Source organism: Stenotrophomonas sp. GSD10, from assembly GCF_056172695.1.
Window position 1 is genome coordinate 4187501 of sequence record NZ_JAOCMC010000002.1, and the last position, 396960, is coordinate 4584460.

A 396960-nucleotide genomic window follows, 5' to 3' on the forward strand; every position below is an offset into this window, starting at 1 on the left:
CGCGCTATGCGGTCATCGCCACCCTGCTGGTCGGCATTGCGGTTGCGGCCAGTCGTGGCCTGCTGCACGCACAGCAGGTGCAGCTGCAACTGGCGGTACCGCAATGGGTGACCCCGTCATTGTCATGGACAGCGGTGGCCGGCATCGCCCTGCCCCTGTTCGTGGTCACCATGGCTTCGCAGAACATACCGGGCGTGGCGGTGATGCGCGCGTCCGGCTACGACGCCCCGGTGTCGCCGCTGATCGGGTGGATCGGTGTGGTCAATACACTGCTGGCGCCCTTCGGTGCCTATGCACTCAACCTGGCGGCGATCACGGCGGCGATCTGCATGGGCCGCGATGCGCATGAGGATCCGGCGCGCCGCTATATCGCCGCGATGGCCGCTGGCGCGTTCTACATCCTCATCGGCCTGTTCGGTGCCACCGTGGCCGCACTGTTCGCTGCCTTTCCGAAGGAACTGGTAGCCTGCGTGGCCGGTATCGCGTTGTTCGGCACCATCGCCAACAGCCTGGCCAGTGCGCTGGCAGTGGAGCGCGACCGCGAGGCCGCACTGGTCACCTTCCTGGTCACCGCCTCCGGCGTCTCCCTGGCCGGCATCGGCTCGGCGTTCTGGGGCCTGGTGGCCGGTGCACTGTGCCTGCTGGTGCTGCGAGCCAGGACGACGGCCTGAACAATCAGGTCAGCCCGCGACGCTGCCGGCGCAGGAGATCACCACGCCGGCCTCAGCCGGCAAGCCCCTGCGCCACCAGCATCATCGCGACGACGACGATGGCCACCATGGCCGCGGCCGGCGCATGGGTGTCGCCGCGCGCGGCCAGCACACTGTGCAGGCGTGCCTCATCGCCTCCGGCCTGCGCCCTGGCGCGGGCAATTTCGCGCTGGCAGTGGGCCAGGTACCAGCGGTTGGCATACAGCGCAGCGGTGGTGTTCAGCCCCAGGGTGATGATCACCGACAGGCCTTCAGGCACCCCCAGCAGTATTTCGGCAATGCTGAAGAACACCAGTGTGCCGGCCCAGATGGCGGCGAGCCGGTACATCCTGCGGTACGCCATCCAGATCACACCGATCAGGAACGCCGGCCAGTGCCAGGTGCCGCGGCCATCGGCAACCCCTGGTCCAGCCGCCAGCGCTGACGGTAGATCGGGAAGTTGCCCCCGACCACGGCGGCATACAGGGCCATGTCACCGTCCAGCCCTGCTGCCGGCGTGGCGACGGGCGCCGTCGCGGGTGCGCGATAGGGGTCGGCGGGATCTGCGACGGCGACCGCAGTGGCAGCAGCAGGCTCCGGCGAAGGCGAAGGCGCGACCGGCTCGGCAGCAGCCACCGATGGGTCCAGTTCGGCCAGCGGTCGCCACGACGGCATTCCCTCCCGCCACACCAGCGTACGCGCGGTCACCGTTCCGTCCTGCTGCAGGCGGCGCAGCCCGGCCAGGTCCACCGGTCCCTCGCTCTGCCTGCTGTTGGCATACCACCACTGCGCATCCTGCATGCGGCCCATCCCTGTTGAATCCATCGTCACTGTGAGGCACTGCCCACGGTCTGCGCCATCTGGTGGCGCGCGCCCGGCGCAAGGGTAATCCGCTCCGGTCCGGCATTGGCCACTTCCAGGCACACATAGTCGCGCCAGCCATCGCCGACATCGGCCATGTTCGCCGCGGCCTCGGCGCCGGGATTCCAGACCACCAGGGTCTGGCTGCCTTCGCTGCGGATCTCGATCTGCCGCTGCAGCACCGGATCGCGCAGCAGGTAGTGGCCAGCAGCGCCGGTATAGATGCGGTCGCTACGGCCCGGGTCACGCCGGTCACGCAGCGACCAAGGCCCCTGCTGCTGTCGCGGCGGCGCGCCTTGCTCGTATTTGTCCAGGTACTGCAGGCCGTCAAGGCCATCGACCTCGACCCGGCTGGCGTCGCCCACCCTGAAATAGCTGTGCAGGGCCTGGGTGAAGGTCAGCGGCGAGGACCCGATGTTGTCGGTGGTCAGCTGCTGGCGCAGCTGGTGGCCGATACGCAGCTGCATCTGCACGCGCAGGCCGGACGCACTGACATCCACAGGCGCCAGCTGCAGTTCCACCGCACCGTGCTCGTCATGCCGGGCCTGCAGCAGCTGCCAGCGTGCGGTTCGCACCAGGCCGTGCGCCGGTACATCATCGCCCTGGTCCTGGCGGCCGAACCAGGGCCAGCACACCGGCACGCCGCCGCGGATCGGCGTCGGCAGCGCGGCGCGCGCGGGTGACAACCACAGCAGGTCGGGCTGTCCTTCCGGAATGAATGACAGCAGCTGTCCACCGAACACGCTGATGGCGGCAGTGGCGGCGGGAGTCCTTACCAACCACGCCTCAAGCCCGTGGAACAGGCCGGTGCTGATGTCCGGATTCGACTGCATGCGATGACGCTCCTTGATGGCCGCGGCGATGATGTCGCGGCCAGTGTGCGAACGGCAAGACCTAACGCGCGGCGGGGGCGGTGCTGGCCGCCGCTTCCTGTTGCAGCGTGCGCAGGATGCGCTGACCGGCACGACCGTCGGCCGTGGCCCAGCCGAGGCGCTGCTGTTCGGCCTGGATCGCACGGCGGGTGGCGGCACCGATCATGCCGTCGGCGGCACCGATATCGTGGCCGCGCGCCAGCAGCAGGGTCTGCAGCTGGCGGCGCTCGTCGCGGCCGATGCCGGGATCGTCGGTCGGCCAGGCGGTGGCCAGCCCACCGCCGCCGCGCAGCTGGTCGGCCAGCGTGGCGATCGCCAGCGCATAGCTTTCGGCGGCGTTGTAGCTGTAGATGGCGTCGTAGTTGCGGAACACCAGCAATGCCGGGCCGTTGCTGCCGGCGGGCAGCAGCAGGGCCGCGCGCGCGTCGGCCGGCAGATTGGGCGGCACCACTGCGCTTCCATCCAGCGCGGTCACGCCCAGGGTGCGCCAGTCCGCCAGTGCGCGACGCTGGGTGCGACCGGCCTGGCTGGCATTGAAGCCGGCCGGCACGCGTACTTCCATGCCCCACGGCTCGCCAGTGCGCCAGCCCGCACGCTTGAGATAGTTGGCGGTGGACGCCAGCGCATCGGGGATGCTGCCGACCAGGTCGCGGCGGCCATCCCCATCGCCATCGACAGCGATACGCGCATAGGTACTGGGCATGAACTGGGTGTGGCCGAAGGCGCCGGCCCAGGAGCCGGTCAAGCCCTGTGCCTGCAGGTCGCCGCGGTCGATCAGCGTGAGCAGGGCCAGCAGTTCACCGCGGAAGAACGGCTGGCGGCGGCCGGCGCAGGACAGCGTGGCCAGCGACTGCAGCAGTGGGCGCTTGCCGAATACGCGCCCGTAGTCGCTTTCCACACCCCAGACCGCAACGATGGTGGCCGGGTCGACACCGTACTGGGCCGACACGCGTTGCAACAGATCGCGATGCTGTTGCAGCAGGGCGCGCCCGTCGTCCACGCGCTGGCGGTCGACCAGTGCCGCCAGGTAATCCCAGATCGGCGTGGTGAATTCCGGCTGCGCGTCGAGCAGGCCGAGCACGCTGGGGTCCGGCGTGAGGCCGGCGGTGATCTCAGCGAAGCGCTCGGCGCTGATGCCGCGGCTGCCGGCGGTGGCCTGCAGGCCAGCCATGCAGCGGGCAAACGCCGGATCGCCGGCGGTGGTCGCTGCTGCCGGCGCTTGTGGCGCCGTCGCCAGAGCGGCCGCCAGGCCGAGCGTGGTCAGGATGGGCATGGCGTCCTCCGTGTTGCCGTTGCAGGGCCATCTTAGGCCGAGCGCCGCCCCTGAACCTGAAGCGGCGCCGGCTGCCGGCCGCTAGGTGACGCGCAGCAGCCGCAGGCCGTAGGCCGGGCTTTCGGCATCCCAACGCTGCACGACCTGCAGGCCGGCCTGCAGCAGCAGCGCATCGAAGCTGTCATCGGTGTACTTGTGGCTGTACTCCACGCGGATCGGTTCGTCGGCGGCGAAATGGAAGATTCGGCCACCGAGATGGACATCCTGCGCCCAGCGGCTCACCAGGTCGGTCTCGATGCGCAGCCGCGCGGTGCTGTAACGGGCGCGATGGCGGAAGCCGTCGAGGTCGAAATCGCTGCCGATCTCGCGGTTGAGCCGGGCCAGCAGGTTGAGGGTGAACGCGGCGGTGACGCCCTGCGCATCGTTGTAGGCCGCTTCGATCAGCGCCGGGTCCTTGTGCAGATCGATGCCAATCAGGGCCAGGCCATCAGCGCCCATGGTGCGGCGCATCGCGCGCAGCAGGGCAACCGCATCCTCTTCGGCGAAGTTGCCCAGTGTGGAACCGGGGAAGAACAGCAGCCGGCGTGCAGGCCTGCGTTCGGGCGTGGGCACAGCGACGGGCCGGGTGAAGTCGGCACACACCGGCAGCATCTCGACCTCGGGCAGCGCCGGCGCCAGATGGTCGATGCTGGACAACAGCGCCGCCCGCGAGATCTCGATGGGGGTGTAGGCCACCGGGTCCTGCAACGCGGCCAGCAGCAGCGCGGTCTTGCGGCCACTGCCGCTGCCCAGTTCCACCACGTGCAGGCGCGGACCCACAGCGCGTGCGATGTCCGGCAGGACACGATCAAGCAAGGCCAGTTCGGTGCGTGTGGGGTAGTACTCGCGGGTCTGGGTGATCTGCTCGAACAGGCGCGAGCCGCGCGCATCGTAGAAGTACTTGGAGGGCAGCTGGCGCGAGGCCCGCGACAAGCCTGCCACCGCATCGGCCAGGATCTGCTGGCGGCCCGGGGTCAGGTCGGTGAGCGCCTGCAGGGCGTCGTGCACTGTACTCATGTCCGATCCCGGGCCAGGCGCAGGCCGGAGAACTGCCAACGCGCCGGCGGCATGAAGAAGTTGCGGTAGCTGGCACGTACATGGCCGCCGGGGGTTGCGCAGCTGCCGCCGCGCAGTACCCACTGCCCGCACATGAACTTGCCGTTGTATTCACCGAGATTGCCGGCGAACGGACGGAAACCCGGGTAGGCGCCGTAGGCACTGTGGGTCCATTCCCAGACATCGCCGAACAGCTGGCGCAGGCCGTGGCCCTGCGCGGCCTGCGGATGCAGGTGATCATCATCGGCGAAATGACCACTCACCGGCCGCGACGCGGCGGCCGCCTCCCACTCGAACTCACTGGGCAGGCGCGCACCGGCCCAGCGGGCACAGGCATCGGCCTCGTAGTAGCTGAGATGGCAGACCGGTGCATGCGGATCCAGTTCGCGCCAGCCGCCCAGGGTGTATTCGCGCCGCAGGGTGTCGTCCCAGTACAGCGGATGCTGCCAGTCTTCGGTTTCGCGCAGTGCCCAACCCTCGCTGAGCCACCAGCGCGGTTCGCGATAGCCACCGGCCTCGATGAAGTCGAGGTATTCGGCATTGCTGAGCGGGCGCTCGGCCAGCGCGTGGGCGGGCAGCAGCACGCGATGCTGCGGTGACTCGTTGTCGTAGGCGAAGGCGACGTGGCGAGGCCAGGCGGCAGCGCCGACGGTGACGATGCGCTCGGGCGATTCGACCCAGCCCTGTGCGCTGGCGATGCTGCTGGCCGGTAGCAGATCCTCGCGATACGGCGGCTGCAACGGATTGCACCAGAACGCATGCTTGATGTCGGTCAGCAGCAGCTCCTGATGCTGTTGTTCATGCTGCAGGCCCAAGTGCAGGTGCTGGAGTGCCTGCGCGTCCAGGTCGCCATTGGCCAGGCGGGCCTGCACCTGCGCATCGATCTGCTGGCGATAGTCGTAGACCTGCTGCAGCGAGGGGCGCGACAACAGGCCCCGCTGCGGCCGTGCGTGTGCCGGACCGATGCTCTTGTAGTAGCTGTTGAAGAGGTAATCCCAGGCAGGGTCATGCGCAGCTGCAGCCGGGAAGCCGGCCAGCACGAAGCGTTCGAAGAACCAGGTGGTGTGGGCCAGGTGCCATTTGCTGGGGCTGGCGTCGGCCATGCTCTGCAGCATGGCGTCCTCGGCGCTGAGGGGCGCCGCCAGCTGCACGCTGCGGTTGCGCACGCGGGCGAACTGACGGGCGAGATCGCGCTGCGGGGCAGCGACGGCGACGGGTACGCTGTCCATGGCCGCAGGATCGGTGCCCGCGGGTGAGTGCAATGTCATGGTTCGGCGTCACCGCGTTCACATGGATGACCGGCTCGCATTCAAGAAGCATGCGCCAACGCCGCTAACGGCAGTGCTGCGGCCGCGTTGTCACCGCATTGGACTTCCTGCGTGCCCCTGCATCCGCTCCGCCAGCCTGCGCATTACCTGTTCGTGCTGCCCGCCGTGCTGGTCGTGCTGGTGCTGTGGATGGCCCTGGGCAACGAGGACGTGGCCAGCCCGGCGCAACGCATCCTGCCCTGGCTGCTGGCCTGTCTCGGTGCGGGCCTGGCCCTGCTCTACCACCAGATGCGCACGCTGTGCCTGCTGCTGGTGGTGGCGCTGGTGTTCGCCCTGCTGCACCAGGATGTCGGCGGTTACCTGCGCCGTGGTCATGTCGACCCGTTGACCCTCTGCGCTTCCACGCCGTCTCGGCATGGGTGCCGCTGCTGTTCGGCGGGCTGGCGCTATGGCCCGAACGCGGACGCCGTCGTCACGACCTGCTGCTGCGCGGCGTGGTGTGGGGTGTGGCGCTGATGATCTTCCTGCTGCTGGCGGTGCAGCAGCCACGCGGGATGCACGATCTTCTGTCTGATCGTCACTGGGCCTGGATCCCGGCCAGCTGGAACGCGCTGGCGCAGCTGCCGGCCCTGCTGTTCCTGCTGGCCACCGCCGCGCTGGGCTGGCACGCATGGCGATACCCGCGACCATTGCACACGGCCATGCTGCTGGCCCTGCTGTGCCTGTGGTGGATGCTGCCTCGGGTGTTCCTGCAGCCGGTCCTGCTGCCTGCGCTGAGCAGTGCCGCGTTGCTGCTGATGCTGGGCGCGATGCTGCAGGAATTCTTCCACATGGCCTTCCGCGACGAGCTGACCGGCCTGCCCGGGCGGCGCGCGTTCAACCAGACCCTGCAGCGGGCGCGCGGCACCTTCAGCATCGCGATGGTGGACGTGGACCATTTCAAATCGTTCAACGATGCCCATGGCCACGATACCGGTGACGATGTACTGCGCCTGGTGGCCTCGCGGTTGGCACGGGTGGGCGACGGCGGCCAGGCATTCCGCTACGGGGGCGAAGAGTTCGCGGTGGTGTTCCTGGACCGCCCGGCGGCGGCCTGCGTGGATGCCGTGGAGGCCTTGCGGCAGCGTATCGAGGACACCCGCATGCAGCTGCGCGACCGCAGTACGCGCAGCCGTGACGACGAGGCCGGGCGCCAGCAGCGCGGACGCGGTGGCAGCGGCCAGGTGGTGCAGGTGACGGTGAGCATCGGGCTGGCCGACAGCCGCACCGACCCGCGTCCGTTGGCGGTGGTGAAGGCTGCCGACCAGGCGCTGTATGCGGCCAAGGGCGCCGGCCGCAACCAGGTGCACGCGCCGGCGGACACTCAGACCGCGTCGAGGTAGTACCAGCGGCCGTCGATCTGCCGGAAGCGGCTGTGCTCGGTCATCTTCACCGCGCTGCCGCCGCCGACCCGATAGCGGGCGGTGAAGCGCACCTCGGCACTGTCGGCACCGGTAACCGTGTGTTCGTGCACGGTCAAGCCCAGCCACTGCGTGCGCTGGCCGGGCGCATCCTGCAGCGACAACTCGGCAGGCCGGGTGTCCGGGTGCCAGGTCTGGCGCAGGTAGTCGGCCAGGCCGCGCACGTAGGCGCTGTAGCGCGAGCGCATCAGCCGCTCGGCATCGGGTGCGGCCGCGCCGGCATGGAAGCGGCCGCAGCAGGCAGCATAGTCGGCGGGCAGGCCACAGGGGCAGGGATCGGCAGGCGTTGGGCTCATGTGCGTATTGTCGCGCGGGACGCCGCCGGCATCCATCGGCGATAGGCGTATGCTGTCGCGCCCCCACCTTGATTGATCGCCGTGCTGGAACTGGTTCCCCCTGAGTTGTGGTGGCTGGTGGTGATCGCCTTCATCGCCGGCCTGGTCGATGCCGCCGTCGGTGGCGGCGGACTGGTGCAGTTGCCGGGGCTGTTCACGGTGCTGCCGCAGCAGACGCCGGCGATGCTGTTCGGTACCAACAAGTTCAGTTCGATGTTCGGCACCGGTGCAGCGACCTGGCGCTATGCGCGCAACGTGCGCTTCCCGTGGAAGCCGGTGCTGTTCGCCGCAGGTACCGCCTTTGTGTTTTCCTTCGCCGGGGCCACGGCGGTGAGCCTGCTGCCCAAGGACGCGGTGCGACCGCTGGTGCTGGTGCTGCTGATCGCGATGCTGGCCTACACGCTGTGGAAGAAGGACTTCGGCGCGCTGCACCGGCCGCAGCAGATCGGCCGCCGCGAGCTGGCCATCGCGCTGGTCATCGGTGCGGCGATCGGCTTCTACGACGGCTTCTTCGGGCCGGGTACGGGCAGTTTCCTGATCTTCCTGTTCGTGCGCTTCTTCGGGCTGGATTTCCTGCGCGCCTCGGCAGCGTCGAAGGTGGTGAACCTGGCCACCAACATGGCGGCGATCTCGTTCTTCGTGCCGACCGGCAACATCCTGTGGCTGTTCGCGCTGCCGATGGCGGCGGCCAACATCATCGGTTCGGTGGTGGGCACGCGGTTGGCGCTGAAGGGCGGCACGCCCTTCATCCGCAAGCTGTTCGTGGGCCTGGTGGTAGTGCTGATCGCGCGGATGGCGTGGGATACGTTGCGCGGTTGATGAGGGGTTTCATGACGCGGTAGGTGCCAACCTTGGTTGGCACGATGTTTCCGGTCGCGGCAAGCAGCCGAGCATGGCTCGGCTCTACAGGTGGATTGCCCGGGGCGCTCAGGCCTCGGCTTCTTCCGGTTCGTTGGCCTGCTGGCGGCTGCGCTCGGGCAGCTTCAGGCGCTTGCCTTCTTCGTCGTACTCGATCAGCAGCACGCCGGAGTCGTGGCGGCCGCTGATCTCGACGAAGCAGGCGCCACCGATGAACGGTTCCAGCGTCATCACCGACTTCAGCGGGGTGGCCACCACCATCTGGAAGCCGAAGTTGTCGAAGATGTTCATCGCCAGCGCGGTGAACTCGTTGTCGGCCTTGTCGAAGGCTTCGTCGAGCACCACGGCCGCATAGCTGGGCAGCTGGCTGTCGGCACCGCCGAGCTGGTAGCGCAGCGCGGCGGCCAGGCAGGTGGTGGCCAGCTTCTGGCGCTGGCCGCCGGACTTGCCGGCGCCGCTGCGGTAGATCTCGACCTGCTGGCGCGTTTCCGCATCCAGCTCGACGCCGATGAACTCCACGTGCATGCGCACGTCCAGCACCAGTTCACGCCAGCGCTTGTCCTCGCCCTCCTGCGAACCGAGGCGGTTGACCAGCTGGCGCAGCACGGTGAACTGCGATTCGGCCAGCTCACGCTGTTCGGTCTGCTGCTGCGACAGCACCTCGCGCAGCTGCTGCTGGAACTCGCCGACTTCCGGCAGGCGACGGTCGCTCAGCTCGATGGTCAGCAGCGTGCCACGGTTGAACGGCACCTGTTCCAGGCTGGCGTTCACTTCGTCCAGGCGCTGGCCGATCGACTTGCGGGCCTCGGCACTGTGGCGCTGCAGCGCCAGCAGATTGTTCTTGCTCTGGTTCTGCAGCAGGTCGAAGAAGCGCTCTTCGTGCTGCGGCAGGCCGTCGCGTTCCAGGCGCTCGAGGCGGGCCAGGAAGTCCTCGGCCGAGGCCACCGACACGGTGAAGTCGCCCGATTCCTCCGGCCATTGCTGGATGAAGCGACGGAAGCAACCGACCAGCTGGTTCTCGATGCGATTCAGGTCCTGCTGTGAGGACGACAGCTGCTCGTTCAGTGCATTGCTGACCTGGCGCATGTGCGCCTCCAGCGTTTCCAGGCTGAGCGGCCCCTGCTCCTGCAGGCGCTCGGCCAGGCCGGCTTCCTGCTCCTGGGCCAGGGTCGGCAGCACCAGCGCACGGCTCTGCTGGCGCGCGCGGTCGAGGCGATCGCGTTCCTTGACCAGCTGGCCACGCTCGACGCGGACGTCTTCATAGGTGCGGCGCGACTGTTCGATATCGGCGCGCACCGCGTCGATCTGCTTGGCCAGCTTGGCCAGGTCGGCATTGCCTTCGCGCAGATCGCGCAGTGTCGCTTCGATATCGCTCAGGCGCTGCTGCGGGGCGGCGATGTCGATCTCGTTCCAGTTGATGCTGACCAGCTCGTGGCAGGCCAGGCGGCGCTCGTTGTCACGGTCACGCTGGCCGCGCAGGCGTGCGATGTCGGTCTCGCAACCGGCGATGCGCTTGGCCAGTTCCTGTGCCTCGCGCTCGAAGGCGCCGACCTTGTCGTGGTTGTTGAAGCCGAGGATCCAGCGACGGCGGTCACCCACGGCACTGCGGTCATCCTTCTCGAAGCGGTCACCGGGATGCTTGACCTGGCCTTCGCGGGTGATGCCACGGTCGACGTTGCGCAGCTGCTTGGCATCCACGCACTCGTAGTCGAAGCGCTTGCCGAGTTCACGGCGCAGCCATCCTTCGAACACGTGGTCACGCAGTTCCAGCTTGTGCAGCAGCGACTTCGCCGACGGTTCGCGGGCGAACGCTTCATCGTTGCGGCGCACACGATAATAGGTGAAGCGCATGCCCAGGTGGGTACGGTTCACCCACTCGGCCACCTCGTTGTAGTGCTTGTCATCGACCAGCAGCGACAGCGCGAAGCCACCCAGCACGCGTTCGATGGCGCCTTGCCAGCCCTGTTCTTCCGAGCGGACTTGGATCAGCTCGCCGACGAACGGCAGCGCCGCTTCGGCGATGCCGGTTTCCTCGGCCAGGCGCGCGCGCAGCTTCTGCATCGGCGCAGGAATGTTGGACGGCGTGCGCTGCATCGCCTCCAGCTCAAGGCGCACTTCACCGAAGCGGCGCTCGTCATCGCGCTTGCCGCCCAGCCGGTCGCTGATCGCATCGTCCAGTGCCGCCGAGGCGCGCTGGCGGTCCTGCAGTTCGTTCTGTGCGCGCTCGACCAGCTCGGCGAAGCCGTGGGCATCGTCGGGCAGCTCGGCCTGCAGCTGCTGTGCTGCCTCGCGAGCCTGTTCGCGCTTGGCCTGGCGGCGGTCGCGCTCGGCCTCGGCACGGCCCTGCTCGCGCTCCAGTTCCTCGATGCGCTCTCCGCCCTGCTGGCGACGCTGCAGTTCCAGTTCGGCCAGGCGTTCGGTGTGGTTGTCGAGTGCGGCACGGCGCTGGGCTTCTTCGCCGAGCAGGCCGCGGTCGCGCACGTCCATCTCGCGCAGGCGCGCTTCGATCAACGCCTGGCGACGGCTTTCGCGGAAGCTGTCGACGCCGAGCTTCAGCGCTTCGTCGTCGCCGCGCTGGCGATGCATGCTCTTCAGGTCGCCGTAGTAGGCGCGTGCCGGCAGCAGGGTCTCCACCTGGCGGCGCGCGGTGACCACGGCCTGGTGCGCGCCATCGAGCTCGGCGAAGTCGCTGACCAGGCGCTCGGCGGCGTCGAAGGTCTTCGGCGTGTCGAGCATGAAGTCGCGCAGGAAGACGTTGAGGTCACCCAGGTTCTTGGCCGACTGGGTCTTGTGCAGCAGGCGCAGCGCCATCTCGTTGTCGATGCCGAGCAGGTCGCGGAAGCGCTCGGCGTAACCGGAGAAGGTGTCGAAGTGGTGCAGGTCGGCCAGCTTCTGCTTGAGCTTGCGCAGGTCCAGGTCGAAGCCGCCGAGGTCCTTGGCGATGTCGAACGGACGCTCGGCGATCATGTAGTGCTTGCGCACGTCACCGGCCGAGGTGCCGTTGCCGGAGATCCACAGCAGGCGCACCAGGCTGACCACGCGGCCATCGCCGGCGCGGTACTCCAGCACCAGTGCGGTCCAGGTGGCGCCCTTGCGCAGGTACTGGGTGGCGATCTCGCCGGTGCCGCTGTCCTGCTGGTCGGCCCAGGCGCCACGCACGTAGGACACCAGGTTGCGGTCGCGGCCACTGCGCTCGGCTTCACGCGCGGCGGCGTTGAAGTCGACGATGGCCGGCGGCGTCAGCAGCGCGGACATGGCGTCGAGCAGGGTCGACTTGCCCGAGCCGGAACGGCCGACAAACAGGAAGCCGCGCTCGGCGATCGGCACTTCGGTCAGGCCGTTGAAGGTGCCCCAGTTGTGCACCTGCAGGCGGCGCATGCGGAACTGCTGCAGGCGCGGGTCCGGCAGGCCTTCGTTGAACAGGGCGGGAGTGTGCTTGGAGATAGCCATGCGATGGTCGGGTCTCTCAGGCCTCGGCGGCCGGGGTTTCGCGCAGCTGGCGGTAGACCGCCGAAAGCTGGGACACGTCTTCGGCGGAGAACAGCAGCTTCAGCGCCGGCGAGACTTCGTGGCGGTCTTCCTGGCCGCTGAGGCGGGTCAGGATGTGGTTGTCCTTCATCTTCTGCACGGCCGAGGCGACGCGGCGGTTGAAGCCGGCGCGGTCGGTGGACAGGTTCTTTTCGTAGATGGCCAGCGCTTCGGCCATCTCGGCGTCGGCCACCACCGCGCGGTTGCCGCGCGCATCGGCCTCGGCCAGCTGCTGGCGCAGGAACAGCAGCAGCACCGAGTCGATGAAGGTCAGCGGCGAGGTGCGCAGCAGCACCGGCGCATCGACGTCTTCGGTATCCGCCTGGCGGGTGAAGGCCACGCCACTGTCACGGTCGAGCACCAGTTCCAGGAACAGGTCGGCCAGTGCCGAACGGATCGCCGCTTCACTGCGGATCAGCGCCGGCCACAGCTTGGCGTGGCGCAGCTGGTCGATGCTGGGGCCGATCAGCAGCTGGCACAGCGCGCGGCGCGCATCCAGCGGCAGCCGCCCGGTATCGCCGAGGTAGTACACGTCGTTGCCACGGCGGGGCTGCGCCATGGTCGCCACCGGCTCGGCCTCGTAGGCGTCTTCCGCCACGTCGGCCTGCGATGCGTCGATGGGATCTTCATGCCAGCTCATGGCGTCTCTCCTGGGTAAACCAAACCAGCGGGATGCGGGCGCGACGGATCTGGCCGTCGCCACCACGCCATTGCGCAAGCTCCTGCTCGCCGGCCACTACGTTGCCGAAGCGCGTGCCCAGCGACAGGTAGCCGATGACACTGCCGAGCCCCTGCGGCGCTTCGCGCTGCGACAGGGCCTGGGCGATGCTGAGCCGCGGCTGTGCATCGAGCAGGTCGTGCAGGTCGCGGCGCAGGGTGCGGAAGTCGATTTCGGACGAGGCCACCAGATCGCCGACGCTTTCCAGGCTGATCGCGGCTGCGTCGTTGTACTCGACGTTGCCATCGACCTGGGCACTGCGCGGATCGTGCAGCTTCCACTGCGACCACGAACGCAGGCGGCTGGTGGTCAGCTGCAGGTCGCGACCAATGCCACGCTGTGCCGGGAACTCATCACGCAGCGCCAGCGCTTCGGACTGCGCCTGCTTCAGCAGCTGGTTGAGGCGGCGCTGTTCCAGGTAGCCACGGCTCTGCACGAAGCCGCGCAGGCTGCGCGCGAAGTTCTGCAGCACGTCGTGCACCTGGCCACCGCGCTCGAGCATGGTGCTGGTGAAGCCACGCAGGAAGTTGCGTTCGCTGCGGTCCAGACGGCGGGCAAAGCCACGCGCCAGCACCGCTTCCAGTGCGGCATCGAGCTGGGCGCTCTGTTCGGCGTCGTTGAGCAGCCGCCAGAACGCCTGGAAGCTGCGGCCAGCGTCGCTTTCACCAATCACGTCCACGCCTTCGAACAGCTGCGACAGCACGTCGCCGCGTTCGCCTTCGTCGTCGATGATGCGTTCGCGGAAATCGCGGTTGAGCTGCTCGAAGTCGTCGCGCACGCGGCGGAAATCCTCGGTCAGTTCGTCGGCCAGGCCGATGATCTGGCGCGCACGTTCCAGCGCGCGCTTGCCGTCCAGCGCGATCACGCGGCCGGCGCCGACGCGGGCGATCTCGGCGTCGATGCGGTCACGCTCATCGCGCAGAGCCGACAGGCGTGCGTCCGGATCGGATTCGGTCTGCGCGGCCAGCTGGGAGAGCTGTTCGATGACCAGCGCCAAGCGGCTTTCGGTGGCGGCCACGCGGGCCTGCTCGAGGCCATCGGCGAAGCGGATTGCCTGCAGTGCGGCGGTGGACAGCTCGTACTGCTCCTGGTCGGCACCTTCGGGCAGGCGTCGTTCCAGCCAGCCCTGGGCCAACCAGTGCGCGATATAGGCCTGCGCGGTACGCGGCAGCTCGCGCGACAGTTCATCGCCGTTGAGCTGGTCCAGCGCGCGTTGCAGGCGCTCGTTGAGCACCGACGACGGCAGCGTGCGCTCGCCGTCCATCAGCAGCCCTTGCAGCAGGCCGATGATTTCCGGGGCGTGGTCGGCGGCGAGCAGCTTCCACTGGGGCTGTTCGCGCAGATGGCGGTAACGGGAGATGCGTTCGCGATGCTTCATGCAGCGAAAGAGGTCTGTAGGGCTGACAGGGACGCGCCGTCACGCACGGCTGGCGCGCGGGCAGCCGTGGGCATGCCGGCCACACCGGGCCGGCGGGGTGCGGGCACGCGGCTCAGCGCTTGCCGCCCACTTCGATGAAGCGCAGGAACTCTGCGCGGGTGCGCGCGTCGTCGCGGAAGCTGCCCAGCATCTTGGAGGTGACCATGCTGACGCCGCGCTTGTGGATGCCGCGGGTGGTCATGCATTCGTGGGCGCCTTCGACGACCACGCCGACGCCGATCGGCTGCAGCACATCCTGGATGCACTGGGCGATCTGCGCGGTCATCTTCTCCTGCACCTGGAAACGGCGGGCGTAGGCTTCGACGACGCGGGCCAGCTTGCTGATGCCCACCACCTTGCCGGCCGGCAGGTAGCCGACGTGCACGCGGCCGATGATCGGCGCCATGTGGTGTTCGCAGTGGCTTTCGTACTCGATGTCACGCAGGACGATCAGTTCGTCGTAGCCGGCCACTTCCTCGAAGGTCCGCTCCATGTAGGCGCGCGGGTCGTCGCGGTAACCGCTGAACCAGTCGCCATAGGCTTCGGCGACACGGCGGGGGTATCCAGCAGGCCTTCGCGGGACGGGTCCTCACCGGCCCAGCGCAGCAGGGTGCGCACCGCATCCTCGGCCTGGTCCTGGGTCACGTCGCCCTGCGGGGCGGCCTTTTCGTTGTTCTTGCTCATTGCGTACAGCGTCCCGAACGGGGGCGAGCATCGTACCCGACCGGGGGTGGGTCGTCCTGTTGGGACGGTTCATCGGGGGTCTGGCGGCGCGTTGATTGGTATCGGCTTGGATGGGGAAGGGCGGCAGGGCAGGACACGCCGTAAACCCCCTCCGGGGTCCGGCCCAGCCGCTGGCGGCTGTGCGTTCGGGCGCTTGCGAGGCATGCCTCGCAGGCAAAGCGCCCTCACCCCTGGGGGCTCGGTCGGCGCATCCATGCGCCTCACGGTCCTGCCCTGCCGCCCTTCCCCATCCCTGACAGTTTCCCGCGGGCGCGGCCGAACCGCCCGAAAGCGGGGTCAAAAGCGGGGGTTCATGGCTTCGGAAGCGGTGCGCCGCCCTGGTGGGTGCGGACCTTGGTCCGCACTGCTTCTGCTCTTGCCTTTAAAGAGCCAACCCACCGCGCTCGCGGGATGTGGGGTGGGTGGCGGAGGGCCGGATGGGCCAGGACCGCAGGCGCCATGGATGGCGCCTACGAGCCCCCATGGATGGGTTTACGGCGTGTCCTGGACCATCCGGCCCTCCGCCACCCCAACCGATAGCCAGCAGGCGCAGCGCTTTCCTCACTACACCCCACCCATTCAGAAAAACCTATTGATAGGAATGAAATTAGTAGTATCCTATCTATCTCTTATGGACCGACCCCTCGACGAGCGCACCGTGCTGCAGATGCAGCTCAGCTCCGGCCTGCTATACGCAGGGCGGCAGTGGCAGCGCCTGGCCGACAGCCGGCTCGGCAGCTATGGCATCTCCACCGCCTGCACCATGCCCCTGTTGATGATCGGCCGCTCCGGCGGTGGCATCCGCCAGGTGGCGCTGGCCCAGCAGCTGGGCATGGAAGGGCCGTCCCTGGTGCGCCTGCTGGACAAGCTGTGCGCCAGCGACCTGGTCCGCCGCGAGAGCGATGCCAGCGACCGCCGCGCCAACCTGTTGTGGCTGACCGACGCCGGCCAGGCGCTGGTCAGCGAGCTGGAAGACCAGTTGATCGGCCTGCGCCAGGACGTCTTCGGCGAACTCTCCATGGATGAACTGCACGCCGTGCTGAAGGCATGGCGCCTGCTGGCCGAGGCCGCCGACCGCATCACGTAAGCGCGCTGCCCCCGAACACCGCCGCTGCCGTGCACACGCCAGCGGCTTTTGCCCGTTGCTGTTGTTTCGTTGTCCCTCCCTCCCCCACCTCGTCCCCGCCCCTACCGATGCCCGGTGAATTCAGTCTCCACGGAGTGTTCGTCCCGACCCTGCTCGGGTTGATGGTGTTGGCCTATCTGGTCAACAGCGGCCTGCACGCGCTGCTGCAGCGTGCCGGCGCCTACCGCCACGTATGGCACCCGGCGCTGTTCAACCTGGCGCTGTACGGGATCGTGCTTGGCCTGCTGTTCCACCTCCTGCGTTGGATGCAATCGTGAACAAGATCGTGAAGAAAGCCCTTCCCGTACTGCTGACCAGCGCAGCGGTCATCGTCGCCCTGCTGGTGCTGCGCCAGCTGTGGGTCTATTACATGGATGAGCCGTGGACCCGCGACGCCCATGTCGGCGCCGACGTGGTGCAGGTGGCGCCGGATGTGTCCGGGCTGGTGGAAACGGTGGACGTGGCCGACAACCAGGCAGTGAAGAAGGGCGACCTGCTGTTCGTGGTCGATCGCGCCCGCTACCGCATCGCGCTGGAGCAGGCGCGGGCCAGCCTGGCCGAGCGCCAGGCCTCGGTGGCGCAGCTGCGCCGCGAGATCGGCCGCGACCGCAGCCTGCAGGATCTGGTCGCCGCCGAGGACGCCGAAGTGCGCCGCGCCAAGCTGCAGGCTGCACAGGCGGCGCTGGCCACCGCACAGGCCGCGGTCGATCTGGCCGAGCTCAACCTCGGCCGCACCGACGTGCGCGCGCCAGCCGATGGCCGGGTCAGCGACCGCACGATGCGCGTGGGCGACTACGTGGTGGCCGGCAAGCCGGTGCTGGCACTGCTGGATACCGGCTCGTTCCGCATTGATGGCTACTTCGAGGAAACCCGCCTGCGCGGCGTGGCGCCGGGGCAGACGGTGGACATCCGGCTGATGGGTGAATCGGCGCCGCTGCGCGGCCACGTGGAAAGCATCGCTGCCGGCATCGAGGACCGCTATCGCAGCAACGGCAGCACCCTGCTGCCGAACGTGACCCCGGCCTTCGACTGGGTGCGGCTGGCGCAGCGCATCCCGGTCCGCATTGCCATCGACGAAGTACCCAAGGGCGTGGAACTGATCGCCGGCCGTACCGCGACCGTGACCGTCGAAACCAACAGCGCCAAGCACGCAGACAAGGCCGGCACCGCGCCGACACAGGCGGGCCTGTGAACACCACCCTGCCCCGTCTCGGCCTGATCGTCGCGCTGGCCAGCCTGGCCGCGTGCAGGACCGTCGGCCCGGACTATGCCTTGCCGGAAGGCTCGGCATTCAAGCGCCCCGAAGCCAATGCCGCCTTCATCGATACGCAGAACCCGCAGGTCGCCGCCAACCAGGCGCTGCCCGACCGCTGGTGGTCGCTGTACAACGACCCGGTGCTGGACGGGCTGATCACCCAGGCGCTGCGTGACAACGTGGAACTGAAGGCCGCCGATGCGCACCTGCGCCGCGCCGCCGCCGTGTACGAACAGGCGCTGGACGCCGGCGGCTTCGAGTACGAGGCCGAGGCCGGCGTCAGCCGTGCGCAGCTGTCGGCCGAATCGTTCCTGCAGGAGCACGAGCTGCCGGTGATCAACCTGGCCGACGGCAAGTTCGCGGTCAGCTACCAGTTCGACCTGTTCGGCAAGCTCAAGCGCGGCGCCGAAGCGGCGCGTGCCGACGAGCAGTCGGTGGCGGCGGCACGCGATCTGGCCCAGGTCAGCGTGGTCGCGCAGGTGGCCGACAGCTATCTGGAAATCTGCCATGCCAACCACGAACTGCACGTGGCCGAGCATTCGCTGCAGCTGCAGCAGCGCAGCCGCACCGTTACCGAACGCCTGATCGCAGCCGGGCGCGGCACGCCGCCGGAACTGGCCCGCGCCAATGCGCAGGTAGCGCTGCTGGAGGCCGCACTGCCGCCGCTGCGCGCGCAGCGTTCGGCGGCCGCCTATTCGCTGGCCGCGCTGCTCGGCCAGACCCCGGGCCAGCTGCCGGCCGGCGTGATCGACTGTGCACACGCCCCGGGCTGGTGCAGCCGCTGCCGGTCGGTGATGGCCGTGCCCTGCTGCAGCGCCGCCCGGACGTGCGCCAGGCCGAACGCAAGCTGGCCTCGGCCACCGCGCGCATTGGCGTGGCCACCGCCGAGCTGTATCCGGACATCCGCCTCGGTGCCTCGGTCGGTGCCGCCGGCCTGCTGGAAGACTTCGGCACGCCGATGACCCAGCAGTGGTCGATCGGCCCGCTGATCTCGTGGACGCTGCCGTCGTCGGGCACGCACGCGCGCATCCACGCTGCCGAAGCCGGCGCCGATGCCGCGCTGGCCGAGTTCGACCACACCGTGCTGCAGGCACTTCGCGAGACCCAGACTGCGCTGGACCGCTATGCGCAGGACCTGCGCCGCCTGCAGTCGCTGCGCATTGCGCAGGACCAGGCCGCGCTGGCCGCCGAGCAGAACCGCCGGCTGTACCAGGGCGGCCGCACGCCGTACCTGTCCAGCCTGGATGCCGACCGCAGCCTGGCCACCAGCGACGCCACCCTGGCCGCTGCCGAAGCGCAGGTCTCGCGCGACCAGATCCATCTGTTCCTGGTGCTGGGTGGCGGCTGGCAGGCAACGGTCGCCCCGGCGGCGCCGGCCACCGCACAGGCCTCGGCGAAGTAAGCCATGAACGCGCTGACCGACCGCCAGGCCTGGCTGTTCTCGATCAAGACCTACCTGGCCGCGGTGGCCGCGCTGTACATCGCCATGGCCGGCAACCTGTCGCGCCCGTACTGGGCGATGGGCACGGTGTACATCGTCAGCCAGCCGCTGCTGGGCCCGACCCGCGCCAAGGGCGTGTACCGCATCGTCGGCACGCTGGTGGCCGGGCTGGCCACCCTGCTGGTGCTGCCGGCGCTGGTGGAAACGCCGCTGCTGCTGAGCGCGGCGATGTCGGTCTGGCTGGCCGGTTGCCTGTTCATGGCGCTGCTCAACCGCGGCCCGCGCGGCTACGCGTTCCTGCTGGCCGGCTACACCACCGCCTTCATCGGCTTCCCGGCAGTGACCTCGCCGGAAACCATCTTCGACACCGTGGTCGCGCGCAGCGAGGAGATCATCCTCGGCACGGTGGTGGCGGTGCTGTTCGCCTCGCTGTTGTTCCCGGCCTCGGTGCGACCGATGCTGCGCGCACGCATCGGCAACTGGATGGAGGACGCCGCGCAGTGGTGCCGGCAGATTCTGGAACGCGGCCGCGCACATGCGCCGCGCAACCGGCTGGCCGCCGACCTGGTGCAGTTCGAGGCGCTGATCGAGTTCCTGCGCCGCGACGACCCGCGCCACGCCGGTTCGGCGGTGTCGATGGAGCGGCTGCGCGAGCGCATGCTGCTGCTGTTGCCGGTGCTGTCCTCGATTGCCGATCGCCTGAGCGCGCTGCGCAGCGATGGCCAGGCCCTGCCGGAGGGCCTGCCGGAGCTGATCGACGACATCCACGACTGGCTGGACGGCCCGACCAACGCCAGCGAGTACGCGCGGCTGCGCGCGCGCATCAGTGCGTTGAAACCGCAGGTGGACCGCGATCTTCAGCACCTGCAGCTGGCCAGCCTGCTGCTGCGCCTGGAGGAGCTGGTGGACCTGTGGCAGGACTGCCGCACCCTGCAGCATGCGATCGACCATGGCACCGCGCCGCTGGATCGCGCGCACTACCGCATCCGCACCGAGCGGGTGGCCGCCGACAAGCACGTCGACTACGGCATGGCGCTGTTCTCCGCGCTCAGCGCCGGCGTGGCGCTGATGAGCTACTGCGTGCTGTGGATCGCACTGGGCTGGGAAGGCGGTGGCAACGGCGCGATGATGGCGGCGGTAACCGCTGCGTTCTTCGCCGCGCAGGACGATCCGGCGCCAAGCATGGTGTCATTCCTGGTATGGGCGATGGTGGCCTCGGTGGTGGCCGGCGTGTATCTGTTCGGTGTGTTCCCGGCCGTGCACGATTTCGGCCTGCTGGCGTTGGTGCTGGCGGTGGTGTTCCTGCCGCTGGGGTTGATGCTGCACCACCCCAAGAGCGCGCTGTTCGCACTGCCGTTGACGGTGAACCTGGCCGCGCTGCTGAGCCTGCAGAACACCTACAGCGCCAACATCCAGACCTTCCTCAACTCGTCCATCGCAATGTTCATCGGCATTGGCTTTGCGGTGGTGATGACCCGCCTGTTCCGTTCGGTAGGTGCCGAGTGGACCGCGCGCCGGCTGGTGCGGCAGGGCTGGACCACGCTGGCCGAGGCCGCCGAAGGCCGTGGCCAGCAGGACCGGCAGCGCTTCGCCGCACGCATGCTCGACCTGCTGGGCCTGCTCGCACCGCGCCTGGCGGCGACGCCGGAAGGCAGCGACATCGCCTCGGTGGACATGCTCAACGAGGCGCGCATCGGCCTGAACATCCTGCAGCTGCGCCGTGCACGGCTGGAGCTGCCCGAGCGCAGCCGCGAAGCGGTCGAGCACATCCTGGAGGACATCGCCGCGCACTACCGGCGGCAGATTGCCGCGCGCAAGCCGATGGTGGCCGCCGAGGCGCTGCGCGAGCGGCTGGACACCTCGCTGGGCCGGGTTGGCAGCGTGGCCGCCTGCAAGGCCCGCGACGAGGCGTTGATGGGCCTGATCGGCCTGCGCTTTGCGCTGTTCCCGGAGGCGAAGGCGTTGGCGCCGGGTTGGGAAGGAGCCGCACAGGCCTAGCACGCTACCCTGTGCAGCCACAGACCCTGCGATGGGGTCAGCGCCCTCTCCTGTGGAGGGGGATCCGACCCCGGCGCTGCAACAGGAAGCTCCAATGAGTTACGACATGATGGTGTTCGAGGCCAGCGTGGCGCCGCGTGAAGCGGCGGCCTTCATCGCCTGGTTCGAGAAGCAGACGCAGTGGAACGAACGCCACGAGTACGACGACCCGGCGGTCAGCAGCCCGGCGCTGCAGGCGTGGTTCGCGGAGATGGCACGGGACTTCCCGCCGATGAACGGCCCATTGAGCAACGACGATGACGATCGTGCCGAAGTGACCGAGTACAGCATCGGCCAGCAGGTGATCTACGGTGCGTTCGCATATTCGGTGGCCGAGCGCGCGCATGGCCGCGTGCAGGACCTGGCCGAGAAGCACGGCGTGGGCTTCTTCGACGTGAGTGCCGATGAAGCGGCCATCGTCTTCCCCGATGGGTTGGTGCTGATTGCGGAATGACGCCGGGTCAGAGCCCGTTCCCGGTGGGAACGGGATCCGACCCCGATTCAGAACAACTGGCCCTGCACCGTGGGTTGCTCGATGCGTGCCGGTGCTTCGGCCACCTCTTCCGCACCCAGCCGCCAGGCCAGACCCCCAATCGGCTGGCGTGGCGCTTCAACGCGGCCTGCAGCACGTCGGCGCTGCCGGCCACATGCAGCACCTGGCGCGCGCGGGTCAGGCCGGTGTAGACCAGCTCGCGCGACAGCACGCGGCTGTCCTGGCGCGGCAGCTGCAGCCACACTTCGTCGAACTCCGAGCCTTGCGCCTTATGCACGGTCATCGCGAACGCGCTTTCGTGCGCGGGCAGTGCGGCCGGGTGGAACGCACGCGGCTGCTCGACGGTCTCGCCGGGGAACCAGGCCACCATCGCGCCGCTGCCATCGCGCAGGCAGATGCCGATATCGCCGTTGAACAGGCGGTGCCGGTAGCTGTTCTCGGTGACCAGCAGCAGGCGGCCCTGGAAGTAGCCCGGGGTATTGCCAGCCAGCAGTTGTTCAATACGGCTGTTGAGGCCACGTGCACCCTGCGGTCCTTCGCGCAGTGCAGTCAGCACGCGCAGGCGGCCGGCCTGCTGCAGGGCAAGCGCCGGATCGGCCGCCTCGGCCAGCGCGCGCCAATGGCCGAGCAGATGCTCGCGCTGGCCGCGCAATGGATCGGCCTCACCTTCGTGGAAGTGCACGCCCGCCAGCGACCCTCCACGCAGCAGCTGCAATGCCGTGCTGCTGTCGCCTTCGCGCACGGCATGCGCCAGCGGCGCCAGGTCCAGCGCATCACTTTGCCGGTAACCACGTTGCAGCTGCACGCGGCGGCCGGCGAAGGCGCGTGGTGCGGCCTGGGGTTGCAGCGTGGCCGGTGCCAGCAGGCCATGCAGCGCCTGCGCGTCGTCGGCGCGGGTGCCGATGCCATCGCCGCTGGCGCGCAGGATCGCGCTGAGCACATCACCGGCCTCGACCGACGGCAGCTGGTCGGGATCGCCAAGCAGGATCAGGCGAGTACCGCTGGCGATCGCATCGACCAGCTTGGCCATCATCGGCAGGTCGATCATCGACGCTTCGTCGACCACCACCACATCCACCGGCAGCGGATTGTCGGCGTGGTGGCGGAAGCGCGGCGAGTCCGGAATCACGCCGAGCAGGCGATGCAGGGTGGTGCCGGTGCTGGGCAATGCCGCGCACAGCGCCGGGTCCACACCGTCCTCCTGCAGGCGCTGCACAGCCAGCCGCAGGCTCTCGGCCATGCGTTCGGCGGCGCGCCCGGTGGGTGCGGCCAAGGCCACCTCGGGCAGCGGCTGGCCGGCCTGCCGGGCCTGCGCAGCCAACAGCAGCAGCAGGCGCGCGATGGTGGTGGTCTTGCCGGTGCCAGGACCGCCGGTGACCAGCGCCAGTGGATGACGCAGGGTCACGCCGGCGGCACGCGCCTGGTGATCTTCGCTGCCCAATGCCTGCGGGAACAGCTGCGCGAACAGCGGTGCCAGTGCGCTCATGTTCGGTACCGGCAGCGGATGGCGGCCGATGCGCTGCAGGCCGGAGGCCAGCTGGCGTTCGTACTCGCGGTAGCGGCGCAGGTACAGCAGGCCGTTCTCCAGCACCAGCGGTACGTCCTCGGCGATGGCCTCGGCCTGCTCCGGTGTGGCCACCCACGGCGATGCTCGCAGCTGGGCAAGCCAGTCCTGCGCATCCGGCCAGTCCGGCACACCTTCCAGCAGGCGCTGCGGCTGCGCCGGATCGAAGCCGGCGTGGCCCTGCGCTACCGCCAGCGAGGCCAGTGCCGCCGCCAGCGCCACGCTCTCAGGCGTGTCCTCGCGCAGCCGTTGCAGGCTGGTCGCCAGTGCATGGTCAAGAGTGCGCAGCAGACCCTTCTGGTGCAGTTCCTTCAACAGGCTCATGCGCTGGCTCCCCGCGCACGCGCCGCCAGTTCGGCCTGGGCCTGCTCGCCACCGGCGAACAGCGCGTCCAGTGCATCCACCAGTGCCAGCGGGAAGCGGTCCACATGCATGCCGTTGCCAGTGCCATCCAGTCCGCGGCAGAACAGGTAGCGGATGCCACCCATGTCGCGCTCGTAGTCGTAGGCTGCGCCCAGGCGGAAGCGCAGCCAGCGATGCAGGGCCACGGTGTAGATCAGCGCCTGCAGGTCGTATTCGCTGTGGCGCATGGCGATGGCCAGCAGGTCCGGGCTGTAGCCGGGCAGGCGGTTGGACTTGTAGTCGAGCACGTACCAGCGGCCATCACGCACATAGGTGAGGTCGATCATGCCGGTCATCAGTCCTTCCAGGCGGCGGCGGTGGCCGAAGCCACGCCGCGCGCTGGAAACACCATGTGCGTGCAGCACCTGCAGCAACGCCGGCACGGTGGTGGCCTCGATGGCGAAGTGGAAGTCGATTTCGGCGCGGCGCTCGCCTTCGCCGAGGCTGTGCAGTGCGCCGCCCTCGGGCAGCGGCACGGTCAGCGTGTGGCCCACCAACGGCACCAGCACCGCCACGCCATCGTCCAGATCGGCGTCGGCATAGCCTTCGTCGTGCAGCGCCCTGCGCAGCACCTCGGCCTGCCCTTCGGGCGCGTCCAGGCCCGGTTGCCAATCCGCCCAGGCGGCGAAGTCGACGTTCTCCATCGCCTCATGCAGCACGTTGCCGAAGCGGCTGCCCATGAAACGCGGGTCGAGCGGTGTGCTGTCTTCGGCGGCTGCGGCCGGCTCCGGCAATGCCGGTTCCAGCGGCAGTTCCGGGCCGGCCGGTTCGTCGGCCGCCGGTGCTGGCAGTTCGGTGGCGGCCGCTTCGATATCGTCGCCGGCGCCAGCATCGGCGTGCGCCAGCTGGGTGAAGCTGTACACCCACCAGTCGTGCGGCACGCGCCGGCTCAGCGCGCGCACGGCCGGTAGGTCACCTTCCACCTCGGCGGCCAGCGGCGGCAGGACGGCGGGCACTTCACTGTCATCGACACTTACATCGGCCTGCGCACGCAGCACCTGCAGGTCGCCCAGCAGGGGGCCAGGCGCGTCTTTCCCAGCCCGGCCAGCTCGCCCACGGCGATCCACAGCGCGTGCTCGGCACGGGTCAGGCCGACGTACAGCAGGCGCGCATCCTCGGCGCGCTGCTCGCGTTCGCGCTGGGCACTGGCCGCTTCCCAGGCCTCGTCCCTGTCCAGCTTCCAGTGCAGCTGGCGCTGGCCGTCCACATGCACCGTGCAGTGCGCCGCCGTGTTGGGGGCGCCGCCGTCGATGCCGACGAAGGGCAGGAACACCAGCGGGTACTCCAGGCCCTTGCTCTTGTGCAGGGTGATGATCTGCACCCGGCGCGCGTCCGACTCCAGGCGCAGCAGCTGCTGTTCGTCATCCTGGTCGGCGCTGGCCATCTGGCCCTGCAGCCAATCCAGCAGGCCGTGCATGCCCAGCGCCTGCGCCGAGGCCTCCTGCAGCAGTTCGCCCAGCTGCAGGTAGTTGGTCAGGCGACGTTCGCCGTCGATCAGCGCCAGCAGGCGTTCGCCCTGTTCGGCACACACATCGGCGATCACCGCAAACGGTCCGCCGCGCTGCCAGCGCTCGCGCCACTGCAGCAGCTGCGCCTGGAATTGGCGTTGCAGATCGCCTTCGCGCTCCATTGCGGCGATCGCACTGGCGCGCTGGCCGAGCAGTACCGTGGCCAGCGCTGCGCGCAGGCGGCCTTCGTCAGCCGGTTGCAGCAGTGCCAGCAGCAGCGCACGGAGATCACGCGCTTCAGGCGTGGCGAACAGGCTCTGCTTGCCGGCCGCCACCGCCGGAATGCCGGCCGCGGCCAGCGCGCGCTGCACCAGGGTAGCCTCGCGGTGCGAACGCACCAGCACGGCGATGTCACCCGGCTGCACCGGTCGCCCGCGCAGCACGGCCCTGCCGGCGCGCGCGTCGACCAGGGTCTGGTGGATGGCGGCGACGCAGGCCCGGGTGGCCGCCTCGCGCGAGGCGTCGGCGCTCATTGCCTTGTCGCCGCCGCTGCGCAGCACTCGCAGGGTCAAGCCGGGGGCGCAGAGGCCGTCGCGCAGGTAATCATCATCGCCGCGCACGCCGCCAGGGCGTACCGGTTCGAACTGGATGTCGCGTTCGAGGAAGGCGTCCTCGCCGCCGTTGTCATACAGCGCCTGCAACGCGCGCAGCACGGCCGGGCGCGAACGGAAGTTCTGGTCCAGCACCGGCGCCTGCTGCGCCGCCTGCTTGGCCTTCAGGTAGGTGTGGATATCACCGCCGCGGAAGCCATAGATGGCCTGCTTCGGGTCACCGATCAGGAACAGCGCCGGCGCCAGGCCCAGCTCGCGCACCTCCGGCGAATCGCCGAACACGGTGTGGAAGATGCCCCATTGGCGGTCGTCGGTATCCTGGAACTCATCGACCAGCGCGATGCGGTACTGCGCGCGCAGCTGCCGGACCAGTGCCAGCCGCTGCGGGCCTTCCAGGGCCAACGCCACGCCATCGATCAGGTCATCGTAGGTCTGCACCCGGCGCGTGCGCTTCAGTGCCTGCAGGCGCTGCGTGGCTTCTTCGCGCAGGCGGTGCAGGAAGTTCAGCGCAGTGCCGCGCAACCAGGCATCGCGTTCGGCCAGCAACGCGACATAGCGCGCCAACGGCGCCTGCAGCGGCGACGACGGCGTGCGCTCGGTGAATTTCTTGTTGGTCTTGGCGGCCAGCGCGTCCGGCAGCAGTGCCGGCAGGCGTTCGCTGGCCAGCAGCTCGCTCGCATCGCCACGCTCGGCCCAGGCCAGCAGCTGCCGGCCCAGCGGGTGCAGCCAGCCCAGCTTGTAGGACACGCCGTTGATCCACTTGTTGTCGACCGCATCGCAGAGGTCGATGAAGAACTGCTCGCCATGCTCGCGCACGCGTGCGGACAACTCTATTGCAGCAGCCTGCAGGGCGGCATGCGGATCGGCCAGCGCCACCGGCTGCGGCAACGGGTGCAAAGGCGGCGCAGCCAGCAGCGCGCGCAGATCGGCGGCCAGCGCGTCCGGGGTGGACCACAGCCAGGTCAGCGGCTCCAGCGTGACCGGATCATTGGCATGCACACGCCACAGGTCCGCCGCCAGTTCCTCCAGCAGCTCGCGGTCACTGGCCAGCAGTTCCGGCGGGTCGAAGGTGTGGCCGCTCTCCAGCGCATGCTCGCGCAGCACGCGGGTGCAGAAACCATGGATGGTGAAGATCGAGGCGAGGTCGATCTCGTCGGCGGCCAACTGCAGGCGGCGCTTCAATGCCGGCGCGCTTTCGCCGCCCCCTGCAGATGACGCTGCAGCGCCTCGCGAGTGAGGCGCACATCCGGCGCTTCGCCCGCGGCCGGCTCCAGATCGACCAGCCGCGCCGCCAGCGCCAGGCGCTCGCGGATGCGCTTGCGCAGTTCCTGGGTGGCGGCATCGGTGAAGGTCACCGCCAGGATCTGGCCGATGCGCAGGCCCTGCTCCACCACCAGGCGGGTGAACAGCGTGGCCAGGGTGAAGGTCTTGCCGGTACCGGCGCTGGCCTCGATCAGGCGGATGCCATCCAGCGGCAGCGCCAGGTAGGGATCACCGCCGGAGCGGTCGATGCCGTCGTCCACGATGACGTTGTTCATTCGCTGCCCTCCTGGCGTGCATCCGTACCAAGAGTGCGGCCTTCGCGTACCGCACTGAAGACCACCTGGCTGTTGCGCAGCAGATCGGCATAGCTGGCATCGGTGGCGAACGGATCGGCACCGCGCAGCAGCAGCTGCCAGGCGTCGCTGCTGGATTCACCCCAGCTGCGATCGCTGCCATGCCATTGCTTCCAGCCTTCGCTGCGCTGTTTCTCGCCCGCGGTGCTGTACAGCACCCAGCCGGTATAGGGCGCAAAGCGCAGCGGTTCGCGCAGGCCGCGCTGGCGCAGCTGCAGCAACGCACCCAACGCCGCGCGTGCTGCCGACACGCTCAGCGCCGGCTGCACATGCGGGCCCGGCCCGGCATCGCCGCCGTCGTGGAACTGCACCAGTGGCAAGGCATCACCGGCGGCATTGGCCAACAGCCAATCCAGGCCCTGGCGGATCACCGCATTGCCGTTGAGGGTGCCGGCGCGCAGGCGCACCAGGCCCTCGGGATGGCGGTCGGCGATCCGGCCGTGCAGGCGCACGCCATCGATGTTCACCTCATAACGGCGGCTTTCCAGCGCTTGGCCCTGCATCCAGCCCAGCAGGGCGCTGGCATACGGGCGGGTCTTCAGCTGCTCCACCTCGAACTGGCGCTCGCCCAACGCACCGGAGGGCAGCAGGCCGCGCGCGCGCAGCCGCGGGTACAACGGCTCGCTGTCACCATTGAGCGTGGCCCGCACCACCGCCGCCTGCACGCTGCGCTTTTCCGGGCCGCGCGAAGACAGCACCAGCGGCTCCAGGTCATCCACCTCTTCAACCTCATCGGCCAGGCGCAGGCCGAGCGACTGCGCCAGGAACTGCCCGGCCGGGTCGCACAGGAAACGGCGCAGGCTATCGAGCGCAACCTCGTCTTCCACCGCGTCCTCCGGCGGTGGCGGCAGCGCCGCATCGAACCACGGCGGCAGGCCACCGCGCTGGCCGCTCAACCGGCCCGCCGCCGGATGCCATTGGCGGCGGTAGCTGAAACGGCGCGGATCGCCATCGCCGAACGCCGCCGGTGAGAACGGCTGCAGCGCATGGCGCACGGTGAAACCACCCACCGCCTCCGCCGGATCGAGGTGATATGCGGCGGCGGCATCGATCAGCTCGCTGACCAGCACCGACGGTTCGCGCACGCTGCCATCGCGCGGATCGGCGCCCAGGTAGCTGAGATAGAACACCTCCTGCGCGGCGGCGAACAGCTGCAGGAACAGGAAGCGATCATCCTCGCGGGTGGAGCGGTCGCCCGGACGGCGGCGCGGTGTATCCAGCTCGGCGGTGAGCTGGTTGAGGCCCGCGGCCGGATCGCGGCGCGGGAAATCGCCATCATTCAGGCCCAGCACGCAGATCACCCGGAACGGCAGCAGGCGCATCGGCACCATGCGGCCAAAGCTGATGCCACCGGTCAACAGCGGCGCACGCGTATCGGCCTCGCCCAGTGCACCGGCAAAGTGTGCGCGCACCACCTCCGGTGGCACGCCCTCGTCGAAACCGGCCTTGGCAGCGTCTTCGGCAAACTGGTTGAGCAGCCTGCGCAGGCGCTCCAGCGCACGCTGGCTGTTGGGCGAGCTGGGCGCGACCGGCAGCAGCGCATCGAGCAGCGACAGCAGGCGCTGCCGCCACTGCGTCGGGGTCAGCAGCTCGCCGAGGCGACGCTGATAGATCGCCAGCACGCGCAGCAGCCGCAGCAGCCGGTCCAGCGCCTCCAGCGCGCCGCCTTCCAGCTCGATCCACGGTGCCACCCCGGCCAGGTCGGCCTCGCTGCCGGTGGCGTGGCCCAGCAGCAAGCGGTCCAGTGCGAACTGCCAGGTGTAGGCATCGTCGGCCGGCGCCTGGTGCTGGTGGCGGTGCCGGGCATCCAGGCCCCAGCGCGCGCCGGCCTGCTGCAGCCAGCCGTGCAGGCGATCGAAGTCCACCGCTTCCAGCCCGGCCGCTTCGGCCAATGGCGCGCTGGCCAGCAGGTCCAGCACTTCGTTCAGGCCGAAGCGCGAGACCGGCAGGCCCAGCAGGTGCACGAACACATCGGCCAGCGGCTCGCCGGCCAGCGGGCTGCTGTCGGCCAGCGCATAGGGAATGTGCTCGTCCTCGCCGGCGCGACCACCGAACACCGCTTCCAGGTAGGGCACGTACGGGTCGATATCCGGCGCCAGCACCGCGATCTCACGCGCCTGCAGCGGCGGGTCGAAGCGGGCGTCCTGCAGCAGGCTGCGCAGCTGGTCATGCAGTACCTGCAGCTCGCGCAGGCGGGTATGGCAGGCGTGCACCTGCAGGCTGGGGTCGTCGCTGCGCAATCCGTCGCGCAACTCGCCCGAAGGCAGCGCGCGGCGATGGAACAGGTCACGCTGCAGGCGGTGCAACAGGCTGTCGGACAGGCCGCCGTCGTCCAGGCTCGGCCGGGTGTCGTCTTCCGGATCGGAATAGGCGGCGATCTCGCCGGCCGGGTGTACCACCTCGTAGCTGCCCAGCACGGCCATGAAGTCGCGCCCTGCCGCGCCCCAGGCTTCCAGCAGACGGTTCTCGCCGGCGGCCTCGCCGAAGGGGTCTGGCGCGCCGCTGCGCAGGCGCTCGGCCAGCGTCTGCAGGTCGCCCCAGTACGACTGCACCGGGGTGGGCATGTAGAAGTGGAGTTCGCCCACCCGCGCCTGGGTCGCCATCACCCGCAGCACGTCGGGTGAGATGTTGAGCGTTGCGAACGCGGACATGCGCAGCGGCAAGCCCTGTGGCAACGGCTGGCCGGCGCCCTCGAAGCGGTCCAGGTAGGCCTGGATGCGGCGCGCGCGGTAGTCGTGGCCACCGGCGATGGTGCGCCAGAGGATCGCCTGCGGGTCGGCCGGGTCGGCGCCGGCCTCCCAGCGCAGCAGCCAGTCGCGGCGCCAGGCCTGGTACTTCTCGAATACCGAGGCCAGCTCCCCGGCCAGCGCCCAGGGCTTGAGTGCATCGTCGCCGGCAAGGTAGCTCTGCAGTGCGCGCATCGGCGGTTGCGCCAACAGGGACGGATCACGCAGTGCCTGGTACAGCTTCCAGTGCAGGCCGGCGGCATCCAGATCGTCGTGTTCGCCCGGCACATTGGCGTTGAGTGCACGCGCCACGAACTCACCGGGCGTGAGGAACTCAAGATTGGCGGCCACGCCGTACTCGGCGGCCAGTGTCGCCTGCAGCCAGCGCCGCATCGCCACCTGCGGAATCAGCACCACTTCCGGGGCGAGCAGCGGCTGGCCCGGAACCGGCGCACGCACGTTGCGCGCCAGCAGCGCGGCCAGCACGTCCAGGGAGTTGGAATGGTAGAGGCGGAAGTCGCTGCCCGGGTCACTCATCGTGCACAGTGTGCAGCACCGCAAGCCGTATTCAATGGCCGATGCCGTCACCGGTACGGATTGTTCCGGCGCCCCCGCCGATTGTCCCGGGCCGGGCGAGCCCTTGTCGTGCAACAATACTGGACCGTCCAGTCTGCTTTTGTTCAGCCGACTGACCCGATCCTTCGATGTCTAAAAAACGTTAATGGTGCCCATGTCGGCTTCCGCCTCCAGTCTGGTGCAGTTGTCCAACGTCCGCATCGACCGGAGCGGGCGCACGATCCTGCGCGACGTCTCGCTGCAGGTGCCCACGGGCAGCATCACCGCCGTGCTCGGCCCGTCCGGCAGCGGCAAGTCGACCCTGCTGGCGGCACTGACCGGCGAGCTGCGCCCGGTCGCCGGTGAGGTCACGCTGTTCGGCAAGCCCATCCCGCACGACAGCGGTGCACTGCTGGAGATGCGCAAGAGCGTGGGCGTGCTGCTGCAGGGCAACGGCCTGCTGACCGACCTTACCGTGGCTGAGAACGTCGAGCTGCCGCTGCGCACGCATACACGCCTGCCCAGGGCCGTGCTGCGCCGGCTGGTGGAGATGAAGCTGCATGCGGTGGGCCTGCTGGCCGCCGCCGATGCCTGGCCGCGTGAGCTGTCCGGCGGCATGGCGCGCCGCGTGGCGCTGGCCCGTGCGCTGGCGCTGGACCCGCCGCTGATGATCTACGACGAGCCGCTGACCGGGCTGGACCCGATCGCCTCCGGGGTGATCATGAGCCTGATCCAGCGCCTCAACCACAGCCTGGGCCTGACCAGCATCATCGTCAGCCACCACGTGCACGAGACCCTGCCGATCTGCGACCAGGTGATCGCGATCGCCAATGGCGGCATCGTCTTCCAGGGCACGCCCGAGGCGCTGCAGTCCAGCCAGGACCCGCTGCTGCGGCAGTTCCTGCATGGCCAGCCCGATGGCCCCATTCCGTTCGATGCCGCGCCGCGCGCGAGGGTTGCCTGATGCCATTCGTGCAAGCCACCCGTTCGCTGGGCCGCGCCGGCCTGTTCTCGCTGACCGTGCTGCGCGGTTCATTGCCCACGCGCGACTTCCTGGCCGAGCTGACCCGCGAGATCTACAAGATCGGCGCGCGCTCGCTGCCGATCATCGCCGTCGGCGGTGCCTTCGTCGGCCTGGTACTGACCCTGCAGGGCTATCGCACGCTGACCACCTTCGGTGCGGCCGACGCGCTGTCGACCCTGCTCGGCCTGTCGCTGTACCGCGAGCTGGCGCCGGTGCTGACCGCGCTGTTGTTCATCGGCCGCGCCGGCAGCTCGATCGCCGCCGAACTGGGCCTGATGCGCGCCACCGACCAGATCAAGGCGCTGGAGCTGATGGCGATCGACCCGGTGGCCAAGGCCGTGGCGCCGCGTTTCTGGGCGGCCGTGCTGACCGTGCCACTGCTGACCGGCGTCTTCTGTTCGCTGGCAATCAGTGCCAGCTACTTCGAAGCGGTGCACGTGCTGGGCCTGGACAATGGTGTGTTCTGGTCGGCGCTGCGCAACAGCGTGGACTTCTGGGATGACTTCGGCGTGGCGATGCTGAAGTCGGCGATCTTCGGCGGCACCGCCGCGCTGGTTGCCGCCTACGTTGGTTTCCACGCCGAGCCGACCATCGAGGGCACCTCGGTGGCGACCACCCGGGCGGTGGTCAACGCCTCGCTGCTGGTGCTGATGTTCAACTTCGTGCTGTCGGCAATGTTGTTCACCTAACCCCTCCACCGGCGGTGCGCAGGCGCGCGCGGCCACCACGACTCGATCAGGTAATCCACATGGCCATCCGCGGTCCCAGACTCGAATTCTCCGTCGGCGCTTTCCTGCTGCTGGCCCTGGCCTCGCTGATGGTGCTGGCCGTGGCCTCGACCAACCAGCGCTGGAGCTGGGGCAGCGACGGCTATGAGCTGAAGGCACGCTTTTCCCAGGTCGGCCAACTGCGCAAGCAGGCGCCGGTCAAGATCGGCGGCGTCACCGTCGGCCAGGTCGCCGCGATCGACCTGGACCCGGTGAAGTTCGAATCCATCGTGACCCTGCGCATGGACAGCAAGGTCAAGGACCTGCCGGCGGACACCTCGGCCGGCATCTTCACCAGTGGTTTGCTCGGCGAGAGCTATATCGGTCTGCAGCCGGGCGGTGATCCGGAGGTGCTCAAGGCCGGCGACGAGATCGTCTTCACCCAGCCGGCGGTGGACCTGATCCAGCTGGTCGGCAAGTACATGTTCAGTGGCGGCGCCGGTGGCGGCGCTGCTCAGAAGCCCAACGATGGCGCGCAGGCGCCTGCAACGGAACCGCAACCATGAAGATGAAACTGATCCCGGCCCTGCTCGCCTCGGCGCTGCTGGTGGCCACCCCGTTCCTCGCCCAGGCACAGGCCGCCGCCCCCGCCGCAGCCGCAACCCAGGGCCAGGCCGGCAAGGTGGTGATCGACGCCAGCAGCCGCATCCTGGCCACCCTGCAGCAGCGCAAGAGCGAGTTCACCAGCAACCCGGCCAGCCTGCGCAGCTACATCGACAGCGAACTGACCCGCACCTTCGACCGCGACTACGCCGCGCGCCTGGTGCTGGGCCCGCACGCCCGCGGCGCTTCGGACGCGGACATCAAGCTGTTTGCCGATGCCATGGCCGACAGCCTGATGCAGCGCTACGGCTCGACCCTGCTCAACATCCAGGGCAAGCCCAGCTTCCGCCTGAAAGGTGAGAGCCCGCTGCCGGGCAACCGCGGCGTGCGCGTGAGCACCGAGCTGGTGCGCGCCGGCAACGAGCCGACCCCGGTCGAATACTGGATGCGCAACGTGAATGGCCAGTGGAAGATCTTCGACGTCAATATCGAAGGCATTTCCTACGTGCAGACCTTCCGCAACCAGTTCGACACCCCGCTGCGCCAGAAGGGCATCAAGCAGGTGGCCAGCGACCTGCGCAGCGGCAGCATGCAGGCCGGGCCCACGGGCAATGGCAAGTAACGCACTGGCGCTGCTGGAGGGCGACACCCTGCGCCTGCGCGGTCTGCTTGACCGTGCCGCGGTGATCGCGCTGTGGCCGCAGCTGCAGGCGCTGCCGGCCAAGCTGGCACGGCTGGAGCTGGGCGAGGTCGAGCGCGTGGACAGCGCCGGCCTGGCCCTGCTCGCCGAGCTTTCGGCGCGCGCACGCAAGGCCGGTCACCCGCTGGCGATTTCCGGCGTACCGGCGGGCTTCAACGAGCTGAGCGCAGCCTACCGGCTGTCGCCCGACCTGGATTTCACTGCAACTTCTGCTGCGAGCTGACATGAACGTCGTACGCGCTTTTCCCTGATCGTCCTGGCCACCGCGCTGACCGCCTGTGCCGGCAAGCCCGCACGCAGCGATGCACCGGCCGCCAGCACCGTCGTTCCGGCCAGCTCGACCGCCGAGGCCCCGGCCACCGCCGATACCGGCATGGCCGAGGCGGCACCGGTGACGCCGGTGGCCGCTCCGCCGGCTGCCGCTACGGCCTCGCCGGCGCCACCTGTTGCCGGTGCCGATACCGATGCGGCCAGGACCGCAGCGGCCACCGCACCGGGCGGTGATGACGATTTCGATGCCCTGTACGGTGGCACCAACAACACCGGCAGCGCGGCCGCCTATGACCCGTGGGAACCGTTCAACCGCAAGGTGCACAAGTTCAACAACGCGGTCGACCGTGGCATCGCCCGTCCGCTGGCCACCGCCTACACCCACGTGGTGCCACGCTTCGCGCGTACCGGCGTGAGCAACTTCTTCAGCAACCTGCGCGCACCGGTGACCATCACCAACCAGCTGCTGCAGGGCCGTGGCGCCGATGCATGGGACAGCCTCGGCCGCTTCCTGATGAACAGCACGCTGGGCATCGGCGGCCTGTTCGATCCGGCCAGCAAGGCGATGGTGCCGCGTCGCAACGAAGACTTCGGCCAGACCCTGGGCGCCTGGGGCTGGCGTCGTTCGCGTTACGTGGAACTGCCGTTCTTCGGCCCGCGGACCGTGCGCGATGTGTTCGGCCTGGCCGGTGACATCCCGTTGTCGCCGATGCGCCGCGTCGAAGAAGACAAGCTGCGCATCGGCCTGCAGGGCCTGCAGCTGGTCGATACGCGCGCACAGCTGCTGGCGATCGACGATCTGCGCGACACTGCCGTGGACGAGTACTCGCTGGTGCGCGATGCGTGGATGCAGCGCCGCAACTACCAGATCGAGAACGATCTGCGCAGCAAGCGCGACCGCGGCCACGACGATGCCAACTCGCCGATCCCGGTTGATGCGATGCCGATGCCGCAGTGGACCCATTGAGGTCACTCGTCGGCGCATGAAAAACCCCGCCTCGGCGGGGTTTTTCTTTGGCGGTAGGTGCCAACCTTGGTTGGCACGCTGTGATCAGGCCGCCAGCGCGGCCTCGATGGCTTCGCGCAGGCGCGCGTCATCGGCGGCCACGTCCGGGGCGAAGCGGGCAATGACCTTGCCATCGCGACCGACCAGGAACTTCTCGAAGTTCCACAGCACCGCCGGCGCGGCGTGGATCGGAATCTCCTTGCTGGCCAGGCGCTCGCGCAGCGGGCCTTCACCGATCGACTGCGGCTGCGCGGCGGTCAGCTGCTGGTAGAGCGGGTGGGTGTCTTCGCCGGCCACGCTGATCTTGGAGAACATCGGGAAGGTGACATCGTAGGTGAGCTGGCAGAACTGCTGGATCTCCGCCTCGCTGCCCGGTTCCTGGCCCAGGAAGTTGTTGGCGGGGAAGCCCAGCACTTCCAGGCCCTGCGCGTGCTTTTCCGCATACAGCGCCTGCAGGCCTTCGTACTGCGGGGTCAGGCCGCACTTGGAGGCGACGTTGACCAGCAGCAGGACCTTGCCCTGGTAATCGGCAAGCGTGGACGGCTGGCCGTCGATGGTGGTGAGGGAAATGTCCTGGATCGGGGTGCTCACGCGGGGGCTCCGGCTACGGCGGGGAATGGCCCACCAGCATAGCGCCGTGCGCTGCCCGTAGCGTCGAGCTTGCTCGACGGGATTCACGCGCGGTCGCGATCGTTGTTGTGGTTGCCGGCCAGCGGCCGGCACTACCGTCAATCGATGCCGGCCGCTGGCCGGCAATCCCATCAATCCACGCAGATCGTGCCCTGCGCTTTGCCTTCATCAATGCGCTGGCGGCAGCCGAAGTTCTGGCGGGCATCGCGCTGGCAGGTGCCGGTGGTGGCGCTACCGGCGGCCACTTCGCCGGTGGCCAGGCACTGGCCCGTGCAATCGCTCTTGCGGCTGCAGGCCTTGCCGGCGTCGGCATAGGGAATCACGCACTGCAGCCGCTGCAGGCGGCCGAGCCGTTGCAGCGTGCCGCCGGCGGCCTGGCAGTCGACATCGCGTGCCTCCTGGTAGGCCTCGGCGGCCTGCGGGCTGTCGGCTGCGTCCGCAGCGGGCGCAGCCGGTGGCGCACTGCTGCAGGCGGCGAGCACGGCGGACAGGAGCAGGCAGATACAGAGGCGAGAACGCATGGCGGCACCCGAACGCGGCGGACAGGTCGCCAGCATACGCATGGACGATGCAGGCGGCGTGTCAGCGTGGCTCAGGCTTCTTCACCGTCGCCATTGTCGTCGGCCGACAGCGCATCGGGCAGCAGCTGCCGGCTCTGCTCGACCGGCAGCGATTCGACATCGCGCAGCTTGCGGGCGATCGCGCGGGTGCGCACGCCGGTCTGGTCGATCTGCTTGCTGGCCTGATCGAGCTTGGCCTTCACATTGTCGAGCACGTCGCCGAACTTGCCGAACTCGGTCTTCACCGCACCCAGCAGGCTCCACACTTCGCTGGACCGCTTCTCGATGGCCAGGGTGCGGAAACCCATCTGCAGGCTGTTGAGCAGTGCGGTGATGGTGGTCGGCCCGGCGACCACCACGCGATGGTCGCGCTGCAGCAGGTCCACCAGGCCGGGGCGGCGGATCACCTCGGCATACAGCCCTTCGGTCGGCAGGAACATCACCGCGAAATCGGTGGTGTGCGGCGGCACGATGTACTTCTCGCAGATGGACTTGGCCTGCACCTTCACCGCGCGCTCCAGCTGCGCGCCCTGCACGCGCACCAGTTCTGCGTCGCCCTGCTCCTGCGCGTCCAGAAGGCGCTCATAGTCTTCGCGCGGGAACTTGGAGTCGATCGGCAGCCACACCGGCGTGTCGTCGCTGCTGCGCCCCGGCAGGCGCACGGCGATGTCGACCATTTCCCCGCTGTCCGGGCGTACCTTCACCGCGCGCGCGTACTGCTCCTGGATCAGGGTCTGCTCGAGGATGTTCTCCAGCTGCACTTCACCCCAGCTGCCGCGCGTCTTGACGTTGGTCAGCACGCGCTTGAGGTCGCCCACGCCGGTGGCCAGCTGCTGCATCTCGCCGAGGCCGCGCTGGACCTGCTCCAGGCGCTCGGAGACCAGCTTGAAGGACTGGCCCAGACGGGTTTCCAGGGTGGACTGCAGCTTCTCGTCCACGGTCACGCGCATCTGTTCCAGCTTCTGTGCGTTGTCGCTCTGCAGCGCGCGCAGCTGCTCTTCCAGCGTCGTGCGCATCTCGGCGATACGCTGCTCGTTGCGCTGGGTCAGCTCCTGCAGCCGCTGGCCCAGGTTCTCGGTCAGGCGCTGCTGCGACTGCGCGCCCTCCTCGCGGCCCTTGCGTGCATCGTCCACCTGGGTCTGGCGCAGGGCACCGAGCTGGCTGTCGGTGCGCGTGGTCAGTTCCTGCAGCTGCTGGCCGAAGGCATGGATGCGCGCCTCCTGCTGCTGGCCAAAGGTATCCAGCTGGCCACGCAGTTCCTGCAGGCGCTGGCCCATCAATGCAGCGCCGCGCTGCTGGCTTTCTGCGGACTCGGCGCGCGCCTTGCGGGCGTCCTCGCCCAGGGCCTCGCGCAGCAGGTCCAGCCGCTGGTCGGTACGCGTGGACAGATCGGTCAGCGCGCGGGCGAAGGTGTCCAGCTGTTCGCGCAGTTCGCTGCGCCCGGCCCGCGCCTCCTCGCGCACCGCCTGTTCCAGGCGGTCGTGGGGCGGGCGCCGCAGCAGGGCGACCAGCTGCAGGATGAGCACGGCCAATAGAAGGCCGCCGATGAGCAGGGATTCGGTTTGCATGGGGCAAGTGTAGGCTGGCACCGTCTCAAACGCTGCGCCGGGCCATGCTGGAACTGTACGGAAAGCCGACCTCGATCAACGTGCGCAAGGTGCTGTGGCTATGCGCCGGGCTGGATCAACCGGTGCAGCACGAACCGGCACCGCCAGCGGACCTGCTGGCCGCGCTCAACCCGAACCGGCAGGTGCCGGTGCTGCGCGACGGAGGCTTCGTGCTGTGGGAGTCCAACAGCATCTGCCGCTACCTGGCCGCCCGCGCCGGCCGCGACGACCTGCTGCCGGTTGCGCTGCAGGCGCGTGCGCAGGTGGAGCAGTGGATGGATTGGCAGGCCAGCGACCTCAACAGTGCCTGGCGCCAGGTGTTCATGGCCCGGGTACGGCAACACCCGGACTACCCGGATGATGCCCGCGCCGAGGCCAGCTGGGCGCAGTGGAGCCGGCTGATGGGCGTGCTCGACGCGCAGCTGGCCGATGGCCGGGCCCATGTCGCCGGCCGTGCGTTCACCCTGGCCGACCTCGTGCTGGGCCTGTCGACCCAGCGCTGGCGCAGCACACCCGGCGACAGGCCTGCACTGTCGAACGTGGAGGCCTGGTTCGAGCGCCTGCGCCAGCAGCCCGGCTTCGCCGAACACGTCGACAACGGCGTGGCCTGAGGCAGGGGCCCCGCCCGCGGTGGGTAGGTGTCGCCCTTGGTCGACACGGTAGATCCACGCCAGGCATGGATGAAGCGCTGTAGAGCCGAGCCCATGCTCGGCTGACGCCCATACGCGGCCAGCAGCCGAGCGCGGGCTCGGCTCTACAGAAGGCACTTCGCGTTACCAGCCTTCCAGCACGATCTTGCCCTTGGCGCGGTGGCTCTCCAGCAGCGCATGGGCGCGCCGCAGGTTGGCCGCGTCGATGCGGCCGAAGTGCTCGCCGAGGGTGGTCTGCAGCACACCGGCGTCGATCAGCTCGGCCACCCGGTTCAACAGCTCGTGCTGGCGCTGCATGTCCGCCGTCCTGTACAGCGGGCGGGTGAACATCGACTCCCAGTGCAGCGACAGCGCCTTGCGCTTGAGCGCCATCACATCCACCTGGCCCGGATCATCGATCAGACCGAACTGGCCCTGCGGCGCCAGCAGCTCGACAATCTGCGTGTAGTGCTGGTCCGAATGGGTCAGGCTGGCCACGTGCTGCACCTCGCTGATGCCCAGCCGTGCCAGGCCCTCGGCCAGCGGCAGGCTGTGGTCGATGACGTGGTGGGCGCCCATCGCGTACACCCAGTCCTGGGTATCCGGACGCGAGGCGGTGCCGATCACGGTCAACTTCGTCAGCCTCCGCGCCAGCTGCACCAGGATCGAGCCGACACCACCGGCCGCACCGATCACCAGCAGGGTCTGGCCCTCGCCACCGCCTTCGGGAATGCGCAGGCGGTCGAACAGCAGCTCCCAGGCGGTGATCGCGGTCAGCGGCAACGCCGCGGCGGCGGCATCGTCGAGGCTGGCCGGCTTGCGGCCGACGCTGCGCTCGTCCACCAGCTGGTACTCGGCATTGCTGCCCGGGCGGTCGATCACACCGGCGTAGTAGACCGCGTCGCCGGGCTGGAACAGGGTCACCTCGCTGCCGACCGCGTCGACGATGCCGACCGCATCCCAGCCCAGCACGCGCGGGCCATCGGTGGCCACGCCGCGGCGCACCTTGGTGTCGACCGGATTGACCGCCACCGCGCGCACCGCCACGCGCAGGTCGCGCGGGCCGGGCTGCGGCAGTTCCAGTTCGATGTCGATCAGGGCCTGGGCATCTTCGATCGGCAGGCCGGCGTGGGTATAGGCAATGGCGCGCATGGTGGCGGTCCAGTGGGGAAGGAGGCGACAGGTTGCGCCGCGCACGGCCCTTCAGAAAGGCGCAGAATCGGGCAGCACTTTCACTCCAGCAATGAAGATGATCCGCTTCGACGACCTGCAGTTGTTCGTCCGCACCGCTGCGCTGGGCAGCTTCTCGCAGGCCGCGCGCGAAGCCGATCTGCTGCCCGGGCAGGTCGCGGCCGCGGTGGCGCGGCTGGAGCGCGAGCTGGACCTGCGCCTGTTCGTGCGCACCACCCGCAGCCTGCGCCTGACCGGCGAGGGCGCGCTGTACCTGCCCTATGCGCAGGAGGTGCTGGCCACCCTGCGCGAAGGCCAGGCCCGGGTGCAGGGCGAGGACGCCGAGCTGCATGGCACCCTGCAGCTGTCGGCGCCCTCGGACTTCGGCCGCAACCTGCTGCTGCCGTGGCTGACCGCGTTCCGCGCCGCGCATCCACGGCTGCGCCTGCACCTGCGCCTGTCCGATGAAGTGGCCGACGTGTTCCGCGACCTGGTGGACGTGGCGATCCGCATCGGCCACTTCGATGACGCCAGCTATGTCGCCCTGCCGCTGCTGGAGGGCAACCGCCGTGTGCTGGCCGCCTCGCCCGATTACCTGCAGCGGCGTGGCATGCCTGCGCGGCTGGATGACCTGCGCGAGCATGATTGCCTGGTCTACCAGCTCAGCGGCCGCGCCTACGATCGCTGGTCGTTCGACGTCGACGGGCGCCGCGTGGTGGTGCCGGTGCGTGGCCCGCTGGTCTGCGACGACGCCGATGTGGTGCGGCGCTGGGCGGTGGCCGGCGAAGGCATCACCTACAAATCCTGGCTGGACCTGCGCGAAGACGTGCTGGCCGGCCGCCTGCAGCTGCTGCTCGATGGCGTTGGCAGCCACATTCCGCTGCAGCTGGTGTGCCCGCACCGCAAGCAGTTCTCGCCGGCGGTGCGGCAACTGCACGCGCAGCTGCGCCAGCACCTGCAACCGCTGCTGTCTGGCATGCCCGATGGACGCGCCGGCCCCCTGTCGCCCGTCCCGGTGCTGGCCGACAATGACGGCCCCCGTAAGAGAGATCACCGCCATGCCGTGGATGGGCATCCAGGACCTGTGGACGTTTCTGGTCGCCGTGCTGGTGTTTCTCGCCCTGCCCGGCCCCGGCACGTTCACCCTGCTGACCGCCACCGGCCGTGGCGGCGTGCGTGGCGGCTACACCGCGCTGGCCGGCCTGCTGGTCGGCGACCAGATCCTGATGTGGCTGGCCCTGGCCGGCGTGGCGGCACTGCTGAAGGCCAATCCGCTGGTGTTCCATGCCGTGCAGTACCTGGGCGCGGCCTACCTGGTCTGGGTCGGCATCAGCCTGCTGCGGACCCCGAAGCACGAGGGCGGTGACGCCGGTCCCATCCGCATGCAGCCCGGCCGCTATTTCCAGCAGGCGATCCTGGTCAGCCTGCTCAACCCCAAGGCGATCCTGTTCTACATGGCGTTCCTGCCGTTGTTCATCGATCCCAAGGCACACCAGGGCATCGCCACCTTCGGCGCGCTGGCCGGCATCATCCTGGTGGTCAGCATCGCGTACTGCTCGATGCTGATCGGGGTGGGCAACCTGGCCCGCCGCCGGTTGATCCAGCATCCACGCATCAGCGATGCGCTGCGCCGCGTGGCCGGCCTGTTCCTGGTCGGCTTCGGCATCCGCCTGGGGTTGAACGGGTGAAGGCCTGGCCGGCCGTGGTCTGCGCGTTGCTGTTGACGGCTGGTACTGCGGCGGCCGCCACCATGCAGGACCATCGCTGCCTGAGCGGCGGTCGCGAGGACCGCATCCATCTGGAATGGCGCTGGCTGGATGACGGCGGCGCCGACGTGCGCTACGCCGGCCAGCATGAGCGCCTGACGCTGCGCCGGGTTTCGATGGAGACCACGGTGCTGGCCGAAGATCGCCCCTACCAGTTCGACAGCGTGTGGGAAGAGCGCATCGACGGGCGCCTCAACGGCCGCTACCGGTTGAGCACCCAGGGCGCGCTGGTGCTGGAGTTGAGCTACGAACGCGCCCGCGACGGTCGCACCACCGCCTTCCACGCTGCCCCCGAGGCCTGGCAGGAACACGGCTGCCACTGGCCAAGCGCCCGATAGCGCGCCACCGGGCCGACGGCCCTTTATGCCGATTCCGGCAGACTGCTCGCGGTACAGCGCGCGACGGGTCGGGCATGACCCCCGTCAGTGGCAATGCTGCGCTGCGTTCGGTCACACTCGGGGACTTGTCGTTCTCAGTCACCCCTTCCGAGGCCTGCATGTCCCTGCTCCGGCGCAAGTCCCTAGATTCCGTCACCGTCCATGAAGCCGGCAGGCGCCTGGTTCCCACGCTCAGCTGGCCGCACCTGATCGCACTGGGCATCGGTGCCATCGTCGGTACCGGCATCTACACGCTGATCGGCGTCGGTGCCAACCTGGCCGGCCCGGCGGTGCTGATCTCCTTTGCCATCGCCGGCGCGGTCTGCGCCTGCGCGGCGCTGTCCTACGCCGAGCTGTCAACGATGATGCCGGCTGCCGGCAGTGCCTATACCTACAGCTACAGCGCGCTGGGCGAGGTGTTCGCCTGGGTGGTGGGCTGGAGCCTGATCCTGGAGTACTCGCTGGTGGTGAGTACGGTGGCCGTGGGCTGGTCGGGCTACTTCGTCGGCTTCCTCGAATGGGTGCACACCCAGTTCGGCTGGAACGTGCACCTGCCGGCCTGGCTTGCAGCCGGCCCGCACGTGGAAGGCGGCATGATCAACCTGCCCGCGATCGTCATCACCTGGCTGGTGGCCGGCATGCTGATGGCTGGCACCAAGGAAAGCGCCACGCTCAACGCCATCCTGGTGGTGTTCAAGCTGATCGCGCTGGCGATCTTCGTGGCCGTGGCCCTGCCCGCGTTCGACAGCGCCAACCTGCAGCCGTTCATGCCCTATGGCTTCGCCAAGTCGATCGGCCCTGATGGCGTCGAGCACGGCGTGATGGCGGCGGCGGCGATCATCTTCTTCGCCTTCTACGGCTTCGATGCGATTTCGACCGCCGCCGAGGAAACCAAGAACCCGGGCCGCGACCTGTCGATCGGCATCATCGGTTCGATGATCGGCTGCACCATCGTCTACGTGCTGGTGGCGCTGGCCGCTGTGGGTGCGATGAGCTACGCCGTGTTCGGCCACAGCGCCGAGCCGCTGGCCCTGATCATGCGCCAGCTGGGCCATCCGACCGCGGCGATGGTGATCGGCGTGATCGCGATCATCGCGCTGCCGACGGTGCTGCTGGCCTTCCTGTACGGCCAGAGCCGCATCTTCTTCGTGATGAGCCGCGACGGCCTGCTGCCGCGTGGCCTGTCCAAGGTCAACGCACGCACCGGCACGCCGGTGGCGACCACGCTGTTCACCGCAGTGGTGGTGTCGGCGCTGGCCGGTGTGGCGCGCCTGGACGAAATCGCCGCGCTGGCCAACGCCGGTACCCTGGCCGCGTTCACCGCGGTGGGCATCTGCCTGGTGGTGCTGCGCCTGCGCGAGCCGAACCGCGAGCGTACCTTCCGCACGCCGCTGGCCTTCGTGGTCGGCCCGCTGGCCGCGCTGGGCTGCATCTACCTGTTCATCAGCCTGCCGCACAGCACCCAGCTGTACTTCCTGCTGTGGAACGTGGTCGGCCTGGTGCTGTACTTCCTGTACAGCCGCCGCCACGCGCTGATCGCAAAATAACCGGTAGTGCCGGCCGCTGGCCGGCAACCGGATGCCGGCCAGCGGCCGGCACTATCGCAGGGCGGTCAGCCGCCCTGCGTTGCCGCGTAGTCCTGCGCCTGGCGCATCACCCGCAGCAGGTTGCCGCCCCAGATGCCGGCAATCTGCTGCTCGGTGTAGCCCTTGCGCAGCAGCCAGGCGGTGATCTTCGGCAGCTGGCTGACATCAGGCAGATCGCTCAGGCCACCGCCGCCGTCCCAGTCCAGGCCGATGCCCACGTGTTCGGGGCCGACCACCTTGAGGATGTGCTCGAAGTGGGCGAAGAAGTCGTCCAGGCTGGCGTGGCGCACCGGGTGCTCGTGGTCCAGCGCCTGCTCGGCCTTGAGCAGCGCGACACCCTGCTCGATGCCCATCCCTTCCCAGCCGCCCAACTGCTTGCTCAGCGCTTCCTCGGCCTGCTTGCGCTCGGGCGTCTTGGCGGTGTCGATCAAGTAACCGCCGTAGGCATTGACCTGGATCACGCCACCGGCCTTGGCCAGCTTGCGCAGGCGCGTGTCATCGAGGTTGCGCGGGTGGTCGTAGACCGCCTTGGCCGAGCTGTGCGAGAGCACGAACGGCACCGGCATCATCGCCAGCAGGTCATCGAACACCGCGTCCGAGGCATGTGACTGATCGATCACGATGCCCAGCTTCACCGCCTGCCGGACCAGCTCCTTGCCGGCCGGGCTCAGGCCTTTCCATTCCGCACCCTTGGGGTCGGTGGCCGAATCGGCGAACTCGTTGTTGGCGAAGTGCACGGTGCTGAGCAGGCGCAGGCCGGCGCGGTGGTAGAACGAGAGCAGGCTCGGGTCGGCCACCAGCGGGCTGGCGTTTTCCATGCTGATGTAGACCACGCGCTTGCCGGCCGCCTTGATCCGCGCCGCGTCATCGGCGTTCAACGCCAGCGCGAAACGCTCGGGATTGGCCGCCAGCATTTCGCGGATCTGCATCAACCGCTGCAGGCCGTGGTCACGTTCGGCCAGATGTGCAGCGGCGCTGCGGTCGCCCTGGTCGGTGTAGATCGCCCAGAAGCCGCCGTCCAGCGCGCCTTCGACCATGCGCGGGTAATCCACCTGCGACAGCGCGTTGCGGTCGTGGCGCTGTTCGATGTCAAAGCCGCTGCGGCCGAAATTGGCCGGCGTATCCAGATGGCTGTCGAGGGTGACCAGGCGCTGCTGCAGTGTCTTGGCTCGCGCCAGTTCCTGCGCGCTGAACTCGATGGCATGGGCCGACAGCGGCGCGCACAGCGCCAGGGCAAGCACGACGGACAGACGGCGCAACGAAGGCATGGGCTCTTACCGGCTTTGGGAAGAGCCCGACCATAGCGCTGCAGCACTCGCTTTTGTAGAGCCGAGCCGCGCCCCTCATCAATGGGGCGCCACTTTCACGATCGCATCGCAATGCGCGGAAAGCTCACCGCCGGGCAGTGGAGATGATTCATGCCCGGCGAACGCAGAAGCCGACCGTCAATCGACCACGCGGCAGAACACGGCCTTCAGGTAGCGCGATTCCTGCACATGGGCCATGAACGGGTGGTCCGGACCGGCGCCGGCCACCTTCAGGATCTGGATCGTGCGGCCGGAGAAGTACGCCGCCCGACGCAGCATGTCCAGGAACTGGTCCTCGGCCACTAGGCCGGTGCAGGAGAACGTGGCGAACAGGCCACCGGGCTTGACCACGCCGAGCGCCAGCTTGTTCATGTCCAGGTACTTCTTCAGCGCGGTGATCACCTGGTCGCGGTCGCGGGTCATCTTCGCCGGGTCCAGGATCACCACGTCGTACTGCTCACCGCGGTTGGCGGCGTCGCGCAGCCACGGGAAGATGTCGGACTGGACGAACTTCGGGCGCACGTTGTTCAGGCGCGAATTGCCCTTGGCGATCTGGATGACGTCTTCATCGATATCGATGCCGACCACGTCCGAAGCACCGCGCGCGGCCGCGTACACCGCAAAACCACCGGTGTTGCAGCACAGGTCCAGCACGCTCTTGCCTTCCACCTGCTGGCTCAGCCACTGCCGGTTCTCGCGCTGGTCGGCGAAGAAGCCGGTCTTGTGCGCGCCGGCCGGGTCGGCGCGGAACTTGATGCCGTACTCGGTGATCACCGACGCTTCGGTGGTGGTGTTGCCGTGGAAGTCGAAGCTTTCCTGCTTCTGCACATGTTCGTCGGCGAAGCTGTGGAAACGGCAGCCCGGGAACTGTTCGCGCAGGGCGTCGTAGATCCACTCGCGGTGGCGGAACATGCCGGCGGCGAAGAATTCGACCACCACCAGGTCGCCGTAACGGTCAACCACCAGGCCGGACAGGCCGTCGCCTTCGCTGTGCACCACGCGCCAGGCGTCGGACACCGCGTCGAGCTTGAGCACCTCACGGCGCAGCGACACCGCCTGGGCGATCTTGCGCGAGAACCAGCCGGCATCGACCGGCACGTGCTGGTCGGTTTCAAGGATGCGCACGGCAATGCGCGAATGCCCGTTGTAGAACCCGCGGCCGATGAACTCGCCCTCGATGCCGACCACGTCGACGATGGAACCGGGCTTGGGCCGGACGGTCGGCTTCTCGACCAGTTTCTGGAAGATCCACGGGTGGCTGGAACGCCACGCGTTCTTGAGGCGGACAATCGGAAGGGGGTATTCATCCACCTATTGTAAACCGGCCGCCGGGGTCGGATCCCCAACGGGGCTCTGACCCGGGCCGGCATGCCAACCAAGGTTGGCATCTACCAGAGCGGGAGCGCGGGACGGGGTTGGAGCCCCGTTGGGGATCCGACCCCTGGCCTCCCCATTTGACGGCGGCGCGGGCAGACGGCAGAATCGGCGCCAGAAGGGGAGTAGCTCCCAGACGTTGTCGCCGTCAATTCGAGCCCGCAGGCTCCGGTGCAACGGCAGTTCCAGCCATTGGAACTGCGAGCGAGACCTTCGCCGTACTGGCGAAGCTCTGTCCCTGGATCCCCTCCCGATCCTCCGTTGCAGATCCTCGCCGTCCGGCTTGGCATTCATCTTTCCAACGGACATTCCCAATGCAGACGATCGGTAACGTGTGGTTGTGGGGCGGCTTCGCAGCGGTGGTGGTCATCGCCCTGCTGGTCGACCTCGTGTTGATGCGCCATGGTGGACCGCACAAGGTCACCTTCAAGGAGGCCCTGTGGTGGTCCATCGGCTGGGTCGCGCTGGCCCTGCTGTTCAACGCCGGCCTCTGGTACTACCTCAATGAGACCGCCGGCCAGGTGGTGGCCAACAAAGTCGGCCTCGAATTCCTGACCGGTTACCTGGTCGAGAAGGCGCTGGCGGTGGACAACATCTTTGTCTTCCTGATGATCATGAGCTACTTCGCGGTGCCGGAGGAGCAGCGCCAGAAGGTGCTGATCATCGGCATCCTGGGTGCGATCGTGCTGCGTACGATCATGATCTTCGCCGGCAGCGTGCTGATCAGCCAGTTCCATTGGCTGCTCTACGTGTTCGGCGCGTTCCTGCTGTTCACCGGCTGGAAGATGTGGTTCGCCGCCGGCCAGGAGCCTGACCTCGAGAGCAACCCGGCCCTGCGCTGGATGCGCAAGCACCTGCGCCTGCTGCCGAACTATGAAGGCAACGCACTGAGTGTGATGCGCGATGGCGTGCGCTGGTTCACCCCGCTGTTCGCGGTGCTGATCCTGATCGCGGTCACCGACGTGATCTTCGCGGTGGACAGCATCCCGGCGATCTTCGCAATCACCACCGACCCGTTCATCGTGCTCACCTCCAACGTGTTCGCGGTGCTGGGCCTGCGTGCGATGTTCTTCCTGCTGGCCGGCATGGCCGACCGCTTCCACCTGCTGCCGTACGGTCTGGCGCTGGTGCTGGGCTTCATCGGCATCAAGATGATGATCATCGACCTGTTCAAGATCCCGACCCCGGTGTCGCTGGGCGTGGTCGCGGTGATCATCGCCGCCACCGTGGTGCTGAGCCTGAAGTACCCGCCGAAGGAAGGCTCAGGCCACGCCTGAGTCTGACCGGCTGAACGGCGCGGCCGGCGGGATTGTCCCGTCGGCCGCACCCACTCTCCCGCTGCGGTGGCCTTGGTTTCGCGCCAGTCACCGCCATTGCTGAGGTATGGACAACAACGCGCCCCTGCCCGCCGGCGACGCGCCGGCCCCCGCAATGACCGCTCGCGCATCCTGCGGGCGTTCAACGTCAGCCTGGCCGCCGTGCTGGTGCTGGTGGTCGTGTTCGCCCTGCAGGGCACGTTCGACTGGCGCCCCTGGGCGGTGGCGCCGCTGGAAGCCAAGGGCCTGCTCGGCCTGATCGGAGGCCCGCTGCTGCATGCCTCGGTCGAGCACATCGCGGCCAACAGCATCGCGATCCTGATCCTGGGCACCCTGGCCGGCAGCGTCTACCCGAAGGCCACCGTGCGCGCCCTGCCCCTGCTATGGCTGGGTTCGGGCCTCGGCGCGTGGATGCTGGGCAACCCCGGCAGCGTGCACCTGGGCGCCAGTGGCGTGACCCACGGCCTGATGTTCCTGCTGGCCAGCCTGGGCCTGCTGCGCCGCGACCGCGCGGCCATCGCCACCGGCCTGATCGGCATGCTGTTCTACGGCGGCATGCTGATGACCATCCTGCCGCACGCCGATGGCGTGTCCTGGCAGTCGCATATGGGCGGCGCCTTCGCTGGCATCATCGCCGCGCTGCTGTTCCGCAACGCCGACCCGCTACCGCCGCGCCAGCGCTACAGCTGGGAAGATGAAGAAGAATCGATCGAGCCATTGGCCGACGACGAGCTGGAGCCACCGTCACCGCAGCGTGTGCCGGTGTTGTGGCAGCCGCGCGAGGGCCAGGACTACGTGGTGATTCCGTTCCGCCGCCCGGACGAGCCGCGCGGTTGAAGCAACGGTGGTGCCGGCCGCTGGCCGGCAACCGCCGGATGCCGGCCAGCGGCCGGCACTACCGCAATCAATTCCCCGCCGCGCCCATCCCATCCACCGCCTGCCGGCCCAGCGCCGGGTCATCGGTGAAGAAAGCATCGATGCCGGTGGCCAGGTAGGCGCGCATCTCGGCGATCGACCCTTCCGCATTGCGCGCGCTGTCGGCGCCCTTGCGCAGGTTGCTGGCCTGGAAGTGGTTCTCCGGGCGGAACGTGTACGGGATCACCATCAGGCCGGCGGCGTGCGCATCACCTACCAGCGAGGTCGGCGCCCCCAGCGCCCCCGGGCATCAAGCGGAATGATCGAACGCAGCTCGGGCCCAATGCCATCGGCATAGGTGGCGATGTCCTTCAGGCCAGCCGGGGTCATCATCTGCGCGTAGGTCAGCGTGCCGCCAGCCTTGGCGATGTCGGCCGGCTGGGTATCGCCCTTCCACATCAGCTGCAGCAGGCGGATGTTGCTGCCGCGCCCGATCTTGCCGCGCAGGTAGCGCAGGTTGGCGGTCTCGAACGACTGGATCGTGACCGGGCCGACGTTGGTATATGCGTTGCCGCGCAGCGCGGCCAACAGCGCGTCTTCCATCGGCAGGCCGATGGACTGGAAGTAGGTCGGGTGCTTGATCTCCGGCACCAGGCCGATGCCGCGGTTGGCGCGGCCGGCCTGCTGCACCAGGAAGGCCAGGATCTCATCCAGGCTGGCGATGCGGAACTGGCCGTCGTAGGCGGTGCTGCGCAGCTCCGGCAGGCGTTCGCGCGCGTACAGGGTCTTCAGCTCGGCCAGGGTGAAGTCTTCGGTGAACCAGCCCTCGACCTGCTGCCCATCGATGACTTTGCGGGTGCGGCGGTTGGCGAACTCCGGATGCGAGGCGATGTCGGTGGTGCCGCCGATCTCGTTCTCGTGGCGGGCCACCATCACCCCGTCCTTGGTCATCACCAGGTCCGGTTCGATGTAGTCGGCGCCATCGGCAATCGCCTGCGCGTACGCGGCCAGGGTGTGCTCGGGCAGCAGCGCACTGGCACCGCGGTGCCCATAGACCGACGCCTTGGAGGACGGGGTGGAGGATTCAGCACTCATGGCCACCGATGGTGCCACGGCCAGCGACAACAGCAACGCACAACCCCACGACTTCACTGCGACTTCCCCAAGCGGTATGTGATGGTCGTCAGTATGCGGCGGCAATGTGACAGGTGGGGAAGCACGGGGTCGGATCCCCGCAGGGGCTCCGACCCCAACCTGTTGCCGGGGCCGCATGCCAACCAAGGTTGGCATCTACCAGAGCCAGGGGCTATTTGCCGATGCAGAAGCTGGAGAAAATCCGCCCCAGCAGGTCATCGGCACTCATCTGCCCGGTGATCTCGCCCAGCGCGTCATGCGCCAGCCGCAGTTCCTCGGCGGCCAGTTCCAGGTGCTCGTGCACCAGCTCGCCATCGGCGCGCCGCGCATGCTCCTGCGCGCGCTCGATCGCGTCGACGTGGCGGGTACGCGCGGAGAACTCGCCATCCACCTGCTCGCCTGCCCCGGCAGAGGCAATCGAACGCAGGCGCGCGTGCAGGTCTTCCAGGCCGGCACCGGTAGCGGCCGAGACGAACACGCGGTCCGGGTCATCCAGCGTCGGCGACGCATCCAGCAGATCCGACTTGTTGTGGATGTAGACCTTGTGCGGCACCGCCGCCACGGCATCGCCCAGTGCGGCTTCACCCGCAGACGGATCGCGCGCGTCCAGCACGATCAGCGCCAGGTCGGTGCGCTCGATTTCCACATGGGCGCGGCGCATGCCTTCGCGTTCGATGGCGTCGCCGCCGTCGCGCAGGCCGGCAGTATCGACCAGGGTCAGCTCCAACCCGTCCAGACGGATGGTCTCGCGCAGGGTGTCGCGGGTGGTGCCGGCGATGTCGGTGACGATGGCACGCTCGCTGCCGGCCAGTGCGTTCAGCAGTGAGCTCTTGCCGGCATTGGGCGGGCCGATCAGCACCGCATGCAGGCCATCGCGCAGGCGGCGGCCGCGCTCGGCATCACGACGCAGCAGCGCCAGATCGCTGCGCGCCTGTTCCAGCCCGCGCCGCACCTGCGCACCACCGAGGGTATCCAGTGGTTCGTCGGCGAAGTCGATGGCCGCTTCCACGTGGATGCGCAGCAACACCAGTTGTTCGACCACTGCCTCGATACGGCGCGAGAACACGCCATCCAGCGAACGGCGTGCAGCGCGCGCGGCGCGGTTGTCGCCCGCGGCGATCAGGTCGGCGATGGCCTCGGCCTGGGCCAGGTCGAGCTTGCCATTGAGGAACGCGCGTTCGCTGAACTCGCCTGGCCGTGCCTGGCGGGCGCCCAGCGCGATGCAGCGCGCGACCAGCTGCTGCAGCAGCACCGGGCTGCCGTGGCCCTGCAGTTCCACCACTTCCTCGCCGGTGAAGCTGTTCGGTGCCGGGAACCACAGCACGATGCCGTCGTCGATCACCTCGCCATCGGCATCGCGCAGGCGCGCATAGTGCGCGTGACGCGGGCGCAGTGCAGGTGCCCCCAGTGCGTTGGCGATGGCGGCAGCACGCGGCCCGGACAGGCGCAGCAGGCCGACGCCGCCGGCGCCCGGGGCGCTGGCAATGGCGACGATGGTCTCGGTACGGGTCAGATCATTCATGGCTCAGAGCTTCTCCAGCTGTGCGCGCGCCTGCGCGGCACCACTGCCCTGCGGCTGCAGCGCCAGATAGGTGGTGTAGGCCTGCTTCGCCTTGGCCTTGTCGCCAGCATTGAAGTACGCATCGCCCAGGTTGAGATGGGCGACCGCGCGCGAGGGATCGATCTTCAGCGTGTTCTCCAGCCAGCGCGCGGCTTCGGCGTAGCGCTGCTGACGGTAGTACACGAAGCCGAGATTGTTCGCTGCCTGGGCGAAGTCCGGGCGCAGCTTCAGCGCTTCGGTGAACTGCGCCGCCGCTTCGTCGTACTGCTTTTCGCGGTACAGCTGCAGGCCACGGTCATTGGCCTGCTGCGCGCGCTGGCGGTCCGACGCCGGGCCGGCGGTGGGCACCACCAGCTTGGCCTTGCCGCCCTGCAGGTCGGCCACGGTGACCGGTGCCTGGCTGCCCTTGGCTTCGCTGGCAGCCTCGACCTTGTTGTTCAGCGCGATCGCATCGGCGGTCAGCTGGCGCGTATCGGCGTTGAGGAACTCCTGGCTGTCCGGCACCTGGAACACGAACTCGCCGCCCTGCGAACCGGGCAGGCTGCCGAACGCCGGGGTCTGGTGCGAAACCGCCGACACCGCCGGCGCCACGTAGGCGGCCAGCTCGGTACCGGTGATCAGGCCATCGCCGTTGAGGTCGCCCTTGCCGGCCAGCGCCTGCAGCAGCACCCAGGTGAACACCGAATGGCCATTGGGCCCGGCGTCGGCCACCTGCTGGTCGGCACCGCCGGCGGTCAGCATCTGCCGCGCGCTGCGGCGTGCGTTCTCGCGCAGGAACGACGACGACGACGGCCCGCCACGGGTCAGGCCCAGGCCGCTGTAGCAGGCATCCATCACGAACATCACGTGCTTGGCCTGCAGGCTTTCGGCGATGTTCTGGATGTCGGTCATCGCGATGGCGTCGGTGGCGAATTCCTTCGGGTCCGAATCCACCGGGATGATGTAGCCGAGGTCGCGGCCGGAGGCGAGCTGGCGGGTGGCGCCGTGGCCGGCGAAGAACACGAACACGCGGTCGTTCTTGCCGGTGCGGTCATCGGCCAGTCGGTCGTGGAAGGCGGCCAGGATGTTGTTGCGGGTGGCCTGCTCGTTCTTCAGCACGATCACCTGCGAGGACGGGAAACCGAACTGCCCGGTGAGCGTATCGGCCACCGCCTGCGCATCGTGGCTGGCGTATTCCAGCTTCGGCCACTTGGCGTAGCTGTCGATGCCGACCACGATCGCCCATGATTTCTCGTAGCCGGTGGTGACGGTGGCGGCACCGGCATCACCCTTGCGCGCGCGCGCCACGGTGAAATCGCGACCGTTCCAGCCGGCAAACTGGTAACCGTCGGCAATCAGCCGGTCGAGGATCTGCGGCAGCGCCTTCACTGCACGGTCGTGGATGTCGTGGAACAGGATGATGCCGCGCTGTTCCTTGTTCACCTGGTCGAGCACGCGCTGCACGATCGATTCCGGCACCGGATCGGCCCAGTCCATCGAGTCGATGTTCCACATGATCGATTTCAGGCCGGCTTCGTTGAGCAGCTGCAGGCCTTCGGCGTTGCGCGCGCCATAGGGGAAGCGGAACAGCGGCGCGCGCTTGCTGTCGACATCCTTCAGCAGCGTGTCGGTGTCCAGCACCTGCTGGCGCAGCGCGTCGCCGGTGGTGCGCGAGAGCTGGGCGTGGGTCAGGCTGTGGTTGCCGACCGCGTAGCCCTCCTCCATCAGGTTGCGGCTGATCTTCGCCATCGGCCCGAGGCTGACCTTGCCGTCGCTCTCGACCGTGCCCAGGTTACGGCCCACTTCGAAGAACACACCCGGCACGTCGTAGCGCTTGAGAATGGCCACGACTTCATCGGTGTAGGCCTTGTGCGGACCGTCGTCGAAAGTCAGCACCACGGTCTTGGCCGGCAGGTCGCGGCCGAAGATCTCGCGGTCGCTGTCCTTCATCGACATCGGGTACGGCTCGATCACGCCGTAGTCGCGCAGGATCGCTTCGCGGCTGTAATCCTTGTGCAGGTGGGCGATGTAGTCCTCCCACTTCTCGCGCTTCAGCTCAATGGCGCGGGTGCGCTCGAAGCGGCTGAAGATGCGGGTCAGCTCCTGGTTGTAGTTGCGTTCGATCTCGTCCAGCGCGTCCAGATCCTCGCCGATGCGCTGGTGCAGCTTCACCGCCGGCAGCGAGGAATCGGCACCGACACGGTCATGCAGGTCACGCAGCACTTCGCGGAACGCCAGGCGGTCGGCGTCGAACAGTTCCGGCGCCGATTCGATGTAGTCCAGCACCGTGCCCAGGGTGGCGAAGCGCTGCGGACTGCCACTGCGCAGCAGGTTGTCGAACTGCGCGGCGATGGCGCTGCGCTGCTCCAGGCCATCGTGGAACAACTGCTGGCCGATACGCGTGGAGGTGCCACGGTCGGCGGCGCTCTGCTGCTCTTCGTCGGCCAGCAGCACCACGATGCGGCGGTAGCCATCGAGCTGCTTCTGCAGCGCGGCCAGCAGCGGCGCCGCGGCCGGATCGGCGGCGGCGGCGGCCTGCGCGCTGGGCTGGGTCACCGCGCTCGCCGGCGCCTTCGCGTCCTTGTCGCCACAGCCGGCAACGACCAGGGTGAGCAACAGCGAGGGCAGGAACAGGCGGAACGACGACGTGCGCGGCATGGCGGAACCGAGGGTTGGGGGAACGGTGTGTGGGGAATTCTAGCGCCGCATGCGAAAAGCCCGCCTTGCGGCGGGCTTCTCATCGACCGGGGCGGTAGAGTCGACCTTGGTCGACTGCTCTACTGCCAGTCGACCAAGGTCGACTCTACGGGTCGGGGTTACTTTTTCTTGACCGGGGCCGGGGCGGTGGTGGCCGGCACCGGCTCGCCGCCGTGGCGCTTGGTCATCCACCACTGCTGCAGCAGGCCCAGGCCGCCGTTGACCACCCAGTACAGCACCAGGCCGGACGGCATGAAGGCCATCATGACGCCGAACACCAGCGGCATGAACTGCATCATCTTCTGCTGCATCGGGTCCATGCCCGGTGCCGGGGTCAGCTTCTGGGTGAACCACATCACCGCCACGTTGATCACCGGCAGGATGAAGTACGGGTCGCGTGCGGTCAGATCCTGGATCCAGCCCAGCCACGGCGCCTGGCGCAGCTCGACCGATTCCACCAGCACCCAGTACAGGGCGAAGAAGATCGGCATCTGGATGAGGATCGGCAGGCAGCCGCCCATCGGATTGATCTTTTCCTTCTTGTACAGCTCCATCATTGCGGTCTGGAACTTCTGGCGGTCATCGCCATAGCGTTCCTTCAGCTGCGCGATGCGCGGCTGGAAGCGACGCATCTTGGCGCCGCTCTTGTACTGCACGGCCGACAGCGGATACAGCACCAGCTTCAGCAGCACCACCAGGCCGACAATCGCCCAGCCCCAGTTGCCGACCAGCTTGTGCACCTGGTTGAGCACCCAGAACAGGCCCTGGCCGATCACCGCCATCATCGAGAAGCGGCTGTAGTCGACCACGCGGTCCAGGCCCGGCACGTCTTCCTTGGCAATCAGGTTCACCAGCTTCGGGCCCACCCACAGGCGCGCTTCGGTACTGGTGGACTGGCCCGGGGCCACGGTGAAGGCCGGACCACGCGCTTCGATCAGGTCGCGACCGGCCACCTGCGACAGCACGTAGTGTGCGGTCTGGTCCTTCTGCGGGATCCAGGCGGTGAAGAAGTGGTGCTGCAGCATCGCCAGCCAGCCGCCGGTGATGTTCTGGTTCAGCGTGCCGTCTTCCAGGTAGTCCTTGAACGCACGACGCTGGTACTTCTTGTCGTTGTCGTACCAGGTGGCGCCGTTGAAGCTGAAGGAATCCGGGTTGGTCATGCTCCGCGACAGGATGGTCGGGGTGCGGTCCAGGGTGCGGTAGACGTAGCCGTTCCACGGCGCGGCGCCGGCATTGCTGACTTCGTCCTTGAAGCGCACGGCGTACTCGTTGCGCGAGACGGTCAGGGTGCGCTTGATGGTCACGCCGTTGTCGGCGGTCCACACGAACGGGATCTGCAGTTCGTTCTGGCCCTTGGCCAGCACGAAGTCGCGGGTATCACCGACCAGCTTGAAACCGTCAGCACCCGGCACCGGGGTGTTCTTGTCCTCGCTGGCCCAGCCGCTGATCGCGCTGTAGGGGTGCGCGGGGTCTTCGGTCAGCAGGCGCACCGGCGGGCTGCCGTCGTCCTTGGTCTGTGGGAACTGCAGCAGCTCGGCGTCGAGCACGCGGCCGCCGTCCAGCACCAGGCGCAGCACGTCGGTGGTGACGGTCACGCGTTGGGCAGCGGGGGTGGCGCTGGCCTGGGCCTGCGCGGCGGCCTGGCCCGGAGCACCCGGCACCTGGGCGTTGGGGATCGCGCCCGGGGCGGCGCCCGGAACACTCTGTGCGGCGGCCGGGGCCGACGTGGTCGTCGGTGCCGGGGTCGGAGCAGCCTTTTCACGGCTCCACTCCATCCACAGCAGCACGGCCACCATCAGCCAGGCAAAAATGAGGAATACGCGGGTCTGGTTCATCAGCGGACAGGCTCGGCGGGGCCGGGACGCGATGCCGGCTCGGTCAAAGAAGGAGTTGCGATGCCATCAGGCGGCGGCATTGTGCCGTCCACGCCCGGCGTGGGCAATGCACGCAGGCGCCGCAGCAGGCGCAGGAAGGCCTGGCGGATCTCGTCGTTGCTGGCAGAACGCGCAGCACTACGAGCCACGACGACGAAGTCGCCTGGCTGGATATCGGTACGTGTCTGACGCAGGATGTCGCGCAGGACGCGCTTGATCCGGTTACGCCCGACGGCGTTCGGATCGACCTTGCGGGAAACCGCCAGACCCAGCCTGGCCGGCCGGTCAGCCGGCAGCCAGTGCAGGGTCATCAGCGGATCGGACACACGGCGGGCGCCGTTGAAGACCGTTGAGTATTCGGCACGCGTGCGAACCCGCGCAGAGCGAGGGAATCGCTTGCGCGGGTCTGCAGTATTCACTGTCGAAGGGATTGCGTCTGCCGCAAGGTGCGGCATGGCAATCAGGCGCTCAGGACTTTGCGGCCCTTGGCGCGGCGACGCGACAGGATCTTGCGGCCGTCAGCGGTCTTCATACGGGCACGGAAGCCGTGGTCGCGCTTACGCTTGAGGTTGCTGGGCTGGTAGGTGCGCTTCGTGGCCATTGGGGGCCTCTCGTATGAATGGGACGGAAAGAACCGGAAATTCTAGAGAGGTACCCTGCCCCAAGTCAACCCCTGTCAGCTACGCGAATTCACTGGGCTGTGCAATAGCTGTGGATGTTTTTGTGAATAAGTAGGGGACAAGCATTCCGAAGGCGGGCGCTCGGTGGTAGTCTGAGCCATCCATTTCCCCCTTTCCGGCCTGTGTTTGGGCGCCTTGTCGCGTCCATGCCCCGGCCACCGGACGATTATTGCTGATGGATGCCTGGTCCCGTAGTCTCGAGCGCCTCGAAGCGGAGTTCCCGCCGGAAGACGTTCACACCTGGTTGAAGCCGCTGCAGGCCGATCTGCGCGTGGACAGCCTGGTGCTGTATGCACCGAATGCCTTCATCGTCGATCAGGTCCGCGAGCTGTACCTGGCGCGGATCCGCGAGCTGCTGGCCCATTTCGCCGGTTTCAGCGACGTTTTTCTTGAAATCGGCTCGCGCCCGCGGCCCGTGGAGGCGCAGAACGCGCCGATTTCCACGCCGTCGGCGCAGGTGTCCAGCGAACCGCAGGTGCCGTTTGCCGGCAACCTGGACAACCACTACACCTTCGCCAACTTCGTTGAAGGCCGCAGCAACCAGCTGGGCCTGGCCGCCGCCTTCCAGGCAGCGCAGAAGCCGGGCGACCGCGCGCACAACCCGCTGCTGCTGTACGGGGGCACCGGCCTGGGCAAGACCCACCTGATGTTCGCCGCCGGCAATGCGATGCGCCAGGCCAATCCGGGTGCAAAGGTGCTGTACCTGCGTTCGGAACAGTTCTTCAGCGCGATGATCCGGGCCCTGCAGGAAAAGACCATGGATCAGTTCAAGCGCCAGTTCCAGCAGGTGGACGCGCTGCTGATCGATGACATCCAGTTCTTCGCCGGCAAGGATCGCACCCAGGAAGAGTTCTTCCACACCTTCAACGCGTTGTTCGATGGCAAGCAGCAGATCATCCTGACCTGCGACCGCTATCCTCGCGAAGTCGAGGGCCTGGAAGCGCGCCTGAAGTCGCGGCTTGCCTGGGGCCTGTCGGTCGCGATCGAACCGCCGGACTTTGAAACCCGCGCCGCCATCGTGCTGGCCAAGGCACGCGAACGTGGCGCCGAGATTCCCGATGATGTTGCGTTCCTGATCGCCAAGAAGATGCGCTCCAACGTGCGCGACCTGGAAGGCGCGCTCAATACCCTGACCGCCCGCGCCAATTTCACCGGCCGCGCGATCACCACCGAATTCGCCCAGGAAACCCTGCGCGACCTGCTGCGCGCCCAGCAGCAGGCGATCAGCATTCCCAACATCCAGAAAACCGTGGCCGACTACTACGGGCTGCAGATCAAGGATCTGCTGTCCAAGCGCCGGACCCGCTCGCTGGCCCGCCCGCGCCAGGTCGCCATGGCCCTGACCAAGGAACTGACCGAGCACAGCCTGCCGGAGATCGGCGACGCGTTTGCCGGTCGCGATCACACCACGGTGCTGCATGCCTGCCGCCAGATCCGCACCCTGATGGAAACCGACGGCAAGCTCCGCGAGGACTGGGACAAGCTGATCCGGAAGCTGAGCGAATGATGCACGGATGCCGATGAGGCGTCATCGCACAAAACGGTGCAGAATCCGGTAGCAAGCGCGGGACACGTTGTGGATAAAAATGCGGTCTGAAATCGCGCCGATTTTATCCACAGCTTTCCCCACCCCTGGGGGTCGGTAATACAGAGGGTTTCGAGGTCTGAAATTCTTTTATTTACAAAGACTTAGCGTTGTTTTCCAGCGATTCTGTCTCTACCAGCACCACCAAGCTTTTGATTTATTCCACATTTTTTAAAGCATAGGGGCACGGAACCACATGCGTTTCACACTGCAGCGCGAAGCCTTTCTCAAGCCGTTGGCACAGGTCGTCAACGTGGTCGAACGCCGCCAGACCCTTCCGGTTCTGGCCAATTTCCTGGTCCAGGTGCAGAACGGCCAGCTGTCGCTGACCGGTACCGACCTGGAAGTGGAGATGGTGTCGCGGATCGCGGTTGAAGACGCCCAGGACGGCGAAACCACCATTCCCGCCCGCAAGCTGTTCGAGATCATCCGCGCCCTGCCCGACGGCAGCCGGATCACCGTCTCGCAGACCGGTGACAAGATCACCGTGCAGGCCGGCCGCAGCCGCTTCACCCTGGCCACCCTGCCCTCCAACGACTTCCCGTCGGTGGACGAAGTGGAAGCCACCGAGCGCGTGGCCATCGGCGAAGCGACCCTGAAGGAACTGATCGAACGCACCGCGTTCGCGATGGCCCAGCAGGACGTGCGCTACTACCTCAACGGCCTGCTGTTCGATCTGCGCGGCGATGCCCTGCGGACCGTCGCCACCGACGGCCACCGCCTGGCCCTGTGTGAAACCGATCTGGCCAAGCCCAGCGGTTCCAAGCGCCAGATCATCGTGCCGCGCAAGGGCGTGACCGAACTGCAGCGCCTGCTGGAAAGCGGCGATCGCGAGATCGAGCTGGAGGTCGGTCGCAGCCACGTCCGCGTCAAGCGCGACGATGTCACCTTCACCTCGAAGCTGATCGACGGTCGCTTCCCGGATTACGAAGCGGTGATCCCGATCGGTGCCGACCGCGAAGTGAAGGTGGATCGCGAAGCCTTGCGCGCCTCGCTGCAGCGCGCCGCGATCCTGTCCAACGAGAAGTATCGCGGCATCCGCGTTGAAGTCTCGCCGGGCAACCTGAAGATCAGTGCGCACAACCCGGAGCAGGAAGAAGCCCAGGAAGAAATCGAAGCCGACACCACGGTCAGCGATCTGGCCATCGGCTTCAACGTGAACTACCTGCTGGATGCCCTGTCCGCGCTGCGCGATGAAGAAGTCATCATCCAGCTGCGCGACTCCAACTCCTCGGCGCTGGTGCGCGAATCCAGCAGCGAGAAGTCGCGTCACGTGGTGATGCCGCTGCGCCTCTGACGACAGCGCTGTTCCACGTGGAACCGAACGACGCCCGGGATCTTCCCGGGCGTTTTTTTGGTTCCACGTGGAGCATCGATCAGTGCTCTTGGGCTGATCTCATTGATGGCGGCAGTGTCATGGCGGGTATCGCCTAGGTGTAGCCCGAGGGTGTGAGTGCAGACTTCCTTGCATGGCCTCGGGATCGCCGTTGCGATCTCCGACATGCGCGGTCGCGCTCTGTGCAGGTCAGTCAGATCGGACTACCCGACAGGGGAGCTTCATCTGCAAACGCGTCTGTCCACAGACGGGGTTCTGGCCGAATCGGGCCGAGCCTAGCTTCTAAATCTGGGTATAAATCTAAAGCATGGTGGTGATGGTAGGGCCAGATTTCGTGGAAAAATGCATTATCTCTATGATTTTAAAGGAATTTATGTGGCTGAAACCCCCTGTATAGAGGCCCCTCAGGCTGGGGGGAACCTGTGGATAGTTTCACCGGCCGCGCAAAAGGGCTTTTTTATCCACAGATTGCCCATACCTTGTGTATAAGTCATACAGCGCCGCTGTGGACAGCGTGGAACGAACGGCCTGAATTCTTTGAAATCTGTGGAACCCTGCAGGAGTTCGGATCGCAGAACTAAAGGAATTCATCGGGTCCTTGGCCGCCACTTGCGCCGGACCGGCCGATGAAGCCACCCGAAAGCACGTGAAATCGGCGAAATCTGAGGGCCTGCACCCTGATACCCCGTGCAGATTTGAAGGAATTTCGGGCCGATCCAGGCCCGGCGCGGACCTTGGTGATCGCTGCATGCCACGTGGAACCTGCAAACGCGCGCCAGGCGGCGGAGGATCTCCACCGCGACGACGACAGCACCGCGCCCGGCTTGACCGATGCAGTAAGCTGATGGATTCCCTGCCCTTCTACCGCTCCGAGCGGATGGTCCTTCGCGCCCCATGCAGATCCGCCGCCTTGCCTTGCATCACCTGCGTCGTTTCAGTGCGGTGGACCTGTCGCCCCAGCCGGGTTTGAACCTGCTGACCGGCGACAACGGCGCCGGAAAGACCAGCGTGCTCGAGGCACTGCATCTGATGGCCTATGGCCGCAGCTTCCGCGGACGGGTGCGCGATGGCCTGGTCCGTCAGGGCCAGGAGGCGCTGGAAGTCTTCGTGGAATGGGACGAGCAACGCGCCCATCATCCGCCACATCGCCGAAAGGCCGGCCTGCGCCATAGCGGCCAGGACTGGAAGGGACGTCTGGATGGTGAAGACGTGGCTCAGCTTGGCAATCTCTGCGCCGCGCTGGCCGTTGTGACCTTCGAGCCCGGCAGCCATGCGCTGGTCAGCGGTGGCGGCGAACCCCGTCGCCGCTTCCTCGATTGGGGCTTGTTCCACGTGGAACCTGATTTTCTGTCCCTGTGGCGCCGCTACTCGCGGGCCCTGAAGCAGCGTAATGCCCTGCTCAAGCAAGGCGGGCCCTCGCGGATGCTGGACACGTGGGATCACGAGCTGGCTGAAGCCGGAGAGCCGCTGACCAGTCGACGCCAGCACTATCTGGAGCGCCTGCAGCAGCGCACGGTGGCACTGGCCGCCAGCCTGGCGCCGCAACTCGGCATCCAGGGCATGCAACTGAGCCCGGGGTGGCGCCGGCATGAACTGCCGTTGGCCGATGCCCTGCTGCTGGCGCGGGAACGCGACCGTCAGGCCGGCTATACCTCGGTGGGCCCGCACCGGGCGGACTGGAGCGTCGACTTCCACAGCATCCCCGGCCGCGATGCGCTGTCCCGTGGCCAGGCCAAGCTGACGGCCCTGGCCTGCCTGCTGGCCCAGGCCGAAGACTATGCGGAGCAACGGGGCGAATGGCCGGTGATCGCGCTGGATGATCTGGCCTCGGAACTGGACCGCACCCATCAGGGCCGGGTACTGGAGCGCTTGCTCGGTGGCCCGGCGCAGATCTTCATCACTGCCACCGAAACGCCTGCAGCGCTGCAGGAACTGACGCATATCGCCCGGTTCCACGTGGAACATGCACAGATCGTGGCTGTGCCATAGTGGGCACACCAGGGCCGCTCGACCCCGGCTGGTATAATTCGGGTTGGAATCCTTTCATTCTCGGCGCACCGCTCGCAGTGGTGGCCGACCTGCGGAGCCTACGGCAAGCGCAATGAGCGACGAACAGAACACCCCGGCAAACAACGGCAATTACGACGCCAACAGCATTACCGCCCTGGAAGGCCTGGAGGCTGTCCGCAAGCGTCCCGGTATGTACATCGGTGACGTGCATGACGGCACCGGTCTGCACCACATGGTGTTCGAGGTCGTCGACAACTCGATCGACGAAGCGCTGGCTGGCCATGCCGACCATGTGGCGGTGACGATCCACGCCGACGGCTCGGTTTCGGTATCCGACAACGGCCGCGGTATTCCGACCGGCAAGCACGAGCAGATGAGCGCCAAGCTCGGTCGCGAAGTGTCCGCTGCCGAAGTGGTGATGACCGTCCTGCACGCAGGCGGCAAGTTCGACGACAACAGCTACAAGGTTTCCGGCGGCCTGCACGGCGTCGGCGTCAGCGTGGTCAACGCGCTGTCGCAGAAGCTGCTGGTGGACGTGTTCCAGAACGGCTTCCACTACCAGCAGGAATTCAGCAATGGCGCCGCAGTGACCGCGCTGGCGAAGCTGGAAGCCACCACCAAGCGCGGCACCACCGTGCGCTTCTGGCCGTCCACCGTGGCCTTCCACGACAACGTGGAATACCACTACGACATCCTGGCCCGTCGTCTGCGCGAACTGTCGTTCCTGAACTCCGGGGTCAAGATCGTCCTGACCGACGAGCGCGGCGATGGTCGTCGCGATGACTTCCATTACGAAGGCGGCATCCGCAGCTTCGTGGAGCATCTGGCGCAGCTGAAGACCCCGCTGCACCCGAACGTGATCTCGGTCACCGGCGAGCACAACGGCATCGTGGTGGACGTGGCGCTGCAGTGGACCGACTCCTACCAGGAGACGATGTACTGCTTCACCAACAACATTCCGCAGAAGGACGGCGGTACCCACCTGGCCGGTTTCCGCGGCGCGCTGACCCGCGTGCTCAACAACTACATCGAACAGAACGGCATCGCCAAGCAGGCCAAGATCAACCTGACCGGCGACGACATGCGCGAAGGCATGATCGCGGTGCTGTCGGTGAAGGTGCCGGACCCGAGCTTCTCCAGCCAGACCAAGGAAAAGCTGGTCAGTTCGGACGTGCGCCCGGCCGTGGAAAACGCCTTCGGTGCGCGCCTGGAAGAGTTCCTGCAGGAGAACCCGAACGAAGCCAAGGCCATCGCCGGCAAGATCGTCGATGCCGCGCGTGCGCGTGAAGCCGCGCGCAAGGCCCGCGATCTGACCCGCCGCAAGGGCGCGCTGGACATCGCCGGCCTGCCGGGCAAGCTGGCCGACTGCCAGGAAAAGGATCCGGCGCTGTCCGAACTGTTCATCGTCGAGGGTGACTCGGCAGGTGGCTCGGCCAAGCAGGGCCGCAACCGCAAGAACCAGGCGGTTCTGCCGCTGCGCGGCAAGATCCTCAACGTGGAACGCGCGCGCTTTGACCGCATGCTGTCCTCCGACCAGGTCGGTACGCTGATCACCGCACTGGGTACCGGCATCGGCCGCGACGAGTACAACCCGGACAAGCTGCGCTACCACAAGATCATCATCATGACCGACGCCGACGTCGACGGCGCCCACATCCGCACCCTGCTGCTGACGTTCTTCTACCGTCAGATGCCGGAGCTGATCGAGCGCGGTTACGTCTACATCGGCCTGCCGCCGCTGTACAAGATCAAGCAGGGCAAGCAGGAGCTGTACCTGAAGGACGACCCGGCGCTGGACAGCTACCTGGCCAGCAGCGCAGTGGAAAACGCTGCGCTGGTGCCGGCCACCGGCGAGCCGGGCATCGAAGGCCTGGCCCTGGAGAAGCTGCTGCTGGCCTACGCCGCTGCGCTGGATTCGATCGAACGCAACGCGCACCGCTACGACCGCAACCTGCTCGAAGCGCTGGTCGATTTCGTGCCGATGGATCTGGACAGCCTGCGCACGGCCGGCGAAGGCGAAGGCCTGGATGCGCTGGCCAAGCGTCTCAACCAGGGCAGCCTGGGCAGCCCGCGCTTCAGCCTGGAACTGCAGGAACCCAACGACGAGCGCCCGGCCGCTGTGCTGGTGACCCGTCGCCACATGGGCGAACAGCACATCCAGGTGCTGCCGATGTCGGCGTTCGAAAGCGGTGAACTGCGTGCGATCCACCAGGCCTCCAAACTGCTGCACGGCCTGGTGCGCGAAGGCGCCACCATCTCCCGTGGCGCCAAGTCGATCGAAGTCGATACGTTTGCCAAGGCGCAGAACTGGTTGCTGGAGGAAGCCAAGCGTGGCCGCCAGATCCAGCGCTTCAAGGGCCTGGGTGAAATGAACCCCGAGCAGCTGTGGGACACCACGGTCAACCCGGAGACCCGCCGCCTGCTGCAGGTGCGCATCGAAGATGCGGTGGCCGCTGATCAGATCTTCAGCACCCTGATGGGCGATGTCGTCGAACCGCGTCGTGATTTCATCGAAGACAATGCGCTGAAGGTCGCCAACCTGGATATCTGACACAATCGGGCATGGCCGGTGCACGGGGAGGTGCGCCGGCCTTCATCCTTGAACGCAGGTACCTGATGTCCGCTTCCGCCCCGGTCTCCGCCCCGCCGCCCGTTCCCCCGGCCTCTGCCGCCCCGCGTGCCGTGCCACCGCTGGCAGGATTCTTCATCGATCTCGGCATCGCCGCCGTGGCGCTGATCGGCCTGAGCATGGTGACCGGCCTGTTCTGGGGCTTCTACCGGGCCATCGTGGTCGGCTATGCCAATGCCGAGGCCAACGGCGGTGCGATGACCGAGGCCGCAGCCACCACGGCCGTCGGCCAGCCCGGCGCGCTGGCGCAGATCCTGATGGCATTGATCGCCACCGGCGGCGCGGCGCTGCTGCTGTACTTCTGGCGCCGTCCGGCCAACGCGGCCGAACGCCTGGCATCGCGACAGGCACTGCGGCGGCCGTCGACCTGGGGCTGGACCCTGCTGGTGGCCACCCTGATCGTGCTGGGCAGCAACGGCATCGCCTTCCTGGCCCGGCAGTTCGGCATCGAACCGGTGCCGACCAACGTGGAACTGATGCAGAGCGCGATCGCGCGTTTCCCGCTGTTCCTGGTGCTGTTTGCCGTGGCGCTGGCGCCGGCCTACGAGGAACTGCTGTTCCGCCGCGTCCTGTTCGGGCGCCTGTGGCAGGCCGGCCGGCCGTGGCTGGGGCTCATCCTCAGCAGCCTGGCCTTCGCTCTGGTCCACGAAGTGCCGGGCGTGAGCAAGAATTCCTGGATGGGCATGGCGCAGCTGTGGCTGGTCTACGGCGGCATGGGTGCGGCCTTCTGCTGGCTGTATCGCCGCACCGGTACGCTGTGGGCGGCCATCGTGGCGCATGCGCTGAACAATGCCGTCGCACTTGCCGCGATGGTGTTCCTGGGGTCAACGTAACGCCGTGTCCGCTTGACGAAAGATTAAGCCGCTACGTTGGACACTGCGCACATGAACACGGGGGATCTTTCCATGAAGCAACTGCTGTTGGCCCTTGTCATCACCACGCTGGTCAGCGCCTGCGCAACGACCACGTCCCCCACCGGACGCCGGCAGATGGTGGGCGGCGTATCGCAGGCGCAGCTGGACCAGCTGGGCGCGCAGGCATTCGCTGAAACCAAGCAGAAGGAAAAGATCAGCACCGATGGCCGCCAGAACGGCTACGTGCAGTGCGTGGTCAATGCCCTGGTCGCCCAGTTGCCGCCTCAGTACCGTGGCGTACGGTGGGAGACGGCGGTGTTCGTGGACAAGGAACCCAATGCCTTCGCCTTGCCCGGCGGCAAGGTCGGTGTGAACACCGGCATCTTCACCGTGGCCAAGAACCAGGACCAGTTGGCTGCCGTGATCGGCCATGAGATCGGCCACGTCATCGCCCGCCACCACGAAGAGCGCATCACCCGCCAGATGGGCGCACAGACCGGCCTGGCCGTGCTCGGCGCGCTGGCGGGTGCCGCCTATGGCGAGGGTGCCGCCAGCACCGTCAACCAGCTCGGTGGGATGGGCGCGCAGACCGCCTTCCTGCTGCCTGGCTCGCGCACCCAGGAAAGCGAGGCCGACGTGATCGGCCAGCGATTGATGGCCCAGGCCGGTTTCAACCCCGCCCAGGCCGTGGATCTGTGGCAGAACATGATGGCCGCCAGCGGTGGCCGCAGCCCGCAATGGCTGTCCACCCACCCCGATCCGGCCAACCGGATCCAGGAACTGCGCCGTGATGCACCGGGCCTGACCCCGGTCTACCAGCAGGCGCAGGCGGCCGGACTGCGGCCAAAGTGCGGATGAGTGCGCAGTTTCATGCTGTAGTGCAGCACATAAAACGATTTCTCACGCCATCTGTTTCTGATACGTTTGGCGGCTCAGATTTTTCTGACAGTCCGACTTTGCCGCTATCCGGCGGTTCGATCGAGGTGAACGATGATTTTCCGTAACCACAAAGCTGTGCTTTCCGTCCTCGTCGCGACCGCCCTGACCGGCGCCGTGGTCACCGATGCCTTCGCGCAGTCCTCGCGCTCCTCCGACCGCAGCAACCGCGGCGGCAGCAGCAAGCAGGCCAAGGCCGAAGCGCTCTACCCGAACGCGACCCGCCAGGAGCCGACCGTCAAGGCCTCGGCCAAGATGGGCAGCAAGCTGCAGAAAATGATCGACAGCTACAACAACGAAAAGTTCCCGGAGACGCGTACGCAGGCTGACGCGATCCTGGCTGACAGCGCCGCGAACGAGTACGACAAGTCGCTGGCCGCGCAGCTGGCCTCGCAGGCCGCCTACCAGACCGACGACACCCCGGGCGCGGTCGCCTACCTGAAGCAGGTGCTGCAGTTCAACGGCCTGGACAACAACGGCCACTTCCAGTCGATGCTGATGCTGGGCCAGCTGCAGCTGCAGGAAGACCAGACCGCCGAAGGCCTGGCCACCCTGGACAAGTACTTCGCCGAGAGCAAGTCGACCAAGCCGGAAGAACTGGTTGCCAAGGGTCAGGCCCTGTACCAGCTGGAGCGCTACCAGGAAGCGGTGCCGGTGCTGCAGCAGGCCATTGCCGGCGCCACCGAGCCGAAGGACAGCTGGAACCAGCTGCTGATGGCGGCGCTGTCCGAATCCGGCCAGACCGGTGAGGCGCTGAAGACCGCCGAAGCACTGGCGGCGAAGAACCCGAATGACAAGAAGGCGCAGCTGAACCTGGCCAACATGTACATGCAGGCCGACCAGATGCCCAAGGCTGCCGCGGTGATGGACAAGCTGCGCAGCAGCGGCCAGCTCACCGAAGAGCGCGAGTACAAGCAGCTGTACTCGATCTATGCCAACACCGAGAACAAGGAAAAGGACGTCATCGCGGTCATCAACGAGGGGTTGCAGAAGGGCATCCTGAAGCCGGATTACCAGGTCTACCTGGCGCTGGCCCAGTCCTACTACTACTCCGACCAGGTGCCGCAGGCGATCGAGGCGTGGCAGAAGGCTGCCCCGCTGTCCAAGGACGGTGAGACCTACCTGAACCTGGCACGCGTCCTGCATGCCGAAGGTCGCGTCCCCGAGGCCAAGCAGGCCGCCCAGCAGGCGCTGGCGAAGGGCGTGAAGAACCAGGCTGATGCCAAAAAAATCATCAACCTGAAGTAAGTAGGAATAACGCCTGAACGCCTGCTCAGTTGATGCGCAGGCGCTCAGGATTGGTATAAGCTTGGAGGTTCCTGCGGTGTCATGCACCGCTGATCAGGGATTCCGCCCCCGGCATCCCGGCCCCACTATTGAGCTCTTGGCGCATGACGGAACAACTAGTCGTTCACCGGTACGAACAACCCGATGACAAGGGGCTGAGCTGGCCTCGCATCGTCGGCATCGCGTTTGTAATTGCCCTGCATCTGGCCGCCTTCATGATGCTCCTCATCCCCGCCGTGGCTCCCAAGGCCGTCGCGGAGAAGGAGCGCAACGTCATGGTGACCATCGTCGATGCACCGCCGCCGCCGCCCCCGCCGCCGCCGCCGCCGCCGCCGACCGATACTCCGCCGCCGCCGGTGAAGAATCTGTCGCCGCCGAAGCCGTCGCCGGTCCCGCCGCCGCCGCAGGCGCCGGTCGTGGACGTGCCGGAACCGCGCCCGAACGATATCGTCACCCCGCCGTCGCCTCCGGCGCCGCCGGCACCGGCGACCTCGATCGAGGCCAGCGTGGATATCTCGTCGAAGGCCATGAATCCGCCGCGCTACCCGCCGGCAGCCTTCCGCGCTGGTATCCAGGGCGAAGTGATCCTGATCATTGATGTCGATGCCAGCGGCAACGTCACCAATGTCACGGTGGAAAAGTCCAGCCGTAACCGCGACCTGGACCGTGCTGCCATGGAAGCAGCTCGCAAGTGGCGCTTCAACGCCGCTGAATCTGGCGGTAAGAAGGCGGCAGGTCGCGTTCGCGTCCCGGTCAACTTTGCGCTGAACTGATGCGTCCGGGTGGCCGCCCGGCCACCCCCGCTCCGGTTCGATTGTTTAGCTTAGCTACACCCTTTATCACCACACACAACAAAGGTAAGCGTCATGCTGCAGGAAATTTTCATCGCCGCTGCTGCCGGGGGCAATCCGTCCAACGCCCTGTCGCAGATGGGCTTCGAGCACCTGATCCACGAAATGACCACCAAGCCGGGTGATTTCGCGGTTTCCTGGGTCGTGCTGCTGACCCTGATCGCGATGTCGGCCATGTCCTGGTACTGGACCGTCATCAACATCTTCCGCGCCACCCGCCTGAAGAGCGCCGCTGATCGCGTCGTCAGCCTGTTCTGGGACACCCCGAACGCGCAGGACGCCATCCGTGCGATGGAAGAGCAGCCGGCTTCGGAGCCGTTCTCGAAGATCGCCCTGGACGCTGCCCAGGCTGCTGCCCACCACCAGCGCGCTGAAGGCGGCGCCACCGGCGGCGTCGGTGAGAACCTGAGCCGTTCGGAGTTCGTCGACCGCGCTCTGCGCCAGGCCGTCACCCGCGAAAGCAACAAGCTGCAGTCGGGCATGACCCTGCTGGCCACCGTCGGCGCGACCGCTCCGTTCGTCGGTCTGCTGGGTACCGTGTGGGGCATCTACGGCGCGCTGATCAAGATCGGTGCCACCGGCTCCGCTTCGATCGACGCCGTTGCCGGCCCGGTGGGTGAAGCGCTGATCATGACCGCGATCGGTCTGTTCGTCGCGATCCCGGCCGTGTTCGCCTTCAACTTCTTCAGCAAGATCAACAGCGCGACCATCAGCAAGTTCGATACCTTCGCGCACGACCTGCACGACTTCTTCGCCACCGGCTCGCGCGTCCGCTAATTGCGGCGCGCGTTACCCAGCGACGAACGTAAGTAGTCACCAAGATCTAGACGGAGCCCGTTATGGCTTTCAGTAGTGGTAACAGCGGCGGCCCCATGGCCGACATCAACGTTACGCCCCTCGTGGACGTGATGCTGGTGCTGCTGATCATCTTCATCATCACGGCGCCCCTGATGTCCCACAAGGTCAAGGTGGATCTGCCCGAAGCCAACCTGATCCAGAAGCCGGAAGACGCTGAAAAGCGTTCCGGACCGATCACCCTGGCAGTCAAGGAAGACGGCTCGATCTACTGGAACGACGAAGAAATCAACAAGCAGACTCTCGAGTCGCGCTTGGCGACCGCCGCCCAGCAGACCCCGCAGCCGCCGCTGAACCTGCGTGGTGACCGCACCACCAAGATGCGTGTCATCAACGACCTGACCAAGGTTGCGCAGGAACAGGGCATGTTGGACGTCGGCTTCGTCGCGACCAAAGAAAAGGGGCAATAAGCCATGGCATTCAGTAGTGGTGGTGGCAAGGGCCCCATGGCAGACATCAACGTCACGCCCCTCGTGGACGTGATGCTGGTTCTGCTGATCATCTTCATCGTGACCGCGCCGATCATGACGTACCCGATCGCCGTGGACCTGCCGCAGCGCGTGCTCAACCCACCGCCGCAGCTGGTCGAACCGCCGCCGCCGATCGAACTGAAGATCGACGCCAGCAACCAGGTCTCGTGGAACAACAGCCCGATCAATACCAGCGAGCTGCAGCAGCGGATGGAGCAGGAGGTCCAGCGTGACCCGACCAACCAGCCGGAACTGCGCATCGACGCCAGCCCGGATTCGGAGTACGACGTGATGGCCAAGGTTCTGGCCGCCGCGAAGAACGCTCAGATGAAGAAGATCGGTTTTGTGCAGCAGTAATCGCTACACCGCAACACAACAGTCATGACGCGACTGCAGACGCCCCTGGAAACAGGGGCGTCTTTTTGTGCGCGCCACGATCCGTAGAGCCGAGCCCGTGCTCGGCTGCCATCCGGGACCTGCCCGGGGAACATCGCGGAAAGCAGCCGAGCATGGGCTCGGCTCTACGATGGGGCCGCGCCCGCTATGATCGGCGGATGCTCGCCCTCTTCGATTCCCTGCGGCACTGGCTCGACGGCGTCGCCCATCTGGGCACGATCCTGGCAGTGGCCTATCTGCTGTACCTGCTCGCGCTGACCGGCTGGATCATGCTGCAGAAGCGCGAGCCGGTGGCCACGCTGAGCTGGATCCTGTCGCTGGCACTGCTGCCCTATCTGGGCTTGTTCATCTACTACCTGCTGGGCCCGCAGAAGGTGAAGCGGCAGCGCCTGCGCCGCGGACGCGCGCGCTCGGGCATGGAGCACTACAGCGACGTCTGCCCGCCGGATGCGGACTGCACCGAGCTGGCCAAGATCGCCCAGGCCACCACCGGGCTGGCGCCCAGCAGCGCCACCGAGGTGACTTGGCTGGTGGATGGTGCCGCCACCTACGCGGCCCTGCTCGAGGCAATCGCGCAGGCAAGCGACCACGTGCATCTGGAGTACTACATCTTCAACCCGGACCACGCCGGCACCGCGTTGCGCGACGCGCTGGTCGAGCGTGCCCGTGCCGGCGTGCAGGTGCGCCTGCTGCTGGACGCGGTGGGTTCCTCCGCCCTGCCCCGCCGTTTCCTGCAACCGTTGCTGGACGCCGGCGGCGAGGCCATCTGGTTCCATCCACGGCAACTGCTCAAGCCTTTCAAGCGCCCGTGGTTGAACCTGCGCACCCATCGCAAGCTGGTGATCGTCGATGGCCGCCTGGCCTTCACCGGTGGCATCAACATCACCGACGACGAAGACGAGAGCCGCAAGCCGGACGCCTACCGGGACCTGCACATGCGCATCCGCGGCCACGTGGTGCGCAGCCTGCAGCTGGTATTCGCCGAGGACTGGCTGTACGCCAGCGGCCAGGACCATTCGCGTTTCGACATTGCTCGCCTGTGGCCGGCCGAGATGCCGCTGCGCGCCGATGGCCCGATCAACGCACAGGTGCTGGTCTCTGGCCCGGACTCAGGCTGGGAAACCATCCACCGCCAGCACGTGGCCGCCATCCATGAAGCCCACGAACGGGTCTGGCTGGTCACGCCCTACTTCGTACCGGGCGAGGCGGCGCGGATGGCGCTCACCTCCGCCGCGCTGGGGGCCTGGACGTGCGCCTGCTGGTGCCGAAGATGAGCGACTCCTGGTTCGTCACCCAGGCCGCCCGCTCCTACTTCGACGAGTTGCTGCATGCCGGGGTGAAGATCTACGAGTACGGCCCGCGCATGCTGCACACCAAGGCCTTCATCGCCGATGACGACGTCTGCATCGTCGGCAGCGCCAACTTCGACCACCGCAGCTTCCGCCTGAACTTCGAACTTTCGATGATGATCAGCGACCGTGACCGGGTGGCCGCCCTGGCCGAGCTGCTGCAGAGCGAATTCGACCGCGCCACGCGTGTGCATGACCAGGCCGGGCGTTCGCTGTGGCTGCACCGCCTGCCCGAGGCATTTGCCCGCCTGGCCTCGCCGCTGCTGTGAGGCAGCGCTACACTTCGCCGATCATCCGGGGAGCCCGACTATGTACTGGTTGTACCTGCTGCTGGCGCTGGGCTGCTTCGCCTTCGCGCTGAAAACCCCGAGCGTCGGGCTGATGACCCTGTGCCTGCTGGCCGCCCTTGCCTTCCTGCTGGCCTGGGTGCGTGGCCGCTACGTGGCCCGGTTCGGCGACCTGCAGCGCGATCCGGCCACCCTGATCGATGCCGACGAGCTGCGCCGCCTGCGCGAACAGGCCGAGGCCCGCCGTGCCGGCGACAGCACTGACCACGATCACGATCCATCCCCTCTTTCCAAGTAGTTCCGTTCCATGACCCAGCTCAGCGTCAACGTCAACAAGATCGCCGTCCTGCGCAATTCGCGCGGCGGTGCCGAACCGGACGTGGTGCGCGCCGCCCAGGCCTGCCTGGATGCCGGCGCGCATGGCATCACCGTGCACCCGCGGCCGGACCGCCGCCACATCACCGCCGAGGACGTGCTGGCCCTGTCCACGCTGACCCGCGCGCGGGGCGTCGAGTTCAACATCGAGGGCAACCCGTTCGCGCCGCCGCGCGAGGGATACCCGGGGCTGCTGCCGTTGTGCGCGCAGACCCGCCCGGCGCAGGCCACCCTGGTGCCCGACGGCGATGGCCAGATCACCTCCGACCATGGTTTCGACTTCGAGCGCGATGGCGAGCGCCTGCGCCCGCTGGTGGCCGAGCTGAAGGCGATGGGCTGCCGGGTCAGCCTGTTCGTCGATGCCGGCAACCCGCTGCTGGAACAGGCGGCCGCCGTGGGTGCCGACCGCGTCGAGCTGTACACCGGTCCGTACGCCGAGGCGCATGCGGCCGGCGATGCCACTGCGATGCTGGCGTTGTTCGCCACCGCAGCGCGCCGCGCGCAGGCCGTGGGGCTGGGAGTGAATGCCGGCCATGACCTGTCGCAGGACAACCTGCGCGATTTCCTGGCCCACGTGCCGGAGGTGCTGGAAGTGTCGATCGGCCACGCGCTGATCGGCGAGGCGTTGTATGACGGGCTGGACGCCACGGTGCGGGGCTACCTGGCCCTGCTGTGACCGATGGGTGCAGCCGAGCATGGGCTCGGCGCTACAAGGCACCCGCATCCACTGTAGAGCCGAGCCCACGCTCGGCTCAGCCTTGCCCTGAACCCTTCAGGCGGCCGTCGCAGCCATTGAGACAGCCCCGGCGTACGCTGCCGCAATGGGTATTGCGATCAAGGGCCGAGGTTCCACGTCCCACCTTGCCGGGCGCTTTGAAAGCACCGTCAGCGAGGCGGTGGACGACGGCTGGGCGGTCGACGAGAGCGAGGAGTTCCTCGCCCCGCGCCTGCGCACCGAAGTACGCGCCGAGACCGCACGCAGCATCATCAGCCGCAACAACTCGCCGGACGTCGGCTTCAGCCAGTCGGTGAATCCGTACCGCGGCTGCGAGCACGGCTGCTCCTACTGCTTCGCGCGCCCCTCGCATGCGTATCTGAACCTGTCGCCGGGCCTGGACTTCGAGACCAAGCTGTTCGCCAAGACGAACGCGCCGCAGCTGCTGCGCAAGGAACTGTCGAAGCCGGGCTACGTACCGCAGCCGATCGCATTGGGCATCAACACCGATGCGTACCAACCGATCGAACGCAAGTTCAAGCTGACCCGGCAACTGATCGAAGTGATGCTGGAAACCAGGCATCCGTTCTCGCTGATCACCAAGAACGCACTGGTCGAACGCGATATCGATCTGCTGGCACCGTTGGCGGCGGAGAACCTGGTCAGCGTGCATTTTTCGGTGACCTCGCTGGACCCGCATCTTTCCGCGAAGCTGGAACCGCGCGCCTCGGCGCCGCATGCGCGGCTGCGCGCGATGAAGCGCCTGCATGAGGCGGGCATTCCGGTGGGCGTGATGGTGGCGCCGGTGATTCCGTGGATCAACGACAGCGAACTGGAAGCCGTGCTGGAGGCCGCGCACGACGCCGGTGCAAGTACCGCCGGCTACGTGCTGTTGCGCCTGCCGCTGGAAGTGGCGCCGCTGTTCCGCGACTGGCTGGATACCCATCATCCCGATCGCGCCGCGCACGTGATGAGCACCATCCAGCAGCTGCGCGGCGGCAAGGACTACGACAGCCAGTTCGGCACACGCATGCGTGGCCAGGGCGTGTACGCGGAGCTGTTGAGCAACCGCTTCAAGCTGGCGCGCAAGCGTCTCGGGTTCAATGCGCAGAACAGCCATTGGCCGAAGCTGGACTGCAGCCGGTTCCTGAAACCGCTGCCGCCGCGCAAGGAATCGCCGCAGGGGAGTCTGTTCTAGAACGCTGGACCGCTGCCTGACTTACCGGCAACAATCTGCGCTTGGCAGGATGGCCGGCAAGCCAGGGAAGGATGCAGATGGATGACCTACGATCTGCGACAATGCGATTCGCTTCGCTTGACGACGAATCAGTTCGCCCATGAAGCATCTGTCTGCTCTCAGCTGTGGTGCATTTCTGTTTGTCTGTGGCGCCGATGCAGAGGCTGCCCGTGCGTTTGTGATTGAAGACGCTGCCATGCGCGACCCCGCCTGCCTTACGGTCGAGCCGCGCCAGCAGCTCTTTGCCTGTCACCAGATTGTTGCCGGCAACAGCCGTGTGATCGGGCTGAGACAATTCCGTTCGTCATGGCGGACCGACCGCTCCACTTTCAGCAAGCTCACGATCCAGCTCCCCGCCGATGCCAAAGCAGGCGACCGGTTCGCTGCCGCAGGCGATCGCGTACGGCTGTTTCAAAGCAGCGGATCGAGCGCGTTTGCGGGAAAAACGGGGTGCTACGCAGTGCCGATCGCAGGGCAGATTACCGTGGTTTCCGTCGGAGATTCCGGCATCGAGCTCGTGGTCGACGCAACGCTCCGCTCCGCAAGCCCACTACAATGGCGCGGTGAATGTGATGCAACGACCCAGTTATCAGAGCGCCTGAAAGCCTCGCCCCTGCAGATGCAGGACCTCGATGCATGGACGGGAGCCCATGATACCGATGCGTCCCCTTTCGATCAGGCGCATCCTGCCAATCGCACCCGTGATTGAATTCGGATCAACTGTGTCTACATGATGAAACGCCTGTGTTTTCTTCCGGCCAGCGCTTTCCTTTTCTCCCTTGCGACCCCGCAGGTGCAGGCCCGCGCCATTCACGAATGCCTCGTCGTTCCGCAGGCGTCGATTGCCACTGATATGCCAGCCGGACTGGACGAGTTCGAGCAACATCTGTGGATGGCAAATACCGGTCAGTTGGTGCGCAAGGGCACGGACACGCTCCTTCTGCTGCGCCTCTTCTCGGAGTCGCCCGGCGTGATCGATTCCCAGCAGTTCACCAAGATCACCGGCAGCCTGAAGCGATACACGCCTTCGCCGGAAGGGACGCCGGAGGTAGGGGATGCGCGCTTGACCAGTGGCGGTGCGGGCTTCGCGCACAAGGGAGACTATTGGTTGGCCGATTCAGTGGACGTCGAATTACATCAGCCGCACGAGCGCGATGGACGGATGGAAGTCAAAGTGACGGCTGTCGGATGGAACAGCTATCGAAAGGAAGACCGTTCCTTCTATCTCCAGTTCACCTGTCAACTCAAGGAAATCCCCGTCGAGAAGCTCAGTGCCTGGCAAGGCGGCGACGGAAGTCTCTGGCGAACCTTTGGGCCCACCCGATAGCCGGGTGGAACAGCCTGCATGCAATCACTTCTGCGACGACTGGCAATGCTGAAAATAGAAATTGATTCCCTGAGGTTCTACTCACGACTGGACGAGGATGCGTTCTTCTCCAGGTTGAACCAGATTCCGGGCGTGGTGTCTGTCGAAGGGTTCCTCAGCACGATCAACGTCTCTGTTGATCCGTCGGCTGTGGATGAGGACGGTATGAGAGAGCTGATTTCGCTGTTCCAGCGCTATGGATTGGACATGCGCCAGCTGCAGCAACTGGAGACAGAAGCGTTCAGCACATGGATGCGGAACAGATCCGCCTACTGGTTCAAGTCGATGTATCCGGACCCGTGAGCACATGACATGAAGATCATCTGCTGGCTGGGCATCGCGTTCCTGTGGATGCTTCCGTTGAACGTCCTGTTGCTGACGGCCGGCAAGCTGATGTCAGGCGATGCGCTTGGAGAAGAAGAGCTCGTTGGCTTCGGTGTGGCGGTGTTCGGTGCCGTGGCAGGCGGGATTCTCTATCGCCGCCGCCCACAGTAGCGTCGAGCTTGCTCGACTTCGCTCCAGGTTCAGTCGAGCAAGCTCGACGCTACGAGGACGCTACCCCCAAACAACTTCTGCGCGCTCTGGAACAGGATCCAGCTGGTGGCGATGAACTTGTCACCGCCCTGTGGCCGGTTGCCGCGATGGGTATGAGTGAACGCGGTCGGCGCAATCAGCAGGCTGCCGGTGCGCGGTGCGATCTTCCGCCCCTGGAACAGGAACTCGGTTTCGCCCGCTTCGAATTCGTCGTTGAGGTACAGCGTCCACAGCACATGCCGGTGCAGGGTCTCGGCCTGCGCGTCCTTCGGGTACAGTTCGCAGTGCCAGTACGGATAACCGCCCTCGCCCGCCGCGTACCACTGCAGGTTGATCGCACCCGGGCGCAGGCAGGTGCGGGCCAGATCGGCCAGCTGCTGCTGCGGCATGTCGGGGAAGTCCTCGGCAGACAGGCGTCGCGGTTGGCCGTCGCTGTCCTGGATCTGCAACATCAACGGCGCGATCAATGCCTGTGGATAACGGCGTAGATAAGTCAGCAGCCCGTTGAACGCCGCGATCTGCAGCTGCTGGTCGACATCCTGCCAGCCGTCCAGGCCACTGATGCGCAGATCCTTGCTGTGCTTGAGTTCCGGGAACACACCACTGCCTACCGCACCCGGCAGCAGGCCGCGCGTGGCGCGCAGACGCTCGACGATCGCCGCGCAGACTTCGCTGGGGACGGCGTTGTGGATGACTTCGATGAAATCGACCGGGCCCTGCTCGTGCATGCGTGCATTCCTTAGGCGGCAACGGCTTGATGGTGCCGCTTGCCGCCTTCGGTGTCACCCCAGGGTCATGTCATCGAAGTGCCATGACCGCGGTCGGGCAACCGTGGGTCAGCCCTGCGCCTGGTCGTGCGCGTGGTGGTAACGCACCGCTTCGGCCACTTCCTCACGCGAGCCGAGGAACACCGGCACGCGCTGGTGCAGCTGGTCGGGCTGGATGTCGAGAATGCGCTCGCGGCCGGTCCAGGCGGCGCCGCCGGCCTGTTCAACCAGCAGGCCCATCGGGTTGGCTTCGTACATCAGGCGCAGCTTGCCGGCCTTGGACGGATCCTTCTTGTCCCACGGGTAGATGAAGATGCCGCCGCGGGTCAGGATGCGGTGCACGTCGGCCACCATGCTGGCGATCCAGCGCATGTTGAAATTCTTGCCGCGCGCGCCTTCCTTGCCGGCCAGCAGGTCGCCCACATAGGCCTGCATCGGCGCTTCCCAGTGGCGCTGGTTGGACATGTTGATGGCAAATTCCTGGGTGGCCGCCGGAATCTGCATGTTCTCGGTGGTCAGCACGAATTCGCCCTTCTCGCGGTCCAGGGTGAAGGCATGGGTGCCGTGGCCGACGGTCAGCACCAGCTGGGTGCTGGGCCCGTAGATGCAGTAGCCGGCGGCAATCTGCTTGCTGCCCGGCTGCAGGAACGCGTCATCGCCCGGCAGCTCGACGTTGGTCGGGCAGCGCAGCACCGAGAAGATGGTGCCCACCGAGACGTTGACGTCGATGTTGGAGCTGCCATCGAGGGGATCGAACAGCAGCAGGAAGTCGCCGCGCGGGTAGATGTCCGGCACTGGCTGGCTGTGGTCCATTTCCTCCGAGGCGCAGGCGGCGAGGTGGCCGCCCCAGGCGTTGGCTTCGAGCAGGATCTCGTTGCTGATCACGTCCAGCTTCTTCTGCGCTTCACCCTGCACGTTGCCGGTACCGGCCTCGCCGAGCACGCCACCGAGGGCGCCCTTGCTGACGGCGATGGAGATGCTGGTGCAGGCGCGGGCGACCACGGCGATCAGCTGGCGCAGGTCGGCATTGATGCGGCCGGCGTGCTGTTCCTGGATCAGGAAGCGGGTCAACGAAGTACGGGACATGGTCGGGCAGGTCTCGGCAGCGGGAAAACGCCTATTGTCGCCCGTCCGGCCAGCGCGTGCGTGAGCGCGGGGAGGCGTAATCGTTTCCAGATGCGTTGTGCCGTGCGGCCGCCGCAGGGCTTGTGTAGAGCCGAGCCCACGCTCGGCTGCGCTTCGTCCGTGATGGCGCGCAAGCCGAGCGTGGGCTCGGCTCTAGAATTCAGCAACAACCAAGACCCAAAAACAAAGGCGCCTTTCGGCGCCTTTGTCTTCAAACCACTGGAGCGTTGCTTCAGCCCTTGGCGACGGTGGCCACGGCCTTGGCGACGTATTCCAGGTTGTTCTGGTTCAGCGCGGCCACGCAGATGCGGCCGGTGCCGACGGCGTAGATGCCGAACTCGTCGCGCAGGCGCTCGACCTGCTCACGGCTCAGGCCGGAGTAGGAGAACATGCCGGCCTGCTCGTTGATGAAACCGAACTGCGGCGCACCGGCCGCGGCCAGCTTCTCGACCAGGCCCTGGCGCAGGGCGTGGATGCGCTCGCGCATCTCGGTCAGCTCCTGCTCCCACATCGCGCGCAGTTCCGGGTTGGTCAGCACGCCGGCCACCAGCGCGGCACCGTGGGTGGACGGGCTGGAGTAGATGGTGCGGATCACGCGCTTGACCTGCGACTGCACGGCCTTGGCGTCTGCGGCGGTCGGCGCCACCATCGACAGCGCACCCACGCGCTCGCCGTAGAGCGAGAACGACTTGGAGTACGAGTTGGCGACGATGAAGCTGTCGATGCCGGCCTCGGCGATGATGCGCACGGCGGCGCCATCCTGCTCGATGCCCTTGTCGAAGCCCTGGTAGGCCATGTCGATGAAGGGGAACAGCTGGCGGTCCTTCAGCAGCTGTGCGACCTGCTTCCACTGGGTGACCGTGAGGTCGGCACCGGTGGGGTTGTGGCAGCAGGCGTGCAGCAGCACCACGGTGCCCGCTTCCAGCTTGCCCAGGTCGGCCAGCAGAGCATCGAAGTTGACGCCATGGGTGGTCGGGTCGAAGTAGGTGTACTCCACCACCTCGAAGCCGGCCGCGCTGAACACCGCGCGGTGGTTTTCCCAGCTCGGGTTGCTCAGTGCGACGGTGGCGTGCGGCAGCAGCTTCTTCAGCACGTCGGCGCCGACGCGCAGCGCACCGCTGCCACCGACGGTCTGTGCGGTGGTGACGCGGCCGGCAGCCAGCAGCGGCGAATCCTTGCCGAACACCAGCTCACGCGTGGCCTGCGTGTACGCCGGCAGACCATCGATCGGCAGGTAGCCGCGCGGTTTGGCTTCAGCGGCGAGCTGCTGCTCGATCTGCTTGACGGCGCGCAGCAGCGGAATGCGGCCGCTCTCGTCGTAGTAGATGCCCACACCCAGGTTGACCTTGGTCGGGCGGCTGTCGGCGTTGTACGCCTCGGTCAGGCCCAGGATCGGGTCGCCTGGGACCAGTTCCACGTTTGCAAAGAAGGACACGGCGGTACTCGTTCGGTAGACGGAAAGGGGAGGAAGTGCGCTACGCGGTCTGCGGCTTTTCGGCCGGAAACAGCCCATCGTAACAAAGCCTGCCGGGGCTGGCCGCCGCCATCGTCATCGGCGGCCCCGTACCATGGCGTGCGTTGCCGCCCGATCCATCAACCTGAATCATGATTCCTGCCGCGCGCCGTCCCTCCCTGCCGCTGATCGCCGTGCTGCTGTCGCCCTGGCCGGCGCTGGCCGAACCGTCTGCTACGGCGCTGCCCGCCGTGCAGGTGCAGGCGGCGCGGGTGCCGGGCATCGACCCGTTCGCGTTGCCGGCCAGCCAGGACACGGTCTGGATCGACGCCGGCCGTGCCGGCGCGGGCGCGCAGCTGTCCGAGGCGCTGACCGGGGTGCCGGGGCTGCTGGCGCGCGACCGCCAGAACTTCGCACAGGACACCCAACTGTCGATCCGTGGCTTTGGAGCGCGCTCGACCTTCGGCGTGCGTGGGGTGCGGGTGCTGATCGACGGCGTGCCGGCCACCATGCCCGACGGCCAGGGCCAGCTGTCGCACGCCAGCCTGCTGGGTGCCGAGCGCATCGAGGTGCTGCGCGGGCCGTTCTCCGCGCTGTATGGCAACTCCTCCGGCGGCGTGCTGCAGGTGTGGAGCGCACAGGGCCAGGCCGATGATCCCTGGCGGCTGCGCCTCAACGCCGGTGCCGACAACACGCTCAGCGTGGGCGCGCAGCTGAAGGGCGCCGGCCGTGGACTGGACTACAACATCGCTGCCAGCCATTTCCGCACCGACGGTTGGCGTGACCACAGCCGTGCACGCCGCGAATCGCTCAATGCGCGCATCGGCGGCGATCTGGGCGGTGGACGGCTGGAGCTGCTGCTCAATGCGCTGGACGCGCCCGATGCGCAGGACCCGTTGGGCCTGACCCGCGCGCAGGTGGCAGCCAATCCGCGCCAGGCCACGTCGGTCGCAGATCAGTACAACACCCGCAAATCGGTGCGCCAGCAGCAGGCTGGCCTGCGCTGGACCCGCGAGGCCGGGGCGCAGCGCTGGCAGCTGATGGGCTACGCCGGCCAGCGCGCGGTACGCCAGTACCTGCCGATCCCGCCGACCGCGCAGGCCAACCCGCTGCATGCCGGCGGCGTGATCGATCTGGACGCCGGCTACGGCGGGCTGGACGCGCGCTGGGGCTGGCATGGGGACGTGGGCGGGCGGCCGCTGGACCTGGTGGCCGGGCTCAGCGCCGACCGCCAGCGCCAGCATCGCACCGGCTACGAGAACTTCGTGGGCAGCACGCTGGGCGTGCGCGGCCGCCTGCGTCGCGACCAGATCGATACCGTGCAGAACGTCGATCAGTTCGCGCAGGCCTGGTGGCAGTGGCGCCCGCGCTGGTCGCTGCTGGCGGGCGTGCGCCACAGCAGCGTGCGATTCGAATCGGATGACCGCTACATCACCGGCCGCAACCCGGATGACAGTGGCCGCCGCCGCTACCAGGCCACCACGCCGGTGGCGGGCGTCAGCTTCGAGGCCAGCCCGCAGTGGCGGCTGCACGCCGCAGTCGGTCGCGGCTTCGAGACCCCCACCTTCAACGAGCTGGGCTATCGCGCCGACGGGCAAGCCGGGCTGGCACTGGATCTGGCCGCCGCGCGCAGCCGCTCGCTGGAGGTGGGCAGCAAGTGGCGCGCGCAGAGCGGAACCAAGCTCGATATCAGCGTGTTCCGTGCAGATACCGACAACGAGCTGGCCGTTGCCAGCAACATCGGCGGACGCAGCACCTATCGCAACATTGGTCGCACCCGCCGCCAGGGCGTGGAACTGCAGTACCGGCAGCCGCTGGCCGAGCAGCTGGACCTGCAGCTGGCATGGACCTGGCTGCAGGCGCAGGTGCGTGCGCCCTATCTGACCGCGAACAACACGGTGGCTGCGGGCAGCCGCCTGCCGGGCGTGCCCCGACAGCAGGCCTTTGCCCGCCTGCAGTGGACCCCCGGCGACTGGCAGTGGGCGCTGGAGGCCACCGCCAGCAGCGATACCGTGGTCAACGACCTGGCCACCGAGCGCGCGCCGGGCTACGCGTTGCTGAACCTGGAAGCCGGCCGCCGCTGGGCGCTGCCGGGGGCGAGCTGCGCGCGTTCGCCCGGTTGGAGAACGTGCTGGACCAGGCCTATATCGGTTCGGTGATCGTCAATGACGGCAACGGGCGTTTCTACGAGCCGGGACCGGGACGGCGGGCCAACGTCGGCCTGCAATGGTCGTGGCGCTGAAGGGGTCGTGCCGGCCGTGAAGGTCTCCTGACCGACGGGTAGTGCCGGCCGCTGGCCGGCATCGCGTCGTGCAGGATGTCGGCAGGTTGCCGGCCAGCGGCCGGCACGACCCGTCAATCGGGGGCCTTGGCCGGCACGAACGGCGAGGTGGGATCGCTGGCCGGGAAGGTCTCCTCCAGCGCCTCGTCCTGGTTGTCGCTGGCGCGCTGCTTGCGTTCGCGGCGCTTGAGCGGGCTTTCCTGCCCGCCGCGATGGCGGTCGCCGCCATCCTTGCGGTCCTGGGCCGCCTGTTCAGCCTCGTGCTTCACCGGCAGATGGTCTCCACCGTGCTCAGCGTCGAAGAACGGCGCACCGGTGCCACGGTAGTCGGCATTGTCGGCATCGTGCTTGCCGCGCTGCTCGCCGGCAATCGGCGGATGGTTCGCGCGCAGCGGGTCGCGGGAGGTCTCTCGGCTCATGGTCTGGCTACCTGCGCTGGGGGCTCCCACTACAGCGCCGGGCAGGTAAAGCCGCTGCGAACCTGGCGTCATGAACATCTCGCTCACCCCCGGTAACGGCACCGCGCGTATTCCTGCCCACCCGCCCCACTGCAGGAGCCGGCCATGCCCCGTCTTGAGCGACCCGCACCGTCCGTGTTCAACGCCCTGCTCGACCCGCTTGGCCAGCGCACCGCGCAGCGCCGGGCACGTCGCCAGGAAGACCCGCAGGCGGTGGCGCAGGACTACCTGCAGTACATGCTCAGCGATTACGAGGAGCGCCGCGCCAGCACCATCGCAACTGGCGCGACCTGTGCCCGGTCTATGCCTTCGCGCTGACCACCCACGCCGCCGACTGGCCACGCGGTGATGCCGCCGATACCTGCGAGGAGCTGGCCGAACACTGGGAACAGATGCGCGGGCAGTCACGGATGAGCTGGTCGCAGGCGCGACCGGTGGTGGAAGACGCCTGGCGCGCGCTGGACCATATTCCGGCCGCGGCGGTGAGGCCGCTGCTGCAGTAGTGGCGGCCGCTGGCCGGCAACCCGAGGAAGCCTCAGGCCGCGAGCCTCACCCGGCCTGCGGCCGGCACTACCGTTTTCCGTAGAAGCCACCTGCACGGTACCGACACGGGTGGTTTACATCGCCGGATCGAAGCTGGGCGTCCCCTGCCCCGTTACAGGTGTTCCCATGGCCCGCCCGATCTGGACCGGCACACTGTCCTTCGGCCTGCTCAATGTGCCGGTGTCGCTGATGTCCGGCGAACGCAAGGTCGATCTGCAGTTCCGCATGCTCGATTCACGTGACCGCAAACCGATCCGCTTCGAACGGGTCAACGCCGATACGGGCGAGGAAGTGCCCTGGAAGGACATCGTCAAGGCCTACGAGTACGACAAGGGCAGCTATGTCGTGCTGGAGGAAGGTGACATCCGCTCGGCGGCGCCGGAGAGCCACGAGGCCGTGGAGGTGGAATCATTCGTGGATGCGGCGCAGATTGATCCGCGCTACTACGAGAAGCCGTATCTGCTGGTGCCCGCCAGGAAAGCCGAAAAAGGCTACGTGCTGTTGCGCGAAACGCTGCGTAGTACCGGCAAGGTGGGCATCGCGCGGGTGGTGGTGCGCACGCGAGAGTACCTGTGCGCGGTGATGCCGCAGGCAGACGCGCTGGTGTTGATGATCCTGCGCTATCCGCAGGAACTGGTGGATCCTGAGGACTACAAGCTGCCCACCGGCAAGCTGTCCGACTACCGCATCACCAGCAAGGAAACGGCGATGGCCGCGCAGCTGGTCGAGTCGATGGCCGGTGATTGGGACCCGACCCAGTATCACGATGAGTTCCGCGAGCGCCTGCACAAGGTGTTGAACAAGCGGATCAAGTCCAGAGGAGGCACCACCCGGGTGGAAGAGGAGCCGGCGCCACATGAGGATGCTGCCACCAACGTGGTCGATTTCATGGCGCTGCTGCAGAAGAGCCTGGATGCCAACACGCGCACACCGGCGAAGAAGAATGCGAGCCGCAAGGCACCGGCGAAGAAGGTGGCAAAGAAGGCCGTCAAGAAGGCCGCCAAGAAGACCACGCGGCGCAAGGCAGGCTGAGTGATGTCGTTGCACCAGTATCGACGCAAGCGTCGCCTCGGCGGAGGTACCGGGCAGACGCCGGAGCCTGACGACACCCCCGCCCACGGTGACCCGAAGCGGCGGCCGACCTTCGTCATCCAGCTGCACCATGCCAGCTCGCGACACTACGATTTCCGCCTCGAAATGGACGGTGTGCTGAAAAGCTGGGCGGTGCCGAAAGGCCCTTCGCTGCGGGTGGGTGAGAAGCGGCTGGCGGTGGAAGTGGAAGACCATCCGCTGTCCTACGCCACCTTCGAGGGCGACATCCCTGAAGGTCACTACGGTGCAGGACATGTCGAGGTGTTCGACCAGGGCACCTGGGCCTGCGAGGGTGATCCGCTGGAAGCGCTGGCGGCGGGCAAGATCGACTTCGTGCTGCATGGGCGACGGCTGGCCGGTGGCTGGAAGCTGGTGCGAACGACAATGAAGGGACGCCAGGTGCAGTGGCTGCTGATCAAGCGCGACGACGATGACGCGCGCGATGCGGAGGCCGATGATCTGCTGGAAGGCCCGGTGCCGAAGCGTGCAACGGCGGAACAGAAGCGCTCGGCGAAGAAGGTGGCGCGCGCTGCCCCCACCACGCGCAGCCGCAAGGCCGATGGCCGTTGGCATGCCCGCGCACTGCGACTGGAGGGCGCGCGCGAAACACCGTACCCACGCGACTTCAAGCCACAGCTGACCGACCACCGCGACACCGCGCCGGACGGCCATCGCTGGCTGCACGAGATCAAGTGGGACGGCTATCGTCTGTTGGCCGATCTGCACGACGGTGAGGTGAAGCTGCGCTCACGCAATGGTCTGGACTGGACCGCTGACTTCCCCGAGGTGGTACAGGCGCTGAAGGCGCTGCCGGTAGGTGACGCACGCCTGGACGGCGAGCTGGTGGTACTGGATGCGCAGGGGCGCAGCGACTTCGCCGCCTTGCAGCGGGTGATCGATGGCAGCTCCAAGCAACCGCTGCGCTACATCGTGTTCGATCTGCCAGGAGTTGCGGGGGTCGATATCAGCCGCGCACCGTTGCTGGCACGCAAGGCGCTGCTGAAGGCACTCATCGGGTCTGCGCCGGGCACGCTGGCCTTCAGCGAACATGTGATCGACCACGGCCCGCAGGTGTTCGAAGCCAGTGGCGATGCAGGCTTCGAGGGGATCGTCAGCAAGCAGGTGGATGCACCATACGTCAACCTGCGTGCGCGCAGCTGGGTGAAGGTGAAGCACGAGGATACCGATGAGTTCGTGATTGTCGGCCATACCGCACCCAAGGGCTCACGGGTGGGATTCGGCTCGCTGCTGCTGGCGGCGCCGGACAAGGGCGGGCTGCGCTATGTGGGCCGCGTCGGCACCGGTTTCGACGATGCAAGCCTGCGCGCGCTGCTCAGGGCACTGCAGCCGTTGGCAGTGAAGACGCCCGTGCTGCAGCTGCCGGCGCATGTGCCCTTCCGCGCTGCCAGCGTGCGCTGGGTGAAGCCGGTGACGGTGGCCGAGGTGGCCTTCCGTGGCTGGGGCAAGGAAGGCCTGCTGCGCCAGGCCAGCTTCAAGCGGCTGCGCAGCGACAAGCAGAGGGAGGATCTGGACGTGAGTACAGCCAACACGCAGGCCGGTGACGACGTGCAGATCACCCACCCCGAACGCATCGTGTTTCCAAGGCAGAAGGCGAGCAAGGGCGATGTGGCTGATTACTACCTTCGCATGGCGCGCTGGATCCTGCCGGAGATCGCCGGCAGGCCACTGTCGCTGCTGCGCTGCCCGGACGGCGTGGGCAAGGCCTGCTTCTTCCAGAAGCACCACGGCCCCGGCCTGGGCGATGCGGTGCATGCGATACCGCTGCAGCAGAAGAGCGGCCGCGAGGACTACGTCTATATCGACGATGCGCGCGGGCTGTTGCAGCTGGTGCAGATGAATGTGCTGGAGCTGCATCCGTGGGGCGCCACCGTGGCCGATCCCGAGCATCCGGACCGGCTGGTGTTCGATCTTGATCCTGGCGAAGGCGTGAGCTGGGCACAGGTGAAAGCAGGCGCGCGCGATGTGCGTGACCGGCTGTTGAAGGTCGGGCTGGAAAGCTTCGTGCGGCTGTCCGGCGGCAAGGGCGTGCATGTGGTGGTGCCGCTGCAGCCGAAGGCGGACTGGGAACAGGCCAAGGCATTCTGCGAGGCCTTCGCCCAGGCCATGGCGCTGGAACAACCGGAGCGCTACGTGGCGACGATGAGCAAGGCCAAGCGTGGCGGCGTCATCTTCATTGACTGGCTGCGCAACACGCGCGGCGCGACCAGCGTGTGTTCGTGGTCGCTGCGTGCGCGTGACTCCGCCGGTGTGGCCGTACCGCTGCGCTGGGAGGAACTGGCGCGCGTCAGCGCGGCCGACGCGTTTCCGATGGCCAAGGCACTGGCGCGGGCGAAGCGATTGAAGGGACATCCGTGGCACGGTATCGAGCGCTTGAGGCAGTCGCTGCCGACGCTGAAGCGGTAGTGCCGGCCGCTGGCCGGCAACTGCAGGGTGGCCAAGGTTCCCGGCCAGCGGCCGGCACTACCAGTATGCGCTCAGCGCGGATCGCGCGAAGCGCGGCGGCCGAACCACCAGCCCAACAGCAACTGCACCGGCAGCGACACCAGCAGCGAAATGACGAACCACAGCGGGAAATCCGCACCCACCGTCCACATGGCATAGCCGCAGCCCAGCGCGATCAGCGACCAGATCGAGAAGCCGTGCGAACGCGGCCAGCACGGCGCGTAGTAGGTGGCGAAAGAAATGCCGGCGATGCCACCGAGTACGCTGAAGGCCAGGTCCCAGCCCAGTTGCACACTGTTGTTGTGCGGCGACATTCCCAGCAGCGGCGGCAGCCAGCTGGCAACGCTGCTGACCAGCGCCAGCGACAGCACGCCGCCGATCAGGGCGACGACGGACAGGAACAGGGTCTTGAGCAGGCCAGGCATGCGCGCATTGTACGGCGGTGCGATGCGGTCGTGCCGTCCGGTTGCAACGGGTCAGAGCCCATCCGACAGGGGCCGATGGGAGATCCGACCCGGTGGATCGGCATGGCCGCCGTGCCCGTGGGAGAGGGGTACGGAACGACGGCGGCCATGCACAGACGGTCAGGCGGCGAAGTCGAGCACCACGCGGCCTTCGATGGTGCCCGCATGCATGCGCGCGAACACGTCGTTGATGTTCTCCAGGCGGTCGGTGCTGACCGTGGCGGCGACCTTGCCTTCGGCGGCGAACTGCAGCGATTCCTGCAGGTCCAGTCGGGTGCCGACGATCGAGCCGCGCACGGTGATGCCGTTGAGCACCATGCCGAAGATGTCCAGCGGGAAGTTGCCCGGCGGCAGCCCGTTGAGTGACACGGTGCCGCCGCGGCGGACCATGCCCAGGGCCTGTTCGAAGGCCTTGGGCGATACCGCGGTGACCAGCGCGCCGTGTGCGCCGCCGATTTCCTTCTTCAGGAACGCGGCCGGATCGGTGGTGCGCGCGTTGACGGTGACCTGTGCACCGAGCTGCCGCGCCAGCGCCAGCTTGCTGTCGTCCACGTCCACCGCGGCCACGTTCAGGCCCATCGCGCGGGCGTACTGCACCGCCATGTGGCCCAGGCCGCCGATACCGGAGATCGCCACCCAGTCCCCGGGCTTGGTGTCGGTGACCTTCAGCCCCTTGTAGACGGTCACGCCGGCACACAGCACCGGTGCGATCTCGACGAAGCCCACGTCCTTCGGAAGCAGGCCGACAAAGTTGGCATCGGCCAGTGCGTACTCGGCGAAGCCGCCGTTGACCGAGTAACCGGTGTTGCGCTGTGTCTCGCACAGCGTTTCCCAGCCGCCCAGGCAATGTTCGCAATGGCCACAGGCCGAGTACAACCAGGGGATGCCGACCCTGTCGCCTTCCTTGACGTGCCCTACCCCGCCTCCCACGGCCACGACGTGCCCCACGCCCTCGTGGCCGGGGATGAATGGCGGGTTCGGTTTCACCGGCCAGTCGCCCTCGGCGGCGTGCAGGTCGGTGTGGCAGACGCCACAGGCCTCGATCTTGACCAGCACCTCGCCCGCCCCCGGGCGTGGTACCGCGACCTCCTCGATGACCAGTGGCTTGCCGAACTCGCGTACGACGGCGGCCTTCATGGTGGAATGCATGTTCGGATCTCCGTAGTGCGCTTGCCCACAGAATGACGCCGGCTCGAGGCCGGCGCTTTGATCACGATCAAACTATCGACGATCGATGCCGGGATTCAGCTGGCCAGCACCGACGCTTCACGGGCCAGGCGTTCGATGGCGTCCCAGTCGCGGGTCTGCAGCAGCGCCGGCGTGGTCAGCCACGAACCGCCCACGCACAGCACGTTGGGCAGGTGCAGGAACTGCGGTGCGGTCTGTGCGCTGATGCCGCCGGTCGGGCAGAAGCGCACGTCGGCGAACGGGCCGTGCCAGGCGGCCAGCAACGCGGCGCCGCCGGCCTGCACCGCCGGGAAGAACTTGAAGGTGTCCTTGCTGTGTTCCAGGCCCAGGATCAGGTCCGAAGCCGTAGCAGCACCGGGCAGGTACGGCAGGTCGGCGTCGCGCGCGGCGGCATACAGCGTCGGCGTTGCACCGGGTGACACCGCGAAACGCGCGCCGGCCTGCTTCGCCGCCTGCATCTGCGCAGGGCTGAGCACGGTGCCGGCACCGATCACCGCATCGGGCACGGCTTCGACCATGGCCTTGATCGCATCCAGTGCCTGCGGCGTGCGCAGGGTCACTTCGATCACCGGCAGGCCACCGCGGAACAGCGCCTGGGCCACGTGGACCGCTTCATTCACATCTTCGGGGGTGTACACCGGGATCACCGGTGCCAGCTTCAACAGCGCGCGCAGGCGCGGATCAGCGCTGGACATCGTCTTGCTCCTTGCCCGCCAGGGCATCGCGGATGGCTGCCGGGCCCGGCAGCGCAGCGGCGCATGATGCCACGCGCGCTGCGAAGACGCTGCGCGCGCCCTGCCCTGCGCCTGGATCAGGCCGGGTCGGCCTGCAACGATTGGATGCGGCGCTGGTACCAGTCGCCACCGAGCGGGTCGAATACGGCAGAACGCTCCATCGGCGCTTCGTACACGTGCACCGAAATGGCCAGCGCCTGATCGCTGGCATTGCGCAGGGTGTGGTACTCGTGCGGTGGAATCAGGCTGCCGGCGCTGCCACAGCCTCCGCGCAGCGCCGCGTGGCGGCGGAATCGCCAGCGCTCGCCAGCACATTCCAGCAGCTCGTAACGGGTGATCTCCAGTTCGCCCAACCACACGCCCTCCACACACCACATGGCATCGTGGTCGTGCAGCGGCGTGCCCTGCCCCGGGCCCCAGCTCATGGCAATCACGCTGTAGCCGTGTTCGCGGCTGTGGTACAGCGGGCGTCGCGCGTAATGATCACTGACCGGACGGTGCACGCATTCGGGCAACTCGATGCGGCTGTCGGCGATGGCTTCCTGCAGCGCCAGTTGCAGGTCGGCGGTGATGCGCTCGGCATCGCCGGAGGTCATCGCCGCGTCGACTGCGGCGATCAACCGATCGCGGCCACGGAACGCCGGAAACGGAGAAGTCTGCAGGTCCATGCCCCGACTGTAGCGGAGCCGGGTTAAGGGAATGTTGGTGTGGGTGCGTGTGTCGTGCTGGCCTGCATGACAAGCCCGCGTGAAAAACGGTTCAGATGCGAAGACAGTCGAGCGTCACAATGGAACTCCTTGCAGTAGAAGCGGGTCGAACGGATCGCGATCCCCCTCCACTGCGACATTCCGCAACGTCGCGCCCGCGGGCGCAAGGCTAGAATTTTCCGACTTACCTGGTTCTATACATGTCAGTGCGAAATATTAGCGATGCCGCGTTGCCGGCATCGAAGGGCAAGGCTGCCACGATCAACGACATCGCACGACTGTCGGGAGTGTCCAAGAAAACGGTTTCAAGAATCATCAACAACTCGCCGCTGGTGCGCAAGGACACCCGCGACAAGGTCGAGGCGTTGATGCGAGAGGTCGGTTACGTGCCCGACCCGCTGGCGCGCGGACTCGCATTCCGCCGCTCCTTCCTGATCGGCCTGGTGTACGACGACCCCGGCGCGCAGTGCATCGTCGACCTGCAGCACGGCGCGCTGGAAGCGCTGCGCGGCACCGGCTATGAGCTGGTGGTGCATCCCTGCGACAGCCAGGATCCGGAATGCCCGCAGGGCGTGCGCCGTTTCGTGCAGCAGCAGAAGCTGCACGGCGTGATCCTTGGGCCGCGTGCGTCCGAATCGGCCGCGCTGGCGCAGATGCTCGATGACATCGATTGCCGCTACGTGCGCATCAACGCGCATGCCTCGGATGATGAAGTGCAGGCGGTGGTCACCCACGACCGCGACGGTGCGGCGGCGGCGGCCGGTTACCTGCTCTCGCTGGGCCACCGCGACATCGCGGTGATTGCCGGGCCGGGCGACCGGCGCGCGGCGCGTGAGCGCACCGATGGTTTCCTCGACCGCCTGGCGCAGACCGGCCTCACCCTGCCTGGCGAGCGCGTGCTGGAGGCCGGTGACACCTTCGAATCGGGCGTGCATGCGGCCGAACGCCTGCTGCTCGGCGAAGGCCGGCCCAGCGCGATCTTCGCCGGCAACGACGAGATGGCCGCCGGCGTGTACCAGGTGGCGCTGCGTGCGGGCATCGCGGTGCCGCAGCAGCTGTCGATCGTCAGCTACGACGACAGCCCGCTGGCCTCGCGGCTGTGGCCACCGCTGACCTCGGTGCGGCGCCACGTGTCCGACATCGGCCGCATGGCCGCAGCGATGCTGGTGCAGACCGACCTGCCGGATGCGCCGACTGCGGCCAGCGTGCATCCGCAGTTGATGGTGCGCGGTTCCTGCCGGGCGGTGGACGCCTGAGTGCCCTGCCCGCGCCTGCGCCGCAGGTGCGGTGCACGGACGGCATCAACGAAAACGGCGCAACCGGATGCGCCGTTTTCACTGCGAAGCCGATGGCGCGGCGTGCCTACACGTCGCCGCCGTCGGCCCAGCCTTCGCCTGTGCCCGTCTGGAACACGCGGTCGTCGGCCTGCACGTCACCGGCCGGCAGGTGCGCCTGGTCGGCCAGTGCGGCGTAGATCGGGGTGAAGTCCGGCGAGGTCGCCTGCATCAGCTGTTCGAAGCTGTCGATGACGAAGTAGGTCTTCTGGAAGGTATCGATGCGGTACCGGGTGCGCATGATCCGCTGCAGGTCGAAGCCGATGCGGTTGGGCGCGGCCGATTCCAGCGAGTACAGCGATTCGCCCTTCGACGACACGATGCCGGCACCGTAGATGCGCAGGCCGTCGGGCGTATCGATCAGGCCGAACTCGACCGTGTACCAGTACAGGCGGGTCAGGTTCTGCAGTGCATCCGGGCCGATCGCATGGGCTTTGACGCCGCCACGGCCGTACGCCTCCATGTAGTCGGCGAACACCGGGTTCATCAGCAGCGGCACATGGCCGAACAGGTCGTGGAACAGATCCGGTTCTGCGATGTAGTCGATCTGGTCCGGGCGACGGATCCACCAGGTCACCGGGAAACGGCGGTTGGCCAGGTGGTCGAAGAAATCCAGTTCCGGCAGCAGGCCTTCGACGCCGACCAGGGTCCAGCCGGTGGCGGCACCGAGCACTTCGTTGAGCTGGTCGAAGCGCGGAATCATGTGCGCGCTCATGCCCATCTCGTCCTGCGCGTCCAGGAATTCCTGGCAGGCGCGGCCGACCAGCAATTCGCGCTGGCGCTGGTACAGCGTGCTCCAGGTGGCGTGGTCGTCGGCGCTGTAGGTCTCCCACGGCTGCTCGACGAGCGCGGTGGTGTACACCGGCACGTAGCCCTTGTCGGTCTGCTGGTGTTCGACGCGGCGGGGCTGGGCGAGGTCCATGGGAAGCTCCTTGACGGGATACCCACGATGCTAGGGCAGGCGGCGCGCAACAGGGTTGCAAAAGTTGCGTCGATTGGCCTTGTTGGCGCAATATCCTTGCGTACTCACCATGTTGCGGGGCAACAATGGCCGGAGAAGTCCAGTTCGATCGCACGGATATACGCCTGCTGGCTGAAATCCAGCGGGACGGGCGCGCCACCAACGCCGAACTGGCGGCGCGGGTGAATCTTTCGCCCTCGGCCTGCCTGCGCCGCCTGCAGCGCCTGGAAAGCGAAGGCGTGATCGTCGGCTACGGCGCGCGGCTGGAGCCACGCCAGCTGCGCCTGGGCCTGCAGGCCTTCGTGCGCGTGCAGCTGGAAAAGCACGACCAGGCCGCCATCGGCCACTTCGTGGACAGCGTGCAGGGCTGGGATGAAGTGGTGGCCTGCCACGCCCTGACCGGCGACATGGACTACCTGCTGCACGTCTACGTGCGCGACCTGGAGCATTTCTCGCGCTTCCTGCTGGACCGCCTGCTCAACGCCGGTGGCGTGGCCGATGCCAATTCCAGCTTCGTGCTGCGCACGGTGAAAGGCTTCCAGGCGTTGCCGCTGTCGCAGCTGGAGCCCTGAGCGACCCCGGCGCTGCCGGGGGCCGGGCATCAATGGATCAGCACTTGTCCTTGCGGCCCACCAGCTTGCCCAGGCGCGAGGCTTCCTCGCACTTCGGTGCGGCCACCGGAGCCGGCGCAGCGGCGGCGGCGCGTGCCTTCTGCAGCTGCTGGATCTTGGCGCGGATCTGCGGCATCGCCGCCATCGCGGCTTTCTCGCCTTCCAGGATCGCGGTGCCACGCTGGCTGAAATCGGCGGCACCGATGTCCAGCACCTTCGGCCGGATCACGATGTCGGCGCGCGCCAGTTCCTGTTCGCCCAGGCGCTGGCCCATGATCGAAATCGACTGGTTGACGATGCCGAGCATGCCGGTCGGTGCCTTGCCGCTGGCCTTGCTGGAGATGTCCACGGCGATCACGAAGTCGGCGCCGAGCTGGCGTGCGGCATCCACCGGCACCGGGCTGACCACGCCGCCATCGATGTAGTTGCGGCCGCCGATCTTCACCGGTTCGAACACGCCGGGAATGCTGCTCGAGGCGCGCACGGCCTGGCCGACGTTGCCGCGCACGAAGATCGCGCGTTCGCCGGTTTCCAGCTGGGTGGCGACGGCGGCGAACGGCTTCTTCAGGCGCTCGGCCGGGCGGTTGGCGACCTGCTCGTTGACGTAATCCTGCAGCTTCTGGCCCTGCACCAGGCCGCCGGAGAACAGGCGCACGTCGCGGATGCTGGCTTCGTCCAGCGCCACTGCTCTGCTCTGCATCTGGAACGCGTCCATGCCGCTGGCATACAGGGCGCCGACCACGCTGCCGGCGCTGGTGCCCGATACCACCACCGGTTCGAAGCCGTTGGCCTCGAGCATCTTGATCACGCCGATGTGGGCAAAGCCCTTGGCTGCGCCGCCACCGAGTGCGATACCGATCTTCACCGGCTTGGCCTGCGGCACGACCGTCGGCGCCGGCGGTGGCGTGGGGCGCACCGGATCGCCACCGCACCCGGCCAGCAGGCCGATCAGGGCGACGGACAGCAGCATGCGGGGGCGGAACAGGCTCATCGGCAGTGCGCTCACGGCGCCGGACTCGGGAAAGGGCGCCAGCATACCGAAGCCACGGCGGGCCGGGCAGGGTGGGGGAATTCCCTATTCATATAGGTAGTGCCGGCCGCTGGCCGGCAACCCTTGGGAAACGGGCAACGATCCATGGCGTTGCCGGCCAGCGGCCGGCACTACCGGGATGCGGTCAGAACCGGTTGTCACCGTCCAGGATGCGGCCGATTCCGCCCAGCACCGAGCCTTCGCCACGGCTCTGGCCGCCGCCCTGCGGTGCGGCCATCCACATGCGGCCCGCCAGGCGCGAGAACGGCAGCGATTGCAGCCAGACCTTGCCGGGCCCGGTCAGCGTAGCCAGGAACACGCCTTCGCCGCCGAACAGCATGCTCTTGATGCCGGCCACCCGGCGCACGTCCATGTCCACGCTGGAGTGGTAGGCCACCACGCAGCCGGTATCCACGTCCAGGCGCTCGCCGGCGGCCAGTTCGCGCTCGACCACGCAGCCACCGGCGTGGATGAACACCCAGCCGTCGCCCTCCAGCTTCTGCATGATGAAGCCCTCGCCGCCGAACAGGCCGGTCATGATCTTGCGCTGGAACTGCACGCCGATCTGCACGCCGCGTGCGCCCGCCAGGAAGCTGTCCTTCTGGCAGACCAGGCGGCCGCCATGCTGGTCCAGCTTCATGGCCAGCACGGTGCCGGGGTAGGGTGCGGCAAAGGCGACCTTGGCCTTGCCCTGGCCGGTATGGGTGTACAGCGTGGCGAACAGGCTCTCGCCGGTCAGCACGCGTTTACCGGCGGCCATCACCTTGCCCATGAAGCCGCCGCCCTGGCCGCTGTGCGAGCCGTCGCCGAACACGGTGTCCATCTGCACCGAAGCGTCCTTGAACATCAGGGCGCCGGCCTCGGCCACCGCACTTTCGCCCGGGTCCAGCTCGATTTCCACGAACTGCATCTCATGGCCGACGATGCGGAATTCGATGTCGTCGGCCCGTCCGCTGCTCGCCGCCGGGACCGGGGGCGGGGTATTGGGCATGCCCGGGGCGGGCGACTGCAGCTCGGCCACCTCGGCGATCGGTGCCCACCCGCTCATGCCCTGGCACCAGGCCAGGGCGCGCGGATTGGCCTGCGCGTAGCGGCGCGCAGCCTCGTCATCAAGCGGGCCGATGCGTTCGGCCTGGGCGGAGGCATGGAAGTACCACTGAGTCATGGCGGCGGGTCCGTCGCGGTGGAAACCCCGAGTCTAGCGAGCCGCCGGGGGCGCCGGCGACGGCGCCATGAACGGCCGGCATTTGCGGCGCAGGTGCTGTATTGCAACAATTATCTGGTAGCGCCGTTTTACCACCCTCCAAACACAGCCTACCGCCATGTCCCCGACCCGCACTTCCCGTGGCCGATTTCCGGTCGCGCGCCCTCTCGTTGCCGCTCTTTCCGCCCTGCTGCCGCTGGTAGCAGCCGCCCAGGAAACCCCCGCTGCCAAGGATCCGGTTGCCCTCGATGCCCTGCAGGTGACCGCGCAGCGCCGTGTCGAGAACGCCAAGGACGTACCGGTCGCACTGAGCGCGATCCAGGGCGAGAAGCTGGATGTGCTCGGCTCGGCCGGCGATGACATCCGCTTCCTGGCCGCGCGCGTGCCCAGCCTCAACATCGAGTCGTCCTACGGCCGTGCCTTCCCGCGTTTCTACATCCGCGGCCTGGGCAACACCGACTTCGACCTCAATGCTTCGCAGCCGGTGTCGCTGGTGTATGACGACGTGGTGCAGGAAAGCCCGCTGCTGAAGGGCTTCCCGCTGTTCGACCTGGCCAACGTGGAAGTGCTGCGCGGTCCGCAGGGCACGCTGTTCGGCCGCAACACCCCGGCCGGCGTGGTCAAGTTCGATTCGGCGCGCCCGTCGCAGGACGCCGATGGCTACGTGCGCGTGGGCTACGGCAGCTACAACAGCTGGAACGTGCAGGGCGCCTACGGCGGCCCGCTGACCGATCGCTGGTCGGCACGTGTCTCGGCGATCTACCAGCGCCGCGACGACTGGGTCGACAACACCCGCGTCGGCGCGCCCAACAGTGGCTTCGAAGGCTATGACGAGGCCGCCGGCCGCGTGCAGTTCCTGTACGAAGGCGACGATTTCGAAGCACTGTTCAACCTGCACAAGCGCAAGCTCAACGGCACCGCGCGCCTGTTCCGCGCCAACATCATCGAGAAGGGTGGCAACTCGCTGGTCGAGAACTTCGACCGCGACAAGGTCGCCAACGACGGCGTCAACTTCTCCGATCTGGAAACCTGGGGCGGCAGCGCGCGCCTGCAGTGGAATCTCGGCTCGGTCACCCTGCACTCGATCACCGGCTACGAGACCGCCGAATCGCTCAACCGTGGCGACATCGACGGTGGCTACGGTGCGGCCTTCCTCGGCGCCGGCAACTACGGCCCGGGCCTGATTCCGTTCTCGTCCGAGTCGGCCGACGGCCTGCCGCATCACCGCCAGTGGACGCAGGAAGTGCGCATCGAGTCCAACGAATGGGGCCGCTTCGATTGGCAGGCCGGCGTCTTCTACTTCGATGAAGACGTGACCATCAACAACTTCAACTACGACTCGCTGACCCCGGGCAACCCGCAGACCGGCCACGTGGTGCAGAACCAGCGCAACAAGGCGTGGGCGGTGTTCGCTTCGGGCGACTTCGATGTCACCGACCGCTTCAAGCTGCGCGCCGGCGTGCGCTACACCCAGGACAAGAAGGACTTCAGCGCCAGCGTGCTGCAGGCCGTTCCGTTCGGCACCCCGGTCAGCGGCCCGTACCTGGCCAACACCGACGTCAACGACGTCAGCTGGGATCTCAGCGGCGTGTACAAGCTGACCGACGACATCAATGCCTACGCCCGTGTTGCCAAAGGCTTCCGCGCGCCGTCGATCCAGGGTCGCCTGGCCTTCGCGCCGGGCCTGTCGCAGGCCGATTCGGAGAAGGTGATCTCGTATGAAGCCGGCATCAAGGCCGACCTGTTCGAGCGCCGCGCACGCCTGGGCCTGAGCGTGTTCCGCTATGACGTCGATGGCCAGCAGCTGATCGCCGTGGGCGGCACCAACAACACCGCCACCCTGCTCAACGCCGACAAGACCATCGGCCAGGGCGTGGAGCTGGACCTGGAGGCCTACCTGGCCGACAACGTGCTGCTGACCTTCGGCAGCAGCTACAACGACACCGAGATCAAGGACAAGAACCTGGCGGTGGCGATCTGCGGCGGTGGCTGCACCATCACCGACCCGACCACGGTGATCAACGGCCAGACCTACGCGCTGGTCAACGGCAACCCGTTGCCGCAGGCACCGAAGTGGATCCACAACGCGACCCTGCGCGTGGGCTTCCCGCTCAGCGATGGCAGCGAGCTGTATGCCTACACCGACTGGGCCTACCGCAGTGCGGTGAACTTCTTCATCTACGAGTCGCCGGAATTCCGCGGCCGTAGTTCGCTGGAAGGCGGCCTGCGCCTGGGTTACAACTGGGATTACGGCCAGTACGACGTGGCCGTGTTCGGCCGCAACCTGACCAACCAGACCCGCGTGGTCGGTGCGATCGACTTCAACAACCTGACCGGCTTCCTCAACGAGCCGCGTACCTGGGGCGTGGAGTTCACCGCGAAGTTCTGATGCGGTTGCTGCATTGATGCAATGAAGAAGGGCCGGCACACTGCCGGCCCTTCTGTTTCCTGCTTCCTGTAGAGCCGAGCCTGCGCTCGGCTGCTCTGAGCCGAGCATGGCTCGGCTCTACAGAGACGTGGCTTACAACGCGCTCTGCGGGCGCACCTTCAGCACCGCATTCTCGGTGGTGCAGTCACGGCTGGAATGCAGGCCGGCCTTGCGTGCGGCGGCGATTTCCCTGCGCGCGGCCAGCAGGTCCTTGTTGAACGCGGCGTTGTCGTGCAGGCGGGCCACGGCGGCGGCGCCCATGAAGCGGCCTTCCAGGATGTCGCTCTGCCAGTGCACGTTGCACACCAGGCGGCTCTCGCCGTAGTTGCGGCCGCGGGCCTGGATGGCATCGGCACGGTCCGGTGCGATCTCCGACAGGATCAGCGCCCAGGCCCAGCCGATCGAGGTATGGCCGGACGGGTAGGAGCCGTTCTTGCGCAGGCCCTCTTCATCCTTCGGCGAGCAGGTCGGCTCACCATTGACCATGAACGGGCGCGGCCGCTGGTAGTGGTTCTTGGCGGCCTTGGTGGCGGCACTGGCGTCGATCCGACTGCGCTCCAGCAGGCGGTACAGCGCCGGCGTCTTCACCGCGTCGACGTCGATATCGGCGGCGCAGGAGAAGTGGTTGGCGCCTTCCGGGAAGCCAAGTTCGGCATCGACGCCGGCCTGGGCGAAGCGCGGGCTGCCCCGCAGTGCACGGGCCTCACGGCTGACCTGTTCGTCCAGGGCGAGGGCGGCCGAACCGGCAGCCGGCGGCGCCGGCACCAGATCGAGGCTGGCCGGAACCGCATCCTTGTCCAGATAGCCGACCGCCTTGGTGGTGATGTTGGCTTCGACGGCGGTCGGCTTGGCGGCGGTGGCGGCACAACCGGCCAGGGCCACGGCCACGGCAAGGCCGAGCAGCGGGCGGGCAGGGTGGGAAATCAGCGACATGGTCAGGCTCTGGGCAGAAAACACCGCGGCATGATCGCAGCCTGCACAAGACACTGCAGTGGCCATCGGTCATACGTCCAGACCCGGCATGGTCATCGGACCGATACCCGAACCGTCATCGCCTGTTGTCAATCTCCTGAATCCGGGCGCAGCGCACGGACTTTCACATGCCTGCGCCGCGAGCATCGGCGCAACGGCGAGCGCCAGCGCTGTCCAGTTCCAGCCGGGTCGGGGGGATCCGCTGACAGAGGGAGAGAAGCGATGCGCAGCACCGCAACAGGAAGTACCGTCCTGGCCCTGCTTCTGGGGCTGGCAACCGCCCCGGCACAGGCCGCCGACGTGGTCGGCGTGGCCTTCGTGCATGGCACCGGCGCGCAGACCAATGCCACCCAGGACTACTGGCAACCGGCCATCATCGACACCGTGCGCCAGGGCCTGCCGAACAGCAGCAACTACGTGGTCATCAACTGTGACTTCACCCAGTACATGTGGAAGCCGGAAGCCGCCGGCTGCCTGGCCAACCAGCTGACCGGCTTCATCGACAGCCGCGGCATCACCCAGCTGGTGGTGATCACCCATTCCAACGGCGGCAACGTGGTGCGCTGGATCCTGTCCAACCCGACCTACGACAGCCGCTATCCGAAGATCATCCGCACGGTGCGCAAGGTCACCGCGCTGGCGCCGTCCTCGGCGGGGACGCCGCTGGCCGATGCCGTGCTCAACGGCAACACCTTTGAAACGTCGCTGGGCTGGCTGCTGGGCTACAAGAACGACGCCGTGCGCCAGCAGCAGGTGGCCAGCATGGCCACCTACAACGCGCAGAACCTGTATGGCACCGCAGGCCGCCCGGCACTGCCCAAACCGTTCCGTGCGGTGGTCGGCAGCGACGTGGAATCGGCGGTGTGGGACAGCAACAGCTACTGCGGGGGTTATGCCGCCAATGTCGGCCTGGAGTTCACCCAGAACTGGCTGTCGTCCTGCTCCGACGGCTTCCTGGAGTGCAGCAGCCAGAAGGCCGCCGGCACCACCTGGTTCACCGACACGCAGCGCACCCAGGGGCAGAGCCGCTCAGCCACAACCAGAGCCGTCGCGAGTGCTTCGGCCTCGGCACGATCCTGCGCAACGACCTGACCCAGTGAGGGAGACGACCATGACGATCCATTCCACCCTGCTGGCCAGCGCGGTGCTGGCGGTGCTGTCCCTCACCACAGCGCAGGCTGCGCAGCCGTTGAATGCCGCACGTGCCGGCGATCAGGTGCCCGCTGCGCTGGTCGCCGCGCCGTTGCCGGCCGATGAAAGCGAACACGCGCCGCTGGCCTTTGCCTGGGCGCTGGACCCGGCGCAATCGCTGCAGGCCGCCACGCCGTATGCCCCGGTCAGCCGCAGCTACTGGCAGCAGGTCGATGGCGCGCAGCTGCAACGCGGCCTGGAGCTGCCGCTGACCGCTGCCGATGCGGTGATCCAGCTGAGTCCTGCTGCCGGCGCGCGTGCCCTGCCGGCCGATGCGCTGCAGGTGCGCGATGCCGCCGGCCGCAGCAGCGTGGCGCGCAGTGTCGATGCACGCGCGCTGCAGGCTGCCGGCATGCCGGTGAGCGATGGCAGCAGCATGCTACGCACCGGCGCGAGCAGTGCGGTGGGTGCCTACACGCTGCAGAGCGCACAGGCGCAGGGCCGCTACGTGGTGCAGGTGCTGGAGCCGAACAGCCCGCTGCGGCTGGAGGTGCAGGCCAGCCAGGCGCAGGTGCTGGCCGGTGGCAACCTGCAGCTGCAGGCTCGCCTGCTGGAGGACGGCGCAACGACTACGCAGCTGGCCTCGCGTCGCGGCAGCCTGGGCGGCGAAGCGCTGCTGGTCGCACCGGATGGCCGCAGCTGGCCGCAGCGGCTGCTGCGCACCACCGATGGCGCGCTGCGCGCACAGGTGCGGATCCCGGCCGATGCCGGCACCGTGCAGGGCCTGTGGGAACTGCAGGTGTTCGCCCAGGCCGATGGCGTGCTGCGCGACGGCAAGGTGGCCTTCGCGGTGGCACGGCCGACCGCACGCTTCAGTGGTCAGGCGGCACCGGATCCGGCCAGCCGCCGGGTGGCGCTGCCGGTGCAGGTGGCTACGGCCGGCCGTTACGAGGCACGCGGCACGCTGTATGCCACGGGCCGCGATGGCCAGCTGAAGCCGGTCGCGCAGGCGCATGCGGCGGCCTGGTTCGATGGCCCGGGCGTCGGCCAGCTGGTGCTGCCGTTCGATCAGGCCGCACTGCCGGCCGGCTTCGGTGCACCGTATGAGCTGCGCGATCTGCAGCTGCAGGATCAGAGCCGGATGGCACCGATCGAATCGCGCGCGCTGGCGTTGCGATTCTGAGGCCGGGTGCAGCGGGCCGAAACCCGGCCCGCTGCACCGACAACATGACGGGACGGCCTGCCGGGGGGTAGAGTCGACTGTTAGTCGACTATCGCGCGCAGCGCGGGATTTTTGCGATCCTGGCGAAAGGCAGTCGACTAACAGTCGACTCTACCGCCGTGGGTCTCCCGGACCCGCCGGTTTCCGAGCCCGTCGGTTTCCCGAGGGCCTCGCCTCACCCCGCGTAGGCGGTCAGCCGTCCTTCCTGCTCGCACACGGTGATGGCCCCGCCGAATACCGCCGACAGCGGTTCGTTGCGCAACAGCTCGGCGCGGGTGCCATCAGCCAGTACGCGACCGTCGCGCAGCAGCACCACACGCTCGATCTCAGGAATGATTTCTTCGATGTGGTGGGTCACCAGCACCAGGGTGATGCCCTGCTGGGCCAGCACGCGCATGGTCGCCACCAGCTGCTCGCGGGCGACCAGATCCAGACCGGTGGAGGGCTCGTCCAGCAGCAGTGCCTGCGGCCGGTTGACCAGCGCGCGCGCGATCAGCACGCGGCGGGTCTCGCCGGCCGACAGCTCGGCGTAGGCGCGTTCGCGCAGCGCCAGTGCACCGGTCATCGCCAGCGTCTCGACCACGCGCGCGCGCATGTCGGTGGTCACCTCGCGGAAAGCCGGTACCACATAGCTGGCGAAGAAGCCGGACAGCACCGCCTGTTCCACGGTCAGCCCCGGCATGTCGGCCAGGTTGCTGCTGAGGTCACCGGTGACGATGCCCAGCTGCGAGCGCAGCCGGTCCACCTGCCAGCGGTTCTGGCCCAGCACCTTCACCGCCACCGCGCCGTCGCCCTGGGCCAGCGGGTACAGCTCGCGGGTGATCAGCTTGATGAAGGTCGACTTGCCGCAGCCGTTGGGGCCGAGCAGGGCAGTGTGCTGGCCCTGTGCGATGCGCAGGCTCAGCCCGTGCAGCACCTTCACCTGGCCGCGCACCACGGTGGCACGGTCCAGTTCGATCAAGGGAGGCAGCTCCGCCGGTGACGAGGCGGCGACGACGGCGCTGGCGCGTGGATCAAGGCTCGACAACTCAGGTCCCCAACTGTGAACGGTGCCACGGAAGGCGGTGGCAATCACCGCCGCAGGGATGCAGTTTGCAACGCAAGCGCCCATCATGTCTGCCATCACCGCGTCGATCCGGAGAGCCGCCATGCCTGATGCCCTGATGTCCCTGTTGACCGGTGGTGTGCTCGGCCTGGGGTGGTGGGCCATGCTGGCCGTGCTGCTGGTGTTCACCCAGATCACCATCTTCTCGGTGACCCTGTACCTGCACCGCAGCCAGGCTCATCGCGGCGTCGATTTCCACCCGGCGCTGGCCCATGTGTTCCGCTTCTGGCTGTGGCTGACCACCTCGATGATCACCCGCGAGTGGGTGGCCATCCATCGCAAGCACCACGCCAAGGTGGAGACCGAGGACGACCCGCACAGCCCGGTCACCCGCGGCATCGGCACCGTGTTCTGGCGCGGCGTGGAGCTGTACCGCGAGGCGCGCGGGATGCGCGCGGACATCGAGCAGTACGGGCGCGGTACCCCGGACGATGCGATCGAGCGCCATCTGTATACCCCGCACGCCACGCTGGGCCCGGTGCTGCTGCTGGCGATCAACAGCGTGCTGTTCGGCCTGCCCGGCGTGGCCCTGTGGGCGATCCAGATGGCGTGGATCCCGTTCTGGGCGGCCGGCGTGGTCAATGGCCTGGGCCACTGGTGGGGGTACCGCAACTACGAATCGGCCGATACCTCCACCAACCTCACGCCGTGGGGGTTCTGGATCGGTGGCGAGGAGCTGCACAACAACCACCATGCCTTCCCCAGTTCAGCGCGCTTTGCGATGCGGCGCTGGGAGTTCGACATCGGCTGGAGTGCGATCCGCCTGCTGCAGGCGCTGCGCCTGGCCAGGGTGCTGCGCGTGGCCCCGGCCATGGACGTGCGCCCGAACATCGCCGTGCCCGATGCCGAGACCCTGAAGGCGCTGCTGTCGCACCGCTTCCAGGCGATGACCGACTACCAGCGCAACGTGTTCATGCCGGCCCTGCGCGAGGAGGCTGCGCAGGCCGGGGCCAAGCTGCGGCGCCTGCTGCCGCGCCGCCTGCGCCGTGGCCTGGTCAACGATGGCCGCTGGCTGAAACCGGATGGCCGCGCCCAGCTCAGCGAATGGGTGGCGCAACGGCCGCGCATCCGCACCCTGGTCGAATACCGCGGGCGGCTGGCCACACTGCTGGAGGCGCGCGGCCACGATGCGGCCGAGCGCCTGCGCCAGCTGCAGGCCTGGTGCCATGAAGCCGAGGAAAGCGGCATCGCGGCATTGCAGGCCTATGCGGCGCGTTTGAAGGGCTACCGCCTGGTGGGCGCGTGAGGGCAGGGTACGGACTTCTGCTGGCGGCGCTGCTGCCCAGCGCGGCGCTGGCCCAGGTTACCGACACCGCCAGCTACCTGCAGCGGATGGACAGCGACGGCGACGGGAAGGTCAGCGAGGCCGAGTACGTGCAGTGGATGCTGTATGCCTTCGACCGCATGGACCGCAACGGCGATGGCGTGCTGAGTGCCGAGGAGCTGCCCGGCGGCAAGGGCAGGGCGATCAGCCGTGAACAGCAGCGCCAGGTGATCAAGCAGCGCTTCCACAGGCAGGACGCCAGCGGCGATGGCTTCCTCGATGCGCGCGAGCTGGCCGCGCCGCCGCGCTGACGCTGCACCGTCGCCGGGCCATGCCCGGCGTAGAATCGGCGCATGCCTGAACTGCCCGAAGTCGAAACCACCCGCCGCGGCCTGGCGCCGCACCTGCAGGGCCGTCGCGTGCATGGGGTGATCCTGCGCCGGGCCGACCTGCGCTGGCCGATTCCGCCGGAAGTGGCCGAGCTGCTTCCGGGGCAGCGCATCGAGGACATCCGTCGCCGCGCCAAGTACCTGCTGCTGGATACCGCCCTCGGCAGCGCGGTGCTGCACCTGGGGATGTCCGGCAGCCTGCGCGTGCTGCCCGGCGATACCCCGCTGCGCGCCCACGACCATGTGGATATCAGCCTGGACAACGGTCGCCTGCTGCGCTTCAACGACCCGCGCCGCTTCGGCAGCCTGCTCTGGCAGCCGGCCGGCGAGATCCACCCGCTGCTGCAGGGCCTGGGCCCGGAGCCGCTGGACGATGCCTTTGACGGCGACTACCTGTTTGCCCGCAGCCGTGGCCGCAGCGCGCCGGTGAAGACCTTCCTGATGGACCAGGCGGTGGTGGTGGGCGTGGGCAACATCTACGCCGCCGAAAGCCTGTTCAAGGCCGGCATCAGCCCGCTGCGCGAGGCCGGGAAGATCTCGCGCGAGCGCTACCGGCGCCTGGCCGATGCAGTGAAGGAGATCCTCGGCTACGCGATCACCCGTGGCGGCACCACCCTGCGCGACTTCATCAGCCCCGACGGCGCGCCGGGCTACTTCGAGCAGGAGCTGCTGGTCTATGGCCGCGACGGGCTGCCGTGCCCGAGCTGTGGGCGCGCGCTCAAGCACGCCACCATCGGCCAGCGCGCCAGCGTCTGGTGCAGCCACTGCCAGCGTTGAGCCGGGCGGCCAGCGGCAGCTGAACGGGCAGGGCGCGTCTCCGCTGCCCGTTAACGTTTGTCTGCCTATCATGGCCGACCTTCCTTCTGTGCCTGACGCGCCTGCATGCAACGACGCGACTTCATCCGCAATGCCTCCCTCGCCCTGGCTGCATTCGGCCTGCCGTCCCTGCCCGCATGCGCGGCCAGCAAGAGCGGCCAGATGGGCCTGCGCCGCCTCGGCCAGCCGCAGCCGTTCGACTTCGCCACGCTGAAGGGCCAGGCGCGCGCGCTGGCGCAGGCGCCCTACAAGAGCCACAAGCGCGTGCTGCCGGGGCGACTGGAAGGGCTGGACTGGGACCAGTACCAGTCGATCGGCTACCGCCAGGACCACGCCCTGTGGGCTGACCAGCCGGGCAAGTTCCAGGCCAAGTTCTTCCACCTCGGCCTGTACTTCCACTCGCCGGTGCGCATGTTCGATGTGGTCGACGGCAAGGCGCAGGAGCTGGCCTATGACGGCGCGGCATTCAACTACGGCAAGAGCGGCATCAAGGATGGCGAGCTGCCGGCCGATCTGGGCTTCGCCGGGTTCCGCCTGAACACCCGCAAGGACACCGACCGCGATTTTGCTGCCTTCCTCGGCGCCAGCTACTTCCGTGCGGTCGGCAAGGAAGGCCAGTACGGCCAGTCGGCGCGCGGCCTGGCAATCGACACCGGCATGGGCAAGCCGGAGGAATTCCCCGATTTCATCGCCTATTACCTGGAGCAGCCGTCAGCCGATTCGGAGACGATCGTGGTCTATGGTCTGCTGGATTCGCCCAGCGTGGCCGGCGCCTATCGCTTTGCGATCACCAACGGCGACGTGCTGCTGATGGATATCGACAGCGCGCTGTACCCGCGCAAGGCGATCGAGCGCCTCGGCATCGCACCGTGCACCAGCATGTACCAGGTGGGCGAGAACGACCGCCGCATGGGCTGGGACTGGCGCCCGGAGATCCACGATACCGATGGCCTGTCACTGTGGACCGGTGCCGGCGAGTGGATCTGGCGCCCGCTGCTGAACCCACGCAATCTGCGCTTCAACATGTTCGTGGATCGCAACCCGCGCGGCTTCGGCCTGCTGCAGCGTGACCGCAACTTCGACCATTACCAGGACGACGGCGTGTTCTACGAGAAGCGCCCGTGCCTGTGGGTGGAACCGAAGGGCGAGTGGGGTGAGGGCTCGGTGCAGCTGGTGGAGATTCCCACCGTGGACGAGACCTTCGACAACATCGTCGCCTTCTGGAACCCCAAGGAAAAACCGCAGCCCGGCCAGGAGCTGCTGGTGGGTTACCGCCTGTACTGGGGTGCCGAACCGCCGGCACGTCCGCCGCTGGCGCACTGCGTGGCCAGCCGCACCGGGCTGGGTGGCATCATCGGCAAGAAGCGCGAGTACTTCAGCTGGCGCTTTGCGGTCGATTTCGAAGGCGGCGAACTGGCCGCGTTGATCGACAAGGCCGAGGTGGAGGCGGTGGTGGAAACCAGCCGTGGCCGGATCGAAATCGTGTCGGCGCGCCCGCTGCGCGAGATCAATGGCTACCGTGCGATGTTCGACCTGGTGCCACCGGAAGGCAGCACCGAGCAGATCGATATCCGACTGTTCCTGCGCAGCGGCGGCAAGACTCTTACCGAGACCTGGCTGTACCAGTACACCCCGCCGCCGGCGGGCGCGCCGGAGCGTACGTTGTACTAAGAGGGGGAGGTTTGCAGGGCTTGCAGCCCTGCACCTGCCGAAGCCAGAGCAACGTCAACGTCAAATGCCTGCATTCCGTGGGATGGCGGGATGGGTCCGGTGGTGGGAGACGCCGTAAACCCGTCCATGGGGGCTTGGCCGCGGCATCCATGCCGCGGACACTCCCGCCACCGGACCCACCCCGCCTTCGACAGATTGCCGCGATCTGTTGGAACTGCTCATGGGGTCAGATCCGTTTTCCGAAGGAAAACGGATCTGACCCAGAAATTCATTCAATGCCTGACAGATGTGTCGACCAAGGTCGACACCTACCAACAGCCGCGGGAATCTGTCAGAGGTGGGGCGGTGTCGGAGCGCGGGGTGTCAGCCCCCGCCAACCCACGGAATCCATGCTGTTGCTGTTGAGGTTGCCGGCCAGCGGCCGGCACTACCGTGGGTGCAGGGCTTGCAGCCCTGCAAAGAACACCCTTACAACGGCAGGGGTGCCTGCATCGGCTCGATCCGCCCTTCGCCACGGGTGATCTTCTTGAACTCGGCACGGCTGACCGATACGTAGCGGTCGTTGCCACCGATTTCCACCTGAGGGCCGTCCTGCACCGCGTGGCCGTGCTCGTCCACGCGCACGGTCATCGTCGCCTTCTTGCCGCTGTGGCAGATCGTCTTGATCTCCTGCATCTCGTCGGCCCAGGCCAGCAGGTACTGGCTGCCTTCGAACAGTTCGCCGCGGAAGTCGGTGCGCAGCCCGTAGCACAGCACCGGAATGCGCAGCTGGTCGACCACCTCGCTGAGCTGCCAGACCTGGGCACGGGTCAGGAACTGCGCCTCGTCCACCAGCACGCAGCCCATCGGCCCGTTCGCGGCCAGGTCCTGTTCCACCCAGTGCTGCAGGTCGGTGTCGCGGTCGAAGGCCATGCCGTCGGCGCGCAGCCCGATGCGCGAGGCGACCACGCCGGCCCCGGCGCGATCATCCAGGCGCGGGGTCAGGATCGCCACCCGCATGCCGCGCTCGCGGTAGTTGTGCGCGCTCTGCAGCAGCGTGGTGGTCTTGCCGGCGTTCATCGCCGAATAGTAGAAATAGAGCTTGGCCATCGGCCAATTCTAGTCGCCCCCGGCTCGCCGTCGCGGACCACGGCCGGTACCCCGACGTCGACCTGGGGCGTCCGTGCCGGCCGCCAGTAGTTGTCCTGCAGGCACCAGTAGTCGGCGGCGCGCCAGTAGCGGTCGTCGTAGACGATGCTTCCCGGTGTGCGGATATCCGCCTCGCTGCCACGGCGCTGAACCACGACCAGGCCTGAACTCACATAGCCGACACGGCTGCCGGTGATCCGCTGGCGCCCGTCACGCAGCGCCTGTTCCATGCGCGGCTTGGCCACGCGGTCGCCGTAGTCGGCATACACCTGCTGCCCGCGCGCGATCGCCTGCGCCTGCTGCGACGGGTCCAGCCGCGCCCAGTAGTGTTCACGCAGCAGCAGGAAGTCGTGGTACATGCGCTCGGCGGCCAGGTCCATCCACACGTAGGCCATCACCGGGTCGGCGGCGGTGCCGCTGCCCTGCTGGTACATGCGCGCCACCATCGCCTGCGAGAACTTGTCGGCATAGCGTGCCGAACGCCGGTAGTACTCCAGTGCCCTGGCCGGTTGCCGGTCGCGCTCGGCGCGCTGTGCCAGGCTGCGCCAGTACAGATCCGGGTGGGCGTCGAAGAAGCCGCCGGTGAGTACCGTGTCCGGGATCGGGCGCGGCTCCTCCAGCGGGCAATCGGACGCGCCGGCGGTGGTGGTGATGGACACGATCAGCACCAGGACCGGTGCAATGCGAAATCCCTTCATGGATTCCCTCCCTGCGGGCCATGGCCCGCAAACGCATGTCAGCGCGCCGGATCTTCGACGGTGCGCAACGGACCGACCTCGACGCTCTGGCTGCGGCTGCCGTGCTGCCAGATCTGGTCCTGCAGGCACCAGTACGCGGCCGGATCCCAGTACGCATCGCGGTAATAGTCGTCGCCGCTGACCGGGCGATCGGCCTCCGGTCCTTCGCCAAGGGCCAACCGCAGCCCCGGATTGACGAAGCCGGTACGGCTGCCGGTCATGCTGTTGCGCGCCGTGCGCAGCACGGTTTCCATGCGCGGCTTGGCCACCGCATCGCCGTAGCGTGCGTACAGCGCGGGGCCTTCGGCCAATACGCGCTGCTGTTGTGCGGCGTCCAGGCGCTGCCAATAGCGCTCGCGCTCGACCAGCAGGTCGCGGTAGCCACGTTCGGCCGCCAGGTCCATCCAGATGTAGGCCAGTACCGGGTCGGCCGCCGTGCCGGTCCCCTCCTGGTACATCCGTGCCACCAGCGCCTGCGAGGGCTTGTCGGCGTACAGGCTGGCGCGCTGGAAGCGGGCCAGTGCCTGTGCCGGCCTGCCGCGCCGCCAGGCGGTCTGGCCCAGGTCGCGCCAGTACAGATCGGGGTGGGCCTGCAGGAAGCCTTCGGTCAGCAGCGCCGGCCGGATCGACGCGACCGGCTGGGTCTGGCAGGCCTGGCCGGGGGCCGCGACCGCCGCCAGCAACAGCACGAACCAGACGGTGGGCCGCCATGGCCGTGCGAAGAGGATCGGTGACATGGACCACGCTCCTGTGTTCCGGTGCCGATTCAATACCTTACGTTTCCCGAGCACGCAAGTCAGGTGGGTCCGCCAGCACCCCGCTACAATCCTGTCCCCATGCACGGTCTGAATCCTCCCCAAGCTGCCGCTGTCCTGCACATCGAAGGACCGCTGCTGGTGCTCGCCGGCGCCGGCAGCGGCAAGACGCGCGTGATCGTGGAAAAGATCGCCCACCTGATCGGCAGTGGCCGCTATCCGGCGCGCCGCATCGCAGCGATCACCTTCACCAACAAGTCGGCCAAGGAAATGCGCGAGCGCGTGGCCAAGCGCCTGCGCGAGCAGGATGCCGACGAGGTGACGATCTGCACCTTCCACGCGCTGGGCCTGAAGTTCCTGCAGATCGAGCACGCTGCGGTGGGCTTGAAGCGGGGCTTCTCGATCTTCGACGCCGACGATGCCGCCGCGCAGATCAAGGACCTGATGTACGGCGCCAAGCCCGATGACATCGAGGACATGAAGAACCTGGTCTCGCGTGCGAAGAACGCCGGCCTGTCGCCCGAACAGGCGATGGCCGCCGCACGCAGCAACCGCGAGAAGGAAGCGGCCAGCGTCTACGAGCGCTACCAGCTGCGCTTGACCGCCTTCAACGCGGTGGATTTCGACGACCTGATCCGCCTGCCGGTGCAGGTGCTGGAAGAAAACCCGGAGATCGCCGTGGCCTGGCGTGAACGCATCGGCTACCTGCTGGTGGACGAATGCCAGGACACCAACGACGCGCAGTACCGCCTGCTCAAGCAGCTGGCCGGTGACAAGGGCAACTTCACCTGCGTGGGTGACGATGACCAGTCGATCTACGCCTGGCGTGGCGCCAACCCGGAAAACCTGCAGCAGATGGGGCGCGACTACCCGGCGCTGGAAATCATCAAGCTGGAGCAGAACTACCGCTGTTCCAACCGCGTGCTGCGCGCGGCCAATGCGCTGATCGCCAACAACCCGCACGAGCACCTGAAGAAGCTGTGGAGCGACCAGGCCGACGGTGAGCGCATCCGCGTGTGGGAGTGCCGCAACAGCGAACACGAGGCGGAAAAGGTCGCCGCCGAAATCGCCTTCGTGGCGCAGTCGCGCAAGGTGCCGTGGAGCGATTTCTGCATCCTGTTCCGTGGCAACTTCCAGTCGCGACCGCTGGAAAAGGCCATGCAGCTGCTGCGCATTCCCTACCACCTGACCGGCGGCACCATGTTCCTGGAGCGCCAGGAAGTGAAGGACACGCTGGCCTGGCTGCGGCTGCTGGTGAACCCGGACGACGACACCGCATTCATGCGTGCGGTGCAGTCGCCCAAGCGCGACGTCGGCGCCGGCACGTTGGCCAAGCTGGCCGAGCTGGCGCAGGAAAAGGACATGCCGATGGCGCAGGCCGCCGAAGCGATCGGCGCCCTGCAGCAGCTGCCACCGCGCGCGGCCAACAGCCTGGCGCGCTTCACCGACATCCTGCGCGACCTGCGCGCGCAGACCCGGCAGGTCAGTTCCGGTGACATGATCCGCAAGGTCGCCAAGGAATCGGGCCTGCTCAGCGAACTGCGCCAGCAGGCCAAGGAAGAAGCCAGCTACCAGCGCCGCGCCAACAACATCGAGGAACTGGCGCAGTGGTTCGAAGGTGGCCCGCGTGGCGCCACCGCCGCCGACCTGGCCGGCCAGCTGGCGCTGCTGTCGCGCAGTGACAAGGACGAGGGTGGCAACCAGGTGCGCATGATGACCATGCACGCCTCCAAGGGCCTGGAATTCCCGTACGTGTTCATCGTCGGCTGCGAGGACGGCGTGCTGCCGCACCAGGTCAGCCTGGATGAGGGCAACCTGCAGGAGGAACGGCGCCTGCTGTACGTGGGCATCACCCGCGCGAAGATCCAGCTGTGGATGAGCTACAGCAAGCTGACGCGCAAGTTCGGCGAGCATGTGCGGTTGAAGCCGAGCCGGTTCTTCGAGGAGATTCCGGCCGAGGAGATCCAGCGCGATGGCGCCGACCCGGTGGCCGATGCAGCGCGGAAGAAGGAGCGCGCCAGCGCGGGGCTGGCCGCGATCGAAGCGCTGTTCGACTAAGGCGCTCCAACGGCGCCGCCCCTCCGTGGTGGGGCGCGCGCGGGTTGCGCGGTGTGGCCGCTCGGGGTGGGTTCGCGGGGGACGCCGTGAACCCGTCCCTGGGGGCTTAGCCGCGCCATCCATGGCGCGGATACCCCCGCGAACCCACCCCGACCGGCCTCTGACGGATTCCGGGCGCCTCCTGCCACGGCAATGCAGAGAAAATCAAAATCAACAGCCGGGCGTTGAGGCAGAATCGGGGTTTCGGCTGGAGGTCTGCGCGTGCATCCCATTGAAAGCGAACGCCTGCGACTGCGCCGCATCGAGCCCGACCGCGACGCGGCGCCGATGCTGGCCCTGCTCAACGATCCCGGCTTCCTGCGCTTCATCGGCGACCGCAACGTGCGCAGTGAGGAACAGGCGCGCGAGTACATCGCGCTGCGGGTGCTGCACAGCTATGCGTTGAACGGGTTCGGCATGTATGCCATCGAGCGCAGGGCCGACGGCGCGTGGCTGGGCAATGCCGGGCTGGTGCGGCGTGATGGACTGCCGGGGCCGGATATCGGCTATGCAGTGCTGTCGGAATTCGCCGGGCAGGGCTATGCCGGTGAAGCGGCGCAGGCGGTGTTGGCGCATGCGCGGGCGGAGCTGGGCATCGAGGATCTGTACGGCATCACCGACCTGGGCAACGTAGCGTCCGGGAAAATCCTGCTGGGCCTGGGCATGCACGAGCGCGGGGTGATCCAGTTGCCGGGCATCGAGAGCGCCAGCCGCCTGTATGCCACGCCAGGGGCGGCAGAGGTCGGGTAGTGCCGGCCGCTGGCCGGCAACCCACCGTTCAGCCGCGCAGTTCGGCCAGCTGCGCCTGCAGTTCGGCCACCGCCGCTTCCAGCTGGGCCACGCGCTCGGCCAGGCCCGGGTCGGCCGCGTCGTTGCCACCACCGCTGCTGGCGTACTTCGCCGCCAGCGCCGCACCATCCACTTCACCGCACAGCAGGTGCATGTAGCGGTCCTCGCGCTGGCCGCTGGCACGCGGCAGCACCACCAGCAGCGCGCGCTGCTGCAGGCGCTCGATGGCGTGGCGGGCCTCGTCGGTATCGGCGAAACGGTGCAGGCGCTCGCTGCGCGAGACCAGCTCGCCCAACGTCTGCGGCCCGCGCAGCGAGCAGCATCGCCAGCAGCACGGTCTGCTGCCGGGTCAGGTCCAGCGCGGCCTGCAGCCGATGTTCGTAGCGGTCGGCACGCGAGGAGAAGTGCTGGCGTGCCAGCCCCAGCGTCTCCAGCTGGCGCAGGGCGTGCTGCACGCTGCCGGCATCGACGTTCATCACCGGCTCGCGGGCGGTCTTCTGGTTGGCCGCCGACTGGGCCGCGTTGACCGTCAGCGGATAGGTATCCGGGGTGGTCGCCTCCTTCTCCACCAGGCAGCCCAGCAGGCGGGCCTGCACGGCATCGAGCAGGGGGACGTCGGGGGTCTGGCTGGAATCGGTCATGGCGGCCTCCGGGAGGGCAACGGGTCAACCGCCAAGCATAGCCGTCCCGGCGTCGCCTTTGCCGGTAAAATGCGCCGGTATATCTGATTGCCGGTGAACCCATGCGTCGTCCCGTTTCCCTGTCCCTGACCCTGCTCGCCACCGCGGCGCTGGGCCTGTCCGCCTGCAAGCGCGTGGAGGCGCCTGCCGCTGAAGCCGCTGCCCCGCAGGCTCCGGCCGCTGCCGCCAAGGCCGATGGCGCGCTTGATGCGAGCGCCAACGACAACCTCAACGCGGTGCTGTGGATGCAGCGCGCGCAGGAGTACAAGGCGATCACTGAGCAGACCTACCGCGCTGCCGCCGACCGCCTCGACGCGGCGCTGAAGGAAGCCCATTGGGACGCGCTGGTGCCGGAAGAACGCGGCAACGAGGCCAAGGGCCTGAAGCCGGCGGTGGTGCTGGACGTGGACGAGACCGTGCTGGACAACTCGCCCTACCAGGCGCGCCTGGTGCGCGATGGCAAGGAATACGATGAACTGAGCTGGGACCAGTGGGTGGCCGAAAAGAAGGCCAAGGCCATTCCCGGCGTGGTCGATTTCGCCAAGGCCGCCAACGCCAAGGGCGTGACCCTGCTGTACATCTCCAACCGTGCCGTGCACCTGAAGGAGGCGACCCTGGCCAACCTGCGCGAGCAGGGCCTGCCGGTGGCCGATGACAGCGTGTTCCTGGGCCTGGGCACCGTCGTTGAAGGCTGCGAGCAGGCCGGCAGCGAGAAGAACTGCCGCCGCCGCCTGGCCGGGCAGAAGTACCGCGTGCTGATGCAGTTCGGCGACCAGCTGGGCGACTTCGTGGAAGTGACCGCCAACACCAACGAAGGCCGCGACGCGCTGCTGCAGCAGTACCACGACTGGTTCGGCGAACGCTGGTGGATGCTGCCGAACCCGACCTACGGCGGCTTCGAGCCGGCCCAGTTCAACAACGACTACAGCCAGTCGCGCCAGGCCCGTCACGACGCCAAGCGCGCCGCGCTGGACTACGCACCGTGAGCCGCGCACCGCTGCCGCTGCGCGATGACGAGCGCCTGATCTTCGCGCTGGACGTGCCCGACCGCGTGCAGGCGCTGGACTGGGTCGACCGTCTCGGCGACAGCGTGGCGTTCTACAAGATCGGCATGGAGCTGCTGGCCTCCGGCGAGTACTTCCAGGTGCTCGATGAGCTGGCCCGTCGCGACAAGCGCGTGTTCGTCGACCTGAAGTTCTTCGACATCCCGGCCACCGCGGCGGCGGTGATCAAGCGCCTGTCGCAGTGGCCGGTCAGCTACGCCACCATCCATGGCTGGCACCCGGCCATGATGGAAGCCTGCGCGGCCGCCAACGGCAGTGACATGCGCCTGCTGGCGGTGACCGTGCTGACCTCGATGGGGCGCCCGGACCTGGCGCAGATGGGCATCGACCGCGAGCCGGTGGACGTGGTGGTCGAGCGTGCGCTGGCCGCCCAGGCCGCCGGCATCGATGGCGTGATTGCGTCAGGCCAGGAAGCCGCTCCGATCCGTGCCGCCACCGGCGCCGGGTTCTCGATCGTCTGCCCGGGCATCCGGCCTGGGGGCCGGTCGGTGATGACCAGAAGCGTACCGTTGGCGTGGCCCAGGCCTTCGCCGATGGTGCCGACGCCATCGTGGTCGGTCGGCCGATCCGCCTGGCCGCCGATCCGCAGGCCGCCGCACGGGCGATCCAACAGGAAATCGCGACGGCTCTGGCTGCCCGCTGAGCCTGCCGGCGACGTTGCGCACAGGGTGACCCCGAACGCCATCCCACCTCGAGCGGGATGGCGTTCGCGTTTGCGCAGACGGTGCTGACGCGTCCGACCCGGGGCGGGGAAACTGTGCGCGGCGTCGCGCCCAACGGCAGGCATGACCTCTATCCATCGACGTACCGGCAAGGACCGCAGCCCTGCCGGTTCCACCCATCGATAGAGGAGTACACGGATATGTATCGCAGCACCTCTTTGTTGCTTGGCGGCCTGCTGGCCACCACCCTGGCCGCGCCCGCCATGGCGGCACCGACACCCCGTGAAGCGCCGCGCATCATTGGCGGCGAGGCGGCAGCGCCGGGCCAGTACCCGTTCATCGTCAGCCTGCAGGGGCGCTTTCTCGGCGACAGCGATCATGCGCGCCATGTCTGCGGCGGCACTCTGATCTCACCGTCGTGGGTGCTGACTGCCGCCCATTGCGTACAGGGCACAGCGCCTGGCGCGCTGGCCGTGCTGGGCGGCACCGCCAACCTGTCCACCGACGCCAGCGCGCGCCCGTCGAACGTCAAGGCGATCCACGCCCACCCGGCGTTCAACAGCGGCAATTCGCTGGAGCACGACGTGGCGCTGATCCAGCTCAGCGCACCGCTGGCCGACGCGCAGCCGGTGGCACTGCGGCTGCGTCCGGATGCCAGCTACCTCAAGCCGGGGCGCGTGTTCACCGTGATCGGCTGGGGGACGACGGAAAGCGGGACCGACGACTACCCCACCCAGCTGCAGACGGTGCAGGTGCCGTTTGTACCTTTTACCGAGTGCCAGCTGGCCTATGCCGGCGATCTGGCGCGCGGCAAGGTGATCTGTGCCGGGCGTGAGGGCATGGACAGCTGCCAGGGCGACTCGGGTGGCCCATTGCTGCTGCGCCTGCGCGATGGCTGGACCCAGTTCGGCATCGTCAGCTGGGGTGAGGGGTGTGCGCTGGCCGGCTATCCCGGCGTTTATGCCCGAATCGCCGAAAAACATGCCGTAGATTTCATCGAGGCGGTCTGGCAGCGCGATTGATTCAATAAAATCAACAAGATACATGGTGTTAGATGAAGTGTTGCCTTAACTTGAAGTGCAGCGTAGGATCGCCGCCATCCGGTCTTCGGACCGGACATGTGCCACAACACTGTCCTCCGGCCCCGTGCCGGCTTGAAGAGCCTGCGATCCCCGTGATCCGGGCTCTTTTTTGCGCGCGGGTCCGGTCCGGGGTCAGATCCCTTCTGCCCGTGGCAGCAGGGATCTGACCCCGGCTTGCCCGCCCGGCTTGCCGCTGTCACGTCGCAGGCCGCAAGATGCGGACCGGTCCGGGGAGTCCGAGTGCATGAGCGTGGCAGTGCGAGGAAGGTCTGCGCGTGGATGGGGGCTGGCAGCGCTGTTGCTGCTGGCCGTGGTGGCGTGCCGCGAACCGGGCACCGACCCGGCCCAGCCGGCGGCCGAGCCGGTGGCGGCGGTGCAGGCCATGGCCCTGCGCCTGGCCGAAGACGATCTGGTCGGCTACGCGAAGCTGTCGGTACCGCCGGGCCAGTACCAGCGCCTGCAGCAGGCCTGGGCCGACGGCCACAGCCAGTGGCCGCTGACCGAGCTGCCGCTGGGCGACCAGCTGCTGCCGATGCTGGCCGCGCTGCGCAAGCCCGACGCCAGCGCCGGGCTGCAGCGCAGCTTCGACCGCCAGCTGGCCGGCCAGGCCAGCGCGGTGCGCCAGGCCGCGCAGTCGATGGGCAACTTCGGTGTGCAGTACCTGCGTCACCAGAAGGGCTATACGCCTGGCCAACAGGCCCACTACATCGCACTGGTCGAGACCCTGGCGGCCTGGGCGCAGGGCGCACCGATCAGCGACCGTGCCCGCGCGCGCAGCACCATCGCCGCACTGGTCGGCGCCGCCGGCAAGGTCGGTTTCGATGATGAGGCCGGCCTGCAGGCGGCCGGCATGGAAGGCAGCCTGCAGCAGCTGGCACCGTTCATCCACACCCTCAAGGCGGTACTGGGCAGCTACGGGCTGGGCGTGGACGATGCGCTGCGCGGCGTGCGCGGCGAACTGCTGTCGGTGGAGGGCGACAACGCGCTGGTGCGCCTGCGCTACGACCTGGCCGGGCGCGAGATGACCCTGCAGCTGCCGCTGAGCCGACGCGAAGGCCACTGGTACCTGACCCGCACCCTGGCCGACACCGATGCCTTGCTGCGCAAGGCCGATGCGGCCCGTGCCGCAGCGGCGCCCGCGCCGGCCGAAGCCCCCGCCGAGGGTGGGGAAGCGGCAACGCCACCGCCTAAGCCATAATGGCGCCGATGTCGAAACAGAACCCGCTGCCGTTCCCCGGCGAAGAATCCCAGACGACGCCCGCCGATACTCTGCCGGCGTCCCCCTCGACCGGTACCGGCCCCAACCCGGTACCGCCGCCGGTGCACGCGCGGTCGGCCGGGCGCCGCCCGCTGTGGGCAAGGCTGCTTGGCCGCCTGGTCGAACCGTGGCTGTCGCTGAAGATCGAGCCGGAAGACCCGGGCCAGTACAACGATGGCCGCCCGGTCATGTACGTGCTGGAAGACTACGGCCTGTCCAACGCGCTGATCCTGGACAAGGCCTGCCGCCAGGCCGGCCTGCCGTCGCCGCTGGTGCCGCTGGCCGGCGATCCCACCGGCCGCAAGCGCGCCTACCTGGCGCTGTCGCGGCGCAGCTCCAGCAACTCGCTGATTCCCGAGCAGCGCGGTGCCAAGACCCACTCCGATTCGCTGGCCAAGGTCCTGCAGGCGCATCGCGTGCGCGACGACCTGGATGTGCATCTGGTGCCGGTGTCGATCTTCGTCGGCCGCGCGCCGGACAAGCAGAGCGGCTGGTTCGCGGTGCTGTTCTCGGAAAACTGGGCACTGGTGGGCCGCTTCCGGCGTCTGCTGGGGCTGCTGCTGAACGGGCGCAGCACCATCGTCCGTTTCGCCCCGCCGATCTCGCTGCGCAGCACCGTGGACGAAGGCCTGGAGCCGGAGCGCACGGTACGCAAGCTGCAGCGTGTGCTGCGCACCCACTTCCGCCGTATCCGTGAATCGGTGATCGGCCCGGATCTGTCGACCCGGCGCCTGCTGGTGGACCAGGTGCTGGCTGCCGAGCCGGTGCGCGAGGCGATCGCCGCACAGGCCAAGCGTGACAACTCCAAGCCGGCCGATGCCTGGAAGAAGGCGCACGCCTACGCCTGGGAAATCGCCGCGGACTACTCCAGCCCGGTGGTGCGTTCGGCCAGCTTCATGCTCAGCCATGTGTGGAACCGCATCTACGCCGGCGTGCTGGTGCACCACCTGGACAAGTTCAAGGCCGCCGCGCCGGGCCACGAAGTGGTCTACGTGCCCAGCCACCGCAGCCACATGGACTACCTGCTGCTGTCCTACCTGCTGTACGACCGTGGCATCGTGCCGCCGCACATCGTGGCCGGCATCAACCTGAACCTGCCGGTGGTCGGCACCCTGCTGCGCAAGGGCGGTGCGTTCTTCATCCGCCGCTCGATCCGCGGCAACGCGCTGTACTCGGCCGTGCTCAGCGAATACGTCGCGCAGCTGGTGGCCGGTGGCTACTCGCTGGAGTACTTCGTCGAAGGCGGCCGCTCGCGTACCGGCCGACTGCTGCAGCCCAAGGGCGGCATGATCTCGATGACGCTGCGCGCGTTCCTGCGCCAGCCGCGCAAGCCGGTGCTGTTCCAGCCCATCTACATCGGCTACGAGAAGCTGATGGAGGGCGGCAGCTACCTGGACGAACTGTCCGGCCGGCCGAAGGAAAAGGAATCGATCTGGTCGCTGCTGTGGGGCATCCCCAAGGTGCTCAAGCAGAACTATGGCCAGGTGGTGGTGAACTTCGGCGAGCCGATCGCGCTGAACGATGTACTGGCCGAGAAGGCGCCGGAGTGGAAGGGCGAGGCCGTATCGGAAGACGAGAAGCCGGCCTGGCTGTCGACCACCGTCGATACGCTGGCCGAGCGCATCCAGGTGCGCGTCAACGCGGCCGCCGACGTCAACCCGATCAACCTGCTGGCCCTGGCGCTGCTGTCCACGCCGAAGCATGCGATGGGCGAGGCCGACCTGATCGCGCAGATCGAGCTGTGCAAGACACTGCTGGTCGAGATGCCGTATTCGGACCGGGTGACGGTCACCCCGCACTCGCCGGAGCGGATCATCGCCCACGCCGAGGAGATCAACGTCCTCACCCGCATCAAGCACCCGCTGGGCGACGTGCTGAGTGTGAGCGGCGATACCGCAGTGCTGCTGAGCTACTTCCGCAACAACGTCATCCACCTGTTCACCGCCTCGTCGTGGGTGGCCTGCTGCTTCCAGAACAACCGCCGCATGAGCCGCACCGGCCTGGTCCAGCTGGGCCGCACGGTGTACCCGTTCCTGCAGGCCGAGCTGTTCCTGCCGTGGAGCGAGGACGAGTTCGCCCAGCGCATCGACCAGACCATCAACGTGTTCGTGCGCGAGGGCCTGCTGCAGAACGTCAACGATGACGACGGCGGCATCCTGGCGCGCAACACCGGCCAGACCGACGAGGTGTTCCGCCTGCGTGCGATCGGCCACTCGCTGCAGCAGGCGTTCGAGCGCTACTACATCGCGATCTCGGTGCTGGTGAAGAACGGCCCGGGCGTGCTCGGTGCGGCCGAGCTGGAAAGCCTGTGCCAGCAGGCGGCGCAGCGCCTGAGCCTGCTCTATGCGCCGGCCGCGCCGGAGTTCTTCGACCGTACCCTGTTCCGCGGCTTCATCCAGAAGCTGCGCGAGCTGCGCCTGGTGTGGCCGGACGAGAACAGCAAGCTGCTGTTCGACGAGCGGCTGGATGCCTGGGCCAAGGACGCCAAGTTCATCCTCGGCCGCGAGCTGCGCCACACCATCGAACGGGTCAGCCCGGAAGCGGCCCGCCCGGACGAGCCGGCACCGCAGGACTGAAGGTAGCGCCGGGCCATGCCCGGCGAACGGCATGCCAACCAAGGTTGGCATCTACCAGGGGCAAAGCAGTAGAACCACGCCATGCGTGGATGGGCCACCGGTCAGGCTGGTTCGTCGGGAATCTGCAGGCTTTCCAGCTTGGCGATGCAGTCCTTCAACTGCAGCTTGCGCCGCTTCAGGCGCTTGGACTCCAGTTCGTCCTCGCCGTTGGCCGCCATGCGGGTGATCTGTTCATCCAGCAGGCGATGCTCGGCGCGCAGGGCGGCGAGGCGTTGGACGATCTCGGCGGGGCTGTAGGTATCCACAGCCTCCGAGCATACACAGCGATGATGACTGCCGGGAGAGGGGAATCCCGACCCCCGGCCGGGGCCGCTCCGAGCCGTTAGAATGGAACCCATGAGTGCCGTGATTTCCCTTCCTGATCCCCCGCCGCGTTCACAGCCGCGCGCCGCCCGCGATCCGCGGCTGGGCGAGCGCGAGCAGCACAAGCTGGCCAAGCGCCTGCGCCGCCAGGTCGGCGAGGCGATTGCCGATTTCGGCATGATCGAGGCCGGCGACAAGGTGATGGTCTGCCTGTCCGGCGGCAAGGACAGCTACACCCTGCTGGACGTGCTGCTGCAGCTGCAGAAGAAGGCGCCGGTGCCGTTCGAGCTGGTGGCGGTGAACCTGGACCAGAAGCAGCCGGACTTCCCCGAGCATGTGCTGCCGCAGTACCTGGCCGGACTGGGCGTGCCGTACCACATCATCGAGCAGGACACTTATTCGGTGGTCAGCCGGGTCATCCCGGAGGGCAAGACGATGTGTTCGCTGTGCTCGCGTCTGCGTCGCGGCGCGCTGTACAACTACGCCGAAACCCACGGCTTCACCAAGATCGCGCTGGGCCATCACCGCGACGACATGGTGGCCACGTTCTTCATGAACCTGTTCCACCACGCCAAGCTGTCAGGCATGCCGCCGAAGCTGCGCAGCGATGACGGCAAGCACGTGGTGATCCGGCCGCTGGCCTACGTGCGCGAGAGCGACATCGCCGAGTACGCGCAGGCGCGCCAGTTCCCGATCATCCCCTGCAACCTGTGCGGCAGCCAGGAGAACCTGCAGCGCCGCCAGGTCGGCCTGATGCTCAAGCAGTGGGAAAAGGACCACCCCGGCCGCATCGAGCAGATCGCGCGCGCCATGGGCGAGGTCCGGCCCTCGCAGCTGGCCGATACCACCCTGTTCGATTTCACGGCGCTGGGCCGTCGCGACGACGCGCCGCTGCCTGACGCCCATGCCTGGCTGGCCGGTACCCCGGCCGATGCCGACGCAGATCCCGAGACGCCCACCGCTTAAGGTCGGTCGCCCTTCCTCTTTGCCATCCGGAATTCCATGTTCTTTCGCAACCTGACGTTCTTCCGTTTCCCGACCGCCACTGATTTTTCCGAAGTCGACACCCTGCTGCCGCACGCCCTGCTCAAGCCGGTCGGCGCGCTGGAAATGAACTCGCGCGGCTTCATCTCGCCGTTCGGCCGCGAGGAGAAGGAACTGCTGTCCCATCGCATTGCCGAGCACCTGTGGCTGACCGTGGGCGGCGAGGACAAGATCCTGCCGGCGGCGGTGGTCAACGATCTGCTCGAGCGCAAGCTGGAGGAGATCGAGGAGAAGGAAGGCCGCCGTCCTGGTGGCCGCGAACGCAAGCGCATGAAGGACGACCTGCTGCATGAACTGCTGCCGCGCGCCTTCGTGAAGTCCTCGCGCAACGACGCCTTCATCGACCTGCAGCACGGCTACGTGGCGGTGGATACCTCCAGCCGCAAGACTGGTGAGTACTTCATGTCCGACATCCGCGGCCTGCTGGGCAGCTTCCCGGCCATGCCGCTGAATGCCGAAGTCGCGCCGCGCTCGATCCTGACCGGCTGGATCGCCGGCGAGCCGCTGCCGACCGGGCTGAGCCTGGGCGAAGAGTGCGAGATGAAGGACCCGGTGGAAGGCGGTGCGGTGGTCAAGTGCCAGCACCAGGAGCTGCGCTGCGACGAGATCGACAAGCACCTGGACGCCGGCAAGCAGGTGACCAAGCTGGCACTGATCTTCGAGGACAACCTGTCGTTCGTGATCGGCGACGACCTGATCGTGCGCAAGCTGAAGTTCCTCGACGGTGCCCTGGACCAGCTGGAGCACGCCGACGAAGATGGCCGCCGCGCTGAGTTCGACGCCCGCTTCGCCCTGCAGAGCGCCGAGATCCGCCGCCTGTTCCTGTTGCTGGAAGAGGCCTTCAAGCTCAGCAAGGCAGACTGAACAGGCAGCCCGCCGGCCGCCGGTCATCCGGCGGCCCGAAGCGGCGCTATGCTGGGCGCATGAGCCGTCTGCTGCGCCGCCTGATCAGCCCGACCCCGCCCGCCACCGTGCAGCGCGATACCGTCCGCCTGCGGCTGGAGGATGCCGAGATCGAGGTGCTGCGCGTGCGTGACCCGCGTGCGCGGCGGATCAAGCTGAGCGTGGACGAGCGCGGCGCGCGGTTGACCCTGCCGCCGCGGGCAAGCCTGGTGATGGGCGAACGCTTCCTGGAACAGCACCGCGACTGGCTGGCCGTGCAACTGCGCCAGTACCAGGGTCAGGACCTGCCTGCGGCGCTGCAGCCGGGCGTGGAGGGCGTGCTGCCCCTGCGCGGCGAGCTGCTGCCGCTGCGCTGGCAGGAAGGCCGCTTCGCGCGGCTGGAGATCGACGAACACGGCGCCTGCGTGCAATGGCCGGCGCGTGGCGGCGATGCCACCCTGCGCCGCCTGCTGCGCGAGTTCTACGAAGCACAGACCCGCGCCGATGTCGGCCGCTGGCTGCCGAAGTACCTGCCGGGCTTGCCGCGTGCGCCCAGTCGCCTGCGCTTGAAGGTGATGTCCTCGCAATGGGGTTCGCTGGCGCCCGATGGCAGCATGGCGCTGGATCTGGCCCTGGTGCTGGGCAGCCCCAGGCCTTCGAATACGTGCTGGTGCACGAACTCTGCCACCTGATCCAGCCCAATCACTCGCCCGCGTTCTGGCACGAAGTGGAACAGCGCTTCCCCGCCTGGCGCGAACAGCGCGACTACTTCCAGCTGGAAGGCCGCCGGTTGAAGGCCATGCTGCGCCAGCTGTTGTAGCGTCGAGCTTGCTCGACGGCTCTTGGTTCAAGCATCGCGCTCAGTCGAGCAAGCTCGACTCTACGGGGCTGTGCGCTTGGCCGCTGCGGTCGCCCAACGGGCGGCCACCTGGGGTGCGGTGATGCACACCGCCTGGTCGGTCACGGTGGTCACCGCGCGCTCCAGCAGCTGGATATCGGCTTCGTGCTGGCGCGCCACATGCGGATCCTCGAAGAAGATCGCGCGCTGGCAGCGCCCTTCCAGCACGCGGTCGGCGATCTGCGCATCGCCGCCCATCGGGCCACTCTGGTAGCGCGTCACCCAGGGCGTATCGCGGGGCCAGCCGCGACTCCAGGCCAGCTCGTTCAAGCGCTGGCCGGTGGTGCCGGTGGCCACCCGCTCGGCGAACCGTGCCAGCACGTCGAAGTGAGTATCGGCAAAGGCCAACATCGCCGGCTTCATCGCATCATGGGCGATCAGCGCCAGCGTCTGTGCCTGGAACGCATGCAGGTCGTCGGCGCCGGCATCGGCCGACAAACCGGCATGGATGCGTTCCACCTCGACCCAGTCGCGCGCGGTGGCCACGGTCGAAATGAACGGCTTGCCGTGGATCACGCACTGCCGCTTGAGGGCGGTCGCTTCCGGGAACACCGACGAGGGATCGACCGGGTCGATCAGGTAGATCGCGCCATCCAGGGTTCGTTCCGGACCCATGCCCACCACTTCGGCCACCAGCTTCATCAGACCGCCGTCGCGACCGTAGGGATAGCGCCTCAGACCGGCGTAGCCGTCCAGGAAACCCTGCCGCTGGATTGCGTCATGGGTCCGCCCGACCGCATGCAGACAGACCCCCAGTTCGCGCAGGCCGGCCTCGCTGGCGTGCAGCCAGCGGAACAGCGCCGCGCGCGCATCGTGGTGATGGAGACGGTTGGCGGCCAGGCCGATGCGCATCGAATGCTCCACAGATACGGGTAGAAGCGGCAGTTTATGTCGCTATCCGCCGATGCGGATGCATTTGCAACGTTTCCCATTGCGGTTGGACGTCACCTCGCTAGCGTGAAGGACAGCGGTAGCGCTGCGCGGCCGTGGTTCCTGCCCGCGAAACGAGGTCATCCACCGTGAATGCCGTCGGCTCCCGCGCCGCCGCTGTCGCCGCCGCCATGGCATTGCTGATGCTGCCGGACCCGGCGCGGGCGTCCAGCTGTGGGCATCCCCTGCAGGTGGCCTGGCCGTCGGATCGGCCCCCGCTGTCCTCGCGCGAGCAGGGCCAGCCTGTGGGGCTGCTTGCGCATCAGCTGCAGGCGCTGGGTACGCAGGTCGCGCTGCGTTCGGTGCCCGTGCCGGCGGCGGCGCTGGCCGACCGGCAGCTGCCGGCAGGGGTGCAGGCGGTGCTGGGCTGGCCGCGCGCACAGCTGCCGCCCGGCTGGGTGGCCAGCCAGGCCTACCTGCAGGTGCCGCAGGTGATCGTGCGCCGCCAGGGCGCGCCGGTGGTGTTGGGCCTGGAAGACCTGCGCGACCGCACTGTGGCCAGCCCGGACCGGGTGCCGCTGGCAGCACGGCTGACCGAACAGGCCCCCGGCGCGCAGCTGCTGGCGCCGGCGCCGCTGGGCGACGCCCTGTCCCTGCTGCGCACCGGATTGATCGATGCGGTCATCGCCAATCTGGGGAAGTCGAAGCCGCGTTGCGGGCGATGCCGGGCGATCCGCTGGTGATTGCGGCACCGGCGGGTTTCGATGACGCGCTGGTGCTGGCAGCCGTGCCGGCCTGCGCCGGGGTCGTGGCCGCGTTCGACCAGCAGCTGGAACAGCGGGGCAACGCCCAGCGCGCAGTCATCGGCCAGGCATGGTTGCCGCACCCGCCGCGCGCGCGCGGCACCACCTCGACGCTGCGCTGGCTGGTGCCGACCTCGCTGGTGCTGCTTGCGCTGATATTGCTGCACGCCTTCGGCTACTGGCGCGTGCACCGTGAAAGCGCCCGCCGCCGCGCAATGGAGCAGCGGCTGCGGGAGGTCACCGCGAATCTGCCCGCGGTGGTCTACCAGGCGCGCCGCACGGCCTGCGGCCACTACAGCGTTACGCAGATTGCAGGCGACGTGCAGGCCCTGTTCGGGGTCAGCGGCGAGGCTGCGCGGATCGACCACAGGCAGCTGCTTGCCGCCGTCCATGCCGACGATCGCAGCCGGGTGATGGATTGCATCGAGAACGCGGCGCTGATGCGCGGCCCGATCGATGTGACGTTCCGCACCGGCGTCGCACAGGACTGGCGTTGGGTACGCTCGCAGGGACGGCCGCTGCGCTGTGACGACGCCAGCGTGGAATGGAGTGGCTACTGGATGGACGTCAGCGAGGCGCAGTCGCGTGCCGTGGCACTGGCCGAAGCGCGCCGTGCCGCCGAGCAGGCGGCCCTGGCCAAGAGTCATTTCCTGGCGACCATGAGCCACCAGATCCGCACGCCGATGAGTACGCTGCTGGGCATGCTCGAACGCCTGGCCGACAGCCGGCTGGACGCAGGCCAGCGGCAGGCCCTGACCACCGTGGTCGATGCGGCGCAGATGCTGCGCCTGATCCTCGACGATGTGCTGCATGGCCAGCGCTTGCAGGCCGCGCCGCTGCAACTGCGTCCCACCCACCTGGCTGCGCTGGTGCAGGGCGTGCAGCAGCTGCTGATGCCCGTCGCCGCCAGTCGTGGCCTGCACCTGTGCATCGAGCTGGACCCGGCGCTGCAGGCCTGGTCACTGGCCGACGGTCTGCGGCTGCGGCAGATCCTGTTCAACCTGGCCGGCAACGCGCTCAAGTTCACCCTGCACGGCGGTGTGACGTTGCGGATCGAGGTGGTCGCGCCGCGCGACGGTGGCCAGCGGCTGCGCCTGCAGGTGGTGGACAGTGGCGTGGGCATCAGCGCGGAGCGCCAGCACGCCGTCTTCGCTGCCTTCGAGCAGGCCGAGACCTCGACCACCCGCCGCTTTGGCGGCAGCGGCCTGGGCTTGTCGATCTGCCGAGAACTGGCCACGTCGATGGGTGGGCAGCTGCAGCTGCGCAGTGTGCCGGGCGAAGGCACCACCGTCTGGCTGGATCTGGACCTGGCGGCCAGTACGGCACCGCAGGAGACGGTGGCGGCGCCGGCGGTGGCGGCCCCCGCACTTCCGGCGGCACGGGTGCTGGCCGCCGAGGATCATCCCACCAACCTGGGGCTGCTGACCCAGCGGCTACGTGCGCTGGGCCTGCAGGTGCAGGCCTGCGCCGACGGACACCAGGCCTGGGCGGCCTGGCAGGCGCAGCCGTTCGATCTGGTGATCACCGATTGCCACATGCCGGGCATGGATGGCTTCGCGCTGGCACGCGCCATCCGTGCCGATACCGGCGGCAATGGCGCATGTGTACCGATCATCGCGTTGACCGCCAGCGTGCTGGAGAGCACGCGCGAGGCCTGCCGTGTCGCCGGCATTGATCACTTCCTGGCCAAGCCGGCCGAAACCCGGGAGCTGCACGCGCTGCTGGCTGCGCTGCTGCAGCCGGCTTCAGTGCGCCAGTAGCCGCACGATGCTGGCGGCGGCATCGCGGCCTTCGGCGACCGCCGTCACTACCAGATCGGCGCCGCGCACGGCGTCACCGCCGGCGAACAGGCGCGGATGGGCGGTCTGGAATGGCAGCCGGTCCTTGCCGCCGGCCACGATGCGGCCATTGCCCTGGCTTTCCACGCCGTATTCGGCCAGCCACGACGGCAGGGTGGGCGAGAAGCCGAAGGCGATGATCACCACGTCCGCTTCCAGCAGTGATTCGCTGCCGTCGATCGGCACCGCGTTCTGGCGACCGTTGGCATCGGGTTCGCCGAGGCGCGTTTCGACCACGGTCACGCCGATCACTTCGTCATCGGCGCCGGCCTCGATCGACAGCGGCTGGCGGTTGAACAGGAAGCGCACGCCTTCTTCGCGCGCATTGGCCACCTCGCGCGCGCTGCCCGGCATGTTGGCCTCGTCGCGGCGGTAGGCACAGGTGACCTTGGCCGCGCCCAGCCGCACCGCACTGCGCACGCAGTCCATGCCGGTATCACCGCCGCCCAGCACCACCACGCGCTTGCCGTTCAGATCGGGCAGGGCGATGGTGTCTTCCCAGCCGGCAATCGGCCGGCCCTTGGGATCATCGCCGCTGACAATGCGGCTGTTCTGCACCAGGAACGGCAGCGCCGGCAGCACGCCCTTCAGGTCCTGCCCGTCCAGGCCGCCGTCGGTGTAGCGGTACGCACCGGTGCCGACAAACACCGCATCGTGGCTGTCCAGCAGCTGTTGCATGCTGATGTCGCGACCGATTTCCACGCCGAGGCGGAACTGCACGCCCATGCCTTCGAGCACCTCGCGGCGGCGATGGATCACGTCCTTGTCCAGCTTGAAGCTGGGAATGCCGAACTGCAGCAGGCCACCGATCTGCTCGTAGCGGTCATAGACCACCGCGGCAATGCCGGCGCGCGCCAGGCGGTCGGCGCAGGCCAGGCCGGCCGGGCCGGCACCGATCACCGCCACGCGGTGGCCGGTCGACTGCACCGCCTGCAGGTCTGGGCGCCAGCCGGTGGCCAGCGCGGTATCGACGATGTACTTCTCCACCGCGCCGATGGTGACCGCACCGAATTCCTCCAGCGTGCAGCTGCCTTCGCACAGGCGGTCCTGCGGGCACACCCGGCCGCACACTTCCGGCAGCGGGTTGGTGCTGTGGCACAGCGTGGCCGCTTCGTGGATGCGGTTTTCCTGCACCAGCTGCAGCCACTGCGGAATGGCGTTGTGCACCGGACACTTCCAGCTGCAGTACGGGTTGCCGCAGTCCAGGCAGCGGCCGGCCTGGTACTGCGCGTCCTCCTTGCCGAACTTTCCGTACAGCTCACCCCAGTCGCCGGAGGTGCGCAGTTCCACCGGAATGCGCTGCGGCATGGTGCGGGGCAGGTCGAGGAACTGGAAGGCGTGCTTGCGGCTCATGGCGGGCTCTGTGGTGTTTTTCCGAATGCCGGCCAGCGGCCGGCACTACGTGATCCTGGGTTGCCGGCCAGCGGCCGGCACTACCGTTATGCGGCGCGGCGCAGCGTTTCGGTCAGCGACTCGATGCTGGCGGCCTTGGGTTTGACCAACCAGAACTTGCCGATGTAATCGCGGAACTCGTCCAGGATCTGCTGCGCCCAGATGCTGCCGGTCAGCTCGCGGTGGCGGCCGATCAGGCGGTGCAGGTGCTGGCGGTAGTTCTCGAAGCCCTCGGCGGACACGCGATGGATGTCGATCAGTTCGTGGTTGTAGCGGTCGACGAAATCGCGATCGACATCCAGTACGTAGGCCAGGCCGCCGGTGAAACCGGCACCGAAGTTCAGGCCGACCTTGCCCAGCACCAGCACCACGCCGTCGGTCATGTACTCGCAGCAGTGATCACCGGCCCCTTCCACCACCGCCAGCGCGCCGGAATTGCGCACCGCGAAGCGCTCACCCGCACGACCGGCCGCGAACAGCTCGCCGCCGGTGGCGCCATACAGACAGGTGTTGCCGATGATCGCAGTGCTGCGGGCTTCGAAGCGGGCGCCGCGCGGTGGGCGTACCACCAGGCGGCCGCCGGCCATGCCTTTGCCCACGTAGTCGTTGGCTTCGCCTTCCACTTCCAGATGCAGGCCGCCGACGTTGAACGCACCGAAACTCTGCCCGGCACTGCCGCGGAAGCGCAGTTCCAGCGGTGCTTCGGCCATGCCCTGGTTGCCGTGCGCGCGCGCCACCGCACCGGCCAGGCGGGTGCCGATGCTGCGGTCGGTGTTGTGGATCAGGAAGCGATGCTCGCCGCCGCGCTTGTGCTCGATGGCCGGGGCCAGCAGGCCATCCATCTGCGTGGCCAGGCTGTCCGGTGATTCGTACAGGCGCTGCGCGGCGCAGTGGCTGCCCTCGTAGCGGCTGTCGGCCAGCAGGCGCGACAGGTCCACACGCACGCCGTCGCGCGGCGCGGCTTCGATCTGCCGCAGCAGGTCGGTGCGGCCGACGATCTCTTCCAGCGAACGCGCGCCCAGGTAGGACAGCCAGCCACGCACTTCCTCGGCCAGCAGGCGGAAGAAGTTCTCCACGCGCTCGGGCTGGCCGGTGAAGTGGTTCTCGCGCAGGCGCTCGTCCTGGGTAGCCACGCCGGTGGCGCAGTTGTTGAGGTGGCAGATGCGCAGGTACTTGCAGCCCAGCACGATCATCGGCGCGGTGCCGAAGCCGAAGCTGTCTGCACCCAGCAGTGCCGCCTTCACCACGTCCAGGCCGGTCTTCAGGCCACCGTCGGTCTGCAGCAGGGTGCGCCCGCGCAGGTCGTTGGCCAGCAGCGCCTGGTGCGCTTCGGCCACGCCCAGTTCCCACGGCACACCCGCATAGCGGATCGAACTGACCGGCGAGGCACCGGTGCCGCCATCGTGGCCGGAGATGGTGATCAGGTCGGCACCGGCCTTGACCACGCCGGCGGCGATCGTACCGACGCCGGCATGGCTGACCAGCTTCACCGACACCAGCGCGGTCGGGTTGACCTGCTTGAGGTCGTAGATCAGCTGCGCCAGGTCTTCGATGGAATAGATGTCGTGGTGCGGCGGCGGCGAGATCAGGCCGATGCCCGGCTTGGCGTAGCGCAGCCGCGCGATCAGCTCATTGACCTTGTGGCCCGGCAGCTGGCCGCCTTCGCCGGGCTTGGCACCCTGGGCGACCTTGATCTGCAGCACCTCGGCATTGACCAGGTACTCGGCGGTGACGCCGAAGCGGCCCGAGGCGACCTGTTTGATCTTGCTGCGGCGTTCGGTGCCGTAGCGCGCCGGGTCTTCGCCACCTTCGCCGGAATTGCTGCGGCCGCCGAGGCGGTTCATGGCAATCGCCAGCGCCTCATGCGCTTCCGGCGACAGTGCGCCGAGGCTGATCGCCGCGGTATCGAAGCGCGGGAAAAGCGTGCTGGCCGGGGCCACTTCGTCCAGCGGCGTTGGCGTGGCGGCCGGCACCAGTTCCAGCAGGTCGCGCAGCGCCGACGGCGGTCGTGCATGCACGGCATCGCAGTACTGCTGCCATGCACGCGGATCACCGCTGCGCGCCGCGCGCTGCAGGGTGGTCACCACGTCCGGGTTGTACATGTGGTACTCGCCGCCGTGCACGTACTTCAGCAGGCCGCCGACATCCACGTCCTGCTGCGCGTCCCAGGCCTGCGTGCACAGCTCGCGCGCGTCGGCATCCAGGCGTGCGAAGCCGGCGCCGCCGATGCGCGAGGCGGTATCCGGGAAGCACAGATCCACCACTTCCGGTTCCAGGCCGATGATCTCGAACAGCTGCGCGCCGCGGTAGCTGGCCACGGTGCAGATGCCCATCTTCGAGATGATCTTCGACAGGCCCTTGTAGACGCCCTTGCGGTAGCGGCGGCCGATCTGCGACTGCTCGCCGCCCTTGCTGAGCTTGAGGATGCCGCGGCGGCCCAGATCGAACAGGGTCTGGTAGGCCAGGTACGGATACACCGCCGTGGCACCGAAGCCGAGCAGGCAGGCCATGTGGTGCGGGTCGCGCGCGGTGCCGGTCTCCACGATCAGGTTCACATCGCAACGCAGGCCCAGCCGCGAGAGGTGGTGATGGATGGCGCTGGTGGCCAGCAGCGCATGCACCATCGGCCGCCCGGCCACCGGGTAGCGGTCGGACAGCAGCAGCATCACCATGCCCTCGCGCGCGGCCTGTTCGGCTTCTGCGCAGATGCGCTCGATACCGGCGCGCAGGCCTTCGTCTTCGCTGTAGGACAGATCCAGCAGGCGGTTGGCCTGCGCGTACTGGTCCATCTTCAGCAGCTGGCGCAGCTTGCGCTGGCTCAGCACCGGCGAATTGAGGATGACGTGGTTCACCGTCTCCGGGCCGGCATGGAAGATGTTGGTCTCCTTGCCAAGCTGGGTGGACAGGGACATCGCGCAGTCTTCGCGCAGCGGATCGATCGGCGGGTTGGTGACCTGCGCGAAGGCCTGGCGGAAGTAGTCGTAGAGCGGGCGGCTGCGCTGGCTCAGCACCGCCATCGGCGTGTCATCGCCCATCGAGCCAGTGGCTTCCTGCTCGGTCTCGGCCAGCGGCCGCAGCACCTGCTCCACTTCTTCGCTGCTGAGCTGGTACAGCTTGTGGTAGCTGCGCAGGGTGCCTTCGTCGAAGGGTTCTTCCACCAGCGAGGGATCGATCAGTTCGGTCTGCAGGTAGGTCACGCCCTGCTGCAGCCATTGCTTGTACGGTGCGCGGCCACGGTTGATGCGGTCGATGGCGTCCGAATCGAGCAGGTCGCCGCGCTTGAGGTCGATGGCGATCATTTCGCCCGGTCCCAGCTTGCCCTTGCGTACCACCCGTTCGGTGGGCACTTCCCACACGCCCGCTTCGGAGGCGACCAGGAAGTGGCGGTCGGCGGTCAGCATCCAGCGCGCTGGGCGCAGCCCGTTGCGGTCGAGGGTACACACGGCGTAGCGGCTGTCGCAGGCGACGATGCCGGCCGGGCCGTCCCACGGCTCGCTGTTGAGGCCATGGAATTCGTAGAACGCGGCCAGGTCCGGATCCTTGAACTCCAGCGACTGGGTGGCCGGCGGCACCAGGATGCGCAGCGCCTGGATCAGTTCCATGCCACCGGCGACCATCAGCTCCAGCATGTTGTCCAGGCTCTGCGAGTCCGAACCGTGCATGGAGATCACCGGGTCGAACTCGGCGATGTCAAAGCGCGGGGTCTTCCACACCTTGCTGCGCGCCTGCGCCCAGCGCCGGTTGCCCTCGATGGTGTTGATCTCGCCGTTGTGGGCGAGCATGCGGAACGGGTGTGCCAGCGGCCAGCGCGGCAGCGTGTTGGTGGAAAAACGCTGGTGGAACACGATCGCGCTGGACGCCAGTTCGCGGCGCTGCAGGTCCGGGAAGAAGCGGCTGAGCTTGTCCGGCAGCACCATGCCCTTGTAGCTGATCGCATCCGGGGTGAGGGTGGTGACGTAGAAATCGGCGTGCTCGCGCAGCTGCTGTTCGCTGCGGCGGCGGGCCAGGAACAGGGCCAGCGCGAAGCCGGCGTCGTCCTGGCCGATACCGGCATCGACGAACACCTGTTCGATGCGTGGCAGCGTGTCGCGTGCCAGTTGGCCGCAGACGCTGTCGTCGGTGGGCACCTCGCGCCAGCCGGCGACCTTGCAGCCCACCGCTTCCACCTGTGCCCGCAGCTGCGCGCGGCAGGCCTGCGCGGCCTCGTCCGCGTGCGGCAGGAACACCAGGCCGGCGGCAAAACGCGCACCGACGGTGATGCCGGCCTCGCTGGCCAGCAGTTTCAGGAACACATCGGGGCGGCGCAGCAGCAGGCCGCAGCCATCGCCGGTCAGACCATCGGCGGCCACGCCACCACGGTGGGTCATGCGCGAAAGCGCGGCAATGGCGGTATCAACCAACAGGCGTGAGGGTTGATCGTCGAGCTGGGCGACCATGCCGAATCCACAGGCATCGCGCTCGGAGCGCGGGTCGTAAAGCCCTTGGCGGTTGCGGGGGCCATCTCTACCTCGATGCGTATAGGGTTGGCGGCGACACTCGTCCCCGCTCATTCCCTGGAGCGCATCGTGAGGCCACCGGATGCCTCGACTAGATCACAGGTTGCTGCAACGCCGCAATACACGGTTGCAGGTGCAACGGAAAGCGCCGGCAACCCTGTGCCGGCGCGGGGTTGAACTCAGCCGCAGCGCACGCCGCTGACCTGGTCCTTGGCGTCCACTTCGATGTTCAGGCGGTCGCCCAGGAACTCCATCGTGGCCACATCGTTGGGCTTGAGCACGCGCACCTGGCTGGCGCCGGCATCTTCCTGGGCCTGCTTGCCCAGCGCATCGGTGTAGGCCTGGCCGACCAGGCTCTGCACCTGGCTGGCGTCGCAGCTGCCGACCGGCGGTGCCTCGGTGGCCTTGCCCGCTTCGTCGGCGGGGGCCTTGGCGGCCTCGGCGGCCTGCTGCGCATGGGCGGTGGCCGAATCCTGTTCATCCAGCGCCGGCGCCTGGCAGGCGGTCAGGGCCAGCACGGCCGGCAGCAACAGGGCGGAGAGCGAACGGGCGCGAATCGGAAACGACATCATGACTCCGGAAGGGCTTGTGAAAGCCCGAGCATAGCGGCGAACCGACCCTCACGTGTTTGTCTTGCGTTATCGACAGGATCACTGCGTCGCAGCCGCGACACTGGCCGACATGGCAACGCCCCCACCCCCGAACAACAGGCCGCGCGCGCCGCCGGCCTGCGCTATGTCGATGACACCCAGCCCGGCTTCAGCCGTCGCCGCGCCGGCAAGGGTTTTGCCTACCGCGATGCCGACGGGCATGCCGTGCGCGATGCCGCCACCCTGCAGCGGATCCGTGCGCTGGCCATTCCACCGGCCTACACCGCGGTGTGGATCTGTGCACAGGCCAATGGCCATCTGCAGGCCACCGGCCGCGACGCGCGTGGGCGCAAGCAGTATCGCTACCACGCTGACTGGGCCGCGGTACGCGACGCCGGCAAGTTCGACCGGGTGATCGCCTTTGGCGAAGCATTGCCCGGGCTGCGGCGCCGGCTCGGCCGCGATCTCAAACGCAGCGGCTTCCCGCGCGAAAAGGTGCTGGCGGTGGTAGTCGCGCTGCTGGCCGACACCCTGGTGCGGGTAGGCAATGAAACCTATGCCAGGGAAAACAGATCCTTTGGCCTGACCACGCTGCGCAACCGGCATCTGGACCTGCTGCGTGGCGGGCGCGTGCGCATGCGCTTCCGCGGCAAATCCGGGCAGCTGCATGAGGTGACGGTCGGTGACCGCCGGCTGGGCACGCTGGTGCGCGGCGTGCAGCAGCTGCCTGGCCAGGCCCTGTTCCAGTACCGCGACGACGACGGTGTCATCCAGCCGGTCGATTCCGGTGCGGTCAACGATTACCTGCGCGAGGTGATGGGCGAGGACTTCACCGCCAAGGATTTCCGCACCTGGGGCGGCACCGTGGCCGCGGTGCAGGCGTTGGCCGCCACCGAGCTGCCGGAGCCGGCCAGCCAGCGCGCGTTGGCCCAGGCGCAGCGCGCGGTGGTGTGCGAGGTGGCAGCGCTGCTGGGCAATACCCCGGCGGTGTGCCGCAAGGCCTACATCGACCCCTGTGTATTCACCGGCTGGGAGCGTGGTGAACTGGCCAAGCTGGCGGGCCTGCGCGGGCCGCGCCAGTGGGAACAGGCCACGCTGAAGGTGCTGCGCCGCGCGCGGCGGCTGTCCAAGCGCAGCGGCTCGACGTAGCGTCGAGCGTGCTCGACGGCGGTTATCTGTAGCGTCGAGCTTGCTCGACGACAGTTATCCGCAGTAGATCGCCGTGATGTTGTTGGTACGGCCCTTCTCGATGGTCAGGCGGTCGCCGCCTTCGCTGGCCGGCGGCACGCGCGGGCCGTCGTGGCGCAGCACCTGCACGTGCAGACTGTCGCTGTCCACGCGCGCGCGTTCAACGGTGGCAGCCGATGCAGCCAGGCCGACCGCACCGCGCACCCTGTCGCTGTGGCACTGGCCGGAAATGACCCCGTCGATGGGTTGAACCTGTGCCAGCGGCGTGCTGCTGCAGGCGGCGAGGGCGAGGCAGACGGCGGCGGTGGCGATGGCATGTTTCATTCGGGCGTTCCTCGTGTGATTGCGTGCAGGGTGCGACGACGCGCGTGGTGGCGGAATGAATGCCGTGCACATGCTGGACACGGTGCGCTCACTGCCGCCGACAACGAGGGGGCGACACTGCACGAGCGGCGCACGCCGCCCCGGTAGTGCCGGCCGCTGGCCGGCAGCCCTGTTCCCCCCGAGGAGATCAGCATGGCCACGAGCAAGAAGGTTCCCACCCGTCGCAAAGCCTCGCCCAAGGTGCGCAAAGGCAGCACCGCGACGAAGCCGGTTGCCGACACCGATCGCCCGCGCGTGGTGAGAACCGCCACCCGCAAGGCGGCCGCCAGCGACCCGCGCGCGGCACGCGTGGCTTCGCGGCAGCGGCGCCTGCAGGATCAGGAGAAGGCCAAGGACGCGCGCGCCGCGAAGAAAGCAACGAAGAAGACCGCCACCCAGGCCGGTGCGCGCAGGCAACCTGAGGTCATGCCCGCCCAGCAGCTGACCAAGCCTGGGCATGAACACGAACTTGAGCTGGCGCCACGCTTCCTCGCCCCGGACTACGCTGGAAGCGGCAAGCTGCAGGGCATGCGGGCGATCATCACCGGGGGCGATTCCGGTATCGGCCGCGCGGTGGCGGTGCTGTTCGCACGCGAGGGAGCGGACGTGGCCGTGCTGCACCTGGATGAAGCCGAAGACGCCGACATCACCCGCCAGCATGTCGAGCGCGAAGGTGGCCGCTGCGTGGTGATTGCCGGTGACGTGCGCGATGCACGCTTCTGCAACAAGGCGGTGAAGCAGGTGGCCAAGGCGTTCGGTGGCATCGACATCCTCGTCAACAATGCGGCCTTCCAGCTGCATTGCCAGCGCCTGGAAGACCTGGAAGATGCCCATCTGCAGGAAACGCTGCAGACCAACATCGGCGGCTACATCCAGATGGCGCGCGCGGTGCTGCCGCATCTGGGCGAGGGCGCCAGCATCATCAACACCGGCTCGGAGACCGGGCTGTTCGGCAGCAAGGCGCTGATCGACTACTCGGCCACCAAGGGCGCGATCCATGCGTTCACCAAGGCGCTGGCCAGCCAGCTGCTGCCGCGTGGCATCCGGGTCAACTGCGTGGCGCCGGGTCCGGTGTGGACCCCGTTGAACCCCGCCGACAAGCAGGCGCAGGACGTGGCCGAGTTCGGCAAGGACAGCGACATGGGCCGGCCCGCGCAGCCGGAAGAGCTGTCACCGGCCTACGTGTTCCTGGCCTCGCCCGCCTGCGCCAGCTACATCAGCGGGGTGATCCTGCCGGTGATGGGCGGCCCGCGGGGCTGAGCCGACGGTAGAGCCGGTGGCTGGCCGGCAGCAATCCTCGGCGCGCGCGTTCTGCGCCATTGCCCAGCGCCCTGCGCTGGAGCTGCCGCACACACGGGTGCTGCATGTGGCTGGGGTGGCCGACCGGGCACGCGTGCCTGCAGATGTTCAGGGCGCTGTTGCAGCAGGCGCATAAAGATCGGCGATGCGCGGAATGAACCGCTGCGGGTTGGCACCGACCAGGTTGGTCAGTACCACCACTGCCACACCGCGGTCGGGGTAGACGATGAAAGCCGAGCGCGCGCCGCCGATGCCGGCCACCTGGCGGTCCGGCGCCGTCTGCAGCACCGGCCAGCCGCTGCCCCAGGGGCCGGCGCGACCATCGGCAAGGGGCTCGGCTGTCCACATGCGCGCGCGCGCAGGCTCACCCAGCAGGCGGCCGTCGGTGAGTGCGGCCAACCAGCGTGCCGTGTCATCGGCGGTGGTGAGGATGCCGCCACCGGCCCACAGCGAAGGCGGAACGTCGTAGAACCAGTGCGACAGCCGTGGCGGCGTGTCGACCGCTTCGGTCACGCGCGGGGCGAGGCTGTACATCGTCGCCATATCGGGTACCAGGTCGTAGCTGTCGCCGAAGGTGGTGCGGGACATGCCGGCGATGCCGAACTGGCTGCCGGCGAGGAAGCGCTCGTAGGGCATGCCCGATTGCCGCGCGATGATCCGCGCCAGCAGCAGGTAGTTGGTCTGGTTGTAGGCGAAGCGCTGGCCGGGAGCGGCGTCCATCGGCCGCGCGGTCACGGCCTGCCAGGCCTGCGCCTCGGTGCCACCGCCGACCAGCCCCTGCGCATCAAGGATGTCCGGCAGGCCCGAGGTGTGCGCCAGCAGCTGGCGCACACGTACGCTCTGCCAGGGCTGCGGCAGGGCGTCGAGATAGCGCGACAACGGTGCATCCAGGTCCAGCCTGCCCTGCTGCGCCAACTGTGCGGCCGCCACGCCGGTAAAGGCCTTGGTGGCCGAGTTCAGCGGGAAGCGGGTGTCGCGCGAGGCGGCAACGCCGTTCTCGACATTGGCCAGGCCAAAGGCCTCGGAAAGCACAACCTGCCCGTCCTTGACCACGGCCACCTGCAGGCCGGGAATGCGCTCGTCCTGCATGGTCTGGCGGATCAGCCGGCGGGTCTGCTCGTTGGCGGTGTCGAGCGGTGCCGCAGCGGCGGCCACCGGCAGGGCGGCCAGCAACAGCACCAGCAAGGGCAACGTAGGTCGGTACATGCGGTGCTCCGGAGTGATGTGCAGGGTGGGATGCGCACAACGGGCAGAAGGTTTAGTGCCGGGCTGCCCCCTACCGTTCGTCGGCCCATGACTTCCGGGGGTTGACTACAGTTGTCGTCACGCCGACAGTGGCGACACGTGTAGTCAAGGGAGTGGTGTCATGCGTGGCAAGACGATCGGGGACCAGGAACTGGCCCTGCTGCAGTACATCGATGAACATGCGCCGGCCAGCGTCGGCGAGGTCGCCAGTGGCTACGGCGAGGCCCGGGGCCTGGCCCGTTCCACCGTGCTGACCATGATGGAGCGCCTGCGGGCGAAGGGGTATCTTCAGCGCAGGCAGCAGGACGGTGTCTACCGCTACCAGGCCACCCGCGGCCCGCAGAGCGTGCTGCAGGGCGCCGTGGCCCAGTTCGTCGACAATACCCTGCAAGGCTCGGTGTCGCCGTTCGTGGCCTATCTGTCGCAGCGCCAGCAGGTCAGCGACAACGAGCTGGCCGAACTGGAAGCGCTGGTCGCCCAACTCCAATCGCGCCGCCACGAGGGCTGAGCCATGGACACCACGATGCTGATCCCGATGTTGGAGCGGCTGGGCTGGACCAGCCTGCAGACCGTGCTGCTGGTGGCGCTGGTGTATGGCCTGTGCCGCGTGCTGCCGTCGCTGTCGGCGGCCACGCGCTGCCGACTGTGGTGGCTGGTGTCGCTGCAGGCGGTCGTGGGCCTGTTCTGGAGCCAGCCGCTGCAACTGGCGTGGCTGCCGGCACCGCAGGCGGTGGCGATGACCACGACCGAAGTGGTGACCGAGACGTTGCATCCGCTGGCCCCGGAGGCCTCGGCACAGCTGCTGGCCGCGATGCCGATGCCGGCCGCCGACGTGCCGGCAGTGGCGTGGTGGGCGGTTGCCCTGGCCGCGCTGTGGGCTTCTGGTGTGCTGCTGATGGCGCTGCGTACCTTCGGTGAGTGGCGCCGCTGCCGCGCGTTGCTCGCTGGGGCTTATCCCTGCCAGGACGAGGCGCTGGTGCAGGCGTTGCAGTTGGCCTCCGATGCGCACGGCGTGCGCCCGGCACCGCGGCTGTGGATGAGCACGCAGGTGGACTCGCCGCAGCTGGTCGGGCCGTTCCGCCCGGTGCTGCTGCTGCCGGCTGGCGACAACGCCCTGCAGGGTGACGCGCTGGACCTGGCGCTGACCCACGAACTGCAGCACCTGCAGCGTCGTGACCTGCAGTGGGGCCTGCTGCCCGCACTGGCCCAGCACCTGTTCTTCTTCCACCCGCTGCTGCGCCTGTCGGTGCGTGAATACGCCCAGGCCCGCGAGGAAGCGGTGGATGCGGCGGTGGTCGGCCAGCATGGCGCCAGCCGCCAGGCCTATGGCCGCCTGCTGCTGCAGCTGGGCGTGGCACCGCAGCCGCACCTGGGTGTGGCCAGCGCCGCACCGAGCACCACCAGCCTCAAGCGCCGCCTGCTTTCGCTGCAGCCGCGCAGGGCCTGCCCGCGCCTGCTGGCAATGGCGTTGACCGCCGCCGTGGTGGTGGTGGGTGTGGCGCCGATGCGGCTGGTGGCCGCGCCGGTGCCGCCGGCACCCCCGCTCCGCCCGCGGCGCCGACCGCCGTACCGCCGCTGCCACCGAAGGCGCCCAAGGCTCCGCCGGCGCCGCCGTCTTCCGCGCGCCTGCCGGCCGTTCCGGTTGCGCCGGCGCCGCCGGTCGCACCTGCCGACGCCGAAGAGGTCTCCGGCCCCGATGACGCGGATGTGGCAGTCGATGTCGATGCCGATGTGGATGTCGACACCGGCATGGACGCTGGCCGCACGACCTCGCGCATGTCGTCCATCACCACCTACGGCCGCCTGGATCTGGGCCAGTCCCCGTCGCAGGCGTTCGTGCTGGTGGATGGTGATTCGACCTTCGCCAACGGCGGCATCGACGATGTGACGCTGGCACGTAAGCAGCTCGGCAAGGGCCCCGCGCTGTGGTTCCGCCAGGGTGACAAGCGCTATATCGTGCGCGACCCGATGCTGATCCAGTCGTTGCAGCGCGCCTATGCCGGTGCGGCGGACCTGGGGCGCCAGCAGAGCGAACTGGGCCGCCAGCAGAGTGCGCTGGGGCGCCAGCAGAGCGAGCTCGGCCAGCAGCTGGGCGAGATGGGCCGGATGCAGGGCGAGGAGGCGCGCCGGATGGCGATGGCCGCGGCTGAGGCCGCGCGCAGTGCGATGAGCGCGCACGACATCAATCGCGAAGCGGCGGCGGAAGCGGCAAAGGCGGCACGCGGCGCGACCAACGATGCGGCCGTTGCACGCGAGGCCGCACGCGAAGCTGCCGCCGAGGCGCGTCGTGCGATGCAGGAAGCCCGCAGCGAGGCCGCGCAGTCCACCCGTACCCGCGACATGAGCCGGCTGGCCAGCCAACAGGCCGATCTGGCAAGCCGCCAGGCGGCGCTGGGCAGCCAGCAGGCCGCGCTGGGCGAACGCCAGGCACGCCTGCATACGCAGGCATCGCAGCAGGCGCAGCAGGTGATTGCGCGCGCCTTGGCCAGCGGCAAGGCCGAACGCCTCTGATCGGTCGTGCCGGCCGCTGGCCGGCAACGAGGGTGCCGGCCAGCGGCCGGCACTACCCTGGGGCGATCAACCGCAGCTGGCGCGCTCGATCCTGTTCTGCGCGTCCACCTGCACGGTCACCCGGTCCTGGCGGAAGTCCATGGTGACCGCCATGCCCGGCTTGACCACCCGCGCATTGCGCGCGCCGCTGGCGCTCACCAGCTGCTTCACGGTGGCCTCGTCGGCGGTCTTGCCGGTGAAGGCCTCAAGCGTCTCCGGCTTGCACTCGTGCGCAGCATCGGCCACCGGCGGCGGGGTGGAATCGTGGGCGCCGCTGCTGCCGGCGTGGCTGCACGCGGCCAGTGGCAGGAGGGCGAGCAGGACCAGGGGAGTGAGGCGCATCGTCGGGCTCCAAGCGTGGATGGTGGCGGCAGTGTCACCGCTGCCACCGTCAGGGCATGTCAACGCCTTGCGGCTGGACCAGCGCCAGCGTCTCGCGCTCGCGCTGCTCCTCGCGCACCAGGCGCTGCAGCAGCAGGGCCAGGGTCACCACGTCCTGGTGGTTGTGCTCGGCTACCCGGCGCAGGTTCACCGCGTCGCCACCGCGCAGGAAGCGCAGCCATGCGCCGGGCGCCTCCGACCCCGGCAGGTCGTCCTCGCGCACCACGCGCAGCAGCTGGCGTTCGATGGTGGACAGCTTGCAGTTGTCCCAGCTGCCGCGATAACGGCGGCGGGTGGGGTAGAGCAGGTCCACATGGTCCAGTGCGCTGATCGGGTCCGGCTGCCGGGCCAGCCGGTAGCGTGCCTTCAGCAGTGGCGCATCGTAGCTGCGGCCGTTGTAGCTGCAGAACACGGTGGACGGCTGCAGCCAGCTGGCGAAGGTGGCCAGCATCGCGTCCTCGGCGGCCATCGTGGACATCAGCAGCTGGCGGATGCGCAGGCCTTCGCCGCGTTGCGGGCAGGCATGCCAGTCGGCGGCGCCGATCATGAAGGCGCGGGTGCCGGTGCCACCGGCCAGGCCGGTGGTTTCGGTATCGAAGAACATCAGGTCGCGCGCGGCCACGTGCTGGCCTTCGCGGCGGGCGAAGTCCAGTGACAGCGGCTGCGCCGGAATCGGCTGTGGCTGCAGCGATTCGATCAGGAACAGGCCCGGTGCAATTTCTTCACCGGGCAGTTGCCGATCCTGCGCGCTGGCGCGTGCCGGGGCGGTACCACCGCGTGTGCGCAGGCCGAGCAGCCGATGCAGGCTGCCCACCTCCGGCCGTCGCAGCGGTGCGGGAGCCGACGGGGCAGCCGCAGCGCCGGTCGGCTTGTGGCGGATCTCCTGCTCGACCCAGGCGAATACCGAGCGCTCAGCCGGTGGCTGTCGTGCATCGTTGGCGGCCACCGGGGCGGGTGCTGCGGGCGGCGGCTCGACCGCAGGCGGCGTGCTCGCCTTTGGGTCGCCGGCCTGCTTGCGCAGCAGGCGCAGCTTGTCCAGGCTCAGGCTCACGGTGCCAGCAACTCCATCGGCTCGCGCGGGGTCATCACCACATCGGGTACGTGCTGACACGCTTCAGCGTCGAACAGGTCCAGCACGCGCAACGCCAGTGCGCGCGGCGAGGTTTCATCTTCTTCCTGCGCGGCCAGCACCGGGCCGACGCAGGCCGGGCAGCCGGCCTTGCAGTCGCAGCGCTGCACCAGTTCGCGCGCGCGCTGCACCAGTTCGGCCTGGCGCTGCCACAGCGGCTCGCTGAGGCCGACGCCACCGGGGAAGTTGTCGTACAGGTACACGGTGGGCACGAATTCCTGCAGCAGCTCGACCACGCCGGGGTCGCCATTGCTGCCACGCAGTTGGCCACGACCGCTCTGGTCGGCGATCGCAAACCACGCGCCGTCGCCGTTGCCGACCGATTTCTGCAGGTCGCGCGCATCGGCCATCACCGCCACGGTGGCGACGATGTGCAAGGCGTAGGCGGCGCCGAGGAAGCCATCCAGCGCATCCTGCTTGCTGGCGAACGCGCGCAGCAGCAGCGTCTGTGGCAGCTGCCACCAGACCGCAGTGGTGTGCAGTTCCTGGTCGGGCAGGTTCACCGGGCCGTAGCCGATGTTCTCGTGGGTGTAGTAGCGGATCTTCTTGTAGCCGGCTACGCGGCGCACCACGTGCACTTCGCCATGGTGCGAATCGCCACGGCCGGCCACGCCGCCGTCGAAACGGTCCAGCACCTTGAGCTTGGTGAAGTCGATGCTGTCGGTGTAGTAGTCCACGTGGGTGCGGGTGACGTAGGCCTTGCGCCCGTCCCAGTCCAGCGTCTCCACCTGGTACGGGGTGGACTGCACCATGTGGATCGCCCCTTCGTACAGGGTGAGTGCGGCGGCGGAGTAATCCACTTCGGCGATGATCTGCTGGCGGCCATCGCTGCGGTCGACCACCACGAAGTTGCCATCGGCCACCGCGCGCAGGCTGACTGCGTTGGCCGGATAACTGTCGGCGATCCATTCCCAGCGTTCGCCTTCGCGGTGGATCACTTCGGTCTCGGCCAGCGCCTCCAGGAACACTTCCGGATCGATCGGGCCGAAGCCATCGCCGACCCGGAACGGCAGCTCGAACGCTGCGCAGCGGATGTGGTCGAACAGGATCAGTGGCTGGTCCGGCGCGATGCGCGCGTGTTCGGGTGAGGCCTCGGCGAAGAAATCCGGATGGCGCACCACGTACTGGTCCAGCGGTTGCGAGCTGGCCACCATCACGCCGAGTGCGGGCTGCTGGCGGCGACCGGCGCGGCCGAAGCGCTGCCAGGTGGCGGCCACGCTGCCGGGGTAGCCATTGAGGATGACCACGTCCAGGCTGCCGATATCCACGCCCAGTTCCAGCGCCGAGGTGCTGACGATGCCGTCGATGTTGCCCGCACGCATCGCACGTTCGGTCTCGCGTCGCTCGGTGGGCAGGTAGCCGCCGCGGTAGGCGCGGATGCGCGGTGGCTTGCGCGGGTCGTGGTCGAAGATGTCCTTCAGGTACTTGGTCAGCACCTCCACCATCAGCCGGGTCTGTGCGAACACCAGCGTCTTCAGCCCGGATTTGATCGCGATGCGCGCGATGCGGTTGCTCTGCGAACGTGCCGACGCGCGCAGGCCCAGGTCCGGGTTGATCACCGGCGGGTTCCACAGCAGCACCTGCTTGGGCCCACTGGGTGCACCGGATTCGGTGATGGCAGTGACCGGCGCCTCGATCAGCGCTTCGGCATGTGCCTGCGGGTTGCCGATGGTGGCCGAGCACAGGATGAACTGCGGTTGCACGCCGTAGAACGCGCAGATGCGCTTGAGCCGGCGCAGCACGTTGGTGACGTGGCTGCCGAACACACCGCGGTAGGTGTGCACTTCGTCGATGACGATGTAGCGCAGGTTCTCGAAGAACTGCGCCCACTTGGTGTGGTGCGGCAGGATGGCCTGGTGCAGCATGTCCGGGTTGGAGACCACGATGTCGCCATGCAGTCGGATGGCCTGGCGCGCATCGCCGGGGGTGTCGCCGTCGAAGGTGAAGGCCTTTACGCCCAGATCGCCGGCGCGGTTGAGTTCCAGCAGTTCGGCCACCTGGTCCTGGGCCAGCGCCTTGGTCGGAAACAGGTACAGCGCCTTGGCCTTGTCCTGCATTGCGGCACTGACCACCGGCAGGGTGTAGCACAGCGACTTGCCGCTGGCGGTGGGGGTGACGATGGCCACGTGTTCGCCGCGCTGGCTGGCCTCCCAGGCCTCGGCCTGGTGGCTGTAAAGCTGTTCGATGCCGCGCGCCTTCAGCGCGGCGGCCAGTGCCGGCGGCACCGAGTCGGGAACCGGCGCGTAGCGGCCTTCGCGGCCCGGAATGGCGAAGCTGCCGGTGATGCGGTCCTGGTAGCGGCGCTGCAGGCGCGCACTGAGCAGCGCACCGTCGCGGGCGGGCAGGCCATCGCGGGTGGCGAGCTTCTGCTCCGCATCGGCGGTGCGCTTGGCGAGTTCGTAAGCCATGGAAGGTGGAGCCGGGACGGTTTGCGAGGGGTCACATGGCACCACATCCACGTCTCAGGATGTGAGACACCGGCGTGGGACGGAGTGAACCGTTCAGAGCCCCCGGCGTCGCAGCTGCTCCGCAGGCTGAACCGTCGCCGCACCGGCAACGAAATCTGAAGCTCGCATCCGTATTCTTGCCGCAGGACGCAACCAACAGGGTGGATGGCGGTGGCACGACTCGGAACGCAGGGAGCACTCCTGACCAGCCTGTTGCTGGCCGGCATTGCGCAGGCGCAACAGGAGGCGCCCCAGGCCACACCCGCGCCGGCAGCGCAGGCGCAGACGCCGGCGCCGCCGGCACTTGCCGCCACGCCACCGGACAATGTGACCACCCTCGGCGAAGTACGTGCGCTCAAGCCGGAAGACGACCAGCCGCTGGACCTGTACCGCTTCAAGAACCCGGTGAAGTTCGGCGACAACCGCTTCAGCCGCGACTGGAGCGAGCCGCCGTCGCCAGAGCAGGTCAGCCTGGGCGGTGGCTACATCATGATGGGCGTGGTCAAGGGCGTGCTGGCAGCGGGCCGGGGCTTGAACAAGCTCACCGGCGGGCCGGACCAGATCCAGTCGGCCATCGCACGGCCGCCACCGGAACTGAGTGTCGAGCAACAGCGCCGCGCGCTGCAGTTCTGTCAGGCGCAGGAGGGTTGCGCCGCGTCGCCATCCCGATAGCCCGGTTATCCTGCCGGCGTCTCCATGGAGGTGACTGCCATGTACCTGCGTACGTTCTGCCTGCTGGCCGCGTTGCTGCCGGCCTCCGCCTTCGCTTCGGACATTGCCGATGACGGCAGTTGCCGCAACGGCGCCTTCCCCTCTGATCAGAGCAGGTTCGCGCTGGCGCGGGTGGTCGATGCACCGCGCCTGTACCTGCTCGGCGACATGGACGGTTGCCCCGCCAAGGGCGAACCGGCCTGCCGCCAGCGCAGCTACGTGGTCAACGGCGATACGGTGGTGACCGGGCGCGATCTGGGCCGCTACCGCTGCGCGTTCTTCCCGAACAAGGTCGGCGGCAGTGCGGGCTGGGTGGACCGCAGCAAGTTGCAGCCGTTGCCTGCGCTGGTGCCGTCGCTGCGGGACTGGGCGGGCAACTGGAAGGACGGCGACAACGGTCTGCGCATCTCGGTGCAGGGTGGGCAGCTGCATGTGGAAGGCGATGCCTACTGGCCGTCCGCCAACCCTACCCCGGAGCAGCGCCCGTACGGGCCGAACCTGGGCCAGGTGGAAGCGCGTGCGACGCCGCGTGGCGCCGATGTGGAATTCGCCGAGGACACCTGCAGGGTGCGCGTGCACTCGCTGGGCGAGGTGCTGATCGTGGCCGACAACGGTGAGTGCGGTGGCATGAACGTGCGTTTCAATGGTGTGTACCGGCGCGCGGACAAACGATGATGCTATGGATGGGGTCAGAGCCCTTTCGCGGGCGAAAGGGATCCGACCCCGGAATCACGACCCCGCAATCACCGCCGCCGCTCCAGCCACCACAACAACGCGGCACACAGCACGAAGGCCAGCCACCAGGGCCAGCGTGAGCCGGTTACCGGCTGCATAACCGAGATGTCTGCCGAGGTGTGCGACGCCAGCGCCTGCGTGGTCGCATCGATCATCGCCTGCCGATGCAGCGCTGGCGCCTGCTTCGGGTCGAACACATAACGCCAGACCGTGCTGTCGCCGTAGCGCAGGCGCTGCCAGCCCGCTTCGCGTGGCCACCAGCCGGCGCAGCGCAGGGCCGACGTCGTGCCATCCACCCGCAGTGGAACATCGTCGCCACGTTCGTTGAAGACCTGCAGCGGCGCCTGCACGCCACACAGCGCCTGCCGCTCACCTGCCCAGGCGATCGACTGCGGTGACCACAGCGCATCACCGCCGGTCTGCGCACGTGCCAGCGTGGCGACCACGCCGCTCCACAGTTCGCCATGACGATCATCGCGACCGGCCAGCACCCAGCGCCAGCTGTCGGTCACTGGCAGCAGGCCGATGCGGCCCTTGCCGACCGCGCGCCAGCCGCCGACGGTGTTGCCGCCACGGTCCAGCAGCAGAGGGTTGCTGCCCGGTGCCTGCAGCACCAGTGTTTCCAGCGCGGGCAGGGTGGCACTGTGCGAGCTGCGGTCGGCGTCCTCGCCGTCGCGGGTTGGCAGCGTGCCGGCGGCCAGCGGGCCACGCCGAGCGGCCAGCATCGCGCTTTCGCCGTCGCCCGCAAGTTCAAGGGCGCGGCTGCTGCCGTCACCCCGCAGCGGCAGGCCCAGATCATGCAGGCGTTGGCGCGCCCCGGCCGACGGTGCGCCGGCACTGCGAACCAGCACACCCAGTCCATCGCGCAGCGCCTGGCGCACGCCGGCCATCTGGGCTGCACTCAATGCCGCCAGGCTGCGTTCGTCCAGCAGCAGCAGGTCAGCGCGGGCCAGCGAGGCCGCGTCAAGCGACACCGCGCCATCGCCGACGCTGAGACCGGCGCCGGTATCGGCCTGCACCTGCACACGGATGCCCGCATCGGTGGCCCAACGGCGCAGGTACTTCAGCTCCGGCCCCGGTGCACTGGCGCGTACCAGCAGGCGCAGGGGGCGGCTGGCAGCGTCTGCTGCGGCACCGGTACGGTGTCCACCACGTGACCGCTGGCATCGAGCAGGCGCAGGCGGAACACACTGCGGCCTTCAGCGCGGGCGACGCCACTGAGCCGCACGCTACCGTCACCGGGCAGATCCGCGCGATCAATCACGCTGTCGGCCGGGTCCAGCAGTTCGGCCTTGGCGTTGGCCACGCCGCGCGCCTGCGCCTGCACCTCGAAGCGCGCGCCCGGGGCGACATCGGCCGGGGGCTGCAGCGCCATCCAGCCGCGCGGTGCGGGCGCCGGTTGCCAGCGCACGTCGCCGGGCAGCACCGCGTCGCGATCGCGCGCGCTGAGGCCGGCACCGACCAGGGTCAGCGTGGACGCAGGATGCTGGCGCAGCGCGGTGGCCAGATCGGGCACGCGCTGGCCGCCCGCCACAGCGGCCGCCTCCGGCAACAGCAGCAGCGGGCTGTCGCTGGCCGGCAGTGCGCCGGCGTTGTCGGCCTCGGCGCTGAGCACCACCAGGCCCGCCGCGGGCTGCTGATGGCGTGGTGGCAGCAGGCAGAAGTACAGCAACGTTGCAGCAACGATCTGCAATCCCACAATGATCCACGGCCGACCACGATGCGCCGTGCGTGCGCGCAACTGGCGCACGCTGGCGATGGCCACGACCAGGGCCAGTGCCAGCGCAATCCACAGGTTCAAACCGGAGGCGTTCATGGCTGCGCCTCCAGCGCGTCGAGATAGCGCTGCCCCATCGCATCGGTCGCGCTGCGCCGCATCACCTGTGGCAACGGTCGCTGCAGGGCACGCCACAGCTGCGCGCGCAGGCGTTGACGGCAGTCGCCGCAGCCGGGTTCGATGCGCAGCTGTTCGATGGCGGCGGCCAGGTCCAGTGCGTCGGGCAGGTAGGCGGCGTTGCGCTGCTGCCAGCCGGCCAGTGCATCCAGGTCAGGGGCGCCGGCGTCGTCGCCGAGACGCTGCCAGGCTTCAACAATGGCCGGATCCGGCGGCGTGCGTGCGGCCAACGGCAGTTCGCGGCTGGCCAGCCCGGCGCGATCACCGCCCAGCCGGCGGCTTTCATCGATCGGCGGCAGCTCCGGCCCGACCCGCGCCAGATAGATGCGTTCGGCCTGCTGCACCTGCTTGATGAAGCCCAGCGCCTTGTACGCGAACGGCAGTGCCTGCTGCGGGCGGCCCTGACGCAGCTCGCCTTCGGCCGACCACATCTGGTCCAGCGCCGCCTTCAGTGTGGCGCGCGTCTGCGGGTCGAGCAGGGTGGCTGCCTCGGCGTGGTCGTGGGTGTGGCCGTACTCGGACAGCACATCGGTGGCGCTGCCGAACACCGGCGGCGTATCGGCGTTGCTGGCGCTGCCGCCATGATCGTGGCCATGCTCATCGTGTGCGCCGGCGTCTGCGCCATGGTCGTGATCGTGATCGTCGTCATGACGGTCAGCGGTAGGCGCATCGCTGGTGGGCAGGTCGCGGGTCGGCGGTGGCTTGGGCGCGCCTTCGCTTTCCTCGCCCAGGAACTGGCCGTAGCGCAGGCGCAGGATGCGCTGGTCGACACCGATCGCGTCGCTGCGTTTGACGAAGTCCTCGGCGCCCAGGCTGCGCTGCTGGCGGATCAACGCCTCGGCGTCGATGATGATCTGGCGCTGGCTGCGGAAGTAGGCCGGCAGCGTCTTCTTGATGCGGCCCTCCAGCTCGGCGCCGAGTGCCACTTCGGCGCTGGGAAGGCGCAGGATCACGCTGCTGCTGCGCCCTATCTGCGCTACCGGTGCGTGGTTGTCGCGCACCTCCAGCTGGGCGATCACATCGTTGCCGGGCTGCGCACCCAGCGCGGCCAGATCGAGGGTATGCGCGAAGCGCCGTGCGCTCGGCTCGCCACTGCCGGTGAGGCGGACACTGCGCTTGAGGAAGGTGATGTTCTCGCCGCTGCCCTGGGTGGTGGTGATTGACAGGGTCGCCTGTGCGGCCACGCCGTAATCGTCGTTGGCCTCGAAGCGCAGTGCCCATTGCCGTTGCCCGGGCGTGCCCAGTACCAGGCTGGCCGCCGGTTCCAGCACGCGCACGCTGGGCGCGCGATCGGCCACCACGTCCAGCCGATGCAGGCGGGTTTCGGCCAGTGCCGGTTCGCTCACCACGCGATACAGCACCGGCGCGCGTGCCACGTCCTGCGCCTGCCATTGGCCGTCGCGCTCGTTCAGCGGCAGGCGTCGGCCATCGTGGAACTGCAACCAGGCCCTGCTCGGTGCACGGTCGAAGCGCAGCGACCAGGACAGGCGGCTGTCGGCGGCCACCTTGGCATCCAGCGCGTTCTGGGTGAGCGTCGCCTGGCCGGTATAGGCCGGTGCGTCGATGCGCAGGCGGCTCGATTGCAGATGCAACGGGCCGGCGGGCACGGAGGTGCCTGGCACCACGGGGACAGCCGCGCCGGGGCCGTTGCCCGGGCGTGGCCAACCCAGTGCCAGCAGCGCGATGGCCAGGCCTGCGATCCAGCATAGGGCCAGCACCGTGCGCGGCCAGCGCGGGCGAAGCTCCGGCATTGCACGTTGCAGCAGCGCCAGCACATGTGTGCGCTGGCGCTGCTGCAGCGGATTGAGCGTGGTGATGTCGGCGAACAGCAGATCGGCACTGTCCTCACTGGCACCGCTGCCATCGAGCTGGCGTTGCAGCCACTGCCGGTCCAGCCGGCGCGCGCGCGCAGTGGCCAGCGCCGCGCAGGCAAGCAGGCTGACCGTGCCGACCATACAGGCGAGGTCGAAGCCGGCCAGGCGCAGGGCCAGCACCGTGGCGGCCAATGCCCAGGGCAGGCCCAGCAGCAGGGTGATGAGCGCGCGTCGTCGTCGTGCGCGCCGCCAGGCGTGCTGCACGGTACTCATGCAGGCACCCTGCGGCGGGCGCTGCTGGCCATCCAGCGTTCCAGTGCGAACAGCAGCACGATCAGCAGCACCAGCCAGGCGGTGGGTTCACGCAGCGGAGGTGTTGCCGCAGGCAATGCCGCGTGCTGCGGCGTGTGGTCTGCCGCATCGCCCAGACGCGGTGACGGCGGGGGTTGCAGCGCCAGCAGCAACGAACGCGGCAGCCCGGGATCGCGCAGCGTGGGGTTGCTGGCGATGTCCCAGTCGCCGGGCAATGACAGCAGTCGGCCGTGGCCGATGCGCTGCTGCCACAGCAGCGGCGTGCCTTCAGGGCTGCGCAGCAGTACCGCGGCCTCCGTGGTGGGCTTGGCGGCGGTCAGTACCGTGCCACCATCGCGCAGCCACGCCTGCCAGGCCGGTGGCAGCGCATCGTTGCCGCTCCATGTGCCGATCTCGCCGGGTTCGGGCAGGGCACCGGCCGCCAACGGTGCCGGTGGCGCCTGCACGGCCCAGGCCCGCTGCAGCGCGTCCAGCCAATGCCGGGCGGTGCCGGGTGCATCGGCAGGCACGCGCAATCGCGGCGGGGGCGGCAACCGCCGTGGTGGTGACCGCAAGCGGGTGCGTTTTCCACTGCACATCGCGCGACAGCTGCAGGCGTCCGCCGTCCAGGCCGGGCAGCGGATCGGGCACATGCACGGTCAGGGCGGTACCGGCGGGCAGCTGCGCGTCCAGTTCGCGCAGCAGGCTGGGCAGGGAGGCCGTCGATGCAGATGGCGGCTGATCGACAGCGGGGAAGCCAGGTGCCAGCCAGTGCCAGTTGCCATCCTCGGCCGTTCCACGCAGTGCCGCAGCATCCAGGCCCGGAGCCACCACCGTCCATGCAGCGGGGACCGGCGCAGGGCCGGTCAACGCAGGCCGCGCCAGCAGCAGCGCCAAGGCTGCCAGCAGTAACAGCCGCACCAGCAGCAACGGCCAATCATCGAAGCGGATGCGCTGGCGCGGCCGGATCTGTGCGCGCAGCCAACGCAGTGCGGCGAAATCCAACGGCGTATACGGATGGCGACGGGCGAGATGGATCAGCAGCGGCAGCAACCAGGCGGCAAGTGCCGCCAGCCCCAGTGGAAACAGCAGGTTCATGCGCCGCCTCCGCGGCCGAACAGGGCCTGCAGGGGCTGGTCCAACGGCTGGTCGAGCCAGCCGGTGGCGCTGGCGATGCCACTGGCCTGCAGGCGCGTCTGCAGCGTGCTGCGTGCATCGGCGAAGCGCTGCAGGTAGTCGGTACGGATCGCCGCGCCATCGCCCAGCAGTTCTTCGCCGGTCTCCGGGTCGCGGAAGCGGTGGCCGGCGTCGAATGGGAAATCGCGTTCGTCTGCGCTCAGGATCTGCAGCAGTGCCACTTCGCGGCGGGCGCTGGCCAGTTGTTCCAGCAGCACGATGCCGGCCTCGTCGAAGCCATCGCCGATGGCCAGCAGCAGGTCGCCCGGGCGAACGCGTTCCCACAGCGGGCGCAGGCGCTCGCTCAGCGGCCAGCCGCCACGTGCCTGCAGCGCCTGCAATTGCAGATACACACGGTCGCGCTGGCGTGCACCGCTCGCGGCCGGCACCAGCTGCAGGCCGTCGCCATTGACGGCCAACAGGCCGAAGCGATCACCCTGTTGCAGGGCCAGTTCAACCAGGCACGCCGCCACGCCACGCATATGGTCCAGTCGCGTGCGCTGCGGTGCCGCGCGATCGGCCTGGCCGGCCGAGGCGGTGGCATCGAGCAGCAGCCAGACGGTGATCGGGCTTTCGCGTTCGGACTCGCGCACGAAGAAACGGTCCGAGCGCGCGTACAGCTTCCAGTCGATCTGGCGCAGTTCGTCACCCGGCTCGTAGGCACGGTACTGCGCGAACTCCAGGCCGGCACCGCGGCTGCGGCTGGCGTGCTGGCCGATGCCACTGGCACCGCTGGCCAGGCGTGGCCGCAACCGCAGCAGGCGCAGGCGCGCGCGCAGTTCCGGTGGCAGGGTCAGCGGGGTGCCTGCGTTCACGCGTGGATCAACCCGGGAACGGCACGGCCTGCAGCAGCGCGGCGACCACGTCGTCGGCACGCTTCTGCTCGGCCTCGGCGGCGAATGACAGCAGCAGGCGATGACGCATCACCGGTGCGGCCAGCGCCTGCACATCCTCGCGGGTGGCGGCGAAACGGCCCTGCAGCAGTGCACGTGCCTTCGCCGCCAGCACCAGCGACTGCCCGGCACGCGGGCCGGCGCCCCACTTCACCCACTGGTTGATCGCCGCAGGTGCACCGTCGCCGGGTCGGCTGGCGCGTACCAGGCGGGTGATCCAGGCCAGCACATCGGGGCTGACATGCACCTGGCGCACGGCCGCCTGCAAGGCAATCACCGCCTCGGCATCCATCACCTTCGGTACCGCGTCGGTGGCACCGCCGGTGGTCTGCTCCAGGATCTGCCGCTCTTCGTCCTCGCTGGGGTAATCCACCAGCACGTGCAGCAGGAAACGGTCCAGCTGCGCTTCCGGCAGCGGGTAGGTGCCGGCCTGCTCGATCGGGTTCTGCGTGGCCAGCACGAAGAACGGCGCCGGCAGCGCATAGGTGGTGCCGGCGTAGCTGACCGTGCGTTCCTGCATTGCCTCCAGCAGCGCCGCCTGGGTCTTGGGCGGGGTGCGGTTGAGTTCGTCGGCCAGCAGCAGATTCGTGAAGATCGGGCCCTGCTGGAAGCGGAAATGGCGATGACCGGTGCCGTGGTCTTCTTCCAGCAGTTCGGTGCCGAGGATGTCACTGGGCATCAGGTCGGGGGTGAACTGCACGCGCCGGAACTGCAGTTCCAGTGCCTGGCCCAGCGAGCGCACCAGCAGGGTCTTGCCCAGTCCCGGCGCACCTTCCAGTAGGCAGTGGCCGCCGGCCAGCAGGCCGATCAGCAGCTGCTCGACCACGGTGTTCTGGCCCACCACGGCACGTGCGAGCGCAGCGCGCAGATCGTGCAGGCGCGGCAGCAGGGAATCGAGGTCGGGGGCGGTCATGGGCGTGCAGGTCCTATCAATTGTTCAACGCGTACATCACGATGTTGACGCCGAAGCGGGTGTTGTCTTCGGCCAGGAAACGCTTGTTGCGCCAGTCGTAGTCCCACTCGCAGCCGTAGTCCTTGTTGCTGTAGAGCAGGCCCAGGCGGCCATCGACCTCGATGCCCTTCAGATAGTCGTGCACCAGGTCGTCGCCCCAGCCGTTGAGTTCGAAGCTGGTGGCAGGCGGGCCGTCGGGGAAGCGGAAGAAGCTGCGGTACAGCGCGTGGCTGTTGGGCAGCTTCTGCAATGCGTTCGGCCCGAACAGGCGGCCCATCTGCGCCTCGAACGAGGTGGCGAACAGGCCGTCGATGTCATGGTTGCAGTCATCGACGAAGACGAAGCCACCGTTGCGCACGTAGCGCACGAAGTTCTGCCGCTCGGCGGCGTTGAATTCCACCAGCGTGTGCCCGGCCAGGTAGCAGAACGGCGCCTCCAGCATGCGCGGGTCCGCCAGTGCCACCACGTGTTCCTGCGGGTCCACCCGCAGCGAGGTGTAGTCGATCAGCGAGGTGATCAGGTTGGACGGCATGCGCGCGTCCACGTCCCAGTCGCCCGAGTCGTACTGCAGGCGGGTGAACCAGAAGTCGTAGCGCGAACTGCGCGGGCCCGCCTGCGCCCAGGCCGGCAGCGCCGCCGCAGAAGCGGCAGCAGCCAACCAGCGCAGGCAGGCCCGGCGATCCATCAGACCGCGTCGGACAGCGAGGTGAAGGTGAAATCGCGCAGCTTCATCGGCGGGATCATCATCACGTAGCTGGATTCATCACCGGCCACGCGCACCGGCTTGCCCAGCTCTTCGATGTTGTTGAGCATGATCACCGGCGATTCGTTGAAGCGGAAGTTCTTCACCGGGTGCTTGATCTGGCCGTTCTCGATATAGAAGGTGCCGTCGCGGGTCAGGCCGGTCAGCAGCACGGTCTGCGGATCGACCATGCGGATGTACCAGGTACGCGTGACCAGGATGCCCTTCTGGGTGCCGCGCACCAGCTCGGCGGTGCTCTTCTCGCCACCGCTCATCAGCAGGTTGCCCGGCGAGGCCTTGGCGGTCTTGCCCTGCTTCTGGGCCCAGAAGCGCGAGTAGTCCAGGTTGGCCACCTTGCCGTTCTCGATGATGGCCATGCGTTCGCGCGGCAGGCCATCGTTGTCCCACGGCAGTACCGGCGCGTCCGGGTGCCACGGGTCGGCGATCATGGTCACGCGCGGGTCGTAGACCTGCTCGCCCAGCTTGTTGCCGCCACCCTTCTTGGACAGGAAGCTGCGGCCTTCATCGGCCGAGCGTGCACTGAAGAAGTTCATCATGAAGCTGATCAGGCCCGCGGCCGCGCCGGCTCCAGGATCACCGTGTACTTGCCTGGTTCCAGCGCCTTCGCTTCGGCCGATTCGGTGGCCTTGCGCATGGCGATGCGGATGTCCTGCTCGGCCTTGAAGTCCGCCGCATCCTTCAGGTTGCGGCCGACCCAGCCCGAACCGCGGCCATCTTCGGTGCGCACGGTGCAGGTGTAATCGAAGTTGGTGGTGCGCTGGTAGGCGAAGTTGCCGTTGCTGTTGGCGGTGGCCTGGAAGCCCTGGCCGTCTTCGAGGAAGCCGGCGGCAATGAGCCCGTTGCCACGGCACGGTGCGATCGAATCGGCGGCGACCTTGGCGCGGAAGGCCGGATCGATCGCGGCGGTGGATTCGCTGAAGGTCGGGCTGGCGCGGTAGCTCTGCTTGCCGATGGCCGGCATGAACTCCGGGTTTTCCGGCGCCAGGCGGGCCAGGTCTTCGGCACGGCGCACCACGCGTTCCAGCGCGGCGTCGTCGAACTCGTTGATCGAGGCGGTGCCTACGCGCTTGCCGAAGGCCACGGTGACGGCCAGTTCGGTGTTGTCGACAATCCCGCTGGTGGAAACATTGTTCAGTGCGAAACGGATGTTGCCGCTGATCGCGCCGGCCAGCACGGCAGTGCACTCGTCGGCCTTGGACAGGGCGATGACCTTGTCGAGGATGGCCTTGGCCTGGGCTTCGGTGAAGATACTCATGGTGTAAGGGCTCCTGACCGGTCAGCCGAGGCTGCGTGCGGTGTTGATGACGTTGATGCCGTTGAAGCGCGCGGTGGATGAACCGTGCGAGACCGCCGAGACCTGGCCCGGCTGGCCCTTGCCGTCGAAGAACGAACCGCCCAGGCGGTAGTCGCGCTCGTCGGCCACGGCGGTGCAGGCATTCCAGAATTCCGGTGTGCGGATCTGGTAGGCCACGTCTTCCAGCATGCGGGTGATCTGGCCGTTCTTGATCTCGTAGAACAGCTGGCCGCCGAACTGCGCGTTGTAGCGCTGCTGGTCGATCGAGAACGAGCCGTCACCGATGATGTAGATGCCGTTCTCCACGTCCTTGATCAGGTCCGGCACGCTCAGCGGCTTCTTGCCCGGCGCCATCGACACGTTGGCCATGCGCTGGAACTGCACGCTGGACCACGAATCGGCGTAGCAGCAGCCATCGGACTCGGTCTTGCCCAGGATGTGGGCCTGGTCGCGGATGGTCTGGTAATCGACCAGCTTGCCGTCGCTGATCAGGTCCCAGCGCTTGCACTTCACGCCTTCGTCGTCGTAGGCGACCGCGCCCAGGCTGCCCGGCTGGGTCTTGTCGGCGAAGATGTTGACCAGCTCGCTGCCGTACTGGAAATGCTGCTCGCGCTTGTCCAGGGTGGCGAAGCTGGTGCCGGCGTAGTTGGCTTCGTAGCCGAGCACGCGGTCCAGCTCCAGCGGGTGGCCGATCGACTCATGGATGGTCAGCCAAGTATGCGACGGGTCGAGCACCAGGTCGTATTTGCCGGGCTTGACCGACGGCGCCTTCAGCTTTTCCTGCGCCTGCTTGGCCGCCGCGATGGCGTCTTCCTTCATGTCGTAGGACGAACCGTAGTTCACCACGCCGTTGGGCGTGAGCACCTTGCCGCTGGCCGCGCCGTCCAGGTATTCGTAGCCCAGGCCCATCGGCGCGGACAGTCCTTCGCGCGTGCGGAACTTGCCGCTGGCCTTGTCGATGGCGGTGACCGTCATCGGCGCCCAGATGCGGTGCACGTCCTGGTCGATGTAGGAGCCGTCGGTGGAGGCGAAGTACTTCTGTTCGTTGACCAGGAACAGCATCGAGTTGACGAAGCTGGCACCGGCGCCCATCGCCGCGGCGTTGACGTCCAGCAGCAGGCCAACCTTGTCCTTGATCGGCACTTCCATCGCATTCTTGCGGATCGGCGTGCGCCAGCTCACCTCGCCCACGCCCGGCGCCTTGGCCAGCTGCACCGGCGCGGTCTGCACGCCGGCATTGGCCTTGGCAATCGCCGCGGCCTGCTGCGCGGCGCGGGCCACGTCGGCGGTGCTCAGCGCATTGGTGGCAGCAAAGCCCCACGCACCGTTGACGATCACGCGGATGCCCACACCGGTCGACTCGGTGTTCACCACGTTCTGCACCTTGTCTTCGCGGGTGATCACGAACTGGCGCAGGTAGCGGCCGATGCGCACATCGCAGTAGGTGGCGCCGGCGCTCCGTGCGGCCTGCAGCGCGGCGTCGGCCAGGCGCTTCTTCAGCGCCGGGTCGAGGCTGGACTGCAGCTGCTCGGCGGCGATCGCCTTGCCGAAGAAGGAGGGCACGATCAGCCCGCCCGCGGTAAGCCCGGTCAGGGCCAGGAAGTCACGTCTTTGCAAGGCTGCTCTCCATGTCGAAGGATGGGTGGCTCATGCGCCGAGACTGCGCGCGGTGTTGATGATGTTGATGCCGTTGAAGCGGGTGGTGGACGAACCGTGCGACACCGCCGAGACCTGGCCCGGCTGGCCCTTGCCATCGAAGAACGAACCGCCGAGGCGGAAATCGCGCTCGTCGCAGATGGCGGTACAGGCGTTCCAGAACTCCGGCGTGCGGATCTGATAGGCCGCATCCTCGACCATGCCGGCGATCTTTCCGTCCTTGATCTGGTAGTACAGCTGGCCGCCGAACTGCGCGTTGTAGCGCTGCTGGTCGATCGAGTACGAACCGCGGCCGTGGATGTAGATGCCGTTCTCCACGTCCTTGATCATGTCCTCCACGCTGAGCGGCGTCCGGCCCGGTGCCAGCGAAACGTTGGCCATGCGCTGGAACTGCACGCTGGACCACGAATCGGCATAGCTGCAGCCGTGCGATGCATCGCGGCCGAGGATATGGGCCTCATCGCGGGTGGCCTGGTAGTCGACCAGGATGCCGTCGCGCACCAGGTCCCAGCGCTGCGTCTTCACCCCTTCATCGTCGTAGCCGACCGCGCCGAGGCTGCCCGGCTGGGTCTTGTCGGCGAAGAAGGTGACGATGTCGCTGCCCCAGCGGAAGCCGGCATCGCGCTTGTCCAGCGTGGCGAAGCTGGTGCCGGCGTAGTTGGCTTCGTAGCCGAGCACGCGGTCCAGCTCCAGCGGGTGGCCGACGTTCTCGTGGATGGTCAGGAACAGGTTGGACGGGTCCAGCACCAGGTCGTACTTGCCCGGCTTCACCGACGGCGCCTTCAGCTTCTCGCGCGCGTGGCGGGCGGCGGCGATGGCGTCCTCGACCGGATCATAGGAATCGCGGTAGGCGGTAATGCCGCCGGGCAGCTGTACCTTGCCGCGCGCATCACCGTCGAGGAATTCGTAGCCCATGCCCATCGGCGAGGACAGGCCGGCGCGGGTGCGGAACCTGCCGCTGGCCTTGTCGATGGCGGTGGCGGTGAACGGCAGCCAGATGCGGTGGATGTCCTGGTCGATGAACGAGCCGTCGCTGGAGGCGAAGTACTTCTGCTCGTTGACCAGGAACAGGGTGGAATTGATGTAGTCGGCGCCCGCATTCAGTGCGGCGGCATTGAGTGCCAGCAGCAGCTCGACCTTGTCCTGGATCGGCACCGCCATGGCGTTCCTGCGCACCGGCGTCTGCCAGCGCACCTCGCCTACCGCAGGCGTCGGTGCCAGCTGCACCGGCCGGGTCTGGATACCGGCGTTGGCGCGCGCGATGGCGGCCGCCTGCTCGACTGCGGCGCGCACGGCGGCTTCGCTCTGCTGATGGGTGGCGGCGAAGCCCCAGGCCCCGTTGACGATCACCCGCACGCCCACGCCGGACGATTCGCGGTTGGTCACATTGCCGACCTGGTGCTCGCGGGTGATGACCGACTGGTTGAGGTAGCGGCCGATGCGCACATCGCAGTAGCTCGCCTTGGCGCTGCGCGCGGCAGCCAGGGCGACTTCGGCCAGGCGCCGGCGCTGGGCGCTGTCGACCGGGGCCAGCAGCTGTTCGGCGGCGATGGCACGGGAATGCGGCAGCAGCAGGCCCGCCAGGCCCAGACCGGATACAGCCAGGAACTCACGTCGTTGCACAGCGTTTCTCTCTCTCGCTTGCGCGCGGTTGGCAACGCGCCGGACCGATCACGTCAACTGCTCGACTTTCGCCAGCGCGGGGCGTCCGGGCAAGTGACTGCAGTCATGGGTGGGGAGGGTTTCGGCAGGGCTTGCAGCCCTGCACCTGCTCAGAGCGGAAGCAACAGCAACTGCGGGCTGTCCGTGGGTTGGCGGGGCGGTGTGGGTGGGCAGGACACGCCGTAAACCCGTCCGTGGGGGCTCGATGGCGCCATCCATGGCGCCAACGGTCCTGCCCACCCACACCGTCCCACCTCTGACAGATTCCGTGTGCTGTTGGTGGGTGTCGACCTTGGTCGACACATCTGTCAGATATCGAATGAATTCATCCGTGTCGACCAAGGTCGACACCCACCAGAGCAGAATGCCGTTCCGACAGATCGCAGCCAACTGTCGAAGGCGGGGTGGGTCCGGTTGCGGGGGTGTCCGCGGCATGGATGCCGCGGCCAAGCCCCAAGGACGGGTTTACGGCGTCCCCCGCAACCGGACCCACCCTGCCATCCCACAGGAAGCCCGCTTCTGTCTTTGTTGTTGATGTTGCTGTTGTTCCGGGCGGGTGCAGGGCGCAGCCCTGCTCAGTAAAACCCCCTCGTGCACAATGGGCCGACCCCGCCTGGACCCCGTCCTGATGTCGAGCAAGCCGTATTCAGAAGCCTGCGAGCGCAACCGCGAGCCGATCGCCGCCGCACTCGACCCGTGGATGGGCGACCGTCATCGGCTGCTGGAAATCGGCAGCGGCACCGGCCAGCATGCGGCCTTCTTCGCCGAACGCTGGCCGTGGCTGCGCTGGCAGCCCAGCGATCACCCGGACCACCTGCCCGGCATCGAGGCATGGCGTGCCGAAGCGGCATTGCTGAACCTGCTGCCGCCGCTGGCGCTGCAGGTGGAACTGCCGCCGGCACCCGGCCTGTCGCTGCCCGAGGGCAGCACGTTCGACGCCGCGTTCAGCGCCAACACGCTGCACATCATGAGCTGGGACCACGTACAGGCGCTGTTCGCCGCGCTGCCGTCGGTGCTGCGCCACGGCACACTGCTGGCGGTGTACGGCCCGTTCAACTACGGCGGCCACTACACCAGCGACAGCAACGCGCAGTTCGATGGCTGGCTGAAGGGGCGCGACCCGCGCAGCGGCATCCGCGATAGCGAGGCCGTGCAGGCGCTGGCCGCCGATAACGGCTTCACCCGCCTGCGTGATGTGGCGATGCCGGCCAACAACCGGCTGCTGCTGTGGCGGCTGGGCTGAACCGCCGGTAGTGCCGGCCGCTGGCCGGCAATCGATGACCAGGAAGAGGCCGGCCAGCGGCCGGCACCACCTTCAAGCGACCTGCACGATATGCAGCGCCTTCGGGTTGCGCCACTGCGCCAGCAGCGCCGCTTCCCGCGCCTTGGCCTGAGCGAAGTGGGCTTCCTTGACGTGGCCGAAGCCGCGGATGTGCTCGGGCACGCTGGCGATCTCCACCGCCAGCGACAGACGATCATCCTCCAGGCCGTCCAGCAGCACCTGCACCGTTGCCTCGTAGTCGGCAATCAGCTGGCGCTCCATGCGGCGCTCCTCGGTGCGGCCGAACACATCAAGGCGCCCGCCACGCAGGAACTTCAGCCTGGCCAGCAGACCGAAGGCCTTGAACATCCACGGGCCGTATTCCTTCTTCAGCAGCCGGCCCTGTTCGTCCTTCTTCGCAAACAGCGGCGGCGCCAGGTGGAAGCGCAGCTGGTAATCGCCCTCGAACTGCTGCTGCAGGCGGCGCTGGAAGTCGCCGCTGGTGTACAGGCGGGCCACTTCGTACTCGTCCTTGTACGCCATCAGCTTGAACAGGTAGCGGGCCACGGTCTCGGTCAGCGCAGTGGAACCGCCGATGCGTTCGGCTTCGGCGGCGCGCACGCGCTCGACCAGGCTGCGGTAACGGTTGGCGTAGGCAGCGTCCTGGTACTCCACCAGGAACGCCGCACGGCGCTCGATCATTTCATCCAGCGAGCGCGACAGACGGGCGTCGTCCAGCGGCAGGAACGCCACGTCGCCGCCGTGCGAGGGCAGGCCGCGCAGTTCGCGTTCGTCGCCGGTGTTGCGCGGCGCCGCAGTGGCGCCCCACTCGTTGCCTTCCCACTCGCCTGGCGGCAGCGGGTGCAGCGGGCCCGGGGTGGATTCGGTATCGGTATGACGGTTGCGCACCAGGCCGGCGGCCTGCTGCACGGCCTGCGGATCGACCACGGCCAGGCGGCCCCAGGCGAAGGCCTGCTGGTTCATCGCCACGGCGGCGCCATTGAGCTCGATGGCACGCATCAGCGATTCGAATGACAGCGGCACCAGGCCCTGCTGCCACGCATAGCCGAGGATGAACAGGTTGGCGGCGATGGCGTCGCCCAGCAGCGCGGTGGCCAGTTGGGTAGCATCGAGCAGCAACGGCTCCTGACCACCCAGCGCGACGCGCACGCCGGCAATGATGTCGGCCGCCGGGAACTGCATGTCCGGGCGCGTGGTGAAGGTACCCGGCATCGCCTCATAGGTGTTCAGCACCACCTGCGAGCGGCCGGCGCGCACCTTCGACAGTGCCCAGTAGTCATTGACCACCACCATGTCGCAGCCCAGCACCAGGTCGGCCTCGCCGGCGGCAATGCGCACCGCGTGGATGTCGTCCGGGCGGCGTGCGATGCGGATGTGCGTGGTCACCGCGCCGCCCTTCTGCGCCAGGCCGGTCTGGTCCAGTACCGAAGCGCCCTTGCCTTCCAGGTGCCCGGCCATGCCCAGCAGCGCGCCGATGGTCACCACGCCAGTGCCGCCGACACCGGTGATCAGGATGTTCCAGGGCTGTTCCAGCGTGCTGCGCACACTGGGTGCGGGCAGGTTGTCCAGCAGCGTGGAGGCATCGCGCTTGCTGCCCTTGCGCGGCTGGCCGCCGTGCACGGTGACGAAGCTCGGGCAGAAGCCGTTCACGCACGAATAGTCCTTGTTGCAGTTGGACTGGTCGATCTCGCGCTTGCGCCCGAACTCGGTTTCCTTCGGCAGCACCGACACGCAGAAACTCTTCTTGCCGCAGTCGCCGCAGCCTTCGCACACCAGCGAGTTGATCAGCACCCGCTTCTGCGGGTCTTCCAGCTTGCCGCGCTTGCGGCGGCGGCGCTTCTCGGTGGCGCAGGTCTGTTCGTAGATCAGGATCGAAACACCCTTCACTTCGCGCAGGCGCTTCTGCACCGCGTCCAGCTCGCTGCGGTCGTGGAACTCGACGTCGCTGGGGAAGTGCTCGCGCTGGCCGGTCCACTTGCCGATGTTGTCCGACAGCACCACGATGGTGTGGATGCCTTCGGCGCGCATCTGCTTTGCGATGTCGGGCACGCTCAGCGGGCCGTCCACCGGCTGGCCGCCGGTCATCGCCACCGCATCGTTGTAGAGGATCTTGTAGGTGATGTTGACGCCGGCCGCGACCGCCTGGCGGATCGCCAGCGAACCGCTGTGGAAGTAGGTGCCGTCGCCGAGGTTCTGGAACACATGCGGGGTATCGGTGAACGGCGCCTGCCCGGCCCAGGTCACACCTTCGCCGCCCATGTGGGTGAAGGTGTCGGTGCTGCGATCCATCCAGGTCACCATGTAATGGCAACCGATGCCGGCCAGCGCACGCGAGCCTTCCGGCACGGTGGTGGAGGTGTTGTGCGGGCAGCCCGAGCAGTAGTGCGGTACACGCGGGAAGCTGGCGCGCGGCAACGCTAGCTCGGCTTCCTTTTCCTGCATCCACTGCAGGCGCTGCTCGATCGATTCGTTGTTGAAGAACTTCTGGATGCGGCGGCCGATCACGCCGGCGATGGTGGCCGGGGTCAGTTCACCGGTGGACGGCAGGATCCACTCGCCGCTCTCGTCGTATTTGCCGACGATGGACGGGCGCTGGCCCCAGCTGGCCGGCCAGTTGAAGAACTGTTCCTTCATCTGGCGCTCGATGAAGGCACGCTTTTCCTCCACCACGATGATGTCTTCCAGGCCCTGCGCGAAGCGCGCGATGCCTTCCGGCTCCAGCGGCCAGGTCATGCCGACCTTGTACACGCGGATGCCGATGTCGGCGCAGGCCGCTTCGTCCAGGCCCAGGTATTCCAGCGCCTGCAGCACGTCCAGGTAGCTCTTGCCGGTGGTGACGATGCCGAGCCGCGCGCGCGGTGCGTCCATCACCACCTTGTCGATGCCGTTGGCGCGGGCAAAGGCCTGTGCAGCCTTCACCGCATAGCGGTGCAGGCGCATCTCCTGGTCCATCGGCGGGTCCGGCCAGCGGATGTTGAGGCCGCCGCCGGGCATCTCGAAGTCTTCCGGCAGCACGATGCGGCGCGCCAGCGGATCGACCTGCACCGAGGCCGACGATTCCACCGTTTCGGCAATGGTCTTGAAGCCGACCCAGCGCCCGGTATAGCGGCTCATCGCCCAGCCGAGCAGGCCCATGTCGAGGATGTCCTGCACGCCGGCCGGGTTCAGCACCGGCATCATCGCGCTGACGAACTCGTCCTCGCTGCCGTGCGGCAGGGTCGAGCTGCGGCAGGCATGGTCATCGGCGGCCAGCGCCAGCACGCCGCCGTAGCGCGAGGTGCCGGCGGCATTGGCGTGCTTGAACACGTCGCCGCAGCGGTCCACACCCGGGCCCTTGCCGTACCACATGCCGAACACGCCCTGCACGTTGGCGCCGGGGAACAGGTTGGTCTGCTGCGTGCCCCAGACCATGGTGGCACCCAGGTCCTCGTTCAGGCCGGGGGTGAACTTCACCCTGGCCGCGTCCAGATGCTTGCGCGCGCGCCACAGCTCCAGGTCGAAGCCGCCCAGCGGGCTGCCGCGGTAGCCACTGACGAAGCCGGCGCTGTCGATGCCTTCGTGCTCATCGCGCAGGCGCTGCATCAGTGGCAGCCGCACCAATGCCTGCACGCCGCTCAGGTAGATCCGCCCCTCGTTGCGGGTGTACTTGTGGTCGAGCGAGTACTCGCGGTCGATCAGGTCGGCGGAAGAGGGCGAAGTGAGTTGCGCGGTACTGGTCATGGCTGGCCCGGTAGGATCGGCTGGCACCGGCCGCGTGCGGGCACGCGGCGGGAAAGGCGCGAATTGTAGCAGCGAGGCCCCGCAGCCCCCGGCACTCGCGCCGGCGGCCATGCTGCGGTTAGGATCGGGGAGAGAGAGGGAGGTTGCGGTTGCAGCCTGGGGAGAAGGGATGTCAGTTTCAGCAAAGATCCTGGCCAGCGTGCTGCTGGTCTCGGGAACGGCCATTGCCTGGGCCGCGCCGGCGCTGCCGGCACCACAGGAGTTCTATTTCGACAGCGATGCGGCCGCGGTGCCGATGGTCGTGGTCCAGTCCGAGGGCGATACGCTGGTGGCGCAGCTGCTGAAGCAGCGCGAGCGTGGCCGCCGTGTGGTGGAGGCGACCGTACAGCTGGCGTCGGTGGCGATCGCCCAGGGCCGTACCGAACTGGGCGATCAGCTGTATCGCGAGGCGCTGAAGGACGCGCCGGTACAGGGCAGCCTGGGCCGTGGGGTACGTTGGAATTATGGCTGGGACCTGCTGCGCCAGGGCCAGGCCGAGGCCGCACTGGAACAATGGCAGGCCGCCGCCGGGGGCTCGTTGAGCAAACCGGCCTGGTTGCCACCCACCTACGCCCTGGCGTTGTGGCGGGCCGGCCAGAAGCAGGAGGCGGTGCAGTGGTATGCCGCGGCGGTGCGCACCGAGCCGGCGCAGTGGAGCGACAGCAGCCGCTATGTGCAGTTGCTGCCGCTGTGGCGTGACGACGAGCGTGCCTCGCTGGCCGAAGTGCAGCAGGCCTGGGCCGCAGCGCCGCCGGCCTGGCCCTGAGGGAGGTGGTTGTGCCGGGTTGCACCCGGCACCCGCAGAGGCGACAGCCGAAGCAACAGCAACAGCCGAAGCAACAGCAACAGCGGGTTTACTGTGGGATGGCGGGGCACTGCGGGTTTGCGGGGCCGCCGTGAACCCATCCATGGGGGCTTGGTCGCCGCATCCATGCGGCTCACACCCCGCAAACCCACAGTGCCCCGCCTTCGACAGGTTCCGGCGGCTGCTGGTAGGTGTCGACCTTGGTCGACACGGTAGATCCACGCCATGCGTGGATGAATCCGCATCGGAATCGAATACTGGAAATCTGATCGAAGAGCAGCCGAGCGTGGGCTCGGCTCTACAAAAAGCGGCCAGCCGACCTGATTTTGCCTTTGCTTTTGCTCTTCTTTTTCTTTTCCGTGGTGGACGCACTCGGACATTGTCAGAGGCCGGGCGGGGTGGGTTCGCGGGGGTGTCCGCGGCATGGATGCCGCGGCCAAGCCCCCAAGGACGGGTTTACGGCGTCCCCGCGAACTCACCCCGCCCGGCCAACCACGGCTGTTGCGTTGAGCGACCAGCCACGAGGGGCTGCGCCGTTCGCGGGAAACCTCAATCGTCCGCGGAAACCGTGCGCCCCGACGCCCACTCCCGCAATGCCGCCACCTGCTCGGCCATCAGCACCGACAGCGGCCGCGTCGCGCGGATCTCGTTCATCAGCAGCTCGGTATCCAGCGGCCGGCTTTCCGCATGCGCGGCATACAGGCCGGCCACGATCGCCTGCTCGATCTCGGCGCCGGAAAAACCGTTCGCAGCGGCGGCCAGCGCCGGCAGTGCGAAGTCGTCACCGTTGAGCTGGCGTCGCCCCAGGTGCAGCCGCAGCAGCTCCACGCGCACCTCCGGGGTGGGCAGGTCGACGAAGAAGATCTCGTCGAAACGGCCCTTGCGCAGCAGTTCGGCGGGCAGCTCATGCACCTGGTTGGCGGTGGCCACGATGAACACCGGTGCCTTGCGCTCGGCCATCCAGGTCAGCAGGTAGCCCAGCACGCGGCGCGAGACACCGCCGTCCTCGCCGCCCGTTGCCAGGCCCTTCTCGATCTCATCCATCCACAGCACGCAGGGCGCCAGCTGCTCGGCCGAGGCCAGTGCCTGGCGCAGGTTGGCCTCGGTCTCGCCGTGGTACTTGTTGTACAGCGCGCCCACGTCCAGGCGCAGCAGCGGCACGCCGAAGCCAGCGGCCGTGGCCTTGGCCAGCATCGACTTGCCGCAGCCCTGCACGCCCAGCAGCAACATGCCGCGTGGCGGGTCCAGCCCGGCCGGCGCCGAGCCGGCGATGAAGGCCACCCGGCGCTGGTTGATCCAGCGCTTGAGCCGGTTGGCGCCGGCCACATCGCCAAAGCGCGCGCTGTCATGCTCGAAGAACAGGTGGCCGCTGCGGTTGAGCAGCTCGAACTTCAGCCGTGCCAGCTGCGGCAGGTCGTCGTCGCGCAGCGCACCGTCGGCGTAGATCAGCTGGCGCGCGATGCGGCGCGCATCGACCAGGCTCAGGCCCTGCAGGTTCTTCAGGATCTTCTTCACCGCCTCGCTGTCGACCTCCACGCGCCGGCCGCCGTGTTCACGGGCGTAGGCGTCGGCCTCTTCGCGCAGCATCTTCAGCAGCGCGTTGGCATCGGGCAGGCGCGGGTTGAAGCGCACCGCCAGCGCTTCCAGCTCGGCCGGCAGCTCGACCTTGGCGCCGATCAGCACCAGCACGTGCGGCTCGCTGTGGCGGCGCTGGATCAGGTCGCGCAGGGCGCGCTGGTGGCTGGCGTAACCCAGGTAGGGGTGGAAATCGAGCAGCAGGTAGACCCCGCGCTGCTCGGCCTGGCGGATCATCTGCAGCGCCGCGCTGGCATCGGGAGGCCCGACCGGCGGGTCCTCGCTGTCCAGGTCGATGCGGCGCAGGCCCTCGGTGATCGACCAGCGGTGCAGGGCCCGCCACACATGCATCAACGTCTGCCGGAACAGTTCGACGATACGACCCTCGTCCTGGGTTTCAATCACGATCAGGGGGTATTGGCGCGGATCAGTGCGCTCAGGTCCTGCAGTTCGCTCATGCCGGTTCGATCCTTCGGGGGCGCCACGATAGCAAAGGCGGCGGCCACGGGTTCAGCACGGCGCTACCTTCCGTCACCACCGCCGGTGTACGCTCGGGGCACGTACCCGGAAGCGAGGCTGGCATGAAGACGATCCTGGTGGCCGGTTCCAAGGGCGGGGTGGGCAAGACCACCGTCGCCACCCACCTGGCCGCGTACGCGGCATTGCAGGGCAAGGCCACGGTGATCGCCGATGCCGACCCGCAGGGCTCCAGCACCCGCTGGGCACAACGCCGTGCCGGGCTGGAAAGCGCGGTGCTGCCGATCGATGTGTATCGGAAGAAGCAGTGGGCACAGAAGCTGCCCGACGGCACCGATACCGTCATCATCGATGCACCGGCCGGCGCGCTGGCCGACGATATCCCCCATTTCCTCGACGCAGCCGACGCGGTGGTGGTGCCGGTGCTGCCCTCGGCGCTGGACATCGAGGCCATCGTCGGCTTCCTCAACAGCCTGGCGCAGAACCCGCGCGTGCACAGCCGCAAGTTGCCGGTCGGGCTGGTCCTCAACCGCACCAAGCCCTGGACCCAGACCTCGCAGCAGGCGTTGCAGATGCTGGCCGAATGGCCCTACCCGGTGGTGGCGCAGCTGCGCGACAGCCAGAGCTATGTGGTCATGACCGGCCTGGGCCGCAGCCTGTTCGATTACCGTTCGGCACAGGTGCGTGAACACCAGGCTGACTGGGAACCCCTGCTGTCCTGGTTGAAGCTGTGACGCGTGCGTCACTCCTGTTGCTGCACCCTCATTCCCATGGAAACCCGCGATGCGTGAACTGATCCTGCTGCGCCATGCCCATGCCGAACCGGCCACGCCGGGCCAGGCCGACCTCGACCGGCCGTTGTCGCCGGTGGGGTTGGCCGAGGCCGAAGCCGCCGGCAAGTGGCTGAAGGAAAACAACCTGCTGCCGGACTGCGTGCTGTGTTCGCCGGCGCGGCGCACCCGCGAGACCCTGGAAGCCGTGCTGGCCACCATCGGTTACGTGGAAAAGCGACTGGAAGACCGTATCTACGAGGCCACGCCCGGCACGCTGGCCGCGCTGGTGGACGACCGCCGCGATCTCGACCGCGTGCTGATCGTCGGCCACAACCCGGGCCTGGAACGCCTGGTGGCGTTGATGACCGAAGGCAGCAGCAGTGACTACCGCGGCATGCCGCCGGCCGGCATCGCCGTGCTCGGCTTCCCGCGCGAGGCCTCGATCGAACCGGGCGTGGCCAGCCTGAACGCGTTCTGGTGGCCGTGATCCGATGAGCCTGGCGCGGCGCAGCCGCTTCCTGCTGCCCGCGCTGCTGGCCTGGGGGCCGGCCTGGGCGGCGGCGCCCTCGCCCACCCCGTTGCCGCCGGTGGTGGCTGAGGCGCAGCGCGTGCTGCGCCTGGATACCGAGCGCTCGCGGATCGGGTTCGAGGTGCGCACCCGCTTCGGCCAGCGCATCGAAGGGGTGTTCCCGCACTTCGAAGGGCGCATCGAGATCCTGTCCGATGGCCGCCACCAGGTGCATCTGAAGATGTTCACCCGTTCGGTGGAGATCCCGGGCAAGGCACGCTACACCGGCTGGATGCGCGGCGAGGAGTTCTTCGATGCCGGGCGCCACCCGGTGGTCGAGTTCGACTCGTTGCCGTACTGGCCCGAGACCGTGGAACAGGGCGGCGACATCAATGGCCGGCTGACCCTGCGCGGCATCAGCCACCCCGAGGCGCTGAGGGTGGAGAAGGCGGACTGCGCCCGGCCGGGCTATGATTGCGACGTCGTCAGCCGCGGTACCGTGCAGCGAGGCCGGTATGGAATGGACAGCTGGCAGCTTGCCTTGAGTGACCGAGTGACCTTCGTATTGCGAGCGCGCCTGAGCGAGGCGCCGAAACCGTGAACCTGCTGCTGCGTGTACTGGCGCTGGCAACCGTGTTGCTGGGCAGCGGCTGCGCATCGCTGTCGCATGCCGAGCGCGACCGTGCCGAAGCGATCGCCGTGCAGGCGCGCTCGAGCGTGGTCGAGTGCACGCGGGCCGACCGCTGCGCGCAGGACTCGCCGCTGCGGGCGCTGGCCGGCCGCGCGTTCACCGAGTCCACCCCCGAACATCCACGCCACTACGCCACCCTGCTGGACGAAGGCGAGGGTGCGCTGGTGGCGCGCCTGAACCTGCTGCGCAGCGCCACCCGCAGCATCGACCTGCAGACCTACATCTTCGACAAGGACGACAGCGCCCGGCTGGTCATCGACGAACTGCTGGCCGCTTCGCGCCGGGGGTGAAGGTGCGCGTGCTGATCGACCAGCTCTCGGCGATCTCCGACCTGCAGATCCTCGGCGCGTTGTCCGGTGCCCACCAGAATTTCCAGCTGCGGGTCTACAACCCGACCTTCGGCAAGGCCCGGCTGAACTACTTCGACTATGCCGGCAGCGTGCTGTGCTGCTTCCGCCGCTTCAACCAGCGCATGCACAACAAGCTGCTGGTGATCGATGATGCGATCGGTGTGGTCGGTGGCCGCAATTACCAGGACGACTATTACGACTGGGACCGCGAGTACAACTTCCGCGACCGCGACGTGATGATCGCCGGGCCGGAGGCGCGTGCCATGGCCGCCAACTTCGATGCGTTCTGGCGTGCCCAGCGCAGCGTGCCGGCCGAGCGCCTGAACGATGTCGGCCGCACCCTGCTGCGCGAGGGCGTGCCGACGCTGCCGCCGGCCACCTTCCGCCGCCCGGAACGGGTACAGCGGGTCAGTGCCGAAGCCAATGACATGGACTTCGTCACCCGTTCCTTCGTCGATACCGCGCTGCCGGTCGCCTCGGTGCGCTACGTCGCTGACCTGCCGCGCAAGCACCGCCGCGAGCAGGCCGATGCGCCGCTGGCCGGGCAGCATGTGACCGAGCCGCAGCTGGATGCGCTGATTGCCGGCGCGCAGCACGAAGTCATCCTGCAGACGCCCTACCTGGTGCTGTCCAAGCCGGCCCAGGCGCTGTTCCGCGAGCTGCGCAAGCGGCCCGAGCCACCGCGCGTGGTGGTGTCCAGCAACAGCCTGGCGGCCACCGACAACCCGATCGTGTACGCGCTGTCCTACAAGTACAAGCGGCGCAACCTGCGCGAACTGGGCTTCAACATCTTCGAGTACAAGCCGTTCCCGCTGGATGCGCCGGTCGACTACCGCAACCTGCTGCCCGATCCGATCGCCGCGCCCGAGGCCGACCACGAGGACGGCCGCAACCCGCTGATCGGCGGCAGTGCGGCCGGCAGCAATGCCGGCGGCGGCGGTGGCTCCGCGCCCGAGGCCAGCGCCAAGGGCCCGGTGAACCCGCGCACCGGCAGTGCCTACCAGAATGCCCGCGAGCGCCGCCGCGCGGCCGGCAGCGAGGTTGAAACGCGCCTGCTGCGCACCGAGACGCGGCCCTCGTTCCTGGGCAGCAAGGCGGTCAACAAGCCATTGCCGGTCACCCGCAAGGGCGCGCGCATGGGCCTGCATGCCAAGTCACTGGTGGTCGATCGCCGCATCGGCGTGGTCGGCACGCACAACTTCGATCCGCGCAGCGAGAACTACAACACCGAAGGCGCGGTGATCATCGACGATCCGGTGTTTGCCGAGCAGCTGGCGCAGAGCATCCTGCGCGATACCCATCCGCAGAACGCGTGGACGGTGGCGCCGCGGGCCAAGCCGCCGGTGCTGTCGGGCTTGAACTACAGCGTCGGCAAGGCCTCCGAGGCCCTGCCGATTCTCGACTTCTGGCCGTGGCGCTATGCCACCGACTACGAGTTCAAGCCGGGCCCGGACTGCCCGCAGCCGCTGCCGCGGCAGAGCCCGGATTTCCACCGCTGCTACGTCGCCGTCGGTGACTTCCCCGAGGTCAACGTCGGCCCGAAGTGGCTGCTGGTGCGCATGCTGACGGCATTCGGCGCCGGCCTCGTTCCCATTCTCTGAAGGTGCCCGCATGACCCAGGTGTTCCGCGAAGCCGTTTCCATCGAGCAGCTCAACGCGCTCAGCCACAACACCGCGATCCAGTCGCTGGGCATCGTCTTCAGCGCGGCCGGTGAGGACTGGCTGCAGGCCACCATGCCGGTGGACGAGCGCACCCGCCAGCCCTACGGCATCCTGCACGGCGGCGCCTCGGTGGTGCTGGCCGAGACCCTGGGCAGCAGCGCCGGCAACCTGTGCGTGGATACCGCCAGGCAGATCTGCGTGGGCCTGGAGATCAACGCCAACCACGTGCGTGCGGTGCGCTCGGGCACGGTCACCGGCACCGCCCGCGCCCTGCATGTGGGCCGCAGCACCCAGCTGTGGGAGATCCGCATCGAGGACGAGCAGGGCCGCCTGGTGTGCATCTCGCGGTTGACCCTGGCAGTGGTGGCCGCTGGCCACGGTTGAGCCCGGACCGGGCCGGTGACGGCGGCAGAACCCAGCGTTCCCCGCCGATTGCCCCGGTCGATCACGCTTATGGCCTAAATCGGCTGGCAGCGATGACGGCCCTCCGGTATCGTGCGCGGATGACTTCCCCACTCCGGCCCCCGCGGCGGCGTGGCGCGTGTGTGCCGTTACCTGTACCGCGTACCGCTGCTGTTGGTCCACATCATCGTGTTCCTGCCGCTGACCCTGATCGGCATGCTTGCGCCGTGGGCGAACCTGCGCGTGGGCCAGGACCGGCTCGGTGCCAAGGTGGTGAACTGGTGGCAGGGCGGCCTGATGTGGGTGTTCGGCTTCCGCCTGTCGCGCGTCGGTCAGCCGCTGCCGGGCGCCGTGCTGTTCGTCGCCAACCATGTCAGCTGGGTCGATATCTGCATCCTGCACAGCCAGCGCATGATGGGCTTCGTCGCCAAGCGCGAGATCGCCAGCTGGCCGCTGGTGGGCTGGCTGGCCGCACGCGGGCAGACCATCTTCCATCAGCGTGGCAACACCGAATCGCTGGGGGCGTGATGCAGGTGATGGCCGATCGCCTGCGCGAAGGCAAGGCCGTGGGCGTGTTCCCGGAAGGCCGTACCCGCGGTGGCCACGAGGTCGGCCCGTTCCATGCGCGCATCTTCCAGGCCGCGGTGGAAACCGGCGTGCCGGTGCAGCCGGTGGCGCTGGTGTATGGCGTGAAGGGCGATGCGCAGACGATTGTCGCTTTCGGCCCGAGCGAGAGTTTCTTCGCCAATTTCCTGCGCCTGCTCGGTGAGCCGGCGCGACGTGCGGAAGTGCACTTCCTGGCGCCGATCGGCGCCCAGGACCTGGAAGGCCGTCGGCGTATCGCGGAAACATCGCGCGCGCGCATCGTGGCGGCCATGAGCACCGGGTGAGGACGCGGTGGCCCTGATTCCGCCACCTGTCCTGGACGCCGGCACGCCGACGCTGCATGCGGCCGATTACCAGCCGCCGCGCTGGCTGCGCAATCCGCATCTGCAGTCGATGCTCAGCTCCAGCCGCATGCGCCTGCAGCGCGGGCTGCTGCTGCTGGCCGCCACCGGTGCGGTCAGCGAGGAACTGATTCTCGACGGTGGCGAAGGGGTGCGCCTGCAGGGCTGGCACAGCCACATCGAAGGCCGCGAACCCAAGGGCATGGCGCTGCTGCTGCACGGCTGGGAAGGCAGTGCCGAATCCAGCTACATGCGCATGGCGGCTGCGCGCATGGTCGAGCAGGGCTTCGACGTGGTGCGGCTGAACTTCCGCGATCACGGCAATACCCACCATCTCAACCGCGGCATCTTCCACTCCAACCTGATCGACGAAGTGGTGCATGCCGCCGGCGATATCGCCCAGCGCTGGCCGCAGCTGCCGCTGGTGGCAGCCGGCTACTCGCTGGGCGGCAACTTCGTGCTGCGCCTGGCCCTGCGTGCGCCGGCCGCCGGTGTGCCGCTGCTGCGCGTGGCCTCGGTGTGCCCGGTGCTGGATCCGGCGCTGACCATGCAGAGCATCGAGAACGGCCCGGCGATGTACGACTGGTACTTCCGCCGCAAGTGGGCCGGCTCGCTGCGCCGCAAGCGCGATCTGTTCCCCGAGCTCAGCGACTGCGATGACCGCGTCCTGAAGCTGGACATCCGCGCGCTGACCGCCTGGCTGGTCGAACGGCACACCACCTTCGGTTCGCTGCAGGCCTATTTCGACGGCTACTCGATTGCCGGAGACCGCCTGTCCGGCCTGCAGGTGCCGGCCGACATCCTGATGGCCCAGGACGACCCGGTGATTCCGTACTCGACCTTCAACGACTGGCAGCTGCCGCACCATGCGCACTTGGAGACCGCCTGCTGGGGCGGGCACTGCGGCTTCCTGGAAAACTGGCGTGGCGACGGCTTCTCCGAACGCTGGGTGGCACAACGCCTGCAACGGGTGCTGCCCGGCTGAACCGGCACGGGCGCGCAGGCCGCTACAATGCGGGTTTGCCCTTGAACCGGACCGCCATGCAAGACCAGATCATCCAAGCGTTGCGCCAGAACGAGACCGGCCAGGCCGTGCAGCTGGCCCAGGCGTGGACCCGTGATGAACCCGGCCAGGCCGAGGCCCACCGCTGGCTGGCGCTTGCGCTGCAGCAGCAGGGCAATGCCGCCGAGGCGATGGACGCCCTGCAGCAGGCCCTGCAGCTGGCCCCCGACAATGCGCAGCTGCACCTGCAGCATGCCGGCCTGCTGCTGGCGCTGCACCAGATCGAAGGGGCCGGCGAGGCGTTGTCGCGCACCACCGGGCTCGACCCGAACGCCTTCACCGCCTACCTGATGCAGGCCCACCTGGCGATCGGCCGCAACGATTTCGACGAGGCCCAGCGCCTTTCCACGCTGGCCGCGCGGGTTGAGCCGGAGCATCCGGAACTGCTGATCATCGATGGCATGATCGCGCTGCGCCGCGATGATGCCGACCGTGCGCTGGCGCTGCTTGCCGCCGCCAACCAGGCGCTGCCCAACGACATCCGCGTGCTGTACGCACTGGGCTTCGCCTACCTGGGCAAGGACATGCTGGCCTTCGCCGAGCAGGCCTTCCGGCGTGTGCTGGAGTTGAACCCGGCCATCGGTTCACTGCATGGCCTGGTGGTGCAGCTGGCATTGCGCCAGGGCAATCTGGACGCGGCGGCCGACGCCATGCAGGTCGCCCTGCAGCAGCCCGACCAGGACACGCCGTCGATGCGGCGCCTGGCCGGCGAACTGGCGCTGGCCAGCGGCCAGCCGTTGCAGGCGCTGGAGCACCTGCTGCCGCTGCTGGAACTGCTGCCTGGTGACCGCCAGGTGCTGCAGCTGCTGCTGATGTCCTGGCAGCGCCTGGGCCGCGATGACGAGGCGCGCGCACGCCTGGACGCCGCGCTGGAACAGCAGCCGCAGCTGCACGACCTGTGGCTGGCCCGGCTGGCGGTGGAAGACGTGGGCAGCCCGACGGCCGCGGCGACCGTCGAGCGCTGGATGGACGCAATGCCGGGTCATCTGCCGGCACTGGAAGCACGCCTGCGCCTGCATGACATGGTGGGTGAGCACGAACAGGCCGAAGCGATCGCCGAGCGCATCGTCAGCCTCGAGCCGGGCCGCGTCAGCGGTGAAACCCGCCTGGTGGAAGGCCTGTTGCAACGCGATCCGGCCGCGGCCGTGGCGCGCGTGCAGGCGTTGATCGACAGCGCGCCCGAAGCGCATCGCGCCGACCTGCGTACCTGGCTGGGCGAGGTCCAGGATCGCGCCGGACAGCCCGAGCAGGCCTTGCAGACGTGGCTGGCACTGCAGGCCGAGCAGGCACCGCAGCGCCTGCCGCTGCCGCCGCAGGCCAAGGCGCCGCCGAGCTGGCCGGACAAGGGCGAGATCGACGCTGAGGCCAGCTCCGCGCCGATCTTCCTGTGGGGCGCGCCGGGCTCGGGCGTGGAGCGTGTGGCGACCGGCCTGGCCGCCGCCAGCCCGGTGCTGCGCAGCGACCGGTACACCAACACGCCGCCGGACGATGCCTTCCAGAACTACCACACGCTGCAGGACCTCGCCTCCGGCGTGCTGACCCCGGAGCGGCTGGTGCAGCGCTGGCGCGAGCAGCTGCCCGCGCGCGGCGTGCAGGGCGATGCGGTCATCGACTGGCTGCTGTGGTGGGACAACGCCCTGCTGTGGGCGCTGCGCCCGCAGCTGCCGCAGGGCCGCCTGCTGGTGGTGCTGCGCGACCCGCGCGACATGCTGCTGGACTGGGTGGCCTACGGTGCCGCCGCACCGCTGGCGATGACCTCGCTGGCCGAAGCCAGTGAATGGCTGGCGCGTGCGCTGGCCCAGGTCGCCACCCTGCACGAGGAAGACCTGTACCCGCAGGTGCTGCTGCGCATCGACCAGATTGGCAACGATCCGCATGCCATGGCCGACCTGCTGGGCCGTCTGTTCGAACGCCCGATGCCGCCGGCCGCACAGCTGGGCGCACCGCGCTTCCCGCCGGGCCACTGGCGCAACTACCGCGACGTGATGAGCGCCGCCTTTGCCAAGCTCACCCCGATCGCGGTGCGCCTGGGTTATCCGGAGGAGTGAACCGATGACGATGCAACTGAGCAGCCAGAGCCTGACCAACGGCGCACCGATCGACCGCGCGTTCGCCGCCGGCGATGCCGCAGGCTTCGCTCCGGACCGCAATCCGCACCTGGCCTGGAGCGGCGCGCCGGACGGCACCCGTTCGTTCCTGCTGGTGTGCGTGGACCCGGACGTGCCGACCGTGCCGGAGACGGTCGGCCGCAGTGACATCAGCGTGCCGCGCGACCAGCCGCGCTGCGACTTCGTGCACTGGGTGATGGCCGACATCCCGGCCTCGGTGCAGGAGATTGCCGCCGGCAGCTGCAGCGACGGGTTCGTGGTGAAGGGCAAGACCACCCCGGCCGGCCCAGCCGGCAGCCGCCAAGGCCTGAACGATTTTACCGGCTGGTTCGCCGGCAACCCGGACATGGCCGGTGATTACCTGGGCTACGACGGCCCGTACCCGCCGTTCAACGACGAGCGCCTGCACCGCTACTTCTTCCGGGTGTTCGCGCTGGATGTGGCGTCGCTGCAGCTGCCGGCGCGCTTCACCGCCGCCGATGCCTACCGCGCCATGCACGGCCACGTGCTGGCCGAAGCGGCACTGCACGGCACCTACACGCTGAACCCGGCGCTGGCCTGAGGCCCTTTGTAGAGTCGAGCCTTGCTCGACTGCTTCTACGTTCAGCCGAGCGTGGGCTCGGCTCTACAACGTGCAACGAAGAAGGGCGGCCTTTCGGCCGCCCTTCTGACGTCAGCCGACTGACCGTCGGCTCTACATCACTTCTCGATGGCCGACTCGACCACCATGTCCAGCACGTACGCCTGCGACGGCGCATCGGCCGGCGGATTCTTCACTTCGTAGCGCTTCACGCGCACCACGTTGCGCACGCCGTCTTCGTGGGTGTAACCCTCGATGTTGCCGTAGAAGTTCTCGAACTTGCCCGGCTCGCCCTGCTTCAGGCCCTTGTCGTCGAACTTCACTTCACGCACCTGCAGGCACTGGTAGTCCGGGATCAGCGGGTGCGAGCACTTCTGGGTCTTGGCCGCCACTTCCAGGAACACGGTTTCGCCGGCACCGCCGTAGCGGGTTTCAGCGGTCGGTTCCGGGTTGAACACCAGTACGTCGCCCTTGGTGGTGGTCAGGGTCAGCTTGCCGTCGGCATCCTGCTCGGCCTTCAGCTCGCCCTGCAGGCGGCTCGACACGGCCTCGTCCAGCGCCATCAGCGCCTTGTCGGTGCAGGCCATCAGGGTCGAGGCCATCGCACTGACCGTCAGCTTGCCGTCGGCCAGGGTGTAGCCGCCGCCCATGCGGTTGCAGGTATTGCTGACCGACAGGCGGCCATCGGCGAAGTCCAGGGTGACCGGCTTGTCGTCGCGGGCGAACAGCGCGTCGATGCGCTTGCCGTCGGCGCCGGTGGCCTGCTGCAGCAGCCAGTGCTGGCTCTGCAGGCGCTGCGCATCCAGGTGCGCCAGCGTCTGCTGGTCCGCTGCCTTGGCTGCGGCCGGGGCCACGTCGTCGCCGCCGGTGCCGGCCGGGGCCGGAGTCTGGCTGCAGGCGGCCATCAGGGCCAGCGGGAGGAGCAGGGTGAGCTTGCGGTTCATGGTGATTCTCCTTGGGGAACCGTGGGGAAACGGGGTGGGGCCGGCAATGGGGTTGCCGTGCCCTGGCGCGGTTCAGCTGCCAGACGGCAGCCACAGCAGCAGCGCCACGCCCAGCGCGATGCGGTACACGGCGAAGGCGGTGAATTTGTGCGACTTGATGTAGCCCATCAGCCACTTCACTACGACGAAGCCGGTGACGGCTGCGGCAAGGAAGGCCACGCCCACCTCGGTCCAGTTCTCGCTGCCCAGCTGCCCGGCCTTGGCCATTTCCAGGAAGGTGTAGGCGCTGGCGGCGAACATGGTGGGAATGCCGACCAGGAACACGAACTCGGCGGCGGCCGCGCGGCGGCTCAGGCCCAGCAGCATGGCCAGGAAGATCGCCGAGGCCGAGCGCGAGGTGCCGGGGAACACACCGGCCACCACCTGCGCCAGGCCCACGCCGATCGCTACCGTCCAGGTCACCTGGTCACGGTCGGGCAGGCGCGCGGTGTAAGCCTCCACCAGCAGCATCCAGACGCCACCGATGATCAATGCCCAGGCGACCGGGCTGACCGTTTCCGGCAGCGACCAGCCGGCCTTGCGCACCACCAGGCCGACCACGGCGGTGACCAGGAACGCTGCGCCGAGCTTGAACACATAGTCGCGGTTCTCGCGCTGGCCGAAGCCGGTGGCCAGCTGCAGCAGGCGCTGGCGGAACACCAGCACCACGGCCACGATCGCGCCGGCCTGGATGACGATGTTGAAGAAGTCCGAACGGGCACCCAGCCAGTGCTGGGCGATGAGCAGGTGGCCGGTGCTGGAGATCGGCAGGAATTCGGTGAGGCCTTCGAGGATGCCCAGCAGCAGGGCGGAGAGCAGGTCGGACATGGACGGTGCGTGCACGCGCGGCGGAAGGAAGAAGGTCGAGAGGATAGACGATCCCCGCTGCACCAAACGGGTGCGTCTGGTGATGGGTGCACCCGTTTGGTGCGCACCGTTCTGCACCCTCACGGGGCAGCCTTTTTGAAATCAATGACTTGCAGCCTGCGAAAAGTTGGCACGGTCGTTGCTGTACCTCAGCAGGCATTCATCCCCATCCGAGGTCGTACCGATGTCCGTGGAAAACGTTGAGAAGCTGATCAAGGACAACCAGATCGAATTCGTCGATCTGCGCTTTGTCGACATGCGTGGTGTCGAGCAGCACGTGACCTTCCCGGTCAGCATCATCGAGCCGTCGCTGTTCGAAGAAGGCAAGATGTTCGATGGCAGCTCGATCGCCGGCTGGAAGGGCATCAACGAGTCGGACATGGTGCTGCTGCCGGACCCGGCCAGCGCCTACGTCGATCCGTTCTACGCCGATCCGACCATCGTGATCAGCTGCGACATCCTCGACCCGGCCACCATGCAGCCGTACGGCCGCTGCCCGCGCGGCATCGCCAAGCGCGCCGAGGCCTACCTGAAGTCCTCCGGCATCGCCGAAACCGCGTTCTTCGGCCCGGAGCCGGAATTCTTCATCTTCGATTCGGTCCGTTTCGCCAATGAAATGGGCAACACCTTCTTCAAGGTCGACTCCGAGGAAGCCGCGTGGAACAGCGGCGCCAAGTACGACGGCGCCAACAGCGGCTACCGTCCGGGCGTGAAGGGTGGTTACTTCCCCGTTCCGCCGACCGACACCCTGCACGACCTGCGCGCTGAAATGTGCAAGACGCTGGAACAGGTCGGCATCGAAGTGGAAGTGCAGCACCACGAAGTGGCCACCGCTGGCCAGTGCGAGATCGGCACCAAGTTCAGCACCCTGGTGCAGAAGGCCGACGAACTGCTGCGGATGAAGTACGTCATCAAGAACGTCGCCCACCGCAACGGCAAGACCGTCACCTTCATGCCCAAGCCGATCGTCGGCGACAACGGCAGCGGCATGCACGTGCACCAGTCGCTGTCCAAGGGCGGCACCAACCTGTTCTCCGGTGACGGCTACGGCGGCCTGAGCCAGCTGGCGCTGTGGTACATCGGCGGCATCTTCAAGCATGCCAAGGCCATCAACGCCTTCGCCAACTCGGGCACCAACAGCTACAAGCGCCTGGTGCCGGGCTTCGAAGCGCCGGTGATGCTGGCCTATTCGGCGCGCAACCGCTCGGCCTCGTGCCGCATTCCGTGGGTGTCCAACCCGAAGGCGCGCCGCATTGAAATGCGCTTCCCCGATCCGATCCAGTCCGGCTACCTGACCTTCACCGCGCTGATGATGGCCGGCCTGGACGGCATCAAGAACCAGATCGACCCGGGCGCACCGAGCGACAAGGACCTGTACGACCTGCCGCCGGAAGAAGAGAAGCTGATCCCGCAGGTCTGCTCCTCGCTGGACCAGGCGCTGGAAGCGCTGGACAAGGACCGCGAGTTCCTCAAGGCCGGTGGCGTGATGAGCGATGACTTCATCGACGGCTACATCGCGCTGAAGATGCAGGAAGTGACCAAGTTCCGCGCGGCCACCCACCCGCTGGAATACCAGCTGTACTACGCCAGCTGACCGGACGCGATGGCGGTGGGCTTCCCCTCCCACCCGCCGCCATCGCTTCCGCTTTCGCGGCTGGGGAGCCGCAAGGCGGGCGCAGGCCCGCCGTTGTAGAGCGGACGGTGGTAGAGCGGACTGTTAGTCCGCTGAACTTCAATCCGCTTATCCAGGGGCAAGAGAGAGACCGGATACGCGACCAGGGCCGCCCTCCCTCCCGCGTCGGTCGTGCAAGGAGAGAGGCACGGCCGTCCCGGCCCAGTACGTGTCCGGTGCAACAGCCACGGCCATCACCGTGATGGCCCGTGGTTGCCTGAAGCCAACGCGCACTGGCGCGCTGGCCCCATCCACCATCGGGACATGCGCATGAAACTGATCTCCGCCATCATCCGACCGTTCAAGCTCGACGAGGTCCGCGAGGCCCTGTCCGATGCCGGCGTGTCGGGCATCACCGTGACCGAAGTGAAAGGCTTCGGCCGCCAGAAGGGCCACACCGAGCTGTATCGCGGCGCCGAGTACGTCGTCGACTTCCTGCCCAAGATCAAGATCGAAACCGTGGTCACCGACGAGCGCGCCGACGCGGTGATCGAAGCGATCCAGTCGTCGGCAGGCACCGGCAAGATCGGTGACGGCAAGATCTTCGTCACCGCCGTCGAACAGGTCATCCGCATCCGCACCGGCGAAATCGGCGCCGACGCGCTGTAACCCCCTTCCGGAGACTCCCCCATGAAGATGCGCCTTCTCACCGGGTGGCAAGCCCGGTTCCACCTGGTGTGCCTGCTGATGCTGCTCAGCGCGCTGGCTGCCGGTGCCTGGCCGGGCAGTGCCCATGCCCAGGCCCAGGTCTCGCCGCTGCCGAGCGAAAGCGTGGCCGTTGAACCGCTGCAGGCCCCGGCCGCGGCCGCACCGGCGGCCGTTGAAGCCGCTGCGCCTGCGTTCGACCACGGCGACGTGGCCTGGATGCTCACCTCCACCCTGCTGGTGCTGCTGATGGTGGTACCAGGCCTGGCGCTGTTCTACGGCGGCCTGGTGCGCTCGAAGAACGTACTGTCGGTGCTCAGCCAGATCCTGGTGGTGTTCTCGCTGGTGCTGCTGCTGTGGGTGGCCTACGGCTACAGCGCAGTGTTCAGTGCCGGCAATCCGTTCTTCGGCTCGTTCACCGAATTCGCCTTCCTCAAGGGCTTCACCCCCGAGTCGGTGGGCAACACGCCGATCAAGGGCCTGCCGGACTATCTGTTCGTCGCCTTCCAGTCGACCTTCGCCGGCATCACCACCGCGCTGATCGTCGGTGCCTTCGCCGAACGCATCAAGTTCCGCGCGGTGCTGCTGTTCTCGGCGCTGTGGTTCACCCTCAGCTACATCCCGATGGCGCACATCGTCTGGGGCGGCGGTTACCTGGGTGAGCTGGGCGCGATCGACTTCGCTGGCGGCACCGTGGTCCACATCAACGCAGGTGTCGCTGGCCTGGTCGCCGCATGGTTCGTCGGCAAGCGCCTGGGTTACGGCCAGACCGCACTGAAGCCGCACAACGTGCCCTTCACCTATATCGGCGCGATGTTGCTGTGGGTGGGCTGGTTCGGCTTCAACGCTGGTTCGGCCGCTGCGGCCGATACCGTCGCTTCGCTGGCCTTCCTCAACACCGTGCTGGCCACTGCCGCAGCGGTGCTCGGCTGGACGCTGGTGGAAGCGATCAGCAAGGGCAAGCCGTCGGCGCTGGGCGCGGCCTCGGGCGCGGTGGCCGGCCTGGTCGGCATCACCCCGGCGTGTGGCACCGTCGGTCCGCTCGGCGCGATCGTGATCGGTTTCGTGGCCGGCGTGGTCTGCGTGTGGGGCGTCACTGGCCTCAAGCGCCTGCTGAAGGTGGATGACACCGCCGACGTGTTCGGTGTGCACGGTGTCGGCGGCATCGTCGGCGCGATTCTCACCGGCGTGTTCAGCGCGCAGTCGCTGGGCGGCACCAAGGCCGATCTGGATATCGCGCACCAGGTCTGGGTGCAGGTGGTCAGTGTTGGCCTGACTGTGCTGTGGTCGGCGGTGGTGACCGCGGTCATTCTGTTGCTGGTAAAGGTAGTGGTGGGCCTGCGCGTGACCGAAGAGGCCGAACGTACCGGCCTGGATGTCACCTCGCACGGCGAATCGGCCTACGAGGCCTGAGGCGGCGGCGGGCGGCCCTGCGGGGCCGCCCCTGCTCGCTGGATATTGCTGCAGAGGCCTTGATGGGTGCCAAGCTTGCTTGGCACAGCCGACAGCCCATCCACGCATGGCGTGGAGCTGCAGAATCTTCCTTGTGGCATGCACCTTCGCGCCCGATCGCGCACAATCAGGCCATGCACCCGATCCGCACGTCCCTGATGCTCTCGGCCTGCCTGCTGCTGGCCGCCTGCGCGTCCACGCCGCCGGAAGCCCGCAACCCGCTCGCCACCTGGGTGCCATCGCCTAACCAGAACGCGCGCACGCCGGTCATCATCGTCCTGCACCACACCGAGCAGACCTCGGTGCAGCAGAGCCTGCACACGCTGCGCACTGCCAACAGCGGCGGTCGGGTCAGCGCGCACTACCTGATCGGTGCCGATGGCCATCGTTACCAGCTGGTCAGCGATGAGCGCCGCGCCTGGCATGCCGGCGCCGGGCGCTGGGGCACCATCACCGACCTCAACTCGGCCTCGATCGGCATCGAGCTGGACAACGATGGGCGCAGCCCGTTCGCTCCGGCACAGATCGCAGCGCTGATCGTGCTGCTGGGTGATCTCTGCGAGCGGTTGAACATCCCGCCGCGCCAGGTGATCGGCCACGCCGACCTGGCGCCCACGCGCAAGCAGGACCCAAGCCGGTTCTTCCCGTGGCAGCAGTTGGCCGAGGCCGGGTTCGGCCTCTGGCCGAGGGCCGTCGACGGAGCCGCGCCGGAAGGCTTCGATGCCTGGGCAGCGCTGGCCCGCTTCGGCTATCCGCTGGACAACCGCGACGCCACCGTGGCCGCGTTCCATCGCCGCTTCCGTGGCCGCGACGATCTGCCGGCCGTGCTCGACGCCGAGGACGCCCGCATCCTGCATTCGCTGTTGCTGCAGACCCCGTGAGCCGGCGCATGAACGCTTGACCAGGCGCTGGGTTGCCGCCCAGCGGTCGGCGCTCCACCATGGCGGCATGATCGATTCCGCCACCTTCTTCAAGCGCAAGCACTGGACCCTGTTGGCAGCGGCCGTGCTCGCCGGCTGCTCCACCACCGCTCCCCGCACCGGATCCGAAGTGCCGACGGCAGCCACACCGCCGGCGGCGACCTACGCCAAGGTCGCATGGAGCGCACTGCCGCCGGTCTCCGACAGCGACCTGCAGGCCGGCTTTGTAGCCTGGCGCAGCAGCTGCACCCGGTTGAACAACGATGCGGTCTGGGCCCGACCATGCGCCACTGCCGCGACCGTGTCCGACAAGGACCCGGCGGCGATCCGCCAGTTCCTGCAGCGCGACCTCGAGGTCTACGCACTGCGCGCCGGTGGCCACCAGGCCGATGGGCTGATCACCGGCTACTACGAGCCGATCTACCCCGGCAGTCTTACCCGCACCGACAAGGCCACAGTGCCGGTGTACGGCACGCCGGATGACCTGGTCGTGGTGCAGCTGGACAGCGTGTACCCGGAACTGAAGGGCAAGCGCCTGCGCGGACGCGTCGAGGGCAAGGTGCTCAAGCCCTATGACGACGCCGGCACCATCGCGGCCAAGGGCGCCAGGGCACCGGTGCTGGCCTGGCTGACCGACCCGATGGACCTGCAGCTGCTGCAGATCCAGGGCTCGGGCCGGGTGCGTCTGGGCGACGGCACGCAGGTTCGGCTGGCCTATGCCGAGCAGAACGGACACCCCTACCGCGCCATCGGCCGCTGGCTGGTCGACCAGGGCCAGCTGAAGAAGGAAGACGTCACCATGGACGCGATCCGCGCCTGGGCCCGGGCCAATCCCGCACGCGTGCCGGAGCTGCTGCGCAGCAACCCCAGCTACGTGTTCTTCGTGCGCAACCCGGACAGCGCGGAGGGCCCGCGCGGCTCGCTGAACGTGCCGCTCACCGCCGGTTACAGCGTGGCCGTGGACCGCACCGTGGTGCCGCTGGGCAGCCTGCTGTGGTTGTCCACCACGCGCCCGGACGGCAGCCCGGTGGTGCGCCCGGTGGCCGCGCAGGACACCGGCGGCGCCATTGCCGGCGAAGTGCGCGCGGACCTGTACTGGGGCAGCGGCGATGCCGCCGGCAAGCTGGCCGGTGACATGAAGCAGAAGGGCAACCTCTGGATGCTGTGGCCGAAGGGCAGCCCGCTGCCGAACTAGCCCGGGCAGGGTCGGATCCGTTTCCGAAGGAAAGGGCTCTGGCCCCGGATGCCTGCCCCGAATGCCTGATAATGGCGCCATGAAGAACGTCAAAAGCAGCAACACCAAGAAGTACTACAAGCACTGGGCCGAATCGGGCCTGGGCAAGGGCAACGTGCTGATGGAAGCCCGTGGCGACAAGATCGTGCGCCAGGTGGAGATCTATGGCATGACCGCCGCCTGGGCCGACGAGCACGGCCACAGCGATGACCGCTTCCCGCTGGCCGAGCAGCCGGTGTCGTTCCTGGATTTCGATGAAGACGACGAGATCAGCGCGCGCGAATTTGAAAGCGCCTGGAAGAAGGCGCGTCTGGCCACCGGCTACCCGGTCTGACCCCGCCGGTCCCGGGGTCGGATCCCTTCCGGACGGAAAGGGCGCTGACCCCATGCCGGGGCTCAGGCAGCCGCGTCGTACGGCTGGATCCGAGCCAGCACATCGGCCAGCTTTTCCTTGGTCATCGCCGCGTCGAAGTCGGCCTGCAGGCCAATCCAGAATTTGTCGGAAACGCCGAAGTAGCGGGACAGGCGCAGCCCCGTGTCCGCGGTCACCGCGCGGTGGCCCGAGACGATCTCGCCAATACGGCGCTGCGACACGCCGATGGATTTGGCCAGGCGGTACTGGGTGATGCCCAAGGGCTCCAGGAACTCGTGCAACAGGACCTCGCCGGGGGCGGGGTAGGGAACGGTTCGCATGAGCGCGACTCCTTCAGTGGTAATCGACAATTTCAACCTCGGCGGGCCCTTCCCTGGACCGCATGAAGCACAAGCGGAACTGATCATTGATGCGGATGCTGTACTGGCCCAGCCGATTCCCATGCAGCGACTCCAGCCTGTTCGCCGGCGGCAGGCGCAGGTCCCGCAGATCAGCCGCTACGTTGAGCATGGCCAGCTTGCGCAGCGCGGCGGCTTCAACGTGACGCCATCTCGGTACGCGATGTCCTTCAAACAGTGCCTGCGTACGCTTGCAGGCAAACGATTGGATCGGCATGTTGATAACGTATCGCGTTAGTATCGTAGGCCGTTAGTATCGACTCGGCAAGCAGGAAACGTAATTCCCGGGCACGACGATCAGCTGATCAGAACATCGAAGTAGGTGCCATCTGGAGCCGCAAAGTGTGTTCTTCGCTCCACGCGATTGCACAGACTATGACCCACAGGGCAGTGGCTAGTTGGTGCAATTCGGCATTATCAGTCGCTTGCGAATGAGGAGGCGGCTTCGCGTGTCCCTCCAACCAAGCGGGTGGCATCCTCTTTCCACTCAGATGACCTAAGCGATCCCTATCATGATCCAGCTCGAGAACTGTCTTCGCTGGAGCAAGGAGTGGTGAGCAAAACATTCTACTCTGCAGAAGTTCGCTTCGGATCGGATTTGCTACACGCTCGAATTCTGATCCGTAGGCAGAAAACAGAAGACAGAAGGGTGTAGGTACGATTGTCGATGCTAGTATCGACAATCCGGGCATCCATATGTAGGCCTGCCTAACTTGACGAGCCATTCCAGGAGGAGCAATGACAGGATCAATCGCTTTGGGTGAGCAGTCTTTGGTTGGGACTGTTGAGGGACGGTTTGGCTCACCACCTCAGTTGCCAAAGGACTTTGTTCCGCGGGACCACTATGTTGAGAGTCTCAAGGATCTTCTTTGCGGCGATGACTTGATTATTTTCCTTGAGGCTGATCAAGGCGCTGGAAGAACGGTTCTCCTCTCTCATTTCTGCCGAACGTATCCCGCAGTTACATTCTCGCTCTTCGTCAAAGCTACAAGCAAAATATCGTACTCATTGGAGTACCTGAGACAGCTCTTGGGTGAGCAGTTTTGGAAATTTGTTTCCGATCTTCCCGTTCCCGAAATTCCATTCGATGAAGGCACACTGAGACGGCTCGTTCTACAAGTTCGAAAGAAGGGCCGTGGATCGCGATTGTTCGTAGTGGTGGATGGGCTGCACGACGTTCCCGTAGAGGATGCGCGCCAGATACTCACAGAGCTGCTCCCGGTCGGTATAGATAATTTTTCATTCCTTATCAGTGCCTCCGAGGAGGCTTTAGCCAAATTTATCGGGGGAGTTCGCAGAAAATCTTTCCCTCTCCCTAAGTTTGGCGACTATGAGGCAGAGACCTATCTCTCCGGAGTTGAACTAACCGCTGCTGAAAAGGACCAGGTAAAGAAGCTGTGCAGGGGAAATATTGGAAATCTTGCATCTTTCAAAAGATTGATCGCCTCCGGTCGCACTGCCGAGGAGATACTTTCAGCCGATATTGAGCAATATCCAGACTTCGTAAGGCTAGAGTTCAATGCCTTGTCCGGGCTGGATTCCAGCGATAAGTTGGTGCTCGCTGTGCTAGGTCAATCAAAGCAAGAGCTTACCTGGTGCGAGCTAGAAGAGATTGCAGGTAATTGCAGCCGCAATATATCGAAATCCCTGTTCCAGCAACTCCCATTTCTGGTAGCCGATCCAGTTACAAACGTCGTCAGCTTCACGTCGGAGACGCATAGGTCAATCGCTGTCGGGCTACTGGAGGATTACCGAGAGAATGCTCTAAACCTGCTTATCGATTATCTTTCTGAGAATCCAGAGAGTCTCATCGCCTTGCAGTTCCTTCCCACCTACTACAGGCTTATCGGTCAAAAAAGGAACTTGTAGGGTGTATATCTGCTGATCACTACGATAGCTTGCTTAGACACACTCAATCCATTTCGGCATTGAGAGGAAGAGCATCGCTCGGCATGCGCGCGGCTGCCGAGCTTAAGGACGCTGTCGATGTCTATCGCTTCTCAATGGAGCGAAGCATGTTTGGTGCGTTGATTGCTACCGAGGATCTTCAAGCGGAGGTGGGGGCCCTGGCCGCTCTTGGTAAGGATGATAAGGCGCTAGGCGTGGCGATTAGCGCACCAAACCAGGAGGCGCGCATATCTCTGCTTGCCGAGTATTGCCGTAGGGTTCGCGAGAGAGAGGGGACGGTTGATTCTCAAATTACCGAGTATATTTCTGAAGTAGCCAGGGCCGTGAACTTCGAGGAACTCGGTGACGCAGCCATTTCCATTGCAGAGAATCTGATCTTTGTTATGCCAGATCTCGCATTGCAGATACTTGATTCGGGGTTGAGCGGGCGAAAGGCGAAAGACAAATCGAGGAATGAGGTCTTGGCTCGAATGTCATTCGCATCGAGGATGGGGCAGCGAGACAGTTCTGGCGAAGAGGATAAAATTTCATCTGAGATCACCGACGAAAGGTTGCAGAAGCTTCTTTCCTCCTTGCGATCAGTAATTGACCAGTCTTCGACTAGGCAAGTTCTATCGCTAGCTAGTGGAATGAAGATTGGGCCACGAATGCAATTTCTGAGATGGGTGATTCGCCTATGTAGCGATGAAAGGAACGCCGCTGAGGTCGTGGCATATGCTCTTGATCAGCTCGTCGCAAACTCAGAATACGTTCCTAAAGCGGGTGATCTTGCCGATTTTGCAGCGCCGCTTCGTCTTATAGGTGACGAAAATCTTCGTCAAGGCTTACTCAGAAGAATTGAGGGGCAGATCCCCTTAATTGAGCGATCTTCGCCATCCAAAGATCTAACGCTCTTGCAAATGCGACTGGCGCATGCAGAGTTTAGCATCAGTTTGGCGCGCTGCTCGGCACGCATGAATGACGCCTACTTTGAGTTGGATAATGTTGGAAGCGCTGAAACGAAGGTCGATTGCTTAGCCATCATGTTGTCCACTCTGGATGATATTGATGATGAGCGTCAGCTTGAGGCGAGCGACGGTTTTAGCGAAGTCTTTCGAAAGGATCTGTTGGCCAACATTGACGCTATACTGAAAGATAGCGCAAACCAGGGGCGAGTTCTAAAGAGAGCCATTCACTCTCTATCAGCCTACAGTGTTCCACAGGCCATTGCTGTGGTTGACAAGCTAAATTCCTCGCTTTCTCGTGATGATGCGAGAGTAAATGTTATTAGTGCGGCGTGTGAAAGACCATGGAGCGCCGCGCTAGAGGGTGAGATAAATGGAGTTATTGAGTGCATCGAGGATTACACAAGGCGAGACTTGGCACTCCTTGCTGCTGCACGCTCCATTGTTACTTCTAAGGCACCTTCTCATTGGTGTTCATTCCTGAGGAAGCTGCCGCTACGCACCAAAGATCCGCATTTTGTCTGCGCTATAGTTATCGATGTGATGGACTACTTCGTGACTGAAGCGCCAGAAGACGGCATCGAGGATCTCATGGAGCTCTTTGAGTCTTCAGTTGAGAGTATTGATTCCCATTTCGCCAAAGTCGAGTATCAGTACCAGCTGGTCCCGATCTTAGCTAAGAAGGATTTTGCTTTGGCGGAATCTCTATATGAAACGGCGCTTGTTATGAATCGGAGCGAGACGCTCGGAAAGCGAGCCGTCGCGGATGTTGTGGCGCACTGCTTGGCGCTCATGTCGCGTACTCTCCGTCCTCTGATGAAGCACGGCCGTGTCGCAAAGTCAGATCTGGAGAGGTTATATAGGCTCTGCGACGCTATTCCCTGTCCATCGACTAGGGTGAACATCTACACAGATCTTGCCACTAAGTTTTGGTGTGAGCGACGCGTCGACGAATGCAAATCAATTGTTAGAGAGAAAATTCGCCCGCTCATCAGTGCGAGTGAATTTGGCAATGAAGCTGATCGTGCGGCTTTGATATATCTGTCTGCGCCAGCCTTGTACGTTGCCCATGCGGTCACAGCTCTTAACGACTTCGGAAAGCTATCGCCTCAACAGAGGACTTCTGCGTTCTACCGCGTCGGAAAAATGATCCTTATTCGGAAGAGTTCTGGGGAACCTAACCAGGACCTGGATGAAGCACGAATTGTCCCCGATCATGAGGACCTTTTGGACGTTCTTGCGCTGCTGGAAAACATAAATGACGACTGGGTTATTTGGGCGCTCTTGAGGGCTGCATGTCGAGCCATTTCATCAAAAGAAAATAGAGCGCGTTTGACAGGACAGCAAAAGCGCGACTTCGCGATAAAGGCGCAAGAGCTATCTCAGAGGAAACTTCCGGACCAGAAAAATATTAAGCATGACGGGTATCTGATTGTGTGTCTTGCGCAGACTATGCGTATACTTGAATCAAAGAAACAGGAATGGGACGCTTTGATTGATCGTGCTCGGACAGTCGAAAACATGGCTGATCGAGCGTATGTTCTTGTGGAGGTATCCAAGTGTCTTCCCGCAAAAATGCTGGAATTGAGAAAGCTGCTGCTGAGCGAAGCTCGTTCGACCATCGACAAACTCCCGTCCTCCTACGATAAGTACACCCGTCTGGAAGACTATATTCGCGCCGTTCGCGAAGTGACGCCTGCACTGGCAAAGAACGCGCTGAGGGATGCACTTAAGATTTCACTCGATAGCGGACATCGCGATGAGGCTTCGCGTTGGCGTCGTAATCTGGTGGACTTGGCTGACACCGTCAGTGCGGATCTTTCACAGATGGTGTCCGAATTGTCAGATGAAGATCCCGCCAGACTGGAGATGAAGAAAGGATTTGATCGAGACATCGCAATTCACGACATACGTAAGCGTCTCGGGGATGATCTTGGAACGAACGGCGGACCCAGTAGTGCTGCGGAGCTATCCGATGCGGCTGAGCGCAATCTTTGTGCTTTGATCTCTGGAAGGATGCAGCCCAAAGATCCCGACAAGATCATTGGTGCTCTCATTCAATCCGGCGAAATGTATCTGCCAGAAGCATACCCCGTGCTTGCGTGGTATGTTGAGAACTCAGCCTCGAAATGCGTTCGAGACACAGATATCGAGTCTAGAATCCTTCCATTGCTCGAGGTCGTTATGCTCTCGAGCGAAATAGCCCTAAGCACCGCGAATCGCTTGGGTGTTGCGAAAAGCATAACTCCAGTCCCCGCCATTGGATTGACCTCTCAAAGCGCGCTTGTCGTAAGGCCGGGACAGCGACAAGAAGCTCTTGAATTTATTAGATTCTGGCTAAGAGATAATCTGGCGGATTCGATCGTTCTTTGCGATGCCTATTTCTCTAGCGCGGATTGCGAATTTATGCAATTGGTGTTGGCGGAGTGCCCTGATGCCAAGCTCACAGTGCTGACGAGCATGAAAGGAGTGAGTCACGAGGAATTCAGTCAGGACTTATTCCTGAGCCGCTGGAAGCTCCTATCAGATGATGATCCGCCAGACACTGAAATTATTGCCATGGCAGGATACGATAACAAGGGTCAGATCCTCATCCATGATCGTTGGCTGATTAGCGGGGACGCCGCTCTTAGGCTGGGAACTTCCTTTAACAGTTTGGGAATGGGAAAGCTCAGCGAGCTTTCTCCTGTGGTGGCTGAGGGGTGCCCTGCTGTGCTTGAAGAGATTGCAAAGTACAAGGCGAAGAACCGTTTAGTGAACGGTGTCCGTGCGCAGTACAGTTCTTTCACCCTATGACTGTTTGCCTTAGCCAATACGACGTGAGTATTTGCAACCGCACCTAGCTAGACGGCGAGCAGAACGAGGAGAGGGAAGATGTTAGTGATGGTTAGGCACGCGCAGAGCATGGCTAATGCGGGATTTGTAACTGCCGACCCGGAGTCCATTGCCCTTACGGCCCTGGGCGAGGAGCAGGCTCGCGCATTGGCAATGACCTGGTCGGCTGCGCCTGACCGCATATTTACCTCACCATTCTTCCGGGCTAGGCAGACATCACAACCACTCGCCGAACGCTTCAAGATGGTCGTTGCGCCCCTGGGGGTGCAAGAGTTCACTTATCTGTCGCCTGAGCGGTGCGTGGGCACCTCGGCAGCAGACCGCAAGCAGTGGGTAGAGGACTACTGGTCCCGTTGCGATCCAAACTATGTGGATGGACCTGGTGCCGAGTCATTTGCCCAGCTAGTTGCCCGCGCTGCGCGAGCGCTGCGCATTCTTAAATCCTATTCCGCGCATGAGCAGGTGGTCGTGTTTAGCCACGGCCAATTGATGCAGGCGATGCGCTGGATTTGCGGGAGCAAGGCTCCCTCCGTGGTGACCGCTGCAGCGATGGGCGCATTTCGAAATCTGGATTTGGATCAGCCTATAGCCCATTGCCAGAGGGTATCTTTCGAATAGAAGGCGATCGCGGATGCTGCCAACCTCCCGGCCCCGCCCCCGGCCGCAGATCTCTGGCCTGGTCGGATCAGAAGACTACCCGTTACGCGGGAACAGCAAAGGCTGTTGATGAGGGGCGCACTTTTGGTATCGGTAGGAGATGATTGGGCTCACAGGCTCTGGGATGTGAACGCCACGCCTTTCAGCAGCCCGTCTCATCAAGTAGGAGGGCTCGTGGACGTCGTTCCGGATCTGATCCCAGATCACGTCGTCATTAACGTGAATTGGAAAGCTCGTGTCCGGCAGCAGGCGAAGAAGTTGCTTCGTCTGTGTGATCAACTCATGAGCGTATGGACGCACTCTGGGATCTCTGCATGCTCCCGATAGTGCTCGTATCATGTGGCTTGCCGCATACCACTGGCGATCAGCCAACCGCTGCAAGTGGAACAGCCGATACGTGCACGTCAGCATGAGAAAGCCATAGATGTCACCTCGTTGGTAAAGGCCATCCAGGTCATATGCCATCACAGGCACGCGGTTCTCATCAGTACTGGTCCTATCGCCCGGGAATGAATAGCGGTCTCCGAGTAGTCCGGCGCTGGACGTAAATAGGCGATTCCAGCCAACAACTGTCCTCATATCCCACTCTCGGTGGCTGAGGGCTGCAAAGGGCCACTTAACCACCTCTTCAAGCTGGGGAAGCTGCATGGCAAGGTGCTTGCGCCGCTTGGGTGATAGCGACCGCAATCCCTGCCGATATGCACTGAACTCATCGCTGCGCATCATTAACGGACCATCTAGGCTCTGGCGCCGAAGAACATAGCGTGCCCTCAACTCCTCCTCCCCGCCTTCCACCAGAGACCATGTATTCCAGAGAATCCTGGAGTGCAGCCTGTCCGATGCATCAGAGGCAGGACGACCTATATTGGAGCACTGCATCGCTTGGAGTGCTTGGCAAGCTTCGTGCAACTCCCCCATCGGAAACCTCCAAAAAAAGTAGACGTTGGAAGGGTAGTTTTGCTGGATGAAAAGGCTACGGTAGAGCGTTAGGGTTACCTGGAACCTAGCATCACTGGAGCGTACGTGAGCCTACCAAGTAAAGAGCCGGATGCATTGTCTGTGGCTTGGGTGGCGCAAACCTATGGCGGGCTGGTGCCGGCCAAAGACCTGTCGCGACTGCTCGGGTTCAATAGCCCGGCAGCACTTAGGCGGGCAAGCGCCACAGGTCGTTTGCCAGTGACGCTGTTTCGTCCACAAGGTCGTCGCGGGTGGTTCGCTCACGCCGCCGATGTCAGCGCATACCTTCGATCTCAGGCACCTCAATTTCCGAGGGAGGCAGGCAGCCCATGACCTAGCCCAATCTAAACTTCCTTCGCCGGAAGTTGGAAAGAAAAAACCCGTGAGGTAGGACTCACGGGTTCTCAGGTAGGCGACTTTGCAGGTCTTGCCGATACTTTCCCCTTCCCTGACTCCCCTGTCAAGCCTGCGCAGGCCTGTCACGGGCACCTATGTCCGACTCGCCTGGTAAGGCTCGCCCAGGCATTTTGGACGGTGCTCCCGTGGGGCGCGCATGAGGAATCGGCATGTCCACAGACGCTCAATCTGGTGGCCTATCGTTTGAAGACCGTCACCGGTTTTACACCCGCATAAAGGCAAGTGAGCTCAGTATCCGGCAGATCGAGAGCATGGTTACCGGCAGCGGAACAAAGACTGTAGGCAAGGCGGCGCTAAGAAACGTTCGTGTTAGGCACAACTCAATCAAGAACGGTAGTGCGCGAACAGTTGAAAGCCACACGTGCGAGTTGGTCTTTGCCTATGAGCTTGAGCTTGATCCCGAGGTGCTGGGCTACTACGTACAAGTACCATGCCGCCGCGTGCAGCGCACCACGGCGTCCGGGCGCAATCACATCAGCACTGCACATGTGGATTTTCTTGTATTTCGCAGGGACCACGTAGAGCTAGTGGAGTGCAAGCCGCTATCGTGGCTGGAGAGCCAACTGGCGCTTCCGGACTCCCTTTGGGTCAAGCAGGACGCGGTATGGACCTATTCCCCCTACGCCCAATGGGCGCAGCAGCATGGCCTGGCGTTCAGAGTCTGGGTGCCGCCCACTCCAACCGGTGTGTACCTCCAGAACCTTGAAGCCTGCTACGCGGTAGCCGGTGATGCCCTTCAGCAACATGAAACTACCGCAGTAACCAAGGCAGTTGGGCTAATCGCCAAGCGCCCCCTTCTGCTGGACAGTCTCCTCGCCGAGGTGCCCGGCTTCACACCGCGCCTAGCGCTTTGGATGCTGGGAAGATCGGCGGCTTTCGGTCCATGGCAGAGCACTCCCGTGGCTAGGACTGACCGCTTCCATCTGTATGGCACGAAGGAGCAGGCCACGGAGGCGGACGAACTACTGCTTGGAGCCATTGTCAAAGCTCAGTCGCAACCAGCTGTGGACGATCCATTGCTGGTGGCAACCGCTACAGACCTCCAGCGGGCACGCCAGCGACTCAGTAGGCTTGCGCTGATTGAGGCCGGAAGTCTGCCCGCAACACGACGGATGGGCGCTCTGCAGCGACAGGTTCGAAAGGCTGTTGCCGAAGGAAGATCCGCGCTTTCGGCTTGTCTTACCAAATATGCCTTTAGCGGAAACCGAGCATCGCGCCTGCTTCCGGAACACGAGCAAGCCATAGAGACCGTCATCGCGCTGCACTGGAACACCGGGAGGGTACATAGACCGAAGGACTTGCTCTATGTGTTCGAAGAGGAGTGCCTTCGGTTAGGAGTTGAGCCTTGCGGTAGGGGCCGACTGGATGCCAGACGAAGAAGCGAGAGCCCAACACGCCATGCCCTTTCCACGGGCGGCTTTCGCGCCTACCACGCGACGCGTACACGCACCGATCCTCGCCATCGCTCGCTGCCTCCGATCGGATATGGCCACACACTGCACCTGGATTCGTCGGATCTAGATGTTCGCTGCGCGCCGAACCTGATTCACTGCTTCCCAGCAAGCAAAGCAAAGTTCTATATCGGCATAGACGGAGCGACGGGCTATCCGATGGCTCATGCATTGGTATTTGGCTCAGCAAGAACCGACGCCTTGGCATTGCTCATGCGTGAGTACGTCAAAAGACAGGGCTTTCTACCCAAGTTGATCCATCTGGATCGAGGGCCGGAGAACACTTCCCGTTGGCTACAAGACTTCTGCCATGGCGAGATCAGTCTAAGGTTCTCCCCAACGGCGGGCAGCGCCTGGAATGGCATTGCTGAGAACACCATCAAGCAGGTCAACGAACAAGTAGCACAGCGATTCCCGGGAAGCACGCGGCCCGACCAGATGGGACGTAAGGTCGACGGCAGGTTCAAGAGCCGAAACAATGCGAGGACGGACTTCGTCCGTGTGCACGAGGAGTTCCTGAAGTTCGTCTATCACGACCTTCCTATGACACCAGGGCCAGATGATACAACGCCAGCCGAAAAGAGGGTTGAGGCGCTCGCGGCCTACGGCGCTGTCGGAACACCGTGCGAATGGGACGATGGGTTCCTGATCAGAACTGCGATCAAGGTGGAGACCAAGAAGCGAATCGACCGCCAGCGTGGCGTACGCACTGCCGATGGTTGGTTCACCAGTGACGAGCTTTTACAAGAGCTGCGAACTGAGGATGCCAGTGAGGTTCGCAGCGACTGTTGTGACCCAAGTGTGATCTACGTGAAGGTTCGCGGGAGCTGGTTCAAGGCCTTCCACAACAAAGTGCAAAGCGATGCGCTCTTATCGGATCAGGAGCGACTGTTTCATTTGCTCTGGGCACCCTCGTTGCGCTCACAATCGGCAAAAAGAAAAGAGGAAGTTGCCCGTGCTCGTCATTCGCGCCGAGTGCAGGCCCAAGCGGCAAGGCCCGCAACAGAGCACCTTGCCCCGGTGCCAATGCCCGGCAGCGATGAGAGGCTAAATATCGAACCAGTGCCACCTGCGATCGCACAGGACATCGTTCCGTTCGATGAACGGGAGGACTACTGATGAAGATGGTTCAGCACCCAGCCTACGAGGGCCCACGCAAGCGATTGCGAATGGCGCTCGACCGTCATAGGCCAGGACATATGGTGTTCATTATTGGGCCATCAGGCGTGGGCAAGACCACGATGAGGCGCTCGGTAATGCAGGAGATGTTTGGCAACCCAGCATGCTGGGATTGTGGGCGGATACCCCTGGTCGAGACATTCGCCACACTTCCTCACGGCGCGTACTTCAGTTCCCGCCAACTCGCAGTCTCTATTCTTCAGGAGTTACACGCGCCCACGTTGGCGTGGCTACTGGACGGAAGCTATCTCGGGGAGGATGCAAAACTGCGAATACGACGCGAGCTCGCCGCAGCAACATCGGAGTGGGCGTCCTTAGCGCGAACAAGACAGACAGAAGGCGAGTACTGGGGGATGGTGCAGCGAAGCCTGAGAGCGCGTAGTTGCAAGTACGTATCAATCGATCAGGTCACGGCGCTACTAGTCAACCACAGAGACAAGTCCCCCGCTGACCACACCCTCCATCTAATGGCGATAGCTGAAGCCACAGGCGTGATGTTCGTCATGACTGGGGTGCACAAAGCCACGCAGTTGTGGTCGGTCAACTCCGAGTTGCGACGTCGAGTCACAACCATTTGGGTGCCTCCATATAGTGATAGGCGTCGGGATGACAAACTGCCGTTCCTTCGTTTGCTCAAGTCATTGGCCAATCGCTACGGGCTGTCACAGGATGATCTGCTAATCCGGATGGCCAACGATATCCTCGCCGCTACCGGCGGCGTATTCGCTGAGGTGGTCGAACTGCTGGAGCGGGCCGATATTGCTGCGAAGCAGGAGGGATGCAGCAGAATTCTTAAGCGACACATCGAGATCTCCTTCTACGGAAGTGAGGATCTTAGGAACCTATGGCGGGACATCGACGCCTTCGAGATGAGCATGGTTGCCGGCAGTGTCATTGAGCGATCAGAACATGTGAAGGCGCGCTGGGGATCTCCAACCTGAGGGAGGGAAATGGTGACTACAGACTCAAATCAGTTCCGGTGGGGCGCCGATGCAAGGCGGTGGCGCGAAGATTTCGCGAGAAAGCTGCACGCCAGGAGGCAGTCCGCGGCTGCAACAATCATTGCGATTGCACACCTATCCCCCTAGTGGAGGTGGTGGAATCCACCAGTCACGAGGGCCGAAATATAGGTCCTCCGCAGGAAGGTGTAGAAGCGCTCGACAAAGCGGAGGATATCTGATGGAACTTCTCCAGCACTCAGCATACAGAGGGCCGCGAGATCGACTGAGGGCAGTCCTAGACAATCACAGACCGGGGCATATGGTCTACGTCATCGGTCCGTCCGGTGTAGGGAAGACCACGATGCGTCGGAGCGTTATGCGTGAGATGTTTGGGAATCCAAACCTGTGGGAAAAGGGAAAAGTTCCTGCCATCGAGACGTTTGCGTGCTTGCCAGTTGGAGCATACTTCAGTTCGCGATATCTCGCCCGCGAGTTGTTGCAAGAGCTTAACGCGCCGACTCTGACTTGGGCGCTGGAGGGCAGATCACCTCGGTCAATTCCCCTTTCGGACATTCAAGCCGAAGTGCGCGACAGAGACCTTCAGCTTGGACGGTATCAACTCAGGCTCACCGAAGCGGAGTGTTGGTCGTCTGTAAGGCGGTCCATGATTTCGCGTGACTGCAAGTATGTCGCTATCGATCAAATATCAGCGCTTCTGGTGAATCACAAAGACAAGTCACCTGCAGACCATGCATTGCACTTGATGACGTTAGCAGAGTCCGCCGGGTCGATGCTGATAATGAGCGGAATCCACAGGGCAGTTCAACTCTGGTCGATCGGATCCCAGCTTCGCCGAAGTGTGACGTCTATATGGGTTCCGCCATATAGCGTTAGAAGAAAGGAGGACCGGGCTCCATTCTTGCGCCTCCTTATGTCGCTAAGCGAAAGGCACAATTTCTCTAAACAGGACCTATTGATTCGAATGGCGGCGGATCTACTGGTCGCGACGGGAGGTGTCTATGGAGAGGTGGCTCAACTTCTGTCGCGAGCTGCGGATGCGGCCAAGCAGGAAGGAAGCGAGCGGATCCTTAAACGTCACATAGAGGCCTCCTACTATTCAGACAACGATCTTGCCAACCTTTGGCGAGATATCGAGGAATTCGAGGATGCAATGGAGGCTGGAAGCGTCACAGCCAGAGCGAAACAGCTCAAGTCTAGTTGGGCCTCCTCTTATGGGGAGGTGTGCCGTGAAGTCTAGTATTCAGCGATTTACCTGGTCGTCCTTGCCTCCACTTCAATTGAAGGGTGTGGGAACGTCGCGAGTTGAATCCTTGGAGCACTACGTTCTACGGCAAGCGTGGACAGTCGGCGTGACCATGGCCAACATGATGTCGATCGTCGGTCCAGCTATTGATGGTGGGCGTAGAGGACAAGTCATGGGCTCGGGCAAGTACTGCGGTCCCAGCCGTGACTTTAGTCGCCGTATCAGCACGCTCAAGATGCTGACCGCCCAAGACGACCTGCAGTGCGGCACATTCTGGGTTTTGGAGGACGTACTGGCAACCTACGGAGGAGGCCGAGATACAACGCGCCGGCGCTGGTGTCCAGTGTGCTACCGCGATTGGGACGATGATCTCTCATACGAGCCGCTATCGTGGATCGTCGACATCCAAGCTGAGTGTGACCTGCATAAATGCAAGCTTGAAACCACCTGTTCAAGGTGTGGTGCGGACCAGCCGAGCTCAACAGATTACCAGCGGCGTAGAAGATGCCACAAATGCAGGCAATCGCTTTCCGGTGATGGTGCCGCCGCAGCGATTACTGGCGACGAGGCATGGGGTCAGCAGCAGCTTTCTTCCATAATCGAACTTTGCGCGACGCCCTCACAACCCCAGATTCCCTTCGAAAACTATGTTCGATTTGTGAAACTGCTCGTTGACGGACATCCGATGAGGCGGGCATATCCTAACGCTCTAAAGGCGGAGTTCTACCGCGCCACCAAGAACTTGACCAGGGGAGGACGACCATTCGTGCCATTGTCAATCTCTGCGCTCTCCAGTCCATCTCAGCACGCGACATCTTGCTAAGCCCGGATGCGGCGGCTTCCGAGCCGCTGTTGGATCTTTGGTTTAGCTATGCAACGTTAAAGCTACCTGTTGGGAGGCATGCGGCGCGGCTCGAGCGATGTGCCAAATGCTTTTCAGATGTTCTAAAAGCATCCGAGAAAGACCACTATGTACCGCAGATGAAAGTTGTACTTAGACGCTTCAGGCTCAATAGGCAGTTGCTAAGAGAGATGCACCTAGACGTGTACGAGGAGTACAAATCGAGATATGAAGAGCAAGGGCCGTACAGTCAGAGAGTTCACTTGAACAGGGCAATGGACCTTGCGCTACAGATGGCTGAAGGAGATGCAGAGAAGATGGGATCCATCAGCAGACTTCAGCATGCTGCTAAGCAAATAGCCCAACGATGCAACGTATCCTTGGAAGCGGGATTCTCAGTGCTGCTTGGAGCACGAAATGTGCTGAAGGCGTTAAGTGAGAACCGCTTGCGAAAGAAACCGTATGGAAGCCGGCGAGCTTATGGAGTTGCCTAGCACTCGCCAGCCCTGTCAAGACATCTCGGTCCTTTGCATAGGCTTGCCGAAGTGAGCCAAGAGCCCCGCCTAGCATAGTGTGCTTCACTAGATAATCTCATTCTTCTCTTGAGCCAGTCTCAGCTCCGCGCGAATACGCTTTAAGACCAGATCTCGCAATGGCCCACGGAGCGAGCCACCAATAGCCGCGGCATAGAGGTCGTCATCTCGGTCTACTATGGGCATGCCCTCCAAGCGTAGGGAAGCCTGAGCCTCTATGAACGCTTGGCGAAGCTGGGTTCTACTGACCATTGTCGCTCCCGGTGCTCAAGCTGATTCTAGCGAGAATTCACACAACTAAGGTTTGCTATGAGGGCTCCAATTCCTCGGATCCGGTGACGTTTTGTCCCACCGCCACTTGCTTCCCGCGACGCTAGTAGGCTGGACCGGTCCGAAGCCGGGGTCTCTTGGAGGCTGTGAAGCGACCGAGTCTGCTGGGACCTGCAGCGGTCCGAAAATCTACAGGCTGCACTGGCCCGGTCCAATGCAGCTTCTGGCCGGAAGAAGACATCAGCGGCAAGAGGGATACTTGGCGTGCGGGAGGTGACTGGATCCGATCCAAAGTCGATATCCCCCTGAGCGTACACTCCGCACTATACGGTTCGTTGTATACCTCGGCTTGTTAGTCCGACCCAGCCACCCTAAGATCGAGGACGGCGGGGCGTAATGAGACCCAAGGAGGACGTCATGGTATTAGGACTGAAGATTCTCCAGATGCCAAAACACTAGATTTAACCCGCGTCTCATTGCAAGGTTCAGGGGGAATCGGACATGTACCTCAAGCAAATCGAAGCCAAGAATTTCAGACTGCTTTACGACGTCCGGTTACTTCTCGAAAGCCGAACCACCGTCATCGTCGGACGCAATAACAGCGGCAAGACATCGCTGACTGAGGTGATGAAGCGCCTTCTGTCCGATGCGTCTCCCTCTTTTTCTCTAGAGGACTTTTCGTTCTGTTGCTACGACCAGTTCTGGCATTCCCATCTCCGAAAATCCAATGGCGAGGACGAGGCCGAGATAAGGAAGATCTTGCCTGCGATAGAAGTCCGACTTCGCTTTTCGTACGAGGAGGATGAGCATCTCGGTCTGCTCAGCGAGCTGGTCGTCGACCTTGACCCGGAATGCACGGAAGCCTTGGCCATTGTCCGATACGCGCCCAAGGATGGGAAGCTGCCCGAACTGTTCGGCGACTTTGCGGAGACGGACGAAGATGCGAGACCGGAATTTTTCCGCCTCCTCCGTGAGCGAATTCCTTCATTTTACGAGACTACCTTTGTTGCCGTCGATCCGAATGATGAATCTAACGAGAAAGACATTGAAAGGTCGACGCTGAGGAAGCTGTGCGTCGGTGGCTTCATCAGCGCACAGCGGGGACTAGATGACGCGAGTCAGAAAGAGCGCGTGGTTATCGGCAAGGTACTGGAGAACCTGTTCTCGACAGCCAAGAGCAACACCGACGACGCGAACAGCCACGCCATCGCCCAGGAGCTCGAGATCGCGGTCAAGTCCATTCAGGACAAGATCGGCGACGACTTCAACGAGAAGCTCGACCAATTGCTTCCGGCTTTGTCGCTATTTGGCTATCCGGGCCTCAACGCCCCCAAGCTCCTGACCGAAACTACTCTCGACGTTGCCAAGCTTCTAACCAACCACACGAAGGTCCGGTATACCGGATCCAATGGCATCCATCTTCCCGAAGCCTACAACGGTTTGGGAACACGAAATATCATCCTGATTCTCCTGCAGCTCCGGGAGTTCTTTAAGCTCTTTCTTGCGATGGAACCCAGACCCTCGGTGCATCTGGTTTTCATAGAGGAGCCTGAAGTCCACCTGCATCCGCAGATGCAGGAAGTCTTCATCCGAAAGATCGCGGACATCGCATCGGCGTTCAACCAGGAAACCGGCGAATCGTGGCCCGTGCAATTCGTCGTTTCGACGCACTCCTCCCATGTCGCCAATGAAGCACACTTCGAGACGATCCGGTATTTCCTAGCCTCGGCGGACAAGAATGGCACCATCAGCACCAAGGTTAAGGATCTCAGGAAGGGGCTGGCCGAAAAACCTGAACCAGATCGCAGCTTCCTTCATCAGTACATGACCCTCACCCGATGCGATCTGTTCTTCGCGGACAAGGCGGTCCTGATCGAGGGCACAACGGAGAGACTGCTGCTTCCAAGAATCATCAGGATGTTGGACAAGGATCTAGCGGAGGGAAAGAAGCTCGGTAGCCAATATCTCTCCGTCGTCGAGGTCGGCGGCGCCTACGCACACATCTTCTTCGACCTCGTCAATTTCCTTGAACTCCGGACCTTGGTCATCACTGACCTCGATAGCGTGAAGGCCAATGGCGCCGGCAAGCTTGTGGCCTGCCAGGTGTCGCAAGGGGACAAGACCAGCAATGCCTGCCTGAAGTCCTGGTACGAAAACAGTGGCATCACCCCGACGGAACTGTTGGCGGCCGATGAAGCAGCCAGGACCAAAGGTCTGTTGCGGCTCGCGTATCAGTGTCCTGAAGCCGAGACCGGTCCTTGTGGTCGCAGCTTCGAGGACGCGTTCATGCTGGCAAACCCTGAGATCTTCCCATTGCCGGGGCCCGGCGCGGAGGAGAGGGAAACCCAGGCTTGGGAAGAAGCGAAAGAGGTGAAAAAATCCAGGTTCGCACTCGAGCTTGCCCTATCTGACGGCGACTGGAACATCCCACGCTACATCCGGAGCGGGTTGACATGGCTCGCTGAAGGGGAGCCGCCGCCTGTGCCCGCGCCACCCAACGATGCGGAAGTGGTTGCATGAATGCCATACCCGAGGCCAGCCCCGCACTAATCGCCGCGCAGGAAGCGGAGGCGGCTGTCGCACAGTGCTTGCAGGACCAACGGAACTTCCTGCTCGAAGCAGGCGCCGGCGCAGGCAAGACTTATTCGCTGGTAGAAGCGCTCAAGCATCTCATCGAATACGAGGGCCTCAAGCTGCGAAGGAACCACCAGCGCATTGCTTGCATCACCTATACCAATGCGGCCACGGCTGTTATCAACAGCCGCATCGACAGCAACCCGCTGGTCTTCGTCGGCACCATTCATGCGTTCTGCTGGTCGTTGATGAGGAGGTTCCAGCACGCGCTCAGGTCACTGGTCGCGGCGATGCCAGAGTGGGAAGAGAAGTTGGCCGAGGCCGACGGAATCGGTAGCCGGATTGTCGAGTACGAGCTCGGCTACCGCCGTGTCACCGCAGAGACCGTCACCCTGCACCACGACGACGTTCTGGCGCTAATGGTCTCTCTGCTCCCGAACGTGAAGTTCCAGACACTTCTTGCGCAGCAGTATCCCTTCGTATTGATAGACGAATACCAGGATACGGACATAGCGGTGATGACTAGCATTAGCGAGCATTTGTTAGGACGTGCGGCCGGCCCGATGACCGGTTTGTTCGGCGACCACTGGCAAACCATCTTTGACAAGACATGCGGCCACGTCGCCCATGGAGCGCTGACGGAAATCGGTAAGAAGTCGAACTTCCGCTCATCGACTAAGATAGTCGACGTTCTGAACAAGATGAGGCCAGAGCTCCCACAAGCCGTGAAGGACGAGGGTTTCGTTGGCTCGGCGATCGCATTTCATACCAACGCCTGGCAAGGCGCACGCCGATCCGGCGCAGGGGGCGGACACTGGAAAGGCGATCTCCCTGCCGAGGCAGCCCATGCCTATTTAGCGACGCTAATCAAGAAGCTGGAATCGGACGGCTGGAACCTAGCTCCTCAGCGAACCAAGGTTCTCATGCTCACTCACAACGTTCTCGCTTCGGAGCAGGGCTACGATTCGATCGCCAAGACTTTTTCCTACACGGACCAGTTCATAAAGAAGGAGGATCCGCTCATAGCGTTCTTTTGCGACGCGCTCGAGCCCGCATGCGCGGCATTCCATCATAAGCGCTTCGGGGATATGTTCTCATTGCTGGGCGGCTCAACGTCTGCGGTTTCTTCGCATGCGGACAAGGTCGCGTGGTCCTCCTCGATGGAGGGCCTCGCCAAGATCCGGCTCGAGGGAACCATTGGCCAAGTGCTGGACTACATGATCGAGCATGCGCATCCACCGCTGCCGGACGCCGTGCTCGGGGTGCTTGGCGAGGCCGATGAATGGCATGGCGAGGAAGGGGAGGAGCCGCCACGCCGGATCCAGCAGACCCGGCAGTTGCGGGACGTTCCCTACAAGGAAGTCATCGCTTTGGACAGGTTTATCGACGGTCATACTCCGTTTGCTACCAAGCACAGCGTGAAGGGCGACGAGTTTGAGAATGTCCTGGTCGTTCTCGGACGCGGCTGGAATAAATACAACTTTGACCAGTTCTTGCAATGGTCGACCGAAGGAGTCCCGGCCGGCAAGCAGGATGCATTCGAGAGAAGCCGCAACCTGTTCTATGTGTGCTGTTCCCGTCCGACAACGCGCTTGGCGCTGCTCTTCACCCAGGAGCTTTCCGACGTGTCACTGGCAACGCTCAACAACTGGTTCAACGGGGCGACCGAACCAGCTCCCGCACCACAAGAGGACTGACCATAGCTCCTGCTAAGAGTTCAGCTGTAGAGTCAACGGAAGAAGTCCCAAAAGGGTTGCGCTCCCAATGTCCGCACCTGGCCGAAGGCCGATACTTGATCGGTGAATCAAACGGTGCTGAGATGAGTTCAGTTAGCCGATAGAGTCGGGTAGCACATCTGACAGTCAAGCTATCCGGACCCTACGTCGCGCCGCCCAACGAATTCTGGACTCAGCACTAATGCCTCACTTCCTAGATCCTGATATCGAGAAGCTCCGAATGCTCGAGGCAGAGAAGGCTGGTCTGCAGGTCTTTAGGAACTACAGCAAAGCCTTCGAACAACATCGATCGCAAAAGTTCGCCGAGGAGGCTGATCAGGTTGAATTCCCGCTCGTGGACTTTACGGCGTTATGTAAGCTGATAGTGTCAGAACAAGAGCGGTTTGTTCCGGTGATTGCATGCGCGTACGGGGACGATCTGTTGAAGGCCATGTATCAAAGGGAGATACCACTGTCCGTTCCAGGTGGACGTGGTGAGATGCTCTCTGGTCTTGGCCCTCTCTCGGGGTTAGCTCAACGGATTCAGGTCGCGTACGCGTTCTCTTGGCTTAGTGAGGACGTTCTCGAGGAGCTAAATCACCTTAGGAAGCTTCGCAACGATATCTCACACAGGTGGGATGTCGCAGTCCTGAAAGAAAGGCTGGATGCGCTGATCCATGAGAGACAGCGGCCGATCGAAGAAACCTTGGCAGATGGCGTTCGGCTTCCAAAGGATTTTCACCAAGCACTAGACCCTGTACAGAGATTTCGAGTGCGGATTTTGTGGGTGATGGGACGGCTAACGTATGAAACACGCTGGTGGGTTCCTGCGGTGAAAGCGAAGTTGGATCCGGTCAAAGCATTGTATGGATCATCCAAGCTCTCCCTTCTCGGGAAAGTCGCTGATGTGTACGTTGAGGCGACCAAGGAAGTGTGCGAGTCAGAAGTAGAAGGCTAGCGGCGGCACTATCGAGGTGCTTCTCCTGCGCCGTATCACTCACACCTGACGGCCGTCCGCTTTTGGCCGAAAGCGGACATTACCGATGCACCAGCCACCCAAGTCAGTTTGAATCTGCCCTCCAGAGCTTGCCGCTTGCTCAGGAGTGGTATCAGGAGCATGGTGATTTGCCCAAGTCGGATAGCTGGGGCTTCGTAGTGACCACTGCGTCAGAACGGAGTCGGCCTTGGTCTGCGTCAACGCAATCGGCAATGGAGGCGAAGCTGGGCCGGAAACTCACCAGCGTGGAAAGCGCAAGACCTGGAATACAGGATCATTTCATGCGCTTGAGATGAACGATATGGCGATTCATTACTCGCAGTCTGTTGGTGCTCTTGAAGCGTATCTCGCTGCGTTGCCGGAAAGTGATCCTTTGCTCGAGCGATATACAGGACACTTTTGATCGGTACTCTCCTGCCCGTGATCTGGACTCAGATTCTGCCGGAACTGCAGAGTGGGCGTTTCGAACGCCTCCTCCTGTTTTGCGCCGGAATCAGCATATGAAAGACGACTACAAGAACCTGGTGAGAAAGGTAGTCTCAGCTTCAACGTCTTTCGGCCTGCTAAGCGAGAACAATGCGCCCTCTTTTAACTCAGATGGCATTCAAGGAAGCTTGATTTATCCCATCCTGCGGGAGTTTTTGGAATGCCCTTACTCGCTTGGACTCGACAGTTCGCGATCGCTCAATGGCAACTGCATCCATGTCCATGATCAGCTGCAAGCTCATCTGTACCCTCGCGGCGTGGAGTCTCACGTGACGATCGGCAGCATGCATGGATAGGGATGGGAATATTGTTCAGCATCTTTGGATGAGCTTTTGGCGGAAATGACAGATCCCGATCCCGAACGGAAAATCCGGGCTCATACATGGTTGACTCTCAATGACGGGTCAGTGCTGGATTGGACCGGACAGACTTGGCGTGACGCACAAGCAAGTGCAAACCACGCCGCTGAATTCTGCTTGGTCTATTTCCAGCAAGGCGCACAGGACGAGACGCACTACTACCATCTCGTCCTTGTGGGTCGGGAGTACCTGATCCGGACCGGAAGCATTCGTCGCGTGCCCACCCGCTGACCGTTCGTTCAAGCCTGCGCCGCTGGGGGGCGCGGCCTGACTGAGGAGCCGTTTAAGCCTGCTTCTGGCCGAAAGCTGAGATCGCAGATGAAGAGCCCTTGCAGTGGCTCTGCGATGCGCTGCAACCCAAGGGGGTCATTCTGCATTTCCACTTCCAGGGGGCGCCGAGCCTAGCGTTGGTTCCGGGCGCACGCTAGCTTGCTAGACGGACTCAGCCGCCCTAACATCGAGTTGCATCAGGGGGATAGCCTGCTGGACGGTGGGCTTCGACTGATCCATTGAGCTGGATGCAAAGCTTCAGCTACTAGTAGATTTTTTGGGGGCGGGAGTGTGTGGCCTGAAGACATAAAGTACTTTTCGGAATTCCTCAATGAGTTCCAACATGAGACGGATCGAGGGGCAGCTCTTGTTGGTGCATCATTGATTGATACGCGTCTTGAAAGGTTGCTTTGTTCCCACTTGGCCGAGCCCAAGATCGCGGAGGACTTGGTCGCCTCGGGTAATGCACCGTTAGCGAGCCTGAGCGCAAGGACAGAAAATTTGTTTCTGTTTGGGTCTGATCACTGAATTAGAGTTCCGTGAGATCAATACTATCCGCCGGATCCGGAATGAGTTCGCTCACAGAGTTCTCGGGGTGTCTTTCACAACTCAAATGATCAAAGACATTTCCAGCAATCTAAAGGCCAACACTCCGAACTGTGCTCGCTTCAATGGCAACCCGCGGCAACTATTCATAAACTCAGTGGTTCTACTGCCCATGGCTCGCTGGTATAGACCGGAGCACTCAGCCGCCATCCGGGCAAAGCCCATTAGTTGGCGGGGGCAACTTGCCCCGTAGCAATTATTTTAATCCAGAACTGCTTCGCCTCGCGGTGCAACTCAAACGCTAGCTCAAGGTTTTTCAATGAATCCTTACAGCATCCATAACATCCACAGGTCGTTCAAAAGGTTCGACAAAGATCTTCGCGATTTGTGGGAATCATATGCCCTAATTGAACACTATCTTCCACTGCTGCGTCGCGATTTATATTCTGGCGCCGCGCCATCGTTCGCCCTTAAGGACTTGTCCGGCGCGGCCAAAGTGCGAACGCCAAAAGACACGGCAGGTGCAATTCAACACATCCTACTGAAAGCTTACCCGCGCAGGACGCTGCTTGAGGGCGTTGCGCTTTTCGAAGAGTTTATGTCAGGACTTGTTGAAATCGTGTACCTCGATTTCCCGGCGAGACTAACCAGTTCCAACCCCTCGACAGAGAAGGAGGATTTAAAAATTCTAGAAATGGTTATCAATAGTAACACTAGGGAAGAAGTTATTGAAAAAGTAACTGAGGAGAAGGTTCGCGGCATCTTCTACGGAAACCCTGCCGATCTCTTTACGAAGCCTAAGGTCAAGTTGGACTTCGGGGACTTCTTCACATCAAACTGCCGCGCAGATCTTTTGAGTTTCTCTGAGGTCGTTGCAAGGAGAAACATTGCTGCGCATAATGCTGGCCGTGTTGATCGAAAATACATTAGGGAAAATCCTACTAACCCCTATAATTTGCAGCTTGGGCAAGTTGCCCCGCTACAATCCACGTATCTATTTGAGTCTGTCAATCTGCTGCGACGCTTGGCGGCAGTCTCCGCAGCGCTAGTGGTTAAGCGCATCTACAAGGATTCTGCCCAAGGCACGCTTCGGTCACGATTGAGCTCGCTTCCGTTCTCAAACATGTTGATCTAGGTAATAGCGATGCACTCAGGCCAACATCCCTTAGCCGCGCAGCCTATTTCGAGCCAGCTGTGTCGCACTGGGCAAGGACGAGCTCGTTACATGCGACAGACTGCCGATATCGATGCTGCTAACGCAATAGTTGCCGCCAGACAGACTTGAGGTGCCCACCGCGCCCGGACGGCTGGTAGCGTCAGGGCACGAACTCCTTCCCTCGAGGGTGGGACTAGCCCTATTTCCTCGAACTGGAGCTAACGCTCCACCCTGTTACGGCGACAATCCGGACTAGCCGCAGCTCAAGGTCTGGCTGCCACCCAAGATGGAGGTTGGCTAGCCCGCAACATTGGGACATCGACTGCGCCAATGACGAGCCTTCGCTTCTCTGCTCGTCAAACGACTTAGTCGAGCGAGCTTGGCTGAGTCACCGTGGTTCCGGTGGTTTTTCAACGTCCGCTTCTGGCTGATAGCTGACGCCCGACCGATGCGATGCAAGTGTGCTTGATCATTGGCGGGGACGGAGTGCAGCGCTTCTCAAGTATGCGCTGTCCGGAACCAGCCGGCGGGCCAGTCATGAAGGATGTCGCCGCTGGGCTACTAGGCACCTGTCCAATCAACTAGCCGCGCCAGCTGGGTTGGGCGAGTAACAGATCGTTCAGCGCATTCCCGCAGTGCACGATCTGGTTCTTAAGTTCCAAAATTCCCTCCAGGAGCTCCATCAACTCGTACGCCGGATACTCCCTCCCATCATGCGAGAACGCCACTGTCCTCACCCCGCCGACGCCGTCCTCCAACGACAGAAACATGCTCTGTTGAACCAGGGCCCTGTGCTTGCTGGTGTTCGAGTAGTCATTGACATATCGGAACCACTCGCTCGAAGCGATTGAATCCAAAAGATCCTTCAACGGCGACCGCGGGAGAGACTTGCGCACCATGTAGAGGGTAGCTTTTGATTCATCCAACGGTTGGGCGAGCAGCAAGGCATTGCACAGCTGTGCGAACAGGTCGTATGCATTGCGCACCAGGTGGATACACGAAAGGACGTTCGCTCGGATTACCAGTAAATCCTGCATGTGCTCACGGGAGGGATCAATTATCGCCTCGAATGCCGATACCTCCGAGCCATTCTCAGGAATGGGAATTCGCTTCAGGGCATCAAAAGCCAAGCCAATGTGGTACTGAAAGATCAACCCTGTGTTCGAGACCGAGCTGATGTAGGCCAAGGCCACCGTCGGGTCCTCAGTTGTCTGTCGAACGTGCTTACGCAACGTGGCAAGATCCCATCGCGGCCTTATGGGGGTGTCCATTCGGTGTATTCCTTGGCGGTCTGTGCTCCCATCGTAGTCCGCACGGATTCGGCCGGCCAACCGTACCGGGCTCGACAGACTTAAACCTGGTAGCCCGCTGCCCTCATCTCCTTGGTCAGCTCGTCCTTCCAACGCTCTTCAGAGTCCAGCTGGATGTACACCACTCCACTGATATCGTTAGGAGTCTCGATCGGGCCCTTCACCATGGCGGCCACTCGAGAACGCCCCAACTTTCCGATCAGAAAACCGTGTTCAAACACGACGTTCTGACGTGCGCGGTATCGCGCTGTCAGGCACCCGGTTGGAGCGCCCGTATCACAGGGCGTGTAGAGAACAACACCGAAACCAACATTCGAATAGCTCTCGATCTTCTCGATAATGGTTCGGCCCGAACTTGCCTGCATGTGCAGGATGATCGGCTCGAGCCCCACGCTACGCACGAACTCTGCCATTTCAAGCTTTGCGATCTCATCATGCCCGTGCACCACAAAAACCTGCTTGGTATCAAACTCACCCGCGGGTGTGTGAGTCGGAACCGGATCCGGTGAGCTCAGAGCTGCGAGTTTAAGCGAGGCATGCACCTGTTGAGCGGTTACAAAGCCGTGCCTTTCCAGGATTTCAAAGATCGGCTCATCCTTGATGGCCCAGTGGGTGTTCCCAAGCTCCCAACGCCCTAGATCAATCTCTGACCGAAGCGCCTCGATGGCCCCTGGAGCGAGGGGTGGAAATATCGGATCGAACTCAAATTTGATTACTACGGAGGCCTCCCGGACCCGAATGCCAGTGATCCAGCCGACTCGTGACTCGATCAATTCGCGTTCAACCACAAAGAGGCATGGAAAGGACTTGATCTCCTTAATCACTTTAGGGCTGAGGGACTTGAATCGCTGCTTGATTTCCTCCGCCGTGTACCCGTTTATCACCCGAGACTTGTCCATCTCAAAAGAACCCGACTTCCAACTATCCTCTCTGGACGAGATCAAAAGATTGAACATGCAATACCCCTGGATAATCTTAAATCTTGGCTACTGCTAATTGCGCCAACTGCAGAATCGGTTGTCCCATATCTCGTTAAAGCGCTCAATTCAAGTCTAGACTACATGATCTAGTACAACGGATCCGGTTCCGGCGTGGTGGCAAAATGGTTCAGCGACGCGCTCTTCGACATCGGCACTCCAGAAGCCATTGAGGCGCTAAAAGCATTCTCAGTTCAAGCGGACACTGAGGTTCGTGAAGAGATGGCCTACCGCTGACCAAAATAGAGGGCTCAAATTGAGGCCCAACAGGTGGTTCCAGTGGGTCTTCCCCGCCTTTGGCTGGGACACCCCTGAACCCGGGAGTTGAGCGCCCGCTACTGGCGGGAAGCAGACACCCAGTGAGTGTGCTGCCTGTCTGTTGTATCTTGGGTGATTAGCTGACCGAGCCAGCGCGATACCCAGACAAAAACGTGGGCAGATACATCAGGCTGGTAGCCGGCCGAGAGCGGTGGTCTGACCTGAAGCAGCATAGGGTGTCCCGGCTCTAGGATCCGGCGCATATCGCGGACGAACCCAAGTGGGATCTCCAGATGCAGCGACGGATCCAACCTCCAGGCCCAGCGATGACTTCGTGCGGATAGCTGCATGCATCTCGGCTAGCGGTTGCGGCTTGGCCGGTGGTCTACATATCCGTAGCGTGGCGCAGAGTCTCTAGCCTAGTTCGATCGAGGGGCACGCCGGATGGTCGTAGAGGCCAGCAGCGTAGGTACCCAATGACTATGCCAATGATTTCTAACGATTTGGGTGCCAGTAGCGAGAGCCAGGCTGAATGAGCCATTCGGCATAGTTAGTACTTATCCAGTTCGCCAAAGTTGGTTCTAAATGCACAAGCTTTGGCAAACCGTCCACAGCGACGCATCCGGTGCGATCAGATGCTCGATGGCCTTTTGCACTACATTGGTGCAATGTCCGACCCCGCTCCCCGCCGTCCCTCGATGCTCTCGGCACGCCGCTGGCCTGGGCCGGGGCCGACGGCCGCATCATCGGCTGCAACCCGGCCTTCGGGCGCTGGCTGGGCGTCAGTGGTCGCCGCCTGCTCGGCCAGCCGTTGGCCGCGCTGGAGGTGCAGGGCGAGGCGCTGGCGCATTTCCTGGCCCGCGATGAGCGCGACAGCCTGCGCCTGAACCGGCTGGCGCTGGCGGTGCCCGGCGAGGCGCCACGCTTCGCCGAGGGCTGGATGAGCCGCCGCGACGACGGTGGCTGGCTGCTGGAGGCGCACCCGGTCGATGAGTTCCCCGGGCTCGACCCGACCCAGGCGCTGCCCAGCGCCCTCAGCGCGGCGCTGAAGGGGCTGGCCCACGAACTGCGCAATCCGCTGGCCGGGCTGAAGGGCGCGGCGCAGCTGCTGGCCCGGCGTGCCGCACAGCGCGACGCCAGCGAACGCGAGCTGATCGAACTGATCGGTTCGGAAATCGAGCGCCTCAACGGCCTGCTCGACCAGCTGCTGTCGCCGGCCCCGGCCGCGCCGCATGCCGAACTGAACATCCATGCCGCGCTGGAGCGCGTGCTGCGCCTGGCCGAGAACGAGGCCGGCTGGGCGGTGCGCCTGCAGCGCGACTACGACCCCAGCATTCCCGAATTCCATGGCGATGCCGACCGCCTCACCCAGGCGGTGTGGAACCTGGTGCGCAATGCGATCCAGGCCGGCGCCGGCAGCATCACCCTGCGTACCCGCGTAGAGCATGGCGTGCGCATCGCCGAGCAGCTGCACACGCTGGCCCTGCGCCTGGAGATTGCCGACGACGGCCGCGGCGTGCCCGAAGAACTGGCCGAACACCTGTTCCTGCCATTGGTGAGTGGCCGTGCCGAAGGCACCGGGCTGGGCCTGGCGCTGGCCCAGCAGGTCGCGCGCGAGCATCGCGGCACGCTGACCTATCGTTCGCGCCCGGGCCATACCGTGTTCACCCTGCTGCTGCCGATCGGCAACGGCGCCGCACCGGCCGAGGAGACCCCGCGCGATGTCTGAATCTTCCATCGCCGCGCAGCGCATCTGGGTGGTCGACGACGACCGTGCCGTGCGCTTCGTGCTGTGCACCGCGCTGCGTGAGGCGGGCTACCAGGTCGTTGATTTCGACAGTGCTGCGCCCGCGCTGCAGGCCCTGAACGAAGGTCCGCCACCGGCGTTGCTGTTCACCGATGTGCGCATGCCCGGCGACGACGGCCTGGTGCTGCTGGACAAGCTCAAGGCCGCGCTGCCGCAGCTGCCGGTGGTGGTGATGTCGGCCTATACCGATGTGGCCAGCACCGCCGGTGCGTTCCGTGGCGGTGCGCATGAATTCCTGTCCAAACCGTTCGACCTGGACGATGCGGTGGCGCTGGCGCAGCGCGTGCTGCCGGCAGTGGCACCGGCACTGGCCGCGTCCACGCCCGCTGCGGAAGCGCACAGCGACCAGCCGCCGCAGCTGGTCGGCGATACGCCGCCGATGCGCGCGCTGTTCCGCGCCATCGGTCGCCTGGCACAGGCGCCGCTGGCGGTGCTGATCACCGGCGAGACCGGCACCGGCAAGGAGCTGGTGGCCAATGCGCTGCATCGCGAATCACCGCGCGCGCACGGGCCGTTCGTCGCGCTCAATACTGCGGCGATTCCCGCCGAGCTGCTGGAAAGCGAGCTGTTCGGCCACGAAGCCGGCGCCTTCACCGGTGCGCAGCGCCGCCATATCGGCCGCTTCGAACAGGCCAACGGTGGCACGCTGTTCCTGGATGAAATCGGCGACATGCCGTTGCCGCTGCAGACCCGCCTGCTGCGCGTGCTCGCGCAGGGCGAGTTCTTCCGCGTCGGTGGCCGCGAGCTGATCCGCGTTGATGTGCGCGTGGTCGCGGCTACCCACCAGGACCTGGAAGGGCTGGTCGCGCAGGGAAAATTCCGCGCCGACCTGCTGCACCGCCTGGACGTGGTGCGCCTGCAGCTGCCACCGCTGCGCGAACGCCGCGAGGACATCGCGCAGCTGGCCAGCACCTTCCTGGCCGCGGCCGCGCGCAAGCTGGACACGCCACCGAAGCGGCTCACCGCCGCCGCCCTGCAGGCGCTGCGCGAGCACGACTGGCCGGGCAACGTGCGCGAGCTGGAGAACGTGTGCTGGCGGATGTCCGCGCTGGCCGCTGCCGACACCATCGGCGTGGCCGATGTCGATACCGCACTCAACCGCAAGCGCGGCCGCCGCAGCCACGCGCACGCGGCCGACCCCGGGCAGTGGGAAGCGCTGCTGGCCGAATGGGCACGCCGGCAGCTGGCCGAAGGCGCCGAAGGGCTGCACGCGCAGGTGCGCGAACGGGTCGACCATGCGCTGCTGGAGGCCGCACTGCAGATTACCCACGGCCGCCGCGCCGAAGCCGCTGCCCGCCTCGGCCTGGGTCGCAACACCCTCACCCGCAAGCTGGGCGCCGGGCGCCGTCGCGGGGGCCATTGAACGGTCCCTGCACGCCATCCTCGCGCCCGCTTGCCGAACCGTTGATCGTTCATGGACGATGCCGTCCTTAGTGTTGCCTGCAAGGAGTCCTTGATGCGCCTGTCCTTTGCCATCCTGCCGTTGTCCGCCGCCGTGCTGCTGTCTGCCTGTGGCAGCGCGCCGAAGAAGACCGAGCCCACCCCACCGCCGCCGACCGTAGTCAGCGCGGCCAAGCAGGCCGAGGCCAATCTGTCGCCAGCGTCGGCCAGCATCGTCAGCGGCCGCCTGGCGCTGATGGCCGAACCCGGTGGTCTGCACATCACCGGCCTAATCGGTGGTCTGCAGCCGATGCAGCAGGCCGGCTTCCACATCCACGAGCGCGGTGACTGCAGCGCGGTGGACGCCAGCAGCGCCGGCAACCACTTCAACCCCGGTGGCGCCGCGCATGGCCGCGCCGGCACCGGCAAGCACCACCTGGGCGACATGGACAACCTGCGTGCCGATGCCCAGGGCCGCGCCAACGTCGATATCCACCTCAAGGGCGTTACCCTTGGCGGAGGCGCCGCCACCGATATCGCCGGACGTGCACTGGTCGTGCATGCCAACGCCGACGACTATCGCAGCCAGCCCGCCGGCAATGCCGGCGTCCGCATTGCCTGTGGCGTGATCCGGGTTGTCCGCTGATCACTGCAGGCTTCATCCAGGGAGAGAATCCATGCGTCTGATCCACACTTCGCTGTTTGCCGCCATCACCGCGCTGGGCCTGGCGGCCTGCGGCCAGCAGCCCGCCGCTCCGCAGGCGGAAACCGCCCCGGCCGCCGCTGCCCCTCCGAACCGGCTGCAGCGCCGGCCGCCGATGCTTCGGCCACTGCCGAGCTGGCACCGACCCAGGGCAACGAAGCCAAGGGCAGCGTCACCTTCAAGGTGGTCGACGGCAAGGTCCACGTGACCGGCCAGATCAGCGGCCTGAAGCCGGGCAGCGAGCACGGCTTCCACATCCACGAGAAGGGCGACTGCAGCGCGCCGGACGGCATGAGCGCCGGCGGTCACTTCAATCCGGGCAAGCAGGATCACGGCAACGTCGCCACCGATCCGCACCACGGCGGCGACATGCCCAACATCAAGGCCGACGACAAGGGCGTGGCCACCATCGATGGCCCGGTGTCGAGCAACGTCAACATCGGCAAGGGCGATGACTTCGACATCATCGGCCGCGGCCTGATCGTCCACGCCGATGCGGACGACTACAAGACCCAGCCGACCGGCAACGCCGGCGCGCGCCTGGCCTGCGCGGTGATCCAGAAGGCTCCGTAAGAAACAGGAAACGCCGGCGCAAGCCGGCGTTTTCCCTTCGTAGAGTCGAGCTTGCTCGACTGCCCTTGGCGCGACATCAACGGCAGTCGAGCAAGCTCGACTCTACTCGGTAAGAAACAGCAAACGCCGACACAGGCCGGCGTTCTTCTTTACCGGTAGTGCCGGCCGCTGGCCGGCATTACCCGCCTTCAGCGCGCCAGCAGCTCGCGCGCGTCCTGGCCGGCTTCGCAGTGCACGAACAGCACCGGCACGCCGTGCGCTTCCAGCACCGCAGCCATCTGCCGCTGGCGCATCAGGAACTGCTCGTAGATGCCCTTCAGGCGGTCGCAGTCGTTCTTGCCGTGGTGGTAGTGCGCACACCAGCCGGCCGGATCGAACAAGGCCATGCGCGCCTCGCCATGGGTGTAGCGCAGCAGCGGCTCGGGTGCGGCATTGAGCCACTCGTCCTGGCCGGGGGCCAGGATCGCCGTCTCGATCAGCGGCCACAGCGCGGCCAGGCCCTGGTTGTCGTACTGCATCGACATCATCGCGGCCAGGTCGTTCACGGTGAAATAGCGCGCGTGCTCGATGCGGGCACCGAAGGTGTTCTGCGCCATCAGCGCGGTGTCGGCATGGGCCATGCCGTTGGCCAGCAGCGTGTCCTCCAGTGCATCGGCCACCGCCTGGGTGGTGGCCACGTCGCTGCCGGTCAGCAGGAACGGCACCACGCGCAGGCCGCCGCCCACCAGGCTGGCATCGGCCTGGAACGGCAGCGGCACATCGCCATTGGCGTCGGCACCAAAGGCCAGCAGGCGCGGGCCCTGGCTGCGGCCCGGCGCGCGCATCTGCAGTTCTTCCAGGCGGCGATGGATCGGCCAGCCCGGGCGCAGGACTTCGGCCGGGTCGAAATGCGCGGCGGCGAACACCAGATCCAGCTCGGCCACCTGCGGCACCAGCTTGGACAGGTCACGGCCGACGCGTTCGGCCAGTTCACCGGCCTGTTCGGCGCTGAGTACCGCCTGGCGGGGATTTCGCCGCCGGCCAGCTCCAGGGCCAGCACGCCAAGGGCATTCATCGCGGGGTCGGGTTTGCTCATGGTTCCACGGTTGGCCCATCACAGGGCGGCAGCTACACTTGGCTCCATTATGCCTGCTCCGTCGTGCAGGCCATGTTGCAGACACCCTCATCCATGCCAGGTATCTCCATGCCCAACGCTCGTCCCGTCGCCATCCTCGGTGGCGTCCGCATTCCGTTCTGCCGCCAGAACACCGCGTATTCGGATGTCGGCAACCTCGGCATGTCGGTCCGTACGCTGGGCGCGCTGGTCGAACGGTTCGGCCTGCATGGCCAGCAGCTCGGTGAAGTGGCGATGGGTGCGGTGATCAAGCACTCCAGCGACTGGAACCTGGGCCGCGAAGCCACGTTGTCCTCGGGCCTGTCGCCGCTGACCCCGGGCATCACCCTGCAGCGCGCCTGCGGCACCTCGCTGGACAGCATCATCACCGTGGCCAACAAGATCGCGCTGGGCCAGATCGAATCGGGCATCGGCGGTGGTTCGGATACCACCTCCGACGTGCCGATCGTGTACGGCAAGAAGCTGCGCGCGCGTCTGCTGGCGGCCAACCGCGCCAAGAGCACCGGCGACAAGATCCGCGCACTCACCTCCGGCTTCAAGTTCTCCGAGCTCAAGCCCGAGTTCCCCGGCGTGGCCGAGCCGCGCACCGGCAAGAGCATGGGCGACCACTGCGAAGACATGGCCAAGGAATGGAACATCTCGCGCGATTCGCAGGACGAGTGGGCCGTCTCTTCGCACAAGAAGCTGGCCGCCGCCTATGAGCGTGGCTTCTTCAACGACCTGATCGCGCCGTTCCGCGGCGTCGAGCGTGACAACATCCTGCGCCCGGATACCTCGCTGGAAAAGCTGGCCACGCTGAAGCCGGCCTTCGACAAGGTCTCCGGCCGCGGCACGCTGACCGCTGCCAATTCCACCCCGCTCACCGACGGTGCCGCGGCGGTGCTGCTGGCCAGCGAGGAATGGGCGCGCGCGCACGGCCACGAGCCGCAGGCCTACCTGCGCGACGCGCACGTGTCGGCGGTGGACTTCGTTCATGGCGAAGGCCTGCTGATGGCGCCGACCGTGGCCGTACCGGAGATGCTCAAGCGCAATGGCCTGACCCTGCAGGACTTCGACCTCTACGAGATCCACGAAGCCTTCGCCGCGCAGGTGCTGTGCACCCTGCGTGCGTGGGAGAGCGAGGATTACTGCCGCAACCGCCTGGGCCTGGACGCACCGCTGGGCCGCATCGACCCGGACAAGATCAACCTGCTGGGCTCGTCGCTGGCCACCGGCCACCCGTTCGCCGCCACCGGCGCACGCGTGATCGCCACGGCGGCCAAGCAGCTGGCCGAACGCGGCGGTGGCCGCGCGCTGGTGTCGATCTGCACCGCCGGCGGCATGGGCGTGGTGGCGATCGTCGAACGCTGATCGCATCCATCGAACAACAAAAAACGCCGCCCATCGGGCGGCGTTTTTCTCCGGTGGGTGCCGACCGTTGGTCGGCACACTCCAGCCGGCAATCACGGCAACCGCGGGTTGCCGAATTCGTCGCGCTCTTCGTTGGCGTCATACACCGGCGGCTGCGCGGCAAGCGGTTGCTCTTCCACCGTCGCACGTGCCGGCGCTTCGGTGCCGCGCACCAGTTCCACACTGTCCTCGCCACGCTGCAGGCGCAGCGCATTGGCCAGGCACTGCGCGGCCAGCGCATGCTCGCCACGCTGTGCGAACAGCTCACCCAGCGCTTCCCATGCCGGTGCACCGGCGCCGGCGGCGATCGCCTCGTGCAGGAACGTATCGGCGGCATCCCACTGCTGCTGGGCCAGCGCCACCCGGCCCTGGGCCAGGCGCAGCGCCGCCGAGCCGTCGTGCACGTTGCGCCAGCGCGCCAGATTGGCCTGGCGGGTGGCCAGGCGCTCGGCCGGCAGGCGTCCGTACAACGCCACCAGTTCGTCGTCCCAGCGCTGATCCAGCGCGTGTTCCAGCGCCAGCAGCGCCGGCTCATCCCAGTTCAGGGCCACCGCGCGGCTGGCATAGGCGCCCACCACGTCCACCGTCGGCCGCAGTGCCTTCGGTGTGGCCTCCCACTGTGCGGCCAGCGCGTTGACGTCGGCCGCTTCCAGCAGAGCCTGTGCGGCCAGGCGCGCTTCCAGCTCGCCGTTGGCGTCGGACGGCAGCACCTTGCTCTGGCGCAGTGCGCCCAGTTGCCCATAGGCCTCGTGGGCACGGCCGGCGCGGGCCAGCGCTTCGGTGCGCAGCCACAGCCCGCGCGGCGGCAACGGCTGGATGGCCGCCACGTCCAGGGCGTTGATCGCATCCACCGGCAGATCGCGCGCCAGCAGTTGTTCGGCACGCAGCAGCGCCTGCAGCGTGGCATCGCTTTCGCCCAGGCGCTGCAGCAATGCGTCGCCAGCGGCACCGTCGGCACGCGCCTGCGCACTGCGCACCGCATTGGCCAGTGCCACCGCACTCACTTCCGGGTCCTTGGCGGCACCATCCAGCAGCTTTTCAGCACGCTGCCACTGGCCATGCTCATAGGCCTGCAGGCCATCGATCAGTCGCACCCGGCCCTGCTTGCGGCGGTAGCGGCCCCAGGCGCGGAACGGCGCCGCGATCAGGCTCCACAGCAGCCACAGCACCAGCACGCCGATCACGCTCAGCAGCGCCACCTTCGGCAGGTTGCTGTGGTAGTCATAGCCGCCATAGCGCAGGGTCACTTCGCCGTAGCGGTTCAGGTCATCGGTGCCGAGCCATTGCGCGGCCACCACGCCGATGGCCACAGCCAGCAACAGCACGACCAGGGATTGCAGGGGTTTCATGCGGGATTACCTCCGGTCGGTCTGGGTGCGCAGTTGCTGCAGGGTGCTGCCAAGAACGGTGTTGCTGGCCTGCAACGGCAGCTCGCGCAAGGCCTTCAGTTCAGCACGTTGCGCGCGCAGGGCCGGTGAATCCGGCCAGCGCCGTTGTGCCCAGTGGTCCACGCGCTGCAATGCGGTATCGCGGCCACTGCGGTCGCCGCGTTCGATCGCCGCACGCGCCAGGGTCAGTTCCAGCTGCAGCGCATCATCGGCATTGCGTCGCTCCGCCGCCGTCAACGGGCCGTTCTGGCGGCTCGGGGTGATGTCCACGAACGGCGCCAGCGTGGCCTGCCACCACAGCTTGCCCGCGCGCGGCGCGGCATCGCCGCTGATCTGCGAAGGCAGGCCCTGCAACGCCTTGGCCAACGCATCCAGGCGCTGCAGCGACTGCACCCGCGGGCCGGCACCGAGTGCATCCAGCGCATCGCGTTCCTGCACCAGTGCCTGGCGCAGGTTCAGGCCCTCGCTGTCGGGCAGATCGGCCAGCACGCTGGCGGCCTGCGCGTACAGGCGGCGCGCGCCCTCCACATCGTCGGCGTAGTTCAGGCGCTGCGCGGCCTGGGTCAGCAGCAGCTCGGCCTCATCGCGCTGCACCGCTTGCCGGCCCTGGTTGGCAGTGTCGGCCAGCTTGGCCAGGTTTTCTTCCAGCAACGCGCTGCGCTGCGACAGCCCCAGCATCTCGTCGCGCAGCACCCGGTTGGTGGCCGCCGCATCCTGCAGGCGCTGGCTGGTGGCGCGCTGGTCGCGGCGCAGCGCATCCAGCGTGGCCTCCAGGCCCTGCAGCTGCACGGCGGTGGTCTGTGCCTGCGCGTGCTGGGCGTCCTGTTGCGCCTGCCAGAGGTACCAGCCGGCATAGCCGCCCGCGCCAAGCACAACCACGCCGGCCAGCGGCAGCAGCCAGCGCAGGGGTCGACGGGGTGGGGTAACGGGCGGTGTGTCGTTCATCGGGCTTCCTTGTCGGCTGTGTTGCCAGTCGGTTCCGGCAGGCCGCGTTGTGCACAGCATCACCGCTGCCGACGACAGCGGCAAGCGTGACGCCCGTCCCTGTTCAGGTCGCTGCCGGGCCAGTGAGCGTGGCGTGTGCAGCCGCCACCAATTGTTCAGCAGTGGGCCCGGCGCTGCGCACGACATGTTGCAGGCCAAGGCCGCGCGCCTGCTCGCCCAGCCGATCGCTGGCCACCACCACGCGGGCGTGGGTCTGCAGGCGCTGGCGCAACGCCGGCGAAAGCTGCTGCCAGACGTGATCCAGCGCGTCACCACTGCTTACCGCCAGCACCCACGGTGCGGCTGAATGCGTCAGTCGCGCCCGCGCGCGCGGCGTTAGGCGCAGCAGGCGTCGCTGGTAGACATCGGCGCGCTCGATGGTGGCACCAGCGGCCTGCAAGCGGGCGGCAATCAGGCCGCGGCCACCGGGCGCGGTCACCAGCCCGATGCGCAGGCCCTGCACCTCGGCCAGTACCGGCAGCGCCAGCAGGCCTTCGCTGTCCATCCGCTGCGGTGCATGCACCTCGGCCACGCCCTGCGCCTGCAGCGCGCGCGCCGTGCCCTCGCCCACGGTCAGCCACGGGCTGCGCTGGGCATCGGCCAGGGGCAGCAGCGAGGCGGCGGCGGCCACCGCGGCTGGACTGGTGAACACCACCCGATCGCAGTTCAGCGCGCGTTCCAGCTGGCGCAGCACTGGCGTGCCGTGCAGGCGCTGCAGCCGCCAGGGCGACAGCGCCAGCAGCTGCCCGCCCAGCCCAGCAACGGCGCGGCGCAGCGCCGCATGCTGCCCTTGCGGGCGCAGCGAAATGAAGGTCCAGCCCGCATCGGAACCGGCGGCGCCAGTGGGTATCGTATGGTCGGCCATTGCCTGCATTATGCGGGCCCTTCGTTGTCGTGGTCGCTGCTCCGATGTCCGTTGATGCCCTGACTTCCTCGTTGGCTTCCCTGCAGGACGTGCTGGACTGCATGCCGGCGGTGCGTGCCATGCAGATCCGCCTGGACGGCTACGCCGATGGCGTGCTGCGCATCACCGCGCCGCTGGCCGCCAACGTCAACGACAAGGGCAACGCCTTCGGCGGCAGCCTGGCCTCGGTGCTCACCCTGTCCGGCTGGGCGCTGGTCAGCCTGCGTCTGCGCCTGGCCGGCCATGACGCCGAGGTCTACGTCGCCGACAGCAACCTGCGCTACCTGGCGCCGGTGTACGAAGACCTGCACGCGCATGCCGAAGCGGCCGAAGCCAGTGGCTGGGACGCCTTCCTGAACACCTTCCGCCAGCGCCGCAAGGCCCGCATCAGCATCATCGCCACCCAGCCCGGTGCCGACGGACGGGCCGCTGCCGAGTTCAGCGGTCGCTTCGTTGCCTTCGCCAAAGGTTAGGATGGCAGGCTGACGCCCTGCGGAAACCACCGATGCGCCGCCTCATCCAGTTCCTGTTGTGCTCCCTGCTGCTGGCCAGCGCCGTGGCCTCGGCCGATGACCTCAGCCGCAAGCAGCGCAAGCTGCTGGAAGAGACCCAGATCGCCTATGGCGCGACCATCCGCTGGGGCAGCATGGACGATGCCATCGGCTACCTGGACCCGAAGCTGCGCAAGGAGCGGCCGCCGACCGAGTTCGAGCTCAACCGCTATGCGCAGCTGCGCGTGTCGTCCTACCGCGAGCGCAGCAGTGCCTCGCTGGATGGCGGCGTGGTCGAGCGCCGGGTCGAAATCGGGGTGATCAACCAGAACACCCAGGCCGAGCGCACCGTGGTGGTGGTCGAGCGCTGGCGCTGGGACCCGGAAGCCAAGCGCTGGTGGCAGACCGCCGGCCTGCCGGACCTGTGGAAGGGGCAGTGACGGGCCGCGTCCGGCTTGTGCGACAATCGGCGCCCGCTTAATCGACCCGTGACCTGAGTGAATTACGAAGAGTTGCTGGCCTTTGCAGGCCGAAACCCGATGCTGTCCGCGGCCCTGGTCGGCCTGACCGTGGCCATCATCGTCACCGAAATCCGCCGCCTGTTCCGGGGCTTCAAGGGCATCAAGCCCGCCGAACTGACCCAGCTGATGAACGCGGGCGGCACGGTGGTGGTCGACCTGTCGGCCAGCGGTGACTTCGAAAAGGGCCACATTGCCGGCAGCCGCAACGCCCAGGCCAGTGCCTTCGGCCCGGACAACAAGCTGGTGGCCAACGCCAGGCAGTCGCCGGTGGTGCTGGTGTGCCGCAGCGGCAACGCCTCGGAAACCGCCGCCAAGGCGCTGAAGAAGGCCGGCTTCGAGAAGGTCTACGTGCTCGACGGCGGCATCCCCGCCTGGCAGCAGGCCGAGCTGCCGCTGGTCAAGGGCCGCAACTGATCGTCGCAGGTGGCGGATCTGGCCTTGTATGGGCCTGATGCCGCCCCCATCGCAGTAGTTCGACCCTCGTTTTCATTGCATTCATTGGAGTTACTGGAAATGTCCGAAGAGATCACCAACGGCGCCGCTGCGCCGGTCGATGCCGCCACCGGCCCCGCTTTCACCGTCGAGAAGATCTACGTCAAGGACGTCTCCTTCGAGTCGCCGAACGCACCGACCATCTTCAATGACCAGGTGCAGCCGGAGCTGCAGCTGAACCTGAACCAGCAGGTGCAGCGCCTGGGTGAGAACGCCTTCGAAGTCGTGCTGGCCGTGACCCTGACCTGCCAGGCCGGTGAGCGCACCGCCTACGTGGCCGAAGTGAAGCAGGCCGGCGTGTTCGGTCTGGTCGGCCTGGACCCGCAGTCGATCGACGTGCTGCTCGGCACCCAGTGCCCGAACATCCTGTTCCCGTACGTGCGCCAGCTGATCAGCGACCTGATCCAGGCCGGTGGCTTCCCGCCGTTCTTCCTGCAGCCGATCAACTTCGAAGGCCTGTACGCAGAAACCCTGCGCCAGCGCCAGGAGCAGGGCGACGCACCGTCGCTGGCTGACTCCGAGCCGGCCGGCAACGCCTGATCCCTGCTGCGACGTCACGGATGAGCACTACCGCTGACAAGATCGCCGTGCTGGGCGCCGGTTCCTGGGGAACCGCGCTGGCCAGCCTGCTCGCACGGCACGGTCACCCGACCGTGCTGTGGGGGCGCGATGCCGCCGTGGTCGAAGCCATCGACCAGCGCCACGAGAACCCGCGCTACCTGCCGGGCATCCCGCTGCCGGACAGCCTGCGTGCCACCACCGACCTGGCGTCGGCGGTGCAGGGCGCGGCCTGGATCCTGGTGGTGACCCCGTCGCACGCCTTCGGTGAAACCGTGCGCGCGCTGGCGCCGCTGCGTCCGGCCGGTGCCGGCGTGGCCTGGGCCACCAAGGGTTTCGAACCCGGTTCGGGCCGCTTCCTGCATGAAGTGGCGCGCGAAGTGCTGGGTGAGGACGTGCCGCTGGCCGTGGTCACCGGCCCGTCGTTCGCCAAGGAAGTGACCCAGGGCCTGCCGACCGCGATCACCGTGCACGGCGACGTGCCCGAGTTCGCGCAGACGGTGGCCGAGGCCATGCACGGCCCGGCGTTCCGCGCCTATACCGGCGACGACATGGTCGGCGCCGAGCTGGGCGGCGCGATGAAGAACGTGCTGGCCGTGGCCACCGGCGTGGCCGATGGCATGCAGCTGGGACTCAACGCCCGTGCTGGCCTGATCACCCGTGGCCTCAACGAGATGCTGCGCCTGGCCGCTGCGATCGGCGCCAAGCCGGAAACGCTGATGGGCCTGGCCGGCCTGGGCGACCTGGTGCTGACCTGCACAGGCGATCTGTCGCGCAACCGCCGCCTGGGCCTGGCCCTGGGCCGTGGCCAGACGTTGCAGGATGCCGTGCGCGAAATCGGCCAGGTGGTCGAGTCGGTGCAGACCGCCGACGAAGTGATGCGACAGGCACGCCGGCATGGCATCGACCTGCCGATCTCCGACCGCGTGCGTGCCGTGCTGCACGGCGAGCAGACGCCGGAAGAAGGCCTGCGCGCATTGCTGGCGCGGGAACAGAAACCGGAATATCCGGACACGCTGTTCAAGTAAATCGAAAACCCCGGCCACGTGCCGGGGTTTTTGTGCGCGCTGCATCCACGCATGGCGTGGATCTATTGCGGAGCCCGCTTCCGGTAGCTGCCAACCTTGGTTGGCGCCCGGGGAAACCATCACCGCGCGCGCGGCGGCGCGTTGCCGTTGTCCATGTCCGAGAAGATCAACCACGGCCCTTTACCCACACGCTTCAGCGTGAGCGTGAACTTGCCGGTATCGCCCACGTTGTTGCCGTAACTGTAGGCACCGATGATGTAACCGGTGTTTTCTTCCACGGCGTAGGCCAACGCACGCAACCGCAACGGGCTGCCGCCTTGGCCGGCATACGCGGCCTCGATCGCACTGCGCCCGCGCACGGGTGGCTGGTTGCTCTGCAGTACGAAGCCATCCTCTGCAAACAACGTGGCCAGTGCCTTGGCATCCCCGCTGCGCCACGCCTGCTCGTAATCGCGCAGCACGCGATCCAGCGGCGCGGGCAGGGCGGCATCGGGCAGCAGGGTGGCGGCCGGCGTGGAGGGCGGGCTCACGCTTGCCAGCAGCGGGCCGGACAGGGCGAACAGCAGCAGGCAGATACGCATGGGCTCGGTCCTTTGATGTGCCGGCCAAGGGAAGCGCGAGTATCCCTCATCCACACCCGCGCCGCCTTCGCGCCGCCCCCATTGAAAGCGTGCGACGGCTTGGGCATGCTCGCTGACAACCGGGGAGGGGACGCATGCACTTTTTCCAGCTGGACCAGTTCGCAGGTCATCTCAACGAAACCTTCAGTGCCGACATCGAAAACACCGGCGTACCGTTCGTGCTCGTCGAGGCCGCACCGCTGCCCGATCAGCGCTTGACCGGCCAGATGCGCGCGCCGTTCTCGCTGCTGTTCCGCAATGAATCGGCGGTGCTGTTCCCGCAGCGCACCTACACCATGCGCCATCACGGCCTGGGCGAGTTCGGTATTTTCCTGGTGCCGATCGCACGTGACCGCACCGGTTTCATCTACCAGGCGCTGTTCAACTGACGGCGGTGGCCACCCAGCGCATCCGCAGGTGGCTGCCGGTATCGCCTTCGGTGTGGAACGCGAGGCGTTCGTAGAGCCGGCGCGCGGCCAGATTCTCCCAGGCCACATGCAGCACCACACTGTGCAGCTGCACACCGTGTGCGGCGCGCTGCACCCAGCGCACCAGGGCCGAGCCGATGCCACGACCGCGTGCAGTCTTCAGCAGGGCGATGTCGATCAGGGTCGCCTCGTGCTCGTCGCAATGCAGGTAGAGGCGCCCGATCGGTTCGCCGGCCTGCTCGACCAGCAGATAGTGCGCCGGCTGGTAATGCCGTGTGTAGTGCAGGTGCTGCAGTGCGAACTGGCTGTCCAGGAACGCCTGCCGCAACGCATCCGGCCACGGCACATTGGCCAGCTCGGCGGCACGTGATTCGGCATAGAGCTGCTGCAGAAAGGGCAGGTCGCTGTCCTCCGCTTCGCGCACGCTGAGGCCTGCAGGAAGACCGTCCCCCGCCACCGGCAGCCAGGCTGCGCGCAGCGGGGAAAGGCCAGCGTTACGTTCGCGGTCACGGCCGTTGCGGGAAGACGCCGGACAGGCTGATGCAGAAGTTCAAGGTGAGATAGGGCTGGCGGTTCTCGTGCGGCAGGCCGCCTCCCGCAGCGCCCACCGTGGTCAGCGGGAAGGTGCTGGTGACCGTCGGCGTGGCGGCCAGGATCGGGCTCGACTCCGGTGTGATCAGTGCATTGCCACTGGCTGGAATGCCACTGCGGTGCGCGGTATCGGGCTGGTTGTAGATGCGCGCGCCGTGGGTGTGGTTGGGCATCTCGTTGATCAGCAGCGTGACGCTGTCGCTGCCGAAGGTTTCGCCCATCACGCGCGGGCTCAGGCCGGGTCCCGTGCCCTGGCCGCATGCGATGTTGTCGGTGTAGTTCGGCAGCTGGTAGTTGCTGGTGCCGTTGCCGCCGAAGGTGGTTCCCAGCAGCGAGAACAACGCGGTGTTCTGCTGGATCGGCATCAGTTGGCCCTGGCACATCGCCCAGTTGTAAGGGGCGAAGTTGAAGCCGTAGATCTGGATTTCGCCGAGGAAGGGATCGCTCATGATGTGGGTCCTGGTAGGCGTTCGATGATCGTCAGCCTTGCGACGGGAAGACGCCGGCCCATGCAATGCAGTAGCGGGCGACCAGCGAGGGCATGGTGTTGTCGTGTGGCTGGCTGCCACCGACCGCGCTCACCGAGGCGGGCGCCAGGTTGCCACTGCCCAGGCCGGTGATGCTGTCGGTATAGAGTGTGTCGCCGCTGACCGCACCGAGCTGCAACGCCGGTCCGGGTGATGGCGAACTGGCCGCCGAATTCACCGCGTTGAACGCATGAGTGTGTGCGGGCAGCTGGGCGGTGGTCAGGGTGACCGATTCGCTGCCGGCCGCCTGGCCCAATATGTAGGTGCCCAGACCACTGCCAGTGCCCTGGTGCACCGGCACGCGTCCACACAGATTGGGCAGGCCGAAGGTGGAAACACCATCGCCGCCGTAGGTGGTGCCGATCAGGGTGAACAGGACTTCGTACTCTGAGATGGGCAGCAGCCGGCCATCACAGTCGAACCACCCCACCGGCGCGAAGTTATAGGGAAACAGACGGACTTCGCCAACAAAGGGTTGAGACATGGCAGAAACTCCGGTCAGTTGCGCGAGGGGTAGATTCCGCTGAGTGCGATGCAGAAATTGATGACCAGGTATGGCTGCAGGTTTGCATGGGGCTGCGTCTGGCCGCTGTTATCGAGCACGTTCAGCGGTATCTGGGCGCCGCCGGACGCGCCGTAGACATTCTGCGTCCCGGTTTTTCCGAGCAGCACATTGCCCTGCGGAATGCGTGTTGTACCGTCGGCGGTGGTGCCGCCGAAAACGTGCGTGTGCTGGGGAATCTGCGTTGCCAGCAGGGTTACGTTCTCCACGCCCTGGCGTTCACCGGTGTTGGTACCGCTGGTCGATCCGCGGGGCGTACGGCTGCGCAGATCGGGCAGCTGGAAGTTGGTTGTGCCGTTGCCGCCGTAGGTAACACCCAGCAGCGAAAAGAGCGCCTGGTTCTGCGCGATGGGCAGCACCTGGCCATTGCAGAAAGCGAAAGACCTGGGCGCGAAGTTGAACGCCACGGGCATTATCTGCCCGAGAAAGGGTTCCGACATACGATATTCCCCCTGGGATAGGCGCCGGCACTCAGCCCCCGGCCGGCGACATAACTCTGGCGCATTATCCTGGGTGTTGACAAGTGCCGGTATCCATGAGCAAGAATATCGCGCTGCCAGCCCAAGGGATGCAGGGATTCAAAGGGGGCAGGACCGCCAGGCAGGGCCAGGGAGTCTGCAGGGTGGGGAGGTCAGGAACCGCGGCGCCCGTCCGGGGGCCACGGCGGTTTTCTCACTCGCGCCACACGGCGCAGCGCCCGTCGGGAAGGCGGGCAAGCAGGGGGCACAACATGTGGCACGCAGAGTCGATGCATCGCGACGCGATGCGCCATGGGCTCGGCCGTCGTTTCTGGGGCCACCTGGGAGCCATCCTGCTGCTGGGCGCTACCCTCGCCCTGCCCGATATCGCACGCGCGGCGTGCGCAACCTTCACGCCGCCCAATGCCAGCGCCGGTTCACCGATGGCTGCCGGCAGTACGATCGTCATTGATGCCTCCAGCTGCCAGGGCGTTGCAGGCTTCGGCATCGGCAACGTGACCACGCCGGCCGGCAACGGTACGGCCACCGTCACCAGCCATGCCGCCTCGAAGATCTCCTATGCCCACAGCGGCAACGGATCGACCACCGACACCTTTGCCTTCGACGACGGTACCGGCTCGCACAATGTGCTGGTCACCGTGTACATCCAGGCCGCCGCATCGCCGATCACGATTTCGCCGGCCACCGTGCCCGGTGGAACGGTGGGCACGCCCTATGCCGGTGTCACGCTCAGTTCCAGTGGCGGCACCCTGCCTTACAGCTATGCCGTCACATCCGGTGCACTGCCGGCCGGAATGACGCTGAGTAGCGGTGGCGTGCTGTCCGGCACGCCCACCACGCAGGGCACCTTCGCATTCTCGGTCACCGCCACCGACAGCACGGCGGGCACGCCGCTCACCGGCACGGCCAGCTATTCGGTCACCATCGCCGCACCGACCATCAGCGTGACCAACGCACCTGGTCCTGCGGTGATCGGTACGCCGTACTCGTTCACCTTGACCGGTGCCGGCGGCACGGCGCCCTACACCTACCTCCTGGATGGTGGCACCACCCTGCCCGCCGGGCTGGTACTGGCCAGCAACGGCACCATCAGCGGCACGCCGACGGCATTGGGCCTGAAGAACTTCACCGTGCGCATCACCGACAGCAGCACGCCGACGCCGTTCTTCGCGGCGGCCAACCTGTCGATCAACGTGCAGAACGTCATCCCGCCGGTGGCCGGCGCGACCAGCGCCACCGTGGCCCATGGCAGCAGCAACAACCCGATCACGCTGAACATCACCGGCGGCACCGCCACCTCGGTCGCAGTCGGCACCCAGGCCACGCACGGCACGGCCACCGCCAGCGGCACCACCATCACCTACACACCCACTGCCAGCTATTCCGGTCCGGACAGCTTCACCTACACCGCCACCAATGCCGGCGGCACCTCGGCGCCGGCCACCATCACCATCACCGTGTCGCCGGCCACCATCAGCTACGCACCGTCCAGCCCGGCAGCCGGCACGGTCGGTGTGGCCTACAGCCAGTCGCTGGCCGGCGCCAGCGGCGGCACCGCGCCGTACACCTATGTGATCACCAGCGGCAGCCTGCCGCCGGGCATCACCCTGGCCAGCAATGGCACGCTGTCCGGTACGGCCAGCGCCAACGGCACCTTCAACTTCACCGTGCGCGCCACCGACAGCAGCACCGGCACCGGTCCGTTCAGCGCCACCAGTGGCCCGCTGACGCTGACCATTGCCGCCGCAACGCTCACCTATGCACCGGCCAACCCGCCGGCGGCGACGGTCGGCGTGGCCTACAGCCAGTCGCTGGCCAGCGTCAGCGGAGGCGTCGCGCCGTACACCTACGCGATGGCATCGGGCAGTCTGCCGCTGGGCATCACCCTGGCCAGCAACGGCACCCTGTCCGGCACGCCGAACGCGGGCGGCAGCTTCAACTTCACGGTCACCGTGACCGACAGCAGTGGTGGCAGCGGACCGGTCAGCGCCACCAGTGGCCCGCTGCTGCTGACGGTGAATGCACCGACGATCACGATCACCCCGCCCACGCTGCCAACGGTGAGTGCCGGCGTCGCCTACAGCCAGAACCTGACCGCTGCCGGCGGTAGCGGCACCTACACCTATGCGGTTACCGCAGGTGCGTTGCCGCCGGGCGTGACCCTGTCCACTGCCGGCGTGATCAGCGGTACGCCGACGGCTGCGGGCAGCTTCCCGCTGACGATCACCGCCACCGACAGCAGTGGCGGCAGCGGCCCCTACACCGGCAGCCAGCCCTACACCCTCAACGTGACTGCGCCGTCGCTGACGTTGACGCCGCCGGCGGGCACCCTCTCCGGCACGGCCGGCGCACCATTGAACGTGCCTTTCAGCGCGGGCAATGGCACCGCGCCGTATACGTTCGACATCAGCGCCGGTGCGTTGCCCAACGGCGTGACCCTGTCGCCCACCGGTACGCTGTCCGGCTCGCCGACGGAGTCCGGTCTTTTCACCTTCTCGGTGCGCGTGACCGACAGCACCACCGGTACCGGCGCGCCCTTCAGGCGAACCCAGAACTACGTCCTGTCCATCGCCGCGCCCACCATCACGGTGTCGCCGGCGAGTCTGCCGCAGCCGGCAGCGGGCGTTGCCTACAGCCAGGTCATCACCGCCAGCTCCGGCCAGCCAACCACTTTCAGCTATGCCGTCACGGCGGGGCAGGTGCCGGTCGGTCTCAGCCTCAATGCCGCGACCGGTGAACTGAGCGGCACACCGACCCAGGCCGGTCCGTTCAGCTTCACCGTGACCGCCACCGATGGCGGTGGCTTCACCGGCAACCGCAGCTATGGAGGCACGGTCAGTGCGCCGGTGCTGTCGCTGTCGCCGAGTTCATTGGCGGGCACCGCTGCGGGTACGGCTTACACCGCGACCTTCGTTGCCAGTGGTGGCAACCCGGGCTACAGCTATCAGCTCACCGGCACCCTGCCCAATGGTCTGTCGTTCTCGCCGGCCGGCGTGCTCAGCGGCACGCCCACGCAGGCCGGTAACTTCAGCTTCAGCGTGAGAGCGACCGACACCACCACCGGTACCGGCGCACCGTTCTTCATCGTCAACAACTACACCCTGGCGGTGTCGGCACCGACCGTTGTGGTCGATCCGACCACGCTGCCGGCGGCGACCGGTGGCGTGGCCTATTCGCAGACGATCACGGCCAGCGGTGGCAACGGCACCTATACCTTCAGCCTGAGCAGTGGCGCGCTGCCGGTTGGCATGAGCTTCAACAGCGCAGGCCTGCTGTCGGGCGCGCCGACCGTGGCCGGCACCTTCAACATCACCGTGCAGGCCACCGACGGCAACGGCTTCACCGGCAGCCGGGCCTATTCCCTGGTGGTCAACGCACCGACCATCACGCTGGCCCCGTCCACGCTGCCGGGCGGGTTCGGCGGCGTGGCCTACAGCCAGGCACTTGCCGCCAGCGGCGGTGTCGGCAGCTACACCTTCAGCCTGTCGGCGGGCGCGCTGCCGCCGGGCATCGCGTTGAGCAGTGCCGGCGGCCTCAGTGGCACCCCCACCACCACCGGCAACTTCAACTTCACCGTCACCGCTACCGACAGCGTCGGCTTCACCGGCAGCCAGGCCTACACCTTCAGCGTGGCCGCGCCGACGATCACCCTCACGCCGGCGACGTTGCCAGCGGCGACCGGCAGCATCGCCTACAGCCAGCCGCTGAGCGCCAGCGGCGGCAATGGCGGCTACACCTACAGCCTGACCGCCGGCACATTGCCGCCGGGCATTGCCCTCAGCAGTGCCGGCCTGATCAGCGGAACGCCGACCACCACCGGCAGCTACAGCTTTACCGTGCGCGCCACCGATGGCTTCGGCTTCAACGGCAGCCAGGCCTACACCGTCACCGTGAACGCGCCGGCCATCGTGTTCGTGCAGACCACCCTGCCGGGCGGGCAAGTGGCGGTGGCCTACAGCCAAACCGTCAGCGCGGGCGGTGGCAGCGGCAGCTTCACCTACAGCCTCAGCGCCGGCGCATTGCCGCCGGGCATCGCGCTCAGCAGCGCCGGCGCGATCAGCGGCACGCCTACCGCTGCCGGCAGCTACAGCTTCACCCTCACCGCCACCGACAGCTTCGGCTTCAGCGGCAGCCAGCCGTTCACCGTGGGCATCAACCAGCCGGTACCGGTGGTGGTGAACGATGCGGCCACTACGCCGGCCAATGCAGCGGCCAGCATCGACGTCACCGCCAACGACACCGGCCCGATCACCAGCATTGCCATCGCGCAGGCGCCGTCGCACGGCACGGCGACGGTGAACGGGCTCAACGTGGTGTACACGCCGGCCAGCAACTTCTTCGGCAATGACAGCTTCACCTACACCGCCACCGGTCCGGGTGGCACCTCCACCGCAGCGACGGTCAGCGTCACCGTCACGCCGTTGGCGGTGCCGGTGGCGGCCGCGCAGAGTGCCACCGTGCTGGCCGGGCAGTCGGTGACCGTGCAGGCCGAGGCCGGGGCGATCAATGGCCCGTTCACTGCGATCACCATCAGCCGCGCGCCGTCGTCCGGCACGGCGGTGGTGCAGGGCGCCAGCATCGTCTACAGCGCCGATGCCGATGCCTCCGGCGTGGTGGACTTCGAGTACACGCTCAGCAATCCGTTCGGCGCCTCGGCGCCGGCGCGGATCAGCGTGACGGTCAACCCACGGCCGGTGGCCCCCGCGCTCACCGCCACCGCCATTGCCGGGCGCGAGGTCACTGTGGATCTCACCTCCGGCGCGCGCGGTGGCCCGTTCACCGCCGCAGCCGTGGTCTCGGTGTCGCCGGCCGATGCTGGCAGCGCCACCATCACCGCCAGCGGTGCCGGCTATACGCTGGCGTTCACCTCGGCGGCGACCTTCGGCGGCGCGGTGCGCATCACCTATACGCTCAGCAACGCGTTCGCCACCTCGGCGCCGGGCACGGTCGATGTGATGGTCAAGCCACGCAGCGATCCCTCGCGTGATGCCGAAGTGCTGGGCGTGCTGGAAGCCCAGGCCGAAGGTGCGCGGCGCATGGCCATCGGCCAGATCAACAACTTCCAGCGCCGTCTGGAAAGCTTGCGTGCGGGTGGTGCTGCTGCCGGATTCAGCAACGGCATCACTTTCAGTTCGGCCAGCAGCCAGCGCCGTATGCCGCAGGACGATCTGCTGCGCAAGGGCATCGGCGCCAGCGGCGAAGCGCTGTCGATGATCGACGAACCGACGTTGCAGGGCGGTGTCGCGCCTGCTGCAGGCACGGTCGATGGCTTCGCGTTCTGGACCGGCGGTGCGGTCAACTTCGGCACGCTCAAGCCGGGTGCCGGCAGCAACGGTATCGACTTCACCACCTCCGGCGTCAGCCTGGGTGCCGACCGCCAGATCGGCCCGTCGCTGAGCCTGGGCGCCGGCCTGGGCTATGGCCACGATGCCTCGGATATCGGCCGCAATGGCAGCCGCAGCACGGTGGATGGCTACAGCGTGGCCACCTACGGCAGCTTCCATCCCGAAGGCGGGTTCTACGTGGATGGCCTGCTGGGCTACCAGTGGCTGAAATTCGACGCGCGCCGCTTCATTACCGACAACGGCAACACCGCCTACGGCAGCCGCGACGGTACGCAGTGGTTCGCTTCGTTCTCCACCGGCTACCAGCATCGCAGCGATGCCCTGCTGCTGACCCCGTATGGCCGCCTGGATCTGGCACGCGCCACGCTGGATGGCTACCGCGAGCATGGCGACGACGTGTACGCACTCGACTACCAGCGGCAGACGGTCAACACCAGCACTGCCACGGCCGGCGTGCTGGCGCAGTGGCTGGTGAAGCGCGACTACGGCATGTGGACACCGCAGCTGCGCGCCGAGTTCGGCCACGACATGCAGGGCTCCAGCCAGGCCTTCATGCGCTATGTGGACCTGATGTCCGGGCCGGTGTACCGCGCCACGCTCGATCGCCAGTCGCGCAACCACACGCTGCTGGGCGCTGGCATCGGCCTGCAGACGCTGAAGGGCTGGACGCTGCGCGCCGAGTACCAGAACCAGCTCGACAGCAGCAGCCGCGACAACCAGGGCATCCAGATCAGCGTGCAGAAGACCCTGCCGCCGTGATCGATGCAGCGGCGGCGACCGGGTGGTCGCCGCCGCACGTGGCCTGTATCCGTACAATCGTGTCTCCGGCGGCTGCGCAACGTGCGTCTGCGTCGGGCATCGAATGGAAGGAACAGGACAGGGAATGAAAATTCGAACGATTGCGCTGTCATCGACGATCGCACTGCTGGCAGCCTGCGGGCAGGCACCAGAAACAGCTGTCGAAACGACGCCTGTGGCGGCCGCCGCCGCACCCGTTGAAACGCCGGCGGCCACCGCCACCGTGGCCGGGAACGAAGCGTCCATCGAACAGGGCGTGGACCCGTCGGTGTGGGACAACGAAGGCGAGCCGGAAGATCCCGGCGCCGGCGGCGAGCTGACCTGCAAGGACAATCCGCTGGCGACCCATTTCTTCACCCTGGTCGGCGGCAACACGGTGGACGACTGCGGCCGCAAGGACCCGAAGGTGCTGGCCGCGTTCGATGCGTTGATGAAGGGCACGCAGGACGCCGAATCCGCCGACAAGGACATCCCGCCGCTGCGCGAACGCCTGTTGAGCGGGCCCAGTGGGCCGGGCGAGCTGATGGTGCTGCAGGGCGAACCCTGGTGGTTCTACACCGCCTGCCAGGCCCACGACTGCCCTGGCACGGCGTTGGCGATGCTGTACTCGCCCACGCAGACGAAGATGGTCGGGCGCCTCACCGCGCGCTGCAAGGTGTGGTGGCTGGGTGAGCCGGATGCCGAACAGCGCGCGCTGATTGAACGCGAACGGCCGCTGGACGAAGCGTTGCTGAAGAACCAAGGCGATGCCTGCGAGTAATGCGGGGCTCGCGGTAGCGCCGGGCCATGCCCGGCGGGACCGCAGGCAATCGTGCCCGTATCACTCCTCCGGACGCATCCGCGTGCCGATCTGCGCGTTCAACGCCAGCGATGCCATCGCCAATCCTTCCAGCACGCGGTCGCCCACGTATTCGCTGTCTGCGCCATTCTGACGAACGCGTTCAGCGGCCAGCAGCAGTTCCAGGGTGACGCGCTGGCCTGCCACGGCGCAGTCTGGGTCACCCAGCGCGATGCGGCGGCCCGGCATCGGATGCCGCTCGGGCCAGGGCTGGCCATCGGCGGCGGCCCCCTTGCCGATGCGGTCGAGGGTGGCGAGGAAGCCGAGCGGGTCGCGCTTGCGTGGGGGTTTCGAGGCTGCATCCGCGTTGGCGGGCGCGTGATGCGCGTGCGTGCGGGGGAATTCCGGTGTGCTCATGGCAAAGGCTCCGTGCAGGACAGACGGTAGCCGCCACACAAAGGTGGCGGGCGGAGACGTGGCTCGAAAACCGGGCGCTTGTTGAAACCGGCAGGCACAGGGCCTCCACGCTCCGCCCGCCATGACCGGCAGACGGATTGCCCGCCGGCGCCACGAGGAGTGGCGCCGGCGGACAAGCGTTGTCAAACAAGCGCACGGGTTTTCGAGGCCCGGCCACCCTCTCCGGTGGCCCGCCATCTGTACCGCTGTCGCCGCGCAACGCCAATGAGAACAGTTGCAAACAGCGTCTGACCGAAGACGCTTTCGGCATTCTTGCATGCTGTTAAGTGGCCGCAGGCCGAGGCGGCGTAATGGCCTCCGCCGTTCGGGGAATATGCGACAGGGTTCGTGATTGACGGGGGTCTGCCGCCACGCCCAGAGGCCAATGACGACATGACCTCACACGCTCGAAGGGTTAGGTCAGAGGCCGGACGACGCGCCCATGACCGACCACGCGTGCACCCTCGCATATCTCAACTGGGGCCCCCGGCTGCAGCGCCGCATATGAAACGGCAGGCGCGTAAACCAGTGTGGCCACGGCAGTCAGTGGACGCCCAACCGGGAAAACAGTGTCGGCGCCCACGAACGCAACGCCAAGCAGCGTGTCATCGGGTGGCACGCGCAGGTGCGGCCGATAGCCGTTGGCCGAGGCCGGTTGAGAGCGCCCGCCCTGTTCCGGTGTGAGGAAGGTGAGCTCGAGTTCTACGCGTGCATCCTGCGTCACGCTACTTGCCTGCGCTGCGCTCGTCCTTGCCATCTTCACCCTGTCCCTCTCCCCGGCTCTGCGCGAACTCCGGGAAGGTCTTGGCGATCGAATCCTTGTCCGGCAGGATGTAGAACACGCCGCCCTTCTGGAACGTGGACGCCACGATCTGCTCGTAGAACGCGGCGGAAACATTGATGCAGCCGTGGGTGACGCGGTTGTCGTCGGGCGAGGGCGAGGCCAGTCGTTCGGCGCGCTTCTCTTTCGGCGTGCCCGGCGGCAGCGGATGCAGCGAGACGGCCGAATCGTAGTCCACCCACAGCACGCGTCCGGCATCGTCGGAGGGGCCGTAGCCGCCGATGAAGCGGCCAGCAGGAGTGGTGCGGTCGCGGCCGGGAATCGCGCTCAGTGCGAGCTTGGCCACGCCCGGTGCGGAATGATCGCCGATGGCCGAACCAAACAACGCCGGGGCGGCGCCGCGTAGTTTGCCGTCACCGCCGAACACCAGTACCTGTGCTGCGGCCTTGTCCATCACGGCGAACGGATAGCCCTGGTTGTCCTTGCTGGCGACAACCCAGCCAGCCAGTTCAATCACCGTCTCGGAAACGTGCTGGTCCGGCGGCAGTTCATCTGCAGCCGAAACCGGTTGTACGGGTGCGTCGTCCTTCGCGTCCTTTGCGTGGGCTACGCCACTGCACGCGACGGCCAGCGCCAGGGCCAGTGCGGCGTGCAGGGCGCGGCGTGCAGGGGAGGAGGAAGTACGAATGGGACGGCTCCTTGCAATGCAGTCATCGGTGGAAGGAGGCCAGTGGCCGGCGAAGGCCACTGGTTCCCGGTACAGATGTGGATCAATTCAAACAGTGAGGGAGCGGTTACCCGCGCGGCTTGCGGCCGGCCGGTGCCCGTTCAAGCTGCTGCACGCGGCCTTCAATCTGATCCAGACGCTGGTTGGCCTGCTGTGCGGACTGGTTGGCCGATTCAGCGCTCTGTGCGGCGCCCTGCACCTTTACATCGAGCTGGTCGAGGCGCGAGTTGATGGTGGCAAACTCGTTCTTGTAGGACGCACAAGCGCCAAGGCTGACGGTTGCGATGAGCGCTACAGCAAGTGCGCGGGCCGTCTTCATGTGTTGCGGGTTCAGGTTCATTGCACTCCCTCCTTCGTCTGGGGAAGCTGGAATATAGCGGCGTTTGTTCCCCACGCTGACAAGCGCTTTCAGCTGAAATTGGAAGACGTGGAAGCGTTGTGAAATATGTTCGTCAGTAAAGCTTAACGAGTGAGATCAGGCGAGCTGATGCGCACACAGGCGATGGCCTTGCGGTTGCTCGAATCGTCCAATTCATCAGCCTGAAGGCGGCGTCATTTCTACCTGTTTCCCACCGGCCCACACGCCGGGCGCCATTCACTTGCAGCCAGCAGCGCCGGTGCACTGTTCGGACGCACGTTCAGCAGCGTGGCAATCGCGCTGCGTTGGTCGGGCGCGTGTGCAACGTAGTCAGCCGCAATGCGGTAACCGATCCAGTAGCCAAGATCGCCACGACGCGTTTCATCGCCGGGTCCGTTGTAGAGCCATTGCGACAGGTCGGTGCCGGCGCTGTCCTGGGCGAACTGGCGTTCCAGCGCGCACTCGCGGCCCTGGGTCCAGCGGCGCAGATGCGCGTTGGCCGGTTGCCCGGAGATCAGTTCGGCCACGTACTCGGCACCTCCTTCCAGCAGCGTCTGATAGAGCAGGGTCGGTTGCGCAACCTCCGCGCCTGCGCCGGGCTGCTGGATGTGCACATATTCATGGGCGATCAGGTGCACGAAGCGGTCGCTCACATCGGCCTGCATCCAGTCGGCGTTGCACAGCGCTTCCAGCCCGATCACCACACCCTCGGGCGTGGTGACACCGCCGCTGTTGCCCCGGCCCACCAGCACCGTCACCGGGGGAAGCGTGCATTCGGCAGCAGCGTGCCCAGCCGGCCGAGCGCGGCGGCGACGCGGGTGCGGATGGCGGGCAGGGCGGTCGCGCAGCGGCGTGCCTTCTCGAACAGCGCCGGCTTGTCCTGGATCGCGCGCGCGAGCCGTTCCATCGAACCGATGCGGCTTGCGGTGAAACCGTGCAATGCCTTGCTGCCCGGATCCAGGTAGTGGCGCTGCAGATCCTGCGCGCTCGGCCGTCCCTGGTTGGCATCAAGCACCTGGAAGAAGCGCGCGACATCCTCGGTCTGGATGACCACGTGTTCGGCGGCAGGCGGCCGAGCGGTGGCCTGCGCGGGCAGCGCAGCAGCAAGCAGGACCCAGGGCAGCAATACCTGCAGCAATCCGAAGAGGCGGCGCGGCGCAGCGTGCGATGCAACGGATGACGGCTTCATCAGGTTCCCCAACCCCATGCAGAGACCGCCACGATAACGCGCCGGTGGCGCGTGGGTGTGCCGTGGGGCTCAAAGGGTATAGGTCATCGATTCGAGCATCAGGCGCATCCCCGCCTCAGCCGCTTCGCGATTGGCCTCGACCGTCGTGGTGGAGGCATAGCAGGACCAGCCGCGGCCGCAGCCCCGGATGGCCACCAGCTGCAGCCGATCACGATTCGGATGACCCACGGGGAAACGGTCGTCGCGGAACCGGGTCGCATAGGCCTGGATCGAAGGGGAAAGCTCGAATGCTGAATGCGTGGGTTCCCCGAACAGCGCCACATCCGGCTGCGACGCATACGTGGCAGACGCCCACTCCGACAGCGTCGCAGCCTGATCGACGAAGGCAATGTCCACCCTTGATTCGAGCGCGATCTGTCCAGGCCGCTCCAGGTCAGCTTCGACACGCACGTAGCGGTTGTTCGTTTCGTCGTCGAAGCCGACCCGTGCCACAGACCAGTTTCCAGGCAATTCCAGTCTCAGCCCATCGATTCTGTATCTCTTGGGCGAGGCGACATCGGCCTGAGGCGCAGGCGCTGGCATGTGACTGCTGGCCATGGCAGCTGTTGGCAGGATCAGCGCGATGGCAAGCAGCAGGTGATTCGGGCGACGATTCATGCAGGTAACCGTGATGGCGTGCGCGCAGCACGGGGCATTCAGTCCGTGAACGCGACGGTTTCCATGATCTTTCGCATGCCTGCTTCCGCAGCCTTGCGATTTGCCTCCAGCGTCCAGGTGGACGCGTAGCAGTTCCACTGCTGGCCGCACCGCTTGACGGCCAGCATGTGCAGGCGCTGCGCATACGGTTGGTCGTCTTCAAAAAGGGTGTGCTGGAACTGCGTGGCATGGGCCTTCACGCCTGGCGCCAACTGGAAGGGCGTGTACCTGGGCGGTCCGTAGTGCCCGCTTTCGCCCACATCCAGCGAGTACGAATAGGCAGCCCAGTCCGGCAGTGACGTGGTGTCGCTGGTGTGGGCGACATAGATCTGGACATCCAGGTTCAAGACCTCGAAACGGCTCTTGTCGGCTTCGATGAGTACACGCCGCTGGTTCTCTCCCTCGCTGGGATGGTCTTCCACGACCGTCCAGTTCCCGGGCACCTGCATCTTCAACCCGTCCTTGGTGTAGCTCTTGGGCGATGCAACGTCTGGTGCGGCAGCGGGCTCGACGACGAGGTTCTGCGCAACGGCTGCGACCGGGGCAACACAGGCGATACAGAGGAGGCTTCGGAGCAGCACAGGATTCACGGCAATCCTCGGATGGGGGAGTGGCCGCGCATGGTAGAGAGGACGTGTGTGGCCGGCCATGCAAGAAGTTGCAGATTCGAAGCTTCGGCCAGCTACCGGCGCAGAGTTCCCTGAACGCCAGCCTTATTTATATACCAGTCAGTTCAATATTCAGGGTTGATTAGACCCCCTAACGGATAATTCACACCTGTCGACCGCCTCCTCTCTCTCCCTCCCGGGAGGCGGTCGGCGAAACCAAAATAATTAAAGGTGTGTCCCGATGAACAAGAATTCGCTGCTCGCCCTGGGTCTTCTGGCTGCTCTGCCGTTCGCTGCATCGGCAACCGACGGCCTGTCGTACAACTACGTTGAAGGCGGCTACGTGAACACCGATGCCAAGGGCGGCGACGCCGACGGCTGGAAGGTGAAGGGTTCGGTGGCGGTGCACCCGAACTTCCACGTCTTCGGCGACTACAGCGCCCAGGAGACCGACAAGTTCAAGAATGACGTCGACCAGTGGCGCCTGGGTGTCGGCTACAACTACGGCATCGCACCGAACACCGACCTGGTGGCCCGTGTTGCGTACCAGAAGTACGACGAAAAGCGTGGCCTGGACTTCAACGGCTACTCCACTGAAGTGGGCGTGCGCACCGCGTTCAACCCGTACGTGGAAGGCTATGTGCTGGCCGGCTACGAAGATTTCAGCAAGAAGCACGGCATCAACCCGGACGGCGAGTTCTACGGCCGTGTCGGCGCCACCGCCAAGTTCAACCAGAACTGGGGCCTGAGTGGCGAAGTGAAGCTGGCCAAGGCCGGCGACCGCGAGTGGTTCGTGGGCCCGCGCTTCACCTGGTAACAAACGCCTGTCGTTAGTGCGTGTTGTGCTGGCGTGTGACTCTCTCTCTCTCCCACACGCCAACCGAAGCCCGGCCTCGCGCCGGGCTTCACTTTTTCCGGGGCCACTGAGGCATCGCTCATGCGCGGGCATACTGTCAGCCCACCGGATAGCGGATTCCGCATGCAGACCTCCCTTTGCGCTTACGTGCAGCAGGCCGATGGCAACACCGTGCAGGTGGTGCTTGTGGACACCACCGCGCAGCCGGCGCTGGGTGCGCTTGGTTTTCAGGGCGTGCCGCCAATCCTGCATGCCTGTGTCGCCGACGATGCTGCCAAGGCCCGCATGTTCGTCGCGTTGCGTGATCTGGGTGTGGCCTTCTCGGCGGGACGCGAGTGGTGCCCGGCCGAGGTGTTCGCCTGGCTGCGCGAACGCGGCCTGCTGGAAGGCGCGTACCTGCGCATCGCCTGGACGGGCCCGCAGCAGTTCCAGTTGACCCGGGCGTAGTGCGGCGCTGCTGGCAGCGGAACGAGAACCGCTCCGGCCGCGCGCAGGTGGTTCGGCTATGATCGCCCGCACATCGCCACGCGATGCGCCCGCCTCAAGCCAGCAGGAACTGCCGTGAACTCCCAGCCCGCACCGATCACCGCCCTCAACCACACGCTCGACAACGAGCCGCAGCAGATCACTGCGCCGCTGACCCACTCGGCCGCGTTCCTGGTGCTGAAGGTGAAGGATGACGAGGCCTCGATCGCGAAGGCGCGCGAGGTGCTGGCCAGCACCGATGACCTGATCAAGAACACCGCCATCCGCGAGATCGAGCGCACCTTCACCTGCAACGTGGCCATTGGTCATCGCGTGTGGCAGCCGCTGGTGGGCACCACGCCGCCGCGCGAACTGCACCCGTTCCGCGAGATCAAGGGCGCCACCCACACCGCGGTGTCCACCCCGGGCGACCTGCTGTACCACATCCGGGCGCGCACCATGGACCTGATCGTGGCGTTCGAGCGCAACCTGCTGATGGCCTTCGGCGATGCGGTGGAGGCGGTGGATGACGTGGCCGGTTTCCGCTACTTCGATGGCCGCGACCTGCTCGACTTCGTCGATGGCACCGCCAATCCGGAAGGGCTGTCGCTGCCGGAGGCGACGATCGTCGGCGACGAGGATCCGGACCACGCCGGCGGCAGCTACGTGGTGGTGCAGAAGTACCTGCACAACCTCGATGCCTGGCGCGCGCAGAAGACCGAGACACAGGAAGCGATCATCGGCCGCACCAAGCACGACAACATCGAACTGGACGACGCGCCAGCCGACGCGCAGAAGTCGCACAAGACGCTGTGCACCATCGAGGACGCCGACGGCGAGCACGAGATCCTGCGTGACAACATGCCGTTCGCCAACCCGGGCCGCGGTGAGTACGGCACCTACTTCATCGGTTACACGCGCCGCCTGTGGGTGATCGAGACGATGCTGGAGCGGATGTTCATCGGCAATCCAGCACCGCTGCACGACCGCATCCTCGACTTCTCCACTGCCGTGACCGGCGGAACCTTCTTCGCGCCGGCGCGCAAGGTGCTGGCCGACCTGGGCGAGTGATCGCCCGGTTTGCCGCCGTAGCGTCGAGCTTGCTCGACTGCGCTGCAACCAGGCCAGGGTAGTCGAGCAAGCTCGACTCTACTGGCCGCCATCTGCCTGTCATCTATGGCGCCGACCATGTCGTGCTGGATGCGAGTGCAGGAGGCAGGCGATGGCTGCAGCAGGACACAGGAACGGCGCACGCCGCTGGTGGCGACCGCTGGCCGCCTTGTTCGGTGCGCTGGCACTGGGCAGTGGCAGCGTGTCCGCGCAGGAGGCACCTGCGCACTGGATGGCCTATGCCGCTGCCGTAGGTGGGCAGCTGCAGCAGCGCCTGCAGCAGGAACAGGACCCGCAGGCGCAGCGTGTGCTGGCGTGGCTGCAGGCGCACCCGGACATGCCGGCACCGCTGCCGGTAAGCCTGTGGATCACCGCCGATGGGCGCATTTCGAAGCTGGCATTCGACAGCCTGGGTAACGCCCAGGTGGATGCCGATCTGCGCGCGACGCTGCAGGCCAGCCCGTTGCCGGCGCCACCGGCGGACATGCGCCAGCCGCTGCGCCTGGGCCTGGTGCTTACCCGGTAAATCCACGCCACGCGTGGATGTGCTGGGTAGATGCCGACCTTGGTCGGCACGCACGCCAACCAAGGTTGGCGACTACCGGTAAACCCCATCCACGCATGGCGTGGATCTACCGGGTTGCTACCTGCGGTGCGCGTGCCGCCGCCTGCCACGCGCGCAGGCCGAACACGGCCAGGCCAAGGAAGAACACGTACAGCGCTGCAGTCACGTGCAGTGACTTGAACAGGTAGGCGCCCACATACACCACGTCCACCGCGATCCACACCCACCAGCAGGCGGCGTGCCGGCGCGCCTGCCACCACTGCCCGACCAGGCTCAGCCCGGTCAGCAGGGCATCCAGCCACGGCAGCGCGGCGTCGGTGAAGCTGTGCATGACCGCCCCCAGCGCCAGGCTGCCACCCACGCCGATGGCCAGGTCGCGCAGCAGTTTGCCGCGCGCCAGTGGCACGATGCGGATGCTGCCTTCGTCGGCCGCATGCTGGCGCCAGTTGATCCAGCCATAGACCAGGAAGCCGCCGAAGATCACCTGCAGCAAGGTGTCCGAGTACAGCTTGGCCTCGGCGAACACCAGTCCGTACAGCGCCACCGACAGCAGGCCCACCGGCCACGCGGCAAGCTGACGCCGGGCCATCAGCCAGACGCCCAGCACGCTGCACAGCGCGGCGGTCCACTCGAGCACGGCGCCGCTCACAGCGCGAAGGTCACCGACAGGCGCGCCTGCCGCGGTGCGCCGGGGAACAGGTAGTAGTCACCGCCGCTGCTGCCGGTATCGCGCCAGTAGAAGCGGTTGAACACGTTGTCCACCGACAGGTTCCAGGTCACCGCACGTTCTTGCAGGCGATGCTGGAAACGCAGGCCGGCATCGAACACCGAATAGTCCGGTGCGCGCACGCCGCCATCGGCACGCGCGACGTTGGCACCGGCGTAGCGCCAGCCGCCGGTGACATCCAGGCCCTGCGCGAACGGCAGCGCGTAGGCCACATGCACGCTGGCGCGCACCTTCGGCACATTCACCAGCTGATGGCCTTCATAGGCCGGTGTGCCGGTATCGCGCGCGCGCGCCTGCAGCACGCTGGCACTGGCCACGATCTGCAGTGCGTCGGTCAGCTGGCCATTGGCGGTCAGCTCCAGGCCGGTGTGGGTCTGGGTGCCTTGCTCGACGAAGGTGTAGCCGACGTCGCTGTTGTCGGGCTGGGCGTACTGGTACGGCTGCGAAATGCGGAACACCGCCGCGCCCAGCGTCAGTGCTTCGACCGGCACGTACTTCACGCCCACTTCCAACTGCCGCGACTGCACCGACGGCAGGAAGGTATCGGCGTTGCTGGTCCAGAACGGCGCTTCCTGGCCCAGCGAAATGCCGCGCACGTAGCTGGCGTAGGCGTTGAGCTGGTCAGTGGCCTTCCACACCAGCGCGGTCTGTGGCAGGAAGCGCGACAGTCGGCTGTGGCGCTGCGGGTTTCCGCGCTTGTCGTAGGCACGCTCGTCCAGGCGCACGAAGCGGCCGCCGGCCAGCCACTGCCAGTCATCGCCGAAGCTCATCCGATCCAGCGCGAAGAACGCGGTCTGGCGGCTGTCCAGGCGCCGTGCGGAGGGGCCCGGCATCTTCGGCGACGGTTCAAATACCGGAACCGGCGCTTCGTGGATGTTGCTGGTGCCGACGTACTCGTTGACGCTCGGGCGCTTGTCCACGGTGCGGCGGAAGTAGTCGGCACCGACGGTCAGCTGGTGACCGACGCTGCCGGTCTCGAAGCGGCCGCGCAGCTCGGCACGCGCCTGCTGGTTGCGGCGGGTGTCGTCCGGGCTGCGGTAGTCGTAGACGTCGTAGTCGCCGTTGGGCGCGAAGTAGTTGCCCGGCACGCTGCCGTCGGCACATTGTGCGGCGTAGTAGCAGCCGTAGGCGAAGGCGACGTTGTCATCGATCACCGAGCGGCTGTGGCCGACCGAGACGCGCGACTGCCAGGCGTCGTTGAAATCGTAGGTATGCAGGGCGGTGATGTTGGTGCTGGCGATATCCACCGGGCGCTGCCACGGCTGGTAACCCAGCAGGTGTTCGCGGTCGACGCCACGCGGCAGCTCGCGTGCGCCCAGCAGCTGGTAGCCCGAGACCGAGCGCTGCGAACTGGTCTGGTAGTTGGCATCCACTTCCAGCTTGCCGCGTTCGCCGATCAGCCAGTCGGCGGCCAGCGAGTAGAAGTTGCGGCGGCCATCGGCGTGCTCGACATAGGAGTTGCTGGAATCCCACGCAGCGTTCAGGCGCAGGCCGAAGCGCGGGGTGATCCAGTGGCCGACATCGACGGCGACATAGCGCGAGCCTTCCGAATCGGTGCCGAGCGTGGCGGTGCGCACTTCGGCCGGACGCTTGCCGATGTAGTTGATGATGCCGCCCGGCGCCATCACGCCTGCAGCCAGGCCGGCTTCACCCTTGAGGATCTCCACCGCCTGCACGTTCTCCAGCGCCAGGCGTTGTTCGCCGGCGATGGACAGGCCGTTGAAGCGGTAGCCGGTGGCCGCGTCCAGCGCGAAGCCGCGGATGGCGATGTTCTGGTAGTAGCCCACCGGCGCATACGCATCGCCCAGCGAGGCATCGTTGCTGGCCAGCTCGGACAGCGTGCGCACCTGGCGACGGTCGAGGTAATCGCGCTCGAGCACGTTCACCGAGGCCGGCGTGTCTTTCCAGCTGCCGCCACCGAAGGCGTTGACGCGCGAGGTATCGGTCTTCGGTTTGCCGGCCTGCACGCGCACCGCCGCCAGTTCGGTCGGCGAGCGTTCGGCGCCGGTGGCAGCCGCATCGGGGAGGCATCGGCCTCGCTGGCATGCAACGGCAGCGCGGCACAGAGGGCGAGGGCGAGCAGGGTGGGGCGCAGGCAGCGGTTCATTCGATTCGTCTTCGGACAACAAGGGAGACGAAGCGACGGCGCGCAGGTGCACCGGCCCGGAACGGGGGTGTGGCTGCGGCTCAAAGCTCCCTACGCCGGTGCAAACCGGATCAGGTTCCAAGGGACTCTCTCAGCCTGGCAGATCCAGGCACCCCCGCTTCAGATGACCATTTCACTACAAATGGTACGGATTTGCGAGCGCCGCCCGGGGTCGGCTCCCTTTCCGCAGGAAAGGGCTCTGACCCAAATGATGCGTCCCCGGCGGTGCGCCAACCAGCTCAGGCGGCGGCGCGCAGCGCCTGCAGCAGTGCCTGCCCCGGCGCGCTGCGGAACCACGCCGGATGCCCCAGCATGAAGGGCTGCCAGGCCACGTCGGCATTCGCGGTGGAGCCGGTGATGCCCTCGAAGTACTCCACTTCGGACAGTGCGAAGTCGAAATGGACCATCGGCAGCAGGTCCGCCAGCAGTTGCACGCGCGTGGCCGACAGCGGCAGCACCTGCCGATAGCCCTCGAGCAACGCCAGCGCGATATCGATGCGCACCGCCTCCCTGCCGCGTTCCAGCTCCAGCCACGCCACCGCATTGCGTTCGATGGCGGTGGCAAGGTCGAACAGTGCGCTGGTGGGTGAGGCGAGGCCGAAATCCAGCACGGTGCTGACCTGGCCGTCGCGCCACAGCAGATTGGACACGTGCCAGTCGTTGTGTGCCCACAGCCGCGGTTCGTCGCGCAGGCGCTCGGCCAGGCCCGCATGCCAGGGCAATACATCGCGGCGCAGCTGCGCTTCCCACGGGATGCGCGCGAGATAGCGCGCCAGCCCCGGGCGTGCAGGCAGGTCGGCCTTGATTGCTGCGATCGGATCGTCGGCGCGGATCAGATCGTCACGTGCGACCAGCAGATGGGTGCTGCGCTGGGGTGCGTAGTAGCTGGCCGCAGCGCGGTGCAGCTGCGCGAGCGCGCGACCGGCTTCGCGGGCCTGTGCGACGTCGGTCAGCAGCGACCACGACACCGCATCGCGGTACAGGTCCTCGCCCACGCCCAGAGCGTGCAGTTCATACGTCCATTGACCGTGCTCGACGGCCGTCTGGCCATCGGCCGAGGCCAGCACCTGCACCACCGGCACGCCACCGGCGGCGAGATGGGCGATGAAGCGGTGCTCTTCTTCCAGGCAGGACGCACTGCGCACGTTGTGGTGGTGGCGCTTGATGAACACCGGGCCATGCGGTCCGGCAACGATGGCGGCGGCCGACAGCGGGCGTGGGCTGTGCCAGCGCGGTACGCTGCGTTCGCCCAGCTGCGGGTAACGGGCGCTCAGCCATGCGATGTCAGCGGCGTTGATCGGTGGCCAGTCGGCGGCAACCTCGTCGTTGTTGAGGCCCTGCACGCGGTGGGAAGAAGAAGTCATGCCGCAGCCCATGGGGAAGTCACATCCAAGGCTGCGCATTCAACGCCATGCCCGCCGGCAACGCAAACGGGCGGGTCATGGACCCGCCCGTCGTCAGGCGATCAGCCGCCGTGCCGCAGGGTGTGCTTACCAGCCGCGATGACGGCCCCGGTCGTGGTAGTAGCGGTTGTCGTAGTAGCGCTCGCGCTGCCAGCGACGGTCGTCACCCCGGTCGTAGTAGCCGCTGCGGTAATAGCCACGGTCGTAGCGGCGGTCGTAGCGGTTGTCGTAGTAACGCCGGTCGTGGCGGTCGGAAGTGGTCAGGTTGCCGATCGCGCCGCCGGCCACGGCACCGCCGACGGTTGCGGCCGGGTCGCCATTGGACAGCAGGTTGCCGGCCACGCCACCGACCACGGCACCGACCAGGGTGCGCTTGTCCTTCCTCGACATCGCGCTGGCATCGCTGACCACGGCCACGCCGGCAACCAGTGCCAGAGCCATCGCCAGACCACGGAAGCTGAGTGCGGAAGTACTGAGCATGTTCGGTTCTCCTGTGAGGTGCATGCCACGCGGGGCAGGGAGGGCGGGGGCGCCCCGGCTGCCGTGGAGACCACGCTGACGTCCCCACATTGCCGGAACATTGCCTGGCCGACCGAGCGGCGTGCGCATTCATCTAGCGTCAGGCGCCATGAAGGCGGCCTGAAAGTTCCTCCGCCCGATGGCCGGTGTTCAGATTTTTCCGTCGCGCAGGTAGTCGAACAACTCGGCATCCCCCTTCAGCCCCAGCTTGAGCATGGCATCGCCCTTCTGACGGCTGATGGTGCTGACGCTCTTGTGCAGCTGCAACGAGATTTCCTTGACGGTCATGCCGGTGCCCAGCAGCCGCAGCACTTCCACCTCGCGTGGTGACAGCGGCTTGCCATCGCCTTCGCGCATGCGCCAGCTGCCGGCGGTCTCAACCCGCTCGCGCAGGCTGCGGCTGATGTAGGTCTGCCCGCGGTAGACGGCCTGGATGGCCTGCGGCAGCTCGTCCATCGACGAGCTCTTGTCGACCAGGCCGAGCACGCCGCTGTCGAGCACCATGCGCAGGATCGCCAGATTGTTGGAGACGCTGAGCATGAGCACCGGCAGATCCGGATGACGGCGACGGATCATCCCGATCATGGCAAAGCCATCGGCCTGCGGGCTGCCCGGCATGGAGTAGTCGGTGACCAGCAGGTCGCAGGGTTGGCTGCCCAGCATGGCCATCAGCGCCTGCGCGCTGTCAGCCTCGCCGACCACGCGGCCGACCCCGCTCGACTCGATGACGGCGCGGGTACCGATACGGACCACCGGGTGGTCGTCTGCGATGATGATGCGCAAGCTCATGCTCTAGTATGGCCATCGGGCACGCCGGACCGCGACCTTCGCGGTTCCTGGCAGGATTCTGGGAGATCGACGCAGATGGGTAGGTGGGCTGTTCGTGGGCTGCTCCTGCTGCTGGCCATGCTGGTGGTGCCCGATGCGTTGGCACAGGGGGCGTCTGGTCTGCTGCCACTGAGCCCGGTGCAGCGCCAGTACCTGGCGGCGCATCCGACCCTCGTCGTGGGGCAGTATGACAGCGGTTGGCCGCCCTTCGAATCCCTGCGCGAGGGCCAGCAGGTCGGCCTGGGGCCGGAGTACCTGGCGCTGCTCGCCGGTCAGCTTGGCGTGAAGGTTGAGGGCCGTCGCTATCCGGACTGGCCTTCCGTGCTGGATGCGGCCTGCCGTGGCGAGATCGACGTGGTGATGAATGTCGGTCTCAGCGCCGACCGCACCCGTTGCATGGTCTATACCGCCGCCTACGGCGAAGCGCCACTGGCGGTGGTCGGCCGCCCCGGTGACCTGCGTGCCTCCGAGGCGCCAGACCTGGACGGGCTGCGGGTGGTGATCGAGCAGGATTTCCTGACCGCCCCGCAGGTGCGGGCACGCTTCCCTCGTGCCCGCCAGCTTGTCGCAATCAACACGCTGACGGCCTTGCAGATGGTCAGAGACGACAAGGCCGATGTCTATATCGGCAATGCTTTTGTCGCGACCGAGTTGATCGCCAGCCAGCGCCTGCAGGGCGTGGTGCTGCTGCGGCCCAGCGATCTGCCCCCGAGCGGCTGCATTTCGGGGTGCCCAACAGCAAGCAACCCCTGGCCGAAGCGCTGGATCTGGCCCTGGCCGCGACCAGCCAGGCCCAGCGCGATGCACTGGAGCAGCGCTGGTTGATGCCACCGAAGTGGTCGGCGTCGGCCCAGCTGGCATTGAGCCAGGCCGAGAAGCGGGTGCTGCAGCAACCGCTGAAGATCGGCTTCGCGCCGAACGCGGCGCCGCTGTCGTTCAGCGGCGAGGATGGCCAGCCCAGTGGCCTGGCGGGTGAATACCTGCGCCGGTTGATGCAGGCCGGGGCCAACCTGAAGGCCGAAAACAGCCACGATTGGTACGAAGTGCGTGAAAAGGCCCGTCGCGGTGAGCTGCAGGCGGTGATGGGCATCCCTTCGGACTCGCGCTACCTGGGGCCGGAGTGGGTATTCAGCCAACCCTTCATCAGCGTGCCGAACGTGATCGTGACCCGCAGCGATGGCGGGGTCGTGCTGGGCCTGGCCGATCTGCAGGGCAAGCGGGTGCTGCTGTCCGACCCGGAGCGCGTGCGCGGCTATGTGCTGCAGCAGGCGCCGCGGGCCCGGATCATTGCCGCGCGCAGTGCCGAACAGGCCCTGCAGCGCCTGCTCGATGGCGAGGCCGACGCCTATATCGGCAACCTGGCGCTGGTGGACCATCTGCTGCGCGATCGCTTTCCGGGGCGGCTGCAGGTGGCCGCGCCCGCCGGTTTCAATGACCAGCTGGTGCTGGCGGTGGAACGCCGCCACGCGGCGCTGGCCACCACCTTCGACCGCCTGCTGCTGCAGATGACCCCCGGCAGCCGGGAGGCACTGCGCAGCACCTGGCTGGCCGTGGAATACCGCAGCGGCGTCGACTGGAGCCAACTGTTGAGCTGGGGCATACCGCTGCTGCTGGTGCTGCTGACCGCGTTGCTGGTGCACGGGATCGGCTACTGGCGCCTGCGCCGCGAGGTGGTCGGACGGCGTCAGCTGGAACAACGCCTGGCCGAGGTCACCGACAACCTGCCGGCGGTCGTCTACCAGGCGCGCCGGAGTGCCGATGGCATTCTGTCGTTCCCGTTCATCGCAGGCGATCTGCAGGCGCTGTTCGGCATCTCCCGGCAGCAGGCCGAGCAGGACGCGCGGGCGTTGCTGGCCTGTATCGAGGAGGACGACCGCGACGGCATCGAGCGAGCGATCGAGCAGGCCGCGCGCCAGTTCGCGCCGCTGACGCTCGAGTTCCGCCTGTGCGGCGACGACGATCCACCGCGCTGGGTGCGCAGCCACGCCCATCCCTATGCCACCGAGGAAGGCGCGGTGACCTGGAGCGGATACTGGGTGGACGTGAGCGAGGCACGCCTGCAGGCCGATGCGCTGGCGGCGGCCAAGGCCGAGGCCGAGCAGGCCGCCGAGACCAAATCGCGCTTCCTGGCCACCATGAGCCACGAGATCCGCACGCCCATGAGCGGCGTGCTGGGCATGCTGGAGGTGCTGGCGCATTCGCCACTGGATGCCGAACAGCAGCGCATCCTGGGGGTGATCGATGATTCTGCACAGATGCTGCGGCAGATCCTCGACGACATTCTCGACTACTCACGGCTGGAAGCCGGTGCGCTGCGCCTGGAGCCGGTGCCGCAACCGCTGCGGCCGCTGCTGGAGAGCGTGTGCCGGTTGCTCTCCGCGCAGGCCAGCGCACGGGGCCTGGCGCTGCAGGTACAGATCGATCCGCAGTTGGCGGCGGCGCACGAAGTGGACGGTGTGCGGCTGCGCCAGATCGTGTTCAACCTGCTCAGCAACGCCATCAAGTTCACCGCCCAGGGCGAAGTACGCCTGCAGCTGGATGTGCTGGGGCCGACCTCGGATGAAGGCGTGCAACCGCTGTGCCTGAGCGTGACCGATACCGGCATGGGCATTGCGCCGGAGCAGCTGCAGCACCTGTTCGAGCCGTTCACCCAGGTCGGTGTCTATATCCAGCGCGACCACGGGGGTACCGGCCTGGGCCTGAGTATCTGCCAGCGCCTGGTGCAGATGATGGAGGGCGAATTGACCCTGCAAAGCGCCCTGGGTGAAGGCACGCGCGCTGAAGTGCGGGTATCGCTGGTGGAAGCCGGCAGCGAAGACGCCGCCGCGCTGGTGGCCGAGCAGGACCAGGCCGCGCTGCTGCCGGCCGCGCTGCGCCAGGCACGGGTGCTGGTGATCGAGGACCACCCGACCAACCAGGCAATGATGGCCTGGCGCCTGCAGCAGCTGGGCGTGCCCTACGTGCTGGAGGGTGACGGCCAGCAGGCCCTGGACCGGTTGCTGACCGAGTCGTTCGATCTGGTGATCACCGATTGCCGGATGCCGGTTCTGGATGGATTCGGCTTCACCCGGCTGCTGCGCGAACGCGAGGGCCGCAATGGCCAGCCACGGCTGACGGTGCTGGCCTTGACCGCCAGCGTGCTCGATGACGATGCGCGGCGCTGCCGCGAGGCCGGCATGGATGCGGTACTGGCCAAGCCGTTGACGCTGGCAACGCTGCGCGCGGCGTTGCTGCGCTGGCTGCCGCAGGCCCAGGGACAGCGACAAGCCCCGGCACAGGCGTACGCTGCGCCGGCGCCGGAGCGTGCCGGCGACAGCGCGGTGATGCCCGACCTGGCGGCACTGGAGCGGCAGTTCGGCTCACGCGCGGTGGCCGAGCAGCTGCGCGACAGCCTGCTGCAGGCCAGCGAAAGTGATCTGACCGCCGTGCTGCGTGCGGTGCAGAGCGGCGACCCCGCAACGGTGGCGTTGCACCTGCATCGCCAGGCAGGGGGCTGGGCGCGGTAGGTGCGGCGGCGCTGGCCAGCGAAGCCGGCGCACTGGTCGAACGCCTGCACGCCGCCGGTGCATCCAATCCGGCGGAGCTGTTCGCGGCGGTCGAAGCCTTCGTGGCACGGCTGCGGCAACAGCTGCAACGCCTGGCTCACTGATCGGGCAGCTGCTGCAGGTAGGCAATCACCAGCGCGCGGCGTTCGGCGCTGGGAAAGGCGTTGTACATGCGGGTGCCGGGTACCACATGGGTGGGCGATTGCAGGAAGGCATCCAGGGTCTGCGCGGTCCAGGTGATGTCGGCGCGGCGCATGCCGTCCGAATAGCCGTAGCCGGGCAGGCTGCCGGCGCGACGGCCGATCACCCCGTGCAGGTTGGGGCCGAAGCGATGGATGCCGCCGGGCTGGACGGTATGGCAGCCGGCACACAGTTCGAACGCGCGCTGCATGGCCTGCTGGCGCGCCTGCTGCGGCGTGGCCGGCACGGCCGGTGGGCGCTGGCAGGCGGTGCTGGCCAGGGCCAGGGCCATCACGATCAGGGCAGGGAGCACGCGCATGGGCGGGCAGGATAGCGGCGCGTGCGAACCGATGGGCTGCGACACGCGGTCGCAGCCCATGACAGTCACATGCCCGAGTAGTTCGGGCCGCCGCCGCCCTGCGGGGTCACCCAGACGATGTTCTGGGTCGGGTCCTTGATGTCGCAGGTCTTGCAGTGCACGCAGTTCTGCGCGTTGATCTGCAGACGCGCGTTGTCGGCTTCGCCGACGAACTCGTACACACCGGCCGGGCAGTAGCGGGCTTCCGGGCCGGCGTACTCGGCCAGGTTCACCTTCACCGGAATGCTCGGATCCTTCAGCGTCAGGTGGCTGGGCTGGTTCTCGTCGTGGTTGGTGCTGCTCAGGAACACCGAGCTGAGACGGTCGAAGGTCAGCACACCGTCCGGCTTCGGGTAGGTGATGCGGGTGTGCTGGGCCGCCGGCTCCAGGCAGGCATGGTCCGGCTGGGTGCGGTGCAGGGTCCACGGCGGGTTGCGCACGCCCAGCTTGGGCAGCAGCCACTGCTCCACGCCGGTCATCAGCGTGGCCACGGTCTGGCCCTTCTTGAACCACTGCTTGAAGTTCTTGGCCTGCTGCAGTTCGGTGAACAGCCAGCTGGCTTCGAAGGCTTTCGGGTAGGCGCTCAGCTCATCGTGCTGGCGGTCGGCGGCGAGCGCATCGAAGGCGGCGTCGGCGCACAGCATGCCGGTCTTGATCGCCGCGTGGCTGCCCTTGATGCGGCTGGCGTTGAGGTAGCCGGCTTCGCAGCCGACCAGTGCGCCACCGGGGAACACGGTCTTGGGCAGCGACAGCAGGCCACCGGCGGTGATCGCGCGTGCGCCGTAGCCGATGCGGGTACCGCCTTCCAGGTGCTTGCGGATGTCCGGGTGGGTCTTGAAGCGCTGGAATTCCTCGAACGGGCTCAGCCACGGGTTCCTGTAGTCCAGGCCGACCACGTAGCCGATGGCGACCTTGCCGCCGTCGGCGTGGTACAGGAACGCGCCGCCGTAGGTGTCGCTGTCCAGCGGCCAGCCGGCGGCATGCACCACCAGGCCCGGCTCATGCTTGGCCGGGTCGATCTGCCACAGTTCCTTGATGCCGATGCCGTAGGCCTGCGGGTCCTTGCCTTCGTCCAGTTTGTAGCGGGCGATCAGCTGGCGGCCCAGGTGGCCGCGCGCGCCTTCGGCGAAGATCGTGTACTTCGCCTGCAGGGCCATGCCGCGCTCGAAGGCCGGGCCGATGCTGCCGTCCTTCTCGATGCCCATGTCGCCGGTGGCCACGCCGATCACTTCACCGTTGTCGCCATACAGCACTTCGGCGGCGGCGAAGCCCGGGAAGATGGCCACTTCCAGCGCCTCGGCCTGCTGCGCCAGCCAGCGCGTCACTTCACCCAGGCTGATGATGTAGTTGCCTTCGTTGTGGAAGCACTCCGGCAGCAGCGCGTTGGGGTGCTGCGCGAACCGGTTTCGCTGAGGAACAGGAATTCGTCGCGGGTGACCTTCTGTTTCAGCGGTGCGCCACGCTCGGCCCAGTCCGGGAACAGTTCGGTCAGCGCGCGCGGGTCCATCACCGCACCGGACAGCACGTGCGCGCCCGGCTCGGAACCCTTCTCCAGCACGCACACCGACAGTTCACGGCCGGCCTCGATCGCGCGTTGGCGCAGGCGGATCGCGGTGGCCAGCCCGGCAGGACCGGCGCCGACGATCACCACGTCGAATTCCATTACTTCACGCGGGGGCAGGGCGTTGGCTTCAGCGCTCATCGATTGCATGACTCGTGGGTAGGGCCGGCATCGGGGCCACCGGCGGTGCCTGGGAATCGCGCGTGCGGCCACGGGCGAAACGGTTGTTTGAATGTGTCAGGGTACCGGGCCGCGCGTGATCGAGCTAGATCGGCGATGTTCACGTCATGATTGCTGCAGTGCAGCGAACGGCCTCAGCCCGGGTGGGTGCCGACCTTGGTCGGCACGCTCTGCCCGGATGACCGACAATGGCCCGGTCCTGACTGCGTGTGAGTGCCATGGCTTTGCATCCGTACGATCTGTTCGATGTCCGTTCCCTGCTCAACGAGGAAGAGCGCGCGGTGCAGGAGAGCGTGGCCCGCTTCACCAACGAACGTGTGCTGCCGATCATCGGTGATGCCTTCGACCAGGCGCGCTTCCCCGATGAACTGGTGCCGGAAATCGCGTCGCTTGGCCTGCTCGGCGCGACCCTGCCCGCACAGTACGGCGGCGGCGACCTCGGCGCGGTCAGCTACGGCCTGATCTGCCAGGAGCTGGAGCGCGGCGATTCAGGCCTGCGCAGCTTTGTCTCGGTGCAGAGCTCGCTGTGCATGTACCCGATCTACGCTTACGGCAGCGAGGAACAGCGCCAGCAGTGGCTGCCGGCGATGGCGCGCGGCGAGCTGATCGGCTGCTTCGGCCTGACCGAGGCGCACGGCGGCTCCGACCCGGCCAGCATGAAGACCCGCGCGGTGCGCGATGGCAGCGACTGGCGCATCAGCGGCAGCAAGATGTGGATCACCAGCGGCCCGGTGGCCGATCTGGCCATCGTCTGGGCGCAGACCGAGGACGGCATCCAGGGCTTCGTGCTGGAAAAGGGCATGGCCGGTTTCACCACGCAGGAGATCAAGCACAAGATGAGCCTGCGCGCGTCGCTGACCGGTGCGCTGTTCTTCGATGATGTGCGCGTGCCCGACAGCCACCGGCTGCCGAATGTGAAGGGCCTGAAGGGGCCGCTGGGCTGCCTGACCCAGGCCCGTTACGGCATCAGCTGGGGCCCGATCGGCGCGGCCATTGCCTGCCTGGATGAAGCGCTGGGCTATGCCAAGGAGCGCGTGCTGTTCGGTCGTCCGCTGGCGGCCACGCAGAGCGCGCAGATCAAGCTGGCCGAAATGGCCCGCCGCATCACCACCGCGCAGCTGCTGGCGTTGCAGCTGGGCCGCCTGAAGGAAGCCGGCCAGCTGCAACCGCAGCAGGTCAGCCTGGCCAAGTGGAACAACTGCCGCATGGCCATCGACATCGCCCGCGAGTGTCGCGATCTACTCGGTGGCGCCGGCATCACCACCGAGCATGTGGCGATCCGCCACGCGCTGAACCTGGAATCGGTGATCACCTATGAAGGCACCGAGACCGTGCACCAGCTGGTGATCGGGCGTGAGCTGACCGGCATCAACGCGTTCTGACATCTGGTTCTGGAGGGTGCCAACCCTGGTTGGCGCTCCCGTGCCGACCAAGGTCGGCATCTACCAGGCGATCATTCGCGCATGGCGTGGATCTTACTGGCCGCCGGCAAACCCGTGCTGGCGCCAGGCCTCGTACATCACCACGGCCACGGTGTTGGAAAGATTGAGGCTGCGGTTGTCCGGCCGCATCGGCAGGCGCAGGCGACAACCATCGGGCAGGGCATCGAGCACGTCCTGCGGCAGGCCACGGCTTTCCGGGCCGAACAGGAATGCATCTCCGTCTTCGAACGCCACGCTGTCATAGCGCACGCTGGCACGCGTACTCAGGGCGAACAACCGCTTCGGTGCGATCCGCGCCAGCGCGGTATCCAGATCAGGGTGCACCTGCAGGCGCGAATACTCGTGGTAGTCCAGCCCGGCGCGCTTGAGCTGCTTGTCTTCCAGTGCGAAGCCGAGCGGCTCGACCAGGTGCAGCTGCGCGCCGGTGTTGGCGCAGAGCCGGATCACATTGCCCGTGTTGGGCGGGATTTCCGGTTGGAACAGGATCACGTGGAACTGGGGCGCGGCATTCATCGGCGCAGTGTACCTGCGGCGGCCGCAGCCCATACGGCGCACGCCCTGCGCGAGGCAGGGCGGCACCGCTTACGGGCGCAGCAGGACCTGGGCGGTTTCGGTGGCCAGGGCCTGCAGGTCGGCGGCGCTCGGGCGCACCTGCAGGGCCGGCAGGTTGACGATCACCGAGTGGGCGACGTTGGTGGCGGCGGCAGCCAGGGTGGCGGCATAGCGCTGGGCTTCCAGTTCGGCGGCCAGGGCGACGCGCTGTTCCAGGCTGGGGCGCACTTCCACCGAGGCCAGGGTCGTGATCGGCATCGCGGCGGCAACCGGGGCGGCGACGTAGCCGTTGCGCTCGGCCAGCTGGTCGGCGCTCGGGCGCACTTCCACGGTGGCCAGGGTCGGGATGCCGCTGGCGCGTTCCCAGGCCTGCTGGGCCAGCTGGTCGGCGGCCGGGCGGACCTGCACGGTGTCCAGGGTCTTGATGGATTCGGAGGCCTGCACCGACGAAACAACCGCGGTGCCGGCGATCAGGGCGATGGCGATGGCAATGGTCTTGGCGTTCATGACGGGGCCTGTTTAGTGTTGGTGAGCAGTGGTGTGGTAGTAAGGTAGTACACCGATTCTGGGCTTGCAAGGAAAATTTTCGATTTCCTGCATTTGTTCAGTCTTCAGTCAGCTTTCGTCTGAAGCCCTTCCTGGCGCAGGAAGTACCAAGCAATCCCCGTGCCAACTTTTAATCATTGATTTACAAGGGTTTTTGTCGGTCTGGAAAGTGTCCGCTGGGCGGACACCTGTCCATTCGATGGGCGGCGGACACTGTCCGGACGCCGCTTGCGGGGGCATGTGACCGCCTCTACCGGGCCGCGAAGGGCGCGTGGATGGCGCAGAGGGGCAAACACCCCCAGTGACTGCCGACCGATTCCGGCCACTGCGGGCGCAGGCTAGGATCGGGGTTCACCTATGTGACCAAGGATCTGGATATGTCTTTCGCCGTTCGCCCGCGCGCTGCACTGCTGGCTGTCGCCCTCAGCACCGCCCTGGGCACGCTTGCGCCCACCTCCGCGCTGGCCGCCAGGCCGGCGGCACCGGCCAGGGTCGACATTCCGTATGAGCAGTTCACCCTGCCCAACGGTCTGCGCGTGATCGTGCATACCGATCGCAAGGCGCCGATCGTGGCGGTCAACGTCTGGTACCACGTCGGCAGCAAGGACGAACCGGCCGGCCGCACCGGCTTTGCGCACCTGTTCGAGCACCTGATGTTCCAGGGCAGCGAAAACCACAGCGGCGAATTCTTCGAACCGTTCAAGCAGGTCGGTGCCACCAACCAGAACGGCACCACCAACACCGACCGCACCAACTACTTCGAGAACGTGCCGACCACCGCGCTGGACATGGCGTTGTGGATGGAATCGGACCGCATGGGCCATCTGGTCGGTGCGATCGACCAGGCCGCGCTGGATGAGCAGCGTGGCGTGGTGCAGAACGAGAAACGCCAGGGCGAGAACCAGCCGTATGGCCAGGCCTGGGACCAGCTCACCAAGGCGCTGTACCCGGTGGGCCATCCGTACCACCACGGCGTGATCGGCTCGATGAACGATCTCAACGCCGCGTCGCTGGATGACGTGAAAACCTGGTTCCGCACCTGGTACGGCCCGAACAACGCGGTGCTGGTGCTGGCCGGCGACATCGACCTGGCCACCGCCAAGGACAAGGTCGCCCGTTACTTCGGCAGCATCCCGGCCGGCCCGAGCATGGCGCAGCCGGCGGTGAACGTGGCCAAGCGCAGCGCCGATACGCGCGAGACGATGACCGACAAGGTGCCGCAGGCACGTATCTACCGCGCCTGGAACGTGCCGCAGGTCGGCACCACTGACATCGACCAGCTGCAGCTGTTCGCGCAGGTGCTGGGCGGTGCCAAATCCTCGCGCCTGAGCCAGCGCCTGCAGCACCAGGACAAGCTGGTGGACAGCATCGGTTCGGGCCTGTCGTCGTCGCAGCTGGGCTCCAACTTCCTGATCGTGGCCACGGTCAAGCAGGGCCAGGACCCGGCCAAGGTCGAGAAGATCATCGATGAGGAACTGGACCGGCTGATCAAGCAGGGCCCGACCGCCGCCGAACTGGAGCGCGCCAAGACCGGCGCCCGCGCCGGCTTCATCCGCGGCATCGAACGCATCGGTGGCTTCGGCGGCAAGGCCGACGCGCTGGCCGAGTGCGCGGTGTTCACCGGCGATCCGGGCTGCTTCCGCACCTCGCTGGCCAACATCGAGAAGACCACCGCCGCCGATCTCAGCCGCCTCGGTGCGCAGTGGCTGGACAAGGGCAGCCACACCCTGGTGATCGCACCGGGTGAGCGCGTGGCGCTGAAGGAAGAACCGAGCCAGGCGCCGAAGCCGTTCACGGTGCCGGCGGTGGATCCGAAGTACAGCACCCTGCCCGACCAGGTTGACCGCAAGGCGGGCGTGCCGCAGACGCGCGAGTTCCCGCAGCTGAAGTTCCCGGCGCTGCAGCGCGCCACGCTGAAGAACGGCACCCAGGTGATCCTGGCCGAGCGCCATGAGATTCCGGTGGTGCAGTTCAGCTACCAGTTCCCGGGTGGTTTCAGCGCCGACCAGGGCCGCAAGCCGGGCACCGCCAACTTCACCATGAGCCTGATGACCGAAGGCGCCGGCAAGCTGGGGTCGCTGGCCTTCGCCGATGCCGCCGACGCGCTGGGTGCCAGCCTCGATGCCTCGGCCGGGCTGGATTCGATGAGCGTGGATCTGTCGGCCCTGAAGGAGAACCTGGCGCCGTCGCTGGCGCTGTACCGCGATCTGCTGCGCGAGCCGCGCTTCGAACAGGGCGAGATCGACCGCGTGCGCGCCACCTGGATCGCCGGCATCCAGCAGGAGAAGGTCAACCCGGGTGCGGTGGCGATGCGCGTGCTGCCGCCGCTGCTGTACGGCAAGGGCCATCCGTACGCCATTCCGTTCACCGGCAGCGGTGATGAAGCCGCCATCAGCGGCCTGACCCGCGAGGATCTGGTCGACTTCCACCACGACTGGCTGCGCCCGCAGAACGGCACCCTGATCGTCGTGGGTGACACCACGCTGGCCGAGATCGTGCCGCTGCTGGACAAGCAGCTGGGCGACTGGAAGGCCGCCGGCGATGCGCCGCAGGTGAAGGCGGCCACCGATGTCGCGCTGCCCAAGGGCCCGCGCGTGTTCCTGATCGACCAGCCGGGTGCGGTGCAGGCCAATCTGTTCGCCGGCCAGGTGGTGCCGCCGTCCAGCGCCGCCAGTTCGACCCGCTTCGACATCGCCAACGGTGTGATCGGTGGCGACTTCACTTCGCGCCTGAACATGAACCTGCGCGAGGACAAGCACTGGTCCTACGGTGCGCGCAGCAGCGCGACCAGCTCGGTGGGCCAGCGCCCGTGGATGGCCAGTGCGCCGGTGCAGATCGACAAGACCGGCCCGGCGATGGCGGAAATGCGCAAGGAGATCGCCGCGTTCGCCGATGGCAGCAAGCCGGCTACCGCCGACGAGGTCAACCGCATCCGCAACATCCAGACCCTGAGCCTGCCCGGTGCCTACGAGACCGCCAGTGCGGTGGCTGCGACCATCGGCTCGATCGTGCAGTTCAAGCGCCCGGACGACTACGTGCTGCGCCGCAAGGCCGAGATCGAGGCGATGACCCCGGCGCAGGTGCAGCAGGCCGCCGCCGAGATCAAGCCGCAGGCGCTGACCTGGGTGGTGGTGGGTGACCTGAAGCAGACCGAAGCGGCGGTGCGCGCGCTGAACCTGGGCGAGGTGACCGTGATCGATGCCGAAGGCAACCCGGTGAAGAAATAAGGGATGTGCCTGCCCGCCGAGGCGGGCAGGCCTCCCGGTAGTGCCGGCCGCTGGCCGGCAACCCGGTGACCCCGCCGCTGACCCCGACCCCGGCTACCCCCGATTCAGGCTGTTCAGGCAGAATCCCCTCAACCCCTTCCAGGATCTGCCCATGCGCATTCTGCTGCTGTCCTCCCTGCTGCTTACCGTCACCGCCTGTACCTGGGTGCCGATCGAACCGGCCGGCAAGGCGACCCGCGTGCTGCCTGCAGGGCCGGTTCCGGCCGGCTGCATCGCCAAGGGCGAGGTGGTGGTGTCGGTGAAGAGCAAGGTCGGCTTCTACAACCGCAACCCGCTGCGCGTGCAGGAAGAGCTGGAAACCCTGGCCCGCAACGAGGCCCCCAGTGCCGGTGCCAACGCCGTGCAGGCCGCTGCCGCCCCCGCCGACGGCAGCCAGCGTTTTGCAGCGTTCCAGTGCCCGCCGCGCTGAACGCTTCACCATACGGGCAAGGCTGAATTCGTAAAGATGCGGTGAAAGCCCGGGGGTTATAGAATAGCGCCCCCTTTGCCTGAGCCTTGGCGCTAACCTCGATGCTCTTCAAGAATGTCTCGATCGCCGGCCTGGCACACGTCGACGCGCCGCATACGCTGACGACCAAGGAAATCAACGAACGCCTGCAGCCGACGCTGGATCGCCTGGGCATCCGCACCGACGTGCTTGGCGATATCGCCGGCGTGCACGCGCGCCGCCTGTGGGACAACGGCGTGCTGGCCTCGGACGCGGCCACCATGGCCGGCCGCAAGGCGCTGGAAGATGCCGGCATCGAAGCGACCCAGGTTGGCCTGCTGGTCAATACCTCGGTCAGCCGTGACTACCTGGAGCCGTCGACCGCGTCGATCGTGTCCGGCAACCTCGGCGTCAGCGACGAGTGCATGACCTTCGACGTCGCCAATGCCTGCCTGGCCTTCATCAACGGCATGGATATCGCTGCGCGCATGATCGAGCGCGGTGATATCGACTATGCGCTGGTGGTGGACGGCGAGACCGCCAACCTGGTGTACGAGAAGACCCTGGAGCGGATGACCGCCCCGGACGTGTCCGCCGATGATTTCCGCAATGAGCTGGCGGCGCTGACCACCGGTTCGGGTGCCGCGGCCATGGTGATGGCGCGCTCGGAACTGGTGCCCGACGCGCCGCGCTACAAGGGTGGCGTGACCCGCTCGGCCACCGAGTGGAACCAGCTGTGCCTGGGCAATCTGGACCGCATGGTCACCGACACCCGCCTGCTGCTGATCGAAGGCATCAAGCTGGCACAGAAGACCTTCGCTGCCGCCAAGATCGCACTCGGCTGGGCGGTGGAGGAACTGGACCAGTTCGTCATCCACCAGGTCAGCCAGCCGCACACCGCCGCGTTCATCAAGAACTTCGGCATCGACCCGAAGAAGGTGATGACCATCTTCGGCGAGCACGGCAACATCGGTCCGGCCTCGGTGCCGATCGTGCTGAGCAAGCTCAAGCAGCTGGGCAAGCTGAAGAAGGGCGATCGCATCGCGCTTCTGGGCATCGGCTCGGGCCTGAACTGCTCGATGGCCGAAGTGGTCTGGTAAGACCTCCTGTAGAGCCGAGCCCATGCTCGGCTCACGCGCCCAGCGCGGTTCCACCGCGGCCTGACCGCAGAGCAGCCGAGCATCGGCTCGGCTCTACAGTGCGCCGCGATTCTCACTAGGTGTTCCGCATGCGCGATCTTCCCGGTTACCCCGCCCACCCGCAGCGTTTCGAGGTTCGTCCCGGCCTGTCGATGAGCTATCTCGACGAAGGCCCGCGCGACGGCGAGGTGGTGGTGATGGTGCACGGCAACCCGTCGTGGAGCTATTACTGGCGCACGCTGGTGGCCGGCCTGTCGGACAGGTACCGCTGCATCGTGCCGGACCATATCGGCATGGGCCTGTCGGACAAGCCCGACGACCGCCACTACGAATACACCCTGCAGTCGCGCGTGGATGATCTGGATGCACTGCTCAAGCACCTGGGCATCACCGGCCCGGTGACCCTGGCCGTGCACGACTGGGGCGGCATGATCGGCTTCGGCTGGGCGCTGTCGCACCACGCACAGGTCAAGCGCCTGGTGGTGCTCAACACGGCCGCCTTCCCGATGCCGGCGGCGAAGAAGATGCCGTGGCAGATCGCGCTGGGCCGCCACTGGAAGATCGGTGAGTGGATCATCCGCACCTTCAACGCGTTCTCCTCCGGCGCCTCGTGGCTGGGCGTGGAGCGGAAGATGCCGGCCGACGTGCGTCGCGCCTACGTGTCGCCGTACAACAGCTATGCCAACCGCATCAGCACCATCCGCTTCATGCAGGACATTCCGCTGTCGCCGGCCGACAAGGCGTGGTCGCTGCTGGAACGCGCCGGCAAGGCGCTGCCGTCGTTCGCCGACCGCCCGGCCTTCCTCGGCTGGGGCCTGCGCGACTTCGTGTTCGACCACCATTTCCTGAAGGGCTTCCAGGCCGCGCTGCCGCAGGCCCAGGTGCATGCCTTCGAGGACGCCGGCCATTACGTGCTGGAAGACAAGCACGACGTGCTGGTGCCGGAAATCCGCGCGTTCCTGGACAAGAACCCGATCTGACGAGGCGTGCCGACCAACGGTCGGCACCCACAGGGGAAGGAATGGGTGGGTGCCGACCGTTGGTCGGCACGCCGCACTACGCCGCGATCGGTGCCTGCGGTGGCGAGGAGGGGCTGTTGCCGTTGTCGTCCGGATGGTCGTCGTCGTTGCCGGCTTCATCGCGCCAGCGCCAGTCGGCCAGGGTCAGCGGGTCCAGGCCATAGGCGATGCGCGCCTTGTCGCACTGCGGGCTGGCTTTGCCGTACTCCCACGATGCGTCCACCTCGCGGCACACGCTGGGCCGGTTGGGGTGGATGGTGCAGCGCGAATACACCCCGATCTGCGCATCCAGCGCCACGCAGCGCACCGGCTTGGAGTGGGTGCCGCGCATGCACAGGCGGTGCGGGTCCAGCACCTCGGTCAGCTGGTGCGGTACGCCGCCGGGGGTGACCTCGTCCGATTCCATCCAGTGGAAGGCCACGCGGTATTGGGTGCAGCAGGCGCCGCAGGTCATGCAGGGGTGTTGCATGGGCAAGCCGCCTCGGGCGGCAGTCGGAATCGGGAACGAGGCAGCGGATTTTCCACGAAGCGGGCCGCCGCGCAAGAAATTCCGTAAGCGGCGACAATGAACGGATGAACCGACCCTGCAACATTGCCGCGCGCCTGCCTGAACTGGCGCGTGAACGCCCCGACCAGATCGCCATCCGCTGCCCCGGCCGCCGCGGCGCCGGCAACGGCATGGCCGCCTACGATGTGACCCTGGATTACCGCCAGTTGGACGCCCGCAGCGACGCCATGGCCGCCGGCCTGGCCGGTTACGGGATCGGCCGCGGCGTGCGCACGGTGGTGATGGTGCGGCCCTCGCCGGAGTTCTTCCTGCTGATGTTCGCGCTGTTCAAGCTGGGGGCGGTGCCGGTACTGGTCGATCCGGGCATTGACCGGCGCGCGCTGAAGCAGTGCCTGGACGAGGCGCAGCCGGAGGCCTTCATCGGCATTGCGCTGGCGCATGTGGCGCGCCTGGCGCTGCGCTGGGCGCCCTCGGCCACCCGCCTGGTCACGGTCGGGCGCCGGCTGGGCTGGGGTGGCACCACCCTGGCCGCGCTGGAGCGCGCCGGTGCCCGTGGCGGCGCCATGCTGGCCGACACCGATGGCGAGGACATGGCCGCGATCCTGTTCACCAGCGGCTCCACCGGCGTGCCCAAGGGCGTGGTCTACCGCCACCGCCACTTCGTCGGCCAGATCCAGCTGCTGGGCAGTGCCTTCGGCATGGAAGCGGGCGGGGTGGACCTGCCGACCTTCCCGCCGTTCGCGCTGTTCGATCCGGCGCTGGGGCTGACCTCGGTGATTCCGGACATGGACCCGACCCGGCCGGCACAGGCCGATCCGGCGCGCCTGCACGATGCCATCCAGCGTTTCGGCGTGACCCAGCTGTTCGGCTCGCCTGCACTGATGCGGGTGCTGGCCCGGCACGGCCGACCGCTGCCGGGCGTGACCCGGGTGACCTCGGCCGGGGCGCCGGTGCCGCCGGACGTGGTCGCCACCATCCGCAGCCTGCTGCCGGCCGATGCGCAGTTCTGGACGCCTTACGGCGCCACCGAATGCCTGCCGGTGGCGGTGGTCGAAGGCCGCGAACTGGAACGCACGCGCGCGGCCACCGAGGGCGGTGCCGGCACCTGCGTAGGCAGCGTGGTGGCACCGAACGAGGTGCGCATCATCGCCATCGACGACGCACCGCTGGCCGACTGGTCGCAGGCGCGCGTGCTGGGCGTGGGCGCGGTGGGTGAGATCACCGTGGCCGGGCCGACGGCCACCGACAGCTACTTCAACCGCCCGCAGGCCACGGCGGCGGCAAAGATTGCCGAAACCCTGTCCGATGGCAGCACCCGCATCGTCCATCGCATGGGCGATGTGGGCTACTTCGATGCGCAGGGCCGCCTGTGGTTCTGTGGCCGCAAGACCCATCGGGTGGAAACCGCCGCAGGGCCGCTGTACACCGAACAGGTCGAGCCGGTGTTCAACACCGTGGCAGGGGTGGCGCGCACCGCGCTGGTGGGGGTGGGGGCTGCCGGAGCGCAGCGGCCGGTGCTGTGCGTGGAACTGCAACGTGGCCAGTCCGACAGCCCGGCGCTGCAGGACGCGCTGCGCGCGCATGCCGCCGCCCGCCTGCCCGAGGCCGGCCTGCAGCACTTCCTGGTGCATCCGGCGTTCCCCGTCGATATCCGTCACAACGCCAAGATCGGCCGCGAGAAGCTCGCCGTCTGGGCCAGCGCCGAACTGGAGAAGCGCGCATGAAGATCCTGGTCACCGGTGGTGGTGGTTTTCTTGGCCAGGCGCTGTGCCGCGGTCTGGTCGAGCGTGGCCATCAGGTGCTGGCGTTCAACCGCAGTCACTACCCGGAGCTGCAGGCGATGGGCGTCGGCCAGATCCGCGGCGACCTGGCCGATGCACAGGCGGTGCTGCATGCGGTGGCCGGCGTCGATGCGGTGTTCCACAACGGCGCCAAGGCCGGCGCGTGGGGCAGCTATGACAGCTACCACCAGGCCAACGTGGTCGGCACCGACAACGTGATCGCCGCCTGCCGCGCGCACGGCATCAATCGGTTGGTCTACACCTCCACGCCCAGCGTGACCCACCGCGCCACCCACCCGGTGGAAGGGCTGGGTGCCGACGAAGTGCCGTACGGCGAAGATTTCCAGGCACCGTACGCGGCGACCAAGGCGATCGCCGAACAGCGCGTGCTGGCCGCCAACGACGCCACGCTGGCCACGGTGGCGTTGCGCCCGCGCCTGATCTGGGGCCCGGGCGACCAGCAGCTGGTGCCGCGTCTGGCCGAGCGCGCGCGGCAGGGCCGCCTGCGCCTGGTTGGCGATGGCAACAACAAGGTCGATACCACCTACATCGACAACGCCGCGCTGGCGCACTTCCTCGCTTTCGAGGCATTGGCACCGGGCGCGGCCTGCGCGGGCAAGGCGTACTTCATCTCCAACGGCGAACCGCTGCCGATGCGCGAACTGGTCAACAAGCTGCTGGCTGCCGTGGGTGCGCCGACCGTGGACAAGGCGATCAGCTTCAAGACCGCTTACCGTATCGGTGCGGTGTGCGAGCGGCTGTGGCCGCTGCTGCGCCTGCGTGGCGAACCGCCGCTGACCCGCTTCCTGGCCGAGCAGCTATGCACGCCGCACTGGTACAGCATGGAACCGGCACGCCGCGATTTCGGCTATGTGCCGCAGGTCAGCATCGAAGAAGGGCTGCGCAGGCTGAAGGCTTCATCTGCTGCATAGATCGCCGTCACTGGTTGCACACCGCCAGATCGGGAGGATGGACCCACGCCATCCAACGGCCCGGACATCTGCGAGGAGCGCCATGCTGCATTACGCCGTCATTTTCTTTGTCATCGCCATCATTGCCGCCGTGCTCGGTTTCTCCGGCATCGCCGGTGCGGCCAGCAACATCGCCTGGATCCTGTTCGTGGTGTTCCTGATCCTTGCGGTGATCTCGATGTTCCGCAAGCGCGGGTAGAGTCGAGCGTGCTCGACTGACGTGCCTGTAGAGTCGAGCTTGCTCGACTACCTCAAAAGCAGTCGAGCATGGCTCGACTCTACAGATGCGGGTTTCCCGGGTTACACCAGCGCCTTGTCAGCCGCATGGCGCTCCAGCGCCAGCTCGATCAACCGCGTGATCAGCGCGGTGTAGCCCAGCCCGCTGGCGCCCCACAGTTTCGGATACATGCTGATGCGGGTGAAGCCGGGCAGGGTATTGATCTCGTTGATGACGATCTTTCCCTCGGCGGTGAGGAACACATCCACCCGCGCCATGCCCGCACACTCCAGCGTCTGGTAAGCCTGCAGCGCGATCTGCTGGATGCGTGCCTGGGTGTCGGCATCGATATCGGCCGGCACCACCACCTCGGCACCGTCGGCGTTGATGTACTTGGTGTCGTAGGCATAGAACTCATCGTGCAGCACCACCTCACCGCACACGCTGGCCTGTGGCTGCGCGTTGCCCAGCACGGCGCACTCGATCTCTCGGCCGACCACGGCCGATTCCACCAGTACCTTGTGGTCATGGCGCAGCGCCAGTTCCAGTGCGGCAGCAAAGTCGTGCGCGTCCTTCACCTTGCTCACGCCTACCGACGAGCCCTGGTTGGCTGGCTTCACGAACAGCGGCAGCCCCAGCTGCGCGATCAGCGCCGCCACGTCCACCTGCGCGGCCTGATGGCGGCGCAGACATACCCAGGGCGCCACCGCCAGGCCGGCATCGCGCAGCAGGCGCTTGGCCACGTCCTTGTCCATGGCCGCTGCCGAGCCCAGTACCGATGACCCGACGAAGGGCAGGCCGGCCATGCGCAGCAGCCCCTGCAACGCACCGTCCTCGCCCAGCGGCCCGTGCACGATCGGCAGCACCACATCGATCTGGCCGAGCGCGGTGGACGCCTGTACCGGTTGCAGCGGCGCCTGCCCGGCCCCCGGCCGCAGCGCCAGCGTGGTGCCGGAGGGACGCAGCGCAATGCGCGCCGGATCATCGGCATTGAGCAGGAAGGTGTCTGGCTGGCTCAGGTGCCACTGGCCCTGCTTGTCGATGCCGATCAGCACCGGCTCGAAGCGCTCGCGGTCGAGCGCGTCGAGGATGTTCTTCGCCGACTGCAGTGAAACTTCGTGCTCGGAGGAGGTGCCCCCGAAGATGATGCCGACCCGGGTCCGTGCCATGGGGAATGCGATGTCCTGTGCGTTGCGTGGCCGTACAGCATGAACCTTCCATTGCCGCTCAGGTGAGGCGCGGATGAACCATCAACCGGGTTCGATCCCGTTGCTGCGCAACGGGCTCTGACCCCTGCCCTGCCACGGGTAGCGCGCTGTTGTGGTTGATCCTGCCGGCCAGCGGCCGGCACTACCGGCGGGTGCCGGGCGGCAGCCCGGCCCAAGCTCCTCACCCACGCAGGTAGAATGCGCACATGGCTCTTTCCCTGCTCAAGTCCCTCAAGCCGGCCGCCGGCCGTGCGCTGCAGATCGCCCTGAACCGCGCGCTGGCGCTGGATCCGGATACCCGTCTTGCGCTGACCGGTCTCGATGGCCGGCATATCGACCTGACCCTGGAGGCGCCCTCGCTGGCGATGCGCATCAGCGTCGAGGGCGATCAGCTGCGGGTGGGCCCAGTGGACGCGCAGGAAGCCGATCTGGCCGTGCGCAGCAGCCTGGCCGGCGTGCTGGCGCAGCTGCCGCTGCTGGCCAACGCACGGCGCGGCGACAGCCATGGCAAGGGCCGCGTGCGCGTGGCCGGCGACGCCGAGCTGGCGCGGCGCCTGCAGCAGCTGGCCAAGGGTTTTGATCCGGACTGGCAGCAGCCGTTCGTGAGCGTGTTCGGCGAGGTGCTGGGCGTACAGGTGGCCAACACTCTGCGCAGCGCCCTGCAGCACGCGCGCCAGGGGGCGATCGATCTGGCCCACAGTGCCGCCGAATTCATCACCGAGGAATCGCGCGACGTGGTGCCGCGCGCCGAACTGGAGGCCTTCCACGATGACGTGGATGTGCTGCGCGATGATGTCGAGCGCCTTGGCGCGCGCGTGCAGCGCCTGCGGGGTGCCGCATGAAGGCGCTGTTGCGGGCCAGCCGTATCGGCCGGGTGATCCTGCGTTACCGCCTCGACGATCTGCTGCAGGGCACCCCGGCCGAGCGCTGGTTGCGCCTGGCCAAGCCGTTCGTGCCGCGTGCCTCCGCCGCCATCGCCGCACAGTCGCGTGGCGCACGCCTCCGCCTGGCGCTGCAGGACCTGGGCCCGATCTTCGTCAAGTTCGGCCAGATCCTGTCCACCCGCCGCGATCTGGTGCCACCGGACGTAGCCAACGAACTGACCCTGCTGCAGGACCGGGTCAAGCCGTTCGACGGCGATACTGCGCGCCGCATCGTGGAAGAAGCGCTGGGCCTCCCGGTCAGCGAGGCGTTCGCCAGCTTCGACACCGAACCACTGGCCTCGGCCTCGATCGCGCAGGTGCATGCCGCCACCCTGGCCGATGGCCGCCAGGTGGTGGTCAAGGTGCTGCGTCCGGGCATCGAGAAGCAGATCGACGCCGACATTGCGCTGCTCAATTCGCTGGCCACGCTGGTCGAGCGCACCCATCCGCGTGCCGACAAGATCCGCCCGCGCGAAGTGGTGGCCGAAGTGGAAAACACCCTGGCCGCCGAGCTGGACCTGCAGCGCGAAGGCGCCAATGCCAGCGTGCTGCGCCGCTTCTGGGAAAACAGCGACGATTTGTACGTGCCGGAAGTGATCTGGAGCCATACCGCCGAGCGCGCGCTGACCCTGGAGCGCGTGTGGGGCATCCCGTCCGACGACATCGCCGCGCTGGACAAGGCGGGCATCGACCGCAAGGCGCTGGCGGCCAAGGGGTGCGGGTGTTCTACACCCAGGTGTTCCGCGACAACTTCTTCCATGCCGATGCGCACGCCGGCAACATCTGGGTCGACACCGATCCGTCGCGTCGCGCCAACCCGCGCTTCATCGCGCTGGACTTCGGCATCATGGGCCAGCTCTCGCAGGAAGATCAGTACTACCTGGCCGAGAATTTCATGGCCATCTTCAACCGCGATTACCGCCGCATCGCCGAGCTGCACGTGCAGGCACGCTGGATGCCCGACCACGTGCGCATCGATGATCTGGAAGCGGCAGTGCGTTCGGTGTGCGAGCCGTACTTCACCCGCCCGCTGTCGCAGATCTCGCTGGCCGAAGTGCTGATGAAGCTGTTCCGCGTGGCCCAGCGCTACCAGCTGACCCTGCAGCCGCAGCTGATCCTGCTGCAGAAGACCCTGCTCAACATCGAAGGTGTCGGCCGCCAGCTGGACCCGCAGATCGACATCTGGGCGGTGGCCAAGCCGGTGCTGGCGAAGATCCTGCGCGAGCGCTACAGCCCGCGCCGGGTGGTGCGCGAGATCGGCAAGCGGCTGCCGGAAATCATGACCCATGCGCCGGACATGCCGCGCCTGGTGCATGCCTGGCTGACCCAGCAGGTGGAGGGCCGCCATGAGCTGGCGATGCGCTCGCGCGATCTGGTCGCGCTCGATGCCAGCGTGCAGCGCCTGCAGAAGCGCGCGGTCGGCGCGATCACCGGGGTCGGCCTGCTGGCCATCGCCGCGCTGATGTACGTGTTGCAGCCGCCGGGCTGGTACTGGGGCGACCTGCCGATGTGGAGCTGGCTGTCCGGTGCGATCGGCGCGGTGGCGCTGGCGCGCGCCTGGTGGAAGTAGACGCCATGCTGCAGGCGCTCAAGGACGAGCTGGCGCGCTTTGGCGCCGACAACGACGCGCGTGAGACCGAGCGCGGTCGGCGCATGCTCAACATCACGCCCGATACCGGTGAATTCCTGTCGGTGCTGGTGCGCTTCGGCAACGCACGGCGGGTACTGGAAATCGGCACCTCCAACGGCTATTCCACGTTGTGGCTGGCCGAAGCCGCCGCTGCCGTCGATGGCCATGTGACCACGCTGGAGTTCGCCGAGGACAAGGCGGCGATGGCGCGTGCCACATTCGCACGCAGCGGCCTGGAGCAGCGCATCACCCTGGTCCACGGCGATGCCGGTTGCTGGCTGGCGCAGGCGGCCGAGGCCAGCATCGATCTGCTGTTCCTCGACTCGGACCGCGAACAGTATGCCGGCTGGTGGCCGCAGCTGCGCCGCGTGCTGCGACCGGGCGGGCTGCTGGTGGTGGACAACGCCACCTCGCATGCAGCACAGATGGAGCCGCTGCGGGTGCTGCTGGCCGCGGATGCGGACTTCAGCACCAGCCTGGTGCCGGTGGGCAACGGCGAACTGCTGGCCGTGCGCAACACCTGACGGCTCTTGCCGCCGCGTCGAGCGTGCTCGACTGCCTCAAACCCCACGTAGAGTCGAGCTTGCTCGACTGCTTCGTACCCCATGTAGAGTCGAGCTTGCTCGACTGCTTCGTACCCCATGTAGAGTCGAGCTTGCTCGACTGCTTCGTACCCCATGTAGAGTCGAGCTTGCTCGACTGACGCGCGAAAGGCAGTCGAGCAAGCTCGACTCTACCGGGTTGGCCGCCCCCGTATAATCCGGCGGTGAGTACCGATACCGAAACCGCCCCCGAAACCGCGCCCCTGCAGCTGCTGCACCTGGATGAACGCCTGGCCGTGGTCAACAAACCGGCCGGGCTGATGGTTCACGACAGCAAGCTGGCCCGTGGCGAAGACGACTTCCTGGCCGACCGCCTGCGCGAGCAGCTGGGTCGCCCGATCTTCCTCGTGCATCGCCTGGATCGGGCCACCAGTGGCTGCCTGCTGCTGGCCTTCGACCGTGACACCGCCAGCGCGCTGGGCAAGGCGCTGATGGGCGGCGACGTGCTGAAGGACTATCTGACGGTGTGCCGCGGCTGGCCGGCCGAGCTGTCCTGGCAGGTCGATCACGATCTGGACGGTGGGCCGGGCAAACCGGTGAAGAAGCCAGCGATCACCGACTTCCAGCGCCTGGCGACCGGCGAGCTGTCGGTGCCGATCGGCGAATTCAGCAGTTCGCGTTATGCGTTGCTGCGCTGCCAGCCGCAGACCGGACGCTTCCGGCAGATCCGGCGGCACCTCAAGCACCTCTCGCACCACATGATCGGCGACACCAGCCACGGCGATGGCCGCCACAACCGCATCTTCCGCATGCAGGGTGTGCACCGCATGCTGCTGCACGCCGAACGCCTGCGTTTTCCCCATCCAGAGGGCGGCAGCGTGGATGTACGTGCGCCGCTGGACCGTGAGTTCCAGAAGGCGCTGGACCTGTTCGGCTGGAGCCAGGACCTGTAGACGGTAGTGCCGGCCGCTGGCCGGCATCCGCCCGATTCCGGTTGTCCCGGGATTGCCGGCCAGCGGCCGGCACTACCTCATTTCTTTTCCGGCTCGTTGACGATCGCGTCCAGGTCCTTCTGCAGGTCCGCAAACAGCGGCTGCATGCGTGCCTGGATGGCCACCATCACGTTCTGCATCAGCGCCGGGGTCTTGTCCAGCAGGCTCTGGCCGGCCGAACTCTCGTAGAACTCGGCCATCGCCAGCACGTCTTCCTTGCTGAAGGTCTTCTTGTACAGGTCCACGTACATCGGCCGCAGCTGCTGCCACGACAGGGCCTGGCGCAGGGTCTGGCTGGTGCGGGCCTGGATCCGCTTGAGCTGTTCCTGCTGCTGCGCGTTGAGCTGGCGCTGCGCGGCCACCTGCTGGAACTGCTGCTGCTGCATCGCCTCGATCTGCGGCAGCATGGTGTCGATCATGCTCTGCGCGCGCGAGGCCGACAGCAGGCGGTTGATGTCGCCGTCGGTCGGCGGCGCGGCCAGGGCCGGGGTGCTGGCCACGGCCAGCGCCAGCAACAGGGCGGCACGGCGCAGCAGGGACGGCAGGGCGGGTGCGAAGCGGGTCATGCGAAGCTTCCTGCGGTACATGGGACGGCCAGCATACCCGCAGCCAAGGCGAAGGCGGCGTGTTCGGTGCCTGATCGGCGGCATACGGTGCGCGATGTCGCACTCCGGTGCGTGGCTGCCGCTACAATGCGCGGATGGGCAGTGGACCGGTCACCATCAACGCGCAGCTTGAAATCCCCGACGGCGAGATCGTCGAGCGGTTCGTGCGCGCCAGTGGCGCCGGTGGCCAGAACGTCAACAAGGTGTCCACCGCGGTGGAACTGCGTTTCGATGTGGCCAACTCGCCCTCGTTGCCCGACCCGTTGCGCGAGCGCCTGCTGGCGCGACGTGACCGGCGGGTGACCGGCGAAGGCGTGCTGGTCATCGATGCGCAACGTTTCCGGACCCAGGATCGCAATCGCGAGGATGCGCGCGAGCGGCTGGCGGCCTTCATCCAGGCCGGGCTGAGCGTGCCCAAACCGCGCAAGGCCACCAAGCCGACCCTCGGGTCGAAACTGCGTCGTCTGGACGCCAAACGCGGGCGCGCGCAGATCAAGCGCGGGCGCTCATCACGTGACTGGGAGTGATTGCTTGAACAAGCCGACTTCGTTGCTGCCGGCCGTGCCGCCGCAGATGCCGCAGGTCAAACCCAACGCCTTCCTGCGCTGGCTGGCGCGCTGCACCCTGCGCATGGGCGGCTGGAAGGTGACCGGCACCCTGCCTGACATCCCCCGCCTGGTGTTCATCATCGCGCCGCATTCGTCCAACTGGGACGGCCTGTGGGGCATGGCCGCCAAGATCGCGCTGGGCATGAAGGTGAAGGTGCTGGGCAAGGCCTCGCTGTTCTGGTGGCCGCTGGGCCCGCTGCTGCACAGGCTGGGCGTGATCCCGCTGGACCGCAGCTCGCCACAGGGCACGGTGGGCCAGGCGGTGGACCTGCTGCGCAACAACGAGAAGATGTGGTTCGCCATCACCCCCGAGGGCACCCGCAAGGCGGTGAAGGACTGGAAGGCCGGCTTCCTGAAGATCGCCCGGATGGCCGACGTGCCGATCCTGGCCGCCTATTTCCACTACCCCGAGAAGACCATCGGCATCGGCCCGCTGTTCACCCCCAGCGGCGATGATGCGGCCGACATGGCCGCCATCCGCGAGTTCTACCGGCCGTGGATGGGCAAGACCCGCGGCACGGTCTGAGCCGCCTGCGGGCTGCCGCCTAGACGCCACGTCCGGCACATGCCGGGCGTGCGCGACAGGAGTAGGGTGGGCGGCTGGTATCCCGTACCGTCTGCCCAAGGAGCGTTCCACATGTCGCGTACCGTAGTCCTGGCCGCCGCCATCAGCCTGGCGCTGGCGGCCTGTTCCGGCAAGGAGTCCACCCCCGTGTCCGATGCACAGAAGACCCCGGCCCAGCAGCCGGCCGAAGCGTCCACCAATCCGCTGCTGAGTGCCAGCACGCTGCCGTTCCAGGCGCCGCAGTTCGACAAGATCAAGGACAGCGACTACCTGCCGGCGTTCGAAGAAGGCATGCGCCAGCACCTGGCCGACGTGCGCAAGATCGCCGACAGCAGCGAGCCGGCCACCTTCGACAACACCATCGTGGCGATGGAGCGCAGCGGCGAGACCCTGACCCGCGTGTCGCGCATCTTCTTCGGCCTGGTCCAGGCCGATACCAACGACGCGCGCCAGAAGATCCAGGAAGAAGTGGCGCCGAAGCTGGCCGCGCACCAGGACGAGATCAATCTCGACCCGAAGCTGTTCGCGCGCGTGAAGTCGATCTATGACCAGCGCGAAACGCTGGAACTGGACCCGGTGCAGAAGCGCCTGGTCGAGCATTACTACGACGGCCTGGTGCGCTCTGGCGCGCAGCTGTCCGACGCCGACAAGGCCTCGCTGCGCAAGCTCAACGTGGAAGAGACCACCCTCTCCACCCAGTTCCACACCCGCCTGGTGGCGGCTACTGCCGCTGCGGCCGTGGTTGTCGACGACAAGGCCAAGCTGGCCGGCCTGGACGAAGACGCGATCAACAATGCGGCCGCTGCCGCCAAGGACCGCAAGCTGGACGGCAAGTTCCTGCTGCCGCTGCAGAACACCACCCAGCAGCCGGTGCTCGGTTCGCTGAGCGACCGCGACCAGCGCGCTGCCGTGCTGAAGGCTTCGGAAACCCGCGCCGAGCGCGGCGATGCCAACGACACCCGGCAGACCGTGCAGCGCCTGGCCCAGCTGCGTGCGCAGAAGGCCAAGCTGCTGGGCTTTGACACCTTCGCCGACTACCAGCTGGGCGACCAGATGGCCAAGACCCCGGCCGCCGCGCTGAAGCTGCTGACCGACACCGTGCCGGCGGCCACCGCCAAGGCCCGCGCCGAAGCCGGCGAGATCCAGAAGGTGATCGACGCGCAGAAGGGCGGTTTCCAGGTTGCCGCCTCGGACTGGGACTTCTACGCCGAACAGGTGCGCAAGGCCAAGTACGATCTGGACGAGTCGCAGATCAAGCCGTACTTCGAACTGGACAACGTGCTGCAGAACGGCGTCTTCTACGCCGCCACCCAGCTGTATGGCATCACCTTCAAGCCGCGCACCGACATTCCGACCTACAACCCGGACATGAAGGTGTACGAAGTGTTCGACAAGGACGGCACCTCGCTGGCGCTGTTCTACACCGACTACTTCAAGCGTGACAGCAAGTCCGGTGGCGCCTGGATGGACGTGTTCGTCGAACAGGACGGCCTGACCGGTGCCAAGCCGGTGGTCTACAACGTCTGCAACTTCACCAAGCCGGCCGCCGGCCAGCCCGCGCTGATCAGCTTCGACGACGTCACCACGATGTTCCATGAGTTCGGCCATGCACTGCACGGCATGTTCTCCAACGTGAAGTACCCGTCGATCGCTGGCACCGCCACCTCGCGCGACTTCGTCGAGTTCCCGTCGCAGTTCAACGAGCACTGGGCGCTGGACCCGAAGGTGTTTGCCAACTACGCCAAGCACTACAAGACCGGCGAGGCGATGCCGCAGGAACTGGTCGACAAGATTCTCAAGGCGCGCAGCTTCAACCAGGGCTATGCGACCACCGAGTACCTGTCGGCCGCACTGCTGGACCTGGCCTGGCACACGCAGAAGGCCGACGCGCCGCTGCAGGATGTCGGCGCCTTTGAAGCCAGCGCGCTGAAGAAGTTCAAGGTCGACCTGCCGCAGGTGCCGCCGCGTTACCGCACCACCTACTTCGATCACATCTGGGGTGGCGGTTACTCGGCCGGTTACTACGCCTACTTCTGGGCCGAAGTGCTGGACCATGACGCCTACCAGTGGTTCACCGAACACGGTGGCCTGACCGCGGCCAACGGCCAGGAGTTCCGCGACAAGATCCTCTCGCGCGGCAACAGCGTGGAGCTGTCGACCCTGTACCGCGATTTCCGCGGCAAGGACCCGTCGGTGGAACCGCTGCTGAAGTTCCGCGGCCTGAAATAAGAAACAGAAAACGGCGGGGGCAACCCCGCCGTTTTTCCTTGTATAGCGTCGAGCTTGCTCGACGGCCTTTCCCGCCCTTGTAGCGTCGAGCTTGCTCGACGGTTTTCCCACGAAAAACCAGTCGAGCAAGCTCGACTCTACACAAGCGGCTTACGTCCCCACGTGCACGCGATTGGCCTGCTCGGCCAGGCCCAGGTGGTCCAGCGCGATATCCAGCGCCAGCACGTAGCTCTGCGCGCCATAGCCGGCGGCGATGCCCAGGCGCTGGCCGACACCGGCCGGCAGGCACGGTTCGGCCACCGCGCCGTCGTCATGCACTTCCACGTAGGCGTTGTGCAGGTAGGGCAGCAACCGCTGCAGGCGCAGGCTGTTGGCACACGCACCCGGATCGAGCAGGGTCACTTCGCCGCGGCTGTGGTCGGCCACGCGCAGCGCATCCAGCAGTTCCTGTTCCGAACCGCAGGCACGGATCGCCACGCTGGTGCCGGCGTCGATCGCACGATGCACCAGCGATTTCAGTACCGGTGCCGGCAGCGGCATGGCCGTGCGGATCAGCGCGCCGGCGGCTTCCGGGCCACGGATGATGAAGATCGACATGGCTCAGCCCTCCTGTGCCAGGCGGCGGCCGACAATGGCCAGCGACAGCGGATAGCCGGCCTGCTGGCTGCGCTGGTCGATCACCACCGCGGCCGGGCCGTGCTGCAGGTGCAGGCGCGCATCCAGGCCACGCTCGCTCGGGGCCTGCAACTCGATGTACTGCGCTGGTAGCCGTTCCAGCGCCGCCTGCAGTGCGCCACCTTCGGCCTGCCACTGCGCTTCGTCGGCCACGCCGACGTCCAGCAGTACCCAGGCGGCCGAGCGCGCCTGCGGCTGGCACAGGCACTGGCGTACTTCGGACAGGCTGGCGCAGTCGCTGCACAGCACGCGGTGGCCGGACAGCTGCGCCGGCAGCTGTGGGCGCGGTGCCGTCGCAGACGCGTGGCGGATCACCAGGAGGGTCATACAACACCTTGCGGAATGCGCCCTGCGGCGCGGTAGGCACACGATGCGCGTGGCGGCCGTAAAGGTGCGATGCCCGGAGCCGGCCCCGCGCGTAAATCCTGCGTAACCCCTGTTGTAGAGCCGAGCCCATGCTCGGCTTGTAGCGTCGAGCTTGCTCGACTGAGGCGCAGAGCAGTCGAGCAAGCTCGACGCTACGAAGATGCCAGCACGGGAACCTCTCCCGCCCGTCTGTGGTCTGATGCAGCTACCACCCACCCGGAGCCTGACATGGATGCTGTTGCCCGCCCTCCCTTTTCCGAACGCGCGCTGGCCTGGCTGAAGAAGGAGGCGCTGCCGCTGCTGGTGATGCTCGGCCTGTTGGCCGCCGCCCGCGATACCCTGGCCAACCACTACGTAGTGCCCAGCGGCTCGATGCAGCCGACCCTGCAGCCCGGCGACCGGGTGGTGGTGGACATGCGTGCCTACGGCCTGCGCCTGCCGTTCACCAACAGGGAACTGATGTCCACCGGCACGCCGCAGCGCGGCGAAGTGGCGGTGTTCGACTCGCCGGCCGACGGCACCCGCCTGATCAAGCGCATTGCCGCGGTGGCCGGTGACCATGTGCAGATGCGCGAGGGCCACCTGAGCATCAATGGCCAGCCGTTGCAGATGGCCGACCTGCAGGACGTGGAAGCCTTCGGCCAGCGTCGCGCCCGCCTCGACCTGGACATGGGCGGTGGTCCGGACATCGCCGATCTGGTGGTGCCGGCCGGCAAGGTGCTGGTGCTGGGCGACCACCGCGGCAACAGCTTCGATGGCCGCTTCTTCGGCTTCGTCGACGCCGACAAGGTCTACGGCCGGGCGGTGGCGGTGTACTACCGCCGTGGCGACGGCTTCGAGTGGCAGCGCCTGTAAGCTGAATTGATACTTCTCATGTATCAATCATGATCCAACAGGTTATGGATCGACTGGATGGACGGGCCTAGTCTGGGCCCGTTCCTCCCCACCCGGCCGACCCCACCGGCCCATCGATCCCATGACTGGCGAAACCGCGGCGGCCGTTGAAGGCCGTCCTTCCACTCTCGATACCGGCACCGACACCCGCATCCAGCAGGGCACGCCGGCCTTCCGCCGCACTGCGCTGGCGCTGTTCCTGGCCGGCTTTTCCACCTTCGGCCTGCTGTACACGGTGCAGCCGCTGCTGCCCGAGTTCAGCCGCCACTTCGGGGTGTCCGCCGCCGGCAGCGCGATGTCGCTGTCGCTGACCACTGGCACCCTGGCCGTGGCGATGCTGCTGGCTGGCCTGCTGTCCGATGCGGTCGGCCGCCGCCCGTTGATGATCGCTGCGCTGCTGGCCTCGGCCATGCTGTCGCTGAGCACGGCATTGGTGGATGACTGGACCACGCTGCTGGTGCTGCGCACCCTGCTGGGGCTTGCGCTGAGCGGCGTACCGGCGGTGGCGATGACTTACCTGGTCGAGGAAATGGACAGCCGCGCGCTGGGCCTGGCGATGGGTCTGTACATCGGCGGCAACGCCATTGGTGGCATGAGCGGACGTTTGCTGGCCGGCATCATCGCCGACCACTGGGGCTGGCGCTGGGGCATCGGTGTGGTCTCGATCATCGCCCTCGCCAGCACCGTGCTGCTGTGGCTGCAGCTGCCGCCGTCGCGCCATTTCCATGCCCGCCGCGATGGCCTGCGCCACCTCCCGTCGCGCTGGCGCAGGCTGTTCGCCGATCCCGGCCTGCCGTGGCTGTTCGCCACCTCGTTCGTGCTGATGGGCGTGTTCGTCACCCTCTACAACTACCTCGGTTACCACCTGCTGGCGCCGCCGTATCACCTCAGCCAGACTGTGGTCGGGTTGATCTTCAGCGTGTATCTGGTGGGTACCTTCAGTTCGGCGTGGATGGGCCAGCAGGCCACGCGTTACGGCCGTGGCCGCATCCTGTCGATCTCCTTCGCGCTGATCGGCGCCGGCATCGCGCTGCTGGCGATGCCGTGGCTGAGCACGATGGCACTGGGCATCGCGCTGGTGACGTTCGGCTTCTTCGGTGGCCACTCGGTCGCCAGCAGCTGGGTGGGTGCGCGTGCCGGTGCGATGCGCGCCGAAGCCTCGGCGCTGTACCTGTTTGCCTATTACCTGGGGTCCAGCGTGCTGGGCGGCGTGGGTGGCCTGGCCTACGCGGCCTGGGACTGGCGCGGTGTATGCGCGTTTGCCGCCGTGCTGACCCTGGTCGGTGGCGGCATCGTCTGGGCGTTGCAGCAGCGCGCCCCGCAGCCGGTGACGGCGTGATCCTGTGGAATTGCGCCTGCCTCGGTAGAGTCGACTGTTAGTCGACTGCTCTTCCATCAGACCGCAAAAACCCCGCGCTGCGCGCGATAGTCGACTAACAGTCTCTACCGGCAAACGCGCCGCGCAACAACCCGGCGAAATTGCGGATCAACGGCGTCACCCGTTCGCGATGCCAGGCCAGCTGCACTTCCGAATGCGCACCGGTATCGGCCAGCGCCACGAAGCGCGCCCCTTCCACGCGGATGTGATCGCACGAGGAGGGCAGGATGGCCGCACCCAGCCCGGCGGCGGCCAGGCTGATCAGGGTCGAGGCTTCACCCGCTTCCTGCACGATGCGCGGGGTGAATCCTGCCGCCGTGCACAGCGCGATCATGTGGTCGTGGATGCCGGCGCCGGCACTGCGGCGGAACGCCACGAACGGCTCCTGCGCGAAATCGTGCAGCGACAGCGTGCCCTGCTTCGAGAGCCGGTGCAGGGCGGGGTGGCCGGCGTGCACGATCAACGCCAGCGGATCGACGAACAGGCTGTGCGCCACCAGTTCCGGCGGCAGCGCGCGTTTGCGGATGATGCCGACGTCCAGCGTGCCGTCGAGCAGCGCATCGATCTGCTGCAGCGTGTTCATCTCGCTCAGCTGCAACCGCACCTGTGGGTATTGCTGGCGGTAATGCAGGATCGAGCGCGGAATCTGCGGCGACAGCGGCGTGGCCCGGGTCAGCCCGATGTGCAGCTCGCCCTGCTCGCCGCGCTGCGCGCGCTGCACCTCGTCCACCGCCGCTTCCACCTGCTGCACGATCGCGCGCGCACGTTCCTGCAGCAGCTCGCCAGCAGGCGTCAGCTGCACGCGGCGATGGCTGCGCACGAACAGGCGCGCACCGATCAGTTCTTCCAGCTGGCGGATCTGCTGGCTCAATGGCGGCTGTGACATGCCCAGCCGCTCTGCCGCCTGGCCGAAGTGCAGCGTGTCGGCAACGGCGAGGAAGTAGCGCAGGTGGCGGAGTTCGATGGACATGGGTGCAGTCTAGCCAGACCGGCACCGTGCCTGGCGTCTTCTTCGATCGTTCTTCCGCCAGTCGAGCATGGCTCGACTCTACAAAAGCCCACATCGATCATTGATGACGTGTCGACCAAGGTCGACACCTACCAACAGCCGCGGCGATCTGTCAGAGGCGGGGCGGCAGCCCTGCCCAACAACCCCTCACCGTTCCGAATGCCCGCTCTGGTCATAATCGCGCGGGCTGAACAGCTCTGGCTGGATCAGTTCGATGAACGCCCGCGCCTGCGCCGACAACGCCTTGCCACGTCGCACGATCACGCCATAGCTGCGCTCGGGGAACCAGCGCTTCATCGAGCGCGCCGCCAGCCGCTCGTGGTCGGCCTCGTTCAGGCACAGCGCCGGCACGATGGAAATACCCATGCCCATCGCCACGTACTGCTTGATCACCTCCCAGCCGCCAACCTCCAGCGCCACGGTGTAGGCGATGCGGTGGCGCTGGAAGACCTGGTCGACCAGGCGGTAGGTGATCTGCCGCTTCGGTGGCAGCACAAGCGGATAGCGCGCGATGTCGGCCAGCTCCAGCTCACCCCCGCTGGCCAGCGGATGATCGTGCGGGGCGATCAGCACCTGCTCGAAACGGTAGGCCGGGGCATAGCTGAGATCGGCCGGCACATCGGTCATCGAGCCAATGGCCAGGTCGGCGGCGTCCTCGCGCAGCAGGTCGGTGCCGTCGGCGCTGATGGCGTTGTGCAGGGTCAGGCGCACGTCCGGGTGATGCAGGCGGAAGCGTTCGACGATCTTCGGCAGCAGGTACAGGATGGTGGAACTGTTGGCGGCGATGTTCAGCTCGCCCGCGTCCAGGCCGCGCACTTTGTCGCGGAAGCGTGCCTCCAGTCCATCCAGATTCTCCACCAGCGGCTGCGCCATTTCGTACAGCAGCTGGCCCTCGCGGCTGGGCACCAAGCGCCGCCCGCTGCGTTCGAACAGCGGCACGCCCAACTCCCGTTCCAGCGCCTGCAACTGCAGGCTGATGGCGGGCTGGCTGACGAACAACGCCTCAGCTGCCCGTGAGACCGAGCCCAGACGCACCGTCTGACAGAACGCGCGCAGCGGCTTCAGCCGGTCGGATTTGTAGGAAAAACGCGGACTTGGCGAGGGGCGCGTGGTCATGGCGTCACAAGTATTAGCACAATTTATGTAGAACATTGCAAAAACTGTTTTGCCAAATACTCGGCCCCGGCGGCACCGTGGAGACGTTCCCCCACCGCTGGAGTCGCCCCATGTCCGCCGTCGCTTCCGCTGTTCCCACCCCTGCCAGCAAGGCCACCCCCGGTATCGCCCTGGCGACCCGCGTGGCCGGCCAGGACACCGTGCTGCCGGCGCCGCTGCTGGCCCTGCTGGTGTCGCTGCACCGCGCGGTGGAACCGGGCCGGCAGGCACGGCTGCAGGCCCGGCGCGAGCGCCAGGCCTTCTTCGACCAGGGCGGCCTGCCGGATTTCCGTGAAGACACCGCCGCCATCCGCAGCGGCGACTGGACCGTCGCGCCGCTGCCGGGCGCGCTGCAGGACCGTCGCGTCGAGATCACCGGCCCGACCGACCCGAAGATGGTCATCAACGCGCTGAACTCCGGCGCCAAGGTGTTCATGGCCGACTTCGAGGATTCGACCTCGCCGACCTGGCGCAACCTGCTGGCCGGGCAGCAGTCGCTGGCGGCTGCGGTGCGCGGTGATCTGGAATTCACTGCGCCGGCCGCCAACGGCAAGCCGGGCAAGCACTACCGCCTGCGCCCCTACGACGAACAGGCGGTGCTGATCGTGCGCCCGCGTGGCTGGCACCTGGACGAGAAGCACGTGGCCATCGATGGCCAGCCGCTGGCCGGCGGCCTGTTCGACGCGGCCGTGTTCGCCTTCCACAACGCGCGCACGCTGCAGGCCAAGGACCGCGGCCCGTACTTCTACCTGCCCAAGCTGCAGAGCATGGAAGAGGCCGCGCTGTGGGAGACCGCGCTGTCGCACATCGAAGGCATGCTCGGCCTGCCGCACGGCCAGATCAAGGTGACCGTGCTGATCGAAACGCTGCCGGCGGTGTTCGAGATGGACGAGATCCTGCACGCGCTGCGTGATCGCATCGTCGGCCTGAACTGCGGGCGTTGGGATTACATCTTCTCCTACCTGAAGACCTTCCGCCGCCACGCCGACCGCGTGCTGCCCGAGCGCGGCCAGGTGACCATGACCCAGCCGTTCCTGAAGGCCTATTCGGAGCTGCTGATCCAGACCTGCCACCGCCGTGGTGCGCATGCGATGGGTGGCATGGCCGCGCAGATCCCGATCAACAACGATGCGGCCGCCAACGAACAGGCGATGGCCCGCGTGCGCGCCGACAAGCTGCGCGAAGTCACTGCCGGCCATGACGGCACCTGGGTCGCGCACCCGGCGCTGATTCCGGTGGCGATGGCGATCTTCGACGAGCACATGCCCACCGCGAACCAGCACAACGTGCTGCGCCAGGACGTGCGCATCGGCCGCGATGAGCTGATCGCGAGGCCGCCGGGCAGCATCACCCGCGCCGGTTTCGAGGGCAATGTGGAAGTCTGCGTGCGCTACCTGGCCGCCTGGCTGGACGGCAACGGCTGCGTGCCGATCCATCACCTGATGGAGGACGCGGCCACCGCCGAGATCAGCCGCAGCCAGCTCTGGCAGTGGCTGCACACGCCGGGCCAGCAGCTCGACGATGGCACCGCGATCGACCTGGCCCTGCTCGACGCCACCCTGGCGCAGCTGCCGGCACGGCTGGGCGATACCGCCGCGTTGCCCGGTGGCGCCCGCATCGGCGAGGCCATCGCCCTGCTGGGCGAACTGAGCCGCAGCAATGAACTGACCGACTTCCTGACCCTGCCGGCCTACGCGCGCATCGACTGACTGCCGCCCGCGTCTACCGCCGTTTCCCTCCCCGCTGCACGCACGAACCGAACTGGAGAAAGACATGAGCAAGCTGCCCACTGCCGAACAGATCCAGCACGACTGGGACACCAACCCGCGCTGGGAAGGCATCCAGCGCAACTACAGCGCCGCTGACGTGGTGCGCCTGCGCGGCACCGTGCACATCGAGCATTCGCTGGCCCGCCTGGGTGCAGAGAAGCTGTGGGCGTCGCTGCACGAGCGCGAGTTCGTCAACGCGCTGGGTGCGCTGACTGGCAACCAGGCCATGCAGCAGGTCAAGGCCGGGCTGAAGGCGATCTACCTGTCCGGTTGGCAGGTGGCGGCCGATGCCAACCTGGCCGGGCAGATGTACCCGGACCAGTCGCTGTACCCGGCCGATTCGGTGCCGGCGGTGGTCAAGCGCATCAACAACACCCTGCTGCGCGCCGACCAGCTGCATCACGCTGAAGGCAAGGATGACATCGACTTCCTGCAGCCGATCGTGGCTGATGCCGAAGCCGGTTTCGGCGGCGTGCTCAATGCGTTCGAACTGATGAAGGCAATGATCGAGGCCGGTGCCGCCGGCGTGCACTTCGAAGACCAGCTGGCCTCGGTGAAGAAGTGCGGCCACATGGGCGGCAAGGTGCTGGTGCCGACCCGCGAGGCGATCGAGAAGCTCAACGCCGCGCGCCTGGCCGCCGACGTGCTGGGCGTGCCGACCCTGCTGGTGGCGCGTACCGATGCCGAGGCGGCGGATCTGCTGACCAGCGACATCGACGGCAACGACAAGCCCTTCGCCACGGGCGAGCGCACGGTGGAGGGCTTCTACAAGACCCGCAACGGCCTGGACCAGGCGATCAGCCGTGGCCTGGCCTATGCGCCCTATGCCGACCTGGTGTGGTGCGAGACCGGCAAGCCGGATCTGGAATTCGCGCGCAAGTTCGCCGAGGCGATCCATGCGAAGTTCCCGGGCAAGCTGCTGGCCTACAACTGCTCGCCCAGCTTCAACTGGAAGAAGAACCTGGACGACGCCACCATCGCCAAGTTCCAGCGCGAGCTGGGCAGCTACGGTTACAAGTTCCAGTTCATCACCCTGGCCGGTTTCCACGCGCTGAACTACGGCATGTTCAACCTGGCCCACGGCTATGCGCGCCGCCAGATGAGCGCGTTCGTGGAACTGCAGGAAGCCGAGTTCGAAGCGGCCGAGCGTGGCTTCACCGCAGTCAAGCACCAGCGCGAAGTGGGCACCGGCTACTTCGATGCGGTCACCCAGGCGATCCAGCAGGGGCAGTCGTCGACCACCGCATTGACCGGTTCGACCGAAGAAGAGCAGTTCCACGGCGGGCGCAGCGAACGCGCCGCCTGAGCGGGTAATGCCGGCCAGCGGCCGGCACTACCGGGTCTGATCAGGGTGGCCAGGGAAGGGCCAGACAACGCCGGCCGGTCGGGGGACCTGCCGGCGTTGTTGTATCCAGGCAACGGCGCGCGGCGCAGCGCGTCAATCCGGCGCACCCGCGCGATCGCAACTTGGCCGAAACCCTGTGAAATCCGCCATCGGCTTGATCCAGCAGGGGTTTTGCGCGGACAGGCGTGACCAGAACAGGCCACGCCGGATCTTCACATCACGAACGTGCGGCCAAAGACTCAAAATGAGATAGGGCGCACACTTTAAAGCGGTGCTATGCTCCGCGGCTCACCAGGGGACGCTGGCGGCGGGTGCAGGGAATGACCGGCAGGGGTGCGGCCGAGAACAGTGATGTGACGACAGGTATCGCCCGCGTGGCGATGGCCGAGATCGTGCATGCGCTGCTGTCCGATGCCGAGGTTGCATTGTTCGCCAGATTCGCCCGCCCATGCAAGCTTCATGCCGGACAGTGGTTGTTCCAGCGTGGACACCGTGGCGAGCGCATGTATGTGATCCTCCAGGGCCAGATCGAACTGGACTTCGGCGAGGACCTGGTGATCAAGACGCTTGGCCAGCACGAGTTCTTCGGTGAGCTGGGCCTGCTGGTCGGCGATCACCTGCGCAGCGCCAGTGCGCGCGCGCTCGATGACTGCGAAGTGCTGGAGCTGGGCCCGAGCGATTTCCATCGGCTGGTCGAATCCGATCCCGGCCTGGTGGCCTACTTCCTGCGCCGCACGATCATGCGCGTGCTGACCAACGAACAGGCCCTGATCAGCCAGCTGCGGCGGCGCAACCACGACCTGGAAACCGCGCTGGACAACCTGTACATCACCACCCACCAGCTCACCCACACCCGCGAGCTGGTGCGCACTGACGAGCTGACCGGACTGCACAACCGCCGTGGCCTGACCCTGTACCTGCAGGAGTGCCGCGCCCACGCCGATGGCCCGCCGCAGGCGCTGCTGCTGATCGACTGCGACCGCTTCAAGCAGATCAACGACCGCCACGGCCACCAGGCCGGCGACCGCGTGCTGCAGAGCATGGGCAACATCCTGCGTTCGATGGCCGGTGAGCAGGACCTGGCGTGCCGGCTCGGCGGCGATGAGTTCTGCCTGATCCTGCGCCGTGGCAACCACGAGATCGTGCAGCACGCCGCCGAGTTCATTCTCAGCGCGGTGCACGGCCTGCTCGAACGCAGCCATGGCACGCCGCACGTGAGCCTGGTCAGCATCGGTGCCAGCCTGCTGGTGGCCGAGGCGGACTGGAGCGAGTGGTACGCCAGCGCCGACCGCGCGCTGTACCAGGCCAAGCGCGATGGCGGCAATTGCCTGCGCTGGGGCGATGCCCCCGACAACGGATCATGAGCGGCAGAGGTGGCAATGGACGGCATCCAGCATTCCCTTCCGGTGCAGAGCCCGCAGGTGCGGACCCTGTTGTTCACCGACCTGTGCGACTCGCTGCAGCTGGTCGAGCGCATCGGCGACATCAGCGCCGCTGAGCTGTTCCAACAGCACGACCGGCTGGTGCTTGGCCTGCAGCAGCGCTGGAACGGCCAGCTGATCGATCGCTCCGACGGCCTGTTCATGCTGTTCGAGCGCACCATCGATGGGGTCGGCTTCGCCCTGTCCTACCAGAGCGCGGTGGATGCGCTGGGCCGCGAACGCGGCATCGTGCTGCGCGCGCGCGCCGGGCTGCACGTGGGCGATGTGCTGCTGTGGAACAACAGTGCCGAGGCCATGGCCCACGGCGCCAAGCCGGTGGAAGTGGAGGGCCTGGCCAAGCCGATGGCCGCGCGGCTGATGCAGCTGGCATGGCCGGGGCAGGTCCTGCTGTCGGCCAGCGCGGAAAAGATGGCGCGCCGGGCCAGCGGCGAACTGCCGTGGGCGGCCGATGAGCTGCGCTGGAAGGACCATGGCTGCTGGCGGTTCAAGGGTATCAGCGAACGCCAGGAAGTCTTCGAGATCGGCCTGCGTGGCAGTGCGCCGCTGCGCAGGCCGCGTTCGGGCGAAAAGGCCTGGCGTGATCTGCCGCTGTGGCGGCGCCCGGCCGCCCTGGTGACCGAGGCTGCGCTGGCGTTGGCGCTGGGCGTGCTGCTGTGGACGCTGCTGCGACCGGCACCGGCCATCGCCTTTGCCGAGCGTGACTGGGTGATCGTCTCGGCCGTGCACAACGCCACCGCGTACCCGCAGCTGGACAGCAGCCTGGAGCAGGCGCTGTACATCAGCCTGGGGCAGTCGCGGTTCGTCAACATCCTCAGCGAACTGAAGGTGCGCGACACCCTGCAGCTGATGCAGCGGCCACCGCAGGCGCGGCTGGACCGCAGCCTGGCCATCGAAGTAGCGCTGCGCGATGGCGTGCGCGCGGTGCTGGTGCCCAGCGTGCTGGAGCTCAACGGCAAGGTGCGGGTCAGTGTCGAAGTGGTCGATCCGCGCAGCGGGCAGACCGTCTACACCCGCTTTGCCGACGGTCGCGGGCTGGATTCGATCCTGGCCTCCACCGACCACGTGGTCGCGGCGCTGCGCACGGACCTGGGCGAGGCCCTGCGCGATGTCGGCCGCGACCAGCGGCCGCTGCCGACCGTGGCCACCGCCAACCTCGATGCGCTGCATGCCTATGCCAAGGGCGTGGACGCCACGGCGGCAGCGCGCTATGACGACGCGCTGATGTTCTTCGAACAGGCCACCCGGCTCGACCCCGGGTTCGCCTTTGCCTATGTCGGGCAGATGAACATCCAGCACGCCAAGGGCAACCTGGAGCAGGCCGCCGCGCTGTACCAGAAAGCGGTCAGCCAGCGTGCGCACCTGACCGCGCGTGACCAGCTCTACCTGGACGCGTGGGCCGCCGATTTCCAGGGCGCTCCGCCGGCACGCATCGCCGATCGCTGGCGGATGCTGACCGAGCTGTACCCGGATGATCCGGCCGGTTGGATGAACTACGCCAAGATCCTCTACACGCAGGGTGACTACGACGGCGCCCTGGCCGCCGCGCAGCCGTTGCTGGCCCGGCAGCATTCGCGCCGTGCGCTGGTGCTGGTGTTCGTGGCGCGGGTGCAGCTGGCGCGTGGCGAGATCGCCGCCGCCGAAGCCGCCCTGCGTGGCGCACGCCTGCATCCGGGCTGGAACGGGGATGCGATGGAACCGCTGCTGCTGGCCCTGTCGGGTGATTTCGATGCGGCCAATGCCGGCTTTGCGGCAATGCGGTCCTCCGGGCTGGGGGCGCGCATGCTGCGTGCGGCGGTGCTGGGCATGCAGGATCGCCGCAGCGAAGCGGCCAGCGACATGCAGCAGGCGGCCGCGCAGTGCACGACCGGCTCCGGCCTGTGCGACATCCTGGCGCTGCAGGCGCTGGCCTGGCGTGGCCAGCAGCCGGTGCCCGCCGCGTCGCAGGCCTACCAGCAGGTGCTCGACCGGACATTGCAGGCGGTTGATCGTTCGCAGCCGGCGCCGGCACGACGCAACGCATTCATCGCGCTTGCCGCGGCCTACCACGCCGTGCGCGCCGGTCAGGGCGCGGTGGTGGCGCAGCGACGGGAGGCGTTGCAGTCGCTGCCCGAACGCGATGCAGACCCGCGCCTGCGCGAGCTGTGGAACCTGTTGCAGGCGCGCATCGCGCTCGACCAGGGCCGGCTGGCGCAGGCCCAGTCGCTGCTGGCCCAGCAACCTGCTGCGAGCCTGTTCCAGTGGCGGGTGCTGCAGATGGACCTGGCCACGGCCAGCGGCGACCACGCCACGGCCCTGCGCCACGCACAGTGGCTGCAACGCCACGTAGGCCTGGCATTTGCCGAAGATGTCGGCGACTACGCGCTGCTTCCACTGAACGCGATGGACGTGCAGCGGTTGACGGCGATCCGGCCCGCCCCGCTGGCGGGCAAGGGCGCGTCAGCCGCGCCCTGAGGCCGGTTTACTGATCCAGGCCCGGCAGGCCATCTTCGAACAGGAACGGCACGGTGAACGCGGCGCGCACGTCCAGCAGCTGGTGCATGCGCGCAGCGGCCTTGGCGAACTCCGCCTTGCCGCCCAACGAGGCCAGCGGTGTATGGCAGGCGCGCACGGTTTCCTCATCGGCGCCGAGTGCGAGCAGCGCCTGGCCCGGATCCCTGGCAAATTCGGCACGGAAGGCATCATCGCTGGACAGCCGGTCCAGCAGCTGCCGGACAACGTCGGCGGAGAGGGGCGAAGCAGACATGGGATACGACCGCAAGGTTGGGAAAATGGAAATATCGGCGGCAACGCCGCGAAGTTGATGGGCGTGCGCGCGTGCCACGCTATGATCGGCGCCCTGCACAACCGTGGGATGCCATCGCGATGAGATTCCGTCGTTGCCGGACGCTGTTCGTCGAGCCGGTGGAACGCCCTGCCTTCAACCTGGATGCGCTGCTGGCCGGTGGTACGGGCGTGCAGCTGCAACCGGTGCTGCAGGTACACGCCGCGCATCTGCCGACCGTGCAGGTAATCGATGCGGCCAGTTGTGCCTGGTTGCTGGCCTGCAGTGCCGAGCGCTGGCAGTCGTTGCCGCAGGCGCCGGAGGCGCGCAGCCGTGTGCTGGCGCTGCTGCAGCAAGGGCTGCTGGTCAGCGATGACCCGGCCCACGCCGAGGTGTTCGCGGCCGAGCAGCAGCTGCGCGACAGCCACTGGTGGCCGCTGTCGGCCCTGCATTACCAGCAGTCGTGCTGGGACGGCGTGGACAGCGTGCAGGACATGGAGCAGCACCAGCTGGTGACGGCCCGCGATCTGGTGCGCAGCTTCGGCAACCCGCCGCCGGAAGCGCCGCCGCGGTTGCCCGGCGCGGTGCCGCTGCCGCGTTGCCAGGACGATCCGCTGCAGCCGCTGTTGCAGGCACGGGCCACCTGCCGCAATTTCGATCGTGCCCGCGCGTTGCCGCTGCCGGTGCTGGCGCGGGTGCTGCAACAGGTGCTGATGGCCCAGGCACAGGTGGAAACCGATCCCGGGGTGCGCTTCCTGAAGAAGAACGTGCCCTCGGCCGGCAGCCTGCATCCGCTGGAAGCCTATCTGCTGGTGCGCAACGTGGAGGGGCTGGCGCCGGGCCTGTACCACTACCATGCGCTGGCGCATGAGCTGGGGCGGCTGCCCGGCCCGGTGGACGATCCGGCAGCATTGGGCCTGCGGCTGCTGGCCGGCCAGCACTGGTTCGCCGATGCGCCGGTGCTGCTGGTGCTGGTGTGCCGGTTCGAACGCAATTACTGGAAGTACCGCAACCACGCCAAGGCCTATCGCGCGGTCACGCTCGATGCCGGGCATGTCTCGCAGGCGCTGTATGCGGCCGCGACCGCACAGGGCCTGGGCGCGTTCGTCACCGCCGCCATCAACGAAGCCGAGGCCGGGCGCGCGTTCGGGCTGCGGCCGATGGCCGAGGGCGCGCTGGCCATCTGCGGGCTGGGCTGGCGCAAGGCCGAAAAGACCACCGCGGAACTGGATCCGGGTGGCCACGTGTGGCCGCGGCCGGGCTGACGGTCAGCGGCCTGCGCTGTCGCCGGGCCACAGGGCCCGGCCACGTCACCCTCAGGCGGCCTCGAAGTCCACCAGCACCGCACCATCACCGACCTGGTCGCCGGCCTTGGCGCGATAGCCCTTCACCGTGCCATCGGCCGGTGCCTGCAGGGTGTGTTCCATCTTCATCGCCTCCAGCACCACCAGCGGCGTGCCGCGCTTGACCTCGGTGCCGGCCGCGACCAGCGTGGCCACGATCCTGCCGGGCATCGGTGCCAGCAGGCTGCCGGCGTCGGCCACGGCATGGTCCGATTCACCCACCGGATCGTGCAGGGTGAAGCGATGCTGGCCATCGGCACCGAACAGGTACAGCTGGTCACCGTCGCGCAGCAGCTGCAGTGTCCAGCGGCGCCCGCCCAGCTGCACGGTCAGTGCGTGCGCGTCGGCCGTGCCTGTGGCCAGTACCGGCGCGGCGTCATCGCACTGCACGCGCCAGCCGTCAGCCTGCGCCCACACCTTCAGGCTGTGCCGGCGCTCGCCCTGCTGCACTGGCAGCACGCGTGGCGCACGGGCGCCCAGGCGCCAGCCGTCCTGTGCCTGCCACGGCGAATGCGGATCGCGTGCGTCGGTGCTGGCGCCCGCAGTGCTGGCCACCGCGGCCACCGCCGCCAGCAGCCAGAGTGCGTCGTCGCTGTCGCCCAGCACGCTCAGCGCCGCCTGTTCGCGTTCGATCAGCGCGGTATCCAGCTTGGCGTGGGTGAACGAATCGGTGTTCACCAGCCGGCGCAGGAAGCCGGCATTGGTGGTCACGCCCACCACCTGGCAGTCGGCCAGGGCCTGGCTCATGCGGCGCAGCGCGGCATCGCGGTCCACGTCCCAGACGATCAGCTTGGCGATCATCGGGTCGTAGTACGGGGTGATGCTGTCGCCTTCCTCCACGCCGGTATCCACGCGCACGTTGGCCGACGGCGTCGGCAGGCGCAGCCGGTGCAGGGTGCCGGTGGAGGGCAGGAAGCCGCGGTCGGCATCTTCGGCGTACAGACGCGCCTCGATGGCGTGGCCGTGAATCGCCAACTGCTCCTGGCGCAGCGGCAGCGGCTGGCCCGAGGCCACGCGCAGCTGCCACTCCACCAGGTCGGTGCCGGTGATGAACTCGGTGACCGGGTGCTCGACCTGCAGCCGGGTGTTCATTTCCATGAAGTAGAAATCGCCATCCGGGCCGGCGATGAACTCCACGGTGCCCGCACCCTCATAGCCCACCGCGCGCGCGGCATCGACGGCGGCCTTGCCCATCGCCGCACGACGCTCGGCGCTCATGCCCGGTGCGGGGGCCTCTTCCAGCACCTTCTGGTGGCGGCGCTGCACCGAGCAGTCGCGCTCGAACAGGTACACCGCCTCACCGTGGGAATCGCCGAACACCTGGATCTCGATGTGGCGCGGGCGCTCGACGTACTTCTCCACCAGTACGTGATCGTTGCCGAACGCCGAGGCTGCCTCGCGCTGGCAGCTGGCCAGTGCATCGACGAAGTCCTCGCTGCGCTCGACCTTGCGCATGCCCTTGCCACCGCCACCGGCGCTGGCCTTGATCAGTACCGGGTAGCCGATGGCATCGGCCTGTGCGCGCAGGAAGTCCGGCGCCTGCTGGTCGCCGTGGTAGCCCGGGGTGAGGGGCACGCCGGCCTGGGCCATCAGTGCCTTGGCCGCGCTCTTGTCGCCCATCGCGCGGATGGCGCTGGCTGGCGGGCCGATGAAGGTGATGCCGGCAGCGGCACAGGCATCGGCGAAGTCCGCGTTCTCGGACAGGAAACCGTAGCCGGGGTGAATGGCCTGCGCGCCGGTCGCGCGTGCGGCCTCGAGCAGGGCATCGCCGCGCAGGTAGCTCTCGCGTGCGGCGGCCGGGCCGATGTGGATGGCTTCGTCGGCCAGCCGTACGTGGCGCGCGTTGCGGTCGGCATCGGAATACACCGCCACGGTGGCGATGCCGAGGCGACGGCAGGTGGCGATCACGCGGCAGGCGATTTCGCCACGGTTGGCGATCAGGATCTTGGAGAACATGGCAACGGGCTTCATGGGAGCGTGCTCGGTCATGGCATGGGTTACATGCGGAACACGCCGAAGCGCGTCTGCTGCGGGGCGGCGTTGAGGCTGGCCGACAGCGCCAGCGCCAGCACCCGGCGGGTGTCGGCCGGATCGATCACGCCGTCGTCCCACAGGCGGGCACTGGCGTAGTAGGGATGGCCCTGTTGTTCGAACTGCTCGCGGATCGGCGCCTTGAACGCGTCTTCCTCCGCGGCCGGCCACTGGCCGCCCTTGGCTTCGATGCCATCGCGCTTGACCGTGGCCAGCACGCTGGCGGCCTGCTCGCCACCCATCACGCCGATGCGCGCGTTCGGCCACATCCACAGGAAGTTCGGCGAGTACGCGCGGCCGCACATGCCGTAGTTGCCGGCACCGAACGAGCCACCGATGACTACGGTGAACTTGGGTACCTTGGCGCAGGCCACCGCCATCACCAGCTTGGCCCCGTCCTTGGCGATGCCACCCTGTTCGTACTTGCGGCCGACCATGAAGCCGGTGATGTTCTGCAGGAACACCAGCGGGATGTTGCGCTGGGTGCACAGCTCGATGAAGTGCGCGCCCTTCAGTGCCGACTCGGAGAACAGGATGCCGTTGTTGGCGATGATGCCGATCGGGTAGCCGTTCAGATGCGCAAAGCCGGTGACCAGGGTGGCGCCATAGCGCGGCTTGAACTCATCGAAGCGCGAGCCGTCCACCAGGCGCGCGATCACTTCGCGCACGTCGTAGGGCTTGCGCGTGTCGGCGGGAATCACGCCATACAACTCATGCGCCGGCAGCAGCGGTTCTTCGGGCGCCTGCACCGCCATCGCCGGTTCCGGCTTGCGCCAGTTCAACTGCGCGATGATCGCGCGCACCCGGGCCAGCGCCTGCAGGTCGTTGTCGGCCATGTGGTCGGCCACGCCGGAAATGCGCGTGTGCACATCGGCGCCGCCCAGTTCCTCGGCCGTCACCACTTCACCGGTGGCCGCCTTCACCAGCGGCGGGCCGCCGAGGAAGATCGTGCCCTGTTCGCGCACGATCACCGTTTCATCGCTCATCGCCGGCACGTAGGCACCACCGGCGGTGCAGCTGCCCATCACGCAGGCGATCTGCGGAATGCCCTGCGCCGACAGGTTGGCCTGGTTGTAGAAGATGCGGCCGAAATGGTCGCGGTCGGGGAAGACCTCGTCCTGCAGCGGCAGGAAGGCGCCACCGGAGTCGACCAGGTAGATGCACGGCAGGTGGTTCTGCTCGGCGATCTCCTGCGCGCGCAGGTGCTTCTTCACCGTCATCGGGTAATAGGTGCCGCCCTTGACCGTGGCGTCGTTGGCCACGATCACGCACTCCACGCCGCTCACCCGGCCGATGCCGGCCACCACGCCCGCCGCAGGTACGGCATCGTCGTACATGCCATGCGCGGCCAGCGGCGCGATTTCCAGGAAGGCGCTGCCCGGGTCGAGCAGGGCGTCGATGCGGTCACGCACCAGCAGCTTGCCGCGTGCGGTGTGCTTGGCGCGCGCCGCCTCGCTGCCGCCCAGGGCGGTGCGGGCCAGGGTGGCGTGCAGGTCGTCGACCACCGCCTGCATCGCTGCGCGGTTGCCTTCAAACGAATCGCTGCCCGGTTGCAGCTGGCTGTTCAGTACGGTCATCGCGGTGGCCTTACAGAGTGCGCTGGAACAGTTCGCGGCCGATCAGCATGCGGCGGATCTCCGAGGTGCCGGCGCCGATTTCATACAGCTTGGCGTCGCGCCACAAACGGCCGGTCGGGTACTCGTTGATGTAGCCGTTGCCACCGAGGATCTGGATCGCCTGGCCGGTCAGCCAGGTCGCCTTCTCGGCGGCGTACAGGATCGCACCGGCCGCATCCTGGCGGGTGGTACGGCCCTGGTCGCAGGCGCGCGCCACCGCGTAGACATAGGCGCGGCAGGCACCCAGGCCCACGTACATGTCGGCGATCTTGGCCTGGATCAGCTGGAAGCTGCCGATCGGTTCGCCGAACTGGTGGCGCTCGTGCACATAGGGCATCACCACATCCATCGCCGCGGCCATCAGGCCCAGCGGGCCACCGGACAGCACCACGCGCTCGTAGTCCAGGCCGGACATCAGCACGCGCACGCCGCCGCCCACCGCACCGAGCACGTTCTCTTCGGGAATCTCGCAGTCCTGGAACACCAGTTCACAGGTGGGCGAGGAGCGCATGCCCAGCTTGTCCAGCTTCTGTGCGGTGGAAAAACCCTTCATGCCCTTCTCGACCAGGAAGGCGGTGATGCCCTTGGCGCCGGCCTCCATGTCGGTCTTGGCGTAGACCACCAGCACGTCGGCGTCCGGGCCGTTGGTGATCCACATCTTGTTGCCGTTGAGCACGTAGCGGTCGCCGCGCTTGTCCGCGCGCAGCTTCATCGACACCACGTCCGAACCGGCGCCCGGTTCGCTCATCGCCAGCGCACCCACCTTGGCGCCGCTGCACAGGTCGGGCAGGAAGCGCTGCTTCTGTTCCTCGCTGCCGTTCTTGCGCAGCTGGTTCACGCACAGGTTGGAGTGCGCACCATAGGACAGGGCGATGCCGCCGGAGGCGCGCGAGATCTCTTCCATCGCCACCACGTGGGCCAGGTAACCCATGCCGGTGCCGCCGTATGCTTCTTCCACGGTCAGGCCGAGCAGGCCCTGTTCGCCCAGCTTCGGCCACAGCGCCAGCGGGAACTGGTTGGTCGCATCGGCCTCGGCGGCGAGCGGGGCGATCTCGGCGGCGGCAAAATGGGCCACGCTCTGGCGCAGCAGGTCGATGTCTTCGCCAAGATCGAAGTTCAGGGATGGCACGTGCATTGTGGTGGCTCCACGGCGGGATGGCAGGAAATGGACGCACCCGGCGGGGAGTGGATGGCGGTGTACAGGACCGCCACCCACACGGGCGATGGCCCCAGCGTAGCGGGGTTCGGGTAAGAAGTGAATACGAATTCAAAAATTGAAACTAGAATCAGAACATGGCCTACAAACGCTCTGCATTGATGGAAGAACGCCTGGCGGGCGCCCGTGAACGGATCCTGCTGGCGACCCGTGCGCTGGTCGCCACCGGCGGCTGGCGCAACGCCCCGGTGACCGCCGTGGCGACCCAGGCGGGGGTGTCCACCGGGCTGATCTACCGCCATTTCCCGTCCAAGGCCGAGCTGTTCGTGGAAGTGCTCAACGCCGCGGTGGCCCACGAGGTGGCGATCATGGAGCGCATCGCGCAGGGGCCGGAGGCCGCCAGCGAGCGGTTGCGGCTGGCGATCACCGCCTTCGTCCGTCGCGCCCTGGCCGGGCCGGGGCTGGCGCATGCCTTCATCGTCGAACCGGTCGACCCGGATGTGGAAGCCGAGCGCATGCGCGGCCGGCGCGCGTTCGGCGATGTGTTCCTGCGGCTGGTGGAAGAAGGCGTGGCGGCCGGTGAGCTGCCGGCGCAGGACGCACATGTGGCCGCCGCCTGCCTGGTCGGTGCGTTCACCGAAGCGATGGTCGGCCCGACCGCGCCCAGCCGCGAAGCGCATCGCGACGAGGACGCACTGGTGGACGCGATCTGCAGCTTCTGCCTGCGCGCGATCGGCGCCCCCGCAATCCGGTAGAGCCGGCCGCTGTTGCCGGGGTCAGATCCCTCCTGCATGGCAAAAGGGATCTGACCCCAGCCCCGGCATGTTGCGCCGCATCAGCAGTGACGCCTGTTGTCGCATGCGAAGCGCGTTCTATACTCGGCCCATCACGCAGTCGCTCAGCCGTGGTCCAACGACTATCAGCCAGGGGTAACGAAGAGTGCGGAATTACGATCTGGAGTTCCTGAAACGCTTCTCCATGGTGATCGCGCTGTTGATGGCCATCACCCTCGGCCTGATCCTCCTTGCCGCCTACATCCACACCCGGATTCCGCCCGAGGTGTCGCCCACGGCAGCCAAGCGCACCGAACAGCGCATCTCGCCCACCGGCGCGGTCTATGCCGGCAGTACCGGCGCCGCCGCGCAGGCCGCCGCCAAGGCCGCCGCACTGGCCAAGGCCGCCTCGCAGGTGGCCTACGGCGGCACCAAGGACGGCAAGGTGATCTTCGACAACCTGTGCACGGCCTGCCACACCACCGGTGTCGGCCAGGCCCCGACGCTGGATCACGCGCACTGGGACAAGCGCCTGGCACAGGGCAAGGACACCCTCTACAAGCACGCCATCGAGGGCTACACCGGCCCCGACGGCGGCATCATGCCGCCCAAGGGCGGCAACCCGGCACTGACCGAGGAACAGATCCACGCCACCGTGGACTGGATGCTGGGCAACCTGAAGTAGACGGCGAACGCCCGAACGGGCGAACGGGCGAACGGTAGAGTCGACTGTTAGTCGACTGCTCTTCCCAAGAGCACCGAAAAGCCCGCGCTGCGCGCGATAGTCGACTAACAGTCGACTCTACCCGTCGGTCGCCCCGGTCATTGCCCGGGGTTTTGCCCACCACGGCCAAAACCCCGCCGCGCACGCGGGGTTTCGCATTTCGGGGTTAGTCTGTGCCTCCTCTTCCCTGGAATCGCCCGTCGATGCGCCGCCGCTCCCTTGCCCTTGCCCTGTCCCTGCTGTTGCCGGCCAGCGCCTTCGCCCAGGCCCAGCCGCAGGCCGCACCGGCCCCGGTAACGCCGGCCGCGCGCGGCAGCGCCACCGTGGTGCTGACCGCCGCGCCCTCGGACTGGCGCGCGCTGGATGGCCAGCGCGTGCGCATCGCCGCGCCGCTGACCCTGGCCGGCACCGACGGCCTGGAACGCTTCGGCGAGCTGACCGTGGCCTTCGACGGCCGCCTGTGGCAGCCCACCGAAGTGGCCGCGCCGGGCACCGCGGGCAGTGAGCAGGTGATGGCCGACAACCAGCGCCGCCGCCTGCTGCTGGACGACGGCAGCGATGCCCGCGACCCCGGCAGCGTGGCTTATCTGCCGGGCAATCCGGTGCTGCGTACCGGCATGCAGCTGCGCAACGTGGAAGGCACCGTGCGCGTGGACGCACAGGGCCGTGCCCGCCTGCAGGTGGACGGCGCGTTGCAGCTGCCGGAACTGCAGCGCCCGCCGGTGCCGAAGGTGCCGGGCAGCCTGCAGATCGCCGCGTTCAACCTGGAGAACTTCTTCAATGGTGATGGCCAGGGCGGCGGCTTCCCGACCCTGCGCGGCGCGCGCACGCTGGACGAGCACAAGGCGCAGGTCGCCAAGCTGGTGGCCACCATCAGCGCCCTGGATACCGACATCGCCGCGCTGATGGAACTGGAAAACGACGGCTACGGTCCGCAGTCGGCCATCGCCGAACTTCTGGCCGCGCTCAATGCATTGCCGCGCACCGACCCGAACGACGAATGGGTGGCGGTGGATCCGGGCGAAGGTCCAGGCACCAATCCGATCCGGGTCGGCATCATCTACAAGCGTGGGTCGTTCAAGCCGCTGGGCAAGCCGCTGACCCGGACCGATGGCCCGTTTGCCGAACACAGCCGCGCGCCGCTGGCGCAGGCCTTCCAGGGCAAGGGCGCGCCGTTCATGGTGGTGGCCAACCACTTCAAGTCGAAGGGCTGCCGCGATGCCAGCGGTGCCGATGCCGACCAGAACGATGGCCAGGGCTGCTGGAACGCCACCCGTGTGGAATCGGCGCGCCAGCTCAACCAGTGGGTGAATGCCGAAGCTGCGCGCCTGAAGGTGAAGGACATCGTGCTGCTGGGCGACTTCAACGCCTACGCGATGGAAGACCCGATCCGCGCCCTGCATGACCTGGGCTGGCAGGACGCGTTCAAGGTGGCCAAGGTCGAGCACCCCTACAGCTACGTCTACAACGGCTACAGCGGCCGTCTTGACCACGCGCTGTTGAGCCCGGGCATGGCCAAGCGCCTGCGCGGTGCCGCCGAATGGCACAGCAATGCCGACGAGCAGGACGCCAGCGGCTACCAGGGCCGCAACGTGCAGGGCCCGTGGCGCAGTTCCGACCACGACCCGCTGTTGCTGGGCTTCGACAAATAACGCGCAACGCCGGGGCGCGGCAGGGGTCGGATCCCATTCCAACGGAATGGGCTCTGACCCCGATGCACATGCTCACCCCCAGGCGATCAACCCGATCGCCAGCACCGCCAGCGCAAGGCCGGCGCGGTTCCACTTCGTGGTCGCCTCGCCGAAGGCGAATACACCCACCAGCGCACCCAGCACCACCACGCCGATGTTCATGCCGGCAAACACGGTGGCCGGGCTGTCCGGCATCGCCTGGTGCGCGTGCACGTAGAAAAGAATGTTGCCGCCGTTGAGCAGGCCCAGCAGCGCGCCGGCGCCGAGGTTGCGCCAGGCCAGCCGGCTGCGGCCGCTGGCGTGCCGCCACAGCTGCAGCGCCAGCATCAGCACGAAGGCCACGCTGAAGCTGGCCAGCACCGCCGCCATCGACGGCGTGCCCGAAAGGGCCACCTGCTTCAGCAGCACGTCGACCACGGCAAACCCGCCCCATACGCCCAGCAGCCAGCCCCAGCCGCCGGGCGAGGCCGCCAGTGCCGGGCCGCGCGGGCGCAGGCTGATCGCCACCATGGCGACCAGGCCCAGCGCCAGGCCGGCCAGCTTCCACGGCGTGGCGGTCTGGCCGAAGAACAGGAACGCTGCGGCCAGCGACAGCAGCAGCGACAGCCGCTGCGCCACATCACTGCGGACGATGCCGGCCACTGCCACCGCGCGGCCCAGGACCAGGAAGATCGACGGCAGCACCACCGCCAGCGCCAGCAGCGACAGCCACGGCGCATGCGGCGCGCGCAGTGCATCCAGCGGCGGCTGCAGCACCACCGCCGTGAGCGTTGCCGCCACCAGGTAGTTCCAGGTGACCATCTGCGCAACATCCAGTTGGCGGCGTCCGGCCACCTTCAACAACACCGAAACCAGCACACTGCAGATCACGGCCAAAGACAGGTAGAGCATGGGGCGGGCACAGGGCAGGGGCGGGGGACGGTATCATGGTGCCATGCACAAGCCCCTGTTCCCCGTCGCCCCCGGCGAAACCGCCTGCCTCGAACTGGACGGCCCGGCCGGCCCGCTGGAAGTGGTCGTCGACCTGCCCAAGGCCGATGCGCCGGTGCAGCCGATCGTGGCCATCATCTGCCATCCGCTGTCCACCGAGGGCGGCACCCTGCACAACAAGGTGGTCACCATGACCGCCACCACCCTGCGCGAGCTGGGCATCGCCACGGTGCGTTTCAACTTCCGCAGCGTGGGTGGCTCGGCCGGCACCTTCGATGGCGGCGTGGGCGAGCAGGATGACCTGAAGGCCGTCGCCGCCTGGGTGCGCAGCCAGCGTCCCGACGATCGTCTGTGGCTGGCCGGTTTCAGCTTCGGCGCCTTCGTTTCGCTGAAGGCGGCTGCCGCGCTGCAGCCGGAGGCGCTGATCTCGATTGCACCGCCGGCTGGCCGCTGGGATTTCGACGGCGTGCAACCGCCGGCACGCTGGCTGGTGATCCAGGGCGAGCAGGACGAGATCGTCGACCCGCAGGCGGTCTATCAGTGGCTGGACACGCTGGACTTCCCGCATGAGCTGGTGCGCATGCCCGAGACCAGCCACTTCTTCCACCGCAAGCTGATCGACCTGCGCGGCGCACTCACCCACGGCGTCAAGCACTGGCTGGGCGCGGCGGCATGAGTGCAGCCGAGCTGACGCCTTCGCAGCGCTATGCCGAAGGAGTCGCCCGTGGCGACTGGCAGGACGACCCGGCCCAGCATGCAGCGCTGGCCGAGCTGGACCGCATCCATCGAGGGCTGGTCGACAGCGCCGAGGACGGCTGGCTGGACCGCCTGTCCTCGTTCTGGAAGAAGCCCGAGCCGGTCAAGGGCCTGTACTTCTGGGGCGGCGTCGGCCGCGGCAAGACCTTCCTGGTTGACCTGTTCTACGACGGCCTGCCGATCAAGCAGAAGTACCGCACGCACTTCCACCGCTTCATGCGCAGCGTCCACGAGCGCCTGCGCGAGCACCAGGGGCAGAGCGACCCGCTGGCCAGGATCGCCCAGGAGTGGCGCAGCAACCTGCGCGTGCTGGTGCTGGACGAGTTCTTCGTCACCGACATCGGCGATGCCATGCTGCTGGCGCGGCTGCTGGAGCGCTTGTTCGCCGAGGGCGTGACCCTGGTCACCACCTCCAACACAGCGGTGGAGAACCTGTACCTCAACGGCCTGCAGCGCGAGAGCTTCCTGCCGGCCATCGGCCTGCTGCAGCGCTTCTGCGTGGAGCTGTACGCCGAAGGCACCGAGGACTACCGCATGCGCGCGCTGACCCGCTCGCCGGTGTACCGCGCGCCACTGGCCGCCGACAGCGATGCCTGGCTGGCCACGCGCTGGACCGAACTCAGTGGCGGCCAGCCGGCCAAGCCTGGCAACATCGAGATCGAGGGCCGCAAGATTCCGGTGCGCGGCCGCGGCAAGAGCATCGCCTGGTTCGATTTCGCCGCCCTGTGCGAGGGCCCGCGCGGACCGTCGGATTACATCGAGATCGCGCACGAGTTCAACACGGTGCTGCTGGGCGGCATTCCCGCCTTCGACCGCCTGAACGAAGATGCCGCGCGCCGCTTCGTCAACCTGATCGACGAGCTGTACGACCGCCACGTCAACCTGGTCTGCACCGCCAGCACCTCGCCGATCGAGCTGTACACCGGCCAGCGCCTGCAGGGCGCGTTCGAGCGCACCGCCTCGCGCCTGATCGAAATGCAGAGCGCCGAATACCTGGGCACCCCGCACCGGGCGTGAGCAGTGGCGCGGGCGGCCCCGGCCGCCCTCGCTTGCCCCGCTTGGTAGAGTCGAGCTTGCTCGACTGCCTTCCGCGCGGAGCCAGAAGCCGTCGAGCAAGCTCGACTCTACCTGGCGTGCCGAAAAGCAGCCGAGCATGGGCTCGGCTCTACAGCAGCGCCGCGTGGCTACCGCGTGGGCGCAACCGCGTTCCCCAACGGCCGCTCATCCGGCCCGGCCGACACCTGCGGGCCGGTGTCGGCGGTGTGCTCGACCCGGATCCCTTCGCTGCGCTCCAGCAGCCGCAGCGGCTGGCCCTGGTAGCGTACCTCCAGCGCGTCGTGGGTGTCGGCCAGCGCCTGCACCAGCGGGCACAACGCCTGCGCGCGGGCTTCGATGCGCTCGGCGCGGCCTTCCAGCTGCTGCTCCATCTGCGCGTCCAGGCGGTCGGCGCGCGCCTCCATGGCGTCGCTGCGGCCGGTGAAGATCTGCCAGAGCATGCTGCGGGCGATGGACGCGGACAGTGATTCGGCCATGTCCTGCACCTTGGCCTCGAAGCCCGGCCCGAACACCGCCTGTTCCCAGTAGCCCTTGCCCAGCGTGCCGCCGATCCAGTCATCGGCCTGCCGGCGCAGGCGCCGTACCTTGCGGCTGTTGGCGGTGCCGGTCAGGCTTTCATAGACCCCGTCGAGCACGTCGAAACTCAGCCCGCTCACTTCCTGGGCCAGCGCCGTGGCCGCCGGCATCAACTGGCGGGCGCCGGCCTCCAGCTGGCGCAGGCGTGCGGCGTCGGCGGCGCTGACCGGCACGATCGTATCGTCCAGGCTCAGTACCCCATCGTGGAACACCACCTCGTGGGGCGCCTGCGGCCCGTGCCGCAGCCAGATGCCACCGCTGTCCACCAGCACGTCGTAATCGGTGCGGATGCCGCACTGGTCCGCGCGCAGCTTCGGCGCATCGGCGGCCTGCGCGGGGGCCAGCAGCAAGGCCGACAACAGGGCAAGAGTGGGCAGGCGCAGGTCCATGGCGACAGTCCGTGTGGCGAGCCTGCAGCATCTGCCCGCCGGGCCGCGCCGGCATCGGCCGGAAGTCACCCCGCCAGCGGCTGCCCACCGGATGCCCACCACCTATCCACAGGGTTGTCCCTGGCCAGCTTCATCACTGTCATGTGAAGCTGTCATTGTTCCGTTTCCGCGCGGCGTTGTACCACCGGAATGACGCGTCTCGGGCTTGACTGCGCAGCCCGTTCCGGCAGGTCTGAAGCGTCTGATCAGGCCGCCGATGGCACGATCCTTGCGGCGCAAGGGATTGCCGAATTTCACTACATTTGGCGTTGACGGCCCCCATCACCCCCACTATCTTGTGGCCGTCGGTCGCAACAACCCCAGGTATGGGGGTCCGCCGCGGGTCTCCCGGATACCCGCACGCAACCGTCAACGGCAGTGGCAGGCGCAGGGTCTCATCCCCTGCGACGCCGTCCTGCCATCCTGGGCTGTCATGTCCCGGGCCGCGTCACCCGATGCATCGAGCACCCCCAATCACGCCAAGAGGACACACGCCGTGAGCACCGAATCCAGCGCCACCATCGAGAAGGAAAGCGAGTTCCTGTTGACGTCGCCGCCGACGGCCAACGCGATGAGTGTGACCAAGCGCAACGGGACCACCGAACTGGTGGACCTGAACAAGATCGTGCGCGCGGTGCAGCGTTCCTCCGAAGGCCTGCACGCCGTCGATCCGATGCGCGTGGCCACCCGCACCATTTCCGGCCTGTACAACGGCGCCACCACCCGCGAGCTGGACGAACTGTCCATCCGTACCGCCGCGCTGCTGATCGGTGAAGAGCCCGAGTACGGCCGTCTGGCCGCGCGCCTGCTGGCCAACTACATCGCCAAGGAAGTGTCGGGCCAGGAAATCTACGCCTTCTCGCAGTCGGTCAGCCGTGGCCACGAAGTGGGCCTGATCAACGACCGCCTGCTGAACTTCGTGCAGACCAACGCACGCAAGCTCAACGATGCCATCGACATCTCGCTGGACCTGAACTTCGATTACTTCGGCCTGCGTACCCTGTACGACCGCTACCTGCTGCGCCACCCGCACACCCGCAAGGTGATCGAGACCCCGCAGCAGTTCTTCCTGCGCATCGCCAGCGCGCTGAGCGAGGACGTGTCCGAGACCCTGGCGCTGTACAAGCGCATGGGCAACCTGGACTACCTGCCGTCCAGCCCGACCCTGTTCAACTCCGGCACCACCCACGAGCAGCTGTCCTCGTGCTTCCTGCTGGACTCGCCGCAGGACTCGCTGGAATCGATCTACGCCAAGTACGGCGATATCGCCCAGCTGTCCAAGTTCTCCGGCGGCATCGGCGTCAGCTACACCCGCGTGCGTTCGCGTGGTTCGCTCATCAAGTCCACCAACGGCCATTCCAACGGCATCGTGCCGTGGCTGAAGACCATGGATTCGTCGGTGGCCGCGGTGAACCAGGGCGGCAAGCGCAAGGGCGCCGCCTGCGTCTACCTGGAAACCTGGCATGCCGACGTCGAGGATTTCCTCGAGCTGCGTGACAACACCGGTGACGAAGCCCGCCGTACCCACAACCTGAATCTGGCCAACTGGGTGCCGGACCTGTTCATGAAGCGCGTCGAGGCCGACCAGGAATGGTCGCTGTTCGATCCGCGCGTCGTGCCGGAGTTCACCGACCTGTTCGGCGAAGCCTTCGAGCAGGCCTACGTGCAGGCCGAAGCGCAGGGCAAGGCCAGCCGCACCATCTCCGCGCGCAAGCTGTATGCCCGCATGATGCGTACGCTGGCCGAGACCGGCAACGGCTGGATGACCTTCAAGGACAAGTGCAACCGCGCCAGCAACCAGACCCTGCGCGCCGGCAACGTGATCCACCTGTCCAACCTGTGCACGGAAATCCTGGAGGTCACCTCCAACGATGAAACCGCCGTGTGCAACCTGGGTTCGATCAACCTGGGCAACCACTTCGACGAGCACAACGACTTCGATTTCGAGAAGCTGGCCGAGACCGTGCGCCTGGCCGTGCGCCAGCTCGACCGCGTCATCGACCTGAACTTCTACCCGATCGAAACCGCCCGCCGCGCCAACCTGCGCTGGCGTCCGGTCGGCCTGGGCTGCATGGGCCTGCAGGACGTGTTCTTCCGCAAGCGCCTGCCGTTCGACAGCGCCGAAGCCCGCGCACTGTCGAAGAAGATCGCCGAAACGATCTACTTCCACGCGCTGGAAACCTCCTGCGAGCTGGCCCAGGAACGCGGCAAGCACCCGTCGTTCAACGACACCCGTGCCGCCGGTGGTGAACTGCAGTTCGACGCCTGGAACGTGGTGCCCGAAGACACCGCACGCTGGGATGCCCTGCGTGCGCGCATCAAGGAGCATGGCCTGCGCAACTCGCTGATGATCGCGATCGCCCCGACCGCGACCATCGCCTCGATCGCCGGCTGCTACGAGTGCGTCGAGCCGCAGGTGTCCAACCTGTTCAAGCGCGAGACCCTGTCCGGCGACTTCCTGCAGGTCAACCGTTACCTGGTCAACGAGCTGAAGAAGCTGGGCCTGTGGACCGCTGACATGCGCGATGCCATCAAGCTGGCCGAAGGTTCCATCGCCGGCGTGGCGCAGATTCCGGAAACCCTGCGCGAGGTCTACCGCACCGCGTGGGAACTGCCGATGCGTTCGCTGATCGACATGGCCGCCGAGCGTGGCGCCTTCATCGACCAGTCGGCCTCGCTCAACCTGTTCATGGAAAGCCCGAACATCGGCGCGATGTCGTCCATGTACATGTACGCCTGGAAGCAGGGCATCAAGACCACCTACTACCTGCGTTCGCGCCCGGCCACCAAGATCGCCAAGACCACGGTAAGCAGCGCGGCCCCGGCCAAGGTGTTCAGCCCGGACGAAGCGGTCGCCTGCTCGCTGGAAAACCCGGAAGCCTGCGAGGCCTGCCAGTAAAACACCGCGCGGTGGGTGCCGACCGTTGGTCGGCACTCGAACACCTCGCACCTGTAGAGCCGAGCCATGCTCGGCTGCGGAAAAACACCCACGGTAGCGCCGGGCCATGCCCGGCGGCTCACCCAGGAATTCAAGGAAACACCCATGGCCGACAAGCCCAAGCAGATGCTGCTCGATCCCGGTTTTGAACTGACCCTGCGCCCGATGCGCTACCCGCAGTTCTATGACATGTACCGGAACGCGATCAAGAACACCTGGACGGTGGAAGAGATCAACTTCCAGATCGACATCACCGACCTGCACAGCAAGATGTCGCCGGGTGAGCGCCACCTGATCCACCGCCTGGTCGCGTTCTTCGCCACCGGCGATTCGATCGTGTCCAACAACCTGGTGCTGAACCTGTACCAGCATCTGAACGCGCCGGAAGCGCGCATGTACCTGTCGCGCCAGCTGTACGAAGAAGCGCTGCACGTGCAGTTCTACCTGACCCTGCTCGACAACTACCTGCCGGACCCGGAGGAGCGCGTCAAAGCCTTCGCCGCGGTGGAGAACATCGACTCGATCAAGAAGAAGGCCGACTTCTGCTTCAAGTGGATCGACTCGATCCAGGATCTGAAGCGCATCGAGACCCGTGCCGAGCGCCGCCAGTTCCTGCTCAACCAGATCTGCTTCGCCGCGTGCATCGAAGGCCTGTTCTTCTTCGCCGCCTTCGCCTACGTGTACTACTTCCGTTCGCGCGGCCTGCTGCCGGGCCTGGCCTCGGGCACCAACTGGGTGTTCCGCGACGAGAGCGCGCACATGGAGTTCGCGTTCGAGTCGGTGCGCGTGGTGCGTGAGGAAGAGCCGGACCTGTTCGACGATGAAATGAAGCAGCAGGTCTATGACATGCTGGCCGAGGCCATCGAATGCGAAGTGCAGTTCGCCGAGGACGTGCTGTCCGGCGGCGTGGCGGGCATCTCGACCCGCGACATGCGCCAGTACCTGCAGCACTGCGCCGACCAGCACTTCGCCAAGCTGGGCATGGAAAAGAAGTACAACGTGCGCAATCCGCTGCCGTTCATGGAGTTGCAGGATGTGCAGGAACTGACCAACTTCTTCGAACGTCGCGTCTCGGCCTACCAGGTCGGCGTGCAGGGCGAAGTCGCCTTCGACATGAACTTCTGATCGAAGCGGTCATTCCGGTTGCAACGAAAAACCCCGGCCAACGCCGGGGTTTTTTGTGGTCTTACGCGCTCGCCGGGCATGGCCCGGCTCTACCGTCCGGTATCCCGCATGCGGGCCTTTGTAGAGTCGAGCTTGCTCGACTGCTTTACGCGAAATGCAGTCGAGCAAGCTCGACTCTACAAAGGCTCAACGGCCGTCGAGCAAGCTCGACGCTACGCTCAGCGCCGCCCTTCCACCGCCATGCGTACCGCCAGCCCGGCCAGCACCGTGCCCATCAGCCAGCGCTGCACCGCCTGCCAGGTCGGGCGCGCGGCCAGGAAGCCGGCGATGCTGCCGGCCATCACCGCGATCACGGCGTTGACGCTGACACTGACCGCGATCTGGGTGAAGCCCAGCACCAGCGACTGCATCAGCACGCTGCCATGGCCTTCCGGCTGCAGGAACTGCGGCAGCAGCGACAGGTACATCACCGCGATCTTCGGGTTCAGCAGGTTGGTCAGAAAGCCCATCGCGAACAGCCTGCGCGGGCTGTCCTGCGGCAGGTCACGTACCGCGAACGGCGAACGGCCGCCGGGCTTGAGCGCCTGCCAGGCCAGGTACAGCAGGTACAACGCACCGCCGATGCGCAGCGTGTCGTAGGCCAGCGGCACGGTCATCAGCAGGGCGGTGATGCCCAGCGCCGCGCACAGCATGTAGAACACGAAGCCCAGCGCGACCCCGCCCAGCGAGATCAGGCCGGCGGTGCGGCCCTGGCAGATCGAGCGCGAGACCAGGTAGATCATGTTCGGCCCGGGTGTAAGCACCATGCCCAGCGAGATGAGGGCGAAGGCCACAAGGTCGGAGGGTGCGGGCATGGTCAGTCCTGGCAGTGGGCGTGGCGCAGTGTAGCGCCGCCTGCACGGGGCCTGGCTTAAAATTGGCGCACCCCACACCGACATCCCCGCCATGACCCCGATCCCCGAGACCGTGCCGCCCATCGAAGTGCGCATGGCCGAAATCGTCTTCCCCAACCACACCAACCACATGGGCACCCTGTTCGGTGGCCAGGCGCTGGCGTGGATGGACAAGGCCGCGTTCCTGGCCGCCGCCCGTTATTCCCGCCGCACCGTGGTGACCGCACGCAGCGACCAGGTCGACTTCAAACTGCCGATCCGCATTGGACAGATGGTGGAAACCATCGGCCGTATCGTCGAGGTCGGCCGCAGCTCGATGAAGGTCGAAGTGGAGCTGATTGCCGAAGACCTGCACAGCGGCGAGCGCCAGCTGTGTACCCGCGGCCACTTCGTGATGATCGCGCTGGGTGAAGACGGCCAGCCCACGGCCGTGCCGCGTCTGCCCGCTGCGCCCTGAAGCGATGCTTGCGGGGGCGCCCCCACGCCCCCACCTGAAGACCATGACCCCGCCGCTGACCGACTTCATCGACCGCGCCCAGCGCCTGTTCGTGCTGACCGGCGCCGGCTGCAGCACCGCTTCGGGCATTCCCGATTACCGCGACACCGACGGCCAGTGGAAGCGCACGCCGCCGGTGACCTACCAGGCCTTCATGGGCGAGGCGGCCACCCGCCAGCGCTACTGGGCGCGCAGCCTGCTGGGCTGGCCGCGCTTCGGCCTGGCCCGTCCCAACGGCACCCACCAGGCACTGGCCGCGCTGGAGTCCCGCGGCAAGCTGCAGGTGCTGCTGACCCAGAACGTGGACGGCCTGCACCAGCGCGCCGGCAGCCACAATGTGATCGACCTGCATGGCCGCCTGGACCTGGTGCGCTGCATGGGCTGCGAACGCCGCAGCAGCCGTGAGGATTTCCAGCAGCGGCTGCTGGATGCCAATCCAGGCTGGGATGCCCTGGAGGGCGGCATCGCTCCCGATGGCGACGCCGATCTGGAGGCCGATTTCTCCCGCTTCGTGGTGCCCGAGTGCCCGCACTGCGGCGGGGTGCTGAAGCCGGACGTGGTGTTCTTCGGCGAAAACGTGCCGCGTGAGCGCGTGGCGGCGGTGCACGACCACCTGCAACAGGCTGACGCCGTGCTGGTGGTGGGCTCCTCGCTGATGGTGTATTCCGGCTTCCGCTTCGTGCAGGCCGCCGCCAGGGCAGGGTTGCCGGTAGCGGCGCTGAACCGGGGCCGCACCCGTGCCGACGACCTGCTGCAGTTCAAGGATGAACGCGACTGCGCCGAGGCGTTGGCCGGCTGGGTGGCGGGCTGAGCCGAGCGTGGGCTCGGCTCTACAAGGGGTTGTTGGTTTCTGTAGAGCCGAGCCCACGCTCGGCTCAGCCAGGTCGCGCGAAACAGCGATCCATCCACACGGTTGATTCGCAGGCCGTGCGGCGGTGCAATACGCTCCCCATCCGCTTGCCCCCGCATTGCCGTGACCCAGCTGTTTTCGCCGATCTCGCTCGGCCCCCTCACCCTGTCCAACCGCATCGTCATCGCGCCGATGTGCCAGTACTCCGCCGAAGACGGCCGCGCCAGCGACTGGCACGCCATGCATCTGGGCAACCTGGCGCAGTCCGGCGCCGGCCTGCTGATCCTGGAAGCCACCGCGGTCGAACCACGCGGCCGCATCAGCTGGGCCGATCTGGGGCTGTGGGACGACGGCACCGAGGCCGCTCTGGCGCAGGTGCTGGCCAGCGTCCGCCGCTGGTCGCCGATGCCGCTGGGCATCCAGCTTGGCCACGCCGGGCGCAAGGCCTCGGTGAGGCGCCCGTGGGATGGCGGTGGCCAGCTGCCGGCCGACGATGCCCGCGGCTGGCCCACGGTGGCACCGTCGCCGCTGCCGTTCCATGCCGCCGATCCGGCACCGCAGGCACTGGACGAGGCCGGCATCGCCGAGGTCATCGCCGCCTTCGCCGCCAGCGCGGTGCGCGCCGAGCGCCTGGGCTTCGAGCTGATCGAGCTGCATGCCGCGCACGGTTACCTGCTGCACCAGTTCCTGTCGCCGCTGAGCAACCGTCGCACCGATGGCTACGGTGGCTCGCTGCCGAACCGCCTGCGTCTGCTGGTGGAGGTGTTCGACGCGGTGCGCGCGGCGGTGTCGGACAAGGTCGCGGTGGGTGTGCGCCTCTCCGCCAGCGACTGGGTCGAAGGTGGCTGGGACCTGGTGCAGAGCGAAGCACTGGCTCAGGTGCTGGACGCACGCGGCTGCAATTTCCTGCACGTTTCCAGCGGCGGGCTGGATGAGCGCCAGAAGATCACCGTCGGCCCGGGCTACCAGGTGCCGTTCGCGGCGGCGATCAAGGCCAAGGTGCGCATGCCGGTCATCGCCGTGGGCATGATCACCGAGCCGGAGCAGGCCGAGTCGATCCTGCGCCACCGCCATGCCGATGCCGTGGCGCTGGCGCGCGGCATTCTCTACGACCCGCGTTGGCCGTGGCACGCCGCCGCCGCACTGCGCGAGAGCGTGCTACCGGCGCCGCAGTACCTGCGCTGCGAACCGCGCGATGCACGCGGCGTGTTCAAGACCCGCTGAGGCTCACACCCGCCAGGCCGGCGCCATGCCGGCCTGCAGATGCTCGAACAGCGCACGGATCTTGGCGGTGAAGTCGCGGCGGTCGCTGACGCAGAAGTAGACGTCCATCGGTTCCGGGCGCCATGCGCTGTCGGTGTCGAACACCGCACGCAGGCGGCCGTCACGCAGATAGGGTTCGGCCACGAACGCGGCCAGCCGGGTGATGCCGGCCCCGGCGGTGGCCAGGGCGGCCAGCGCATCGATGTCATCGCAGACCATGCTGGGCGGCAGCGCGGCGTCCACGCGCTGGCCGTCCTTCAGCAGGCCCCAGCGCAACGGCCGGCCATCGGTGGGGAAGCGGTGCAGCAGGCCGCGATGGCTGCCCAGATCGGCGGGGTGTTGCGGGGTACCGTGCGCCTGCAGGTAGGCCGGGGCAGCGCAGAACACGAACGGCACGCGCGCCAGTTGCCGTGCGACCACGCCGTCCTCCAGCTGCGCACCGATGCGGATGCTGGCATCCACCGCCTCCGGGCCATGCTGTACGGCGCGGTCATTCAGGCGCAGCTCCAGCTGCAGCTGCGGGTAGCGCTGTTGCAGCGAGGGCAGCAACGGTGCCAGTACATGGCGACCAAACGCGCTGCTGCTGGCGATGCGCAGCGGCCCGGCCGGTTCGATATCGCCAGAGGTGACCATCGCCTGCGCGCGTGCCAGGTCGGCTTCGATGTGCCGCACCTGCACCAGATACAACGCACCGGCCTCGCTGAGTGCCAGCTGGCGCGTGCTGCGGTTCAGCAGCCGTACGCCCAGATGGGCCTCGAGCCGGTTGATGTTCTGGCCGACGGCGGTGGCGCTGATGCCAAGGGTGCGGGCCGCAGCGGCAATGCTGCCGGTCTCTGCCGTGCGGGTGAAGCTGCGGATCAGTTGCAACAGGTTCATGACCTACCAGCTTGCCATGGGATCGGCCAAGTATCGCTTGGGACAGAACCAAGCCCTTCGGTTGCATCGGTGACCATCGATCCGATCAACACCCTGCTGGCCTACACTGCCAGGATGCGCCCCGACTCCATCCTCACCCTGTCCTGCCCCGATCGTACCGGCATCGTCTACCGTGTGTCCGGCCTGCTGTTCGACCACGGCTGCAACATCCTCGACGCCCAGCAGTTCGGCGACGAGGAGAGCGGCCGCTTCTTCCTGCGCGTGCATTTCGACCGCGACGCCGGCTTGCCGCTGGACACCGTGCATGCCGCGATGGCCACGCTGGCGGCCGAGTTCGGCATGGATTGGCAACTGCACGACGGTCGCCGCCGTGCGCGCCTGCTGGTGCTGGTCAGCAAGCAGGGGCATTGCCTGAACGATCTGCTGTTCCGTGCCCACAGTGGCCAGCTGAAGGTGGACATCGCCGCAGTGGCGTCCAATCACGCCGACTTCGCGCCGCTGGCCGCGTCCTACCAGGTGCCGTTCCATCATCTGCCGGTGAACGCGGAAACGCGCGCGGTGCAGGAGCAGCAGATCATCGATCTGGTCGAGCGCGAACGCATCGATCTGGTGGTGCTGGCGCGCTACATGCAGATCCTGTCACCCACGCTGTGCCGCGCATTGGCTGGCCGGGCGATCAACATCCACCACAGCTTCCTGCCCAGCTTCAAGGGCGCGCAGCCGTACCACCAGGCGCACGCGCGCGGGGTCAAGATCATTGGTGCCACCGCGCACTACGTGACCGAGGATCTGGACGAAGGCCCGATCATCGAACAGGACGTGGCCCGCGTCGACCATGCGATGGCGCCGCGCGAGCTGGTGCGGCTGGGCAGCGATACCGAGTCGCAGGTACTGGCACGTGCGGTGCGCCGCCATGTGGAGCACCGCATCCTGCTCAACGGGCATCGCACGGTCGTATTCCGGTAGTGCCGGCCGCTGGCCAGCAACGGCACCTATCCCGGGGTTGCCGGCCAGCGGCCGGCACTACCACCGATGACCGGTAATGCCCGGCGGTTTTCTCACTCTCCAAGAGGAGCGGCTTCATTCGCATTCCACGCCTTTCCTGCAGATAGGCCTGGGGCACGTTGAGCGGACGCCATCAATGTGCTCCAGAAGGCCAGGCGGAATCGAAGACCACATCGGGTCCAATATGAAATCAACGCCCTCGCGACGCGCGAGTTTGGCGGCTGGTATGAAGTCGGCATCGCCCGCCACCAGTATGATCTGGCGAACCTGCCGCTTCAGCGACAACGATGAGATATCCAGACCAATACGCATATCAACGCCCTTCTGCCTGACTTCAGGGTGCAGATCGCCGGGCAGGAGCGTGGAGAATGAGCGCTTGCCTTTCAGGAGCGCATCGAGCGTTCGTGAATCGGTTGTCCACGAACCGGAGTCCGCGAGATGGCCAAGACGCAGTGCCACTTTTCGCTTCTGCTTCAGGGCCTCGTGAAGGCTGATCCTGAAGTGTGCTTCCGGCGAGCGTGCATAGTCGATGCAGGCGCCCGAGATCGGGTTGTGCATCCGCTTCCGGAGTGGTGGGCAGTCGTAGAAGAAGATGCGGTAGAGATCCCGTCGTTCACACCCCGACGAAGTCAGGTGCGCAAGTGCCCACCGGTAGGCAACCTCTGCGGCACGTTCAGCGTTGCTGGCGTTGTGAGGTTCAATCCGGCGGAATCTCTTAACGAAGTATCCGCCATCGATGAGGATCGCCGTTGGCATGCCTTTGCCCTTTCGATTCCTTCCAGTAAAAAGCCCTCGGTTCGGCCGTCCCGCGATCTGTAGGGGGCGTACTTGGAGGGCTGGAGGTTCATTGTGTTGCTGTCTGCAGGGGCATACAAGCGGCAGAGGCGACATGATGACCAGGTAGTGCCGGGCCACGCCGGGCAGCACGCGGGTCAGATCACCGCAATCCCCGCCTTGCCCAGCGCCTCGCGCACCATCGCGTCGTTGGCCTCGGTCACCGGCCGGGTCAGCTCCCACAGGAACTTCACCCGGAAGCCGGATTTCACCGCGTCCTGCGCGCTCCATAGCACGCAGTAGTCACGCGCCAGGCCGCACACGTGCACCTCGCGGATGCGGCGCTCGTGCAGCCAGCCGGCCAGGCCGGTGGCCGGGCGCTCTCCGTCAGGGCCATGGTTTTCGCGGAAGGCACTGTACGAATCCACCTGTTGGCGCGTGCCCTTGCGCAGGATCAGGTCGGCCGAGGTCCAGTCCACGCCGGGGTGCAGCACGGCGCCTTCGCTGCCCTGCACGCAGTGGTCGGGCCACAGGGTCTGCGGCTGTGCATGCAGCAGGATGGTCTCGAATGGGCGCTGGCCGGGATGCTGGCTGGCGAACGAGGCATGGTCGGCCGGGTGCCAGTCCTGGGTGGCCACTACCGTGCGGTAGTGGCGCTGCGCCAGCAGCGCGTTGATCGGCGCCACCAGTGCATCGCCCTGGTCACAGGCCAGCGCGCCGCCGGGCATGAAGTCCGGCTGCAGGTCGATCACCAGCAGGGCGACATCGGCGGGCAGGACAGTCATGGCAGATCCACTACAAACTGAAGGGGCGACCAGCGTGGCCGCCCCCGAGCGCACGTCAATCGCCCTGCGGCGTCTCAGCGTCCTGCCCGTAGTACAGCAGGCCGATCTTGATCCGCTCGCGGCCGGTTTCACGGCGATGGCGGTTGGCATCGCGCAGCGAATACACGCAGCCGCAGTACTCCTGCTGGTAGAACTGCTCGCGCTTGCTGATCTCGACCATGCGGCTGGCACCACCGCCCTTGCGCCAGTTGTAGTCCCAGTACTGCAGGCCTTCGTAGCGCGACGCGGCGCGGATGCCGCAGTCGTTGATCTGCGCCATGTTCTTCCAGCGCGAGATGCCCAGCGACGAGCTGATGGTGTCGTAGCCGTGCTCGTGTGCATACAGTGCGGTGCGCTCGAAGCGCATGTCGAAGCACATCGTGCAGCGGATGCCGCGCTCGGGTTCGTTCTCCATCCCGCGCGCGCGGCTGAACCAGTTGTCGGTGTCGTAGTCGCAGTCGATGAAGGGAATGTCGTGCTGCTGCGCGAAGCGGATGTTCTCCTGCTTGCGCAGCTCGTATTCCTTCACCGGGTGGATGTTGGGGTTGTAGAAGAAGATCGCGTAGTCGATCCCGGAGGCGGTGATCGCCTCCATCACTTCGCCCGAACAGGGCGCGCAGCAGGAATGCAGCAGCAGGCGCTTGCCGTTGGCGGGCAGTGTCAGGGTGGGGCGTTGGAGCTCGGTCATGGTCGGGTACCGCAGGGGCCGCCGGCAACGGCGACGGCCCCTGCCTCAGGGCGTGGGGAACGGGTCTGACCGGATACCGTGGAAAGGACGCGCGCGACCGCGCTGCCCGCCTGCGCAGGACAACGACAGCCCCGGCACCCTCCCCGCGGAGAGTCCAGGTCGAATCAGGGGACGGTCGTGTCCCCCGGCCGGGGCCGGTCTTCGGGCTGATGGACACGGGCCGAAGCCCTCCTACTCCCTGCCGCTTCCCAGGCGTGAGCCCAGTGCTGTTGGCAGGATTCGTTTCCATTCACCGCTGCGGGGCAGCTCCGGAATGGGCGCGCCAGGCGCCTTCACCGGATTCCCGTTCAAATCCCTGCCTTTGCCGGAGCGAGGGCAGGGATACCTTCGGCGTGTGCACGGTGGACCGGTTGGCGGCAATGGTCAAGGACCGAATTCCGTGCAGTGGTGTGGCTCACTTCTCAGGTTGTGAGAGCGTCCCTTGCCATACTGGACACCAGCGGACGGGAGAGGGCGTGTGGCAGACAAATATTGCGATCTGGTCATGAAGGGCGGCATCACCAGCGGCATCGTGTATCCCAATGCAGTACTCGCGCTGGCCCGCGAATACCGCTTCAAGAGCATCGGCGGTACCTCGGCCGGCGCCATCGCCGCTGCAGTGGCGGCGGCGGCGGCCTGCGGCGATCGTCGCCAGCAGGCCGGCGAGCGCCTGCCCGATGATGCGGGCTACAACGGATTGTCGGCGGTGTCGGCGCAGCTGTCGCAGCGCGGCTTCATCTATCGGCTGTTCCAGCCTGCACGCGGTGCGCGTGCGGCGTACCGGCTGCTGGTGGTACTTACCGGCAATGCCGGCCTGCCGCGCAAGCTGCTGTGCCTGGCCATCGCGGTGTTCACCATTGCACCGCTGGAAGTGCTGGTTTCGCTGGCGCTGCTGCTCGGCCTGGGGTGGTGGGGCGGTGGTTGGAGCGGCATGGCGGCCACGCTGGTGCCGTCGCTGCTGTGCGCGTATGGGGCGGGTGTGGCCGGCGCTGCGCTGCGGGTGGCGCGGGTGGCGCGGCGCAACCTGCTGGGCCTGTGCAGCGGTCTGGGGCGCGACCGCTCCAGGCCGGCACTGACCGAGTGGCTGCACACCTGCCTGCAGCAGCTGTCGGGCAAGGCACTGGACGCGCCGTTGACCTTCGCCGACCTGCATGACGCGCCGCGCTACGCCGGTGAGCCCGACAGCCCGCATGCGATCAGCCTGCAGATGATCACCACCTGTGTCTCGCACAACGAACCGCGCACGCTGCCGCTGGGCGGGGCGCAGTTCTGGTTCCTGCGCGAGGAGTTTGCGCAGCTGTTCCCGGCCAGCGTGGTGCAGTGGCTGGTGGACCATGCCGGGCCGCCGCTGGAGGTGGACGGGCGGCACTATCACCGCCTGCCGCAGGGCCCGCAGCTGCCGGTGCTGGTGGCCACACGCATGAGCCTGAGCTTCCCGCTGTTGATCAGCGCGGTGCCGTTGCATGAGCCGTCGCGCCGCGAGCGACGCTGCGAGCCGACGGCCGCGGCGGCCGACCCGGAGCACAACGTGGCCGACAGCATGGAAGGGCTGACCAGTGCCGGGCAGACCTGCGGCCCGGTGATCACCGCCTTCCGCATCTGCTGGTTCTCCGATGGCGGCATCAGCAGCAACTTCCCGATCCACCTGTTCGATGCCGCGCTGCCGCGCTGGCCGACCTTTGCCATCAACCTGGTCTACCCGCAGCACGCCGAAGACGTGAGTCATGGCAGCAGCGGCCGCCAGGCGCTGGAACATGCGGTGTTCCTGCCCACCGAAAACCGTCACGGCTGGCAGCGCACCTACCAGTCGATCGCCACGCCGTTGGCCGCCGCCGAACTGGGCCGCTTCCTGTTCGCGGTGGTGGCGACCATGCAGAACTGGCGCGACCTGCTGCAGGCACGGGCGCCGGGCTACCGCGACCGCATCGTGCACGTCAGCCTGCAGGGTGACGAGGGGGAATGAACCTGGACATGCCGCAGGAGGTGCTGACCCGCATCGCCGACAAGGGCAGCCTGGCCGGTGCACGCTTCTGTGCGTTCTCGTTCGAGAACCACTACTGGATCCGCTGGCGCAACCTGGCCTCGGCCTACCAGCGCTACACGCTGGAAGTGGCGCGTACCGATGATCCGGCGCAGCAGGTACTGGCGTATCGCGCAGCCTATTCGATGGTCGCCAGCGGCGTGCCGGCACCACCGTCGTACAAGCTGGGCTCGGAAGACAAGCGGTTGGGGTCACAGCAGCTGTGGGGGCTGATGGTCGAACAGGGCCGCAGCTGGGACGACCTTGGCCCCGACCTCACCGATGGGGCGCCGCGGCCACTGCCACAGATGAAGGTGACGCCGATCTACTGAGCCGATGCTCGGTAGATCCACGCCTCGGGGCAATCGGGGTCAGATCCGTTTTCCGCAGGAAAACGGATCTGACCCTCCCCGGGGTACCTCAGCGCCACGCCTCCACCACCGCATCACCCCGCAGCGGCGCATACAGCGGCAATGCCAGCTCCTGCTTTACCCAGCCCGGGTTGAGCGTGCGCAGGCCGGCCAGATACTCGCGTGCCAGCGCGGCATCGCCCTGGCGCATGGCCAGCCGCGCAGCCCGGGCCCAGGTGCGGTCCCAGCCGTGTGCCAGCGACAGCGACGTCGCCAGCGCGGCGCGCGCACCGGCCACATCGCCTTTCTCCCAGCGTTGCTCGGCACGGATGATTGCGTCGTTGGACAGGCGCATGTCGTACAGCTCGCGCAGCCGCGCTACCGCGCGTGGATCGGCGTCCACGCGCAGGTCGGTGTCCTGCCAGTCGCCGCCGGGGGTGCGCACCAGCAACGCCGCCGACCATTGCCCGCTGCGTTGGCCCCCGCCGCCTGGCCGGCTTCAAGTGCCGCCAGCAGGCGCGCCGCCAGTGCGCCGCGTGATGCCTGGAAGCGGCGTTGCATGGCGGCCAGCACCTCCGGCCCGGCCAGGCCGTTGCCCTGCACGCTGAGCATGCCCTCACCGTGTGCACCGGCCCAGTCCGCCTGTTGTGCGCTGGCGCCGGTGTACTGCGCATTGCCGCCGCGCGCGCTGACCAGTCCCACCTGGCGCTCGGCCAGCGTGGTGCCATCGAAGTCGCCGTCTTCATCGAGCAGCTGCTTGAGCACCTGGGCAGGCGTGCGGCCCTTGGCCAGCAATGCGAGGCCCTTCGACCCGTAAGTCGGGTTGGTTTCGAACTGGCTGGCGACGGCACCGACCTTCGCCTGCGCCCACGGCACACCCACGCCACCGACCGCCAGGTTGTGCGTGGCCACTGCCACGCCGCAGTCGCCGGCCTCGTTGCAGGCCACGATGGAAAACGTCGCCCACGCCGGTGCGCAGACGGCAGCGAGCAGCAGGGCCAGGCAGGGGCGTAGCAGGAACATGGGTGTCTCCAGGGCGGGCATCCCGATTGGGATGCAGCCGACGCACGAAAGGTTTAGTCCCGCGCATCCCATCATGGGGTCAGATCCCTTTTGCAGGCAAAAGGGATCTGACCCCAACGGCATCAACGCCCCGGCAACTGCGCGAATGCGCGCTGCATGCAGTCCTCGCGCGGGCACACGCGGCAGCCCGGGCCGATCGATACCGAGTTGCCCGGGCTCTGCACATCCAGCCCCAGCGAATACACCAGCCGCTCGGCGTGCTGCAGGTCGCAGCCCAGCGCCACGGCGAAGGTCTTGCGCGGCTGGCCGTGGCCGACCGGCCCGCTGCTGACCTGCCGCGCCAGCCAGAAATGGCGGCGGCCATCAGGCATGCGCGCGGTCTGGGTGAGGATGCGCCCAGGCTGGTTGAATGCCTCGTACACGATCCACAGCGGGCACGAGCCGCCCACCTGCGAGAAGTGGAAATCGGTGGCCGAATGACGCTTGGACACATTGCCCGCGCGGTCCACGCGGATGAAGAAGAACGGCAGCCCGGGCGCACTGCGCCGTGCCAGCGTACTCAAGCGATGGCAGACCGCCTCGAAGCCCACGCCGAACTGGTGCGCCAGCAGCTCGATGTCATAGTTGCTGGCTTCGGCCGCACGCAGGAAACGCATGTACGGCATCACCAGTGCGCCGGCGAAATAGTTCGAAAGACCCACCCGCGCCTGCGCGATGCGCGCCTCATCGCTGAAACCGGCACGCGCCACCACCGCATCGATCTGCGGCAGGTAGCCGTGCAGGGCCAGCTCGGCCGCCATCTGGAACGCCTGCTGGCCCGGTTCCAGATAATCGGGCAACCACAGCCGGCGCGTGCCGGCGTCGTACTGGCGCTTCTCGCGCCCGGCCTGCAGCGCGGCCACTTCCACCAGCACCCCGTGGCGGTCGGCCAGCAGCTGGCGCAGGCGCGGCGCCACGTGCCCGGGCGACAACACCCACTCGGCGAACAGGCGTTCGGCCAGCTCGTCCAGTTCGGGAATGTGGTTGTGCATGCGGTTGAAGAACTCGCGCACCTGGTCGCCGGCTGGCAAGGTGCTGCCGGCCCCCGGCTCGCCGAGCTGGAACTCCAGTGCGGCGGCATGCTCGCGCAGCGCCAGATGACGGCGGTGCAGGTCCAGCAGGGCGCGGCTGACCTGCGGCAGGTTGCCGGCCAGGGCGCGCAGTTCGGTGGCACTGACGTCGGCCAGGCCCAGGTCGCGCAGGGTCTCGCCCAGCGCTTCCTGCAGCGCGGCGGGCTCATCCTCGTCGAACAGCGGCGAAACGTCGCCCAATACCTGGCCCAGCTTCTTCTGCACGGCCGGGGTCAGCGGGCGTTTGTTGCGCTCGATCTGGTTCAGATAACTGGCCGACAGCCCCAGCGCCCGCGCCAGGTCGGCCTGGCTGTAGCCGCGCTGTTCGCGCAGCCGCAGCAGGCGCAGGCCGAGTTGTCGCTGGGCAGCTGAATAATTCACAGAATTAACAGGAATCGTGGGGCGTGTTGGCCAGATTAAGCGGGTTCAGCCCGGAAATCGAGGTGGGCGCTGTGAATAATGCCAAGCATCTTTCGAGCCCGTGGGATTGTCGTCATGACTGTTGCAGCGCCCCGTATCCGCATGCTGATCGATGGCCAGTTCATCGAATCGGCCACCTCCCACTGGCAGGACGTGGTCAATCCGGCCACCCAGGACGTCCTGGCCCAGGTGCCGTTCGCCACCGCCGGTGAAGTGGACGCCGCCGTCGCTGCTGCCAAGGAAGCCTTCAAGACCTGGCGCAAGACCCCGATCGGCACCCGCGCGCGCATCTTCCTGAAGTACCAGCAGCTGATCCGCGAGAACATGAGCGAGCTGGCCCACATCCTCACCGCCGAACAGGGCAAGACCCTGCCCGACGCCGAAGGCGATGTGTTCCGCGGCCTGGAAGTGGTCGAGCACGCCGCTGCCATCGGCAACCTGCAGCTGGGCGAACTGGCCAACAACGTGGCCAATGGCGTGGATACCTACACGATCATGCAGCCGCTGGGCGTGTGCGCTGGCATCACCCCGTTCAACTTCCCGGCGATGATCCCGCTGTGGATGTTCCCGATGGCCATCGCCACCGGCAACACCTTCATCCTCAAGCCGTCCGAACAGGACCCTATGGTGACCATGCGCCTGGTGGAACTGGCGCTGGAAGCCGGCATTCCCAAGGGCGTGCTGAACGTCGTCCACGGCGGCGAAGAAGTGGTCAACGCCATCTGCGACCACCCGGACATCAAGGCCGTGTCGTTCGTCGGTTCGACCCGTGTCGGCACCCACGTCTACAACCGTGCCTCGCTGGCCGGCAAGCGTGTGCAGTGCATGATGGGCGCCAAGAACCACGCCGTGGTGCTGCCGGACGCCAACAAGGAACAGACCCTCAACGCGATGGTCGGCGCCGCCTTCGGTGCCGCTGGCCAGCGCTGCATGGCCGCCTCCACCCTGGTGCTGGTCGGCGAAGCGCGCAACTGGGTGCAGGACCTGGTCAGCAAGGCCAAGACCCTCAAGGTCAGCGGCGGCACCGTGTCCGGCACCGATGTCGGCCCGGTCATTTCCTGCAGCGCACGCGAGCGCGTGGAAGGCCTGATCGCCTCGGGCGTGGAGCAGGGCGCCAAGCTGGTGCTCGATGGCCGCAAGCCGCAGGTGGATGGCTTCGAGAAGGGCAACTTCGTCGGCCCGACCATCTTTGCCGGTGTCACCACCGACATGCGCATCTACCAGGAAGAAATCTTCGGGCCGGTGCTGGTCATCCTCGAAGCGGAAACGCTGGAAGACGCCATCGCGATGGTCAACAGCAACCCCAACGGCAACGGCACTGCACTGTTCACCCAGTCCGGCGCGGCCGCACGCAAGTTCCAGGAAGACATCGACGTCGGCCAGGTCGGCATCAACGTGCCGATCCCGGTGCCGGTGCCGCTGTTCTCGTTCACCGGTTCGCGCGCCTCCAAGCTGGGCGACCTGGGCCCGTACGGCAAGCAGGTCGTGCTGTTCTACACCCAGACCAAGACCGTCACCGCCCGCTGGTTCGATGACGAGACGCTGAGCCACGGCGTCAACACCACGATCAGCCTGAAGTAACGGCAGGAGCAGCCATGAGCCACTCGATGACGACGGAACTGGAAGAAGCACAGCAGGCGTACCGCGAGGCTGCGCGCGACTTCGCACAGGCCGAACTGGCGCCGCACGCCGCGCGATGGGATGCGGAGGGCATCTTTCCGCGCGAGGCGATCGCCAAGGCCGGTGAACTGGGCTTCTGCGGTCTGTACATGGACCCGGAAGTAGGCGGCAGCGGCCTGAGCCGACTGGACGCCGCCGTCGTCATCGAGGAGCTCGCCAACGTCGATCCGTCGACTGCGGCCTACATCAGCATCCACAACATGGCCTCGTGGATGGTGTCCAAGTGGGGCCAGCCGGCCCTGCGCGATGCGTGGGGCACCGATCTGTCCTCGGGTAGCAAGCTGGCCTCGTACTGCCTGACCGAACCGGGCGCCGGTTCCGATGCGGCCTCGCTGAAGACCACCGCCGTGCGCGACGGTGACCATTTCGTGCTGAACGGCGCCAAGGCCTTCATCTCCGGCGCCGGTGCCACCGAACTGCTGGTGGTGATGGCGCGTACCGGCGGTGCCGGTGCCGGCGGCGTCAGCGCCATCGCGGTGCCGTCGGACCTGCCGGGCATCAGCTATGGCCGCAAGGAAGAGAAGATGGGCTGGAACAGCCAGCCCACCCGTGGCATCACCTTCGAAAACGTCCGCGTGCCGGTCAGCCACCTTCTGGGAGAGGAAGGCGGCGGCTTCAAGCTGGCGATGAAGGGGCTGGACGGCGGCCGCATCAACATCGCCGCCTGCTCGCTGGGTGCTGCGCAGGGCGCGCTGGATGCCGCACGCCGCTACATGGGCGAGCGCCGCCAGTTCGGCAAGGCGCTGGCCGATTTCCAGGCGCTGCAGTTCAAGCTGGCCGACATGGCCATCGAGCTGGTCGCCGCGCGGCAGATGGTGCACTCGGCCGCGCGCAAGCTCGATGCCGGTGCCAGCGATGCCAACGTGTGGTGCGCGATGGCCAAGCGCTTCGCCACCGATGCCGGCTTCAAGATCTGCAACGAAGCACTGCAGATCCACGGCGGCTACGGCTACATCCGCGAATACCCGATCGAGCGCCTGCTGCGCGACAGCCGCGTGCACCAGATCCTGGAAGGCACCAACGAGATCATGCGGGTGATCGTTGCCCGCCACCTGCTCAACACCGAAGAGGAACTGCGATGAAGGATTGGCGTACCCAGGAGCACGTGGGCCTGAAGGTCGAGGCCGATGGCCACACCGCCGTGGTCACCCTGCACAACCCGCCGGCGCACACCTGGACCGTGCACAGCCTGTCTGCGCTGCGCGACCTGGTGGGCGCGCTCAACGCAGACCGCGACATCTACGCGCTGGTGATCACCGGTGACGGCGAGAAGTTCTTCTCCGCCGGTGCTGACCTCAACCAGTTCGCTTCCGGCGACAAGGCTGCTGCACGCGAGGCCGCGCGCCGCTTCGGTGAAGCCTTCGAAGCGCTGTCCGCCTTCCGTGGTGTGTCGATCGCCGCCATCAACGGCTACGCCATGGGCGGTGGCCTGGAATGCGCACTGGCCTGCGACCTGCGCATCATCGAAGACCACGCCCAGGTCGCGCTGCCGGAGGCCACCGTCGGCCTGCTGCCGTGCGCCGGTGGCACCCAGAACCTGCCGCGCCTGGTTGGCGAGGGCTGGGCCAAGCGCATGATCCTGCTGGGTGAGCGCATCAACGCCGAGACCGCGCTGCGCATCGGCCTGGCCGAAGAGAAGGTCGGCAAGGGCGAATCCAAGGCGCTGGCCCTGGAATGGGCGAAGAAGGCCGGTAAGCAGAGCCCGACCAGTATCGCCGCCTGCAAGACCCTGGTGCAGTCCACCCGCACCGGCACCCACGCCTCGGCCTTGGTGGCCGAGCGCGAAGCCTTCGTCGACCTGTTCGACACCGCCGACCAGGTCGAGGGCGTGACCGCCTTCCTGGAAAAGCGCGCCGCGCAGTGGAAGAACGCATGAGCACCGACACCGTTGCCGACGACGCACCGGTGCTGTTCGAGGAGCGCGAGGCCGGCAACGGCACGCGCATCGGCTTCGCTACGCTCAACGCGGCGCGCACGCTCAATGGCTTCTCGCTGCCGATGGCGCACCTGCTGCTGAAGCAGTTGAACGCCTGGGCCGATGATGACGGCATCGCGATGGTGGTGCTGCAGGGCGCTGGCGAAAAGGCGTTCTGTGCCGGTGGCGACCTGCACAGCCTGTACAAGGCCATGGTCGCCTTCCGCGAAGGCGGCCACGCCGACATCCGCGAAAACGCGTACGCCGCCGAGTTCTTCGACGTCGAATACCGCGTCGATTACCTCATCCACACCTACGCCAAGCCGATCCTGTGCTGGGGCCACGGCATCGTGATGGGCGGCGGCATCGGCCTGATGTCCGGTGCCAGCCATCGTGTGGTCAGCGAGCGTTCCAAGCTGGCCTTCCCGGAAATCACCGTTGGCCTGTTTCCCGATGTCGGTGGCAGCTGGCTGCTGCCGCGCGTGCCCGGCAAGGGCGGCCTGTTCCTGGCCCTGACCGGCGCCCTGCTCAACCCGGGTGACGCCATCTATGCCGGGCTGGCCGACGTACACGTGGCCGAAGAGCGCCGCAGCGCGGTGTTCGATGCGCTGCTGCAGGTGGCCTGGTCCAGTGATTCCGCACACAACCACGAACGTCTGACCCATCTGCTGCAGTCGCATGCCAGTGACGCGGCCACCGGCCCGTTGCTGGCCCATGCTGCGCAGGTTGATGCGCTGTGCGAAGGCGATGATCTGGCCGCGATCATCGCGCGCATCGGCGCTTTGCAGACCGACGATGCCTGGCTGCAGGCCGCGCAGAAGACCCTCGCCGCCGGTGCGCCGGGCTCGGCGCGGCTGGCTTTCGAGCTGCAGCGCCGCAGCGCCGGCCAGGACCTGGCCAGCGTGTACCGTCTGGAATACATCACCGCGCTGCACTGCGCCGCCCACGGCGATTTCGCCGAGGGCATCCGCGCGCTGCTGATCGACAAGGACCGCAACCCGCAGTGGAACCCGGCCACCCTGGCCGAGGCCAGCGGTGCGTGGGCTGACACCTTCTTCGCTTCCCCCTGGGCCGATGCCGCGCACCCGCTGGCCGACCTGGGAATTCCCCTTGTTGAAAGGAGCCTTGCATGAGCCGCATTGCATTCATCGGGTTGGGCAACATGGGTGGCCCGATGGCCGCCAATCTGGTCAAGAACGGCCACAGCGTGCGCGTGTTCGATCTGGTCCCGGCCGCGGTGCAGGCCGCCGTCGATGCCGGTGCCAGCGCGGCCGCATCGGCGCGCGAAACCCTGGCCGATGCCGAGGTCGTGATCTCGATGCTGCCGGCCAGCCGCCACGTTGAAGGCGTGTACCTGGGCGACGACGGCATCCTCGCCGCGATCCCGGCCGGTGCACTGGTCATCGACTGCAGCACCATTGCCCCGGCCAGCGCGCGCAAGGTTTCTGAAGCCGCCGCCGCGCGTGGCCTGCAGATGATCGATGCACCGGTATCCGGCGGTACCGCCGGTGCCCAGGCCGGCACCCTGACCTTCATCGTCGGTGGTGAAGAGGACGCGCTGGAACGCGCGCGCCCGGTGCTGCAGGCGATGGGCAAGAACATCTTCCATGTGGGTGCCAGCGGCGCCGGCCAGGTCGCCAAGCTGTGCAACAACATGGCACTGGGCGTGATCATGGCGGTGACCGGTGAAGCCATCGCGCTGGGCGTGGCGCACGGCCTGGACCCGAAGGTGCTGTCGCAGATGATGGCCGTCAGCACCGGCCGCAGCTGGGCCACCGAAGTGTGCAACCCGTGGCCGGGCGTGCTGGAAAATGCACCGGCCTCGCGTGGCTACAGCGGTGGCTTCGGCAGCGATCTGATGCTCAAGGACATGGGCCTGGCGGTGGAAGCGGCGATGAGCGTCGGCGCCTCGATTCCGCTGGGCGAAGTGGCCCGCAACCTGTACTCGATGAATCACCAGGCCGGTCGCGGCAAGCTGGATTTCTCCAGCGTCGTGCAGCTGATCACCAGCGAGAAGTGACCGGGTAGTGCCGGCCGCTGGCCGGCAACCTCATGCCCCCGCGTGGGACAACGAAGGTGGGATGGGCGGATGCCCGGTTTCGACCGGCATCCGCCCATTTTTCTCTTCACGTTGGTAGTGCCGGCCGCTGGCCGGCAGCACCGCATCAGGCAACGATCAGCGTCACGTCGATGTTGCCGCGGGTGGCATTGGAGTACGGGCAGACGATGTGGGCCTTCTGCACCAGCTCTTCCACCTGCTCGCGCGGTACGCCCGGCACGTTGATGGTCAGCTCGGCTTCAATGCCGAAACCGGTCGGGATCTGGCCGATGCCGACCTTGCCGGTGACGGTGGTGTCGGCCGGCAGCGCGACCTTGGCCTGGCCGGCCACGAACTTCAGCGCGCCCAGGAAGCAGGCCGAATAACCGGCGGCGAACAGCTGTTCCGGGTTGGTGCCCGGGCCACCGGCGCCGCCCAGCTCGCGCGGGGTCGACAGCTGGATGTCCAGCACGTTGTCGGAGGAGACGGAACGACCTTCACGGCCGCCGGTGGAGGTGGCCTGGGCGGTGTACAGAACCTTTTCGATGGACATCGGGATGCTCCTGGTCAGTGGGTGGGTGTTGCGTTGGAGCCTACTTTGCCCGGTTTCCAAGGACGTTGGGTGATAGTCCGTCTGCAAAATTTGATCGATCGTCCTGCCTGCCTAGATCGTCCACTCACGGTCGGTGGTGAACAGGATGGTCAGCCAGCGGTCCGGCGAGGCCTCGCCCAGCGCCTCGCCGATCTCGTCGCGCAGCTGGTCCCATTCCACCAGTGGCCGGGGCGGGTCGCTCTCGGGCACCACGAAGAACAACTCGATCTGCTCGCCACGGCCGACCTGCGCCACATAGCTGCGGTGCTCGACAAAGCCATGCTTGGCAACGATGCCGCGTGCCACCGCATCCACGTGCGCCTGCAGTTCCGGCGGGGTGACCAGCAGGATGCCGGCCAGCGCCCGGCGCACGGTGCCGAGCGGGGCGATCATCACCAGCACGCAGACAAAGGCGAGGATGGCCGGATCGATGTACGGCCCTACCCATGCCCACGACGTGCCCTGCACCAGCACGCCGCCGAGGAAGGCGAGCAGATAGCAGGCCGACATGCTGGCCGCCACCACCCAGTTCTTCGCATCCAGTGCGATGAATTCCGAACCGATGCGGCGGTTGGCGCGCAGCACGAACCAACCCAGTGCGCTCTCGGCCACCAGCGACAGGCCGGCGAAGATGATCGCCGGGCCCAGTGCGATGTGGCGGCCGCCGGACATCAGCGCATCCACCGCATTGACCAGCGCATACAGCGCCGCACCGATCATCAGCGTGCCGCTGACCCCCAGCACGATCGGCTCCAGGTGCCAGAAGCCCATGGTGAAGCGCTGGTTGAGCCGCGACTGCAGCGCATCGGTGTTGGTCGACAGCGCGATCAGCCGCGCCACCAGCAGCGACAGCCAGGTCATCACCACGTCGATCAGCCCGTAGATGCCGTCGAAGATGATCAGCGAGGAGTTGGCCAGCAGGCCGAACACCACCGCGGCCACCGCCAGCAGCAGTGCGCCGGCGATCGACAGGCGCAGCACGCCCTGTTCGGTGGTGGGGTCGAAGAAGTGCGCGCGGTCGTTGGCCATGCGCGGATTGTAGAGCGGAGCCATGCTCCGCTGCCTCCGCGGTACCCACCTCGGATCGCTTGCCGTAGACTGCAGCCCTCCCGCGTACCGATTCCCGCCTGCAGTGATCACGCCACCCTGACCCTTGCCGTACCTCGGCAGCCGGCCCGCCCGGCTCAGGAACCCGTGTCCATCCACTGCAGCGCCTCGCGGCCCCGCCCGCGTGCGCGCGGAGTATTCCCATGCAAACGTCCTATCCGCTGCGCCAGCAATGGCTCGGCAACCTCCGTGGCGACCTGCTGTCCGGCATCGTCGTCGCCCTGGCCCTGATTCCCGAGGCCATCGCCTTCTCGCTCATCGCCGGTGTCGACCCCAAGGTCGGCCTGTACGCCGCGTTCTCGATTGCCGTGATCACCGCCATCGCCGGCGGCCGTCCCGGCATGATCTCCGCCGCCACCGGTGCAATGGCGCTGGTGATGATCGATCTGGTCAGGGACCTCGGCGTGCAGTACCTGTTCGCCGCCAGCATCCTGGCAGGCCTGCTGCAGGTGCTGGCCGGCGTGTTCAAGCTGGGTTCGCTGATGCGCTTCGTCTCGCGCTCGGTCATCACCGGCTTCGTCAATGCACTGGCGATCCTGATCTTCCTGGCGCAGCTGCCCGAGCTGGTTGGCCGTGGCCCGGCCGTGTACGTGCTGTGTGCGGCCGCGCTGGCCATCATCTACCTGCTGCCGCGCATCACCCGGGTGGTGCCGTCGCCGCTGGTGGCGATCGTGGTGCTCACTGCCGTGGTGATCGGCTTCGGCATCGACGTGCGCAGCGTCGGCGACATGGGCCAGCTGCCCGACAGCCTGCCGTACTTCCTCATTCCCGATGTACCGCTCACCTGGGAAACGCTGCGCATCCTGTTGCCGGTGTCGGCTACGCTGGCGGTGGTCGGCCTGCTCGAGTCGATGATGACGCTGCAGATCGTCGAGGACATCACCGAAACGCCCAGCGAGCGCAACCGCGAATGCGTCGGCCAAGGGTGGCCAACACGGTCACCGGCTTCCTCGGCGGCATGGCCGGCTGCGCGATGATCGGCCAGTCGATCATCAACGTGAGCTCCGGCGGCCGCGGTCGTCTGTCATGCCTGGTGGCCGGTGTCGTGCTGCTGGCAATGGTGGTGTACGGCAGCGCGCTGGTGCGGCAGATTCCGATGGCCGCGCTGGTGGCGGTGATGATCATGGTCAGCATCGGCACCTTCAGCTGGCGCTCGCTGCGCGACCTGCGCACCCATCCACGCAGTTCGTCGGCGGTGATGCTGCTGACCGTGGTGGTCACCGTGGCCACCCACGACCTGGCCAAGGGCGTGCTCAGTGGCGTGCTGTTGTCGGCGCTGTTCTTCGCGCGCAAGGTCGGCCGCATGCTGGAGGTGCAGCGCAAGGACGCCGGCAGCACGCAGGTCTACCACGTGCGCGGCCAGGTGTTCTTTGCTTCCGCCGGGCAGCTGGGCGCGGCGTTTGATTACCAGCACGTGGCACCGAAGGTGCAGATTGATCTGCGCGATGCCCATCTATGGGATCTGACCGCCGTGGCCGCGCTGGAGCGCGCGCAGGAAAAGCTGGCCGCGCATGGCGCCGAGGTAACGGTGGTGGGGCTCAATGCCGCCAGCCGGACGTTGATCGAGCGGGTGGGTGGACGCGGCGGCGGACACTGAGTTCGCACTCATCAATCGCCGCCATCTGTGCTGGAGCATGGTCCACAAGCGCTTCGGCAGATGCCAGGGCATGCACTGGCATCTGCCTCTGATTCGACAGGGGCACCCGGGTGACCGCAGCGGCGGTCACCCGCGTTGTTGCATCAGTGCCTGCGGCCCATGCACCTGACTTCCACCCGCATGTCGGCGTCCATCACTTCGCTGGTGCAGATCATCTGGTTGTCGCCCGGCCCGATATTGGGGCGCACGCCCAGATCGAAGAGGTAGCGACTGAAGTCCATGTAGGCGTCACTGGTGATGCCTCCGGGGAACTCGTACACCACCGGCTTGCCGTCCTTGGCAACGTCTGCTTTGGTCTCTGGAACCGGGTTGCCGTGAACGTCGCGGCCGGTGCCGGGAATAGGCGCCCAGCTTTTCATCTCGATGTCGTAGGAGGCCTTGATCTTGGAGCCATCGGCGAAGTTCAGGGTGGTCACCGGGCGGCCCGCAGTCAGCGAGATGTTCTTTCCCCTGACCGAATTGACGAACGTCATGTGCGCCGCATACCCGCGGGCGAGCCAGGAGGCATTCAACTGCTCGATCGCGTTGTTCATCCTGGCCGGGCTCTGCAGTGCATCGTATACGGTTGCCGGAACCGGCCGGTCTGCGGCGGGAGCCGCCAGTGCCCGTCGCACGCGTGCAGTCGCCATCGCTTGCTGGGGAGTCTCCACGTGTTCGACGCAACGTCGTAGTTCATTTCAAGGCTGCGCCCATTCGCGTGCCAGAAGCGGACCAGGGCTACGAAGTAGTCTTCCAGGTCCTGTTCGATCGGCAGCTCCTGGATCCTGCGATCCCACAGGATGACGAACTTCCGTATCTCTCCCGTGGAAATACTGGTTACCAGTGCACCGCCGACGTCGACGTCCGACAGCGCGGCCGCCTGCATCTGAGCGTATGAACACCCTTCGCACGGGATATCTTGTATCTGCTTCACCTGCGCGTGCGCTCCCTGCGCACAGAGCAACAACGCCACCGCAGTGGCGTATCGGAACAGCCTCATCGAATTCGATTCCTAGATGGATGGATTGGGTAGGAAATGAATGACGATCCTGGCTACTGCCGCAATGACCAGCGCAATCGACACGGCGCGGGTGAAGCGATGAATCTCGCGCCGTTGGAAGGGTATCCATACCGTGAGCAGGATGGTCGTGAGACCAAAGACCAGCACCGGGGTGCCGGAGGTCGTCATCGCCATGCACAGGCTGATGAAGGCGAACAACTCCAGGACCAGTTCGATATAGGTGCGTTGCTGCATTACATGTTCCGTTTGCTTGGGACATCCATGCCGCATATCGTTATGCGGCACTCAAATGATATCACTTCTCATTCGTATTTGATGAGGTGATGGGCGTGTGCCACACCGGCAATGGGGCACCGGCGCTTCGCACACCGCCTGACGCCCCGGCGTCATTCAGCCACCCGGTGTAAACTATTGATCTCACTGGCAATGCCAGTCTCCACGATCAACACTCCGATGACGTCCGCCACCGCCCGTTACGCCGATTCCCTGCGCCTGTCCGTTGCCCCGATGATGGACTGGACCGACCGCCATTGCCGCGTGTTCCATCGCGTGCTGGCGCCGGGCGCGCGGCTGTACACCGAGATGGTGCATGCCAACGCGGTCATCCACGGTGACCGCGAGCGCCTGCTCGGCTTCGATGCCAGCGAACAGCCGCTGGCGCTGCAGCTCGGTGGCAGCGATCCGGCGCTGCTGGCGCAGGCCGCGCGCATCGCCGCCGAGTGGGGCTACGACGAAGTGAACCTCAACTGCGGCTGCCCGTCCGACCGCGTGCAGGCCGGGCGTTTCGGCGCCTGCCTGATGCGCGAGCCGGTGCTGGTGGCCGAATGCGTGGCGGCGATGGTCGCTGCGGTGGACATCCCGGTGACGGTGAAATGCCGCCTGGGCGTGGACGAAGACAACGATTACGACGTGTTCGCCGCCTTCGTCGACCGCCAGGTCGCCGCAGGTGCCAGCATGGTGGTGGTGCATGCGCGCAACGCCTGGCTGAAGGGCCTGTCGCCGAAGGAGAACCGCGAGGTTCCGCCGCTGAAGTACGACTGGGCCTACCGCCTGAAGCAGGAGCGCCCGGCACTGCCGGTGGTGATCAACGGCGGCCTGGCCAGCATCGAGGCGGTGCAGGCGCAGGCCGCGCACGTCGATGGCGTGATGCTGGGCCGCGCGGCCTACCACGACCCCTACCTGCTGCATCAGCTGGAGGCGCTGCACACCGGCGCCCCGCTGCAGGCGCGTGGCGACCTGTTGCGCGCGCTGCGCCCCTACGTGGAAGCGCGGCTGGCCGAAGGTCTGGCGCTCAAGCACATCACCCGCCACCTGCTGGGCCTGTTCCACGGCCAGCCTGGTGGCCGCGCGTTCCGCCAGGTGCTGAGCGAGGGCGCGCACCGCCCGGGTGCGGATTGGACCCTGGTCGAGCAGGCGCTGGCGGTCACCGAACGCGATGCCGATCGTGTCGCAGCGTGATGCTCGTCACATTCCTGACTTGACAAGGCCAGCGCTTTCGTCCCGAATGTTCACCTAGATGAACGACTCGCGGCATCGCCCGGAAAAGTTCAGATCGGATTCACTGCCCTAAACCAAGAATTTGCAAAGGAATTGTAAAGGCCGGGTCCCGCACCCGGCTCCCGGATTTACGACTTTTGAACGAATCGCCGTGCTCGGCTAGGATCGCATCGATGTCTTCCGCTCCCTTCCATTGCCGCATTGCCCTGGCCACCTGCGTGGTGCTGGCGGCTGCGCCGCTGTCTTCGGCGCTGGCGCAACAGCCGCCGCGTGGCGATCAGGGGCGCGCGGAGATGATGGAGCGGGGTGAGCGCGGTGGCCGTGGCGACGAGCGTTCGCTGTCCGATGCCGTGCGCCGCGTGCAGCGCACCACCGGCGGCCACATCCTTGGCGCCGAGCGCGTGCCGTTCGATGGGCGTGACATCAACCGGGTGAAGTACATGGACGACCGGGGCCGGGTCCGCTACATGGACGACCCCGCCCCGTCGCGTTCACAGCCGCGCACGCCGCGGTCGGATATGTCATCACTACGCGGCGATAACCCCTGAACAGGGATAGTTGTCGCTATCAACCCGTACCCCACAGGCCTCCGGGCCACACCCAGGACACTAGGGAGAGTTCATGCGTATCCTTCTGGTCGAAGACGAAGCCCCGCTGCGTGAGACCCTGGCAGCCCGGCTCAAGCGCGAAGGCTTTGCCGTCGATGCTGCGCAGGACGGCGAGGAAGGCCTCTACATGGGCCGTGAAGTGCCGTTCGATGTCGGCATCATCGACCTCGGCCTGCCCAAGATGTCGGGCATGGAATTGATCAAGGCCCTGCGTGACGAAGGCAAGAAATTCCCGGTGCTGATCCTGACCGCGCGTTCGAGCTGGCAGGACAAGGTCGAGGGCCTGAAGCAGGGCGCCGACGATTACCTGGTCAAGCCGTTCCACGTCGAAGAGCTGCTGGCCCGCGTCAACGCGCTGCTGCGCCGCGCCGCCGGCTGGAGCAAGCCGACCCTGGAATGCGGCCCGGTCGCCCTGGACCTGGCAGCGCAGACGGTCAGCGTGGCCGGCAGCAATGTCGACCTGACCAGCTACGAGTACAAGGTGCTGGAGTACCTGATGATGCATGCCGGTGAACTGGTCTCCAAGGCCGACCTCACCGAGCACATCTACCAGCAGGACTTCGACCGCGACTCGAACGTGCTGGAAGTGTTCATCGGCCGCCTGCGCAAGAAGCTGGACCCGGATGGCGAACTGAAGCCGATCGAGACCGTGCGCGGCCGCGGCTACCGTTTCGCGATCCCGCGCAACGAGGGCTGAGCCGGCTCCGCGTGGCGACACCATGATGTCCGGCCGTCTGTGGTTCTTCCGACGCTGGCGGCCGCGCTCCCTGCAGGCGCGCCAGATGCTTGCCGCGTCCGTGGGCCTGGTCGCGTTCCTGGCGCTGGCCGGTTACGCGCTTGACGCCGCCTTTGCCGATACGGCCAAGGCGAACCTGCGCGAGCGCCTGAAGAACTACGCCACCGCCTACGCGGCCGGCATCGATTTCACCCGCGACCGCTCGCTGTACATCCGCGAGCAGCCGCCGGATTCGCGCTTCGACGTGCCCGGCAGCGGCCTGTACCTGCAGGTGGTGATGCCGCACGGCAAGGGCAATTCGATGTCGGCCGAAGGCCCGATGCTGCCCACCGTCGGCGGCGGCCTGCTGGCACCGCGCCAGGAAGTGTTCGAAGGCCCGCTGCCGATGATCCAGATCGACGGCAGCCAGGGCTCGGTGTACCGCTATGGCCTGGGCCTGGTGTGGGATGCCGACGCCGATCCGGCCACCGAATTCCCGTACACCATCTACGTGATGGAAGACTCGCGCGCGCTGGGTGCGCAGCTGCGTGTGTTCCGCGGCCGCGTCTGGTTCTACCTGGGCGGCATCGGCCTGATCCTGCTGTTGCTGCAGACCGTCATCCTGCAGTGGAGCCTGCGCCCGCTGCGCCGCGTGATCACCGAGCTGACCAAGGTCCAGCGCGGCGAGACCGAGCGCATGAGCGAGCGCCACCCGCGCGAGCTGGAGCCGCTGACCGACAGCATCAACGCCTTCATCGAAAGCGAGCGCGAGAACCTCGAACGCCAGCGCAACACCCTGGCCGACCTCGCGCACAGCCTGAAGACCCCCATTGCGGTGCTGCGCACGCAGATGGACAGCGGTGCCGGCGATGGCGCGCTGCGCGAGGAACTGGACGTGCAGCTGCAACGCATGAACAACCTTGTGTCCTACCAGCTGGCGCGCGCTGCATCGTCGGGCCACAAGCTGTTCTCTGCACCGTTGCCGATCGAATCCAACGCCGAGGAAATCGTGCGTGGCCTGGAGAAGGTCTATGCGGCCAAGGGCGTGCTGTGCGAATTCGACATCGACCCGGCCGCGCGCTTCCACGGCGAACCGGGTGACCTGCAGGAGCTGCTGGGCAACCTGCTGGAAAATGCCTTCAAGTGGGCCAAGCGCCGCGTGCTGCTGACCGCACAGCCGCTGCCGGCACCGAATGCGCGTCGTGCCGGCCTGCTGCTGGCGGTGGACGACGACGGCCCGGGCATCGCCCCGGATGACATCGGCAAGGTGCTGCAGCGTGGCGTGCGTGGCGACGAGCGCGTGCAGGGCCACGGCATCGGCCTGTCGATCGTGCAGGACCTGATCAAGGATTACCGCGGTGAACTGGCCGTGGGCCGTTCCAGCGAACTGGGCGGCGCCCGTTTCGAAGTGCGCCTGCCGCCGGGGCCGTAAGCTCCTTGTAGAGTCGAGCTTGCTCGACTGCATTGGCCGGCGCAGTCGAGCAAGCTCGACTCTACCCATGACGGCCCGCACATCGGGTGGAGGAATCAACCGGCCATCTTCGGCGGCTCGCCATACAACCGCCGCAGCTGCGCGGCCACTTCCGGCAACGCCTGCTGCAGCAGATCCGGTGCGGAGAAGTGGTACTCGCTGGCCACCGCGAAGAATTCTTCCGGCGCTTCGGCCGCATACGGATCGATCAGCGTTTCTTCGCCCGCATCCACCTGCGCGCAGAACGCATCGTAGGCGCGCTGGAAGGTGCCAGCCCATTCGCGCTGCCACGCGCGCGGCAGCGGCGGCGTGCCGTCCATCGCGCCATCCAGCGCATCCAGCTTGTGCACCATCTCATGTACCGCCACGCAGTAACCCTCGTGCGGCGCATCAAGGTCGGCCTGCACATCGGCCCAGGACAGGATCAGCGGACCACTGTCCCACGATTCGCCAATCAGCTCGTCATCCCATTCGTGCAGCACGCCGGCCGCATCCAGGTGGCTGCGGTGCACACGGAACGCATCGGGATAGATGATCAGCTGCGACCAACCTTCCAGCCCCACCTCACCAAATTCCAGCAACGGCAGGCAGCACAGCGCGGCCAGCAGCACGCCATCGCCGGGCTGCAACTGCAACTCGCCGATCGGGGTGAGGGTCTTCTCATGCAGGAAGCGCGTGGCCAGCGTGCGCAGGCGCATGCGGCGCGCATCGTCGAGGCCGTGCAGCCAGGCCGCGCGGCGGCAGGCGTCATCCCAAAGCGCATCGTCAATCGGCCGCGGCGCGGGCCGCAGCCACTGCAGCAACGACTTGATCAGCGGAACATTCCCGGCAGGTAGCTGTGCCACTTCGGCGCGCGGATGCGCTGCAGCACGTCGTCATCGCTGCCACCGCCGCCGGTGCTGGTGTTGGCGGCCGGGCGTACCGCCGCCGGCTTGGGCGGGGCGGCCGATGCGGTGGCCGTCGGTGCGCGCTGCGAGGCCGCGTCGCCGTTGGAGGACACACACGCTCCGCGGCTGTCGTCCAGCGCTGCCGTTGCAGACGCCGCGAAGGGCATCGTCAGCAGGATCAGGCAATGGGCATAACGGCGCATTGACGACATCCACGTTAAGGGAGGGTGAGTTCCCGATTCTAGCCCGAACCCGGCGCTCCGTTGGAAGCCCCCGCAGAACCCAGCGTGGCGGGCGTCGCTGGCGGCTTTCCCGCATAATTCCACCCTGACTTCGTGGAAGCTGCCGTGGACGATCGCCAATTGCTGGCCAAACTCGCTGCCGGTCGTCTGTCCGGCGACGCCCTGGCCCGTGAGCTGGGCCAGACCCGGGCGGCTATTTGGAAGCGTATTCAAGGGCTTAGGGCCGCCGGTGTGGACATCGAGGGCCGTGCCGGCGAGGGCTATGGCCTGACCCGCCCGGTCGACCTGCTGGACCCGGACGCCATCCGCGCCGGCCTGCCGGCCGAGGTGCTGCCGCTGCTGCACGACCTGCAGGTGGCCTGGACGGTGGACTCCACCAATGCCGAATTGCTGCGTTGCAGCGCGCCCCAGCGCGGGGTCAGCGTGTTGCTGGCCGAGCGCCAGACCGGTGGCCGTGGCCGCCGTGGCCGCAGCTGGGCCTCGCCGCTGGCCGCCCACGTGTACCTGTCGGTGCTGCGTCTGTTCTCCGGTGGCCTGGGCCGCCTGGCCGGGCTGAGCCTGGTGGCCGGCGTCGCCGTGGCCGAAGCCCTGCACGACCTCGGGTTCACCCAGGCGCAGCTGAAGTGGCCGAACGACCTGATCGTCGATGGCAAGCGCAAGCTGGTCGGCCTGCTCGCCGAGGGCGGTGGCGAATACGCCGGCCCGGCGCGCGCCGTGATCGGCATCGGTATCAACACGCACATGCCGCCTTCGTTTGCCGAGCAGATCACTCAGCCGTGGGTGGATCTGGACACGCTGGCTGGCACGCCGGTGGACCGCAACGTGGTGGTTGCCGCCGTGCTGGCGCGCCTGTTGCCGGCGCTGGAGGAATTCGATCGCGAAGGGCTGGCGCCGTTCCTGCCGCGCTACGCCGCCTTCGATGTGCTGGCCGGCCGCGAGGTGCGCGTGGAACTGGACGGGCAGTGGCAGCACGGCACCGCGCTTGGCCTGGCCGATGACGGCGCGCTGCGCGTGCGCATCGACGGCCGCGAGCGCCTGCTGCATGCCGGCGAAGTCAGCGTGAGGGCGGCATGAGCGATTGGTTGTTCGACCTGGGCAACTCGCGCTTCAAGTTCGCGCCGTTGCAGGGTGACCGTGCCGGCGACGTGCAGGCCTGGGCGCATGGTGCCGAAGGCATGGCCGGGCAGCCGCCGCACAGCCTGCCCAGCGGCCGCACCGCGTTCGTGGCCAGCGTGGCCGCGCCGTCGCTGACCAGCGCCATGCTGGACCAGCTGCAGCGCCGCTTCGAACACGTGCACGTGGTACGCACCAGTGCCGAATGCGCCGGTGTGCGCATCGCCTACGCCAAGCCGGAAAAATTCGGCGTGGACCGATTCCTGGCGCTGCTGGCTGCGGCCAAGGCGCAGCGCCCGGTGCTGGTGGTGGGCGTTGGCACCGCATTGACCATTGATCTGCTCGACGCCGATGGCCAGCACCACGGCGGGCGTATTTCCGCATCGCCCACCACCATGCGCGAAGCACTGCACGCACGTGCGGTGCAGCTGCCGGCGAGCGGCGGTGACTACAGCGAGTTCGCCAACGACACCGCCGACGCACTGGCCTCCGGCTGCGATGGTGCCGCCGTGGCACTGATCGAACGCAGCGCGCAGCAGGCGCACGCGCTGCTGGGCGTGGCACCCTCGCTGCTGGTGCATGGCGGCGGCGCACCGGCGCTGATGCCGCTGCTGCCGGGCGCCGATTACCACCCCTCGCTGGTGCTCGATGGCCTCGCCCGCTGGGCGGTGCACCAGCCCGCAGGCTAGTATCCGCGCATGCTGACCCGTGCCCTGATCGTCGTACTGGCCATTCTCAATCTTGGCGTCGCCTGCTGGTGGCTGCTGCGCGATGCGCCGCAGAAGCCTGCGCCGCCGCCGCAAGCGCCCGGCGTGGCCGAGCTGCGCTGGGTGCCCGGTGGTGTGGATGCTGCTGCCGCTGCCGAAGCCACGGCCGCCGCGCCGACTGCGCCGCTGATGGAACGCGAACCGGCCGGGAAGACCGCTGTGGCAGCGACGCCTGCGCCGGCCGTGCCGGCCAAGCCCGAGGCCACGTCGGTTGCCGCAACGGCCAAGCCGGTGACGCCGCCCGCGCCGCCCCCGACCCCCGCGCCGGAAAAGCCCGCGACCCCGCCCGCAGCCGCCGCAGAACCACCGCGCTGCGTCGCGCTGGGTCCGTTTGCCGACCGCGCCGCCGCCACCAGCGCGCAGGGCAAGGCCGGCAGCGTGATCAGCCAGGTGCGCCTGCGCGAACAGCCTGCCGCCAGCGGTAGCGCCCGCTACCGGGTGCTGCTGCCGGCCGCCGCCAACCGCGAAGAGGCCCAGGCCACGGTGAAGCGCATCGTCGCCGCCGGCCTGAGCGACTACTACATCATCAGCCAGGGCGAGGAGGCCAACGCCGTGGCGCTGGGCCAGTACCGCAACCGCGAAGGTGCCGAGCGGCGCATGGCCGCCGTGCAGGCCGCCGGCTTCCAGCCGCGCCTGGTGGCCAGCGGCGACGCCGGCCAGTGGTGGCTGGAAGGGCAGCTGGCGGCGGGCACGCAGCCAGCCCAGGCCCAGCAGCGCAGCGGTGCGGCACAGAGCCGGTCGCTGGAATGCGCACGGTTGCGCTAGAATCCCCGGACCGCGGCGCTGCCGCCGGTGATGCACCCATGCCGCTTTAGCTCAGTTGGTAGAGCAACTGTCTTGTAAACAGTAGGTCATCCGTTCGATTCGGATAAGCGGCACCATCCAGCAACTGCATTGGCCCCGCAAAGCGGCGGCACGGTCGTTGGTCGAGCATTGCTCCCTGCCCCGTCTTTTTCCTCCTTCCCTTGCTGTTCTGGTATCCGGCGCGTGACGCGTCGCTGTGCATTCCCGCGAGCGCATTCCTCACGGTTGAATGGGTGTAGTCAGTAGGCTACAGTCTTCCAAGAAGATCCAGCGTACCCGTCAGTTCGCGACATGGATTGACGCTTTCAAGGAAGTACCCGCGCGCGCGCATCTTGGCTCGCATCGGACGGCCTGAAGGTCCTCCGGGTGATTAGCGCTATCTGGCGGATGGTGTTTCCGAACTGCGTATCGATGCGGGAGCGGGCTACCGCGTGTACTACACCCAGCGCGGCAGGCAGCTGGCGATTCTCCTGGTCGGAGGCGACAGAGGTTTGCAGCAGCGCGTCAATACCGAAGAGCCGGAGCTGTCCCATCATGGCCACCAAGAAGAAAGTCGAACTCAAATCATTTGATGTGGCCGAGCATCTTCGGACGCCCGAAGAAATGGCCGCCTATCTCGACGCCTGCATCGCTGAAAGTGACGGCGATTCTGCATTCATCGCCAAGGCGCTCGGCGATATCGCCCGTGCTCAGGGCATGAGCAAGGTTGCGCGTGCGGCGGGCCTGTCGCGCGAGAGTCTGTATCGCGCACTGTCCGGTGAGCGCAGCCCCGATTTCGCCACCATCCTGAAGGTGACCCGTGCCCTGGGTGTGCGGCTGCATGCCAGCGCCGTGTGAGGGATCGAGGCACTGCGCTCCACTTCTGCCACCTCAAGAAGTCCGCCGCGATCAGGTTCAATCAAACCGAATGATGCGGATCAACCCTCGTGTTGCCGATCCGTCTCCGAAGGCGGCCACCGTGCCACAGCGGAATACCTCTTTCGCACCGTCATGGTTGACGAATGAGATCGTGCAGTGTGCCCGCGTCCCCGGCGCGATGCGGGTGATGGCGCGATCATTCAGCACGAAGCTGTACCACATGAGTTCAGGGCTTATCGAAAGCGCCATGGGGCGCGCGGTGGAGGCGATCATCTCGGCAACAGCGCCGCCGCGCGAATCCACTTCGTCCAGCCGCAGCTCAACGAGAACAGGTTTCAGGTTTGGATAGGGTGTGCTCATGCCAGCAGCGGTTCCGCCTGATTCGATAGCCGGGGTAGAGACGCGTTGAACCTGTGCGTTGGGAATCCCACTGTTCTGCATTATTGAGCCCCCGCACCTGCAACGCCACATACTCGGCCAGCCCCCGGCAGGCCAGCATCAGCCCTTCGCGCGCGCCGTCGCCGATATCGTCTTTCTCTTCCCCATCCACGCGCACGCGCTCATTGGCGTGGTACAGCTCCAGCAGCGACACCAGGCCCGTCGCAGCGCGATCCCTGCGGGCGGCGGCCACGGCGTGGCCGGGCGTGTTGGAAGGCGCCTGCCACGGTTGGCCGTCGGCGGCATCGCCGGCCTGGATGCGGCGCAGGCAGACGGGCAGGTTGATGGGCGCGGGCGCATCGTTGGCGGCGGCGAAGGCGGCTTCCAACGGCTGCGCCAGTTCCAGCGGCAGATGCAGGGCGGCGTCGCCCAGCGTGGCGGTCAGATACGGGTAGAGCGTCTTGGACATGCGGGCATCCTCGTCAGGCACAGAGGCGCCGCCACCATAGGGTGGCGGGCGATACGTGGTTTCCAATCCCGGGACTGAATGAGCCGGTGGGCACAAGGCCCCCACGCACCGCCCGCCGTAGGCCGGCGAACGGATTGCCAGCCGGCGCCGCTCTTGGGAGGACGACGCCGGCTGGCAAGCGTATACAGCTTTCAGTCTTCGGGTTGGAAATCCCGGCCACCCGCTGAAGGTGGCGACTAATCTTGCGCGTGCCAAATCACCGCCTACCAGTCGATTGTTTCGATGGCATCGGGTGATCTGAAAGGAAAAATGAATTGCCGCGATTGGCCTGTTTCAGCCGCTGTAATGCCGAAAACGACATATCGCGCAGCGCGGCCATCCGCTGGAATTTGACAGGAATCAGCACTGTTTCGAGGCCTTGAAACGCCCGCGAAGTAAAGCTGGCTTAACAGCCCGGGCAAGGCGCCACAGCCACCATAGCAAACACAAACCCCAAACGCGCGCCCGGATATTGATTCTCCTCACACACCGCTCCCGACTCGCCACCGCATACTGCGGTCACACACCCTTCGGGAACTGCCCATGCGTCGCCACGCCCTGCCGCTCACCGTCGCACTGCTGTCCGCCACGTTCGCAGCCCCGGCCATGGCCGCCGTGCCGTTCTTCAACGCCAGTTGTCCGGGCGGCATCGATGTGCACGCCGATGAAGGCGGGCCGGTCTACGTGCAGGGCCGCGAGACGGCGTTGAAACGTTTCAACGACCGCTATTTCGAAGCACGCGATGCCAACAGCGGCATCACCCTGTCGATCAGCCGCAACGATGACGGCTCGCCGCAGGTCAGCTACACCGGCCGGGGCGGCGCCAATGGCATCTGCCAGATCAGTACCAGCGGCACGCCTGCGCCCGCCACAAACAGCGCCCGCCCTCGCGACGCTGCCGCCGGGGATGCCGCGCTACCGCGCGAAGTCACCTGCGAATCCACCGACCAGCAGCAGGTGTCGTGCGATCTGAACACCCGTGGCAATGTGGAAATCGTGCGCCAGCTCAGCCGCACCCGCTGCGAGGAAGGCAAGAACTGGGGCCTGTCGCGGCACTCGGTGTGGGTCAATGGCGGCTGCCGCGCGGTGTTCCGCAATGTGTCTTCGGTGACCACCCCCGCGCCGTCAGGCGATACCGCACTGGGGGCCTGCAATGTGCGCAAGGGCGCGCAGGGCGCCCTGGTCACCCAGATGCCGGTGGGCAGCGATTACCAGGAGCTGATCATCGATTATCCCGATGGCCGCTTCCTGTGCATGATGCGCAACAACGGCCAGGTGCAGAGCGTGACCCCGGTGCGCCGCCGCGGACGCTGAGCGCAGAGGGTGCAGATCCGGCGTCAGCCGCCGGACCTGTACAGCAGCACCCACGCCAGCATCAGAGCGAACATGCCGACGATGGTCAGGCCGAACCACAGCGCGGCCACCTTCACGTTGCCGATCAACGCCGCCAGCATGCGGTCCAGTTCGCTGGTCAGGATGGGATACGCAGCGTGTGCCTTGCGCAGACGCTGCCAGCCGAACCCGAGGAACACCAGAAGCGAGAAGGGCGTCAGCAGGAGCGTCGCCTGCATCAGCCAGCGGTACGGCGACGCATCGATCGAGCTGCTCAACAGAACCGCAAAAGCGGCGATGGGCAGCGCCACGATGAAGAAGCGGGGCCAGGCGGTGTTGATGAAGGGCGACATCACACTCTTCCATGAAAGGTGGTTGGGTCCGCGCGGCATCATGCCATGCCAATGGCCCGCTGCACCGCTGCGGCATGCCAGGAGGGAGGTCAGCGCGGGTTTTCCGGGTCGTTGCCCTTCTTATACGTGTAGGCGGTGATTTCCCAACCACCGCCATGCCCGGAGGAGGGTTGCACCCAGGTGAACTCCCAGCTCTGGGTGGAGCCGTCGGGAAGGATGTTCTCCACGCGGTAGATCTCACCGGGCAGACCCTGCTCCGGCAGCTTTCCGGGGATCGATTCATCCGAGTGCGCAGCGGCACGCCCTACCGAGACCGTGCGCCGTTCCACCTGCACATGGCCGTAGCCCTGGGGGCGAACGACGGGCGCACGCGTTGGGCTACCCAGTCCAGCACCTGACGTGCGCCTGCGGTCTGCATCGCAAACGCATCCGAGGTCACCGTATGGGTGATGCGTTGCGAGGTTGCGCTGGCGCCTGCCGGAAGCAGTGTGCCCAAGGCCATCGCCAGTACCGCAGATCCAATGAATGCATGTTTCATAGGCGTCGTTCTCCAAAGATGGGACATTGCAGAGGCACCCTCAGGGTGCCGACGCAGGGTGGCGGTGGCCGTGGCGTGGCATAAGAGGCGATACCGACGCGGATGTGAGGCCGATCGCAGAAGGCCCGGTTCCTGACCTCTCAGCGCGGTAATAACTGACCGGGGCTGCTTGCCTGGCCATGGCGATGGGCGCTTGGCCTGCTGCACCGCCGCGAGTGGTGTCACACAGCTCTGGCTAGACTGTGCTTCTTTTTCCCCGCAGGAGGCACCCATGGCCCATCCCATTTCCGTATCCCTGATCGGCGTTCCCACCGACGTCGGTGCGGGCCATCGCGGTGCACGGCTTGGGCCGGAAGCGCTGCGCGTGGCGGGCCTGCCGGAGGCGCTGGAAGCGCGCGGCGTGGACGTGCGTGACCTGGGTAATCTGGATGGCCCGCGCAACCCGTGGACCGCGCCGGTGGAGGGCTATCGCCACCTCGATGAAGTGGTGGCGTGGAACCACGCACTGATGGAAGCAAGCTATGCCGAACTGCAGGCCGGGCGCATGCCGATCATGCTCGGCGGCGACCACTGCCTGGGCATCGGCTCGATCACCGCGGTGGCGCGCTGGTGCCGCGAGCAGGGCAAGACCCTGCGCGTGCTGTGGCTGGATGCGCATTCGGATTTCAACACCAGCGATGTCACCCCGTCGGGCAACATCCACGGCATGCCGGTGGCCTGCCTGTGCGGCCTTGGCCCGGATGCGCTGACCCGGCTGGGCGGCACGTCGCCTGCGATCACCCCGGCGCAGATGCACCAGATCGGCATCCGCTCGGTGGACCCGGAAGAAAAGCGCCTGATCAAGACCCACAAGGTGGATGTCTATGACATGCGCTACATCGACGAGAACGGCATGAAGCGCGCGGTGGAAGCGGCGCTGGCCGGCATCGACGAGAACACCCACCTGCATGTCAGCTTCGATGTGGATTTCCTCGACCCGAGCATCGCCCCGGGCGTGGGCACCACGGTGCCGGGCGGGGTGAACTACCGCGAGGCGCAGCTGGTGATGGAGATGATTGCCGACACCGGGCGCATGGGTTCGCTGGACATCGTCGAACTCAACCCCTTGTTGGACAAGCAGAATGCCACCGCCGAACTGGCCGTGGACCTGGTCGAAAGCCTGTTCGGCAAGTCCACCCTGATGCGCGATTGAAGGCGTCCCCTGAACGGAATCTCGATCCGTTCACACCCGCTCCACGCCCCTGCCGCCAGATTGCACTTCACGCGGCGGCAGTGGCGATGGCCTCTCCCGCCGAGCGGAACAATCCCATCCGCGAATGAAGCGGTATAGCGGCGAACCCAAGGAGAAGCCCATGAAGCGCGTAGTTGCCCTGATGCTGTTGTCGATGTTCTCGGTGGCCCTGCTGGCCGGTTGCAACACCGTGGCCGGTGCTGGCAAGGACGTGCAGAAGGCCGGTGAAAAGGTTGAGGACGCCGCCAAGGGCAAGTAAGCCCGGCGCGGAACGCAACAGAAAAAGGCCGGGGCTTCCCGGCCTTTTTTGTGCGTGCTGATCTGCGCGGGCGTGCAGGGGTAGTGAACCATTCAAGCAGGTGAGCACGCATTTCATTGCCGGTTGACCGGTATTCAACAGCCGCTGCGCGAAGCTGGAGCCACGGTAAGAACGCCGTTGCAACCAAGGACTCCCAGCAATGAACAAAGACATCATTTCCGGCAAGTGGTCGCAGCTGAAGGGCAAGGCCCAGGCCAAGTGGGGCGATCTGACCAACGACGATTTCGATGTGGCCGAAGGCAATGCCGAGTACCTGGCCGGCCGCCTGCAGGAACGTTATGGCTGGGCCAAGGACCGCGCCGAGAAGGAAGTCCGTGACTTCCAGGATGCGGTGAGCAAGGACTACCCGGACTACAAGTAAGCGCTACGGTTTCCCCCACAGCACGTTCCCCCACAGCACGACGCCCGCACCGTGAGGTTGCGGGCGTTGTGTTGTCTGCGCTCAACGCGCCGGTGGGTCGGGCACGTAGCGGTTCGGGAACGCCTGCGGTTCGCGCGGCAGGCGCGAGGGCGCGTCGACCAGGATGCCGCGGGCACGCAGGTTGCGGGCGCTGTCGTAGCGCAGCTGCAGCACCTGGGCCGGGCTGCGGCTGGCGCGCTCGAACTCGGTGTCGCGCACCGAGGACTGCTCGCGCGCACCGTGGCCGGTGCCCAGCGCCGGGGCCTGCGATTTGCTGGCGTAGCCCTCGATGCGGCTGGCGCTGGCATCAGCGGCGGCTTCGGCCTGCGCGGCGGGTGCCGGCAGCGGCACGCCACGGCGCAGGATCGGCTCCGGGCGCCAGCGCCGCGCTTCTTCGAACACGGCCACGCCCACCACACCGATGTTGTCCGGGCGACCGGTGCGGCTGGCGTAGCTGCCGCTGGGGCTGCTGAACACGAACTGCGCCACTTCGTCCTGGCTCTTGCGCCAGCCGGTGATGTCGGCGCGCTGGCCGGGATTGAGCACGTAGCCGGTCTGCGAGGGATCGGCATCCTCGCCGGAAATGGCATTGATGCCGTCCACCGACAGCACCACCAGCACCCGGCGCGGGCTGTCGTTGTACAGGCGCACCGCGTAGCGATGACCACGCTCGCCGGCCACCCAGCGCTGGCCTTCGGCGGGGTAGCTGCGCAGTTCGGTGCCACGGTCGCGGTCGACCAGGGTCATGCGCACCGGGCCGCCCTCGTACACCGGTGGCGGGGGCGGGGCCGGGCGGAAACCGGCCAGGGGCAGGATCAGCAGCAGGGGCAGCAGGCGTTTCATCGGTCGTCTCCAGCGGGGTTGCGTGAATGAACGCGCCGCTGGCCCTGACGGGGTTGGCCGCCGGCACGGTAAACTGGCCCCGTTCATCGAAGGTTTCCCCACGCAGTCATGACGACCCGAGTCCTTACCGGCATCACCCCTCCGGCACGCCCCATCTGGGCAACTACGTTGGCGCCATCCGTCCGGCGATCGCGGCCAGCCGCGCCCCGGGGATCGAGAGCTTCTTCTTCCTGGCCGACCTGCACAGCCTGATCAAATCGCAGGACCCGCAGCGCACCCAGCGCGCGACCCTGGAGATCGCGGCCAGCTGGCTGGCCTGCGGCCTGGACCCGGAACATGTGTGGTTCTACCGCCAGAGCGACATCCGCGAGACCACCGAGCTGATGTGGTTCCTCACCGCCATTGCCAGCAAGGGCATCCTCAACCGCGCGCACGCCTACAAGGCGGCGGTGGACAAGAACCGCGAGGAAGGCGTGGATGAAGATGCGGGCGTCAGCGCCGGTCTGTTCATGTACCCGGTGCTGATGGCTGCCGACATCCTGATCTTCAAGGCCAACCAGGTACCGGTGGGCCGTGACCAGATCCAGCACATCGAGATGGCGCGCGACTTCGCCCAGCGCTTCAACCACGTGTACGGCAAGGAGTATTTCCCGCTGCCGGACGTGGTGATCGACGAGCAGGTGGCGACGCTGGCGGGCCTGGATGGCCGCAAGATGAGCAAGAGCTACCACAACACCATTCCGCTGTTCGTGCCGCGCGAGGAGCTGAAGAAGCTGGTGTTCTCGATCCTGACCGACTCGCGCGCACCGGGCGAGCCGAAGGACACCGAGGGCTCGGCGCTGTTCCAGATGTACCAGGCGTTCGCCACCCCGGAACAGACCGCCGAATTCGCCAAGGCGTTCGCCGCCGGCATCAGCTGGGGCGATGCCAAGCAGCAGCTGTTCGAGCGCATCAACAGCGAGCTGTCGCCGCTGCGCGAGCGCTACAACGCGCTGATGGCCGAGCCGGAGAAGATCGAAGCGCTGCTCAAGCGCCGTGGCCAGCAGCTGCGCGAGCAGCTGGCGGCACCGCTGCTGGACGAGCTGCGCCATGCCGTGGGCCTGCGCGACCTGTCCACCGCGGGCGACATCGCCAGTGAGGACGCCGGCGTGGCCCGCGTGGCACCGCCGCTGTTCAAGCAGTACCGCGAGAAGGACGGCCGTTTCTACTTCAAGCTGACCGCCGGTGACGGCACGCTGCTGATCCAGAGCGAAGGCTTCGATTCGCCGCGTGATGCCGGCCAGTTGATCGCTGTGATCAAGCAGGCCGAGCAGGGCGACCAGCTGCAGAGCGAGCTGTTCAAGCTGGAGGCCGAGGTGGATGCGGTGCTGGCCGCGTTGGCGGCGCTGCGCGAAGCGGCCTGATCGGCTAACGCGGTAGAGCCGAGCCCACGCTCGGCTTTAGAGTCGAGCCAAGCTCGACTGCTTTTCCGGGCAGCCGAGCATGGGCTCGGCTCTACACAGGGAACCTGCTGCCAGGCGTGGGCCTGGCACAACAGAAGGAGTCTGCGATGGCCTGGTTGTCGCTGCTGCTGTTCCTGCCCTGGTTCCTGCTGCTGGGCAGCCTGTACTGGCTGTTCCCGCGCCAGCCGCGTACTGCGCGCCGGCGCCTGTTCGATGGCACCACCCTGCTGCTGGCCTTCGCGCTGAGCATCGTCTCGATGCTGTGGGGGCACCACATCGGCGTGGTGCAGCCCGGGGCTGGCCCGATCTGGCCGCAGGTGCTGGCGGTGCTGTACGCCTACGGCGCATTCCTGGCGGTGCTGGTGCTGGCCCTGTTGCTGCGGCCGCGCTGGCTGGACCGGTAACCCTGCCTCTGTAGGGTCGAGCCATGCTCGACTTCGCGTTGGTAGAGTCGAGCTTGCTCGACTGGACGTGTACCGCAGTCGAGCAAGCTCGACTCTACCGAAATGCCCCTCCGACCAAAGCCGCATCGAATCGGGCCCGCCTGCGCGCCTACCATGGGTGTCTGTTCCTGATCCTGCCAGGTGCGTGCCGATGACCGCCGACCCCAGCATCCACACCATCGATACCGGCTTCCAACGCCCCGACTTCGATGCGGCCTATCTGATCGTTGAAAACGGCCGCGCCGCGTTCGTCGATTGCGGCACCGGGCTGTCAGTGCCGGCCATGCTGCAGGCGCTGGCCGACGCGGGGCTGGGCGTGGAGGCGGTGGACTGGCTGTTGCTGACCCATGTGCACCTGGACCACGCCGGTGGCGCCGGCCTGCTGATGCAGCAGCTGCCGAACGCGAAGGCGGTGCTGCATCCGCGCGGTGCACCGCACATGATCGACCCGACCCGACTGATTGCCGGTGCGACAGCGGTGTACGGCGCCGAGGAGATCGCGCGCAGCTATGGCCGCATCGAGCCGATTCCGCAGCAGCGCGTGGTGGTGGCCGAAGACGGCCACCGCATCGATCTGGCTGGCCGCGAGCTGGTGCTGCTGCATACACCGGGCCACGCGCTGCACCACTACTGCGTGTGGGATGCGCGCAGCCGCAGCTGGTTCACCGGCGATACCTTCGGCATCTCCTACCGCGAGCTGGACAGTGCGCAGGGCGCCTTCATCTTCCCCACCTCTTCGCCGGTGCAGTTCGACCCGGAGGCGATGAAGGCTTCGATCCGGCGCATGCTCGACTACGCGCCGCAGGCGATGTACCTGACCCATTACGGCCGCGTGCAGCAGGTGCAGAAACTGGCTGACGATCTGTTCGAGCAGATCGATGCGATGGCCACCATCGGCCGCCAGTGCGATGACCGCCCGGACCGCCACCGCTGCCTGCTGGCTGCCTTGCGGGCGCTGTACCTGGAACGCGCGCAGCAGCATGGTTGTGCGTTGGACGAGGCCGCCGTGACGGCGGTGCTGGCGATGGACATCGAGCTCAACGCACAGGGCCTGGCCTGCTGGCTGGACCGCATCAGCAGGTAGATCCACGCCATGCGTGGATGACGCAGCCCCAAGCCGCGCCGCGATGTCACGACCACGTTACACTCTGGTGACTTCCAAGCTAGCCGTGGTATTGCCGTGAATCCGATGCGCGTGTTGCTGCTGTCGTCCTGCCTGTTCGTCGGTGGCCTGGCCCATGCGGCCAACGATCTGCCCGGCGGCGGCATCGATCCGCAGGCGCTGTCGCGTCACGTGCGTGTGCTGGCGTCGGACGAGTTCGAGGGCCGCGCGCCGGCCACTGCCGGCGAAGAGCGCACCGTGCAGTACCTGATCGAGCAGTTCCGCAGCTATGGCCTGCAGCCGGGCGGCGTGGATGGCAGCTGGGTGCAGCCGGTGCCGCTGGTGCGTGCACAGCTGGACGGCCCGGCCAAGGCCAGCCTGTCGCTGAAGCAGGGCAAGCGCGCGCTGGCCAATGGCGTGGACGTGACCCTGCAGAGCCTGCAGCCGCGCAAGCGCGTGCAGATCAAGGATGCGCCGCTGGTGTTCGTCGGCTACGGCATCGACGCGCCGGAACGCCACTGGAACGATTACAAGGACGTGGACCTGCACGGCAAGATCGCCGTGGTGCTGATCAACGATGCCGACTTCGAGGCCGATGCGCCGGGCGCGTTCGACGGCAAGGCGGTGACCTATTACGGCCGCTGGACCTACAAGTTCGAGGAAGCCGCACGCCGTGGCGCCGAGGGCGTGCTGATCGTGCACGAGACCGCGCCGGCCGCCTATGGCTGGGCGACAGTGAAGAGCTCGGGCACTTCGCCGCTGTTCGATATCGAGCGCGGCCAGGCCGACGCGATGGCCCAGCACACGCCGCTGCGCGGCTGGATGCAGCGCGAACTGGCCGAGGCGATCTTCGCCGACGCCGGCCTCGATTTCGATGCCGAGAAGCGCAAGGCAATGCGCGCCGACTTCCGCCCGGTGGCGCTGGACAACGCCAAGCTGAGCGTGGATTTCGCGCTGAAGCGCGAGCAGGTGGTGACCCGCAACGTGGTGGCCAAGCTGCCCGGCGGTGAGCATGGCGACGAGGCGGTGATCTTCTCTGCGCACTGGGATGCGTTCGGTATCGGCCAGGCCGATGCCAAGGGTGACCGCATCCGCCGTGGTGCGATCGACAATGCCACCGGCGTGGCCACGGTGCTGGAGCTGGGCCGCGTGTTCGCCGCCGGCCCGCAGCCGCAGCGCACGCTGTACTTCGTGGCGCTCACCGCCGAAGAGAAGGGCCTGCTGGGTGCCAGCTACTACGCCGCGCACCCGCTGGCGCCGCTGGACAAGACCGCTGCGGTGCTGAACATCGAGATGTTCAGCCCGGATGGGCCGACCCGCGACATTGCGTCGTGGGGCAAGGGCCGGGTGTCGCTGGAAGGCGACCTGGAGCGCGTGGCCAAGGCCCGAGGCCGCAGCTACAGCCCGGACCCGAACCTGGAAGCCGGCTTCTTCTACCGCGCCGACCACTTCGCCTTCGCGCGCCTGGGCGTGCCGGCGATCACCATTGGCCCGGGCCTGGACAAGCTGGACGGCGGCGTGGAAGCCGGCCGCGCGCTGCGCGAGAAGTACTTCGCCGACTGCTACCACCAGGCCTGCGATGCCTGGACCCCGAGCTGGGACCCGAGCGGCCACGCCGCCGACACCCTGCTGGTCTACGACCTGGGTGCCGAATTGGCCAACAGCCGCCGCTGGCCGACGTGGGAAAAGGAATCGGAGTTCCGCGGCGCGCGCGACAAGAGCGAAGCCGCCCGCCGCTGAGGGGGTGCCGGCCAGCGGCCGGCACTACCGTCGTGGGCGCAGCAGTTTCCACGCGCCCCAGCCGGCCGCCGCAAGTGCGGCCAGATAGCACACCACCATCGTGCGCAGGCCGACGTCATGCAGGGGGCCCGGGCGGGAACTCCAGCGCAGTTGCAGCGAACTGTGCCCGCTGCCCAGGTCCATCGCCAGTTGCAGCGAAAGCGCGGCGCAGACCACCAGCAGGGCGAAGCCGAAACCGATGCGCGGCCACGCCGCCTGCGCGTCGGGGCGGCGCAGCAGCCAGGCCAGCGCGGTGGCGGCGGCCAGCATCACCGCCATCCACATCAGCGGCGAGGCCGCAGACGCAGCGGCCACCGGCATTGCACCGGTGGCCGCGATCACTACAGCATCCTTACTTGCGGGTGCCGTCGAGCCAGTTCGGGCCCTTGTTGGTGAGGAAGAACACATAGACCACCAACGATACCGCGATCGTCGCGGTGACGTAGATGGCGAACCAGTCCACGTGGCCGGTCTTCAGCGCGCCCTGGTACAGCAGCGGTGCGGTGCCGCCGAACAGCGAGTTGGCCAGCGCATAGCCCAGGCCCACGCCCAGTGCGCGCACGTGGGTGGGGAACAGTTCGGCCTTCACCACCGCGTTGATCGAGGTGTAGCCGGTGAGGATGACAAACCCCAGTGCCAGGGTCAGGAAGGCCAGGGTGGCGTCATGCTGGTGCGGCAGCTGGGTGATCAGGTACCAGCTGTACAGCACGCCGCCCACGCCGAAGAACACCAGCAGGCTCTTGCGGCCGATGATGTCCGACAGCCAGCCGCCCACCGGCTGCAGCACCATCAGGAAAGCCAGCACGCCCAGGTTGATCAGGGTGCCGGTCATCGGGTCGTTGCCGGCGAAGGCGCTCTGGATCATCTTCGGGCCGTTCACCGAGTAGGTGTAGAAGGCGATGGTGCCACCGGCGGTGATCAGGAAGCACAGCAGCAGCGGCCGCCACTGGTGCACGAACAGCTCGTACATCGAGCCGGACTTCTGCGCCTTGCCCTCGCGTGCGGCTTCGATGGACGACTCCGACAGCGACTCGTCCATGCCGCGACGCAGCCAGAACACCACCACTGCGGCGATGCCACCAATGCCGAAGGCGATGCGCCAGCCCCATTCGGAGATTTCCGGCTTGCCCCAGAAGGTCAGCATCAGCAGCAGGGTCAGCTGGGCCAGAACGTGGCCACCGACCAGGGTGACGTAGTGGAACGAGGACAGGAAGCCGCGACGGCCGGGAATGGCGGCCTCGGACATGTAGGTGGCGCTGGCGCCATATTCACCGCCGGTGGCGAAGCCCTGCAGCAGCCGCGCGAACAGCAGGATGACCGCCGCCCAGATGCCGATGCTGGCCGCAGTGGGAGTGATGGCGATCAGGAACGAGCACAGCGCCATCACCGTCACCGAGACGGTCAGCGCGAGGCGGCGGCCATGGCGGTCGGCGAAGCGGCCGAAGAACCAGGCCCCGATCGGGCGCATCAGGAAGGTGGCCGCGAAGATCGCCCACACATACATCGTGGAGTTCTTGTCGTCCGGCGAGAAGAACTGCGACTCGAAGTACACGGCGAACACCGAGTACACGTAGACGTCATACCACTCCACCAGGTTGCCGGCAGAGCCTTTGAGGGTATTGGAGATCGAGCGGCGCAGCGCGGCGCCGTCGGTGCTGGGGGCAGCGGGTTGGGACGTGGTGCTCATCTGGGTGGGAATCCTCGATGCGGCGCTTCCGTGCGGGAAAGATCGGTGCCAGGCGTGCGCAGGGCGCTGCGGGCCAGCCTCCTAGGTACTGCATCCCACGTCAACGCCGGGTGCCGGGAGGGCGGGCAGGTCATGGGACCGCACAGGGTGGACCAGGCCACGCCTGCGGACCATAACTAAATCGTCGTATCCGGTGTCATCGCGGGGGCTTCGGCGGGCACCGGCTGGTTGTCGCAAACCGGGGTGATTTCCCTCTGTAGAAGGCTCTAGAATCGGTTTCCCCGTCTGCTGGTGCGTCATGTCGGCTCCCCCTTCTCCGTCTGCGGCTGCCCCCGGGGTGGCCTTGTCGCGCTGGCCTTGCTGCTGGTCTATGTGGTCTGGGGCTCGACCTACCTGGGCATCGCCAAGGCCCTGCATGGCGGCGCGCTGCCGCTGACGATGGTCTCCGGCAGCCGGTTCATCATCGCCGGCGGTGTGATGTACGCGGCGCTGCGCCTGTTCTGGAAGTTGCCCAGGCCGACCCTGCGGCAGTGGCGCAACCTGCTGATCATGGGCGTGACCATGCTGGTGCTGGGCAACGGCATGGTGGTGCTGGCCGAACGCGAGGTGTCCTCGGGCCTGGCGGCGACCGCCGTGGCCTCGGTGCCGCTGTGGATGGCGTTGTTCTCGGCGCTGCGCGGCCAGCACGCCAGCCGCGGCGAGTGGCTGGGCATTGCCATCGGCTTCCTCGGCGTGGTCTGGCTCAATGCCGGCAGCAGCCTGACCGCATCGCCGACCGGGCTGGTGCTGCTGTTGATCGCACCGGTGGGCTGGGCGTTCGGCTCGGTGTGGGCACGCGGGCTGGACCTGCCGGGCCCGTTCATGACCGCAGCCGGGCAGATGATCTGCGGCGGCGTACTGCTGGTGCTGATCGGCCTGGCCGTTGGGGAACGCCCGACCACGCTGCCCGACACCGGCGGCCTGCTGGCGATGGCCTATCTGTGTGTGTTCGGCTCCATCGTCGCCTTCACCGCCTACGTGTGGCTGCTGCAGAACGTGCGCCCCGCCCTGGCCGGCAGCTACGCCTACGTCAATCCGGTGATCGCGGTGCTGCTGGGCGCGCTGCTCAACGGTGAGCGCTTCGGCTGGCGCGACCTGCTGGCGATGGCGGTGATCCTGCTGGGCGTGGTGGTGCTGACGATGGCAAGGACGCGCAAGAAATGAGCATGGACGAAAAAGAACAACGCCGCGGCCTGCTGGTCACCGCCTCCACCTTCGTGATCTGGGGGCTGGTGCCGGTGTACTGGCACCTGCTCAACGAGGTGCCCTCGTTCCAGATCATCGCCCACCGCATCATCTGGAGCACGGTGCTGGTGCTGGGCTGGCTGCTGCTCAGTGCGCGCCTGGGCTGGTGGCAGAAGATCGCCGCGCAGCCGCGCGCGCTGCCGATCCTGCTGGTGTCGAGCCTGACCATCGCCTTCAACTGGGGCCTGTACATCTGGGCGGTCAACGCCGGCCATGTCATCGAGACCAGCCTGGGCTACTTCATCAACCCGCTGGTGAACGTGCTGCTGGGCGTGCTGGTGCTGAAGGAACGCCTGCGCCGCCTGCAGTGGGTGGCGGTGGCGATGGCGGCGGTGGGCGTGGCCTGGCTGACCATCGACGCCGGCACGCCGCCCTGGATCGCGCTGGGCCTGGCCTGTTCGTTCGGGCTGTACGGCTTGCTGCGCAAGCTGGTCTCGGTCGATCCGGTGGCCGGGCTGGGCGTGGAAAGCCTGTACCTGTTCCTGCCGGCGCTGGCGTTTGCGATCTGGGCCGAGAACGGCCATGGCGGCGCGTTCTTCCACGGCTGGGGCTGGCGCAACGATCTGCTGCTGATCTTCGGGGGCGTGGTCACCGCTGTGCCGTTGATCGGTTTTGCCTACGGCGTGAAGCGGATTCCGCTGTCGCTGGTCGGCATCCTGCAGTACATCGCACCGAGCCTGCAGCTGTTGCTGGGCGTGTTCTTCTTCCATGAGGCCTTCGATACCGGCAAGGCGATCGGCTTTGCCGCGATCTGGGCTGGCCTGATCCTGTTTGTCGGCGACAACCTGCGCGCGATGCGCAAGCGATAGCGGCTCCGGGGGCAGAGCCCTTTGCGTTGCGAAGGGATCCGCCCCCGCTTCCGCAAAGAACGGCGCCCCGAGGGGCGCCGTTCTGCTTCCATCCACGGCCAGGAGAGAGATGGCCGTGACGGGAACGCGGTTGCAGATGATGGGCGCGCGATTCTAGAGGGTTTCCCTGGGCAACGGTCTGACAGCGTGCCGGCAAGATGAATCGCGTCCAACAATCCACAGACGCGTGACAGAAAAAGGACGGAGCTTCCGCTCCGTCCTTCCGGGTGTACCGCTGCGAAACCCAAGCTCAGGTTTCGCGCAGCGCCGTGGTGATCGGCAGGCGTGCCGCGCGCAACGCCGGGAACAGGCCACCGACCAGGCCGATGCCCAGCGCCCATTTCAGCCCGGTCCACAGCAGTTCCGGCGACACATGGAACTTGAACACCACCGCGCTGAAGTTGCTGCCGATGGTGGACACGCTGTAGCCGTTGAACAGCAGCCACGCCACCGCGCAGCCGAGCAGGCCGCCGAGCAGCGCCAGCAGCATCGTCTCCAGCATCACTGCGGTCACCACCGGCAGGCCACGGAAGCCGATCGCGCGCATGGTGGCGATCTCGCGCGCACGCGTGGCCACCGCTGCATACATGGTGTTGAGCGCGCCGAACACTGCACCCACCGCCATGATCGTGCCGATCACCTTGCCGAGGATGTCGATCAGCTTGGTCAGGCCGCCGCCCTGCTTGCCGTAGTAGGCACGGGTGGTTTCCACGTCCAGCTTCAGGCGCGGGTCGGCCGCCACGGCGGTCTTGAACTGCTCGAAGCCCGGCTTGCCCTCGGTGCGCACGGTGATCGACTGCCAGGCACTGCGCTGGTAGGTGGTGGCCAGCGTGTCGGCGTCGGTCCACAGTTCCGAGTCATGCGCATCGCCGGTGGCGAACACGCCCACCACGGTCCAGGTCTGGTTGCCCAGGGTCAGCGTCTTGCCCACCTCCAGGTCGCGGAACTGGCCCTTGGCGCCCTGGCCGACCACGATCTCGCGCAGGCCGGTGCCGAATCTGCGACCTTCGACGATCTTGACCCGGTCATGCACCGCCCACGCCTGCGGGCCGACGCCACGGAACTGCGCGTTGACGTCGGTGCCATCGGACTTCGACACCAGGTTGACCACCTGTGACAGTTCCGGCGACAGCAGCGGACGGCCCTGCGCATCGCGGCTGATGCCGGGCAGGGTGGACAGCATCGGCACCTGTTCGCGCGTGATCACCGAGTTGGTCTCGGCCTGCGAGCCCCCGCGCAGCACGATGGCGGTGGTGTCATCGCCGGTGTTGTTGAGCGTGGCCTGGAAGCCTTCGCCCATCGCCAGCATCGCCACCAGCACGCCGACCACGCCGGCGATGCCGACCACGATCACCGACGATGCGCCCCAGCGCTGCGGCAGGCTGGCCACGCCGATGCGGGTGGCCGCCAGGGCCAGCCGCCCGCCGCGGGTCAGCAGCAGCCACAGCGCCACCAGCACGGCCACGGCCAGCACGCCGATCCACGGCAGGCCGATCCACAGCACCAGGCCGATGACCAGCAGCAGCACGGTCAACGCGTTGCCGGCCCACTTCTTGAACTTGTTCATCTGCAGGTCTCCTCAGCGGCCGGCCAGTGCGTCGACGATCTTCAGGCGCTTGGCACGCAGCGCCGGCAGCAGGCCGACGATGATGCCGATCACCACGATCAGGCCCAGCCCCATCAGCCAGGTCGGGGTCGGTACGTGCGGTGGCAGCATGCCCATGCTCTTGGGGCTGATGGCCGGCAGCACCAGTGACGCCAGGCCCATGCCGATCAGGCCGCCCAGGCCGATCAGCAGCACCGATTCCACCATCACCAGGGTCAGCACGGTGCTGTCCTTGAAGCCCAGGGTCTTCAGCGTGGCCAGCTCCGGCACGCGTTCGCGCACCGCCTGGGCCATGGTGTTGCCGGTCAGCAGCAGCAGGGTGAAGAACACCGCTCCCATGATCGAGGTGACGATCATGCCGATGTCGGCGAACTGCTTGACGAAGGCCTGCTGGAACGCTGATTCGGTCTGGGTCTTGGTCTCGTGGTCGGAGTTGGCCGAGATCGCATCGATGGCCTGCGCCACGCGCGAGGCGTGGTCCACGTTGTCCAGCGTCACCGTGTACCAGCTCACCTGGTTCTTGATGTAATCGTTGGATTCATCGAAGTACTTCCAGTTCATCATCAACTGGCGTTCTTCGTTGGCGGCCAGCGCACGGTCCTTGGAGCGGTAGATGCCCTTCAGTTCCAGCGGCCAGTCGTTGCTGCCGCCGCGCGGGAAGATCGTCGCCTGCAGCGGGATGGTGTCGCCGATCTTCCAGCCGAACTGCTTGGCCAGGGTCTCGCCAACGATGGCACCGGTGCGGGTCTGCTTCCAGTCTTCCAGCTGCGCCGGGTCGATCTGCAACTCGCGGTAGACGTCGAAGTAGTTGGGCGAGACCGAGAAGTTCGGGAAGAAGTTCTTCGGGTCCTGGTAGATGCCACCGAACCACATGCCGTAGGCCACGTCGCGCACGCCGGCCACCTGGCGGATCTGGGTTTCCAGGCGGATCGGCAGCGACTGGGTGATCGACAGCCGCGAGGCCACGACCAGGCGATTGGCACCTTCCACGCTGCCACCGGAGGCAAACGCCACCCGCACCGAATCGAGCATGCCAAACAGCAGGAACGCGGCCACCACTGACAACAGGGTCAGCAGGGTACGGGTGCGGCTGCGGAACAGCTGCGCCCACACCAGCGAGAAGTATTTCATCGTCGTGGCCTCCGTCAGTGGGCCAGCGGCGCGTCGGCCAGCTCGCCCTTGTCCAGGTGCACCGTGTGCGTGGCGTACTCGGCCGCCTTCGGGTCATGGGTGACCATGATGATGGTCTTGCCATGCTCGCGGTTGAGCTGCTGCAGCAGGCCCAGGATCTCTTCGGCGGACTGGCGGTCGAGATCGCCGGTGGGTTCGTCGCAGATCAGGAAGGTTGGGTCGGAGACGATCGCGCGGGCGATCGCCACGCGCTGCTGCTGGCCGCCGGACAGTTCATTGGGGCGGTGGCTGCGGCGGTCGGCCAGGCCGACCAGGGTCAGCGCGATCTCGGCATTGCGCTTGCGCTGGGCGGCACTGAGGTGGGTCAGCAGCAGCGGCAGCTCCACGTTCTTCTGCGCGGTCAGCATCGGCATCAGGTTGTAGAACTGGAAGACGAAGCCGACGTGGTGGCTGCGCCAGGTGGACAGCTGGCCACCGCTCATCTGGTCGATGCGCTCGCCTTCGATGCTGATCTCGCCGCCGCTGGGGTTGTCCAGGCCGCCGATCAGGTTGAGCAGGGTGGTCTTGCCCGAACCGGACGGGCCCATCAGCGCGACGAAGTCGCCGCGCGCGATGTCCAGGTCGATGCCGTGCAGCACCTGCACTTTCTCGGGGCCACGCTGGTAGGTCTTGGTGATGTTGCGCAGTGAAACCAGGGTCGACATGGGTGGTTCTCCACGGAAGGCGGGAAACGGGGAAGCGCACCGGCCAGGGCCGGGGGCATGCGTCGAACGGTGCTGCCGGCGGCGCCTGAAGGCGCCAGGCCGTTACTGCGCTTGTTTCTGTTGCACCTTGGCGCCATCGCGCAGGGTGTCCGGCGGATTGACCACCACCGACTCGCCTGCGCTCACGCCCTTGAGGATCTGGCGGTCCTTGCCCATCGCCTGGCCGGCCTCGACCGTGCGCTGCTGCACGCGGTTCTCGTCAGCCAGCACGAAGGCCACCGAAGCGCCGTCGCGCTGGACCACGGCACCGCCCGGCACGCGCACGCCCTGCGGCTTGGCCGCGGCCTGCGGCTGCGCCTGTTCCAGGAAGCTGACCCGCACGCCCATCTCCGGCACGATGCGCGGGTCCTTCACCTTCAGCGCCACGCGCACCTTCACCGTGGCCTTGCCGCGGTCGGCGGTGGGAATGATCGCGATCACCTCGCCCGGGATCTTCCATTCCGGGTAGGCGTTGAGCGTGGCTTCCACCGGCATCTTCGGCTGCACCCGGCCGATGAAGGCTTCGCCGACCTCGACCTCGATTTCCAGCGAATCCATGTCGACGATGGTGCCGATGCCGGTACGGGTGAAGCCACCACCGGCCGACAGCGGCGAGACGATCTCGCCCGGCTGCGCCGCCTTGGCGGTGACCACGCCGGAGAACGGCGCGCGCACCACGTTGTTGTCCACGCCCAGGTCGGCGATGGCCAGCTGGTCGTGCGCCACCTTGACGTTGCGCTGTGCGGTATCCAGCTGCGCGCGCAGGCTGTCGCGCTGTGCGACGGCCTGGTCGTACTGCGAGCGCGACACCAGCTGCTGGCCCACCAGCGCCTGCAGGCGGCTGGCTTCGGCGGCGGCCTGCCGCTGCTGCGCTTCCAACCCGGCTACCTGGCTGCGCGCGGCCTGCAGCTGTGAGGCGTACAGGCTGCGCTGCGCATCGGCGTCGATCGGGTCCAGCGTGGCCATCACCTGGCCGGCCTCGACCCGCATGCCTTCCTCGATCATCACCTCGCGCACCTTGCCGGTGATCTTGGCCGATACCGTGGCCATGCGCCGGGCGACCACATAGCCACTGGCATCGAGCACCGAACTGCTGGCGCCGCCCTGCTGGATGGCCACTGCCGGCGCGGTGTCCACCTCCACGGCGGGGGTGCGGCCGAACAGCGCGAAGGCGCCGGCGGCCAGCAGCAGCGCAATCACGATGATCGCGATCCACAGCCAGCGGCGTCCACCGCCACTGCCGCCGGAGGCAGGCGGCGGCGACTTGCGTTCGATACGGAGTTCCTTCAACAGCTCGGCAGAAGCGTTCATTCGTTCCATCACAGGCGTTCGGGCGGGTGTGACCGGAAGGGCGGACGGCGGCGGTTCCGGCGGTGGAGCGTGCGGCACAGCATGCAGGCAGGCACAGCGATGACGGCAGTGACAGCTGTCATCCGATGTCACTGACGGCGGCAACTGCGAAATGTGACCACGGCGGCACAGGATGGCAACGTCCCCGCTACCGGTACCGCCCATGGATCCGATCGCCCCGTCGCTGGCCCGCCTGCAGCAGGTGCAGGTGCGCTATCGCGACCATACCGCCCTGCACGGCATCGACCTGCAGGTCCGCGCTGGCCAGGTGCTGGCATTGCTGGGCCGCAACGGTGCCGGCAAGAGTACCGCGATCAGCGTGTTGTTGGGCCTGCGCCGCGCCGATGCCGGCCAGGTCGAGCTGCTGGGCGGCGACCCGCAGCAGCGCGCCAGCCGCCTCGGCCTGGGCGTGATGTTGCAGAGCACCAGCCTGCCGCCGATGCTGCAGGTGGACGAGCTGGTGGCCCAGGCCAGTGCCTGCTACCCCGACCCGATGCCGTTGCCCGAGGTGCTGCAGCGGGCCGGACTGCAGGCGCTGGCACGCCGCCGCTATGCCCAGCTGTCCGGTGGCCAGCAGCGCGCGGTGCAGTTCGCCATCGCGGTGTGTGGCCGTCCGCGCGTGCTGTTCCTGGACGAGCCGACCACCGGCCTGGACCTCCAGGCACGGCAGACCCTGTGGCAGGCGATCCGGCAGCTGGTGGCCGAAGGCTGCGGCGTGCTGCTTACGACACATTATCTGGAGGAGGCCGAGGCTCTGGCGCAGCAGGTGGTGGTGCTGGAACAGGGCCGGGTGCTGGCCGATGCGCCGCTGGCCGAGCTGCGCCTGGCCGACCGGCCGCGCCGCATCCGCTGTCGCACTGCGCTGCCCGCCGAGCAGGTGCAGCAGTGGCCGGAGGTGCAGCAGGTGCAGCGCGACGGTGAGCACCTGCAGCTGCTGGCCAGCCCAGCCGAACCGGTGGTGGCCCGCCTGCTGGCGGCCGACGCGCAGCTGCGTGAGCTGGAAGTACAGGGCGCGGCGCTGGCCGACGCCTTCCTCGACCTGACCCGGGAGGCCGCATGAACACCCCGATCCGCAGCGCCCTGATCCGCGGCGCCGCGCAACCGGCCCCAGCCTGGCGCCAGGCCGTGCGCCCGTACCGTGCCGAACTGCAGGCCGAACTGCGCCGCGCCTGGCGCACGCCGGCGTTCGCCGTGCCTTCGTTGCTGTTCCCGGTGCTGTTCTATCTGCTGTTCGGTGTGCTGCTGGGGCGTGGCCACGCGCCGCTGTACCTGCTGGCCACCTACTGCGTGTTCGGCGCGATGGCACCGGCATTGTTCGGTTTCGGCGTGCAGCTGGCGCTGGACCGCGAAGGCGGCCTGCTGACGCTCAAGCGCGCGCTGCCGATGCCGGCCGCGGCACCGTTGCTGGCACGCCTGGCCATGGCCGTGATGTTCGCGTTGCTGGTGGCGGTGGTGTTGATCGGCGTGGCGCGTGTATTCGGCGCTGTGCAGCTGTCGGCGTTGCAGATGCTGCAACTGCTGGCAGTAGCGGGGCTGGCTGCGTTGCCGCTGGGGGCGATCGGTCTGCTGATCGGCAGCCATGTCAGTGCCAGCGCCGCGCCGGCGATGGTGAATCTGGTCTACCTGCCGCTGGCGTTGCTGTCGGGGCTGTGGCTGCCGCTGTCGGCGCTGCCCAAGGTGTTTTCAATGATGGCACCGCTGTGGCCCACCTGGCACCTGGCGCAGCTGGCGTTGCCGGTGGTGGGGCTGCCGTCGGTGGGCAGCGTCGCCGGCCATCTGCTGGTGCTGCTGGCGGTCACCTTCGTGGCGTTGCTGCTGGCGCGGCGCCGCCTGCGCCGGATCGGCTGAACTGGCATGATCGGCAGCGATCGTCCCCGCCTGGATCCTCCTGTGCCGCCGAGCTGGCTTGCCTCCCTGCTGCGTCCCGCGCCGGATTCGGCCGTGGCCGACAACCTGCGCCGCGGCAAGCCGGCCTGGGCCGATGCCATCCACCTGCTGTGGACGGTGTGGGTATTCATGACGCCGCTGTTTTCCGGGGCTACACGCTGCGCTGGCTGTGGTTCACCCTGGCCAGCTATCCGTTGTTCCTGCTGCTGTATGCGCGCCTGCTGCTGTCGCCGCGGCACCACGCGCCCCGCTACGCGCTGGCGATGACCGCGCTGGCCATCGTGCTGGTGCCCTGGTACCCGTCGGGCATCAGCTACTTCATCTTCGGCTGCGTGATGCTGCGGGTCTGCGGGCGCAGCCGCTGGTGGCGCTATCTGTTGCTGCTGGCCGCGCTCAACGCGGTGTTCTACCTGGTGGCCTACCTTGCGCACTACCCGTGGCAGAGCCTGGTCTGGGTGCCGGCGGTGTCGTTCATCATCGGCATGGTGGTGAACGTGGAGACGGTGAACAAGGAAAAGGACGCCGCATTGCAGCTGTCGCAGGAGGAAGTGCGGCGGCTGGCGACCACCGCCGAGCGCGAGCGCATCGGCCGCGACCTGCACGATCTGCTGGGCCATACCTTGTCGCTGATCACCTTGAAGCTGGAGCTGGCGCGCAAGCTGCATGACCGTGGCGACGCACGTGCACGGCAGGAGATCGGCGAGGCCGAGGACATCGCGCGTGAGGCACTGGCGCAGGTGCGCAGTGCGGTCACCGGCATCCGTGCCAGCGACCTGGCGGGCGAACTGGCCTCGGCACGCCTGCTGCTGGAATGCCAGCAGGTGCACCTGCACTATGCGCCGCCACCGGCAATGCCGGTGGACGTCGAACGCGGCCTGGCGCTGGTACTGCGCGAAGCGGCCACCAACATCGCCCGGCATGCGCAGGCAACGCAGGCGCGGGTGGATTTCATGCTGGAAGGAAGGATGCTGGCGATGCAGATCCGCGACGATGGCCGCGGCGGTGTGCAGGCCGAAGGCAATGGCCTGTGCGGAATGCGTGAGCGGGTGGCGGCGCTGGGCGGGCAGCTGCAGATGCAGTCTGCGAAGGGCGAGGGCACAGTGCTGACCGTGCGCGTGCCTGTGGGCGCGGCCACCACACCGCTGCCACCGGGCACGCCGCCGACGCTGGCAGCGGGCGGTGCCGCATGATCCGCATCCTGTTGGCTGAAGACCAGGCGATGGTGCGGGGTGCGTTGTCGGCGCTGCTGGGCCTGGAGCCGGACATCGAGGTGCTGGGCAGTGCTGCCGACGGTGAGGCCGCCTGGCGCATGCTGCAGCAGCTGCAACCGGACATCCTGGTGACCGACATCGAAATGCCGGGCCTGTCGGGGCTGGAGCTGGCGCAGCGCATCGCCCGCCATGAACTGCCGATCAAGGTGGTGATCGTGACCACCTTCGCCCGCGCCGGTTTCCTGCGCCGCGCGCTGGAAGCGGGCGTGCTGGGCTACCTGTTGAAGGATGCGCCTGCGGAGAATCTGGCTGAGGCCCTGCGCAAGGTAAAGCAGGGCATCCGCGCGATCGATCCGCAGCTGGCGCTGGATGCGTGGTCGCAGGCCGATCCGCTGACTGACCGCGAGCGCCGCGTGCTGCGCCTGGCCGGCGAGGGCCGTACCGCCAGCGAGATCGCCGAGCAGCTGGGGTTGTCGCACGGCACGGTGCGCAACTACCTGTCCGAATGCATCGGCAAGCTGGGTGTGGCCAACCGGATCGAGGCGTACCGGCTGGCACGGCAGAAGGGGTGGTTGTAGGAGCGTACTGCCTTTCCTGGTGATGTCGTTTCCGCGACCGCGGAGAGGTGTCACTTTCTTTGCGCGCAAAGAAAGCAACCAAAGAAACGCTCCTCCGGTCGCGAGCCGACGTGCTGCGCACGCCGGTGCCCTGCGCTCCTCGGTCCGTCGAGGGGCGGCGCGGGAACTCGCTGCGCTCAGACACCCGCGCCTCTTCGCCCTCGCCGGACCTGCGGTGCTCGGCTCGCTCAAGGCGGACTGGAAGGTCTAGATCAACAACAAAAGCATCCACGCGCGGCGTGGACCTACTGGGTGCAGCTGTGGCCTTTGACGTTGGGTCCGCCTTTTAGCGAGCCGAGCATCGCAGGGGAATCAGGGGCGCAGATGCGCCGATGTCCTGTAGAGCCGACTGTTAGTCGGCTGACTTCTGCGCGCCGTCCCCTGATTCACCGAGGAGCGCAGGGCACCGGTGCGTAGCACCGGCTCGCGATCTGGCGGCGTGTTTCTTTGGTTACTTTCTTGATGGCGCACATCCCTGTGCGCCACCCTATGGGCCGGCTACGCCGTTCCACGCTGCTCCTGCAGCGTGGTGCACGAGCAAAGAAAGTGACACCCCTCCGCAGTCGCGGAAACGATCCGCCGGGAACGCCCGGCGAATCCTTTCAATCCTTTCCGCGCGCCATCGCCTGGAACACCCCGTCGCGCCGCACCCACAGGTGGAACAGCGCCGCACCCACGTGCATCAGTACCGTGGCGAACAACACGTAGGCCAACAGACTGTGCGCGTTGCGCAGGGCGGCATACAGCGCCGGGGTATGCGGCACGATCGGCGGCAGGTGCAGGCCACCACCGAGCACGATCGGGTAGCCGCCGGCCGACAGCATCGCCCAGCCAATCAGCGGCATCGCCAGCATCAGCGCGTACAGCATCCAGTGCGAGGCCTTGGCCGCCATCACCTGCCATACCGGAAGATCCGCCGGCAGCGGCGGCGTGCGATGGCGCAGGCGGTTGTACAGGCGCAGCAACACCAGCAGCAGGATCGCGATGCCCAGCGGGCGGTGCAGGTCGATCAGCGCAGGACGCAGATGCAGCGAGGCGACCATGGTCACGCCGATGAACAGCATGGCGATGATCATCAGCGCCATGGTCCAGTGCAGCACCCGCGCCAGCAGGTTGAAGTGGCCGTTGCCGGTGCTCATCGTGTGGCCCCCTTCGGTTGCTCGACATTGCCGCTGGCGCGCTCGCGTTCGCGGCGGTTGAAGGACTGCGAATACACGGCCGAGCGCGCAGCCAGGATCGGATCGTCGCTGCCGCGCACGCCGCTGGGCAGGATCAGCGGATCGAAGTTGATCTGGCCGCAGGCGCCTTCCTCCTGCGACTGCATGCGGTCCAGGCTGAGCACGCCGGCCACCACCTCATCGCGCGACGCGGGCCACGGCACCGACGGATCATCGATGGCATCGCCGGGCGCGGCGGTGCTGACGACCAGGTTCCAGCGCACCGGGCCATTGGCCAGGCGCTGTTTCAGTTCCTGGCTGAGGAAATCGACGCTGGCCTGCTTGCGCGTTTCCGCATCCATCTCCACCACCGCCGCCTGTGGCTGCCAGCGCCAGCGCACCGCACGTTTCTGGCCCTGCGCATTGGTGAACCAGAAGCTGTTGACGCTGTTGAAGGTGGTGTCGGCCCAGCTGCTGGTCCACGGTGCGGTCTTGGCCCACTGCTGGAACGCCTGTGCGCTGGGGTATTTCGCCAGCACCGCCGCCATCTTCTGCGGGTCGGGCTTGCCGGTGGCCGGGTCGGGAATGGAGGCACGCGTCTGCTCGAAGAACGCCTCGGCGTTGGGCACGGCGAAGAACGGGAAGCTGTTCATCGCCATGCGCCATTCCTGGCCATCGTCGCTGACCATCTGCACCGCGAGGCTGCGTACGCGTGCGGTGTTGTCGGCGCCGTAGGGGTCGCCACCGCCGATCGACAGGCGGCCCATCACCGGCACCCGGGTCTGCGAGAACACCCGTGCGCTGGACAGGGTAGGCGCCTGAGCGCTGGGTTCGAACCAGCCACTCACGCAGATGCCCTTGCTGTGCGCGCGGCGGAAACCCGGATGGGCCGGGCCGGTGGCCTCGATGGTGTCGGTGAAGCGCTGTGCGGTCAGGCGGTTGCCGATCCAGCCGGCCAGCCAGGCGAAGGTCAGCGCGACCGCACCCAGAATCAGCGCGATCAGTGCGATCCAGAGCAGTGGCGAAGGCGTGCGCGGTGCGCCTGGCGTCTGGCCGGCACGGGTGTAGCGGAAGAGCGACATGGTCGGAGTCCTGCCTTCACGGAGCGTGTGGGTGGTCGACCCACACATCCTCGCAGAACCCGGCCGCGGCCGAAATTCAATTTTTCGTCAAACTTCCAGAGCGCGCCGAACGCTTGGGTAGAGTCGACTGTCAGTCGACTATCGCGCGCAGCGCAGGGGTTTCACGGCCGGTTCCAATTGAAGGGCAGTCGGTCTTAAGAGCCGTCGGCTTGAAGAGCAGTCGACTAACAGTCGACTCAACCGTGCCCGTGCCCGTGCCGTCCCCGGCGGTCGGGCCGGGGAAGGGCGGGGCATGCGTGCCTCAGGCGTAACGCGCCTTCAGCATCGCCCATGCCGAGCGCAGCGCCAGGGCTTCGCCACCGGCCGGACGGCCCGGGCGCTCGCCATCGTTCCAGGCATACACGTCCAGGTGCGCCCAGCGCTGGCCGTCCTGCAGGAACCGCTCCAGGTACAACGCGGCGGTGACCGAGCCGGCCATGCGCGAACCGGCGTTGGCCAGATCGGCAATGCCGCTGCTCAGGTAGCGCAGGTAGGGGCGCCACAGCGGCATGCGCCAGACCGGGTCGCGCGTTGCATCGCCAGCCTGCAGCCATTGCTGGGCCACCGTGTCGTCGTTGCTGAACAGTGCCGGCAGATCCGGGCCCAGCGCGATGCGGGCAGCGCCGGTAAGGGTGGCGAAATCCAGCACCAGGTCCGGCGTCTGCTCACCGGCAAAGGTCAGCGCATCGCACAGGATCACGCGGCCCTCGGCGTCGGTGTTGTCGATCTCCACGCTTAGGCCCTTGCGGGTGGCGATCACTTCGCCGGGGCGGAACGCATCCGGACCGATCGCGTTTTCCACCGCCGGTACCAGCAGGGTCAGGCGTACCGGCAGCCCGCGCGCCATCACCAGGCCGGCCAGGGCCAGCGCGTGGGCGGCGCCGCCCATGTCCTTCTTCATGTTGCGCATGCCGTCGGCCGGCTTGATGTCCAGGCCGCCGGTATCGAAGCACACGCCCTTGCCGACCAGCACCAGCGACGGATCGGTGTCCTTGCCCCAGCGCAGCACCACCAGGCGCGGCGCGCGATGCGAGGCGCGACCCACGGCGTGGATGGCCGGGAAATTCTGCTTCAGCAGTTCATCGCCGGTGATCGCCTCGACCTGCGCACCGTGTGCATCGGCCAGCGCACGCGCGGCATCTTCCAGCTGCTGCGGGCCCATGTCTTCGGTCGGGGTGTTGACCCAGTCGCGCACGCGCAGGCTGGCGGCGATCAGGTCGGCCACTTCGCCCGACGGTGCAGCCACCAGCTGTGCCGGCGCACGGTTGCGCTTGCGGTAGCGGTCGAAGCGGTAGCTGCCCAGGCCCCAGCCCAGCTGCAGCAGCGCCTGTTCGGCGGCCGGCAGTTCATTGGCCAGCTGCCAGACGCTGCCTTCCGGCAGCGCGTGCGGCGCGTGCGCATAGCTGTAGGCATCGGCGCGATCGCCCACGCCGATCACCGCACCGGCCAGGCCATCGGCACCGGGCAGCAGGGCCACGCTGTGCGCGCCGGCGCTGAAGCCCTGCGAGGCCAGCCACGCCTGGGTCGCGGCCGGTTGACCGTCTTTCCAGGCGGCAAACTGTTCGCGGTCCAGCACGTACAGTGGCAGTGCCGCGGTGGTGTCGGCGGTGAAGCCAGTGATCTCGCTCATGCGTCAGATACTCCGGGGTGCGGCGGCGTCGAGGTTGGCGTCCAACCAGTCGGCCAGGCCGGTGAGGGTGTCGAACTGCAGGTCCGGCTGCAGTTGCGGATGGGTCCAGGTGGCGGCCTCGCGGTTGATCCAGCAGCCGCGCAGGCCGGCGGCAATCGCTCCGGCCACGTCCATCTCGGCGTGGTCGCCGACGTGCAGTACCTGGGCCGGCGCCACACCCAAACGGGTGCAGGCGGCGTGGAAGATGCTGGCCTCGGGCTTGGCCGCGCCGTGTTCGCGCGAACCCAGCTGGAAGGCGAAATGATGGGCCAGGCCGATCCGTTCCAGGTCGGCATTGCCGTTGCTCAGCGCCGCCACCGGTACCCGCGCAGCGATACGCGCCAGCGCATCGATCGCATCGGGGTAGCACTCCACCTGGTTGCGCGCGGCGTAGAACACCTCATACGCCGGTTCCAGCAGATCGAGGCTGGCGCCACTGGTGTGCAGCGCTTCGTGCAGGGTCAGCCGGCGCAGCGCGCTCAGGTCGTGGTGGAGGTGCGGATGGGCGTGGTACAGCCGCTCGCGCAGTTCACGCATCGCCGCCACCGGATACATCGCGGCGGTGGCCGGGCTGTGCTCGCACATCCACGCGTGCAGGACCTGTTCGATGCGGGCGCCGATCGGAGCGAACGGCCACAGCGTGTCGTCAAGGTCGAGGGTGATGGCTTGGACGGGGAAATTCACCCCGCCATTCTACCCCTGCCCGCGCGGGCTTTCATGCGGCGCGGCGGGCGGGGCACGGGCGCTGGGCCGGGTCAGCGCAGGTTGTACGAGCAGGCGATGGTGGTCTGGCGGTCGAACGCCTGCACGTCCAGATTGTGTCGGCCCACTTCCTTCGTGTAGCTGCCCGCCACCGGGTCGGTCATCTTCGCCAGGGCCGCGATCTGCTCAACGCTGGCCGTGCTGAAGTACGCGGTGAAGCTGTCGATGCCGTCCTCGCCGCTGGCGCCGTCATAGGACTGCAGGCGGTTCACCGGCTGGCCCAGCACCATCAAGGGCGTGGTCAGCCGGAACTCGCCGCTGGATTCGCCGTTCTGCGCGCGTGCCGGGGCCGGTGCCAGCAGCCGGGCCATGGCGTCGAACTGCTGGGGCGTGAGGTGTCGCTTGCAGGTCACCGCTTCAACAAGCTGGGTACGCGCCTGTTCGGCGGTCGGTGGTGCGGCGGCGAAGGCGGGAGCGGCAAGGCAGGCCAGGGCGAGGCAACGCGTGGCGAAGGAGATCATCCGAACGGATCCATCCGAAAAAGGGGGCATAGTCTGCCAGTTCTGCCCTCGCTCCGGCCCTGCCGTCTGCGCGCCGCCGCCGCTGCCGCGTTCATTCCAGCAGCCGCGCCCAGCCCTGCATGCCCTCCAGCCGTGCCAGCACCAGCTTGATGCAGACCAGCAGCGGCACCGCCAGCAGCAGGCCGATCATGCCCCAGGCCCAGCCGAACACCATCAGCGCCAGGATCAGCACCAGCGGCGACAGTTTCATGCGCCGGCCCAGCACGATCGGGGTCACCATCTGCCCTTCCAGGGTGTGCAGGCCCAGGTAGGCGGCCGCTGGCAGCAGCGCCTGCAACGGGTCGCGGAACTCGACGAAGCCCATCAACAGCATCAGCGTCACGCCGATCAGCGGGCCCACGTACGGTGCGAAGTTCAGCAGCGCGGCCACCGTGCCCCACAGCAACGCCTCCTGCAGGCCGATGCCAAGCAGCATCAGCACGCCGGCGAACACCAGGCCCACCAGCGTGTTGATCACGCTGATGGTCAGCACATAGCGCGAGACCTCGCGCTCGATCGAACGCAGGATGTCACTGGTGAAGCGCTGCTGCTGGCGGTTCGGGAACAGCGCGATCGCCGCGCGCTGCAGGCTCTGGCCGTAGATCATGAAGAACAGGGTCAGCAGCACCACGGCCAGCACCGAGGCGGCCAGCCGTGGCGCACGGGTCAGCATGCGGTAGGGGTCGTCCAGCTGGGCGCGGATCACCTGCACCTTGTGGTTGCTGTCACCGCCGGCCACGCGCGCGAAGTTCTCCGCGGCCTGGTTGGCCTGCTGCACCGGCTTGGTCAGGTCCTGCACCTGGCGGGCCACCTTGCGCAGCTGCTGCGGCGCCTCCTGCGCCCAGTCCATGGCCGGGCCGATCAGCTGCACCGCCAGCGCACCGGTCACGCCCAGGCCGGCACCCAGGATCAGCAGCGCGCCCAGTGCGCGTGGAATCCACAGTTTCTGCAACAGTCGAAGGATCGGGTTGCCGACCAGCGCAAAGAACATCGCCAGCAGCACCGGCAGGATGATGTCCTGCGCGGCCCACAGGGTGAAGCCCATCGCCAGGGTCGCCAGCACCACCAGCGACATCGGCCCGCGTGGGCGCGACGGTGGCGGCAGCGGCGCCTCGGGTGCGTCCGGGGTGCCCGGTGCGGGGGACAGAAGGGACTCGCTCATCGATGCGGCAACCAGGAAGGGGAACGCATTATCCGCCGGCCGTGATCGGCGCGGCGGATTCCATGAATCAACGTTCGGACAGCTCGGTGGCCGCTTCGGCCGGGCGCGGTTCGCGCAGTTCCGGTTCCGGCGCCGGGTGCGGTGCGGGCCGCGCTTCAGCGGTGGAGGCCGCCGCCTGTGCATGTTCACTGGCCTGGTCGGCGTCGTCGGCCGCATCGTCGGCGGAGGCGGCAGCCTGTGCGGCCATCGCGGTGGCGAACGCCGCCTGTGCGCTGGCGAACAGGTTGGAGACCGAACCGACCATCTGCAGCCAGCGTGCACCGTTGACCTTGCCTGGCACCTCCAGCTTGCCGGCGATGAAGCCGCCGGCCAGGCCGACCACCACGATTCGCAGCGGCGACCAGCCCTGGCGCCAGACCTGGCTGAGCGTGGACCAGTGGTCCTGGGTCTCGCCCAGGCGCACCGTCACCACCTGTTCGCAGCGTTTCACCCGCCGCTGCAGCGCGCCGAACTTCATGGCTTGCCCTCCGGCAGCTGCACCTCGGCATCGGGATCGTCTTCGCTGGGCTCGTCGAACAGGCCCAGGCGTGACAGCTGACGCCGGGTGGCGTGCATGCCGGTGTGGTGGAAGAAGTAGGACACCCGCCAGATCGCATAGCCGGTGACTGCCAGGCTCAGCAGCGAGGTGATCAGCAGCGCCTGCAGCCAGCTCAGGCCCCAGCTCTGCAGCAGGGCGATGAGGGTGGCGGCCATCAGCAGCCAGGCCGAGGCGCCGAACACGATGGCCACACCGGCCCAGGCCAGCGCACGGCCGAATGCACTGCGGGCCAGTGCGAAATCGGCAGATGCCAGCCGACGCAGCGAACGCACGGTGTGCTTGGCCGAATCGGCAGCAGCACGACCGGCCGCGCCGACCTGGCGGATGCTCTCATCCAGCGGCGGGGTCGCCGCTGGATCAGGCGTTTGCGTGGTGTCTTCGCTCACGCTGTCGCTTACTTGTCGCTGCTGCCGCGGGCCAACTTGGCGATGATCCAGCCGGCAGCGAAGGCCACACCGAACGAAGCCAGCGGACGTTCGCGGATCAGTTCAGCGGCGCTGTCGATCAGGTCCTTGCCCTTGTCCATCAGTGCATCGACCTGTTCCTTGGCGGCGGCACCGCCGAACTCGGCGGCGGCCAGGCCGGACAGGGCGCTGTCGGACAGTTCAGCCTTGACGTTGGCCTTGCCGATGCGCAGCTCGTCGGTCGCTGCACCGGTCGCACCCTTGATCGCACCGCCGGCAGCACTGGCGGCCTGCTTCAGGTGGGAACCGGCTTCACCCAGGTGTTCCTTCAGGTTCTCGGTATTGGTGGGGCTCATCGAATCACTCCTGTTGCGATGGGGGAACGGGTGTCGGCGCTGCCGACCTGGACTGACAGCAATAGCATTGCCGGGGTATAGGAGGTGTTACGGCAGAGCGATCAGCGCATCACGAGCTGGCCCTGCTGCTGGCCGTTGTTGCGCAGGATGCGCAGCACCAGGGTCGGTGGGCGCTGCTGGAAATTGGCGCGCCAGCTGGCCAGATCAGCGAATTCACCTACGGTGGCATCGGTGATGATGTCGCCCTGCTGCAGGCCGTTGCTGGCCGCACGGCTGCCACGCTTGACCTCGCTGACCAGCACCCCGCCTGCGCCGGACTGGCGCAGCGATTCGGGCAGGTCAACGAAGGTGGCGCCGCCCAGGCGCGGGTCCAGGCTGTCGCCGGTGACCGCACGCGCCTGTTCCTTCAGCGTCGCCTTGATCTGCAAGGGCTTGCCTTCGCGACGTACGTCCAATGCCATCGCACTGCCCACCGCGGCCAGGCCTTCCACGTTGTGCAGGGCCTCGGCGCTGTCCACGCGCTGGCCGTTGGCTGCGACCACCACGTCGCCCGGCTTCAGGCCCGCGGCGGCGGCGGCCGAACCAGCCAGCACGCGGGTGATCAGCGCGCCACGCGTTTCGCCCAGGCCCAGGCCTTGCGCGATCTGCGCGGTCAGGTTCTGGCTCTCCACGCCCAGCGTTCCGCGCACCACCACGCCATGCTTGACCAGCTGGTCGACCACGCTGCGCGCAAGGTTGGACGGAATGGCCAGGCCGAGGCCGATGTTGCCGGCCATGCTGCCCTGCGGGTTGAAACTGGCGGTATTGATGCCGACCAGCTGACCCTGCAGGTCGACCAGCGCGCCGCCGGAATTGCCGGGGTTGATCGACGCATCGGTCTGGATGAAGTTCTGGTAGCCCAGCCCGCGGATGCCGCTGCGGCCCACCGCCGAGACGATGCCCGAGGTGACCGTCTGGCTGAAACCGAACGGGTTGCCGATGGCCACCACGAAGTCGCCCACGCGCAGCTGGTCGCTGTTGCCGAGCTTGATGTCGGTCAGATTCTGCGCCGGGATGCGGATCAGTGCGATGTCGGTGTCGCGGTCCGAACCGAGGAACTCGGCCTTGACCGTGCGCCCGTCGGCCAGCGTCACCTGCACGTCATCGGCGTTGTCGATGACATGGTGGTTGGTCAGTACCAGCCCTTCCTTGGCGTCGATGATCACGCCCGAACCCAGCGATTCGTTGATGCGCTCCTGCGGAATATCCGGGAACAGGCGACGGAAGAACGGGTCGTTGAAGAACGGGTTGCGCACGCGCACCACTTGCTTGGTGTTGACGCTGACCACGGCCGGCATGGCCTTTTCCAGCATCGGCGCCAGCGACGGTACCGCCTGCCCGGCGACCGAAGCCGGCAGCGCCGCCGCAGTGGGCAGCACCGCTGGCAGGGGCGCTGCATCGGCGCGATTGTCCAGGTGCGCGTTGATGCCGGTGGCAACGAAGCCACCGAAGGCGGCGGCGATTGCGAGCGTGAGCAGGGTGGGTAGCGGTCGCATGGGCGTCGGTTCGCAGGCGGGAGGGAGGGCCGTTCGGCCCTACGGTAAAACAAGCTGAATGAGTCTGTCGCGATCTGGATAAATGCGCCATGAAAGTCGGATGCGTGAACTCGCCGCCAGGCGAGGTCACGAACGCAGAGTGCGACACCGGCGGAGGCCATGCGTGCAGCGTCCAGGCACGCCGCGAACGCAGCCGGTACCGGCCGATACTTGCGCAGTTCCGCGCAACCGGGTGCTGCAGGACACCACAACCTGCACCTGCGGCCGTACCCGGACCGATGCACGCGACACGCCGTTGCCGCCGTGCCTGGCGTGCGGCGCAGCACTGAAAAAAGGGGTTTCCTGCACACCTGCAAGCCCGGCGAAGGCAACCAGCTACACCATTGCCGTCGCAGCAGATGCGATTGACGGTGCATGCCCCGTTCCACGATCGTCAATGTCGGTATAGCATCGCCCCGTTTTGATACCTAAGGCCCGCAGGAGGGCAACATGAGCAACGGTAATGGTGTGTCGGTCGTGACCGACGCCGTCGAGAACGTCAAAGAAGCCGCCACCAACGTCGGCGAGACCATCGCCCACGCCGCCGAAGACGCCGTGAAGTCGGTCAAGAAGACCGTCAAGCGCGCCACCAAGGCTGCCGGTACCCGCGTTGCCAAGGCCAAGAAGGCTGTGGCCAAGGTCGAGAAGACCGTTGCCAAGAAGGCCGAGAAGGCTGCCAAGTCGGTCGGCAAGACCGTTGCCAAGGCGAAGAAGAAGCTGGAAACGGCCAAGAAGAATGCCAAGGCCGAAGCCGCTGCCCTGAAGAAGGAAGTGGCCAAGAAGAAGGCCGCTGCCGGCAAGGCCGTGACCAAGAAGGCCGCCGCTGCCAAGAAGACCACCAAGGCTGCCGGCAAGAAGGTCGCCACCGTGAAGAAGGCTGCCACCAAGAAGGCCGCCGTCGCCAAGAAGACCGTTGCCAAGAAGGCCGCGGCCGCCAAGAAGGTGGTCGGCAAGAAGGTCGCCACCGCCAAGAAGGCCGTGGCCAAGAAGACCGTTGCCGCCAAGAAGGTCGCCGGCAAGAAGACCGTGGCTGCGAAGAAGGTTGTCGGCAAGAAGGTTGCCGCCACCAAGAAGGTCGCCACCAAGAAGACCGCCGCTGCCAAGAAGGTTGTTGGCAAGAAGGTTGCCGCCACCAAGAAGGTTGCCACCAAGAAGACCGCTGCTGCCAAGAAGGTCGTGGGCAAGAAGGTCGCCGCCACCCGCAAGGCTGTCGCCAAGAAGGCTGCACCGCTGAAGAAGGTTGCTGCCAAGAAGGCTCCGGCCAAGAAGGCTGCCGCCAAGAAGGCCCCGGCCAAGGCCGTGCGCAAGGTCGCCAAGCGCAAGTAATCGCGCTGTGACCGAAGGCCCTGCCGCCCAACGGGTGGTGGGGCCTTTCGCATTTGTGGGACATGGCCTGGGGCAAGATGCAGGTTCTTCCGGCCGGAGCCCCGAGCATGCGCGGTATCGATTTCAGTTCCTGGCAGGGCGTGCTGTCCACCCTGGCCGGCCTGGTGCTGATCACCCTGCTGGGCGTGGGCATCCGCCTGCTGGTGATGCAGACCCTGCAGCAGCGCCGTGAGCGCGAGAACCGGCAGATCAACGAGCGCCTGCGCACCCTGATGGCGGCCTACAAGACCCTGGGCGGCTCCTTCACCGGCGAACTGGGGGTGGATCCTGCCCATCGCCGCGACCTGCGCCAGCGCGAAGAGGCCGAAGGCATCGCCGAACCGCGTTCGGATCGCGCGCGTCGTATCCGCGATGCGGTTGAAGCGGCGCTGTCGGACATCCTGCTGCTGGGCACCGACGAGCAGGTGCGGCTGGCGGCGCGTGCCGCCAATGAACTGGCACAGGGGCGGCCGGTACACACCCACGAACTGGTGATCTCGCTGCGCGATTTCGTGCGCGAAGCGCTGGACCTGGCGCCGATTCCGGCCGATCTGCAGATTCCACCGCAGGGCCCGACCCGGCCCGGCAGCAGCGGCGGCGGCGGCGGCAGCAAGGGCCGTAGCGAGGGCGATGCCAAGGGTGGCCGCGCCGGTGGCGGAGCGGGGGCGGGATGGGCGGTGGGATGGGCGCCGGCATGGGCCTGGGTGCCGGCGCCGCATTGGGCGCCGGCCATGGGTCTGCCAGCGACGAGGCGGACGCGCGCTGAGCGCGTCGCGCCGGCTCAGCCTTTCAGTTCGTAGATCGGCACGAAGCCGCCGTAGATCATCCGCGCGCCGTCGAACGGCATCGGGTTCTTGGCCGGATCCATCCGCGGGTCTTCCATCATTCTGGCCATGCCGGCGTCGCGGGTGGGCTTGTCCGGCCATTCGATCCAGGAGAACACCACCGTTTCCTCTGGCGTGGCCTTCACCGCGCCGAAGAAGTCGGTGGTCTTGCCGTGTGGCACGTCATCGCCCCAGCACTCGACCACGCGCAGCGCGCCGAACTCGACGAAGATCGGATTGCCCGCGCGCGCGTGGGCGAGGAACTTCTCCTTGTTGGCGGTGGGGACCGCCAGTACGAAACCATCGATGTAGCTCATTGCCTGCCTCCGCAGTGGACCGTGCCGCATGCACGGCCTTCAAGTAACCGACGAACCAGAGCGGGCTGGATCGACAACGGTTGAAAGGTGAGGGAAAGCTGCAGGGAGAATGCACGCGCGCCGCGCGCGTATGCCAGAAACAGCCTGAATCAAGCCAAAAATTCAGCAATGCGAAGACCGCTGTTTTCAGGGAGCGTTGGGGCGAATAACGGAGAATTTACATTCCCGATGCGATGGCGCCCTGGCGCTGCTGCACACCATAAGAAAGTAAAGGTGTACCCCCATGAAGAATTCGCTGATTGCTCTGGCCCTGGCCGCTGCCCTGCCGTTTACCGCCTCGGCTGCTGAGAACCTGTCCTACAACTACGCCGAAGCCAACTACGCCAAGACCGACAACGATGCGTTCAAGTCCGACGGCTGGGGCGTGAAGGGTTCTTACGGCTTCCTGCCGAATTTCCACGCCTTCGGTGAATACAGCCGCCAGGAAATCGACCACACCAACATCAAGCGCGACCAGTGGAAGGTCGGTGCCGGCTACAACGTCGAGATCGCCCCGTCGACCGACTTCATTGCCCGCGTTGCCTACCAGAAGCTGGACCAGAAGCATGGCCTGGACTTCAACGGCTACAGCGCTGAAGCCGGTATCCGCACCGCCTTCGGCGCCCACGCCGAGGTCTATGGCCTGGTCGGCTACGAAGACTACTCCAAGAAGCACGGCATCAATCCGGAAGGCCAGTGGTACGGCCGCCTGGGTGGCCAGGTCAAGCTGAACCAGAACTGGGGCCTGAACGGCGAGCTGAAGATGAACCGCGACGGCGACAAGGAATACACCGTCGGCCCGCGCTTCAGCTGGTAATTGCCTCCTCGGCGCGCCTGCGCGCTGACGATGCCTCGACAGGCCCGGCAAATGCCGGGCCTGTTGCGTTGTGACGAACCGAAATGGCGCCTGACCACCGGCAGGGTGCCATTGCTGCGTTGCAATGAATTGGATTCCGCTGGCGGCGGCATCGACCTACGGTGACTGTCCCGTGCTGCTGGACATGCCGCGATGCCACCCGCCTTTCCGCCTGTGCTTCCCGATCGACCACGACGCCTGGCGTTGCTGGATCCGCATCCGGTACTGCGGTTGGGTGTGGAAGTGCTGTTGCGCCAGCACGCCAGCGTGCAGGTGCGGCTGAGCCTGTCCAGCGAACGCCATCTGCTGCACCTGCTTGAGCGCAGCCCGACCTGCGTGGATCTGCTGTTGATCGACGCGCTGCCGATGGGCGACCAGGGTGACGGCCTGGCCTTGCTGCGGCTGCTGTCGCAGCGATGGCCGTCATTGCCGGTGCTGGTGCTGTCGGCGCACTGCAACGCCAGCACGGTGAACTCCGCGCTGCGCGCGGGCGCACGCGGGTTCCTGTCCAAATCAACGCCGCCGCATGTCCTGCTGCGCGCCATCGAGGTGGTGGCGCGTGGGGGCGCTTCGTGCCGCCGGAGCTGCGTACCGCACTGCACCTGCCGCGGATCCGCAGGTTGCCTACACCCGCACTGCCGCCCCTGAGCCGGCGCGAGCGCGAGGTACTCGGCCTGGTGCTGAAGGGCATGACGACCAGCGAAATGGCGCTGCGCGCCGGGCGCTCGGCCAGCACGATCAGCTCGCAGAAGACCTCGGCCTACCGCAAGCTCGGCATCCGTGGCGATGGCGACCTGTTCCGCTTCCGCCATCTGCTCGACTGTGGATGAGCCGGCTTACCCGCCCTGGTACTGCTTTTCTTCCACCAGCGCCGAACCCGCCACGCGGTTGATCTCGTTCTTTACCTGGATGCGCTCGCCATTGGTGCCGTACACGCCGCGCGCCAGCTGGATGAACGCATCGTCGAACACCTGGGCCGCTTCCTTGTCGCGCAGCTGGTCCTGGATGTCCCACATGCGCTCGTTGATCGCCTTCAGCTGCTGCTTCAAGGCGGTCAATGCCGGTTGCGCCTGCAGCTGCTGCTGCAGCAGAGGCAGCAGACCGGCCAGCTCGGTGCGCACGTTGGCCAGCTTGGCGGCATCGTCGATGCGCTCGGCCTTGATCTCGAGAATGGTGATCTTGTCGATCAGCTCGCCGATCGATACCGGGGTCAGGATGGCGTCCACGCGGTTGGTTCCTGGAAACGAGGCGCCATGATACCGCGCCGGCAAGCGCAGGCCCGGATCAGTGGGATTTACGCCGAATTTGCGCCGCTGGCCGGGCAACCCCTCGATCCGTTACGGCCTTGCCTTCGACACTGCCGTCCCGGCGGCGTGGCCGCTTTCGACGAGGAAACAAGTGCAGTGAACAGCAAGGGGATGATGGCGGCGGCCGTGGCCGCGCTGGCAGGTCTGCTGGGTATCGGCAGCGCGCAGGCACAGGTGCAGGTAAGCGGCAGTGCGGCGCTGACCAGTGACTACGTGTGGCGCGGCAGCTCGCAGAGCGATGGCGACCCGGCGGTACAGGCCGGCGCGAAGGTTTCGATCCCGTCGGGCTGGTACGCCAGTGTGTGGGGTTCCAACGTGTCGTTCGAACCGGACAATGGCGCACGCAGCGAGTTCGATCTGGTGGCGGGTTGGTCCGGCGCACTGGCACCGGACTGGACACTGGATGCCAACCTGACCCGCTACCTGTACCCGGGTACCGGACGCGCGCTGGACTGGACCGAGCTCAACACTACGCTGACCTGGAAACAGCGCGCCTGGTTGCAGCTGGCGCATTCCAACGATGCACTGGCCGGCGGCCATCGCGGTACCTATGCACAGCTGGGCGTACGCGTGCCGCTGCACGAGCGCTTCCGCCTGGAAGCGGCGGTTGGCCAGTACTGGCTGGCCAACGCGCAGGGGCCGGATTACCTGCATGGCCAGCTCAGCGCGATCGCCACGCTGACGCCGGCCTGGGAACTGCGTGCCACCGTGCACGACACCGACAGCGCCGCCAAACGCCTGTTCCCGGGCAATGCTGGGGGACGCTGGGAACTGGCGCTGCAGGGCAGCTTCTAGTCGGCAGCCGTGGCCTGGCGCGCACGCAGCGCGCCGGGCAACCACAGCAGCAGCGCCAGCACGGCCACGGCTGCACCGGCCACGCAGATGCCGGTCCAGCCGTAGCGCTGGTAGACCTGCGCCGACAGCAGCGAGCCCAGCGAGCCGCCGATGAAGTAGCCGGTCATGTAACCGGCGTTGAGCCGGTTGCGCGCGGCCGGCTGCAAGGCGTAGATCAGGTTCTGGTTGCTGACGTGCAGCAGCTGCGCGGCCAGGTCCAGCACCACCACGCCCACCAGCAGCGCCAGCAGCGAATGGGTGGACAGCCCCAGCGGCAGCCACGACACCAGCAGCAGCACCAGCGCGATGGCCGTGGCGCGCCCGCTCTGGCCGCGGTCGGACATGCGCCCGGCCAGTCCGGCGGCCAGCGTGCCAGCGGCACCGACCAGACCGAACAGGCCGATGGTGGCATCGCTGTAGGCATACGGCGGCTGCGCCAGCAGGAAGGCCAGCGGGGTCCAGAAGATCGCGAACATGGCGAAACTGCACGCCCCCAGCAGGGTGCGCTGGCGCAGCACCGGTTCCTGCACGAACAGCACGCCGATCGAGCGCAGCAGGGCGAAATAGCCCAAGCCTGCGCTGTGGTGGAAGCGTGGCAGGCCGCGCTGCAGGGCCAGCGCGGTCAGTACCAGGGTGGCCGCAGCGATGGCATAGACCAGCCGCCAGTCGCCCAGGCTCGAGAGCAGGCCGGCCACGGTGCGCGCCAGCAGGATGCCCAGCAGCAGCCCGCTCATCAGCGTGCCGACCACGCGGCCGCGGTGCTCCGGTGCGGCCAGGGTGGCGGCGAATGGCACCAGCACCTGCGCCACCACCGAGAACAGGCCGGTGATCGCGGTGCCCACCAGCAGCCAGGTCAGCGACGGCGCACAGGCACTGATCACCAGGCCGCCGGCCGACAGCAGGCTCATCACTACGATCAGGCGGCGGCGCTCGAACAGGTCACCCAGCGGCACCAGCAGGATCAGCCCGGCGGCATAGCTCAACTGCGCAGCGGTGACCACCATGCCGGCCTGGCCAAACGGCACGCCGAAGGCATCGGCGATGGTATGCAGCAGGGGCTGCGCATAGTAGTTGCTGGCCACGGCCACGCCGGTGGCCACCGACATCAGCAGCACCTGCCAGCGGTGCAGAGGGGGAAGGGGCAGGCTCACGCGGTGTTCCAGTGGGTGGGGCGCACAGTGTCCGCTTGCTGCAGTCATGATGGAAATGAATCATCATCATCCCTGCCATCTGAAAACAAGATACAAGCGTGAACCTCAAGCAGCTCGAGTTCGCCGTCGCCCTGGCCGAGGAAGGCAACTTCACCCGTGCCGCCGAACGCTGCCATGTCGTGCAGTCCGCGCTCAGCCACCAGATCGCTGCGCTGGAGAAGGAACTGGGTGCCACGCTGTTCGAGCGCCTGCCGCGCCTGGTCCGCGCTACCGCCGCAGGGGAGGCGCTGCTGGTGCACGCGCGCCAGGTGCTGGCCAGCCTGCGTCACCTGCGTGCCGATGTGGCGGCGGTCAGTGGTGAAGTGCGTGGCCTGCTGGCCATCGGGCAGATTTCCTCACTCACCGGCATCGACGTGGTGGCAATGCTGGCTGCCTTCCAGCAGGTGCACCCGCAGGTGGAATTCCAGTTGCGGGTGGACAAGAGCGAAGACCTGATCGCACAGGTGCAATCGCGCGCGCTGGACGTGGCGCTGGTCGGGCTGGCGCCCTCGGCGGCGCTGGAGGGGGTCTGTCACCAGACGCTGCAGGAGGAAGACCTGGTGGCGGTGCTGTCCCCGTCGCACCGCCTGGCGCGGCGCAGGCGGCTGCCATTGACCGCGCTGCAGGATGAGGCACTGGTCGATTTTCCGCGCGGCACCGGTGCGCGCCGACAGACCGATGACGCCTTCGCTGCCGCCAGCCTGCCGCACACGGTGCGCTTCGAGGTCAACCTGATGGAACTGGTCGAGCGCTTCGTCCGCCATGGGCTGGCGGTGGGCATCGTGCCGGCGCCGATCGCCGACGGCTTCCAGGGCGTGGTGCAGATTCCGCTGCAGCCCACCCCGACCCGCCGCGTGCATCTGGTCTGGCAGCGGCTGCCGACACCGGCGGCACGGGCCTTCGTCGAGGCCGTGCTCAGCCGCGCAGGCGCAGGCTCAGGCCCTTGAGGAAATTGCGCAGCATCTGGTCCAGGCAGCGCCGGTAGTTGACGTGGCCGGGCTGGCGGAACAGCGCACCGACTTCCGATTTGGAGACATTGAAACCGGCGCTGGCGAAGATCTCCATCAGGTCCACATCGCGCAGCTGGAACGCCACCCGAAGCTTCTTCAGCACCAGGTTGTTGTCGATGCGGGTTTCCACCGCACGCTGCGGCTGGCTCTCGTCGCGGCCGCGCAGGTGCACGATGAGCCCATCGAGGAAGTGCGCCAGCGCACTGTCGTTCATCGCCTCGAAACCGGCTTCATCCTCGCGGCGCAGCCAGGCCTTCACCTGTTCGGCATCCACGGCGAAGGCCGGGTCGGCCATCTGGCACAGGGTCACCACGTGCTGGTCGCCCAGGTCCAGGGAGTAGCGCACGCTGCGCAGGACATCGTTGTTGATCATGGCCCATTGTACCGGCCCCCTGCAGCTGGGGTCAGATCCCTGTTCGGAGCAGAGGGTCCGACCCCGGATCTGGCCGATCCGGCAACACAGGCGCCGGCCGACGGTGCCAGAATGGGGGCCTGGTTTTCGCCCTGGAGTTGCTTGATGACCCGCACCGTCCTGATTACCGGCGCCACCTCCGGCTTCGGCGCCGCCGCCGTCCACCGCTTCGCCCAGGCGGGCTGGAAGGTGATCGCCACCGGCCGCCGCAGCGAGCGCCTGCAGCCATTGGTCGACCGTTATGGCAAGGATGTGGTGCACGCCGCCGCCTTCGACATCCGCGATGCGGTGGCGATGGAAGCAGCACTGCTGGCGCTGCCACCGGCCTTCGGCGAGATCGATCTGCTGGTCAACAATGCCGGGCTGGCGCAGGGCACCGCGCCGGCGCAGGGCGCCAAGCTGTCGGACTGGACCACCATGATCGACACCAACATCACCGCGCTGGTGACGCTGACCCATCGCCTGCTGCCGCAGCTGGTGGAGCGCAGGGGCGCGATCATCAACATCTCCTCGGTGGCCGGCGTCTATCCGTACCCGGGTGGCAATGCCTACGGTGGCACCAAGGCGTTCGTCAGCCAGTTCTCGCTGGGCCTGCGTTCGGACCTGCACGGCACCGGCGTACGCGTGACCACGATCGAGCCGGGCATGGCCGAAACCGAGTTCACCGTGGTGCGCACCCATGGCGACCAGAACGCCTCGGACAAGCTGTACAGCGGTGCCAACCCGATGACCGCCGAGGACATCGCCGAGCAGATCTTCTGGGTGGCCACGCTGCCGCCGCACCTGAACATCAATCGCCTGGAACTGATGCCGGTCAGCCAGTCGTTCGCCGGTTTCCAGGTGGCCCGCGAAGGCTGACCTGTCGTGCCATCGCGGGTGGGGCGTCCTGTAGCGTTGAGCTTGCTCGACGGGCGCTGCGAACGGCAGTCGAGCAAGCTCGACTCTACGAAACAAAAAAGCCGGGCAATGCCCGGCTTTCTTCATTCACACCCGCAGACTCACTGCGCCTTGATCGCCATGGCCTGCAGCCCGGTGCCATCCAGCTTCTGCTTGGCTTCGGACAGCTCGCCGGCCGTGCCATAGGGCCCCATGCGCACGCGGTATACGGTCTTGCCGTTGATCTGTGCCGATTCCACGCGTGCTGCAAGACCCATCATCGCCAGCTTGGCCTTGGTCGCTTCGGCATCGCCGGAGGCACCGAATGCGCCGGCCTGCAGGATGTAGCGCGCATTGTCGGCGGCCGCCGGTGCGGCAGCGGCCGCGGGCGTCGCCGATGCGGCAGGTGCGGTTTCCGCGCGCGGCGCCGGGGTGGTGGCCGCCGTGCTGGTCGACGCCGGTGCGGTGCTGGCCGACGGCGTTGCCGCGGCCGGGCGCTCGCTCAGCGGTGCCGGCAGCGGGCGGTTGGTCGCGGTCACCGGTGCGGTGCTGGCGACGCTGGCCGTTGCCGTCGGTGCGGGAGTGGACGTGCTGGCCGGCGGCACCGGCTTGCCTTCCAGCGCAGCCTGCGCCCGCGACGCTTCGGCCTTGGCCCGGCGCTGCTCTTCGGCACGCGCGCTGGCGGCCAGTTCGGCGTCGGACATCTCCACTTCCTTGCCCGGCAGCAGGGTGTAGAAGTCGTACTGGGTGGCGGCCGGCTTTTCCGCTTCGGCGGGCTTGGCCGTGGCCGGCTGCGCGGTCGGCTGGCTGCCGACATCGCTGTCGGCATCGGCGACCGGGGCCGGTTGCGCGTTCGGGTTCGGCTGCGGACCAGCGCGCAGGAAACCATCGCCTTCGCCCTTGAACAGGTTCGGCGCCGCCAGGAACACCACAGCGGCGATCGCCACACCGGCCACCAGCCACACCCATCCGGGTGTGCCCTGGCTGCCGCTGTTGCGTCGTGCCTGGCTTTTGCCGCGTCGTGCTGCCATGTGTACTGCGTCTCCTGATGCTTACATTTTTTCCGGGGCGCTGACGCCCAGGAGTTCGAGGCCGTTGGCCAGCACCTGGCGTGCTGCGCAGGCCAGGGTCAGCTTGGCATTGCGCTCAACACTGTCGTCCACCAGCACTGGCGTCCCGTGATACCACGTGTGGAACGCATGCGCCAATTCACGCAGGTACTGCGCCACCAGGTGCGGCTCCAGCGCCACGCCGGCCGCTTCCACCACTTCCGGGTACCGCGAGATCTCGTTCATCAGCGCCAGCGAGGCGTCGTCGCCCAGACGTGCGAGGTTGGCCAGGCCGTTGCCCTGTTCGTACACCAGGCCCTTCTCCTGCGCCTGGCGCAACAGGCTGCACACGCGCGCGTGCGCGTACTGCACGTAGAACACCGGGTTGTCGTTGCTCTGCTGGCGGGCCAGATCGATGTCGAAGGTCAGCTGCGAATCGGGCTTGCGCGCGATCAGGAACCAGCGGGTCGCATCGCGGCCGGCTTCGTCGATCAGGTCGCGCAGGGTGAAGTAGCTGCCGGCACGCTTGGACAGCTTCACTTCTTCGCCGCCGCGCATGACGGTGACCATCTGGTGCAGCACGTACTCCGGCCAGCCCTGCGGGATGCCCACTTCCATGGCCTGCAGGCCGGCGCGCACGCGTGCCAGCGAGCCGTGGTGGTCGGCGCCCAGTTCGGTGATCGCGCGCTCGTAGCCGCGCTGCCACTTGGACAGGTGGTAGGCCACGTCCGGCACGAAGTAGGTGAAGGTGCCGTCGGACTTGCGCATCACGCGGTCCTTGTCGTCACCGAAGTCGGTGCTGCGCAGCCACAGCGCGCCGCCCTCTTCATAGGTGTGGCCCGAAGCCTGCAGCTTGGCCACCGCCTCGGCGACCTTGCCGTCGGCATACAGCGAGCTTTCCAGGAAGTAGATGTCAAAGTCGACACCAAACGCAGCCAGGTCCAGGTTCTGCTCGTTGCGCAGGTAGGCCACGGCGAAGCGGCGGATCGCCTGCATGTCGTCCGGATCCTTGGCGCCGACCACCAGGGTGCCTTCCAGGTCGACGCTGGCGCCGGCCAGGTAGGCACGGGCGACGTCGGCGATGTACTCACCGCGGTAGCCGCCTTCCGGCCAGCCGTCCTGGTCCGGTGCGATGCCCTTGATGCGCGCCTGCACCGACAGCGCCAGATTCTCGATCTGCACGCCGGCGTCGTTGTAGTAGAACTCGCGCTTGGCGTTCCAGCCGTTGGCATCGAGCACCCGTGCCACGCAGTCGCCGATCGCGGCGGCGCGGCCGTGGCCGACGTGCAGCGGACCGGTCGGGTTGGCCGACACATACTCCACACCGACCGTGCGGCCATTGCCGGACAGGTTGCGGCCGTAGTCATGGCCTTCCTTGATGACCGAAGCGGCTTCGCGCTGGTAGGCGGCCGGGGCCAGGTGGAAATTGATGAAGCCAGGGCCAGCGATCTCGACCTTGCTGACGTCCTCGCTGCGCGGCAGCGCCTCGACCAGCGCCTGGGCCAGCGCGCGCGGATTGCTGCGCGCGGCCTTGGCCAGCAGCATTGCGGCATTGGTGGCGAAGTCGCCGTGATCGCGGGTCTTCGGGCGCTCGACCACGAAGTCCGGCGGCAGGGAGTCGGCGGGCAAGGTGCCATTGGCGCGCAAGGCTTCGATGCCTTGGCTGATCAGGGCGCGGAGGAGATTTTTCACGAGGCCTGCTGTGAGAATGAGCGGCGGAATCGCCCATTTTAGCGCAGATATCCGCAGCCACGCTGAGCCCCGCCTGCCTGGCGGGGGCGGAGCCCGGCAGCCGGCCCCGCTCAGCCGAACAGGCGCGGTTGTGGCTGGGCCAGCAGCCCTCGTTCAGCAAACGAAACAGGCCGCCCCTCACCCACCACGAAGTGGTCCAGCAGGCGCACGTCCACCAGCGCCAGCGCCCGCTGCAGCTCGTCGGTGATGCGGGTGTCGGCACTGGAGGGTTCCGGGTCGCCGGAGGGGTGGTTGTGGCTGAGGATCACCGCCGCAGCGTTGTGCAGCAGGGCCCGTCGTACCACTTCGCGCGGGTACACCGGGGCCGCGTTGATGGTGCCCTGGAACAGTTCCTCGCAGGCGATCAGGCGGTGCCGGTTGTCCAGGAACAGCACCATGAAGATCTCCCGGGCCTGGCCGCGCAGCCGGTGTTGCAGGTAGCGGCCGACCGCGACCGGGTTGTTGCCGACGGGCTCGCCCTGCTGCAGTTCGGCGGCCAGGTAGCGGTGCGCCAGCTCCAGACCAGCTGCCAGCGTGCAGCTGCGCGCCGGGCCCAGACCGGGCAGCCGCGCCAGGTCGCGGGCCGGGCGGTCAAGCAGCTGCCGCAACGGGCCATGCGCGGCGAGCAGATCGCGCGCGGTGTGCACGGCATCGCGGCCGCCGAACCCGGAGCCGAGGAACAGTGCCAGCAATTCAGCATCGGACAGCAGGGCAGCGCCGTGCGCGAGCAGTTTCTCGCGGGGACGTTCCTGTTCGGGCCACTCGTGGATGGGCATATGTTGATCATCGCCGGGCTGGTCGCGGCTTTCCATCGGCGCACCCCGCGCGCGCGGGTCGGCCAATGCCTCAATCGCGCCGGCGCTGCAGATAGGCGAACAGTTCCTGGTTGGTCTGCAGGCCCAGCTTGCGCTTGGCTTCGGCCTTCTGCCGGCTGATCGTCTTCGGGCTGCGGCCGCAATGGGCCGCAATGGCATTGACCTTCAGGCCGGCCGCCAGCAGGTCCAGCACTTCCTGCTCGCGCGCCGACAGCGCCGACGGTTCACGCGCGAACATCAGGTCGCGTGCTTCAAGGTGGTGGCGCAGTTGTGGCGAAACGAAGACCTGGCCGGCCATCGCCGCGTTCAGCGCCTGCGGCAGCTGGCCGAAATCGGCGCATTTGTCGACCAGGCCACCCACGCCATCGCGCAGCAGGCCATCAAGTAGGCCCGGGTGGCGGGCGCCGGTCAGCACCACCACCGGCAGCGCCGGGTGGCGCGCCTGCAGTTCACCGATCAGCTCGGGGCCATCAGGGCCGGTGCCGGGCATGGACAGGTCGGTCAGCACGGCGTCGCACGCTTCGCGCTCCACCAGATGCAGCAGCCCGGCGCCGTCACGTGCGGCGCCGACCACGTCCATCAGATGGGTCTGCAGCACGATGCGGATACCGTGCAGGACGACGGGGTGGTCGTCGGCGATGATGATGCGCGGTTGCACGTGGGATCCTCGGAAGGCGAAGCGGCGCACCAGCGGTGGCCAACCACGATTCTGCAAAGGTGGTCGGCCTACAGGTATAGGAAAGTTCCGAATCGCACGGTTCCGGATGCAGAAATTGGCGTAGTGCAAGTTCCATCTGCTGATAGCTGCCGGCTATGTGCGCCCTGCACCGGGACATTACCGGCCATCGGGTAAGCTAGCGCCCTCGTTTGCACAGGAAATCCAGGTGGCTGACTCCCCCAACGCTTCCCCGGCGCCGGCCCGCGCGCTGGAAGGCCAGAAACTGCTGTTGTGCGTCGGAGGCGGGATCGCGGCCTACAAGGCCCTGGAGCTGGTACGGCGGCTGCGCGACGCCGGCGCCCAGGTACAAGTGGCGATGACCGCCGGTGCCCAGCAGTTCGTCACCCCGCTCAGCTTCCAGGCCCTGTCCGGGCAGCCGACCCGCACCACGCTGTGGGACAGCGCGGCCGAACAGGCCATGGGCCATATCGAACTGGCGCGCTGGGCCGACCGTATCGTGGTCGCCCCGGGTACCGCCGATCTGCTCGCGCGGCTGGCCCAGGGCCATGCCGATGACCTGGTCAGCACGCTGTGCCTGGCCAGCACCGCGCCGCTGACGATCTGCCCGGCGATGAACCATCGCATGTGGCTGCATCCGGCCACCCAGGCCAACATCACCCTGCTGCGCCAGCGCGGCGCGCAGGTGATCGGTCCGGTCGATGGCCCGCTGGCCGAAGGTGAATCCGGTCCCGGCCGTCTGGCCGAACCGGGCGACATCGTGGCCGCGCTGGCCGCCAATAGCAGCGGTGCCACCCCGTTTCCGCGCCGGAAACCCGCGCGCTGCAGGGCCTGCGCCTGCTGATCAGCGCCGGCCCGACCTACGAAGATCTCGACCCGGTGCGCTACGTCGGCAACCGCAGCAGCGGCAAGATGGGGTTCGCCCTGGCCGCCGCGGCCGCGGCGATGGGCGCACAGGTGGTGCTGGTCAGTGGCCCGGTGCAACTGCCCACGCCGCCCGGCGTGCAGCGCATCGATGTGCGCTCGGCCGCGCAGATGCGCGATGCCGTGCTGCAGTCGCTGCCGGCCGACATCTACATCGGTGCAGCGGCGGTATCGGACTACACGCCGCGCCAGGTGGCCGCGCAGAAGCTGAAGAAGACTGCCGACAGCCAGTCGCTGGTGATTGAACTGGTGCGCACCCCGGACATCCTGGCCGAGGTCGCCGCGCAGACCCAGTCGCTGAAACTGGTGGTGGGCTTTGCCGCCGAGACCCACGATGTGGAGAAATATGCTCGTGGCAAGCTGGTCGACAAGCGCCTGGACCTGGTGATCGCCAACCAGGTCGGCATCAGTGGCGGCGGTTTCGAAAGCGACAACAATGCCGCCACGGCCTTCTGGCAGGACGGCGAACAGAACTTCCCGGCCACCTCCAAGCGCGAGCTGGCCGAACAACTGCTGGCGCTGATCGCGCGGAGGCTTCAGGCATGACCCAGGCGGTATCCACACCGGCATTTTCCCCGCAGCCGTTGCAGGTCAAGCTGCTCGACCCGCGTTTCGGCGACAGCTGGCCGTTGCCGGCCTACGCCACCGAAGCCAGCGCCGGCATGGACCTGCGTGCGGCGCTGGACACCGCGCTGACCCTGCAGCCCGGCGACACCGCGCTGGTGCCCAGTGGCCTGGCCATCCATATTGCCGATCCGAACCTGTGCGCGGTCATCCTGCCGCGTTCCGGGCTGGGCCACCGCCACGGCATCGTGCTCGGCAACGGCACCGGCCTGATCGACGCCGATTACCAGGGGCCGCTGCTGATCAGCGTGTGGAACCGTGGCCGCGAAGCCTTCACCATCGAGCCGGGTGATCGCATCGCCCAGCTGGTGGTCGTGCCGATTGCCCGCGTCAGCCTGCAGGTGGTGGATACTTTCACCGACAGCGTGCGGGGCACGGGTGGATTCGGCCATACCGGGGTGCGTTGACAGGGGACATCGATGAGCGGCATCGGGGAAGGACAGCGGGGACGGTCATTGGGGCGCAGTGCTCCCCTTCTGGGGGTGTTGCTGGTCCTGCTGGCAGGCTGGTTCGGTTGGAGCGCGGTGCAGCAATGGCGCCAGGAGGCCAACGGCCAGGCGCTGGAACAGGCGCGTGACCAGGCCGTGCAGGGGCTGCAGCAGGCCGCCGCCGGCCAGGTGCAGCAGCTGCAGCAGCACCTGAACAACGATCGCGTGCAGCAGGCGCTGCAGGCCGGTGACGCGGCCGCTGCCGCCCTGGCCCTGCGCGAGAGCTGGACCGGCGTGGAACAGGTGGAGGTGCTGACCTCCGAGCTGGCGACCGCCTATGCCGATCCGGCGGCCTTCGGTTATGCCCGCCTGGCCCTGCTGGAAGCCGCGCTGGCCGAAGGCAAGCCCGGCGTACGGGTGGTCCGCGACGGCGGTGGCAACCGGCTGGGTCTGGCCGCGCCGGTACAGCTGGGTAACCTCGGCCCGGCCGTGGTGTATGTGCGCCAGCCGCTGCTGCGGCTGACCTCGGCGCTGGACCAGGTGAGTGCGCCGTCCAGCGGTTTCCTTGGCCTGCGCCAGGGTGTGCGCGACCTGGTCAGCCAGGGCAATGCCAGCCTGGCCGAAGGTGCCGAAGCACTGGCGCGTCCCATTCCGGGAACGCCGCTGCGGCTGGCCGCGTCGGTGCCCAGCGTCGAGGCCGGGCCGTTGGGCCTGGGCGCGCTGGCCAGCGCCATCGTTGCCCTGTTGCTGGCGTTCATCGCCGTGCTGCTGGTGGTGGGGCGTCATCGCTTGCCGGCGTCGCTGCCGCTGCCGCGCCGTGCTTCGGCGGTCGAGGCCGACCTGGGCCCGACCCTGAGCGAAAGCCTGCAGCAGTCCCCACCGCCGGTGGCCAGCGCGGCCAACCGTGATGCCACCCTCCGCCGCCACCGCCGGTACCGGCCGAAGAGCTGGCGGCGGGGATCTTCCGTGCCTACGACATCCGCGGCGTGACCGGCAGCGAACTGACGCCGAAGACCGCCGCGCTGATCGGCCAGGCCATCGGCACCGTGGCGCTGGAACAGGGGCTGCGCGAGGTGGTGATCGGCCGTGATGGCCGCCTGTCCGGCCCGGAGCTGGCGGCGGGCCTGGCCGAAGGCCTGCGCCGCGCCGGTTGTGCGGTGATCGACATCGGCCTGGCGCCGACGCCGGTGGTGTACTACGCCGCCTTCCACCTGCGTACCGGCACCTGCGTGGCCGTGACCGGCAGCCACAACCCGCCCGAGTACAACGGCTTCAAGATTGTCATCGGCGGCGAGACGCTGTCCGGCGATGCCATCACCGATCTCTACGCGCGCATCGTCGAGGGCCGCCTGGTGCAGGCCACCGAACCGGGTGACTACCAGCAGCGCGACGTCAGCGCCGACTACATCCAGCGCATTGCCGATGACGTGCAGCTGGATCGCCCGTTGAAGGTCGTGGCCGATGCCGGCAACGGTGTGGCCGGTGCATTTGCGCCGCAGCTGCTGGAGGCGATCGGTGCCGAAGTCATTCCGCTGTACTGCGATGTCGACGGCACCTTCCCCAACCATCACCCCGACCCGAGCGAACCGGCCAACCTGGAAGACCTGGTGCAGACGGTCAAGCGCTTCGGTGCCGACCTCGGCGTGGCCTTCGATGGCGACGGCGACCGCTTGGGCGTGGTCACCGGCGAAGGCAGGATCATCTATGCCGACCGCCTGCTGATGCTGTTCGCCGCCGATGTGCTGATGCGCAACCCGGGCGCGATGGTGATCTACGACGTGAAGTGCACCGGCAAGCTGTCCGACCACGTGCTGCGCAATGGTGGCAGCCCGTTGATGTGGAAGACCGGGCATTCGCTGATGAAGGCGAAGATGCGCGAGACCGATGCCGAGTTGGCCGGCGAGATGAGCGGCCACTTCTTCTTCAAGGAACGCTGGTTCGGCTTCGACGATGGCCTGTACGCCGCTGCACGCCTGCTGGAGATCCTGGCCCAGCGCGAGGAAACGCCGGACGAAGTGCTGGGCGAACTGCCGGAAATGGTCGCCACGCCGGAACTGAAGGTGCCGGTGGCCGACGGGACACCGCACGCGCTGGTGGCGATGCTGGTGGCGGCGGCGCAGTCGCCGGACAACCCGTATGTGGGCGGTCGCCTGTCGACCATCGACGGCCTGCGCGTGGACTTCGCCGATGGCTGGGGCCTGGTGCGTGCCTCCAACACCACGCCGGTGCTGGTGCTGCGCTTCGAAGGCAACGACGAGGCCGCACTGGAACGCATCCAGGCCCTGTTCCGCAGCCAGCTGCAGCCGGTGCTGGGCGACACCCCGCTGGGCTTCTGACCCGGGGCCGTGGGTGCCGACCGTTGGTCGGCACGCTTTCACCCCTTGAACCGCAATCCCACGCCGGGTTCGGTGAACAGGTAGCGCGAATCCAGTGCCGAATCGCCCAGCTTGTGCCGCAGCTTGCCGACCAGGATGCGCAGGTAGTGGGTGTCATGCTGGTGGGTCGGGCCCCAGATTTCCTGCAGGATCTGCGGCTGGGTCACCACCCGCCCGGCATTGCGCAGCAGCAGCGACAGCAGTGCGTATTCCTTGCGGGTCAGTGCCACCGGCTCGCCATCGAGCGCCACTTCGCGGCGCACCAGGTCCACGTGCAGGTGGCCATCGTCGAACACCGGTGGCGTGCCGTCGGTCGGCACGCTGCGCGTGCGCAGCAGTGCCCGCACCCTTGCCATCAGTTCCTGGGTACCGAACGGCTTGGTCACATAGTCGTTCGCGCCGTTGTCCAGCGCCCGCACCTTTTCCGTTTCACCGGCACGCACGGTCAGCATGATCACCGGCACCTGGCTCCACTGCCGCAGCTGCTCCAGTACCTCATGGCCTTCCATGTCCGGCAGGCCGATGTCCAGGATCACCAGGTCCATGTCTTCGCTGGCCGCCATCTGCAGTCCCTGCTGGCCATTCTCGGCCTGGCGTACCTGGTAGCCCTGCGCGCGCAGGCTGATGTCCAGGAACCGGCGGATCTGGGTTTCATCATCGATCACCAGCACGCGCGGGGCCGGCGCGCTGGCATCAGTCGGAGTCGGGCTCATCGTGGGACGCTGGCTTGAGCAGGGGAGGGTGATGCGGATCAGGGTACCGCGACCATCGCGTCCTGGCAGCGCCTGCACGCTGCCACCATGCGCGCCGATCATGCCCTGGCAGATGGTCAGTCCCAGGCCGGTGCCGTGGCGGCCGCGGTCACCACGCTCGACGCTGTAGAACATGTCGAAGATGCGTGCGCGCTCGTCGTCGGGAATGCCGGGCCCGGCATCGATCACGTCGATGCGCAGCTGACCATCCAGCTCGCGCGCCTGCACCTGCACGGCGGCGTCGGGCGGGGAGAACTTGGCGGCGTTCTCCATCACGTTGAACACCGCCTGTTCGACCAGTGCCGGGTGCACCCAGATCGGCGCCAGTGTGGACGGAATGTCCAGTTCCAGCCGCACCTTCGGCTGGTAGCGCTGCAGGCGCCGCGCCGCCGAGCCGATCAGCTCGTCCACGCCGATCCAGTCGCGGTTGATCTTCAGCCCTTCATGGCCGAGCCGGGTCATGTCCAGCAGGTTCTGGATGTAGCGGTCCAGTCGTTCGCCTTCGACCAGGATGGTGTCCAGCAGGGCACGGCGGTCGGCGCTGTCCATCGCCCCGCCATAGCTGGCCAGGCTGTCGGCCGAACCGATCATCGCCGCCAGCGGCGAGCGCAGATCGTGCGATACCGAAGAGAGCAGGGCCGAGCGCAGGCGCTCGGTCTCGTTGCTCACGTGCGCCTGCTCCAGTTCGGCCACCAGACGGGTGCGCAGCGCGGCCTGGGCGATGTCGTCGACCATCGCCTCGGCCAGCTGGCGCTGCTCGGGCAACAGGCGTGCCTGGGCACCGGGCAGGTACAGTCCGGCCACGCCGATCGCGCGGTCCTCGCCATCCAGCAGCGGCAGGAACCACCACTGCGCGCCGGCCAGGGTATCGGTGAAGCGGCCGCTGGGCTGGCCGTGGCGCAGGGCCCAATCGGCGGCCGCCAGATCGGTGTCGCCTGGCTGGCTGCGGCCGCCGGTGGCGGTGTCGGCCCCGATCCGCAGCCACGCCGGCACGTCCATGGCCTGTTCCAGCGCGTGCCGCCCGGCTTGCGCCACCTCGCCATTGCCGGCCGCGCTGGCCAGCTGGCGGCCCAGCTGCTGGCGCGCGCGGGCGTGGCGGTTGGCCGCACGCAGCGCGATCACCTGCATGCGCAGGCGTGATGCCAGGCGTCCGGCTACCAGTGCCGCAGCCAGGAACAGGAACACGGTGATCACGCCCTGGCGCGCACCGATGGCGAAGGTGAAGCGCGGCGCGATGAACAGGAAGTTGTAGGCGAGGAAGCACAGGATCGCGGCCATCACCGCCACGCTGGCGCGCGTGCGTGCGGCGACCAGCACCACCGCCACGATGAACACCATCGACAGGTCGGCCATGCCCACCCAGCGCTCGGCCAGCCACGCCACGGCACAGGCCAGGGCGGTGGCGATCAGCGCCTGCACCGGCTCGTAGCTGATGCCGCGCCCCGGCGGCAACAGGCCTTCGCGTCGCGATCGCGCGCGCGCCTGCGGGGTGCTGATGATGGTGATTTCGTAGTGCGCGCCGCGCTGGATCAGCTGCTGGGTCAGCGTGCGGTTGAACATCCGTGCCAGCGGCCGTTCGCGGGTACGGCCCAGCACCAGGGTGGATACGCCGTTGTGCGCGGCATGGTCGAGCAGGGCATCGGCGATGCTGGAACCATGCAGCAGCTCGGCGTCACCGCCCAGCCGCCGCGCCAGCGCGAAGGCCGCATCGATCTCGCGCCGGGTCGCCTCGTCCTGGCGGCGGCTCTGCACGGTCACCACCGTCCACGGTGCGTCGCGGCGTTCGGCGATGCGCCGCGCCACCCGCACCAGGTACTCGCTCTGGCCACCTCCATCGATGGCCACCAGCACGCCACGCCGCAGCGGCAGGTTGCCTTCGCCGCGTGCGGCACGGGTCTCGCGCAGGCTGCTGTCAACGCGGTCGGCGGCCTCCTGCATCGCCAGCTCGCGCAGTGCGGTCAAGTTGGCCGGCGAGAAGAACGCCTGCAGCGCCTGCGCGGCCTGCTCGGGCACGTACACCTTGCCCTGCTGCAGGCGCGCGATCAGCTCGCGGGGCGGCAGGTCGACCAGCACGATGTCATGCAGGCGATCGAGCACGCCGTCAGGCACCGTCTCGCTGACCCGCACGCCGGTGATGCGCATCACCACATCGTTGAGGCTTTCCAGATGCTGGATGTTGACCGTCGTCCAGACGTCGATGCCGGCGTCCAGCAGTTCCATCACATCCTGCCAACGTCGCTCGTGGCGGCTGCCCGGCGCATTGCGGTGCGCCAGCTCGTCCACCAGCACCAGCGCAGGACGCCGTGCAAGCACGGCGTCAAGATCCATCTCCTGCAGGGCGTGGCCGTGGTAGGCCACGTCCTTCAGCGGCAGCTGCGGCAGGCCCTCCAGCAGCGCCTGGGTATCGGCGCGGCCGTGGGTTTCCACCAGCCCGACCACCAGGTCGACACCGCGGCGCAGCTGTTCCTGCGCGCGGGTCAGCATGGTGTAGGTCTTGCCCACGCCCGGCGCCGCGCCGAGGAACACGGTCAGCTTGCCACCGGCTTCGCGTTGCAGGCCTTCCACCAGGGCATCGGCCTGGCGGGTACGCACATCAGTCATGGGTGCCGCTGTCATGCCGGCCATTGTGCGCGCAGCGGGTGCAGGCCGGCATCACGGCGCCTTGGCCGCGTGGTCCAGGGCAAAGTTCAGCGTCACCACGTTCACCCGCGGCTGGCCGAACAGGCCCCACTGGCGTCCTTCAGTATGTGCCTGCACCAGTGCCTGCACCCGTTCCACCGGCAGCCCACGGGCGCGCGCCACGCGGGCCACCTGCAGCTGGGCCGCGGCCGGCGACAACTGCGGGTCCAGGCCACCGCCGGACTGGGTGACCAGATCGGCCGGCACCTGCGCCGGCGCCACGCCTTCGCGTGCGGCCACGGCCGCCGTGCTGGCGGCCACGCGTTCGGCCAGCGCCGGGTTGCTGCGCGCCAGGTTGGAACCGGCCGCCGCCATCGGATCGTAGTTGGCCGCCGACGGCCGCGCCTGGAAATAGCCTTCGGCGGTGAACGGCTGCGCCAGCCATACCGAGCCACGCACCTGGCCGTTGCCATCGCGCAGCAGGCTGCCTTCGGCCTGGCCCGGGAAGGCAAGGCCGGCAAAGCCGGTGGCGATGCCGGCATAGACCGCACCGGCCAGCAGCAGCGTGGCCAGGCCCAGGCCAATCGCCGGGCGCCAGCTGGCACTGTCCTGCAGGCTGGCCACGCGGGCGTCGGCTTTCGGTTCGCGGGACAGGGAAGACGAAGTGGAAACAGAACGGTTCATGCGCCGAATACCAGGACAAGAAGGAGGTCGATCAGCTTGATCGCCGCGAACGGCAGCAGCACGCCGCCGAGGCCGTACACCAGCATGTTCCGGCGCAGCAGCGCCGTTGCGGTGGCCGGGCGGAAGCGCACGCCACGCAGGGCGAGCGGGATCAGCGCGGGAATCACCAGGGCATTGAAGATCAGCGCCGCCAGCACCGCGTTGCGCGGGCTGGACAGCTGCATCACGTTCAATGCGGCCATGGTCGGAACTGCGGCGGCAAACAGTGCCGGCAGGATCGCGAAGTACTTGGACACGTCGTTGGCCAGCGAGAACGTGGTCAGCGCGCCGCGGGTGATCAGCTGCTGCTTGCCCACTTCCACCACCGCCAACAGCTTGGCCGGGTCCGAATCCAGATCGACCATGTTGCCGGCTTCCTTCGCCGCCTGCGTTCCGGAGTTCATTGCCAGGCCGATGTCGGCCTGGGCCAGCGCCGGCGCATCGTTGGTGCCGTCACCGACCATCGCCACCAGGCGACCGCCGGCCTGTTCCTGGCGGATGCGCGCCAGCTTGTCTTCCGGGCGCGCCTCGGCGATGTAGTCGTCCACACCGGCCTCGGCGGCGATGGCGGCGGCGGTCAGCGGGTTGTCGCCGGTGATCATCACCGTGCGGATACCCATCGCCCGCAGCTGCGCGAATTTCTCGCGCATGCCGTGCTTGACCACGTCCGACAGCTCGATCACGCCCAGTACGTGGCGGCCCTCGGCGACCACCAGCGGGGTGGCGCCATTGCGTGCCACCTGCTCGACGCGTCCGCCGAGTTCAGCCGGCACGCTGCCGCCGAGCGCCTGCACGTGGTTGCGGATCGCGTCCAGCGCACCCTTGCGGATCTGCCGTCCGTGTTCCAGGTCGACACCGGACATGCGGGTCTGTGCACTGAAGGCCAGGTAGTCGGCATGCTCCGGCTCGGCGGTGGCGCAGCCCTGTTCGCGGGCCAGGCGCACGATCGACTTGCCTTCCGGGGTCGGGTCGGCCAGCGAGGACAGCAGTGCCGCTTCGCGCAGCTGGCTGGCGTCGATGCCGGCCAGCGGATGGAAGTGGCTGGCCTGGCGGTCGCCGTAGGTGATGGTGCCAGTCTTGTCCAGCAGCAGCACATCGACGTCGCCGGCCACTTCCACTGCCTTGCCCGACTTGGCCAGCACGTTGGCGGCCAGCGCACGGTTCATGCCGGCAATACCAATGGCCGGCAGCAGACCACCGATGGTGGTCGGGATCAGGCACACCAGCAGCGCGATCAGCAGCAGCGGATCGACCTGCACGCCAACTGCAGCGCCGATGGCCGGCAGCGTCGCCACCACCACCAGGAAGGTCAGCGTCATCGCCGCCAGCAGCAGGGTCAGCGCGATCTCGTTCGGGGTCTTCTGCCGGTTGGCACCTTCCACCAGCGCGATCATCCGGTCCAGGAAGCTGTGGCCCGGCTCGGCGGTCACCCGCACGATGATCTGGTCGGACAGCACCTTGGTGCCGCCGATCACGCCGGAACGGTCGGTGCCGGCCTCGCGCAGCACCGGTGCCGATTCACCGGTCACCGCCGCTTCGTTGATGGTGGCCAGGCCCTGCACGATCTCGCCATCGGCCGGCACCAGTTCTCCAGCGCTGACGATCACGTGGTCGCCCGGCCGCAGTTCGGCGGCCGGAACCTGGGTCTCGGCGGCATCCGGCTGCGGTGCCGCCAGCCGGCGTGCCACCAGATCCTGGCGGGCACGGCGCAACGAGGCGGCCTGGCCACGGCCGCGGGCTTCGGCCACGGCCTCGGCGAAGTTGCCGAACAGCACGGTCACCAGCAGGATCGCGGTCACCGCCAGGCCGAAGCCCAGCGGCGCATTGCCGGTCAGGGTGACGATCGCCGCCACGATCGTGCCGGCCATCACCACCGCCATCACCGGGCTGCGTACCAGGTGCATCGGCGACAGCTTGCGCACCGCCTCGATCAGCGCACGGCGCAGGCCGGCGGCATCGAGCAGGGCAGGGCGCGGCGCATGGGAACTACGGGTTGAACTTGCATGACTACTCATGGGGGTGTCCTCAGTGCAGTCCCAGGCTCAGGTGGTCGGCAATCGGGCCGAGTACCAGCGCCGGCATGAACTGCAGCACGGTCAGGATGACGATCACCGAGACCAGGGTCAGGGCGAAGGTCGGCGTTTCGATCTGCAGGCTGCCGGCAGATTCCGGCGCCTGGCGCTTGGCGGCCAGCTGCGCGGCGACCACCAGCGGGATGATCAGCAGCGGGAAGCGGCCCAGCAGCAGCACCAGCGAGCAGCTCAGGTTCCACCACAGCGTGGCGTCACCCAGCCCTTCGAAGCCCGAGCCGTTGTTGGCATAGGCCGAGACATACTCGTAGAACACCTGGCTGATGCCATGGAATCCGGGGTTGGAGGTGCCGGCCAGGCCGGGCACGGCCAGGGTGATCGCGGTGAACACCAGCAGGGTGATCGGCTGCAGCAGTACCAGCAGCGCCAGCAGGCGTACCTGTGGCGTCTCCAGCTTGCGGCCGAACAGTTCCGGGGTGCGCCCGGTCATCAGGCCGGCCAGGAACACGCCCAGCAGCAGGTACACGATGAACTGCTGCAGGCCGCAGCCGATGCCGCCCCAGATGGCGCTGACCAGCATGTTGACCATCGCGATGCCGCCACTGAGCGGCGCCAGCGAATCGTGCATGCCGTTCACCGAGCCATTGGAGACCTGGGTGGTCACCGCCGCCCACAGCGCGGTGCCGTCGGCGCCGAAACGCACCTCCTTGCCTTCCATCAGCAGCGGGGTGGCGGCGCTGGCGCTATGGCCCTCGCTCCACATCATCGCGCCGGTGGACAGCAGCGACATGCCCAGCATGCAGCTGAACACCAGAACGCCGAAGCGTCGGCGGCCGGTGAAGGCACCGATCATGAAGATCACCGCCATCGGCACCAGCAGGATGCCAAGCACTTCCAGCGCGTTGGACAGCGGCGTCGGGTTCTCCAGCGGGAAGCTGCTGTTCGGGCCGTACCAGCCGCCACCATTGGCACCCAGCTGCTTGGCCGCGACCATCGCCGCCACCGGGCCCAACGGCAGTTTCTGCTGGGCCATGCCGGCGCTGGCATCGATCGGCGTGGCCTGCGGGCCACCGTCCATGGTCGACGGCACGCCCTGGCTGGTCAGCAGCAGGGTCCACACCAGGCACAGCGGCAGCAGGAAGCGCACGCACAGGCGCACCACGTCCACATAGTAGTTGCCCACTGCCACCTGGCGGTCATCGCCGGCCCCGGTGGCCGCCGCAGCCTGCGGCGCACGCGAGAACAACGCGCGCAGCGTAGCCACTGCCAACGCCAGGCCCATCATCGGCGTCACCACCTGCAGGCCGGTGATGCCGGTCATCTGCGAAAGGTAGGACAGCTGCGCCTGGCCCGAATAGTGCTGCTGGTTGGTGTTGGTCAGGAACGAGATCATCGTGTGCAGCGCGGTGTCCCAGCGCATGTTCGGGATCTGGTCCGGGTTCAACGGCAGCCAGGCCTGGGTCATGAACACCGCCTGGGTCAGTACAGCGACCACCACGTTGCTCAGCACGAACGCCAGCACGTAGCCGCGCCAGGACATCGAACGCGATGGATCGACACCGAACACCCGGTACAGCGGTTTCTCGATCCAGTGGAACAGCACGTCGACCTTCATCGGCGTGCCACGCATCACCCGCGCCAGGTACACGCCCAGCGGCCACGCCAGCACAACGCTGACGGCAATAATCAAAAGCATCTCAGTCATGTCAGGCTCCGTCAGAACGACTCGGGCCGCAGCACGACATAAAGCAGATAGGCGGCGGCGACCAGCACCAGCACGCCACACAACAACGACAGCCAGGGGGACATTGCAATAGCGTCCTGGTGGAACCCCTCCACCTCAGGCCGCCATCGTCGTCCTGCCCCCCATAAACGCACTACGCGCCGGACCGGGCCGACGCGTAAAGAGTGCATAAATTCGGTGGGCCAACCCGTAACCAGACCCGCCTTCTGTATCCCCCGCCATGCCGGGTGATGCTTTCCGTAGAGTCGAGCTTGCTCGACTGATTCTCGGGCAGGAACAGTCGAGCAAGCTCGACGCTACCCGGGAATCACGGGGCCTGGCTCGCCGGTGCCAGCCCCTTCAGCTCGCGATAGCGCTGCAGGGTGCTTTCGATCTCGGCCTTCAACGCCTGCTGCTGCTGCGCGAACCCGGCCAGCAGCCGCTGCTGGGACTGCAGCTGGGCGTGCCGCTGGCGGATCGCCTCGGCCTGCTTCTCGGCCACCGGGGCGCCCCCAGTTCGCGATCGCCGGCGGCCGACAACAGCGCCACCAGCGATTCACGCATGCTCGCCACGTTGTACTCGGCCGTCTTGAGGTTGTTGTCCAGCACTTCCTGGCGTTCGGCAAACACCCGGCGCAGGTCGTCCTCGCTGCCATAGGTGGACAGCATCGCCTGCTCGGTGCGCTGGCGGGTCTGCACGGCCATCAGGTCCAGCTGCTGCTGCGCCGCGGCCGTGCTGGCCTCGGCGCGTTCGGCGTCGGTCAACGCGCGCTGGACCTGCGCATTGCGCAGGCCGCTCTTCGCGTTGAACTCCTCGCGGGCGTGGTTGACCGCATCGGCCGGCAGCGAATCACTGCAGATCCGTTCCTTGCCCTCGTTCCAGCAGTACAGCTTCTTCTCCACCTTGCCGGGGTCGCGCGACTGCGCCGGCACGGTGAACGGCACGGCCAGCAGCAGGCCGGTGAAGAGAACAGCAGGAACGCGGGACATGGCCTTTCCCCTGGGTGGTCAGCGGGTCGAACGAACGCCGTACTGGGCCCGGTAGGCTTCCAGCGGCTGCCGGTAGCCCACAAGTTCCGGGTTGCCGGAGGCGAAATCAAGCAGGTCAGCCAGCGACGCCACGGCGATCACCGGAATCCCGGCTTCCTCGGCCACCGACTGCGCGGCCGAACGGCGGTCGCTCTCCGAGGCGATCTCCTGGCGGTCCAGCGCCACCACGATGCCGGCCGGGGTACCGCCGGCGCCGCGGATGATGGCCAACGCCTCGCGGATCGCGGTACCGGCGGTGATCACGTCATCGACGATCAGCACGCGCTTGCCATTCATGTCGGCGCCGATCAGCTGGCCGCCTTCACCATGGTCCTTGGCTTCCTTGCGGTTGAACGACAGCGGCAGGTCACGACCGCGCTGGGCCAGCTCGCAGGCCATCGCGGTGGCCAGCGGAATGCCCTTGTAGGCCGGGCCGAACACCACGTCGTACTTGATCCCGGTGGCGTCGATGGCATCGGCGTAGCAGGCGCCGAGCTGGGACAGCAGCGAACCGGAGTCGAAGCGACCGGCGTTGAAGAAATAGGGGCTCAGGCGGCCGGACTTGAGGGTGAACTGGCCGAAGCGCAGGGCGTCGGCGGTCAGGGCCAGCTGCAGGAAACGGTGGCGGTGGTCGCTCATCAAAACTCGATTCATCTTCATTTGGAGCACAAATCCTAATCCAGCTGGGCGTTTCGCGCTCGTTTGGCCCGCTGTGAAGGCCCGCCCGGGGGCGCCGGCAGACTGCGCAGCCCCGCAGGCAACCGGTATGCTTGCCCGGTTTCCCGCCGCAGGTTCCCCGCATGCGCATCATCAGTTTCAACGCCAATGGCATCCGTTCGGCCGCAACCAAGGGCTTCCTCGACTGGTTCCGGGCCCAGGACGCCGACGTCCTGTGCATCCAGGAAACCAAGGCCCAGGAAGACCAGCTGACCGACCCGATGTTCCGCCCGGACGGCCACCACTGCTTCTACCGCGACGCCATCACCAAGAAGGGCTACAGCGGCGTGGCCATCTACAGCAAGCGCGAGCCGGACCAGGTCATCACCTCGCTGGGCTGGGCCCCGTTCGACGACGAAGGCCGCTACATCGAGGCCCGCTACGGCAACCTCAGCGTGGTCTCCTTCTATATTCCGTCCGGCAGCTCGGGCGACCTGCGCCAGGGCTTCAAGTTCGAAGTGATGGAATGGCTGCGGCCGATCCTTGAAGAGTGGGCGCGCAGCGGCCGCGACTACGTGCTGTGCGGCGACTGGAACATCGTCCGTTCGGCGCTGGACATCAAGAACTGGAAGTCCAACCAGAAGAATTCCGGCTGCCTGCCGGAGGAGCGCGACTGGCTCAACGCCCTGTGCGCCGACCACGGCCAGGCCGCCGATGTCGCCGCCGGTCGCGGCTGGGCCGATGCCTACCGGCTGCTCAACCCCACCGGCGAGGACTACACCTGGTGGAGCAACCGCGGCGCCGCCCGTGCCAACAATGTCGGTTGGCGCATCGACTACCAGTTCATCACCCCGGGCCTGCGTGATCGCCTGCGCAGCTGCTCGATCTACCGCGACGAGCGCTTCTCCGACCACGCCCCGTTCACCGTGGACTACGACCTGTGACCGAGGCGGCCACGCCGGCCAGCTACAAGGGCTGGGCCGGGATCAAGCGCGCCTTCGGTACGCCCTCGGCACTGACCATGGCCATGCTCGGCTTCGGCAGCGGCCTGCCATTCCTGCTGATCGCCTCGCAGACCCTGTCCACCCGCCTGCGTGATGTCGGCCTGGACCTGGGCAGCATCGGCCTGATCAGCCTGGCCAGCTTCTTCTACCTGCTCAAGTTCCTGTGGGCGCCGCTGCTGGACCGCTATGCCTTCCCGCTGCTCGGCGGGCTGGGACGCCGGCGCTCGTGGCTGCTGGTATCGCAGGTGATGGTGCTGGTCGGCCTGGTGGCGTTGGCATTCGTACGCCCCGAGCAGGGGGTGTGGCCGCTGGTGGCGTGGGTGCTGGTGGCCTCGTTTGCCGGCGCCACCCAGGATTCGGCGGTCGATGCCTACCGTATCGAGATCGCCCCGCAGACCGCCCAGGCCGCACTGGCCGCCACCTATACGCTGGGCTACCGGATCGGCCTGATCCTGGCCGGGGCCGGCGCGCTGTACCTGGCCCAGTTCGAAGGCTGGATCATTGCCTACCTGGCGATGGCCGCGCTGATGCTGCTGCCGATCATCACCACCCTGGTGTGCGCCGAGCCGGAGCGCCCGGCCACGGCCGTGCAGCGCCGCATCGATGTGGCCGAAGCGTTCGTGCAGCCGATCACCAGCTTCTTCAGCCGCAATGGCGTGGCACTGGCCCTGGTGCTGCTGGCGTTCGTCGGGTTGTTCAAGTTCCCCGACCAGGTCATCGGGGTGATGGCCGGTCCCTTCTATCTCGACTCGGGCTTCGACAAGGCCGACATCGCCACGGTGTCCAAGCTGTTCGGCGTGTGGATGGGCATCGGCGGCGCCTTCCTGGGCGGCATCGCGGTGGCCGCGTTCGGCTTCCGTCGCATGCTGCTGGTCGCCGCACTCGGCGTCGCGCTGTCCAATCTGGCCTTCCTGCTGATGGCGCACAACCCGGGCAAGCTGTGGGCGTTCTACGCTGCGCTCAGCGCCGACAACCTGTTCCAGGGCTTCGCCGGCACCGTGCTGGTGGCCTTCATGTCCTCGCTCACCGACCGCAATTTCACCGCCACCCAGTACGCGCTGCTGGTGTCACTGGCCAACCTGCCCGGCAAGTTCGTCGGTGGCGTGTCCGGATATATCGTGGAAGCCACGTCGTACAGCACGTTCTTCATCCTCAGCTCGATCACCGTGGTGCCGACGCTGCTGCTGCTGGCGTGGCTGTGGCCGCGCATCGTCGACCGGACCCCGCCACCGGCGGCCTGATTGCCTGCCCGCCCGGTCTGCGGGATCATCGCCCCGACGCGCCGAGGGGGCGGTGCCTTGCGAACGGGGAAGTGAGCATGGCCGACGTTGTGCTGCGGGACCTGGACCCGCTGCTGCTGGAACGCATCCGCCGGGTCGCCGTGGCCCGCGGCTGGACCCATGAACAGACCTGCACCGCGCTGCTGGAGCAGGGGCTGTTCAGTAGTGAACTGGAGGTCCGCTCCGGCTTTGGCGATCCCGAAGTCGACGCACTCTCTGATGCCATCGCCGCCCTGCAGGCCCTGCCAGCAGGGCAGGGCTTCGATTAGCGGCCGCGCCGCAATGCTGTAGAGCCGAGCCCATGCTCGGCTGCTTCTGCTCACGCCAGATGGATCGCACCCAGGATCCGCGGCCCCTGGGCCCCGGTCACGCTCGGCAGGTTGCCGGCCAGTCCGTCCAGCGTCCGCTGTGCCAGCCACGCAAACCCCATCGCCTCGACGTACTCCGGGTCCAGCCCATGCACCGCGCTGGACTCCACCTGCACGCCCGGCAGCCGTGCGCTCAGCCGCTTCATCAGCTGCCGGTTGCGCACGCCGCCGCCGCACACCAGCAGCCGGCGGGTCTGCGGCTGCTGCGCCAGCAACGCGTCAGCCACCGTCGCCACGGTCAGTTCCAGCAGGGTGGCCTGCACGTCGGCGGCGGCGAACTGCCCTTCGCCCATGTGCATCTCGGCCCAGGCCAGGTGGAACTGTTCGCGGCCGGTGCTCTTCGGCGGCGGCAGATCGAACCACGGGTCCGAACGCCAACCGGCCAGCAGGCTGTCATCCACCGCACCGCTGGCCGCGTAGGCGCCGTCGGCATCGAAGGTGCGGCCGGTGTGGCGCTGGCACCAGGCATCCATCAGCGCGTTGGCCGGGCCAGTATCGAAGCCACGCACCTGGCCCTCGCGCGGGATCAGGGTCAGGTTGGCGATACCGCCCAGGTTGAGCACCGCACGGTCCTCGTCGGCCGCACCCAGCATGCCCAGGTGGAAGGCCGGCATCAGCGGCGCGCCATGGCCCCCGGCCGCCACGTCGCGGCGGCGGAAGTCGCTTACCGTGGTGATCCCGGTCAGTTCGGCGATGCGGTTGCCATCGCCCAGCTGTACGGTGAACGCCGGCTCGGCCAGTGGCCGATGGCGTACGGTCTGGCCGTGCGAGCCGATCGCACGCACCTGGCGGCGGTCCACGCCGGCCTCGGCCAGCAGCTGGTTGGCCGCCTCGGCGAAGTGGATGGCGATCCGCGCATCCAGCTCGCCCAGTTCCTCCAGCGAGTCCAGCGGACCGCCTTCGCCCAGCGCCACCAGGCGTGCGCGCAGCACCGGCTCCCAGCGGGCGGTCAGCCCATGCACGAAGCGGCAGCCACCGCCGTCGGGGAACTGCACCAGCGCGGCATCGATGCCGTCGGCGCTGGTGCCCGACATCAGGCCAAGGTACAGGGGGCGTCAGTGGCGGCAGTGGTGTTCATGGCGAGCATAAAAAGGACGCGGCAAGCTTGGGCTGCCGCGTCCTTCTTCGTCAACGCAGGGGTTCAGCCGCGCTTGCGGCCGGTCGCCTGCTTGTCCTTGGCGCTGGCCACCTCGGGGGCGGCCTCGTCGCGGCTGGTCGGTGCCGGGCTGGCATCGGCGTAGATCAGCTTCTCCATGCCCTGGATGCGGGCCATCGCCGGCGCGGTCTGCGCGCGGAAGGCCACCAGCTCGGCGCCCTTCAGCGGTTCCGGCGGCGGCATGGTCACGGTCAGCGGGTTGCGGTGCTCGCCGTTGACGCGGAATTCGTAGTGCAGGTGCGGGCCGGTGGCCAGGCCGGTCGAGCCGACATAGCCGATCACCGTGCCCTGCGCCACGCGCTGGCCGGTCTTGATGTTGGCAAAGCGCGACATGTGCCCGTACAGGGTGGTGTGGCCGCGGCCATGGTCGAGGATCACCACGTTGCCGTAGCCGCGCTGCACGCCGGCAAACTGCACGCGGGCGTCGCCGGCGGCCATGATCGGGGTGCCGGTACGCGCGGCGTAGTCCACGCCCTTGTGCATGCGCATCTTGCCCAGCACCGGGTGCTTGCGCGCGCCGAAGGTCGAGCTCAGCCGTGCGAACGGGATCGGCATGCGGATGAAGCTCTTCTTCAGCGAACGGCCGTTGATGTCGTAGTACTCGGACTTGCCGTTGCGGTCGAAGCGGAAGCCGGAATAGGTCTTGCCACCGGTGGTGAAGGTCGCTGCCAGGATCTTGCTGGTGTCCACCTTCTCGCCTTCGCGCCAGGTTTCATCCATCACCACGCTGAAGCGGTCGCCCGGCTGCAGGTCCTTGGAGAAGTCGATGTCGTACTTGAAGATGTCGTCGGTCATCGTCGCGATCGCCGACGGCGACAGCCCGGCCCGGCGCGCGGCCGCATACAGCGAACTGGTGATCTCGCCACTGGTGACCACCGTGCGCGTGGAGGTCTCGCGCTGGGTCACCTTCTCCTTGATGTCATCGCCGGCCAGGCTCAGTTCCACCCGGTTGTCGGCATCGCGGTCGAAGCGGATGCTGCGCAGGTCGCCCGACAGCGGCATGTCGAAGGCGATCTCGGCCCCCGGCCGCAGCTTGGTCAGCGCCTCGCGCGCGCCGGGGTGGTCCAGTACCCGGTGCAGGGTGGTGGCCGGGATGCCGGCCTTGTCGAACAGATCGCTCAGGGTCTGGCCGCGCTGTACGCGCAGCACCTGCCAGCTGTCACCGGGTACCTGTTGCTGGCGGGCCAGGGCCAGCGGCGGCAACGGCAGCGCCAGGCTGGTGTGGCTGTCGGCGAAGGGCGCATCGATGGTGTGCGAGAAGCCGGGGACGATCGTCGCCACCAGCGCACCGATGGTCGCGAACAGGCTGGCATGCATCCAATGGCGCCGGGTCCAGCGTTCATTGAAGGCGGCGGGAAGGTGTTGCCTGAGCTTCCGATGCAGGGCGTTGTCGTGCAGGACGTGGAGGCGTTCCTGGAAGCGCTGCTTGCGTGCGCGCCCTTGTTCGGAATTGTGCATCGGCGATTTTTCCTGACGGCCCGGGAGCGCGGGCCTAAACGCCGGTTACCATAGACACCTGAGAAAACCGCGTCAAACCCTTGTGCCCATTGGCTTTTGTGAAGCCAATCGGGTTAACTTTGCTTTAACACCCCACACAAGAATCGGCGTTGCCGGGAGTAGTCACGTGTCCTCGATTGAAGAAGCCCTTGCCCTGATCGGCCGTGGTGCCGACGAGATCCTCAAGCTCGAGGATCTGCGTGCGCGCCTGCAGGAAGGCCGTCCGCTGCGGATCAAGGCCGGCTTCGACCCCACCGCGCCCGACCTGCACCTGGGCCATACGGTGCTGCTGAACAAGATGCGCCAGTTCCAGGACCTCGGCCATCAGGTCATCTTCCTGATCGGCGACTTCACCGGCATGATCGGCGACCCGTCCGGCAAGAGCCTCACCCGCAAGCCGCTCAGCCGCGAGGACGTGCTGGCCAACGCCCGCACCTATGAGGAGCAGGTGTTCAAGGTGCTGGACCGCAGCCGTACCGAAGTCCGCTTCAATTCGGAGTGGTTCGGCAAGATGGGCGCGGCCGACATGATCCGCCTGGCCGGCCAGCACACCGTGGCGCGCATGCTCGAGCGCGACGACTTCGCCAAGCGCTATGCCGCCCAGCAGTCCATCGCCATCCACGAGTTCCTGTACCCGCTGGTGCAGGGCTACGACTCGGTGGCCCTGGAAGCGGACGTCGAGCTCGGCGGTACCGACCAGAAGTTCAACCTGCTGATGGGCCGTGGCCTGCAGGAACACCATGGCCAGAAGCCGCAGGTGGTGCTGACCATGCCGCTGCTGGAAGGCCTGGACGGCGTCAACAAGATGTCCAAGTCGCTGGGCAACTACATTGGTATCAGCGAGCCGGCCATCGACATCGTCACCAAGACCATGAAGGTGGACGACACCCTGATGTGGCGCTGGATCGAGCTGCTGTCGTTCGACATCAGCCAGGTCGAAGCGGTGCAGCTGCGCGAGCAGGTGGCCACTGGCGGCCTCAACCCGCGCGTGGTCAAGCTGCGCCTGGCGCGTGAACTGGCGACCCGCTTCCACGACGCCGCCGCGGCCGAGCAGGCCATTGCCGGCTGGGAAGCGGCGGTGACCGGGCAGGGCGACATCACCCAGCTGCCGCTGCAGGACGTGGCGATCCCGGCCGAGGGCCTGCGTATCGCCGCGCTGCTGACCGCGGCCGGGCTGACCCCGAGCAACTCCGAAGCCAACCGCAAGCTCAAGGAGCGCGCGGTGAAGGTCGACGGCGAAGTAGTGGAAGATGGCCAGCAGGTGCTGCAGCCGGGCTTCGAAGGCCTGCTGCAGGTCGGCAAGCGCACCTTCGCCCGCGTGCGCCTGGTCGCTGCCTGAGACAAAGGAAGGGCCGGCGCCAGCCGGCCCTTCCTTATGCTCTTGTAGAGCCGAGCCCACGCTCGGCTGCTCTTCATGGGGTCCTCCCGCAGCGCGACGCATGAACGGATGCAACATCCGTTGAAAAAATCGCCACACCCCCTTCACAAATGATGCAGATGGGGACATACTTCTCCTCCCCGTCGCAGGGGTCGCCACCAAGGGGCTTCAGCGACAACAGGGCGCCCACCACCGCCGAACGAGATGATCGAGCGAAGGTGTTGACAGACTGAAAAAGTCTGAC

At 67.1% G+C, this 396960-nt stretch carries 315 protein-coding genes, 1 tRNA gene, 41 pseudogenes and 2 riboswitches (1 of these 359 running past the window's edge); of the genes and pseudogenes, 195 read left to right on the plus strand and 162 right to left on the minus strand.

What is annotated here, in order from left to right:
- A protein-coding gene (locus tag N4G47_RS19505) for a benzoate/H(+) symporter BenE family transporter (RefSeq protein WP_475289682.1) crosses the window boundary here: on the plus strand, positions 1 to 671 show its 3' portion. 517 nt of this gene lie to the left of the window's left edge; the window shows 671 of its 1188 coding nt (coding positions 518–1188); its start codon lies beyond the left edge, outside the window; its stop codon occupies positions 669 to 671.
- Positions 672 to 723: 52 nt separating this feature from the next.
- Here N4G47_RS19505 and N4G47_RS19510 read toward each other — a convergent pair.
- From N4G47_RS19510 to egtB, 5 genes and pseudogenes are all read right to left on the minus strand, one after another.
- Positions 724 to 1490: pseudogene (locus N4G47_RS19510) on the minus strand (GYF domain-containing protein).
- A gap of 26 nt (positions 1491 to 1516) precedes the next feature.
- Positions 1517 to 2383, minus strand: a complete 867-nt coding sequence (locus N4G47_RS19515) for a D-hexose-6-phosphate mutarotase (RefSeq protein WP_475289683.1) — start codon at positions 2381 to 2383, stop codon at positions 1517 to 1519.
- Between the two features lie 61 nt (positions 2384 to 2444).
- Positions 2445 to 3695 (minus strand): lytic murein transglycosylase, encoded by a 1251-nt coding sequence (locus N4G47_RS19520; protein ID WP_475289684.1) that lies wholly within the window; start codon positions 3693 to 3695, stop codon positions 2445 to 2447.
- 81 nt (positions 3696 to 3776) lie between these two features.
- Positions 3777 to 4751 (minus strand): L-histidine N(alpha)-methyltransferase, encoded by a 975-nt coding sequence (egtD, locus tag N4G47_RS19525; RefSeq protein ID WP_475289685.1) that lies wholly within the window; start codon positions 4749 to 4751, stop codon positions 3777 to 3779.
- Positions 4748 to 6019, minus strand: coding sequence for an ergothioneine biosynthesis protein EgtB (egtB, locus tag N4G47_RS19530; RefSeq protein ID WP_475289686.1), 1272 nt, complete (start codon positions 6017 to 6019; stop codon positions 4748 to 4750). The genes egtD and egtB overlap by 4 nt, the downstream gene beginning before the upstream one ends.
- Positions 6020 to 6169: 150 nt before the next feature.
- On the opposite strand from egtB, the pseudogene N4G47_RS19535 reads away from it, so the two are divergent.
- Positions 6170 to 7440 (plus strand): annotated as a pseudogene (locus N4G47_RS19535) (GGDEF domain-containing protein).
- Here N4G47_RS19535 and N4G47_RS19540 read toward each other — a convergent pair.
- The gene (locus N4G47_RS19540; RefSeq protein ID WP_475289687.1) at positions 7422 to 7814 is read right to left on the minus strand and encodes a YchJ family protein; all 393 of its coding nucleotides are present in this window, start codon (positions 7812 to 7814) and stop codon (positions 7422 to 7424) included. The pseudogene N4G47_RS19535 and the gene N4G47_RS19540 sit on opposite strands and share 19 nt — an antisense overlap.
- 81 nt (positions 7815 to 7895) lie before the next feature.
- On the opposite strand from N4G47_RS19540, the gene N4G47_RS19545 reads away from it, so the two are divergent.
- Positions 7896 to 8672 carry a sulfite exporter TauE/SafE family protein gene (locus N4G47_RS19545; protein ID WP_475289688.1) on the plus strand — a complete coding sequence of 259 codons (777 nt, stop codon included), beginning with the start codon at positions 7896 to 7898 and terminating at the stop codon, positions 8670 to 8672.
- A gap of 108 nt (positions 8673 to 8780) precedes the next feature.
- Here the strand turns inward: N4G47_RS19545 and N4G47_RS19550 are convergent, their stop codons facing one another.
- From N4G47_RS19550 to folE, 4 genes and pseudogenes are all read right to left on the minus strand, one after another.
- Complete coding sequence (locus tag N4G47_RS19550; protein WP_475289689.1) at positions 8781 to 12161, minus strand: ATP-binding protein; 3381 nt, start codon at positions 12159 to 12161, stop codon at positions 8781 to 8783.
- A gap of 16 nt (positions 12162 to 12177) precedes the next feature.
- Positions 12178 to 12879 (minus strand): DUF4194 domain-containing protein, encoded by a 702-nt coding sequence (locus tag N4G47_RS19555; RefSeq protein WP_249842409.1) that lies wholly within the window; start codon positions 12877 to 12879, stop codon positions 12178 to 12180.
- Positions 12866 to 14335 carry a DUF3375 domain-containing protein gene (locus N4G47_RS19560; protein ID WP_475289690.1) on the minus strand — a complete coding sequence of 490 codons (1470 nt, stop codon included), beginning with the start codon at positions 14333 to 14335 and terminating at the stop codon, positions 12866 to 12868. Before N4G47_RS19560 ends, N4G47_RS19555 begins: the two co-directional genes overlap by 14 nt.
- Positions 14336 to 14447: 112 nt before the next feature.
- Positions 14448 to 15058: pseudogene (folE, locus tag N4G47_RS19565) on the minus strand (GTP cyclohydrolase I FolE).
- 670 nt (positions 15059 to 15728) lie between these two features.
- On the opposite strand from folE, the gene N4G47_RS19570 reads away from it, so the two are divergent.
- The 6 genes and pseudogenes from N4G47_RS19570 to N4G47_RS19595 all read left to right on the plus strand — a co-directional run bounded on the left by N4G47_RS19570 (position 15729) and on the right by N4G47_RS19595 (position 21410).
- A complete protein-coding gene (locus N4G47_RS19570) occupies positions 15729 to 16184 on the plus strand; it encodes a MarR family winged helix-turn-helix transcriptional regulator (RefSeq protein WP_008265191.1) in 456 nt (151 codons plus the stop codon).
- Positions 16185 to 16291: 107 nt separating this feature from the next.
- Complete coding sequence (locus N4G47_RS19575; protein ID WP_025875651.1) at positions 16292 to 16501, plus strand: DUF1656 domain-containing protein; 210 nt, start codon at positions 16292 to 16294, stop codon at positions 16499 to 16501.
- Positions 16498 to 17415, plus strand: a complete 918-nt coding sequence (locus tag N4G47_RS19580) for an efflux RND transporter periplasmic adaptor subunit (RefSeq protein ID WP_475289691.1) — start codon at positions 16498 to 16500, stop codon at positions 17413 to 17415. Before N4G47_RS19575 ends, N4G47_RS19580 begins: the two co-directional genes overlap by 4 nt.
- A pseudogene (locus N4G47_RS19585) lies at positions 17412 to 18880 on the plus strand (efflux transporter outer membrane subunit). The gene N4G47_RS19580 and the pseudogene N4G47_RS19585 overlap by 4 nt, the downstream one beginning before the upstream one ends.
- A gap of 3 nt (positions 18881 to 18883) precedes the next feature.
- Entirely contained in the window at positions 18884 to 20917 is a 2034-nt protein-coding gene (locus N4G47_RS19590; protein ID WP_475289692.1) for an FUSC family protein, read from the plus strand.
- Positions 20918 to 21011: 94 nt separating this feature from the next.
- Positions 21012 to 21410, plus strand: coding sequence for a hypothetical protein (locus tag N4G47_RS19595; RefSeq protein ID WP_475289693.1), 399 nt, complete (start codon positions 21012 to 21014; stop codon positions 21408 to 21410).
- 47 nt (positions 21411 to 21457) lie between these two features.
- Here the strand turns inward: N4G47_RS19595 and recD are convergent.
- The 3 genes and pseudogenes from recD to recC form a co-directional block, all read right to left on the minus strand.
- A pseudogene (recD, locus tag N4G47_RS19600) lies at positions 21458 to 23337 on the minus strand (exodeoxyribonuclease V subunit alpha).
- A pseudogene (gene recB, locus N4G47_RS19605) lies at positions 23334 to 27012 on the minus strand (exodeoxyribonuclease V subunit beta). Before recB ends, recD begins: the two co-directional pseudogenes overlap by 4 nt.
- Complete coding sequence (recC, locus tag N4G47_RS19610; RefSeq protein ID WP_475289694.1) at positions 27009 to 30353, minus strand: exodeoxyribonuclease V subunit gamma; 3345 nt, start codon at positions 30351 to 30353, stop codon at positions 27009 to 27011. The pseudogene recB and the gene recC overlap by 4 nt, the downstream one beginning before the upstream one ends.
- A 193-nt stretch (positions 30354 to 30546) precedes the next feature.
- On the opposite strand from recC, the gene N4G47_RS19615 reads away from it, so the two are divergent.
- The 6 genes from N4G47_RS19615 to N4G47_RS19640 all read left to right on the plus strand — a co-directional run bounded on the left by N4G47_RS19615 (position 30547) and on the right by N4G47_RS19640 (position 34642).
- Positions 30547 to 31335, plus strand: coding sequence for an ABC transporter ATP-binding protein (locus tag N4G47_RS19615; protein ID WP_107231556.1), 789 nt, complete (start codon positions 30547 to 30549; stop codon positions 31333 to 31335).
- A complete protein-coding gene (locus N4G47_RS19620; RefSeq protein ID WP_107231290.1) occupies positions 31335 to 32084 on the plus strand; it encodes an MlaE family lipid ABC transporter permease subunit in 750 nt (249 codons plus the stop codon). The genes N4G47_RS19615 and N4G47_RS19620 overlap by 1 nt, the downstream gene beginning before the upstream one ends.
- Positions 32085 to 32143: 59 nt before the next feature.
- Positions 32144 to 32668: an outer membrane lipid asymmetry maintenance protein MlaD gene (gene mlaD / locus N4G47_RS19625; RefSeq protein ID WP_057495957.1), complete on the plus strand. Its 525-nt coding sequence runs from the start codon at positions 32144 to 32146 to the stop codon at positions 32666 to 32668.
- A complete protein-coding gene (locus N4G47_RS19630) occupies positions 32665 to 33327 on the plus strand; it encodes an MlaC/ttg2D family ABC transporter substrate-binding protein (protein WP_249842399.1) in 663 nt (220 codons plus the stop codon). The genes mlaD and N4G47_RS19630 overlap by 4 nt, the downstream gene beginning before the upstream one ends.
- Positions 33317 to 33628: an STAS domain-containing protein gene (locus N4G47_RS19635; protein ID WP_107231292.1), complete on the plus strand. Its 312-nt coding sequence runs from the start codon at positions 33317 to 33319 to the stop codon at positions 33626 to 33628. The genes N4G47_RS19630 and N4G47_RS19635 overlap by 11 nt, the downstream gene beginning before the upstream one ends.
- 150 nt (positions 33629 to 33778) lie before the next feature.
- Positions 33779 to 34642 (plus strand): MlaA family lipoprotein, encoded by an 864-nt coding sequence (locus tag N4G47_RS19640; RefSeq protein ID WP_475289695.1) that lies wholly within the window; start codon positions 33779 to 33781, stop codon positions 34640 to 34642.
- A gap of 84 nt (positions 34643 to 34726) precedes the next feature.
- On the opposite strand, the gene N4G47_RS19645 is transcribed toward N4G47_RS19640, so the two are convergent.
- The 3 genes from N4G47_RS19645 to N4G47_RS19655 all read right to left on the minus strand — a co-directional run bounded on the left by N4G47_RS19645 (position 34727) and on the right by N4G47_RS19655 (position 37439).
- Positions 34727 to 35272, minus strand: a complete 546-nt coding sequence (locus N4G47_RS19645; RefSeq protein ID WP_107231294.1) for a glutathione peroxidase — start codon at positions 35270 to 35272, stop codon at positions 34727 to 34729.
- 170 nt (positions 35273 to 35442) lie between these two features.
- Positions 35443 to 35832 carry a hypothetical protein gene (locus tag N4G47_RS19650; RefSeq protein WP_475289696.1) on the minus strand — a complete coding sequence of 130 codons (390 nt, stop codon included), beginning with the start codon at positions 35830 to 35832 and terminating at the stop codon, positions 35443 to 35445.
- A gap of 71 nt (positions 35833 to 35903) precedes the next feature.
- On the minus strand, positions 35904 to 37439 hold the full coding sequence (locus tag N4G47_RS19655; protein ID WP_475289697.1) for a DNA recombination protein RmuC: 1536 nt from the start codon (positions 37437 to 37439) through the stop codon (positions 35904 to 35906).
- Between the two features lie 44 nt (positions 37440 to 37483).
- Between N4G47_RS19655 and N4G47_RS19660 the strand changes: the two genes are divergently transcribed.
- Entirely contained in the window at positions 37484 to 38089 is a 606-nt protein-coding gene (locus tag N4G47_RS19660) for a glutathione S-transferase family protein (RefSeq protein ID WP_475289698.1), read from the plus strand.
- Between the two features lie 162 nt (positions 38090 to 38251).
- Here N4G47_RS19660 and N4G47_RS19665 read toward each other — a convergent pair whose 3' ends face one another.
- Positions 38252 to 39259 carry a zinc-binding alcohol dehydrogenase family protein gene (locus N4G47_RS19665; RefSeq protein ID WP_475289699.1) on the minus strand — a complete coding sequence of 336 codons (1008 nt, stop codon included), beginning with the start codon at positions 39257 to 39259 and terminating at the stop codon, positions 38252 to 38254.
- Positions 39260 to 39350: 91 nt separating this feature from the next.
- Between N4G47_RS19665 and N4G47_RS19670 the strand changes: the two are divergent.
- The 4 genes and pseudogenes from N4G47_RS19670 to N4G47_RS19685 form a co-directional block, all read left to right on the plus strand.
- Positions 39351 to 40316, plus strand: a pseudogene (locus tag N4G47_RS19670) (LysR family transcriptional regulator); the annotation flags it as partial.
- 19 nt (positions 40317 to 40335) lie between these two features.
- Positions 40336 to 40965, plus strand: a complete 630-nt coding sequence (leuE, locus tag N4G47_RS19675) for a leucine efflux protein LeuE (protein ID WP_107231299.1) — start codon at positions 40336 to 40338, stop codon at positions 40963 to 40965.
- A complete protein-coding gene (locus N4G47_RS19680; protein WP_475289700.1) occupies positions 40962 to 41381 on the plus strand; it encodes a hypothetical protein in 420 nt (139 codons plus the stop codon). The genes leuE and N4G47_RS19680 overlap by 4 nt, the downstream gene beginning before the upstream one ends.
- Before the next feature lie 158 nt (positions 41382 to 41539).
- Positions 41540 to 42967, plus strand: coding sequence for an amino acid permease (locus tag N4G47_RS19685; RefSeq protein WP_475289701.1), 1428 nt, complete (start codon positions 41540 to 41542; stop codon positions 42965 to 42967).
- A 65-nt stretch (positions 42968 to 43032) separates the two neighbouring features.
- On the opposite strand, the gene N4G47_RS19690 is transcribed toward N4G47_RS19685, so the two are convergent.
- On the minus strand, positions 43033 to 44274 hold the full coding sequence (locus N4G47_RS19690) for a dipeptidase (RefSeq protein ID WP_475289702.1): 1242 nt from the start codon (positions 44272 to 44274) through the stop codon (positions 43033 to 43035).
- Positions 44275 to 44451: 177 nt separating this feature from the next.
- A complete protein-coding gene (locus tag N4G47_RS19695) occupies positions 44452 to 45624 on the minus strand; it encodes a class I SAM-dependent rRNA methyltransferase (protein WP_475289703.1) in 1173 nt (390 codons plus the stop codon).
- A 377-nt stretch (positions 45625 to 46001) separates the two neighbouring features.
- Here N4G47_RS19695 and N4G47_RS19700 point away from each other — a divergent pair, with 377 nt between their 5' ends.
- Positions 46002 to 46964 (plus strand): TerC family protein, encoded by a 963-nt coding sequence (locus N4G47_RS19700; RefSeq protein ID WP_107231304.1) that lies wholly within the window; start codon positions 46002 to 46004, stop codon positions 46962 to 46964.
- Between the two features lie 106 nt (positions 46965 to 47070).
- A pseudogene (locus tag N4G47_RS19705) lies at positions 47071 to 47840 on the plus strand (rhomboid family intramembrane serine protease).
- 67 nt (positions 47841 to 47907) lie between these two features.
- Here the strand turns inward: N4G47_RS19705 and N4G47_RS19710 are convergent.
- From N4G47_RS19710 to rpmH, 6 genes and pseudogenes are all read right to left on the minus strand, one after another.
- A pseudogene (locus N4G47_RS19710) lies at positions 47908 to 49010 on the minus strand (glycerophosphodiester phosphodiesterase).
- 154 nt (positions 49011 to 49164) lie between these two features.
- Positions 49165 to 50514: a tRNA uridine-5-carboxymethylaminomethyl(34) synthesis GTPase MnmE gene (gene mnmE / locus N4G47_RS19715; RefSeq protein ID WP_475289704.1), complete on the minus strand. Its 1350-nt coding sequence runs from the start codon at positions 50512 to 50514 to the stop codon at positions 49165 to 49167.
- Between the two features lie 3 nt (positions 50515 to 50517).
- Positions 50518 to 53190, minus strand: a complete 2673-nt coding sequence (locus N4G47_RS19720; RefSeq protein ID WP_475289705.1) for a polysaccharide deacetylase family protein — start codon at positions 53188 to 53190, stop codon at positions 50518 to 50520.
- A 158-nt stretch (positions 53191 to 53348) separates the two neighbouring features.
- Positions 53349 to 55064 (minus strand): membrane protein insertase YidC, encoded by a 1716-nt coding sequence (gene yidC, locus N4G47_RS19725; RefSeq protein WP_475289706.1) that lies wholly within the window; start codon positions 55062 to 55064, stop codon positions 53349 to 53351.
- Positions 55064 to 55558 (minus strand): ribonuclease P protein component, encoded by a 495-nt coding sequence (gene rnpA, locus N4G47_RS19730; protein WP_080355007.1) that lies wholly within the window; start codon positions 55556 to 55558, stop codon positions 55064 to 55066. Before rnpA ends, yidC begins: the two co-directional genes overlap by 1 nt.
- A gap of 5 nt (positions 55559 to 55563) precedes the next feature.
- Positions 55564 to 55704, minus strand: a complete 141-nt coding sequence (gene rpmH, locus N4G47_RS19735; RefSeq protein ID WP_005411729.1) for a 50S ribosomal protein L34 — start codon at positions 55702 to 55704, stop codon at positions 55564 to 55566.
- Positions 55705 to 55958: 254 nt separating this feature from the next.
- On the opposite strand from rpmH, the gene dnaA reads away from it, so the two are divergent.
- From dnaA to N4G47_RS19830, 19 genes and pseudogenes are all read left to right on the plus strand, one after another.
- Positions 55959 to 57290, plus strand: a complete 1332-nt coding sequence (gene dnaA, locus N4G47_RS19740) for a chromosomal replication initiator protein DnaA (RefSeq protein WP_475289707.1) — start codon at positions 55959 to 55961, stop codon at positions 57288 to 57290.
- A gap of 274 nt (positions 57291 to 57564) precedes the next feature.
- A complete protein-coding gene (gene dnaN / locus N4G47_RS19745; RefSeq protein ID WP_005411731.1) occupies positions 57565 to 58665 on the plus strand; it encodes a DNA polymerase III subunit beta in 1101 nt (366 codons plus the stop codon).
- Positions 58666 to 59598: 933 nt separating this feature from the next.
- Entirely contained in the window at positions 59599 to 60693 is a 1095-nt protein-coding gene (gene recF / locus N4G47_RS19750; RefSeq protein ID WP_475289708.1) for a DNA replication/repair protein RecF, read from the plus strand.
- Positions 60694 to 60805: 112 nt separating this feature from the next.
- Positions 60806 to 63265 (plus strand): DNA topoisomerase (ATP-hydrolyzing) subunit B, encoded by a 2460-nt coding sequence (gyrB, locus tag N4G47_RS19755; protein WP_249842378.1) that lies wholly within the window; start codon positions 60806 to 60808, stop codon positions 63263 to 63265.
- Between the two features lie 65 nt (positions 63266 to 63330).
- Positions 63331 to 64176: a lysostaphin resistance A-like protein gene (locus N4G47_RS19760; protein ID WP_475289709.1), complete on the plus strand. Its 846-nt coding sequence runs from the start codon at positions 63331 to 63333 to the stop codon at positions 64174 to 64176.
- Between the two features lie 72 nt (positions 64177 to 64248).
- On the plus strand, positions 64249 to 65055 hold the full coding sequence (locus tag N4G47_RS19765; RefSeq protein ID WP_032128510.1) for a M48 family metallopeptidase: 807 nt from the start codon (positions 64249 to 64251) through the stop codon (positions 65053 to 65055).
- Between the two features lie 132 nt (positions 65056 to 65187).
- Positions 65188 to 66381 (plus strand): tetratricopeptide repeat protein, encoded by a 1194-nt coding sequence (locus N4G47_RS19770; RefSeq protein WP_309340449.1) that lies wholly within the window; start codon positions 65188 to 65190, stop codon positions 66379 to 66381.
- Between the two features lie 143 nt (positions 66382 to 66524).
- A complete protein-coding gene (locus N4G47_RS19775) occupies positions 66525 to 67193 on the plus strand; it encodes an energy transducer TonB (protein WP_094001762.1) in 669 nt (222 codons plus the stop codon).
- 93 nt (positions 67194 to 67286) lie between these two features.
- Positions 67287 to 68048: a TonB-system energizer ExbB gene (gene exbB, locus N4G47_RS19780; RefSeq protein WP_005411738.1), complete on the plus strand. Its 762-nt coding sequence runs from the start codon at positions 67287 to 67289 to the stop codon at positions 68046 to 68048.
- Between the two features lie 62 nt (positions 68049 to 68110).
- Positions 68111 to 68536, plus strand: a complete 426-nt coding sequence (locus N4G47_RS19785) for an ExbD/TolR family protein (protein ID WP_005411739.1) — start codon at positions 68111 to 68113, stop codon at positions 68534 to 68536.
- Positions 68537 to 68539: 3 nt separating this feature from the next.
- Complete coding sequence (locus N4G47_RS19790; RefSeq protein ID WP_005411740.1) at positions 68540 to 68953, plus strand: ExbD/TolR family protein; 414 nt, start codon at positions 68540 to 68542, stop codon at positions 68951 to 68953.
- A 197-nt stretch (positions 68954 to 69150) separates the two neighbouring features.
- Positions 69151 to 70610 (plus strand): annotated as a pseudogene (gene cls, locus N4G47_RS19795) (cardiolipin synthase).
- 40 nt (positions 70611 to 70650) lie between these two features.
- Positions 70651 to 70926, plus strand: a complete 276-nt coding sequence (locus N4G47_RS19800; RefSeq protein WP_249842375.1) for a hypothetical protein — start codon at positions 70651 to 70653, stop codon at positions 70924 to 70926.
- Between the two features lie 9 nt (positions 70927 to 70935).
- Complete coding sequence (locus tag N4G47_RS19805; RefSeq protein WP_309340457.1) at positions 70936 to 71679, plus strand: pyridoxine 5'-phosphate synthase; 744 nt, start codon at positions 70936 to 70938, stop codon at positions 71677 to 71679.
- 145 nt (positions 71680 to 71824) lie between these two features.
- Complete coding sequence (locus N4G47_RS19810) at positions 71825 to 72916, plus strand: PA0069 family radical SAM protein (protein ID WP_475289710.1); 1092 nt, start codon at positions 71825 to 71827, stop codon at positions 72914 to 72916.
- A 139-nt stretch (positions 72917 to 73055) separates the two neighbouring features.
- Positions 73056 to 73664 carry a hypothetical protein gene (locus N4G47_RS19815; protein ID WP_475289711.1) on the plus strand — a complete coding sequence of 203 codons (609 nt, stop codon included), beginning with the start codon at positions 73056 to 73058 and terminating at the stop codon, positions 73662 to 73664.
- 21 nt (positions 73665 to 73685) lie between these two features.
- Entirely contained in the window at positions 73686 to 74282 is a 597-nt protein-coding gene (locus N4G47_RS19820; RefSeq protein ID WP_475289712.1) for a hypothetical protein, read from the plus strand.
- Between the two features lie 18 nt (positions 74283 to 74300).
- Positions 74301 to 74624 carry a hypothetical protein gene (locus N4G47_RS19825; protein WP_475289713.1) on the plus strand — a complete coding sequence of 108 codons (324 nt, stop codon included), beginning with the start codon at positions 74301 to 74303 and terminating at the stop codon, positions 74622 to 74624.
- A gap of 9 nt (positions 74625 to 74633) precedes the next feature.
- Entirely contained in the window at positions 74634 to 74816 is a 183-nt protein-coding gene (locus N4G47_RS19830) for a hypothetical protein (RefSeq protein ID WP_475289714.1), read from the plus strand.
- Positions 74817 to 74845: 29 nt separating this feature from the next.
- On the opposite strand, the gene N4G47_RS19835 is transcribed toward N4G47_RS19830, so the two are convergent.
- The 3 genes from N4G47_RS19835 to N4G47_RS19845 all read right to left on the minus strand — a co-directional run bounded on the left by N4G47_RS19835 (position 74846) and on the right by N4G47_RS19845 (position 78182).
- A complete protein-coding gene (locus N4G47_RS19835; protein WP_475289715.1) occupies positions 74846 to 75583 on the minus strand; it encodes a 2OG-Fe(II) oxygenase in 738 nt (245 codons plus the stop codon).
- Positions 75584 to 75691: 108 nt separating this feature from the next.
- Positions 75692 to 76708, minus strand: coding sequence for a class 1 fructose-bisphosphatase (locus tag N4G47_RS19840; protein ID WP_107231325.1), 1017 nt, complete (start codon positions 76706 to 76708; stop codon positions 75692 to 75694).
- 271 nt (positions 76709 to 76979) lie between these two features.
- On the minus strand, positions 76980 to 78182 hold the full coding sequence (locus N4G47_RS19845; protein ID WP_107231326.1) for an amino acid aminotransferase: 1203 nt from the start codon (positions 78180 to 78182) through the stop codon (positions 76980 to 76982).
- A gap of 170 nt (positions 78183 to 78352) precedes the next feature.
- On the opposite strand from N4G47_RS19845, the pseudogene N4G47_RS19850 reads away from it, so the two are divergent.
- A pseudogene (locus N4G47_RS19850) lies at positions 78353 to 80442 on the plus strand (TonB-dependent receptor family protein).
- 113 nt (positions 80443 to 80555) lie between these two features.
- On the opposite strand, the gene N4G47_RS19855 reads toward N4G47_RS19850, so the two are convergent.
- Positions 80556 to 80900: a hypothetical protein gene (locus N4G47_RS19855; RefSeq protein ID WP_475289716.1), complete on the minus strand. Its 345-nt coding sequence runs from the start codon at positions 80898 to 80900 to the stop codon at positions 80556 to 80558.
- A 144-nt stretch (positions 80901 to 81044) separates the two neighbouring features.
- Here N4G47_RS19855 and N4G47_RS19860 point away from each other — a divergent pair.
- From N4G47_RS19860 to ligD, 3 genes and pseudogenes are all read left to right on the plus strand, one after another.
- Positions 81045 to 81442 (plus strand): annotated as a pseudogene (locus tag N4G47_RS19860) (hypothetical protein).
- A 166-nt stretch (positions 81443 to 81608) separates the two neighbouring features.
- On the plus strand, positions 81609 to 82514 hold the full coding sequence (ku, locus tag N4G47_RS19865) for a non-homologous end joining protein Ku (protein WP_475289717.1): 906 nt from the start codon (positions 81609 to 81611) through the stop codon (positions 82512 to 82514).
- 3 nt (positions 82515 to 82517) lie between these two features.
- Positions 82518 to 84998 (plus strand): DNA ligase D, encoded by a 2481-nt coding sequence (gene ligD / locus N4G47_RS19870; protein WP_475289718.1) that lies wholly within the window; start codon positions 82518 to 82520, stop codon positions 84996 to 84998.
- A gap of 71 nt (positions 84999 to 85069) precedes the next feature.
- On the opposite strand, the gene N4G47_RS19875 is transcribed toward ligD, so the two are convergent.
- The 4 genes from N4G47_RS19875 to N4G47_RS19890 all read right to left on the minus strand — a co-directional run bounded on the left by N4G47_RS19875 (position 85070) and on the right by N4G47_RS19890 (position 88091).
- Entirely contained in the window at positions 85070 to 85462 is a 393-nt protein-coding gene (locus tag N4G47_RS19875; protein ID WP_475289719.1) for a hypothetical protein, read from the minus strand.
- 159 nt (positions 85463 to 85621) lie between these two features.
- Positions 85622 to 86650 carry an alcohol dehydrogenase AdhP gene (adhP, locus tag N4G47_RS19880; protein WP_475289720.1) on the minus strand — a complete coding sequence of 343 codons (1029 nt, stop codon included), beginning with the start codon at positions 86648 to 86650 and terminating at the stop codon, positions 85622 to 85624.
- 95 nt (positions 86651 to 86745) lie between these two features.
- Complete coding sequence (gene eda, locus N4G47_RS19885) at positions 86746 to 87384, minus strand: bifunctional 4-hydroxy-2-oxoglutarate aldolase/2-dehydro-3-deoxy-phosphogluconate aldolase (protein ID WP_475289721.1); 639 nt, start codon at positions 87382 to 87384, stop codon at positions 86746 to 86748.
- Positions 87385 to 87500: 116 nt separating this feature from the next.
- A complete protein-coding gene (locus N4G47_RS19890; RefSeq protein WP_409460718.1) occupies positions 87501 to 88091 on the minus strand; it encodes a cysteine dioxygenase family protein in 591 nt (196 codons plus the stop codon).
- 239 nt (positions 88092 to 88330) lie between these two features.
- Here N4G47_RS19890 and N4G47_RS19895 point away from each other — a divergent pair, with 239 nt between their 5' ends.
- Complete coding sequence (locus N4G47_RS19895) at positions 88331 to 89386, plus strand: LacI family DNA-binding transcriptional regulator (RefSeq protein WP_475289722.1); 1056 nt, start codon at positions 88331 to 88333, stop codon at positions 89384 to 89386.
- A 106-nt stretch (positions 89387 to 89492) separates the two neighbouring features.
- Here N4G47_RS19895 and phhA read toward each other — a convergent pair whose 3' ends face one another.
- Positions 89493 to 90386, minus strand: coding sequence for a phenylalanine 4-monooxygenase (gene phhA / locus N4G47_RS19900; protein WP_249842359.1), 894 nt, complete (start codon positions 90384 to 90386; stop codon positions 89493 to 89495).
- A 125-nt stretch (positions 90387 to 90511) separates the two neighbouring features.
- On the opposite strand from phhA, the gene N4G47_RS19905 reads away from it, so the two are divergent.
- Entirely contained in the window at positions 90512 to 90997 is a 486-nt protein-coding gene (locus tag N4G47_RS19905) for an Lrp/AsnC family transcriptional regulator (protein WP_057498045.1), read from the plus strand.
- Positions 90998 to 91034: 37 nt separating this feature from the next.
- Here N4G47_RS19905 and N4G47_RS19910 read toward each other — a convergent pair whose 3' ends face one another.
- Positions 91035 to 92027 carry a patatin-like phospholipase family protein gene (locus N4G47_RS19910; protein ID WP_475289985.1) on the minus strand — a complete coding sequence of 331 codons (993 nt, stop codon included), beginning with the start codon at positions 92025 to 92027 and terminating at the stop codon, positions 91035 to 91037.
- A 184-nt stretch (positions 92028 to 92211) separates the two neighbouring features.
- Positions 92212 to 93231 carry a TIGR00266 family protein gene (locus N4G47_RS19915; protein WP_475289723.1) on the minus strand — a complete coding sequence of 340 codons (1020 nt, stop codon included), beginning with the start codon at positions 93229 to 93231 and terminating at the stop codon, positions 92212 to 92214.
- Positions 93232 to 93388: 157 nt separating this feature from the next.
- On the opposite strand from N4G47_RS19915, the gene N4G47_RS19920 reads away from it, so the two are divergent.
- Positions 93389 to 95659, plus strand: a complete 2271-nt coding sequence (locus tag N4G47_RS19920; RefSeq protein WP_107231338.1) for a TonB-dependent receptor — start codon at positions 93389 to 93391, stop codon at positions 95657 to 95659.
- Positions 95660 to 95791: 132 nt separating this feature from the next.
- Here the strand turns inward: N4G47_RS19920 and N4G47_RS19925 are convergent, their stop codons facing one another.
- Positions 95792 to 96631, minus strand: a complete 840-nt coding sequence (locus N4G47_RS19925) for an acid phosphatase (protein ID WP_475289724.1) — start codon at positions 96629 to 96631, stop codon at positions 95792 to 95794.
- Between the two features lie 261 nt (positions 96632 to 96892).
- Here N4G47_RS19925 and N4G47_RS19930 point away from each other — a divergent pair.
- Positions 96893 to 97770, plus strand: a pseudogene (locus N4G47_RS19930) (lipase family protein).
- Positions 97771 to 97781: 11 nt separating this feature from the next.
- Entirely contained in the window at positions 97782 to 98984 is a 1203-nt protein-coding gene (locus N4G47_RS19935) for a DUF4785 domain-containing protein (RefSeq protein WP_475289725.1), read from the plus strand.
- 214 nt (positions 98985 to 99198) lie between these two features.
- Here N4G47_RS19935 and N4G47_RS19940 read toward each other — a convergent pair whose 3' ends face one another.
- Positions 99199 to 99984, minus strand: a complete 786-nt coding sequence (locus N4G47_RS19940; RefSeq protein WP_475289726.1) for an ABC transporter ATP-binding protein — start codon at positions 99982 to 99984, stop codon at positions 99199 to 99201.
- Between the two features lie 187 nt (positions 99985 to 100171).
- On the opposite strand from N4G47_RS19940, the gene N4G47_RS19945 reads away from it, so the two are divergent.
- The 4 genes from N4G47_RS19945 (at position 100172) to N4G47_RS19960 (ending at position 104268) form a co-directional block, all read left to right on the plus strand.
- Positions 100172 to 101374 carry a DesA family fatty acid desaturase gene (locus tag N4G47_RS19945; RefSeq protein WP_475289727.1) on the plus strand — a complete coding sequence of 401 codons (1203 nt, stop codon included), beginning with the start codon at positions 100172 to 100174 and terminating at the stop codon, positions 101372 to 101374.
- Positions 101371 to 101703, plus strand: a complete 333-nt coding sequence (locus N4G47_RS19950; RefSeq protein WP_475289728.1) for an EF-hand domain-containing protein — start codon at positions 101371 to 101373, stop codon at positions 101701 to 101703. Before N4G47_RS19945 ends, N4G47_RS19950 begins: the two co-directional genes overlap by 4 nt.
- A gap of 42 nt (positions 101704 to 101745) precedes the next feature.
- Positions 101746 to 102558 (plus strand): bifunctional DNA-formamidopyrimidine glycosylase/DNA-(apurinic or apyrimidinic site) lyase, encoded by an 813-nt coding sequence (gene mutM / locus N4G47_RS19955; protein ID WP_475289729.1) that lies wholly within the window; start codon positions 101746 to 101748, stop codon positions 102556 to 102558.
- A gap of 105 nt (positions 102559 to 102663) precedes the next feature.
- Positions 102664 to 104268: an OpgD/OpgG family glucan biosynthesis protein gene (locus N4G47_RS19960; protein ID WP_475289730.1), complete on the plus strand. Its 1605-nt coding sequence runs from the start codon at positions 102664 to 102666 to the stop codon at positions 104266 to 104268.
- Positions 104269 to 104736: 468 nt separating this feature from the next.
- Here the strand turns inward: N4G47_RS19960 and N4G47_RS19965 are convergent, their stop codons facing one another.
- Genes N4G47_RS19965 through N4G47_RS19975 form a run of 3 tightly spaced genes read right to left on the minus strand, consistent with a single transcriptional unit; the run spans position 104737 to position 106870 of the window.
- Complete coding sequence (locus N4G47_RS19965) at positions 104737 to 105357, minus strand: thymidine kinase (protein WP_057498056.1); 621 nt, start codon at positions 105355 to 105357, stop codon at positions 104737 to 104739.
- A complete protein-coding gene (locus N4G47_RS19970; RefSeq protein ID WP_475289731.1) occupies positions 105324 to 106094 on the minus strand; it encodes a sel1 repeat family protein in 771 nt (256 codons plus the stop codon). Before N4G47_RS19970 ends, N4G47_RS19965 begins: the two co-directional genes overlap by 34 nt.
- 38 nt (positions 106095 to 106132) lie before the next feature.
- Positions 106133 to 106870, minus strand: a complete 738-nt coding sequence (locus tag N4G47_RS19975) for a hypothetical protein (protein WP_475289732.1) — start codon at positions 106868 to 106870, stop codon at positions 106133 to 106135.
- Positions 106871 to 106969: 99 nt separating this feature from the next.
- Between N4G47_RS19975 and N4G47_RS19980 the strand changes: the two genes are divergently transcribed.
- Both N4G47_RS19980 and N4G47_RS19985 read left to right on the plus strand, forming a co-directional pair.
- Positions 106970 to 108946, plus strand: a complete 1977-nt coding sequence (locus N4G47_RS19980; RefSeq protein WP_475289733.1) for a UvrD-helicase domain-containing protein — start codon at positions 106970 to 106972, stop codon at positions 108944 to 108946.
- Positions 108947 to 109207: 261 nt separating this feature from the next.
- Positions 109208 to 109735, plus strand: a complete 528-nt coding sequence (locus N4G47_RS19985) for a GNAT family N-acetyltransferase (protein WP_249842345.1) — start codon at positions 109208 to 109210, stop codon at positions 109733 to 109735.
- Between the two features lie 28 nt (positions 109736 to 109763).
- On the opposite strand, the pseudogene N4G47_RS19990 reads toward N4G47_RS19985, so the two are convergent.
- A pseudogene (locus tag N4G47_RS19990) lies at positions 109764 to 110415 on the minus strand (YceH family protein).
- Positions 110416 to 110516: 101 nt separating this feature from the next.
- Between N4G47_RS19990 and N4G47_RS19995 the strand changes: the two are divergent.
- From N4G47_RS19995 to plsB, 5 genes and pseudogenes are all read left to right on the plus strand, one after another.
- On the plus strand, positions 110517 to 111440 hold the full coding sequence (locus tag N4G47_RS19995; protein WP_475289734.1) for a 5'-nucleotidase, lipoprotein e(P4) family: 924 nt from the start codon (positions 110517 to 110519) through the stop codon (positions 111438 to 111440).
- Positions 111437 to 112161, plus strand: a pseudogene (pyrF, locus tag N4G47_RS20000) (orotidine-5'-phosphate decarboxylase). The gene N4G47_RS19995 and the pseudogene pyrF overlap by 4 nt, the downstream one beginning before the upstream one ends.
- Before the next feature lie 219 nt (positions 112162 to 112380).
- A complete protein-coding gene (locus N4G47_RS20005; RefSeq protein WP_475289735.1) occupies positions 112381 to 113202 on the plus strand; it encodes a S1 family peptidase in 822 nt (273 codons plus the stop codon).
- A 304-nt stretch (positions 113203 to 113506) separates the two neighbouring features.
- Entirely contained in the window at positions 113507 to 114460 is a 954-nt protein-coding gene (locus N4G47_RS20010) for a hypothetical protein (protein ID WP_475289736.1), read from the plus strand.
- Complete coding sequence (gene plsB / locus N4G47_RS20015) at positions 114460 to 117096, plus strand: glycerol-3-phosphate 1-O-acyltransferase PlsB (protein WP_475289737.1); 2637 nt, start codon at positions 114460 to 114462, stop codon at positions 117094 to 117096. Before N4G47_RS20010 ends, plsB begins: the two co-directional genes overlap by 1 nt.
- A gap of 101 nt (positions 117097 to 117197) precedes the next feature.
- Here the strand turns inward: plsB and N4G47_RS20020 are convergent, their stop codons facing one another.
- A complete protein-coding gene (locus N4G47_RS20020; protein WP_249842338.1) occupies positions 117198 to 117401 on the minus strand; it encodes a YdcH family protein in 204 nt (67 codons plus the stop codon).
- A gap of 91 nt (positions 117402 to 117492) precedes the next feature.
- On the opposite strand from N4G47_RS20020, the gene ttcA reads away from it, so the two are divergent.
- From ttcA to N4G47_RS20035, 3 genes and pseudogenes are all read left to right on the plus strand, one after another.
- Positions 117493 to 118425, plus strand: a complete 933-nt coding sequence (ttcA, locus tag N4G47_RS20025; RefSeq protein ID WP_475289738.1) for a tRNA 2-thiocytidine(32) synthetase TtcA — start codon at positions 117493 to 117495, stop codon at positions 118423 to 118425.
- A gap of 36 nt (positions 118426 to 118461) precedes the next feature.
- Positions 118462 to 119367: a recombination-associated protein RdgC gene (locus tag N4G47_RS20030; protein ID WP_004153441.1), complete on the plus strand. Its 906-nt coding sequence runs from the start codon at positions 118462 to 118464 to the stop codon at positions 119365 to 119367.
- A gap of 59 nt (positions 119368 to 119426) precedes the next feature.
- Positions 119427 to 120205 (plus strand): annotated as a pseudogene (locus N4G47_RS20035) (M48 family metallopeptidase).
- A gap of 60 nt (positions 120206 to 120265) precedes the next feature.
- On the opposite strand, the gene N4G47_RS20040 reads toward N4G47_RS20035, so the two are convergent.
- A complete protein-coding gene (locus N4G47_RS20040) occupies positions 120266 to 121135 on the minus strand; it encodes a methylglyoxal synthase (RefSeq protein WP_475289739.1) in 870 nt (289 codons plus the stop codon).
- Between the two features lie 209 nt (positions 121136 to 121344).
- Here N4G47_RS20040 and N4G47_RS20045 point away from each other — a divergent pair.
- Positions 121345 to 123716: pseudogene (locus N4G47_RS20045) on the plus strand (ATP-binding protein).
- On the opposite strand, the gene N4G47_RS20050 reads toward N4G47_RS20045, so the two are convergent.
- The 3 genes from N4G47_RS20050 to N4G47_RS20060 form a co-directional block, all read right to left on the minus strand.
- The gene (locus N4G47_RS20050) at positions 123702 to 125147 is read right to left on the minus strand and encodes an FAD-dependent oxidoreductase (RefSeq protein ID WP_475289740.1); all 1446 of its coding nucleotides are present in this window, start codon (positions 125145 to 125147) and stop codon (positions 123702 to 123704) included. The pseudogene N4G47_RS20045 and the gene N4G47_RS20050 overlap by 15 nt on opposite strands.
- An 86-nt stretch (positions 125148 to 125233) precedes the next feature.
- Entirely contained in the window at positions 125234 to 129736 is a 4503-nt protein-coding gene (gene gltB / locus N4G47_RS20055; protein WP_475289741.1) for a glutamate synthase large subunit, read from the minus strand.
- A 125-nt stretch (positions 129737 to 129861) separates the two neighbouring features.
- Positions 129862 to 130251 (minus strand): I78 family peptidase inhibitor, encoded by a 390-nt coding sequence (locus N4G47_RS20060; RefSeq protein WP_249842332.1) that lies wholly within the window; start codon positions 130249 to 130251, stop codon positions 129862 to 129864.
- Positions 130252 to 130335: 84 nt separating this feature from the next.
- On the opposite strand from N4G47_RS20060, the gene N4G47_RS20065 reads away from it, so the two are divergent.
- A complete protein-coding gene (locus N4G47_RS20065; protein ID WP_475289986.1) occupies positions 130336 to 131421 on the plus strand; it encodes a DNA topoisomerase IB in 1086 nt (361 codons plus the stop codon).
- A 54-nt stretch (positions 131422 to 131475) separates the two neighbouring features.
- Here N4G47_RS20065 and N4G47_RS20070 read toward each other — a convergent pair whose 3' ends face one another.
- Positions 131476 to 131784, minus strand: a complete 309-nt coding sequence (locus N4G47_RS20070; protein WP_475289742.1) for a hypothetical protein — start codon at positions 131782 to 131784, stop codon at positions 131476 to 131478.
- Positions 131785 to 131976: 192 nt separating this feature from the next.
- On the opposite strand from N4G47_RS20070, the gene N4G47_RS20075 reads away from it, so the two are divergent.
- Positions 131977 to 133083 (plus strand): SDR family oxidoreductase, encoded by a 1107-nt coding sequence (locus N4G47_RS20075; RefSeq protein WP_475289743.1) that lies wholly within the window; start codon positions 131977 to 131979, stop codon positions 133081 to 133083.
- A gap of 147 nt (positions 133084 to 133230) precedes the next feature.
- On the opposite strand, the gene N4G47_RS20080 is transcribed toward N4G47_RS20075, so the two are convergent.
- A complete protein-coding gene (locus N4G47_RS20080) occupies positions 133231 to 134298 on the minus strand; it encodes a serine hydrolase domain-containing protein (RefSeq protein ID WP_475289987.1) in 1068 nt (355 codons plus the stop codon).
- 190 nt (positions 134299 to 134488) lie between these two features.
- On the opposite strand from N4G47_RS20080, the gene N4G47_RS20085 reads away from it, so the two are divergent.
- Positions 134489 to 134875 (plus strand): BlaI/MecI/CopY family transcriptional regulator, encoded by a 387-nt coding sequence (locus N4G47_RS20085; protein ID WP_019661969.1) that lies wholly within the window; start codon positions 134489 to 134491, stop codon positions 134873 to 134875.
- Between the two features lie 3 nt (positions 134876 to 134878).
- Positions 134879 to 136878 (plus strand): annotated as a pseudogene (locus N4G47_RS20090) (M56 family metallopeptidase).
- Between the two features lie 66 nt (positions 136879 to 136944).
- On the opposite strand, the gene N4G47_RS20095 reads toward N4G47_RS20090, so the two are convergent.
- From N4G47_RS20095 to N4G47_RS20105, 3 genes are read right to left on the minus strand one after another with little or no spacing between them, the layout of a single operon-like run.
- Complete coding sequence (locus N4G47_RS20095; RefSeq protein ID WP_475289744.1) at positions 136945 to 137259, minus strand: I78 family peptidase inhibitor; 315 nt, start codon at positions 137257 to 137259, stop codon at positions 136945 to 136947.
- A gap of 49 nt (positions 137260 to 137308) precedes the next feature.
- Positions 137309 to 138349 (minus strand): ribonuclease H-like domain-containing protein, encoded by a 1041-nt coding sequence (locus N4G47_RS20100; protein ID WP_475289745.1) that lies wholly within the window; start codon positions 138347 to 138349, stop codon positions 137309 to 137311.
- Positions 138346 to 140835 (minus strand): DEAD/DEAH box helicase, encoded by a 2490-nt coding sequence (locus N4G47_RS20105; protein ID WP_475289746.1) that lies wholly within the window; start codon positions 140833 to 140835, stop codon positions 138346 to 138348. The genes N4G47_RS20100 and N4G47_RS20105 overlap by 4 nt, the downstream gene beginning before the upstream one ends.
- Positions 140836 to 141039: 204 nt before the next feature.
- Between N4G47_RS20105 and N4G47_RS20110 the strand changes: the two genes are divergently transcribed.
- Together N4G47_RS20110 and N4G47_RS20115 are read left to right on the plus strand one after the other, a co-directional pair.
- Entirely contained in the window at positions 141040 to 141546 is a 507-nt protein-coding gene (locus N4G47_RS20110; protein WP_475289747.1) for a hypothetical protein, read from the plus strand.
- A gap of 39 nt (positions 141547 to 141585) precedes the next feature.
- Positions 141586 to 142260, plus strand: coding sequence for a hypothetical protein (locus N4G47_RS20115; protein ID WP_475289748.1), 675 nt, complete (start codon positions 141586 to 141588; stop codon positions 142258 to 142260).
- A gap of 68 nt (positions 142261 to 142328) precedes the next feature.
- On the opposite strand, the gene N4G47_RS20120 is transcribed toward N4G47_RS20115, so the two are convergent.
- From N4G47_RS20120 to N4G47_RS20165, 10 genes and pseudogenes are all read right to left on the minus strand, one after another.
- Positions 142329 to 143345, minus strand: a complete 1017-nt coding sequence (locus tag N4G47_RS20120; RefSeq protein ID WP_475289749.1) for a hypothetical protein — start codon at positions 143343 to 143345, stop codon at positions 142329 to 142331.
- Positions 143346 to 143383: 38 nt separating this feature from the next.
- On the minus strand, positions 143384 to 144136 hold the full coding sequence (locus tag N4G47_RS20125) for a hypothetical protein (protein ID WP_475289750.1): 753 nt from the start codon (positions 144134 to 144136) through the stop codon (positions 143384 to 143386).
- Positions 144133 to 146301: a hypothetical protein gene (locus N4G47_RS20130; protein ID WP_475289751.1), complete on the minus strand. Its 2169-nt coding sequence runs from the start codon at positions 146299 to 146301 to the stop codon at positions 144133 to 144135. Before N4G47_RS20130 ends, N4G47_RS20125 begins: the two co-directional genes overlap by 4 nt.
- Positions 146298 to 147417: pseudogene (locus tag N4G47_RS20135) on the minus strand (BatA domain-containing protein). The gene N4G47_RS20130 and the pseudogene N4G47_RS20135 overlap by 4 nt, the downstream one beginning before the upstream one ends.
- Complete coding sequence (locus N4G47_RS20140) at positions 147414 to 148310, minus strand: DUF58 domain-containing protein (protein WP_475289752.1); 897 nt, start codon at positions 148308 to 148310, stop codon at positions 147414 to 147416. The pseudogene N4G47_RS20135 and the gene N4G47_RS20140 overlap by 4 nt, the downstream one beginning before the upstream one ends.
- A 7-nt stretch (positions 148311 to 148317) precedes the next feature.
- Positions 148318 to 149301, minus strand: a complete 984-nt coding sequence (locus N4G47_RS20145) for an AAA family ATPase (protein WP_107231377.1) — start codon at positions 149299 to 149301, stop codon at positions 148318 to 148320.
- 16 nt (positions 149302 to 149317) lie between these two features.
- Positions 149318 to 150025 carry a DUF4159 domain-containing protein gene (locus N4G47_RS20150; RefSeq protein WP_475289753.1) on the minus strand — a complete coding sequence of 236 codons (708 nt, stop codon included), beginning with the start codon at positions 150023 to 150025 and terminating at the stop codon, positions 149318 to 149320.
- Positions 150025 to 151358 (minus strand): annotated as a pseudogene (locus N4G47_RS20155) (TldD/PmbA family protein). Before N4G47_RS20155 ends, N4G47_RS20150 begins: the two are co-directional and overlap by 1 nt.
- A 21-nt stretch (positions 151359 to 151379) precedes the next feature.
- The gene (locus tag N4G47_RS20160; protein ID WP_107231380.1) at positions 151380 to 153014 is read right to left on the minus strand and encodes a TldD/PmbA family protein; all 1635 of its coding nucleotides are present in this window, start codon (positions 153012 to 153014) and stop codon (positions 151380 to 151382) included.
- Between the two features lie 30 nt (positions 153015 to 153044).
- Entirely contained in the window at positions 153045 to 154676 is a 1632-nt protein-coding gene (locus tag N4G47_RS20165) for a TldD/PmbA family protein (RefSeq protein WP_249842315.1), read from the minus strand.
- A gap of 667 nt (positions 154677 to 155343) precedes the next feature.
- Between N4G47_RS20165 and N4G47_RS20170 the strand changes: the two genes are divergently transcribed.
- Entirely contained in the window at positions 155344 to 155958 is a 615-nt protein-coding gene (locus tag N4G47_RS20170) for a DUF938 domain-containing protein (RefSeq protein ID WP_475289754.1), read from the plus strand.
- A 72-nt stretch (positions 155959 to 156030) separates the two neighbouring features.
- On the opposite strand, the gene N4G47_RS20175 is transcribed toward N4G47_RS20170, so the two are convergent.
- The gene (locus N4G47_RS20175; RefSeq protein WP_475289755.1) at positions 156031 to 159717 is read right to left on the minus strand and encodes an indolepyruvate ferredoxin oxidoreductase family protein; all 3687 of its coding nucleotides are present in this window, start codon (positions 159715 to 159717) and stop codon (positions 156031 to 156033) included.
- A 169-nt stretch (positions 159718 to 159886) separates the two neighbouring features.
- On the opposite strand from N4G47_RS20175, the gene N4G47_RS20180 reads away from it, so the two are divergent.
- Positions 159887 to 160522, plus strand: a complete 636-nt coding sequence (locus tag N4G47_RS20180) for a tetratricopeptide repeat protein (RefSeq protein ID WP_475289756.1) — start codon at positions 159887 to 159889, stop codon at positions 160520 to 160522.
- 588 nt (positions 160523 to 161110) lie between these two features.
- On the opposite strand, the pseudogene N4G47_RS20185 reads toward N4G47_RS20180, so the two are convergent.
- Positions 161111 to 162594 (minus strand): annotated as a pseudogene (locus N4G47_RS20185) (AAA family ATPase).
- Between the two features lie 123 nt (positions 162595 to 162717).
- Here N4G47_RS20185 and N4G47_RS20190 point away from each other — a divergent pair.
- The 9 genes and pseudogenes from N4G47_RS20190 (at position 162718) to N4G47_RS20230 (ending at position 171679) form a co-directional block, all read left to right on the plus strand.
- Positions 162718 to 163347: a ParA family protein gene (locus N4G47_RS20190; RefSeq protein ID WP_005420986.1), complete on the plus strand. Its 630-nt coding sequence runs from the start codon at positions 162718 to 162720 to the stop codon at positions 163345 to 163347.
- Positions 163348 to 163396: 49 nt separating this feature from the next.
- Positions 163397 to 163873, plus strand: a complete 477-nt coding sequence (locus tag N4G47_RS20195) for a SixA phosphatase family protein (protein WP_475289757.1) — start codon at positions 163397 to 163399, stop codon at positions 163871 to 163873.
- Between the two features lie 4 nt (positions 163874 to 163877).
- On the plus strand, positions 163878 to 164495 hold the full coding sequence (locus N4G47_RS20200) for a YceI family protein (protein ID WP_475289758.1): 618 nt from the start codon (positions 163878 to 163880) through the stop codon (positions 164493 to 164495).
- Positions 164492 to 166536: pseudogene (locus N4G47_RS20205) on the plus strand (phospholipase D family protein). The gene N4G47_RS20200 and the pseudogene N4G47_RS20205 overlap by 4 nt, the downstream one beginning before the upstream one ends.
- Before the next feature lie 10 nt (positions 166537 to 166546).
- A complete protein-coding gene (locus N4G47_RS20210; RefSeq protein ID WP_475289759.1) occupies positions 166547 to 166981 on the plus strand; it encodes a hotdog fold thioesterase in 435 nt (144 codons plus the stop codon).
- A gap of 150 nt (positions 166982 to 167131) precedes the next feature.
- Positions 167132 to 167889: pseudogene (locus N4G47_RS20215) on the plus strand (lysophospholipid acyltransferase family protein).
- Between the two features lie 7 nt (positions 167890 to 167896).
- Entirely contained in the window at positions 167897 to 168931 is a 1035-nt protein-coding gene (locus tag N4G47_RS20220; RefSeq protein WP_475289760.1) for a YheT family hydrolase, read from the plus strand.
- Positions 168932 to 168987: 56 nt separating this feature from the next.
- On the plus strand, positions 168988 to 171057 hold the full coding sequence (locus N4G47_RS20225; protein ID WP_475289761.1) for a tetratricopeptide repeat protein: 2070 nt from the start codon (positions 168988 to 168990) through the stop codon (positions 171055 to 171057).
- 10 nt (positions 171058 to 171067) lie between these two features.
- Positions 171068 to 171679 (plus strand): YbhB/YbcL family Raf kinase inhibitor-like protein, encoded by a 612-nt coding sequence (locus tag N4G47_RS20230; RefSeq protein ID WP_475289988.1) that lies wholly within the window; start codon positions 171068 to 171070, stop codon positions 171677 to 171679.
- A gap of 137 nt (positions 171680 to 171816) precedes the next feature.
- Here the strand turns inward: N4G47_RS20230 and N4G47_RS20235 are convergent, their stop codons facing one another.
- Both N4G47_RS20235 and N4G47_RS20240 read right to left on the minus strand, forming a co-directional pair.
- Positions 171817 to 172641 carry a DUF4377 domain-containing protein gene (locus N4G47_RS20235; RefSeq protein ID WP_475289762.1) on the minus strand — a complete coding sequence of 275 codons (825 nt, stop codon included), beginning with the start codon at positions 172639 to 172641 and terminating at the stop codon, positions 171817 to 171819.
- Positions 172642 to 172713: 72 nt separating this feature from the next.
- Positions 172714 to 173508 carry an undecaprenyl-diphosphate phosphatase gene (locus N4G47_RS20240; protein ID WP_475289763.1) on the minus strand — a complete coding sequence of 265 codons (795 nt, stop codon included), beginning with the start codon at positions 173506 to 173508 and terminating at the stop codon, positions 172714 to 172716.
- A 223-nt stretch (positions 173509 to 173731) separates the two neighbouring features.
- Between N4G47_RS20240 and glnA the strand changes: the two genes are divergently transcribed.
- The 6 genes from glnA (at position 173732) to N4G47_RS20270 (ending at position 179804) form a co-directional block, all read left to right on the plus strand.
- A complete protein-coding gene (gene glnA, locus N4G47_RS20245) occupies positions 173732 to 175141 on the plus strand; it encodes a type I glutamate--ammonia ligase (protein ID WP_057498133.1) in 1410 nt (469 codons plus the stop codon).
- Between the two features lie 348 nt (positions 175142 to 175489).
- The gene (locus tag N4G47_RS20250) at positions 175490 to 175828 is read left to right on the plus strand and encodes a P-II family nitrogen regulator (RefSeq protein ID WP_004134334.1); all 339 of its coding nucleotides are present in this window, start codon (positions 175490 to 175492) and stop codon (positions 175826 to 175828) included.
- Between the two features lie 21 nt (positions 175829 to 175849).
- On the plus strand, positions 175850 to 177277 hold the full coding sequence (locus tag N4G47_RS20255) for an ammonium transporter (RefSeq protein ID WP_475289764.1): 1428 nt from the start codon (positions 175850 to 175852) through the stop codon (positions 177275 to 177277).
- Positions 177278 to 177450: 173 nt separating this feature from the next.
- Entirely contained in the window at positions 177451 to 178197 is a 747-nt protein-coding gene (locus tag N4G47_RS20260) for an N-acetylmuramoyl-L-alanine amidase (RefSeq protein ID WP_475289765.1), read from the plus strand.
- Between the two features lie 67 nt (positions 178198 to 178264).
- Positions 178265 to 179431 carry a murein transglycosylase A gene (gene mltA / locus N4G47_RS20265; protein WP_475289766.1) on the plus strand — a complete coding sequence of 389 codons (1167 nt, stop codon included), beginning with the start codon at positions 178265 to 178267 and terminating at the stop codon, positions 179429 to 179431.
- Positions 179432 to 179510: 79 nt separating this feature from the next.
- Entirely contained in the window at positions 179511 to 179804 is a 294-nt protein-coding gene (locus N4G47_RS20270; RefSeq protein WP_181358692.1) for a hypothetical protein, read from the plus strand.
- 62 nt (positions 179805 to 179866) lie between these two features.
- Here N4G47_RS20270 and N4G47_RS20275 read toward each other — a convergent pair whose 3' ends face one another.
- Together N4G47_RS20275 and N4G47_RS20280 are read right to left on the minus strand one after the other, a co-directional pair.
- The gene (locus N4G47_RS20275; RefSeq protein ID WP_475289767.1) at positions 179867 to 180163 is read right to left on the minus strand and encodes a HigA family addiction module antitoxin; all 297 of its coding nucleotides are present in this window, start codon (positions 180161 to 180163) and stop codon (positions 179867 to 179869) included.
- Positions 180164 to 180176: 13 nt separating this feature from the next.
- Entirely contained in the window at positions 180177 to 180458 is a 282-nt protein-coding gene (locus N4G47_RS20280) for a type II toxin-antitoxin system RelE/ParE family toxin (protein ID WP_475289768.1), read from the minus strand.
- 521 nt (positions 180459 to 180979) lie between these two features.
- Between N4G47_RS20280 and N4G47_RS20285 the strand changes: the two genes are divergently transcribed.
- The 12 genes from N4G47_RS20285 (at position 180980) to N4G47_RS20340 (ending at position 202520) form a co-directional block, all read left to right on the plus strand.
- A complete protein-coding gene (locus N4G47_RS20285) occupies positions 180980 to 182110 on the plus strand; it encodes a hypothetical protein (RefSeq protein ID WP_475289769.1) in 1131 nt (376 codons plus the stop codon).
- 146 nt (positions 182111 to 182256) lie between these two features.
- The gene (locus N4G47_RS20290) at positions 182257 to 185889 is read left to right on the plus strand and encodes a hypothetical protein (RefSeq protein ID WP_475289770.1); all 3633 of its coding nucleotides are present in this window, start codon (positions 182257 to 182259) and stop codon (positions 185887 to 185889) included.
- A gap of 78 nt (positions 185890 to 185967) precedes the next feature.
- Positions 185968 to 186546 (plus strand): histidine phosphatase family protein, encoded by a 579-nt coding sequence (locus N4G47_RS20295; protein WP_475289771.1) that lies wholly within the window; start codon positions 185968 to 185970, stop codon positions 186544 to 186546.
- A gap of 1562 nt (positions 186547 to 188108) precedes the next feature.
- Positions 188109 to 190529 carry an integrase catalytic domain-containing protein gene (locus N4G47_RS20300; RefSeq protein ID WP_475289772.1) on the plus strand — a complete coding sequence of 807 codons (2421 nt, stop codon included), beginning with the start codon at positions 188109 to 188111 and terminating at the stop codon, positions 190527 to 190529.
- On the plus strand, positions 190529 to 191530 hold the full coding sequence (locus tag N4G47_RS20305; RefSeq protein ID WP_475289773.1) for an AAA family ATPase: 1002 nt from the start codon (positions 190529 to 190531) through the stop codon (positions 191528 to 191530). Before N4G47_RS20300 ends, N4G47_RS20305 begins: the two co-directional genes overlap by 1 nt.
- A gap of 319 nt (positions 191531 to 191849) precedes the next feature.
- Positions 191850 to 192788 carry an AAA family ATPase gene (locus N4G47_RS20310; RefSeq protein WP_475289774.1) on the plus strand — a complete coding sequence of 313 codons (939 nt, stop codon included), beginning with the start codon at positions 191850 to 191852 and terminating at the stop codon, positions 192786 to 192788.
- Positions 192789 to 194939: 2151 nt separating this feature from the next.
- A complete protein-coding gene (locus N4G47_RS20315) occupies positions 194940 to 196958 on the plus strand; it encodes an ATP-dependent nuclease (protein WP_475289775.1) in 2019 nt (672 codons plus the stop codon).
- Positions 196955 to 198709, plus strand: coding sequence for a UvrD-helicase domain-containing protein (locus N4G47_RS20320; RefSeq protein ID WP_475289776.1), 1755 nt, complete (start codon positions 196955 to 196957; stop codon positions 198707 to 198709). Before N4G47_RS20315 ends, N4G47_RS20320 begins: the two co-directional genes overlap by 4 nt.
- Before the next feature lie 220 nt (positions 198710 to 198929).
- Entirely contained in the window at positions 198930 to 199685 is a 756-nt protein-coding gene (locus tag N4G47_RS20325; RefSeq protein ID WP_475289777.1) for a hypothetical protein, read from the plus strand.
- A gap of 226 nt (positions 199686 to 199911) precedes the next feature.
- Complete coding sequence (locus N4G47_RS20330) at positions 199912 to 200127, plus strand: hypothetical protein (protein WP_475289778.1); 216 nt, start codon at positions 199912 to 199914, stop codon at positions 200125 to 200127.
- A gap of 97 nt (positions 200128 to 200224) precedes the next feature.
- Complete coding sequence (locus N4G47_RS20335) at positions 200225 to 200506, plus strand: hypothetical protein (RefSeq protein ID WP_475289779.1); 282 nt, start codon at positions 200225 to 200227, stop codon at positions 200504 to 200506.
- A gap of 1198 nt (positions 200507 to 201704) precedes the next feature.
- Positions 201705 to 202520 carry a hypothetical protein gene (locus N4G47_RS20340; RefSeq protein ID WP_475289780.1) on the plus strand — a complete coding sequence of 272 codons (816 nt, stop codon included), beginning with the start codon at positions 201705 to 201707 and terminating at the stop codon, positions 202518 to 202520.
- A gap of 602 nt (positions 202521 to 203122) precedes the next feature.
- On the opposite strand, the gene N4G47_RS20345 is transcribed toward N4G47_RS20340, so the two are convergent.
- Positions 203123 to 203812 carry a hypothetical protein gene (locus N4G47_RS20345; RefSeq protein WP_459040822.1) on the minus strand — a complete coding sequence of 230 codons (690 nt, stop codon included), beginning with the start codon at positions 203810 to 203812 and terminating at the stop codon, positions 203123 to 203125.
- Positions 203813 to 203892: 80 nt separating this feature from the next.
- On the minus strand, positions 203893 to 204807 hold the full coding sequence (locus tag N4G47_RS20350) for a TIR domain-containing protein (protein WP_475289781.1): 915 nt from the start codon (positions 204805 to 204807) through the stop codon (positions 203893 to 203895).
- Between the two features lie 904 nt (positions 204808 to 205711).
- Between N4G47_RS20350 and N4G47_RS20355 the strand changes: the two genes are divergently transcribed.
- The 4 genes and pseudogenes from N4G47_RS20355 to N4G47_RS20370 all read left to right on the plus strand — a co-directional run bounded on the left by N4G47_RS20355 (position 205712) and on the right by N4G47_RS20370 (position 209549).
- Positions 205712 to 206815 (plus strand): two-component system sensor histidine kinase NtrB, encoded by a 1104-nt coding sequence (locus N4G47_RS20355; protein WP_475289782.1) that lies wholly within the window; start codon positions 205712 to 205714, stop codon positions 206813 to 206815.
- Positions 206808 to 208256 carry a nitrogen regulation protein NR(I) gene (gene ntrC, locus N4G47_RS20360; RefSeq protein WP_475289783.1) on the plus strand — a complete coding sequence of 483 codons (1449 nt, stop codon included), beginning with the start codon at positions 206808 to 206810 and terminating at the stop codon, positions 208254 to 208256. Before N4G47_RS20355 ends, ntrC begins: the two co-directional genes overlap by 8 nt.
- A gap of 93 nt (positions 208257 to 208349) precedes the next feature.
- A complete protein-coding gene (locus N4G47_RS20365) occupies positions 208350 to 208919 on the plus strand; it encodes a superoxide dismutase family protein (RefSeq protein ID WP_249842297.1) in 570 nt (189 codons plus the stop codon).
- Between the two features lie 31 nt (positions 208920 to 208950).
- Positions 208951 to 209549 (plus strand): annotated as a pseudogene (locus tag N4G47_RS20370) (superoxide dismutase family protein).
- Positions 209550 to 209737: 188 nt separating this feature from the next.
- On the opposite strand, the pseudogene N4G47_RS20375 reads toward N4G47_RS20370, so the two are convergent.
- Positions 209738 to 210624 (minus strand): annotated as a pseudogene (locus N4G47_RS20375) (hypothetical protein).
- A 93-nt stretch (positions 210625 to 210717) separates the two neighbouring features.
- Between N4G47_RS20375 and N4G47_RS20380 the strand changes: the two are divergent.
- Positions 210718 to 212013: an acetyl-CoA C-acetyltransferase gene (locus N4G47_RS20380; protein ID WP_475289784.1), complete on the plus strand. Its 1296-nt coding sequence runs from the start codon at positions 210718 to 210720 to the stop codon at positions 212011 to 212013.
- Positions 212014 to 212105: 92 nt separating this feature from the next.
- Here the strand turns inward: N4G47_RS20380 and N4G47_RS20385 are convergent, their stop codons facing one another.
- The 3 genes from N4G47_RS20385 to N4G47_RS20395 all read right to left on the minus strand — a co-directional run bounded on the left by N4G47_RS20385 (position 212106) and on the right by N4G47_RS20395 (position 215298).
- Positions 212106 to 213401 (minus strand): heme biosynthesis HemY N-terminal domain-containing protein, encoded by a 1296-nt coding sequence (locus N4G47_RS20385; protein WP_475289785.1) that lies wholly within the window; start codon positions 213399 to 213401, stop codon positions 212106 to 212108.
- A gap of 6 nt (positions 213402 to 213407) precedes the next feature.
- Positions 213408 to 214385, minus strand: coding sequence for a uroporphyrinogen-III C-methyltransferase (locus N4G47_RS20390; RefSeq protein WP_475289786.1), 978 nt, complete (start codon positions 214383 to 214385; stop codon positions 213408 to 213410).
- Between the two features lie 103 nt (positions 214386 to 214488).
- A complete protein-coding gene (locus N4G47_RS20395) occupies positions 214489 to 215298 on the minus strand; it encodes a uroporphyrinogen-III synthase (RefSeq protein WP_475289787.1) in 810 nt (269 codons plus the stop codon).
- 35 nt (positions 215299 to 215333) lie between these two features.
- Between N4G47_RS20395 and N4G47_RS20400 the strand changes: the two genes are divergently transcribed.
- From N4G47_RS20400 to N4G47_RS20420, 5 genes are all read left to right on the plus strand, one after another.
- A complete protein-coding gene (locus tag N4G47_RS20400; protein WP_107231404.1) occupies positions 215334 to 215801 on the plus strand; it encodes a YiiD C-terminal domain-containing protein in 468 nt (155 codons plus the stop codon).
- A gap of 32 nt (positions 215802 to 215833) precedes the next feature.
- A complete protein-coding gene (locus N4G47_RS20405) occupies positions 215834 to 216259 on the plus strand; it encodes a hypothetical protein (RefSeq protein ID WP_057498558.1) in 426 nt (141 codons plus the stop codon).
- A gap of 57 nt (positions 216260 to 216316) precedes the next feature.
- Positions 216317 to 216754 carry a rhodanese-like domain-containing protein gene (locus N4G47_RS20410; RefSeq protein WP_088023209.1) on the plus strand — a complete coding sequence of 146 codons (438 nt, stop codon included), beginning with the start codon at positions 216317 to 216319 and terminating at the stop codon, positions 216752 to 216754.
- Positions 216755 to 216853: 99 nt separating this feature from the next.
- Entirely contained in the window at positions 216854 to 217372 is a 519-nt protein-coding gene (gene secB, locus N4G47_RS20415) for a protein-export chaperone SecB (protein ID WP_005407596.1), read from the plus strand.
- Positions 217373 to 217392: 20 nt separating this feature from the next.
- The gene (locus N4G47_RS20420; RefSeq protein WP_107231405.1) at positions 217393 to 218418 is read left to right on the plus strand and encodes an NAD(P)H-dependent glycerol-3-phosphate dehydrogenase; all 1026 of its coding nucleotides are present in this window, start codon (positions 217393 to 217395) and stop codon (positions 218416 to 218418) included.
- 119 nt (positions 218419 to 218537) lie between these two features.
- Here N4G47_RS20420 and N4G47_RS20425 read toward each other — a convergent pair whose 3' ends face one another.
- On the minus strand, positions 218538 to 218999 hold the full coding sequence (locus tag N4G47_RS20425; RefSeq protein WP_475289788.1) for a YybH family protein: 462 nt from the start codon (positions 218997 to 218999) through the stop codon (positions 218538 to 218540).
- A 134-nt stretch (positions 219000 to 219133) separates the two neighbouring features.
- Between N4G47_RS20425 and N4G47_RS20430 the strand changes: the two genes are divergently transcribed.
- Positions 219134 to 219427 (plus strand): DUF6916 family protein, encoded by a 294-nt coding sequence (locus N4G47_RS20430; RefSeq protein WP_057498556.1) that lies wholly within the window; start codon positions 219134 to 219136, stop codon positions 219425 to 219427.
- Here the strand turns inward: N4G47_RS20430 and N4G47_RS20435 are convergent.
- The 4 genes from N4G47_RS20435 to N4G47_RS20450 form a co-directional block, all read right to left on the minus strand.
- Positions 219420 to 219890 (minus strand): N-acetyltransferase family protein, encoded by a 471-nt coding sequence (locus tag N4G47_RS20435; RefSeq protein WP_475289789.1) that lies wholly within the window; start codon positions 219888 to 219890, stop codon positions 219420 to 219422. The genes N4G47_RS20430 and N4G47_RS20435 overlap by 8 nt on opposite strands.
- Positions 219891 to 219972: 82 nt before the next feature.
- Positions 219973 to 220506 (minus strand): phage tail protein, encoded by a 534-nt coding sequence (locus N4G47_RS20440; RefSeq protein ID WP_409460747.1) that lies wholly within the window; start codon positions 220504 to 220506, stop codon positions 219973 to 219975.
- 31 nt (positions 220507 to 220537) lie between these two features.
- Positions 220538 to 221068: a phage tail protein gene (locus N4G47_RS20445; protein WP_409460748.1), complete on the minus strand. Its 531-nt coding sequence runs from the start codon at positions 221066 to 221068 to the stop codon at positions 220538 to 220540.
- 14 nt (positions 221069 to 221082) lie between these two features.
- Positions 221083 to 221586, minus strand: a complete 504-nt coding sequence (locus N4G47_RS20450; RefSeq protein ID WP_475289790.1) for a phage tail protein — start codon at positions 221584 to 221586, stop codon at positions 221083 to 221085.
- Between the two features lie 308 nt (positions 221587 to 221894).
- On the opposite strand from N4G47_RS20450, the gene N4G47_RS20455 reads away from it, so the two are divergent.
- Positions 221895 to 227729, plus strand: coding sequence for a putative Ig domain-containing protein (locus N4G47_RS20455; protein WP_475289791.1), 5835 nt, complete (start codon positions 221895 to 221897; stop codon positions 227727 to 227729).
- Positions 227730 to 227853: 124 nt separating this feature from the next.
- Positions 227854 to 228528 (plus strand): Ivy family c-type lysozyme inhibitor, encoded by a 675-nt coding sequence (locus tag N4G47_RS20460; protein ID WP_475289792.1) that lies wholly within the window; start codon positions 227854 to 227856, stop codon positions 228526 to 228528.
- 60 nt (positions 228529 to 228588) lie between these two features.
- Here N4G47_RS20460 and N4G47_RS20465 read toward each other — a convergent pair whose 3' ends face one another.
- From N4G47_RS20465 to N4G47_RS20490, 6 genes and pseudogenes are all read right to left on the minus strand, one after another.
- On the minus strand, positions 228589 to 228963 hold the full coding sequence (locus N4G47_RS20465) for a hypothetical protein (RefSeq protein ID WP_475289793.1): 375 nt from the start codon (positions 228961 to 228963) through the stop codon (positions 228589 to 228591).
- 764 nt (positions 228964 to 229727) lie between these two features.
- Positions 229728 to 230420 (minus strand): hypothetical protein, encoded by a 693-nt coding sequence (locus N4G47_RS20470; protein WP_249844923.1) that lies wholly within the window; start codon positions 230418 to 230420, stop codon positions 229728 to 229730.
- A 157-nt stretch (positions 230421 to 230577) separates the two neighbouring features.
- Entirely contained in the window at positions 230578 to 230850 is a 273-nt protein-coding gene (locus tag N4G47_RS20475) for a hypothetical protein (RefSeq protein WP_010487149.1), read from the minus strand.
- Positions 230851 to 231068: 218 nt separating this feature from the next.
- Positions 231069 to 232057, minus strand: a pseudogene (locus N4G47_RS20480) (DUF2268 domain-containing putative Zn-dependent protease).
- Between the two features lie 69 nt (positions 232058 to 232126).
- Positions 232127 to 232714, minus strand: a complete 588-nt coding sequence (locus N4G47_RS20485) for a hypothetical protein (protein WP_475289794.1) — start codon at positions 232712 to 232714, stop codon at positions 232127 to 232129.
- 38 nt (positions 232715 to 232752) lie between these two features.
- Positions 232753 to 233343 (minus strand): hypothetical protein, encoded by a 591-nt coding sequence (locus tag N4G47_RS20490; protein ID WP_475289795.1) that lies wholly within the window; start codon positions 233341 to 233343, stop codon positions 232753 to 232755.
- A 259-nt stretch (positions 233344 to 233602) separates the two neighbouring features.
- Here N4G47_RS20490 and N4G47_RS20495 point away from each other — a divergent pair, with 259 nt between their 5' ends.
- The 4 genes from N4G47_RS20495 (at position 233603) to N4G47_RS20510 (ending at position 236318) form a co-directional block, all read left to right on the plus strand.
- The gene (locus tag N4G47_RS20495; RefSeq protein ID WP_057496450.1) at positions 233603 to 234178 is read left to right on the plus strand and encodes an OmpO family porin; all 576 of its coding nucleotides are present in this window, start codon (positions 233603 to 233605) and stop codon (positions 234176 to 234178) included.
- Positions 234179 to 234340: 162 nt separating this feature from the next.
- Positions 234341 to 234664: a hypothetical protein gene (locus tag N4G47_RS20500; RefSeq protein ID WP_107231426.1), complete on the plus strand. Its 324-nt coding sequence runs from the start codon at positions 234341 to 234343 to the stop codon at positions 234662 to 234664.
- Positions 234665 to 234778: 114 nt separating this feature from the next.
- On the plus strand, positions 234779 to 235753 hold the full coding sequence (locus tag N4G47_RS20505; RefSeq protein WP_475289796.1) for a Dyp-type peroxidase: 975 nt from the start codon (positions 234779 to 234781) through the stop codon (positions 235751 to 235753).
- 151 nt (positions 235754 to 235904) lie between these two features.
- Positions 235905 to 236318, plus strand: a complete 414-nt coding sequence (locus tag N4G47_RS20510) for a TonB C-terminal domain-containing protein (protein ID WP_475289797.1) — start codon at positions 235905 to 235907, stop codon at positions 236316 to 236318.
- Positions 236319 to 236424: 106 nt separating this feature from the next.
- Here the strand turns inward: N4G47_RS20510 and pnuC are convergent, their stop codons facing one another.
- From pnuC to N4G47_RS20535, 5 genes and pseudogenes are all read right to left on the minus strand, one after another.
- Positions 236425 to 236994 (minus strand): nicotinamide riboside transporter PnuC, encoded by a 570-nt coding sequence (gene pnuC / locus N4G47_RS20515; RefSeq protein WP_475289798.1) that lies wholly within the window; start codon positions 236992 to 236994, stop codon positions 236425 to 236427.
- 8 nt (positions 236995 to 237002) lie between these two features.
- A pseudogene (locus N4G47_RS20520) lies at positions 237003 to 239191 on the minus strand (TonB-dependent receptor).
- 70 nt (positions 239192 to 239261) lie between these two features.
- A riboswitch (TPP riboswitch) is annotated at positions 239262 to 239357 on the minus strand.
- A 112-nt stretch (positions 239358 to 239469) separates the two neighbouring features.
- Complete coding sequence (locus tag N4G47_RS20525; RefSeq protein ID WP_475289799.1) at positions 239470 to 240594, minus strand: phosphotransferase enzyme family protein; 1125 nt, start codon at positions 240592 to 240594, stop codon at positions 239470 to 239472.
- A 126-nt stretch (positions 240595 to 240720) separates the two neighbouring features.
- Positions 240721 to 241113 carry a glycine zipper 2TM domain-containing protein gene (locus N4G47_RS20530; protein WP_475289800.1) on the minus strand — a complete coding sequence of 131 codons (393 nt, stop codon included), beginning with the start codon at positions 241111 to 241113 and terminating at the stop codon, positions 240721 to 240723.
- A 189-nt stretch (positions 241114 to 241302) separates the two neighbouring features.
- Entirely contained in the window at positions 241303 to 241941 is a 639-nt protein-coding gene (locus N4G47_RS20535) for a response regulator (RefSeq protein WP_057496460.1), read from the minus strand.
- Positions 241942 to 242016: 75 nt separating this feature from the next.
- On the opposite strand from N4G47_RS20535, the pseudogene N4G47_RS20540 reads away from it, so the two are divergent.
- Positions 242017 to 245629, plus strand: a pseudogene (locus N4G47_RS20540) (ATP-binding protein).
- Here the strand turns inward: N4G47_RS20540 and N4G47_RS20545 are convergent.
- Together N4G47_RS20545 and N4G47_RS20550 are read right to left on the minus strand one after the other, a co-directional pair.
- Positions 245623 to 246024, minus strand: coding sequence for a c-type cytochrome (locus N4G47_RS20545; protein WP_475289801.1), 402 nt, complete (start codon positions 246022 to 246024; stop codon positions 245623 to 245625). The pseudogene N4G47_RS20540 and the gene N4G47_RS20545 overlap by 7 nt on opposite strands.
- A gap of 65 nt (positions 246025 to 246089) precedes the next feature.
- Positions 246090 to 247765: pseudogene (locus N4G47_RS20550) on the minus strand (electron transfer flavoprotein-ubiquinone oxidoreductase).
- 257 nt (positions 247766 to 248022) lie between these two features.
- Between N4G47_RS20550 and N4G47_RS20555 the strand changes: the two are divergent.
- Entirely contained in the window at positions 248023 to 249186 is a 1164-nt protein-coding gene (locus N4G47_RS20555; protein WP_049435445.1) for an acyl-CoA dehydrogenase family protein, read from the plus strand.
- Positions 249187 to 249279: 93 nt separating this feature from the next.
- On the opposite strand, the gene N4G47_RS20560 is transcribed toward N4G47_RS20555, so the two are convergent.
- Together N4G47_RS20560 and N4G47_RS20565 are read right to left on the minus strand one after the other, a co-directional pair.
- On the minus strand, positions 249280 to 249759 hold the full coding sequence (locus N4G47_RS20560) for a tRNA (cytidine(34)-2'-O)-methyltransferase (RefSeq protein ID WP_165375963.1): 480 nt from the start codon (positions 249757 to 249759) through the stop codon (positions 249280 to 249282).
- A gap of 69 nt (positions 249760 to 249828) precedes the next feature.
- Entirely contained in the window at positions 249829 to 250305 is a 477-nt protein-coding gene (locus N4G47_RS20565) for an XAC0231 family protein (protein ID WP_249842262.1), read from the minus strand.
- A 416-nt stretch (positions 250306 to 250721) separates the two neighbouring features.
- Here N4G47_RS20565 and N4G47_RS20570 point away from each other — a divergent pair, with 416 nt between their 5' ends.
- The 4 genes from N4G47_RS20570 (at position 250722) to N4G47_RS20585 (ending at position 256177) form a co-directional block, all read left to right on the plus strand.
- A complete protein-coding gene (locus tag N4G47_RS20570) occupies positions 250722 to 253571 on the plus strand; it encodes a M16 family metallopeptidase (protein WP_475289802.1) in 2850 nt (949 codons plus the stop codon).
- 151 nt (positions 253572 to 253722) lie between these two features.
- Positions 253723 to 254040, plus strand: a complete 318-nt coding sequence (locus N4G47_RS20575; protein WP_057496977.1) for a DUF4156 domain-containing protein — start codon at positions 253723 to 253725, stop codon at positions 254038 to 254040.
- A 101-nt stretch (positions 254041 to 254141) separates the two neighbouring features.
- Complete coding sequence (locus tag N4G47_RS20580; protein ID WP_057496978.1) at positions 254142 to 255158, plus strand: 3-oxoacyl-ACP synthase III; 1017 nt, start codon at positions 254142 to 254144, stop codon at positions 255156 to 255158.
- A gap of 128 nt (positions 255159 to 255286) precedes the next feature.
- Positions 255287 to 256177 carry an alpha/beta fold hydrolase gene (locus tag N4G47_RS20585; RefSeq protein WP_475289803.1) on the plus strand — a complete coding sequence of 297 codons (891 nt, stop codon included), beginning with the start codon at positions 255287 to 255289 and terminating at the stop codon, positions 256175 to 256177.
- Between the two features lie 76 nt (positions 256178 to 256253).
- Here the strand turns inward: N4G47_RS20585 and N4G47_RS20590 are convergent, their stop codons facing one another.
- Positions 256254 to 256685, minus strand: coding sequence for a YkgJ family cysteine cluster protein (locus tag N4G47_RS20590; RefSeq protein WP_046985344.1), 432 nt, complete (start codon positions 256683 to 256685; stop codon positions 256254 to 256256).
- 104 nt (positions 256686 to 256789) lie between these two features.
- Between N4G47_RS20590 and oleC the strand changes: the two genes are divergently transcribed.
- The 3 genes from oleC (at position 256790) to N4G47_RS20605 (ending at position 259675) form a co-directional block, all read left to right on the plus strand.
- Positions 256790 to 258448 carry an olefin beta-lactone synthetase gene (gene oleC, locus N4G47_RS20595; RefSeq protein ID WP_475289804.1) on the plus strand — a complete coding sequence of 553 codons (1659 nt, stop codon included), beginning with the start codon at positions 256790 to 256792 and terminating at the stop codon, positions 258446 to 258448.
- Positions 258445 to 259437: a 2-alkyl-3-oxoalkanoate reductase gene (gene oleD, locus N4G47_RS20600; protein WP_475289805.1), complete on the plus strand. Its 993-nt coding sequence runs from the start codon at positions 258445 to 258447 to the stop codon at positions 259435 to 259437. Before oleC ends, oleD begins: the two co-directional genes overlap by 4 nt.
- 82 nt (positions 259438 to 259519) lie before the next feature.
- Positions 259520 to 259675 (plus strand): DUF1328 domain-containing protein, encoded by a 156-nt coding sequence (locus N4G47_RS20605; protein WP_107231440.1) that lies wholly within the window; start codon positions 259520 to 259522, stop codon positions 259673 to 259675.
- 101 nt (positions 259676 to 259776) lie between these two features.
- Here the strand turns inward: N4G47_RS20605 and ddlA are convergent, their stop codons facing one another.
- A complete protein-coding gene (gene ddlA / locus N4G47_RS20610; protein WP_475289806.1) occupies positions 259777 to 260862 on the minus strand; it encodes a D-alanine--D-alanine ligase in 1086 nt (361 codons plus the stop codon).
- 245 nt (positions 260863 to 261107) lie between these two features.
- Here ddlA and N4G47_RS20615 point away from each other — a divergent pair, with 245 nt between their 5' ends.
- The 4 genes and pseudogenes from N4G47_RS20615 to N4G47_RS20630 all read left to right on the plus strand — a co-directional run bounded on the left by N4G47_RS20615 (position 261108) and on the right by N4G47_RS20630 (position 264949).
- Positions 261108 to 261743: a ubiquinone biosynthesis accessory factor UbiJ gene (locus N4G47_RS20615; RefSeq protein ID WP_475289807.1), complete on the plus strand. Its 636-nt coding sequence runs from the start codon at positions 261108 to 261110 to the stop codon at positions 261741 to 261743.
- Positions 261740 to 263394 (plus strand): annotated as a pseudogene (gene ubiB / locus N4G47_RS20620) (ubiquinone biosynthesis regulatory protein kinase UbiB). Before N4G47_RS20615 ends, ubiB begins: the two are co-directional and overlap by 4 nt.
- 5 nt (positions 263395 to 263399) lie before the next feature.
- Positions 263400 to 263978 (plus strand): O-methyltransferase, encoded by a 579-nt coding sequence (locus N4G47_RS20625; RefSeq protein WP_475289989.1) that lies wholly within the window; start codon positions 263400 to 263402, stop codon positions 263976 to 263978.
- A 242-nt stretch (positions 263979 to 264220) separates the two neighbouring features.
- On the plus strand, positions 264221 to 264949 hold the full coding sequence (locus N4G47_RS20630) for a pseudouridine synthase (RefSeq protein WP_475289808.1): 729 nt from the start codon (positions 264221 to 264223) through the stop codon (positions 264947 to 264949).
- Positions 264950 to 265026: 77 nt separating this feature from the next.
- Here the strand turns inward: N4G47_RS20630 and N4G47_RS20635 are convergent, their stop codons facing one another.
- A complete protein-coding gene (locus tag N4G47_RS20635; RefSeq protein ID WP_475289809.1) occupies positions 265027 to 265554 on the minus strand; it encodes a DUF2059 domain-containing protein in 528 nt (175 codons plus the stop codon).
- A gap of 134 nt (positions 265555 to 265688) precedes the next feature.
- Here N4G47_RS20635 and arfB point away from each other — a divergent pair, with 134 nt between their 5' ends.
- The 3 genes from arfB to dcp all read left to right on the plus strand — a co-directional run bounded on the left by arfB (position 265689) and on the right by dcp (position 268995).
- Positions 265689 to 266120: an alternative ribosome rescue aminoacyl-tRNA hydrolase ArfB gene (gene arfB, locus N4G47_RS20640; protein WP_107231447.1), complete on the plus strand. Its 432-nt coding sequence runs from the start codon at positions 265689 to 265691 to the stop codon at positions 266118 to 266120.
- 46 nt (positions 266121 to 266166) lie between these two features.
- Positions 266167 to 266727 (plus strand): lysophospholipid acyltransferase family protein, encoded by a 561-nt coding sequence (locus tag N4G47_RS20645; protein ID WP_235652498.1) that lies wholly within the window; start codon positions 266167 to 266169, stop codon positions 266725 to 266727.
- A 111-nt stretch (positions 266728 to 266838) separates the two neighbouring features.
- Positions 266839 to 268995, plus strand: coding sequence for a peptidyl-dipeptidase Dcp (gene dcp / locus N4G47_RS20650; protein WP_475289810.1), 2157 nt, complete (start codon positions 266839 to 266841; stop codon positions 268993 to 268995).
- 150 nt (positions 268996 to 269145) lie between these two features.
- Here dcp and N4G47_RS20655 read toward each other — a convergent pair whose 3' ends face one another.
- Positions 269146 to 269592 carry a 3-dehydroquinate dehydratase gene (locus N4G47_RS20655; RefSeq protein ID WP_004153636.1) on the minus strand — a complete coding sequence of 149 codons (447 nt, stop codon included), beginning with the start codon at positions 269590 to 269592 and terminating at the stop codon, positions 269146 to 269148.
- A 3-nt stretch (positions 269593 to 269595) separates the two neighbouring features.
- Positions 269596 to 269997: a hypothetical protein gene (locus tag N4G47_RS20660; RefSeq protein ID WP_475289811.1), complete on the minus strand. Its 402-nt coding sequence runs from the start codon at positions 269995 to 269997 to the stop codon at positions 269596 to 269598.
- A 267-nt stretch (positions 269998 to 270264) separates the two neighbouring features.
- Here N4G47_RS20660 and lepB point away from each other — a divergent pair, with 267 nt between their 5' ends.
- Together lepB and N4G47_RS20670 are read left to right on the plus strand one after the other, a co-directional pair.
- Positions 270265 to 270891, plus strand: a complete 627-nt coding sequence (lepB, locus tag N4G47_RS20665) for a signal peptidase I (RefSeq protein WP_475289812.1) — start codon at positions 270265 to 270267, stop codon at positions 270889 to 270891.
- Between the two features lie 121 nt (positions 270892 to 271012).
- Complete coding sequence (locus N4G47_RS20670) at positions 271013 to 272269, plus strand: MFS transporter (RefSeq protein ID WP_475289813.1); 1257 nt, start codon at positions 271013 to 271015, stop codon at positions 272267 to 272269.
- A 94-nt stretch (positions 272270 to 272363) separates the two neighbouring features.
- Here N4G47_RS20670 and N4G47_RS20675 read toward each other — a convergent pair whose 3' ends face one another.
- Positions 272364 to 273278 (minus strand): LysR family transcriptional regulator, encoded by a 915-nt coding sequence (locus N4G47_RS20675; protein WP_475289814.1) that lies wholly within the window; start codon positions 273276 to 273278, stop codon positions 272364 to 272366.
- A gap of 186 nt (positions 273279 to 273464) precedes the next feature.
- Positions 273465 to 274433, minus strand: coding sequence for a LysR family transcriptional regulator (locus N4G47_RS20680; protein WP_012478790.1), 969 nt, complete (start codon positions 274431 to 274433; stop codon positions 273465 to 273467).
- Positions 274434 to 274543: 110 nt separating this feature from the next.
- Between N4G47_RS20680 and aceB the strand changes: the two genes are divergently transcribed.
- The 4 genes from aceB (at position 274544) to N4G47_RS20700 (ending at position 281479) form a co-directional block, all read left to right on the plus strand.
- Positions 274544 to 276181, plus strand: a complete 1638-nt coding sequence (gene aceB, locus N4G47_RS20685; protein ID WP_475289815.1) for a malate synthase A — start codon at positions 274544 to 274546, stop codon at positions 276179 to 276181.
- Positions 276182 to 276245: 64 nt separating this feature from the next.
- Positions 276246 to 277547 carry an isocitrate lyase gene (gene aceA / locus N4G47_RS20690; RefSeq protein WP_004153647.1) on the plus strand — a complete coding sequence of 434 codons (1302 nt, stop codon included), beginning with the start codon at positions 276246 to 276248 and terminating at the stop codon, positions 277545 to 277547.
- A gap of 359 nt (positions 277548 to 277906) precedes the next feature.
- A complete protein-coding gene (locus N4G47_RS20695) occupies positions 277907 to 278950 on the plus strand; it encodes a GGDEF domain-containing protein (protein ID WP_475289816.1) in 1044 nt (347 codons plus the stop codon).
- A 15-nt stretch (positions 278951 to 278965) separates the two neighbouring features.
- Positions 278966 to 281479 (plus strand): putative peptide modification system cyclase, encoded by a 2514-nt coding sequence (locus N4G47_RS20700; protein WP_475289817.1) that lies wholly within the window; start codon positions 278966 to 278968, stop codon positions 281477 to 281479.
- Between the two features lie 7 nt (positions 281480 to 281486).
- On the opposite strand, the gene N4G47_RS20705 is transcribed toward N4G47_RS20700, so the two are convergent.
- Positions 281487 to 281771 carry an NHLP-related RiPP peptide gene (locus N4G47_RS20705; protein WP_107231458.1) on the minus strand — a complete coding sequence of 95 codons (285 nt, stop codon included), beginning with the start codon at positions 281769 to 281771 and terminating at the stop codon, positions 281487 to 281489.
- 119 nt (positions 281772 to 281890) lie between these two features.
- On the opposite strand from N4G47_RS20705, the gene N4G47_RS20710 reads away from it, so the two are divergent.
- Positions 281891 to 283054: a putative peptide maturation dehydrogenase gene (locus tag N4G47_RS20710; RefSeq protein ID WP_475289818.1), complete on the plus strand. Its 1164-nt coding sequence runs from the start codon at positions 281891 to 281893 to the stop codon at positions 283052 to 283054.
- A gap of 51 nt (positions 283055 to 283105) precedes the next feature.
- Here the strand turns inward: N4G47_RS20710 and N4G47_RS20715 are convergent, their stop codons facing one another.
- From N4G47_RS20715 to N4G47_RS20725, 3 genes are read right to left on the minus strand one after another with little or no spacing between them, the layout of a single operon-like run.
- Positions 283106 to 285121, minus strand: a complete 2016-nt coding sequence (locus tag N4G47_RS20715) for an acetyl/propionyl/methylcrotonyl-CoA carboxylase subunit alpha (RefSeq protein WP_475284429.1) — start codon at positions 285119 to 285121, stop codon at positions 283106 to 283108.
- A gap of 8 nt (positions 285122 to 285129) precedes the next feature.
- The gene (locus tag N4G47_RS20720) at positions 285130 to 286740 is read right to left on the minus strand and encodes a carboxyl transferase domain-containing protein (RefSeq protein ID WP_475284427.1); all 1611 of its coding nucleotides are present in this window, start codon (positions 286738 to 286740) and stop codon (positions 285130 to 285132) included.
- Between the two features lie 10 nt (positions 286741 to 286750).
- A complete protein-coding gene (locus N4G47_RS20725; RefSeq protein ID WP_107231462.1) occupies positions 286751 to 287914 on the minus strand; it encodes an isovaleryl-CoA dehydrogenase in 1164 nt (387 codons plus the stop codon).
- A 158-nt stretch (positions 287915 to 288072) separates the two neighbouring features.
- Here N4G47_RS20725 and N4G47_RS20730 point away from each other — a divergent pair, with 158 nt between their 5' ends.
- From N4G47_RS20730 to N4G47_RS20740, 3 genes are all read left to right on the plus strand, one after another.
- Positions 288073 to 288690 carry a TetR/AcrR family transcriptional regulator gene (locus N4G47_RS20730; RefSeq protein WP_475284424.1) on the plus strand — a complete coding sequence of 206 codons (618 nt, stop codon included), beginning with the start codon at positions 288073 to 288075 and terminating at the stop codon, positions 288688 to 288690.
- 184 nt (positions 288691 to 288874) lie between these two features.
- Positions 288875 to 289393 (plus strand): c-type cytochrome, encoded by a 519-nt coding sequence (locus N4G47_RS20735; RefSeq protein ID WP_057497004.1) that lies wholly within the window; start codon positions 288875 to 288877, stop codon positions 289391 to 289393.
- Positions 289394 to 289635: 242 nt separating this feature from the next.
- Positions 289636 to 291084, plus strand: a complete 1449-nt coding sequence (locus N4G47_RS20740) for an ExeM/NucH family extracellular endonuclease (RefSeq protein WP_475284422.1) — start codon at positions 289636 to 289638, stop codon at positions 291082 to 291084.
- A 72-nt stretch (positions 291085 to 291156) separates the two neighbouring features.
- On the opposite strand, the gene N4G47_RS20745 is transcribed toward N4G47_RS20740, so the two are convergent.
- Positions 291157 to 292014 (minus strand): EamA family transporter, encoded by an 858-nt coding sequence (locus N4G47_RS20745; protein ID WP_475284420.1) that lies wholly within the window; start codon positions 292012 to 292014, stop codon positions 291157 to 291159.
- Positions 292015 to 292057: 43 nt separating this feature from the next.
- On the opposite strand from N4G47_RS20745, the gene N4G47_RS20750 reads away from it, so the two are divergent.
- Positions 292058 to 292729 (plus strand): alpha/beta hydrolase, encoded by a 672-nt coding sequence (locus tag N4G47_RS20750; protein WP_475284418.1) that lies wholly within the window; start codon positions 292058 to 292060, stop codon positions 292727 to 292729.
- Positions 292726 to 293826, plus strand: coding sequence for a cell division protein ZapE (zapE, locus tag N4G47_RS20755; protein ID WP_475284416.1), 1101 nt, complete (start codon positions 292726 to 292728; stop codon positions 293824 to 293826). The genes N4G47_RS20750 and zapE overlap by 4 nt, the downstream gene beginning before the upstream one ends.
- A gap of 167 nt (positions 293827 to 293993) precedes the next feature.
- On the opposite strand, the gene N4G47_RS20760 is transcribed toward zapE, so the two are convergent.
- The gene (locus N4G47_RS20760; RefSeq protein WP_475284414.1) at positions 293994 to 294830 is read right to left on the minus strand and encodes a DUF2884 family protein; all 837 of its coding nucleotides are present in this window, start codon (positions 294828 to 294830) and stop codon (positions 293994 to 293996) included.
- A gap of 535 nt (positions 294831 to 295365) precedes the next feature.
- Here N4G47_RS20760 and N4G47_RS20765 point away from each other — a divergent pair.
- Positions 295366 to 297768, plus strand: a complete 2403-nt coding sequence (locus tag N4G47_RS20765; RefSeq protein ID WP_475284412.1) for a ribonucleoside-diphosphate reductase subunit alpha — start codon at positions 295366 to 295368, stop codon at positions 297766 to 297768.
- 144 nt (positions 297769 to 297912) lie between these two features.
- Positions 297913 to 298932, plus strand: a complete 1020-nt coding sequence (locus tag N4G47_RS20770) for a ribonucleotide-diphosphate reductase subunit beta (protein WP_008264781.1) — start codon at positions 297913 to 297915, stop codon at positions 298930 to 298932.
- Between the two features lie 218 nt (positions 298933 to 299150).
- On the opposite strand, the gene N4G47_RS20775 is transcribed toward N4G47_RS20770, so the two are convergent.
- Complete coding sequence (locus N4G47_RS20775) at positions 299151 to 299786, minus strand: LysE family translocator (RefSeq protein WP_475284410.1); 636 nt, start codon at positions 299784 to 299786, stop codon at positions 299151 to 299153.
- Positions 299787 to 299877: 91 nt separating this feature from the next.
- Here N4G47_RS20775 and N4G47_RS20780 point away from each other — a divergent pair, with 91 nt between their 5' ends.
- From N4G47_RS20780 to N4G47_RS20790, 3 genes are all read left to right on the plus strand, one after another.
- Entirely contained in the window at positions 299878 to 300282 is a 405-nt protein-coding gene (locus N4G47_RS20780; protein WP_107231471.1) for an acyl-CoA thioesterase, read from the plus strand.
- A 43-nt stretch (positions 300283 to 300325) separates the two neighbouring features.
- The gene (locus N4G47_RS20785; protein ID WP_475284407.1) at positions 300326 to 301132 is read left to right on the plus strand and encodes an NAD-dependent protein deacetylase; all 807 of its coding nucleotides are present in this window, start codon (positions 300326 to 300328) and stop codon (positions 301130 to 301132) included.
- A gap of 162 nt (positions 301133 to 301294) precedes the next feature.
- Positions 301295 to 302395 (plus strand): NADH:flavin oxidoreductase/NADH oxidase, encoded by a 1101-nt coding sequence (locus N4G47_RS20790; RefSeq protein ID WP_475284405.1) that lies wholly within the window; start codon positions 301295 to 301297, stop codon positions 302393 to 302395.
- 3 nt (positions 302396 to 302398) lie between these two features.
- On the opposite strand, the gene N4G47_RS20795 is transcribed toward N4G47_RS20790, so the two are convergent.
- On the minus strand, positions 302399 to 303310 hold the full coding sequence (locus N4G47_RS20795) for a LysR family transcriptional regulator (protein ID WP_475284403.1): 912 nt from the start codon (positions 303308 to 303310) through the stop codon (positions 302399 to 302401).
- Positions 303311 to 303424: 114 nt separating this feature from the next.
- On the opposite strand from N4G47_RS20795, the gene purU reads away from it, so the two are divergent.
- Positions 303425 to 304276: a formyltetrahydrofolate deformylase gene (gene purU / locus N4G47_RS20800; RefSeq protein WP_475289990.1), complete on the plus strand. Its 852-nt coding sequence runs from the start codon at positions 303425 to 303427 to the stop codon at positions 304274 to 304276.
- 114 nt (positions 304277 to 304390) lie between these two features.
- Here the strand turns inward: purU and N4G47_RS20805 are convergent, their stop codons facing one another.
- The 3 genes from N4G47_RS20805 to N4G47_RS20815 all read right to left on the minus strand — a co-directional run bounded on the left by N4G47_RS20805 (position 304391) and on the right by N4G47_RS20815 (position 306601).
- A complete protein-coding gene (locus N4G47_RS20805; protein ID WP_475289819.1) occupies positions 304391 to 305071 on the minus strand; it encodes an NYN domain-containing protein in 681 nt (226 codons plus the stop codon).
- A 176-nt stretch (positions 305072 to 305247) separates the two neighbouring features.
- Positions 305248 to 305874 (minus strand): bifunctional nicotinamidase/pyrazinamidase, encoded by a 627-nt coding sequence (gene pncA, locus N4G47_RS20810; RefSeq protein WP_475289820.1) that lies wholly within the window; start codon positions 305872 to 305874, stop codon positions 305248 to 305250.
- 55 nt (positions 305875 to 305929) lie between these two features.
- Positions 305930 to 306601 carry an epoxyqueuosine reductase QueH gene (locus N4G47_RS20815; RefSeq protein ID WP_475289821.1) on the minus strand — a complete coding sequence of 224 codons (672 nt, stop codon included), beginning with the start codon at positions 306599 to 306601 and terminating at the stop codon, positions 305930 to 305932.
- A 192-nt stretch (positions 306602 to 306793) separates the two neighbouring features.
- A riboswitch (cobalamin riboswitch) is annotated at positions 306794 to 306987 on the minus strand.
- Between the two features lie 131 nt (positions 306988 to 307118).
- Here N4G47_RS20815 and N4G47_RS20820 point away from each other — a divergent pair.
- A pseudogene (locus N4G47_RS20820) lies at positions 307119 to 308992 on the plus strand (patatin-like phospholipase family protein).
- A gap of 88 nt (positions 308993 to 309080) precedes the next feature.
- Here N4G47_RS20820 and N4G47_RS20825 read toward each other — a convergent pair.
- The 3 genes from N4G47_RS20825 to N4G47_RS20835 form a co-directional block, all read right to left on the minus strand.
- Positions 309081 to 309455 (minus strand): hypothetical protein, encoded by a 375-nt coding sequence (locus N4G47_RS20825; RefSeq protein WP_475289822.1) that lies wholly within the window; start codon positions 309453 to 309455, stop codon positions 309081 to 309083.
- Positions 309389 to 310033, minus strand: a complete 645-nt coding sequence (locus N4G47_RS20830) for a DUF1028 domain-containing protein (protein ID WP_475289823.1) — start codon at positions 310031 to 310033, stop codon at positions 309389 to 309391. The genes N4G47_RS20825 and N4G47_RS20830 overlap by 67 nt, the downstream gene beginning before the upstream one ends.
- Before the next feature lie 122 nt (positions 310034 to 310155).
- Positions 310156 to 311523: a helix-turn-helix domain-containing protein gene (locus tag N4G47_RS20835; RefSeq protein WP_475289824.1), complete on the minus strand. Its 1368-nt coding sequence runs from the start codon at positions 311521 to 311523 to the stop codon at positions 310156 to 310158.
- A 114-nt stretch (positions 311524 to 311637) separates the two neighbouring features.
- On the opposite strand from N4G47_RS20835, the gene N4G47_RS20840 reads away from it, so the two are divergent.
- Genes N4G47_RS20840 through mmsB form a run of 5 tightly spaced genes read left to right on the plus strand, consistent with a single transcriptional unit; the run spans position 311638 to position 317177 of the window.
- Positions 311638 to 313143, plus strand: coding sequence for a CoA-acylating methylmalonate-semialdehyde dehydrogenase (locus N4G47_RS20840; protein WP_249842226.1), 1506 nt, complete (start codon positions 311638 to 311640; stop codon positions 313141 to 313143).
- 14 nt (positions 313144 to 313157) lie between these two features.
- The gene (locus tag N4G47_RS20845) at positions 313158 to 314324 is read left to right on the plus strand and encodes an acyl-CoA dehydrogenase family protein (RefSeq protein ID WP_475289825.1); all 1167 of its coding nucleotides are present in this window, start codon (positions 313158 to 313160) and stop codon (positions 314322 to 314324) included.
- Complete coding sequence (locus N4G47_RS20850; RefSeq protein WP_475289826.1) at positions 314321 to 315118, plus strand: enoyl-CoA hydratase; 798 nt, start codon at positions 314321 to 314323, stop codon at positions 315116 to 315118. The genes N4G47_RS20845 and N4G47_RS20850 overlap by 4 nt, the downstream gene beginning before the upstream one ends.
- On the plus strand, positions 315115 to 316290 hold the full coding sequence (locus tag N4G47_RS20855) for an enoyl-CoA hydratase/isomerase family protein (RefSeq protein WP_475289827.1): 1176 nt from the start codon (positions 315115 to 315117) through the stop codon (positions 316288 to 316290). The genes N4G47_RS20850 and N4G47_RS20855 overlap by 4 nt, the downstream gene beginning before the upstream one ends.
- Positions 316287 to 317177, plus strand: a complete 891-nt coding sequence (mmsB, locus tag N4G47_RS20860; RefSeq protein ID WP_201117861.1) for a 3-hydroxyisobutyrate dehydrogenase — start codon at positions 316287 to 316289, stop codon at positions 317175 to 317177. The genes N4G47_RS20855 and mmsB overlap by 4 nt, the downstream gene beginning before the upstream one ends.
- A gap of 145 nt (positions 317178 to 317322) precedes the next feature.
- On the opposite strand, the gene N4G47_RS20865 is transcribed toward mmsB, so the two are convergent.
- Both N4G47_RS20865 and N4G47_RS20870 read right to left on the minus strand, forming a co-directional pair.
- Positions 317323 to 317748 carry an organic hydroperoxide resistance protein gene (locus tag N4G47_RS20865; RefSeq protein ID WP_004153735.1) on the minus strand — a complete coding sequence of 142 codons (426 nt, stop codon included), beginning with the start codon at positions 317746 to 317748 and terminating at the stop codon, positions 317323 to 317325.
- Positions 317749 to 317859: 111 nt separating this feature from the next.
- Positions 317860 to 318840, minus strand: coding sequence for a cation diffusion facilitator family transporter (locus tag N4G47_RS20870; protein ID WP_475289828.1), 981 nt, complete (start codon positions 318838 to 318840; stop codon positions 317860 to 317862).
- Positions 318841 to 319037: 197 nt separating this feature from the next.
- On the opposite strand from N4G47_RS20870, the pseudogene N4G47_RS20875 reads away from it, so the two are divergent.
- Positions 319038 to 320491: pseudogene (locus N4G47_RS20875) on the plus strand (SulP family inorganic anion transporter).
- A gap of 143 nt (positions 320492 to 320634) precedes the next feature.
- Here N4G47_RS20875 and N4G47_RS20880 read toward each other — a convergent pair.
- The 3 genes from N4G47_RS20880 to N4G47_RS20890 are packed head-to-tail and all read right to left on the minus strand — an operon-like array spanning position 320635 to position 321785.
- Positions 320635 to 321084, minus strand: a complete 450-nt coding sequence (locus N4G47_RS20880) for a hypothetical protein (protein ID WP_475289829.1) — start codon at positions 321082 to 321084, stop codon at positions 320635 to 320637.
- Positions 321081 to 321530: a hypothetical protein gene (locus N4G47_RS20885; protein ID WP_475289830.1), complete on the minus strand. Its 450-nt coding sequence runs from the start codon at positions 321528 to 321530 to the stop codon at positions 321081 to 321083. Before N4G47_RS20885 ends, N4G47_RS20880 begins: the two co-directional genes overlap by 4 nt.
- 12 nt (positions 321531 to 321542) lie before the next feature.
- Positions 321543 to 321785, minus strand: coding sequence for a hypothetical protein (locus N4G47_RS20890; protein WP_107231488.1), 243 nt, complete (start codon positions 321783 to 321785; stop codon positions 321543 to 321545).
- A 192-nt stretch (positions 321786 to 321977) separates the two neighbouring features.
- Here N4G47_RS20890 and dusA point away from each other — a divergent pair, with 192 nt between their 5' ends.
- The 4 genes from dusA to N4G47_RS20910 all read left to right on the plus strand — a co-directional run bounded on the left by dusA (position 321978) and on the right by N4G47_RS20910 (position 325803).
- The gene (dusA, locus tag N4G47_RS20895; RefSeq protein WP_475289831.1) at positions 321978 to 323009 is read left to right on the plus strand and encodes a tRNA dihydrouridine(20/20a) synthase DusA; all 1032 of its coding nucleotides are present in this window, start codon (positions 321978 to 321980) and stop codon (positions 323007 to 323009) included.
- Positions 323010 to 323221: 212 nt separating this feature from the next.
- The gene (locus tag N4G47_RS20900) at positions 323222 to 323596 is read left to right on the plus strand and encodes a hypothetical protein (RefSeq protein ID WP_057498613.1); all 375 of its coding nucleotides are present in this window, start codon (positions 323222 to 323224) and stop codon (positions 323594 to 323596) included.
- A 73-nt stretch (positions 323597 to 323669) separates the two neighbouring features.
- Positions 323670 to 324353, plus strand: coding sequence for a response regulator transcription factor (locus tag N4G47_RS20905; protein WP_004136763.1), 684 nt, complete (start codon positions 323670 to 323672; stop codon positions 324351 to 324353).
- Between the two features lie 25 nt (positions 324354 to 324378).
- The gene (locus N4G47_RS20910; protein ID WP_107277805.1) at positions 324379 to 325803 is read left to right on the plus strand and encodes an ATP-binding protein; all 1425 of its coding nucleotides are present in this window, start codon (positions 324379 to 324381) and stop codon (positions 325801 to 325803) included.
- 95 nt (positions 325804 to 325898) lie between these two features.
- Here N4G47_RS20910 and N4G47_RS20915 read toward each other — a convergent pair whose 3' ends face one another.
- On the minus strand, positions 325899 to 326687 hold the full coding sequence (locus N4G47_RS20915; protein WP_475289832.1) for a M90 family metallopeptidase: 789 nt from the start codon (positions 326685 to 326687) through the stop codon (positions 325899 to 325901).
- Positions 326654 to 326932: a hypothetical protein gene (locus N4G47_RS20920; protein ID WP_249842212.1), complete on the minus strand. Its 279-nt coding sequence runs from the start codon at positions 326930 to 326932 to the stop codon at positions 326654 to 326656. Before N4G47_RS20920 ends, N4G47_RS20915 begins: the two co-directional genes overlap by 34 nt.
- A gap of 144 nt (positions 326933 to 327076) precedes the next feature.
- Between N4G47_RS20920 and birA the strand changes: the two genes are divergently transcribed.
- The 5 genes from birA to N4G47_RS20945 all read left to right on the plus strand — a co-directional run bounded on the left by birA (position 327077) and on the right by N4G47_RS20945 (position 330492).
- On the plus strand, positions 327077 to 328045 hold the full coding sequence (birA, locus tag N4G47_RS20925) for a bifunctional biotin--[acetyl-CoA-carboxylase] ligase/biotin operon repressor BirA (protein ID WP_475289833.1): 969 nt from the start codon (positions 327077 to 327079) through the stop codon (positions 328043 to 328045).
- Positions 328042 to 328773: a type III pantothenate kinase gene (locus N4G47_RS20930; protein ID WP_475289834.1), complete on the plus strand. Its 732-nt coding sequence runs from the start codon at positions 328042 to 328044 to the stop codon at positions 328771 to 328773. The genes birA and N4G47_RS20930 overlap by 4 nt, the downstream gene beginning before the upstream one ends.
- Positions 328774 to 328782: 9 nt before the next feature.
- Complete coding sequence (locus N4G47_RS20935; protein WP_475289835.1) at positions 328783 to 329616, plus strand: SPOR domain-containing protein; 834 nt, start codon at positions 328783 to 328785, stop codon at positions 329614 to 329616.
- Between the two features lie 40 nt (positions 329617 to 329656).
- Positions 329657 to 329732 (plus strand) — tRNA-Thr (locus N4G47_RS20940).
- 457 nt (positions 329733 to 330189) lie between these two features.
- Positions 330190 to 330492, plus strand: a complete 303-nt coding sequence (locus N4G47_RS20945; protein ID WP_263467839.1) for an addiction module antidote protein — start codon at positions 330190 to 330192, stop codon at positions 330490 to 330492.
- Between the two features lie 57 nt (positions 330493 to 330549).
- Here N4G47_RS20945 and N4G47_RS20950 read toward each other — a convergent pair whose 3' ends face one another.
- Both N4G47_RS20950 and N4G47_RS20955 read right to left on the minus strand, forming a co-directional pair.
- Complete coding sequence (locus N4G47_RS20950) at positions 330550 to 330873, minus strand: hypothetical protein (RefSeq protein ID WP_313301152.1); 324 nt, start codon at positions 330871 to 330873, stop codon at positions 330550 to 330552.
- A gap of 91 nt (positions 330874 to 330964) precedes the next feature.
- Positions 330965 to 331360: pseudogene (locus tag N4G47_RS20955) on the minus strand (hypothetical protein); the annotation flags it as partial.
- Positions 331361 to 331942: 582 nt separating this feature from the next.
- On the opposite strand from N4G47_RS20955, the gene N4G47_RS20960 reads away from it, so the two are divergent.
- The gene (locus N4G47_RS20960) at positions 331943 to 332713 is read left to right on the plus strand and encodes a DUF3011 domain-containing protein (protein WP_475289836.1); all 771 of its coding nucleotides are present in this window, start codon (positions 331943 to 331945) and stop codon (positions 332711 to 332713) included.
- 23 nt (positions 332714 to 332736) lie between these two features.
- On the opposite strand, the gene N4G47_RS20965 is transcribed toward N4G47_RS20960, so the two are convergent.
- Both N4G47_RS20965 and N4G47_RS20970 read right to left on the minus strand, forming a co-directional pair.
- Positions 332737 to 333084, minus strand: coding sequence for a hypothetical protein (locus tag N4G47_RS20965; protein WP_475289837.1), 348 nt, complete (start codon positions 333082 to 333084; stop codon positions 332737 to 332739).
- A gap of 89 nt (positions 333085 to 333173) precedes the next feature.
- A complete protein-coding gene (locus tag N4G47_RS20970; RefSeq protein ID WP_475289838.1) occupies positions 333174 to 333413 on the minus strand; it encodes a hypothetical protein in 240 nt (79 codons plus the stop codon).
- A 480-nt stretch (positions 333414 to 333893) separates the two neighbouring features.
- Here N4G47_RS20970 and rocF point away from each other — a divergent pair, with 480 nt between their 5' ends.
- The 3 genes from rocF (at position 333894) to N4G47_RS20985 (ending at position 335533) form a co-directional block, all read left to right on the plus strand.
- Positions 333894 to 334814 carry an arginase gene (rocF, locus tag N4G47_RS20975; RefSeq protein WP_004153767.1) on the plus strand — a complete coding sequence of 307 codons (921 nt, stop codon included), beginning with the start codon at positions 333894 to 333896 and terminating at the stop codon, positions 334812 to 334814.
- A gap of 160 nt (positions 334815 to 334974) precedes the next feature.
- Entirely contained in the window at positions 334975 to 335112 is a 138-nt protein-coding gene (locus N4G47_RS20980) for an entericidin A/B family lipoprotein (protein WP_014035659.1), read from the plus strand.
- Between the two features lie 199 nt (positions 335113 to 335311).
- Entirely contained in the window at positions 335312 to 335533 is a 222-nt protein-coding gene (locus N4G47_RS20985; protein WP_010486972.1) for a CsbD family protein, read from the plus strand.
- Between the two features lie 81 nt (positions 335534 to 335614).
- Here the strand turns inward: N4G47_RS20985 and N4G47_RS20990 are convergent, their stop codons facing one another.
- A complete protein-coding gene (locus N4G47_RS20990) occupies positions 335615 to 336415 on the minus strand; it encodes a hypothetical protein (RefSeq protein WP_475289839.1) in 801 nt (266 codons plus the stop codon).
- A 108-nt stretch (positions 336416 to 336523) separates the two neighbouring features.
- On the opposite strand from N4G47_RS20990, the pseudogene N4G47_RS20995 reads away from it, so the two are divergent.
- From N4G47_RS20995 to N4G47_RS21010, 4 genes and pseudogenes are all read left to right on the plus strand, one after another.
- Positions 336524 to 337818: pseudogene (locus N4G47_RS20995) on the plus strand (tryptophan--tRNA ligase).
- A gap of 146 nt (positions 337819 to 337964) precedes the next feature.
- Positions 337965 to 338261: a hypothetical protein gene (locus tag N4G47_RS21000; protein WP_249842198.1), complete on the plus strand. Its 297-nt coding sequence runs from the start codon at positions 337965 to 337967 to the stop codon at positions 338259 to 338261.
- 190 nt (positions 338262 to 338451) lie between these two features.
- Positions 338452 to 339384: an MBL fold metallo-hydrolase gene (locus tag N4G47_RS21005; protein ID WP_475289840.1), complete on the plus strand. Its 933-nt coding sequence runs from the start codon at positions 338452 to 338454 to the stop codon at positions 339382 to 339384.
- 105 nt (positions 339385 to 339489) lie between these two features.
- The gene (locus tag N4G47_RS21010; protein ID WP_475289991.1) at positions 339490 to 341142 is read left to right on the plus strand and encodes a M28 family metallopeptidase; all 1653 of its coding nucleotides are present in this window, start codon (positions 339490 to 339492) and stop codon (positions 341140 to 341142) included.
- 24 nt (positions 341143 to 341166) lie between these two features.
- Here N4G47_RS21010 and N4G47_RS21015 read toward each other — a convergent pair whose 3' ends face one another.
- Positions 341167 to 341466: a hypothetical protein gene (locus tag N4G47_RS21015; protein WP_475289992.1), complete on the minus strand. Its 300-nt coding sequence runs from the start codon at positions 341464 to 341466 to the stop codon at positions 341167 to 341169.
- Positions 341467 to 341533: 67 nt separating this feature from the next.
- The gene (locus tag N4G47_RS21020) at positions 341534 to 342868 is read right to left on the minus strand and encodes an MFS transporter (protein ID WP_107231508.1); all 1335 of its coding nucleotides are present in this window, start codon (positions 342866 to 342868) and stop codon (positions 341534 to 341536) included.
- Between the two features lie 357 nt (positions 342869 to 343225).
- Here N4G47_RS21020 and yedA point away from each other — a divergent pair, with 357 nt between their 5' ends.
- Both yedA and rarD read left to right on the plus strand, forming a co-directional pair.
- On the plus strand, positions 343226 to 344071 hold the full coding sequence (yedA, locus tag N4G47_RS21025) for a drug/metabolite exporter YedA (protein ID WP_475289841.1): 846 nt from the start codon (positions 343226 to 343228) through the stop codon (positions 344069 to 344071).
- On the plus strand, positions 344068 to 344961 hold the full coding sequence (gene rarD, locus N4G47_RS21030; protein WP_107231510.1) for an EamA family transporter RarD: 894 nt from the start codon (positions 344068 to 344070) through the stop codon (positions 344959 to 344961). The genes yedA and rarD overlap by 4 nt, the downstream gene beginning before the upstream one ends.
- 289 nt (positions 344962 to 345250) lie before the next feature.
- Here the strand turns inward: rarD and N4G47_RS21035 are convergent, their stop codons facing one another.
- From N4G47_RS21035 to N4G47_RS21050, 4 genes are all read right to left on the minus strand, one after another.
- Positions 345251 to 346567, minus strand: coding sequence for an ABC transporter permease (locus N4G47_RS21035; RefSeq protein ID WP_309336580.1), 1317 nt, complete (start codon positions 346565 to 346567; stop codon positions 345251 to 345253).
- A 12-nt stretch (positions 346568 to 346579) separates the two neighbouring features.
- A complete protein-coding gene (locus N4G47_RS21040; RefSeq protein ID WP_057498632.1) occupies positions 346580 to 347737 on the minus strand; it encodes an ABC transporter permease in 1158 nt (385 codons plus the stop codon).
- 14 nt (positions 347738 to 347751) lie between these two features.
- Positions 347752 to 348441 (minus strand): ABC transporter ATP-binding protein, encoded by a 690-nt coding sequence (locus tag N4G47_RS21045; protein WP_004153799.1) that lies wholly within the window; start codon positions 348439 to 348441, stop codon positions 347752 to 347754.
- 102 nt (positions 348442 to 348543) lie between these two features.
- Positions 348544 to 349791 carry an efflux RND transporter periplasmic adaptor subunit gene (locus N4G47_RS21050; RefSeq protein ID WP_475289842.1) on the minus strand — a complete coding sequence of 416 codons (1248 nt, stop codon included), beginning with the start codon at positions 349789 to 349791 and terminating at the stop codon, positions 348544 to 348546.
- 202 nt (positions 349792 to 349993) lie between these two features.
- Here N4G47_RS21050 and N4G47_RS21055 point away from each other — a divergent pair, with 202 nt between their 5' ends.
- From N4G47_RS21055 to N4G47_RS21070, 4 genes and pseudogenes are all read left to right on the plus strand, one after another.
- A complete protein-coding gene (locus tag N4G47_RS21055; RefSeq protein WP_475289843.1) occupies positions 349994 to 350890 on the plus strand; it encodes an ABC transporter ATP-binding protein in 897 nt (298 codons plus the stop codon).
- Entirely contained in the window at positions 350887 to 351678 is a 792-nt protein-coding gene (locus N4G47_RS21060; RefSeq protein ID WP_475289844.1) for an ABC transporter permease, read from the plus strand. Before N4G47_RS21055 ends, N4G47_RS21060 begins: the two co-directional genes overlap by 4 nt.
- A gap of 6 nt (positions 351679 to 351684) precedes the next feature.
- Positions 351685 to 352907 (plus strand): annotated as a pseudogene (locus N4G47_RS21065) (sensor histidine kinase).
- The gene (locus N4G47_RS21070; protein WP_025878350.1) at positions 352904 to 353506 is read left to right on the plus strand and encodes a response regulator transcription factor; all 603 of its coding nucleotides are present in this window, start codon (positions 352904 to 352906) and stop codon (positions 353504 to 353506) included. Before N4G47_RS21065 ends, N4G47_RS21070 begins: the two are co-directional and overlap by 4 nt.
- 641 nt (positions 353507 to 354147) lie before the next feature.
- Here the strand turns inward: N4G47_RS21070 and N4G47_RS21075 are convergent.
- The 10 genes from N4G47_RS21075 to N4G47_RS21120 all read right to left on the minus strand — a co-directional run bounded on the left by N4G47_RS21075 (position 354148) and on the right by N4G47_RS21120 (position 362809).
- Positions 354148 to 354684 (minus strand): cytochrome b, encoded by a 537-nt coding sequence (locus N4G47_RS21075; RefSeq protein ID WP_475289845.1) that lies wholly within the window; start codon positions 354682 to 354684, stop codon positions 354148 to 354150.
- Positions 354681 to 355784, minus strand: a complete 1104-nt coding sequence (locus N4G47_RS21080; RefSeq protein ID WP_475289846.1) for a catalase family peroxidase — start codon at positions 355782 to 355784, stop codon at positions 354681 to 354683. Before N4G47_RS21080 ends, N4G47_RS21075 begins: the two co-directional genes overlap by 4 nt.
- A 301-nt stretch (positions 355785 to 356085) precedes the next feature.
- Positions 356086 to 357453 carry a leucyl aminopeptidase family protein gene (locus N4G47_RS21085; RefSeq protein WP_475289847.1) on the minus strand — a complete coding sequence of 456 codons (1368 nt, stop codon included), beginning with the start codon at positions 357451 to 357453 and terminating at the stop codon, positions 356086 to 356088.
- Between the two features lie 3 nt (positions 357454 to 357456).
- Entirely contained in the window at positions 357457 to 358176 is a 720-nt protein-coding gene (locus N4G47_RS21090; protein WP_409460790.1) for an HAD family hydrolase, read from the minus strand.
- Between the two features lie 71 nt (positions 358177 to 358247).
- Positions 358248 to 358715, minus strand: coding sequence for a hypothetical protein (locus tag N4G47_RS21095; protein ID WP_475289848.1), 468 nt, complete (start codon positions 358713 to 358715; stop codon positions 358248 to 358250).
- A gap of 91 nt (positions 358716 to 358806) precedes the next feature.
- On the minus strand, positions 358807 to 359916 hold the full coding sequence (locus N4G47_RS21100) for an AI-2E family transporter (RefSeq protein WP_475289849.1): 1110 nt from the start codon (positions 359914 to 359916) through the stop codon (positions 358807 to 358809).
- A gap of 67 nt (positions 359917 to 359983) precedes the next feature.
- A complete protein-coding gene (locus N4G47_RS21105) occupies positions 359984 to 360433 on the minus strand; it encodes a protein sip-5 (protein WP_475289850.1) in 450 nt (149 codons plus the stop codon).
- On the minus strand, positions 360430 to 360900 hold the full coding sequence (locus N4G47_RS21110) for a phage holin family protein (protein ID WP_107231524.1): 471 nt from the start codon (positions 360898 to 360900) through the stop codon (positions 360430 to 360432). Before N4G47_RS21110 ends, N4G47_RS21105 begins: the two co-directional genes overlap by 4 nt.
- A gap of 8 nt (positions 360901 to 360908) precedes the next feature.
- Positions 360909 to 361274 carry a hypothetical protein gene (locus N4G47_RS21115; RefSeq protein ID WP_010486932.1) on the minus strand — a complete coding sequence of 122 codons (366 nt, stop codon included), beginning with the start codon at positions 361272 to 361274 and terminating at the stop codon, positions 360909 to 360911.
- 101 nt (positions 361275 to 361375) lie between these two features.
- Positions 361376 to 362809, minus strand: coding sequence for a Do family serine endopeptidase (locus tag N4G47_RS21120; RefSeq protein ID WP_475289851.1), 1434 nt, complete (start codon positions 362807 to 362809; stop codon positions 361376 to 361378).
- 489 nt (positions 362810 to 363298) lie between these two features.
- Here N4G47_RS21120 and N4G47_RS21125 point away from each other — a divergent pair, with 489 nt between their 5' ends.
- Positions 363299 to 364174, plus strand: a complete 876-nt coding sequence (locus N4G47_RS21125; RefSeq protein ID WP_309336601.1) for a histone — start codon at positions 363299 to 363301, stop codon at positions 364172 to 364174.
- Between the two features lie 107 nt (positions 364175 to 364281).
- Positions 364282 to 364979: pseudogene (locus tag N4G47_RS21130) on the plus strand (hypothetical protein).
- 15 nt (positions 364980 to 364994) lie between these two features.
- On the opposite strand, the gene N4G47_RS21135 reads toward N4G47_RS21130, so the two are convergent.
- Positions 364995 to 365354 carry a DUF1428 domain-containing protein gene (locus N4G47_RS21135; RefSeq protein WP_475289852.1) on the minus strand — a complete coding sequence of 120 codons (360 nt, stop codon included), beginning with the start codon at positions 365352 to 365354 and terminating at the stop codon, positions 364995 to 364997.
- Between the two features lie 283 nt (positions 365355 to 365637).
- Between N4G47_RS21135 and N4G47_RS21140 the strand changes: the two genes are divergently transcribed.
- Together N4G47_RS21140 and N4G47_RS21145 are read left to right on the plus strand one after the other, a co-directional pair.
- Entirely contained in the window at positions 365638 to 366210 is a 573-nt protein-coding gene (locus N4G47_RS21140) for an OmpO family porin (RefSeq protein ID WP_107231529.1), read from the plus strand.
- A 192-nt stretch (positions 366211 to 366402) separates the two neighbouring features.
- Positions 366403 to 367079 (plus strand): annotated as a pseudogene (locus N4G47_RS21145) (response regulator).
- Positions 367080 to 367085: 6 nt separating this feature from the next.
- On the opposite strand, the gene N4G47_RS21150 reads toward N4G47_RS21145, so the two are convergent.
- Positions 367086 to 367475 (minus strand): DUF6165 family protein, encoded by a 390-nt coding sequence (locus N4G47_RS21150; RefSeq protein ID WP_475289853.1) that lies wholly within the window; start codon positions 367473 to 367475, stop codon positions 367086 to 367088.
- A 177-nt stretch (positions 367476 to 367652) separates the two neighbouring features.
- Between N4G47_RS21150 and N4G47_RS21155 the strand changes: the two genes are divergently transcribed.
- The gene (locus tag N4G47_RS21155; RefSeq protein WP_475289854.1) at positions 367653 to 368351 is read left to right on the plus strand and encodes a TorF family putative porin; all 699 of its coding nucleotides are present in this window, start codon (positions 367653 to 367655) and stop codon (positions 368349 to 368351) included.
- Here N4G47_RS21155 and N4G47_RS21160 read toward each other — a convergent pair.
- On the minus strand, positions 368348 to 369496 hold the full coding sequence (locus N4G47_RS21160) for an MFS transporter (RefSeq protein WP_475289993.1): 1149 nt from the start codon (positions 369494 to 369496) through the stop codon (positions 368348 to 368350). The genes N4G47_RS21155 and N4G47_RS21160 overlap by 4 nt on opposite strands.
- Before the next feature lie 143 nt (positions 369497 to 369639).
- Here N4G47_RS21160 and N4G47_RS21165 point away from each other — a divergent pair, with 143 nt between their 5' ends.
- Positions 369640 to 370527, plus strand: coding sequence for a LysR family transcriptional regulator (locus N4G47_RS21165; RefSeq protein ID WP_475289855.1), 888 nt, complete (start codon positions 369640 to 369642; stop codon positions 370525 to 370527).
- On the opposite strand, the gene N4G47_RS21170 is transcribed toward N4G47_RS21165, so the two are convergent.
- Entirely contained in the window at positions 370496 to 370963 is a 468-nt protein-coding gene (locus N4G47_RS21170) for a YehS family protein (protein ID WP_475289856.1), read from the minus strand. The genes N4G47_RS21165 and N4G47_RS21170 overlap by 32 nt on opposite strands.
- Positions 370964 to 371107: 144 nt before the next feature.
- On the opposite strand from N4G47_RS21170, the gene N4G47_RS21175 reads away from it, so the two are divergent.
- Positions 371108 to 371860 (plus strand): SDR family NAD(P)-dependent oxidoreductase, encoded by a 753-nt coding sequence (locus N4G47_RS21175; protein ID WP_107231536.1) that lies wholly within the window; start codon positions 371108 to 371110, stop codon positions 371858 to 371860.
- Between the two features lie 140 nt (positions 371861 to 372000).
- Here the strand turns inward: N4G47_RS21175 and N4G47_RS21180 are convergent, their stop codons facing one another.
- The 4 genes from N4G47_RS21180 to N4G47_RS21195 all read right to left on the minus strand — a co-directional run bounded on the left by N4G47_RS21180 (position 372001) and on the right by N4G47_RS21195 (position 376131).
- The gene (locus tag N4G47_RS21180; protein WP_475289857.1) at positions 372001 to 372909 is read right to left on the minus strand and encodes an SPOR domain-containing protein; all 909 of its coding nucleotides are present in this window, start codon (positions 372907 to 372909) and stop codon (positions 372001 to 372003) included.
- A 21-nt stretch (positions 372910 to 372930) separates the two neighbouring features.
- Complete coding sequence (argS, locus tag N4G47_RS21185) at positions 372931 to 374619, minus strand: arginine--tRNA ligase (RefSeq protein ID WP_475289858.1); 1689 nt, start codon at positions 374617 to 374619, stop codon at positions 372931 to 372933.
- 110 nt (positions 374620 to 374729) lie between these two features.
- Positions 374730 to 375434: a RadC family protein gene (gene radC, locus N4G47_RS21190; protein WP_475289859.1), complete on the minus strand. Its 705-nt coding sequence runs from the start codon at positions 375432 to 375434 to the stop codon at positions 374730 to 374732.
- A 70-nt stretch (positions 375435 to 375504) separates the two neighbouring features.
- Positions 375505 to 376131: a response regulator gene (locus tag N4G47_RS21195; RefSeq protein ID WP_475289860.1), complete on the minus strand. Its 627-nt coding sequence runs from the start codon at positions 376129 to 376131 to the stop codon at positions 375505 to 375507.
- 226 nt (positions 376132 to 376357) lie between these two features.
- Here N4G47_RS21195 and coaBC point away from each other — a divergent pair.
- The 3 genes and pseudogenes from coaBC to N4G47_RS21210 all read left to right on the plus strand — a co-directional run bounded on the left by coaBC (position 376358) and on the right by N4G47_RS21210 (position 380461).
- Positions 376358 to 377619, plus strand: a pseudogene (gene coaBC / locus N4G47_RS21200) (bifunctional phosphopantothenoylcysteine decarboxylase/phosphopantothenate--cysteine ligase CoaBC).
- Entirely contained in the window at positions 377616 to 378104 is a 489-nt protein-coding gene (gene dut / locus N4G47_RS21205) for a dUTP diphosphatase (RefSeq protein WP_475289861.1), read from the plus strand. The pseudogene coaBC and the gene dut overlap by 4 nt, the downstream one beginning before the upstream one ends.
- Positions 378105 to 378116: 12 nt before the next feature.
- A pseudogene (locus N4G47_RS21210) lies at positions 378117 to 380461 on the plus strand (phosphomannomutase/phosphoglucomutase).
- A 38-nt stretch (positions 380462 to 380499) separates the two neighbouring features.
- Here N4G47_RS21210 and N4G47_RS21215 read toward each other — a convergent pair.
- The 8 genes and pseudogenes from N4G47_RS21215 to pyrE form a co-directional block, all read right to left on the minus strand.
- A complete protein-coding gene (locus tag N4G47_RS21215) occupies positions 380500 to 381213 on the minus strand; it encodes a response regulator transcription factor (protein WP_107231543.1) in 714 nt (237 codons plus the stop codon).
- A pseudogene (locus N4G47_RS21220) lies at positions 381194 to 383853 on the minus strand (ATP-binding protein). Before N4G47_RS21220 ends, N4G47_RS21215 begins: the two are co-directional and overlap by 20 nt.
- A 51-nt stretch (positions 383854 to 383904) precedes the next feature.
- Positions 383905 to 384555, minus strand: coding sequence for a potassium-transporting ATPase subunit KdpC (kdpC, locus tag N4G47_RS21225; protein WP_475289862.1), 651 nt, complete (start codon positions 384553 to 384555; stop codon positions 383905 to 383907).
- On the minus strand, positions 384552 to 386609 hold the full coding sequence (gene kdpB / locus N4G47_RS21230; protein ID WP_475289863.1) for a potassium-transporting ATPase subunit KdpB: 2058 nt from the start codon (positions 386607 to 386609) through the stop codon (positions 384552 to 384554). The genes kdpC and kdpB overlap by 4 nt, the downstream gene beginning before the upstream one ends.
- Positions 386610 to 386619: 10 nt before the next feature.
- Positions 386620 to 388329: a potassium-transporting ATPase subunit KdpA gene (gene kdpA, locus N4G47_RS21235; RefSeq protein WP_475289864.1), complete on the minus strand. Its 1710-nt coding sequence runs from the start codon at positions 388327 to 388329 to the stop codon at positions 386620 to 386622.
- A gap of 11 nt (positions 388330 to 388340) precedes the next feature.
- Positions 388341 to 388433, minus strand: coding sequence for a potassium-transporting ATPase subunit F (locus tag N4G47_RS21240; RefSeq protein ID WP_005407770.1), 93 nt, complete (start codon positions 388431 to 388433; stop codon positions 388341 to 388343).
- Between the two features lie 242 nt (positions 388434 to 388675).
- Positions 388676 to 389337, minus strand: a pseudogene (locus N4G47_RS21245) (hypothetical protein).
- Positions 389338 to 389355: 18 nt separating this feature from the next.
- Positions 389356 to 390015, minus strand: a complete 660-nt coding sequence (gene pyrE / locus N4G47_RS21250; protein WP_057498237.1) for an orotate phosphoribosyltransferase — start codon at positions 390013 to 390015, stop codon at positions 389356 to 389358.
- 161 nt (positions 390016 to 390176) lie between these two features.
- Between pyrE and N4G47_RS21255 the strand changes: the two genes are divergently transcribed.
- The 3 genes from N4G47_RS21255 to N4G47_RS21265 all read left to right on the plus strand — a co-directional run bounded on the left by N4G47_RS21255 (position 390177) and on the right by N4G47_RS21265 (position 392586).
- Positions 390177 to 390977, plus strand: coding sequence for an exodeoxyribonuclease III (locus N4G47_RS21255; RefSeq protein ID WP_475289865.1), 801 nt, complete (start codon positions 390177 to 390179; stop codon positions 390975 to 390977).
- Positions 390974 to 392278, plus strand: a complete 1305-nt coding sequence (locus N4G47_RS21260) for an AmpG family muropeptide MFS transporter (protein WP_475289866.1) — start codon at positions 390974 to 390976, stop codon at positions 392276 to 392278. The genes N4G47_RS21255 and N4G47_RS21260 overlap by 4 nt, the downstream gene beginning before the upstream one ends.
- A 77-nt stretch (positions 392279 to 392355) precedes the next feature.
- Entirely contained in the window at positions 392356 to 392586 is a 231-nt protein-coding gene (locus N4G47_RS21265; RefSeq protein WP_088023589.1) for a hypothetical protein, read from the plus strand.
- 50 nt (positions 392587 to 392636) lie between these two features.
- Here N4G47_RS21265 and N4G47_RS21270 read toward each other — a convergent pair whose 3' ends face one another.
- Both N4G47_RS21270 and N4G47_RS21275 read right to left on the minus strand, forming a co-directional pair.
- Positions 392637 to 393719 (minus strand): anhydro-N-acetylmuramic acid kinase, encoded by a 1083-nt coding sequence (locus N4G47_RS21270; RefSeq protein WP_475289867.1) that lies wholly within the window; start codon positions 393717 to 393719, stop codon positions 392637 to 392639.
- 107 nt (positions 393720 to 393826) lie between these two features.
- Positions 393827 to 395299: a M23 family metallopeptidase gene (locus N4G47_RS21275; protein ID WP_107231552.1), complete on the minus strand. Its 1473-nt coding sequence runs from the start codon at positions 395297 to 395299 to the stop codon at positions 393827 to 393829.
- 166 nt (positions 395300 to 395465) lie between these two features.
- Here N4G47_RS21275 and tyrS point away from each other — a divergent pair, with 166 nt between their 5' ends.
- Positions 395466 to 396677 carry a tyrosine--tRNA ligase gene (gene tyrS / locus N4G47_RS21280; protein WP_475289868.1) on the plus strand — a complete coding sequence of 404 codons (1212 nt, stop codon included), beginning with the start codon at positions 395466 to 395468 and terminating at the stop codon, positions 396675 to 396677.
- Positions 396678 to 396750: 73 nt separating this feature from the next.
- On the opposite strand, the gene N4G47_RS21285 is transcribed toward tyrS, so the two are convergent.
- On the minus strand, positions 396751 to 396960 hold a 210-nt coding region (locus N4G47_RS21285), incomplete at its 5' end, for a hypothetical protein (protein ID WP_475289869.1).

Coding starts and splice junctions, on each gene's coding strand:
- N4G47_RS20325 (WP_475289777.1), top strand. CDS start 198,930: ATGCCTCACTTCCTAGATCCTGATATCGAGAAGCTCCGAATGCTCGAG.
- N4G47_RS19550 (WP_475289689.1), bottom strand. CDS start 12,161: ATGGCTATCTCCAAGCACACTCCCGCCCTGTTCAACGAAGGCCTGCCG.
- kdpA (WP_475289864.1), bottom strand. CDS start 388,329: ATGACTGAGATGCTTTTGATTATTGCCGTCAGCGTTGTGCTGGCGTGG.
- adhP (WP_475289720.1), bottom strand. CDS start 86,650: ATGCATTCCACCATGAAGGCCGCCGTCGTACGCGAGTTCGGCAAGCCA.
- N4G47_RS19970 (WP_475289731.1), bottom strand. CDS start 106,094: ATGAAGGGATTTCGCATTGCACCGGTCCTGGTGCTGATCGTGTCCATC.
- N4G47_RS20420 (WP_107231405.1), top strand. CDS start 217,393: ATGAGCACTACCGCTGACAAGATCGCCGTGCTGGGCGCCGGTTCCTGG.
- N4G47_RS20070 (WP_475289742.1), bottom strand. CDS start 131,784: ATGAAACATGCCATCGCCACCGCCGCCGTCTGCCTCGCCCTCGCCGCC.
- N4G47_RS20900 (WP_057498613.1), top strand. CDS start 323,222: ATGTCTTCCGCTCCCTTCCATTGCCGCATTGCCCTGGCCACCTGCGTG.
- oleD (WP_475289805.1), top strand. CDS start 258,445: ATGAAGATCCTGGTCACCGGTGGTGGTGGTTTTCTTGGCCAGGCGCTG.
- N4G47_RS19905 (WP_057498045.1), top strand. CDS start 90,512: ATGGCCGGAGAAGTCCAGTTCGATCGCACGGATATACGCCTGCTGGCT.
- dnaA (WP_475289707.1), top strand. CDS start 55,959: ATGGATGCCTGGTCCCGTAGTCTCGAGCGCCTCGAAGCGGAGTTCCCG.
- N4G47_RS20935 (WP_475289835.1), top strand. CDS start 328,783: ATGCTGACCCGTGCCCTGATCGTCGTACTGGCCATTCTCAATCTTGGC.
- N4G47_RS20885 (WP_475289830.1), bottom strand. CDS start 321,530: ATGAGGCTGTTCCGATACGCCACTGCGGTGGCGTTGTTGCTCTGTGCG.
- N4G47_RS21105 (WP_475289850.1), bottom strand. CDS start 360,433: ATGAAGTTCGGCGCGCTGCAGCGGCGGGTGAAACGCTGCGAACAGGTG.
- N4G47_RS20350 (WP_475289781.1), bottom strand. CDS start 204,807: ATGTTCAATCTTTTGATCTCGTCCAGAGAGGATAGTTGGAAGTCGGGT.
- N4G47_RS19995 (WP_475289734.1), top strand. CDS start 110,517: ATGCGTCGTCCCGTTTCCCTGTCCCTGACCCTGCTCGCCACCGCGGCG.
- recC (WP_475289694.1), bottom strand. CDS start 30,353: ATGAGTGACCCGGGCAGCGACTTCCGCCTCTACCATTCCAACTCCCTG.
- N4G47_RS21020 (WP_107231508.1), bottom strand. CDS start 342,868: ATGAGCACCACGTCCCAACCCGCTGCCCCCAGCACCGACGGCGCCGCG.
- mlaD (WP_057495957.1), top strand. CDS start 32,144: ATGGCCATCCGCGGTCCCAGACTCGAATTCTCCGTCGGCGCTTTCCTG.
- dcp (WP_475289810.1), top strand. CDS start 266,839: ATGTCGCGTACCGTAGTCCTGGCCGCCGCCATCAGCCTGGCGCTGGCG.
- N4G47_RS20280 (WP_475289768.1), bottom strand. CDS start 180,458: ATGCCGATCCAATCGTTTGCCTGCAAGCGTACGCAGGCACTGTTTGAA.
- N4G47_RS20380 (WP_475289784.1), top strand. CDS start 210,718: ATGCCAGGTATCTCCATGCCCAACGCTCGTCCCGTCGCCATCCTCGGT.
- N4G47_RS20125 (WP_475289750.1), bottom strand. CDS start 144,136: ATGAACGCCTCCGGTTTGAACCTGTGGATTGCGCTGGCACTGGCCCTG.
- N4G47_RS20290 (WP_475289770.1), top strand. CDS start 182,257: ATGTTTGGTGCGTTGATTGCTACCGAGGATCTTCAAGCGGAGGTGGGG.
- N4G47_RS20960 (WP_475289836.1), top strand. CDS start 331,943: ATGCGTCGCCACGCCCTGCCGCTCACCGTCGCACTGCTGTCCGCCACG.
- N4G47_RS20710 (WP_475289818.1), top strand. CDS start 281,891: ATGAGATTCCGTCGTTGCCGGACGCTGTTCGTCGAGCCGGTGGAACGC.
- N4G47_RS20845 (WP_475289825.1), top strand. CDS start 313,158: ATGAGCCACTCGATGACGACGGAACTGGAAGAAGCACAGCAGGCGTAC.
- N4G47_RS20870 (WP_475289828.1), bottom strand. CDS start 318,840: ATGGCTCCGCTCTACAATCCGCGCATGGCCAACGACCGCGCGCACTTC.
- N4G47_RS20235 (WP_475289762.1), bottom strand. CDS start 172,641: ATGAACCGCAAGCTCACCCTGCTCCTCCCGCTGGCCCTGATGGCCGCC.
- N4G47_RS20705 (WP_107231458.1), bottom strand. CDS start 281,771: ATGTCTGCTTCGCCCCTCTCCGCCGACGTTGTCCGGCAGCTGCTGGAC.
- N4G47_RS20430 (WP_057498556.1), top strand. CDS start 219,134: ATGCACTTTTTCCAGCTGGACCAGTTCGCAGGTCATCTCAACGAAACC.
- N4G47_RS21085 (WP_475289847.1), bottom strand. CDS start 357,453: ATGAGCGAGATCACTGGCTTCACCGCCGACACCACCGCGGCACTGCCA.
- N4G47_RS20930 (WP_475289834.1), top strand. CDS start 328,042: ATGAGCGATTGGTTGTTCGACCTGGGCAACTCGCGCTTCAAGTTCGCG.
- N4G47_RS19640 (WP_475289695.1), top strand. CDS start 33,779: ATGGCCGAGGCGGCACCGGTGACGCCGGTGGCCGCTCCGCCGGCTGCC.
- N4G47_RS19825 (WP_475289713.1), top strand. CDS start 74,301: ATGCAATCACTTCTGCGACGACTGGCAATGCTGAAAATAGAAATTGAT.
- N4G47_RS20750 (WP_475284418.1), top strand. CDS start 292,058: ATGCACAAGCCCCTGTTCCCCGTCGCCCCCGGCGAAACCGCCTGCCTC.
- N4G47_RS19720 (WP_475289705.1), bottom strand. CDS start 53,190: ATGCCGCGCACGTCGTCGTTCCGCCTGTTCCTGCCCTCGCTGTTGCTC.
- plsB (WP_475289737.1), top strand. CDS start 114,460: ATGGCGCCGATGTCGAAACAGAACCCGCTGCCGTTCCCCGGCGAAGAA.
- N4G47_RS20740 (WP_475284422.1), top strand. CDS start 289,636: ATGCGCCGCCGCTCCCTTGCCCTTGCCCTGTCCCTGCTGTTGCCGGCC.
- N4G47_RS20880 (WP_475289829.1), bottom strand. CDS start 321,084: ATGAACAACGCGATCGAGCAGTTGAATGCCTCCTGGCTCGCCCGCGGG.
- N4G47_RS20485 (WP_475289794.1), bottom strand. CDS start 232,714: ATGAATCGTCGCCCGAATCACCTGCTGCTTGCCATCGCGCTGATCCTG.
- secB (WP_005407596.1), top strand. CDS start 216,854: ATGTCCGAAGAGATCACCAACGGCGCCGCTGCGCCGGTCGATGCCGCC.
- N4G47_RS20625 (WP_475289989.1), top strand. CDS start 263,400: ATGCTGCAGGCGCTCAAGGACGAGCTGGCGCGCTTTGGCGCCGACAAC.
- N4G47_RS20255 (WP_475289764.1), top strand. CDS start 175,850: ATGAAGATGCGCCTTCTCACCGGGTGGCAAGCCCGGTTCCACCTGGTG.
- N4G47_RS19770 (WP_309340449.1), top strand. CDS start 65,188: ATGATTTTCCGTAACCACAAAGCTGTGCTTTCCGTCCTCGTCGCGACC.
- N4G47_RS20815 (WP_475289821.1), bottom strand. CDS start 306,601: ATGACCGAGCTCCAACGCCCCACCCTGACACTGCCCGCCAACGGCAAG.
- N4G47_RS20050 (WP_475289740.1), bottom strand. CDS start 125,147: ATGAGCCGCAAGCACGCCTTCCAGTTCCTCGACCTGCCCCGCACCATG.
- N4G47_RS20230 (WP_475289988.1), top strand. CDS start 171,068: ATGCAACTGAGCAGCCAGAGCCTGACCAACGGCGCACCGATCGACCGC.
- N4G47_RS20780 (WP_107231471.1), top strand. CDS start 299,878: ATGACCCCGATCCCCGAGACCGTGCCGCCCATCGAAGTGCGCATGGCC.
- N4G47_RS20040 (WP_475289739.1), bottom strand. CDS start 121,135: ATGCGCATCGGCCTGGCCGCCAACCGTCTCCATCACCACGATGCGCGC.
- N4G47_RS20695 (WP_475289816.1), top strand. CDS start 277,907: ATGACCGGCAGGGGTGCGGCCGAGAACAGTGATGTGACGACAGGTATC.
- N4G47_RS20890 (WP_107231488.1), bottom strand. CDS start 321,785: ATGCAGCAACGCACCTATATCGAACTGGTCCTGGAGTTGTTCGCCTTC.
- N4G47_RS20270 (WP_181358692.1), top strand. CDS start 179,511: ATGAAGAACGTCAAAAGCAGCAACACCAAGAAGTACTACAAGCACTGG.
- N4G47_RS20770 (WP_008264781.1), top strand. CDS start 297,913: ATGGCCGACAAGCCCAAGCAGATGCTGCTCGATCCCGGTTTTGAACTG.
- rnpA (WP_080355007.1), bottom strand. CDS start 55,558: ATGCCGCACCTTGCGGCAGACGCAATCCCTTCGACAGTGAATACTGCA.
- N4G47_RS20910 (WP_107277805.1), top strand. CDS start 324,379: ATGTCCGGCCGTCTGTGGTTCTTCCGACGCTGGCGGCCGCGCTCCCTG.
- N4G47_RS19815 (WP_475289711.1), top strand. CDS start 73,056: ATGAAGCATCTGTCTGCTCTCAGCTGTGGTGCATTTCTGTTTGTCTGT.
- yidC (WP_475289706.1), bottom strand. CDS start 55,064: ATGAACCAGACCCGCGTATTCCTCATTTTTGCCTGGCTGATGGTGGCC.
- N4G47_RS19790 (WP_005411740.1), top strand. CDS start 68,540: ATGGCATTCAGTAGTGGTGGTGGCAAGGGCCCCATGGCAGACATCAAC.
- pncA (WP_475289820.1), bottom strand. CDS start 305,874: ATGACTGTCCTGCCCGCCGATGTCGCCCTGCTGGTGATCGACCTGCAG.
- N4G47_RS20225 (WP_475289761.1), top strand. CDS start 168,988: ATGCAAGACCAGATCATCCAAGCGTTGCGCCAGAACGAGACCGGCCAG.
- N4G47_RS20850 (WP_475289826.1), top strand. CDS start 314,321: ATGAAGGATTGGCGTACCCAGGAGCACGTGGGCCTGAAGGTCGAGGCC.
- N4G47_RS20700 (WP_475289817.1), top strand. CDS start 278,966: ATGGACGGCATCCAGCATTCCCTTCCGGTGCAGAGCCCGCAGGTGCGG.
- N4G47_RS20730 (WP_475284424.1), top strand. CDS start 288,073: ATGGCCTACAAACGCTCTGCATTGATGGAAGAACGCCTGGCGGGCGCC.
- N4G47_RS19655 (WP_475289697.1), bottom strand. CDS start 37,439: ATGCAAACCGAATCCCTGCTCATCGGCGGCCTTCTATTGGCCGTGCTC.
- N4G47_RS19915 (WP_475289723.1), bottom strand. CDS start 93,231: ATGACTCAGTGGTACTTCCATGCCTCCGCCCAGGCCGAACGCATCGGC.
- zapE (WP_475284416.1), top strand. CDS start 292,726: ATGAGTGCAGCCGAGCTGACGCCTTCGCAGCGCTATGCCGAAGGAGTC.
- rocF (WP_004153767.1), top strand. CDS start 333,894: ATGGCCCATCCCATTTCCGTATCCCTGATCGGCGTTCCCACCGACGTC.
- N4G47_RS20655 (WP_004153636.1), bottom strand. CDS start 269,592: ATGTCGATCTTCATCATCCGTGGCCCGGAAGCCGCCGGCGCGCTGATC.
- N4G47_RS19635 (WP_107231292.1), top strand. CDS start 33,317: ATGGCAAGTAACGCACTGGCGCTGCTGGAGGGCGACACCCTGCGCCTG.
- N4G47_RS19895 (WP_475289722.1), top strand. CDS start 88,331: ATGTCAGTGCGAAATATTAGCGATGCCGCGTTGCCGGCATCGAAGGGC.
- N4G47_RS19555 (WP_249842409.1), bottom strand. CDS start 12,879: ATGAGCTGGCATGAAGATCCCATCGACGCATCGCAGGCCGACGTGGCG.
- ddlA (WP_475289806.1), bottom strand. CDS start 260,862: ATGGCACGGACCCGGGTCGGCATCATCTTCGGGGGCACCTCCTCCGAG.
- N4G47_RS21265 (WP_088023589.1), top strand. CDS start 392,356: ATGGCCGACGTTGTGCTGCGGGACCTGGACCCGCTGCTGCTGGAACGC.
- N4G47_RS20660 (WP_475289811.1), bottom strand. CDS start 269,997: ATGACCCTCCTGGTGATCCGCCACGCGTCTGCGACGGCACCGCGCCCA.
- N4G47_RS20340 (WP_475289780.1), top strand. CDS start 201,705: ATGAATCCTTACAGCATCCATAACATCCACAGGTCGTTCAAAAGGTTC.
- N4G47_RS19650 (WP_475289696.1), bottom strand. CDS start 35,832: ATGCGTTCTCGCCTCTGTATCTGCCTGCTCCTGTCCGCCGTGCTCGCC.
- N4G47_RS20950 (WP_313301152.1), bottom strand. CDS start 330,873: ATGAGCACACCCTATCCAAACCTGAAACCTGTTCTCGTTGAGCTGCGG.
- N4G47_RS20095 (WP_475289744.1), bottom strand. CDS start 137,259: ATGCGCCTCACTCCCCTGGTCCTGCTCGCCCTCCTGCCACTGGCCGCG.
- N4G47_RS19800 (WP_249842375.1), top strand. CDS start 70,651: ATGTACTGGTTGTACCTGCTGCTGGCGCTGGGCTGCTTCGCCTTCGCG.
- N4G47_RS20240 (WP_475289763.1), bottom strand. CDS start 173,508: ATGTCCGACCTGCTCTCCGCCCTGCTGCTGGGCATCCTCGAAGGCCTC.
- N4G47_RS21270 (WP_475289867.1), bottom strand. CDS start 393,719: ATGTCGGGCACCAGCGCCGACGGCATCGATGCCGCGCTGGTGCAGTTC.
- N4G47_RS20460 (WP_475289792.1), top strand. CDS start 227,854: ATGAAAATTCGAACGATTGCGCTGTCATCGACGATCGCACTGCTGGCA.
- N4G47_RS20170 (WP_475289754.1), top strand. CDS start 155,344: ATGTCGAGCAAGCCGTATTCAGAAGCCTGCGAGCGCAACCGCGAGCCG.
- N4G47_RS19520 (WP_475289684.1), bottom strand. CDS start 3,695: ATGCCCATCCTGACCACGCTCGGCCTGGCGGCCGCTCTGGCGACGGCG.
- N4G47_RS20785 (WP_475284407.1), top strand. CDS start 300,326: ATGACCCCGCCGCTGACCGACTTCATCGACCGCGCCCAGCGCCTGTTC.
- N4G47_RS19630 (WP_249842399.1), top strand. CDS start 32,665: ATGAAGATGAAACTGATCCCGGCCCTGCTCGCCTCGGCGCTGCTGGTG.
- N4G47_RS20315 (WP_475289775.1), top strand. CDS start 194,940: ATGTACCTCAAGCAAATCGAAGCCAAGAATTTCAGACTGCTTTACGAC.
- N4G47_RS19785 (WP_005411739.1), top strand. CDS start 68,111: ATGGCTTTCAGTAGTGGTAACAGCGGCGGCCCCATGGCCGACATCAAC.
- N4G47_RS20605 (WP_107231440.1), top strand. CDS start 259,520: ATGCTGCATTACGCCGTCATTTTCTTTGTCATCGCCATCATTGCCGCC.
- N4G47_RS19960 (WP_475289730.1), top strand. CDS start 102,664: ATGCAACGACGCGACTTCATCCGCAATGCCTCCCTCGCCCTGGCTGCA.
- N4G47_RS19685 (WP_475289701.1), top strand. CDS start 41,540: ATGTCCCTGCTCCGGCGCAAGTCCCTAGATTCCGTCACCGTCCATGAA.
- N4G47_RS21045 (WP_004153799.1), bottom strand. CDS start 348,441: ATGTCGACCCTGGTTTCACTGCGCAACATCACCAAGACCTACCAGCGT.
- N4G47_RS19620 (WP_107231290.1), top strand. CDS start 31,335: ATGCCATTCGTGCAAGCCACCCGTTCGCTGGGCCGCGCCGGCCTGTTC.
- N4G47_RS20580 (WP_057496978.1), top strand. CDS start 254,142: ATGCTCTTCAAGAATGTCTCGATCGCCGGCCTGGCACACGTCGACGCG.
- N4G47_RS21070 (WP_025878350.1), top strand. CDS start 352,904: ATGATCCGCATCCTGTTGGCTGAAGACCAGGCGATGGTGCGGGGTGCG.
- N4G47_RS20945 (WP_263467839.1), top strand. CDS start 330,190: ATGGCCACCAAGAAGAAAGTCGAACTCAAATCATTTGATGTGGCCGAG.
- N4G47_RS19965 (WP_057498056.1), bottom strand. CDS start 105,357: ATGGCCAAGCTCTATTTCTACTATTCGGCGATGAACGCCGGCAAGACC.
- N4G47_RS20295 (WP_475289771.1), top strand. CDS start 185,968: ATGTTAGTGATGGTTAGGCACGCGCAGAGCATGGCTAATGCGGGATTT.
- N4G47_RS20565 (WP_249842262.1), bottom strand. CDS start 250,305: ATGAACGCCAAGACCATTGCCATCGCCATCGCCCTGATCGCCGGCACC.
- N4G47_RS19935 (WP_475289725.1), top strand. CDS start 97,782: ATGACGATCCATTCCACCCTGCTGGCCAGCGCGGTGCTGGCGGTGCTG.
- mltA (WP_475289766.1), top strand. CDS start 178,265: ATGATCGATTCCGCCACCTTCTTCAAGCGCAAGCACTGGACCCTGTTG.
- recF (WP_475289708.1), top strand. CDS start 59,599: ATGCAGATCCGCCGCCTTGCCTTGCATCACCTGCGTCGTTTCAGTGCG.
- N4G47_RS19590 (WP_475289692.1), top strand. CDS start 18,884: ATGAACGCGCTGACCGACCGCCAGGCCTGGCTGTTCTCGATCAAGACC.
- gyrB (WP_249842378.1), top strand. CDS start 60,806: ATGAGCGACGAACAGAACACCCCGGCAAACAACGGCAATTACGACGCC.
- N4G47_RS20285 (WP_475289769.1), top strand. CDS start 180,980: ATGACAGGATCAATCGCTTTGGGTGAGCAGTCTTTGGTTGGGACTGTT.
- aceB (WP_475289815.1), top strand. CDS start 274,544: ATGTCCGCCGTCGCTTCCGCTGTTCCCACCCCTGCCAGCAAGGCCACC.
- N4G47_RS20570 (WP_475289802.1), top strand. CDS start 250,722: ATGTCTTTCGCCGTTCGCCCGCGCGCTGCACTGCTGGCTGTCGCCCTC.
- N4G47_RS20365 (WP_249842297.1), top strand. CDS start 208,350: ATGCGCCTGTCCTTTGCCATCCTGCCGTTGTCCGCCGCCGTGCTGCTG.
- N4G47_RS20275 (WP_475289767.1), bottom strand. CDS start 180,163: ATGCGAACCGTTCCCTACCCCGCCCCCGGCGAGGTCCTGTTGCACGAG.
- N4G47_RS21005 (WP_475289840.1), top strand. CDS start 338,452: ATGACCGCCGACCCCAGCATCCACACCATCGATACCGGCTTCCAACGC.
- N4G47_RS21100 (WP_475289849.1), bottom strand. CDS start 359,916: ATGAGCGAGTCCCTTCTGTCCCCCGCACCGGGCACCCCGGACGCACCC.
- N4G47_RS20675 (WP_475289814.1), bottom strand. CDS start 273,278: ATGTCCATCGAACTCCGCCACCTGCGCTACTTCCTCGCCGTTGCCGAC.
- N4G47_RS20495 (WP_057496450.1), top strand. CDS start 233,603: ATGAACAAGAATTCGCTGCTCGCCCTGGGTCTTCTGGCTGCTCTGCCG.
- N4G47_RS20830 (WP_475289823.1), bottom strand. CDS start 310,033: ATGTTCCTGCTACGCCCCTGCCTGGCCCTGCTGCTCGCTGCCGTCTGC.
- N4G47_RS21240 (WP_005407770.1), bottom strand. CDS start 388,433: ATGTCCCCCTGGCTGTCGTTGTTGTGTGGCGTGCTGGTGCTGGTCGCC.
- N4G47_RS19820 (WP_475289712.1), top strand. CDS start 73,686: ATGATGAAACGCCTGTGTTTTCTTCCGGCCAGCGCTTTCCTTTTCTCC.
- N4G47_RS21275 (WP_107231552.1), bottom strand. CDS start 395,299: ATGCACAATTCCGAACAAGGGCGCGCACGCAAGCAGCGCTTCCAGGAA.
- N4G47_RS19690 (WP_475289702.1), bottom strand. CDS start 44,274: ATGCCTTCGTTGCGCCGTCTGTCCGTCGTGCTTGCCCTGGCGCTGTGC.
- N4G47_RS20720 (WP_475284427.1), bottom strand. CDS start 286,740: ATGACCGTACTGAACAGCCAGCTGCAACCGGGCAGCGATTCGTTTGAA.
- mmsB (WP_201117861.1), top strand. CDS start 316,287: ATGAGCCGCATTGCATTCATCGGGTTGGGCAACATGGGTGGCCCGATG.
- N4G47_RS21120 (WP_475289851.1), bottom strand. CDS start 362,809: ATGCGACCGCTACCCACCCTGCTCACGCTCGCAATCGCCGCCGCCTTC.
- N4G47_RS20805 (WP_475289819.1), bottom strand. CDS start 305,071: ATGCCAACGGCGATCCTCATCGATGGCGGATACTTCGTTAAGAGATTC.
- N4G47_RS21060 (WP_475289844.1), top strand. CDS start 350,887: ATGAACACCCCGATCCGCAGCGCCCTGATCCGCGGCGCCGCGCAACCG.
- gltB (WP_475289741.1), bottom strand. CDS start 129,736: ATGAGCGGGGACGAGTGTCGCCGCCAACCCTATACGCATCGAGGTAGA.
- N4G47_RS21175 (WP_107231536.1), top strand. CDS start 371,108: ATGACCCGCACCGTCCTGATTACCGGCGCCACCTCCGGCTTCGGCGCC.
- mutM (WP_475289729.1), top strand. CDS start 101,746: ATGCCTGAACTGCCCGAAGTCGAAACCACCCGCCGCGGCCTGGCGCCG.
- arfB (WP_107231447.1), top strand. CDS start 265,689: ATGGGCAGTGGACCGGTCACCATCAACGCGCAGCTTGAAATCCCCGAC.
- N4G47_RS20110 (WP_475289747.1), top strand. CDS start 141,040: ATGGCGGTGGCACGACTCGGAACGCAGGGAGCACTCCTGACCAGCCTG.
- N4G47_RS19855 (WP_475289716.1), bottom strand. CDS start 80,900: ATGAGCCGAGAGACCTCCCGCGACCCGCTGCGCGCGAACCATCCGCCG.
- ligD (WP_475289718.1), top strand. CDS start 82,518: ATGTCGTTGCACCAGTATCGACGCAAGCGTCGCCTCGGCGGAGGTACC.
- N4G47_RS20590 (WP_046985344.1), bottom strand. CDS start 256,685: ATGCAACACCCCTGCATGACCTGCGGCGCCTGCTGCACCCAATACCGC.
- N4G47_RS20085 (WP_019661969.1), top strand. CDS start 134,489: ATGCGTGGCAAGACGATCGGGGACCAGGAACTGGCCCTGCTGCAGTAC.
- N4G47_RS21035 (WP_309336580.1), bottom strand. CDS start 346,567: ATGAACAAGTTCAAGAAGTGGGCCGGCAACGCGTTGACCGTGCTGCTG.
- N4G47_RS20920 (WP_249842212.1), bottom strand. CDS start 326,932: ATGCGCCGTTATGCCCATTGCCTGATCCTGCTGACGATGCCCTTCGCG.
- ntrC (WP_475289783.1), top strand. CDS start 206,808: ATGTCTGAATCTTCCATCGCCGCGCAGCGCATCTGGGTGGTCGACGAC.
- N4G47_RS20445 (WP_409460748.1), bottom strand. CDS start 221,068: ATGTCTCAACCCTTTGTTGGCGAAGTCCGTCTGTTTCCCTATAACTTC.
- glnA (WP_057498133.1), top strand. CDS start 173,732: ATGTCCGTGGAAAACGTTGAGAAGCTGATCAAGGACAACCAGATCGAA.
- N4G47_RS20555 (WP_049435445.1), top strand. CDS start 248,023: ATGGCTTTGCATCCGTACGATCTGTTCGATGTCCGTTCCCTGCTCAAC.
- N4G47_RS20145 (WP_107231377.1), bottom strand. CDS start 149,301: ATGACCGCCCCCGACCTCGATTCCCTGCTGCCGCGCCTGCACGATCTG.
- N4G47_RS20180 (WP_475289756.1), top strand. CDS start 159,887: ATGTCAGTTTCAGCAAAGATCCTGGCCAGCGTGCTGCTGGTCTCGGGA.
- N4G47_RS20855 (WP_475289827.1), top strand. CDS start 315,115: ATGAGCACCGACACCGTTGCCGACGACGCACCGGTGCTGTTCGAGGAG.
- N4G47_RS19840 (WP_107231325.1), bottom strand. CDS start 76,708: ATGTCCCGTACTTCGTTGACCCGCTTCCTGATCCAGGAACAGCACGCC.
- N4G47_RS20075 (WP_475289743.1), top strand. CDS start 131,977: ATGGCCACGAGCAAGAAGGTTCCCACCCGTCGCAAAGCCTCGCCCAAG.
- N4G47_RS19925 (WP_475289724.1), bottom strand. CDS start 96,631: ATGTCGCTGATTTCCCACCCTGCCCGCCCGCTGCTCGGCCTTGCCGTG.
- N4G47_RS20575 (WP_057496977.1), top strand. CDS start 253,723: ATGCGCATTCTGCTGCTGTCCTCCCTGCTGCTTACCGTCACCGCCTGT.
- N4G47_RS21160 (WP_475289993.1), bottom strand. CDS start 369,496: ATGTCGGTGGCCACCGGCGTGGCCGTGGCCAGCAACTACTATGCGCAG.
- exbB (WP_005411738.1), top strand. CDS start 67,287: ATGCTGCAGGAAATTTTCATCGCCGCTGCTGCCGGGGGCAATCCGTCC.
- N4G47_RS20985 (WP_010486972.1), top strand. CDS start 335,312: ATGAACAAAGACATCATTTCCGGCAAGTGGTCGCAGCTGAAGGGCAAG.
- N4G47_RS20965 (WP_475289837.1), bottom strand. CDS start 333,084: ATGTCGCCCTTCATCAACACCGCCTGGCCCCGCTTCTTCATCGTGGCG.
- N4G47_RS20615 (WP_475289807.1), top strand. CDS start 261,108: ATGGCTCTTTCCCTGCTCAAGTCCCTCAAGCCGGCCGCCGGCCGTGCG.
- N4G47_RS19945 (WP_475289727.1), top strand. CDS start 100,172: ATGCCTGATGCCCTGATGTCCCTGTTGACCGGTGGTGTGCTCGGCCTG.
- radC (WP_475289859.1), bottom strand. CDS start 375,434: ATGCCCATCCACGAGTGGCCCGAACAGGAACGTCCCCGCGAGAAACTG.
- N4G47_RS19835 (WP_475289715.1), bottom strand. CDS start 75,583: ATGCACGAGCAGGGCCCGGTCGATTTCATCGAAGTCATCCACAACGCC.
- N4G47_RS20475 (WP_010487149.1), bottom strand. CDS start 230,850: ATGAACCTGAACCCGCAACACATGAAGACGGCCCGCGCACTTGCTGTA.
- N4G47_RS20725 (WP_107231462.1), bottom strand. CDS start 287,914: ATGCACGTGCCATCCCTGAACTTCGATCTTGGCGAAGACATCGACCTG.
- N4G47_RS21125 (WP_309336601.1), top strand. CDS start 363,299: ATGAGCAACGGTAATGGTGTGTCGGTCGTGACCGACGCCGTCGAGAAC.
- purU (WP_475289990.1), top strand. CDS start 303,425: ATGCGCCCCGACTCCATCCTCACCCTGTCCTGCCCCGATCGTACCGGC.
- aceA (WP_004153647.1), top strand. CDS start 276,246: ATGAGCAAGCTGCCCACTGCCGAACAGATCCAGCACGACTGGGACACC.
- N4G47_RS20210 (WP_475289759.1), top strand. CDS start 166,547: ATGACCCAGGTGTTCCGCGAAGCCGTTTCCATCGAGCAGCTCAACGCG.
- N4G47_RS19980 (WP_475289733.1), top strand. CDS start 106,970: ATGCACGGTCTGAATCCTCCCCAAGCTGCCGCTGTCCTGCACATCGAA.
- N4G47_RS20030 (WP_004153441.1), top strand. CDS start 118,462: ATGTTCTTTCGCAACCTGACGTTCTTCCGTTTCCCGACCGCCACTGAT.
- N4G47_RS20150 (WP_475289753.1), bottom strand. CDS start 150,025: ATGGATCGCCGGGCCTGCCTGCGCTGGTTGGCTGCTGCCGCTTCTGCG.
- N4G47_RS20440 (WP_409460747.1), bottom strand. CDS start 220,506: ATGAGCGATCCCTTCCTCGGCGAAATCCAGATCTACGGCTTCAACTTC.
- N4G47_RS21000 (WP_249842198.1), top strand. CDS start 337,965: ATGGCCTGGTTGTCGCTGCTGCTGTTCCTGCCCTGGTTCCTGCTGCTG.
- N4G47_RS21050 (WP_475289842.1), bottom strand. CDS start 349,791: ATGAACGCTTCTGCCGAGCTGTTGAAGGAACTCCGTATCGAACGCAAG.
- N4G47_RS19665 (WP_475289699.1), bottom strand. CDS start 39,259: ATGCGCGCCATTGCCTATACCCACGCCGGCCTGCCGATCGAAGATGCC.
- mnmE (WP_475289704.1), bottom strand. CDS start 50,514: ATGAATGATCTGACCCGTACCGAGACCATCGTCGCCATTGCCAGCGCC.
- N4G47_RS20585 (WP_475289803.1), top strand. CDS start 255,287: ATGCGCGATCTTCCCGGTTACCCCGCCCACCCGCAGCGTTTCGAGGTT.
- eda (WP_475289721.1), bottom strand. CDS start 87,384: ATGTCCAGCGCTGATCCGCGCCTGCGCGCGCTGTTGAAGCTGGCACCG.
- N4G47_RS20455 (WP_475289791.1), top strand. CDS start 221,895: ATGCATCGCGACGCGATGCGCCATGGGCTCGGCCGTCGTTTCTGGGGC.
- N4G47_RS21215 (WP_107231543.1), bottom strand. CDS start 381,213: ATGAGCCCGACTCCGACTGATGCCAGCGCGCCGGCCCCGCGCGTGCTG.
- N4G47_RS20500 (WP_107231426.1), top strand. CDS start 234,341: ATGCAGACCTCCCTTTGCGCTTACGTGCAGCAGGCCGATGGCAACACC.
- N4G47_RS19615 (WP_107231556.1), top strand. CDS start 30,547: ATGTCGGCTTCCGCCTCCAGTCTGGTGCAGTTGTCCAACGTCCGCATC.
- N4G47_RS20195 (WP_475289757.1), top strand. CDS start 163,397: ATGCGTGAACTGATCCTGCTGCGCCATGCCCATGCCGAACCGGCCACG.
- N4G47_RS19830 (WP_475289714.1), top strand. CDS start 74,634: ATGAAGATCATCTGCTGGCTGGGCATCGCGTTCCTGTGGATGCTTCCG.
- N4G47_RS20795 (WP_475284403.1), bottom strand. CDS start 303,310: ATGAACCTGTTGCAACTGATCCGCAGCTTCACCCGCACGGCAGAGACC.
- pyrE (WP_057498237.1), bottom strand. CDS start 390,015: ATGAGCGACCACCGCCACCGTTTCCTGCAGCTGGCCCTGACCGCCGAC.
- N4G47_RS20105 (WP_475289746.1), bottom strand. CDS start 140,835: ATGGCTTACGAACTCGCCAAGCGCACCGCCGATGCGGAGCAGAAGCTC.
- N4G47_RS20395 (WP_475289787.1), bottom strand. CDS start 215,298: ATGCAGGCAATGGCCGACCATACGATACCCACTGGCGCCGCCGGTTCC.
- N4G47_RS20645 (WP_235652498.1), top strand. CDS start 266,167: ATGCCGCAGGTCAAACCCAACGCCTTCCTGCGCTGGCTGGCGCGCTGC.
- N4G47_RS20535 (WP_057496460.1), bottom strand. CDS start 241,941: ATGAGCTTGCGCATCATCATCGCAGACGACCACCCGGTGGTCCGTATC.
- N4G47_RS19890 (WP_409460718.1), bottom strand. CDS start 88,091: ATGGACCTGCAGACTTCTCCGTTTCCGGCGTTCCGTGGCCGCGATCGG.
- dusA (WP_475289831.1), top strand. CDS start 321,978: ATGCCAGTCTCCACGATCAACACTCCGATGACGTCCGCCACCGCCCGT.
- N4G47_RS20310 (WP_475289774.1), top strand. CDS start 191,850: ATGGTCTACGTCATCGGTCCGTCCGGTGTAGGGAAGACCACGATGCGT.
- N4G47_RS19810 (WP_475289710.1), top strand. CDS start 71,825: ATGGGTATTGCGATCAAGGGCCGAGGTTCCACGTCCCACCTTGCCGGG.
- dut (WP_475289861.1), top strand. CDS start 377,616: ATGACCCAGGCGGTATCCACACCGGCATTTTCCCCGCAGCCGTTGCAG.
- N4G47_RS19575 (WP_025875651.1), top strand. CDS start 16,292: ATGCCCGGTGAATTCAGTCTCCACGGAGTGTTCGTCCCGACCCTGCTC.
- leuE (WP_107231299.1), top strand. CDS start 40,336: ATGCCGTGGATGGGCATCCAGGACCTGTGGACGTTTCTGGTCGCCGTG.
- dnaN (WP_005411731.1), top strand. CDS start 57,565: ATGCGTTTCACACTGCAGCGCGAAGCCTTTCTCAAGCCGTTGGCACAG.
- N4G47_RS20525 (WP_475289799.1), bottom strand. CDS start 240,594: ATGACTTCTTCTTCCCACCGCGTGCAGGGCCTCAACAACGACGAGGTT.
- N4G47_RS19660 (WP_475289698.1), top strand. CDS start 37,484: ATGCTGGAACTGTACGGAAAGCCGACCTCGATCAACGTGCGCAAGGTG.
- N4G47_RS20990 (WP_475289839.1), bottom strand. CDS start 336,415: ATGAAACGCCTGCTGCCCCTGCTGCTGATCCTGCCCCTGGCCGGTTTC.
- N4G47_RS20905 (WP_004136763.1), top strand. CDS start 323,670: ATGCGTATCCTTCTGGTCGAAGACGAAGCCCCGCTGCGTGAGACCCTG.
- N4G47_RS21255 (WP_475289865.1), top strand. CDS start 390,177: ATGCGCATCATCAGTTTCAACGCCAATGGCATCCGTTCGGCCGCAACC.
- N4G47_RS20425 (WP_475289788.1), bottom strand. CDS start 218,999: ATGCGTATCTGCCTGCTGCTGTTCGCCCTGTCCGGCCCGCTGCTGGCA.
- N4G47_RS19775 (WP_094001762.1), top strand. CDS start 66,525: ATGACGGAACAACTAGTCGTTCACCGGTACGAACAACCCGATGACAAG.
- N4G47_RS19540 (WP_475289687.1), bottom strand. CDS start 7,814: ATGAGCCCAACGCCTGCCGATCCCTGCCCCTGTGGCCTGCCCGCCGAC.
- oleC (WP_475289804.1), top strand. CDS start 256,790: ATGAACCGACCCTGCAACATTGCCGCGCGCCTGCCTGAACTGGCGCGT.
- N4G47_RS19805 (WP_309340457.1), top strand. CDS start 70,936: ATGACCCAGCTCAGCGTCAACGTCAACAAGATCGCCGTCCTGCGCAAT.
- N4G47_RS21115 (WP_010486932.1), bottom strand. CDS start 361,274: ATGAGCCCCACCAATACCGAGAACCTGAAGGAACACCTGGGTGAAGCC.
- N4G47_RS20635 (WP_475289809.1), bottom strand. CDS start 265,554: ATGACCCGCTTCGCACCCGCCCTGCCGTCCCTGCTGCGCCGTGCCGCC.
- N4G47_RS20760 (WP_475284414.1), bottom strand. CDS start 294,830: ATGGACCTGCGCCTGCCCACTCTTGCCCTGTTGTCGGCCTTGCTGCTG.
- N4G47_RS20450 (WP_475289790.1), bottom strand. CDS start 221,586: ATGTCGGAACCCTTTCTCGGGCAGATAATGCCCGTGGCGTTCAACTTC.
- N4G47_RS21010 (WP_475289991.1), top strand. CDS start 339,490: ATGCGCGTGTTGCTGCTGTCGTCCTGCCTGTTCGTCGGTGGCCTGGCC.
- kdpB (WP_475289863.1), bottom strand. CDS start 386,609: ATGAGTAGTCATGCAAGTTCAACCCGTAGTTCCCATGCGCCGCGCCCT.
- N4G47_RS21075 (WP_475289845.1), bottom strand. CDS start 354,684: ATGAGCACCGGCAACGGCCACTTCAACCTGCTGGCGCGGGTGCTGCAC.
- N4G47_RS20775 (WP_475284410.1), bottom strand. CDS start 299,786: ATGCCCGCACCCTCCGACCTTGTGGCCTTCGCCCTCATCTCGCTGGGC.
- phhA (WP_249842359.1), bottom strand. CDS start 90,386: ATGGACCTCGCCCAGCCCCGCCGCGTCGAACACCAGCAGACCGACAAG.
- N4G47_RS19975 (WP_475289732.1), bottom strand. CDS start 106,870: ATGTCACCGATCCTCTTCGCACGGCCATGGCGGCCCACCGTCTGGTTC.
- N4G47_RS21180 (WP_475289857.1), bottom strand. CDS start 372,909: ATGGCAGCACGACGCGGCAAAAGCCAGGCACGACGCAACAGCGGCAGC.
- N4G47_RS20545 (WP_475289801.1), bottom strand. CDS start 246,024: ATGCGCGTGCTCCCTGCCCTGATCGTGATGGCCCTGGCCCTGGCCAGC.
- egtB (WP_475289686.1), bottom strand. CDS start 6,019: ATGGACAGCGTACCCGTCGCCGTCGCTGCCCCGCAGCGCGATCTCGCC.
- N4G47_RS20865 (WP_004153735.1), bottom strand. CDS start 317,748: ATGTCCATCGAAAAGGTTCTGTACACCGCCCAGGCCACCTCCACCGGC.
- N4G47_RS21055 (WP_475289843.1), top strand. CDS start 349,994: ATGGATCCGATCGCCCCGTCGCTGGCCCGCCTGCAGCAGGTGCAGGTG.
- ttcA (WP_475289738.1), top strand. CDS start 117,493: ATGAGTGCCGTGATTTCCCTTCCTGATCCCCCGCCGCGTTCACAGCCG.
- N4G47_RS20130 (WP_475289751.1), bottom strand. CDS start 146,301: ATGAGTACCGTGCAGCACGCCTGGCGGCGCGCACGACGACGACGCGCG.
- N4G47_RS20200 (WP_475289758.1), top strand. CDS start 163,878: ATGAGCCTGGCGCGGCGCAGCCGCTTCCTGCTGCCCGCGCTGCTGGCC.
- rpmH (WP_005411729.1), bottom strand. CDS start 55,704: ATGGCCACGAAGCGCACCTACCAGCCCAGCAACCTCAAGCGTAAGCGC.
- N4G47_RS19760 (WP_475289709.1), top strand. CDS start 63,331: ATGTCCGCTTCCGCCCCGGTCTCCGCCCCGCCGCCCGTTCCCCCGGCC.
- N4G47_RS20005 (WP_475289735.1), top strand. CDS start 112,381: ATGTATCGCAGCACCTCTTTGTTGCTTGGCGGCCTGCTGGCCACCACC.
- N4G47_RS19515 (WP_475289683.1), bottom strand. CDS start 2,383: ATGCAGTCGAATCCGGACATCAGCACCGGCCTGTTCCACGGGCTTGAG.
- N4G47_RS20405 (WP_057498558.1), top strand. CDS start 215,834: ATGCGCCGCCTCATCCAGTTCCTGTTGTGCTCCCTGCTGCTGGCCAGC.
- N4G47_RS20390 (WP_475289786.1), bottom strand. CDS start 214,385: ATGAACGACACACCGCCCGTTACCCCACCCCGTCGACCCCTGCGCTGG.
- N4G47_RS20060 (WP_249842332.1), bottom strand. CDS start 130,251: ATGTCGTTTCCGATTCGCGCCCGTTCGCTCTCCGCCCTGTTGCTGCCG.
- N4G47_RS21135 (WP_475289852.1), bottom strand. CDS start 365,354: ATGAGCTACATCGATGGTTTCGTACTGGCGGTCCCCACCGCCAACAAG.
- N4G47_RS21170 (WP_475289856.1), bottom strand. CDS start 370,963: ATGATCAACAACGATGTCCTGCGCAGCGTGCGCTACTCCCTGGACCTG.
- N4G47_RS20715 (WP_475284429.1), bottom strand. CDS start 285,121: ATGACCGAGCACGCTCCCATGAAGCCCGTTGCCATGTTCTCCAAGATC.
- N4G47_RS19765 (WP_032128510.1), top strand. CDS start 64,249: ATGAAGCAACTGCTGTTGGCCCTTGTCATCACCACGCTGGTCAGCGCC.
- N4G47_RS20345 (WP_459040822.1), bottom strand. CDS start 203,812: ATGGACACCCCCATAAGGCCGCGATGGGATCTTGCCACGTTGCGTAAG.
- N4G47_RS20560 (WP_165375963.1), bottom strand. CDS start 249,759: ATGAATGCCGCGCCCCAGTTCCACGTGATCCTGTTCCAACCGGAAATC.
- N4G47_RS20400 (WP_107231404.1), top strand. CDS start 215,334: ATGTCCGTTGATGCCCTGACTTCCTCGTTGGCTTCCCTGCAGGACGTG.
- N4G47_RS20300 (WP_475289772.1), top strand. CDS start 188,109: ATGTCCACAGACGCTCAATCTGGTGGCCTATCGTTTGAAGACCGTCAC.
- N4G47_RS20670 (WP_475289813.1), top strand. CDS start 271,013: ATGACTGGCGAAACCGCGGCGGCCGTTGAAGGCCGTCCTTCCACTCTC.
- rarD (WP_107231510.1), top strand. CDS start 344,068: ATGAGCATGGACGAAAAAGAACAACGCCGCGGCCTGCTGGTCACCGCC.
- N4G47_RS20320 (WP_475289776.1), top strand. CDS start 196,955: ATGAATGCCATACCCGAGGCCAGCCCCGCACTAATCGCCGCGCAGGAA.
- N4G47_RS20840 (WP_249842226.1), top strand. CDS start 311,638: ATGACTGTTGCAGCGCCCCGTATCCGCATGCTGATCGATGGCCAGTTC.
- N4G47_RS19595 (WP_475289693.1), top strand. CDS start 21,012: ATGAGTTACGACATGATGGTGTTCGAGGCCAGCGTGGCGCCGCGTGAA.
- N4G47_RS20250 (WP_004134334.1), top strand. CDS start 175,490: ATGAAACTGATCTCCGCCATCATCCGACCGTTCAAGCTCGACGAGGTC.
- N4G47_RS20305 (WP_475289773.1), top strand. CDS start 190,529: ATGAAGATGGTTCAGCACCCAGCCTACGAGGGCCCACGCAAGCGATTG.
- N4G47_RS21015 (WP_475289992.1), bottom strand. CDS start 341,466: ATGTGGATGGCGGTGATGCTGGCCGCCGCCACCGCGCTGGCCTGGCTG.
- N4G47_RS19570 (WP_008265191.1), top strand. CDS start 15,729: ATGGACCGACCCCTCGACGAGCGCACCGTGCTGCAGATGCAGCTCAGC.
- lepB (WP_475289812.1), top strand. CDS start 270,265: ATGGATGCTGTTGCCCGCCCTCCCTTTTCCGAACGCGCGCTGGCCTGG.
- kdpC (WP_475289862.1), bottom strand. CDS start 384,555: ATGAACCGTTCTGTTTCCACTTCGTCTTCCCTGTCCCGCGAACCGAAA.
- N4G47_RS21095 (WP_475289848.1), bottom strand. CDS start 358,715: ATGATCTCCTTCGCCACGCGTTGCCTCGCCCTGGCCTGCCTTGCCGCT.
- N4G47_RS20980 (WP_014035659.1), top strand. CDS start 334,975: ATGAAGCGCGTAGTTGCCCTGATGCTGTTGTCGATGTTCTCGGTGGCC.
- N4G47_RS20335 (WP_475289779.1), top strand. CDS start 200,225: ATGAAAGACGACTACAAGAACCTGGTGAGAAAGGTAGTCTCAGCTTCA.
- N4G47_RS20530 (WP_475289800.1), bottom strand. CDS start 241,113: ATGCTCAGTACTTCCGCACTCAGCTTCCGTGGTCTGGCGATGGCTCTG.
- N4G47_RS20190 (WP_005420986.1), top strand. CDS start 162,718: ATGAAGACGATCCTGGTGGCCGGTTCCAAGGGCGGGGTGGGCAAGACC.
- N4G47_RS20745 (WP_475284420.1), bottom strand. CDS start 292,014: ATGCTCTACCTGTCTTTGGCCGTGATCTGCAGTGTGCTGGTTTCGGTG.
- N4G47_RS20465 (WP_475289793.1), bottom strand. CDS start 228,963: ATGAGCACACCGGAATTCCCCCGCACGCACGCGCATCACGCGCCCGCC.
- ku (WP_475289717.1), top strand. CDS start 81,609: ATGGCCCGCCCGATCTGGACCGGCACACTGTCCTTCGGCCTGCTCAAT.
- N4G47_RS20510 (WP_475289797.1), top strand. CDS start 235,905: ATGGCTGCAGCAGGACACAGGAACGGCGCACGCCGCTGGTGGCGACCG.
- N4G47_RS19560 (WP_475289690.1), bottom strand. CDS start 14,335: ATGAAGCATCGCGAACGCATCTCCCGTTACCGCCATCTGCGCGAACAG.
- N4G47_RS19875 (WP_475289719.1), bottom strand. CDS start 85,462: ATGCCTGGCCTGCTCAAGACCCTGTTCCTGTCCGTCGTCGCCCTGATC.
- N4G47_RS21080 (WP_475289846.1), bottom strand. CDS start 355,784: ATGTCGCTCTTCCGCTACACCCGTGCCGGCCAGACGCCAGGCGCACCG.
- N4G47_RS21140 (WP_107231529.1), top strand. CDS start 365,638: ATGAAGAATTCGCTGATTGCTCTGGCCCTGGCCGCTGCCCTGCCGTTT.
- N4G47_RS20010 (WP_475289736.1), top strand. CDS start 113,507: ATGAGCGTGGCAGTGCGAGGAAGGTCTGCGCGTGGATGGGGGCTGGCA.
- N4G47_RS20680 (WP_012478790.1), bottom strand. CDS start 274,433: ATGACCACGCGCCCCTCGCCAAGTCCGCGTTTTTCCTACAAATCCGAC.
- egtD (WP_475289685.1), bottom strand. CDS start 4,751: ATGAGTACAGTGCACGACGCCCTGCAGGCGCTCACCGACCTGACCCCG.
- N4G47_RS19910 (WP_475289985.1), bottom strand. CDS start 92,027: ATGAGCCTGTTCCGCCCCCGCATGCTGCTGTCCGTCGCCCTGATCGGC.
- N4G47_RS20260 (WP_475289765.1), top strand. CDS start 177,451: ATGCACCCGATCCGCACGTCCCTGATGCTCTCGGCCTGCCTGCTGCTG.
- N4G47_RS19700 (WP_107231304.1), top strand. CDS start 46,002: ATGCAGACGATCGGTAACGTGTGGTTGTGGGGCGGCTTCGCAGCGGTG.
- N4G47_RS21040 (WP_057498632.1), bottom strand. CDS start 347,737: ATGAAATACTTCTCGCTGGTGTGGGCGCAGCTGTTCCGCAGCCGCACC.
- N4G47_RS20385 (WP_475289785.1), bottom strand. CDS start 213,401: ATGAAACCCCTGCAATCCCTGGTCGTGCTGTTGCTGGCTGTGGCCATC.
- N4G47_RS20115 (WP_475289748.1), top strand. CDS start 141,586: ATGTACCTGCGTACGTTCTGCCTGCTGGCCGCGTTGCTGCCGGCCTCC.
- N4G47_RS19920 (WP_107231338.1), top strand. CDS start 93,389: ATGTCCCCGACCCGCACTTCCCGTGGCCGATTTCCGGTCGCGCGCCCT.
- N4G47_RS20175 (WP_475289755.1), bottom strand. CDS start 159,717: ATGACCAGTACCGCGCAACTCACTTCGCCCTCTTCCGCCGACCTGATC.